Source organism: Sphingobium sp. TomTYG75 (genome assembly GCF_054771635.1).
The window spans coordinates 422,501-883,873 of record NZ_BSRE01000002.1; the positions used below are offsets into that span (position 1 = coordinate 422,501).

Annotated in this window: 409 protein-coding genes and 4 riboswitches (2 of these 413 only partly in view); of the genes, 218 read left to right on the plus strand and 191 right to left on the minus strand. The window is 62.4% G+C overall.

Features of this window, described 5'->3' with window-relative positions; all coding sequences use genetic code 11:
- From ACYU81_RS15635 to ACYU81_RS15645, 3 genes are all read left to right on the plus strand, one after another.
- On the plus strand, positions 1-609 hold the 3' portion of the coding sequence (locus ACYU81_RS15635) for an AAA family ATPase (protein WP_449469649.1). 588 nt of this gene lie to the left of the window's left edge; the window shows 609 of its 1,197 coding nt (coding positions 589-1,197); the start codon falls outside the window, past its left edge; its stop codon occupies positions 607-609.
- Between the two features lie 218 nt (positions 610-827).
- On the plus strand, positions 828-1,919 hold the full coding sequence (locus ACYU81_RS15640) for a ParB/RepB/Spo0J family partition protein (protein ID WP_460988529.1): 1,092 nt from the start codon (positions 828-830) through the stop codon (positions 1,917-1,919).
- Between the two features lie 211 nt (positions 1,920-2,130).
- Positions 2,131-3,336, plus strand: coding sequence for a replication initiator protein A (locus ACYU81_RS15645; protein WP_460988530.1), 1,206 nt, complete (start codon positions 2,131-2,133; stop codon positions 3,334-3,336).
- Between the two features lie 421 nt (positions 3,337-3,757).
- Here the strand turns inward: ACYU81_RS15645 and ACYU81_RS15650 are convergent, their stop codons facing one another.
- Positions 3,758-4,654, minus strand: coding sequence for a hypothetical protein (locus ACYU81_RS15650; protein ID WP_460988531.1), 897 nt, complete (start codon positions 4,652-4,654; stop codon positions 3,758-3,760).
- Between the two features lie 225 nt (positions 4,655-4,879).
- On the opposite strand from ACYU81_RS15650, the gene htpG reads away from it, so the two are divergent.
- A complete protein-coding gene (gene htpG, locus ACYU81_RS15655) occupies positions 4,880-6,760 on the plus strand; it encodes a molecular chaperone HtpG (protein WP_460988532.1) in 1,881 nt (626 codons plus the stop codon).
- A 43-nt stretch (positions 6,761-6,803) separates the two neighbouring features.
- Here the strand turns inward: htpG and ACYU81_RS15660 are convergent, their stop codons facing one another.
- A complete protein-coding gene (locus ACYU81_RS15660; RefSeq protein WP_460988533.1) occupies positions 6,804-7,193 on the minus strand; it encodes a nuclear transport factor 2 family protein in 390 nt (129 codons plus the stop codon).
- A 300-nt stretch (positions 7,194-7,493) separates the two neighbouring features.
- On the opposite strand from ACYU81_RS15660, the gene ACYU81_RS15665 reads away from it, so the two are divergent.
- On the plus strand, positions 7,494-8,996 hold the full coding sequence (locus ACYU81_RS15665; protein WP_460988534.1) for an ATPase domain-containing protein: 1,503 nt from the start codon (positions 7,494-7,496) through the stop codon (positions 8,994-8,996).
- The gene (locus ACYU81_RS15670; RefSeq protein ID WP_460988535.1) at positions 8,989-11,082 is read left to right on the plus strand and encodes a hybrid sensor histidine kinase/response regulator; all 2,094 of its coding nucleotides are present in this window, start codon (positions 8,989-8,991) and stop codon (positions 11,080-11,082) included. The genes ACYU81_RS15665 and ACYU81_RS15670 overlap by 8 nt, the downstream gene beginning before the upstream one ends.
- A gap of 179 nt (positions 11,083-11,261) precedes the next feature.
- On the opposite strand, the gene ACYU81_RS15675 is transcribed toward ACYU81_RS15670, so the two are convergent.
- On the minus strand, positions 11,262-11,468 hold the full coding sequence (locus ACYU81_RS15675) for a DUF3606 domain-containing protein (protein ID WP_449469633.1): 207 nt from the start codon (positions 11,466-11,468) through the stop codon (positions 11,262-11,264).
- 346 nt (positions 11,469-11,814) lie between these two features.
- On the opposite strand from ACYU81_RS15675, the gene ACYU81_RS15680 reads away from it, so the two are divergent.
- The gene (locus ACYU81_RS15680; protein WP_460988536.1) at positions 11,815-12,612 is read left to right on the plus strand and encodes a universal stress protein; all 798 of its coding nucleotides are present in this window, start codon (positions 11,815-11,817) and stop codon (positions 12,610-12,612) included.
- A 43-nt stretch (positions 12,613-12,655) separates the two neighbouring features.
- On the opposite strand, the gene ACYU81_RS15685 is transcribed toward ACYU81_RS15680, so the two are convergent.
- Positions 12,656-13,903 (minus strand): MgtC/SapB family protein, encoded by a 1,248-nt coding sequence (locus ACYU81_RS15685; protein ID WP_460988537.1) that lies wholly within the window; start codon positions 13,901-13,903, stop codon positions 12,656-12,658.
- 54 nt (positions 13,904-13,957) lie between these two features.
- Positions 13,958-14,830 (minus strand): MBL fold metallo-hydrolase, encoded by an 873-nt coding sequence (locus ACYU81_RS15690; RefSeq protein WP_460988538.1) that lies wholly within the window; start codon positions 14,828-14,830, stop codon positions 13,958-13,960.
- Positions 14,831-14,896: 66 nt separating this feature from the next.
- Between ACYU81_RS15690 and ACYU81_RS15695 the strand changes: the two genes are divergently transcribed.
- Genes ACYU81_RS15695 through ACYU81_RS15705 form a run of 3 tightly spaced genes read left to right on the plus strand, consistent with a single transcriptional unit; the run spans position 14,897 to position 16,527 of the window.
- The gene (locus tag ACYU81_RS15695) at positions 14,897-15,214 is read left to right on the plus strand and encodes an ArsR/SmtB family transcription factor (protein WP_460988539.1); all 318 of its coding nucleotides are present in this window, start codon (positions 14,897-14,899) and stop codon (positions 15,212-15,214) included.
- A 4-nt stretch (positions 15,215-15,218) separates the two neighbouring features.
- Positions 15,219-15,740, plus strand: a complete 522-nt coding sequence (locus tag ACYU81_RS15700) for a rhodanese-like domain-containing protein (protein WP_449469623.1) — start codon at positions 15,219-15,221, stop codon at positions 15,738-15,740.
- 7 nt (positions 15,741-15,747) lie between these two features.
- The gene (locus tag ACYU81_RS15705; protein WP_460988540.1) at positions 15,748-16,527 is read left to right on the plus strand and encodes a sulfite exporter TauE/SafE family protein; all 780 of its coding nucleotides are present in this window, start codon (positions 15,748-15,750) and stop codon (positions 16,525-16,527) included.
- 298 nt (positions 16,528-16,825) lie between these two features.
- On the opposite strand, the gene hemN is transcribed toward ACYU81_RS15705, so the two are convergent.
- A complete protein-coding gene (gene hemN / locus ACYU81_RS15710; RefSeq protein ID WP_460989116.1) occupies positions 16,826-18,133 on the minus strand; it encodes an oxygen-independent coproporphyrinogen III oxidase in 1,308 nt (435 codons plus the stop codon).
- A gap of 134 nt (positions 18,134-18,267) precedes the next feature.
- Here hemN and ACYU81_RS15715 point away from each other — a divergent pair, with 134 nt between their 5' ends.
- Positions 18,268-18,930 carry an OmpW/AlkL family protein gene (locus ACYU81_RS15715; RefSeq protein ID WP_460988541.1) on the plus strand — a complete coding sequence of 221 codons (663 nt, stop codon included), beginning with the start codon at positions 18,268-18,270 and terminating at the stop codon, positions 18,928-18,930.
- A gap of 3 nt (positions 18,931-18,933) precedes the next feature.
- Here ACYU81_RS15715 and ACYU81_RS15720 read toward each other — a convergent pair whose 3' ends face one another.
- A complete protein-coding gene (locus ACYU81_RS15720; RefSeq protein ID WP_460988542.1) occupies positions 18,934-19,296 on the minus strand; it encodes a hypothetical protein in 363 nt (120 codons plus the stop codon).
- A gap of 118 nt (positions 19,297-19,414) precedes the next feature.
- Between ACYU81_RS15720 and ACYU81_RS15725 the strand changes: the two genes are divergently transcribed.
- From ACYU81_RS15725 to ccoS, 12 genes are all read left to right on the plus strand, one after another.
- The gene (locus tag ACYU81_RS15725; protein ID WP_460988544.1) at positions 19,415-20,230 is read left to right on the plus strand and encodes a universal stress protein; all 816 of its coding nucleotides are present in this window, start codon (positions 19,415-19,417) and stop codon (positions 20,228-20,230) included.
- A 20-nt stretch (positions 20,231-20,250) separates the two neighbouring features.
- The gene (locus tag ACYU81_RS15730) at positions 20,251-21,399 is read left to right on the plus strand and encodes a sensor histidine kinase (RefSeq protein ID WP_460988545.1); all 1,149 of its coding nucleotides are present in this window, start codon (positions 20,251-20,253) and stop codon (positions 21,397-21,399) included.
- 4 nt (positions 21,400-21,403) lie between these two features.
- Positions 21,404-22,015, plus strand: a complete 612-nt coding sequence (fixJ, locus tag ACYU81_RS15735) for a response regulator FixJ (protein WP_460988546.1) — start codon at positions 21,404-21,406, stop codon at positions 22,013-22,015.
- Positions 22,016-22,085: 70 nt separating this feature from the next.
- Positions 22,086-22,853, plus strand: a complete 768-nt coding sequence (locus tag ACYU81_RS15740; RefSeq protein ID WP_460988547.1) for a Crp/Fnr family transcriptional regulator — start codon at positions 22,086-22,088, stop codon at positions 22,851-22,853.
- Between the two features lie 272 nt (positions 22,854-23,125).
- Positions 23,126-24,784, plus strand: a complete 1,659-nt coding sequence (ccoN, locus tag ACYU81_RS15745) for a cytochrome-c oxidase, cbb3-type subunit I (protein WP_460988548.1) — start codon at positions 23,126-23,128, stop codon at positions 24,782-24,784.
- Between the two features lie 13 nt (positions 24,785-24,797).
- On the plus strand, positions 24,798-25,544 hold the full coding sequence (gene ccoO / locus ACYU81_RS15750) for a cytochrome-c oxidase, cbb3-type subunit II (protein WP_460988549.1): 747 nt from the start codon (positions 24,798-24,800) through the stop codon (positions 25,542-25,544).
- Complete coding sequence (locus ACYU81_RS15755; RefSeq protein ID WP_460988550.1) at positions 25,541-25,711, plus strand: cbb3-type cytochrome c oxidase subunit 3; 171 nt, start codon at positions 25,541-25,543, stop codon at positions 25,709-25,711. Before ccoO ends, ACYU81_RS15755 begins: the two co-directional genes overlap by 4 nt.
- Complete coding sequence (ccoP, locus tag ACYU81_RS15760) at positions 25,704-26,624, plus strand: cytochrome-c oxidase, cbb3-type subunit III (RefSeq protein WP_460988552.1); 921 nt, start codon at positions 25,704-25,706, stop codon at positions 26,622-26,624. The genes ACYU81_RS15755 and ccoP overlap by 8 nt, the downstream gene beginning before the upstream one ends.
- A gap of 132 nt (positions 26,625-26,756) precedes the next feature.
- Entirely contained in the window at positions 26,757-28,187 is a 1,431-nt protein-coding gene (gene ccoG, locus ACYU81_RS15765) for a cytochrome c oxidase accessory protein CcoG (protein ID WP_460988554.1), read from the plus strand.
- Positions 28,188-28,189: 2 nt separating this feature from the next.
- Positions 28,190-28,636: a FixH family protein gene (locus ACYU81_RS15770; RefSeq protein WP_460988556.1), complete on the plus strand. Its 447-nt coding sequence runs from the start codon at positions 28,190-28,192 to the stop codon at positions 28,634-28,636.
- A complete protein-coding gene (locus tag ACYU81_RS15775) occupies positions 28,636-30,768 on the plus strand; it encodes a heavy metal translocating P-type ATPase (RefSeq protein WP_460988557.1) in 2,133 nt (710 codons plus the stop codon). Before ACYU81_RS15770 ends, ACYU81_RS15775 begins: the two co-directional genes overlap by 1 nt.
- The gene (gene ccoS, locus ACYU81_RS15780; RefSeq protein WP_196226890.1) at positions 30,765-30,905 is read left to right on the plus strand and encodes a cbb3-type cytochrome oxidase assembly protein CcoS; all 141 of its coding nucleotides are present in this window, start codon (positions 30,765-30,767) and stop codon (positions 30,903-30,905) included. The genes ACYU81_RS15775 and ccoS overlap by 4 nt, the downstream gene beginning before the upstream one ends.
- A 224-nt stretch (positions 30,906-31,129) precedes the next feature.
- Here ccoS and ACYU81_RS15785 read toward each other — a convergent pair whose 3' ends face one another.
- From ACYU81_RS15785 to ACYU81_RS15800, 4 genes are all read right to left on the minus strand, one after another.
- On the minus strand, positions 31,130-33,073 hold the full coding sequence (locus tag ACYU81_RS15785) for a flavin-containing monooxygenase (protein ID WP_460988558.1): 1,944 nt from the start codon (positions 33,071-33,073) through the stop codon (positions 31,130-31,132).
- Between the two features lie 170 nt (positions 33,074-33,243).
- Positions 33,244-34,323: a Rieske 2Fe-2S domain-containing protein gene (locus ACYU81_RS15790; protein ID WP_460988560.1), complete on the minus strand. Its 1,080-nt coding sequence runs from the start codon at positions 34,321-34,323 to the stop codon at positions 33,244-33,246.
- 17 nt (positions 34,324-34,340) lie between these two features.
- The gene (locus ACYU81_RS15795; protein WP_460988561.1) at positions 34,341-35,534 is read right to left on the minus strand and encodes a flavin-dependent monooxygenase; all 1,194 of its coding nucleotides are present in this window, start codon (positions 35,532-35,534) and stop codon (positions 34,341-34,343) included.
- 17 nt (positions 35,535-35,551) lie between these two features.
- Complete coding sequence (locus ACYU81_RS15800) at positions 35,552-36,469, minus strand: VOC family protein (RefSeq protein WP_460988562.1); 918 nt, start codon at positions 36,467-36,469, stop codon at positions 35,552-35,554.
- 205 nt (positions 36,470-36,674) lie between these two features.
- Between ACYU81_RS15800 and ACYU81_RS15805 the strand changes: the two genes are divergently transcribed.
- Positions 36,675-37,427, plus strand: coding sequence for a hypothetical protein (locus tag ACYU81_RS15805; protein WP_460988563.1), 753 nt, complete (start codon positions 36,675-36,677; stop codon positions 37,425-37,427).
- Between the two features lie 42 nt (positions 37,428-37,469).
- Here the strand turns inward: ACYU81_RS15805 and ACYU81_RS15810 are convergent, their stop codons facing one another.
- The 7 genes from ACYU81_RS15810 to mgtA form a co-directional block, all read right to left on the minus strand.
- Positions 37,470-37,853 (minus strand): group II truncated hemoglobin, encoded by a 384-nt coding sequence (locus ACYU81_RS15810; protein ID WP_460988564.1) that lies wholly within the window; start codon positions 37,851-37,853, stop codon positions 37,470-37,472.
- 215 nt (positions 37,854-38,068) lie between these two features.
- Complete coding sequence (locus ACYU81_RS15815; RefSeq protein WP_460988565.1) at positions 38,069-38,761, minus strand: ABC transporter ATP-binding protein; 693 nt, start codon at positions 38,759-38,761, stop codon at positions 38,069-38,071.
- The gene (locus tag ACYU81_RS15820) at positions 38,758-40,008 is read right to left on the minus strand and encodes an ABC transporter permease (RefSeq protein ID WP_460988566.1); all 1,251 of its coding nucleotides are present in this window, start codon (positions 40,006-40,008) and stop codon (positions 38,758-38,760) included. Before ACYU81_RS15820 ends, ACYU81_RS15815 begins: the two co-directional genes overlap by 4 nt.
- Positions 40,005-41,003: an efflux RND transporter periplasmic adaptor subunit gene (locus ACYU81_RS15825; RefSeq protein WP_460988567.1), complete on the minus strand. Its 999-nt coding sequence runs from the start codon at positions 41,001-41,003 to the stop codon at positions 40,005-40,007. The genes ACYU81_RS15820 and ACYU81_RS15825 overlap by 4 nt, the downstream gene beginning before the upstream one ends.
- Before the next feature lie 61 nt (positions 41,004-41,064).
- A complete protein-coding gene (locus tag ACYU81_RS15830; RefSeq protein WP_460988568.1) occupies positions 41,065-41,559 on the minus strand; it encodes an Hsp20/alpha crystallin family protein in 495 nt (164 codons plus the stop codon).
- Positions 41,560-41,999: 440 nt separating this feature from the next.
- The gene (locus ACYU81_RS15835) at positions 42,000-42,989 is read right to left on the minus strand and encodes a zinc-dependent alcohol dehydrogenase family protein (protein WP_460988569.1); all 990 of its coding nucleotides are present in this window, start codon (positions 42,987-42,989) and stop codon (positions 42,000-42,002) included.
- Positions 42,990-42,999: 10 nt separating this feature from the next.
- Positions 43,000-45,606, minus strand: a complete 2,607-nt coding sequence (gene mgtA, locus ACYU81_RS15840) for a magnesium-translocating P-type ATPase (RefSeq protein ID WP_460988570.1) — start codon at positions 45,604-45,606, stop codon at positions 43,000-43,002.
- 163 nt (positions 45,607-45,769) lie between these two features.
- Between mgtA and ACYU81_RS15845 the strand changes: the two genes are divergently transcribed.
- Positions 45,770-46,774, plus strand: a complete 1,005-nt coding sequence (locus ACYU81_RS15845; RefSeq protein WP_449469573.1) for a lysylphosphatidylglycerol synthase transmembrane domain-containing protein — start codon at positions 45,770-45,772, stop codon at positions 46,772-46,774.
- Positions 46,775-46,788: 14 nt separating this feature from the next.
- Here the strand turns inward: ACYU81_RS15845 and ACYU81_RS15850 are convergent, their stop codons facing one another.
- Positions 46,789-49,470 carry a bifunctional acetate--CoA ligase family protein/GNAT family N-acetyltransferase gene (locus ACYU81_RS15850; protein WP_460988571.1) on the minus strand — a complete coding sequence of 894 codons (2,682 nt, stop codon included), beginning with the start codon at positions 49,468-49,470 and terminating at the stop codon, positions 46,789-46,791.
- 201 nt (positions 49,471-49,671) lie between these two features.
- On the opposite strand from ACYU81_RS15850, the gene ACYU81_RS15855 reads away from it, so the two are divergent.
- The 10 genes from ACYU81_RS15855 (at position 49,672) to ACYU81_RS15900 (ending at position 58,098) form a co-directional block, all read left to right on the plus strand.
- A complete protein-coding gene (locus ACYU81_RS15855; RefSeq protein ID WP_460988572.1) occupies positions 49,672-50,424 on the plus strand; it encodes an ATP-binding protein in 753 nt (250 codons plus the stop codon).
- Positions 50,396-51,049 carry a BON domain-containing protein gene (locus ACYU81_RS15860; protein WP_196226904.1) on the plus strand — a complete coding sequence of 218 codons (654 nt, stop codon included), beginning with the start codon at positions 50,396-50,398 and terminating at the stop codon, positions 51,047-51,049. Before ACYU81_RS15855 ends, ACYU81_RS15860 begins: the two co-directional genes overlap by 29 nt.
- Positions 51,050-51,599: 550 nt before the next feature.
- Positions 51,600-53,486, plus strand: a complete 1,887-nt coding sequence (locus ACYU81_RS15865) for a PAS domain S-box protein (protein ID WP_460988573.1) — start codon at positions 51,600-51,602, stop codon at positions 53,484-53,486.
- Positions 53,455-54,093: a response regulator transcription factor gene (locus tag ACYU81_RS15870; protein WP_460988574.1), complete on the plus strand. Its 639-nt coding sequence runs from the start codon at positions 53,455-53,457 to the stop codon at positions 54,091-54,093. The genes ACYU81_RS15865 and ACYU81_RS15870 overlap by 32 nt, the downstream gene beginning before the upstream one ends.
- 70 nt (positions 54,094-54,163) lie before the next feature.
- Positions 54,164-54,553, plus strand: a complete 390-nt coding sequence (locus ACYU81_RS15875) for a response regulator (protein ID WP_460988575.1) — start codon at positions 54,164-54,166, stop codon at positions 54,551-54,553.
- A gap of 2 nt (positions 54,554-54,555) precedes the next feature.
- Complete coding sequence (locus tag ACYU81_RS15880) at positions 54,556-54,831, plus strand: response regulator transcription factor (RefSeq protein ID WP_449469565.1); 276 nt, start codon at positions 54,556-54,558, stop codon at positions 54,829-54,831.
- 135 nt (positions 54,832-54,966) lie between these two features.
- Entirely contained in the window at positions 54,967-55,389 is a 423-nt protein-coding gene (locus tag ACYU81_RS15885) for a CBS domain-containing protein (protein WP_449469564.1), read from the plus strand.
- Positions 55,390-55,421: 32 nt separating this feature from the next.
- Positions 55,422-56,765 carry an erythromycin esterase family protein gene (locus ACYU81_RS15890; protein ID WP_460988576.1) on the plus strand — a complete coding sequence of 448 codons (1,344 nt, stop codon included), beginning with the start codon at positions 55,422-55,424 and terminating at the stop codon, positions 56,763-56,765.
- Positions 56,762-57,424: a dienelactone hydrolase family protein gene (locus tag ACYU81_RS15895; protein WP_460988578.1), complete on the plus strand. Its 663-nt coding sequence runs from the start codon at positions 56,762-56,764 to the stop codon at positions 57,422-57,424. Before ACYU81_RS15890 ends, ACYU81_RS15895 begins: the two co-directional genes overlap by 4 nt.
- Positions 57,421-58,098: a phosphoribosyltransferase gene (locus tag ACYU81_RS15900; RefSeq protein WP_460988579.1), complete on the plus strand. Its 678-nt coding sequence runs from the start codon at positions 57,421-57,423 to the stop codon at positions 58,096-58,098. The genes ACYU81_RS15895 and ACYU81_RS15900 overlap by 4 nt, the downstream gene beginning before the upstream one ends.
- A gap of 11 nt (positions 58,099-58,109) precedes the next feature.
- Here ACYU81_RS15900 and ACYU81_RS15905 read toward each other — a convergent pair whose 3' ends face one another.
- Both ACYU81_RS15905 and ACYU81_RS15910 read right to left on the minus strand, forming a co-directional pair.
- On the minus strand, positions 58,110-58,262 hold the full coding sequence (locus ACYU81_RS15905) for a hypothetical protein (protein ID WP_460988580.1): 153 nt from the start codon (positions 58,260-58,262) through the stop codon (positions 58,110-58,112).
- A gap of 38 nt (positions 58,263-58,300) precedes the next feature.
- Complete coding sequence (locus ACYU81_RS15910) at positions 58,301-58,633, minus strand: hypothetical protein (RefSeq protein ID WP_460988581.1); 333 nt, start codon at positions 58,631-58,633, stop codon at positions 58,301-58,303.
- Positions 58,634-58,749: 116 nt separating this feature from the next.
- Here ACYU81_RS15910 and ACYU81_RS15915 point away from each other — a divergent pair, with 116 nt between their 5' ends.
- Together ACYU81_RS15915 and ACYU81_RS15920 are read left to right on the plus strand one after the other, a co-directional pair.
- Positions 58,750-59,718 (plus strand): 1-phosphofructokinase family hexose kinase, encoded by a 969-nt coding sequence (locus ACYU81_RS15915; RefSeq protein WP_460988582.1) that lies wholly within the window; start codon positions 58,750-58,752, stop codon positions 59,716-59,718.
- A 21-nt stretch (positions 59,719-59,739) separates the two neighbouring features.
- Positions 59,740-60,168, plus strand: a complete 429-nt coding sequence (locus ACYU81_RS15920; RefSeq protein ID WP_460988583.1) for a CBS domain-containing protein — start codon at positions 59,740-59,742, stop codon at positions 60,166-60,168.
- Between the two features lies 1 nt (position 60,169).
- On the opposite strand, the gene ACYU81_RS15925 is transcribed toward ACYU81_RS15920, so the two are convergent.
- The 4 genes from ACYU81_RS15925 to ACYU81_RS15940 are packed head-to-tail and all read right to left on the minus strand — an operon-like array spanning position 60,170 to position 64,858.
- On the minus strand, positions 60,170-61,054 hold the full coding sequence (locus ACYU81_RS15925) for a ribose-phosphate diphosphokinase (protein WP_460988584.1): 885 nt from the start codon (positions 61,052-61,054) through the stop codon (positions 60,170-60,172).
- A complete protein-coding gene (locus ACYU81_RS15930; protein WP_460988585.1) occupies positions 61,051-62,538 on the minus strand; it encodes a thymidine phosphorylase family protein in 1,488 nt (495 codons plus the stop codon). Before ACYU81_RS15930 ends, ACYU81_RS15925 begins: the two co-directional genes overlap by 4 nt.
- Before the next feature lie 44 nt (positions 62,539-62,582).
- On the minus strand, positions 62,583-63,254 hold the full coding sequence (locus ACYU81_RS15935; RefSeq protein WP_460988586.1) for an NAD(P)H-dependent oxidoreductase: 672 nt from the start codon (positions 63,252-63,254) through the stop codon (positions 62,583-62,585).
- Between the two features lie 14 nt (positions 63,255-63,268).
- Positions 63,269-64,858 carry an MBL fold metallo-hydrolase gene (locus tag ACYU81_RS15940; RefSeq protein ID WP_460988587.1) on the minus strand — a complete coding sequence of 530 codons (1,590 nt, stop codon included), beginning with the start codon at positions 64,856-64,858 and terminating at the stop codon, positions 63,269-63,271.
- A gap of 157 nt (positions 64,859-65,015) precedes the next feature.
- On the opposite strand from ACYU81_RS15940, the gene ppsA reads away from it, so the two are divergent.
- Positions 65,016-67,448: a phosphoenolpyruvate synthase gene (ppsA, locus tag ACYU81_RS15945; RefSeq protein ID WP_460989117.1), complete on the plus strand. Its 2,433-nt coding sequence runs from the start codon at positions 65,016-65,018 to the stop codon at positions 67,446-67,448.
- A 17-nt stretch (positions 67,449-67,465) separates the two neighbouring features.
- Positions 67,466-70,048, plus strand: coding sequence for a cation-translocating P-type ATPase (locus ACYU81_RS15950; protein ID WP_460988588.1), 2,583 nt, complete (start codon positions 67,466-67,468; stop codon positions 70,046-70,048).
- Positions 70,049-70,121: 73 nt separating this feature from the next.
- Here ACYU81_RS15950 and ACYU81_RS15955 read toward each other — a convergent pair whose 3' ends face one another.
- From ACYU81_RS15955 to ACYU81_RS15965, 3 genes are read right to left on the minus strand one after another with little or no spacing between them, the layout of a single operon-like run.
- The gene (locus tag ACYU81_RS15955; protein WP_449469547.1) at positions 70,122-70,430 is read right to left on the minus strand and encodes an alkylphosphonate utilization protein; all 309 of its coding nucleotides are present in this window, start codon (positions 70,428-70,430) and stop codon (positions 70,122-70,124) included.
- A 22-nt stretch (positions 70,431-70,452) separates the two neighbouring features.
- On the minus strand, positions 70,453-72,159 hold the full coding sequence (locus ACYU81_RS15960; RefSeq protein ID WP_460988589.1) for a SulP family inorganic anion transporter: 1,707 nt from the start codon (positions 72,157-72,159) through the stop codon (positions 70,453-70,455).
- Positions 72,149-72,466 (minus strand): helix-turn-helix domain-containing protein, encoded by a 318-nt coding sequence (locus tag ACYU81_RS15965; protein WP_460988590.1) that lies wholly within the window; start codon positions 72,464-72,466, stop codon positions 72,149-72,151. Before ACYU81_RS15965 ends, ACYU81_RS15960 begins: the two co-directional genes overlap by 11 nt.
- 397 nt (positions 72,467-72,863) lie before the next feature.
- On the opposite strand from ACYU81_RS15965, the gene ACYU81_RS15970 reads away from it, so the two are divergent.
- From ACYU81_RS15970 to ACYU81_RS16010, 9 genes are all read left to right on the plus strand, one after another.
- On the plus strand, positions 72,864-75,950 hold the full coding sequence (locus tag ACYU81_RS15970; protein ID WP_460988591.1) for a CHAT domain-containing protein: 3,087 nt from the start codon (positions 72,864-72,866) through the stop codon (positions 75,948-75,950).
- Positions 75,951-75,955: 5 nt separating this feature from the next.
- Entirely contained in the window at positions 75,956-77,998 is a 2,043-nt protein-coding gene (locus ACYU81_RS15975; protein ID WP_460988593.1) for a CHASE2 domain-containing protein, read from the plus strand.
- A complete protein-coding gene (locus ACYU81_RS15980) occupies positions 77,985-78,701 on the plus strand; it encodes a hypothetical protein (protein ID WP_460988594.1) in 717 nt (238 codons plus the stop codon). The genes ACYU81_RS15975 and ACYU81_RS15980 overlap by 14 nt, the downstream gene beginning before the upstream one ends.
- 143 nt (positions 78,702-78,844) lie before the next feature.
- Positions 78,845-80,602, plus strand: a complete 1,758-nt coding sequence (locus ACYU81_RS15985) for a ShlB/FhaC/HecB family hemolysin secretion/activation protein (protein WP_460988595.1) — start codon at positions 78,845-78,847, stop codon at positions 80,600-80,602.
- On the plus strand, positions 80,602-86,955 hold the full coding sequence (locus tag ACYU81_RS15990) for a histidine kinase (protein ID WP_460988596.1): 6,354 nt from the start codon (positions 80,602-80,604) through the stop codon (positions 86,953-86,955). The genes ACYU81_RS15985 and ACYU81_RS15990 overlap by 1 nt, the downstream gene beginning before the upstream one ends.
- Before the next feature lie 123 nt (positions 86,956-87,078).
- On the plus strand, positions 87,079-88,428 hold the full coding sequence (locus ACYU81_RS15995) for a multiheme c-type cytochrome (protein WP_460988597.1): 1,350 nt from the start codon (positions 87,079-87,081) through the stop codon (positions 88,426-88,428).
- Positions 88,429-88,475: 47 nt separating this feature from the next.
- Positions 88,476-90,398, plus strand: a complete 1,923-nt coding sequence (locus ACYU81_RS16000; protein WP_460989118.1) for a heme-binding protein — start codon at positions 88,476-88,478, stop codon at positions 90,396-90,398.
- Between the two features lie 2 nt (positions 90,399-90,400).
- Positions 90,401-92,239 carry a hypothetical protein gene (locus ACYU81_RS16005; RefSeq protein WP_460988598.1) on the plus strand — a complete coding sequence of 613 codons (1,839 nt, stop codon included), beginning with the start codon at positions 90,401-90,403 and terminating at the stop codon, positions 92,237-92,239.
- Positions 92,239-96,207 carry an LVIVD repeat-containing protein gene (locus ACYU81_RS16010; RefSeq protein ID WP_460988599.1) on the plus strand — a complete coding sequence of 1,323 codons (3,969 nt, stop codon included), beginning with the start codon at positions 92,239-92,241 and terminating at the stop codon, positions 96,205-96,207. The genes ACYU81_RS16005 and ACYU81_RS16010 overlap by 1 nt, the downstream gene beginning before the upstream one ends.
- A 782-nt stretch (positions 96,208-96,989) precedes the next feature.
- On the opposite strand, the gene ACYU81_RS16015 is transcribed toward ACYU81_RS16010, so the two are convergent.
- Positions 96,990-98,408, minus strand: a complete 1,419-nt coding sequence (locus ACYU81_RS16015; RefSeq protein ID WP_460985809.1) for an ISNCY family transposase — start codon at positions 98,406-98,408, stop codon at positions 96,990-96,992.
- Positions 98,409-98,474: 66 nt separating this feature from the next.
- Between ACYU81_RS16015 and ACYU81_RS16020 the strand changes: the two genes are divergently transcribed.
- Entirely contained in the window at positions 98,475-99,305 is an 831-nt protein-coding gene (locus ACYU81_RS16020; protein ID WP_460988600.1) for a hypothetical protein, read from the plus strand.
- 108 nt (positions 99,306-99,413) lie between these two features.
- Here the strand turns inward: ACYU81_RS16020 and ACYU81_RS16025 are convergent, their stop codons facing one another.
- The 5 genes from ACYU81_RS16025 to ACYU81_RS16045 are packed head-to-tail and all read right to left on the minus strand — an operon-like array spanning position 99,414 to position 105,672.
- Entirely contained in the window at positions 99,414-100,262 is an 849-nt protein-coding gene (locus tag ACYU81_RS16025) for a phosphodiesterase (protein ID WP_460988601.1), read from the minus strand.
- 16 nt (positions 100,263-100,278) lie between these two features.
- Positions 100,279-102,075, minus strand: coding sequence for a cytochrome c3 family protein (locus tag ACYU81_RS16030; protein ID WP_460988603.1), 1,797 nt, complete (start codon positions 102,073-102,075; stop codon positions 100,279-100,281).
- Positions 102,076-102,080: 5 nt separating this feature from the next.
- A complete protein-coding gene (locus ACYU81_RS16035) occupies positions 102,081-102,956 on the minus strand; it encodes a hypothetical protein (protein WP_460988605.1) in 876 nt (291 codons plus the stop codon).
- Entirely contained in the window at positions 102,956-103,198 is a 243-nt protein-coding gene (locus ACYU81_RS16040) for a hypothetical protein (RefSeq protein WP_460988607.1), read from the minus strand. The genes ACYU81_RS16035 and ACYU81_RS16040 overlap by 1 nt, the downstream gene beginning before the upstream one ends.
- Complete coding sequence (locus ACYU81_RS16045; protein ID WP_460989119.1) at positions 103,195-105,672, minus strand: cyclic nucleotide-binding domain-containing protein; 2,478 nt, start codon at positions 105,670-105,672, stop codon at positions 103,195-103,197. Before ACYU81_RS16045 ends, ACYU81_RS16040 begins: the two co-directional genes overlap by 4 nt.
- Positions 105,673-105,861: 189 nt before the next feature.
- Here ACYU81_RS16045 and ACYU81_RS16050 point away from each other — a divergent pair, with 189 nt between their 5' ends.
- The 9 genes from ACYU81_RS16050 to ACYU81_RS16090 all read left to right on the plus strand — a co-directional run bounded on the left by ACYU81_RS16050 (position 105,862) and on the right by ACYU81_RS16090 (position 116,626).
- Positions 105,862-106,800 carry a tetratricopeptide repeat protein gene (locus ACYU81_RS16050; protein WP_460988608.1) on the plus strand — a complete coding sequence of 313 codons (939 nt, stop codon included), beginning with the start codon at positions 105,862-105,864 and terminating at the stop codon, positions 106,798-106,800.
- 367 nt (positions 106,801-107,167) lie between these two features.
- Positions 107,168-108,865 carry a ShlB/FhaC/HecB family hemolysin secretion/activation protein gene (locus tag ACYU81_RS16055; RefSeq protein ID WP_460988610.1) on the plus strand — a complete coding sequence of 566 codons (1,698 nt, stop codon included), beginning with the start codon at positions 107,168-107,170 and terminating at the stop codon, positions 108,863-108,865.
- A 36-nt stretch (positions 108,866-108,901) separates the two neighbouring features.
- Positions 108,902-109,462 carry a 2OG-Fe(II) oxygenase gene (locus ACYU81_RS16060; protein ID WP_460988612.1) on the plus strand — a complete coding sequence of 187 codons (561 nt, stop codon included), beginning with the start codon at positions 108,902-108,904 and terminating at the stop codon, positions 109,460-109,462.
- Between the two features lie 510 nt (positions 109,463-109,972).
- Positions 109,973-111,397, plus strand: a complete 1,425-nt coding sequence (locus ACYU81_RS16065) for a hypothetical protein (protein ID WP_460988613.1) — start codon at positions 109,973-109,975, stop codon at positions 111,395-111,397.
- Positions 111,398-111,493: 96 nt separating this feature from the next.
- A complete protein-coding gene (locus ACYU81_RS16070) occupies positions 111,494-112,657 on the plus strand; it encodes an EAL domain-containing protein (protein WP_460988615.1) in 1,164 nt (387 codons plus the stop codon).
- Positions 112,658-112,686: 29 nt separating this feature from the next.
- Positions 112,687-113,676 carry a ParB/RepB/Spo0J family partition protein gene (locus ACYU81_RS16075; protein ID WP_460988616.1) on the plus strand — a complete coding sequence of 330 codons (990 nt, stop codon included), beginning with the start codon at positions 112,687-112,689 and terminating at the stop codon, positions 113,674-113,676.
- Positions 113,677-113,915: 239 nt separating this feature from the next.
- On the plus strand, positions 113,916-114,995 hold the full coding sequence (locus ACYU81_RS16080; protein WP_460988617.1) for a Rieske 2Fe-2S domain-containing protein: 1,080 nt from the start codon (positions 113,916-113,918) through the stop codon (positions 114,993-114,995).
- Positions 114,996-115,118: 123 nt separating this feature from the next.
- Positions 115,119-115,796, plus strand: a complete 678-nt coding sequence (locus ACYU81_RS16085; RefSeq protein WP_449469519.1) for a hypothetical protein — start codon at positions 115,119-115,121, stop codon at positions 115,794-115,796.
- Positions 115,797-116,215: 419 nt separating this feature from the next.
- A complete protein-coding gene (locus ACYU81_RS16090; RefSeq protein WP_449469518.1) occupies positions 116,216-116,626 on the plus strand; it encodes a low affinity iron permease family protein in 411 nt (136 codons plus the stop codon).
- Between the two features lie 250 nt (positions 116,627-116,876).
- Here the strand turns inward: ACYU81_RS16090 and ACYU81_RS16095 are convergent, their stop codons facing one another.
- Together ACYU81_RS16095 and ACYU81_RS16100 are read right to left on the minus strand one after the other, a co-directional pair.
- The gene (locus tag ACYU81_RS16095; protein ID WP_460988619.1) at positions 116,877-117,647 is read right to left on the minus strand and encodes an SDR family NAD(P)-dependent oxidoreductase; all 771 of its coding nucleotides are present in this window, start codon (positions 117,645-117,647) and stop codon (positions 116,877-116,879) included.
- A gap of 30 nt (positions 117,648-117,677) precedes the next feature.
- Entirely contained in the window at positions 117,678-118,748 is a 1,071-nt protein-coding gene (locus ACYU81_RS16100) for a Rieske 2Fe-2S domain-containing protein (protein WP_460988620.1), read from the minus strand.
- Positions 118,749-118,854: 106 nt separating this feature from the next.
- Between ACYU81_RS16100 and ACYU81_RS16105 the strand changes: the two genes are divergently transcribed.
- A complete protein-coding gene (locus tag ACYU81_RS16105; protein WP_460988621.1) occupies positions 118,855-119,610 on the plus strand; it encodes a helix-turn-helix domain-containing protein in 756 nt (251 codons plus the stop codon).
- Here the strand turns inward: ACYU81_RS16105 and ACYU81_RS16110 are convergent.
- The 5 genes from ACYU81_RS16110 to ACYU81_RS16130 all read right to left on the minus strand — a co-directional run bounded on the left by ACYU81_RS16110 (position 119,607) and on the right by ACYU81_RS16130 (position 124,741).
- Positions 119,607-120,545, minus strand: a complete 939-nt coding sequence (locus ACYU81_RS16110) for an AEC family transporter (protein WP_460988622.1) — start codon at positions 120,543-120,545, stop codon at positions 119,607-119,609. The two genes, ACYU81_RS16105 and ACYU81_RS16110, sit on opposite strands and share 4 nt — an antisense overlap.
- A 201-nt stretch (positions 120,546-120,746) precedes the next feature.
- Positions 120,747-121,601: a sugar phosphate isomerase/epimerase family protein gene (locus ACYU81_RS16115; protein ID WP_460988623.1), complete on the minus strand. Its 855-nt coding sequence runs from the start codon at positions 121,599-121,601 to the stop codon at positions 120,747-120,749.
- A gap of 12 nt (positions 121,602-121,613) precedes the next feature.
- Entirely contained in the window at positions 121,614-122,513 is a 900-nt protein-coding gene (locus tag ACYU81_RS16120) for an NAD(P)-dependent oxidoreductase (RefSeq protein WP_460988624.1), read from the minus strand.
- A gap of 186 nt (positions 122,514-122,699) precedes the next feature.
- Positions 122,700-123,944, minus strand: coding sequence for a CaiB/BaiF CoA transferase family protein (locus ACYU81_RS16125; RefSeq protein WP_460988626.1), 1,245 nt, complete (start codon positions 123,942-123,944; stop codon positions 122,700-122,702).
- Complete coding sequence (locus ACYU81_RS16130) at positions 123,941-124,741, minus strand: crotonase/enoyl-CoA hydratase family protein (protein WP_460988627.1); 801 nt, start codon at positions 124,739-124,741, stop codon at positions 123,941-123,943. Before ACYU81_RS16130 ends, ACYU81_RS16125 begins: the two co-directional genes overlap by 4 nt.
- A gap of 104 nt (positions 124,742-124,845) precedes the next feature.
- Between ACYU81_RS16130 and ACYU81_RS16135 the strand changes: the two genes are divergently transcribed.
- The 8 genes from ACYU81_RS16135 to ACYU81_RS16170 all read left to right on the plus strand — a co-directional run bounded on the left by ACYU81_RS16135 (position 124,846) and on the right by ACYU81_RS16170 (position 134,722).
- Positions 124,846-125,718, plus strand: coding sequence for a LysR family transcriptional regulator (locus ACYU81_RS16135; protein WP_460988628.1), 873 nt, complete (start codon positions 124,846-124,848; stop codon positions 125,716-125,718).
- An 88-nt stretch (positions 125,719-125,806) separates the two neighbouring features.
- On the plus strand, positions 125,807-126,961 hold the full coding sequence (locus ACYU81_RS16140) for an acyl-CoA dehydrogenase family protein (RefSeq protein ID WP_460988630.1): 1,155 nt from the start codon (positions 125,807-125,809) through the stop codon (positions 126,959-126,961).
- A 13-nt stretch (positions 126,962-126,974) separates the two neighbouring features.
- Positions 126,975-127,898, plus strand: a complete 924-nt coding sequence (locus tag ACYU81_RS16145) for an acyl-CoA dehydrogenase family protein (protein WP_460988631.1) — start codon at positions 126,975-126,977, stop codon at positions 127,896-127,898.
- 132 nt (positions 127,899-128,030) lie between these two features.
- Entirely contained in the window at positions 128,031-129,467 is a 1,437-nt protein-coding gene (locus tag ACYU81_RS16150; protein WP_460988633.1) for an NAD-dependent succinate-semialdehyde dehydrogenase, read from the plus strand.
- A gap of 191 nt (positions 129,468-129,658) precedes the next feature.
- Positions 129,659-130,738 carry a zinc-dependent alcohol dehydrogenase gene (locus ACYU81_RS16155; protein ID WP_460988635.1) on the plus strand — a complete coding sequence of 360 codons (1,080 nt, stop codon included), beginning with the start codon at positions 129,659-129,661 and terminating at the stop codon, positions 130,736-130,738.
- A gap of 33 nt (positions 130,739-130,771) precedes the next feature.
- Positions 130,772-132,043 (plus strand): sulfotransferase family protein, encoded by a 1,272-nt coding sequence (locus ACYU81_RS16160; RefSeq protein ID WP_460988636.1) that lies wholly within the window; start codon positions 130,772-130,774, stop codon positions 132,041-132,043.
- Positions 132,044-132,072: 29 nt separating this feature from the next.
- On the plus strand, positions 132,073-132,702 hold the full coding sequence (locus ACYU81_RS16165) for a TetR/AcrR family transcriptional regulator (RefSeq protein WP_460988638.1): 630 nt from the start codon (positions 132,073-132,075) through the stop codon (positions 132,700-132,702).
- A gap of 76 nt (positions 132,703-132,778) precedes the next feature.
- Positions 132,779-134,722, plus strand: a complete 1,944-nt coding sequence (locus ACYU81_RS16170) for a flavin-containing monooxygenase (RefSeq protein WP_460986528.1) — start codon at positions 132,779-132,781, stop codon at positions 134,720-134,722.
- Between the two features lie 267 nt (positions 134,723-134,989).
- On the opposite strand, the gene ACYU81_RS16175 is transcribed toward ACYU81_RS16170, so the two are convergent.
- The 5 genes from ACYU81_RS16175 to ACYU81_RS16195 are packed head-to-tail and all read right to left on the minus strand — an operon-like array spanning position 134,990 to position 139,400.
- A complete protein-coding gene (locus ACYU81_RS16175) occupies positions 134,990-135,742 on the minus strand; it encodes an SDR family NAD(P)-dependent oxidoreductase (RefSeq protein ID WP_460988640.1) in 753 nt (250 codons plus the stop codon).
- The gene (locus tag ACYU81_RS16180; protein WP_460988642.1) at positions 135,739-136,866 is read right to left on the minus strand and encodes a Gfo/Idh/MocA family protein; all 1,128 of its coding nucleotides are present in this window, start codon (positions 136,864-136,866) and stop codon (positions 135,739-135,741) included. Before ACYU81_RS16180 ends, ACYU81_RS16175 begins: the two co-directional genes overlap by 4 nt.
- Complete coding sequence (locus ACYU81_RS16185; RefSeq protein ID WP_460988644.1) at positions 136,863-137,720, minus strand: sugar phosphate isomerase/epimerase family protein; 858 nt, start codon at positions 137,718-137,720, stop codon at positions 136,863-136,865. The genes ACYU81_RS16180 and ACYU81_RS16185 overlap by 4 nt, the downstream gene beginning before the upstream one ends.
- Positions 137,717-138,130: a VOC family protein gene (locus tag ACYU81_RS16190; protein ID WP_460988646.1), complete on the minus strand. Its 414-nt coding sequence runs from the start codon at positions 138,128-138,130 to the stop codon at positions 137,717-137,719. Before ACYU81_RS16190 ends, ACYU81_RS16185 begins: the two co-directional genes overlap by 4 nt.
- Positions 138,131-138,134: 4 nt before the next feature.
- Positions 138,135-139,400 (minus strand): DUF1214 domain-containing protein, encoded by a 1,266-nt coding sequence (locus tag ACYU81_RS16195; RefSeq protein ID WP_460988648.1) that lies wholly within the window; start codon positions 139,398-139,400, stop codon positions 138,135-138,137.
- 242 nt (positions 139,401-139,642) lie between these two features.
- On the opposite strand from ACYU81_RS16195, the gene ACYU81_RS16200 reads away from it, so the two are divergent.
- Complete coding sequence (locus tag ACYU81_RS16200) at positions 139,643-140,713, plus strand: hypothetical protein (protein ID WP_460988649.1); 1,071 nt, start codon at positions 139,643-139,645, stop codon at positions 140,711-140,713.
- A 70-nt stretch (positions 140,714-140,783) separates the two neighbouring features.
- On the opposite strand, the gene ACYU81_RS16205 is transcribed toward ACYU81_RS16200, so the two are convergent.
- Positions 140,784-141,194, minus strand: a complete 411-nt coding sequence (locus ACYU81_RS16205) for a nuclear transport factor 2 family protein (protein ID WP_460988651.1) — start codon at positions 141,192-141,194, stop codon at positions 140,784-140,786.
- Between the two features lie 180 nt (positions 141,195-141,374).
- Between ACYU81_RS16205 and ACYU81_RS16210 the strand changes: the two genes are divergently transcribed.
- The 4 genes from ACYU81_RS16210 to ACYU81_RS16225 are packed head-to-tail and all read left to right on the plus strand — an operon-like array spanning position 141,375 to position 144,911.
- The gene (locus tag ACYU81_RS16210; RefSeq protein WP_460988653.1) at positions 141,375-142,454 is read left to right on the plus strand and encodes a Rieske 2Fe-2S domain-containing protein; all 1,080 of its coding nucleotides are present in this window, start codon (positions 141,375-141,377) and stop codon (positions 142,452-142,454) included.
- 13 nt (positions 142,455-142,467) lie between these two features.
- The gene (locus ACYU81_RS16215) at positions 142,468-143,331 is read left to right on the plus strand and encodes an SDR family NAD(P)-dependent oxidoreductase (RefSeq protein ID WP_449469483.1); all 864 of its coding nucleotides are present in this window, start codon (positions 142,468-142,470) and stop codon (positions 143,329-143,331) included.
- Between the two features lie 11 nt (positions 143,332-143,342).
- Positions 143,343-144,095: an SDR family NAD(P)-dependent oxidoreductase gene (locus ACYU81_RS16220; RefSeq protein WP_460988655.1), complete on the plus strand. Its 753-nt coding sequence runs from the start codon at positions 143,343-143,345 to the stop codon at positions 144,093-144,095.
- Between the two features lie 30 nt (positions 144,096-144,125).
- A complete protein-coding gene (locus tag ACYU81_RS16225; protein ID WP_460988656.1) occupies positions 144,126-144,911 on the plus strand; it encodes a sugar phosphate isomerase/epimerase family protein in 786 nt (261 codons plus the stop codon).
- A gap of 208 nt (positions 144,912-145,119) precedes the next feature.
- On the opposite strand, the gene ACYU81_RS16230 is transcribed toward ACYU81_RS16225, so the two are convergent.
- The 5 genes from ACYU81_RS16230 to ACYU81_RS16250 form a co-directional block, all read right to left on the minus strand.
- Entirely contained in the window at positions 145,120-146,262 is a 1,143-nt protein-coding gene (locus tag ACYU81_RS16230; protein WP_460988658.1) for an LLM class flavin-dependent oxidoreductase, read from the minus strand.
- A gap of 74 nt (positions 146,263-146,336) precedes the next feature.
- Positions 146,337-147,410, minus strand: coding sequence for a helix-turn-helix transcriptional regulator (locus ACYU81_RS16235; RefSeq protein ID WP_460988660.1), 1,074 nt, complete (start codon positions 147,408-147,410; stop codon positions 146,337-146,339).
- Between the two features lie 59 nt (positions 147,411-147,469).
- Positions 147,470-149,731: a TonB-dependent receptor gene (locus tag ACYU81_RS16240; protein WP_460988662.1), complete on the minus strand. Its 2,262-nt coding sequence runs from the start codon at positions 149,729-149,731 to the stop codon at positions 147,470-147,472.
- 114 nt (positions 149,732-149,845) lie between these two features.
- Positions 149,846-150,274 carry a nuclear transport factor 2 family protein gene (locus ACYU81_RS16245; protein ID WP_460988664.1) on the minus strand — a complete coding sequence of 143 codons (429 nt, stop codon included), beginning with the start codon at positions 150,272-150,274 and terminating at the stop codon, positions 149,846-149,848.
- A 14-nt stretch (positions 150,275-150,288) separates the two neighbouring features.
- Positions 150,289-150,819, minus strand: a complete 531-nt coding sequence (locus ACYU81_RS16250; RefSeq protein ID WP_460988666.1) for a nuclear transport factor 2 family protein — start codon at positions 150,817-150,819, stop codon at positions 150,289-150,291.
- Between the two features lie 178 nt (positions 150,820-150,997).
- Here ACYU81_RS16250 and ACYU81_RS16255 point away from each other — a divergent pair, with 178 nt between their 5' ends.
- On the plus strand, positions 150,998-151,771 hold the full coding sequence (locus ACYU81_RS16255) for an SDR family oxidoreductase (protein WP_460988668.1): 774 nt from the start codon (positions 150,998-151,000) through the stop codon (positions 151,769-151,771).
- Between the two features lie 42 nt (positions 151,772-151,813).
- Here the strand turns inward: ACYU81_RS16255 and ACYU81_RS16260 are convergent, their stop codons facing one another.
- Genes ACYU81_RS16260 through ACYU81_RS16275 form a run of 4 tightly spaced genes read right to left on the minus strand, consistent with a single transcriptional unit; the run spans position 151,814 to position 156,090 of the window.
- Positions 151,814-152,668, minus strand: coding sequence for an SDR family NAD(P)-dependent oxidoreductase (locus tag ACYU81_RS16260; protein ID WP_460988670.1), 855 nt, complete (start codon positions 152,666-152,668; stop codon positions 151,814-151,816).
- Between the two features lie 27 nt (positions 152,669-152,695).
- Positions 152,696-153,490, minus strand: coding sequence for a glucose 1-dehydrogenase (locus ACYU81_RS16265; protein WP_460988672.1), 795 nt, complete (start codon positions 153,488-153,490; stop codon positions 152,696-152,698).
- A 28-nt stretch (positions 153,491-153,518) separates the two neighbouring features.
- On the minus strand, positions 153,519-154,463 hold the full coding sequence (locus tag ACYU81_RS16270; RefSeq protein ID WP_460988674.1) for an SDR family NAD(P)-dependent oxidoreductase: 945 nt from the start codon (positions 154,461-154,463) through the stop codon (positions 153,519-153,521).
- A gap of 34 nt (positions 154,464-154,497) precedes the next feature.
- On the minus strand, positions 154,498-156,090 hold the full coding sequence (locus ACYU81_RS16275; RefSeq protein WP_460988676.1) for a GMC family oxidoreductase: 1,593 nt from the start codon (positions 156,088-156,090) through the stop codon (positions 154,498-154,500).
- Positions 156,091-156,381: 291 nt separating this feature from the next.
- Here ACYU81_RS16275 and ACYU81_RS16280 point away from each other — a divergent pair, with 291 nt between their 5' ends.
- The 10 genes from ACYU81_RS16280 (at position 156,382) to ACYU81_RS16325 (ending at position 166,667) form a co-directional block, all read left to right on the plus strand.
- On the plus strand, positions 156,382-156,900 hold the full coding sequence (locus tag ACYU81_RS16280) for an SRPBCC domain-containing protein (RefSeq protein ID WP_449469466.1): 519 nt from the start codon (positions 156,382-156,384) through the stop codon (positions 156,898-156,900).
- 16 nt (positions 156,901-156,916) lie between these two features.
- Positions 156,917-157,810 carry a LysR substrate-binding domain-containing protein gene (locus ACYU81_RS16285; RefSeq protein WP_460988678.1) on the plus strand — a complete coding sequence of 298 codons (894 nt, stop codon included), beginning with the start codon at positions 156,917-156,919 and terminating at the stop codon, positions 157,808-157,810.
- A 134-nt stretch (positions 157,811-157,944) separates the two neighbouring features.
- Positions 157,945-158,922 (plus strand): NADPH:quinone oxidoreductase family protein, encoded by a 978-nt coding sequence (locus tag ACYU81_RS16290; RefSeq protein ID WP_460989120.1) that lies wholly within the window; start codon positions 157,945-157,947, stop codon positions 158,920-158,922.
- Positions 158,923-158,936: 14 nt separating this feature from the next.
- Positions 158,937-161,021 carry a 3-hydroxyacyl-CoA dehydrogenase NAD-binding domain-containing protein gene (locus ACYU81_RS16295; protein ID WP_460988680.1) on the plus strand — a complete coding sequence of 695 codons (2,085 nt, stop codon included), beginning with the start codon at positions 158,937-158,939 and terminating at the stop codon, positions 161,019-161,021.
- Positions 161,018-162,220: an acyl-CoA dehydrogenase family protein gene (locus ACYU81_RS16300; protein WP_460988682.1), complete on the plus strand. Its 1,203-nt coding sequence runs from the start codon at positions 161,018-161,020 to the stop codon at positions 162,218-162,220. The genes ACYU81_RS16295 and ACYU81_RS16300 overlap by 4 nt, the downstream gene beginning before the upstream one ends.
- Entirely contained in the window at positions 162,213-163,256 is a 1,044-nt protein-coding gene (locus tag ACYU81_RS16305) for a phosphotransferase family protein (RefSeq protein ID WP_460988683.1), read from the plus strand. The genes ACYU81_RS16300 and ACYU81_RS16305 overlap by 8 nt, the downstream gene beginning before the upstream one ends.
- Positions 163,253-164,293: an alpha/beta fold hydrolase gene (locus ACYU81_RS16310; protein ID WP_460988685.1), complete on the plus strand. Its 1,041-nt coding sequence runs from the start codon at positions 163,253-163,255 to the stop codon at positions 164,291-164,293. The genes ACYU81_RS16305 and ACYU81_RS16310 overlap by 4 nt, the downstream gene beginning before the upstream one ends.
- Entirely contained in the window at positions 164,290-165,117 is an 828-nt protein-coding gene (locus ACYU81_RS16315; RefSeq protein ID WP_460988687.1) for a TIM barrel protein, read from the plus strand. Before ACYU81_RS16310 ends, ACYU81_RS16315 begins: the two co-directional genes overlap by 4 nt.
- Positions 165,118-165,246: 129 nt before the next feature.
- Positions 165,247-165,453 (plus strand): ferredoxin, encoded by a 207-nt coding sequence (locus tag ACYU81_RS16320; RefSeq protein ID WP_460988689.1) that lies wholly within the window; start codon positions 165,247-165,249, stop codon positions 165,451-165,453.
- Positions 165,450-166,667 (plus strand): cytochrome P450, encoded by a 1,218-nt coding sequence (locus ACYU81_RS16325; protein ID WP_460988691.1) that lies wholly within the window; start codon positions 165,450-165,452, stop codon positions 166,665-166,667. The genes ACYU81_RS16320 and ACYU81_RS16325 overlap by 4 nt, the downstream gene beginning before the upstream one ends.
- Before the next feature lie 40 nt (positions 166,668-166,707).
- Here ACYU81_RS16325 and ACYU81_RS16330 read toward each other — a convergent pair whose 3' ends face one another.
- Together ACYU81_RS16330 and ACYU81_RS16335 are read right to left on the minus strand one after the other, a co-directional pair.
- Positions 166,708-167,565 (minus strand): helix-turn-helix transcriptional regulator, encoded by an 858-nt coding sequence (locus ACYU81_RS16330; protein ID WP_460988693.1) that lies wholly within the window; start codon positions 167,563-167,565, stop codon positions 166,708-166,710.
- A 177-nt stretch (positions 167,566-167,742) separates the two neighbouring features.
- Complete coding sequence (locus tag ACYU81_RS16335) at positions 167,743-168,612, minus strand: helix-turn-helix domain-containing protein (protein ID WP_460989121.1); 870 nt, start codon at positions 168,610-168,612, stop codon at positions 167,743-167,745.
- A gap of 125 nt (positions 168,613-168,737) precedes the next feature.
- On the opposite strand from ACYU81_RS16335, the gene ACYU81_RS16340 reads away from it, so the two are divergent.
- From ACYU81_RS16340 to ACYU81_RS16360, 5 genes are all read left to right on the plus strand, one after another.
- Positions 168,738-170,459 (plus strand): methylmalonyl-CoA mutase family protein, encoded by a 1,722-nt coding sequence (locus tag ACYU81_RS16340; protein ID WP_460988695.1) that lies wholly within the window; start codon positions 168,738-168,740, stop codon positions 170,457-170,459.
- A gap of 5 nt (positions 170,460-170,464) precedes the next feature.
- Positions 170,465-170,890: a cobalamin B12-binding domain-containing protein gene (locus ACYU81_RS16345; RefSeq protein WP_460988696.1), complete on the plus strand. Its 426-nt coding sequence runs from the start codon at positions 170,465-170,467 to the stop codon at positions 170,888-170,890.
- A complete protein-coding gene (meaB, locus tag ACYU81_RS16350) occupies positions 170,890-171,852 on the plus strand; it encodes a methylmalonyl Co-A mutase-associated GTPase MeaB (RefSeq protein WP_460988698.1) in 963 nt (320 codons plus the stop codon). Before ACYU81_RS16345 ends, meaB begins: the two co-directional genes overlap by 1 nt.
- Entirely contained in the window at positions 171,849-172,466 is a 618-nt protein-coding gene (locus ACYU81_RS16355; protein WP_460988700.1) for an EthD domain-containing protein, read from the plus strand. Before meaB ends, ACYU81_RS16355 begins: the two co-directional genes overlap by 4 nt.
- 230 nt (positions 172,467-172,696) lie before the next feature.
- Positions 172,697-175,078, plus strand: coding sequence for a TonB-dependent receptor (locus ACYU81_RS16360; protein ID WP_460988702.1), 2,382 nt, complete (start codon positions 172,697-172,699; stop codon positions 175,076-175,078).
- Positions 175,079-175,476: 398 nt separating this feature from the next.
- Here ACYU81_RS16360 and ACYU81_RS16365 read toward each other — a convergent pair whose 3' ends face one another.
- The 4 genes from ACYU81_RS16365 to ACYU81_RS16380 are packed head-to-tail and all read right to left on the minus strand — an operon-like array spanning position 175,477 to position 180,450.
- On the minus strand, positions 175,477-176,268 hold the full coding sequence (locus tag ACYU81_RS16365; protein WP_460988704.1) for an SDR family NAD(P)-dependent oxidoreductase: 792 nt from the start codon (positions 176,266-176,268) through the stop codon (positions 175,477-175,479).
- A gap of 41 nt (positions 176,269-176,309) precedes the next feature.
- Positions 176,310-177,719 carry an efflux transporter outer membrane subunit gene (locus ACYU81_RS16370; RefSeq protein ID WP_460988706.1) on the minus strand — a complete coding sequence of 470 codons (1,410 nt, stop codon included), beginning with the start codon at positions 177,717-177,719 and terminating at the stop codon, positions 176,310-176,312.
- 8 nt (positions 177,720-177,727) lie between these two features.
- Positions 177,728-179,275: an MDR family MFS transporter gene (locus ACYU81_RS16375; protein ID WP_460988708.1), complete on the minus strand. Its 1,548-nt coding sequence runs from the start codon at positions 179,273-179,275 to the stop codon at positions 177,728-177,730.
- Positions 179,272-180,450, minus strand: coding sequence for an HlyD family secretion protein (locus tag ACYU81_RS16380; protein ID WP_460988710.1), 1,179 nt, complete (start codon positions 180,448-180,450; stop codon positions 179,272-179,274). Before ACYU81_RS16380 ends, ACYU81_RS16375 begins: the two co-directional genes overlap by 4 nt.
- Before the next feature lie 397 nt (positions 180,451-180,847).
- Between ACYU81_RS16380 and ACYU81_RS16385 the strand changes: the two genes are divergently transcribed.
- Both ACYU81_RS16385 and ACYU81_RS16390 read left to right on the plus strand, forming a co-directional pair.
- Positions 180,848-181,363, plus strand: a complete 516-nt coding sequence (locus ACYU81_RS16385; RefSeq protein ID WP_460988712.1) for a nuclear transport factor 2 family protein — start codon at positions 180,848-180,850, stop codon at positions 181,361-181,363.
- Entirely contained in the window at positions 181,360-182,433 is a 1,074-nt protein-coding gene (locus tag ACYU81_RS16390; protein WP_460988714.1) for an alcohol dehydrogenase catalytic domain-containing protein, read from the plus strand. The genes ACYU81_RS16385 and ACYU81_RS16390 overlap by 4 nt, the downstream gene beginning before the upstream one ends.
- A 272-nt stretch (positions 182,434-182,705) precedes the next feature.
- On the opposite strand, the gene ACYU81_RS16395 is transcribed toward ACYU81_RS16390, so the two are convergent.
- Positions 182,706-183,107, minus strand: coding sequence for a VOC family protein (locus ACYU81_RS16395; protein ID WP_460988716.1), 402 nt, complete (start codon positions 183,105-183,107; stop codon positions 182,706-182,708).
- A 103-nt stretch (positions 183,108-183,210) separates the two neighbouring features.
- Between ACYU81_RS16395 and ACYU81_RS16400 the strand changes: the two genes are divergently transcribed.
- Together ACYU81_RS16400 and ACYU81_RS16405 are read left to right on the plus strand one after the other, a co-directional pair.
- Positions 183,211-184,299, plus strand: coding sequence for a DUF1214 domain-containing protein (locus ACYU81_RS16400; protein WP_460988718.1), 1,089 nt, complete (start codon positions 183,211-183,213; stop codon positions 184,297-184,299).
- Positions 184,278-184,760: a nuclear transport factor 2 family protein gene (locus tag ACYU81_RS16405; RefSeq protein WP_460988720.1), complete on the plus strand. Its 483-nt coding sequence runs from the start codon at positions 184,278-184,280 to the stop codon at positions 184,758-184,760. Before ACYU81_RS16400 ends, ACYU81_RS16405 begins: the two co-directional genes overlap by 22 nt.
- Positions 184,761-185,183: 423 nt before the next feature.
- Here the strand turns inward: ACYU81_RS16405 and ACYU81_RS16410 are convergent, their stop codons facing one another.
- The 19 genes from ACYU81_RS16410 to ACYU81_RS16500 all read right to left on the minus strand — a co-directional run bounded on the left by ACYU81_RS16410 (position 185,184) and on the right by ACYU81_RS16500 (position 202,207).
- Positions 185,184-186,131, minus strand: coding sequence for an alpha/beta hydrolase (locus ACYU81_RS16410; protein ID WP_460988722.1), 948 nt, complete (start codon positions 186,129-186,131; stop codon positions 185,184-185,186).
- A 77-nt stretch (positions 186,132-186,208) separates the two neighbouring features.
- Positions 186,209-187,381: an acyl-CoA dehydrogenase family protein gene (locus ACYU81_RS16415; RefSeq protein ID WP_460988418.1), complete on the minus strand. Its 1,173-nt coding sequence runs from the start codon at positions 187,379-187,381 to the stop codon at positions 186,209-186,211.
- A 3-nt stretch (positions 187,382-187,384) separates the two neighbouring features.
- The gene (locus ACYU81_RS16420) at positions 187,385-188,587 is read right to left on the minus strand and encodes an acetyl-CoA C-acyltransferase (protein ID WP_460988417.1); all 1,203 of its coding nucleotides are present in this window, start codon (positions 188,585-188,587) and stop codon (positions 187,385-187,387) included.
- A gap of 57 nt (positions 188,588-188,644) precedes the next feature.
- Positions 188,645-189,085: a nuclear transport factor 2 family protein gene (locus ACYU81_RS16425; RefSeq protein ID WP_460988416.1), complete on the minus strand. Its 441-nt coding sequence runs from the start codon at positions 189,083-189,085 to the stop codon at positions 188,645-188,647.
- 5 nt (positions 189,086-189,090) lie between these two features.
- Positions 189,091-189,552: a MaoC family dehydratase gene (locus ACYU81_RS16430; RefSeq protein ID WP_460988415.1), complete on the minus strand. Its 462-nt coding sequence runs from the start codon at positions 189,550-189,552 to the stop codon at positions 189,091-189,093.
- A gap of 1 nt (position 189,553) precedes the next feature.
- Entirely contained in the window at positions 189,554-190,345 is a 792-nt protein-coding gene (locus ACYU81_RS16435; protein WP_460988414.1) for an SDR family oxidoreductase, read from the minus strand.
- Positions 190,342-191,418 carry an acyl-CoA dehydrogenase family protein gene (locus tag ACYU81_RS16440; protein ID WP_460988413.1) on the minus strand — a complete coding sequence of 359 codons (1,077 nt, stop codon included), beginning with the start codon at positions 191,416-191,418 and terminating at the stop codon, positions 190,342-190,344. The genes ACYU81_RS16435 and ACYU81_RS16440 overlap by 4 nt, the downstream gene beginning before the upstream one ends.
- On the minus strand, positions 191,418-192,323 hold the full coding sequence (locus tag ACYU81_RS16445) for an SDR family oxidoreductase (RefSeq protein WP_460988412.1): 906 nt from the start codon (positions 192,321-192,323) through the stop codon (positions 191,418-191,420). Before ACYU81_RS16445 ends, ACYU81_RS16440 begins: the two co-directional genes overlap by 1 nt.
- Before the next feature lie 13 nt (positions 192,324-192,336).
- Positions 192,337-192,783: a nuclear transport factor 2 family protein gene (locus ACYU81_RS16450; RefSeq protein ID WP_460988411.1), complete on the minus strand. Its 447-nt coding sequence runs from the start codon at positions 192,781-192,783 to the stop codon at positions 192,337-192,339.
- Positions 192,780-193,430, minus strand: a complete 651-nt coding sequence (locus ACYU81_RS16455) for a gamma carbonic anhydrase family protein (RefSeq protein ID WP_460988724.1) — start codon at positions 193,428-193,430, stop codon at positions 192,780-192,782. Before ACYU81_RS16455 ends, ACYU81_RS16450 begins: the two co-directional genes overlap by 4 nt.
- Positions 193,431-193,444: 14 nt before the next feature.
- Positions 193,445-194,596, minus strand: a complete 1,152-nt coding sequence (locus ACYU81_RS16460) for an acetyl-CoA C-acetyltransferase (protein WP_460988409.1) — start codon at positions 194,594-194,596, stop codon at positions 193,445-193,447.
- Positions 194,589-195,638: an acyl-CoA dehydrogenase family protein gene (locus ACYU81_RS16465; RefSeq protein WP_460988408.1), complete on the minus strand. Its 1,050-nt coding sequence runs from the start codon at positions 195,636-195,638 to the stop codon at positions 194,589-194,591. Before ACYU81_RS16465 ends, ACYU81_RS16460 begins: the two co-directional genes overlap by 8 nt.
- A gap of 11 nt (positions 195,639-195,649) precedes the next feature.
- Entirely contained in the window at positions 195,650-196,804 is a 1,155-nt protein-coding gene (locus tag ACYU81_RS16470; RefSeq protein WP_460988407.1) for an acyl-CoA dehydrogenase, read from the minus strand.
- Positions 196,804-197,553, minus strand: a complete 750-nt coding sequence (locus ACYU81_RS16475; RefSeq protein ID WP_460988406.1) for an enoyl-CoA hydratase family protein — start codon at positions 197,551-197,553, stop codon at positions 196,804-196,806. Before ACYU81_RS16475 ends, ACYU81_RS16470 begins: the two co-directional genes overlap by 1 nt.
- 16 nt (positions 197,554-197,569) lie before the next feature.
- Entirely contained in the window at positions 197,570-198,661 is a 1,092-nt protein-coding gene (locus ACYU81_RS16480; RefSeq protein WP_460988405.1) for an NAD(P)H-dependent flavin oxidoreductase, read from the minus strand.
- Positions 198,658-199,560, minus strand: a complete 903-nt coding sequence (locus ACYU81_RS16485; RefSeq protein ID WP_449468751.1) for an enoyl-CoA hydratase — start codon at positions 199,558-199,560, stop codon at positions 198,658-198,660. Before ACYU81_RS16485 ends, ACYU81_RS16480 begins: the two co-directional genes overlap by 4 nt.
- A gap of 2 nt (positions 199,561-199,562) precedes the next feature.
- Positions 199,563-200,360 carry a CoA-transferase subunit beta gene (locus ACYU81_RS16490; RefSeq protein WP_460988404.1) on the minus strand — a complete coding sequence of 266 codons (798 nt, stop codon included), beginning with the start codon at positions 200,358-200,360 and terminating at the stop codon, positions 199,563-199,565.
- An 11-nt stretch (positions 200,361-200,371) separates the two neighbouring features.
- Positions 200,372-201,271, minus strand: coding sequence for a CoA transferase subunit A (locus ACYU81_RS16495; protein WP_460988403.1), 900 nt, complete (start codon positions 201,269-201,271; stop codon positions 200,372-200,374).
- A gap of 9 nt (positions 201,272-201,280) precedes the next feature.
- Entirely contained in the window at positions 201,281-202,207 is a 927-nt protein-coding gene (locus ACYU81_RS16500) for a VOC family protein (protein ID WP_460988402.1), read from the minus strand.
- A gap of 288 nt (positions 202,208-202,495) precedes the next feature.
- On the opposite strand from ACYU81_RS16500, the gene ACYU81_RS16505 reads away from it, so the two are divergent.
- The 12 genes from ACYU81_RS16505 to ACYU81_RS16560 all read left to right on the plus strand — a co-directional run bounded on the left by ACYU81_RS16505 (position 202,496) and on the right by ACYU81_RS16560 (position 212,190).
- Positions 202,496-203,716: an acyl-CoA dehydrogenase family protein gene (locus ACYU81_RS16505; RefSeq protein ID WP_460988401.1), complete on the plus strand. Its 1,221-nt coding sequence runs from the start codon at positions 202,496-202,498 to the stop codon at positions 203,714-203,716.
- 60 nt (positions 203,717-203,776) lie between these two features.
- Positions 203,777-204,613 (plus strand): alpha/beta fold hydrolase, encoded by an 837-nt coding sequence (locus tag ACYU81_RS16510; protein WP_460988400.1) that lies wholly within the window; start codon positions 203,777-203,779, stop codon positions 204,611-204,613.
- Positions 204,606-205,121: a flavin reductase family protein gene (locus ACYU81_RS16515; protein WP_449468763.1), complete on the plus strand. Its 516-nt coding sequence runs from the start codon at positions 204,606-204,608 to the stop codon at positions 205,119-205,121. The genes ACYU81_RS16510 and ACYU81_RS16515 overlap by 8 nt, the downstream gene beginning before the upstream one ends.
- 74 nt (positions 205,122-205,195) lie before the next feature.
- Positions 205,196-205,900 carry a fumarylacetoacetate hydrolase family protein gene (locus tag ACYU81_RS16520; protein ID WP_460989113.1) on the plus strand — a complete coding sequence of 235 codons (705 nt, stop codon included), beginning with the start codon at positions 205,196-205,198 and terminating at the stop codon, positions 205,898-205,900.
- A 49-nt stretch (positions 205,901-205,949) separates the two neighbouring features.
- Positions 205,950-206,897 carry an acetaldehyde dehydrogenase (acetylating) gene (locus tag ACYU81_RS16525; RefSeq protein ID WP_449468766.1) on the plus strand — a complete coding sequence of 316 codons (948 nt, stop codon included), beginning with the start codon at positions 205,950-205,952 and terminating at the stop codon, positions 206,895-206,897.
- Positions 206,894-207,952 (plus strand): 4-hydroxy-2-oxovalerate aldolase, encoded by a 1,059-nt coding sequence (dmpG, locus tag ACYU81_RS16530; protein WP_460988398.1) that lies wholly within the window; start codon positions 206,894-206,896, stop codon positions 207,950-207,952. Before ACYU81_RS16525 ends, dmpG begins: the two co-directional genes overlap by 4 nt.
- A gap of 55 nt (positions 207,953-208,007) precedes the next feature.
- Complete coding sequence (locus ACYU81_RS16535; RefSeq protein WP_460988725.1) at positions 208,008-208,826, plus strand: sugar phosphate isomerase/epimerase family protein; 819 nt, start codon at positions 208,008-208,010, stop codon at positions 208,824-208,826.
- Positions 208,827-208,866: 40 nt separating this feature from the next.
- Positions 208,867-209,820 (plus strand): alpha/beta hydrolase, encoded by a 954-nt coding sequence (locus tag ACYU81_RS16540; protein ID WP_460988727.1) that lies wholly within the window; start codon positions 208,867-208,869, stop codon positions 209,818-209,820.
- Positions 209,821-209,928: 108 nt separating this feature from the next.
- Complete coding sequence (locus ACYU81_RS16545; protein ID WP_196227017.1) at positions 209,929-210,411, plus strand: Lrp/AsnC family transcriptional regulator; 483 nt, start codon at positions 209,929-209,931, stop codon at positions 210,409-210,411.
- Entirely contained in the window at positions 210,408-210,893 is a 486-nt protein-coding gene (locus tag ACYU81_RS16550; RefSeq protein WP_449468773.1) for an Lrp/AsnC family transcriptional regulator, read from the plus strand. Before ACYU81_RS16545 ends, ACYU81_RS16550 begins: the two co-directional genes overlap by 4 nt.
- Positions 210,894-210,964: 71 nt before the next feature.
- Positions 210,965-211,471 (plus strand): nuclear transport factor 2 family protein, encoded by a 507-nt coding sequence (locus ACYU81_RS16555; protein ID WP_449468775.1) that lies wholly within the window; start codon positions 210,965-210,967, stop codon positions 211,469-211,471.
- A gap of 206 nt (positions 211,472-211,677) precedes the next feature.
- A complete protein-coding gene (locus ACYU81_RS16560; RefSeq protein WP_460988730.1) occupies positions 211,678-212,190 on the plus strand; it encodes a DinB family protein in 513 nt (170 codons plus the stop codon).
- A gap of 43 nt (positions 212,191-212,233) precedes the next feature.
- On the opposite strand, the gene ACYU81_RS16565 is transcribed toward ACYU81_RS16560, so the two are convergent.
- Positions 212,234-213,022 (minus strand): SDR family oxidoreductase, encoded by a 789-nt coding sequence (locus ACYU81_RS16565; RefSeq protein WP_460988732.1) that lies wholly within the window; start codon positions 213,020-213,022, stop codon positions 212,234-212,236.
- A 167-nt stretch (positions 213,023-213,189) separates the two neighbouring features.
- Here ACYU81_RS16565 and ACYU81_RS16570 point away from each other — a divergent pair, with 167 nt between their 5' ends.
- A complete protein-coding gene (locus tag ACYU81_RS16570; protein ID WP_460988734.1) occupies positions 213,190-213,972 on the plus strand; it encodes a glucose 1-dehydrogenase in 783 nt (260 codons plus the stop codon).
- A gap of 46 nt (positions 213,973-214,018) precedes the next feature.
- Complete coding sequence (locus tag ACYU81_RS16575) at positions 214,019-214,576, plus strand: carboxymuconolactone decarboxylase family protein (RefSeq protein ID WP_449468780.1); 558 nt, start codon at positions 214,019-214,021, stop codon at positions 214,574-214,576.
- A 147-nt stretch (positions 214,577-214,723) separates the two neighbouring features.
- Here the strand turns inward: ACYU81_RS16575 and ACYU81_RS16580 are convergent, their stop codons facing one another.
- Positions 214,724-215,536, minus strand: a complete 813-nt coding sequence (locus ACYU81_RS16580) for an EthD family reductase (RefSeq protein ID WP_460988736.1) — start codon at positions 215,534-215,536, stop codon at positions 214,724-214,726.
- A 19-nt stretch (positions 215,537-215,555) separates the two neighbouring features.
- Positions 215,556-216,344, minus strand: coding sequence for an SDR family oxidoreductase (locus ACYU81_RS16585; RefSeq protein WP_460988738.1), 789 nt, complete (start codon positions 216,342-216,344; stop codon positions 215,556-215,558).
- Between the two features lie 274 nt (positions 216,345-216,618).
- On the opposite strand from ACYU81_RS16585, the gene ACYU81_RS16590 reads away from it, so the two are divergent.
- A complete protein-coding gene (locus ACYU81_RS16590; protein WP_460988740.1) occupies positions 216,619-217,488 on the plus strand; it encodes an LLM class flavin-dependent oxidoreductase in 870 nt (289 codons plus the stop codon).
- Here the strand turns inward: ACYU81_RS16590 and ACYU81_RS16595 are convergent.
- Positions 217,475-218,575 carry a helix-turn-helix transcriptional regulator gene (locus tag ACYU81_RS16595; RefSeq protein WP_460988742.1) on the minus strand — a complete coding sequence of 367 codons (1,101 nt, stop codon included), beginning with the start codon at positions 218,573-218,575 and terminating at the stop codon, positions 217,475-217,477. The genes ACYU81_RS16590 and ACYU81_RS16595 overlap by 14 nt on opposite strands.
- Positions 218,576-218,653: 78 nt before the next feature.
- Here ACYU81_RS16595 and ACYU81_RS16600 point away from each other — a divergent pair, with 78 nt between their 5' ends.
- The 7 genes from ACYU81_RS16600 (at position 218,654) to ACYU81_RS16630 (ending at position 225,883) form a co-directional block, all read left to right on the plus strand.
- Positions 218,654-219,283 (plus strand): nuclear transport factor 2 family protein, encoded by a 630-nt coding sequence (locus tag ACYU81_RS16600; RefSeq protein ID WP_460988744.1) that lies wholly within the window; start codon positions 218,654-218,656, stop codon positions 219,281-219,283.
- A 6-nt stretch (positions 219,284-219,289) separates the two neighbouring features.
- The gene (locus ACYU81_RS16605) at positions 219,290-220,363 is read left to right on the plus strand and encodes an alkene reductase (RefSeq protein ID WP_460988746.1); all 1,074 of its coding nucleotides are present in this window, start codon (positions 219,290-219,292) and stop codon (positions 220,361-220,363) included.
- Positions 220,364-220,401: 38 nt separating this feature from the next.
- Positions 220,402-221,193: an SDR family NAD(P)-dependent oxidoreductase gene (locus tag ACYU81_RS16610; protein ID WP_460988748.1), complete on the plus strand. Its 792-nt coding sequence runs from the start codon at positions 220,402-220,404 to the stop codon at positions 221,191-221,193.
- Between the two features lie 5 nt (positions 221,194-221,198).
- Positions 221,199-222,014, plus strand: coding sequence for an SDR family NAD(P)-dependent oxidoreductase (locus ACYU81_RS16615; protein ID WP_460988750.1), 816 nt, complete (start codon positions 221,199-221,201; stop codon positions 222,012-222,014).
- A gap of 22 nt (positions 222,015-222,036) precedes the next feature.
- Positions 222,037-222,792, plus strand: a complete 756-nt coding sequence (locus ACYU81_RS16620) for an SDR family NAD(P)-dependent oxidoreductase (protein WP_449468794.1) — start codon at positions 222,037-222,039, stop codon at positions 222,790-222,792.
- Positions 222,793-222,823: 31 nt separating this feature from the next.
- Positions 222,824-224,287 carry an FAD-dependent oxidoreductase gene (locus ACYU81_RS16625; protein ID WP_460988752.1) on the plus strand — a complete coding sequence of 488 codons (1,464 nt, stop codon included), beginning with the start codon at positions 222,824-222,826 and terminating at the stop codon, positions 224,285-224,287.
- 99 nt (positions 224,288-224,386) lie between these two features.
- Entirely contained in the window at positions 224,387-225,883 is a 1,497-nt protein-coding gene (locus tag ACYU81_RS16630) for a flavin-containing monooxygenase (RefSeq protein WP_460988754.1), read from the plus strand.
- 180 nt (positions 225,884-226,063) lie between these two features.
- Here the strand turns inward: ACYU81_RS16630 and ACYU81_RS16635 are convergent, their stop codons facing one another.
- The 15 genes from ACYU81_RS16635 to ACYU81_RS16705 all read right to left on the minus strand — a co-directional run bounded on the left by ACYU81_RS16635 (position 226,064) and on the right by ACYU81_RS16705 (position 240,803).
- Entirely contained in the window at positions 226,064-228,208 is a 2,145-nt protein-coding gene (locus ACYU81_RS16635) for an oxidoreductase (RefSeq protein ID WP_460988756.1), read from the minus strand.
- A 210-nt stretch (positions 228,209-228,418) separates the two neighbouring features.
- Entirely contained in the window at positions 228,419-229,381 is a 963-nt protein-coding gene (locus ACYU81_RS16640; protein ID WP_460988758.1) for an aldo/keto reductase, read from the minus strand.
- A gap of 230 nt (positions 229,382-229,611) precedes the next feature.
- Complete coding sequence (locus ACYU81_RS16645; protein ID WP_460988760.1) at positions 229,612-230,061, minus strand: TadE family protein; 450 nt, start codon at positions 230,059-230,061, stop codon at positions 229,612-229,614.
- Between the two features lie 7 nt (positions 230,062-230,068).
- Positions 230,069-230,248: a Flp family type IVb pilin gene (locus tag ACYU81_RS16650; protein ID WP_460988762.1), complete on the minus strand. Its 180-nt coding sequence runs from the start codon at positions 230,246-230,248 to the stop codon at positions 230,069-230,071.
- 69 nt (positions 230,249-230,317) lie between these two features.
- Entirely contained in the window at positions 230,318-232,078 is a 1,761-nt protein-coding gene (locus tag ACYU81_RS16655) for a TadG family pilus assembly protein (protein WP_460988764.1), read from the minus strand.
- Entirely contained in the window at positions 232,075-232,227 is a 153-nt protein-coding gene (locus tag ACYU81_RS16660) for a hypothetical protein (protein WP_460988765.1), read from the minus strand. The genes ACYU81_RS16655 and ACYU81_RS16660 overlap by 4 nt, the downstream gene beginning before the upstream one ends.
- Before the next feature lie 65 nt (positions 232,228-232,292).
- Positions 232,293-232,901 (minus strand): tetratricopeptide repeat protein, encoded by a 609-nt coding sequence (locus ACYU81_RS16665; RefSeq protein ID WP_460988767.1) that lies wholly within the window; start codon positions 232,899-232,901, stop codon positions 232,293-232,295.
- Entirely contained in the window at positions 232,898-233,785 is an 888-nt protein-coding gene (locus ACYU81_RS16670; protein ID WP_460988769.1) for a type II secretion system F family protein, read from the minus strand. The genes ACYU81_RS16665 and ACYU81_RS16670 overlap by 4 nt, the downstream gene beginning before the upstream one ends.
- The gene (locus ACYU81_RS16675; protein WP_460988771.1) at positions 233,785-234,684 is read right to left on the minus strand and encodes a type II secretion system F family protein; all 900 of its coding nucleotides are present in this window, start codon (positions 234,682-234,684) and stop codon (positions 233,785-233,787) included. Before ACYU81_RS16675 ends, ACYU81_RS16670 begins: the two co-directional genes overlap by 1 nt.
- Complete coding sequence (locus ACYU81_RS16680) at positions 234,681-236,015, minus strand: CpaF family protein (RefSeq protein ID WP_460988773.1); 1,335 nt, start codon at positions 236,013-236,015, stop codon at positions 234,681-234,683. Before ACYU81_RS16680 ends, ACYU81_RS16675 begins: the two co-directional genes overlap by 4 nt.
- On the minus strand, positions 236,012-237,172 hold the full coding sequence (locus ACYU81_RS16685) for an AAA family ATPase (RefSeq protein WP_460988775.1): 1,161 nt from the start codon (positions 237,170-237,172) through the stop codon (positions 236,012-236,014). The genes ACYU81_RS16680 and ACYU81_RS16685 overlap by 4 nt, the downstream gene beginning before the upstream one ends.
- A gap of 2 nt (positions 237,173-237,174) precedes the next feature.
- Positions 237,175-238,329 carry a type II and III secretion system protein family protein gene (locus ACYU81_RS16690; protein WP_460988777.1) on the minus strand — a complete coding sequence of 385 codons (1,155 nt, stop codon included), beginning with the start codon at positions 238,327-238,329 and terminating at the stop codon, positions 237,175-237,177.
- Positions 238,326-239,234, minus strand: coding sequence for a Flp pilus assembly protein CpaB (gene cpaB, locus ACYU81_RS16695; protein ID WP_460988779.1), 909 nt, complete (start codon positions 239,232-239,234; stop codon positions 238,326-238,328). The genes ACYU81_RS16690 and cpaB overlap by 4 nt, the downstream gene beginning before the upstream one ends.
- A 273-nt stretch (positions 239,235-239,507) precedes the next feature.
- A complete protein-coding gene (locus ACYU81_RS16700) occupies positions 239,508-240,323 on the minus strand; it encodes a universal stress protein (protein WP_460988781.1) in 816 nt (271 codons plus the stop codon).
- 288 nt (positions 240,324-240,611) lie between these two features.
- Positions 240,612-240,803, minus strand: a complete 192-nt coding sequence (locus ACYU81_RS16705) for a hypothetical protein (RefSeq protein ID WP_460988783.1) — start codon at positions 240,801-240,803, stop codon at positions 240,612-240,614.
- 306 nt (positions 240,804-241,109) lie between these two features.
- On the opposite strand from ACYU81_RS16705, the gene ACYU81_RS16710 reads away from it, so the two are divergent.
- From ACYU81_RS16710 to ACYU81_RS16725, 4 genes are read left to right on the plus strand one after another with little or no spacing between them, the layout of a single operon-like run.
- Positions 241,110-243,053, plus strand: coding sequence for a PrkA family serine protein kinase (locus ACYU81_RS16710; protein ID WP_460988785.1), 1,944 nt, complete (start codon positions 241,110-241,112; stop codon positions 243,051-243,053).
- 24 nt (positions 243,054-243,077) lie between these two features.
- On the plus strand, positions 243,078-244,388 hold the full coding sequence (locus ACYU81_RS16715) for a YeaH/YhbH family protein (RefSeq protein WP_460988787.1): 1,311 nt from the start codon (positions 243,078-243,080) through the stop codon (positions 244,386-244,388).
- Positions 244,385-245,926, plus strand: coding sequence for a SpoVR family protein (locus ACYU81_RS16720; protein ID WP_460988789.1), 1,542 nt, complete (start codon positions 244,385-244,387; stop codon positions 245,924-245,926). Before ACYU81_RS16715 ends, ACYU81_RS16720 begins: the two co-directional genes overlap by 4 nt.
- Before the next feature lie 11 nt (positions 245,927-245,937).
- Complete coding sequence (locus ACYU81_RS16725) at positions 245,938-246,291, plus strand: hypothetical protein (RefSeq protein ID WP_460988791.1); 354 nt, start codon at positions 245,938-245,940, stop codon at positions 246,289-246,291.
- Positions 246,292-246,303: 12 nt separating this feature from the next.
- On the opposite strand, the gene cobF is transcribed toward ACYU81_RS16725, so the two are convergent.
- The 5 genes from cobF to cbiE are packed head-to-tail and all read right to left on the minus strand — an operon-like array spanning position 246,304 to position 250,685.
- Positions 246,304-247,047: a precorrin-6A synthase (deacetylating) gene (gene cobF / locus ACYU81_RS16730; protein ID WP_460988793.1), complete on the minus strand. Its 744-nt coding sequence runs from the start codon at positions 247,045-247,047 to the stop codon at positions 246,304-246,306.
- On the minus strand, positions 247,044-248,351 hold the full coding sequence (locus tag ACYU81_RS16735) for a cobyrinate a,c-diamide synthase (RefSeq protein ID WP_460988795.1): 1,308 nt from the start codon (positions 248,349-248,351) through the stop codon (positions 247,044-247,046). The genes cobF and ACYU81_RS16735 overlap by 4 nt, the downstream gene beginning before the upstream one ends.
- Positions 248,348-249,133, minus strand: a complete 786-nt coding sequence (cobM, locus tag ACYU81_RS16740; protein WP_460988797.1) for a precorrin-4 C(11)-methyltransferase — start codon at positions 249,131-249,133, stop codon at positions 248,348-248,350. The genes ACYU81_RS16735 and cobM overlap by 4 nt, the downstream gene beginning before the upstream one ends.
- Positions 249,130-249,486, minus strand: a complete 357-nt coding sequence (locus tag ACYU81_RS16745; RefSeq protein WP_460988799.1) for a cobalamin biosynthesis protein — start codon at positions 249,484-249,486, stop codon at positions 249,130-249,132. The genes cobM and ACYU81_RS16745 overlap by 4 nt, the downstream gene beginning before the upstream one ends.
- A complete protein-coding gene (cbiE, locus tag ACYU81_RS16750; protein WP_460988801.1) occupies positions 249,483-250,685 on the minus strand; it encodes a precorrin-6y C5,15-methyltransferase (decarboxylating) subunit CbiE in 1,203 nt (400 codons plus the stop codon). Before cbiE ends, ACYU81_RS16745 begins: the two co-directional genes overlap by 4 nt.
- On the opposite strand from cbiE, the gene ACYU81_RS16755 reads away from it, so the two are divergent.
- Positions 250,684-251,433, plus strand: coding sequence for a cobalt-precorrin-6A reductase (locus ACYU81_RS16755; protein ID WP_460988803.1), 750 nt, complete (start codon positions 250,684-250,686; stop codon positions 251,431-251,433). The genes cbiE and ACYU81_RS16755 overlap by 2 nt on opposite strands.
- Here the strand turns inward: ACYU81_RS16755 and cobJ are convergent.
- From cobJ to ACYU81_RS16775, 4 genes are read right to left on the minus strand one after another with little or no spacing between them, the layout of a single operon-like run.
- A complete protein-coding gene (cobJ, locus tag ACYU81_RS16760; protein WP_460988805.1) occupies positions 251,409-252,158 on the minus strand; it encodes a precorrin-3B C(17)-methyltransferase in 750 nt (249 codons plus the stop codon). The genes ACYU81_RS16755 and cobJ overlap by 25 nt on opposite strands.
- Positions 252,155-252,877, minus strand: a complete 723-nt coding sequence (cobI, locus tag ACYU81_RS16765) for a precorrin-2 C(20)-methyltransferase (protein WP_460988807.1) — start codon at positions 252,875-252,877, stop codon at positions 252,155-252,157. The genes cobJ and cobI overlap by 4 nt, the downstream gene beginning before the upstream one ends.
- Complete coding sequence (locus tag ACYU81_RS16770) at positions 252,874-253,503, minus strand: precorrin-8X methylmutase (protein WP_460988809.1); 630 nt, start codon at positions 253,501-253,503, stop codon at positions 252,874-252,876. Before ACYU81_RS16770 ends, cobI begins: the two co-directional genes overlap by 4 nt.
- On the minus strand, positions 253,503-254,558 hold the full coding sequence (locus ACYU81_RS16775) for a cobalamin biosynthesis protein CobG (protein ID WP_460989122.1): 1,056 nt from the start codon (positions 254,556-254,558) through the stop codon (positions 253,503-253,505). Before ACYU81_RS16775 ends, ACYU81_RS16770 begins: the two co-directional genes overlap by 1 nt.
- A 231-nt stretch (positions 254,559-254,789) precedes the next feature.
- Positions 254,790-255,014, minus strand: a riboswitch (cobalamin riboswitch).
- Between the two features lie 131 nt (positions 255,015-255,145).
- Here ACYU81_RS16775 and ACYU81_RS16780 point away from each other — a divergent pair.
- On the plus strand, positions 255,146-256,000 hold the full coding sequence (locus ACYU81_RS16780; RefSeq protein WP_460988811.1) for an alpha/beta fold hydrolase: 855 nt from the start codon (positions 255,146-255,148) through the stop codon (positions 255,998-256,000).
- Positions 256,001-256,110: 110 nt separating this feature from the next.
- On the opposite strand, the gene bluB is transcribed toward ACYU81_RS16780, so the two are convergent.
- Genes bluB through ACYU81_RS16805 form a run of 5 tightly spaced genes read right to left on the minus strand, consistent with a single transcriptional unit; the run spans position 256,111 to position 263,129 of the window.
- Entirely contained in the window at positions 256,111-256,749 is a 639-nt protein-coding gene (gene bluB / locus ACYU81_RS16785; RefSeq protein WP_460988813.1) for a 5,6-dimethylbenzimidazole synthase, read from the minus strand.
- Positions 256,749-257,354: a cob(I)yrinic acid a,c-diamide adenosyltransferase gene (gene cobO, locus ACYU81_RS16790; protein WP_460988815.1), complete on the minus strand. Its 606-nt coding sequence runs from the start codon at positions 257,352-257,354 to the stop codon at positions 256,749-256,751. Before cobO ends, bluB begins: the two co-directional genes overlap by 1 nt.
- Entirely contained in the window at positions 257,351-261,043 is a 3,693-nt protein-coding gene (gene cobN, locus ACYU81_RS16795; protein ID WP_460988817.1) for a cobaltochelatase subunit CobN, read from the minus strand. The genes cobO and cobN overlap by 4 nt, the downstream gene beginning before the upstream one ends.
- Complete coding sequence (gene cobW / locus ACYU81_RS16800; RefSeq protein ID WP_460988819.1) at positions 261,043-262,083, minus strand: cobalamin biosynthesis protein CobW; 1,041 nt, start codon at positions 262,081-262,083, stop codon at positions 261,043-261,045. The genes cobN and cobW overlap by 1 nt, the downstream gene beginning before the upstream one ends.
- A complete protein-coding gene (locus tag ACYU81_RS16805) occupies positions 262,080-263,129 on the minus strand; it encodes a HoxN/HupN/NixA family nickel/cobalt transporter (protein ID WP_460988821.1) in 1,050 nt (349 codons plus the stop codon). Before ACYU81_RS16805 ends, cobW begins: the two co-directional genes overlap by 4 nt.
- A gap of 172 nt (positions 263,130-263,301) precedes the next feature.
- Positions 263,302-263,547, minus strand: a riboswitch (cobalamin riboswitch).
- A 91-nt stretch (positions 263,548-263,638) separates the two neighbouring features.
- Here ACYU81_RS16805 and fdhD point away from each other — a divergent pair.
- From fdhD to ACYU81_RS16865, 12 genes are all read left to right on the plus strand, one after another.
- The gene (fdhD, locus tag ACYU81_RS16810; protein ID WP_460988823.1) at positions 263,639-264,421 is read left to right on the plus strand and encodes a formate dehydrogenase accessory sulfurtransferase FdhD; all 783 of its coding nucleotides are present in this window, start codon (positions 263,639-263,641) and stop codon (positions 264,419-264,421) included.
- Between the two features lie 47 nt (positions 264,422-264,468).
- Positions 264,469-264,657: riboswitch (cobalamin riboswitch) on the plus strand.
- 160 nt (positions 264,658-264,817) lie between these two features.
- The gene (locus ACYU81_RS16815) at positions 264,818-265,225 is read left to right on the plus strand and encodes a DUF1636 domain-containing protein (RefSeq protein ID WP_460988825.1); all 408 of its coding nucleotides are present in this window, start codon (positions 264,818-264,820) and stop codon (positions 265,223-265,225) included.
- Entirely contained in the window at positions 265,222-266,238 is a 1,017-nt protein-coding gene (gene cobT, locus ACYU81_RS16820) for a nicotinate-nucleotide--dimethylbenzimidazole phosphoribosyltransferase (RefSeq protein WP_460988827.1), read from the plus strand. The genes ACYU81_RS16815 and cobT overlap by 4 nt, the downstream gene beginning before the upstream one ends.
- On the plus strand, positions 266,235-266,801 hold the full coding sequence (locus ACYU81_RS16825; RefSeq protein ID WP_460988829.1) for a histidine phosphatase family protein: 567 nt from the start codon (positions 266,235-266,237) through the stop codon (positions 266,799-266,801). The genes cobT and ACYU81_RS16825 overlap by 4 nt, the downstream gene beginning before the upstream one ends.
- Complete coding sequence (locus ACYU81_RS16830) at positions 266,798-267,508, plus strand: adenosylcobinamide-GDP ribazoletransferase (RefSeq protein ID WP_460988831.1); 711 nt, start codon at positions 266,798-266,800, stop codon at positions 267,506-267,508. Before ACYU81_RS16825 ends, ACYU81_RS16830 begins: the two co-directional genes overlap by 4 nt.
- Positions 267,505-268,482 (plus strand): threonine-phosphate decarboxylase, encoded by a 978-nt coding sequence (locus ACYU81_RS16835; protein WP_460988832.1) that lies wholly within the window; start codon positions 267,505-267,507, stop codon positions 268,480-268,482. The genes ACYU81_RS16830 and ACYU81_RS16835 overlap by 4 nt, the downstream gene beginning before the upstream one ends.
- Positions 268,442-269,407 carry an adenosylcobinamide-phosphate synthase CbiB gene (gene cbiB / locus ACYU81_RS16840; protein ID WP_460988835.1) on the plus strand — a complete coding sequence of 322 codons (966 nt, stop codon included), beginning with the start codon at positions 268,442-268,444 and terminating at the stop codon, positions 269,405-269,407. Before ACYU81_RS16835 ends, cbiB begins: the two co-directional genes overlap by 41 nt.
- Complete coding sequence (gene cobU / locus ACYU81_RS16845; protein WP_460988837.1) at positions 269,404-269,934, plus strand: bifunctional adenosylcobinamide kinase/adenosylcobinamide-phosphate guanylyltransferase; 531 nt, start codon at positions 269,404-269,406, stop codon at positions 269,932-269,934. The genes cbiB and cobU overlap by 4 nt, the downstream gene beginning before the upstream one ends.
- Before the next feature lie 282 nt (positions 269,935-270,216).
- The gene (locus ACYU81_RS16850; protein WP_196227069.1) at positions 270,217-270,507 is read left to right on the plus strand and encodes an NAD(P) transhydrogenase subunit alpha part 2; all 291 of its coding nucleotides are present in this window, start codon (positions 270,217-270,219) and stop codon (positions 270,505-270,507) included.
- 3 nt (positions 270,508-270,510) lie between these two features.
- Positions 270,511-271,905, plus strand: a complete 1,395-nt coding sequence (locus ACYU81_RS16855; protein WP_460988839.1) for an NAD(P)(+) transhydrogenase (Re/Si-specific) subunit beta — start codon at positions 270,511-270,513, stop codon at positions 271,903-271,905.
- 332 nt (positions 271,906-272,237) lie between these two features.
- The gene (locus ACYU81_RS16860; RefSeq protein WP_460988841.1) at positions 272,238-273,308 is read left to right on the plus strand and encodes an enoyl-CoA hydratase/isomerase family protein; all 1,071 of its coding nucleotides are present in this window, start codon (positions 272,238-272,240) and stop codon (positions 273,306-273,308) included.
- Positions 273,298-274,077, plus strand: a complete 780-nt coding sequence (locus ACYU81_RS16865) for an enoyl-CoA hydratase-related protein (protein ID WP_449468859.1) — start codon at positions 273,298-273,300, stop codon at positions 274,075-274,077. Before ACYU81_RS16860 ends, ACYU81_RS16865 begins: the two co-directional genes overlap by 11 nt.
- Before the next feature lie 97 nt (positions 274,078-274,174).
- On the opposite strand, the gene ACYU81_RS16870 is transcribed toward ACYU81_RS16865, so the two are convergent.
- Positions 274,175-276,493 carry a TonB-dependent receptor gene (locus ACYU81_RS16870; protein ID WP_460988843.1) on the minus strand — a complete coding sequence of 773 codons (2,319 nt, stop codon included), beginning with the start codon at positions 276,491-276,493 and terminating at the stop codon, positions 274,175-274,177.
- A gap of 273 nt (positions 276,494-276,766) precedes the next feature.
- Between ACYU81_RS16870 and ACYU81_RS16875 the strand changes: the two genes are divergently transcribed.
- Positions 276,767-278,611, plus strand: a complete 1,845-nt coding sequence (locus ACYU81_RS16875) for a CocE/NonD family hydrolase (RefSeq protein ID WP_460989123.1) — start codon at positions 276,767-276,769, stop codon at positions 278,609-278,611.
- A 71-nt stretch (positions 278,612-278,682) separates the two neighbouring features.
- Here ACYU81_RS16875 and ACYU81_RS16880 read toward each other — a convergent pair whose 3' ends face one another.
- Positions 278,683-281,928, minus strand: a complete 3,246-nt coding sequence (locus ACYU81_RS16880; RefSeq protein ID WP_460988845.1) for an ATP-binding protein — start codon at positions 281,926-281,928, stop codon at positions 278,683-278,685.
- A 350-nt stretch (positions 281,929-282,278) separates the two neighbouring features.
- Here ACYU81_RS16880 and ACYU81_RS16885 point away from each other — a divergent pair, with 350 nt between their 5' ends.
- Complete coding sequence (locus ACYU81_RS16885; protein ID WP_460988847.1) at positions 282,279-283,949, plus strand: AMP-binding protein; 1,671 nt, start codon at positions 282,279-282,281, stop codon at positions 283,947-283,949.
- A gap of 94 nt (positions 283,950-284,043) precedes the next feature.
- Here ACYU81_RS16885 and ACYU81_RS16890 read toward each other — a convergent pair whose 3' ends face one another.
- Entirely contained in the window at positions 284,044-284,973 is a 930-nt protein-coding gene (locus tag ACYU81_RS16890) for an electron transfer flavoprotein subunit alpha/FixB family protein (protein ID WP_460988849.1), read from the minus strand.
- Positions 284,974-285,083: 110 nt separating this feature from the next.
- Positions 285,084-285,833: an electron transfer flavoprotein subunit beta/FixA family protein gene (locus tag ACYU81_RS16895; protein ID WP_460988851.1), complete on the minus strand. Its 750-nt coding sequence runs from the start codon at positions 285,831-285,833 to the stop codon at positions 285,084-285,086.
- Positions 285,834-286,022: 189 nt separating this feature from the next.
- On the opposite strand from ACYU81_RS16895, the gene ACYU81_RS16900 reads away from it, so the two are divergent.
- The 7 genes from ACYU81_RS16900 to ACYU81_RS16930 all read left to right on the plus strand — a co-directional run bounded on the left by ACYU81_RS16900 (position 286,023) and on the right by ACYU81_RS16930 (position 292,199).
- Positions 286,023-287,462: a 3-oxoacyl-[acyl-carrier-protein] synthase III C-terminal domain-containing protein gene (locus ACYU81_RS16900; RefSeq protein ID WP_460988852.1), complete on the plus strand. Its 1,440-nt coding sequence runs from the start codon at positions 286,023-286,025 to the stop codon at positions 287,460-287,462.
- Positions 287,463-287,474: 12 nt separating this feature from the next.
- On the plus strand, positions 287,475-288,671 hold the full coding sequence (locus ACYU81_RS16905) for an acetyl-CoA acetyltransferase (protein WP_460988854.1): 1,197 nt from the start codon (positions 287,475-287,477) through the stop codon (positions 288,669-288,671).
- Positions 288,671-289,126 (plus strand): MaoC family dehydratase, encoded by a 456-nt coding sequence (locus tag ACYU81_RS16910; RefSeq protein WP_460988856.1) that lies wholly within the window; start codon positions 288,671-288,673, stop codon positions 289,124-289,126. The genes ACYU81_RS16905 and ACYU81_RS16910 overlap by 1 nt, the downstream gene beginning before the upstream one ends.
- Positions 289,123-290,016 (plus strand): HpcH/HpaI aldolase/citrate lyase family protein, encoded by an 894-nt coding sequence (locus ACYU81_RS16915; RefSeq protein ID WP_460988858.1) that lies wholly within the window; start codon positions 289,123-289,125, stop codon positions 290,014-290,016. Before ACYU81_RS16910 ends, ACYU81_RS16915 begins: the two co-directional genes overlap by 4 nt.
- Positions 289,997-291,178 (plus strand): acyl-CoA dehydrogenase family protein, encoded by a 1,182-nt coding sequence (locus tag ACYU81_RS16920; RefSeq protein WP_460988860.1) that lies wholly within the window; start codon positions 289,997-289,999, stop codon positions 291,176-291,178. The genes ACYU81_RS16915 and ACYU81_RS16920 overlap by 20 nt, the downstream gene beginning before the upstream one ends.
- A 162-nt stretch (positions 291,179-291,340) precedes the next feature.
- Positions 291,341-291,868 (plus strand): MarR family winged helix-turn-helix transcriptional regulator, encoded by a 528-nt coding sequence (locus ACYU81_RS16925; RefSeq protein WP_449468879.1) that lies wholly within the window; start codon positions 291,341-291,343, stop codon positions 291,866-291,868.
- Positions 291,869-291,896: 28 nt separating this feature from the next.
- Positions 291,897-292,199 (plus strand): YciI family protein, encoded by a 303-nt coding sequence (locus tag ACYU81_RS16930; RefSeq protein WP_449468880.1) that lies wholly within the window; start codon positions 291,897-291,899, stop codon positions 292,197-292,199.
- A gap of 24 nt (positions 292,200-292,223) precedes the next feature.
- Here ACYU81_RS16930 and ACYU81_RS16935 read toward each other — a convergent pair whose 3' ends face one another.
- The gene (locus tag ACYU81_RS16935; protein WP_460988863.1) at positions 292,224-293,252 is read right to left on the minus strand and encodes a zinc-binding dehydrogenase; all 1,029 of its coding nucleotides are present in this window, start codon (positions 293,250-293,252) and stop codon (positions 292,224-292,226) included.
- Positions 293,253-293,410: 158 nt separating this feature from the next.
- On the opposite strand from ACYU81_RS16935, the gene ACYU81_RS16940 reads away from it, so the two are divergent.
- A complete protein-coding gene (locus tag ACYU81_RS16940) occupies positions 293,411-294,271 on the plus strand; it encodes a MaoC/PaaZ C-terminal domain-containing protein (protein ID WP_460988864.1) in 861 nt (286 codons plus the stop codon).
- 42 nt (positions 294,272-294,313) lie between these two features.
- Here ACYU81_RS16940 and ACYU81_RS16945 read toward each other — a convergent pair whose 3' ends face one another.
- From ACYU81_RS16945 to ACYU81_RS16965, 5 genes are all read right to left on the minus strand, one after another.
- Entirely contained in the window at positions 294,314-295,924 is a 1,611-nt protein-coding gene (locus ACYU81_RS16945; RefSeq protein ID WP_460988866.1) for a class I adenylate-forming enzyme family protein, read from the minus strand.
- Complete coding sequence (locus ACYU81_RS16950) at positions 295,911-296,843, minus strand: beta-keto acid cleavage family enzyme (protein ID WP_460988868.1); 933 nt, start codon at positions 296,841-296,843, stop codon at positions 295,911-295,913. Before ACYU81_RS16950 ends, ACYU81_RS16945 begins: the two co-directional genes overlap by 14 nt.
- Positions 296,844-296,899: 56 nt before the next feature.
- Positions 296,900-297,130 carry a biotin/lipoyl-containing protein gene (locus ACYU81_RS16955; protein ID WP_196227089.1) on the minus strand — a complete coding sequence of 77 codons (231 nt, stop codon included), beginning with the start codon at positions 297,128-297,130 and terminating at the stop codon, positions 296,900-296,902.
- A 102-nt stretch (positions 297,131-297,232) separates the two neighbouring features.
- Entirely contained in the window at positions 297,233-298,357 is a 1,125-nt protein-coding gene (locus ACYU81_RS16960; protein WP_460988870.1) for an alkene reductase, read from the minus strand.
- A 73-nt stretch (positions 298,358-298,430) separates the two neighbouring features.
- Positions 298,431-299,333, minus strand: coding sequence for an SDR family NAD(P)-dependent oxidoreductase (locus ACYU81_RS16965; RefSeq protein WP_460988872.1), 903 nt, complete (start codon positions 299,331-299,333; stop codon positions 298,431-298,433).
- A gap of 245 nt (positions 299,334-299,578) precedes the next feature.
- On the opposite strand from ACYU81_RS16965, the gene ACYU81_RS16970 reads away from it, so the two are divergent.
- From ACYU81_RS16970 to ACYU81_RS16985, 4 genes are read left to right on the plus strand one after another with little or no spacing between them, the layout of a single operon-like run.
- Positions 299,579-300,361, plus strand: a complete 783-nt coding sequence (locus tag ACYU81_RS16970) for a glucose 1-dehydrogenase (RefSeq protein ID WP_460988874.1) — start codon at positions 299,579-299,581, stop codon at positions 300,359-300,361.
- Positions 300,362-300,380: 19 nt separating this feature from the next.
- A complete protein-coding gene (locus tag ACYU81_RS16975) occupies positions 300,381-301,142 on the plus strand; it encodes an SDR family NAD(P)-dependent oxidoreductase (RefSeq protein ID WP_460988876.1) in 762 nt (253 codons plus the stop codon).
- 21 nt (positions 301,143-301,163) lie between these two features.
- Complete coding sequence (locus ACYU81_RS16980; RefSeq protein WP_460988878.1) at positions 301,164-301,958, plus strand: ThuA domain-containing protein; 795 nt, start codon at positions 301,164-301,166, stop codon at positions 301,956-301,958.
- Positions 301,955-302,410, plus strand: coding sequence for a nuclear transport factor 2 family protein (locus ACYU81_RS16985; RefSeq protein WP_460988880.1), 456 nt, complete (start codon positions 301,955-301,957; stop codon positions 302,408-302,410). Before ACYU81_RS16980 ends, ACYU81_RS16985 begins: the two co-directional genes overlap by 4 nt.
- On the opposite strand, the gene ACYU81_RS16990 is transcribed toward ACYU81_RS16985, so the two are convergent.
- From ACYU81_RS16990 to ACYU81_RS17005, 4 genes are all read right to left on the minus strand, one after another.
- Positions 302,407-303,522 carry an acyl-CoA dehydrogenase family protein gene (locus tag ACYU81_RS16990; RefSeq protein ID WP_460988882.1) on the minus strand — a complete coding sequence of 372 codons (1,116 nt, stop codon included), beginning with the start codon at positions 303,520-303,522 and terminating at the stop codon, positions 302,407-302,409. The genes ACYU81_RS16985 and ACYU81_RS16990 overlap by 4 nt on opposite strands.
- Before the next feature lie 4 nt (positions 303,523-303,526).
- Positions 303,527-304,732: an acyl-CoA dehydrogenase family protein gene (locus ACYU81_RS16995; protein WP_460988884.1), complete on the minus strand. Its 1,206-nt coding sequence runs from the start codon at positions 304,730-304,732 to the stop codon at positions 303,527-303,529.
- A gap of 101 nt (positions 304,733-304,833) precedes the next feature.
- Positions 304,834-305,631 (minus strand): enoyl-CoA hydratase/isomerase family protein, encoded by a 798-nt coding sequence (locus ACYU81_RS17000; protein WP_460988886.1) that lies wholly within the window; start codon positions 305,629-305,631, stop codon positions 304,834-304,836.
- Between the two features lie 112 nt (positions 305,632-305,743).
- A complete protein-coding gene (locus tag ACYU81_RS17005; RefSeq protein ID WP_460988888.1) occupies positions 305,744-306,274 on the minus strand; it encodes a MarR family winged helix-turn-helix transcriptional regulator in 531 nt (176 codons plus the stop codon).
- 203 nt (positions 306,275-306,477) lie between these two features.
- On the opposite strand from ACYU81_RS17005, the gene ACYU81_RS17010 reads away from it, so the two are divergent.
- The 3 genes from ACYU81_RS17010 to ACYU81_RS17020 all read left to right on the plus strand — a co-directional run bounded on the left by ACYU81_RS17010 (position 306,478) and on the right by ACYU81_RS17020 (position 309,602).
- Positions 306,478-307,284 carry an enoyl-CoA hydratase/isomerase family protein gene (locus ACYU81_RS17010; RefSeq protein ID WP_460988890.1) on the plus strand — a complete coding sequence of 269 codons (807 nt, stop codon included), beginning with the start codon at positions 306,478-306,480 and terminating at the stop codon, positions 307,282-307,284.
- 102 nt (positions 307,285-307,386) lie between these two features.
- Positions 307,387-308,136 carry an SDR family NAD(P)-dependent oxidoreductase gene (locus tag ACYU81_RS17015; RefSeq protein WP_460988892.1) on the plus strand — a complete coding sequence of 250 codons (750 nt, stop codon included), beginning with the start codon at positions 307,387-307,389 and terminating at the stop codon, positions 308,134-308,136.
- A gap of 26 nt (positions 308,137-308,162) precedes the next feature.
- Positions 308,163-309,602 (plus strand): aromatic ring-hydroxylating oxygenase subunit alpha, encoded by a 1,440-nt coding sequence (locus tag ACYU81_RS17020; protein WP_449468902.1) that lies wholly within the window; start codon positions 308,163-308,165, stop codon positions 309,600-309,602.
- An 87-nt stretch (positions 309,603-309,689) separates the two neighbouring features.
- On the opposite strand, the gene ACYU81_RS17025 is transcribed toward ACYU81_RS17020, so the two are convergent.
- From ACYU81_RS17025 to ACYU81_RS17035, 3 genes are read right to left on the minus strand one after another with little or no spacing between them, the layout of a single operon-like run.
- Complete coding sequence (locus ACYU81_RS17025; RefSeq protein WP_460988893.1) at positions 309,690-310,385, minus strand: 2-oxo acid dehydrogenase subunit E2; 696 nt, start codon at positions 310,383-310,385, stop codon at positions 309,690-309,692.
- Between the two features lie 49 nt (positions 310,386-310,434).
- On the minus strand, positions 310,435-311,571 hold the full coding sequence (locus tag ACYU81_RS17030) for an epoxide hydrolase family protein (protein WP_460988894.1): 1,137 nt from the start codon (positions 311,569-311,571) through the stop codon (positions 310,435-310,437).
- Positions 311,571-312,968 carry a phosphotransferase family protein gene (locus tag ACYU81_RS17035; protein ID WP_460988895.1) on the minus strand — a complete coding sequence of 466 codons (1,398 nt, stop codon included), beginning with the start codon at positions 312,966-312,968 and terminating at the stop codon, positions 311,571-311,573. The genes ACYU81_RS17030 and ACYU81_RS17035 overlap by 1 nt, the downstream gene beginning before the upstream one ends.
- A gap of 196 nt (positions 312,969-313,164) precedes the next feature.
- Here ACYU81_RS17035 and ACYU81_RS17040 point away from each other — a divergent pair, with 196 nt between their 5' ends.
- The 5 genes from ACYU81_RS17040 to ACYU81_RS17060 are packed head-to-tail and all read left to right on the plus strand — an operon-like array spanning position 313,165 to position 318,258.
- On the plus strand, positions 313,165-314,331 hold the full coding sequence (locus ACYU81_RS17040) for an acyl-CoA dehydrogenase family protein (RefSeq protein WP_449468906.1): 1,167 nt from the start codon (positions 313,165-313,167) through the stop codon (positions 314,329-314,331).
- Positions 314,332-314,354: 23 nt separating this feature from the next.
- Positions 314,355-315,338: a thiamine pyrophosphate-dependent dehydrogenase E1 component subunit alpha gene (locus tag ACYU81_RS17045; RefSeq protein ID WP_460988896.1), complete on the plus strand. Its 984-nt coding sequence runs from the start codon at positions 314,355-314,357 to the stop codon at positions 315,336-315,338.
- Positions 315,339-315,348: 10 nt separating this feature from the next.
- The gene (locus tag ACYU81_RS17050; RefSeq protein ID WP_460988897.1) at positions 315,349-316,383 is read left to right on the plus strand and encodes an alpha-ketoacid dehydrogenase subunit beta; all 1,035 of its coding nucleotides are present in this window, start codon (positions 315,349-315,351) and stop codon (positions 316,381-316,383) included.
- 23 nt (positions 316,384-316,406) lie between these two features.
- Positions 316,407-317,222 carry an enoyl-CoA hydratase/isomerase family protein gene (locus tag ACYU81_RS17055; RefSeq protein ID WP_460988898.1) on the plus strand — a complete coding sequence of 272 codons (816 nt, stop codon included), beginning with the start codon at positions 316,407-316,409 and terminating at the stop codon, positions 317,220-317,222.
- Positions 317,223-317,256: 34 nt separating this feature from the next.
- Positions 317,257-318,258, plus strand: a complete 1,002-nt coding sequence (locus ACYU81_RS17060) for a hypothetical protein (RefSeq protein ID WP_460988899.1) — start codon at positions 317,257-317,259, stop codon at positions 318,256-318,258.
- A 50-nt stretch (positions 318,259-318,308) separates the two neighbouring features.
- Here the strand turns inward: ACYU81_RS17060 and ACYU81_RS17065 are convergent, their stop codons facing one another.
- The 6 genes from ACYU81_RS17065 to ACYU81_RS17090 all read right to left on the minus strand — a co-directional run bounded on the left by ACYU81_RS17065 (position 318,309) and on the right by ACYU81_RS17090 (position 327,846).
- Complete coding sequence (locus tag ACYU81_RS17065) at positions 318,309-319,106, minus strand: hypothetical protein (protein ID WP_460988900.1); 798 nt, start codon at positions 319,104-319,106, stop codon at positions 318,309-318,311.
- A 307-nt stretch (positions 319,107-319,413) separates the two neighbouring features.
- The gene (locus ACYU81_RS17070; RefSeq protein WP_460988901.1) at positions 319,414-321,660 is read right to left on the minus strand and encodes a TonB-dependent receptor; all 2,247 of its coding nucleotides are present in this window, start codon (positions 321,658-321,660) and stop codon (positions 319,414-319,416) included.
- Between the two features lie 236 nt (positions 321,661-321,896).
- The gene (locus ACYU81_RS17075) at positions 321,897-323,525 is read right to left on the minus strand and encodes an FAD-dependent oxidoreductase (protein WP_460988902.1); all 1,629 of its coding nucleotides are present in this window, start codon (positions 323,523-323,525) and stop codon (positions 321,897-321,899) included.
- A 67-nt stretch (positions 323,526-323,592) separates the two neighbouring features.
- Positions 323,593-324,456, minus strand: a complete 864-nt coding sequence (locus ACYU81_RS17080; RefSeq protein WP_460988903.1) for a sugar phosphate isomerase/epimerase family protein — start codon at positions 324,454-324,456, stop codon at positions 323,593-323,595.
- A gap of 60 nt (positions 324,457-324,516) precedes the next feature.
- Positions 324,517-326,142: an FAD-dependent oxidoreductase gene (locus ACYU81_RS17085; protein ID WP_460988904.1), complete on the minus strand. Its 1,626-nt coding sequence runs from the start codon at positions 326,140-326,142 to the stop codon at positions 324,517-324,519.
- A gap of 81 nt (positions 326,143-326,223) precedes the next feature.
- A complete protein-coding gene (locus ACYU81_RS17090) occupies positions 326,224-327,846 on the minus strand; it encodes a GMC family oxidoreductase (protein ID WP_460988905.1) in 1,623 nt (540 codons plus the stop codon).
- Between the two features lie 235 nt (positions 327,847-328,081).
- On the opposite strand from ACYU81_RS17090, the gene ACYU81_RS17095 reads away from it, so the two are divergent.
- The 4 genes from ACYU81_RS17095 (at position 328,082) to ACYU81_RS17110 (ending at position 331,897) form a co-directional block, all read left to right on the plus strand.
- Positions 328,082-328,831, plus strand: coding sequence for an SDR family NAD(P)-dependent oxidoreductase (locus tag ACYU81_RS17095; protein WP_460988906.1), 750 nt, complete (start codon positions 328,082-328,084; stop codon positions 328,829-328,831).
- A gap of 91 nt (positions 328,832-328,922) precedes the next feature.
- On the plus strand, positions 328,923-330,596 hold the full coding sequence (locus tag ACYU81_RS17100; protein WP_460988907.1) for an FAD-binding protein: 1,674 nt from the start codon (positions 328,923-328,925) through the stop codon (positions 330,594-330,596).
- Between the two features lie 132 nt (positions 330,597-330,728).
- Positions 330,729-331,112 carry a VOC family protein gene (locus ACYU81_RS17105; protein WP_460988908.1) on the plus strand — a complete coding sequence of 128 codons (384 nt, stop codon included), beginning with the start codon at positions 330,729-330,731 and terminating at the stop codon, positions 331,110-331,112.
- A 122-nt stretch (positions 331,113-331,234) separates the two neighbouring features.
- Positions 331,235-331,897: a TetR/AcrR family transcriptional regulator gene (locus ACYU81_RS17110; RefSeq protein ID WP_460988909.1), complete on the plus strand. Its 663-nt coding sequence runs from the start codon at positions 331,235-331,237 to the stop codon at positions 331,895-331,897.
- Between the two features lie 135 nt (positions 331,898-332,032).
- Here ACYU81_RS17110 and ACYU81_RS17115 read toward each other — a convergent pair whose 3' ends face one another.
- The 6 genes from ACYU81_RS17115 to ACYU81_RS17140 form a co-directional block, all read right to left on the minus strand.
- The gene (locus ACYU81_RS17115) at positions 332,033-333,487 is read right to left on the minus strand and encodes an acyl-CoA reductase (RefSeq protein ID WP_460988910.1); all 1,455 of its coding nucleotides are present in this window, start codon (positions 333,485-333,487) and stop codon (positions 332,033-332,035) included.
- A gap of 25 nt (positions 333,488-333,512) precedes the next feature.
- Entirely contained in the window at positions 333,513-334,943 is a 1,431-nt protein-coding gene (locus tag ACYU81_RS17120; protein ID WP_460988911.1) for a long-chain-fatty-acid--protein ligase, read from the minus strand.
- A gap of 54 nt (positions 334,944-334,997) precedes the next feature.
- Positions 334,998-336,515, minus strand: a complete 1,518-nt coding sequence (locus tag ACYU81_RS17125; protein ID WP_460988912.1) for an FAD-dependent oxidoreductase — start codon at positions 336,513-336,515, stop codon at positions 334,998-335,000.
- On the minus strand, positions 336,512-337,090 hold the full coding sequence (locus ACYU81_RS17130) for a VOC family protein (protein ID WP_449468932.1): 579 nt from the start codon (positions 337,088-337,090) through the stop codon (positions 336,512-336,514). The genes ACYU81_RS17125 and ACYU81_RS17130 overlap by 4 nt, the downstream gene beginning before the upstream one ends.
- Complete coding sequence (locus ACYU81_RS17135) at positions 337,090-339,438, minus strand: TonB-dependent receptor (protein WP_460988913.1); 2,349 nt, start codon at positions 339,436-339,438, stop codon at positions 337,090-337,092. The genes ACYU81_RS17130 and ACYU81_RS17135 overlap by 1 nt, the downstream gene beginning before the upstream one ends.
- A 433-nt stretch (positions 339,439-339,871) precedes the next feature.
- Positions 339,872-340,720 carry a TetR/AcrR family transcriptional regulator gene (locus tag ACYU81_RS17140; protein ID WP_460988914.1) on the minus strand — a complete coding sequence of 283 codons (849 nt, stop codon included), beginning with the start codon at positions 340,718-340,720 and terminating at the stop codon, positions 339,872-339,874.
- Positions 340,721-340,939: 219 nt separating this feature from the next.
- Between ACYU81_RS17140 and ACYU81_RS17145 the strand changes: the two genes are divergently transcribed.
- From ACYU81_RS17145 to ACYU81_RS17180, 8 genes are all read left to right on the plus strand, one after another.
- The gene (locus ACYU81_RS17145) at positions 340,940-341,773 is read left to right on the plus strand and encodes an SDR family NAD(P)-dependent oxidoreductase (protein WP_460988915.1); all 834 of its coding nucleotides are present in this window, start codon (positions 340,940-340,942) and stop codon (positions 341,771-341,773) included.
- Positions 341,770-342,096 (plus strand): Rieske (2Fe-2S) protein, encoded by a 327-nt coding sequence (locus tag ACYU81_RS17150; RefSeq protein WP_460988916.1) that lies wholly within the window; start codon positions 341,770-341,772, stop codon positions 342,094-342,096. The genes ACYU81_RS17145 and ACYU81_RS17150 overlap by 4 nt, the downstream gene beginning before the upstream one ends.
- A gap of 216 nt (positions 342,097-342,312) precedes the next feature.
- Complete coding sequence (locus ACYU81_RS17155) at positions 342,313-343,908, plus strand: GMC family oxidoreductase (protein WP_460988917.1); 1,596 nt, start codon at positions 342,313-342,315, stop codon at positions 343,906-343,908.
- 54 nt (positions 343,909-343,962) lie between these two features.
- A complete protein-coding gene (locus tag ACYU81_RS17160; protein ID WP_460988918.1) occupies positions 343,963-345,585 on the plus strand; it encodes an FAD-dependent oxidoreductase in 1,623 nt (540 codons plus the stop codon).
- Between the two features lie 13 nt (positions 345,586-345,598).
- On the plus strand, positions 345,599-346,207 hold the full coding sequence (locus tag ACYU81_RS17165; RefSeq protein WP_460988919.1) for a CoxG family protein: 609 nt from the start codon (positions 345,599-345,601) through the stop codon (positions 346,205-346,207).
- Positions 346,208-346,416: 209 nt separating this feature from the next.
- A complete protein-coding gene (locus ACYU81_RS17170; protein ID WP_460988920.1) occupies positions 346,417-347,745 on the plus strand; it encodes an aromatic ring-hydroxylating oxygenase subunit alpha in 1,329 nt (442 codons plus the stop codon).
- 138 nt (positions 347,746-347,883) lie between these two features.
- Complete coding sequence (locus ACYU81_RS17175) at positions 347,884-348,444, plus strand: VOC family protein (RefSeq protein ID WP_449468945.1); 561 nt, start codon at positions 347,884-347,886, stop codon at positions 348,442-348,444.
- On the plus strand, positions 348,431-349,396 hold the full coding sequence (locus ACYU81_RS17180) for an aldo/keto reductase (protein ID WP_460988921.1): 966 nt from the start codon (positions 348,431-348,433) through the stop codon (positions 349,394-349,396). Before ACYU81_RS17175 ends, ACYU81_RS17180 begins: the two co-directional genes overlap by 14 nt.
- Positions 349,397-349,488: 92 nt before the next feature.
- Here ACYU81_RS17180 and ACYU81_RS17185 read toward each other — a convergent pair whose 3' ends face one another.
- Complete coding sequence (locus ACYU81_RS17185; RefSeq protein ID WP_196227133.1) at positions 349,489-349,803, minus strand: NIPSNAP family protein; 315 nt, start codon at positions 349,801-349,803, stop codon at positions 349,489-349,491.
- A 328-nt stretch (positions 349,804-350,131) separates the two neighbouring features.
- Here ACYU81_RS17185 and ACYU81_RS17190 point away from each other — a divergent pair, with 328 nt between their 5' ends.
- A complete protein-coding gene (locus ACYU81_RS17190; RefSeq protein WP_460988922.1) occupies positions 350,132-352,516 on the plus strand; it encodes a TonB-dependent receptor in 2,385 nt (794 codons plus the stop codon).
- A gap of 100 nt (positions 352,517-352,616) precedes the next feature.
- Complete coding sequence (locus tag ACYU81_RS17195; protein WP_460988923.1) at positions 352,617-353,411, plus strand: SDR family oxidoreductase; 795 nt, start codon at positions 352,617-352,619, stop codon at positions 353,409-353,411.
- 206 nt (positions 353,412-353,617) lie between these two features.
- Here the strand turns inward: ACYU81_RS17195 and ACYU81_RS17200 are convergent, their stop codons facing one another.
- Entirely contained in the window at positions 353,618-354,169 is a 552-nt protein-coding gene (locus ACYU81_RS17200; protein WP_449468953.1) for a VOC family protein, read from the minus strand.
- A gap of 489 nt (positions 354,170-354,658) precedes the next feature.
- On the opposite strand from ACYU81_RS17200, the gene ACYU81_RS17205 reads away from it, so the two are divergent.
- From ACYU81_RS17205 to ACYU81_RS17225, 5 genes are all read left to right on the plus strand, one after another.
- Positions 354,659-355,477 (plus strand): SDR family NAD(P)-dependent oxidoreductase, encoded by an 819-nt coding sequence (locus ACYU81_RS17205; protein WP_460988924.1) that lies wholly within the window; start codon positions 354,659-354,661, stop codon positions 355,475-355,477.
- A gap of 211 nt (positions 355,478-355,688) precedes the next feature.
- The gene (locus ACYU81_RS17210) at positions 355,689-356,834 is read left to right on the plus strand and encodes an NAD(P) transhydrogenase subunit alpha (RefSeq protein ID WP_460988925.1); all 1,146 of its coding nucleotides are present in this window, start codon (positions 355,689-355,691) and stop codon (positions 356,832-356,834) included.
- A gap of 17 nt (positions 356,835-356,851) precedes the next feature.
- Positions 356,852-357,142 carry an NAD(P) transhydrogenase subunit alpha part 2 gene (locus ACYU81_RS17215; protein WP_460988926.1) on the plus strand — a complete coding sequence of 97 codons (291 nt, stop codon included), beginning with the start codon at positions 356,852-356,854 and terminating at the stop codon, positions 357,140-357,142.
- 3 nt (positions 357,143-357,145) lie between these two features.
- Positions 357,146-358,540 (plus strand): NAD(P)(+) transhydrogenase (Re/Si-specific) subunit beta, encoded by a 1,395-nt coding sequence (locus ACYU81_RS17220; RefSeq protein WP_460988927.1) that lies wholly within the window; start codon positions 357,146-357,148, stop codon positions 358,538-358,540.
- Positions 358,541-358,691: 151 nt separating this feature from the next.
- Positions 358,692-359,291, plus strand: a complete 600-nt coding sequence (locus ACYU81_RS17225; RefSeq protein ID WP_460988928.1) for a hypothetical protein — start codon at positions 358,692-358,694, stop codon at positions 359,289-359,291.
- Positions 359,292-359,678: 387 nt separating this feature from the next.
- Here the strand turns inward: ACYU81_RS17225 and ACYU81_RS17230 are convergent, their stop codons facing one another.
- Entirely contained in the window at positions 359,679-359,852 is a 174-nt protein-coding gene (locus ACYU81_RS17230) for a hypothetical protein (protein ID WP_460988929.1), read from the minus strand.
- A gap of 18 nt (positions 359,853-359,870) precedes the next feature.
- On the opposite strand from ACYU81_RS17230, the gene ACYU81_RS17235 reads away from it, so the two are divergent.
- Positions 359,871-360,590 carry a Crp/Fnr family transcriptional regulator gene (locus tag ACYU81_RS17235; RefSeq protein ID WP_460988930.1) on the plus strand — a complete coding sequence of 240 codons (720 nt, stop codon included), beginning with the start codon at positions 359,871-359,873 and terminating at the stop codon, positions 360,588-360,590.
- A 73-nt stretch (positions 360,591-360,663) separates the two neighbouring features.
- Here ACYU81_RS17235 and ACYU81_RS17240 read toward each other — a convergent pair whose 3' ends face one another.
- The 4 genes from ACYU81_RS17240 to ACYU81_RS17255 all read right to left on the minus strand — a co-directional run bounded on the left by ACYU81_RS17240 (position 360,664) and on the right by ACYU81_RS17255 (position 364,968).
- The gene (locus ACYU81_RS17240) at positions 360,664-361,338 is read right to left on the minus strand and encodes a Ros/MucR family transcriptional regulator (protein ID WP_460988931.1); all 675 of its coding nucleotides are present in this window, start codon (positions 361,336-361,338) and stop codon (positions 360,664-360,666) included.
- Between the two features lie 510 nt (positions 361,339-361,848).
- Positions 361,849-362,124, minus strand: coding sequence for an HU family DNA-binding protein (locus ACYU81_RS17245; protein ID WP_097093579.1), 276 nt, complete (start codon positions 362,122-362,124; stop codon positions 361,849-361,851).
- Between the two features lie 212 nt (positions 362,125-362,336).
- The gene (locus ACYU81_RS17250) at positions 362,337-363,953 is read right to left on the minus strand and encodes a phytoene desaturase family protein (protein ID WP_460988932.1); all 1,617 of its coding nucleotides are present in this window, start codon (positions 363,951-363,953) and stop codon (positions 362,337-362,339) included.
- 37 nt (positions 363,954-363,990) lie between these two features.
- Positions 363,991-364,968 (minus strand): bile acid:sodium symporter family protein, encoded by a 978-nt coding sequence (locus tag ACYU81_RS17255; protein ID WP_460988933.1) that lies wholly within the window; start codon positions 364,966-364,968, stop codon positions 363,991-363,993.
- A gap of 86 nt (positions 364,969-365,054) precedes the next feature.
- Here ACYU81_RS17255 and ACYU81_RS17260 point away from each other — a divergent pair, with 86 nt between their 5' ends.
- From ACYU81_RS17260 to ACYU81_RS17285, 6 genes are all read left to right on the plus strand, one after another.
- Positions 365,055-365,813 (plus strand): enoyl-CoA hydratase, encoded by a 759-nt coding sequence (locus ACYU81_RS17260; RefSeq protein ID WP_460988934.1) that lies wholly within the window; start codon positions 365,055-365,057, stop codon positions 365,811-365,813.
- A 142-nt stretch (positions 365,814-365,955) separates the two neighbouring features.
- Positions 365,956-367,644 carry an MFS transporter gene (locus tag ACYU81_RS17265; protein ID WP_460988935.1) on the plus strand — a complete coding sequence of 563 codons (1,689 nt, stop codon included), beginning with the start codon at positions 365,956-365,958 and terminating at the stop codon, positions 367,642-367,644.
- An 89-nt stretch (positions 367,645-367,733) separates the two neighbouring features.
- On the plus strand, positions 367,734-368,354 hold the full coding sequence (locus ACYU81_RS17270; protein WP_460988936.1) for a TetR family transcriptional regulator: 621 nt from the start codon (positions 367,734-367,736) through the stop codon (positions 368,352-368,354).
- Between the two features lie 133 nt (positions 368,355-368,487).
- Positions 368,488-369,399 (plus strand): sulfate adenylyltransferase subunit CysD, encoded by a 912-nt coding sequence (gene cysD, locus ACYU81_RS17275; protein WP_460988937.1) that lies wholly within the window; start codon positions 368,488-368,490, stop codon positions 369,397-369,399.
- A 105-nt stretch (positions 369,400-369,504) separates the two neighbouring features.
- Complete coding sequence (gene cysN / locus ACYU81_RS17280; protein WP_460988938.1) at positions 369,505-371,418, plus strand: sulfate adenylyltransferase subunit CysN; 1,914 nt, start codon at positions 369,505-369,507, stop codon at positions 371,416-371,418.
- Positions 371,415-372,188: a 3'(2'),5'-bisphosphate nucleotidase CysQ gene (locus ACYU81_RS17285; protein ID WP_460988939.1), complete on the plus strand. Its 774-nt coding sequence runs from the start codon at positions 371,415-371,417 to the stop codon at positions 372,186-372,188. Before cysN ends, ACYU81_RS17285 begins: the two co-directional genes overlap by 4 nt.
- A gap of 219 nt (positions 372,189-372,407) precedes the next feature.
- Here ACYU81_RS17285 and ACYU81_RS17290 read toward each other — a convergent pair whose 3' ends face one another.
- The 3 genes from ACYU81_RS17290 to ACYU81_RS17300 are packed head-to-tail and all read right to left on the minus strand — an operon-like array spanning position 372,408 to position 378,054.
- Positions 372,408-373,772 (minus strand): efflux transporter outer membrane subunit, encoded by a 1,365-nt coding sequence (locus ACYU81_RS17290; protein WP_460988940.1) that lies wholly within the window; start codon positions 373,770-373,772, stop codon positions 372,408-372,410.
- On the minus strand, positions 373,769-376,906 hold the full coding sequence (locus tag ACYU81_RS17295; protein ID WP_460988941.1) for an efflux RND transporter permease subunit: 3,138 nt from the start codon (positions 376,904-376,906) through the stop codon (positions 373,769-373,771). Before ACYU81_RS17295 ends, ACYU81_RS17290 begins: the two co-directional genes overlap by 4 nt.
- Before the next feature lie 8 nt (positions 376,907-376,914).
- Positions 376,915-378,054: an efflux RND transporter periplasmic adaptor subunit gene (locus ACYU81_RS17300; protein ID WP_460988942.1), complete on the minus strand. Its 1,140-nt coding sequence runs from the start codon at positions 378,052-378,054 to the stop codon at positions 376,915-376,917.
- A gap of 249 nt (positions 378,055-378,303) precedes the next feature.
- Here ACYU81_RS17300 and ACYU81_RS17305 point away from each other — a divergent pair, with 249 nt between their 5' ends.
- Both ACYU81_RS17305 and ACYU81_RS17310 read left to right on the plus strand, forming a co-directional pair.
- On the plus strand, positions 378,304-379,038 hold the full coding sequence (locus ACYU81_RS17305; protein WP_460988943.1) for a response regulator: 735 nt from the start codon (positions 378,304-378,306) through the stop codon (positions 379,036-379,038).
- Positions 379,035-380,405 (plus strand): ATP-binding protein, encoded by a 1,371-nt coding sequence (locus ACYU81_RS17310; protein ID WP_460988944.1) that lies wholly within the window; start codon positions 379,035-379,037, stop codon positions 380,403-380,405. Before ACYU81_RS17305 ends, ACYU81_RS17310 begins: the two co-directional genes overlap by 4 nt.
- On the opposite strand, the gene ACYU81_RS17315 is transcribed toward ACYU81_RS17310, so the two are convergent.
- From ACYU81_RS17315 to ACYU81_RS17340, 6 genes are all read right to left on the minus strand, one after another.
- On the minus strand, positions 380,386-381,021 hold the full coding sequence (locus tag ACYU81_RS17315) for an ATP-binding cassette domain-containing protein (protein ID WP_460988945.1): 636 nt from the start codon (positions 381,019-381,021) through the stop codon (positions 380,386-380,388). The two genes, ACYU81_RS17310 and ACYU81_RS17315, sit on opposite strands and share 20 nt — an antisense overlap.
- Positions 381,011-381,712, minus strand: a complete 702-nt coding sequence (gene modB, locus ACYU81_RS17320) for a molybdate ABC transporter permease subunit (protein ID WP_460988946.1) — start codon at positions 381,710-381,712, stop codon at positions 381,011-381,013. Before modB ends, ACYU81_RS17315 begins: the two co-directional genes overlap by 11 nt.
- 2 nt (positions 381,713-381,714) lie before the next feature.
- The gene (modA, locus tag ACYU81_RS17325; protein ID WP_460988947.1) at positions 381,715-382,479 is read right to left on the minus strand and encodes a molybdate ABC transporter substrate-binding protein; all 765 of its coding nucleotides are present in this window, start codon (positions 382,477-382,479) and stop codon (positions 381,715-381,717) included.
- Positions 382,480-382,545: 66 nt separating this feature from the next.
- A complete protein-coding gene (locus ACYU81_RS17330; RefSeq protein ID WP_460988948.1) occupies positions 382,546-383,088 on the minus strand; it encodes a septal ring lytic transglycosylase RlpA family protein in 543 nt (180 codons plus the stop codon).
- 344 nt (positions 383,089-383,432) lie between these two features.
- The gene (locus ACYU81_RS17335) at positions 383,433-383,606 is read right to left on the minus strand and encodes a hypothetical protein (protein WP_460988949.1); all 174 of its coding nucleotides are present in this window, start codon (positions 383,604-383,606) and stop codon (positions 383,433-383,435) included.
- 102 nt (positions 383,607-383,708) lie between these two features.
- Entirely contained in the window at positions 383,709-384,260 is a 552-nt protein-coding gene (locus tag ACYU81_RS17340) for a hypothetical protein (protein ID WP_460988950.1), read from the minus strand.
- Positions 384,261-384,388: 128 nt separating this feature from the next.
- On the opposite strand from ACYU81_RS17340, the gene ACYU81_RS17345 reads away from it, so the two are divergent.
- Entirely contained in the window at positions 384,389-384,586 is a 198-nt protein-coding gene (locus ACYU81_RS17345) for a hypothetical protein (RefSeq protein ID WP_460988951.1), read from the plus strand.
- A gap of 30 nt (positions 384,587-384,616) precedes the next feature.
- On the opposite strand, the gene ACYU81_RS17350 is transcribed toward ACYU81_RS17345, so the two are convergent.
- Positions 384,617-384,844: a hypothetical protein gene (locus tag ACYU81_RS17350; RefSeq protein ID WP_196227162.1), complete on the minus strand. Its 228-nt coding sequence runs from the start codon at positions 384,842-384,844 to the stop codon at positions 384,617-384,619.
- Entirely contained in the window at positions 384,834-385,037 is a 204-nt protein-coding gene (locus tag ACYU81_RS17355) for a hypothetical protein (RefSeq protein WP_460988952.1), read from the minus strand. The genes ACYU81_RS17350 and ACYU81_RS17355 overlap by 11 nt, the downstream gene beginning before the upstream one ends.
- Before the next feature lie 140 nt (positions 385,038-385,177).
- Between ACYU81_RS17355 and ACYU81_RS17360 the strand changes: the two genes are divergently transcribed.
- Complete coding sequence (locus ACYU81_RS17360) at positions 385,178-385,993, plus strand: NmrA family NAD(P)-binding protein (protein ID WP_460988953.1); 816 nt, start codon at positions 385,178-385,180, stop codon at positions 385,991-385,993.
- A gap of 40 nt (positions 385,994-386,033) precedes the next feature.
- On the opposite strand, the gene ACYU81_RS17365 is transcribed toward ACYU81_RS17360, so the two are convergent.
- The 5 genes from ACYU81_RS17365 to ACYU81_RS17385 form a co-directional block, all read right to left on the minus strand.
- The gene (locus ACYU81_RS17365) at positions 386,034-387,116 is read right to left on the minus strand and encodes an enoyl-CoA hydratase/isomerase family protein (RefSeq protein ID WP_460988954.1); all 1,083 of its coding nucleotides are present in this window, start codon (positions 387,114-387,116) and stop codon (positions 386,034-386,036) included.
- A gap of 220 nt (positions 387,117-387,336) precedes the next feature.
- A riboswitch (cyclic di-GMP riboswitch) is annotated at positions 387,337-387,414 on the plus strand.
- Positions 387,415-387,687: 273 nt separating this feature from the next.
- Positions 387,688-389,178, minus strand: coding sequence for a glycerol-3-phosphate dehydrogenase (locus ACYU81_RS17370; protein WP_460989124.1), 1,491 nt, complete (start codon positions 389,176-389,178; stop codon positions 387,688-387,690).
- Between the two features lie 63 nt (positions 389,179-389,241).
- Positions 389,242-390,777 (minus strand): right-handed parallel beta-helix repeat-containing protein, encoded by a 1,536-nt coding sequence (locus tag ACYU81_RS17375; RefSeq protein WP_460988955.1) that lies wholly within the window; start codon positions 390,775-390,777, stop codon positions 389,242-389,244.
- Positions 390,778-390,928: 151 nt separating this feature from the next.
- On the minus strand, positions 390,929-393,472 hold the full coding sequence (locus ACYU81_RS17380; protein WP_460988956.1) for a TonB-dependent receptor: 2,544 nt from the start codon (positions 393,470-393,472) through the stop codon (positions 390,929-390,931).
- Between the two features lie 112 nt (positions 393,473-393,584).
- Entirely contained in the window at positions 393,585-394,358 is a 774-nt protein-coding gene (locus tag ACYU81_RS17385) for an SDR family NAD(P)-dependent oxidoreductase (RefSeq protein WP_460988957.1), read from the minus strand.
- Positions 394,359-394,795: 437 nt separating this feature from the next.
- Here ACYU81_RS17385 and ACYU81_RS17390 point away from each other — a divergent pair, with 437 nt between their 5' ends.
- From ACYU81_RS17390 to ACYU81_RS17445, 12 genes are all read left to right on the plus strand, one after another.
- On the plus strand, positions 394,796-396,445 hold the full coding sequence (locus ACYU81_RS17390) for a class I adenylate-forming enzyme family protein (RefSeq protein WP_460988958.1): 1,650 nt from the start codon (positions 394,796-394,798) through the stop codon (positions 396,443-396,445).
- A 20-nt stretch (positions 396,446-396,465) separates the two neighbouring features.
- Positions 396,466-397,329 carry an amidohydrolase family protein gene (locus ACYU81_RS17395; RefSeq protein ID WP_460988959.1) on the plus strand — a complete coding sequence of 288 codons (864 nt, stop codon included), beginning with the start codon at positions 396,466-396,468 and terminating at the stop codon, positions 397,327-397,329.
- A 17-nt stretch (positions 397,330-397,346) separates the two neighbouring features.
- The gene (locus ACYU81_RS17400; RefSeq protein ID WP_460988960.1) at positions 397,347-398,441 is read left to right on the plus strand and encodes a Rieske 2Fe-2S domain-containing protein; all 1,095 of its coding nucleotides are present in this window, start codon (positions 397,347-397,349) and stop codon (positions 398,439-398,441) included.
- A 74-nt stretch (positions 398,442-398,515) separates the two neighbouring features.
- Positions 398,516-400,021 carry an amidase gene (locus ACYU81_RS17405; RefSeq protein WP_460988961.1) on the plus strand — a complete coding sequence of 502 codons (1,506 nt, stop codon included), beginning with the start codon at positions 398,516-398,518 and terminating at the stop codon, positions 400,019-400,021.
- Positions 400,022-400,037: 16 nt separating this feature from the next.
- Positions 400,038-400,796 carry an SDR family NAD(P)-dependent oxidoreductase gene (locus ACYU81_RS17410; RefSeq protein WP_460988962.1) on the plus strand — a complete coding sequence of 253 codons (759 nt, stop codon included), beginning with the start codon at positions 400,038-400,040 and terminating at the stop codon, positions 400,794-400,796.
- Positions 400,797-400,923: 127 nt separating this feature from the next.
- A complete protein-coding gene (locus ACYU81_RS17415; protein ID WP_196227172.1) occupies positions 400,924-401,403 on the plus strand; it encodes an Lrp/AsnC family transcriptional regulator in 480 nt (159 codons plus the stop codon).
- Positions 401,400-401,885, plus strand: coding sequence for an Lrp/AsnC family transcriptional regulator (locus ACYU81_RS17420; RefSeq protein WP_460988963.1), 486 nt, complete (start codon positions 401,400-401,402; stop codon positions 401,883-401,885). The genes ACYU81_RS17415 and ACYU81_RS17420 overlap by 4 nt, the downstream gene beginning before the upstream one ends.
- 227 nt (positions 401,886-402,112) lie before the next feature.
- The gene (locus ACYU81_RS17425; protein WP_460988964.1) at positions 402,113-403,171 is read left to right on the plus strand and encodes an acyl-CoA dehydrogenase family protein; all 1,059 of its coding nucleotides are present in this window, start codon (positions 402,113-402,115) and stop codon (positions 403,169-403,171) included.
- Positions 403,168-404,346: an acyl-CoA dehydrogenase family protein gene (locus tag ACYU81_RS17430; RefSeq protein WP_460988965.1), complete on the plus strand. Its 1,179-nt coding sequence runs from the start codon at positions 403,168-403,170 to the stop codon at positions 404,344-404,346. The genes ACYU81_RS17425 and ACYU81_RS17430 overlap by 4 nt, the downstream gene beginning before the upstream one ends.
- Before the next feature lie 3 nt (positions 404,347-404,349).
- A complete protein-coding gene (locus tag ACYU81_RS17435) occupies positions 404,350-404,775 on the plus strand; it encodes a PaaI family thioesterase (RefSeq protein ID WP_460988966.1) in 426 nt (141 codons plus the stop codon).
- Positions 404,772-405,143, plus strand: coding sequence for a PaaI family thioesterase (locus ACYU81_RS17440; RefSeq protein ID WP_460988967.1), 372 nt, complete (start codon positions 404,772-404,774; stop codon positions 405,141-405,143). Before ACYU81_RS17435 ends, ACYU81_RS17440 begins: the two co-directional genes overlap by 4 nt.
- Positions 405,144-405,317: 174 nt before the next feature.
- Positions 405,318-405,650, plus strand: coding sequence for an SWIB/MDM2 domain-containing protein (locus ACYU81_RS17445; RefSeq protein ID WP_449469031.1), 333 nt, complete (start codon positions 405,318-405,320; stop codon positions 405,648-405,650).
- Positions 405,651-405,747: 97 nt separating this feature from the next.
- Here ACYU81_RS17445 and ACYU81_RS17450 read toward each other — a convergent pair whose 3' ends face one another.
- Genes ACYU81_RS17450 through ACYU81_RS17470 form a run of 5 tightly spaced genes read right to left on the minus strand, consistent with a single transcriptional unit; the run spans position 405,748 to position 411,191 of the window.
- Complete coding sequence (locus ACYU81_RS17450) at positions 405,748-406,440, minus strand: cytochrome b/b6 domain-containing protein (RefSeq protein WP_460988968.1); 693 nt, start codon at positions 406,438-406,440, stop codon at positions 405,748-405,750.
- Entirely contained in the window at positions 406,440-406,901 is a 462-nt protein-coding gene (locus ACYU81_RS17455; RefSeq protein ID WP_460988969.1) for a c-type cytochrome, read from the minus strand. Before ACYU81_RS17455 ends, ACYU81_RS17450 begins: the two co-directional genes overlap by 1 nt.
- A gap of 26 nt (positions 406,902-406,927) precedes the next feature.
- Complete coding sequence (locus ACYU81_RS17460) at positions 406,928-408,283, minus strand: DUF1552 domain-containing protein (protein ID WP_460988970.1); 1,356 nt, start codon at positions 408,281-408,283, stop codon at positions 406,928-406,930.
- On the minus strand, positions 408,283-409,938 hold the full coding sequence (locus ACYU81_RS17465; protein ID WP_460988971.1) for a DUF1592 domain-containing protein: 1,656 nt from the start codon (positions 409,936-409,938) through the stop codon (positions 408,283-408,285). The genes ACYU81_RS17460 and ACYU81_RS17465 overlap by 1 nt, the downstream gene beginning before the upstream one ends.
- The gene (locus ACYU81_RS17470) at positions 409,935-411,191 is read right to left on the minus strand and encodes a hypothetical protein (RefSeq protein ID WP_460988972.1); all 1,257 of its coding nucleotides are present in this window, start codon (positions 411,189-411,191) and stop codon (positions 409,935-409,937) included. The genes ACYU81_RS17465 and ACYU81_RS17470 overlap by 4 nt, the downstream gene beginning before the upstream one ends.
- Positions 411,192-411,382: 191 nt before the next feature.
- Between ACYU81_RS17470 and ACYU81_RS17475 the strand changes: the two genes are divergently transcribed.
- On the plus strand, positions 411,383-412,459 hold the full coding sequence (locus ACYU81_RS17475) for a helix-turn-helix domain-containing protein (protein ID WP_460988973.1): 1,077 nt from the start codon (positions 411,383-411,385) through the stop codon (positions 412,457-412,459).
- A gap of 183 nt (positions 412,460-412,642) precedes the next feature.
- Here the strand turns inward: ACYU81_RS17475 and ACYU81_RS17480 are convergent, their stop codons facing one another.
- Positions 412,643-415,105 (minus strand): TonB-dependent receptor, encoded by a 2,463-nt coding sequence (locus ACYU81_RS17480; protein WP_460988974.1) that lies wholly within the window; start codon positions 415,103-415,105, stop codon positions 412,643-412,645.
- A 187-nt stretch (positions 415,106-415,292) separates the two neighbouring features.
- Complete coding sequence (locus tag ACYU81_RS17485) at positions 415,293-415,943, minus strand: TetR/AcrR family transcriptional regulator (protein WP_449469044.1); 651 nt, start codon at positions 415,941-415,943, stop codon at positions 415,293-415,295.
- 140 nt (positions 415,944-416,083) lie between these two features.
- On the opposite strand from ACYU81_RS17485, the gene ACYU81_RS17490 reads away from it, so the two are divergent.
- The 3 genes from ACYU81_RS17490 to ACYU81_RS17500 are packed head-to-tail and all read left to right on the plus strand — an operon-like array spanning position 416,084 to position 421,667.
- Positions 416,084-417,508, plus strand: a complete 1,425-nt coding sequence (locus ACYU81_RS17490; RefSeq protein ID WP_460988975.1) for an efflux transporter outer membrane subunit — start codon at positions 416,084-416,086, stop codon at positions 417,506-417,508.
- Positions 417,505-418,584, plus strand: a complete 1,080-nt coding sequence (locus tag ACYU81_RS17495; protein ID WP_449469048.1) for an efflux RND transporter periplasmic adaptor subunit — start codon at positions 417,505-417,507, stop codon at positions 418,582-418,584. Before ACYU81_RS17490 ends, ACYU81_RS17495 begins: the two co-directional genes overlap by 4 nt.
- Before the next feature lie 2 nt (positions 418,585-418,586).
- A complete protein-coding gene (locus tag ACYU81_RS17500; protein WP_460988976.1) occupies positions 418,587-421,667 on the plus strand; it encodes an efflux RND transporter permease subunit in 3,081 nt (1,026 codons plus the stop codon).
- A 200-nt stretch (positions 421,668-421,867) separates the two neighbouring features.
- On the opposite strand, the gene ACYU81_RS17505 is transcribed toward ACYU81_RS17500, so the two are convergent.
- Both ACYU81_RS17505 and ACYU81_RS17510 read right to left on the minus strand, forming a co-directional pair.
- Positions 421,868-422,155: a hypothetical protein gene (locus tag ACYU81_RS17505; RefSeq protein WP_460988977.1), complete on the minus strand. Its 288-nt coding sequence runs from the start codon at positions 422,153-422,155 to the stop codon at positions 421,868-421,870.
- Positions 422,156-422,215: 60 nt separating this feature from the next.
- Positions 422,216-422,866, minus strand: a complete 651-nt coding sequence (locus ACYU81_RS17510) for a TetR/AcrR family transcriptional regulator (protein ID WP_460988978.1) — start codon at positions 422,864-422,866, stop codon at positions 422,216-422,218.
- A 155-nt stretch (positions 422,867-423,021) separates the two neighbouring features.
- On the opposite strand from ACYU81_RS17510, the gene ACYU81_RS17515 reads away from it, so the two are divergent.
- The 4 genes from ACYU81_RS17515 to ACYU81_RS17530 are packed head-to-tail and all read left to right on the plus strand — an operon-like array spanning position 423,022 to position 431,560.
- On the plus strand, positions 423,022-425,241 hold the full coding sequence (locus ACYU81_RS17515) for a glycoside hydrolase family 3 C-terminal domain-containing protein (protein ID WP_460988979.1): 2,220 nt from the start codon (positions 423,022-423,024) through the stop codon (positions 425,239-425,241).
- A 3-nt stretch (positions 425,242-425,244) separates the two neighbouring features.
- Complete coding sequence (locus ACYU81_RS17520; RefSeq protein ID WP_460988980.1) at positions 425,245-428,115, plus strand: glycosyl hydrolase; 2,871 nt, start codon at positions 425,245-425,247, stop codon at positions 428,113-428,115.
- Positions 428,112-429,119, plus strand: coding sequence for an alpha/beta hydrolase (locus tag ACYU81_RS17525; protein ID WP_460988981.1), 1,008 nt, complete (start codon positions 428,112-428,114; stop codon positions 429,117-429,119). The genes ACYU81_RS17520 and ACYU81_RS17525 overlap by 4 nt, the downstream gene beginning before the upstream one ends.
- Positions 429,116-431,560, plus strand: coding sequence for an alpha-L-rhamnosidase-related protein (locus ACYU81_RS17530; RefSeq protein ID WP_460988982.1), 2,445 nt, complete (start codon positions 429,116-429,118; stop codon positions 431,558-431,560). The genes ACYU81_RS17525 and ACYU81_RS17530 overlap by 4 nt, the downstream gene beginning before the upstream one ends.
- A gap of 14 nt (positions 431,561-431,574) precedes the next feature.
- On the opposite strand, the gene ACYU81_RS17535 is transcribed toward ACYU81_RS17530, so the two are convergent.
- Positions 431,575-432,483 (minus strand): alpha/beta hydrolase, encoded by a 909-nt coding sequence (locus ACYU81_RS17535; RefSeq protein WP_460988983.1) that lies wholly within the window; start codon positions 432,481-432,483, stop codon positions 431,575-431,577.
- A gap of 27 nt (positions 432,484-432,510) precedes the next feature.
- The gene (locus ACYU81_RS17540) at positions 432,511-433,932 is read right to left on the minus strand and encodes an NAD-dependent epimerase/dehydratase family protein (protein WP_460988984.1); all 1,422 of its coding nucleotides are present in this window, start codon (positions 433,930-433,932) and stop codon (positions 432,511-432,513) included.
- A gap of 332 nt (positions 433,933-434,264) precedes the next feature.
- On the opposite strand from ACYU81_RS17540, the gene ACYU81_RS17545 reads away from it, so the two are divergent.
- The 4 genes from ACYU81_RS17545 (at position 434,265) to trxC (ending at position 439,856) form a co-directional block, all read left to right on the plus strand.
- Complete coding sequence (locus ACYU81_RS17545) at positions 434,265-436,640, plus strand: TonB-dependent receptor (protein WP_460988985.1); 2,376 nt, start codon at positions 434,265-434,267, stop codon at positions 436,638-436,640.
- Between the two features lie 89 nt (positions 436,641-436,729).
- A complete protein-coding gene (locus ACYU81_RS17550; RefSeq protein ID WP_460988986.1) occupies positions 436,730-437,122 on the plus strand; it encodes a VOC family protein in 393 nt (130 codons plus the stop codon).
- Between the two features lie 241 nt (positions 437,123-437,363).
- Positions 437,364-439,400, plus strand: a complete 2,037-nt coding sequence (locus tag ACYU81_RS17555; RefSeq protein WP_460988987.1) for a M3 family metallopeptidase — start codon at positions 437,364-437,366, stop codon at positions 439,398-439,400.
- Positions 439,401-439,418: 18 nt separating this feature from the next.
- Positions 439,419-439,856 carry a thioredoxin TrxC gene (trxC, locus tag ACYU81_RS17560; RefSeq protein WP_460988988.1) on the plus strand — a complete coding sequence of 146 codons (438 nt, stop codon included), beginning with the start codon at positions 439,419-439,421 and terminating at the stop codon, positions 439,854-439,856.
- Here trxC and ACYU81_RS17565 read toward each other — a convergent pair whose 3' ends face one another.
- The gene (locus ACYU81_RS17565; protein WP_460988989.1) at positions 439,857-441,881 is read right to left on the minus strand and encodes an elongation factor G; all 2,025 of its coding nucleotides are present in this window, start codon (positions 441,879-441,881) and stop codon (positions 439,857-439,859) included.
- Positions 441,882-442,113: 232 nt separating this feature from the next.
- Here ACYU81_RS17565 and ACYU81_RS17570 point away from each other — a divergent pair, with 232 nt between their 5' ends.
- From ACYU81_RS17570 to ACYU81_RS17580, 3 genes are all read left to right on the plus strand, one after another.
- Positions 442,114-442,326 (plus strand): hypothetical protein, encoded by a 213-nt coding sequence (locus ACYU81_RS17570; RefSeq protein ID WP_449469069.1) that lies wholly within the window; start codon positions 442,114-442,116, stop codon positions 442,324-442,326.
- Positions 442,327-442,387: 61 nt separating this feature from the next.
- On the plus strand, positions 442,388-442,588 hold the full coding sequence (locus tag ACYU81_RS17575) for a hypothetical protein (protein ID WP_460988990.1): 201 nt from the start codon (positions 442,388-442,390) through the stop codon (positions 442,586-442,588).
- Positions 442,589-442,593: 5 nt separating this feature from the next.
- Positions 442,594-443,430, plus strand: a complete 837-nt coding sequence (locus ACYU81_RS17580) for an SAM-dependent methyltransferase (RefSeq protein ID WP_460989125.1) — start codon at positions 442,594-442,596, stop codon at positions 443,428-443,430.
- On the opposite strand, the gene ACYU81_RS17585 is transcribed toward ACYU81_RS17580, so the two are convergent.
- The gene (locus ACYU81_RS17585) at positions 443,427-443,831 is read right to left on the minus strand and encodes a DUF2147 domain-containing protein (RefSeq protein ID WP_460988991.1); all 405 of its coding nucleotides are present in this window, start codon (positions 443,829-443,831) and stop codon (positions 443,427-443,429) included. The genes ACYU81_RS17580 and ACYU81_RS17585 overlap by 4 nt on opposite strands.
- Before the next feature lie 101 nt (positions 443,832-443,932).
- On the opposite strand from ACYU81_RS17585, the gene ACYU81_RS17590 reads away from it, so the two are divergent.
- Positions 443,933-444,649: a methyltransferase domain-containing protein gene (locus ACYU81_RS17590; RefSeq protein ID WP_460988992.1), complete on the plus strand. Its 717-nt coding sequence runs from the start codon at positions 443,933-443,935 to the stop codon at positions 444,647-444,649.
- Here the strand turns inward: ACYU81_RS17590 and ACYU81_RS17595 are convergent.
- The 6 genes from ACYU81_RS17595 to ACYU81_RS17620 all read right to left on the minus strand — a co-directional run bounded on the left by ACYU81_RS17595 (position 444,636) and on the right by ACYU81_RS17620 (position 449,884).
- On the minus strand, positions 444,636-445,733 hold the full coding sequence (locus ACYU81_RS17595) for an NAD(P)/FAD-dependent oxidoreductase (RefSeq protein WP_460988993.1): 1,098 nt from the start codon (positions 445,731-445,733) through the stop codon (positions 444,636-444,638). The genes ACYU81_RS17590 and ACYU81_RS17595 overlap by 14 nt on opposite strands.
- The gene (locus ACYU81_RS17600) at positions 445,730-446,800 is read right to left on the minus strand and encodes a type III polyketide synthase (RefSeq protein WP_460988994.1); all 1,071 of its coding nucleotides are present in this window, start codon (positions 446,798-446,800) and stop codon (positions 445,730-445,732) included. Before ACYU81_RS17600 ends, ACYU81_RS17595 begins: the two co-directional genes overlap by 4 nt.
- 119 nt (positions 446,801-446,919) lie before the next feature.
- Positions 446,920-447,342 (minus strand): nuclear transport factor 2 family protein, encoded by a 423-nt coding sequence (locus tag ACYU81_RS17605; RefSeq protein WP_460988995.1) that lies wholly within the window; start codon positions 447,340-447,342, stop codon positions 446,920-446,922.
- Positions 447,343-447,350: 8 nt separating this feature from the next.
- The gene (locus tag ACYU81_RS17610) at positions 447,351-448,163 is read right to left on the minus strand and encodes an SDR family NAD(P)-dependent oxidoreductase (protein ID WP_460988996.1); all 813 of its coding nucleotides are present in this window, start codon (positions 448,161-448,163) and stop codon (positions 447,351-447,353) included.
- Positions 448,164-448,193: 30 nt separating this feature from the next.
- Entirely contained in the window at positions 448,194-448,973 is a 780-nt protein-coding gene (locus tag ACYU81_RS17615) for an SDR family NAD(P)-dependent oxidoreductase (RefSeq protein ID WP_460988997.1), read from the minus strand.
- 2 nt (positions 448,974-448,975) lie between these two features.
- On the minus strand, positions 448,976-449,884 hold the full coding sequence (locus ACYU81_RS17620; protein WP_460988998.1) for an NAD-dependent epimerase/dehydratase family protein: 909 nt from the start codon (positions 449,882-449,884) through the stop codon (positions 448,976-448,978).
- 102 nt (positions 449,885-449,986) lie between these two features.
- On the opposite strand from ACYU81_RS17620, the gene ACYU81_RS17625 reads away from it, so the two are divergent.
- Complete coding sequence (locus ACYU81_RS17625) at positions 449,987-450,367, plus strand: winged helix-turn-helix transcriptional regulator (protein ID WP_460988999.1); 381 nt, start codon at positions 449,987-449,989, stop codon at positions 450,365-450,367.
- A gap of 27 nt (positions 450,368-450,394) precedes the next feature.
- Here the strand turns inward: ACYU81_RS17625 and ACYU81_RS17630 are convergent, their stop codons facing one another.
- From ACYU81_RS17630 to ACYU81_RS17640, 3 genes are all read right to left on the minus strand, one after another.
- Complete coding sequence (locus tag ACYU81_RS17630) at positions 450,395-450,907, minus strand: nuclear transport factor 2 family protein (protein ID WP_460989000.1); 513 nt, start codon at positions 450,905-450,907, stop codon at positions 450,395-450,397.
- A gap of 69 nt (positions 450,908-450,976) precedes the next feature.
- Positions 450,977-452,575 carry a GMC family oxidoreductase gene (locus ACYU81_RS17635; protein WP_460989001.1) on the minus strand — a complete coding sequence of 533 codons (1,599 nt, stop codon included), beginning with the start codon at positions 452,573-452,575 and terminating at the stop codon, positions 450,977-450,979.
- A gap of 20 nt (positions 452,576-452,595) precedes the next feature.
- Complete coding sequence (locus ACYU81_RS17640) at positions 452,596-452,973, minus strand: RidA family protein (protein ID WP_460989002.1); 378 nt, start codon at positions 452,971-452,973, stop codon at positions 452,596-452,598.
- Between the two features lie 154 nt (positions 452,974-453,127).
- Here ACYU81_RS17640 and ACYU81_RS17645 point away from each other — a divergent pair, with 154 nt between their 5' ends.
- The gene (locus ACYU81_RS17645; RefSeq protein ID WP_460989003.1) at positions 453,128-455,464 is read left to right on the plus strand and encodes a TonB-dependent receptor; all 2,337 of its coding nucleotides are present in this window, start codon (positions 453,128-453,130) and stop codon (positions 455,462-455,464) included.
- 50 nt (positions 455,465-455,514) lie between these two features.
- Here ACYU81_RS17645 and ACYU81_RS17650 read toward each other — a convergent pair whose 3' ends face one another.
- A complete protein-coding gene (locus ACYU81_RS17650; protein ID WP_449469094.1) occupies positions 455,515-456,099 on the minus strand; it encodes a TetR/AcrR family transcriptional regulator in 585 nt (194 codons plus the stop codon).
- Between ACYU81_RS17650 and ACYU81_RS17655 the strand changes: the two genes are divergently transcribed.
- Together ACYU81_RS17655 and ACYU81_RS17660 are read left to right on the plus strand one after the other, a co-directional pair.
- A complete protein-coding gene (locus ACYU81_RS17655; RefSeq protein ID WP_460989004.1) occupies positions 456,098-457,414 on the plus strand; it encodes an MFS transporter in 1,317 nt (438 codons plus the stop codon). The two genes, ACYU81_RS17650 and ACYU81_RS17655, sit on opposite strands and share 2 nt — an antisense overlap.
- Before the next feature lie 2 nt (positions 457,415-457,416).
- Entirely contained in the window at positions 457,417-458,733 is a 1,317-nt protein-coding gene (locus ACYU81_RS17660; RefSeq protein WP_460989005.1) for an NAD(P)/FAD-dependent oxidoreductase, read from the plus strand.
- A 2-nt stretch (positions 458,734-458,735) separates the two neighbouring features.
- Here ACYU81_RS17660 and ACYU81_RS17665 read toward each other — a convergent pair whose 3' ends face one another.
- Positions 458,736-459,422, minus strand: a complete 687-nt coding sequence (locus tag ACYU81_RS17665; RefSeq protein ID WP_460989006.1) for a Crp/Fnr family transcriptional regulator — start codon at positions 459,420-459,422, stop codon at positions 458,736-458,738.
- Positions 459,423-459,502: 80 nt separating this feature from the next.
- On the opposite strand from ACYU81_RS17665, the gene ACYU81_RS17670 reads away from it, so the two are divergent.
- Together ACYU81_RS17670 and ACYU81_RS17675 are read left to right on the plus strand one after the other, a co-directional pair.
- A complete protein-coding gene (locus tag ACYU81_RS17670) occupies positions 459,503-461,326 on the plus strand; it encodes an acyclic terpene utilization AtuA family protein (protein ID WP_460989007.1) in 1,824 nt (607 codons plus the stop codon).
- Between the two features lies 1 nt (position 461,327).
- Positions 461,328-461,373, plus strand: the 5' end (the start) of a protein-coding gene (locus tag ACYU81_RS17675) for a Coq4 family protein (protein ID WP_460989008.1). The gene runs 761 nt beyond the window's last position; 46 of the gene's 807 nt are visible here — the first part of the coding sequence; it begins with the start codon at positions 461,328-461,330; the stop codon falls past the right edge of the window.

Below are 461,373 nucleotides of genomic sequence, written 5' to 3' on the forward strand. Positions count from 1 at the left end.
CTATTCGACGTGGAATATGAGCTGGCGGCGGCGGGCAGCGACGGCGGCTCCGTCCTGGCGGCGCGGTTCCGCAAGCTGAAACAGGGCTTGATGGACCTCGCCCGCCATTATGATGTGGTGCTGCTCGATCCCCCGCCAGCGCTCGGTACGATCAGCCTTGCGGTGATGCAGGCGGCCAACGCCCTGCTGGTCCCGCTCGCCGCGACGACGCCGGACTTCTGTTCGACCGTCCAGTTCCTCTCGATGATGGATCAGGTCATCAAGCAGCTGCAAACCGCTGGCATAGAGGTCGACTATCAGTTTATCCGCCTGCTCTGCTCGAAATTCGACAGCAATGATCCCAGCCATTCGATGGTCCGCGCGATCATGGAGCAGAGCTTCGGCCCTGCCCTTCTCCCCGTGCCCATCCTCGACAGTGCGGAAATCAGCCATGCCGCGCTGCGCATGATGACCGTGTACGAACTGGAAAAGCCGATCGGCACGCCACGCACTCACAAGCGCTGCCGCGCCAATCTCGACGAAGCCATGGGCCAGATCGAAGCGCTCGTCCGCCAAAGCTGGGGCCGCGTCGCTCCCGCGCGTGAGGAGGACATCGTCAATGCGGCTTGATTTCACGCGGAGACGCGGAGATGCGGAGGGCACGCACAGCGCCGCAGGCAAATTTGCCGATGCGAGGCTTCAGCTTGACGCTGTCGCCTGCGTTGAAAAAGGGGCTGCGCCGCTCACACACCCTCTCCGCGCCTCTGCGCCTCTGCGCGAACAAAAATCAAAGCTGTCCTACACAGACATGTTCACCATATGTTCCCCGCGAATCGGAGGACAAGCCCATGGCGCGTAAGCAATCGGATTATCTGGCAGCCCTTTTGTCAGACGAGGCGGAAAGCCCCGCCCCCGTTCCAGCGGCCGACAGCCCGCCTGTTGCCCAGGCCGAAACGTCGTCCCCCTCCCCTGCCCCGGCTCGCCCCGAACGCGCACGCGGCGCGACACTGCTCGGCCGCGAAACCGCGCTTGCCCGGCTCGCCTCAGGCGAGGTGCGGCAGGTCACGCAATTGCTGCTCGATCCAGCAAAGGTTCGTATCTGGCGCGGCAACGCCCGGCTTTACTCCCATCTGACTGAGGACAATTGCCGCGAACTGATCGACTCCATCATCGCGGAGGGCGGGCAAAAAGTGCCCGCCGTCATCCGCCGTGTCGAAGGCGATCCGGACCATGATTATGAAGTGATCGCGGGCACGCGCCGCCACTTCTCGATCAGCTGGCTGCGGGCACACAGCTATCCCGACATGATGTTCGTGGCGCAGGTAGCCCAGTTGGACGATGAAGCGGCCTTCCGCCTCGCCGATCTGGAAAACCGCGCGCGCAAGGACGTCACCGACCTGGAACGCGCGCGCAACTATGCCGAAGCGCTGGGCGCCCATTATGGCAGCCACCTCACGCGCATGGCCGAACGGCTCAAGCTCTCCAAGGGCTGGCTGAGCAAGATGATCAAGGTCGCGGGCATTCCTGACTACATCATCGACGCCTTCCCTTCGCCCGGCGACGTCCAGCTAAAGCCCGCTTATCCGCTGGCACAGGCGCTGGATGATCCTGCTGCTGCCCCGGCCATCAACGCAGAGGCCGCGCGGCTCATCACGACACAACGGGAACGCCGTTACGCGGGCGCACCGCTCCTCCCCGCTGCCGAAGTCTTGAAGCGCCTGCTCGACGCGCCGCGCGTAGCCGTGTCGGAACCGAAGGAAGAGCCCTTCACCTGGACCACGCGCTACGGCCGCCCCGCCCTCACCGTGCAGTCGGTCAACCGCCAGGGCATCACCATCCGCTTCCACGCAGGCTCGGGGGCGGACATGGCAACGCTGGCGACCGCGCTCCGCGACACGCTCGAACATCTTGAGCGGCAGGGAATGGGTCTACAGCAGTGACAGGCTCGGGGGGGCACAACAGCATCGCGACACAGGGGACGGGCATCTTGCCCGCCCTGATGTCACGCGCTGTTTCCCCGGGGAAACAGGAAAGGTCCGGATTGGGCCACCCTCCCCTCTCCTCCCGCAGACTTCATTCTTTCGCACTAATTCCATCCCCGTTTCCCCGGGGAAACACCCTCGCCACCCTGCCCTTGCCAAGGAGCCGCCCATGACGCGCACCGGCAAGGCCGAGCTTACCGATCAGTTTGAGCTGTTCCTCCCCTATATCGCGGACATGCCGCTGCGCGACCAGCGCGAGATGATGGAGCGCCCCTTCTTCAGCCTCGCCAAGTCGAAGCGCGTCAAACCGATCGATTATACCTCCCCCGACGGCAAAGCCTGGGTCCATGTGTCCGCCAATCCCGATTACGGCATGGCGACCATCTGGGATGCCGACATCCTCATCTATTGCGCCTCGGTTCTGGCCGACATGGCCCGGCGCGGCATCAATGACGTGCCGCGCAAACTGCATCTCATGCCTTATGACCTGCTGCGCGCCATTCATCGCCCGACCACCGGCCGCGCCTATGAATTGCTCGGCCAGTCGCTCGACCGTCTGGTGTCCACCACGATCAAGACCAACATCCGCGCCGAAAACCGCCGCGAAGCGACCTTCAGCTGGCTCGATGGCTGGACCCAGCTTGTCGATGAACGCACCGAACGCTCGCGCGGCATGACCATTGAACTCAGCAACTGGTTCTACGAAGGCGTGTTGATGCAGGGCGGTGTCCTGTCCATCGATCGCGCCTATTTCGACCTGACGGGGGGACGCGAACGCTGGCTGTACAAGGTCGCGCGCAAACATGCTGGCGGGGCAGGGGAGGGGGGCTTCTCCATATCCATGCCAACCCTGTTCGAAAAGTCTGGCGCGGAAGGCGCATATCGCCGCTTCAAGTTCGAGATCGCCAAGATCGCCGAACGTGACCCATTGCCCGGCTACACATTATTGCTCGAACAGCCCCAGGGTAAGCGCGAGCCATCGCTACGCATGAGCCGCCGGTCGGCCGAAGCCCCACGCGCCTCAAACGACGCCCCATCCAAGAAAGTGGGCATCGCACCCAAGGTCGCGGCTCTGAACGGTACGCTCGCTTCCACCAGCAAAAGTCCAGCGGCCGATCCGCAACCCTTTCTCGACGCCGGGGATGTCATCCGCCGCACGGTCACCAGCCTTTCCTCCCGCGCGACCGCTGGCGAACTCACCGACGCAACCCTCGCCACGCTGCGCACCGAATGTCCAGGTTGGGACTATCAGTCCCTCCATCAGGATTTCCGCAACTGGCTCGACGCTGACCCGACGCGCACGCCGGTCAACTACCAGAAAGCCTTCATCGGCTTCGTGCGCCGTTTCCATGAAAAGAACCGCCACCGCCTTTGACGTTTCGGCCCAAAAGGCCCCCTCGTCAGTCCGGCCTTGCTCGTTAGCGCATAAGCGTTCCCGAAGTGTCGGTTGCTCCACAATGTGTTCGGCGCCTGATTTCCCGAACCTACAGCCGCGTTCATTTCATCCACAGCTTTTGAACGACATTAAGCGGCCGACCATTGCAACTGATTCAATCCCTGCTGAAATCCCCACCTTATCCGGACGCCATCGACACTCCGGGAACGGCCAACGCTCCTTCAGGAACGATCCCCCGACACATCAGGAACACCAGCCTCGACACTCCGGGAACGAAAGCCCGACCTTTCGGGAACAGCCCGGTTCGCCCGACTCGCCTATCCCCGCCACTTTTGCCGCATCCCACGCAGGCTTAACTCTCTAACTTTCTACTAAACCCTATAACCAGAAGGAGATTCTTCTAGTTTTTGGAAGGAAGAGAAGAAGCGAGCTGCGACACCAATTTGGTCGCTCCTTGATGGGAGATGCCGAGCAGGCGCGCGATCGCCACCTTGCTCAAACCTGGATAGGCCAGTTCCAACCGCATCAGCAGGGGCGCCTTGCTCCGCTTCGTCACTGGCAGCTCTTCGGGCAGCTTCTTGAGCCGCGCCTCCAGTCGGTTAAGTTCCGCCAACCCTTGCGCGGCCTGCCGTCCGATCATTTCGATCAGCTGCCCCGTCAGCGTCCTTATATCCGCGCCGGGAAATCGGGGCAGATCAACGAAGGACGGCAGTCGCCGTGCCGTCAACCCGCACGCCTCTAGTGCCGCCGGGATGTGCGCCGCCACCACCCATCCCAAATCTGTCCGACGGGGATCAATGTGCAACTGCCGTCCATCCGCCGTCGTCAGCAATTGCCCCTCGCTCATAGGCGCCGCTAGGCCCTCCCGCGCCGCGATGAGGCGCCCCGCCACCTCTTCCACGCCCGTTGAAGGGTAGGGGGCCTCCACAACCGCCTGAACCGCCCGCCAGGCCGGGCCGAAGCGCACCAGATCGTCTGATGCCCAGATCTCCGCCTCTTTCCTGTCGTCCAGCAGCTGGCGTGATATGTTCAGCGTCGCCCGCGCGATCGGATCCCGCTCACCCTCGCTCGCCGAAAGCACGAAATGAACCAGCGCCGCGATCGACAAGGGGTCGTTCAGCCCCTCGCTATGGCGGGGTGGGGGCGTCCGCCCGCAAATCCAGTCCTGCAAATCTCCGACGGAAATGGGCACCGACGCGACACTGGCCAGCGCGGCAGCCCCTTTAAGGCGCGACCGGGCAAGCCAGATGTCGGTGGCCGGACTGTTGGCAAGCCGCCCATCAAGCCTCCCCAGCAAAAGAAAGGCCTGCTCCGAAGACGATGAAAAATCCAGCATTTCCGGGCTATATCAGCATATTTGATGTAACCAAACACATATGTTGGTTACACATGCTTTTCCCCATTCCAAACGCGATTAATTCACCTTCTCATTCATGAATTGAACCCCATCCAGCTTGAAACCCGCCGCTCCCCGCGCCATCTGTCCGGCGGCCAATTCATTGGAGGGCATGAAAGAAACGCCATGACGAACCCGACCGACGCTGCTCCTGAAACCCGTTCCTTCGAAGCTGACGTAGCCAAATTGCTGCACCTGATGGTGCACTCGGTCTATTCGGACAAGGATGTGTTCCTGCGCGAACTCATCTCCAACGCCGCCGACGCCTGCGAAAAGCTGCGCTATGAAAGCCTGAGCAATCCCGCGCTCGCCGCTGGCGGCAGCCCGCAAGTGACGGTGACGCTCGATCCCGACGCCCGTCAGCTCATGATCGAGGATAATGGCATCGGCATGAGTGAGGGCGAACTTGTCGAAGCGCTCGGCACCATCGCCCGTTCGGGCACGAAGGCATTCATGGAACGCGTCGCCAGCGCCAAGGACGCGGAAGGCACGCAGTTGATCGGCCAATTCGGCGTCGGCTTCTATTCCGCCTTCATGGTCGCCGATCGCGTCGACGTCCTATCCCGCCGCGCAGGCTCGGACCAGGCGGCGCGCTGGTCGTCGGATGGCCTTGGCACCTATACCGTCCAGCCCGCCGAAACAGCCGAGGCGCCGGACCACGGCACCCGCGTCATCCTGCATCTGAAGGAAGACGCCGCGTCCTACACCGAACGCTATCGCGTCCAGCAGATCATCAAGGATCAGTCCGGCCATGTGCCCGTGCCGATCTTCCTCAAGGAGAAGCCCGATGCCGAACCCGAGCAGATCGCGGATGGCGCGGCGCTCTGGACCAAGCCCAAGAGCGAGATCAGCGCGGAGGAATATACCGATTTCTACCGCAGCGTCGCCGGTCAGTTCGACCAGCCCGCGCTGACGCTGCACTATCGGGCCGAGGGTCTGCATGAATATTCCGTGCTGGCCTTCATCCCCGAAATGAAGCCGTTCGACCTGTTCGATCCCGATCGCGCCGGCCGCATGAAGCTCTACGTCCGCCGCGTCTTCATCACCGACGAGGCCGAGATATTGCCGCGCTACCTGCGCTTCGTACGCGGCCTGGTGGACTCCAGCGACCTGCCGCTTAACGTGTCGCGCGAAATGATCCAGCAAAGCCCCGTTCTGGCGGCGATCCAGAAAGGCGTCAGCAACCGCATCCTCACCGAACTTGAAAAGCTCTCCGCCAATGATGGCGAAGCCTATATCAAATTCTGGGACAATTTCGGCGCGGTGCTGAAGGAAGGGCTGTACGAGGACTTCGCCCGCCGCGAGCAGTTGCTCGGCCTGGCCCGCTTCAAATCCACTGCTTCGACCGATAGCTGGCGCTCTCTGAAGGATTATGCCGAGGGCATGAAGAAGAACCAGACGGCGATCTACTACGCCACCGGCTCTGATCTCGACCGCCTTGCGTCCTCGCCGCAGCTCGAAGGCTTCCGCGCGCGCGGCATTGAGGTGCTGCTGCTTACTGATCAGGTGGACAGCTTCTGGGTCACCGCTGGCGTCGATTATGATGGCAAGCCCTTTAAATCGGTGACGCAGGGCCTTGCCGACCTCAGCCTCATGCCCCTGCCCGAAGGCGAGACGGCCGCGCCCGCTGCGTCGGAGGAAGTCAGCAGCTTCATCGACTTTGCGAAGGAGCTGCTGAAGGATCAGGTTTCCGACGTCCGCGTGTCCGAGCGGCTGACCGAAAGCCCGGTCTGCCTCGTCGCGGCGGAGCATGGCATGGATCGCCAGCTGGAAAAGCTGCTGGCGGCCGCCGGTCGCGGTGGCGGGGCTTCGGCGCCTGTGCTAGAACTCAACCCGCGCCACAGCCTGATCGTCCGGCTGAGCGGCCTTCAGGACGATAATAGCCTGCGCGAAGATGCCGCCTGGCTGCTGCTGGACGAGGCGCGGATTGCCGATGGCGAATTGCCCACCGATCCGCGCGCCTTTGCCGAACGGCTTGGCCGGATCATGGCGAAGGCTCTAGACTGACGACTTTCGGCTGGCCCGGCCTTGTCCGCCGGGCCAACCAACATCAGGCGAGCGTCACGAAGATTTCCGCCTCGATCAGCCACTCGTCCCGAAGCTTGCGCCATTTCGCACTGTAGATGCCGGACGCGGTCGGCTCCTGCGCGTCCGCTGCCACACCCTTCCATTCGCCCTGTTCCATCGCCATCGGTTCGATCGGCGAGACGGTGATGCTAGTGGGCATCCGGACATAGATGGTGCGCTCGGCCGACGCGAACTCGCGCTTCCATGCCATCAGCTGCGCCTTCCGGCTGCTGATCACTCCGCTATCACTACCGGTCACCAGTATCGCGGCGGGTGACAGCAGCGGGCCTATCGCGCTCAGGTCCATCTCCGCCAACGCCCGGTTGAATGCCGCGCGCCGTATTCGGATCGCAAGGTCGCAGGATTGGGTCACTCTTCTATTCCGATCAGCAGTGGCTGTGTCAGCCGCCTATGATCCAGCCCCGTAGCCGCTGCAAGGAAGCGGTGTGGAGTCAATCCGGCCGACACCCACCCCGATGGCACCGACACATCCCTGCGCCTCACGACGCGCCCGGTCGTTAAGCCATTGCAATGAAGATGCAACCGCCGGGATATTGCGGCGTTATAGCTGCATGATTTTGCGGTGCGGTGCGTCTGATCCTGCTTTGGCAGGCGATGGATTTTGTGACTTTGATCGATATGCTGACGGCCGTGCTGACGGAGGCATGGTTGAATGACAGGAATTTTTGATCGCGTTTCGACGGGCAATTCAGGGCTCGATCTGGTGCTGGGGGGAGGTCTGCCTGCCCAAAGACTGTATCTTCTCGAAGGCGCTCCCGGATCAGGAAAGACGACGCTCGCGCTGCAATTCCTGCTCGAAGGCGTGGCGGCGGGCGAGCCAGTCCTCTACGTGACGCTGTCGGAAACCAGCGAAGAATTATCGGTCGTCGCTGCCTCGCACGGCTGGGACCTGAACAACGTCAACCTCTTCGAACTTGCTTCTGCCGATTCAGTGCTGGGCATAGGACGGGACCAGTCGATCCTGCACAGCTGGGAAATGGAATTGGGCGGCACCATCGAACTGATCCGGGAAGAGGTGCAACGGTTGAAACCCCGTCGCATCGTGTTCGACAGCCTGTCCGAATTGCGGCTTCTGGCGCAGGACCCGCTCCGCTACCGGCGCCAGCTTCTGTTCCTCAAACAATTTTTCGCGCAGATCGACACCACGGTTCTGCTCGTGGACGACCTGACGGGCGGCGCGGGTATCCGCGACAATCACCTGCACAGCCTTTGCCATGGAGTGATAACGCTCGAGCGGCTGACGCTTGATTTCGGTGCGGCGCGGCGGCGCATGCAAATCCAGAAGATGCGCGGCGTCGATTTCGTCGCCGGTTATCACGACATGATCATCCGGAAGGGTGGCATCGACATATTCCCCCGTCTCATCGCGTCCGACCATCATGCGCCGTTCGTCGGCGAACCGATTGCCAGCAAGGTTCCGGAGCTCGACGCCATTCTGGACGGCGGCCCCCAACGCGGTACCAGCACGCTCATCACTGGTCCTGCGGGCGCGGGCAAAACGACGCTGGCCCTGCAATATGTCATCGCCGCCTGCGAACGCGGCGAAAATGCGGTGATATACGAATTTGATGAGCGCATCGGAACGCTCATTACCCGGGCGCGATTGTTCGGAACGGATCTACAGGCTTTGATGGACGACGGCCGCCTTGTCATCCGCCAGATCGATCCGGCAGAGGTCGCGCCCGGCGAATTCGCCGCCATGGTCAGGCAGGAAGTGGAGGAGCGAAATTCACGCATCATCCTGATCGACAGCCTCAACGGCTATCTGGCCGCCATGCCTCAGGAACAGCAGCTGATCCTGCAATTGCACGAACTTCTGTCTTACCTCAGCCACCGGGGCGTCGTGACCTTGCTTGTCAATCCACAGCAGGGTTTCTTCGGGTCGATGCGAACCGATGAGCTGAATGTGTCCTACATCGCGGACATCGTCATCCTACTGCGCTTTTTCGAGGCAGAGGGGCGCATCCGGAAGGCATTGTCGGTCATCAAGCACCGCAGCGGCGCGCATGAAGACTCCATCCGCGAATTCAGGATCGACGCCCATGGCGTTCGCGTCGGCGCGCCGCTCTCCGATTTCAGGGGCGTGTTGACCGGAACGCCGGAATATCTGGGAGCCTCTACACCACTGATGGAGGATCGCGACGGCCGTGCATAAGGCCGCGACATCCTTAACCCTCCGGGTCATCGTCAGCGCACCCTATGGCAGCGACGCCGACAGCGTGACGCGGCTGCTGCGGGGGGAGGGGCATCGGGTCCAAATCTGCCCCACCTTGACGGAGGTGGCCGACGCGATCGATGAGCAGACGGGCGTCGCGCTGGTCACGGAAGAAGCGTTGTTCACTGACCTTGGCCCCCTGCACCGCGCGCTGGATGCGCAGCCTGCATGGTCGGATGTTCCCTTCATACTGCTCGCCGGACGGCAGGCGGGCCGTTTTGCTTCCAGCGAGGCCATCAGACGCCGACTGCCCGATAACGCGCTCAGCGTCATCCTGCTGGAACGCCCGGTCAGCGGGGAATCACTGATCAGCGCTGTCGCGTCGGGCATAAGGGCCCGGCAGAAACAATTGCAGATCCGCGACCAGTTCGCGGCCATCGATGCGGAACGCGGCCGCCTCAATACATTGCTCGAAAATCTTCCGGTCGGCGTCGCGTTCATAAACACCGACGGCAGCACACTGCTTTCCAACCCCGCATTCCGCCGCTTCCTGCCCAGCGGAGACATCCCCGCCCGGCTGCCTGACGGGGAGGACCGGTGGGAAGGCTATGAAGAGGATGGAAGCCGTATCACGCGGGATCGCTTCGCGACGATGCGCGCTCTGAAGGGCGAGCAGGTGCGGGGAATCGAGTTTCTGCATCACCCGACAGAAGGTCCTTCGGTTTGGACCCGGGTAAGCGGCGTGCCGTTACTCGACCCCGGCAGCTCACGGGTCACCGGCTCGATTTCAGTGATTGTCGATATAGACGAGCAGAAGAGGAGCCAGCAGGCGCTCGCGGAGGCGGCCCAGCGGCTGGAGCAGGAGGTTGATGCCCGCACGCGCGAATTGCGGGAGGCGCTGCTGCGATTGGAAGCCGAGGCGGAAGAACGCGCCCGGGCCGAGGAAGCGTTGCGCCAGGCGCAGAAGATGGAGGCGGTCGGTCAATTGACCGGCGGGATCGCGCATGACTTCAACAATATGCTGACGGGCATCATTGGAGCCATCGACATCCTGAAGCGTCGGATTTCCAGTGGCCGACTGGACGACCTTGATCGCTTCATGGATGCCGCCAGCACGTCGGCGCAGCGCGCGGCGGCGCTGACGTCCCGATTACTCGCCTTTTCCCGGCGGCAATCGCTCGACAGCCGCCCCACCGACGTCTGCAAGCTCATTCATTCGCTGGAGGACCTGCTCCGCCGCACCATGAATGAATCGATCGAGGTGGAAATCCTTTCCTCCCCCCCGTTGCCGACGGCGCTGGTGGACGCCAATCAGCTGGAAAGCGCGATCATCAACCTTGCGATCAATGCCCGCGACGCGATGCCTGACGGCGGCCGACTGACGCTGTCATGTGAAGAGGTGGAGCTGGATGCGGAGTGTTGCGCGCGCAATCCAGGCATCACGCCGGGCCGCTATATCATGGTTGGGGTGTCTGACACCGGCGTCGGCATCGATGACGACACACTGGACAAGGTGTTCGATCCCTTCTTCACGACCAAACCGATCGGGCAGGGCACGGGTCTCGGCCTGTCGATGGTCTATGGTTTCGCCAAGCAGTCGAATGGCCTGGTGCGCATCAATTCGACGGTGGGCGAAGGGACGGTGGTCAGGATATTCCTGCCGGTCGCGGAACAACAAGTTGAAACCGAATCCGTCGAACATGCTGCCATTCATCATGGCGACGGCCAGTCGGTGCTACTGGTCGAAGATGATGACTCCGTCCGGCTCCTCGTGCGCGATGTGCTTGAGGAATTGGGCTACAAGGCGACCGAGGCCGCCGACGGACAGCAGGCGGTGCGCATATTGGAGTCCGGGCGGCGTTTCGACCTTCTGATCTCCGATGTTGGCTTGCCGGGAATGAACGGGCGGCAATTGGCGGAAATCGCGCGAGCGCATTTGCCCGACCTGCCCATCCTGTTTGTGACGGGCTATGCGGAAGGGGCCGCCGTGCGGGGCGGCTTCCTATCCAACAACATGCAGATGATCACCAAGCCATTTCAGATCGAAATGCTCTCCGCTCGCATCCGCGAAATGCTGGAAAGCTAGCCCGTCAACTCCGGGAACGCCCCGTCTGCGACTAGTGAGCGGCTGGGACGTCTACCTGATCGGGGCAGGGTTTTGTAGAAGCAGGCATGTCGGCTATCGGCGGGAAAAATCGCCAATTCAAGGCGATCCGCCCGTCTTGTGTTACGGGGCAGTGGCGGGTCGATGCGGTTCATGGCACGTCAGCGGTTTCGACCGATATAGTCGGCTACCGCATTAACGCTATGGCCGACCTTTTCCACCGCTTCCTCCAATTGGCGCCGAGATGTCTGAAAACGCTGAGACCAATATTGCACCTCCATATCCTCCTTCAGCGACACATGTTTCAGGTCGCGGGGAACGGGCGGGGATGTGCTCTCGACTTGAGGTTGCGGACCTATCGTGGACATGGCGATCTATCTTCCTAACGAGAGCTGCGGCTTTCGAACGCGCGGTGGTGTTCCGAAAGCCTAGCCTCGGTGCAGCTATTGGCGCTGGTGCTCTATCTCTCTGGTAAGAGCGAGCGCGGCAGGATGATGTTCCAGTACCACTGGTAAAGTCCATAACCTGCATTATGCGGCAGGGATTCATCGCGGCTGAGGACAAGTCGGCGGCGGGGCTCCCCTTGGGTCAACAAAAGGAGCAGGCGGCCGGTTTATGAGGCAAGAAAGGCGACGCTGCCGCTTCTAAGTATGTTTCCCCATACCTGCTATAGATGACGCGCCTTAACCTGATGCCTTTGTCGAGGAGGCTATGATGAAGAATATTCTTCTCCTGGTACATGATGATGAGGGTCAGGAAGCTCGACTGCAAGCGGCACTGGATTTGACCCGTGCCCTCGGCGGCCATCTTCAATGCATCGATGTCACGCCATTTCCGGTCATAGCCGGCGATCTTTATGCAGGTTTTGGCGAAACCGCTGTCATGCTTGATGAGCGCCAGAGCGAAGCCCGGAACAAGACAAAGATCAGCGCTCGCCTCGCCAAAGAGGATGTGAGTTGGGACTGGGTCGACATCACAGGGGAGATAGCAAGCTGCCTCCTGAAGGAGGCCGCGCTTGCGGACATTGTCGTCCTCAATCGGCAATTGGACAGTTATCCCCTTCCAGACATGCGGACGATCGTCGGCCAGGTGCTGATGCACGCCCGGGTCCCGGTGCTAGCCGTGCCACAAGAGGTCAATGGCTTCAGCATCAAACGGGCATTGCTCGCTTGGGATGGCCATCCTTCATGCATCGCAACGATGCGAGCCTGCACGCCTTTGCTTGCGCTGGCGGAGGAGGTCGAAGTGCTGACCATAAAGGACGGCTCGATTCAGGCTGAACCTAGTGACGCTGCCCGATATCTCTCGCGTCACAATGTGCACGCGAGCATTCGGGTTCTCAACGATCGCCTTCATCCTGCGGACGCGATAATCGAGGAAGAGGCCGAACAATGGAGGGCGGATTATATTATCATGGGCGCCTATGGCCGCGGAAGGATCATGGAAACATTCGGTGGCGTGACACGGCGTCTGCTTACCCGCAGTAAACGGCCTTTGATACTCGGCCACTGAGCTGGTGCCAGCGCTCCGTCCCATGTTGCGCGTGGCGGGAAAGTCAGCCGATCGCGATCCAGGCGGCAAGGCTCGCCGCCGCCGCTGCAAGAGCGGCGAACAGCGGTATTGCGGCTCTCATGCCGCCGTGGCCCCAACCGATGCCCACCGTCATGACCGCTTTGGCCAAAGTGTTGGCCAGAACCGCGCCGCCCAGTACGAAGCCAGCGGTTTGATCGTCGATCGTATGTGGGGGGAGGCCCGCCATCGTCATCACGGCTGCATCGACGTCCGATATCCCGGTGAGAGTCAGGACGACTGCCATGCCCTCTTGCCCAAAATGTTCCAACGCCCAACGCGCGGCGAGCGACAATCCCGCGACAAGGGCAGCCAGCAGAAGCGCAGGGGTAAAGCCCAGGGGATTGGCGACCGCGGCTCCGTTGCCGCCCTTGCCGTGGGCACGCCATGCGGTCAGGGCGAACGCGACGGCTACAAGTGCTGCCGGAGCCATGGTCAGTGCCAGAGACGGCAGCGCGCGGGGAACGAGGACAAGCGCCACCAACTGCACCCTGACGAACATCACGATTGATGCGACCGCAATGCCTGCCGTCAGCAATCCTCGGCCATCGGGTTCGTCGCGGAGCCGCCTGGCATAATCGGCGGTGACGGCGGTGGACGACACAATGGCCCCGGTAAGCGCGACCAGCAACACGCCGCGATCGCGGCCGAAGCGCCTGGAGATGGCATAACCGGCGAAGGACAGTCCCATCACGAAGACGACCACCATCCAGATCTTCCTGGGGTTCCAGGCGTCGTAAGGGCCATAGGAGGCATCTGGCAGTAGCGGCAGGATGACGAGAGACACCAGCAGGAAGCGGGACACACCCTCAATCTCGCTCTCATCCATTCCCCGGAGCAAAGCGTGCATCGATTGCCGTGAGCTCAGGATCGCAAAGATCGCCGCACCTGTTGCCAGGCCTAGAGCAGGGGAGAGGCGAGTGGCGCAGAAACCGGCGCCGAAGGTCAGCAGGCCCGCCAGCGTTGTGGTTGCGGACAGATGATCCTGATCGGCGCTTCGGCTGTAGCCGACCGTTAGCACGGCCGCGACGCCCAGGCCCAGGGCAGCGGCGACCATGTCGGGGGCAAGGCCACCGAGCCCCCCAAGCAACCCGATCAGCCCGAAGGTGCGAAAGCCCGCGACCCGTCGACCCTTGCCGAAGTTCCGCTGTGTCCAGCCGCGCTCCATCCCTACAAGCAGGCCCACTGCGATCGATGCGATCAGGGAAAGATAGGGGTGAGCGATATTGAACATGGGTTTAGCTAGCCTAAGCGCATCGGAGCAGATCGCGATAGGTATAAGTCGCAGTTAGACCGTCTTCATCTTCACCGGAATTTTGAGATAGCGAACGCCGTTGCTTTCCGCTTCGGGGAAACGACCTGCGCGGATATTGACCTGAATCGAAGGCAATAGCAGCCGAGGCACGGGCAGCGTCGCATCACGGGCTTCGCGCATGGCGACGAAACTGTCTTCATCCACTTCGTCATGGATATGGACGCTTGCGCGCCGTTCTTCACCAACTGTCGTTTCCCAACGATAGTCATCGCGGCCGGGCGCCTTATAGTCATGACACAGAAACAGGCGGGTCTCATCGGGCAGGCTCAGCAGCCGCCGGATGGAACGGTAAAGAATGCGAGCGTCGCCACCGGGGAAATCCGCCCGCGCCGTGCCATAGTCAGGCATGAACAATGTGTCGCCGACAAAGGCCGCATCGCCGACCAGATAAGCGATGTCCGCAGGTGTATGCCCCGGAACATGCATGACGGTGAAGCGCAGCATGCCCACTGAAAACTGCTCGCCATCCCGAAACAACCGGTCGAAATCCGAACCATCGATCCGCATGTCGTTGAGTCCGAAGACGGGACGGAAGATTTTCTGTACGTCGCAAATATGCTCGCCAATGCCGATCGGCGCACCGGTCCTGCCCTTGATAAAGGGTGCTGCGGACAGATGATCGGCATGGGCGTGCGTCTCCAGCACCATAGTGATCCGCCAACCCTGCTTTTCAGCGAAGGCCAGCAGCCGCTCGGTTGAGCGCGTATCGACCTCACCGCTGGCGACGTCGAAATCCATCACGGGGTCGATGACTGCCGCCTCCCGGGTTTCGGGGTCAGCGACCAGATAGCTCACCGTATAGGTCGCCTCGTCGAAAAAGGCTTCGATCAGGGGCTTTGTGTCCATGTCGTCCTCCATTGCTCCTTGACAATATATTACATATATCTAAATTAGCAATATCTAATGGAGTGCATGATGATCCCTCCGTTGATGAACCTCGCCACCTTCGAAAAGAAGGCGGGCGAAGTCTCGAACCTGCTGAAAGCGATGGGCAATGCCCGGCGCCTGATGGTGCTGTGCAAGCTGGTCGAACATGGCGAAATGACCGTGGGCGACCTCGCGCAAGAGGTGGGTTTGTCGCAATCCGCCTTGTCGCAGCATCTCGCCAGGATGCGGGAGGAGGGGCTGGTCGCTTTTCGACGGGAGAGCCAGACGCTCTGGTATCGCATCGCCGATGCGCGGACGGAACAGTTGCTCGCCAGTCTCTACACCATCTTCTGCAAGGAATGATCCGATGCCGATCACAACCATTACCCCGCACGACGCGGATAAAGCCGTGGCCAAGGGCGCCACGCTCGTCGATATCCGTGGACCTGACGAACATGCCCGCGAGCATATTCCGGGGGCGATCCATGTCCCGCTCGATCGTCTGGCGGAACTGCCACAGGTGGCCGGGCCAATCATCTTTCACTGCAAGTCAGGCATGCGAACGCAAGCCAATGAGGCAGCCTTGCAGGCGGCGGCGGGCTTCACGCCCTGCCATATACTTCAGGGCGGTCTGGACGGCTGGCGCGCGGCGGGATTGCCGACGCGCCTCGATCGGGCACAGCCGTTGGAGATCATGCGGCAGGTGCAACTGGTGGCCGGTGGCCTTGTGCTGCTGGGCGTCCTGCTCGGCTTCCTCGTCGCTCCCGCCTTTTTCGGCCTTTCGGCCTTTGTTGGCGCGGGGTTGATGATGGCGGGGGCGACCGGCTGGTGCGGCATGGCGAAGCTGTTGCAGGCGATGCCATGGAATCGCCGCTCTCTCGGCGCGTAGGCTGATCATGTCTCCGGCCATGATCGTTGCGGCTCTGGCTTCGGGCGGCCTGATCGGGACCGTGTTGGGTCTGGTCGGGGGCGGCGGCTCAATCCTTGCCGTGCCGCTGCTGGTCTATGTGGTGGGCGTGGGGTCTGCTCATGCCGCCATCGGGACGGCAGCGGTCGCCGTGGCCGCCAATGCGGCTTTCAGCCTGATCGGCCATGCCCGCGCCGGTACGGTGAAATGGCCATGCGCCCTCGTTTTCGCGGGAGCTGGCGTCACTGGCGCGGCGATCGGCGCGGAAATCGGCAAGGCTGTAGACGGCCAGCGATTGCTGATGCTGTTTGGCTTGCTGATGATCGGCGTGGGCCTTTCCATGCTACGGACGAAGCGCGCCACCGACGCGCCCGATGTACGGCTGTCGCGAGCAACCGCTGGTCGATTGTTGCCACGCCTCGTTCCGATCGGCCTTGGAGTGGGATTGGCCGCTGGTTTTTTCGGGATCGGCGGCGGCTTCCTGATCGTGCCGGGGCTGATGATGGCGACTGCCATGCCACTCAAAAATGCAGTGGGAACGTCGCTCGTCGTCGTCACGGCGCTGGGTCTCACCACTGCGTCTTCCTATGCGCTGTCGGGCTTTGTCGATTGGTCACTCGTGGGGGTATTGATCGCGGGCGGTGTCGGTGGGGCGGCTATAGGTATCGCCCTCGGCCGAAAGATGGCGGCGCGCAAAGGGCTGCTGGAGCGGTTGTTCGCCGTCACGGTGATCGCCGTGGGCGCATATGTCGCGCTGCGCGGCGTCTAAGCTTCCTTTCATCGCGGTCGAACGTCGGTTCTGCTGGTTCGGTCGTCCAGGATGACGACGGGGTGAACGGTTCAACTAAGTGGGGCAAGACCCATCTGCTCTGGCTTGATTGCGCTTGCGTCCGCACATGAGGAAGTGGCAGCCCATCTTCTCGTCCGAAGGCAGCGCGGGCTTGTGTTGGCCCGGAGGCTTCCAACCGAGAGGGGGGCGGCCGCAGAAATAGGGCGAACGCGCCGCAAAGTGGGGCACCTGTCCGGCCGAGAGGTTGACGAAGGCGAGGCTTGCCAGCGCCAGCGCACTAAACCGCATGGCTGAACCGCTTTTCCGCTGGTTGCAGATAGCTGTCGAATGCGGCGGCTATGCTGCGGGCGTAGGGGAGCGCGCCGGGTGTCAGTTGCACTCGGCCTTCGCTCAATCGCAATAGGCCAAGTCGCTCGAAGCGCGACAGGTCCGGCAGGGGCAGGGAAGTGCCCACATGCGCTTCGCCCCGGCAGAGGATCGCCTCGATGATCCGGCCACGACGCCGGTCATCGCCCGTGCGCAGCGTGCCGCGAGTGGCGGAAAGCTCGCCGCGCTCCACGCGTTCGCGCCAAGGTCCGGCCTGCTTCTCATTCTGGACGATGAGGTCCGGGAATTGGCTGATCGCACTGGCGCCCAGACCCAAAAGGATATCGGCAGGATCATCGGTAAAGCCCTGGAAGTTGCGGCGCAGCCGTCCGTCACGTGCTGCTATTGCCAGGCCGTCCTGCGGCAGGGCGAAATGGTCGAAGCCGATCGCCGCATAACCAGCGGCGGTTAACATGCGAAAGCCTTGTGCGGCCATGTCGAAGCGCGCGGCGAGATCGGGCAGATTGCTGCCGTCGATGCGGCGCTGGCGAGGCAAGAGTTGCGGCATATGGGCATAGCCGAACAGGGCGACACGGGCGGGTTGCATCGCGATGCTTGCTTCCAAAGTCGCCGCAAGATCGTCGAGGCTTTGGCCGGGTAGGCCGTACATGAGGTCGAAACCGATCGCGATCCCGGCTGCGCGGAGTTGATCGACGGCTCGCTCCACCATGTCGAGCGGCTGAATGCGGCCGATGGCGGCCTGAACATGCGGGGTGAAGGTCTGTACGCCAAGGTTGACGCGGCTGACGCCCATGGCCGCCATGGTGGAAATCCAGGTGGCGTCGAGGCGGCGCGGGTCGAGTTCGACCGAGATTTCGGCGTGACGCGCATCGAAACAGAGCAGCAATTGCTGAAGCAGGCGGACGAAATCGACGAGCGGCAGCGAATTGGGACTACCGCCGCCGAAGGCGATCCGCGCGACGCGTCCGCGTCTGCGCAAGCGCCCCGCGATGGAAGCCATCTCTCGTTCCAGCGCCTCCACATAAGCGGTCAGCCGCTGGGCGCGATTGGCCGCCCCTGTATTGCAGCCGCAATACCAGCATATGTCGTGGCAATAGGGGATATGGACATAGAGGGAGAGGGGCGCGTCCGTTTCCACCCCGTCCAGCCGGGCTGCAAGATCATCCGCGCCCACATCGGCGGTGAACTGCGCGGCGGTGGGATAGCTGGTGTAGCGCGGCACCGGCTGGGCCAGCAGGTCAGGATAGTAGGTCCACATGGCTGAACCGGATCGCATGGGATAGCGCGCACAGCATTGAGCCAGGTCAAATTGCCGCTTGCGCCGGATCAATGCCGGGCGTGCGGCGCCGGGGCAAAGCCATGTCACCGACAACAGGGACGGAGACTTTGGAAATGCACATCAAGACTATCTTATTTGGAGCAGCGGCTGGTTGCGCCGCCATGTCCGCACCCGCGCAGGCTGCGCAAGGCGACGTGCTGGTGCGGCTGCGCGCCATCATGGTTGCGCCCAATGAACGAAGCGGGAGCGTGCTGCCCGCCTTTCCGGGCGAAAAGGTGAAAGTCGATAACAGCGTGATGCCGGAGATCGACGTGACCTATATGGCGACCGACCATGTAGGCTTTGAGCTGATCGCCGCCACGACCAAGCACAGCGCCAGCGGACGCACTGGAACGACCGGGGCGATCGGCCGTCTGGCATCCACCTGGGTGCTGCCGCCGACGCTGACGGCGCAATATCATTTCCTGCCGGAAGCCAAGATCCGGCCCTATGTCGGGGCGGGGGTCAATTATACGCTGTTCTACAATGAAAAGGCGTCGAACGCGTTGGAGGGCGCGGTGGGCGCGACCAGGGTGCACATGTCGGACAGCTTCGGATGGGCGGCGCAGGCCGGAGTTGATGTCGATTTGACGGACAGCATCTTCCTGAACCTGGATGTCAAATATATCGATATCGATACGACGGCCCGGCTCTCGACCACGGCGGCGGGCGTGCAGAAGGTGCGCGTGCATCTCGATCCGCTGGTCTTTGGCGTGGGTGTGGGCGTAAAGTTCTGAACCCTATGCGGCGGCGAGTGCCTTCACCACGAAGGGCAGGCGCTCGCCATCCGGCTCGGTCAGCGTCAGATAGCTACCGGGCTGAATCGCATGCGCGTCCAGGCGGAAGAGTCGCTCGTCATCCTCCTCACCCGGCTCATAGGACAGCGCCCAGCCGTTGGTAGTCCGTAGCAGCCAGCCATGCCGGTCGGGTTCATTCGGCCAGAAGCGCCGGACGGTGGCGAGTTCGGGTTTATGCCGATATTCCTGCTCGTCGATCAGGCCGTCCTGGCCCAGCGGCAGGCGCATGACATAGCTGCGAGCTGCCGATCCGTTCGGAAAAGCAGGTGTGCGTGCGAGTTCGAGGCGTATCGTTGTCCATGTCATGCCACCCAGATCGGGTTTTCGGGGGACAAAGACTATAAGGACTATCCCGGATGGCGGCGGAGCCCATCAGATCCTAGCCAGCAAGGACAAGTTACGGTTCCTCGGCAGGAGATGTGAGATGAAATCGATACTGCTTCATATCCATGACGATCGAGGCGCGGAAAGCCGCCTGCAAGCGGCGTGCGACATCGCGCGCGCGACGGGGGCGCACATTCGTTGCGTTCAGGTGACGCAAATGCCCGATATGGTGGCCGCGGACATGTATGGCGGCGCGGCGCTGGCGCCTTCCATCATCAACGAGCTGCGTGAAATTGATGAGCGAATCAAAGCGCGTACCGAGGAAAGGCTTCGCGCAGAAGGTGTGAGTTGGGATTGGCGGCAACTCGATGGCGATATCCTTCATGGCCTACTGGCCGCCTCGGCGTTGACCGATGTCATCGTCGTGACCCTGCCTGAAGGGCCGCGCAGGGTGCTCACCGATCCACCGCCGATCGCCGCCGAACTGGCCCTGTCAGGGCCGGTGCCGGTGATGGCCGTCCCGCAATCGGCGAAATCGCTGATGGTAGCGGGACGGGCGCTGGTCGCCTGGGATGGATCGCAGGAAGCATCGGCGGCTCTGCGGGGCGCGGTGCCGCTGCTGAAGCTCGCGCAGGATGTGCATATCGTGACTGTGGAGGAAGCGAACAAAAATGCCTTCCCCGCGACTGATGCCCCCGAATATCTTGCCCGCCATGGGATCAAAGCGGAAGTCCATAGCTGGCCACGGGACGGGCGCGCTGTGGAGGATGCCCTGATGGCTGCCGTCGAAGCGCTGAAGCCCGACTGGATGGTGATGGGCGCCTATGGCCACAGCCGGTTGCGCCAGTTCGTGTTCGGCGGCGTGACCCGAACGATGCTGCGCGACGGACGCGTGCCTGTCTTGCTGGCGCACTGAAGACAGGGCATTGTAACCCGATGGCGGTGGCGGACGACGATGACACGGAAGGCTTGAGCGAGCGCGAGCATAGCCTGGAACAAGCGCTGCTGGGTTCGATCCTCGCGACGGTGCCCGACGCGCTGATCGTCATCGACATGGCTGGGCGCATCGTGTCCTTCAGCGCGGCGGCGCAGCGCATGTTCCAATATGCCGAAACGGACGTACTAGGCGAAAATATCTCCATGTTGATGCCGTCGCCGGATCGGGAACGGCATGACGGCTATATCGACCATTATCTCAGTACCGGCGAAAAACGGATCATCGGCATCGGCCGCCTGACCAGCGCGCGACGGCGGGATGGATCGACCTTTCCGATCGAATTGTCGGTGGGGGAGGTGCATGACCGGGGGCAGCGGCTGTTCACCGGCTTCATCCGCGACCTTACCGAACGGCAGCAGGCCGAGCGGCGCGTCGCCGACCTTCAGGCGGAACTGTCGCATGCAAGCCGGGTGACGGCTATGGGGACGCTGGCGTCCGCGCTGGCGCATGAGTTGAACCAACCGTTGACGGCGATAGCAAACTATCTGGAGGCCGGGCGCGACCTGCTGGACGCCGATGGGCCGGTGGATCGTGAGATGCTGCGCGAGGCGATGGACGAAAGCGCGCGGCAGGCGTTGCGCGCGGGCGAGATCATTCGATCGCTGCGCGAGTTCATCAAGCGCGGCGAAACGATGCGCCAGCCTGAATCGCTGCGCGAATTGCTGGCCGAAGGGGCAGCGCTCGCTTTTATCGGCATGGACAGTCGGGGCATCGACATGGACATCAGCGTCGATCGGCGTGTGAATAATGTGCTCGTCAACCGCGTGCAGTTGCAGCAGGTGATCATCAACCTCATCAAGAATGCGGTGGAGGCGATGGCGAGCAGCCCCGCACGCATCCTGCGCCTGTCCGCCGTCCCGGCCGAGGATGGGCGGGTGGAGGTGATCGTCGCGGACAGCGGAATGGGCCTGGATCCCGACATGTCACGTACGCTCTTCAACCCTTTCACCACCACCAAGCCGTCCGGCATGGGCGTTGGCCTGTCGATCAGCCAGACCATTGTTGAAGGACAGGGCGGGCGCATCTGGGCGCAGCCGTCACAATGGGGCGGCACGGCCTTTCACTTCACCCTGGACAGCGCGGACTGAAAGCATGAGCGATCCTTTCCCCATCTATGTCGTCGATGATGACGAGGCGATCCGCCGGTCGCTGTCCTTCCTGCTAAAGACCAGCGGCTATGCGGTGCGGCTGTTCGAGGGCGGCACGGCGTTTCTGAAGGAAGCGGCGGGACTGGAACCGGGATGCGTGCTGCTGGACGTGCGCATGCCCGACATTGACGGGCTGGAGGTGCAGCGGGAATTGCGCGCGCGCGGCATCATGCTGCCGGTGGTGATCATGACGGGTCATGGCGACATCGATATGGCCGTCGCGGCGATGAAGGCGGGCGCGAGCGACTTCATTGAAAAGCCGTTCGAGAAGGCAGCGCTGCTGGGATGCGTCGAGGCAGCGCGGCTGCTGTCGGCGGCCGATCGTGGGGCCGGAGCGCGGGCGGAGGATGCAAGGGCGCGGCTGAATGTTCTGACCGATCGGGAGCGCGATGTGCTTGACGGGTTGGTCGAAGGACTGCCCAACAAGACGATTGCCTTCGACCTGGGGATCAGTCCGCGAACGGTGGAGATTCATCGCGCCAACCTGATGCAAAAGCTGGAGGTGAAGAGCCTGGCCGAAGCGCTGCGGATCGCGTTCCATGCGGGGGTGGAGTGAAGCGAAGTTCAGGGATCGCTAGGGAGATTTACGGATAGGTCTGAAACCCGCATGGCGGCATGCAGCGGGCATGGATATGCAATTTGATCTGGCGCAAAAGGCGCCCGGCGGTGCCGAAATGGCGGCGGTGATGACCCCGGCTGCCGGAGGCTGCGGTGCAGGATATTGCGATCGGTGCGAGGTGCGCGATCAGGCGATCTGCGCCGATCTGGACCCGCAGGAGCGCGCGGCGCTCAACCGGATCGGGCGACGGGTGACGTTGCAGGCCGGGCAGACGGTGATGTGGGAGGGCGATGACAGCATGGTCGTTGCCAATGTGATCGAAGGCACGCTGAAGCTCGCCACATCGACGGGCGACGGGCGCGAACAGATTGTCGGCGTGGTCTATGCATCCGATTTCATCGGCCGACCCTTCGGCGCGCGCACGCCGCATAGCGTAACGGCGCTGACCGATGCGCGACTTTGCCTCTACCCACGCGGCGCTTTTGACGGCTTTGCGCGCCAGCATTCGGAGCTTGAGCATCGGCTGCTCCAAAGGACGCTGGACGACCTTGATCGGACGCGAGCCTGGATGCTCCTGCTGGGGCGAAAGAATGCGCGAGAGAAGGTCGCGTCCTTCCTTCTGGACATGAGCAGGCGGCTGCGCGCGGACCCCGGCGGCGTGATTGACCTACCTCTGTCGCGCCAGCAGATCGCGGACATATTGGGGCTAACCATAGAAACCGTCTCGCGTCAGATCAGCGACATGAAGCGGCTGGGCGTGATCGCGCTGGCGGGGCGGCGCCGGGTGCGGATTTCCGATGTCGACCGGCTGGAGAGCATGGCCGAGGGCGAGTGATAGCGGGTCTTCGGTTCCGACACTTCCCACGGGAGGGGTTAGGGGTGGGCGCGAGCGAAGCGAGCTTCTCGGCTGGCCTTTGAAAATCAGCATGGATGTTGCGCTGGCCCACCCCCCCAGCCCCCTCCCGCCTGCGGGAGGGGGAGTATCAGCGACAATCTGTCTAAGGACATTCCCCTACATACCCGCCGCGCCGCCTTTGCCAGAGGTCAGGGCATAGGGGCGGCGACCGGACGAGGGGCGTCGCAATAGACCTTTCGCGGGGAAATCCGATGGATCGATTGTTATTGAAATCGGGCGGCTGGTTCGCGCTGGCGGTGGTCGCCTTGCTGGCGGCGCTGATGGCGGTGGACAGCGGCTTTGCTGTCCATATGGCGATAGCCTGTGCGGCGGCGCTGCTGATGGTGGTGGTGACGATTGGTGGCGCAGATTATACCGGAATCGCGCGCGGACTGCTGAAGATGCCCGCTGATCAGGGGAAATATGATGACGACCCGATCCGCTGGGGTGTAATCGCGACCGTCTTCTGGGGACTGGCCGGGTTCCTGGCCGGGCTCTACATCGCCTTGCAGCTCGCCTTTCCGGCGCTGAACCTTGGCATTGAATATACGAGCTTCGGGCGCTTGCGGCCGCTGCACACGTCGGCGGTGATCTTTGCATTCGGCGGCAATGCGCTGATCGCGACGAGCTTTTATGTCGTGCAGCGGACTTGCAGGGCGCGGCTCGCCTTTCCCTCGCTCGCACGGTTCGTGTTCTGGGGATATCAGCTGTTCATCGTGCTGGCCGCGACCGGCTATGTCATGGGCATTACCGAGGCGCGCGAATATGCCGAGCCGGAATGGTATGTCGATATCTGGCTGACCATCGTCTGGGTCGCCTATCTGGTCGTCTTTGGCGGCACCATCCTGCGCCGCAGCGAGCCGCATATCTATGTGGCGAACTGGTTTTACCTGAGCTTCATCCTGACAATCGCGATGCTGCACATCGTCAATAACCTGTCGGTGCCGGTAAGCCTGCTCGGCTCCAAGAGCTACAGCGCTTTTGCAGGCGTGCAGGATGCGCTGACGCAATGGTGGTATGGGCATAATGCGGTCGGCTTCTTCCTGACCGCCGGTTTCCTCGCCATGATGTATTATTTCGTGCCCAAGCAGGCGGAGCGGCCGGTCTATAGCTATCGGCTTTCGATCATCCATTTCTGGTCGCTGATCTTCCTCTATATTTGGGCGGGTCCGCACCATCTTCACTATACCGCGCTGCCCGATTGGGCGCAGACTTTGGGCATGGTGTTTTCGGTCATGCTGTGGATGCCGAGCTGGGGCGGGATGATCAACGGCCTGATGACGCTGAATGGCGCATGGGACCGCATCCGCACCGATCCGATCATCCGCATGATGGTGATGGCGCTGGCCTTTTACGGCATGAGCACCTTTGAAGGGCCGATGATGTCGGTAAAGGCGGTCAACAGCCTGTCCCACTATACCGATTGGACGATCGGCCATGTGCACAGCGGCGCGTTGGGTTGGAACGGGCTCATCACCTTCGCCTGCCTCTATTATCTGACGCCAAGACTGTGGAAGCGCGAGCGGCTCTATTCGCTACGGCTGGTGAACTGGCACTTCTGGCTCGCGACGCTGGGTATCGTTCTCTACGCCGCGTCGATGTGGGTGGCGGGCATCATGCAGGGGCTGATGTGGCGCGAATATGGGAGTGACGGCTACCTCGTCTATGCCTTCTCCGAAGTCGTGAGCGCCATGTTCCCCATGTATGTGATCCGGGCTGCCGGGGGCCTCATGTACCTCGCCGGGGCGATCATCATGGCCTGGAATATCGGCAAGACCATCGCGGGAAGCCCGCTGCGTGCGGAAAAGTCGATGAGTGATGCGGCCTATGATCCGGCGGCGGATCGGCCGCTTGTCGCCCAGCCTGCTTAAGGGACTCCAAGACATGACAAGCAAGACCAAAGCCAAGTTCTGGGACCATGGCAAGCTGGAGCGGAACGTCTCCCTGTTGGGCATCGCGTCTCTGATCGTAGTTGCCATCGGCGGCATCGTGGAGATCGCACCGCTCTTCTGGATCGACAACACGATCGAGAAGGTGGAGGGCATGCGTCCCTATACGCCGCTGGAGCTGGCGGGGCGGAACATTTACATCCGCGAGGGCTGCTACAATTGCCACAGCCAGATGATCCGGCCGTTCCGCGACGAGACGGAACGATATGGCCATTACAGCCTGGCGGCCGAGAGCATGTATGACCATCCGTTCCAATGGGGATCGAAGCGCACAGGCCCTGACCTGGCGCGGGTGGGCGGCAGATATTCGGACGAATGGCATGTCCAGCATCTGAAGGACCCGCGCGCCGTGGTGCCGGAGTCCATCATGCCGGGCTATGCCTTCCTGGCGGAGCGGGAGTTGAAGTCCGGCGACATGGGCAAGGACCTGACGGCGCTGTCCAATGTCGGCGTGCCTTACAGCAAGGATGCCATCGCCAAGGCCAATGACGACCTGAAGGCGCAGGCCGACCCGGATGCGGACGCCACGGACCTTATCAAGCGCTATCCCAAGGCGCAGGCGCGGGACTTTGACGGCGATCCCGGCAAGGTGACGGAGATGGATGCGCTGGTCGCCTATCTCCAGATGCTGGGCACGCTGGTCGATGTGGAAAGCGCCAGGCCGCAGGAGGTCGGACGATGAGCTACGACGCGTTGCGGCATTTCGCAGACAGCTGGGGGCTGGTCTTCATGGGGGTAACCTACGCGGTCCTGATCGGCTGGCATTTCCTGCCAAAGGGGCGCGAGCGCAGTGCAGAGGCCGCGCTCGCCATTTTCGAGACAGATCATGCGGAGGCCGATCATGGCTGACGAAAAGCGCATCGACGCCGCCACTGGCACCGAGGTCAAGGATCATGAATGGGACGGCATTCAGGAACTGGATACGCCGCTGCCGCGATGGTGGCTGTGGACATTCTACGCGACCATCCTGTTCGCGATCGGTTACGTGATCGCCTATCCCGCCCTGCCGATGATCGACCGGGCGACAGGCGGCGTGCTCGGCTGGTCGAGCCGGGGTGCGCTGGATAAGGAACTGGCCGTCCGCGAACAGCAGATTGCGCCGGTTCGGCAGGCGATCGCCGACACCTCCATCGACGTGCTGCCGACGCGGCCGCAACTGATGCAGGCGGCGGTCGAGGGTGGACGCGCTGCGTTTCGCGTGCATTGCGTGCAGTGCCATGGATCGGGCGCGGCGGGGTCAAAAGGCTATCCCAACCTGAATGACGACGACTGGTTGTGGGGTGGAAATCTGCCTGCGATCGAAAAGACCCTCACCGATGGCGTGCGCAATCCCGATCATGCAGCAACCCGCCAGTCGCTGATGCCCGCTTTCGGCAAGGATCAGTTGCTCACCGCTGCGCAGGTCGATGACGTGGTCGCGCATGTGCGGGTGATTAGCGGGCAAGACCGCCCCAGCCCGGCGTCGCAGCGGGGGGGCAGGGTCTTTGCCGACAATTGCGCTGTCTGCCACGGACCGGCGGGGAAGGGGAACCGGCAGCTCGGTGCGCCGAACCTGACCGATGCGATCTGGCTTTATGGCGGCGACGCGGACACTATCCATGAGACTGTCTGGAATAGCCGCCATGGCGTGATGCCGCGCTGGGACGACAAGCTGGACAAGGCGACGATCCGCATGCTGGCCGCCTATGTGCACAGTCTCGGCGGGGGTGAGGCTGTGCCGGTGAAGTTTGCGGCTAAGGTGCCGGGCAATGCCGCGCAATAACAACCGCCCCTTCTTCGTCACCCCGGACTTGATCCGGGGTCCCGCTGCCCTTTGGAACGGGCGTGGGGAAGAAGCGGGATCCCGGGTCAAGTCCGGGATGACGGGGAGTGTAGTTGTTCCGGGGAGGCGGGCATGCTGATGTCGGACTCCCCCTCGCTCTACGAGAAGCGCAAGGGCGTCTATCCCAAGGCGGTGGACGGCTTCTATCGCCGCCTGAAATGGGCGATTATGGCGGTGACGCTGGGCATTTATTGGGCGACGCCCTGGCTGCGGTGGGACCGGGGGCCTTATGCGCCGGATCAGGCGGTCCTCGTCGATCTGGCGCATCGTCGCTTCTACATGTTCTCAATCGAAATCTGGCCGCACGAATTTTACTATGTCGCCGGGCTGCTCGTCATGGCGGGAGTTGGCCTGTTCCTCGTTACCTCCGCCGTGGGGCGAGCGTGGTGCGGCTATGCCTGTCCGCAGACGGTGTGGACGGACCTTTATCAGCATGTCGAGCGCTTCATTGATGGCGACCGCAATGCGCAGCTGAAGCTCGCCAAGGCTCCCTGGAGCGTCGGCAAGCTGGGGCGCCGACTGGTGAAGTGGGCTGTGTGGCTGGCGATCGCCTTCATAACTGGTGGCGCATGGATTTTCTACTTCGCCGACGCGCCCACACTTCAACAGCAGTTCTGGAGCGGCACCGCAGCGCCGGTCGCCTATGGAACGGTAGCGGTGCTGACCGCCACGACCTTCATCCTGGGCGGGTTCATGCGCGAACAGGTATGCATCTATATGTGCCCCTGGCCGCGTATCCAGACCGCGATGCTCGACGAGAAGTCGCTCGTCGTCACCTATAAGGATTGGCGCGGCGAAAAGCGTGGGAGCCTTAAAAAGGCGGAGGCGCATCCGGGAGAGTTTGGCGACTGCATCGATTGCAACCAGTGCGTCGCGGTCTGCCCCACCGGCATCGATATTCGGGAAGGGCCGCAGATCGGCTGCATCACCTGCGCGCTGTGCATCGACGCCTGCGACAAGGTGATGGAACAGATCGGACGGCCTCGCGGGCTGATCGATTATTGCACGCAGGACGATGCGGAAGCGGAGAAGAAGGGTGCGGCGCCAAAACCGGTGCTGAAGACATTGCTGCGCCCGCGGACCATCGCCTATTTCGGCGTGTGGGCGAGCATTGGCGCGGCGATGCTGTTCACGCTGGGTGCGCGGACGCGGCTCGACATCAGTGCGCAGCAGGATCGCAATCCGATCTTCGTGCGCCTCTCTGACGGCGCGATCCGCAACGCTTATACGGTGAAGCTGCGGAATATGGAGGCGCGCCCGCGCGACGTGGAGGTGCGCGTTACGGGTCTGCCCGGCGCAAAGATCTGGACCGACGCCGGATCGCGGGAAAAGGCGAGTGATGCGGTGCGCGCAACGGTCGCTGCTGACAGCGTGACCAAGCTGCGCCTGTTCCTGACGATGCCCTCCGCAGGTCCGGCGCGGCAGGATCTCCGTTTCACCGTGCGCGCCCTGGACCGCGAAGGCGGCGGCGAAAGCGAAGACGCTCGTTTCGAAAGGCCCTGAATATGAAACATGTCCGTCCATTCACCGGCTGGCACATGACCGCGATACTCGTCGCGGGTTTTGCCGTCGTCATCGCCGTGAACATGCTGATGGCGACGATCGCCGTGCGATCCTTCGGCGGGACGGTGGTGGAGAATAGCTATGTCGCCAGCCAGAAGTTCAACGGCTGGCTGGCGCAGGCGCGGGCGCAGGAAAAGCTCGGCTGGCGCGACCGGGTGACGCTGGACCCCGCGCGCCATGTGCGGATGGAGCTGAACGTGCGGGGTGCGCAGATGAGCGCGGTGGCGCAACATCCGCTTGGGCGCGCGCCGGATATCATGTTGCGCCTGCATGAGGCCGCGCCGGGACTTTATGTGAGCGATCGCGCCTTGCCCGGTGGCCGGTGGCAGCTGCGCTTCGACATTCGCCATGGCGGCGGAGAAGAACATTTGCTGCGGGAGATCGACTGATGGCCAGCCAGCCTGTTCTCAACGAGGAAGCTTCGGCTGAAGCGAAGGAAAGCCTGTTCGCGGTGCCGGGCATTCATTGCGCGGGGTGCATCTCGAAGATCGAGAATGGCCTGCCACTGACGCCCGGCATCCACTCCGCGCGGGTCAATATGAGCGCCAAGCGGGTCGCGATCAGCCATGATCCTGCACTGACCCCGCCGGAAATGAAGGCGGCGATCGTCGCGCTCGGGTTCGACGCGGAGCCGCTCGCTGATCCGGGTCAGGATGTCGCGGCGGCAGAGAGCAAGGCGCTGGTGCGCGCGCTTGCCGTGGCGGGCTTCGCGGCGATGAACATCATGCTGCTGTCGGTGTCGATCTGGTCAGGCGCGGAAGGGGCCACGCGGACGATGTTCCACTGGCTATCGGCGCTGATCGCTTTGCCGACCGTCGCTTATGCCGGCCAGCCTTTCTTCCGTTCCGCCTGGGCGGCGTTGCGACAACGGCGCACGAACATGGACGTGCCGATCAGCATCGGCGTGCTGCTGACCACCGCCATGAGCCTTTTCGAAACCATCAGTGGCGGCAAACATGCCTGGTTTGATGGCGCGGTGATGCTGCTGTTCTTCCTGCTCGCGGGGCGCTGCCTCGACAGCATGATGCGGGGGCGGGCTCGGGCTGGCGTGGCGGCTTTGCTGAAGCAGACGGCGCCTGGCGCGCTGGTGCTGGCCGAAGGCGGCCGCAGCCAGTGGACAGCGGCCAGTGCGCTGCGTCCCGGCATGCGCATGATCGTCGCGGCGGGCGAAAGGCTGGCCGCCGACGGTCGGGTCGTTGAAGGAGAAAGCGGCATCGACCTCGCTTTCCTGACCGGCGAAAGCGCGCCGGTACGTGTGAGGGCTGGCGATGCCGTCCAGGCCGGGGCGATGAATATCGAAGGGCCGATCACCGTCGAAGTGACGGCGGCCGGAGCCGACACGGTCATCGCCGACATCGCCCGGCTGATGGAGGAAGCGGGGCAGGGAAAGTCCCGCTATGTCCAGATCGCCGACCGTGCCGCGCGCTATTATGCGCCCTGTGTCCATCTGCTCGCCGCGCTGTCTTTCGCAGGGTGGATGATTGCGGGTGCCGGCGCGCATCAAGCGCTGTTGATCGCGGTGGCGGTGCTGCTGATCACCTGTCCCTGCGCGCTCGGCCTTGCGGTCCCGGCGGCGCAGATCGTTGCATGCGGCGCGTTGATGCGGCGCGGCGTGCTGGTGAAGGACGGGTCGGCGCTGGAGCGGCTGTCGGAAGTGAGCGAGGCGCTGTTCGACAAGACGGGCACGCTGACGCTGGGCCGTCCGGTGCCGCAGGCGCTCGACCGGCTGGAGTGTGAGGATCAGTCGATCCTGCTGGCGCTGGCAAGGGGCTCTCGTCATCCGTTGAGCGACGCGCTGCGGCAGGCGCTGGAGGCCCGCCAAGTCGCTCCGGCGTCCCTCGACCGTATCCGCGAAGTTCCGGGAGAGGGCATTTTCGCCGATCATGCTGGCGTGGCGGTGGCGCTGGCCCGGCCACGCAGCGTCGTCAGCCTGTTCGGCCTTGCGAGCGAATATCGGTCCGGCGAGCGTTCGGCGCTGCTGCATTTTTCCGACGCCCTGCGCCCGGATGCGGCGGAAACGCTGAGCGAGATGCGCTCGATGGACCTCAAGACGCTGATCGCCAGCGGGGATCGTCCCGAAGCTCTGGAAGAGATCGCGCGTGCGACCGGCACGACGGCGATCGGCCATCTGCGCCCGGCGGATAAGCTGGCGCTGGTCGGGCGGTTACAGGCGCGCGGCGAGAAGGTGTTGATGGTGGGCGACGGACTGAATGACGGCCCGGCGCTCGCGGCGGGTCATGCCAGCATCGCCCCCGCCTCTGCCAGCGACGCGAGCCAGTTGACGGCCGACGCCGTGTTCCTGGGCGACAGGCTGGCGCCCGTGGCAGTGACGGTTCGCGCGGCGCGCCGGACGATCGCCGTGGTGAAGCAGAATTTTGCGCTGGCCATCGGCTATAATGTGATGGCCGTGCCCCTGGCCGTTGCGGGCAAGGTGACGCCGCTTGTCGCGGCGATCGCCATGTCCACATCTTCGCTGATTGTGATCGCCAACGCCCTCCGCCTGAAGGGAGCCGCGAAATGACCGGCCTTGGATTGTTGATCCCGATCGCCCTGTTCCTCGGCCTGCTGGGCCTTGCCGCCTTTTTCTGGGCGCTGCGCAATGGGCAGTTCGATGACAGCGAAGGCGCAGCGGCGCGGATATTGATTGACGAAGATTGACCGCGGGGTGCTTTGGTGCCTTGTCGACCTTTGGCCAAACCGTAGCTTCAAAGTCTGCGTTCCGTCACCCCGGGCTTGACCCGGGGTCCCGCTACTTTTGAAAATATCACAAAGAGAGCGGGATCCCGGATCAAGTCCGGGATGACGACCCCTGAACATGGCGGGTGCGACAAAGGGACCTGGTCCGAATGGATCAGGCCCCTCTTGCTGCCTTCTGTTGAAGCTCAGGAAATGACCATCGCTTCCGGATCAGGATTGCGTGTCCAGTTCCAGTACTCGGCGAGTTTGAACGGGCAGGACACATAGTTGCGGCCCTTGCTGTTCAGATAATAGCTTTTGGCCTTGGGGTGGGTCCAGACCATCTGCTTCATTTGCTCATCGACCTTCTCGTTCCAGTCGAGATAGGCCTGCTCCGTCGGCTCGATCGCCTTGCCGCCAGCGGCCACGATCCTGTCGAGCGCTTCGACGATATAGTGGATCTGCGCTTCCAGAACCATGTTGACGCCCGCCGCATGGTTGGGCGCGCTGTTCGGCCCAAGCGTCATGAAGAAGTTGGGATAGGCGGGAGCCATCACGCCCAGATAGGCGCGCGCCTCGTCCTTGCCCCATGCCGCCGCCAGATCGCAGCCGCCCCGGCCATAAACCTTGAGCGGGCCGAGCGCGGGGGCCAGTTCAAAGCCGGTGGCGAGCGCAATCACATCGACTTCGTAGCGCTGGCCGCTCTTGGTGACGATCGCATTTTCCTCGACATGATCGATGGGGTCGGTTTCCAGCGTGACATTGGGCTTCAGCAAAGTGTCGAGCCAGCCGCCGTCGGCGTCCAGAACGATGCGCTTGCCAAAGATCGGATAGTCGGGAACGACCTTTTCAATGAGGTCGGGACGGCCCGCCAGCTTGCGATGGATATATTGCAGCGCATAGCTGCGCGCGCCGTCATTCTGGGCAGAGATCGAGACGTCCTGGTTGGGCCAGTTCGGGTCCCTCTTCACATTGCCATAGAGGCCGTCGCCGGTGAACCAGTAAACGCGAAAGCGGAACCATTCCTTGTAATGGGGAATGTTGCGCAGCGCGAAGCGAATATTGTCGTTCACCGGTGCGGTGATTTCCGGGTTATTGAGCACCCAATGTTTGGAGCGCTGAAAGATGACGAGGCTGGAGACCTTGTCAGCGATTGCGGGCGCGAGCTGGGCGGCGCTGGCGCCCGTGCCGATCACCGCCACGCGCTTTCCGGTAAGGTCCATGTCCGGGTCCCATCCGGCGGTGTGCATCTTGGTGCCCTTGAAGCTGTCCAGGCCGGGGATATTGGGGAAGGACCAGCGGTTAAGCACGCCATGGGCGAGTAGCACCGCATTCACCACTTCGACCCGTTCCGCGCCCGTCTTCACATCCTGCAAGGTGACGTGCCAGTTGCTGTCCGCATCGCTCCAGCGGGCGGCGAGCACCTTCGTCCCGAACTGGACATGATCGCGTATGCCATATTTGTCAGCGACGCCGGTCAGATAGCTGTGAATCTCCGGCCCCTTCGGATGGTAGCTGCTCCAATCGGGGTTCAGTTCGAAGGAATAGGAGTAGAAGTGGCTGGGCGTATCGACGCCGACGCCGGGATAGCGGTTTTCCAGCCATGTGCCGCCAAGGTCAGGGTTCTTCTCGATGATCGTATAGTCATAGCCCGCCTCGCCCAACTTGATGCCCGCGGCGATGCCGGTCATGCCGCCGCCGATCACCAGCACGCGGAAGCCGGCGGGCGGATGGATGCGGCCGGGCATGTCCTTGCGCGGCACCGGGCGTTCAAAGCCCATCTGGTCGTAAAGCACCGGCATGATCGTGGGATCGACATCTTCGCCGACGCTGACGCCCATCATCCGACGCAGCAGTTCAGGATCGATCGGGCGTTCCACCGGCGGCGTCGGGTTGGTCAGCAGCGCGAAGAGGCGATCCCGCAGATCCTGCGCCATTTCGTCCGGCACGTTCGACGGCGCTTCTGCCGTGTAGATGCCGGTCAGGTAGGGCGCGAAACTGTCCAGATATTCGCGGTCCTGCGCATAGGTCGTGTAAACCATCAGCAGGCTAGGCAGGTTGGCGTCCTGCAGCGCCCAGCGAAGTCCATCGCGGTCGGCGATGGGCAGGGGGCATGTGGTCGCCGGATGTGGCTGGCTATGCGCGTTCATCTTCGCTCCTCTCTTGGTGCGCGGCGGCAGAAATGCCGGTTCGCTCAAGATGTGAGTATATACTTACTTGGCGTGAACAAATTGACGTGCGTCAAAATCGGGCAGTGCATATGGCAGCGGCGGAGCGGCCCTAAGGGAAGCTCCGCCGACGATCACTCAGCTATGGGATTTCAGGCCGCAGCCTTGCTGCCGCGCAGGTCCACGGTGGTATGGACGCCGTTGACCCTCTTCTGGAACTCGGCCGCGCGGGCGCGCGGATTGTAGAATTGGCGATACCATAGCCGTCCCTTGTGAAACGGCCCGTCGTCCGGCACCTGAAGGATGTTGATCGCCGCTTCCTTATATTTCCACAGTTCGAAATCCTGTGAGAAAGCGGCGAGCCCTGCCTCATGATAGGCACGGGCAACGGCGCGTTCCTCTGCCGTCGCTTCGCCGTTCGCAGCGGTCTGCGCCATCACCGCGAACCAGACGCGAACCTCGCCATCCTCGACCGGCGTGTTGCAGATCATCATGAGCGAGGGATGCTTGCCCTCCATGCGGGACAGCAGGATGCCGGGGCCGGTGTACCAGGTGTCGGTTTCCAGCATTGCGCTGCCATCCACCAGTGTACGGTGACCCGACGCAAAGCGCTGCCGCATGATGTGCCCTTCAAATTCATTCTCGAAAAACACATTGCCCGACGATCCATGGACCGGCGCGAAATGCGCATAGTCGGTCATGTTGTCGAGGATTTCCTGCGGGTGGATCGGCAAGGTGCCGAGAGGGTCCACCTGCCAGCGGACCCATCCTTCGCCGGTGCGGTCCCATTCGGCGAAGTCGGGCAGGTCATGGTCGGGTTCGCCGCCCTCCATATCGTGCCACATCCAGATGCAGCCTGCCTTTTCCACGACCTTGTGCGACTTGATGCAGGCGGCCTTGGGGATTTTGTGCGTCGAATAGGGAATATCGTCGCACTGGCCCTCCGGCGTGAAGCGCCAGCCATGGGCGGGGCAGCGAATGGAATCGCCCTCCACCTGATTGCCGTCGCGCACGACATAGGATGTGCTGTTGCGCGCGATATTGACGCGCATGTGCGGGCAATAGGCGTTCATCAGAACCACGCGCCCGCTCTTGCCGCGATAAAGAGCCATGTCCTGCCCGAAGAAGCGAACGGGTTGCGGCTGTTGCGTCACCTCGTCGGCTATCGCGACCATGAACCAGCCACGGGGGAAGGTCAGTTCGCCCAGGCCATATTCGGCTGTCTTTGCCATGATCTGCGCCCTTCCTCTTAAATGAAGCTGTCGCTGTTCGGTGCGCCCAGCATGACGCCGCCGAAGTTGCGGCCGACCACGCCCGGATTGTTCGCCACATGAGCCCGTCCGGCATGAATGTCGCAAAAGGCGCGAGCGATCGGATTGCCGCGATAGATGGCTTCCGCGCCGCTCGCTGCGAAGATACGGGCGATCAGCGCGCAGCAGCGGCCGGAAATCTGCGCCGACTGGAAACGGTAGTGTAGCCGGGTTTCAAGGTCCGCCTGCTCCCCTGTGCGCGCCTTTTCGGTCAGATGCTCGAAGTTGCGGAACAGGATGGTCTTCATCTCGTCGATCGCCACGCGGGTTTCCGCGATCACCATCTGCACATCGGGGTCGGCCGACGCGCTCGCCCCGCTATTGGCGCTCCTGCGCTTGGCGCCCTTCTCGATGAAGCAGTCGAGCGCGCCTTGCAGCGCTCCGATGGACGAGGAGGATACGGCGCGGACAAAGACCTGCCCGAACGGCAGCTTGTAGAGCGGGCCGGGGTTGACCTTTGCGCCGGGGTTTGTGGACGCAAAGCCATCCTTCGACCGATGGGTGCGGTAGGCGGGGACATAGGCGTCCTCCACGGTCACGTCATGGCTGCCCGTGCCGCCAAGCCCGATCGTGTCCCAGATCGGCAGCACCTTGAAATCGCCGCGGGGGACGAGGAAGGTCCAGAAGTCCGGCTCTCCCGTCTCCGGATCGTTGACTAGGCCACCCAGAAATGCCCAATCGCAATGATCGACGCCGCTGGAAAAGCCCCAGCGCCCGCTGATGCGGTATCCGCCCTCGACCGGCGTCACCTGCGCGCGCGGCATGTAGGAGGAGGAGATGAGCGTGCTGTTATCCTTGCCCCACACATCCTCCTGCGCCTGCGCGTCGAACAGGGCGAGCTGCCAGTTATGCACGGCGACGACGCCCAGCACCCAGGCGGAGGACATGCAGCCTTCGGCGAGCTTCATCTGCACCGCGTAAAAGGTCTCGATGTCCATCTCATATCCGCCGGACCGGCGAGGCTGGAGTATCTTGAAAAAGCCAGCATCCTGGAAATCGCGGATGGTTTCGTCCGGCACCTTGTTGCCCGCTTCGCAGGCGTCGGCGCGTTCGCGCAGGACCGGCACGAGCGCCGCAGCCCGATCAACAAGATCGGCCATGGCGGGCGCGGTGGTCGCATTGGCAAGCGTCATATTCCCTCTCCTTCTGATCAGGCCGCGTCGGCCAGTTTCGCCTGTTCATCGGCGCCGAAGCCGACACTGAAATCATGGCCCCACAGGCTGGCCGATGTGCTTTCGAAAACGGTGTGATGGTCCCAGTCCATGACGCGCCCGCCGCAGCCATATTCCAGCGCGAAGCCGCCGGGCGTTTCGACATAGAAGCTGATCATGTGATCGTTGGTGTGCCGGCCCAGCGTCGCCATCAGCCGCGCGCCGGCGGCCAGCATCCGATCATAGGCGTGGCCGACCTCGTCGATCGTCGCGACTTCCACCATCAGGTGCACGCAGCCCGATGGCACCTCGCCTTCGAATAGGGCCAGACTATGATGACGGCCATTGGCGCAATGCAGGAAGTCGATCCGCATCTCGGGGCCACCGTCTCCTGCGGGGCGGTGCACCATGAAATCGGACAGGCCAAGGCCGAGTAGCTCTGCCAGGAAGCGACGCGTCTCGACGATGTTGGGGGCGGGCAGTACCGCATGGCCATAGCCAAGGTCGCCCGTGACGAAGCGAACGCCTTGCGGGGAGCAGAAGGGCGCGAAGCTGCTGACATAGCCATAGCTGATTTCGTGGCGATTGCCCGAAGGATCGCGGAACCAGACCATGTCGGTCACATGGCGCAGCGCGCGTTCCGTCTGCGTCGAATGGGTGTAGGCGACGCCGCGTGCGTCCAGGGTCGCCAAGGCCGCGACATATTGCTGTTCGTTGCGCACTTCCCAGCCGCTGGCGTAATAGCCGTCGCGATCGCCTTCGATGATGAACAGCCGACCCGCGCGCTCGTCAATACGCAGCGCCAGTCCGCCCGGAAGCGCATGGACGGAAAATCCCGCGACGTCTTCGGCGAAGCGGACCCATTGCTGAAGATCGCGGGACGTAATGATGCTGTAGGCAAGAGCCGCGACTTCCATGTCGTCCTCCAGTCGGTTGTGGCGCCATGATGAACCGGGACGATCAGGAGGGAATTGATCACCATCAAATTTCGGGAATTTTCGTTTTCGTGAAGCGGTGTCTCTCCGATTATTCGCGGTTAATGCGCTAATTCAGTGACAATGTTCGTTACAAATAGAGCAAAATTCTACGCTCGTATTTGAAATTTGACCTGCCTCAAGGCGCGTGAGGCGACTTCGCCTTCCTATCTGGGGGCCGGGCGTGTTCGAGGCTGCGGCAGAGAGGAACAGCATGAACGTCCAATCGACCATGCGCGCAAAGGCGGCGCAGACAATCAGCCACGTGAATCTGCACTATCCCCGGCCCGAAGATGGTCCGGCGGCTGCGTTGCTGCTGGAAACCGCCGGACTCATGAAGACCCAGCAAATGGAACTGCCGCAAGGCGGCATATTCTATCGCTTCACCACCAATGTCCTTGCCCCCAACGGTGGGGACAACATCGTCTATCTCAGCCCGCTACCGGCGGCGACAGCGGCGCTGCTGACCGCGGCGCGCGAAGCGCTGGGGTTCGGCACCGATAGCGAGCATCCCGCTGTTTCAGCCTATCGGGCAGCACAGGCAGCCGATCCCGAATATGATTTTCATGTTGGGTTCCTCCATGCATCGCTTGAGCAGCTGGAAGATCGCTATCTGGCGCTCCAGGCGCTGGAGGCCAATGACGCGCGCTTTGCCGGGCGATTGAAGTTTCTGGTCAATCGCGCTCAGCCGGGCGACGCGGAGATCGACGCCCGGCTTGATGCATCACCGGTCTATAGAGGCGTCACGCGCTACACCTATGGGCGCAATGGCGTGCAGGCCTTTTGCGAGACAGACCTGATCGTCGATGGCCCTTTGGGCGGCGGCGTGGTTCTGGAGTTCGATTACATCTTCCCCGGCCGTGCGGACCACATCCTTGCGGTTTCGGATGCCAGCCGGTGACGCAAGAACTGCCCCCGGCGACATGCACGGGGGCAGTCAGAATCAGGCGCGAACCATGGCCGACGCCATAGCGTCGAAGACGCCGCCAATGCGCGCCGCCAGATGCTCTTCGACGTCGCAATCCTCCATCGCCTGCCGCATCGCCGACGTCCATTGAACGGCAACGGCATCGGTGATGGGAAAGCGGGCGTGCAGCGTCATCATGCACTTACCGGGGTTGGCCGCGAACCAGTCGCTGTCGCCACCCAGCCAGCCGCACAGAAACCCGCTCAACGACCGCCGCATAGGCGTCAGGTCATCGGCATGCATCGCCCGCAGGTCGCGATAGGCGGGGACGGAGTCGATGAGGTCATAGAATCGATCCACGATCCTGCTGACCCCTTCGCGTCCGCCCACGGCGTGGAAGGGCGGTTGGCCTTCGCTCAATTCCGGTCGCCGCGAATGGCGTCCTGGATGCTGAGGCCGCCCAGAACGAGCATGAACACGATCATCAGGCCAGCGACGAAATGCGGGAAGTAAAGGCCAAACAACTGATCCATTTAATGTCTCCTTTCCAAAGACATTAAATCTTCAGTCCCGGCGACGAATTGACGTGCGTCAAAATCAGCGATTTCAGCGGGACTGAGGGTTTGAGTTCTCGTTCATCGCGATCGAATGTCGGTTCCGCTGATACGGCCGTCCAGCATCGATATCTGCACATCGGCTGCGGCAGCGACGTCGGGATCGTGGGTCACGCACACAACTGCGCGGCCCTGATCATGGGCGAGTGCGCGAAACATTTCGACCACGTGGGCGCTGTTCTGGCTGTCGAGATTGCCGGTGGGCTCGTCACAAAGCACCAGCGCGGGATTGTTCGCGATCGCTCGGGCGATCGCCACGCGCTGTCTTTCCCCGCCCGACAGGCGGTTGGGCGTCTTGTCCATCTTCTTGGCCAAGCCTACGGTGGCCATCAGGCTCTGCGCCTTCTCCCGCGCCTGTGCTGGCGACAGTCGGCCCAGTCTGCGCATCGGTAGCATCACATTTTCGAGTGCGGTGAACTCGGGCAGCAGGAAGTGAAACTGGAACACGAAGCCGAAATGCGTGAGTCGGATCTGCGCGCGCTCGTCGCCGTCCAGCGCGTTCATGTCGCGCCCTTCAAACAGTAGGGACCCTTCGGTCGGGCGGTCCAGCAGCCCCAGTAGGTAGAGGAGGGAGGATTTGCCACAGCCCGACGGCCCGACGATGGCGACGAAGCTGCCCGGATCAATCGTCAGCGAAACATCGGCAACCAGCGTTACTGGGGGTGTTCCGGCCAGTTCGCGGGAAAGGCCCTGCGCCTGCATGATCGCGCTCATACCGCGCCCCGCAATATGTCGACGGGATCGACCCGTGCCGCTTTCCGCGCGGGAAGCCAGGCCGCGATCACACCCGAAAACAGCGATGCCGCAGCGGCGATCACATATTGCCGGGCCGATCGATCGAGCGGCAGACGTTCATTGTCCCCGCCAATGGGAAAGTGGAGGGAACCCAGTATCGCCAGCAATCCATATCCGAGCAGCCATCCGACAAAGATTCCGACCAGCGCCAGCGCCAACCCTTCGAACACGAAAATCAGTTGGAGGTCGCCTTCGGAAAAGCCGATGGAGCGCATGATCGCAATGTCGCGTCTCTTGTCCGACACACTGTTCGACACGACGGTGTAGATGCCGAAGCTGGCGACCAGCAGGATCGCCGAGACGACACTGTACATGATGACATTGCGGGTCACGAGTAGCGAGAGAAAGTCTGCGGATCGCTCCTCCCAGCTTTCGGCCTTGTAGGCAAAGCGCTCTTCCAGGCGTCGGCTGATGAGCTGCGCGCCATAGGGATCGTCCAGATGCACGCCGATGCGGTTGATGATGAAGGGGCGGCCGAGCAGAGATTGCGCCTCGCGCAGAAGCACATAGCCGAGCGAAGAGGACAGCTGTGTCTGGCCGCGCTTGAACAGGCCGACGATGCGGAGCGAACGATTGTTGCCCGATGCCGAGGTTGCACCCACAACATCGCCCATGGCAAGGCCGAGCCGCCGCGCCATTTCCTCGCCGATGATGATGCCGCCTTGCGTGCTTTCCAGATCGCGGAGGCGTCCGGTGCGCAGTTTGTCCTCGATGGCGCTGACCTTCTCCTCGACCGCCGGATCGACGCCGACGATCGTCAACGCCTCCTCGCGCCCGCCGCTGCGCAAGGTGATCGCCCCCGTCAGACTGGGCGAGCCGACCGCGCCGGGCAGCGCATTGACGGCCCGCAGTATCTCCGGCCAGCCTTTCAGCCCGCGCACTTCGTTGCGGACCTTATAATGGCGTAGGTCTATCGCCGCACCTTTATATAATCTGACGCCCGGTTGCGGCGGCGGGCTTCGCAGCTCGTCGGAAATGATGATGTGCGGCGCGGCGTCGATCAGCGTCTTGATGAAATCATTCTGGCTGCCGATCATCATCGCGGAGACGGCCAGGAAGAAGCCAACGCCTACCGCAACGCCGCTCACAGCCACCAAAGTCTGTCGGCGCCGACCTACCAGATGCCGGGCGGCGATGCTCGCCAACAGCCGGAGCTGCCCGCTCATCGCGTTACCCGCACCCGCATATTGTCCGAGAGTTTGCCTTCGGGCGCTCTCACGATCATTTCGCCCTGCGATAGGCCTGAAAGGATCTGGACATCGCCGGACCCTGCGATGCCAGTCCGCACCGCTCGCGCATGAGCGCGTCCGTCGCGGATGACCCAGACCTTGCCGTCCTCTATTGCGCTCGTCGGCACCAGCAGCGCGCGATCCGCGCGCCGGGTGACGATGTTGACTTCCAACGTCAGCCCGAGCGGCAGCGCCAGACGCTGGTCGGTAACGATATAAACGCGGAAGGCGCGCTGTTCAGGATCGCCGCCGGGCGTCACTTCGCGGACCTGGCCATGCAGCACCCGACCGGGCCAGGCGTCGCTGGACATCAGCGCCGCCTGGCCCGCCCGAATCCTCGGCACGTCGCGTTCATCGACCGTTGTGGTAATTCGGACGCTGGCAGGATCGCCCAGCGTCATGAGCGCGCGGCCGGGGGTTGCGAGATCGCCCGGTTCCACATCGCGGCGTAGGACGATGCCGTTGATGCCTGACCGCACCACCATCTGATCGAGGCGGGCACGCGCGCCTTCCTCCGCCGCCTTTGCACTGTCGGCTGCGGCAACGGCGGAATCACGGGCGGCCCGCGTGACCCATCCTTTGGCGAACAGCGCGAGCGTGCGCCGCTCCTCCTGCAAGGCAACGCGGCGCTGCGCCGTCGCCTGTTGTACCGCATGGCGCTGTTCCTCGTCATCCAGCAGGACGAGCGGCTGGCCGCGCCCCACGTGCTGCGCTTCCTCCACCAGCACCTGACGGACAGGGGCGGTGAGGCGCGCGGATATGGTGACAGGATGTTCCGCCTCGACAAAGCCGGTGGCATAGACCAGTTCGACCGCATCGCCGACACGAACGGGCATGAGAGTGACGTCGTGCGCTCGCCCGGCGAGCAGCCAATAAACTGCCGCCGCCGCCAGCAGCGCCAGCGGCAACAGCCAGAGCGCAATGCGTTTCATGCCCCCTCTATAGCATCATGCTGAAATCATTGCGTGCCCGTATCGGTTCAGCAGTCGCGTTCTACTTCGATCCGATCGGGATCTGGTGTGGCTTGCTTGCCTCAGTCGCGAGACGCGGAACGATGACCTTTAGAAGCCCTTTTTCCAGATGCGCGCTGGCTTTGTCGGCATCCGCTTCGAAGGGCAGGGCGACCCGCCGCAAGAAGCTTCCCCGGCTGCGCTCGATCAGATGATAATGCTTCTTTTCGTCCTTCTCTTCGCGATCTTCCTTATGCTCGGCCTTGATGGTGAGTATGCCGTCATGAACATCCAGGGACACATCCTTCTCGTCAAAACCAGGCAGTTCGGCGGTCAATTCAAGTCCGCCGTCCGTCTCGGCAACGTCCACCTTGGGCAGGAGAAAGCCCTTGCGGTCGCCAGCATCGCTGGTGATCCAGCCGCGGCCGAAGTCATCGGTCAGGCGATCCATTTCCTTGCGCAGATCGGCGAGCGGATCAAATCCGGTGCGAAACATCCCGGTGCGTCCAAAGGGAATCAGCGAACGAAAGTCGGTCATTGTCTTTCTCCTGCTTTTTTGTGCGTGGCGGTTCGCCCCGTCATTGTCTGGGCTGTTGCGGCTGTTGGGAAGCCACCGGGCTGTGCATCTCGCTGCAATGTTGCATGCCGTCGGGCATCTGCTGAGCTGATCCCATGCACTCCGATGGCGGATGCATGCCATCGGAGGGCATCCTGTGGCCGCCTTCATCCTTCATCACGGGGCAATCATGCTGGGGCTCCGCTACCGCAGACGGGGCGCTCTCCGCTGCTTCGGCCGGGTGGTGCCCGGCGTGCGGTTGTGCAGTCTGTGCCGATACACCGGCAATGAACATCAGGTTCAAGAAACCGGCACCGGCGATGAAAGAGCGGCGCATGAACAGTCCTCCCTAACAAGACTCCGGGTGGGAGTGTCGCCCTGCGCGCGAAGTGGCGCCATAAGTAGAGTCACGAACTCATGGATCAGGGCACGAGGACTGCCGCACCCTTGATCTTGCCTGTTCGCAACCGTTGCAGCGCGTCATTAGCATCTACGAGCCGGAAGGTCTCCGTGACGGTGTGAAGGGGGATGTCACCTGCCAGTTCGAAAAAGGAGGTGCCGTCTTCTCGCGTCAGATTGGCGACCGAGCATATCTGCCTTTCCTCCCACAAGTCGGCATAGGGGAATGAAGGAATGTCGCTCATGTGGATACCGGCACAGATGACGCGGCCGCCTTTCCTGACCGCTTGCAGTGCACGCGGCACCAACTCTCCTGCGGGTGCGAAGATCAGCGCTGCATCAAGTGGCGCTGGCGGATCGTCGGAAGAACCGCCTGCCCATTCGCAGCCCAGCGAACGCGCGAACGCCTGTCCATCCTCATCGCCATCCTTGGTGAAGGCATAGACAGTGCGTCCCTGATGCCGGGCGACCTGTGCGAGAATATGCGCCGCGGCGCCAAATCCATACAGACCTATGACCGGCGCAGGGCCGGCCAGCCGCAGCGCTCTCCAGCCGATCAGGCCGGCGCAAAGGAGCGGCGCGGCTTCCACGTCGGAAAAACGATCGGGCAGGTCGAAGCAATAATGAACGTCGGCAATCACATGGCTGGCATAACCACCATCCCGCGTGGCGCCGGTGAAGAGCGGTGCGTCGCAGAGATTTTCCTTTCCTGCCTGGCAGTAGGGACATTGACCGCATGTATGTCCCAGCCACGGGACACCCACCCGCTGGCCTATTGCAAAGCCTTCCACGCCGACCCCGATCGCTGCGACGCGACCGACGATTTCGTGTCCTGGTATGATCGGATAACGCGCGGGGATCTCGCCATCGAGCACATGCAGATCGGTTCGGCAAACCCCGCAGGCAGCCACTTCGATCAGCAATTCGCCGGGACCCGGATGGGGCACGGGACCCTCGATCCGGATCAGGGGAGTCCGGACGGTTCTGATCTGCATGGCAATCATTGCGCTCATGCACGGCCTCCTAACGCATCGCCACGCGCTTGAGCGCTTCGGCGGACAGCAGGTAAGCGGCAACCAATATGGTCGTGATGGCGACGATGGGAAGGCCTGGCGCGACGAAGCCCAATGCTGGAGCGATCGGTAGAAAGGGTATCGCGATCGCTGTGCACAGGCAAAGTCCGGCGGTCGTCACCAGCAGCCGATGGGGCCGTTGCCGCCATAACGGCACTGCCGTGCGAATGACAAAAACCACCAATATCTGGGTTGCCATGGACTCGATGAACCATGCGGTGCGAAATGTTGGCACATCGACATGGAAAAGCGCGATCAGCGCGGCAAAGGTCGCGATGTCGAACAGCGACGACAAAGGTCCCATGATTAGTGTGAAGCGGACGATGGCCCGCATGTTCCAGCCATGGGGCGCCGCAAGATCGCTTTTCTCCGCACGGTCGAACGGGATGCCCGTTTGGGAGAGATCATAGAGCATGTTGTTGAGCAGGACTTGCACCGGCGTCAGTGGCAGGAAGGGCAGGAACAGGGACGCGAGCGCCATTGTCAGCATGTTGCCGAAATTGGAGCTGGTGCCCATGCGGATATATTTGAGGATATTGGCATAGGTGCGGCGTCCTTCCGCCACGCCGTCGGTGAGAACGGACAAATCGGGTGCCAGCAGGATCATGTCCGCAGCCTCGCGAGCCACGTCGGTGGCGCCATCCACCGAAAGGCCGACGTCCGCTGCCCTGATCGCGGGCGCGTCGTTGATGCCGTCGCCGAGGAATCCGACAATATGTCCGCGCGCTTGAAGCGCATGCACGATCCTCAATTTCTGGTCGGGGGTGATGCGGGCGAAAAGGTCCGTTTCCACGACACGCACCGCCAGCGCCTCGTCATCGAGCGCGGCGATCTGATCGCCGGTGAGGAGGCCCGAAACCGGCCGTCCAAGCGCGGCCATAAGGTGCTGCACGGCAGCGGCGGAGTCCCCTGAGATGACCTTGGTGGCGACGCCTGCCGCCTCCAGCCGTCCGATCGCGGCGGCAGCCGAGCCTTTGGGCGGATCAAGGAAAAGGCAGAAGCCGACAAATATCAGATGGTCGTCATCGTCCGTTTCGATGCGCTCACGGCCCGCCGCCGCTTTCCAGGCGATGCCCAGCAGACGAAGGCCCTGGCTGGCATTATCGTCATGCAGTGCCATGAGCCGCCCCTTCAACGCGGGGTCCAGCGGCACGATCCTGCCATCTGCCGCTTCGGCCTGATCGCAAAGGGCAAGGATCGTTTCCGGCGCGCCCTTGACGATCTCGACCCTCTCGCTCTCCCATTGCGCCAGCACCGAAACCCGCCGCCGTTCGAAATCGAACGGACGCTCGTCGAGCTTGCGCCATCCGGTGAGCGGATGATGTCCCGTGTGCGCGAGCAGTGCGTCGTCCAGCGGGCTCCGCAGGCCACTTTCGAACCGGGCATTGACCGCGGCCAGTTCGAACACGCGTTCACTGTCGGCGCCGTCTATCCCCGGATGGCCGGTCATCATGATCCGTGCCTCCGTGAGCGTACCCGTCTTGTCGGTACATAATATGTCCATCTCACCCAGGTCGTGGATTGCCGAAAGCCGTTTCACCACCACCTTCGCCGCAGCCATGCGCTGCGCTCCGCGCGCCAGACCGATTGTCATGATCATCGGCAGCAGTTCGGGCGTAAGACCGACCGCCAGCGCCATCGCGAACAGGAAGGATTCCACCGGTGGTCGGCCGAGCGCCAGATGAGCCAGGATGACGAACAGGACGAGGAATATCGTCATCCGTACGATCAGCAGCCCCAGCCTGTGGATTCCTCGCTCAAAGGCGGTCGGTGGCTGTTCATCGCCGAGCGACCGGGCGATCCCGCCGAAATGGGTGCGATCGCCCGTCTGGACGACCAGCATCTGCGCGCTGCCCCCGATCATCGAACTGCCGTGCAGCAGAAGGTTTCTTGCCACGGCCATGGACGCATCGGGTTCCACAGTCGGCGACTTTTCGACCGGGAAGGGCTCTCCGGTCAGCGCGGCCTGATTGACCTGAGCCGAGTTGGCTGACAGCACGAGTCCATCGGCGGGTATCAGATCCCCCGCCGCGAGCATGACAACGTCCCCCGGCACCAGATCGCGCACGGGCAGAGTGACAGCGGCCCCATCCCGCAGTGTTCGGGCGGTGAGAGCGATCGCTTCCCTGAGCGCTGCGGCGGTAGCTTCGGCGCGTCGTTCCTGCACCGTGTCGAGGATCGTGGACAGCAAGACCATGGCAAGGATCAGCAGGAAGCTCGCCATGTCGCCCATCACGCCCGCGACGGCAGCGGCGGCAAGCAGCATCAGCACCAACGGGTTGCCAAGCCTTCGCGCCAGATCTGCGGCAACGTGGCGCCGGGATCGTTCGAACAGGATGTTGGGGCCAGCGACCGCCAATCTGCGGTTGGCTTCCTCGGAGGAGAGGCCGCCTCCTTTTGCGACGAGCGCGACAAGGGTTTGGTCAACGGGCATCCGCCAATATTCGGCGGCGACCTGGTTCATTGCGCTGTCAGGATTGATGGCGGCGGAAGAAGGATCGCTGCCCGGCCTTTGATGAGCCGCTTGTCGGAACGGCAAGGGAATGGAAAAAGCCATCGCAGCTCCAAAAAACCAGCGGATCGAGCAGGATGACATGACCCATGCTGATCCCGGCTCTAATCCGTTAAGCTACGTAGCTGTCCGAGGTTCGCCCGGTCGAAGGCTCCCGTAAAGTCGACGGGTCTTTCGGACCACGCTGTTCGCAGTCAGGAGCGCGTGGGTGTCGTCGGGACTGGAGGAGGGTATGGCGTCTGCTCGATGGCGAAGCTGGTTTCTCGCGATCCTTATCGCCGCGGGTCTTATCGCCGCCGTCGCCCACTGGGGAGAGGTGAGGCGGTTCGCGGCCCTGCTGCGTGAAGCCGAGCCGGGCTGGATCGGCCTCGCGCTTGTGCTTCAACTGACAACCTATGCAAGCGTGGCAGGCGGATGGGCGGCAGTGTTGCGGCGTGCGCGGACGCCCCAGCCTTTGCGGCCCCTGATGCGAATCGCCCTGACCAAGCTGTTTGCCGATCAGGTTCTGCCCAGCGCTGGCATGGGTGGGAACATCCTGCTGGTAGATCAACTGAGGGCGCTTGGCGTGCCGAAGGGAACGGCGGTGGCCGCTCTCCTTTTGTCCATGATCGGCTTCTATGCGGCCTATGCCTTCTTCGCGCTCGTGACCCTGATCCTGCTCTGGCTTCACGACCGCGCCACACCGCTGATGGCGGGGGTCGTCACGATCTTTCTCCTCGTTGCCCTCGCGATCCCTTCGCTCGCCTTGTGGCTTCGCCGCCGGGGGAGCAGGCCATTGCCGGACCGGATCGAACATATCGACTTCGTGCGCCGGTTGCTCGAAACCGTCGCGCAGGCGCCAGCCGCGCTCTTGCGAGACACGCGGCTCACCCTGACCGTCACGGCGTGCAATGCGATGATCTTCCTGGCCGATGCCGGGACGTTGTTCGCGTGCTTGCACAGCCTCAATCAGCAGGCGGCGTTCGGGACGGCGTTCATTGCCCTGATCATGGCGTCGGTCATCGCAACGCTGGGGCCAATCCCGCTGGGCCTTGGCAGCTTCGAAGCGACATCGGTCGCGATGCTGCATCTCCTTGGTGTGGAGTTGGAGGCAGCCTTCGCCGCGACCATGCTGCTGCGGCTGTTCACGCTTTGGCTGCCGCTCATGCCCGGCATTGTGATGATCCGTGGCGTCGCGAAAAAGCGGTCTGCACGGAGCAGGCAATTTCGATAGCGATGCTGCGGCCTTCAGCCAGGATTGGCCGCCGCCATGCCTTTTCTGGCGATGCGAATGGTTGGGTCGTCCGGATCGACGATCGTGACGAAGCCCAGTTCCCGCTCCATGCGCAGCGCCGCGTCATGATCGGCACACTCGACCGATTCAACCATGCCGATACCTTCTGACTTTGCATAGCGCAGCACATGTTCGAACAATGTCCAGCTTATTCCCTTGCCTTTACTGTCCGTCCGCGTGGTGAGTGCGATTTCCGCCCGGCTGCGGTCGGGGTCCGTCGCCAGCATGGCGATCGCAATGACCTCTCCACCCTCTTCACCGAAGGCCAGGAAGCTGATCGTCCGGACATAGTCCACGCGTGTCATCATGGTGATCTGCTCATGCCGCACCTTGGGGAGGCCCGACATGAAGCGGAAGCGCAGGTCTTCGGCTGAAACATGATCGAAGAAGCTTGCGACAGCCGCCTCGTCGTCCGGCCGTACCGGTCGTACATGAAAACGGACGCCATGCTCCGTCACAAGGTCGGAAGCCCAGCCTTCCGGTGGCGCGCGCAGCACGAGGCGCGATTGAGTTGCTGGCTGGGCGGTGATACGTGCCCGCGCATCCAGCGCGATGACGCCGGCCGCGCTCACCAACAGGGGATTGATGTCGAGTTCGAGCAGGTCGGGCAGATCGACCGCCATCGCCGACACGGCGTCCAGCACATCGGCGAGGCTCTCCACATCGGCGGGCGGCACGTTACGGTATCCGGCAAGCATGGCCGAGATGCGTGTTCGCGCGATCAGGGCACGTGCGCCCGCATGGTCGAGTGGAAGAAGGTCGATAGCCTTGTCGCGCAGAAGCTCCGTAGCGGTGCCGCCCGCGCCCGTCATGATGATCGGGCCGAATGTCGGATCGGTCGCGATGCCGACTATCATCTCGGTGCCCCCCTCGGCCTTGATCATGTCTTCCACGGCAAAGCCCTGGATTCGCGCGTCCGGGAAATCGCGCTGGATTCGTCGTTCCATATCTTGTGCGGCCGCAACTGCCGCGTGAGCATCGGGCAGGTTGAGCGCCACGCCGCCCACATCCGATTTGTGCGGTAGATCGCGAGAGACGATCTTGACGGCATAGGGCGCGCTCAGCCAGCAGCAGGCTTCCTCCACTGCTTGCGCGGACGCGGCAAAGCGGGTTGGCGCGATGGGGACACCATAGGCTTCCAGCAGCTGCTTCACCTTGAGCTCGGACAGCAGCGTGCATTTGTCCGCCTGTGCGCTGGCGATAATGGCGCGGGCAGCGGCGCGGTCGGCCTTCACCTCGCGCGTTTGCGCGGGTGCATCGGTCAGGCTTCTGCGAATGCGGCGCGCCTGCGCCAGATAGCCAAAGGCGCGCACGGCGTCATCTGGCGTGGAAAAGACGGGGATGCCTGCCGCCGTAAATATGGACCTTACGGCATTGGCGTTTGCGTCGCCGAGCCAGCAGGCAAGGACGGGCTTGCATATGCGCTCTTGTGCCGCCGTGGCGACTTCCCGGCATATCGCCAGCGCCGTCTCGCCCGCTTCGCTGCGTGCCGTGGGGCAGTTCATGACCAGCACTGCGTCGCTTGCCTCGTCCCGCAAGATGGCTCGCAACGCGACGCTGTATCTGGTCGCGTCGGCATCGCCCAGCACATCAACGGGATTGCTGCGTGACCAATCGGCGGGCATGTCCTTCTCAAACATTGCCTGCGTTTCCGGGGTCAGCTCGGCGAGCTGAGCGCCGGTTCGTGCAAGCGCATCGACAGCCAATATACCCGCTCCCCCGCCATTGGTGAGGATCGCCAGCCTGTTGTCAGCGATGGGCTTGCAGGTGCAGAGGATTTCGGCGGCGTCGAAAAGCTCGGTGAGGCTGTCGACCAACAGGATGCCCGCCCTGGCGAAGGCCGCCTCATAGACATCATAGGCACCGATCATGGCGCCGGTGTGAGACAGCGTTGCCCGGGCTGCGAGCTCGCTCTTTCCGGCCTTGATCGCGATGATGGGCTTGGTGAGCGCCGCTGCCCGTGCCGCCACCATGAATTCAGCCGCCTGGGTTACGCCCTCGACGTAGAGAAGAATGGCATGGGTGTGCGGGTCGGTTGCAAGAAGATCGATGAGGTCGCCGAGGTCAGCGTCGGCCATGTCTCCGGCCGAGATGATGGCGGAAAACCCGACGCTGCGGGTCTGCGCCCAATCGAGCACGGCGGTAATCAGCGCGCCGCTTTGGGATATGAGGCCCAGATGGCCGGGCTTTGCCGGGGTGCGTGCGAAGGTGGCGTTGATCCTGGCATGGGGAGACATGATGCCAAGACAATTTGGGCCGACGATCCGTAGGTCATGTCGCTTCGCTGCGTCCATCACCTCGCCGCGAAGGCCGCCAGCATCGGTCAGCCCGGCTGAAAGGATCACGGCGCAGCGCGTGCCGAGCCTCCCCAACTGATCGATGATCGGAGCTACTGTCGATGCTGGTGTCATGACGATCGCTAGTTCAGGCGCCTCCGGGAGGCTGTCGATGGTCGCGAACCATGTCGCGCCTTGTCGGGCGACCGGATGCGGATTGACGACATAGACTGTGCCTTCAAATCCGTCGGCAAGCAGATTGTCGAGCACCAGGGTGCCGACGGCTCCCTTGCGCTCCGATGCTCCGACCAGAACTATGCTTTTGGCATGAAGAAGGGGCGACAGGTTGCGGATCGTCATGGCTCGTACAGCCTTTCACTCAGATGCGCCGCTGGCGCTTGCCTGAGTGATCCTAGGGGATGCGCTGCTCTGGCCGACATTCGTAAATGCCGCAGGCCAATCCCCCCGAACGAGATTTGAAGAAAGGCTACTTACGGGAAGTTGCGAATAGGGAGGCAGCACGCATTTCCTAAAATCGTCTCGAACAGTGTGGAGGCGATGATGCGGGACTCGAGCGACTTAAAGGCTGGCCTATCGAGCCAGGATCTTGCGCGAGAGATCGTTCACGATCTTCGCAACCTGTTCGCCGTGATCACCTCCATCCAGCATCTGCTAATCAAGAAGCTTTCCGGATCGGAACGAGACAAGCTGCTGCGCGCCCTGGGCGCCGCCGCCGTGCGGGGTGGTGAACTGACTTCCCGGTTGCTCTCGAAGAAGGTTCGGGAGGAGCCTCGCCTGTTGGATGTCGGTGCGCAAGTGGCCGATGCTGCTACCCTTCTCCAGGCCGTCGTTCGCCCTTCCGCCTGTTTGGAGATCGACACGCAGGTAGCCGTACCAGCCGCTCTTGTGAGCGCCGACCCCGCCGACCTTGAAGCGGTGGTGCTGGAGCTTGTCGCGAACGCACGATCTGCTGGCGCGCGCCGAATAGTGCTTCGATGCCGCAGGATCGGCGATTGGATTTGGCTTGTGGTCGCCGACGATGGCCCTGGACTCCTGATGAATGGCAGCATGCCAGAGGCCGGTGCCAGGCAACCGGGCCGCGGAATGGGACTAAACCGAATTCGGCGGGCAATCCGCGACATGGATGGCAGATTGTTGATCCGCGGCAGTGCCGAGGCAGGAGTCGGTACGGTAGTCGCCATGCTTTTGCCGGTGGCGTTCCGCGCCGTCAGCAAATCACGCGCCCGAGAATGGCGCGCATTCCCCCGGGACAAGGAGAGTTGTGATGAAAACCGACGGACAGTTGCAGCGTGACGTCATGGACGAACTTGAATGGGATCCCAGCGTCGATCACGCAGACATCGGCGTGGCGGTGAACGATGGGGTCGTGACCCTGTCGGGCTATGTGACCAACTATGTTGAAAAGATTGCTGCCGAAAAGGCGACGAGGCGCGTCAGCGGCGTCAAGGCCATCGCCGAGGAAATCCAGGTCCGCTTCAAGTCCGAGCCGCACACGGCCGACCATGAAATCGCCAAGCGTATCCTCGACATGTTTTCCTGGAACGTCGCCATCCCTCACGAGAAAATCAATGTGAAGGTGGAGAAAGGCTGGGTCACGCTTTCCGGCACGGTGGACTTCCATTATCAAAGCGACGAGGCGAGGAAGGCGACCGCTAGAATTTCGGGTGTAACAGGGGTTAGCAACCTGATCGAGGTAAAGAAGCTGCCCGTTACTTCGGACATCCGTGAACGGATCATTGCTGCATTCAAGCGCCAGGCGGATCTGGATGCCGCAGGTGTCACCATTTTTACAGACGGCAATACGGTTCGCCTGGGTGGCCGGGTGAAGGCCTGGCATGAACGTGGCGTCGCCGAGCGGGCGGCCTGGGCTGCTCCTGGCGTGACCAAGGTCGAGGATAATATCTTGGTCAGCTACTGATCGGATAGCCCCCGGTGAACCCAATGGCACTATCGATGACGTTCATCGGGGGCTTGTGCATTTTATCCTGCCTTTTGGCTGTCGGCCGAGTTGATGGAGAACATCATGTCTTTCGTGGATCGCTTGCGGCAATCGGTTGACGCCATCTTCCTCACGGCGCTTTTCTTCGGACTCATGATAGCAATCGTTGCCATGATCGTCGCCAAACTGCCGGGATGACAGGCGACTGCAGCGACGCGCGATCCACCCTCAGAAATATGCTTGGCGCGTGCGTGTCGATCCTCCACCGAACTCACATTATGGAGCGCGCGACCCGGCCTCCTTTGGAAACTTGCCTAAGTCGAGCAACGCTCATCTGCCGTGAACGGTAGTGAGTCGATGAGAAGTACAGCCGTCAGTACGAATCCTATTGGAGCAGAAACTTAGAACTGAAAAATAATCATGTTGATTTTCATAATTTTAAATCGGCATTTATCAGTTCGTATTTCTTGGCGAGCCTGGAAGAGATAGCGTCGTATAAGCGAAGTGAATTCCTTCGACAGGTGAGGCAGTGTTCAAACGGATAACCGCGCCCTTGGCTGGCTTTGCGGCGATTTTTGTCCTCGCTGTTGCAATCGCATCGGCGGTGCGGGCGTTATTAGACCCCTGGATGGGCGACAGGTCGGCCTATATGCCATTTATCGTCGCCGTCATGGCCGTCGCGCTGTGGGTGGGTGAAGGGCCGGCAATCCTTGCCACATTGCTCGGCATCGCCGCGAACTTCCTTTTCATGGGCAGGCCCGCAGTCCAAGTGCGCGACATATTCGAAGTGGTCATGTTTGGCGCCACTGCCGCCATCATCATTCTTGTGATCCGTTTCGTTCATAAGGCCAACCTGCGTTTGGAGCGGGCTGAATTGGCGGCGAAGGCCAGCGAACAGATGGCCATGGAACTGAACCTGTTGATCGACGGTGCTCAAGGCCTGGCCATCTACATGCTTGATCCGATCGGTCATGTCACGATCTGGAACCGCGGGGCCGAGCGGCTCAAGGGATGGACCGAGGAAGAAATCCTGGGCCAGCCAAGCGCCCTCTTCTATCCCAGCGAAGCCGTTGCTGTCGGCAAGCCGCAAGCCGACATCGAGCGTGCACGCAAAGAAGGGAGATTCGAGGAGGAGGATTGGCGTCTTCGCAAGGATGGGTCGGAATTCCTTGCTGCCGTCAGCTGGACGGCTCTTTACGGCGAAGGCGGGGAACTGCGGGGCTTTGCGAAGATCATTTCCGATATCACCGAAAAGCGTTCCGCCGAAGACCGGTTGCGTGCCCACGAAAGCCAATTAACCGCCATCTTGTCTACTGTCCCCGATGCCATGGTGGTCATTGACGAAAGCGGTAAGATGCTTTCGTTCAGCGCCGCAGCAGAGGCGCTTTTCGGTTTCAAGGAATCTGAGGTTTTGGGCAGAAATGTGAGGATGCTCATGCCGTCGCCGGATCGAGAGCGTCATGACAGCTATATCCACCGTTATCTGGAAACCGGTGAAAAGCGTATCATTGGCAAGGGACGGGTGGTCTTTGGCCAGCGGGCCGATGGATCGCTCTTTCCGATGGAATTGTACATCGGGGAAGCGCTGCGGGGAAATGAGCGGATATTCACCGGCTTCGTCCGCGATCTTACCGAGCGGCGTATGATTGAGCAGCAGATGGCGACCTTGCAGGCCGAAATCATCCACGTCACGCGGGTCAGTGCGATGGGCACCATGGCCTCAACGCTGGCGCATGAGCTTAATCAACCGATCGCGGCGGTCGCAAATTATGTCGAGGCGGTCCGCGATCAGATGGCCAGCCCCGACAAAAGCGAATGGCCCATGATGCGGGAAGCGCTGGGGGAAGCCGCCAGCGAAGCTTTGAGGGCAGGGCAGATCGTGCGTCGACTTCGGGAATTTGTTTCGCGAGGCGAAGTGGAAAAGACCATCGAAAGCTTGCCTGACCTTGTGAATGAAGCCTCCGTGCTAGGACTCGCGGGATCGAGGGAGATGGGGATTGAGGCGCATTTCGATCTCGATCCCGGTGCGTCACCCGTGCTGGTCGATAAGGTTCAGATCCAGCAAGTTCTGATCAATCTTATTCGGAATGCGTGCGAAGCGATGGCCGATAGCCCGATTAAAAGGCTCACCATTTCGAGCCGTGCCGAAAAGGAAGGTGACATCCAGGTCACCGTATCGGACACCGGTTGCGGCATGGCGCCAGGCGTCGCCAAGCAGTTGTTTACCGCATTTGTCAGCACCAAACCGGAAGGGATGGGCCTGGGTCTGTCCATATGCCGGACGATCGTGGAAGTGAATGGCGGCAAGATATGGATGGATACGCACAAGGGGAAGGGCACCGATTTCCATTTCACCCTCATTCGAGCGCAGGCCGAGGATGTCTATGACCGACAGGAAGCTCATTCACATCGTTGATGACGATGATTCCATCCGGCGATCGGTCGGCTACATGCTCAAGACCTCGGGCTATGCGGTCGAGACGTGGCGTTCCGGGGCCGCATTTTTGAAGGATTTGCGATCGGTGGAGGCGGGTTGTGTCCTGCTGGATGTCCGCATGCCCCAGATCGACGGTCTGGAGGTACAGCGGACCATGGCGGAGCGCGGGATCACGATGCCTGTCATCATCATGACCGGCCACGGCGAGGTATCGGTCGCTGTGCAGGCGATGAAGGCGGGTGCGGTCGATTTTCTGGAAAAGCCGTTTGAAAAGACCGTATTGATCGACGCGATCGGGCGCGCCTTCGGCCGCGTCCGCTTTGCCCAAGGTGCAGCAGCACAGGCCGCCAGTGCCGACGTAATCATCGGCGCCCTGACGGCACGCGAGCGGGAAGTGCTGGAAGGACTTGCTCAGGGCCTTCCCAACAAGACGATCGCCTATGATCTTGGCATATCTTCGCGAACGGTGGAGGTGCATCGGGCTAATCTCATGACAAAACTGCATGTCCACAGCCTGTCAGATGCGCTGCGGATCGCCTTTGCCGCGAGGATGGGACAGAAGGGCCTGACTGGGATCAATACTTAAAGACGTAGCGACGCCGCCGTGCCACCACTTGGGCATGTTGTTGAATCCTGCGGCGCAAGGCGCGAAGACAATGGCCGACCTACCAATCCCCATAGTCATATTGGACGACGACGCGGGATCGAGGAGGTCGATGCAACTCCTGTTGCAGGGACGAGGGTTTAACGTCCGCTCCTTCGCGATACCGGAATTGCTGATCGCCGAGGTGAAAGCGAATAATCCGGCTTGTCTGGTGACCGATTACCTGATGGCGGGGCATGACGGCCTTCAGGTATTGGCTGCGCTCCGCTCGGCGGGATGGAAGGGGCGGGCCATAATGGTGACCGCGTTCGGTTCGACCGAATTGATGCAGAAGGCAATCGCGCACGGCTTTGATGCAGTGCTCGACAAGCCTTGCAAGGAGTCTTCGCTCGTCAATGCGGTTATCGATGCGACGACGCGGGACGTGGGTTCGCAGGTGTGACCATGACGGGCATAACCAAGAAGCAGCCACAGCGACGCTCTTCCGCTGTCGCCCTGGACCTTTTGACGCGGCGCGAGCGTGAAGTGCTTGTGGCGGTCGCCAATGGCCTTACCAATCGGCAGACCGGCGAGTTGCTGGGCATCAGCCACAGGACCGTCGAAGTCCATCGCGCCAGGTTGATGCGCAAGCTGGAAGTGCGATCGGTTGCCCAGCTTGTTGCGCTTTATCTTCTCAAGGGCTTGCCACGCCCAAGCGTCGACAACGCCCTGACCCCATAGCTGTTCTCAAAGGCAGCCGTCTGCTACCATGCCCGGCCCGCCTGACACTTCGTATATTCCCCAATACCTATTGCCACCGATTTCGCGATCATGGTGCCTGAGTCCATTTGATGGCGTCATGGATTGGAGAAAATCATGACCTATGTGTCGGAAGTCATGCATCCCGGAGTCGATCGGGTGGCGCCGGACACCGGCCTCGCCGAACTGGCCCGGATCATGAGGGAAAAGGATATAGGCGCGATCCCGGTGAGCGATGGCGACACGCCGTTGGGGATCGTGACGGATCGGGACATCGCCTTGCGCGGCTTTGCCGGGAACGGACAGGCGAGAGCGATGACAGCCGCAGACATCATGTCGAAACCGGTCGTCTTCTGTCATGCCGAAGACAGCATCGAGGATGCGATCAGATTGATGGAAAGCCAACAGGTCCGCCGTCTGCCGGTTGTGGATGATCGATCCAACATGGTCGGCATCCTGTCGCTGGGTGACGTCTCGCACTGTGGTCACCGCGATCTTGCGATTGAAGTCATGGCGGCGGTGAGCAGCCATCACGCCTGAGGGAATGACATCCTGACGATGTGAGGAAGAAGATGACCCAGGCAACGATGTTTGACCGCTCGACCACTCAAGCGCCCGATGAGCTTGTCCAGGCTCTCAGGCACCATGCTGAGCCATTGCCCTCGCCTGACAAGGTGGAGGATTTCGGTGCCTGTTTCGATCGGTTCGGAAATGCCAGGGTCGTCCTTCTGGGCGAGGCGACACATGGAAGTTCTGAATTTTATCGTGCGCGCGCCGCGATTACCCGTCGGCTGATAGAAGGGCACGGCTTCACGGTCGTGGCGGTAGAAGCGGACTGGCCCGATGCCGCGCGCATTGACGATTATGTGCGGCACCAGGCGCCGCGTCCCAGGCGGGGGGATGTATTCATACGCTTCCCGACATGGATGTGGCGCAACCAGGAAGTGCTGGCCTTCGCCGATTGGCTGCGGGGACATAATCAGAGCTTGGCGGAAGCGCGCCAGGCATCATTCCATGGCCTGGATGTCTACAGCCTCAGCGAATCCATCCATGCCGTGCTTGCCTATCTCGACAAGGCCGATCCGGACGAGGCGGAGGACGCGCGCCGCCGCTATGGATGCCTGACGCCCTGGCAAGATGAACCCGCGCATTATGGACGGGCAGTCACTCTTTCCGGCGGCAAAGGATGTGAAGATGGCGTGGTGGCGCAGCTTCGCCAGCTTCTTGACCAGCGGCTGGACCTGCTCAAACAGGATGGCGAGGCGTGGTTCGATGCCTATCAGAACGCCCGCATAGTTCGCGCCGCGGAACGCTATTATCGCGCCATGTACCGCAGCTCGACCGAAAGCTGGAACCTGCGCGACCGGCACATGTTCGAAACGCTCCAGGCGTTGATGGCGCATCGCGGTAGTGGAACCAAAGCGGTCATCTGGGCGCATAACAGCCATGTCGGCAATGCAGCTGCAACGGCGATGGGTTGGCAGGGTGAATTCAACATCGGCCAGCTTTGCCGCCTCGCTTATGGCGACGATGCCGTGTCGATCGGCTTTGGGACTGACACCGGACTTGTCGCGGCGGCCAGCGACTGGGGCGGGGCGATGGAGATCAAGTCCGTCCGTCCCGCACGCCCGGACAGTTATGAACATGCGTTCCGGCGCACAGGCGTCGTCCGCAGCCTGACTGACTGGCGGGGACCGGGCAAGGAAGCGCTGCGGGATTTGCTCGGCCACACGCTTTTGGAGCGCGCGATCGGCGTCGTTTATCGGCCCGAAACGGAGCGGCTCAGCCATTATTTCGAGGCTGTGCTGGCGGAGCAATTCGATGCCTGGGTCTGGTTCGAACAGACCTCGGCGGTAACGCCATTGGGTCCGGAACGCCCTTCAGGCGCGCCGGAAACCTGGCCTTTCGGATTATGACCATGACGCAGATATTGGTGAACCGGCAGGATGTGACAATTGGCAGGCATGGGCTGCGGGCCTTCCTCGACATGCCGGATGGCGCGACGGGGTTGGTGATATTCGCTCATGGCAGCGGCAGCGGGCGGCATAGCCCGCGCAACCAATATGTCGCCGCTGGTTTGCATCGATCACAGCTCGCGACTTTGCTGGTCGACCTGTTGACGCCGCAGGAAGAGCTGGACCGACGCAATGTCTTCGATGTGCAGTTGCTTGCGCGCCGGTTGAGGGAGGCTGCTGACTGGGCCGACGGCATGGCGCCGCTCGCCACGCTGCCGCTTGGCTATTTCGGGGCAAGCACAGGCGCGGCAGCCGCGATCATTGCGGCTTCGATGCCGGATGACAGGGCGGCTGCCCTTGTGTCTCGCGGCGGCAGGCCGGACCTCGCGGGGGCTGAAGCTCTGGGCCGGGTTCGTGCCGCGACGCTCCTGATCGTCGGCAGTCTGGACCGTGATGTGCTGAGCCTGAATCATGACGCAAAGGCGCTCATGACGGCGCCCGCGGAACTGGTCATCGTGCCCGGAGCGAGCCATTTGTTCGAGGAACCCGGAACGCTCGATCAGGTCATCAGCCTGGCCAGACGTTGGTTCAACTCTCACCTGAAGGGGGAGACCCGATGAAACCCCAATCCATGCTGTTTCACGATCGTCGTGATGCAGGCGTCCATTTGGCCAAGGCGCTGGCACGTTTTGCGCCGAGCCATCCGTTGGTGCTTGCCTTGCCGCGAGGAGGCGTGCCAGTCGCCTTCGAGGTGGCAAGAGCGCTTGATGCGGATTTGGATCTTCTCTTCGTGCGCAAGCTCGGTGCGCCGGGCTACGAGGAATTGGGCATCGGCGCGGTGGTCGATGGGGCAGAACCGCAACTTGTCCTCAATGAGGAAATCGTGCGGCAGCTGGCACCCACGCCGGAGTATATCCGTACCGAGATGCGCAAGCAGTTGGCTGAAATCGATCGGCGTCGGCGCGTCTATCTGGGGAATAACGAACCCATTCCGGTAGTAGGCCGTACCGTGATCGTGGTGGATGACGGCATAGCGACCGGAGGCACGATCAAGGCGGCGCTGAAGGGCATGAGCAAGGCGCATCCCGCGCGGCTCATTCTGGCGGTGCCGGTAGCGCCTGCGGCGGTGATCGCAGGTCTGCGGGAGGAATGCGACGACATCATCTGCCTTTACGAACCCCATCCCTTCTATGCGGTCGGGGCGCACTATGTGGTATTCGATCAGACGAGCGATGCCGAAGTGGTCAAGCTGTTGGCTGATGCGCGTCGGCAACGAAATACCCAATCAGCGTGATTGGGCCAAATTCAGCCCAGTTCGTGCTGCAATAGCCCGTTCAGGATGATCCATAGCCATTCTCCGCTGATCAATTGGGCGGCCAGGAAGGTAAGGATCAACGCGGCTGCGACTATGGCCAATATCAGCCATAGACGTGTCGCGGGTCTGTCCCGTTGCGTCATGGTTACTCTCCGGTGGGCCTGGAGCGCATGATCCGGCCTCAAGGACTGGTCCGGCTGGCGACCACGGCCGATCCGTCGGGCTGGATCTGGATAAGATGATAAGCCTTATCCTCGCATTGCGCCCTCCAGGCGGCGGACGGCGCGGTGGTTCCGGGCATCGGGCCGCTGTCGATTACTTGCTGGCAAGGCAGGCCAGCATCCCGGATGGCACGGAAAAACGCCGCATCCCGGGCCTCTTTGGGCAATGCCGCGATCTCTTCGACATAGTTCATCGTCGAACCATTCGTCTGGGGCGCGGGCGCTTCCGTCTCGTTCGCCGGTTTGCACGCGCTGATGACCAGCACAGCGGCCAATAGCGGAAGTGTTCGCATTGCGATGCTCCTTCAACTGACAAGATGGAGAAGCCTATTTCCCACGTCCCGGATGCGTCGCCCATCGGGACATATACTTATTCCAGCCGTCGGGAGGGGCGCATAGCCTCACGGGCATGAAGAGGATCGTCACGCTCACGATGAATCCGGCCATCGATGTCGCCTATGAGGCGGATCGGGTCTTTCACACCCGCAAGATGCGGGCGCGCCAGGAACATTATGATCCGGGCGGGGGTGGCATCAACGTGGCTCGGGTGATTGCGCGGCTGGGCGGCACGGCGCGCGCTTATTATCTGTCCGGTGGAGCAACCGGACCTACGCTCGACGGGCTGCTGGATCAGCATGGGCTGGTCCGGTTCCGCATACCCATTGCAGGCGACACTCGCATCAGCACATCCATCTATGAGCGGGAGACGGGTAAGGAATATCGTGTCGTGCCACAGGGGCCAGAGCTGACGGCCGAGGAATGGCAAGCCGCCCTGCATCATCTCGATGGTCCGCAGGCTGACTTCCTTGTCGCCAGCGGATCGCTGCCTCCCGGCGTGCCGGACGATTTCTACAGTCGAGTGTGTCAGCTGGCGCAACGCCACGGCATGCGCCTCATCCTCGACACTTCAGGCAAGGCGCTGCAAGAGGCGGTCAGCGGCGGGGGCCTCTATCTTGTCAAACCGAGCATCGGTGAGTTGCGGCAACTGGTTGGCCGAGCGTTGATGGAGGAAAGCGAAATCTGCGCCGCCGCGCAGGAGATCGTGGATGGCGGCAAGGCGGAATATGTCGCCGTGACGATGGGTCGCGATGGCGCGATACTGGCTAGTCGCTCAGGGACCTGGCGATTGCCTGCCGTCCCTGTGGAAACCAGGAGCGCGGTGGGGGCTGGCGACAGTTTCCTGGCGGCAATGGTTTTCGCACTCGGCTGTGAGCGTGATCCCGTCGAGGCATTCCGTTACGGAATTGCCGCAGGTGGAGCGGCGGTCCTGACGCCCGGCACTGACCTCTGCCATCGCGAGGATGTCGAGCGCTTGTTCGCCCTCGTGCCGTCCATTGCGCCATCACAGGAAACATGCCGGGCCGACGCCCAAGCGTAGTCCCTGCCATAAGGAAGAAGGATGACTGCCATGAAGGCCAGCGACATCATGACTTTGGGAGCGGCCACGACCACGGCTACAAGTTCCTTGGCAGCTGCCATCAAGTGCATGTCCGATCACCGGATCAGCGCTCTCCCGGTCCTTGACGAGGAGGAACGTCTGGTGGGCATCGTCACGGAGGGAGATTTTTTCCGGCAAGACCTTGGGCCTTTCCGGCTCGATGCCCTGGTTAGCGCCGAGGCGGAGGAGCGGGCACGCTCGCTGGCCTCTATGACAGTTGCCGAGATCATGTCGACGCAGCCGATCACCGTTGATGGAGGTGAATCGCTGGAGGAAGCGATTGCCATCATGGAAGGGCGGGCAGTGAAGCGTCTGCCAGTCACATCGAACGGCAAGCTGGTCGGCCTGCTCAGCCGCGCTGACATTCTGCGCTTCCTCGTGGATAGATGATCTAGACCAGCCCGTTATCGCGCAACGCGGCGCCGATCAGGGGCGCGAGAGGGGCCTTGTTCGTAGGCCCATCGATACTGTCGCTGCTGAAGATAGGCGCGATGCCCTCTGCCTTCATGATCGCAAGATCGTCGGCGCTCGCCAGGCAATGTGTCACGATCGCTTCAACCGATGACGCGCCTGTGTCGAGCAGAAGCCGCGCCGCCTCGATCAACGTCCGCCCGCTGGCAATCATGTCGTCCACCAATAGGGCGCGGCGGCCACGAACCTTTTCGATGTCGGGGATGGCAAGCCTGACCTGCCTGTCGCCCAGCCTTTGCTTTGTCGCCACCAGCATGCTGAGGCCCAGCGGTGCTGCGATAGCTTCGGTCCACTGACGGGATTCACTGTCCGGCCCGATGATGACGGGATCATCCCGCGCGTCGATCAGGGTAGCGAGAAGCGGCGCGGCGGATAGGCAGATCGCAGGGATATCGGGAATGACCTCGCTCAGGGCGGCTATGCGATGGAGATGAGGGTCGACCGTCACCAGCCCGTCGAAATGGTCGGCTATCAGGCCGCCGATGACTTTCTGGCTGACGGCTTCTCCGGCGCGGAAGGCTTTGTCCTGCCGCATGTAGGCAAGGTAAGGCGCGACAAGGATGACGCGCTCCGCGCCCTGATCGCGCGCCGCCGAGGCCGCCAGCAGCAGTTCGATGATCTTGTGGTCGGGATCGTTAAGTGAGCGATAGAAAATGGCGGTTCGAGCGGGTGTCGGTACACGGATCAGGCATTCCCGGTCGGGAAATCGGTGAACCTCGACGGCGATCGTCGGCGTGTCCAACAGTGACCCCAGCCTGCGGGCCGGTGCCATGCCATCGTCGAAGGCGAAGAGGACCGCGCTCATCGAGCGACCTCATATCCTGAATCTTCCATCGCCAGATCGCGCGCGAAGCCGAGACCGGTTCGCGACTGGGCATGGATACGGTAAAGCGCTTGCCCCTTGCGGACATCGCTGCCCACCTTGTGCAGCAGGTCGATGCCCGCGCCCTTGTCCATCGGTGCACCGGCAAGCCGGGCGATGCGCGCTATGCGATGGCAATCAATCGCCTGCACCCGTCCGTCATGGGGGGCCTGAATCTCGTGAACATGCTCGCCCGGCGCATGTTTGGCCGTCTGTCGCCCCTGTGCCTCGATCAGCCGTTCCATCGCCGCAAGTGCTTCGCCCGAGGCGAGCAGTTCCATCGCCCGTGCATAGCCTCTGCCACCTCGCAGCGCGGGATCGAAATCGAGCACTCGTCCGGCCAGAAACAGGGCATGTTCGCGAAGGTCCGGCGGAGCATCGCCGTCGTTGCGCAGCACGGCCATGACATCGCGTGCCTCAAGCACCGGGCCGACTCCGCGCCCGACGGGCTGGGATCCGTCCGTGGTCACGATATCGATCACGAGACCGATCTTGTCGGCGACATGTTCGAACAGTTTGCGCAGCCTGACTGCATCATCCTGCGTGCGGACCTTCGCGGTTGGGCCGACGGGTATGTCGAGCACCAGATGCGTGGAACCCGCCGCCAGTTTCTTGGACAGGATGGACGCGACCATCTGGTCGAACGTGTCGATCCGCAAGGGCCGCTCGACCGAGATCAGCACATCGTCCGCTGGCGACAGGTTCACCCGGCCGCCCCATGCCAGCACCGCCTTTTCCCGGGCGACGATAGCCCGCATGTCCGCTTCGCACATGTCGACATTGGCGAGCACTTCCATCGTGTCGGCCGTGCCGGATGGAGAGGTGATCGCGCGTGACGAGGTTTTGGGCATGATGAGGCCGTGGGCCGCTACGATCGGCACCACGATCATCGATGTGCGGTTGCCCGGAATGCCGCCGATGCAATGCTTGTCCACCACGAGCGGGGCTTTCCAGTCGAAACGGTTGCCGACATCGGCCATCGCGCAGGTGACCGCCAGCGTTTCCTGCGTGCTCATGAAGCTGGCGCAGGCGACCAGGAACGCGCCGATTTCCATAGGGGAATAGCGATGCGCGGCGATGTCCCGGATGATGGCTGAAATCTCGTCATCCTGCAGGGTGTCGCCGTCGATCTTGCGACGGACAAATTCCAGGCTGGCGGGGGGCATTGCCTGTGCGATCGCCACGGGCGAACCTTCGGGCAGGTCGAGCCGCCTGAACGCCTGCTCGCCCAGGCCAATCTCTCCCGGCTTCAGCAGTGTCGGCTCATCCACGAGCGCCAGCGTCGCGAGGATTTCGGCACTGTCCCCGCTGACCCGTATCTTGCGCAGCGCCTGAAATTGTTCGGCGGAATAGCCGTTGCTTTGGCGCAGGAGAAAGGCGGTGTTTTCCGGATAAGTGTCGATCGCGAGACGCTTGATCGTCAGCATGGCCTGCCCACCTCATGTCGTTGCCGTTCGCCCATCGGGAATTTTCAGCTGCCGTCGCTCGTGCGTGGGGGCAGGGGTGTTCCAAAAAGTTCCTCGGCCACGCGCGCACAGATGCTGGCGGCGCGATCGCGGACCCGCTGGAGTTGGCCCTCGAAAAAAGCGGCATCCGCGCTCTCTACCACGTCCCCAATATGCAGCGCCTCGGATGATTGCATCGCAAAGGCGCGGAAGAGGTAGGTGCCCGAAAGCGCGCGAAGCGCCTCTGTCTGCCCCTGGGAGTCAAGCCAGTCCTCCGAAGCACCAGAGGTCGTGATGGCGCAGAGATGACCTCTGCCGAGCAGTCCTTCACCCGACTTGTCCTGAACCTGACGCACAGTCGTTCCCGCGCCCAGAACGCGATCGATATAACCGACAAGCATGGCTGGCGGCATGCCGAACCAGATAGGAAAGACGAAAACGACCACATTGGCGCCGCGCAATATGTCCAGTTCCGCCGTTACGTCGGGCGACAGGTGATAGCCCTTGCGATCAGGCCGTTCGCCATTCTTCAGCACCGGGTCGAAATTCATGGCGTACAGGTCGCGCAGGATAGACTGTTGCCCCGCAGCCTCCACAGCCTGGCAATAAGCATGGGCGATGGCGGCGTTGAAGCTATGGGGATCAGGGTGCGCGAGCACCACTGCATGCCGGATAGGAGAAGGAGCAACTCGGGGCATCGGAACCTCCATCTTCACGAATGGCGATGTCTCGCCTCCTCATATCCATCGAGTATGCGCCGCATTTGGGCGAGGGCCTCGCGGCGCGCTCGCTCGTTCCTGATGCGGCCAAGATGCTGTTTGAGATGGGTGATAAAGTCGGCATAGTCATTCTGCCAATCCGGCCCGCTAAGCTGTTCCATGTCCACGCGACCTGTCTGGATGCGCTTCGCCTGCGTTCCCGGCTCAAGCGCATAGACCTCGCCGATCTGCGGCGCGACGATATTTGTGGCGGGATCGTCTGCCTGAACGAGGGTCCGCAACGCTGCCACCGCTTCGGGTTCGCCATGATCGAGGAAAAGGCTGCCGGTTATCGGTCGGCGCCCACTGATCCAGCTGTGCAGTTCGTCGCGGTCGGCATGGGCGGAATAGCTGTCGATCCGCCGAATGCGCGCGCGCACATTAACATCCTCGCCGGAGATACGCACACGCTGCGCGCCGTCGAGAAGGACCCGGCCAAGCGTGCCCTTCGCCTGAAAGCCCACGAACAGGACAGTCGATTCCCGCCGGAAGAGATTATGCTTCAGATGATGGCGGATGCGGCCTGCCTCGCACATGCCCGATGCCGCCATGATGATCGCACCCGACATGGTGTTGAGCCGAACGGATTCCGCGACATCCTCGACATAATGGATCGAGGGATGACGGAAAATATCTTCGCCGCCCGTATCCTCCAACTCCGAGGCATGAGCCGCGAACACCTTGGTCGCCCGGCTGGCGAGCGGCGAGTCCACGAAGATCGGGACGTTAGGAATCCGGTTGGCATCGGCCAGCTTGGCAAGGTCGAGGAGCATTTCCTGCGTTCGCTCGAGCGCAAAGCTGGGGATCACGAGATTGCCGCCGCGGCTCAAGGCATCCTTGATCTCGGCCTCAAGTTGACTGCGGCGCTGCTCGATCGTGAATTTATCCCGCGCGCGATCGCCATAGGTCGCTTCGCAGACCACATGATCGACGCCGGTCGGCGCTTGCGGGTCGGGATGGAAGGCTTTGTTGACCGGCCCCAGGTCTCCCGACATCAGCAGGCGCACGCCCGCTGCCTCGATTTCCACGGACGCCGCGCCCAATATATGCCCGGCATTCCAGAAGCGCGCGCGAAATCCGGGCGCCGGATCGAACCAGTCGCCCAGCGGCACCGGATGGCTGAGCCGCCACGCATCCAGCGCATCCTCTTCGGTGTAGAGGGGCTCAAACAGGCTCTCGCCCGCGCGATCGCGGCGCCGATTGCGGCGATCCGCCTCGCTTTCCTGAATCCTGCCTGCATCCGCCAGCATATATTCCAGCAGGTCGGAGGTGGCGGGCGTGCACCAGATTGGCCTCTTATAACCCTGCGCCGCCATTTTGGGCAGAAGGCCGCAATGATCGATATGGGCATGGGTCAGCACGACCGCGTCGATCTTGGCGGGGTCGAAGCTGAAGGCGCCGTGGTTCAAGGTCTCAAGCGTGCGCGATCCCTGGAACAGCCCGCAGTCGACAAGGATGGCTCGGTCGCCCAGCCGTAATTCCATGCAAGAGCCCGTGACCGTGCCTGCCGCGCCGTGGAATGTCAGAGTCAACGCTGAACTCACGCGAACCTCTCCCGCTCATCTTTTTCCCGATCATACCTCAATAGGCCAAAGAAGGAGAGAGGCAGTCCGTAGTTATACGGATGAGGCGGCCTCCATGCCTGTCATCCGTATCATTCCCAATGTTCCTTATGGCATGGCCTCTGCAAACTCCCGCCCCATGACCACCGAAACGCTAGCTGCGCCCCCGCCCGTCAAGGATGACGTGATCGTCTGGTTCGATGCGCTCGGACGCGCCGATGTCGGGCGCGTGGGTGGCAAGAACGCCTCTCTTGGCGAGATGGTCGCCATACTCGGCAAGGCAGGCGTGCAGGTTCCGCCGGGCTTTGCAACAACGGCGTGGGCCTATTGGGCGTTCATCGACCATAACCGCATTGGGGATCGACTCGCTGCCATCGTGGCGCAGTATCGGAACGGGACGATGCCGCTTCATGAAGCGGGTGAGGCAGCCCGCCGCCTGTTTCTGGATGCGGAACTGCCGCCGCAAATCGCCGAACCCATTATCTCCGCTTATCGCGATTTATCGCGCAATGCCTGCAAGCACGAAGTCGCTGTCGCAGTGCGATCCAGCGCGACAGCCGAGGACCTGCCGGACGCCAGTTTTGCTGGGCAACAGGAGAGTTTTCTCAACGTCGTTGGCGAGCGCGCCTTGCTCGACGCATGTCGGCGTTGTTTCGCCTCGCTCTTCACCGACCGGGCGATTGCCTACCGCGAGGCCAAGGGTTTCGACCATCTGCGGATCGCGCTTTCCATCGGCATCCAGATCATGGTGCGATCCGATCTGGCCGGGTCGGGCGTCATGTTCTCGATCGACACGGAGACCGGATTTCCGCGCGTCGCCGTCATCAGCGCGGCCTGGGGCCTGGGCGAGACCGTGGTGCAGGGCCGCGTCGATCCCGACAGCTATCTGGTGTTCAAGCCTTTCCTCTCGGACGGGCGACTGAAACCGATCGTGGAGAAGCGGATCGGGGCCAAGGCGCAGAAGCTGGTCTACGCGACGGGCGGCAGCGCGCGTACCGAACTGGTCGACTGCAGCCGTCACGAGCGCGAGCATCATGTTCTGGAAGACGAGGAGATACTGGAATTGGCGCGTTGGGCCGTGCTGATCGAGCAGCATTATGGCTGCGCGATGGACATGGAATGGGCCAAGGATGGAGAGAGCGGCAAGCTCTTCATCGTGCAGGCGCGACCGGAAACCGTGCATGGCGCGCGATCCGCCACCGCGCTCAAAACCTGGCGGCTGACGGCCAAGGCGCCCGCGCCGCTCGCCACGGGCGCAGCTGTCGGCGACGCGATCGCTGCTGGTTCGGCCTGCATCATTCGCAGCACCGATGACATAGCGAGCTTTGTCGATGGAGCCATCCTCGTCACCGACAACACCGATCCTGATTGGGTGCCCGTCATGCGGCGCGCGGCGGGCATCGTCACGGATCACGGTGGCCCGACCAGCCATGCGGCCATTGTCAGCCGCGAACTGGGCGTCCCTGCGGTCGTGGGAACCGGCGACGCGACGAGCCGCATCGCGGCGGGCCAGGAAATAACGCTCTCCTGCGCCGAAGGCGACCGGGGTCAGGTCTATCCCGGCCGGTTGCCCTTCACAGGCGAAGAAGTGGATACGGCCAGCCTGCCTGCGACGCAGACGCAGTTGATGCTGAACGTCGCCAGTCCCGCCAAAGCCTTCCGCTGGTGGCGGCTCCCATCTCATGGCGTAGGCCTGGCCCGGATGGAATTCATCATCAGCAATCTCATCCGTGTGCATCCGATGGCGCTTGCCCACCCCGATCAGGTGACGGACATCGCCGAGCGCCGCGAGATTGAAAACCTGACCCGCAGCTACGCCAATCCCCGCGATTATTTCATCGAGACATTGGGGCGGGGCATTGGGAAAATCGCCGCCGCGCATCATCCGCATCCGGTGATCGTGCGCCTATCCGACTTCAAAACCAATGAATATGCCCATCTGCTGGGCGGCGGCGCGTTCGAGCCGCATGAAGAAAATCCTATGCTCGGTTTCCGGGGTGCGTCGCGCTATTATCATGAACGCTATCGCGACGGCTTCGCGCTGGAATGCCGCGCCATCCGCTTCGTGCGGGAAACGATCGGCTTTGAGAATGTCATTGTCATGATCCCCTTCTGCCGGACGCTGGCCGAAGCGGACAAGGTCATCACCGAAATGTCGCGGCATGGGCTGATGCGAGGCGAGCGGGGGTTGCAGCTCTACATGATGGCGGAAATCCCTGCGAATGTCGTCCTCGCTGAACAGTTTGCCGCCCGCTTCGACGGCTTTTCGATCGGCTCCAATGATCTGACGCAACTCGTCCTTGGCGTCGATCGTGATTCCGATCTGCTCGCCCCGCTGTTCGATGAGCGCGATCCGGCGGTAATGCAGATGATCGCAGACCTCATTGCTCGCGCGCGAAAGGCTGGCGTAAAGGTAGGAATATGCGGGCAGGCGCCGAGCAACTATCCCGAATTCGCCGAGTTCCTTGTGCGCGAGGGCATCGATAGCATCTCCCTCAACCCTGACAGCTTCGTTGCTACCCTGAAAATAGTTGCCGTAGCGGAGGCCAGGCAGAAATCCTCGGCTGCATGATGTGCGGACGCTGCTGAGTGTCGGCCCCGATTCCAGATAGCCTTAAATGGTCTTCGGGGGGACAGCTTGATCTTGTCGGCCTCTCCGCGTCACAGGCGCGCGAGCGGCTGGCGGAGGATGGCCCCAACGAATTGCCCCGGCCAAACCGACGGACGCCCCTGCGCATCGCGATGGAGGTGCTGCGGGAGCCGATGTTCGCCATGCTGCTCGCGGCGGGCGTTGTCTATCTGCTGCTCGGCGACCGCACTGAGGCGCTGATCCTGCTCGGCTTTGCTGGCTTGTCGATCATCATCACGATCGTGCAGGAGGCGCGCACGGAACGCACGCTTGAGGCACTGCGAGACCTCTCGGCACCGCGTGCCTTGGTGGTTCGCGACGGGGAAACCCTGCGCATCCCCGGTCGTGAGGTAGTAAATGGCGACATCCTGGTGTTGGAAGCGGGGGACCGGATCGCGGCGGATGCGCTGGTGGTGGAGGCCCGCGAGCTTGAAGCAGACGAGTCGCTGCTGACCGGCGAGGCTGTGCCGGTTCGCAAGCGGCCTGGGCTCGCCGGGGATGCTGAACAGGCGGAGCCGGGGGGCGACGATACCCCTCATCTCTTTTCTGGAGCGATCGTGACGCACGGCGGGGGCATCGCACGGGTGACGGCTACCGGCACGCACAGCCGCATTGGCCAGATCGGACGGTTCCTCGAAACATTGGAGACAGAAGCGCCGCATCTTCACAAGGAAACCACCCGAATGGTCAGCCTGTGCGCGGTCGGCGGGGTCGCCGTCGCGCTGCTGGTGGTCCTGCTGTACGGATGGCTGAGGGGCGACTGGATGGCCGCGCTGCTGGCCGGGATCGCGACGGCGATGTCGTTGCTGCCTGAAGAGTTTCCGGTGGTCCTCACCATATTCCTGGCCATGGGCGCATGGCGTATTGCACAGGTCGGCGTGCTCACCCGACGGGCCTCCGCGATAGAGGCTCTGGGTGCGGCCACGGTCCTGTGCACGGACAAGACCGGGACACTGACCCAGAACCGGATGACCGTCACTGAATTGTGGCTGCCGTCAGGTGAGGCGGCGGTTCTTGGCGAGGGATTACCGCAAGCGCAATTCCATGACCTGATCAGCGCGGCCGCCCTGGCGAGCGCTCCCGTGCCGGTCGATCCGATGGAGGTGGCATTCCACACCGCTGCTCGGGATGTCCGGGTTCCCGCCCGCGAAGACTGGCTCCTGGTCCACACCAATGGTCTTCAGCCGGACCTCCTGGCAATGTCCAATGTCTGGCGGCCCGCGAACGCCGGGGAGCCATTGCTTGTTGCCGCGAAGGGCGCACCGGAAGCGATCGCGCGTCTGTGTCGACTGGACGAAGGGGCTCGTTCGGCCCTTGAGCGGGCGGTTCAGGTCATGGCGGCTCGCGGGATGCGCGTTCTGGGCGTGGCTTCTGCCAATATAGCGGAGCCAAATGTCGGGATAGGGCATGAAGCGCACGCGTTCAGTCTTCTCGGGCTGATCGGCTTGTCCGATCCGCTGCGGGCGGGGGTTCCGGAAGCCGTGGCCCAATGCCGCACGGCCGGGATCCGGGTGGTCATGATAACCGGCGACTACCCCGCCACCGCGCAGGCTATTGCGCTACAGGCGGGGATCGGCGCAGGCGCGCTCATGACCGGCGGCGACGTCGCGGTTATGTCCGATGCGGAGCTTTGCGCACGCGTGAAGGACGTGGCCATTTTCGCGCGCACCATGCCGGAACAGAAGTTGCGAATTGTCTCGGCGCTCAAAGCGGCGGGGGAAGTGGTCGCTATGACCGGTGACGGCGTCAACGACGCACCGGCGCTAAAGGCCGCCCATATCGGCATCGCCATGGGCAAGCGCGGCACGGATGTAGCGCGGGAGGCTGCGGCCATCGTCCTGGTTGAGGATGATTTCGGTGCCATCGTCGTCGCCATTCGGCTCGGCCGCCGCATCTATGACAATATCCGCAAAGCCATCGGGTTCATCTTCGCCGTGCATGTGCCGATCGCGGGGCTTGCCGTTTCCCCACTTCTGCTGGACCTTCCGCTGGTGCTGGGGCCAATCCAGATCGCCCTTCTTGAAATGATCATCGATCCGGTTTGCGCGCTCGTCTTCGAAGCCGAACGGGAAGAAAACCGTATCATGCGCAGCCCACCGCGCAATCCGGAAGAACGCCTCTTTTCCGGACGTCTGGTCCTGCCAAGCATCGCTTATGGCGGGATAGCCTTTGCGCTGCTCCTTGCTCTCCATATCGGCGCGACCCTCTGGGGCTATGACCCTGGCCGCGTGCGAGCGCTCCTTTTCTTCGGGCTGGTGACGTCCATCATGGCGTTGGTGCTGGTCAATCGGTCCTTCAGTACGTCGCTGACGAGCGCCGTCTGGCGACACAATGTTTCGCTGCGCTATGTCGCGCTGCTCGTCCTTTTGGCTTGTGCGCTGATATTCATGCTGGAACCCCTGCGCCAGGTTCTGGACTTTGCTCCGTTGAAGCTGACGGATTTGGCTCTCCTGATCCTGATGCCAGCCTGCGTTCTCCTACTGTGCGAACTGCTCAAGGGCCGCATGGGATGGAGCGCAGGTCGCGCCGCGCGCGCGGGTTGACGCACTGCCCAGCTACAAGTTCGGAGCGATATTATCCGTCCATCTCCATGCCAGCGTTTTGGCCCCCCGCATATCAGTGCTTGCGCACAAACTCGGCTCGCAGAACCAGGCCTTTGATGCCCTCATAACGGCAATCGATTTCCTGTGGGTCGCCGGTCAGCCTGATCGACTTGATCACGGTGCCTTTGCGCAGCGTCTGCCCGGCGCCCTTCACCTTCAGATCCTTGATCGTGATGACGCTGTCGCCGTCCGCCAGAAGGTTACCGGCGGAATCATGCACTTCAACCCGGTCTGCGAGCTGGTCCTTGGCAGCAGCCTCCGCCGCGGAGATCCACTCGCCCGAAGCTTCGTCATATACATACTCGTCGTTCGTATCGGTCATTTCAAATCCCCGGATCTGGTGGTTAGTTGAGCCGCTGGGCTGCGGAAGTTGGTGCGAGAATGATTGCCCTTGCGAGGCGGAGGGCGTCGGGAAAATCATCGCTGAAGATGACGCGCCGATCCGCCGGTCCCAGCGATACCCGCTTGAGCATCGCCATGGGTTGTGCCTGAACGCCTGAAACGATGATCTGCGTCCCGGCGGAGGCCGCCTGCCGGACGATTTCCTCGATCGCCGTCACGCCGCTTGCATCAAGCAGGGGCACCTGCCGCAGCCGAAGAATGATGACCTTCGGCGTGGGGCCGACCCGCCGCAGCGTATCAAGCAATTCATTCGCGACGCCAAAGAAGACCGGTCCATCGACACGGAACACCTCGACACCCGGCGGAAGGGCATCACGCTGGTGGATGTCCTCCCTTTCTTCGGGTGGCGGCGTTCCATTGCCGCTGTCGTTCGCAATCTCCACCGTGCGACTCATGCGCATCATGAACAGCAGCGAAGCCAGTGTCACCCCTACGCCGATCGCCACGGTGAGATCGACCAGAACAGTGAGGCCGAAGGTCAGCAGCAACAGGCCCCGGTCGCCATTGGGCATTCGCAGTAGCTGGATGAAGCGATGATGTTCGCTCATGCCCCAGGCGACCATGAACAGGATGGCCGCGAGCGCTGCCAGCGGCACGAAGGCCATGAGATCCGAGGCGAACAGGATGAACAGCAGCAGGAACAGCGCATGCATCATGCCAGCGATGGGCGTGATGGCGCCCGCCTTGATGTTGGTCGCTGTGCGGGCGATGGCGCCCGTCGCTGGCAGGCCACCGAACAATGCGGATGCGATGTTGGCGACGCCCTGGCCGACAAGCTCCTGATTGGATCGATGCCTTGATCCGATCATGCCATCGGCCACGACCGCAGACAGAAGTGCCTCGATTCCCGCCAGAAACGCGATCGTGAATGCAGAGGGGACGACTGCCTGAAGCTTGGCAAGAGAGAAATCCGGTAAAGCGGGGCTGGGAAGGCCGGTAGGGAGGTTTGGAAATCGCGATCCGATCGTTTCCACCGGCAACTGGAGCAGCGCCGCCAACGCTGCTGCCAATATGACTGCGATCAGGAATCCCGGCGCCCTTGGTGCCCATTTGCGCAGGGCGATGATCAGCGTAAGCGACCCGGCGCCAATCGCCAAGCTCAGTATCTGAACGCTGCCAAGCGCAGAGAAATAGGCCTGCCATTTGGGAATGAAATCGGCAGGCACTCCGCCGTCTATCCTCAGGCCGAGAAAATCCTTCACCTGGCTCGACGCGATAATGACGGCGATGCCTGCGGTGAATCCGATGACGACGGGTTGGGGAATGAAGCGGACGAGACTGCCCAGACCCGAATATCCAGCAATGATCAGCATCAGCCCAGCCATCAACGTCGCCAGAAGCAGACCGTCGTAGCCGTGCTGTGCGATGACGCCGAAAACGACGACGACAAAGGCGCCTGTCGGCCCACCGACCTGAACCCGCGATCCGCCGAGCGCCGAAATCAGGAAACCGGCTATAACGGCTGTGATGAGCCCCTTCTCAGGAGACGCTCCACTCGCGATCGCCAGCGCCATGGCAAGGGGCAGGGCGACAATCGCGACCGTGAGCCCGGCAATGCAATCGCGTCGCAGGCGATCGGCCGAATAGCCCTCGCGCAGGACCGTGATCAGCTTGGGCGTGAAGGCGAGAAGCCGCGCGTTACGATCCATCGTCTTGGGCCGTCTGATCGAACAGCACAGAGGGCACGCGCCTGGGTTGCTGGCCGGACGCTGTTTCCCTGAGGCGGACACCACGTCCCGCGCCACTACTCGGGGCATTCTCGCCGATAATCTCGATCCCTGCCGCTTCGAGCGCGCTGATCACCTTCACCAATGTATCAACGACGCTTCGCACCTGCCCATCGGAGGCCTCCATGCGCTGAATGGTCGGCAGCGACACGCTCGCCAAAGCGGCGAGATGGCGCTGATCGATTCCGAGCAACGCTCTCGCGGCCCGCATTTGCTGAGAAGTGATCATTGGCCCTCGAATGATGTATAAAACATCAAATTACATTCTTTGAATGTATATATGCAATGCGATAGGTCAAATCTAGATTTATTTTATCGGATGGCGAGAGCAGACCCACGTCGCAATCAAGACAAACTTAACAGTCCGGACGACTGTCGTCCTTGCGCACCATTTTCGTCCGCATCAGTTTCTCACACGGGAGGATGAGCAACCCGAAGCCTCACCTCCCACGAAATGCTGGTTTAAACGCCGCATCGGATCGGCGCGACACCCCTCTTTTACCTTGCGGCAAGCTGGGGCGGCGCTATGAAGAGCGCGCTGGATCGCGCCACAGGGGGCTTGCACGGACAGATCCGGCGAGGCTGGGGGGATAGCCTTGAGCGCTATAGGGAATTTCTGTCGGATCTTGGCCGGGCTGGGCGCTTTGGGCCTGTCATCTGCGCTGGCCGCGCAGCCGCAGCTTGACCGGCCGCTGTTGCAGGACAGCTTTCGCATCGGCAGTGGCGGCGGAGCGCTCTGTCAGGCGCAGAGCGTCAACGGCGACCCGGCAAGCCGCACCATGTTCGATCGCGCCTGGGCCGTTGTATGTCGTGACGCCGCGCGTCCGGTAGGCCGCATCTATGCGCTCCGGCGGAGCGGGGCCGATAGCGAAGGGGCGCTGCTTGAAAGACTGTCGGCCTCGCGCCGATCTTCCGTGAACTGCGGCGCGCCGGGCGGCATGACCTTGCCCGATATTGGTGCGGTAACAGTCCGCAATTGCTCCAGCGAAGCGGGCGCTTACCGCATCCTGTCCGTCGAACGGGGCAAAACGCTTTATGTGACACAGGGCTTCGCGCCCTATGACACGGTCCTGGACCTTGGCCTCCGCACCGTCGCTTTGGGCCGCACCGTGCCGGGCAAGATCGACATCGTTACGACCGGTGTCAGCAATGCGGCGGCCTTTGCCCGGATGCAGGCGGCGACCCTCGATCCGCAGACCGTGATGGCGGAGGGCTATCGTCGTAACGCGTCGGGCAATTATGCCGAGGCTGCGGAATTTTTCGACAGCCTGACCGACCGCCTCGCCCGTGATCCGGATACGCAAGCCTTAAGCCCTGCCGAACGGGCCAACCGACAACATGAATATCTCGTGAACCACGGTTTGCAATTGTCCAACCTTGGCCTGTTCGATCAGGCCGATGCCGCTTTTGCCCAGGCTCGCGCCGTGCCGACGGCCGACGCTGTCCAGCTCCGCCTGCGCCGCAATTTCGAAGCGGTGCATCACCTCAATCAGCGCGATCTTCAAGGCGCGCTCGCCTTGCTCGACCAGCCGGTGGAAGGTGGGACGGCGCTGGCCGCTGGCACGGATGGCGCAGTGACCTTGCCAAGCGACGTGGCGGCGGAATTGAGCAGTGGCGCGCCTGAAACGCGGGCGCTGGGCGTGCGGCAGGATACGGCGCTTACGCCGCGTGAGCGGGCGGCCATACTCGATGCGCAAGCACAGCAATTGCGCGGCACCATCTTGCGCCTGTCGGGCAAGCCTGGGGAGGCGCGCACCGTGCTTACCCAGGCGCTCAAAGATGTGCAGCAGGTTCGCGATGGCCGTGTTACCTCGATCACCCGGCTGCGCGCGCAACTGCTGGGCGAGATCGCGCTGACGCACGAAGCGGAACAGGATTATGGCGGTGCCGAGGCGCGGCTCAATCAAGCGGTCAGCCTGATCGCCGCGCAATATCCCGAAACGATGGCCCTCAACGGTGCGCGTGCCCGGCTGGGCGCGTTCCTCGTGCGGCGCGGGCGGACTGATGAGGCGTTGAAGACCTATCGCGCGATCATGACGTCCACCGTGGCCAATCGTGGCACGCTGACGGCGATGGCGAACCAGTTGCAGCCCTATTTCACGCTGCTCACGTCCGAAATGCCCCGGCGCCCCGAACTTGCGGCGGACCTGTTCGAAGCGTCGCAATTGCTGGTGCGTCCCGGTGCGGCCGAGACGCTGGAATTGCTGAGCCGCGAATTGTCGGCGGGCGACGGAGAGGCCGCGCGCCTGTTCCGCCAGTCGACATCTCTCTCGCGCGATATAGAGCGCGGCCGCATCGCCCTCGCCCAATTGCGTGAAGCGGGCAAGGGCGACAGCGCGACCCAGGATGAGATTGCGCGGCGACAGGCAGAGATTGACGCGCTGGCGACCGATCAGGCCGCGACGCTGACAGCACTGGCCGCCTATCCCCAATATCGCGCCGTCAGCCCGCAAGCGCTGACCCTTGGCGAAATGCGCGAAACGTTGAAAGCAGGGGAGGGCTATTACAAGCTCGCGCAGCTTGGCGATTCCCTCTACGCCATGTGGATAGACGGGCAAGGGGCAACGGGCTTCCGCCTGCCAATCAGCGCTCACGAGTTGGCGCGCAAGGTCGCGGCGTTGCGCGATACGATTTCGACCGATGTCGCGGGTGTGCAATCCACCTATGCGCTCGACCTGCCGGTGGCGCGCAGCCTCTATCTCGACCTGTTCGGCCCGATCGATGAGCGGCTGAAGGCCGCGCGCCATCTGATTTTCGAGCCGGACGGCGCGATGCTGCAACTGCCGGTCAACCTGCTGGTTGCCAGCCAGCCGGGCGTCGATACCTATGCCGCGCGGCTGGAGAAGGGCGGGGACGAGTTCGACTTCCGTGGCGTCGACTGGCTCGGCCGCGATCATGCGGTCAGCACCGCCTTGTCGGCCCGCGCCTTCCGCGACGCCCGGCTGACCCCGCCATCGGGCGCACCGCAAAGCTATATCGGCTTTGGCGACAATGCGCCGATCGCCGGGCCAAGGCTTGCCGCGCTGACGCGTGGCGCGCTGCCGGGGCAGGGTGACGATTGCAGCTGGTCGCCTGCCCAATGGAGTCACCCCATTCCGGCGGACGAGTTGCGTCAGGCGGCGCAGGCGGTTGGAACATCGGGCAGCGAACTCGTAACCGGCGCGGCCTTCACCGATGAGGCGGTCAAGGCGCGCAATGACCTCAACCATTTCCGTATCCTGCATTTCGCCACCCACGGCCTTGTCACGCCGCCGCGCGCGGGATGCCCGGCCCGTCCAGCCTTGCTGACCAGCTTTGCGCCCAAGGCCGGGTCTGACGGCCTGCTGCAATTTGGCGAAATCTTCGATCTGCGGCTGGATGCGGACCTTGTCATATTGTCGGCCTGCGACACGGCAGGGGCAGCGGGGGCCGAAACGACCCGCGCGGCGGGCCTGTCGGGCAGCGGCGGAGCGCTCGACGGATTGGTGCGCGCCTTCATCGGTGCGGGTGGCCGTTCCATCATCGCGAGCCATTGGCCTGCGCCCGAAGAATATCGCGCGACCGAAAGGCTGATGGCCGGGCTGTTCGCGGCGGCCCCCGACCAACCAGTGGCTGAGGCGCTGCGTCTGGCCCAGATTCAGCTGATGGACGACGCGGACACTTCGCATCCCTTCTACTGGTCCGGCTTTGCCGTCATAGGCGATGGCGCCCGTCCGTTGATCGCCCGGCGCTGATTCCGATGGCGGCGCGGGGCCTGTTGCGCCGGGGCGCGCGCGTCATGCAGGACGCGGGGCGATGGCGGCTTGCCGGGACGGCGCTGTTATTGCTGCTGGCGTTGTTCGTCGCGGGGTGGAACTGGACCAAGCCATTGGGCGCCGCCGGTTCAGAGCGGGAGATGCCGACCGCCGACGCGGAGCGTGGCCTGTATGATTGGCGCGCGGCCACTTTCGCGCCCCGTGTCGAGCAGGACAAGCGCATCCTGATGGTCGTCTATGACGATCAGACATTGATCGCCACGCGCAAACGCTCACCACTGGACCGCGGTCTTTTGGCGCGGGCGCTGCGCAATCTGGACGCGATGGGCGCAACCTCCATCGGCATCGATATATTGTTCGATCAGCCGCAGGATGAAGACGCGCAGCTATTGTCGGCGCTGCATGCGATGCGCACGCCGGTCTGGCTCGGCTATGCCAATTTCGGCGATAACCGCGAACAGATCATCTTCGAACAGCAGCAATATCTGGACCGGTTCATCGCTGAGGCGCGGACCTCCAGGGTCAGGCCCGCGAGCATCCGGTTGGAAACGGATTCCGACAATGTCGCGCGCAGCTGGCCAAAGCCAGTGCCGGGCCAGCCACCGCTGCTGTCGCTGGCGATGCACCCGTCGGCACGCTTTGCGCATTATGGCGGCGCTATTCGTTTCCGCATGCCGCGCGCCCAGGCGGACGGATCGGAAGAACCGGTTATCCCGAGCCTTCAGATCGACCTGCTCGCCGATCCCTCCATGGCCGCTGCTCTGGCGCCGATGGTGCGCGGTCGGCATGTGCTGATCGGCGGCGACATCGTCGATATCGATCAGTTCGAAACACCGCTGTCCGGACGGCAGGCGAAGTCCACGATGATCGGGCTGGAAGTCCATGCGACCATGCTGGCGCAGTTGCTTGATCGCGCTCTGTTGCCTGCGGTGCCAGGCTGGGTAATGTGGATCGCGGCGGCGCTGATCATACTGGCCGCAGCGCTCACTAGCCTCGCGGATTTGCGTTGGTTCTGGCTGGTGCCCGCACTTGGACTTCAGGCCGTGGCCATAGCGGGCTTGCCGCTTTGGTTGCAGGCGAGCGGCTGGGATACCAAGGGGCTGCCCGCCGCCGGGTGGGCGCTGGGCTGGGTCGTCACCTTTGCGGCCGTCAGCGCGGCGGCGCGGGCGGTCAATTCGCAACAGCGCCGCTTCGCGCAGGCGGCGCTGGGCAAATATCTGCCCCGCGACATCGCCGCGCAGATTCTGGCGGAACCGGAGAAGTTGGCGCTGCACGGCGAAAAGCGGCCCATCTTCACCCTCTTCACCGATCTGGAGGGCTTCACCAAACTCAGCCACGCGATCGCGCCGGAAATGGTGGCGCAATTGCTGAACCGCTATCTGGACATGTTGAGCGACGTCGTCCTCGCCCATGGCGGGACCATCGACAAATTCGTCGGCGATGCGGTCGTCGCATTCTGGGGCGCGCCGATCGCGCGAGAGGATGACGGGCGCAACGCCGCACTCGCGGCCTATGCCATGTGGCAGGCGGGGGAGGCGTTCCGGCAAGATCTGCCGCCCGGCGTTCCGCCGATCGGTCGAACGCGGGTGGGGCTGCACCATGGTGATGCAATCGTCGGGAATTTCGGCGGCGAAGGGCGCATTCAATATACGGCTCTGGGCGACAGCATGAACACGGCGGCGCGGCTTGAAGCGGCGAACAAGGCGCTGGAAACGTCAGTGCTGGTTTCGCGAGAAGCAATGGAGCGGTCGGGCCTCGACTGGTGGCGGCCGATGGGCCGGGTCCGCCTTCGCGGTCGGTCGACGCCCGTCGACTTGTTTGAACCAGCGCCGAATTTCGCGACCGCCGATCGCGCTCGACTGAGCGCCGCGCTTGCCGCCTTCGACACCGAAGATGCGGAGAAGCGGGCGACAGGGCTGGCCGATCTCAAGGCAGTGGCGCAGGAGCATCCGGATGATGCGGCTCTCGCCAATCTGGTGTATCGCTATGAATATATTGGGGACGGAGGAACTTATGGTCTGGGCTAAGGGGGCGGTGGCGCTCGGGATGGCGGTGGCCCTGGGCGCTGGGACGCCTGCATGGGCCGACAGCCTGGTGGTGCGGTCTTCGGGACCCTCGGCGGGCAGCTATGCGCCGGGCAAGAAGCTCGCGGATGGCGGCGCACTGCTGCTCAAGGCGGGGGATGTTGTGACGTTGCTCGATGCGAAGGGCACGCGAACGCTGCGTGGACCGGGCCGTTTCAACGTGACGGCGGCGGCGACAGTGCCTGCTTCCAATGTGACCATGGCGGCGCTGCTCGATACGAAAAGGGTTCGCCGGGCGCGCACCGGGGCCGTGCGCGGCGCATTGGGGGACGCGTCAGCGGTGGCGAAGCGGCCCAATCTGTGGTTGGTCGATGTTGCGCAGCCGGGGCCGCTATGCGTGTCCGATCCCGCCGCCGTGCGCCTGTGGCGTGCCGATGCCAAAAAATCGGCAACCGTCCGCATCAGCGGCGGTGGCCCGCAGGCTACAGCCAGCTTCGCCGCTGGGGAGGCGATGGCGGCATGGCCCGCCGCTCTCCCCGTCAAGGATGGCGTAACCTATCGGGTGGATGCCGATGGGCGTTCCACCGACATTCGCTTCGCACTGCTGGGGGCGCCCGCTGGCGGGATCGACAGCACGGCATCGGGGCTGATCGCGCATGGATGCCAGGCGCAGCTTGATCTGTTGATCGATACGGCGGCACGCTAGGGACTTGATAAGCCGACGGGCGGCGGGCAGAGCGCCTTCCCCGGACGGTCGCAGCGACAGGGACGACAGGCCATATGGCCGCTCCCGTCGCACTTTGGGGGAATGAGACGACTATGGGGTTTCAGGGGGCAGCAACATCCCGCATGACGGGGCGTGCGCATTGGCGGATGGCGTTGGCACTGACCGCCTTGGCGCCAATGCCCGCAATGGCGCAGGTCGCGCCGCGCGCACCGACGCGGGAGGAACTGTCCCCGGGGCAACAGGCCGCCGACGTCGCGGGCGAAGGAAGCCGTTTGACCGTCGAAGGCGGCGTGGAGCGGGCGCCTTGCCCCTTGGCCGATCCGCGCTTTGCCAATGTCACCGTGAACTTTGCCGATGTGCAGTTTGACGGTCTTCGCGGCGTGGACGCGGCCGTCTTGAAGGACAGCTGGGGCGATCTGGCCGGGCGGGATGTGCCGATCGCCAGCCTGTGCGAAGTCCGCGACCGGGCCGCGACGGCGCTGCGGCAGCTCGGCTATCTGGCGGCGGTGCAGGTCCCGCCGCAGCGCATTGAGAAAGGCGGCACCGTCCGTTTCGACATATTGATGGCGCGGCTGGTCGCTATCGAGGTGCGGGGCGACGCGGGCCGGAGCGAACGGCTGATTGCCGCGCATATGGAAGCGCTCAAGGGGCAGCCGTTGTTCAACGTGCATGAGGCGGAACGGCACCTGCTGCTGGCGCGCGATCTGCCGGGCTATGACGTGCGGCTGGCGCTGCGGCCCGCCGGGACGGCGCCGGGCGAGGTCATCGGCGAAGTGCAGGTGGTGCGTCGCCGGGTGGAAATGGACGTCAATGTCCAGAACCTTGGCAGCAACGCGGTGGGCCGCTTCGGCGGCCTCGCGCGGGTGCGCTTCAACGATCTGACCGGGATGGGGGACAGCACGGTCCTCAGCATCTTCAACACTGTGCAACCGAGCGAGCAGACGGTATTGCAGGTCGGGCACAGCATGGCATTGGGGAGCGACGGGCTGCGGCTGTCGGGCGACTTCACCTATGCCTGGAGCAAGCCCGATATCGACGGGCTGGACCTGTCGTCCAGAACGATGATCGCTTCGGCCGCGCTGTCCTATCCCCTGGTGCGGCGGCAGGTGCACACGCTGTTGGCGAGTGGCGGGCTGGACGTGGTCGATCAGGACCTTCGCATCGGCTCTCTGCCCTTGTCGCGCGACCGGTTGCGGGTGCTGTTTCTTCGGCTGGAGGGAGAGGCGATTGATGCCGACAGCCTTGGGAGTACGACCGGCTATTCGGCGATCGAACCCAAATGGCGGATCGGCGGCAATCTGGAACTACGCCACGGGCTCGCTGGGCTGGGGGCGAGTGAGCCTTGCGGCAATCAGGCGGCCTGCATTCCGACGGGACAGTTGGACGGAGACGCCTCCGCTTTTCTGGTGAGGGCAGGGGTGCAGGCGGAATATCGCCCCACCCCGAAGCTGACCTTCGCGCTGTCGCCCCGCGCGCAATATAGCCCGGACCCGCTGCTGTCCTATGAACAGATGAGCGCGGGCAATTATACGGTCGGGCGCGGCTATGATCCGGGCACGCTGACGGGCGACAGTGGCGTCGGATTCGGGGCGGAGGTCCGTTATGGGCGGATCACGCCCAAGGGGCCGGGCGCGATCGCGGTGCAGCCTTTCCTTTTCTTCGACGCGGCGTGGATGTGGCACCAAAGCAGCGTCTTTGCCGGGCTTGATCCGCAGAAGCTCTATTCGGCCGGTGGCGGGGTGCGGGCGACCTGGTCCAATCATGCGCGGATCGACGTGGCGCTGGCAACGCCGCTGCGGCGCGCGGGGTTGCAGACGGAGCGGGGCGACACGCGGTTGCTGTTGTCGCTTAGCACTCGAATTCTGCCGTGGAGGCGTTAATGTCGAAAAAGCGTAGCAAATCCTGGCTTTTGACCCTGTTGGGCCGCTCCAGCGCCGTTGCGCTCGCGGTTGGCTGCGGCGCTGGCGTGGCGCAGGTCAACAAGGCTTTTCAGGGCAGCTATTCGGTACAATCAGGCGATGCCTTTGTTTCGCAAGGATCGTCCGCCGGGACCGACACCATCTCGTTGAATTCGTCTGAGGCGATCATCGACTGGACGCCTGACGATACGAGCGGCACTGGCCCGATCGACTTCCTGCCCCAGAATAACACTGTCGTCTTCAGTGGTTTCAGTGACTTCACCGTCTTGAACCGAATCCTGCCCGTCAATGGCAGCGGGGTGTCGGTTTCGCGAGTGATCGAACTGAACGGCACGGTGCAGAGTCAGATCAACGGCAGCACGGGCGGCAAAGTGTGGTTCTACGCGCCGGGCGGTATCGTCGCTGGCCCTAACGCCTTGTTCAATGTCGGGTCGCTGGTGTTGACCAGCAATGAAATTGACACCACCGGCGGGCTCTACGGGAGCGGGGGCGAGATCCGTTTTCGCGGTCCCAGCAACGTCCTGACATCGGTCGAAGTAAAACCGGGCGCGCAGATCAACGCGCTGGCGAGCGGCAGCTATGTCGCGCTGGTGGCGCCGCGCGTGGTGCAGGGCGGGACGGTGGCCGTCAATGGCGCGGCTGCCTATGTCGGTGCGGAGGCTGCGGACATCAGGATCAACGGCGGCCTGTTCGACATCAGCATCAGCGCGGGCACGACCGACGCCAATGGCGTGGTGCATACGGGCAGCACCGAACAGCCAGTGCCTACGATTACTGATCCGCAGCATATCTTCATGGTCGCTATGCCGAAGAATGATGCGCTCACCATGCTGCTGTCCGGTAATATCGGCTATGAGGCGGCAGCGAATGCCGTTCAGCTAGGTAACGCGGTCGTGCTGGCCGCCGGATATGATGTCGTAGATAATGCTATTGGTCCACGCAACACCACGGGCGTTGGAGCGGCCAACGTCAGCCTGACGGCGGCGCGAGAGATCACGGTGCATTCCGGTGCGGGCGGCGCAATTGCGACGACTGGAAGCATGGACCTGACTGCGGGCGAGGCTATTACACTGCGTGTCGATCAGGGCGGCAGCATCAGCGTTGGCGGCGACCTGACCCTAACCGCCAGGATTGGCGGCGCAGGCGGCAAGATCGACCTGCTGACCTTTGGGGGCAGCGGATCCCCGGGGCAGATCGATGTGACGGGCGCGTTGCGGCTGGACGCCAGCGCACAGGTGTTGGGGGACATCAGCTTGCCCCAGCTGATCGGCGGGGATGCGACGGGTGGCGCGATCAGTGTCGTCGCGGAGGGCGGATCAATCAGTGCCGACAGCCTACTGGCCTATGCCAATGCGACCGCCGGGGCCGGCAGCGACAGCGCAGGCAATGCGACGGGGGGAGCCATCACCGTATCGGCACGAACCGCCGCAGGACCGAGCGGGCCGCTGGCGGGGGCGATCGATTTTGGCACCATGACGTTGAGTGCGACCGCCGGGGTCGAATATAGCTATTCCTCCCCGCCCGTTACAGGCGGCAACGCGACAGGCGGGACCATCGACGTTTCGGCGGCGGGTGGCGGCATCACGACCGGCAGTTTTGACATATATGCCAACGCGATCGGCGGGAACTCCAGCGGCGCGGCGGGGACCGGCACGGGTGGCAGCATCATCCTGTCGGCCAATGCAGCGAACGGATTGCGCGGCAGTTTCGCCGCCGATTGCGTCGATTATTGCAACGCCACCGCCGATGGCCGGGGCGGCTATGGCGCGAACGGGGCAAACGGCACGGGCGGGTCGATCCTGATCCATGCGACCGACGCGAGCTTTGTGGCGGATGGCAGTCTGTATCTGCACGCGAAAGGCGTTGGCGGCGGCACGGAATATTCCGATGGCGTAGCGGGCCGGGGTGGCGACGGGCTGGGCGGCAGCATAGCGGTGGAGAGCCGGGCCGGGGCAGCAGGGGACGCGGTGATGCGTTTCGGCACCCTCTATGCTTCCGCTGATGGCGCTTCGACGGAAGGATCGTTCGGCTTGATGGCCGAGTCGAGTTTCGGCGGCTCTACGTTCAGTTCGGGAGGTTCGGCCTTTAACGAGGGCGATGGCGGGAACGGCACTGGTGGGTCAGTCAATTTCCTGGTCGCGGGCGGCAGTTTCGACGCGGCTAGCCTGTTTGCGAGCGCCAATGGACAGGGCGGGTCTTCCTCCGTCAACTGCCCGTCATGTGGCGACGGCGTCACGCCGATTCAGGCGGGCAGCGGGCAGGGCGGCTCGGTCCAGTTCCTGATGACCGGCGGCACCGCCAACATCGCCAATCTGGAATTGGGCGCGGGGGGCGTCGGTGGTGAGGCGGTAGCGGCGAACGCCATTGACGACGTATCGAGCCTGGCGGGATCGGGCACCGGCGGCACGGCCATATTGGAATCGCGCGGCGGCGTTCTGAACGCCGATGCCATCCATATCGCGGCAAATGGCGTGGGCGGCGGCGGCGATCCGTTTGCCGGTTATAATTATAACGGCCCCAACGGCGCGGATGGCGGCGCGGGTTTCGGCGGCACCGCTCGCTTGCTCATGGGCGCTGGCGGCACCGGCCAGATCATCGTCACCGAGGACCTTAGCATCGGGGCGCTGGGCTATGGCGGCGCAGGCGGCCTGGCCGGTTCCGATGGATCGGGCGGCTTTTACATAGCAGGCGCAGGCGGCAATGGCACTGGCGGCACGGCGGAATTGACGCTGGCGAGCGGGGCGCTGACAGCGCCGTCGCTGCTTGTGTCGGCGGCGGGCGTCGGGGGCGCTGGCGGCAATAACAGCAGCGATGCGGCGGGTGGCGCGGCGGGCAACGGCACGGGCGGGACGGCGCGTGTCGCTTATCTGAGCGAAGGCCATGCGATCGGCGCACTGACCGTGTCGGCCGAAGGGCAGGGCGGCTTGGCGGGCATCAACGGCTATATCAGCGGTTTCGATATCAACGACAAGCCCATCTATGCCTTTGGACCCGGTCAGGGCGGTGCGGGTGGCGCCGGCACGGGCGGCACGGCGGACATGCTGATCGATGTCGATCCCAGCTTTGCCAGCCTGATCGTCAGCGCCGACGGCTTTGGCAGCGTGGGCGCGGATAGCGCCAGCAGTGGCGCGGGCGGGACCGGAACGGGCGGCATCGCGGCGCTCAACATCGGTTTTGGCGCGACCAGCGTCAGCGGCGAGTTGCGCGTTTCGGCTTCCGGCTTTGGCGGTGCTGGCGGGATGGCGTTCAGCGGAGCGGCGGGCCGGGGCGGCGATGCCTTTGGCGGCGCGGCGACGCTGGGGCTGACCGGCGCATCGACCTCTCTCGACGCGGGCGACATCGGCGTTCTGGCAGAAGCACTGGGCGGCGCGGGCGGCACTGGCGCATTCCAGAGCGGGCTTGGGCTGGCAGGCGCGGATGGCGGTGACGCGCAGGGCGGGACGGCGCTGTTCGCGGTGAACGCCGGGGCGAGCGCGGTCACTGGCGCGGGACTGGTGTTGAGCGGTGATGCGACCGGCGGTGCGGGTTCGGCCGGGATCGATGGGCTTGCCGGTGGGGCAGGCGGTTCGGGCGGCAATGCGGCGGGCGGGTCGGCCACATTGCGGATCGACGGCGGAAAATTGCGTGTAAGCAACAGCTTTTCGACGCTGCCCGCCTACAGCATCACGGCGGTTGGTCAGGGCGGCGCGGGCGCCAATGGCGGCGTTGCGAGCGATCCGGCGCTGGCCGATGGCGCGGGCGGCAATGGTGGCGCGGGCGCGGGCGGCGTCGCCTCCTTCGCAGCGAGCGATGGCGATTTCCTGCTGGGGCCGCTTTCCATCGTCGCTGACGGCGCGGCGGGACTGGCTGGCACGGGCGGGATCGACGGCCTGACGAGTGGCGGGACGGCTTCCCTCACCAACGGCGGCGGCGTCGCGCCGGGCGCGGGTGTGCAGCGGCAGCTGGCTTCGCTGTCCATGACCGCCAATGGCGGCGCGGGCGGCCGGATCAGCTTTACCGACAGCAGCAGCGCGGCGGGCGGCGGCCTGCGCGTGGCCGGGCCGATGACATTGCATGCGGCGGGCAAGGCGGTGCCGGGCTTCACCGGCATCAGCTTTGCCGCGTCGGGCAATGTGGTGCAGGTCGATGGCGCGGCCGATTTCCTGACGGAAGGCCCACTGTCCTTTGCGTTCAACGGCGGCGGCGCGCTGGCGGTGACGGGCGCGCTGACCGGCTATTCGGGCACGAGCATCGCGTTCAGCCATACTGGACGGGCGGCAGGCACGGACAGCCTGTCGGCGGCCAGCATTGCCCTCGACACGCCGGGCGGCATCAGCGCGACGGGCGCATCGCTGCGTTCGGCGGGATTGCTGACGATGCTGGCGCGCGGTGGCGACATCGCCCTGTCAGGCGGCAGCGCGCTGACGGCTGGAGGCGACCTGCGGCTGTTTGCGCAGGGCAGCATCGATGGCGCGGGCGGCGACCTGCTGTCCGGCGGCCGGGTGGCGATCGGGCTGGGTGGCGCGGGCAGCATCACGCTGGGCAACCTGTCATCGGCCGGGCTGCTCGACATGGCGGACGCGAGCGGCAATGCGCTGGGCGGATCGGGCATCGCGATCGGTGGTGACTTTGTGATCGGCGGCGCGCTGACGATCGGCGCTGGCAGCGGGAGTCTGTCGGCGGCACGGATCAACATCGGCACCTTGAATGCGGACAGCCAGACGCTGACCGCGACGGGTGGTTTGCAGATCGGCAATGCGGTTACCAGTGGCGACCTGATCGTGAACGGCAGCCTGCAACTGGGCGGCAGTGACATTGGCGGCCTATTGCAGCAGCGCGGGGCGGTGGCGCAATTTGGCGGGCAGGTGCTTGCCGGGGCAATCGACATCGACGCGGGTAGCATCAGCGGCGCCGTGATGACGGCGCGGACGGGTGATCTGCTGCTGCGGTCGATTGGCGGACTGAACATTACCGATGCGCAGGCGGCGGGTGGCATCTCCATGACCTCCGGCGGTGCGCTGACCATCGGCAATGCGGTGGCGGGCGGCTCGTTGACCCTGAACGGCGCGGGGATCAATGCGCAGGCTCTGGCTTCGGGTGGAGCGGCGGCGTTGGATGCCGGAGCTGGTGATCTGGTGGTGAACGACCTGCTGGCGCAGGGTGCGATCAATGCGCTGGGGCGGAATATCAGCCTGGGGTCGAGCGGCGGGATGGCGATCGCCAATGCTGTGGCAAGTGGCGATGTGTTGTTGAATGCCGCCGGACTGGTGGCGGTGAACGGCCAGGTCAGCGGGCAGGCGGTGACGATCGGTTCCGGCGACATCGCGATTTTAGCCAATGGGCAAGTGAGTGCGACGGGACTGTTGCGCTTCGATGCGCTGGGTGCGCAGGCGTTCATCGGCGGCGGCGATGCGACGGCGGGCTACAGCCTGTCGGCGGCGGAGCTGGGCCGTGTATCGGCAGGCGGCATTGCGATCGCGGGCGCGGGGGATGTGGCCGTGCGCGACCTGACGATCGGGACCAATGTGCTTCCGGGCGGCGGCGTGATGGGTATTGGCGCGGCCGGGCTGTTGCGTGTGCAGGGCGCGGTGGCGATGACCGGGCGAACGGGCGATGGCGGACTGACGCTGACGGCGGGAGACGCGCTGGAGGTGATCGCGGGTCTTGGCTCCATCGCGATCAGTGACGGCAATGGCGGGCTGGGCGGCGTGCTGACGCTTGACGCGCCGTCCATCTATGTCGCGACGGCGGAGGCGATTGCTGATGTCCGGGCGGCGGATTCGGTGACGGCGCGGGATTTGCGGCTTGGGCAGAATGATGGGCTGGCGCTGGACGCGGGGATGTTGCAGGCGGGGACGATCCGTCTGGCCGCGACCGACGGCATCTTCATCCAGAATAGCGGGCTGTCGACCAGCTTTGCCGACCGGCGCGGCTTTACCGCCAACAGCCTGATCATCAGCAGTGGGAACGGAAGTCCCCAGATCGCGATAAACGGGCGGCTGGCGCTGGCTGGCGGGGGCTTTGCGACCGGGCTCGACACGATCCCGCTGGTGGCGATCGATGGAGGCTATGCTGCCGGATCGAAGATCAACGGCTGCTTCATCTTCGGGTCTTGCACGGCGTTGAGCTTCGACAGCCGGGACACGTTCGACGGCTTGCTCGATCCTACGGTGGCGGTGTCGCGCATCATCCCGACAGCGCTGATCGCGTTGCACGACGTGGTGACGGAGGGCTTTCCTCCGCTGATCGACGAGCCGGTGACGGGCGCGGGGAATGAGGATCTGTGGGATCGCCCATGCGGCGGGCCGGGCGAGCAGGCCTGCGGTGCGCAATAAGCGGAAAGATCAAGAGAAACGGGATTGAAAGGGTGGCGCGGACGCGGCTAGAGCGGTCGCGCGCAAGGGGGCGTGTGAATGGGGGGCTTCAGGAGCTACGGAGTAAGCAGGCGGGCGGCTGGCATGGTAGTGCTGGGCGCGGCGATGCTGCTCGTGCTGCTGCTGTGCGCCTTGCCGGGGGGCGGCCGGGGGGCGGCTGACGCGGCTCCGGTGGCGCGCGGGTTCACGGGTGTTGCCTCCTGCGCGGGCTCCACCTGTCACGGGCGGATGGAAGGCGACGGCAAGGTCGTGCGCCAGGATGAGCTGATGCGCTGGCAGGAGCCTTCCAGCCCCGGCGGCGCGCATAGTCGCGCCTTCGCGGTGCTGAGCGGTACGCGCGGGCGGCAGATCGCGGCGACGCTGGGCCTGGGCGATGCGGCGGCGGCCCCCGCTTGCCTTGGGTGCCATTCGACTCCGGCGGCGGCAACGGGCGCGCGGGTGCTGGCTAGCGATGGCGTCGGGTGCGAAGCGTGCCACGGCGCGGCGGGCGGATGGATCGCGTCGCACTATGCCGTCGGGGCGGGCCATGCGTCGAACGTCGCGGCGGGGATGATCCCGCTGGATCGGCCACAGGCGCGGGCTGCGGTGTGTCTCGATTGCCATTTTGGGAGCGACCGGCCGGGGCAGTTTGTCGATCATCGCATGATGGCGGCTGGCCATCCCCGCGTCTCGTTTGAACTCGACCTCTTCTCTTCCATGCAGGCGCATCACGACGAGGACGCGGATTATGCGCGGCGCAAGGGGCGGACCGACGGTCTGAAATTCTGGGCGGTGGGTCAGGCGATGGCGGTGCAGCGCGCACTGACCCTCTATGCGGGCGCGAAGGGGACGGAAGGGGCTTTCCCGGAATTCTATTTCTTCGACTGCCAGAGCTGCCACCGGCGCATTTATGATCAGGCCGAGCGCAGCAAGACATGGGAAGCGAACCCCGGACGGCCGATCCCGGCGGGCATGCCGCCTTTCAATGACGAGAATATGATCATGCTGTCGGCGGCGGCCAAGGTGATCGCGCCCGGCGCGGCGGCCCGGTTCGATGCGGACAGCAGGGCGTTCCATGCCGCCATCGCGCGGGACCGGGGTTCGGCGGTCGCGGTGGCAGGCAAGCTGGCGGCGAGCGCCGGGGCGCTGGCCAATGGCTTTGCGGGGGCGCGGACGAATGGCGACATGGCGTTCGCCATCGTCAGTGAGATCGCGGGCGGCGCGATCAGCCCGCGCTTCACCGATTATGAAGGGTCGGTACAGGCGGTGATGGCGGTCGATACGCTGCTGAACAGCATGGTGAAGTCGGGCCGCGTGACCGTGGGTGCGGCGGCAGGCATCCGGGCGGACGTCAACCGCGCCTATGCAGCGGTCAAGGAGCCCAACAGCTATCAACCCGCCGCCTTCCGCAGCGCCTTGGGCAGTGCGGCGCGCAGTATCGGAGCATTGCGGTGAGCGGATTGCGGCACAGATTGAGCGCGTTCGCGGCGCTGTCGGCATTGATGCTGGCATCCTGCGGCGGTGGCGGCGGCAGCAGTGGCGGAAGCGGCGGGTCGCCCACCCCGACCCCGACGCCCACGCCGACGCGCCTCTATGCCGATCCGGCGCAGGAGGCGCTAACCGTCGCCGATGTGGAGAATGTCGTAGCGCATGCGACCGCTGAGGCGCAGGCGCGTAGTCTGCCAGCGGTGATTGCGGTCACAGACCGGGTCGGCAATGTGCTGGCCGTATTCCGCATGAACGGCGCGCGGGCCACCGCGACAACCAGCGCGGCTCCCAACGGGCAGAATATAGACGCCCAGAATCTGACCGTCCCGGCCGAGGCTGGCGCGATCAGCAAGGCGATCACGGGTGCTTATCTGTCGAGCGGTGGCAATGCCTTTTCGACGCGCACGGCGAGCATGATCGTGCAGGAGCATTTCCCGCCCGCGCCGGGGACGGTGGGGCTGGAGAGCGGGCCGCTGTTCGGCGTGCAGTTCAGCCAGCTGCCCTGTTCGGACTTGTCGGCGCGTTATATGTCGTCGGGTTCACAAGCGATGATCGGGCCGAAGCGGTCGCCGCTGGGGCTGGCGGCTGACCCGGGCGGCTTTCCGCTTTACAAAAATGGCGTTGTCGTCGGCGGCGTCGGGGTAATGGCGGACGGGGTCTATGGGTCCGACGCGAATGTCACCGACACGGACAATGATCCGGAAGAATATATCGCTCTTGCTGGAACGCTGGGCTTTGAAGCGCCCGGCAGCATCCGCGCGAACCGCATCTTCGTGGACGGCACGTCGCTGCGCTATTCGGATGCGGCCTATGCGGGGTTGATGGCGAGCGGGACGGCCAGCTTTGCCGCGATCAATGGCAGCGCCGGGTCGCTGGTGGCGGTGCGTGGCTATTATGGCGATCCCGCGCCGATGGTGCTGGCGGGCGTCGCCTATGGCAGCGAGCTTTCGGGCGTGCGGGCTTCGCGGGTGGCGGAGTTTTCCAATCGTGACGCCTTTGTGCTGACGGACGGGTCGGGCAATAATCGCTTCCCGATCCGGGCGGCGACTGATGCAGGCGATGTCGCGCAGCCGCTGACCGCCGCAGAGGTGACGGCGGTGCTGGAGGAAGCCTTCACCATCATGAGCCGGGCGCGGGCGCAGATCAGGCAGCCGCTCGACAGCCGGGCGCAGGTGACGATCAGTGTCGTGGATACGCGGGGCGCAGCGCTGGGGATCGTGCGGTCGCCCGATGCGCCGATCTTTGGCACTGATGTGAGCTTGCAGAAGGCCCGGACGGCGGCTTTCTTCTCGGGCGCTCATGCCGCGCCGGACCTGCTGGCGAGCAGCAGTGCGGATGTGGCGGCGTTCGTGGGGAAGGCGCGGACGTTTCTGAATGATCCGGCGGCGCTGACGGGAACTCATGCCTTTACCGACCGCGCCAACGGCAATTTGTCACGCCCCTATTTCCCCGATGGCGAGGTGGGGCGGCCTAACGGGCCGTTCTCCCGCCCGATCGCGCAGTTCAATCCTTTCTCCACCGGCTTGCAGTCGGCATTGGTGGTGGGCGACCTCGCGGCGCACTTGGCCTACGTGACGGGCGCGAGTGCGACCGACACGCCGCAACGTTGTTCGGCGGTGACGGGCGTGGGTGCAGGAAACCGCATCCAGAACGGCGTCCAGATTTTCCCCGGCTCCGTGCCCATTTATCGCGGTAATGTGCTGGTCGGCGCGATCGGCGTGTCGGGCGACGGCATTGATCAGGATGACATGATCAGCTTCCTGGGCGTGCATAATGGCGGGCAGCGGGGCGGCGGCATCGGTAACGCGCCTGCGGCGATCCGGGCGGATCAGATCGTCGTGGACCTTGGCAATGCGTCGGTGCGGCTGCGTTATGTGAGCTGCCCCTTTGCGCCGTTCCTCGACAGTGGGTCGCAAAATGTGTGTCAGGGGCTGTAGGGGTGGGACTTGCCGCTTTCCTGCCGCTCTTTGCGCTGGCGCAGCCGGGCGAGCCCGTGCCGCCGCCTCCGCCCGATAATTGGGAAGAGATTTTGAACGCGCCCGAAGCGGGTGCCGATGATCAATCGATCGAGGGCCGCCGCAGGCCCGGCTATGAAACGCCGCTGCCCGAAGCAGTGACGCAGGATAATCCCGGTGCCGTGCGCGCGCCGCCGCCCGAGGCTTTTCCGGTCGATCAGGTGCCCATCCCGGATCGCTGGCGGCTGATTGAATCGCTGGGCGTGGTCAAGGAACGCTGGTTGGATCCCTATGGCCAGAACACGTTGAAGGGCGACCGGCCCATCGACCGAGAGAAGGTGAAGTGGCTGCCGATCAAGGGCGATGACTGGTTCTTCGTCGCCAATGCGGTGAGCGACACGGTGATCGAGCCGCGCACTTTCCCCATTCCGGTCGGCGTCCAGACGACCGAGCGGCCGGGCAGCATCAATGTCTTCGGCAAGGATGCGAGCTATGTGCTGAGCCAGACCTTCATCGGCGGCGTGGCGCTGATCAAGGGATCGACCGCGTTCAAGCCGCCGGAGATCGAATATCGGCTGACGCTGGCCTATAATATCAACCATGTGAATGTGCCCGAACGGCGGGTGCTGTTCGTCGAGCCATCGAAGCCGAGCCACCGGACCGACCATTTTCTGGGGGTGCAGGAAGCCTTCATCGATTACCATCTGGCGAACACGTCGGATCGTTATGACTTCCGCTCGATCCGCGTCGGCATTCAGCCGTTCCAGTCGGATTTTCGCGGTTTCCTGTTCAACGACCAGCAACTGGGTATTCGGCTGTTCGGCAATCGCGACAATAACCGTTTCCAGTTCAACCTCGCGGCCTTCTGGCGGCTGGAGAAGGACACGAACAGCGGCCTGAACTCTGTGGTGCAGTCGCCACGGCGCGACTGGGTGTTTCTGGCCAATCTCTATCGGCAGGATTTCCTGATCCCCGGCCTCACCAGCCAGATCACCGCCGTCTATAATATGAACCGCGAGGCCGGGCGGATCGAGATTGATGACAATGGCTTTCCGGTGCGGCCCGCCCTGCTCGGCGACCTGCGCGGGCGGGATTATGATGTCGTGTATCTTGGTTATAATGCCGATGGGCGGATCGGTCGGATCAACCTGACGGCATCGGTTTACGGCGCGCTGGGGGAGGATCGGAACAGCTTCTTCACCTCGGAACCTGCGCAGATCAGGGCGTTCTTCGCCGCTGCCGAAGCGAGCATCGACAAGGACTGGATGCGCTTCCGCCTGTCGGGACTTTATGCGAGCGGCGACAGCGACCCGCATGACAATCGCGAAAACGGCTTCGACGCGATTTTCGAGAACCCGATCTTTGCGGGCGCCGACACAAGTTACTGGATCAGGCAGACCATCCCCTTTGCGGGCGGCGGGCGCGTCATTGGGATCAACGGCCGCAACGGCATATTGAACTCGCTGCGATCGTCAAAGGAGCAGGGGCAGTCGAACTTCAACAATCCCGGCACGATGCTGCTGGGCGCAGGCGCGGATTTCGACCTGCTGCCGGAACTGCGGCTGTCGGCCAATGCGAACCATCTGTGGTTCCAGAACACCGCGACCTTGCAGGCTTTGCGCAACGAGGGGAGCATTCCCAAGTCGATCGGCTGGGACTTGTCCACCGCGGCGATCTGGCGGCCAAAGGCGACGCAGAATATCGTGTTTCGCCTGTCGGGCGCGACCTTGCTGCCGGGCGCGGGCTTCCGCGACCTTTTCACCAATAGCGAGCGCAACCGGAATTATTATTCGGTGCTCGGCAACCTGATCCTGAGTTATTGATGCGGCCTTTCTTCGCCTTTCTGTTGCTGATCCTGGCCGCGATGACGGTGCCGGTGGTGATCCTGCACGCGTCGGATGCGGAGAAGCCGGTGGCGCGCGTCTATGCGGTGACGCCGCCTGCGCCCATGAGCCAGACCGCCGATCAGGTCGCGGCCAAGTCGGATGGCTGCTATAGCTGCCACACCAAGACCGACGAACCGTCGATGCACGCAACCCCGGCGGTGATGCTGGGCTGCGTCGATTGTCATGGCGGCGACGCGACGGTGCGCGGCGATCCCGCCCATGGTTTCGAAGATCCCGCCTATGTCGCGGCGCGGGAAAAGGCGCATGTGCTGCCGCGCTATCCGGGAAGCTGGCATTATCCGTCCTCGGCAAATCCGAAGCGGACTTATGCCCTGCTCAACCGCGAAGCGCCGGAGTTCGTGCGCTTCGTGAACCCCAGCGACTATCGCGTGGCGCGGGAGGCTTGCGGGTCGTGCCATATGCAGACGATCGAGGCGGCGGAGCGGTCCCTGATGGCGTCGGGCGCGATGCTGTGGGGCGGCGCGGCTTATAATAACGGCATCGTGCCGTACAAGAATTACATCTTTGGCGAGGCTTATACCAAGGATGGCAATCCCGCGAAGATCGTCTCGCCCGGTTCGCCCCCCGGCACGCTGACGGCCGAGCAGAAGGCGCGCGGCGCGCTGGCCGAACTCTATCCGCTACCCAACTGGCAGGTGACGCCGCCCGGCGACGTGTTCCGCGTGTTCGAGCGCGGCGGCCGCAATATCTCCACGCAGTTTGCGGAGATTGGCTTGCCCAATCCCACCGGCGCCATCCAGCGGCTGGAGGAACCGGGGCGGCCGGACCTGAAGCAATCAAGCCGGGGGCCGGGAACGGGCCTGCGCGTCGCGATCCCAGTGCTTAACCTGCACAAGACGCGCCTCAATGACCCCTATATGTGGTTCATGGGGACTAATGATCAGCCGGGCGATTATCGCCATTCGGGCTGCTCGGGCTGCCATGTCGTCTACGCCAATGACCGCGAGCCGCGCCACAGCCTGACCTATGCGCAATATGGGCGGGATGGGCAGACGGCTACGGTCGATCCGACGATTGCGGGGAAGATGGAACATGGCGCGCTGAAGGGTGCCCATGACAAAACGCCCGATCATCCCATCGGCGCGGTCAAGGAAAGCGGGCATCCGATCCGCCACGCCTTCACCCGCGCGATCCCGACGGCGCAGTGCATGAATTGCCACATGCACCAGCCCAATATCTTCCTGAACAGCTATCTCGGCTACACCATGTGGGACTATGAGTCCGATGCAGCGCTGATGTGGCCGGAGAAGCAGAAATATCCCGACGCAGCCGAGGTGCACAAGACGCTGGAGCGGAACCCGGAAGGCGCTGGACCGAAGGGCAACTGGTCGGACCTCGATTTCCTGCGCAACGTATATGATCTGAACGACAAGGCGAAGGATACGCAATTCGCCGACTATCACGGCCATGGTTGGAACTTCCGCGGCGTCTTCAAGCGCGACCGCGAGGGCAATCTGCTCGACGCGGACGGGAAGGTCGTTTCGAACGACGATCCGGAGAAATGGCGGAAGAAGGGTGAGGGCAAGTTCGTCCAGCCCGGCGTCAATCCAGGTAAGTCCGTCCACCTCATGGACATCCACGCCGAAAAGGGCCTGCAATGCGCCGACTGCCATTTCGCGCAGGACAGCCATGGCAACGGCTTCATCTATGGCGAGGTCGCAAACGCGATCGAGATCGGGTGCAAGGACTGCCACGGCACGGCTGACGCCTATCCGACGCTGCTGACCTCGGGACCGGCCGCCCCGCCAAAGGGCACGAACCTGGCGCTGCTGCGCAACTCGGACGGCAAGCGACGGTTCGAATGGTTTTACGATGCGAGCGGGCGGCGCAAGCTGATCCAGCGGTCGATCGTCGATCCCAACCTCGAATGGGAAGTGTCGCTGGTGAAGGACAGCGTCGATCCCGCCAACCCGCACTTCAACGCCAAGGCGGCGCGCGCCAAGCTGATGAGCAAGTCGGGCGCGGAGGATGGCAGCTTCGCCTTCGGTCCCGGCGTGGCGAAGGCAGACCGCGCGCATGGTGATGACTCGATGGCCTGCTTCACCTGTCATTTGAGCTGGACGACGAGCTGCGGCGGCTGCCACCTGCCAATCGAGGCGAACTGGAAAACCTCGCTCCACCATTATGACGGGGAGGAGACGCGCAACTTCGCCACCTACAACCCGCAGGTCGCGCGCGACGAGATGTTCCAGCTTGGCAAGCATATGACGACCAAGGGGAATGAGACGGCCCCGGTACGGTCGACGTCCGCGCTGGTGCTGTCATCGACCAACATCAACCGCGAGCGCATCTATATCCAACAGCCGCCGATTTCGGGCATCGGCTTCTCGTCACAGGCGTTTGCGCCGCACTTCCCGCATACGGTGCGAAAGACCGAGACGAAGACCTGCTCCGACTGCCACCTGTCGGCGAAGGACGACAACAACGCGATCATGTCGCAGCTGATGCTGCTGGGCACGAACTTCGTCAATTTCGTGGGGCTGAATGCCTGGACTGGCCTCGAAGGCGGGTTCGAAGCGATCCGCGTCACCGAATGGGACGAACCGCAGGCGGTAATTGGCAGCTATCTGCAAAAATATGCCTATCCCGACTATTGGAAGCTGCATGTCGAGCAGAATGGCCGCGAGCTGAAAAACTGGGTCCGGGGCAAGTTCTTCGACAGCAAGGGTTCGGGCGAGACGCAGCCGATCGAGGAATTCCGCAATGTCGTGAAGGGCACGCGCGATCGCGTCGGCTGCCTGCAACTGCGCGGCGAATATATGTCTGTGGCCGAAGGGAAGGGCGGCTTCCGCGTCTATGACGTCGCGTCGATCGCGAACAAGGGCTTTTCCGAGCCGATCGTGAGCGGGCCGTTCTCGAAACTCGGCCACAATACGGGCGTGGCGTCGAAGAATGCGACCTGCATGGCGCTGCCGACCAATCAGCCGATCAACCCGCTGCGCAGCACCAAGGAACTGCGCGAGATCAACCAGGAACAGCCCTTCCTGCCGATCTACAGCTATGCGGCGGTGACGGACAGCGTCGAGGGGCTGATCATGGTCAATATCGAGACCATGGCCGATGGCGAGTTCCGCAATAATTTCCTGAAGCGGGCCGTCACCTGGAACCCCGATGGCGTGTTGAACGGGGCGCGGCATATCCAGCTGGCGGGGCAGATTGCCTATATCACGGCTGACGTTGGCCTGGTGGTGGTGGACCTTAGCGATCCGCTGCATCCGCGCCTCGCCGCCGTTCGGCCGATGAAGGATGCGCGGGCGAGCGCGATCCAATTCCGCTACCTCTGGGTCACCGACGCCGAAGGGCTGAAACTGTTCGACGTGACGAAGCTCACCCATCCGGTGGCCGTGCCATCCGCGACCGTGCCGCTGAAGGATGCGCGCCGCATCTATCTGGCGCGCACCTATGCCTATGTCGCGGCGAAGGCCGAGGGTCTGGCGATCGTCAACATCACCAATCCCTTGAAGCCCAGCCTCTATGCCAGGGAGACATTCGGCGGACAGATGACGGACGTGGAGGATGTCATCGTCGGCACCACCAACGCCTCCCTCTTCGCCTATGTCGCGGACGGCCGGAACGGCATGAAGGTGATCCAGCTGACCAGCCCGGCGAGCCAGCCCAATTTCTACGGCTTCTCCCCCGCGCCCAAGCCCGAACTGATCGCCTGGGCGCGTACGCCCACCCCTGCGGTGGCGCTATCCAAGGGGCTGGATCGCGATCGGGCGGTGGACGAAACGGGCGGGCAGATCGCCGTATTCGGACGACTGGGATCGCGGCCCTTCACCCGGACGGAGATGGAGCGGCTATTCCTGACGTCGAAGGGCGTGCCGTACAAGGTCAGCGATGAAGTGGACATGAAGAGCTGGCGACCGCCTTTGCTGCGGTGAGGGGGATGTGGGTCGCGTTTGCCATCGGCTGCATGATCTGTGCGTTAGCCTGGCGATGACCGCTACATCGCTTACGGCCCCTATGAGCTAAAGAGCGATCCCCACAGTTTCCAGCCCACGCCCAGGGTGAGGCCTATAAGCGCGGTGACAATGAGCACATCGAGCGCTGACAGATCGTCGTTGTTCCGGGCCATTGGCTGGTCTCCTGCTGCCGCCGATCGTGGCGCCGACGACGGCCGCGCGCGAGCCTAACATGTTTCGGGAGCGAAATGCGATGGGGACGATGGAGTAGGGCGAGAGGGTTTCAATGTTTGGCCTTCGGAGGAGATGACAGGCTGAGCGTCTGCCAACGACCAAAGGCGGTCGCTCAGGGTCGGTTCCAGTTTACTTGGAAGCTGCCATAAGTCTTTGAGATCGAGCAGTGCGAATCAGCGCCATGTCGGTAAAGGTTGAGAGGTTTAGCGTGAAAAGTACCGGCCGGTTTAATGCGGACCTGCGAGCACTCAGGTCGCGCAGCTATGACCGCTGCCAATCTTGCGGAGAGAAGTTGCCACACGAAGTTGCTGCATATGCGGGTTACGCTATCGATGGACAGCCCCGATATGTCGGCGCTTGCTGTTCCTGCCATGTAGAGAAGTCCCTATTTCCGCCATATAGAGATGTCACAGGTTGGGTAACAGCAGGGGCTGCGTGGAGCCATCGACACAGCGCAGCGCAGACCCTGCTGATGCGCTGACCTGGGGTTAGTAAACCATGGACCCGCTGCCCTGCAGTGGGCCCGGTCATGTCCTTTGCACGAAAGCGAGCGTGCCGCGTTCACGCAACGCCTCGTCACTGAGCCTGGGACCGCGCTTGAGCTTCGAGCCACCCAGTTTGCGGCGGTCGATCTTGGGCGGCGGTGCCGGTTCGGGGAAGAGATGCATTGGCTGGTCACGGCGGGCAGGGGCATCGTTGTTGCGTTTACGATGATGCGGCATGATCGCCTGCATCTGTCTGGCCAGCAGCAGCGCTGCGTCCAGATGCTTGTTCTCTACAATCGCAGGCTGGTTCACCTGCCGCATCTTGTCGAACTGGCGATAAGGCAGGACATGGCCCTCATGCTCGATCTCCAGTCGGCCGTCGGGATATTCGCAAATCGTCACCCGCTTGCGCGCCAGCTTCCTGGCGAGATCGTTCGGCTCCAGAATGAACATCGCCTTGTTGTAATGCAGCGTCAGCGCCGCCGTCACCGTCCGCTGCTCACGCCAGACCATGATCGAGCGCAGATCATCATGCGGGGCGAGGGGGCGGTGCAGATCGCGGGCATCGAAGGCAGGGCGGGCGAACCGTTCATTGTGCCTGGTCCTATAGCTGTCCAGGAAAGCGTTGGCACCGTCGATCGACGAGATGCCTTCCAGGCGCATCGCTTTGACCAGGCGATCCTGCAAGGTGGCGTTGGCACGCTCCACCCGGCCCTTGGCCTGCGGCGAATTGGCGCAGATGATCTCGATATTCAACGCATCCAGCGCCCGCCCGAAATGCGTCATGCCATCGCCGCGCGCCGCGCTGGCCTTGGCGTTTCGAAAAACACTGTGCTTGTCGGAATAGAAGGCCACCGGCTTGCCGTGCCGTTCGATATACGCGCGCGTCGCCTCCATATAGGCGAACGTGCTCTCGCTCTCGACCATCCTGAGGTGCATCAGTTCGCTCGTCGCGTCGTCGATATAGACGAGCAGGGTGCATTGCGGCCCGCGATCCTCGAACCACCAATGCTTCGAACCATCGATCTGGATCAGTTCACCCCGGCAATCCCGGCGGTAACGTGGCTGATATGGGCGAGGGCGCCGAGCCTGGCGATCCTTCCAGATGCCAGCCTCAATCATGATCTGCCGCAGCTTCTCCCGCGAAATGCGGACATCATGGCGTTCAGCCAGGTACTCAGCGGCCAGCGTGGGACCAAAATCATTATAACACGACCGAACCAACGCGACAATCTGATCGCGAATAGCATCGTCCAAACGCCGGTTACTCGGTCGACCGCGCCGGCGCGAAACGACCCCGGATGAGCCGTCCTCGAGATAACGTGTCAGAAGTCGATGCGCGTGGCGGCGACTGATACCCATAAGCCGCGCTGCTTCAGTGACCGTCATGCGGCCCGAAACCACATGCATCAGCGTCTCAACTCGCGAAAGCTCCTCGGTACTCATCTGCAACACCGCCATGTTCAATACCTCCGAACAGCCGGAGGGCACGGTAGCCCAAGTGAGACATCTCTACTTTGCGCGACTGTGACATTTGAACGTTGCTGCTACACTTGCTGTCTGAACGAGATAGATGAACTGGCGACCCATGTTTATTGGTGGTGGGAATCTGATGAGCGTGTCGAGCCGGATACCGTGCTTTGGCGATATATGGATTTAGCCAAATTCTTGCAGTTATTAGAAGAGAAGACGCTCTTCTTCTCGCGTGCCGACAAGTTCGATGATCCTTTTGAAGGCGCATCTGGCCTAGCATCGCGTGAAAAGGAATGGGATGACTATTATCTTACTTATTTCCGTAAGGTCATCCGAACTCCTCCCGCTGGCGGCTCCCAGTTGCCAGATGATGCTGTTGAGCAAAATGCTCAGCGCCTCCTTGCCTCAATCCGCCAGAGCGCTGCCCGTGATCGCCGCACGACATTTGTAAGCTGTTGGCATGCAAATTCGGGGGAATCCGAAGCTTTATGGCGCCTATATTGTCCGCTCGGATCAAGCGGGGTGCTGGTTAAAACGACGGCAGATCGGCTGTTGCAAGCACTCGACCCATCCGCTCAGATCAAGCTTGGTCGTGTCCAGTACGTTGACTTCCGCAAGTCCTTCGCCGGCCTTCACGATCGAATCTTTTGGAAGCGCAAATCCCTTGCTCATGAATCCGAGGTCCGCGCTGTGTGCACAGGAAACCTAAGCGACGACTGGCCAGGGCTACCAGTCTCGGTCGATCTTTCGGTCCTACTTGAAATAGTGGTGCCATCTCCCTTTGCACCTCCTTGGTTTCCGACTTTACTTGCGTCGCTAGTTGGCCGTTTCGGGCTGGGAGTGCCAGTCGAAGACTCAGAGTTGCTAGCCCAGCCTTTTTTCTAAATTTTGAATAGATCAAGGTCCCATACCACTTGTGGAAAGCCGCCTGTCCGCAATCCACCCATCCGGTTGGGCGCAGCGGCCTTGCTCAGATTCTGGCGGACGCCGCCGTCACCCCGGCCGTTCATCCATCAGCATGCGGACCAGCGGCTGCATGCTTGTGTCGAACTTGGCCAGCGTCGCCTGATCGCCCGCCGTTTCGAAATGCGTGATCAGACCATGCTCCGTCCAGCGGTGGAGCGCATAGGCGGGCGCGTCGGCGATGATCATCGGCCGGTTGTCCGGGGCGTCCGGGTCCATTGGCCGCAGGTCGAGCGCGAGTTGCGGGGCGGTTGAGGAGCAGATCGCAACGGTGGTGCCCTGCCACGGCGCAGTGATGGTGCGGTGAAGGTGGCCGCAGAGGAGTGCGGCGATGTTGGGGCGGTTTGCGATTGCGGCGGCGAAACGCTGGACCCAGGGTTCGTCCGGGTGGGTGTTCATCCATTCGATCCCGGCCTCGACCGGGGGATGATGCAGGACGATGAGGGTGGGCGTTTCGGCATCCTCGTCGAGACGAGCCGTTAGCCACTCCGCGCGGGCTTCGCAGAAGGCGCCCCCGTGGCGGCCGGGCTCCAGCGTGTCGAGGATCAGGATGCGGCGGTTTTCCAGCGCGATGACATAGTGTACGAATCCGTCCTGCCGCGGGATGTGCGGGAAATGCTGCGCGAAATTGGCGCGGTCGTCATGATTGCCCATGGCGGGCCAGACCGGGAAGGGGCATTGGGCAAAGGCTTCCGCGAGGGCGCGGTAGCTTTCGGTGTCGCCCCGCTCGGTCAGATCGCCGGTCGCGAGCAGCAGGTCCGGGCGGTTGGGGCCGTCGATCAAAGCGCGCAGCACCTGATCGAGCCGCTGGCGGTTAAGCTCCGCCGGATTGCCGGGGTCGAAGCCGAGATGAATGTCGGTGATCTGGGCGATCAGCATGGTCTTTAGCTCCCCCTTACCCGTCGCGGCCGGTGCGCCGTGGCCTGTCCGCCTGATCCCGTCTGACCGCGCGATCGGCGGGCGTCCATGGCGCGCCGTCGCCGACATGATAGCTGTGGCACATGGCGCAGCCGGACGGCACATCGGCCTTCGCCTTTTCACCGCCATGACAGGTGCGGCAGCTGTCGATGCCAGGCAGCAGCAATTGGCGCGCGTCATGGCTTTTGGGCGCCGCGTGGCAGCTTTCGCAACTCTCGGTCGCGTGCGCCTTATGATCGAACCAGCCCTTCATCATGTAGCGCATGGGCTGGTTGACGGGTGCGACTTGCCAGCTCGTCCCGCCCCCGGTGACGATGTGGCAGTCATAACAGGCCCCGCCCTTGGAAAAGACTGCGCGGATGGCATCGTCGGCGCGGGACGGGCGATCGGCCGCCGCGCCGAAATAAGCGTGATAGACGCGGCCCTGCGCATAGTCGCCAGGGCGGCGGCGCGCCATGCCGCCGAGTGACAAGGGCTGGGCGGGCGCGGTGGAGCGGTAGTAGGCGCGAAGGTCCGCTATCACCTGATCGGGCTGGCCGTGGCGCAGGGTGCGGACGGTGCCGCCGATCGTCTCGAAGGCGAGGCTGTGGCAGGATTGGCAATCACGCTCCATATCGACGGGCAGGAAGCGCACGCCGTCGGCGGTCGGCCGGTGGCAATCCTTGCAGGCGAGCGCGTCGCCATAGCCCGATTGCGCGCCCAGCGTGCGGGCCATGCGGGCGACGCCGCCGGTCTTTGACAGGTGGACGTCGTGCGGGAATTTGAGACCGCTGTCGTCCATCGGTTTGGCGTCGAGGGAGGCGCGGGTGAAGCTGGGGTGCTTGCCGGGATTATATTGGACGAGCGCGGTGAATTGGGGGTGATCCGTGCCGAAATCGCTGGCGTTGGCGAGCTTGCTGTCCTTTAGCCGATCCTTGAGGCTGCCGTGGCAGTCGGTGCAGAAGGCTTGGGGCGTGGGCTGCATCGGCCCTGCCCCTTCATGTTCGCGGTGGCAATCGACGCAGGCACCTTCGGGCGGCTTGCCAAAGGTGGAGGCGACGAGGTTCAGGAACTTGCCGCCGATGCCGGGTTCCGCGCGCGCCATGGCGATGCGGGCGGCGGGGGCGTGGTCGTGGACGGACTTGTGACAGGTCTGGCAGGCGGTATCGCGGACGGACACGAATGCCTTTTGGTGACAGGTCTCGCATTTGCCTTCGAGCGCGTGGTGGGCTTGGCTCAGGGGGCCGGAGGACCATGCGCCGTCGCCCTTCACGCTGTAGATGTTGCGCGTGTCGTCGGCCGGACGGGTGGCGTAGCTGTAGATCGGGATCGCCAGGAAGCCGATGAGGATGGCCAGCACGAGGCCCCAGGCGGTCAGGCGCTTGGGCGGGGCGAGGCGGGCGAGGGAGAAGACGCGGGCCTCCTCCTTTTCCTCCGACGCATCGGACACGGCATCGACGCGGCGGATGGAGAGGATGGTTGCGCCGTCTTCGGCGCTGACGGTGATGCGGTGGCCGCCGAAGCGCAGTTCCGCGCCCTTGGCGGTGTCGATGTCGGCCGAACGGGTGGTGCGGCCTTCGATGTCGAAGCCCAGCGTGCCGGTGGCGCGAACACGGATGGTGCGCGCGTCGATCTGCTCGATCCGCGCGTGATCGGGTTCGAGCGCGAGGTCGGGGAGGTGAATGTCGTTGGTGGACGCGCGGCCCAGCGTGAGCTGCGGTTTCGCGACCGTCGCACTGCGGACGATCTCGCGACCGTCGGCGGTCAGGCTGATCTGGCGGACTGTGAAGCTCATGGCGCTCACCAGTAGAAAAAGACGCTGACGATATGCGCGGTCAGCGCGGCCAGCAGGGCGAAGGTGGCGGGCACATGGACGTAGAGCCAGATTTCCAGGAGCGCCTTTAGCCGCAGGTGGCGGCGGAGGCGGGCGAGCATCGCCTGCTTGCGTTCGAGCAGGGCATCGACCTTTTCCAGAGGCTCCTTACCCGTATCGGGATGGTCGCCGGTCCAATGGCGGAGCGACGCCTGCGCGGCGGCGGTGGCGCAGCGCGGGTAGCGGCCCGAAAGACGCGCGATCAGGCTGCCGCCGAAGGGATCGTCATTAAGGGACTGGCGAACGAGGCTGGCCTGTTCGTGGGGGAGCGGCTGGGCGGCGTCGTGCAACTGCCGGTCGATGGCGCGGATCGCTTCGAGCATCTGCACCTGCGTCATTTCCGCCCGGTTGTTGCTGAGCGCCGTGGGCAGGGTCGCATAGACGATGATGCCGAACAGACCGGAAAGGATCACCAGCATCATCAGCACATAGGCGAGCGTATGAACGTTCCACCCAAGCTGAAAGCCCGTGTGCAGCGTGCCGATGACGATGAGGCTGAGGCCCAGATAGACATGCGCGCTCGTCCAAGCCTTCAATGACCAGCGACCGCGCGTCATGGCGCGCTTGCGCAGGCCCAGCAGGGTGAGCCAGAGAATGAGGCCGACGCCCATGGTGCCCAGCGTGTAGCCGTACCAGCTGCCGCCATTATGATGGGGCGTGACGTCGATCATCAGATAGCTGGCGATGACGAGCAGGCAGAGAAGGCAAGCGATCTTCAGCCAGCGGAAATTGGCGTGGCGCAGGAACCCGTCATGGAGGGTTTCGCCCTTGGCGCGGCGGGTGGAGGTAGCGCGTGTGGCCATCAGAGGATGATCACTTTGGTTTGCAGCGTCATCGTATCGAGATTAGCTCTCCTCCGTTCGCCCTGTTTGAGCGAGCCACCCGTCTCGCTCAAATGTCGAGGCCCCTTACTCTCTTGAAGAAAAGTGAAGCCCTTCGACAAGCTCAGGGCGAACGGAGGTAGGGGATTCCCATTAGCTGGGAGATCGATCCCCGACTGCGGCGGGATGACGGAAATGATGTAGGCAGAGATAGCCATACTCAATTCGCTTGCCCATCAAGACGGGCGACGGTCAGGAAATCCTCCGGCGACACGCGGATCGCAGCGCCGGTCGGACAAGCACGCACGCAAGCAGGGCCGCCATCAATCCCCGAGCACATGTCGCACTTGATCGCCTTCTTGGGTTTCTCGACCCCCGGTTCGGCATGCTTGTAGCGCCATTTCTTGGACGGCTCGCCCGGCCCCGGCCCCGCGCCGAAGAACATCCAGCTTAGCAAGCCCGGCTTCTTCGGCGGCACGCTGTCCATGCGGATCACGCCATAGGGGCAGTTGCGCTGGCAATTGCCGCAGCCGATGCAGGTTTCGTCGATGAAGACTTCGCCGTCCGGCCCGCGATGGATCGCGTTGGGCGGGCAGTCGGCCATGCAGTGCGGATGCTCGCAATGGCGGCAGCTCGTCGGCACATGCAGATGCGCGTAGGTGCGCCCCGCCTCCCGGTCGAGGCGCGACAAGCCCTCATGGCTGTCAGCGCACGCCTTTTCGCAATTGTCGCAGCCGACACAGAGATGTTCGTCGATCAGCAGCACGTCGGTCGCCTCGCCGATACCGTTGTCGACCAGGAACTTTGCCGTCTCTGAATACATATCCACGACGGTGGAAAAGCTATCCTTGCGGCTTTCGATAAAGGCGTTGACGTCCTGCCGCGCGGCCATGTCGCGGCGGGCGCGCTCCAGCAAGGCGGGCTTGGCCGCCATCAGCCGGGCGAAGGCGTCGCCGTTCAGCTTGATGACCTCGGACTTCACCGTCGCCTTGACCGTGGCGGTGCGCGGCCCTCCCGCGATCAGCGCCATTTCGCCGACATAGGAGCCGGCAGGAAGGTAGGAGAGGAAGACGTTCTTCCCCCCGATCTTCTTCTCCACGATCATCGATCCGACCCGGATCACATAGATGTCGTTGCCAAGGTCGCCTTCGGTCAGGATCGCCTCGCCCGCTTTGACGGTCTTGATCTCGGCGCTGTCGAGCACTTCGGTAAGGTCGGCAGGGGTCAGCCCCGCGCCGAACATCTGGAGCAATTGCCGCTCGGTCGATATACGGGTGATCGCGCGCTTGGCGGGCGGGTTGGAGGACATGAGCTTCAGCGCCGCCGTCCGCGACACCTCCACCATGATCGAGTCCGTCCCCGCGCGCACGGTCGAACCACGGCGGCGGCCGGAAATCAGACCGACTTCCCCGAAGATGCTCCCCGCTTCGATCGCAACCTCGGTCCCCGGCGCAACCTCGACCAGCGCTTGCCCAGCCGCGATGCCGAAAAGGGATGAGCCGGGATCATGCTTCTCGAAAATCACTGCGCCGGAGCGATAGGCGCGAACCTCGCTGTCGAGCATGAACTCGCGCATCTGAAGGGGGGATAACCCTTCGAGGATCGATACGTTGGTCCGCAGATATTCCAGCCATTCCGCGACGCTCTTCTGCCCCGGTAGGGCAGCGAATTTGGCGGCCAATATCGGCTCGTCCGCAGGCTTCAGATCGCGATTGCCGTTGATATATTCGACAACATCATAGCCCTGATTCATGCAGTGCTTGATCAGCGGATAGCCCGCCAGCGCGCCGATGACGAAGATGCCCGGCGCGGTGCTTTCGAACACCGGCGACAGCTTCGGGAAGGCCAGCCGGTCGCTGCTCGCAAATTCGACGCCGCAGCTTTCGACAAAAGCGCGCGGCGGGGCCGACCCCATGCGGGCGATGATGCGATCGCATTGCACCTTCACCTCGCCATCGCGGCTGTCGAGCGTGATGAAGCCCGGCTCGATCTTCGCCGTGGTCGATTCCGTCATGATCGACAGGCGACCGGCTTCGGCGGCGGCCATCAGCGCCTTGACGTTGGCGGGCTTCGCGCTGGCGAACTCGGTGCCCCGATTGAGGATGGTGACGACATTGCCCTGCGCCTCGTCAGCGGCAAGGCCCATGGCATTCTCAATGCCCGCGTCCCCGGTGCCGACGACGAAGATATGTTCGTCATTATAGTCGGCCGGGTCGTCCAGCTGATATTGCACATGGGGCAGATCCGCGCCCGGAACGCGCATCAGGTTGGGATTGCCCTGCGTCCCGATCGCCATGATCACCGCATCGGCAATAATTTCCCGCCCGTCGGTCAGCGTCAGGCGATAGGGTGGGGCGAGCCGCTGGATTTCCTTGGTATCGGTGGTCCCGTCCCGCTTGCGCTCAACGATCTTCTGGACCGATCCGGGGATGGGATCGCCCGTGCCGCTGATCGCCTTCACCTCTGCATTATAAGCGACGTTCAGGCCCTGCGCGGCGGCCTGCTCGTTCCAGCGGCCCAGGATCGCCTCGCGCTTGCCCGCATCGAAATCGCAATCGGACCGCAGCACGAGCTGGCTGGGCGTCGCCATCACATGCTTGCCCTTCTGATATTTGAAGATCGTGTCGGACAGATGGTCCGTCTTTTCGATCAGAAGGTGGGATATGCCCAGCTGCGCCGCGCGCGCGGCCGCGCTCATCCCCGCCGGTCCCGACCCGACGATCGCGATACGCACGCGGTCAGTCACTTATTGCCCCCCTCTTGCGAGATCGCCCGCAGCCCCGGCGATGCCCCTGCCGGTTTATCGTGCGCGGATCAAGTCTTTGGGCACTCTATCAATTCCGCTGCGTCACGCTAGAGAGCAGTTGAGATTATCGGGGGTGTGGAAGTGACGAAGCTGAGCGTGGGGCGCATGGCTCTCATCGGAGCAGCCGGGCTGGCGATCGTGTCGGTCGGCTATAATGTCTGGCGCGACCGGCCGGAAAAGGCGGAGACGGCATCGGCCTCCGCCCCCTTCGCCGCGCCCGGCCAGCAGCCTTCCGATCCGGAAAGCGTCATCCGTGGCTTGCAGGAGCGTGTGGGCGCCAATCCCAACGATGCGGAAGGCTGGCAGATGCTTGGCTGGGCCTATTTCGAAAACGGCCGCCACGCCGACGCGGCGCGCGCCTATCGCCGTGCGGTGAAGCTCGCCCCGAACAACGCGACCTTCTGGTCCTCGCTCGGCGAAGCGGTGGTGATGGCAAGCGAGCATGACCCGATGCCAAAGGAAGCCGCCGACGCCTTCGACAAGGCGGTAAAGCTCGACCCCAAGGAGCCACGCGCGCGCTATTTCCAGGCAGTGCGCAAGGATCTCGCCAAGGATCATGAGGGCGCAATCCGCGACTGGCTGGCCCTGCTAGCCGATACGCCGCCCGGCGCGCCATGGGAAGCGGACCTGCGCCGTACGATCGAGCAGGTGGGCAAGATCAACGGCATCGAAGTCAAGGAACGGCTGGCAGCGGTAAAGCCTACCGCGCCGCATCCGCCGATCGGCTCGGTCGCGACAGCGGCAATCCCCGGTCCTAGCCGGGAGCAGATGCAGGCGGCGTCGCAGCTTCCCAAGGGCCAGCAGGACGCGATGATAGAGGGCATGGTGTCGGGGCTGGAGGCCAAGCTCAAGGCCAATCCCGGCAATGTCGATGGCTGGATCATGCTGATCCGCAGCCGCATGACGCTCGGCGAAACGGCCAAGGCGCAGGCGGCGTATGAGGCAGCGCGCAAGGCCAATCCGGGGGAGGCCGCAAGGCTGAAGGACGAGGCGCGGCTGCTGGGAGTGCCCGGAATCTGATCCCTACATATCTCGTCAACCCAGCTTCCGCCGGGATGACGGAAGTTTGGGATGCCGGGCGTTAAATAAATCCTCCCCATCGTCAGATGGGGAGGTGGCAGGCCAACGGCCTGACGGAGGGGAAGGGGCGCGACCTGGGTAATTCCCCTCCCCTCGCCTCCAGAGCGGCGAGGACTGACGGGTGCAGCGGTTGGACCGGCCCTAAGCCCTTATCCTGCTCCACCTCCGGGACGATCCCGCCAATCTGGTGACAATCGCCGCTTGTCTCGATGGAGAATCGGACTGAAATGCACCAAATCGGTTCCACTTCGGGGCCAAATCGCAAAGACATTGCTCTAGGCCCTGATGCTGGCAGGCGCCATTTTCCATGGCGTGGGGCGGCATGGGGCAAATGGGTTTCAACAGGGTTCTGGATGGGCTGAAGGCGATTGTGGCGGCGGTGGCGCTCGTCACAATGGCCGCTCCCGCAGCGGCGCAGATCGCCGGGCCGGGAGAGGGTGCCTCTGCGCCAGTGATCGACCGGGACAGGGCCGATCGGGTCGCACCGGGCCTTGCCCCTTCCCCTTCCGTGCCTGTCGTCACGCCCGCCCCTGCGGTCGGAACGGTGGGTAACGCGGCCGAAAGCGTCCCGCTGGCGCGGGTGCATTATATGGGCACCTCCATGCCCATGCCGCTGCTGGACAAGGCGGTGACTCCGTTGATCGGACGGCCATTGACGCGCGAGACATTGCAGGCGGTGGCGAAGGCGGTAAGCGATGCCTACGCCCGCAGCGACATCGCCTTCTATTCCGTATCCATCCCGGCGCAGGTGCCCGCAGGCGGTCAGTTGATCGTGCGCTTGGTCGAAGGACGGGTGAAGGAATATCGGCTGGCGGGCGTTTCCCCCAGCATGCCGACCCGCCTGATCGAAGCGCAGATGCGGCGGCTGAAGCGCGATACTCCGCTGCGCAAGGCGACGCTGGAACGCGCGCTGGGCCTGCTGCGCGACATACCGGGTCAAAGCGTCGAGGCGCGAGTGCGCCAAGGCGGGGGCGAAGGCGATTTGATCCTGGACCTGATCGTCAAGCGCGAGCAGGTGCAGATCGGCATCCTGATCGACAATAGCGCCGTCAACAACGTGATCGACGGCGTGCAGGCGCAATTGTCGGTCACGGCCAATGGGCTACTGCGCGAAGGCGACAGCACTCGGATCGCGGGCTATCTGCCCTTCTACCCCGAGCGCTATCAACTCTTTTCCCTAAGCCACTCCACCCCGATCGGCAGCAACGGCACGACCCTGTCCGCCAACATCGCCCATATGAAAAGCCGCGTGCGCGACCGGCCGATCGAAGGAGAAGCGACGCTGGCGGGAGTGACGATCAGCCACGCGCTGGTCCGCTCCAACAAGACCAACCTGACCGTCAACGCCTCGATCGACGGGATCGACAGCAGCAATTATTTCCTCGATGTCCGATTTGGCGACTATAAATCGCGGGCGGTGCGGCTGGGTGCATCCTGGTCGCACTCCGACCAGCGGCAGGGACAAGCCCTGTCAGCGGTCGTCAGCCGGGGCGTGGGCATATTGGGCGCGCGGGCCTTCACCGGCTTTTCGGAAAAAATCTTCACCAAGGTCAATGTGCAGGCGGTTGCCGTGCGCAGCTTGTCCAAACGCATCGCCCTGAAACTGAATGCGAAGGCGCAATATTCCCGCGACAGGCTGCCGGTGACAGAGCGCTTTTCGCTGGGCGGCAGCGGCGCTGGCATGGCGTTCCCGGTGGGGATCAGGACCGCCGAACAGGCCATTGCGGGCGGCGCTGAATTAAGCTGGACCCCCGCGCGATCCGGGGTTTTGCAAAAGGCGACGCTCTTCACCTATGCCGATGGCGCGCTCGCGCATGCGGTGGCCCGTCCCCATTACCGCCTGCCCGCCGAGAATGTCTCGCTCGCATCGGCTGGCGGCGGCGTGCGTGTCGGCATCGGCAGCAAATGGCGAGTGAGCGCGGAAGTGGCCGTGCCGATCAAGCGCATCGCCAGCGCGGATTCGCGCCGGGCGCGCTTTTTCTTCGGCATCGGGCGCGCCTTCTGACCCCATTTTGCGTGTACGCAAAGGAAGGCTTAGATCATGAACAATGTGTGGGAAGTGTGGCCATCAGCGCTGACGGCCGCCGAATGCGACGCTATCGTCAAGCGGGCGGACTTCTATGCCGACCAGTCCGCGACGGTCGGCTTTGCGGACAGCAGCCGCGACGATCAGGCCTATCGGTCCTCCATCATCCGCTGGTTTGATCCGTTGCGGGAGAAGGACATTATCGACCGGCTGATGCAATTTGTCGGCGCCTCCAACCGGACCAATTTCGGCGTGGACATCGTCGCGCCCTATGAAGTGCAGTTCACCGAATATCACGCAACCCAGCAGGGCAAATATGACTGGCATCAGGATGTGTGGCTGGAATCAGGCCGCCCGTTCGACCGCAAGCTGTCGGTCGTGGTCCAGCTGTCCGAGCCGGACGAGTATGAAGGCGGCGCGTTCGAATTTTTCTGCGTGGCTCAACCCGGCGCGACCTTCGCGGCGCGGGGAAGTCTGCTGATCTTTCCGTCCTTCCTCCAACATCGGGTGCTGCCGGTGACGGCCGGAGTACGGCGGAGCCTGGTGACCTGGGTCGAAGGGCCACGCTGGCGGTGAGGCGAGCTGTCATCGAAGCGCTACAGGCCCCTCTCCCCTTCAGGGGTCGGCCAGAGGCACGTGACTCTGGCCGAGGTGCCGAGCGTAGCGAAGGCGGGAGAGGGGACTGAAAGGCGACGTTGCTCCCCTCTCCCCAACCCTCTCCCCTGAAGGGGAGAGGGAGTAAGGCCGCTCGCCTAATCAGTTCCTCTTTCCACGCCCGCAGACTATATCGGACAGATCGAACCATAATGGACAAAGGTGGACAACATCCCCAAGCCGCCCTTTTGCGCCGTTCAAAGCCGCCCAACCCCAATTTCCCCAATCTCGCCACCTAATTTCCACCCAAAAACCACACCCACACGCCCTTTGCGTACCTAACCCCACGCTTCCCACATCCCCTCCCACACCTCTTCGCCTCCAAAACCCCAATCTCACCAAATCGGTGATTTTAGAAGAAGCCGTAAGGGAAAGCCGTGCTTAGCCTTGGGGCCTTGCGATGATGTTCGCATTGAACAGGGAGATTGTAGCATGTCTTTGGTTGGGCCAGCGCGGTCAGGGCGGCGTCTGCTGCTTTGCGCCACGGCGATTCCGCTTTTCCTACTCGGCGCCTGCTCCGATGGCGTGGGTTTCAGTGTCCGCACGGCAGGCGGCAAGACGCCGTCAGGGCCATCAGGGCCAACCGGTCCCAGCGGCCCTGGTGGCCCCGGTGGCCCAACGGGTCCAGGCGGTCCCACGGGTCCGGGCGGCCCCAGCGGCCCCGGTGGCCCAACGGGTCCAGGCGGTCCCACGGGTCCAGGTGGACCCACCGGCCCGAACGGCCCTACGGGTCCAGGTGGTCCGACAGGCCCCGGCGGCCCAACAGGACCGAACGGCCCGACAGGTCCCGGAGGTCCTACTGGACCCGGTGGCCCCACAGGTCCGACCGGCCCGTCTGGACCCAGTGGCCCGACCGGCCCAACCAGCGGCTCGCTGATCGGCGTCAATCTGGGTAATCAGGCGATCACGGGTCCGACAGGTCCCGGATCATTGGTCGGCCTCAATGCCCTGTCCGACGCCGGGAGCGCGACCGGAACCGTTGCCACGGTCAATCTGCTGAACGGAGATGGCACCGTTGTGCAGGCCACCCTGCCGACCACCGTCGCGGGCGTGCAGCAGGGACTGGCGCCGGTGGGTTCGCTCGCCGGAACCTTGCTGGGCGATCAGGCGGGCGGCACCGTCACCCAGTTGACCGATGGCCTCGCGCCCGTAGTGGCAACGGTGACCTCCGCCGCCACTCAGGTGACGGCGCCCGTGCTCGACACGCTGAACGGCGCGCTCGCGCCCATCACGGCTCCGCTTGTCGGCAGCGATGGCGCGCTTGCCCCCGTTACGGGGCTGGTTGAAACCGTCGCGGGCGGCCTGACAGGTGCGCTCGGCGGTGGCGGCGAAGCGCCGGGCGCGCTGCTTGGCGCTCCGCTGATCGGCGCCAATGTCGGTGGTGAGGCGGTAACGGGTCCCTCCACCAGCGGCACGCTGGCCGGGGTCAACCTGTTGCCGTCCACCACGGCCCCGGCGCAGGGGCAGCTGCTGACCGCCGATGTGCTGACGCAGGGGACGATCGTCGATGTGACGGTCCCGACAACCACGACGGGCGTGGAGGCCGGACTTGCGCCGGTCGGCAACCTCGTCGGCGGCGTGCTGGGGGCGCAAGCGGGCGCTGCGGTCAATCAGGTCGTGACCGGCGCCGCGCCCGTCGTCGCCACGGTGACATCCACCGTCGACAGCGTCGCTTCCCCCGTACTCGACGCCGTCAACGGGCTGGCTCCGGCACTGCCCGCAGGCGGTAGCGGCGGCGGGGAATCGCTGCTGGCGCCCGTTACCGGATTGCTCGGTGGCGCTTCGGCTCCATCGACGGGCGAGCAAAGCCCGATCGCGCCGGTTACCGGCCTGTTGGGAGGCTTGTTGGGTCGTTGAGCCTTCCCACGGAGGGGAGAGGAGGCGGTGGGCGCCGCCTCCTCAAACCTTCCCGTCCCTTTCCTTGTGCGCCGGGTTCACTGAAAGGATCTGCCTTTGACGAAACCCCATCAGGCCGAGCATCTGCTCGTCATAAGTCTCAATAACTTTCCTGCGATCGAAGCGGCCTATGGTGCCGATGCCGCCGGTGGCGCGGTCGATCATCTCACCCATGCGGCCCGTCGGCATCTCGGTCGCATCAACCTTCGCGACGTGGAGGGAGGCCAGATCACGCTGACAGCGCGCTATCCGCTCATGCGATCCCTGCCTGTGGGAAGGCTAGGCGAAAGGCTCTGCGAGGCACTCGACAGCGAACCGTTCCGGTACGAAGGCCGCGACATATTGCTGTCCGTTTCCGCAGGCCATGCCGCCACTGGGGAAGGGGAGGCGCGCGCCCGGCTGACGGCCTCCAGCCTTCATCAGGGGGCCATTGCCATCCGACCCGGCGAGGCCACAGCCTTCTACCGCAAAGACATGGCGCAGGCCGCCGCTCTCTTGCATCAGGTGCAGGACGGCACAGCCTTCATCCGCTGGCGTCCGGTGTCGCGGGCAGAGGATAACCGCGGAACCCTATATCATGAAGCGACGCTGACCGGCGACCAAGCCGACTGCGCCACAAGCTACGCCGCGCTGGAGCGGCTCGGCCTGGCCCACTTGATCGACCGATTGCTGGTGCGCGACGTGCTGTGCGAACTGGAAGGCGATCCGACCGCCTGCCTGTCCGTCGCGCTTTCGCCCCAAAGCCTATCGCTCAACCTGCACGGTGAAGCGGCGGGCTGGGGCGAACTGCTCGACCGGCTAAGGCAAGCGCCACAGGTCGCACGGCGGCTGGTGATCGAGATCAGCGACCATAGCGACATCATCCTGTTTCGCGACGCGCTGGCTTTCGTCAGGACCTTGCGCGCGTTGGGCGTCCGGATATCGGTATCGCGCTTCGGCTCGGGCCGCGCCTCGGTCGGGCAGCTGATGGCGCTATCCCCCGATATGGGGAAGCTGGACAGCCCGTTCCTGCACACGGCCTGTGCATCGGAAAGCAACCGGTCGCGCGTCGCCTATCTTCTGGGTCTTGCCCGGACCATGACATCGACCGTGATCGTCGATGGCGCGGAGTCATCCTATGCCGACCCCGCTTTTGCGTACACGCAAAGAAGGCTCCCGCCGCCCCTCACTCGCACCATTACGGACGCAGTCCAGCGGGCGGGGCAAGGCACATGGCGCTAGTGCAGTCCCGGCAATAGAGGATGGATGGAATGGTGGCCTTGATACGGGAGATGATGGCGACGCTGTCCCGCGATGGCAAAATCGGCCGCGCGGCCATGGTCGAGCAGGAGGCGCTGGGTCGCCTGGACGACCGGCTCACCAGCTTTGCCGAGGCCAGGATCGACAGCCGGGCGCCGATGCTGATCCGGCCGGACGAATGCGTGGTCTGGGACGGCAATCCGCGCGATCAGCCGGGCCTCAATCCCGACAGCTGCCGGTCGCTGATCGAATCCATCGCGGCCGAGGGCGGCAACCGCATTCCCGTGCTGGTGCGGTTGAACACCGGCGCGTCGGAGCAGCCCTATCAATTGCTCGTCGGCAGCCGCCGCCGCTTTGCGATCGACTGGCTCAATCATAATGGCCGCCCTGAATTGCGCCTCAACGCGCTGCTGGTCGAGCTATCCGATGAGGAAGCCTTCCGTCTCGCGGATATAGAGAATCGGGAACGGGCCGACATTTGCGAACTCGACCGCGCGCGCAGTTATCAGCAGGCGGTGGATCGCTTCTATGGCGGCGTCCAGTCGCGCATGGCGCAAGCGCTGGGCCTGTCTAACAGCCAGCTCAGCCGCCTGCTCGCGCTTGCCCAACTGCCCGAAGAGGTGATCCAGGCCTTCGCCACGAAGGAAGATCTGAAGGTCCGCTATTCCGAATTGCTCACCCCGCTGCTGCGCAGGAACGAGCAGCGGGCGGACGTGATCGCCGAAGCGCGGATCATCGCGACAGAGCAGCAGGCGCGCGCAGCCGGTGACGGGCCGATGCTGCCATCCGCAACGGTCCTGTCCCGCCTGCGTCAGGCCGCCGCGCGGCGGCCCAGGGATATGGGTGAGATCGTGATCCTCGCAGACGGCGATCGCATCGGCCGGGCACGCGTTGCCAAGGGCGCCGTCATGCTGGACATCAGCGTCGCCAATGATGCCGATCTCGACGCCTTGTTCGCGACGTTGCGAGAGACCATATCGGCCGCGCGGGCGGTGGCCTAAGCGGCCACGGCGCATGATTTCGGGCCTACGCAACGTCGGGATGACGCTGGGCGGCCGTTTCTCCAATGCGCAGTATTAAGGGCCGGTTCAAGCTTATTGGCGATAAGTAACTTGCGCGGGCGGATGGCTTTGCGTAAATTATATGGCAGCAGTTATCGTGGTCGGGCTGATCGCCATATGGTTCATATGGGCGAACGGCCCGTCCTGCTACGTCAGGTAGCGAGTGAGAGGATCAAGAAATGGCGACATCGTCGGACTATCGTCTGGGAGACTTCACCTTTCCGCGTGGCTGGTTCATGGTGGGCGAGAGCGCCGAGGCGACGAGCACGCCCAAGGCGATGCGCTATCTCGGTCAGGACATGGTGATGTACCGTGGCGAGAGCGGCAAGGTCTATGTGACCGAAGCCTATTGTCCGCATATGGGCGCGCATCTGGCGAAGAACACGACGAGCTATATCGTGCGCGATGGCGAGCAGGTGGAGGGCGAATCGATCCGCTGTCCCTTCCATGGCTGGCAATATGGCCCCGACGGTCAGTGCAAGAACATCCCCTATTCCGACTTCGTGCCCAAGGCAGCCAAGCTCAAGACCTTCCCGGCGATGGAACGGGCTGGCACGATCTGGATCTGGCATGATCCTGAAGGGCTCGAACCCAATTTCGACCTGCCCGATTTCGGCGGCCATTATGATGCGCCGGGCTGGGTTAACTGGAAGATCGACTATATGGGCGATCTGGATATCCACCCGATCGAGGTGGTCGACAATATGGCCGACTTTGGCCACTTCATCCCGATCCATGGCGCGAAGGACTTTGTCTACTTCGCCAATGAGTTCAAGGATCATATCGTCCACCAATATTATGCCGCCGGACATCGCACGCTGACGCTGAACCCCGAGGACGTGCTGACGCTCGACACCTGGTACACCGGCCCCTCGATCCTCCAGTCGGAGATGGCGGGGACGTTCGACAGCTTCATCATGATCACCCACACGCCGATCGAGGATGGCAAGATCCGCGTCTGGCACGGCCTGATGGTGCAGGTGAATGACGGCACCGCGCCCATCACCGATGATCTGCGCGCCGCCGCGCTGGAATATCAGGAAGGCAGCCGCCTGGCCTTCGCCCAGGATGTCGAGATCTGGCAGAATAAGAGGGCGTGCCTCAACCCGCTCGTCATCCCCAATGACGGCCCCTATGGCAAGGTGCGCAGCTGGTACAAGCAGTTCTATAACCCGCGCGACAAGACGCCGGACATGCACAAGCGCACCAATGGCCTGCATGTCACACTCGACAAGCGTAGTTCCACGCAGGCGGCATAATGGCGGATCAGGTTGCGCCAACGGTTGCTTGGCGCAACTAACGGCGTTCAGGATGGATGGCCCGATCGGGCGGATTTTCCACGTAATACGGACCGTGTGAGCGGCCGGATCAGGAGACATGAAATGGCGACGTTGGCGGTAGAGGCACAGGATTGCATGCGTTCGATGGGGCATGTTGCCCTATATTATCCGAATGCGGAGGACGGCCCTGTCGCGGCCAAGCTGCTGACGCTTCTGGGCTTCGTGGAAACGCAGATGCTGCCCTTTCCCCAGGGAAACTTCTATCGTTTCGTGGTGCATAACGACAACCGCAGCCGCGGCGATGGCATCTTTTACCTGGCCGCGCTGCCCGCAGCGCAGGCCGCGCTGAACAAGGCCGCGCGCGAAGCGCTGGGCTATGGCACGGACAAGGAACATGCCGCGGTTGCCGCGCTGCGCGAAGCTGTCGACTCCGATCCCGAATATACGTTCCACATCGGAACGCTGGTCGATTCTTTCGAAGTGATCGAAAAGATGACGCTTGCCCTCATCGACGCGAACGAAAATGATCCGGACCTGAAGGGCCGCCTGAAGGTAAAGGTCAATCGCCCCCGTCAGGGCAATGCGGAAATCGACGCGCAACTGGACGCGTCACCCGCCTTCGGCAACGTCACGCGCTATGCCTATGGCCGCAACGGCCTTCAGCTGTTCGTCGAGACGGATTTGCTGACGAGCGGCCAGATCGGCGACACGCTGATCCTGGAGTTCGACTATGTGTGGCCGGGCTTTGACAGCCACATCCTGTCGGTGGTCGAACTCTGATCTACGGGTAGCAAGGGGAGCCTGCTCGCAGTCGCAGATGGCGGCGCGGGCTGCTCCCTCACCCACCATGATCAGCAGATTTATGCGGCAAGCTGCGCCGTCGCAGCCCCATGCCGACGATGCATGTCACCACTCCGGCGACTAGGGCATGATCATGCTTGCGTACTCGTCACCCCGGACTTGATCCGGGGTCCCGCTTCTGTTCTGACGCTGTCGAGGCAGCGGGACCCCGGGTCGAGCCCGGGGCGACGGAAAAGCAGCCTTAATGCCGATGCTCCCGTCTAAGACGATCACGCTCAGGGTAGATATTGCGTATCCCGTGGCTTTTATCGCAGCGGCGTTGATCATTTCGCTTGGTTGAATGTTTCTAAATGTTGCTGGTTCCGAATGACCAGCGGCAGCAGCATTAGGGACATGATATGGACCGCATCTTCACCGCCATGGCCACCCGGATCGCCTCGGCCGCTGGCCAGCCGCTCAGCTTTGTGTTCGCGCTGGGGCTCATTCTGATATGGGGCGTGACCGGCCCGTTGTTCGGCTATTCGGACACCTGGCAGCTCATCATCAACACCGGCACGACCATCGTCACCTTCCTGATGGTCTTTCTGATCCAGAACAGCCAGAACCGCGACGCCGCCGCCATGCAGGCAAAGCTGGACGAGGTCATCCGCGCTCTGGACGCCGCGCGCGAACAGTTCATCGGCATAGAGCATCGCAGCGCGAACGAGGTCGAAGAAATCCGCGCCGCGCTGGAAAAGGAAGTCGGCTGCGACGAAGGGAAAGCCGGTACAGCCGACGATAGCGTCGAACATGTCCTGCGCCGGACCTAGAGCCTCGCACTCCAGATCAGGATCGGTTTCCCGCTCGTATGAGTTTACGCCCTAGGCTCCTTTTCCGTCACCCCGGGCTCGACCCGGGGTCCCGCTGCCTCGGCAGCGTCAGAACAGAAGCGGGACCCCGGAGCAAGTCCGGGGTGACGATCACGCAAACATGACCATGCTCTAGCGGACAGGAAGCGGACAGGGAGAGGGTGGTAAGCCCTCCCCCTAAAAACCTCTCACAAACCGCCCTACGACAGTATCAGACCCCGAAGCCGCCCGAGACCGATATCACCTGCCCGGTCACATAGCGGGCGCGTTCGGATGAGAAGAACACCGCCGCCTGTCCAATATCCTCCGACTGGCCCCAGCGCTTCAGGCAGAGCAGCTTCTTGGTCTCCGCGATCCAATAATCGTCGAACACGCCTTGCGCGGTCAGTTCATGGAACATGCCTGCGTCGATGACGCCGACCAGCACCGAATTGGCCCGGATCTCATATTTGCCCTCTTCCTTGGCGATGCCCTTGATCAGCGCTTCATTGGCCGCCTTAGGGGCCACCGACAGGCCATCGAGCTTGGGCCACCAGTCATGCCCCGCCGATCCCAGATGGACGAACGACCCACCGCCCTTTTCGCGCATGTGCGGGATGAAGGCGCGGGCGGCATTGTAAAAGCCGAACACCTCGACCTCCATCGCCTGGCGGAACTGCTCGTCGCTCCATTCGGCGATCGCGACCTGCGGCACCAGCGGCCCCGCGCCCCACACGATGCTATGCACGCGGCCATGGGCAGCGGTGGCGGACGCGACGACCGCGTCCACCGAAGCGCGATCGCGCACATCGACCTGATGCAGGCTGGCCTTCACGCCCAGCGCTTCGATCGCCTGCGCTGTCGCTTCGGCCACGTCCTTCTTGCTGCGATAGCAGATGGCGACGTCCGTGCCCGACTTGGCGAACTCGACCGCGACGCCCTTGCCGATCCCGCCGCTCCCGCCAAAGATCAGCGCCGCGCCTTCCGGGAAATCCCTGTTCATTTCTATACTATCCTCTGTTCGTTATGAATGTCATTCGGCCGCTGCGGCTGTCGGCGCCTGATCCAGCCCCTTGGTGGCATGGTCGCCATTGGCGCGGCCCTGATGGCCCGCCGCCTGCGCGCGCGGATTATAGAATTGCCGATACCAGGCGCGGTTGCGGTGGAACGGCCCATCGGTCGGCAGGCGCAATATCTGCAACGCGGGCGCCTTCGTCCGCCAAATCTCGAAATCCTGCGAGAAGGCGGACAGGCCAAGCTGCTGATATTGGCCATGCAAGGTCACATCCTCTGCGGAGGGCGGCACCTGCCGTCCCCGCGTGATGATGCCATGCCACACATGGGTCACGCCATCCTCGACCGGCGTATGCAGCACGATCTGCACCGCATCCGTCTCACCCGAAAAGCGCGCGATCAGGATGCCCGGCCCAGTATAATAAGCATCGACGTCCAGCACGCCGCCCTCGCTGGTCATCGTCTCATGACCTCCGCCGGACAGCTGCCGTCCGGTGACGCCGTCGAAGCGCGAGTTGAAATAGGCGAGCCGTTGCCCGTGGACCGGCCCGAAATGCCGCGCATCGACCAGATTGTCGATAATCTCCTGCGGATGGACGGGTATCTGCCCCAGATCATCATAGATGCAGCGCACCCACCCCGCATCTTCCCATTCCGGCAGGTCGGGCAGGGGATAGTCTGGCTCCATCTGTTCAGGATCATGCCAGGCGAACAGGCATCCGAAGCGCTCCTCCACCGGATAGGCGCGCACCCGCGCCGCCGGGGGCAGCGGCCCGTCGAAATAGGGCACATTATTGCAAATGCCGTCTGGCCCGAAGCGCCACGCATGATAGGGACAACGGATCGAGTCCCCCTCAATCCGCCGCGCGCCCGCGCCGGAACTTTGCTCGGCCGCCAGATGCGCGCCCATATGCGGGCAATAGGCATCGAGCAGCGCCGCCCGCCCGCTTTCCCCGCGATACAGCACCAGATCGCGCCCGAACATGCGCAGCGCGGTGGGCGCGGCCACGGCATCCTCGGCCCGCGCGATCATGAACCAGCCACGGGGAAAAGTGAATTCGCCCAAGCCATAGTCGGCCGTGGTCGCCATCCGTCCATCCTCTCTCTTATCTCGCGCGCATAGTGGGATAAGGGCGCAGCCGGATCAATTCGCGCTTGCCCCCGGCAATCATTATATGATCTTCCAAGATCACCTAATGATCGGACCTTTAAACATGCCGCAAAAGGAAAGCCCCGGCGTCGCCGCTATCTTGGCCCAGCTCCGCCACGAACTGCGCGTGCAGGGCGTCCGGGTCGCCGACCTCTCCGCCCGCATGGACGTCGCGGAGCCAACCCTGTGGCGCTGGCTGCGGGGCAGGGGGCTCACGCTCGACAATCTCGACCGCCTTTGCCTCGCCATCGGCATCGACGTGCGTGACCTGCTAGCCCGATCGGCCGACAGCGGCGCGGATCGCTTCACCCTCGCGCAGGAGCGCGTCCTTGCCGCCGACCGCAGCCTCGCGCTGCTCTTCTTCCTCGTCCTCAACGGCGCGCAGCGGGTGGAGTGCCAGTCGACGCTTGGCATCGACACCGCGACCCTGGACGAAGCGATCGAGCGGCTGCGGCGCCTCGGCCTCGTCGACAGCCTGCCCGGCGGACGCCTGCGCCCCCTCACCAGCCGCGCCGTCCGCTGGCGCCCCGGCGGCCCGCTCGACCAGGCCTTCAACCGCGTGGTGAAGCATTTCTTCCTCGGCCCCTCGCTGCTGGAGGGGGACGCCCGCTATGTCTCGGACATGCTCTGGCTAGGCCCCAACGGCCGCGACCGGGTGCAGGCCCTGTTCGAGCGGCTACGCGACGACGCCTATCTGATCGCCCGGCAGGAACGCGAGGCCGCAGCCGACACCGGCGATTGGTCCGCCCTCTTCCTGCTCGTCCGCCCCTTGGCAATGGCCCGCGTCACCGAAGACCTTTAAGCCCCCAGCCACCACAGCATCCCGGTCAGCGTGATCGACGCCATCGTCGTCGTCAGCATGACCGCCCATGCGCTCAGTTCCATCGCCCAGCGCCCCGCCTTCCCCGCCAGCACAAAGCTCGACGCGCCGCACGGCATCGCCGCCATCAATATCGCGACCTTCGCCCAAAGCGGCGGGATCGGCGGCAGCATCCACAACAGCCCCGCCGTGATCAGCGGCTGCACAAGCAGCTTCAAAGCAACGACCCGCCCGATCGGTCCGGGCGTCGCGCTGCGCCGGGGCAGCGCGATGAAAATCCCGATCGCCGTCAGCGCGCACGGCGCCGTCGCCTGCGCCAGCGTCTGCATCAATATGTCGGCCGGCCCCGTCAGCGGCAGGCGCAGCACGGACCAGACGCACCCCAGCACCGCCATCAGGATCAGCGGATTGCGCACCGTCGACCGCGCCGCCAGCTTCAATCCGGTGCCCACCCCATGGCCCTGGCTCGCCGTCACCTCGCTCATCACCAGACCGACCGTGAACACGATCGCCGAGTAGATCAGCATCGTCACGGACACCGGCGCGACCGCCTCCGGCCCCCAGGCCAGCGTCGCCACCGGCAGGCCGATAAAGCCCGTATTGCTGAAACAGGCGCACAAAGCCGCGATATTCGCGTTCGATCCCGACCGCCCGAACCGCCGCGCAATCGCAAAGGCCAGCGCATAGGTGATCAGCGCGCCCAGCGTCACCGCTATGAACATGCCCGGCACGGCCAGATTGCTCGGGTCGATATGCGCGATCGAACGAAAGGTCAGGATGGGCAGGGTGATGGCGATGACGAAGCGGTTCAACACCTCGAACGCGCGATCGCCCAATATGTCATAGCGCCCGCACACATAGCCGATCAGGATCAGCCCAAATACCGGGACCAGCGCGCCCAGGATCGTCACGGCCATGAAAAGCGCCCCTCATGCTCGACGGCTTCGCTCCCGCCGCGATGCGCCTCCTATGACAGGACCGTTGCGGCGGAAACGCCTTTCTGCGCAATCGTCAATGCATGCAGGACAATCGATCGCATCTGTATCAAGGCTCCTTTTCCGTCACCCCGGATCAATTCCGGGGTGACGATCACTCAAACATGATCATGCTCTAAAGGATCAGCGGCCAAATTGCGCCACGCTGCTCTCAAAGCTGCGCCGCGCGGCTTCGGAAAGCGGAAGCTGGCGAAACGCATCGGACAGGATTTCCACGCCATAAGGGCCTTCATAACCGGCCCGACCCATCGCGCGGATAAAGCCCGGCACATCAAACTCACCCTCGCCGCACAGCTTGCGATGGCGCATCGTATCTTCCGTGATCTCACCCTGCATCGCCATCGTCGCGTCGCATAGTTCAGCGGCGATGATGAAGCGCGCGGGCAGTTGCGCAACCTCCTCCATCGTGCCGCCAGAGCGCATCACATGCCAGATATCGACCAACAGCCCGCCATTGGCCGCGTCCGCCGCAGCCACCATCTCCAAAGCGGCACCCAGGTTCGGCAGCGTCGAGAAGGGCAGCATTTCCAGCCCGATCATCAGCCCATGATCCGCCGCCTGCGCACAAAGCGCCGCAAATTCGCCAGCCAGATCGTCACCCGCCGGATCGTCGGGCAGGAACGGCGGCATCACCTTGATATGCCGCGCGTCCAACGCGTCGGCGGCGCGGAACAGTTCCACCCTTGCCGCATCCGACCGAGCGCGACGCTCCCCCGATGCAAACCAATCCGCCAGATATTCCAGCTCGACGACCTTCTGCCCGGCATCATCCAGCAGCCGCTTGAGCGAGCCATAATCCCGCCCGCTCGCCTCCCAGGCAAGAAGGTCGCCCAGCCAGAACCCGGTCCCCGCATAGCCCGCGCGCGCCGCCGCCTCGATCCGCTGCTCCAGAGGAAAGCGTCCCAGATTGTCCGGCCGGTCGGGCCGGACATTGCCTGCCGTGGTCCAGCAGGTGGCGATCAGTTGCGGCGCGCCCACGGCCTTTCCGGATCAATCCATGCGCGGCGTTTCGACACCGGCGTTGCGGCAGGCATAGTCGAGCAGCGCTGAATAATCCTTGTTCGCATAGTCGGTCGCCCGCGCGCCACCGAACGCGGCATGCGCCGCCGCGCCCATGGGCAGGCCGACGCGGTTTTCCGCCGCCGCGTTCATCGCCAGGCTCAAATCCTTGAACGCCAGGTCAATGGTGAAGCCCGGCTCCATATCGCCCTTCAGCACCTTGTTCACCATCAGCACATGGAACTGGCCGTTGCGCGCCGTGGTGTTGCCGGTCACGTCATGCATGGTCTGGATGTCGAGACCCAGCTTCGTACCCAGCGCCAGCGATTCCGCAACGATCTGCGCCGTCGACAGCAGCATGAAATTGTTGATCACCTTCATGCGGCTGCCCATGCCCGGCTTGCCACAGCGGAAGATGTCGGTGCCCATCGCCTTCAGCGCCGGTTCGACCCGCGCGAATTCGGCGTCCTCCGCGCCGACCATGAACAACGATTCCCCGCGTTCGGCGTGCAGCGCCAGACGGCCGATCGGCGCATCGACAAAGCCGATGCCCTTGGCCGCGCAGGCCGCCGCCACCCGGTCCGTGCCCTTTGCATCGATGGTGGACAGGTCCATCAGCACGGCACCTGCGTCGATATTCGCCAGCACGCCGTCCTCGCCCAGCACCACCGCTTCGACATGCTGCGTCGCGGGCAGGACGGTGATGACGATGTCCTGACCCCGGCTTGCCTCGGCGACCGTGGCGGCCTTGGCCGCGCCCAGCGCTGCCACCTTGTCCATCTTCTCCGCGTCGATGTCGTACACCGTGACCGCAAAGCCCTTGCGCTGAAGGTTCGATGACATGGGCAGACCCATGGCGCCCAGCCCGATGAAACCGATCTTGGTGGTCATGCTGTAATCCTCTCAATCTTGAGCCGGGCGTCCCCGGCATGATGAACTGCTATTTCCCGCTCTTTCAAGAGCGAAGCGGAGCGGTACTCCTGCCGTCTTCGTCACCCCGGACTTGACCCCGGCTTTCGCCGGGGTGACGGAGGGGGGAGGGCCATAATCACCGTCCTCCGCCTCTGCGCGCAAAAATCAATGCAGCTTTTCCGCGATAACCCCCGCTTCCACAAGCGCCGCAATCTGCCCTTCGGACAATCCCAGCACGTCGCTCAACACGTCACGCGTATCCTCGCCCGAACGCGGCGGCGCGCGGCGGTAATCGGCGGGCGTCTTGGAAAATTTCCCCGGATAGCCCAGCACCTTGACCGGCGTACCGTCCGACCGAACCATGTCCTTGACGACGCCACGCGCGGCAATATGCTCGTCTGCAAGAATGTCGGGTATCTCATTGACCCGCCCGCCCGGCAGCTTGGCGGCCTCCATCGCGGCGATCAGATCGTCCGACTTCCACTTGGCAATCGCCGGTCCCATCTCGTCCTGCAACGCCTTGCGGTTGGGCGATCGGTTGCCATTGTCGATAAAGCGCGGATCGTCCGGCAGGTCCGGCCGCCCGATCAGATCGCAGAAGCTGCGGAACTGCCGGTCATTGCCCAACGCCACCAATATGTCGCCGTCGGAGCAGGAGAAATCCTGATAGGGCACGGTATTGGGATGCTCATTGCCCAGCCGCCGGGGGATCATGCCGCCATTCATATAGTTGGACGCCTGATTGGCGAGCAGCGCCACCTGCGTGTCGAGCAGCGACATGTCGATATGCTGGCCTTCGCCCGTGCGGTCGCGATGGGCGAGCGCGGCAAGGATGGAGATCGCCGAATACAGGCCCGTCACCAGATCGCTGATCGGGATGCCCACCTTCATCGGCCCGCCGCCCGGCTCACCGTCGGGGCGGCCGGTGATGGACATAAGGCCGCTCATCCCCTGGATCAGGAAGTCGTATCCGCCGCGATCCTTATACGGCCCATCCTGACCAAAGCCGGTGATCGAACAATAGATGAGCTTCGGATTGATCGCCGACAGCGACGCATAATCCAGCCCATATTTGTTGAGGCCACCGACGCGGAAATTCTCGACCACGATGTCCGCGCCCAGCGCGATCTCGCGGATCAGGTCCGCGCCACGCGGGTCGGCCAGATTGATCGCGACCGACTGCTTGTTGCGGTTGGCGCACAGATAATAGGCCGCGTCCTTCGACCCGTCATCCAGGAAGGGAGGCCCCCAGCGCCGGGTGTCGTCGCCTTGACCCGGCTGCTCGACCTTGATCACGTCCGCGCCCAGATCGCCCAATATCTGCGTGGTCCACGGCCCCGCCAATACGCGCGACAGGTCGAGCACCTTGATCCCCGCCAGAGGACCGGTTGAGGTTTGCTGCTCGCTCACTTGTTCTTGAACTCCGGCGCGCGCTTGCCAAGGAAGGCGGCGATCGCTTCATGATGATCTTCGGTATAGTGGGCGAGCGACTGGTAACCTGCCGCCATTTCCAGCAGCGTGGTCAGCTTCATGTCGGCCCCTTCGCGCATCAGGCGCTTCGCCATGCGCGTCGCGTGACCCGGATTGGCGGCGATCTTGCCCGCCAGTTCCAGCGCCCGGTCCATCAGCTTGTCGGCGGGCAGCACTTCGGCGACGAGGCCATATTCCAGCGCCGTCTGCGCATTGATCGCATCGCCGGTCAGCGTCATGATGTTGGCGCGCTGCGGCCCGATCAGGCGCGGCAACAGCCAGCCGCCACCGCCGCCGGGGATGATGCCCAGCTTCACATAGCTTTCGGCCACCACGGCAGTATCGGCCATCAGGCGGATGTCGCACATGCAGCTGATGTCCAGGCCAAGGCCGATCGCCGGGCCATTGATCGCCGCAATGATGGGCACTTCCAATTCATGGATAGCCGGGCCAATCATCTGCACGCTGGTGCGATAGGCGTTGCGGATCTCATAGGGCGTGCCGCCGAACATGCCCGAACGTTCGGCCATATATTTGACATTGCCGCCCGCGCTGAACGCCTTGCCATTGCCGGTCAGGACGATCGCGCGCACCGAATTGTCCCGCACCATCTGGCGGCAGAAATCGACGATCTCCTCGCTATGCGCGACCTCGGTGATGGTGTTGCGTTCTTCGGGGCGGTTGAAACGGGCGATGACGACGGGGCCGTCGCGCTCGACGAGAAGAAACGGGTCCAAGCGGGGCTCTCCCAATCCAAACATGAAAAGATCGCAGGACGCTAGGCGCTCGCTTTCTATCAAGCTAATATTGATTTTCGATTGTTCGATATATGGAAGCTATCATGGAACTACGCCAGCTCCGCTATTTCGTCATGCTCGCCGAAACCGGCAATTTCCACCGTGCGGCGGAGCGGCTCAACATGTCGCAGCCGCCACTGACCGTCGCCATCCGCAAGCTGGAGGATGAACTGGGTGCCGCCCTGTTCGTGCGAAGCGCGCGCGGCGTCACGCTGACGGCGGCGGGCCGCGCATCGCTCGACATGGCGCGGGCGACCCTGGCGCAGGCGGATCGCTTCCGGGAAGCCGCGCGGGAGGGCGCGGCGGGGGAACGCGGTCAGTTGCGGGTGGGCTTTGTCGGATCGGCCACCTTCGAACTGCTCCCCCGCCTCATCGCCGAATATCGCCGCCGCTATCCCGCCGTCGAACTGGTGCTGGAGGAAGCGACCAGTTCCGAAATCGCGCGAAAGCTCGCCGCCGCCGAGCTGGACGTCGGGCTGGTGCGTATGCCGTTGCTCCAGATCGCGGCCGTCGACACGCAGGTCATCGACCCCGACGAACTGCATGCGGCCTTGCCCGAAGGCAGCCCCTTCGCCGATGCCGAAAGCGTGGCCCTTGGCGATCTGGCGCAGCAGCCCTTCATCCTGCAAAGCCGCATCAGCGTCCTCCATTCCATCACGCTCACCGCCTGCCAAAAGGCCGGTTTCATGCCCATCGTCGCCCAGGAAGCCGCGCAATTGAGCGCCGTCCTCGCCCTTGTCCGCTCCGGCCTCGGCGTGGCGCTCGTCCCCTCCCGTGCCGCAGGCTCCGTGCCCCAAGGCGTCCGCCTCGTCCGCCTCGCCAACAAGGTGCCCGTCCTCACCGGCGTAGCCCTCCCCCGTGACGCCGCCAGCCCCCTCGCCAAAAACTTCGCCGCCATCGCCTCCGATAGCCATTGAATATCGAATAACCAAAATTCGATATTGGACTATAAAGTCACAAAACGCGATCTATTCACCACTTCCTTAACGGTTTCACGAGGCCGGCTTGTTCGAAACACTGACCCTTTCCACCCTCCCGCCCGAGGATGAGGCGATCCGCCCAGCCCTCCGCGCGCTGATCCAGGAAGCCATCGCCGAACTGCCGGTACACCGCCGCGCCCGATCCTGGCAGGGTTTCGACGCCGCCTTCAGCCGCAAGCTGGGTCAGGCCGGTTATCTCGGCCTGTCGCTGCCCAAGGAATATGGCGGCGTCGGACGCGGTCCCTTCACCCGCTTCGTCGTGGTCGAGGAACTGCTCTCCGCAGGCGCCCCGGTCGCCGGACACTGGATCGCCGACCGCCAGAGCGGCCCGCTGATCCTGCACTATGGCACCGAAGAACAGCGCCGCTTCTACCTCCCCCGCATTTCGAAGGGCGAAGCGCTTTTCTGCATCGGCATGAGCGAGCCGGGCTCCGGTTCCGACCTAGCCAGCGTCCGTAGCCGTGCCGAACAGCAGGCAGACGGCAGCTGGTTACTGAACGGCCAGAAGATCTGGACCACCAACGCGATGCACAGCGATTACATGATCGCTCTCGTCCGCACATCGGGCACCAGCGCCGACCGGCAGCAGGGCCTGTCTCAGCTAATCGTCGACCTGAAGGCGCCCGGCGTCAGCATCCGCCCGATCGTCGACCTTACCGGCGACGCGCATTTCGCCGAAGTCTTCTTCGAAGACGTCCGCCTCGCCCCCGACGCGCTGATCGGCGCCGAAGGGCAGGGGTGGAAGCAGGTCACGGCCGAGCTGGCCTTCGAACGCAGCGGGCCAGAGCGCATCTATTCCTCCGTCGTGCTGATCGACGCCTGGGTCCGCCATCTCGAAGCGGTTGGCCGCAAGGACAGCGCCACGCTGCGCCTCGTCGGATCGCTGATGGCGCAGCAGGCCGTCCTGCGCGAAATGTCGCTGGCCGTTACCGCCCGACTGGTGGCGGGTGAAAGCCCGGTTGTCGAAGCCTCGCTGATGAAGGACCTCGGCACCAGCTTCGAACAGGCCGTGCCGCAGCTGATCGGTGACGATCTGGCCGCCAATCCGGACGAGCCGGTCGATCCTGAACTATACCGCACTTTGCTTTACGTCACCCATATCGCGCCCAGCTTCTCGCTGCGTGGCGGCACGCGTGAAATCCTGCGCGGCATCATCGCCCGCGGCCTTGGCCTGCGCTGAAGGGAGCCACTTCATGGACATGTCCGAACTGATTGATCCCTTCGCCCGCCTGATCGAAGACGTCTGCACCCCCGCCGCGATCCGCGAGATCGAGCAGGGCGGCGATAGCAGCGTGATGTGGAATGCCTTTGTCGAATCCGGTTTCCTTGACGCCCTCGTCGCCGAAGAGGCGGGCGGGGCAGGGCTCTCGTTGGAGGACGCCGCGCCACTGATCGCTTTGCTCGGCCGCCATGCCGTCCCTCTGCCGGTGGGCGATACGATGATCGCGCGTGCGCTGCTCGCCGCAGCTGGCATCGAAGCGCCCGAAGGCCCGATCGCGATCGCCACCGGCGCAGGCGCAGTGCCCTTCGCCGTAGTCGCCTTCCACATCCTGTCGGGCACCCCGGACGCGCCGGTGCTGACTACCGCAAAGGTCGAGGCTACGGGTGTCCCCCATGACGCGGACGCCTATGCTTCAGGGCTGAACGGGGCTGCATTGCGCCCCATCGCTGCTGTGCTTCGGGCGCAGCTCATTTCCGGCGCGGCTGGCCGGGTCATGGAAATGACCGTCGCCTACGCCAATGAGCGTGTCCAGTTCGGCAAGCCCATCGGCAAGCAGCAGGCAGTGCAGCAGCAATTGTCCGTCCTCGCCGAACAGGCCGTAGCCGCCCGCATCGCCGCCGCGATCGGCGCGCGCTCGGGGCTTGAACCCAAGCTCACCGACGCCGCGATCGCCAAGCACGGCACCAGCCTCGCGGCAGGGCAGGTCGCCGCCATCGCCCATGCGGTTCATGGCGCGATCGGCATAAGTGAGGAATATGACCTCCAATTGCTGACCCGCCGCCTGCACGGATGGCGGCTGGCCGATGGCTCGGAAAGCTATTGGGCCGGTGTTCTGGGCGAATTGAGGCTGGCGTCCGCCGCATCGCCGACCGCCGACTTCATTCGCGGGGCCTGAACGGGCCATTCACTGGCGGCTGGGTCTTGTCCCCTCCATGGCGAGAGGGGTAAGAGGCCGCCAACTAATGCGCGCGCAGCTGTCCAGCGGATGAGCTGTGCGGCGCATGTCAGACCCTGAAGGACCATGCGCATGACCAATTCGACGCCCCGCCCCATCATCGACGGTCAGGAACGCAGCCAGGGTTCGCTCGGCACGATGCAACTCGTCAACCCGGCCACCGAGGAACTGATCGCCACGCTGCCGTCGTGCGGCGCGGCCGAAGCTGCCGAGGCCGCACGGCTTTCGGTTGATGGCTTCGCGCAATGGTCCGCCATCTCGCCCTTCGAACGCAGCAAGGTCCTGCGCCGCGCCGCTGACCTGATGCGCGCGGAGGCTGACGAAGCCGCCGCCGAAATGACGCGCGAAGGCGGCAAGCCGCTGGCGCAGGCGCGGGGCGAATGGCTGGGATCGGCCGACCTGCTCGACTGGTATGCGGAAGAAGGCCGCCGCGCTTACGGACGTCTGATCCCCACGCGGGCCAGCGACATGCGCTGGGCGGTGCAGCGTCGGCCCGTCGGTCCCGTGGCTGCGTTCACGCCGTGGAACTTCCCGGCCTGGACCGTCATGCAGAAGGTCGCACCGGCATTGGCGGCAGGTTGTTCGGTCGTTCTGAAGTGCGCGGAAGAAACACCGAGCGCCGGGTGGCGGATTGGCCGCGCGCTGCTGGCCGCTGGCCTGCCACCCCGCGCGATCAGCGTGATCTGGGGCGATCCGGCGGCGATTTCGGCCACCCTTTGCGCTGCGCCGGAAATCCACAAGGTGACGCTGACCGGATCGACCCGTGTCGGCCGCTTGCTGGCGAGTGCCGCCGGGCAGCACCTGAAGAAGGTGACTATGGAACTGGGCGGCCACAATCCTGTGATCGTCGCGCGTGATGCTGATCTTGCCACCGTCGTTCCGCTCGCGACCGAATTCAAGTTTCGCAATACGGGGCAGGTCTGCGTATCACCCACGCGCTTCCTGGTTGAAAAGCCGCTCTATGCCGATTTCGTTGCGGGCGTGGCCGAGGTGGCCAGTAAGCTGCGCGTCGGTGATGGCATGGCTGCGGACACGCAGATGGGGCCGCTAACGACAGCAGGCCAGCTTTCCAAGATCGAGGCGCTGGCGGCTGACGCGGTGCAACGCGGTGCGAAGATCGAAACCGGCGGGTCGCGCATCGGCAATCGCGGCTACTTCTTCCAGCCGACCGTCCTGTCAGGCATGACGCCCGAAATGGACGCGATGAATGACGAGCCGTTCGGTCCCCTCATGCTCGTGATGCCGGTCGATGACCTCGACGCCGCGCTGACAGAGGCGAACCGCTTGCCCTATGGCCTTGCATCCTATGCCTTCACCAACAGCATGAGCACCGAACGCAAGATTTCCGAAGGCATCCATGCGGGCATGCTGGGCATCAATCATTTCGCGATGGCGATGCCGGAAACGCCCTTTGGTGGCGTCGGCGACAGCGGCATGGGGTCCGAAGGCGGTAGCGAAGGCATGGAGGCCTATCTGCGGCCCTTCCTCATCTCCGCCAAAATCGGATGAAATAGCCGTCGTGCCCCGGCGTGAAGGGGCCGCCTAATGCTGATCGAATGATGCTGCCCCGTGCCTGTCAAAAGGTGCGGGGTAGTTTTCGTTCGCCCGGCATTCGGCCCGCCGTCAGCCGCTTCTCTTCTTGACTCGGAAACTGATTGGTTTACCAGTTTCGCCGAACGAAAAAGTGAGGAGAGGACGTCATGAGCGATTCCAAAGGCGCGGGCGCGAATCCGGATCAGCAAAATTCCGCAACCATGCCGCTGGCGCGCGTTCATGGCGTTGGCGACATGCGCGTCGATCAGGTCGCGATACCGGTCGTCGGTCCCCATGATGTGCTGGTGCGCATCGGCGCCATCGGCGTGTGTGGCAGCGATCTGGGATATGTTGCCGCAGGTGGCCTGGGCGGTGGCGCGCCTCTCGCTGAACCCCTGCCCATCGGCCATGAATTTGCAGGCGTCGTTGAGAAGGTGGGCGCGCAGGTGAACGGCATTCAGCCGGGACAGCGCTGTGCCGTCAATCCCGATGCTGGGCTGATCGGCGGGGGCGGGCCGACGGGCGCCTTCGCTCCGTTCATCCTTGTTCCGGACGCCCGCGCTGGCGCCGACATCTGCCCCATCCCCGACAGCCTCCCGCTCGAAAAGGCGGCGTTGGCCGAGCCTTTGTCCGTGGGCCTGCATGGCGTGAATATCGGCCGGGTACAGCCGGGCGACAAGGTGGTGATCCTCGGCGCGGGTCCGATCGGCCTGTGCACCATCATCTGCCTTCGCCATCGTGGCGTGAAGGACATATTGATCGCCGACTTGTCCGACGCGCGGCTCGAACGCGCGCGCCAGCTTGGCGCTGCGGTCACCATCAATCCCTCGCGCGAACCGCTGGTCGAGGCGATCGGGAAGGCGCACGGAACCGGCGAGCGGTTCAGCATGCCCTTTGTCGGCACGGATGTCATCATCGACGCCGCCGGAGCGCAGCCGCCACTGGCCGAGTTGCTCGATGTCGCTAAATTCCGCGCGCGCATCGTGATCGTCGCGCTCCACAAAAAGCCGATGCCGGTCAATCTGTGGAAGATGATGGCCAATGAGTTCAGCATTTCCGGGTCGATCGCAACCGACCGCGAGGATGAGTTCAACGAATGCCTCCAGATGCTGGCGAGCGGCGAGATCAATGTCGATCCGCTGATCAGCCATCGTATCGCGTTCGACAAATTGGATGAGGCCTTCCGCATCGCCGCGGATACCGAAGCGTCGGCCAAGGTCATCGTCACTTTCCCACAGGCTGCGTGAAGCTGGTTTCAGCCACGCCAAAGGATTCATAAAATGAGCGACATCATGCTGCCGGAAGCGCAGGAAATTCATATCGACGACATGGCGGACCCGATCGTCACGCCGATGATCGCCGCAGCCCGTCAGGGACCCGCCGACCGGCCTGACCGCATGACGGTGGACGATGTTCTGGCCCAGGCCATCGCCAATTCCGGCGGCCTCGATGATTTCGGTGAGGATCAGAGCTTTCGCGAACGCATGGCGGTGACGCTTCAGGCGTGGGATGAGGATGAAGGCCTGACCCGTGGCGGCCGGATCACCCTGCTCGACCATCTGGTGCGCGTCATGGTGAACCGCCTGCGGATCGAGGATATCGTCAAGCGGCACCCGGAAATCCTCGACATCCAGATCGATCGCCCGCTGTTCATCGCGGGGCTGCCGCGTTCGGGCACGACGCACCTCGTCAACTGGCTCGCCCGCGATGAGCGATTGCGATCGCTGACACTCTGGGAAGCCGAGGAGCCCGTCCAGGTGCGCGAACTTGCGCCCGGCGAAGTTGACCCGCGCATCACCCGCAGTGCCGAACTATGGAGCGCGTTCGAGGCGATGCTGCCCCACATGGCGGCGATGCACGGCATGGATGCAGCATCGATCCATGAGGATAATGAGCTGCTTTATATGGATCTCAACTGCTACAGCTGGGAGTTCCAGTCCCGCATTCCGCGTTGGATCGACCATTATTTCGCCCATGACCGCACGCCCAGCTATGCCTATGAAAAGAAGGTGTTGCAGGTGCTGACCTGGCATCGCGGTCCCAATCGCTGGTTGTTGAAATCGCCGCAACACATGGAAAATCTGGCCGCGATCAAGGCCGTTTTCCCCGATGCCACGATGGTCATCACGCATCGCGATCCCATCGCTGTTCTGCGGTCGCTGACCACCATGCTTGGCTATAGCGACCGTATCCGCCGCGATCCGGTCGATCCGCCTGCGCTCGCCCGCCTCTGGCTGGACCGGATCGAGCGGCTGCTGCGCGCCTGTGTGGATCAGCGGGACGCATGGGGGCCGGAACAGTCGGTCGACCTGTTGTTCCACGAATATATGGCCGATCAGGAACGGGTGATGCGGGAGGTTTACGCGCTGGCGGGGCTGGAATTGACCCCAGAGGTCGAAAATCAGCTGCTTGGCTATCTCAACGAAAATCCGCGGAACAAGCATGGCAAGGTGATCTACGACCTCGAAGGGGTGTTCGGCCTGAACGAAGCCGCCGCTCGGGAACGTTTCGCCTTTTACTATGACCGCTTTCCAGTGCGGCATGAGGCCTGATGGGGACGTCCGCAACCGCATCTGCTGAAATGGAATCAGTGTCCGTCCCGGCGCGGGTAGGCCGGGCAGACCAGACGCTCGCGAAGAAGCGCCGTCTGCTCCAGATCGCGCGCGAGGAGTTCATCCGCCAAGGCTATCGTGCGGTCACGATGGATGCGATCGCACAGGCGGCAGGCGTGTCCAAGCGTTCCCTCTACCTCTGGCATGAAGACAAGGCGGCCCTTTTCCGGGCCTGCCTTGCCGCCGGGGTAGAGCGTTTTCCCTTGCCCCAATTTAACGATCCAGCCGAGCCTGAAGCTGATCTACGGGCTTTTGGCGTTGCGTTGCTGACGGAATTCACCAGGCCATCGACCGTAGGCATGGCGCGGCTGTTGATGCGCGAAGCACATGAGTTCACCGAATTCGGAGCCATGATCCGGCAGAGCCAGGATGATTATCTTATCCTTCCCTTGGCCAGCCATCTTGAGCGGGCCGGGGTCGCGAAAGGTGACAGGATGGCAGCGGCGAAGTTGCTGCTCTCCATGCTCCTGATGCCGGTTCATAATTATCTGCTGATCGATGCTGCGCTCCCGGATGAAACGGAATGTGCGGCTCATGTCGGGATGGCTGTGCGCACCTTTCTTCAAGGGTGCTTGGGCTGCGAAGGCGGGCTCGCTTGACTCAAAAAGCAGCCCCTATTATCCACAAGTGAGCATTCACTTACAAATGTGGCGAGTCGGAGAGGACCCTAGGACGATGGCTGAACATGTCGATGGCGCGGTGATGGCACGGGACTGGCACGATCGCAGCCTGCCGCTGGCCGATAGCGAAGAACTGCGCGTCGCGCTGGAGGAAGCAAATATCCAGACGCTGCTGATGGTCTATGTCCATCTGACCCATGACGCGGCGATGCTGGACATTTTCGGCAACTATATCAAACCGCCTTTCTCCGTTCCCAACACCGAAATCCCCGCCGAATATAGCCAGGAACTGCGTACCAAGCTGCTCCATGTGTTGACGACCCCCGGCGCCGCGCGCGAGGACGATCCGTCCGACGCGTTGATGAAGCGGATGATGAGCGTCGGCGTGGGCGAGGAAGTAGCGGACGAATTCCTGCCGCTGCTGTTCGACCAGATCGGTTTCAAACTGCCCAAGCCGCGCAAGGAAATCGAAGGGCGCACGCCGCCGCCGACAGATTTCAAGGTGCTGGTGATCGGCGCCGGCATGACCGGCCTTGCCGCCTCGCTGAAGCTGGAAGAAGGCGGTTACGAGCATATCGTGATCGAAAAGAATCCCGAAGTCGGTGGCACCTGGTACGAAAACCGCTATCCCGGCGTGGGCGTCGATACGCCCAGCCACTTCTATTCCTATTCCTTCGAAATCACGCCCGAATGGTCGCATTACCATCCGAAGGGCGTGGATATGCAGAAATATCTGCTGCACGTCGCCGACAAGTACGACCTGCGCCGCAATATCCGCTTCAATACCGAAGTCGTCGCCCTGCGCTATGACGATGCAGAAGCGGTGTGGAACGTCACCGTCCGCGGCAAGGACGGCACGGAAGAAATCATCCGCGCCAATGCCGTCATCAACGCTCACGGCCCAGTGAACCGCTGGAAATGGCCTGATATCCCGGGCCGCGAAGAGTTCCAGGGCAAGATGATGCACACCGCGACCTGGGATCCGTCCACGCGGATCGAAGGCAAGCGGGTCGGCATCATCGGCACGGGCGCCAGCGCCGCGCAGTTGATCGGCGCGATCGCGGATCAGGTCAGCGATCTCACCGTGTTCATGCGCACGCGCTACTGGTCGATCTACAATCCGGAGATCAATCATGAAGTGTCGCCGGGCATGAAGTTCGCCCTGCGCTACATCCCGCATTTCCGCGAATGGTTCCGCTTCCGCGTCTACTGGTTCGCGGCCGACGGCCTCTACGGCAATGTGGTCAAGGACCCGGAATGGCCGGTCGACAGCCCATCCGTCTCGGCGGCCAATGAGGGCGCGCGGCAATGGGCGCTGGCCCATCTGGAAGCGAAGTTCCACGACCGTCCCGACCTCAAAGAAAAGCTGACGCCGGACTTCCCGATCTTTTCCAAGCGCATCATCCTGGACGCTGGCTGGTTCGACGCGCTCAAGCAGCCCAACGTCACGCTGGAAGATGGCGGGATCGAATGCTTCACGCCCAAGGGCATCCGCACCAAGGACGGCAAGGAGTATGAATTCGACATCATCGTCTGCGCCACGGGCTTCGACGTCGCCAACATGATGGGCAAGCTGGAAATCCACGGCAAGGGCGGCCGGTCACTGCGCGACGAATGGGGCAAGGACGATCCGCGCTCCTATCTGGGCGTCACGGTGCCCGGCTATCCCAATTACTTCATGACGGTTGGCCCCAACAGCGCGCCCAACCATGCGGCGGGCCAGAACCTGATTTCCGAAGCGCAGGTGAACTACATCATCGAATGCCTGGACTGGATCAACGAAAGCGGCGCTCGTGCTGTCGAACCGACCCAACAGGCGTTCGAACAGTGGAACCGGGAGGTCGAGGAACAGATGAAGAATATGATCTGGACCCACCCGAGGGCGAACAGCTATTATAACAACTCGACAGGCCGAGTATTCCTGTCATGGCCGTGGCGACTGGTGGACCTTTGGAACCAGACACGTCGTCCCGCCAAGGATAATTTCGAGCTACACTGAGCGCGGGTCGAAAGGAATGACATAGGATAAGAGCCGGTCTGTAAGGACCGGCTCTTATCGCTTCTGCACTTTTCGTATCGATTAGAGCTTCGTGCTTTAATCGGCTCCACCTCTATTAATGCCGTTCGCCCTGAGCCTGTCGAAGGGTTCTACTTCTTTTTAGGAAGAGGAGGGCTTCGACATTTGAACGAGGCAAGTGACTCATTCAAACAAGCCCGAACGGGGTTAGGTGATTCAGATTAAAGGCACGATGCTCCCGGCGGGGGATCAGCCGGAAACTGTGTACCCGCCGTCAACGGCCAGCGTCTGACCCGTGATCCACGCTGCGCCGGGGCTCGACAGGAAAAGGATCGCGTTGGCGATATCTTCGGGCGCGCCCGGTCGACCCAGGGGCGTCCTTGCGAGCGTGGGCGCCATCCAGTCTTCTTGCGCGAAGGTCCCTTCGGTCATGCGGCTGCGCGTCAGCCCTGCCGCGACCGCGTTGACGCGGATGCCGCGCTCCCCCCATTTGACCGCGAGTGACCGGGTCAGGCCGAGCAGGCCGGTCTTGGCGGCGCCATAGCCCGGCACGATCGGAATACCGAAATAGCTGCTCATCGACGCGATGCTGACGACGCTCCCCCCGCCTGCGATCTTGCTTTGCGCCAGCAGGTCCGCGCTCTGCCGCGCCATGCGGAAAGCGCCCACCAGCAGCATGTTGACGGCGCGGGCGAATATCTCGGGCTCATATTCGTCAAGGCCGAGACTGGGCAGCGCCACCCCGGCATTGTTCACCAGAATGTCGAGCTTATCCAGGCTGGCCGCCACCGCGTCGATGCTTTGGCCGTCCTCAATATCCATCTGTAAATAGCGGTAGCCTGACAGATCGCCGTCATAGTCGGCGGCACTGCCACGCGTGCCGGTGATCGTCACATTCGCCCCGGCTTCAAGATAGGCGGCGGCGGCGGCGGCGCCTATGCCGCTGGTGCCGCCGGTGACGAGGACATGCGCCCCGGAAAAATCATAGGATGGGTTCGTCATACTGTCTCCACTTCGATCCAACGGCCTTCCGCCGCCGAAAGGCGCGCGGCATCGAGCACGGCTTGTCCTGCCGCCGCATCAAGAAAATCGCCCGCCGGATCAGGCAGCGGCGGCGTGCGGCCCTCGATCCTTGCCTTCAACTGACGGAACAGTTTGGCATAGGGCGCGACATCGAACCCCTGCGTGTGCCAGCGATCCATTTCCGTCTGGATCAACTCCGCGACGGCAAAGGGTTCGGGCGCTGGATTGACCAGTTCGGCAGGCATCGGAACCTGCCGCGCGCCGTCCGCATCCTTTATCCACACCTCTTCAGGATCGCCAAAGGCGCTGCCCGACTGGATCCACGCGGCGCCCTTAGTCCCCGCCACCTTGGTCGCCATGACGAAGGGTCCGGGAAAGTTCATCGCCGCCTCGATCACGCCCATGCACCCGTTCGCGGTCCTGAACTGCACGTTATAATAATCGTCGGACGTCATAGCGGGGCGGGTTGTGGAGAGCTTGCGCAACATCGCGTTGACGGCCACGATCTCGCCCAAGGTCGAACGAACCTGATCGATCATGTGCGTGCCGAACGCGCCCAGAAAGCCCCCACCCTGCGCCGCGTCCGTCCACCAATCGGCCAGAGGTTCTTCCTCGCCCGTGCCCGGCTGCTGGTAGATGCGGCTGAACATCAGTGGATCGCCGATCAGGCCATCCTGCACCACGCGCCGCAACAGCGCCTGCGCGCTGTCGAAACGGAATTCCGCGCCCAGTGCATGGACGACGCCAGCCTTGTTCGCTGCGTCCAGCATCTCGCGCGCTTGCGCCAGATCGCGCGCAAAGGGCTTTTCGCACATCACATTACGCCCAGCGGCAATGGCCTGCATGACGGGCGTGTAGTGCGCATGGGGCGGCGTTGCGACCGTCACCAGCCGGATGGCCGGATCGTCGGCAAGCACCTGTTCCAGATTATCCGACGCCAGCGGAATATTGAGCGGGGCCGCACGCTCGGCCGTACGTTCCCGGTTGCGCCCGACAATGGCGCGAACCTCGAAGCCCGCTTCCCGCAGCGCCCTGACATGCGTGAACAGGCCAAAGCCCGTGCCCACAACCACCGCGCCTATCGGCGTTTCTTCTCCACTCATCGTATTTCTCTGGCCTTTCTGATGATGTCGCGGGCTGCTGGCGCCCATGAGGCGATGGCTTCGCCCATCGGCGCTGCACTGGTTGCAGCGGAAAATATCTCGACGGAAATCGGCGCTGTCGCCTCGATCCGATCGAGCGTGCGGATGAAACGGGTGAGGTCGAAGCTGCCCTGTCCCGGCACAAGACGGGCCGTCATGGTCTCGTGCATCAGGTCCGATTGGGGCTCTGCGGGCGCGTCGTTTATCTGGATGGTGTGGATGCGCGACCCCGGAATGCTCTCCAGCAAGTCGAAGTTCGCTCCGCTCCGGAAGAAATGCCAGCTGTCGAGGGTCAGGCCGCCATTGGGCCTGCCCGCCGCCTGAACGATCGCCCAAGCACTCGCCAGGTCGGGGATGCCGCCAAAGGGAAGGAACTCGATATGCGCCTTCATGCCATGGCGGGCGGCCAGGTCGCACAAATCGGCAAAGGCTTCCGCAGCCTCATCGAGTGACGGCGTGACGCCCATCATCTCCACCGCCGTGACGGAGGGTGACCCGATGCGCGCGGCGGTTTCCACCACGCGGTCGGGCGTCATCGAGCGGAGCAGGGCGGCCATAGGGACATCATCCCCAGCGCTGCGATGGCTGGGCAGCCAGCAGGCCGTGCAATCCATCTCCATGATTGCCAAGCCGTGGTCCGCTATCCGCATGCCGATGTCGGCGGCATTCATCCCCGCCTCTTCCAAAGCCCAGATGTCGCCGGGCATCAGCGATATGGCGGAAAACCCGGCTTCACGCGCGGGCGCTAGCCGTTCCAGCAGCGGCACATGGACGAAGGGCGGGGCCGACAGGACCAGCATCGGATCGTTCGTCATGCCTGATCCAGACGGAAATTCAGTTCCAGGATGATCCCGTTCCGCTCTTCCACGAATAGTTGGCAGAGATTGGCCGGCGGATAATCCTTGCGCACGACGCCAAGACCGGCGGCTTCCAGTCGCGGGAACATCGTGGGCAGGTCGTCGCATTCCAACGCCACATGATGCACAGCGCCGCTGCCCCGCGCAGGGGTGAAGGGAAACGCATCATCACTGGGATAGCGGCCCTCGACAGGGCCGATATGAATGATCGGACGATCGCCGGGATCATATATCCAGCAGCCCTTGTCGATGGACTCCGCCCCCGGCGCGACACCGGCGCGAAGACCCAGCACGTCGCGGAAAAAGGCGGCGGTGCCGGGCACGTCCGCTGTACGGATGTTCACATGGTCAAGCGTTCGTACGGCCATTGCATCAATCCACGAACTGGCCGGTCAGGATCGCCGCGCCTGCATCCAGCGCGCCCGTGCCCTCTGCTTCCAGCCGGGCGAGCGGCAGACGCCAGAGATTGACGTCGGCGGTGCTTTCGGTCCGCACCAGCCGAAGCCCCCAAATCCCCCGTTCATGCCCATAGCTATTCACCCAGTTGCCGCCGAGGCCCGGATCGCGTTCGGCTATGACGATGCGGACCCGGCCATCAGGCTCCGCAACGAAACGGTAATTGTTCACCCATCCGTTGCCATCCTCGAACGTGTCGAGGTTTTCCTGCCACATATTGCAGATCTGGAAGTTCCAATATTCGCACTCAGGCGGCACGAATTCGAGCACCAGCGCTTCGTCCAGCCCCTTTTCCCATCCGCCGAACGCGACGTGGCGATCGGGGACGCCACCGTTCGACAGATATTGCGCGCGGCTATAGTCGAGCCGGTTCAGCTTTGCCGCAAAATTGCCCTGCGTGCCGTTCCACCAGTTGCGCACCAGTTCGGCATAGCCCAGCACGCCCTGCGCGGCCCAGGCGAGGTTGTTCGCCATCAACGCTGGCGTCACCGGCTCGGGTGCCGCGCCATCCATCCGCTCGATCCGCAGACCCGGAGCGATCTCCTTTTCCCGGTCGCTCCAGACGAGCCGGATGAGGATGCAGTTGGTATCCGGTTGCAGCTTCAGCCAATTCTTGCCTTCGCCGGGATCATTTTGCGACATGATGATCTCGAACGTCCCGTCATCTTCGATATGAAGCTGCTGACTGCCCAGGAAGCCGGTGGTTTTGAGGTTGGAGGGGTCGAACTGTTTCAATCCCTCGACGCCGAGCTGTGCCCAATCACGCGCGCCCAAATCGTCGGGCGCTGGCGCGGTCAATATGGCGAAGATGAAATAGGGTATGGTCCCGCGCGTGCCGATGATCCGGTAATCGCGGGCTTCATCGAACTGGCACATCAGATGGTCCTGATCGACCGTCTGGACGTTGATCGACTGGCGCCATACCATGTCGCGCAGGCGCGGCCGGGTGGGTTCGGCGTTCTCGATCAGCCGCTCGAAGCTCGACCGGGCGACCCGCGTCAGAAAACGATACCATTCGGCCCGGTCGAGATCGGACGGATCATCGCCGAACCGGTCTATCATCCGGCCAGCGACTTTCAGGACGTCGCAGAAATCTTCCCACGACTGGCCCGATAGCAGCCGCTGCGCGGCCTGCGTTTCAATCGCGCGCTTGTCGATCGGTTCTTTCAAGGCGTCAGTCATCGCGCCGCATCCTCTCCTGATTTGAGGCAGGAAGGTGCCACCATCCCTGTCACGCGGCCAGTCAATCTTCTGTCGATACCGTGCCATTATCCTTCCTATGTGACGCAAAACATCCGCAGCGGGGGCCACGGACATTTCCATGCCAACCAGGATTGACAAAAAAGTTATAATACGATAACTTTACAGCGTTTGAAGGCGGATGGAATGATTCGCCCGAGGTTTGGAGAGGAGTTGCAAAAATCATGTTGAGCAATGAGCAGAAGCGGCGGTTGTCCGACATGCTGCAGCCTGTTTCGCCGCCGCGCGAGTTGCATGACGTCTACACCGAGGATCAACGTCGGCGGCTGCTGGATGTCGTCCATAGCGGCGCCTGGAAGCTCATCATCGCGCAGCATTTTCCGACGCCGGAATCCCTGATCGCCACCTTCGCGGGCGGTTTTCCGGAAGGGTTCGAGCCGACGCTCGACATGTTCCTGACGCCGACATTCCGCGGCTTCTATGCCAATTATTCGACCTGCATGTACCCGGAGATTCAGGATACCTTCTACAATCCGACATTCCTGGAATATGCCAAATCCTATTGGAATGCGGACTACGCCAAGCCGCAGATGATGCTGTTCAACGTGAACGGCCCCTGCGGCAATACTGATCCGGGCCATCTGGATTCGCCCAGCTTCCGTGGCGTTCGCTATGAAAACTCGCCCACATGGCTATGTTCGATCATGGGCCGGTCGGGACTGTTCCAGGACTATCTGATCAAGATGGCCCAGGTGATCACCTGGTTCAGCCATGATCCCAATAGCGGCTTCACCTATTGGCCCAAGGGTCCGCTGGAAAAGCCCGCGCGGTTGCAGCCGCCCGTCTATAATCGTGGTGTGGTTGTGCAGAATGAAATGCTCGTCCATCGCGGCGAAGCCAATGGCCCGATCGAGCGCCGCAAGCCGCAGGGCCTGGGCTTTGACTCCCTGTTTAGCGGCGAACCGGGCAACCCCGATGGCTGGCTGGTAAAGACCGGCGACGAAGTCATCGAGCGTTATCATACCGACGATTTGCGCTTCCTCGTCCACTGGTCGGCCGAAGTGTTCGAAGATTATGCCGAGCTTAAGAAGAACATGGATGGGTCTGACAACCTCACCTATGATCAGGTGTTCGACACGCTGATCAAGGATGTGCGCTCGCGCGGTTTCCAGATCGAGACGCCGACCGATCCGATCAACGATCCGGTTTTCATCAAGGCGCTGAACGCCGCTTATGACTATGGTGGCCCGGCCGAATATCCGGCCGAAGCGCCGCGTGAGCTGGTCGCCGCCTGAGCGCGAGCGGACAGCAAGAGCAGGAAGAAGGGGCGTCCCGTCAGGGCGCCCCTTTTTTCATGGCCTCCGTTCAGGGGGCTGGTTCCATGTCCTCGGGCCCCCAATAGGCCTTCAGGCTGGTGATCTTTCCCTCTCCATCGAACGTGCAGACATCCAGCGACCGGATCAGCAGGCGCGGGCCTTCCGGCGGCTGAAACGTCACATCAAACACGAGCGCGGCCGCATTGGCATGCGATCCCCGGATCGGTGCCACCGGCCGGATATGTGTGTCAAAAGCGATCGTGTCGCTAAACCATGCACGGATTTCCTCGCCGGTCTTGGGCGGAGAACCAACCGGGTCCTCGATCACCGCATCACGCGCGAACAGCGCCAGCACGCCGTCCCGATCGCCCGCGTTGATGCGATCCACATAGGCCTGAAGCGCGGCCCGCATGTGCGTTTGGTCAGGTCCCGGTACGCGGGGTGGAGAGGATTCGGACATATCCTGTTTACCTCGTTATCCATAGAGTCATAACGGCTATGAATCGCGCATTTAACATATGAACTTGCCTTTATAATGATGTTTTGCGTAGAAAGCGGAAGATTTCAAAAAGGCTATAAGCGAGGCTGTGACTCGCCGCATTAGCTGCTAATTTGCCATGGGCAGTGAGAGGATCAAGAAATGGCGACATCGTCGGACTATCGTCTGGGAGACTTCACCTTCCCTCGTGGCTGGTTCATGGTGGGTGAGAGCGCTGAGGCGACGAGCACGCCCAAGGCGATGCGCTACCTCGGCCAGGACATGGTGATGTACCGTGGCGAGAGCGGCAAGGTCTATGTGACCGAAGCCTATTGCCCGCACATGGGCGCGCATCTGGCGAAGAACACGACGAGCTACATCGTGCGCGATGGCGAGCAGGTGCAGGGCGAATCGATCCGCTGCCCCTTCCATGGCTGGCAATATGGCCCCGACGGCCAGTGCAAGAACATCCCCTATTCCGACTTCGTGCCCAAGGCAGCCAAGCTCAAAACCTTCCCGGCGATGGAGCGCGCGGGCACGATCTGGATCTGGCATGATCCCGAAGGCCTCGAACCCAATTTCGACCTGCCCGATTTTGGCGGCCATTATGACGCGCCCGGCTGGGTCAACTGGAAGATCGACTATATGGGCGATCTTGATATCCACCCGATCGAGGTGGTCGATAACATGGCCGACTTCGGCCATTTCATCCCGATCCATGGCGCGAAGGATTTCGTCTACTTCGCCAATGAGTTCAAGGATCACATCGTCCACCAATATTATGCCGCAGGGCACCGCACGCTGACGCTCAATCCAGAGGACGTGCTGACGCTCGACACCTGGTACACCGGCCCCTCGATCCTCCAGTCGGAGATGGCGGGAACGTTCGACAGCTTCATCATGATCACCCATACGCCGATTGAGGATGGCAAGATCCGCGTCTGGCATGGGTTGATGGTGCAGGTGAATGACGGCACCGCGCCGGTGACGGACGAGCTACGCGCCGCAGCCCTCGAATATCAGGAAGGCAGCCGCCTCGCCTTCGCGCAGGATGTGGAGATCTGGCAGAACAAGAGGGCGTGCCTCAACCCGCTCGTCATCCCCAATGACGGCCCCTATGGCAAGGTGCGCAGCTGGTACAAGCAGTTCTACAACCCCCGCGACAAGACGCCCGACATGCACAAGCGCACCAACGGCCTGCATGTCACACTCGACAAGCGTAGTTCCACGCAGGCGGCCTGAAGGAGAAAATAAAATGGAGAGAAGTGAACGTCCGGTCGCCATCGTCACTGGCGCCAGCCGTGGCGCGGGTCGTGGCATTGCGGTGGCGCTGGGAGAGAAAGGCTATCGCGTCTATGTGACGGGCCGCTCCGTTCGCGAAGGCGATGCGGAACTGCCCGGCACCATCGGCGCGACGGCGGCGCAGGTCGATGCAGCCGGCGGCGAAGGCCGCGCGGTGCAGGTCGACCATGCCGATGACGCAGCCATCGCCGCGCTGTTCGAGCGTGTGCGTGACGAAAGCGGCCGCCTCGACATATTGGTCAACAATGTCGCCGCCCTGAACGACGATCTCGTCAAGCCCGGCCCCTTCTGGGAAAAATCGACCGGGCTTGTGGATATATTGAACGTCGGCCTGCGCTCCCATTATCTCGCCAGCTGGCATGCCGCGCGCATGATGGTTCCGGCGGGCAGCGGCCTTATCGCCTTCACCTCATCCTTCGGGTCGGTCTGCTACATGCACGGCGCAGCCTATGGCGCGCAGAAAGCGGGCGTGGACAAGTTCGCCGCCGACATGGGCGTGGACTTCCGGGGTACGGGCGTTACCGCAATTGCGCTCTGGATGGGGCCGCTCCTAACGGAACGCAGCGCGCGGACGCTAGGCGAGCATCCTGAGCAATATGAAAAGTTCATGGCCGATGCCGAGACGCCTGAATTCAATGGCCGGGTGATCGCCGCCATCCATGACGATCCAAACCGAGACGAATTGAACGGCCAGACGCTGATCACGGCTGAAATCGCGCAGCGATACGGCATAACCGAAGCGGGCGGACGCACGCCGCCATCCTACCGCGCGATGCTGGGCGATCCGCGCATCCCGCACCCCGCCATCGTGGCGTAAAGGAGCTGACGATGGATTTAGGGCGCCGATTTGCAGGCAAGTCGATCATTGTAACCGGAGCCGCATCCGGCATAGGACGCGCCACCGCCATCCGGCTGGCTGTCGAAGGCGGCCGGGTGCTCGCGGTGGACCTGGATGAAAAGGGGCTGGAAACGCTAAGGCAGGAACAGCCCGGCATTGCCATCCGCGCGGGATCGGTGGCTGACGAACCGACCGCCCGCTCGATCGTGGCGCAGTGGGTCGAAGAAGCCGGGCAACTCGACGTTCTCGTCAACATGGCGGGCATCATCCGATCAAGCCACGCCGCAACGACCGACTATGAAGCCTTCATGTCCCTCATTGCGGTCAATATGGGCAGCACCTTCCTGATGTGCCGCGAAGCCTTGCCGCATCTGGAAAAGACAAAGGGCAACATCGTCAACGCCGCGTCCACCTCCAGCCATTTCGGCCATCCCTTCCTCACCGGCTACGCCGCCAGCAAGGGCGCGGTCGCCGCCTACACCCAGAGCCTCGCCTGGGAATATTTGAAGCGCGGCGTGCGGGTGAATGCGGTCGCGCCGGGCGGCATCGAAACGCCGCTCGCCAACAGCGTCCAAACCGGCATGGTGGAAGGCGCCGATTGGGAGTTGTATAATCATCTCGGCCCGATCAATGGATTTGCGACCCCGGACAAAATTGCGGGCGTCATCGCCATGCTGGCGAGTGAGGATGGAGGGCACATGAATGGCGCAATCGTGCGTATCGACGGGGGCGTTCACGCCTGAACCATCAGGCGTGGCAGGGGGCGTGTTTTCATGACGCCCCCTGAAAATGGCTTTTGCCTGGACCATCTTTCGCTGGTGAACCTCGACGCCCTTACGGTGATCGAGGCGGCCGCCAGCGCAGGCTTCACCGCCGTCAGCCTGTTCGTGACGCCGATCCCGATCAGCCCGACGCCTGACCTCATTCTGGACAAGAGCGCCCGCAAGGCGGTGATTTCCGCATTGCGCGACACCGGCCTTCGAGCCGGTGTCATCGAGCCTTTCATGCTGGATGCCGATCCTGATTGGGGGCTGCTGGAAAGCAGCGCGGAACTGACCGCCGCGTTGGGCGGGACTGTCAATATATTGGGTCTCGACCCGGATCACGCACGGCTGCGGGAGTCGCTGGCCCGCATGGTGGAGATTTGCCAGCGGGCGGGTGTTCCCGCCATTATCGAACCCTATCCGCTATCCTCGATCCGTTCGCCTTCACAAGCGCTTGAGATCGCCCATTCCCTGGGCGCCGAGGTGGGCCTGTGCATCGACACGCTCCACGTCATCCGCAGCGGCGGAGGCTGGGACGATGTGGCCTGCCTGCCGCCTGAGCGTATCCGCCATGTCCAACTGAACGACGGCCCGATCGAGCCGCCGCATGATCGCGTCAATGAAGCCGTGTTCGACCGCTTGCTGCCCGGCGAAGGTGAATTCGGCCTTGGGGTGCTGCTCCCGCTGCTTCCGGCCCATGCCACCATAGCCGTGGAAGCGCCGTCGCGTGCCTTGGCGACCGGGGATCCGCACGAACGCGCGGCGCGGCTGATGCAAGCGATGGTGGATTTGTAAGCTTCGGGCTAGCCTATCGTCCTATATCAGCACTACAACTACCCCCGTTCGGGCTGAGCTTGTCGAAGCCCTTCTTCTTTAAGAAGTGAAGCCCTTCGACAGGCTCAGGGCGAACGGGGTTGGGTGATGCTCTACAACTGCAACGCAGCGCCACTCAGCCGCTCGCAGCATTCCCGGGCGGAGCGCACTGCCCCGCCCGGACAATCCATCATTCCGCCGCCAGCGTCGCCTGCTCACGGAAATAGGGGATGACCTTCTCGCCGATATTGCGGATGGTCTCCATGATCACTTCATGCGGGATGCCGCCCATCTGGAACATGAAGAGGATTTCGTCGGCGCCCGCATCCTGCAAACGCTTGACCTGCCGGATGCAATCTTCCGGCGTGCCATAGGCGTCCTCGACAACCTCGAAGGATTCGGTGTGGTGGCCACCGATGGTGATCTTCTCTTCCGACAGCCAGGCCACCGTTTCTTCCTTGTGGCGCTGAAGCGCGGCAAGGCTTTCGCTGGCGTCCAGGTCCTCCACATCGGGAGCGGGGCCGCCAGAATACCAGTGGCCCAGCGATTCCACGAAGAAGCGCTGTCCACGAAGCCCGATGCGGCGTGCCTTCTCCCGGTCTTCCAGAACCACGGCGGGGCAAAGCGCCGCGAGATGTTCGGTCGGGCGGTAGCCGACCTGATCCTCGGCCTTCCGGTTCTTGAAAGCCTCACGATAAATGGCGTTCTTCTGCGCAATGTCGCTCGGTCCGGCAAAACCGAGCACCAGTGCGCCGATGCCGCGCGATCCGGCGGTGGTCAGCGTGTCGGCGCGGGTGCAGGCCATGTAGATCGGCGGATGCGGGTCCTGCATCGGGCTGGGGTGGATCGGGCGGAAGGGGATCTTCACGAACTGGCCATCATGTTCGATCTCGCCATGCTTCAGGATCTTGGGGATCAGATACATGCTCTCGTCGATCATCGGCGGCAGGTCTTCGAGATTATAGCCGAAGGTGCCCGCTTCCTGCTGCGTTCCGCCCTTGCCCATGCCGAAATGGACGCGGCCATTCGATAGAATGTCCAGCGTTGCGATGCGTTCAGCGACCTTCACCGGATGGTTCATCGCGGGCGGCAGGCAGACGACGCCATGGCCAATGCCGATGCGCGACGTGCGCCCGGCGAGATAGGCCAGGAAAGTTTCCGGTGCGGACATGTGCGCATATTGCGTCAGTGCGGTATGTTCGACGGCCCAGATCGTGTCGAAGCCCATTTCCTCGGCATGGATGGCTTGCTCGATAATGTCGCGGAACACCTGCTGTTCGTTCTGGCGCGACGTGTCCGCCATCTGCGCTTCGTAAATGATCGAGAATTTCATCATCTTCTCCACAAAACTTTCTTTCGTGGAGACAGGCTATGCCGAGTGCCGTGCCGCTACATCATCCAAATGGATCAGATTTCAGACTCGCTGCCGATGGAACGCAGCAGCGTGACCAGTTCGACCTGCCGATGCGTGTTGGTCTTGGCAAATATCGCGCGCAGATGGGATCGCGTCGTGTTGTAGGCGATGCCCAAAGCATCCGCGGCGTCCGCCAACGTGGCGCCCTGCGCCAGATGAACGGCAAGTCCCGCTTCCGCCCGCGTGAGGTGAAAGCGCTCGCGCAACAGCTCTTCCGATGGACCGGCGGGTCGGCTGGGGTCGGCGATGAACAGGGCGATCCATGCCCCGTCGCCATAGGCGGAGGAAGGGATGGCCCGCGCCCGCGCATGCAGCGGCTGTCCGACGGCAGAGGCGATTTCGAACAGGATTTCCTCGCCCAGTGGCGGCGGGGAGGAAAGGATGCGGTTGATCGCCGCAGCGCTGGAGCCGGTCCTGGCCTCCAGCTTGCCATGCTGCTCGGAAACGATGGTGCCCTCTTCCAGCATATGCGTGGCGAGCGTGTTGCGGCGCAGGATGCGGCCTTCCCGATCAAGGATCAGGGTCGCTACCGCCAAACCAGCCATGGCGCTGCTGAACAGCTGGCTTTCCGCCTGGGTACTTGTGAGCCGCGCGTGAAGATCAAGCGCGATGCGCAGGTGCGGGATCAGCCGTTCGAGCAGTTCCCGTTCGGTATCGCCAAATTGCGCATGGCCTTCGTCCCGCGTCAGGCGCAGCCGGACGGCGATATCAGGCAGACGATGCAGGTCTACGCCCAGAATTTCGCTGCTGCGCGCCACGTCCAGCCAGTCGCGGAAGCGCGCCGGGACATGGCTGACGAAATCACGGAAGGAAACGACTCGTCCCTCGGGCAGGCCGACGAAGGGATCGGCCTGCGAGATGCGCTGATATTCCTGTGTTCGCTCCGGGTCCGCGCCGGGGGTGACATGGGCATCGATTCCGGCACTCCCCCGACCGATCAGCAGCGTGGCGAAGGTCGTGTCGGTGATGGCCGCCAGCGCCCGCAGGAAATCCTCCCACGGCGGGGACCGCGTCAGCCCGCCGTAGAGCGTCTGCAACAGGTCGGCAAAGGCGGTATCATCGCTCATGATTCAGATTTCCGCCTTCAGCCTCGACGATGGCAGCCACCGTCGAGGCCGTACCCGGTTCAGCGTCGCAGGGCCAGCGTCACGCTGTAGCGACGGGGCGGCGAATAATAAGCCTCCGTAAAGCCAAAGCTGGTCGATGCATCATAGCCCGCCGTGATGATACGGCGATCGGTGATGTTATCGACGCCCACGCGCACCGACAGCCCGCTGTCCGCAAAGCGCAGTTCGGCGCTGGCGTTGAGGATCGCATGATCGGGCTGCCGCAGCAGCGGCGTGTTTTCCGCATCGACAAAGACCTGGCTCTTATAGGCTGCGTCCAGCCGCAGCACGCCCTCTACATTGTCGCTGAGCGGCGCTTGATAGACCGCGCTGGCATTGGCGGTGATATCCGGCGCCTGCTTCAGCTTGCGGTTGCTGACGTCGGTCGGCACGCCCCCAATGACTGACACATATTCCAGATATTTGGCATCCAGCAAGCCAAGCGCGCCGGTAACGGTGAAGCGCGGCGACACCTTGAACGCGCCTTCCAGCTCGATGCCCTGAATGCGGGATCGGCCCGCATTTTCGTTGCGGACGACGATCAGGCCGGTCGTCGGGCTGACGGTCGATACCAATATCTGCTGGTCGCGATATTCGTTGCGGAACACGGCAAGGTTGATGGTGGCGATACGGCCGAAGCCTGCCTTCAGCCCCGCTTCGTAGGAGGTCAGATGTTCCGGATCATAGGAACCGATTTCCTCGAGCGAGGTAGGCCGCCCGTTGAACCCGCCCGACCGGAAGCCCCGCGAATAGGACACATAGGTCATCAGGTTCGGTCGGAACTTGTAGGAAAGCGAGGCGCGGGGCGTAAAGGCATCCCAGCTTTTTTCCAGCGTATAGCTGGGCGTCCCCGCCAGCAGCGGCTCGCCCGAATAAATGCGCATGGCCGACTGGAAGAACTTCTTCTTCTCCCAGGTATAACGGGCGCCCAATTCCAGCGAGAGGCCGTCGGTCAGCTCATAATTGCCGTTGGCGAACAGGGCGAGATTGTCGGTGCGCTGCCGGTTGCGGAAATCGATGTTGAAGTCGAACGCGGAAGCGGGGACGGGGCCGTCAGGCGTGGGGAAGGGATCAAGCCCCGCCGCCACCAACGCGTCAAACAGTCCATCCGCGACGATCAGCCGCGTATTGTCCCGCGTCTTTTCACGATAGGCGAATGCGCCCAGCAACAATGTGCCGCGGCCGCCTAGATCGAGCGACAGCTGCAATTCCTGGCTGATCTGCCTCGCCCGCTCGTCATGAATGTCCCCGGCATAATTGACCGTCGAGGACGCATCGCCATCGCGGCCGAACAGCGCATCGACATAGCGATAGGCGGTGATCGACTTCAACGTCGCCCCGCCCAGATCCTTGGTCAGGGTCAGCGATGCGTTCACCGCGTCGGTCTGATCCTTGTTCAGTTCTGAGTTGCTGTCGGTACGGTCGATGTCGCCCGGCACGGTGCAGCAGGGCGCAAGGAAGGTTGATTGCAGGATGGAAAAGAAGGTCGGCGTGAAGGCGATCATGCTATGCGGCGCGCTGTGCTGCCGCCGGTGCAGACCATCGACCTGCAACACTGCGTCCAGCCCTTCGCCGTCATAATGCAGCGCCAGCTTCCCCGCCACCACATTGCGGTTGCCCAGATTGTCGCCGGAGGGGATTTTCTGCCACCCCTCGCCAAACTCGCCCAGCGCCGCGACGCCCAGCGACCAACTGTCCGACAGCGGCGTTTCGGCATAGACGCGCCCGCGCACCGTGTTGAACGACCCGTATCGCAGGTCGGCTTCGATCTTCTGTTCCCGGCCCGGCACCGCCGACACGATGTTGATCGCGCCGCCCACCGTATTCTTGCCGAACAGCGTACCCTGCGGCCCGCGCAGCACTTCGATGCGGTCGATGCCCAGCAATTCGGTCGTCGCGCCAAATGTGCGGGCGACATAGACGCCATCGATATAGACGCCGACCGCAGGATCGGACGTGATGATGAAGTCATTTTCGCCGACGCCCCGGATGAAGGGCGCGATGCCACCGCTATTGCCGCCCTGGCCGGGCGTGAACTGGATATTGGGCGCGATCTGGCTGATCTGCGTCACATTGTCGAGGCCCCGGCTGTTCAGAGCCGAAGCATCGACCGCGCTCACCGCGATCGGCACATCCTGCAACCGTTCTTCGCGGCGGCGGGCCGTGACGACAATGTCACTGTCGCTGGCGGCGTCTGCTCCCGCCGCTGCCGTTTGCGACAGCGCAGCCCCCGGTGCGGCCAAAGCGATCAACGATACGATCGGATATAGCGTCTTGCGCATGCTTTCCTCCCCAAAAAAAGCGTCATTCTGTTATTGCGGCCGACTATAACGCCGCCCGCCTTATTCTCTAGCAGGCCGCCGCAAAAATGCCGCATCTGTTGCATCCGTGCATCATTAAGATGCTACGGCACCTACCCAGGCTCGTTTCTGTGTTCGGCGGGCGAAGCACCATCCCGTGTCGGTTCGCGCGAGTTCGTCCTCATACCAAAGGCCGACATGATTGTGCTGCTCGCCTCCGTTGGGTCCTTTGGATGACATGACAACATGAGCGGCGGAGCGCACGGTCGCCCTGTCTCCATCAAGATCGCACATGACGCTGGTCGTCGAATGATAAGTGCCCGCCAACCCCTCCACCACGGGCTGGAGAAACGCGATCAGCATATCGGCATCGCCACGCGGGCCGCCGAAAGCGGTGAAATCGACCCGCGCATCGTCGGCGAACAATGCGCGCAGGTCGGTCCACCGATGTTGGTCGATGGCGTGGCAATATCTGGCCAGCAGGTCATGAATGGCCAGCCGGTCAGAAACCTCCTGCCCGTCCATATGCGTGCTCCCCCTCAGGCCGCCCACTCGATCAAATGGCTGATGTCGCTGCGTTCTTCCGGCTTGCGGCCAGCGGTGGCAAGGTGGTGCGAGGTGATTTGCGCGTCGGCGGCCAGCGGGCGGATCATCTCGAACACGCGATCATATTCGGTGCGTGCGATCTTCCATACGCCATCTTCGCGCCGATAGACGTCGCGGTAAATGGCGCTGCCGATGGTGTGGCTGCTGCGCTCCACGTCGATGAAGATATCCTCCAGATACCAGATCCCTTCGGCATCATTTTCGCCCGTCAGGGTAATTTCGGGCATATGGCCGTGATGCATGGCAACCGCGCCGGAATGGAAGCTGTTCGCCAGAAACTCCAGCATATTGTCGCGGCCCGCCAGCCGGACGCGATAGGTGCCGCCACGATAATCGACGGTCAGGTCTTCCGTGAACAGGGTGCCGAGCAGCGTCAGATCGGCCGTGTCGATTGCCCGGAAATAACGATGCTTGAGGGTCCGGATATCTTCCAGATCGCTGAGCTGCTGCACAGTGTAAGCCATCAAACCTCTCCATATGTGACGCGATACGCGATTATTATGCGTCCCCTATACCTGATATGCGTAACAATCTGCAATGACCACTGCATTATGTCTGGCGAAGGATGGTGCAGATTGAGTATGGGGTCTATCCATGCGATGCGCCCGCTGCGCATTTCTCGAAAAAGGAAAGGATAAGGCCGTGGGCGAAACGGGAGTTGGCAAGGTTGCGATCGTCACAGGCGGCACGCGCGGTATCGGCGCGGCGATTGTCCGGCGTTTACTGGCTGAAGGCTATGCAGTAGCGACCTGCGGCCGCACCGCACCGGATGAGCCGATCGGGGCCGATGGGAAAACGGCGGAATTCGCATCCTGCGACATTCGCGATCCTGCGGCGGTGTCGGACTGGATTGCCCAGCTTGTCGCGCGCCATGGCCGCATCGACCTTGTCGTCAACAATGCGGGCGGATCACCGCAGGCCGACGCCGCGACGGCCAGCCCGCGCTTTTCCGAACGCATCCTGCAACTCAATCTGCTCGCGCCGCTGCATGTCGCGCAAGCCGCCTATCCGCATCTGAAGGCCGTGGGCGGATCGATCGTCAACATCGCCAGCGTCTCCGGCGCACGTCCCTCGCCCGACACGGCGATCTATGGCGCCGCCAAGGCTGGCCTGCTCAGCCTCACCACCAGCCTGGCGCAGGAATGGGGGCCGGATGTGCGGGTCAACGCGATCATCGTCGGCTTGATCGAGACCGAGACGGCTGAAATGACCTATGGCACGCAGGCGGCGCAGGATCGGATCGCGTCATCGATTCCGCTGAAGCGCATGGGCCGGGGCAGCGACATCGCCGAAGCGGTGGTGTTCCTGGGTTCGCCAGCCGCCGCCTATGTCAGCGGCGCGCGCCTTGAAGTCCATGGCGGCGGTGAACGGCCGCTGTTCCTGGAAATCGTCAAGGAAGAGGCCGCGAAGGCCTGACAGGGAAGGGCCGGGCGAGCCTGAACCCGCCCGGCCTTTGCTTCAGATACCCAGCAGCGCGCGCTGCTGCTCGCCCAGTTCCGGATTGCTCTGTTCCTGGAAGAAGGCAATGCGGCCAGCGACCGCCTGCTCGGTCATTTCCGGCTGGCTCGAAATCCAGAATTTGCGCGCGGCAAGACCCTCTACAAAGACGCGGCAGCCTTCGTCCAGATCCATGCCGTAATTGGCCATCATATGGGCCATCGTCGCACGGTGCCCCGCAGCGCTCTCCGGCTCGCCAACGCCTGCATCGGCGTCAAAGATGCTGGTCTTCAGCATGCCCGGAATGATCGAGCAGACGTTGATCGGCGCCTTGGCGACCTGCATCTCCAGATAGAGGCATTCGCTGAACGACTGGATGGCGTGCTTGCTCATGATATAGGCCGCCTGCGTCGGCATCTGGCCGAAGGAACCGATGGAGGCGAGGTTCGCGATCCATGCTTCCTGACCCACGCGCAGCATGTGCGGAACGAATGCGCGGACGCCATGCACGACGCCATGGATGTTGACGTTCAGCGTCGTTTCCCAACGCGCCGTGGGGATTTCCCAGACATTGCCGATGGTTTCGATGCCCGCATTATTGATCAGCAGGCGAACCGCGCCATGCCGGTCGAACACATCCTGCGCCAGCGCATCGAGCGCTTCGGGCTTTGACACGTCAAGCTGGATCGCCTCCGCCTTGCCGCCCGCCGCGATGATCTCGGCGGCGACCTTGTCGGCGCGGCCCTTGTCGATGTCGGTGACGACGACGGTCATGCCGATCTGGCCGCAGCGGCGGGCAAAGCCCATGCCGATGCCAGCGCCCGCGCCGGTGATGACGGCGACGCCGCCCGAAAAGACCTTTTCTTCTTCAGTCATGTTCAAGTTTCTCCGAGAGGGAAGGAATTACATCGAGGTCAGCGAAGCCGGCGCCGCGGGCAGATAATGGTGGTAATAGCCAGCCGCCCAGCCGCCATCGACCGCAAGTTCAGCGCCACAGATGTAACTGGCCTCGTCCGAACAGAGGAACAGGCTGGCAGCGGCGATTTCCTCGGGCTCGCCAATCCGCTGCAATGGTACGCGCTCATAGCCTGCATTCTTCGCTTCACCTTCCAGCGCCTGCGGGTTGCCCATGGCCGTGTTGACGCCGCCGGGGTGAACCGAATTGACGCGCACGCCCTGATGGCCAAATTCCAGCGCCGCGCTCTTGGTAAAGCCGCGGACCGCCCATTTGGAGCTGCTGTAAAGCGAAACAGAATTGACGCCGCGAAGGCCGTCCACCGACGATATGTTGACGATGGACCCGCGCTTCGCCGCACACATCTTGGCCCCGACATGCTTCAGCCCCAGCATCGTGCCCTTGACGTTGATGCCCAGAACGCGGTCGATATCTGCGACGCTCAGCTCGGTGATCGGGCCGAAAGCCACGACGGCCGCATTGTTGACCAGCGCATCGATCCGGCCATGACGGGCGATCACGGCATCGACCAGCGCGGTCCAGCTGGCTTCGTCCGACACGTCCAGCCGCTGGAACATCGCGGCATCGCCAATGTCAGCCGCCAGCGCCTGACCTTCAGCCTCCAGCACGTCGGCGATGACCACCTTCGCGCCTTCGCGCGCGAACAGGCGGATCGTCGCTTCGCCCATGCCACGCGCACCGCCGGTGACGATGGCGACCTTGTCTTGCAACCTGCCAGTCATGATTCCTGCTCTTCCTTGCTGATCAAACTTATTGAATAAAGGCCTTGAACGCGTCCCAGGGCACGTCCGAGGTGTAGAGGGCGGCTTCGTCCATCGACCCAGCCGGAATATGGAAACCGCTCGTGTCCATCACTGTATCGAATTGTGCAAGCGCCGTTTCGGGGGTCCAGTCCTTGTCGGTCGCCCGATAGCCGCGAGTGACGCCCGCGAACACCCTTGTATAGCCGCCACCGCCAGCCGTGAACATCTCGCCATTGCACGGTGCGCTGTCATGGGCCAGCATCGCTACGACCGGCGCAACCGCCCGCGCGGGGAAGTCTCGCTCCATCAGGCCGTGGATTTCCGGTCCCATCAGCTGCGTCATCCGGCTGCCCGCGATCGGCATGACGGCATTGATCTTGACGTCCTTGCCCTGCGCCTGCGTCGCGGCGGCGAGGCCACGCGTCATGGCCCATACCGCGCCTTTGGCGGCGGGATAGGGCACCGCGCTGCCCATGCCGAACCATGATCCGGACGAGATGTTGACGATGCGGCCGAAATTACGCTCCAGCATGCCGTTCCATACCGCGCGGCACAGGTAAAAGGTGCCGCTGGCCGACACGGCCATGTCCTTGTCCCACTGCTCATCGGTCACCGTCGACAATGTACCCGACGCACTGACGATGCCCGCATTGTTGACCAATATGTCGACGCGGCCCCATCGCGTCAGCGCGTCCTGCACGATCGCTTCTGCACCCGCCGATGTCGCGACACTGTCGCCATTGGCCTCTGCAATGCCGCCAGCGTCGCGGATTTCGCGGGCAGCAGCGTCGGCATAGCCCTGATCCTTGCCCTCGCCTTGAAAAGTGCCGCCAAGATCGTTGACCAGCACCTTGGCCCCGCGCGCGGCGAGCAGGGCGGCATAGGCCTTGCCCAAGCCACCTCCCGCACCCGTGACGATCGCCACCTTATCGTCGAAACGCAGTTCAGACATCGGCCTCTCCTTTATCTTCCCGATCGCAAGGGCGTCAGGCTTTCAAGATCATGTCGGCGGCCTTTTCGGCCACCATCATGGTCGGGACATTGGTGTTGCCGCCGGGCACGCGCGGCATGACCGATGCATCGACGACGCGCAGCCCCGCCACTCCGTGGACACGCAGTTGGGGATCGACGACCGCCATCGGATCATGTCCCATGCGGCAGGTGCCCACGGCGTGAATGTCGGAAATGGCGGTCTCGCGCAGATAGGCGTCCAGTTCATCATCCGACTGGATATTTGCGCCCGGCGCCAGTTCCTCGCCCCGGAAAGGATCGAAGGGAGCCTGCGCGAAAATGTTGCGCACCGCACGGATCGCTGCGCGGCCCATCGCCATGTCGTTGGCGGTCGACAGGATGTTGGGATCGATCGACAGCGGCGCGGACGCATCTGCTCCCGTCAGCTTTATCTCGCCCACGCTTTCCGGGTTCAGCAGGTCGATATGCGCGAAATAGCCATGATCCATGATCAGCTTGCGCCCCATCGCTTCGTAAAGGGCCATGGCGAAATGCACCTTCACATCGGGATATTCCGCGCCCGGCATGGTCTTCAGATAAGCACCGATCTCCGCCGGAGGGCTCGCCAGCGGCCCCTTGCGGAACAGCAGGAAGTTCGCGACCGCCTTGGCCGCGACAACCGGGTGGAAGACGTTGAACAGCGATACGGGCTGCGTGCAATATTGCTTCACGCTGACCGCCACATGATCGCGGTAGTTCTGGCCGACGCCCGGCAGGTCATGCACCACCTGCACCCCCGTCTGGCGCAGATGATCCGCTGGCCCGATCCCCGACAGCATCAGGATCCAGGGCGAATGGATGGCGCCTGCCGACAGGATGACCTCACGCGTCGCGTTCGCCTGTTCAAGCTGTCCCGCTCGCCGCCAGCTGACGCCGGTCGCGCGCCCGTCCTCCACGATCACCCGCTCGACATTGGCGCCGGTAATGACGCGCAGGTTCGGCCGCTTGCGCGCAGGCGTCAGATAAGCGCGCGCCGCGCTCCATCGCCGCCCGGCCGACGCGGTGACATCGGCGGGCACCACGCCCTCGCGCTGCGATCCGCTGGGATCGTCATTATAGGGGACGCCCGCCGCGATCGAGGCATCGCGGAACGCTTTGGCGAGTGGATTGTGGATGCCCGGTCGCGAAACCAGCACCGGCCCGCCCCGGCCATGATAGCCTTCCTCGCCGCCGGGCTGGAAATCCTCCAGCTTCTTGAAATAGGGGAGCACATCGTCATAGCTCCACCCTTCGTTTCCCAGCTGGCGCCAGCCATCATAGTCCGCCGCCGCGCCCCGGTCATAGACCATGCCGTTGATGGAGGATGACCCGCCCAGCACCTTGCCGCGCGGCGTGTACATCTGCCGCCCGCTAGCGTTCACCTGCGGCACGCTGACATGCATCCACTGGAACATGCCGCGATACATGATCGGCAGCAGCCCGCCCGGCGCATGGATGAAGACGCTGTTATCCTTGCCCCCGGCCTCCAGCAGCAGCACGCGGTTGCGCGGATTTTCCGACAGGCGCCCGGCTAGTGCGCATCCCGCCGACCCGCCGCCCGCGATGATGAAGTCGTAACTATCGGCCATTATCTCTCCCGCGCGTCATGCTGACGTCTGTTGTGCCGTGCGATGCCGACGCCGCAGGGACTCGGCCGAATATGCCGGTGCAAGCGGGGTCGCATATGATGTCTTGCGTGCTGAATTGGTCAATATGATACGCAGGTCAAGCCGGATTTGCCCGGCTGCCCGCCATTGACCCGCGAACTACCGCTGCTATTGTCTACGCAAACAAACGCGCCATTCAGCGGAATCGGCGGCATTCGCGTCGCCAAAATGCGGTACCACGCTTGCCGGTTTGCACATATCAAGGAGAATAGGATGTCCACCGAAACCCTGACCGCTGATCGCTTCGATCCCTTCAAACTCTATGATCCCGAGACGCTGGTCGCATCCGACCCCATCGAAATCGACGCGCCCGCAATGGTGGTGTGGAAAATCCTGACCGATATGTCGCGTTATGGCGAATGGAATCCCTTCTGCGTCTGGGCGGAATCCACGCTGGAGATGGGCGCGCCGGTTCACATGCGACTCGTCAACTATGCCAATCCCGGCTCGCTGGCGCCCAATTGCGAATATGTCTGCGCGTTCGAACCGGGCCGCCTCCTATCCTGGGAACTGAAGGATAGTGAAGCCTGGCCCTATCCCGCCCGCCGCGACCAGATCATCGAAGAACTTGGGGCCGAAAAGTGCCGCTATCAATCGACCGACGCCTTCACCGGCCCGAACGGCATCCATGTCATGCGTTTCTGCGGCCCATGGGTAACGCGCGCCTTCAACGACTCGGCCAAGGCGCTCAAGGCCCGCGCCGAGGCGATGCACCGCGGCGAAATAAGCTGATCACCGCTGCCAAGGGGTGAGGATAACCCTCCGCCAGATCGCGGTATTCGAAGCCGTCGCCCGCACCGGCAGCGTGGCGGGCGCGGCTGACGAGATAGGCCTCAGCCCCTCGGCGGCGAGCATGTCGCTCAAGGATTTGGAAACCCATCTGGGCGTGCAGCTGTTCGCCCGCTCCGGCCGCCGGATGCTGCTGACCGACCGGGGCCGGCCGATGCTGGAAATGGCGCGCGCCATATTGGTGCAGGTCGCGGACCTTGAATCCCTGTCCCTACCCGAAGAAGTGCGGGGGCGGCTGCGCATCGGCGCGGCGGTCCCGGTGGGCGACTATGTGCTGCCCGGCCTGTGCGCCGCCTTCATGAGCCTGCACCCCGGCGTCCGCGTGGAAATGCGCATCATGCCGTCTCATGAAGTGATGGAAGGCGTGCGCAACATGGCGCTGGATGTCGGCTTCGTCGGCGCGCCGGTCAACAGCAGCTATCTGGAGGCGGAGCCATGGCTGCGCGACCGGCTGGTCGTATGCGCCGCCCCCGACCACCCCCTCGCCGGGCGTCCCACGGTGCCGCTCGCGGACCTTGGCGACCAGCCATGGGCGCTGGAAAAGACGCTCTCGAGCGAACGCATCTCCTTCACGGTTGAGACGCTCAAATCCATGAACTCGCTCAACATCGTGTTCGAAGGCGAAAGCGTCGAAGCGATCAAGCGTATCGTTCGCGACGGCGCGGTACTCGCCTGCCTGTCCAGCCTGACGGTTGCAGACGAATTGGCGCGCGGCGAACTGGTCGAACTGGCCGTCCCTGAACTGCACTTCACCCGCATCATAAGCCTCGTGAATCGCCGCGACACCCAGCAACCTCAAGCCTGCCGCGCCTTTCACGAATTTGCCCGCCAGTGGGGCGAATCAGGAAAATAGCTTCTCCAGCCGCCGATCCATCAGTTTTTCTGATGCCATGCGTCGGAATTACGAATTGGTAGCATCGCCTCCAAAGGCCTAAATCAGGTCTCACACGCCCGGTAGGTGTGTTCAAGGAGAGTGATGTGAAAGCCATGATCTGCACCGCGTTCGCGCCGGTCGAAGAGTTGCGACATGGCGATTTCCCCGAGCCTCAAGCAGGGGCGGGGGAAGTGGTGATCGACGTGGCGGCCGCCGGGGTAAACTATCCCGACGTGCTGATCGTGCAGGGCAAATATCAAACCAAACCAGCCCTGCCGTTCGTCCCCGGCAGTGAAGCAGCGGGGCGCATCGCCGCCGTTGGGCCTGACGTTACAGGCTTCACTCCCGGAGACCGCGTCATCGCCTTCACCGGCAGCGGAGCCTTCGCCGAGCAGGTGCGCGTCCCCGCGACGCAGGTCTGGCCGGTGCCCGATGGCGTCGATCTGGAAGTCGCGGCGGGCATCTCCATCACCTATGGCACCTCCTATCATGCGCTGAAGGACCGTGCCCAGTTGAAGCCCGGCGAAACGCTGCTGGTGCTGGGCGCAGGCGGTGGCGTCGGCCTCACCGCCGTGGAACTCGGCAAGCATATGGGCGCGCGCGTCATCGCCGCCGCCTCCAGCCCCGAAAAGCTGGCGCTGGCGAAGGCGCAGGGCGCTGACGAACTCATCGACTATGCGCAAGAGGATTTGCGCGAACGCATCAAGCAGCTGACCGACGGAAAAGGTGTCGATGTCGTCTATGACCCGGTCGGCGGCCCCATGAATCTGACTGCGGTGAAAAGCCTCGCCTGGGGTGGCCGCCTGCTCGTCATCGGCTTTGCCGGGGGCGAGATCCCCTCCATCCCCGCCAATCTGCTGCTGCTGAAAAGCGCGTCGGCCGTCGGCGTCCTCTGGGGCAACAGCGTGCGCGCCGACCCCATCGCGCAAGGCGCCAACATGCGCCAGTTGCTCGACTGGTTGGCGGACGGTTCGCTAAAGCCCGTCATCGACACGCGCTTTGCCCTGCCCGACGCAGTGGCCGCGCTCCAGCATCTCGAAAAGCGCAAGGTGAAGGGCAAGGTGCTCCTGACCCTCCAGCCCGCATCCTGAACAGGAAATCCCTCATGTCGCAAACAGTCAGCTTCCACACCCACGGCGCGATCGCCGAAGCGGTGATCGACAATCCCCCGGTCAACGCCACCTCCGCCAGCGTGCGGCAGGGTCTTGCCGAAGCCATCCGCAAGCTGGAGTCCGATCCCGCCCTCCACGCGCTCGTCATCCGTTGCGAAGGCAAGACCTTCATCGCGGGCGCGGATATCAAGGAATTTGGCAAGCCCATGGCCGATCCGGGCCTGCCATTGGTCATGGAAATGATGGACCATTCGACCAAGCCTATCATCGCCGCCGTCCACGGCACGGTCCTCGGCGGTGGTCTGGAAGTCGCGCTCGCCTGCCATTACCGCATCGCCGCGCCGGGCACGAAATTCGGTTTCCCCGAAGTGAAGCTCGGCCTGATGCCCGGCGGTGGCGGCACGCAGCGCACGCCCCGCCTTGCTGGCCTCGCCACCGCAATCAAGCTGGTGACCGAAGGCAACCAGATCGGCACGGATGATGCGCTGAAGTCCAACCTCATCGACGCCGTAGCGACAGGCGGCGATCTCGCCGCCGAAGCACGCAGCTTTGCCGAAAAGCTGGTCGCGGAAGGGAAGGGGCCGCGCAGCTCCTCCACCCTGCCCATGCCCGCCGACGACCCGGCTCTGTTCGAAGAAGCCCGCAAAACCGTCGCCAAGAAGATGCGCGGCCAGACCGCTCCGCTTCGTGCGCTGGAAGCCATGCGCCTCGGTTATGAACTGCCCTTCGATGAGGCGGTACGCCAGGAACTCGCAATCTTCCGCGAATGCATGAACGGCTCGCAGTCCAAAGCGCTGCGCCACCTCTTCGCCGCCGAACGCGAAGTCGCGCGCATCCCCGGCCTCGCGCCCGACACCCTGACTCGCAACATCGAGCGGGTGGGCGTCATCGGCCTCGGCGTCATGGGACGCGGCATCGTCATGGCGGTCGTCAGCGTCGGCATCCCCGTCATCGCCGTCGGCCTCGACCAACCGAACATCGACGCCGCGATGAGAGCCATCACCAAAATGTGGTCCTCCTCCGTCGCCAAGGGCAGCATGTCGCAAGAGACGATGGACAAGCGCCTCGCGCTCATCACCACCAGTGGCGATCCCCGCGACCTGTCGCCCACGCAATTGGTGATTGAGGCTGTGACCGAGGATCTGGAGACCAAAAAGGCCGTCTTCGCGAAATTGGGTGAGGTGACGCCCGCCGGAACCATCCTCGCCTCCAACACCAGCTTCCTCAATATCGACACGCTGGCCGAGGCGTCAGGCCGCCCCGAAGATGTCTGCGGCATGCACTTCTTCAACCCCGCCAATGTCATGCGCCTGCTGGAAAATGTCCGCGCGGCAAAGACCGACCCCGAAGTGGTCGCGACCATCATGGCGCTCGGCAAGCGCATCGGCAAATTGCCGGTCCTGTCGGGCGTATGCGACGGATTCATCGTCAACCGCATGCTCTCCAAGCGGTCGCGCGAGGGCTTCTTCCTTGTCGAGGAGGGCGCGAAGCCCGCCGCCATCGACAAGGTGCTGCTATCCTACGGCTTCCCCATGGGGCCTTTCGCGCTGGGCGATCTCGCCGGGCTGGACGTGCAGGCCGCCGCCCGCAAGGCCCGCGCCGCCACCGCAACCGAGCGCGAACTGCGCGCCGACTTCCCCGAACAGATGGTCGCCGCCGGAAGGCTCGGCCAAAAGACCGGCTCCGGCTGGTACAGCTATGACGAAAGCCGCAAGGCCAGCGCCAACCCGCTGACCGAAGAGATGATCGCAGCCCACGCTGAACGCCACGGCCTCAAACTCCGCGAAATCGGAGAGGACGAAATCCGCGAACGCCTGCTCTATGCGATGGTCAATGAAGGCGCCAAACTGCTGAGCGAAGGCATCGTGCCGCGCCCCCATGAAATCGACGTCGCCTTGGTGAACGGCCTCGGCTGGCCCAGCTATACCGGCGGTCCCATGCATTGGGCGGACCAAATCGGCCTCGACAAGCTGCTGGCGACGATCGAGAAATTCCGCGCAGAACAGGGCGACGCCTATTGGACCCCCGCGCCGTTGCTCGTCCAATATGCGCGCGAGGGCAGGGGCTTTTACGCATGAGCTACGATCCCAACGCCAAAACCACCGATCTGCTGGCCCGGCTGCGCGCCTTCATGGACGCGCACATCTATCCCAATGAAAAAGCCTATTATGAGGAGGTCGCGACCGGCGACCGCTGGGCGCATGTCACCCTGATCGACAGGCTGAAGCCTTTGGCGAAAGAGGCGGGCCTTTGGAACCTCTTCCTCCCCGAAAGCACCCATGGCGCTGGCCTGACGAACCTCGAATACGCCCCGTTGTGCGAGGAAATGGGCCGCGTCCACTGGTGCCCCGCCGTGTTCAACTGCGCCGCGCCCGACACCGGCAATATGGAAACGATCGAACGCTTCGGCACGGCCGAGCATAAGGCTCGCTGGCTGGAACCCATGCTGGCGGGGGAGATGCGATCCGCCTTCGCCATGACCGAGCCACAGGTGGCCTCCTCCGATGCGACCAACATCGAAAGCTCAATTGTCCGCGACGGCGACGATTATGTCATCAACGGCCGCAAATGGTGGATTTCCGGCATGGGCGAAGCGGACTGCGCCCTCATGATCTTCATGGGCAAGACCGATCCCACCGCGCCCAAGCACAAGCAGCAGTCGATGATCCTCGTGCCCCGCGACACGCCCGGCATCACCGTCCTGCGTCCCATGACCGTGCTCGGCTATGACGACGCGCCGCATGGCCACATGGAAATCTTGTTCGAAAATGTCCGCGTGCCCGCCTCCAACATGCTGCTGGGCGAAGGGCGCGGCTTCGAGATCGCGCAGGCGCGCCTCGGCCCCGGCCGCATCCATCATTGCATGCGCATGATCGGCATGGCCGAACGCGCGCTCGAAGCCATGTGCCGCCGCGTGAAGTCGCGCGTCGCCTTCGGCAAGCCGCTCGCCGAACAGGGCGTCATCATCGAACGCATCGCCAATTCGCGCATCATGATCGATCAGGCGCGCCTCCTCACCCTCCACGCCGCCCACCGCATGGATACGGTCGGCAACAAGGTGGCAAAGGCCGACATTGCGATGATCAAGGTCGCCGCCCCCAACATGGCCTGCCAGGTCATCGACTGGGCGATACAGGCCCATGGCGCGGCGGGCATCAGCCAGGATTTCTTCCTCGCCAACTACTATGCCCACGCCCGTAAGATCCGCTTCGCCGACGGCCCGGACGAGGTGCACCGCCACCAGCTCGGCCGCCTCGAACTCGCCAAATATGACTGACATCCGCACGCTCGACACCAGCCGCCTCGGCCCATGGCTCCACGCCCATGTGTCGGGCGCGGACGGCGAGATCGGCGCGGAAAAATTCGCAGGCGGCCAGTCAAACCCCACCTATCTCCTGTCGGTAAACGGCCAACCCCGCTTCGTCCTGCGCCGCAAGCCCGACGGCGTCCTGCTCCCCTCCGCCCACGCGATCGAGCGCGAATATCGCGTCACCGACGCGCTGAAGGACAGCGCCGTCCCCGTCGCCCGCCCGCTCGCTCTGTGTGAAGACGCTAGCATAGTCGGCACGCCCTTCTTCATCATGGACTATGCGAAGGGCCGCAACTTCTGGGACGCCCGCCTTCCAGACCTCACACCCGCCGACCGCGCCGCCATCTATGACGAGATGAACCGCGTCCTCGCCGCCCTCCACGCCATCGACCCGGCGCAGGTCGGCCTCACCGACTATGGCAAACCCGGCAATTATTTCGCCCGCCAAGTCGCCCGCTGGACCAAACAATATCGCGCCACGCAAACACAGCAGCTCGACGCGATGGAGCAGCTAATCGACTGGCTCCCCGCCAACGACCCCGGCGTCGAAGCCAGCCGCATCGTCCACGGCGACTATCGCAACGACAATATGATCTTCGCCGCTGACGAGCCGCGCATCATCGCCGTCCTCGACTGGGAGCTATCCACGCTAGGCCATCCCCTCGCCGACCTCGCCCAGCATCTGATGGCATGGCGCGTGCCCAAGGAAGGCTATCGCGGCCTGTCCGACGCAGACCTCCCCGCGCTCGGCATCCCATCCGAAGCCGACTATCTCCAACGCTATGCAGAGCGCAGCGGCGCGCAGGCCGTCGACCCGGCCCATTGGCGCTATGCCCTCGCCTTCGCCATGTTCCGCAACGCCGCCATCCGTCAGGGCGTCTATCACCGCGCGATCAGCGGCAATGCATCCAGCGAAGCGGCCGCCATCCACGGCGCCCGTGCCGGAGAAATAGCAAGCCTCGCATGGCGGATCGCCCGCGGGGAAGAGGATGCCCATCTATGACAGAGAAACTAATCGACGTAGGCGGCTACCACCTCCGCGCCGTGGAGCAGGGGGAGGGGCCTCTCGTCCTCATGATCCACGGCTTCCCCGGCCTCGCATGGTCATGGCGACACCAGATGGAGCCGCTTGCCCAAGCGGGCTTCCGCGCCGTCGCCATCGACAGCCTCGGCTATGGCGGCAGCGACCGCCCCACCGATCCCGCCGCCTATGATGCCGACCATATGCAGGCCTATCTCATCGCCCTGCTCGATCATTATGAGGCGGACAAGGCAGTGATCGTCGGCCAGGATTTCGGCGCACAATATGCCTGGAACCTCGCCGTCCGCGCGCCCGAAAGAGTGGCGGGCCTCATCGCCACCATCCCCTATGACTATGACATGGCCGGACGCGCCATGTTGGGCAGCGCCCCACGCCTCCCAGCGGATGCGCCCGCCCAGCCAGAAGCATCCTCGCCCGATCGCCTCCCCAGCGAACGCTTCGCCGCCATGGCCGCCGAGCATTTCGTCCACTTCCACTATTTCATGGAAGCAGGCCCCGCCGAACGCGAACTCGCCGACCGAGCCCCCGACTTCCTCGCCCGCCTCTTCTACGCCCTCTCATCAAAGGGCGATCTCTGGAGCTGGAAAACGGTCTCATCGGTAGGCAGCGGTTATCTAGACGTCCTGCCACCCGCGCCGCCGCTCCCCTGGCCCTGGCTCTCCCAGGCAGAGTTCGACCGCTTCGTCAGCGAATATGTCGATGCCGCCCCGATGCTGCGCTTCATCGGCGGCCTCAACAGCTACCGCACCGCCGACGCAAACTGGCGCATCGGCGAAAAATGGGCCGACCATGATGTCGAAACGCCCACCCTGTTCCTCTATGGCGAAAAAGACCCGTCCTTCGGCTTCTTCACCGATTGGGAAGAGCGGATGCGCCAGCGAGTCCCCGGCCTCCGCGACATCATAGCCATCCCGGAAGCAGGCCATTTCGTGCAGCAGGAACAGCCCGCCGCCTTCAACAAGGCGCTAATCGACTTCGCCCGCTCGGTGACCCAATGACCGGCCGCTGGCCCATCGGCGGCCATCTCGGCCTCAGCTCCCCCGACCGCCCGATGCTCGCGCATCTCGCCCGCTCTACAAACTCGCTCGACCAGATCGACGCGCTCGCCGACCATGGCTTTCGCGGCGTGCAAGACCTGTTCATGATGCTGCGGCCCGAGGCTGAACAAGTCGCGATGGCCGACCGGATGGCGAGCCGCGAACTTGTCCTGTCCAGCTTCAGCGACCTCAAATATTGGAACCAGCCGGTCTGGAGCGCCGAAGATGAAGCAGGCCTCGAACATCTGCGCAGCAGCGTGGACCTCAGCATCGAAATCGCCACCCGCTTCAACGGCGGCAGCGTCGTCTGCGTGGCTGGCCTCGACAACCATCGCCCCCGCAAGGCGCAACTCGATGCCATGACGGAAAATCTAAAGCGCCGTGCCCACGCTGCAGCCCGCAGCGGACTCACCTTGCTCGTTGAACCCATCGCCCCCAGCCGCATCCCCGGCCTCCTGCTCGACCAGCTGGAGGATGCGGCGGAGATGGTCCGCGCCGTCGCAATGCCCTCGGTCCGCCTGCTGTTCGACACCGGCCATGTCGCGATGATGGGCCATGACGTGCCTTCCTCCTTCGCCTCCTGCGCCAAGGAGATCGGCCTTATCCAGTTCGCCGACGTGCCCAATCGCGTCGACCCAGGCCTCGGAGAACTGGACTGGCCCGCGATCCTCCAAGCCATTGGCGGCTATGAAGGTATGATCGAACTTGAGTTCGAACCCGCCGACCCGACCGCGACCGGCGAAACCCAGATGCTCGACCGCCTGAAAGCGCTCGGCATCTTCTGACCGGCAGCCCAAAGCCAGTACCAATGTCCTGATCTGCTCCTGATGACGCATTTTGCTCCTTCCCGGCAATAGGCCACCGATCACCGATTTGGTAAAAGGCGGCAACGAAGATCAGGAGAGTCTGCCTCGATGAGAGTGGTTGCCAATCTTGCCCAATGTCAGGGGCACGCCCGATGCGAAGACCTGTGCCCGGAGGTGTTTTCCACCGACGCGGTGGAGGGTAAAGTCGTCATAGAACAACCCGAATTTCCCCCGGAGCTTGAGGAAAAAGTCCGGCTAGCCGTGCGTAATTGCCCTGAAGGCGCGCTCCGCATCGCAAAGGGACCGGCGGCATGACCGTCACTTATTTCCCCGCCGCGCCAACCCATGTCCCCGAAGACCTGATCCGCGACTTCGACTTTTTCGACATGCCCGCCGACGTGTCCGATCCGGTGCAGATCTGGCATGGCCTTATCCAAAAGGGTGCGCCGCCCATCTTCTACACGCCGCGCAATGGTGGGCACTGGGTATTCCTGCGCTACGCCGACATTGCCGAAGCCTATCGCAATCACGAGATTTTCTCGACGCACAAGGCGCAGATCCCGCCGCTCGAACCCTATCCAATTCTTCAGCCCAACGGCGTCGATCCGCCACAACATGACGTATTCCGCAAATTGCTGGCCCCCATGTTCACGCCGCTTGCCGTCCGCCGTATGACTGACGGACTGCAAAGCCGCGCCGAAAGGCTCATCTCAGGCTTCGCTGGGAACGGTGGCTGCGACTTCGTCAAGGATTATGCAGCCAAATTCCCGACCGGCACTTTCCTTGAGCTGTTCGGCCTGCCCGAAGAGCGCCTGCCCGAGTTCCTGCGCATCTCCGACACCTTCTTCCGCAGCACCGACCCGGATATTCGCGCCGCAAACCTGCTGGAAATCTATGACGTGCTGGAAGAACTCTTCCGAGAGAAGGAGCGCAATCCGGGCACGGATATCGCCTCTACCGTCGTGCAGTCGCGCGACGCGGACGGCAATCCCTTCCCTTGGCAAGACATCATCAATTGCGGCTTCCTGCTCTTCGTCGCGGGGCTCGACACGGTCACCAACACCATGACCTATGTCTGGCGCTATCTCGCGACATCACCGGACGCGCGGCAGAAATTCCGCGACCGGCTGGATGATCCATCAGCCTTCCTCCTCGCGATCGAGGAACTGATGCGGATCAACGCGGTCTCCAACATTTACCGCCGCGTCACCCACGATTGCGAGTATAAGGGCGTGCAGTTCCGCCGTAACGATCGGGTTGTCCTGCCCAACACAGTGGCCAATCGCGACCCGCGCACGTTCAGCGACCCGCAGACCATCGACCTCGATCGCAAGGTCAATAACCATGTCACCTTCGGCCTCGGGCCGCACCGCTGCATCGGGTCGCACCTCGCCAAGCGGGAAATCATGATCTCGCTACAGGAATGGCTGCGGCAAATTCCCGAATTCGAACTGGACCCGGATCAGGACGCCGAATCCGTCTTCGGCGGCCCGGTCATGGGCTTTACCTCGCTCAAACTGCGCTGGTGAGGAAGGGCGCGGAGGGCTGCGCATCAGCCCTCCGCGCCCCTCAATCCATCAAAGCCGCCGACCGCTGCCGATATTCGCGCGGCGACAATCCCGTCGCCCGCCGAAACGCCCGCGCAAAGCTATTCCCGTGCGAAAATCCGGCTTGCTCCGCGACCTGCTTCATCGGCACATCACCACGCGCCAGCAGCAGCTTCGACTGCTCGATACGATAGGTTTCAATATAGTCCGAAATGGTCTTGCCGGTCAGCGCCAGGAATTGCCGATGCAAATGCCGGGTACTGATCCCGCACAGCGCCGCAAGTTCGGCAACGCCGGGCATGGGCGCACCCGCCTCGATCCGCTCGCGAATACGGCGGAACTGCCATGGGGCAAGGCGGCTCGCCGTCGCAGCACTCGCGGCCTGTTGGAACACCCGGCCCAGTTCCACCCGCACCAGCTGGAAAAACGCCTCCATCGCCTCGGCTGATCGATCCAGCGGATTGATCAACTCCCGATGCGCCAGCCGCATCAGGCTACGCAGCGCGTCGTTACGGATGTTCAGCAGCCCTTGCAGGAATGGCAGCGAAGGTTCGCCCGAGCCGATAATCGCCGCGCCATGCGGCTCATCGAAAACGCACCGGATCACGCGGATTTGCCTCCCTTCCGATCGTCCGCCGATCGCGATGCCCGGATGACGGACGAACAGCGCCCCCATGAAGCAGCGACGCTCGGGATCAATGTCCGGGAAATAGGCTGAAGCATCCGCCGCCATCGGGGGGAGCGACATTTCCAGCATCAACTGCTGCTCGGTCCGCTCGAAACTGACGATATCGGGCCAATGCCATTCCACCAGTTCGAACCGCCCGCCCGAAACAGGGCAGGATTCGATGATCGTGGCGGTGAAGTCGATCTCGCTCATTGATCTTGGTCCTTAGAACGTCTCTTTCCCGGTTTGAACCATCCGTTCAAGACCACTTTTCCTCCGTTCGCCCTGAGCTTGTCGAAGGGCTCTACTTCTTCATAGGCTTCACGTCAGAGGGGAAGTGAAGGGCTTCGAATAGCTCAGCCCGAACGGAGGTAGGTTATATCCCTCCCCTCACCGCATCAACACCCGCCAGGCCCCAGGCGGCCGCCCAGTCTCGCGCCTGAAGGCAGCGCAAAAAGACGGCGCCCCCGCATAGCCCAACGCCCGCGCAACCTCCTCAATCGACCCCTTATCCTCCGTCAGCATCGCCTTCGCCCGATCGATCCTCCGCCGCCGGATCGCCGCACCCGGACTGATGCCCGTCGTCTGATGAAAGCAGCGGATGAAATGATCCCGGCTGATCCCGCACCGCTCCGCCATCGCATCGATCGACGGTGCATCACCAGGCGCATCGATCATCGCCAGCGCCACCCGCAACGCCCGCGCGGAAAGCCCGCCGCGCCGCCGCCCCGCGCGCTCCGCCGCTTGAGCGAGAAACCGCCGCAAATCGAGCAGGATCAGCGACACCAGAGCCTCTCCAATATCCGCGCTGTCACTTCCGGGATGCTCGACCTCTGCCGCCAGCCGCAGCATCGCCTCCTCAATGGGCGGCGCATGCATGTCGAAACAGGCGCTCAGCGTCGCATCGTCAAAACCGATCCCCGCCAGCGCTGGCGCTATCCGCCGATCCTCAAAGCGAATGCGGAGGGTATCGAACGCGCCCTGCGCGACATGAAACTCCATCGGCACCCCAGCCGGCCGCAGCGCCAGCGCCCCCATGCGCGCGAACGGACGGCGCGGATCACCCGCCTTCCGCCCCTCCGACCCAGTCAGCAGCCGCGAAAGGCCCAGCATCAAAACCGACTGCGGCTCGACCATCTGCACCGTCTCTTCCCGGACTTCCGGGAAGGCGCAAATCTCGACCACCGCGCCATCGAGCCCAAGCGACCGCCGCACAATGTCGGCGCTCCGCCGCGCCTGCCGGATCGATATGGCATCCATCACAGCCACTTATCACAAAGCGCCAAAAATTACGAGATAATGCGACAATCATGCGGCATTCTCCCGTCGCTCCTTGAGCCCGCTCTCCCGCACCGGATAGCAATAAAGCCAAGGAGAGTGCCGTCATGAATCGCCCAACCGGACCCATCGTCCCCGCCACCAACACAATCGCGCAGGAAGAAGCGCGCTGGCAGCAGGAAACGCGCGGCCCCGCCCTCGATCAGCGCCCAGAACGCCGCGACCCCTTCGTCACGCAGGCGCTAAAATGGCCGATCAAGCCGCTCTACACGCCCGCCGACCTCGCCGCCGTAGGCTTCGACTATAGCGCCGACCTCGGCTTCCCCGGCGAATATCCCTACACCCGCTCGACCCGCCCCAACGGCCACCGCTCCGATTTCTGGACGATGACCCAGGTCACCGGCTTCGGCAAAGGCGAGGACTGGGCAAAGCGCGCGCGCTACATGCTCGATCAGGGCCTTTCCGGTCTCATCCTCGAATATGACCTCGCCACCACCAACGGTTATGACAGCGACGATCCAGTCGTAGAGGGCGAAGTCGGCCGCGCAGGCATGGCGCTCGACAGCCTCGAAGACCTCGAAAAAGCCTTCGACCTCCCTTTCGACAAGCTCAAATATCTGATGAGCGTCTGCAACGCGCCGCAGCCGGTCAACCTCGCCATGATCATCGCCGCGCTGGAGAAGAAGGGCGTCGATCCGCAGGATTTCGTCCTGCACATCGTGAACGGCATATTGATCGAATATACCTGCGTCGGCCGCTACATATACCCGCCTGAACATGGATTGCGGATCGCCACCGATTGCATCGAATATATCATCCGCAACCATCCCAATTGGGCGCCGATCTCGATCATCTCCGCCCAGCTTCAGCCCGCCAAGGCGAACCCGGTGCAGGAGATCGCCTATTCGCTCGCCATCGCCTGCGCCCATATCGACGCGGTGCTGGAACGCGGGCTCGATATCGACACGGTGGCCCCCTACATCAATCACTTCGTCGTCAATGTGGATATGGATTTCTTCGAAGGCGTCTGCAAGCTGCGCGCCTTTCGCAAATGCTGGGCGCGGCTGATGAAGGAACGCTATGGCGCGACGAAGCCGGAGGCGCTGAAAATCCGCATGATGACCTCGCCCACCACCATCGCGCTCACCCTCCAGCAGCCGCTCAACAATATCGCCCGCCTCGGCATCATGGCGACCGCCTGCGCGCTGGGCGGGGCAGGGGAGGCGATGACCACCCCTCTCTATGACGAAGCCCACGCGCTCCCGGCCGAAAACGCCATCCGCGTCGGCGCCGCGATCCAGCATATCGTCGCCCACGAAACCGGCGTCGCCGAAACCATCGACCCCCTCGCAGGCTCCTACTATGTCGAGACCCTGACCAAGCAGATGGAGGACGCCGCCTTCGCCGAGATGGACAAGATCTTCGCCATGGGCGGCGCGCTGAAAGCCATCGAGACCGGTTATATCCAGCGCGCGCTCGGCCGCGAACAATATGAGCGCAACAAGGACGTAGAGGAGGGCCGCCGCAAATGGGTCGGCGTCAACCACCTCACTCGCGAGGATGAGGAGCGCGAAATCGAAATCTTCCGCCTCGACGATGCGATGGAGGAAGAGCAGATCCGCAAGGTCCGCGACCTGCGCGCCCGCCGCGACCAGCCCGCCGTCGACGCAGCCCTCAAGAAAGTCCGCGAAGCCGCCCGCACCGGCGCCAACATGGTCCCCCCCTGCCTCGAGGCGGTAAAGCTCTACGCCACGCACGGCGAAATCTGCAACGCGATGCGCGACGTCTTCGGCGTCCACAGCGCCGACAGCCAGTTGATGGGGATTTGACGCGTATGACCACATTCAAGCGCCCCCTGCGCGTCCTGCTCGCCAAGCTCGGCATGGACACGCACACCGTCGGCGTCACCGTCATCGGCCACGCCCTGCGCGAAGCGGGCATGGAGGTCATCTTCACCGGCCTCAAGCAAACCCCCGAAATGGTCTGCGCCGCCGCCGTGCAGGAGGATGTCGACGTCGTCGGCATCTCCACCCTGTCCGCCGGTCACACCCGTAGCCTGCCCAAGCTCGCCCGCCTGCTCCGCGAAGCAGGCGCGGGCGACAAGCTGCTGGTCGCGGGCGGCGTCATCCCCGAAGAGGACAAGCCGATCCTCGAAGACGCAGGCGTCGATCGCATCTTCACCATGGGTTCCGACACGCGCGACATTGTCGCCTATCTCGAAAGCTGGTGGGCGCAGCGACTGGCGGAGGACGCCGCCTGATGCCGCAGGGCGCGGCTGACATAGCCGACCGCCTTCTCGCCGGAGAAGTCGCGGCAGGCGCACGCGCCATCCGCTGGCTGGATGATCGCGACCCGCGCGGCGCGCAAGTGCTGGCCGCCATCTACCCGCACACCGGCCGCGCCCAGCTGGTCGGCGTCACCGGCCCGCCCGGCGCTGGCAAGTCCACCCTTACCGACGCTCTCGTCGCCGAATGGCGCAAGCGCGAACAGCGCGTCGCCGTCATCGCCGTCGATCCGTCCAGCCCCTTCACCGGCGGCGCGATCCTCGGCGACCGCGTCCGCATGAGCCGCCACGCGCTCGACCCCGGCGTCTTCATCCGCTCCCTCGGTACGCGGGGGCAGGCAGGCGGCCTGTCCCGCTCCACCCATGATGCGTGCCTCGTCTTCGACGCCATGGGCTATGACATCGTCCTGGTCGAAACCGTGGGAGTAGGGCAGGACGAAATCGACGTCGTGAACCTCGCCCACACCACCGTCATCGTCGCGGTTCCGGGCCTCGGCGACGAAATCCAGGCGGTGAAGGCGGGCCTTATGGAGGCAGGCGACATCTTCGTCGTCAATAAAGCCGACCGCGACGGCTATGACGCCACCCACCGCCAGATGGAACTGATGCTCCACCTGCGCGCCCAAACCGTCACGGACCAGCGCTGGGACGTGCCACTACTACGCGCCGTCGCCGCAAGAGGGGAGGGGGCGGACGCCATCGCCGACGCCATCGCCACCCATCGCGACTTCCTGCAAGAACATGGGGATTTCACCGCGCGCAGCCGCCTGCGCGCGAGGGAACAGGTCTTCTCGCTAGTCCGCGACGCCCTCGCATCCCGTGCAATGGCGCTATGCGGCGAGACCATACTCGATCAGGTCGAAACGCGGCAGCTTGATCCCTACGCCGCCGCAGAGCAAATTGTCACAGCCCTTTCTGCAAAGAGTGCCGCCGCATGACCAAGTCCATCTGTGCCCTCGCACATAAGCCGGGCACCACTCGCGAAGATTTCCAGCTTTATTATGAGGAAAATCACGCTCCGCTGGCGATCAGCTATTTCCCCTTCTCTGCCTACGCCCGCAACCACGTCACCGCAGACCAGTCATTCGGCTGGGACACGATCAGCGAATTCTGGGCCGACGATATAGAGGCAGCGGCGGCACTCATGGCCGGACCAGTGGGAAAGATCATGGCCGCTGATGAGGAACGCTTCATGAACCGGCCCCTCATCGCCTCGGCTGGGGTCGAAGAAGTCATCCTTTCCCCCGGAGACCCCGCCGGAACCGACGGCCGCCGAACCGCCTTGCTCGTTCAAAATTCCTCCGAAGGCGTCGATCTGCGCTTAACGGTGATGAAGTGGGCGGAGGGATTCGCCAAGGACATGCCCGGCGTTTCGATCGATTTTACGACCAACTGGACCGACCTCGCCTTTCCGGCAAAAGCCGTCCTGTGGCTGCCGGGATGCCAAGCCCAGGCCGCCATTCCGTACGGTCTTTCCACTCAAGCGCTGCTGCTCCGCCATGTCGCAACTCCGGCCGCGCAGTTGCCGGGCGGCCATTCCGCCCCTCGTTAGGCGCTAAGATTGCCGGTGTGCAAATGTGCAACAGCGTAGATATAAACGTCAGATAATACGCAGATTGACGCAATCATCCTTGATGTAAGCGATAATTGCGACTAACGGAGCTGCATCGGACATGTTTATCCATGTTCGGGGTCAACAGGCGCTTTTTCCCGTGTGGCGCATGCAGATAACGATAAAGACCGGGACTGTTGACTAAGAGCAGCATGTGTTTGGGAGGATGTATGAAGTCCATATTGCTTGCGGGGGTTACCGCAATTTTGGTGCCGTTTTCGGTTTCGGCGAACGCTCAGGAACAAAGCGCCGCGCAGGAACCATCGACCACTCTCGGTGACATCGTCGTAACTGCGCGCCGTTCCGCGGAAACGCTGCAGAACGTCCCTGTCGCCGTTACCGCGCTCAGCGGCGACTTCATCGAACGGCAGAACATCTCTGACCCGACCGATGTCCCCAATTTCGCGCCGAACATCACGATCGAACAGCAGCCGTCCAGCCTTTCGGCCGCGACCATCTACATTCGCGGCATCGGCAACAACGAACCTTCGGCCGTGTCTGAACAGGGCGTGGGCGTCTATCTCGACGGCGTTTACCTCGCCCGTGCCGCCGGTGCCGTGTTCGACCTTATCGATCTGGAACGGATCGAAGTGTTGCGCGGCCCCCAGGGCACGCTGTTCGGCCGCAACACCATCGGCGGCGCGCTCCAGCTGATCACCAAGAAGCCTGCCAACGACATGCATGTCACCGCGAAGGCGGGCTACGGCCGCTTCAATGAATGGTATGCCCGCGCGCGTCTGGACACCGGCTATATTCTGGGCGACGTGCTCAAGGCGTCGATCGCCTATCAGCATCGCCAGGGCGACGGCTATGTGAACAACACGCTCACCCCGGCCTCGCAGGACCCCGGCTCACTGAATGCTGACTCGGTTGCCATCGGTTTGCAGGCGGATCTGGGCGACCTGACGGTCAATTACAGCTTCGACTACGACAATCGCAAGGGCACGCCTGCCTTCTTCCAGATCGTGGCGGCCACGCCGACCGCGCAGGACTATTATTCGCAGTCGCCCAGCTTCGGCGGCGCGCCCTTCCTCGTCAGCCCCGATCGTCAGGGCACGGTTCAGCAGGCGGGCTTCACCGACCGCAACGGCAACTTCCGCTACGGCAGCAAGACGCGCGTTCAGGGCCACGGGTTGACCCTCAGCTATGAAGCTATTCCTGAGCTGACGGTCAAGTCGATCACCGGCTACCGGAAGTTCTTCCAGGACACGATCCTGAACTTGTCGGGCAATGGCGTGCTGCGCGGGCCAGTAATCGACTTCAACTCACCCACGCTTGTATCTGTTCAGGATGTTGTCCCCTATACCGGCAACAATGCCCCGCAGAAGCAGTGGCAGTTCAGCCAGGAATTCCAGGCGCTCGGCAAGGTCGGCGACCTCAGCTACCTGCTCGGCATGTATTATTTCTACGAAAAGTCGTCGGAATATAACCAGCAGGCTCTGACGATTTTGGCGCCGGTGGCTGCGCTTGATTTCTACGGCCTCCCGGCCGGCACTGCGGCAGCCGTGGCGGCGGCCAATCCGGGCCTCGCGACCGTCGGCATCAACGCCACCCCCGTTCAGGCATTCGGCGGCACGTCACAGTCGATGGCCCTGTTCGGCCAGGTTAGCTGGAAGCCGTCCTCGCTCGACGACAAGCTGGAAGTCACGCTGGGCGGCCGTCACACCGCCGACGACAAGACCATCTATCTGGCCGGTGACGTCTTCCCCGTGCAGCGTGGCCGCCGCAGCTTCGACAACTTCTCCTGGCTGGCGTCGGTCAGCTATGAGGTGATGGACGATGTCATGCTCTATGGCCGCGTATCGACCGGCTATCGCTCGGGCGGCATCAACCCGCGCGGTGGCAGCATCAACGGCTTCGATCCTGAAAAGGCGACGTCTTATGAAGCAGGCTTCAAGTCGCAATGGTTCAATAACCGCCTGCGCCTGAACGTCGCTGGCTACATCACCGACTATAACGATCTGCAGGTCCAGCAGTTCGCCGCGGGCAGCGGCGGCGCCACCTCGCTGATCGTCAACGCGGGTAAGGTTCGCCTGTCGGGCTTCGAAGCGGAACTGACGGCGGCTCCCTTCCGGGGCTTCCAGATCGACGGCTCGGTCGGTTATGTGAAACATGACTATAAGACCTTCCTGTTCCGCGATCCGGGCACCAACACGGTGGTGGACGTTGCTGACGAAGCACGGCCGCTCTACACGCCAAAGTGGAACGTCCATGTCGGCGCTGAATATTCGCACCCGATCGGCGGGGGTGACACGCTCGTGCGTCTGCGTGGCGACTATTCCTATCGCACGAAGATCTACTTCAACGCGCTCGACAACACGGCGCCGTTCAACGAACAGATCGTTTCGCCCAGCCAGACCAACGTAAAGGCGCGTCTGTCTGTCGAAGGCTTCGATCTTGGCGGCGGCAAGCTCGACGTGGGCATCTGGGGCGACAATCTGTTGAACCAGAAGCGGCTGGTCTACGGCATCGACTTCGGCGCCCTGGGCTTCGCCGGTGCGACGTTCAACAAGCCCACCTCCTACGGCGTGGATGCCAAGATCGCCTTCTGATCAGACCTAAAAATCCTCCCCGCGCGAAGCGCGGGGAGGGGGACCAGCCGCAGGCTGGTGGAGGGGAAAATGGCACGACCTGTGAGATTTCCCCTCCACCATTCGCTTCGCGAACGGTCCCCCTCCCCATCTCACGATGGGGAGGATCAATGTGCGCAAGCCACCTTTACTAAAGAACTGCCTTGCACTGCTCAGCCCGAACCGGGTCAAATGGACAACTAGAGCGGCGTGCCTTTTATCTGAATCCCTCAACCCCGTTCGGGCTGAGCTTGTCGAAGCCCTCTACTTTCTAAGAAGTGAAGCCGTTGGCTTCGCTGACCTTCGGTTCAACAGGCTCAGGGCGAGCGGTAAAGGGAGGTGGTGCCGATTTAACGCAGCGCGCTCTAAAAGACGCCCCCCTAACTAATCGTCGATCCACCATCCACCGCGATGCACTGACCGCAGATCCACTCACCGTCCCGGCTCGCCAACAACGCGACCATTGCCGCAATATCCTCCACCAGCCCAAGGCGCGGAGACCGCCCTTCCTCCAGCACCTGCTGCTGGAAATCCGTCGGCATCGTGGCGCGAAGCTCGGGCGTGATCACCAACCCCGGCATGATGGCATTGGCGCGAATACCCTGCTTGCCCCAGCCGCTGGCGACATGACGCACCAGCGCGTTGATCCCGGCCTTCGCCATCGCATAACAGGGGCGCACCGGCTCCCCCGCGATCGCCGCGCCCGATGAGGTATAGATCATGGCCCCGCCGCCGCGCTCCAGCAGCTTGGGCAGGGCATGGCGCGTGATCCGCATCATGCCCTTCAAATTGACATCCAATGTGCGCTCCATCACCTCGTCGGTCACGGTCAGCGCGTCGCTGTCGGAAAACAGGATTTGCAGGTCAGCGAAATTGGCATGCACCCCGTCGATCCCGCCATAGGTCCTCGCGGCCATATCGATCAGCGCCGCGATCGACGAGTCATCGGTCGCATCGAACGCGCATCCGGTTGCGCGGCTGCCCATCGCGCCGATCTCATCGACCAGGCTGTCGATTTTGTCCTTTTGACTGCCCGGCGCTGCGACGATCAGGGTCGCGCCCTCCGCCGCCAGCCGCAAAGCGGTCCCCCGCCCGATGCCGGTGGACGCGCCCGCAACGACGACGACCTTGTCCACCAGACGGCGGCAACCCATGGCCAAATCCGCGCTCATCCTGCCTCTCCTATTTTATTTCTATCCGTGATGAACTCGCCTCAGCGGTTACTCATCCCCTGCCACCCAAGCCCCAGCGCCTTCTGCACATTGATAAAGCTGACCGTCAGCCCCGCCGCCGCCTGAACCCTCGCCTGCGAAGCCGCCAAGACCAGACGCCGTTGCTTCAAATAGTCTATTCCCGAAATCGTCCCCGCCTGACTCCGCTGCCGCGCCAGCTCCGCTCCCATTGCCGCCTGCCGTTCGGCCCGCGCCAGATCGGCCAGGCTCTCCCGCTGCCGCTGAAAAAGCGCCAGCGAACCCTCGGCATCCTGCAACGCGTTCAGCACCGCCGCGCGATAATCCGCCGCTGCCTCATCCCGCTGCGCCTCCGCGGCATCGATCCGCGCGCGGGCTTTTCCGAAATCCAGGAAAGACCAGCTGATGCGCGGCACCGCCGCCACCGTGAACTTGTCCAGATCGACCAGATCCTCCGGCGACGATCCGCCCAGCCCGATAAGCCCCAGGAAGCTGATGTGCGGAAAGCGCGCCGCATCCGCCACGCCGATCCGTGCGGTCTGGGCGGCCAGCTTGCGTTCCGCCGCCCTTATGTCGGGACGGCGCTGCAACAGGGCGGCCGGATCACTCACCGCGACCTCAGCGGGGGGCAGCGGCAAAGCAGCCGACGGATCGAGCAAGCCGTCCAATGTCCCTGGCACCGCGCCGGTCAGCACCGCCAGCTTGTCCTTCAGCGCGTCGATCTCGGCCCGCATCGGCGCCAACTGCGCGCGCGCTCGATCCCGGTCGGACTCCTGTTGCAGCAACTCGCCTCGCGCAATCGTGCCCCGTTCAAAACGTTGCCGGGTGAGGGCGACCTCCTCATCCTGCAAAGCCAACGCCTCGACACCCAGAGACAGGCGCTGCTGCCGATCGCGTAGCTCGACATAGCTTTGCGCGACTTCCGCCGACAGGCTGACGCGGGCGTCGTCCAGCCCGGCCTCGCTCACCGCGACATCGGCCCGCGTCGCCTCGACGGCGCGGCGGCTGCCGCCGAAAAGATCCAGTTCCCAACTTGCGTCGAAACCGACATTGTACAGGTCGAGCGTGGTGGCGCTCCCATCCTCCGACTGTCCGGGCAAGCGCGCCTTGGCATAGATGACTGAGCCGTTGACCGTTGGCAGCTCTTCCGCCCTCTTTTGGCGCAGGGCCGCGCGCGCCTGCCGGATGCGCGCCGCTGCCGCGTCCAGGCGCGGGTTCCCGGCCAGCGCCCGGTCCATCAACTGGTTCAGCACCGGATCGCCAAGGCTAGTCCACCATGGCGCGGCCGCTTCCACTGGCCCGGACCCGGCGTCTCCCCGGACGAAGTGCGACGGTGGGGCAGGGGCCACGTCCGCAGGGCCGCGATAATCGGGGCCAGCGGTGCAGGCCGTGGTCAGGAGCAAGGCAAAGGCAAAGGCGGATCGGTTACGCATCGACAATCTCAATGAGCGGCCACTGGTGCGGCATGCTGTGGCAGCGGGCGGAGGAAGAAGACGAGCGGGGCGGTGCACAGGATGGCGATGATCAGCATCCAGAACAGGTCGATAAAGGTCATGGTGAGCGCCTGCGTCTGAATGCCCTGTTCGATCACGCGCAATGCCGCATCCCGGCCGCCCAGCGCGAGTGCCTGCGCATCGACATAATGTTGAAGGTCAAGGCCATTGGCCGCCAGATTCTCCTCCATCCGGCGCGCATGAAGCCACAGCCGCTGGTCCTGCACCACCGCGATGCCCGCCAGCGCGAAGGAGCCGCCCAGATTGCGCGCGGCGTTGTAAAGGCCCGACGCATCGGCTGCCAAAGACATCGGCACGGAACGGATTGCCGCCTGGTTCAGGAACATCATGACGCAGATGGTGCCGACGCCGCGCATCAACTGGGAATCGACGAAATCGGCACCCGTGGACACCGACGTCAGTGATGTTTCCATATAGGTGCTGAGGATCAGCAGGACCAATCCGATCAGGACCGAAAGATGGATCGGCACGGTGCGGATCGCCCATGGCATGAACGGCATCATCAGCACCATCGGTACGCCCGACAGCAGCACGATCTGCCCCGACTGCAGCGCATTATAGCCTGCGATCAGCGTGAGGAACTGCGGGATCACATAGGATGTGCCGTAGATCACCATGCCGATCATCATCGCCATGATGAACACCGCGCCAAACTGCCGGTCCAGCAACAGGCGCAACCGGATCACCGGCCGTTTCGCCAGCAACTGCCCGGCCAGCAGCATGGCGAACCCGGCCACGGCCGTGATGGTCAGCCATATGATCGTCGATGACTCGAACCACTGCTCCCGCTCGCCCTCCTCCAGCACGACGGTAAGCCCGCCCAGCCCCAGGATAAGGCCGAACACGCCCAGCCAGTCCGCCTCGCCGATAAGGTCAAGGCGCGGCCGCTCATAGGGAAGCGCGACCAGCAGCAGCAGCAGCAGAGCAAGCCCCACCGGCAGGTTGAGGAAGAAGGCATAGTGCCAACTGATATTCTCGGTCAGCCATCCCCCCAGCACCGGCCCCATGATAGGCCCCAGGATCGCGGTCGCGCCAAAGAGGGAATTGCCCACAGCTTGCTGATGACGCGGCAATCGCGTCGCGATGATGGTCATCGCCGTGGGGATCAGCGCCCCGCCCGTAATGCCCTGACCGATCCGCCCCCCGATCATGACCGGCAATGTCTGCGCCATGCCGCAGATCATGGAAAAGCCCACAAAGCCCACGGTGGCGATGAGGAGGAAGTTACGCAGCCCCAGAAGCCGCTGCAACCAGCCCGCCAAGGGAATGATGATGATTTCCGCGACGATGAACGACGTCGCGATCCAGGTTCCTTCCGTCCCGCTGGCGCCGATTTCGCCCTGGATGATCGGCAGGGCGGAATTGACGATGGAAATGTCGAGCATCGCCATCATCGCACCCAGCGTGCCAGCCGCCACCGCGAGCCAGTCCGCGACGCTTGCGCGCTCGGCTGTCTCAGGCTGGCTTGCGGTCACTTCGCGGCTTCCGACCGGACCTGCTTGTTATTCTTCAGCCGTTCCACTTCTTCGCGGGCCGACCGGGTGTCCACCGAAACCTCCACCGACATGCCGGGCAGCAGCAGCTTCTTGATCGACGGGTCGGCATCTATGGCGATGCGCACGGGCACCCGCTGCACGATCTTGGTGAAGTTGCCGGTCGCATTTTGCGGCGGCAGCAGCGAAAATTGCGCTCCAGTGCCAGGCGCAAGGCTGGCGACATGGCCATGCAGCGTCACCCCCGGCAAGGCGTCCACATCGATCTCCGCCGGTTGCCCCTGACGCATCAGGCCCAGCTGCGTTTCCTTGAAATTCGCTTCCAGATAAAGCTGCTCCACCGGCACGACCGACATCAGGCGCAGGCCGGGCTGCACGAACTGGCCGATGCGCGCCGAAAGATCGCCCACCCGCCCCGCGATGCTGGCGCGTATCACCATGTCCCGGACGTTGCGCTGCGCCGCGTCCAGCTGGGCGCGTGCGCTCTGGCCTTGCGCTTTCGCCTGGGCGATCTGGGCGCGCAGGCTGGCGATCCGCCGCTCCGCGCCCTGCGTCGATGCTTTCTGCGCCGCCACATCCTGCGCCGCCTGCGCCGCCTGGGTGCGAAGCGTCGCCAGCTTTTCAGCGGGTTCCGCGCCACTCGCCGCGAGCGGACTGTATCGCACAACTTCGGACGCTGCGTACCGCGCCTTCGTCTGCGCCGCCGCCAGCATCGCCCGCGCCTGCTCGATCGCCGCTTCCTGTTCCCCGATCATCGCTTCCGCATTGGCGGCGTTCGCCTGCGCCAGATTGATCTGCGCCTGCCCCTGCGCCGCCTGCGCCGGATAATCGGGCGCCTCGATCCGCAACAATGGCTGGCCGGGCTTCACATCCTGATTTTCATTGACCAGCACTTCACTGACGTAACCGGACACCCGCGCCGAAACGGTGACGCTGTCGGCCTGCAAATAGGCGTCCTGCGTGCTTTGCTGATATTTGCCGTACAGCTCGTATCGGGCAAACCAGAACACACCGGCTATAAGAACAACCACGCCCGCAATGCCCAAAACCAGGCCCAGCCTCCGCCGCTTCGGGCGGCTTGCCCCTTCGCCAATCGCGTCGTCGGGAAAGGGCTCTGCATCGACCGCATCGGCCAACGACCCCTTTGGCTCTGTCATGGAAATCCTACCGTCTGGGCTTCGAAGCGATGACTTAAAGTTTGCCGCAGGCGGAAGGCAAGTTTTTTCCGACGCGGAATCGGAAATGAAATTATGTCAGCAGAAGGATGACGCTGAATCCCACTAGCGCGGACAGGCCGCTGGCCAGGCACAGCAATCGAAATGGACAGAGCAGAAATACCGAGCTGTCAGGTTCCATCCTCTTCCCCATTTTCTTCGGCGGGGTTGGATGGTTTATAGGCGATTTACGACCCATCGCCAAATCATTTGGACGGCCAGTCGCCCTGTCGCGAAAACAGCAGACAGGCTCTTTTGCGCCTTCCTTATAGGATGGAGGGCGGCTATTCCGCTCACTTGACGATAATATGCCGGCAACCGCCCGGTAATGGAGAGATAGATGTCGCAGCCATTGCTCGACCGGATTGCACTACATGATCTGGTCATGCGCTACTGCCGTGGATGTGATCGCCGCGACTTCGCCTTGGTGCGAACGCTGTATCATGATGACGCGATCGACGATCACGGGGCAATGTTTCAGGGAGGTCCCGACGACTTCGTTGCCTGGCTACCCGAAATCACCGCGCATTGGGACCTCACTCGCCACAATATTACGAACAGCCTGTTCGTGATCGATGGCGACCATGCCGAAGGTGAACATTATGTGGAGGCATGGCACCGGACCCACGGGCCGGGCGCAAAGCTGTTCATCGCCCTTGGCCGCTATCTCGATCGATATGAACGGCGGGATGGCGAATGGAAATTCATATATCGCAGCCTGGTGTTCGATCATGGATCGATCGTGCCGGTTGATGAAGAGGCTTTTGAACGCATGAGCAAGGACGCACCCAATGGCCGCGCGGATCGGGATGATCCCTCCTTCCGATATCCCCTGCTGGCGGGGTTGAGCGCATGAGGGCCGCGGTCTGGGATGGACAGTCGCTATTCGTCAGCGACCAGTTGACGCTTCGCCCTGTCGGTCCGGGCGAGGTGCGCGTCCGCGTGCTGCGGTCGGGCATCTGTCATAGCGACATCGCGATGCTGACCCCGCATCTGCCTAACTTGCCGGTCGTCCTGGGCCATGAAGCGGCCGGAGAGATTGCGGAGCTGGGTGCTGGCGTCGAAGGCTGGGCCGTGGGCGATCATGTCTGCGTGGGTACGCAAACGCCTTGCGGAAAGTGCCGTGAGTGCCAGCGTGGCGAACCGCATAATTGCGACATTAATTGGGGCTTTGCGCCGGGCTTCCCCTTCACGCTGGATGGAAAGCCCGTTGCGTCCTTTGCCAACGTCTCCTCCTTCGCTAGCGAAATCGTGGTGAAGGCATCGCAGCTGTTCGCCATCGATGACCTGCCGTTGGACCAAGGCGCGCTGATCGGGTGCGCGGTATCGACCGGTGTCTGCGCCGCCCGCGTTCTGGGCCGCGTGCGCGCCGGGGACACCGTGGCCATTTTTGGTGTCGGCGGCATCGGCGTCAACGCCATTCAGGGCGCCGCCCGGAACGGCGCCCATGTAATCGCTGTCGACGCCAATCCCGCGAAGGAAGCGACGGCGCGGCAATTCGGCGCGACCGACTTTGTCCTCGCAGACCCCACACAGGACAGCGAAACGGCCGCCGCCGCTTTGGCTGGCAAATATGGCCCTATCGATGTGGTGGTGGAATGCAGCGGCGCGGTCGGCGCGATCAATACCGCCTTGCGCTGCACGAAGCGCGGGGGACGCGTGGTGCTGATCGGCATGTCACGCCCCGGCGCGGAAGCGGCGCTCCCGCTCGGCAGCTTCGTCATGGGCGGCGAGGTGATCGCGACAATGAACGGCGGCGCGGTGCCCGACCGCGATTATCCCGAACTCATCGCACAGGCGCGGGACGGCCGGTTGAACATCGCCGACCAGATCAGCGGCATCTGGCCGCTCGATCAGATCAACGATGCCATCGCCGCGCTGAAGGCGGGGGAAGTGACCCGCGCCGTCATCGACCACGAAATGTGATTGAGGGGCATCCTACTCCCTTCCGTCACCCCGGGCTCGACCCGGGGTCCCGCTTCTTTTCCGACGCTGCTGAGGTAGCGGGACCCCGGATCAAGTCCGGGGTGACGATCATTCAAACCCGACCATGCTTTAGGATGTGTGGGGATTCAGTTCAGGGCGAGGCGAAAATGGTGAATTTCGAGAACCGGCGCGCAGCGTACTTCAGTACGTGAGCACCGGAAGCGCAGAAAGTCGCCATTTGCAGGCCGTCATGGGCTGAATCCCCACACATCCTAGGCGTTCAGCATCTGTAGCAACTCAACCCTGTGGCCTTGGGGGTCGAGGATATAGGCCATCTGCAAACCATGTTCGGGTACGTCGGTCGCACCGAGTTCGATCGTCGCACCGGCGGCGGTCGCAACCGCCAGGGTCGCGTGAAGATCATCCACCACGAACCCCGTTGTCGCCTCTCCGGTGGCGGGGCAATTCCGGTTGGGATAGCTGACCAGAATGAAGTTGGGCGCGGGCGGCTGAGCGCCAGCAGTCTTGAGGATCACCTCGTTCATCAACGCTTCGCCTTCGCCAAGATTGATATACCCCACCACCTCAAGGCCGAACAGCTGAGTGTAGAAGCGTTCGGCAGCGGCAAGATCCTTAACGATGATCTTGGTGAAACTGAAGGCTAATGCCGTCATTCCTCAACCCCTTTCATGTTACGCATTTATGTGAGACAATCTCCATATCAGCGCCTGAAAATGGCGTAAACCAATCCATCTAATACGCATATAGGAGAGTATGGTGACCGGACAGGAAGGTGGAGAATTGCGGTTGTCGGCAGTCTGGCGGACTTTCTGCGACCAACTGGCACAAGCGGGCGACGTTCTGGACCGCCCCAGCGCGCCCGGCACCGCGATCGATCAGGCGGAGGGATTGCGTTATCTTTCCCGGCTCACGCGGTCGGCTCTCAATATGCTGGTCGATTCCAGCGATCCGGATTTTCCGCGCATTTTCCTGCTGACCGATGACGCGATCAAGATTGGGGCCGATAATCCGGACAATCTCTATCAGCAAATCGTCGTCCGGGGTGATCGCGACTATCGCATCACCGGCAAGCGGAACAGCGTGCCCTATTTTTCCATCGGGTCGAAGGCAAACCGTTACGCGATCGACGGCACGATGGCCTCCACGGGGGAGATCGAACTTGCCGACATGCAGGTCGGGCCGGATGGCAGCTTCGAGATTATCGTCAGCAAGACGCAAAAGCCCGGCAACTGGCTGCCGATGGCGGACGACACGACGCTGCTGATCATCCGTCAGACCTTCAATGACAAGCGTGCTGAAGTCGCGGCGGATGTGCATATCGAACGGATCAGCGAGGGGCCTGCCGTCCCCGTCATATTAGCGCCCGAAACGATCGAGGCGCAGTTGAACGGCGCTGCCGCATGGGTGCGCGGAACAGCGAACACCTTCGCGGACTGGTCGCAATGGTTCATGGAACAGCCCAACCGCATCTATGATGGCAAGGAACAGCCTTTTTACCAGCGCGCCGGGGGCGACCCGAAAATCTGGTATGGTCACATCTATTACGACCTTGCGCCTGATGAAGCGCTGGTCATCACAGCCAAGCCGCCCCGCTGCCGCTTCTGGAACTTCCAGATCGACAATTGGTGGATGGAATCCATGGACCATGTGAACCGCAAGGTGTGGGTCAACGGCGCGCAGGCCAAATATGAGGATGATGGCAGCGTCATCCTTGTCTGCGCCGACAAGGACCCGGGCTACGGCAACTGGATCGACCTGTCGGGTCACCGCAAGGGCACCGGCCTTTGGCGCTGGATTGAGGCTGACGAGCATCCGGTGCCGCAATGCAAGGTCGTAAAGCTCTGACCGCCTCGGCCGATCTCGCCGCGCGTATCGCCATCCTTGAAGACCGGGAGGCGATACGCGACCTGATCGCAAGCTATGGCCCGCTGGCAGACGCAGGTGATTGCGCGGGTGCCGCCGCTTTGTGGGCCGAGGATGGCGTCTACGAAGTCGGCGGGTTCGGCAGCTACACGGGCCGTGCCGCGATCCAGGCTTTGCTCGAGGGTGAAAGCCACCAGAGCTTGATCCATGGCGGCGCCGCCCATGTCCTTAGCCCGCCGGTCATCGATCTGGACGGCGACAGGGCAACCGCCCGGACCTATTCCGTCGTCTTCCGCAAGACGGGCGATAGTTGGGAAGCCCATCGCGCCTCCGCCAATAGCTGGCACCTCGTGAGGGTCGGCACGGAATGGAAGGTGGCGCGGCGCGTCAACCGTTTGCTTGAGGGATCGGCCGAAGCGCGTGCGTTGATTGGCGGACGATAGCGGCGGGTAAAGGCCTGCCGTGGATGTTGAGAGCATCGTGCGCAAAAGTGGGAACCGGTTTTGCGCTTAAAACGATGCGATAACAAAAAACTAGAGCGCGCGATCTGCGTCCGATTAAACGCAGCGCGCTCTACAGTCTGATCATGCTCAAGGGATCGTCACCCCGGACTTGATCCGGGGTCCCGCTTTATCTGACGCTGTCCAAGCAGCGGGACCCCGGGTCAAGCCCGGGGTGACGGAAAAGGGGCTTTAATACGATGCTTCCGGCTCGAGCATGATCCGATCAGATTGGATCGGATCATGCTCTATTTGTCTTTTGTTTTCCGCATTTTCCGAGCCAGCAGATGATGCCATCTGCTTCGAAAATGCTCTAGCCGAAGGGCGGCTCCAGCTTTTCTAGGGCCGCCCTTGGGCTTATGCGGTTCAAGCGGTCTGGCGGGCGGCCGCAAACTGCTTTTTCGCAAAGGCGCAGGCATCCGCCATCGCCTCCTGCGCGCCCGGCAGGAAACCGATCCATGACACGAACCCATGCACCATGCCGGGATAGCGCTTCACTTGAACTTCCACCCCGGCCTTTTTCAGCACCGGAGCATAGGCTTCCACCGCGTCGCGGATAGGGTCGCATTCGGCGCTGGCGATAAAGGCGGGCGCCAGGCCCTGATGGCTCGTCGCCTTCATCGGACTGGCGCGGAAATCGTCGTAATCGCGTTCGTCCTTGATGTGCAGTTCCCAGAAATAATGCGCATCTTCCAGGCGCAGCACCGGGCCGTTCGCAAATTCAAGCGCGGATCCCTCTTCCGGGATCGGATGGATGCCGGGGCCATACCAGTTGATCTGCGCCGCGATACGGGGCGCGCCCGCGTCTCGTGCGAGGAGGGCGCAGGCACTGGCCAGCACGCCGCCCGCGCTATCGCCAGCAACGGCGATCAGGGCGGGATCGCCCCCCAGTTCGGCCGCATGCGCCGCCGCCCACTGCGTCGCAGCCCAGCAATCCTCGAAGGCCGCCGGGAACTTATGCTCGGGCGCGAGGCGATAGTCGACGGACACCACGATGGTCTCCGCACCCGCCGCCAGCCCGCGCGCGATCATGTCCTGCGTGTCGAGATCGCCCACCACGAACCCGCCGCCATGGAAATAGGCAGTGACTGGGAAAGGTCCCGCGCCCTCGGGCGTATAGATGCGCACCGGTATCTCACCGTTCGGCCCCGCAATGGTCCGATCGGCGATCGAGGCAAGGGATACAGCAGGTGGCGGAAGCTGGATCGAACTCGACCGCACCGCCTCCCGCAACGCAGCAACCGGAATAGTCCGGATCGGCGGCCATTCCGGCTGATTGGCGAACATGGCCTCAAGTTGTGGGTCGAGCGGCATCCCTATTCTCCTCGTTTCAATTGTGCATCTTCTTCTTTAATTCGGGAGCGCCGCCAGAGCGACGCACTGAATATTCCTCATCCTCTGGGTTCTCTTGGCATAGCTAATCCGCGTTCAGCGATGATGTTGCGCTGGATCTGGTCGGTTCCGGCGTAGATGGTATCGGACCGAGACATGAGGTGCATGGTTGTGAGCGAGCCCATGCGTTCGTCGTTGATGCCTATTTCGCCCTCTTGTCCCATGACCGCCATGGCGAGGTCGCCCAGGGCGACGTGCCAGCGGGACCAGTAGAGCTTGTAGGTATAGGCGGCGCCTGTGAGTTCGGGATTGGCTTCGCCGCCCGATAGCATGCGCAGGGCGTTGTAGCGCATGATCTTGAGCCCGGCATGGGCGGTGGCGATCTTCTGGCGGGTGAGGGGGTCGGTTGCCTTGCCGTTGGCCTTGGCGATGGCGATGATGTCGTCGAGTTCGTTTTTGAACTGCATCTGCTGGGCGAGGGTGGATACGCCGCGTTCAAAGCCAAGGAGCGCCATGGCGACCTTCCAGCCTTCGCCTTCTTCGCCAATGCGGTCGATCGCGAGGGCTTCCGCGCCATCGAAGAACACTTCTGCAAACTCGGCCTCGCCGGTCATCTGGCGGATCGGGCGGGTATCGACCCCAGGCTGGTCCATCGGGACCATGAGGAACGAGAGGCCCTTGTTGCCCACGCTCCCGGGCTCCGTACGCGCGACCACGAAGCACCAGTCGGCGATGGTGCCCATCGAGGTCCAGATCTTCTGCCCGTCGATGATGTACTTGTCACCTTCGAGGCGGGCTTTGGTCTTGACGTTGGCAAGGTCCGATCCCGCGCCGGGTTCAGAATAGCCCTGGCACCAGATCGCCTTGCCCGATGCGATATCGGGGAGGAACCGGGCCTTTTGCTCCTCAGTGCCCATCGCGATCAGCGTTGGCCCGAGCAGCTCGACCCCGAGGTGCCCGGCGCGCGGCGGACCTTTTGCGCGGGCATATTCCTCGGCGAAGATGATCTGCTGGGCGATCGAGGCACCCCGCCCGCCCCATTGCTCAGGCCAGCCAATGACGCTCCAGCGCGCTTCGCCCAGGGCGGCTTCCCAGGCGCGGCGTTCCTCGACATTGTCGACCTGGTTGGTCTGGCCACAAATGGCCTTGAAGGGACCGGCGAGCTGTTCATTGAGCCAGCTCGCGGCCTCCTCGCGGAAGGCCTTGAGTTCAGGGGCGAAGGCGAGCTGCATGGATCAGGCGACCTCGAACAGACCGGCCGCGCCCATGCCGCCCGCGACGCACATGGAGACGACCACATATTTGACGCCGCGGCGCTTGCCTTCGATGAGGGCATGGCCCGCGAGGCGCGATCCGGTCATGGCGAAGGGGTGGCCGATGGCGATGCCGCCGCCATTGACGTTGAGCTTGTCCGGATCGATGCCCAAGGTGCGCTGGCAGTAGATCGCCTGGTTGGCGAACGCTTCGTTGAGTTCCCACAGGCCAATGTCGTCGATCGTGAGACCGGCGCGCTGGAGCAGCTTGGGGATGGCGAACACAGGACCAATGCCCATTTCATCCGCGCCGCAGCCTGCGACCTGAAAACCCCGATAGATGCCGAGGATGGGCAGGCCCTCCTTCTGCGCGGTGGCCAGGTCCATGACGACCTGGGCCGAGGCGCCGTCGGACAGCTGGCTGGCATTGCCCGCGGTCACATGCTTGCCTTCCTTGATGACCGAGCCGTTCTTGAACACGGGCTTCAATTCAGAAAGCTTTTCGTAGGTGGTGCCCGCGCGGATGCCCTCGTCCTTGGTCAGGGTCAGCTCTTCCTTGCCGGTCTCATTGCCTTCCTTGTCGAACAGGGCCTTGGTGACCGTGATCGGCACGATCTCGTCATCGAACTTGCCCGCTGCCTGGGCGGCGGCGGCGCGCTGCTGCGACTGGGCGGCAAAGCGGTCCTGATCCTCGCGGGAGATGCCGTAACGCTCGGCGACGATCTCGGCGGTCTCGATCATCACCATATAGGCGTTGGGATCGCGCGCCTTGATGAACTCGGAGCGGTTGCGGAAGGCGGGATAATGCTTGTCGATGGTGAGCGAGACATTTTCCACGCCGCCCGAGACGGCGCAGTCAATCTCGTTGGCGATGATGCCGCGCGCGGCGAACGCCAGGGCGTTGAGGCCGGACGAGCATTTGCGGTCCATCGAGAAGCCCGCCGTCGTGTCGGGGAGGACCGAGCCATGGACGGTCAGACGCCCGACATTGTAGCTTTGCGTGTTCCACTGGTTGGCGACGCCCAGATACACGTCATCGACGCGGGCGGGATCGATGCCAGCGCGGGCGATGGCGGCGTCGACCACATGGGAGGACATGAACGGCGCTTCGGTGTCGTTGAACGCGCCGCGATAGGCTTTGCCAACGCCAGTGCGGGCGGTCGAGATGATGGCTGCTTCACGCATGGGTAAATGTCCTTGTCTATTTCTATGTTTCGCGCCCGCCGGGAGAAGGTGGGCGGCTTAGAAGCCGTGCATGTTGGTGGGGCCCCAGAAGGCGCGCATTTCAATCACTTCATTGGCGTCGTTGAAGCGGAAGGTGTCGATGACGTCGATGCGCTTGTGGCCGCCATCATAGTTGAGGTTCACCGAGAAGGGGAAGACGGCATAATCGCCTGCCACGCGCACCGGGCCTTCGAGCTTCAATTTCGCGCCGGTCTTCATCGATTCAGCGTAAAAGGCGCGAATCGCCTCGCGGCCCTTGTGGATGGGCGAGCCGATCGGGTCTTCAACGGTTGCATCCTGCGCATACAGCGCAGCGACCTGGTCGGCGCTGCCCGCTTCGAACGCGGCGACATAGGCGTGGACGGCGGCTTCCATCTTGACGGGATCGGGCATGGTTTTGGCTCCAGCTGGGGTAGCGGCGAGAAGGCTCAATGTGAGGGCGAGGATGGCGCGGGCCAAGGCCGTTATTCCGGAAAATAGCGGTTGATGGTATCGACCACGCAGGCGGGCTTGTCTTGTCCTTCGATCTCGACGGTGACGCGGATCACGGCCTGGATGGCGCCGCCCTTGACCTCTTCGACCGAGACGATCTCGCCTGTGCCCCGGATGCGCGATCCGACGATGACGGGGCTGAGGAAGCGGGTCTTGTCCATGCCGACATTGACGCCAGCGGAGAAGCGCCGGACCTCGACGATCTGCGGCATGAACAGGTTGACGAGGGAGAGGGTCAAGTAACCATGCGCGATGGTCGCGCCGAACGGACCGTCCTTGGCGCGCACCGGATCGACATGGATCCACTGATGGTCGCCGGTGCAGTCGGCAAAGGCGTCGATCCGCGCCTGGTCGATGGTGAGCCAGTCGGCGGTGTCGAGCTTGGTGCCTTCCTTGCCCAGGAGGTCGCGGGGATTCTCGAAGATGGTCGCCATCTTACGCCCGCTGGCTGGAGACCGCGACGATCTCGCCGGTCATGTAGGAGGAGAGGTCAGAGGCGAGGAACATCATCACATTGGCGATTTCCCAGACCTCGGCGGGGCGCTTGAACGCTTCCTTCTCGACCAGCTTGTCCAAAGCTTCCTGGGTGGTCACCTTGGCGAGGAAGGGGTGCATGGCAAGGGATGGCGAGACCGCATTGATGCGCACGCCATGTTCGGCCGCCTCGATCGCGGCGCAGCGGGTGAAGGCCATGACCCCGGCTTTCGCGGCGGCGTAATGGGCCTGGCCCTTTTGCGCGCGCCAGCCCAGCACCGAGGCGTTGTTGACCATGACGCCCGACTTGTTGGCATACATTGACGGCAGGAAGGCGCGGGTCATGCGGAACAGCGAGGTCAAGGTGACGTCGAACACGCGCGCCCACTGCTCGTCGGTCATATCGACGATGTCGGCCTCGCCGCCCAGCCCTGCATTGTTGATGAGGACATCGACCTTGCCCAATGCTGCGAGCGATGCGTCGCGCAGGGCCTGCACGGCCTCCTCGCTGGTGACGTCGCACACGAAGGTGGCGGGACGCTCGACCTTGGCTTCGTCAGCGATGCGGTCGGCCGCTTCATTGAGGCGGCGTTCGTGGAAGTCGCTGATGAGGAGCTTTGCCCCTTCTTCGGCGGCGCGCTTGGCGGCGGCAAAGCCGATGCCGGTGCCGGCCGCGGCGGTGACGACCACGGTCTTGCCCTTGAGCATGCCGAGCGGGGTCGGATAGGGGGGCACAGGAGAAGTCGGGGTCATGCGGCGTCCTTCATGATGATCTGGGCGAGGGCTTCGCGATGCTGGTCGGGGGTTCCGAGCCAGCTGGCGCAGGCGCGGGCGCGCTTGAAATAGAGATGGGCGTGATGTTCCCAGGTGAAGCCGATGCCGCCATGAAGCTGGATGGCATCGCCTGCGACCGAGCAATAGGCGTCGGAGACATAGGCGCGCGCGGCATGGGCCGCCTCGGCCAGTTCCTCGCCATTTTCATCGATCGCGGCGGCGGCATAATAGGCGGCCGAGCGCGAGGCTTCGACCAGCAGCATCATGTCGGCGAGCATATGTTTATAGGCTTGGAAGGAGCCGATGAGGCGGCCGAACTGGACGCGCTGCTTGGCATAGTCGACCGTGGCGTCGAGGCTGTACTGCATGCCGCCGGTCTGTTCGGCGGTGAGCAGGCCAGCGCCGATGGTGAGGGTGCGCGCGATCGCGGCCTTGGCGCTGCCGGGGGCGCCCAGGATCATCTCCGGCGTCACGGCGCAATCGAAGGTCAGCGTCGCAAAGCGGCGGGTGCGGTCGAGCGCGGGCAGCGCCTCGATGACGAGGCCGGGGGTGTCGGCTTCGAGGACGATGAGGCTCTCGTCAGCGGTGGCCACCACGATCAGCTCTGCCACATGGCCGAAGGTCACGAACTGCGCGGTGCCCGTCAGCTTGCCGTTGGTGAGGGTCGGGCGGCTTGCGGTCCCGGCGAAACTGGCGCGCGTGCCCGACGCGAGGCGGGGGAGCAGCGCTGCCTTCTGTTCCTCGCTGCCTGCCGCCAGGATGGCTTGCACGGCGAGCACGGCGGTCTCGAAGAAGGGCACGGGCGCGAGGACCCGGCCGGTTTCTTCGAGGACCAGCGCCATTTCGACCGCGCCCAGGCCCAGGCCACCCAGGCTTTCCGGGATCATCAGCCCGGTAAAGCCCATCTCGCCAAGGCTCGACCACAGGCTCTCGTCAAAGCCGCTCGTCCCTTCGACGGCGGCGCGGATGACATCCGGGTTGGCGGCGTCGGTCAGGAAGTCACGCGCCGCTTCCTGGATCGCGCGCTGGTCGTCGCTGAGCGCGAAGTCCATCAGGCGGCTCCGTAAACGGGCTTTGCAGGCTCGCGGGTTTGGAGAAGCCCCCGCACGATCGCGTCCATCTCGCTGGCGTCAATCCGCGCACCCTTGTCGAAGGCGGGGCTGTCGGTCCAGCCTTGCGAGAGGAAGACCTGTCCGCCCTTCAATTCAAACACCTGGCCCGTCACGCCCTTCGACTGTTCCGACACCAGATAGGCGACCAGCGGCGCCATGTTTTCCGGGGCGAACAGGTCGAACTCGCCTTCTTTCGCCTCCATGTCGAACGCGCCGGTATTGGTCATGCGGGTGCGGGCATTGGGCGCGAGCGCATTGGCGGTGATGCCCAGGCGGCCAAGCTCGGCGGCCTGCACGAGGGTGAGCGTGGCGATGCCGCCCTTGGCGGTCGAATAGGCCGACTGGCCGACCGAGCCCTGCAAGCCCGCGCCAGAGGTCGTGTTGATGATGCGCGCATCGACCGGGTTGCCGGCCTTGCTTTGCGCGCGCCAATATTCAGCGGCGTGGCGCGAGGTGCAGAAATGGCCGCGCAGATGGACGCGGATCACCGCATCCCATTCTTCCGGGCTGCAAGTGAAGAACATGCGGTCGCGCACGAACCCGGCATTATTGACCACGGCATGAAGCGCGCCGAAGCTGTCGAGGGCTTGCTCGACCATGCGCTTGCCCGCATCCCATTCAGCGACATCGTCGGTGTTGGCGACGGCCTGCCCGCCCATCGCCTTGATCTCATCGACCACCTGCTCGGCCGCGCCCTTGGTCTCGCCCGCCTCGCCATGGGTGCCAACGCCAAGGTCGTTGACCACGACCTTGCAGCCTTGCGCCGCGAGACCCAGCGCATAGGCCTTGCCCAGCCCATTGCCCGCCCCGGTCACGATCGCAACACGTCCTTCGCAGATACCCACTTGCCTTACTCCTTCATTGCGCTGCGACGGGGATCAGCAGATGCTGGCTCAAGTCCCCAACGAGATCGAGCAGGGAATAATCCCGCCCGGAAAAATGCCATGCCCCGTCCGTGCGGACGAAGGCGTCATGATAGCGGCCCGCGCAGATCGCCTGGAGCGGCAGGTCCGGGGTCGCCTGGAATACGGTATAGTAAGAGCGGCAGCTTGCCGTGCCTGCCGCCTCGTCGATCTCGACGATGGGATTGGTGATGACATGCTTGGTGCGCGGCGTGCCATCGTCATGGATGCGTATATGGGCTTGCCACAGCGCCAGCATCGGCGCTGCGCCTTCGACCATTTCGCCGCCGCCGGCCTTGATCCGGGCGCGCTCGAACAGGGCGGCGACGCCTTCGAGGTCGCCCGCGTCCATCAGTTCGGCATAAAGGTAGAGGAGGTTGGTGATGGCGGTGGCGCTGCTCATGATGTGCCTTTCCGCTGCGCCGCCCGCTGCTCGCGATGCTGCGCGGTGCTGCCCGAAAGGCGCACGGCGATGGCGTCGGAGGCAATGCGCTGCGCCTGCCGCTCGGCGCTGGCTTGGCTGAGCGGCTCTGCCTCGATGAGGTCAGTGAGCGCGGCGCGGGCGAGCTTCTGATACTCCCCCTCGCCATTGTTGCGCCAGGTGACCTGATGCGGCTCGAAGGTCTTGACCACCTTGGCCGGATTGCCGACGACCAGGCTGCGTGGCGGGGTCACCGTGTCGGACTTCACAAGGGCAAGGGCGGCGACGAGATTTTCGTCACCTATGACGGCGTTGTCGAGGATCACCGCGTTCATGCCGATCAGCGCATTCTCGCCAATCTCGCAGCCATGGATGATCGACCCATGGGCGATGGTCGCTCCCCGGCGGATGACCGTGTCGCGCAACTGGTTGGCATGCACCGACACATTGTCCTGGATCGAGCTGTCGCCCTCCACCACGATCCGCCCGAAATCGCCCCTCAGGCTCGCGCCGGGCGCGATGAAGCAGCCCGGCCCGACGATCACGTCGCCAATCAGCGACGCCAGCGGATGGACGTAGCTGGTCGGATCGACAACGGGAACAATCCCCTGATAGGCGTAGGCGGGCATCGGGGCTGGGTCCCTTAGAGCCGCTCGATGATGGTGACGTTGGCCTGGCCGCCGCCTTCGCACATGGTCTGGAGGCCATAGCGGCCGCCGGTGCGTTCAAGGGCGCCCAGCAGCGTGGTCATCAGCCGCGCGCCGGTAGCCCCGATCGGATGGCCGAGCGCGATCGCGCCGCCCTGCACATTGACCTTGTCGTGCGGGATAGCGAGTTCCTTCATCCAGGCCATGGTGACGCTGGCAAAGGCCTCGTTGCATTCGAACAGATCGATGTCGCTGATCGACATGCCCGCCTTCTTGAGCGCATATTGGGTGGCGGGGATCGGGCCGGTCAGCATCCACACCGGGTTGGCGGCGCGGACCGAGAGATGATGGATGCGCGCGCGGGGCTTGAGGCCATGGTCCTTGACCGCCTGCTCGCTGGCGATGAGGAGGGCGGCGGCCGCGTCGCAATTCTGGCTGGCGACCCCTGCGGTGACGATGCCGCCTTCATTGACGGGCTTCAAGGACGCGAGGCCCTCAAGCGAGGTGGTGGGGCGGATGGTTTCGTCGCGGGTGAGGCCCTCGAGCGGTGCGACTTCATGATCGAACCAGCCATTGTCCCAGGCGGCCTGCGCGCGCTGATGGCTGGCGAGGGCGAAGGCTTCCATCGCTTCGCGGCTGATGCCCCATTTGTCGGCGATCATCTCGGCCGACTTGATCTGGTTGACCTCTTCCATGCCATAGCGTTCGACCCAGCCCTTCGACCCGTGGAAGGGGCTGTCGAAGCCATATTGCGCGCCTGCGATCATCGCCGCCATGATCGGGATCTGGTTCATCGCCTGGCTGCCGCCCGCGACCACCAGGTCCTGGGTGCCGCTCATGACGCCTTGCGCGGCGAAGTGGACGGCCTGCTGGGAGGAGCCGCATTGGCGGTCGACGGTGACGCCGGGGATTTCCTCCGGCAGGCCTGCGACCAGCCATGCGGTGCGGCCGATATCGCCTGCTTGGCCGCCGATCGTCTCGGTGCAGCCCCACACCACGTCATCGACGCCTGACGGGTCGATGCCGGTGCGCTTGACCAGTTCGCGGATCGGGTGCGCGCCAAGGTCGGCGGGATGGACGGCGGCGAGGCTGCCCTTCTTGCGGCCGATGGGGGTGCGGACGGCATCGACGATATAGGCTTCAGGCATTCTCTTTTTCCTGCTTTTGTCCAGCGTCTCTGGCAAAGGTCTGGTCCGGCCCCATGGGCTGGGTGAAGATGCGCGTGGCGATGCGCGCGCGGTGATGAGCGGGGGTGCCCCAGCTTTGCGTCAGGGCAAGGGCGCGCTTCAAGAAGAGGTGGACGTCCACCTCCCAGCTATAGCCCATCGCGCCATGCACCTGGATCGAGGCGCGCGCGGCCTTGTCGGCGGCTTCCAGGGCCACGAGCTTGGCATGGCTGACGCGGGCGCGGGCTTGCGTGTCGCGCGCGCTGATTTCGGCGGCGGCGGCGGCCACCACGGGCTTGGCGAACTCGATCGCCACCTGGGCGGATGCCAGATGATGCTTGACCGCCTGATAGCTGCCGATCGGCTTTCCGAACTGCTGGCGTTCCTTGGCATAGTCGACGGCGAGGTCGACCGAGCGCTGGGCAAGGCCCAGGCCAAAGGCAGCGTTGAAGAGGGCGGCGCGGTCGAAGGCGAGGTCGAAGGCGGCTTTGCCGAGCGGCGTGGCGTTGGCCTTGTCCCACGCGACCGAGAACAGGCGGCGGAAGGGATCGATGCTCGGCTGCGCGGTGAGCGTCACCTGGTCGGGCGTGGCGAGATACGCCTCGCCATCGGCATGCAGCAGGATCGCCGCGGCGCTGTCGGCGTTCGCCACATAGGGGTTGGCCGGATGCGCGATCGCGATGGTGGCCATCGGGTCGCTCAGCAGCGCATGATCGGGCGCGAGCGCGGCGAGCATCGGCGCGGCGACGCCTGCGCTCTCGACCAGCGGCTCGGGCAGGGCGACATAACCCGCCTCTTGTGCGATCAGGGCAAAGTCGGTCTCGGCCAGATCGATGCCGCCCGCACTTTCGGGGAGCAGGATGAGGGTGAGGCCGGTCTCGACGATCGAGGCCCAGCGGGCGGGATTGATCGCCTCGCCCGCTTCCATCATCTTGCGCCAATGATCGGGCGTGCAGCTGTCGGCGAACAGGGTGCGCGCGGTCTCGGCGAACATCAGCTGTTCGTCGCTGAGGGTGAAATCCATCTTAAATCCCCTTAGCGCGGCAGGCCGAGCATGCGCTCGGCGATGATGTTGCGCTGGATCTCGTTCGACCCGGCATAGATCGGGCCTGCGAGCGCGAAGATATAGTCGTCGATCCAGTCGACGGGGTTCGCGTCCGGCGCTTCGTGCGTCAATTCCGCCTGCGGCCCCAGGATGTTGAGCGCGGTTTGCGTCAGGTGAATGTCGAGTTCGGACCAGAAGATCTTGTTGGTCGAGGCTTCCGGCCCGATCTTCGCGCCTGCCATCAGCCGCGAGGCGGTCTGGTAGATGTTGAGCGCATAGGCGTCGGCATTCATGTGCGCGCGTACGACATCGGCTTCGAGCGCGGGGTCGGCCGTTTCCTTGTTCGCGGTCCACAGTTCTGCGAGCTTCTTGGCCGCCACCTGGTAGCGGGCGGGCGAGCGCAGCATGAGGCCGCGCTCGAAACCGGCGGTCGCCATGCAGATATGCCAGCCTTGGCCCTCGTCGCCGAGGCGATTGAAGGCGGGGACGCGGACATTTTCCAGGAAAATCTCGGCAAAGCCGACATGGCCGTTGATCTTCTTGATGGCGTTCACTGTCACGCCGGGTGCATCGAGCGGGAAGAAGATGAGGCTCATCCCCTTATGCCGCTCGCTGCCCGGCTCGCGGAACAGGCCGAACGCCCAGTCGGCGAACACCGCGCGGCTCGACCAGATCTTGTGGCCATTGAGGATATAGTCGTCGCCCTCGCGGACGGCGGTGGCGCGCACGCCAGCAAGGTCCGAGCCTGCCATCGGTTCGGACCAGGCCTGCGCCCAGATTTCCTCGCCCGACGCCATTTTGGGGAGGAAGCGCTGCTTCTGCTCATGGGTGCCGAATTCGATGAGCGTGGGCCCAAGCAGGAAAATGCCATTCTGGTTGACGCGGCCGGGCGCGCCTGCGCGATAATATTCTTCCTCGAAAATCAGCCACTGGATGAGGTCGAGGCCGCGCCCGCCATATTCGCGTGGCCAGGTCACCATGCCCCAGTCGCCGGACTTCAAGGTCTTTTCCCATTCCCGGTGCGCCTCGAAACCCTCGCGCGTGGCGTCGAAATGTTCCAGCGGCTCGCCGGGCACATGGGCGTCGAGCCAGGCGCGGACTTCGGCGCGGAACGCCTGCTGCTCAGGGGTATAAGTCAGGTCCATCAGAATTTCGCCGCGCCCTTGTTGTCGACGAAGGCGTCGCGCGCCTTCTGGCTGTCTTCATGCATGTACATTTCGAGCGTGAAGCCCTGCTCGATCCGGTAATGGGCCGAGGGGTCGGTGGGCTCGATGAGATTGAGCGCCTGCTTGGCGATGACCAGGGCCGCGCGGCTCTTGGACGCGATGATTTCGCAGAAAGCGTAGGCCTCGTCCTTGAGCTTCTCCAAGGGCACGACCTTGTGTACCGAGCCGTGGCGATAGGCATCCTCAACCGGGATGCGCCCGCCGGTGAAGAAATTGGCGCGCACCATCTGGACCGGCAGCATGCGGCTCATGAAGGCGGCTCCCCCCATCGCGCCGCGATCGATCTCGGGCAGCGAGAAATAGGCCCCTTCCGCCGCGATCAGCGCGTCGCAGGCGCCCGCGATATTGACGCCGCCGCCGATGACGAAGCCATGCAGCGCGCCCACCACCGGGATCGCGCACTCACGGATCGCCTTGAAGGTGAGGTAATTATCCTTGTTCAATTTGGCGATGCGCTCAGGATGCGCCGCCATCTCCTTGATGTCGACGCCGCCGCAAAAGCCCCGGCCCTCCGCGCGGATCAGGATGCATTTCACATCCTCGTTTGCCGCTGCTTCGTAAACCATCGCCGGGATCGATTCCCAACCCTTGGTGTCGAAGGCGTTGACCGGCGGATGGTCGAACAGGATTTCGGCGATGGCGCCCTTGACGGTCAGCGTAATCGGCATGTCTTGTCCCTCTTCCTCAGGCGGCGCTGGCCGTCTCGCGGCCCATGGCGGCGAGCGCGGCGAGCCGCTCATGCGCCTCTTCGACGATACGGTCGACCAGCTGTTGGCAGGTCGGGATCTCGCCGATCCGCCCGCCCACGACGCCGGTCGCCATCACGCCATGTTCGATGTCGCCCTCGACCACCGCCTTCTGGATCAGCATCGGCATGGTCGCGGCCATCATCGCCTGTTTGAGCGGCATCGCGCCATGCGCCGTCATGCCGCGCGCTGATTTGATGAAGTCGATCCAACTCGCGCCGGTCTGCTTCTTCATCGCCATGCCGGCCTCGATCGCGCGCAGCCACATGCCCAAGGAACCGGACTTTTCGATCTTGTCCATGAGGCGGGTGCGGACCATCCGCTGCGGAATGCCGTCAAGCTTGGTGGTGACGATGATGCCGTCGGTCGTGGCTTTCAGATAAGCCGCCTTGGCGCTGTCGGGGACCGGGCTTTCCTTGGTGAGGAGGAAACGCGTGCCCATGGCGATGCCGACCGCGCCATAGGCGAGCGCCGCCGCCAGCCCGCGCCCGTCGGCAAAGCCGCCGCTCGCGATCACCGGCACCTTGACCGCGTCCAGCACCTGGGGGAGCAGCACGGTGGTCGGCACGGAGCCTGTATGCCCGCCGCCTTCGCCGCCCTGGACATTGACCATGTCGACGCCGAGCTCGACCATCTTCTGCGCATGCTTGACCGCGCCGACGGTGGGGACGCAGAGGATGCCTGCATCCTTGAAGCGGCCGATCATTTTGGCATTGGGACCGCGGCCGAAGGAGACGGCGCGCACCTGATCCTTGTTGGCGAGAATCAGCTCGACGATTGCGTCAGCGCCGGGCTGAAAGCTGTGGAAGTTGACGCCGAAGGGCCGGTCGGTGCCCTTGCGGACGGCGAGCAGCTTCTCGCGCGCTTCGTCCGGCGTCATGACGGCGGCGCCGAGGAAGCCGAAGGCGCCCGCATTGCTCGACCCGATGACGAGGCTGGGTTCCGCCACCCAGCCCATCGCGGTCTGGATGATCGGCCAGCGGCAGCCAAGCCGCTCCGTCAGGATCGTGTGCAGCGGATCGCCCATCATTCGCTCGCCTGTTTCTTATTGGCCTCGGCCATCTTCTTGGCATCGAGGCCCGCGATCGAACTGCCCTGGACGAGGTCGTTCTGGGCATGGGCGAAATGGTGCATATGATATTGCGCGTCCATCGCGTTGCGCTTGCCCATCAGCTCCTCGACATGGTTGATCGCCTGCTTGGTGAGCCAGTTGCCAAGGCGAGGCTGGGCGACGAGCTTGGCCGCCATGCCTGCCACCGTCTCGCGCAGCGCCTCGCGGGAGACGATCTTGTTGACCATGCCGAAGCTTTCGGCCCTCTGCGCGCTCATCCGCTCGCCCAAGAGCAGGAACTCCTTGGCGACGCGCGGGGGCAGCTCATAGGCATGGGCGAAATATTCGACGCCCGGGATGCCCATGCGGTTGACCGGGTCCTGGAAGAAGGCGTCGTCGGTCGCGACGATGAGGTCGCACACCCAGGCGAGCATGAGGCCGCCCGCGACGCAGGCCCCCTGCACCATGGCGATGGTGGGCTTGGGCGCATCGCGCCAGCGCCGGCACATGCCGACATATTGCTCCTTCTCGCGGGTGTAGAGCAGTTCGGCCGCGGGCTTGTTGACATGGCCGGGCACCAGCAGCCGGTTCTCGAAATGCTGGTGCACGTCGCGGCCCGGCGTGCCGATGTCATGGCCAGCGGAGAAATGCTTGCCGTTGCCGCCCAGCACGATCGCGCGCACATCGTCATCGTTCACGGCGCGTACGAACGCGTCATCAAGGGCATAGGTCATCTGGCCGTTCTGGGCGTTGTTGAAGCCCGGACGGTTCATCATGATCCACGCGACATGGTCGATCACCTCATAGGTGACCGGCTCATCCGTTTCGTAAACAATGTCGACCTGCTGCGGTTCGACCAGGCGGTCGGTCTCGTTCATCGTCAGGCTGCCCTTCTGTCTCCGGCCGGATTGTCCTTGAACACGGTCGCGCGGACATTATTGGGGTCGATCCTGGCGATCAGCTCCAGCTGCTCGGCCGTTGGCGCGGGCGTGGTGGGGATTTCGCCATCGATTTTTGCCAGCGGGAAGCCGGTATTGTCCTGCACTTCCTCGAACGTCACACCCGGATGCAGCGAGATCACGCGGATCTGGTGATCCGGCCCGCCGAAATCCATCACGCAAAGGTTGGTGATGATGCGGCGCAAGTCCAGGCCCTGGGGCGCAGCGCCATTGCGGTAGCGCGCGGGGTTGTAGCCCGCCATGCACACGAAATCGACCTCGCCTTCCACGAACGCACGCTTGTTGTGGTTGGCAAAGAAGAAGCTGTTGGGATGGCTGATCGAGTTGCCGGGGAAGCCGCGCGCGCCGAGCATCGCTGCCTTGGGCTTCTTATGGTCGCCGATCACCGAGATGTTCGCCTGGCCATAACGGTCGATCTGCACCGGGCCAACCAGCGCATGGCGGCGGCCGCTCCAGAGCGCCGAGAAGACGCGGTCATAATTGGCGATGCCTTCAAATTCCGGCTCGGCGGTGCGCTTGCCCGGGCCGACCGGCTCGCTGGTGTACCAGGCCTCGCCATCGGTGGTCTGGATCGCGGGCGCGAAGCTCAGTTTGGCAAGGCCAGCGCCGATGCGGGGGAGGGGGCCGATGCCGGTCGCCATCACTTCGCCATCCTCGCGCCAGACTTCGGCGCAGGCGGCGATGACGAGTTCAGCGAGCGAATAGCTGTTCTGGGTCATGGGTCTCTCGCTTAGTAAATGGGGACGGGGAGCTGCTTGACGGTGTCCGCGCCGCCGATCGCTGCCTGATAATCGGCTTCCGACACGTCGATATATTTCGCCTTATACTCGGCCCAGGCTTCGGGCGAGGCGGCGCTTTCGACATAGGTCTTGATGTGCTTGAGATCGAGCTGATAGTCGGGGTCAGCGCTCGAGGGATGCGCGCCCAAGGGTGCCTCGGCAACGCCGGTGATCATCGCGCGCTCGACGAGGTTGTAGCGGCTGTTCTTCTTCATATCGAGCTCAGCCGTCTGCACGATCTTCTCGACCGTCGCGTAGCTTTTCTTGGCTGCGCGCACGAGCAGTTCATCGAAGATCGGATCGACCGATAGGGTGAGGATATTGCCGCGCTCGTCGGAACGATGGGCATGGATCAGGGCGATGTCGGGCACCAGCGCTGGCATGGCGACGAATTCCTCGCCATCGGCATAGGGGCTCTTCACGAATTTGAAGTCGAAGCCGTCCTGCGTGATGATGTCGGTGCCGATGCCCACGCGCGTCGGCAGGAAGGGCAGCTTCATCGCGCCTGCGCGCAGACCCCAATGATACATGCCCTCGTCAAGCTCGAGCACCTCGAAGGCGCCCGCCTGGCGGGCGTTGCGGAAATGGGGTTCGAGCGGATAATGGTCGAGGCTGGCAAAGGCGAATACCAGCTTCCTGATCTTGCCGGTGGCGGCGAGCAGGCCGATGTCCATGCCGCCATAGCCCGCCATGACGGTCAGGTCTTTCAGGTTCGAGCGGGCGATGGCGCGGATCAGCGCCATGGGCTTGCGGCGCGTGGCCCACCCGCCGATGCCGATGGTCATCCCGTCGGAAATCTGGTCGACGATGTCGTCGACGCTCATGCGCTTGTCGAGCATAATGTCAGTCATCCTTTTGCGTCAGTCCTGCTCATGAGCCCATTTATGGCCCCAGTCGCTTACAGAAAGGCTGGTGGTGGGGACCCATGTTTGCGGGTCTATTACCAGGCCGTTCCAGCCATATTCGATGTCGAAGCCGCCGGGCGTCTGCATGTAGAAGCTGGTCATCTTGTCGTTGACATGACGACCCAGCGTTGCCGAGAGCGGCACCTTGCCCTTGCTCTTCAAAACCCGGTCATAGGCGCGGCCGACATCCTCGAGGGAGCCGACCTCGAGCATCATGTGGACAGCGCCATTGGGGCTTTCGGGCAGCTGGCCAAGCGCCAGGCTGTGGTGGCGCGGGTTGCAGTGCAGGAAGGCAAAGCCCACGCCCGGATCATCCTCGCCCCCACCCATCAGGTAGAAGCGGCCAAGGTCGGTGTCGCCAAAGCCCATGACCTCTTTGTAGAAGGTGTGGGTCTCGTCGAAATTGGGGGCAGTGAGCACGACATGGCCCATCCCCATGTCGCCGTCCGCGCCATGGGGGCTGTCGGTCACGAAGCGGCTGACGCCCGCGGGCGAGACGAAGGGGGCATAGTCGACGAAGCGGCCGTAGAAGAGCTCCATCGGGTTACCCGCCGGGTCGGACGAGCGGGCCAGTTCATAGACCTGACGGCCACGCGCTTCCATGACCCCCGCCCGTTCCACCGGACGGCCCGCCGCCTCGAGGCGGGCCAGCACCGATTCGAAAGCGTCACGATTCGCGCATTCCCAGCCCGGCGCCACGAAGCGGTCGGCCGCGCCTTTCTGCACCCGCAGGCGCCAGGGCCGGTCGTCCATGCGAAACAGCGCGACGTCTTCGTCCGGCGAAGGGGCCGCCATCAGCCCTGCGATATTGCAGGCAAAATCCTGCCACGGCCCGAGCTCCCGCGCCTCGATCACCACATAGCCTAGCGATATCACTGCCATTTCAAGCGCCTCGCCTTCTTTCCTGTCTGCCAGCCATGCTCTGCCGCAGAGCGTTGCAAAATGACCTTCCCCATACGCATATGGCAAGCGCTGCCGCCTGTTTCGCACTTGCAGGGGGAGGCGCAGTTAAGCGCGCTCACGAGCTTATGGCAATTCGTTCCCAATCCGCCTATAAGCAACGGCCCAAATGCGCAAGCCCTGTTTGCCTTGACAGTTTGCGTAATAGCAGTTTACATAATCTACGCATATAGCAAATCTGAAGTAGAGTCGCCTACAATGGAGAAGATCATGACCGGGGCAGTAGCAAGCCGACCCATTGACGAGGCGAATGCCGGGATACCTTCACCCGAAAGTCTGATCGCCAAAGCCAGGGCCATGATCCCGACGCTGCGCCAGCGCGCGCGCGCCTGCACCATCGCCCATGACGTGCCCCCCGAAACCGTCGCCGAGATGAAGGCGGCCGGCTTCTTCCGCGTGCTCCAGCCCAAGCGTTACGGCGGCTATGAGATGCACCCCAATGTCTTCTTCGAAATCCAGAAGGCGCTTGCCGAAGGCTGCATGTCGACAGGCTGGATCTACGGCGTGCTGGGCTGCCACCCCTATGAACTCGCCCTCTTCCATGACGAGGCGCAGAAGGAAGTGTGGGGCGATGATCCCGACATGCTCGTCTCCTCCACCTATCAGCCGGTCGGCAAGGTGGAAAAGGTCGAAGGGGGCTTCTACCTGTCGGGCCGCTGGGGCTTCTCCTCAGGCTCCTCCCATTGCGGTTGGGTGCTGCTTGGCGCGATCAATTTCGACACCGATGGCGGCCCGCCCGACATGCGCACCTTCCTGCTGCCGCGCTCCGACTATCAGGTGATCGAAGGCACCTGGGACACGTTCGGCCTTCAGGGTACCGGCAGCTTCGACATCGTCGTCGAGCGCGTGTTCGTGCCCGAACACCGCACCCACAAGGCCAGCGACGGCTTTGCCGGGACCAATCCGGGCCAGGAAACCAACACCGCCCCGCTCTACCGCATCCCCTGGGCGCAGCTCTTCATCCGCTCGGTCTCCAGCGCCGCCTTCGGCGGCATCCGCGCCGCCACTGGCGCTGCGATGGAGATCATGGGCAACCGCGTCTCGACCAACACCGGCAAGGCGTCCAAGGCTGACCCCAATCTCCACGCCGCCATCGCCCGCGCGATCGCCGAGACCAACGAGATGGAACTCACCCACCGCACGACCTTCAATGAGCTGATGGACTATGCGGGCCGCAATGAGCCCGTGCCGATGGAAAAGCGCGCGCTCTTTGCCTATCAGTCCGCCAGCGTCGTGCGCCGCATGGCCGAACTGGCCGACGGCATGGTCAAGCTGCTGGGCGGCCGGGCGGTCTATATGTCCAGCCCGATCCTCCAGCCCTGGCTCGACCTCCACGCCGCGCGCGCCCATGTCGCCAATGACCCGGCCAACCGCACCAGCGATGTCATCGGCACGATCAATGGCGAACCGCCCGCCTTCACCTTCATCTGAAGCGAGCATCTGACCATCTGACATCTGGACAGCATCGGGCCAGGACAAAAGAGGATATCCATGGGCAGTGAATTGATCCGCAAGACCTATAGCGTTGCGGGCGGATATGAGATTTCGATCGCGGAAATCGCAGGGGCGCAGGCAAACGCCCCCACCGTCATCTTCATCCATGGCAGCGGTCCCGGCGCATCGGGCGCGTCCAACTTCCGCAACAATGCGCAAGATTTTGCCGATGCCGGTTACCGCGTCATCCTGCCCGACCTCATCGGCTATGGCGCCTCCTCCAAGCCCGAGACCGACTATCCCCTCGAGCTGTTTACCCAGACCCTGCTCGATGCCCTCGCGCAGCATGGGGTCACCAGCGGCCACCTCATCGGCAATTCGCTGGGCGGCGGCATCGCCCTCCAGATCGCGCTCGACCACCCTGAATTCACCATCGGCAAGCTCGTCCTGATGGCGCCGGGCTGCGTGGCGGAACAGATGAGCTATTTCACCATGCCCGGCATCGCCAAGATGCGCTCGGGCTTTGGCAGCCCTGAATTCAACATCGAGGAACAGCGCCGCCTGATCGGCAACCTCATGCATCCTTCCTCGCTCCATCACGTCACCGACGCGCTGGTCGAGGAACGTTTTGCCGTCGCGCGCACCCAGCCCAAGGATGTGCTCGCCCGCGTCAAGACCCCCGACCTTGGGCCGCGCCTGGGCGAGGTCAAGCAGCCCATCTTCGTCCTCTGGGGCCTCAATGACGAATTCTGTCCCGAAAGCCACGCCCGTCTCTTCCTCGACGCCTGCCCCGACGTGCGCTGCCTCACCTTCTCGCAGACCGGCCATTGGGTGCAGGTCGAGCGGGCGGCAGAGTTCAACCGCTACTCGCTGGACTTCCTGAAGAATGGCTGACGCTGCTCCTGCGCAATCCGTGCCTGTTCCAGAGCCCGTCGATGTCACCGCTGGCCTTAAGGGCGCGATGCGCCGCCTGCCCTCGGGCGTGGCGATCGTCACCGCGCTGGGCGAGGGCAAGACGCCGGTCGGCATGGCCGCGACCTCGATCACCTCACTCACCATGGATCCGCCCGCCGTCCTCGTCTGCGTTAACCAGACAGCGGGCATCCACGCCCATCTCTCGCCCGGCTGCCCGGTCAGCATCAACCTCCTCTCGCGCCACCAGCGCGAAGTGTCGGCAGCATTCGGTGGCGCGGTGGCGCGCGAGGCGCGCTTTGGCGTTGGCAGCTGGACCCCCGATGCCCATGGCCTTCCCATCCTCGATGAAGCGCAGGCCAACCTCTCCTGCACGATCGAGAGCATGACCCCCTTTGGCACCCACAGCATCGTCATCGCCCGGGTCAAGGCGGTGCGCCTGTCCGACGCGGTCGATCCCCTCATCTTCCAGGACGGAGCCTATCTGTGAGCGAGACGCTGAACGAAACATTGGCGGACGAGCTCTACCAGGCGCTGCGCGAGGGGCGCACCGTGCCGCCGCTGATGGCGCGTTACCCGCAGCTTGGCATCGATGACGCCTATGCTATCTCCTTAGGTGCGCTCGAACGCCGCAAGGGTGATGGCGAGCGCGTCATCGGCAAGAAGATCGGCGTCACCTCCAAGGCCGTGCAGGACATGCTGGGCGTGCACCAGCCCGATTTCGGTTTCCTGACCGACCGCATGTATATCGAGGGCGATATCGATGTCGCGGCAAACGGCCTCATCGCGCCGCGCGCCGAGGCGGAGATCGGCTTCATCCTGAAAGACAGCCTCAAGGGGCCGGGCGTCACGGCGGAAGATGTGATCGCCGCGACGGAGAGCATCGTTCCCTGTTTCGAGATCGTCGACAGCCGCATCCAGGACTGGAAGATCGGCATCGTCGACACCGTCGCCGACAATGCCTCCTGCGGCGTCTATGTGCTGGGGGACGCGCGCGTCGATCCCCGCGCCCATGACCTCCCCAATCTCCACGTCACCGTCACCAAGAATGGGCAGCCCCTGTCGGAAGGCTATGGCCATGCGGTGCAGGGTTCGCCCGCACAGGCGGTCGCCTGGCTCGCCAACACGCTGGGCGCCTATGGGGTAACGCTCGACGCCGGGGATGTGATATTGTCGGGCAGCCTGGTGCCGCTCGAACCGGCCAAGGCAGGAGACGTGTTCGAGATGCAGCTCCACGGGGTTGGCAACTGCACCGCGCGCTTTATCTGAATATGAAAAGTGGCGCATCGCTTGCGGGCGATGCCGTGAGGAGTAAGTAATGACGGGCAAGGTCAAGGCGGCGATCATCGGGTCGGGCAATATCGGCACCGACCTCATGATCAAGATGATCAAATATCCGCAGAATATGGAACTGGTGGCCGTGGTCGGCATCGACGAGGCGTCCGAAGGCCTCGCCATGGCGCGCGAGCGCGGCGTCGCCACCACCCATGAGGGCCTCGAAGGCCTCATGAAGATGGATGTCTATCCCGAGATCGGCATCGTGTTCGACGCAACCAGTGCCTATGCCCACAAGGTCCATGACGAAGCGCTGCGCAAGGACGGCAAGCAGGTGGTCGACCTCACCCCCGCCGCGATCGGCCCCTACACCATCCCCACGGTCAACGGCGAAGCCAATCTCGATGCTGGCAACGTCAACATGGTGACCTGCGGCGGGCAGGCGACGATCCCGATGGTTGCCGCCGTCTCCCAGGTCGCGACCGTCCATTATGCCGAGATCGTCGCGTCGGTCTCCTCGCGCTCGGCAGGACCCGGCACCCGCGCCAATATCGACGAGTTCACCCGCACCACCGCAGGCGCCATCGAAAAGGTCGGCGGCGCGGCGCAGGGCAAGGCGATCATCATCCTCAATCCCGCCGAACCGCCGATGATCATGCGCGACACCGTGTTCACTTTGTCCGAAGGCGCGGATGAAGAGACGATCCGCGCCTCGGTCGAGGCGATGGTCAAGAAGGTGCAGGCCTATGTGCCGGGCTATCGCCTCAAGCAGGACGTGCAGTTCGAGCGCTTTGGCGACAACAACAAACTCACCATCCCCGGTCGCGGCGAGTTCACCGGGGTCAAGACCATGATCCTGCTCGAGGTCGAAGGCGCTGGCGATTATCTGCCGAGCTATTCGGGCAATCTCGACATCATGACCGCCGCCGCCAAGGCGACCGGCGAGCTGCTCGCGCAGCGCATCGCGCAAGGAAAGAAGGTGGCCGCATGAGCGCCCAGATCACATCTCCGTTCAACGTCGAGGCGGGCGACAAGCTCTATATCCAGGACGTGACGCTACGCGATGGCATGCACGCCATCCGCCACATGTACGGCATCGACCATGTGAAATCGATCGCCAAGGCGCTGGATGACGCAGGGGTCGACGCGATCGAGGTCGCCCATGGCGACGGCCTCAATGGCGCGAGCTTCAACTATGGTTTCGGCGCGCATACCGATTGGGAATGGCTCGAGGCGGTCGCCTCGGTGCTGACCAAATCCGTGCTCACCACGCTGATCCTGCCGGGCGTCGGCACGGTCGAGGAACTGCGCCGCGCCTATGACATCGGCGTGCGCTCGGTGCGGGTCGCGACCCATTGCACCGAGGCCGACGTCTCGAAACAGCATATCGGCATCGCCCGCGATCTTGGCATGGACGTCTCGGGGTTCCTGATGATGAGCCACATGATCGAGCCGGAGAAGCTGGCGAGCCAGGCGGCCCTCATGGAAAGCTATGGCGCGCAGTGCGTCTATGTGACCGACAGCGGCGGCGCGCTCGACATGGACGGGGTCAAGGCCCGGTTCGAAGCCTATGACCGGGTCTTGAAGCCCGAAACCCAGCGCGGCATCCATGCGCATCACAATCTCAGCCTCGGCGTCGCCAACTCGATCGTCGCGGCCCAGTGCGGCGCGGTGCGGATCGACGCCTCCTTGACCGGCATGGGCGCGGGCGCTGGCAATGCGCCATTGGAAGTGTTCATCGCCGCTGCCGAGCGCAAGGGCTGGAACCATGGCTGTAACGTCATGGCGCTGATGGACGCGGCTGAGGACCTCGTCCGCCCGCTGCAGGACCGGCCGGTTCGGGTCGACCGCGAAACCCTCGCGCTTGGCTATGCCGGGGTCTACTCCTCGTTCCTGCGTCATGCCGAAAAGGCCGCCGAAACCTACGGCCTCGACACCCGCACCATCCTCGTTGAACTCGGCCGTCGCAAGATGGTCGGCGGGCAGGAAGACATGATCGTCGACGTCGCCCTCGACATGGTCAAGGAACGCGAAGCCGCCGCCTGACACGCCGCCGGGCGCGGCCCCCGCGCCCGGTTCACACATAACAGGAGGAGAGGATATGGCCGACAAGCGCCTGTCGCTCGACCATATCACCGTCACCGACACTACCCCCTGGCAGCTTGCCGAAATCGCCGCAGAGGTGGGTTGCGAGGGCATTTGCCCGTTCCTCCACTCGATGGAGGTGCTGCCCGCCATGCCCGCCTATGACCTGGTGCGCGACCCCCAGGCGCTGCGCCAGACCCGCGCCGCGCTCGCCGCCACCGGGGTCACGGTCGACCTTGTCTACCCCTTCACCATGGCGGGGCGCACCAACCCTGCTGACTTTATCCCTGCGCTCGAAACCGGCGCAGCGCTTGGCGCGCCCCTCGCCAATGTCCTGTGCTACGACCGCGATCCCATCCGCCGTACCGAGAAACTCGTCGAACTGGCCGAGCTCGCCGCCCCGTTCGACATCGCCCTCGCAATCGAATTTTATCCCCCCTCCCAGGTCCAAACCTTAAGGGCCGCCCTCGACGAAATAGCCCGCTCCGGCCGATCCGACATCAAGGTCACAGCCGACCTTCTCCACATCATGCGCGGACCCGAACCAGACACCAGCTTCCCCCTCCTCAACCACCCCGCCATCGCCATCGCCCAGATAGCCGACGGTCCAACAACCATCGATCCCAGCGACATCGAACGCGAAGCCGGTATCCAGCGCCAACTCCCCGGACAAGGCACGTTCAATATCCCAGCGTTCCTCCACGCCCTCAATCCCACAACACCAATCAGCGTCGAAATACCCCAGCAATACGCCATCGACCAAGGCATCAACCCGCAAATGCGGGCGCAAATGGCGGTGGATTGCGTGAAGGAAGTGGTGAAAAGAACGCACTGAAAAGACAGAAATAGGAAAATAGGAAAAATAGGAGAGTAAGATGCGTGACTTGATCGACCCGACCCTGTTGCCGGGGTTGGAGTTCATGCCGGCGTTGGACATCACGGCCGAGAGCCTGCCTGCGATACGCGAGGGCATGGAGCAGATGACCGCGATGGCGCCTGAGCCGCAGGATAGTGGTGTTGAATGGCGGGAGGAGCGGATCATCGCGCCCGATGGGCATGAGCTGCTGGTCAGGGTTTATCGTCTGGCCGATGCGCAAGGGACTCTGCCCGCGATCCTGCATATTCATGGCGGCGGCTATGTGATGGGGTCGGTGCGTACCAATCACCTTTCCAACATCGAGCTTGCGCTTTCCGCTTCCGCCCTCGTCGTTTCGGTCGATTATCGGCTCGCGCCGGAAACGGTGGCGCCGGGCGCGGTCGAGGATTGTTACGCGGCGCTGCAATGGCTGCATGACGGCGCGGAGCAGTTGGGCGTCGATCCCAAGAGGATCGCCATTCGCGGCGAGAGTGCGGGCGGCGGGTTGGCCGCTGCTTTGGCGCTGCTGGCACGCGACCGGGGCGGCCCGGCGATCGCGCACCAGAACCTGATCTATCCGATGCTGGACGACCGCACCTGCATCACTCGCCAGCCCGAACATCTGGGCGCATTCGTGTGGACGCCGCAGGCCAACGCCTTTGGCTGGCGATCCCTGCTGGGTAAGGAGCCCGGATCGGCGGACGTATCGCCCTACGCGGCCCCCGCGCGGGCGGAGAGCCTGGCTGGCCTGCCGCCCGCTTTCATCTGCGTGGGCGCGCTCGATCTCTTCCTGGTGGAGGACATGGACTATGCCCGGCGGCTGATCGAAGCAGGCGTTGCGGCAGAATTGCACGTATATCCGGGGGCCTATCACGGTTTTGACGTGACGCCCGACGCCGCGCCAGTCCGCCAGATGAAGCGCGACGCGGTCGCGGCCCTTCGCAAGGCGCTGCATCCCGCCGAAACACGGTAGGATGAGCGGCAGATAGCCGCGCAAATTGCGGCGGCATCAGCTTTGACACTGGTGCTGCCCGCAAGTGCGCGCTATTAAACCGGCTACATTTTTGAAGGCGGGGCAAGAATGCAGATCAGAAGCGGGCGGAAAACGACGCCGCCATCGCTGGATACTCTCGATACGAATATCATAGAGATACTCCGGACCAACGGCCGCGCAACCAATCAGGAAATTGCAGAACGGCTGTCCGTTACCGCTGCCACCGTTTCAGCCCGGCTGCAAAAGATGGATGACGGGAAAGCGATGCGCGTTGTTGCCGTCACCGATTTTGCGGCCCATGGCTATAATGTGATCATCGCCTTGGGCGTGAAGGTCCAGGGCCGCAATGTTCAGGAGGTTGGCCGCGATCTGGCCGATCTTCCCGAAGTGCTGAGCGTCAATGTCATGAGCGGCGACCATGATGTGGAATTGCTCGTCGCGCTGAGGGATTTTGGCGAGGTGCAGGAGATGTTGTTCGAGCATATCGCCAGCGTGGACGGGGTCGTTCACATCACATCAGGGGTGGCGGTGGATATCGTGAAATATGAATTCAACGTGGTGCCGCTGTGACTGGGAAGGCCGATTGGGCACGCCTGGACAAGCTGGACCAGGGGATCGTCGAAAAGCTGGCCCGCGACGCGCGCATTTCCAACCGCGCCATCGCCGCCGAACTGGGCGTGACGGAGGGCACCATTCGCACACGCGTCAAGCGGTTGCAGAATGAAGGGCTGATCCAGTTCACCGTCGTCACCGATTTCCGCATGGCGGGATCGCCCAACCTTTGCATGATGGGGATCGATGCCGATCCATCCCATGTGTCGGAGTTGGCGCGCCGTCTATCCGAAATTCCGGAAATCACCTGCGTTATCGTTCTGCTGGGCCGTTACAGCCTGTTGGCGATGGGGCTGTTCACCAATATCGAGCAATTGAACGACCTGGTGACGGAGCGCATTCGGCCCATGCCGGGCGTCCAGCGGGTGGAAACGTCCGTGTCCGTTCATAATTTGAAATATGAGGCTGGCATCGCGAAAATCACGCGAGAGACGCCCTAAAACAGCCGGGGACGGTCGATCTGTCCAACCGCAGAAAAACGGGGGGAGGTTCAACCCCTGAGGAGAGTATCATGTCGATCAATCTGGAAGAGCTTGCCGCCCGCGTGACGGCATTGGAGGACGTCAACGCCATCCGTCAGTTGAAGGCGCGTTACCTGCGCGCCTGTGACCTGAAGCTGGTGGACGAGTTGCGTGAGACGTTTCTGCCGCAGGGCATAAGGCTGGATTACCAGAATTTCCCGCTATTCACGGATCGCGACGAGTTTATCGCCATATTCCAGAAAATGGCGATGGCGGGCGGCGTTTATGACATTCACCATGCGACCAATGCGGATATCGAATTGGTGAGCGCGGATGAAGCGCGTGGGCTGTGGTCGCTCAATTTCCGGACGATCATTCTCGCCACGCGGTCGGTGACCCGGCTCGCGGTGGAATATCAGGATGTCTACCGCAAGCAGGACGGGCGTTGGTGGATCGCGGAGTCTGTGAGCCGCGTCACGTCCATCCTGACCGAAGAGATTGGCGAAGATGGTACGCCGCGTTACCTGGCCTGGGGTGAGATGCCCGCTGCGGCTTGAGTTCGTGAGGGCAGGGGCGCGATCGTTGCTCCTGCCCTCCATTTGAGGACTAGAGCGTGATCCGATCAGATTGGATCGGATCACGCTCTATTTGTCTTTTGTTTTCCGCATTTTCCGAGCCAGCAGATGACGCCATCTGTTTCGAAAATGCTCTAGCTGGCACTTCCGAACTGGAGAATTGCAGCTTCTGGCAAATTGGGGATTGTATGGCCGCCTCTGTCAAAATGCAGATCATGCAGATGGCGCGCTATCATGGTTGGGCGACTGAACGCGTTTTGGAGGCCGTGGCGTCGATCCCGGACGAACCTTATCATAAGTCATGCGGCCTCTTTTTCGGATCGATCCACGGAACGCTCAATCATCTGCTGCTGACAGACAGCGAGATTTGGTATCCGAGATTTACGCAGGCGCAGACAACGGCTCTTTCCCTCGATGCAGAGTTGGAGAGCAATCGCGCGCTACTCGCGTCCCGCTTGATCGCGGCAACGGCCCGCTGGCGCGGCTATGTCGATAATCTGGACGAGGCCGCATTGGCTGACGATCTTCGCTATATAATGACGACGGGGCAGGCTCGCGCGCTTCCGATGTCAAGCGCGCTGCTCCATGTCTTCAATCACGCTACGCATCACAGAGGCCAAATTACCGCCGCGATTTCAATGCTGGGCTTCCAGTATGAACCGCTTGATCTGCCTTTCCTGATATTTTCCGAACAGGTGTAGACGGCGACGAGCTTCGCCTGACCCTGCCACTCGCATGATCGTGTCAGGGCGCCATCCAATGGCCGCCGTTTACGTCCAGCGCCGCGCCGGTGACGACTGCCGCATAATCGGAAAGCATCATCAGTACCGCGCGGGCGCAGTCATCCTGGGGCGGGATGATGCCGAGGGGAATGTCCTTGGTCACGGCCGCGATGACGTCTTCCGCGCTGGTTCCTTCCGTCACGAGGGAGTCGATATAGGCTTGCACGGGCGCGCCGTATATCCAGCCCATGCGGCAGCTGTTCACTCGTATTCCGAACCGGCCGAGATCGGCGGCCATATATTTGGTGAGGACGTTGAGGCCGCCTTTCGACACGGCATAACCCATTTCCATGCCATGTTCGCCGCCAGCGGGCCGAAGCGTGCCGATGGTCGAAACATTGACCACCGCGCCGCCGCCTTTCAGATGGGGCACGCAAGCGCGTGTCAGGCGCAGTGCGCCGAGGCAGTTGACGTCATAGATTTTGGCCCATTGGGCTTCGTCCGCATTGTCAACGAAAGTCCATTCGCCGTGATAATAAGCGCTGTTGATGAGGCCGTGGATGCGCCCGCCAAATGTCGTGGTCGCCTTTTCAGCGAGATCGCGGCATTGCCCTTCATCGCTGACGTCGCATTTAACGGCTATGGCTTGTCCGCCCTGATCCGCGATTTCGGTGCGCACCTGTTCGAGATAATCGATGTTGCGGGCGCCCATGACGACCTTTGCGCCTTCCTGCGCGGCGAGTTTTGCGAGCGCCTGACCCATGCCGGGGCCGACGCCGCTGATCACGATCACCTTGTCCTTCAACAGCATCGCTGCGCTCTCCTTTCCGGGATTTCTGGCGCCTTTTGAGACCAAGGCCCGATTCCGGTTGCCCTTGTTCTTGCGCCGGTTTATCCACGCGTATCAAGATGTCTGCGAAGAAATAACGCCAGAATGCGTATCGCGGTGCGGAAATTTTTTTGGAGAGGCAGGGCGCCATGGGCCGTTTGCAGGGTAAGGTTGCGATCATCACCGGGGGCGCTCGCGGCATGGGCGCCGCCACCAGCCGACTCTTTGCCGAGGAGGGCGCGAAGGTCGCCATCACCGATGTGCTGGACGAGGTCGGCACGCAACTGGCGACCGAACTGGGTGAGGCGGCGCGCTTCTATCATCATGACGTGACGAGCGAGCAGGGCTGGGCCGAACTGGTCGGCGCGGTCGAGGCGGATTTAGGGCCGGTCGACATATTGGTGAACAATGCGGGCATATTGCTGTTCCGCACACTGCTGGACACCAGCCTTGCCGAATATGAGCGCGTGTTGAAGGTCAATCTGACCGGCGAATTTCTGGGCATCAAGGCCGTCGCGCCGGGGATGATCGCCCGTGGCAAGGGTGCGATCGTCAACATCTCTTCGGTCGATGGGATGAAGGGGGCGAACGGGCTTGCCGCTTATTCATCCAGCAAATGGGGCGTGCGGGGGCTGACCCGTGTCGCCGCGCTGGAGCTTGGCCATCGGGGCATTCGCGTCAATTCGGTGCATCCGGGCGGCGTGGATACGGTGATGACCAATCATGACGGATCGACGCGGGAAAAGGTGAGCGAGCGGTTCGGCAATGTGCCGCTGCAACGGGTCGGCGCGCCGGAGGAAGTGGCGCGCGCGACCCTGTTCCTGGCGAGCGACGAGGCATCCTATCTGGCGGGCGCGGAGATCGCCGTGGATGGCGGCATGCTGACCGGGCAATATTATGCACAATTTCCCGGTGCGCCGGGCGTGGATTGAATAGCGGGCGTGTGAACAACAAAACAGCGACATAAGGAGAGATGCCATGATCCGTATCGACTTACCCGAGCAGGATGCCGCCGACCCCTATGGCTATGCATCGCGCAATTATGCGCGCGAGATCATGGGGGCAGCGGGCGGCTTTTCGAAAGCGGTCTATCAGCATAGCCTGTTGTCGCTGCGGGAATTTGAAGGCGCGCGGTCGCGGACGGCGCAGATAAACGGTTGTGTCATCTGCCAGCAATTTCGCGCGGCGCGGGACGTTCAATCGATGTTTGCCGCATCGGGGCAGCGGCCGGGGCATACGGTTGCCGACAATGGATCAGCGCCCGATGAGGACTTTTATGCGGCGGTCGAGAATTGGCGGACGTCGCCTGTCTTCAGTCCTCGCGAGCGGACGGCGATTGAATTTGCGGAGCGCTTTGCGCAGGAGCCGAAGTCGATCGCGCAGGATGAGGATTTCTGGGAGCGGGCGCATGCGCTGTTTTCGGACGAGGAGATTGTCGACCTGGCGCATAGCGTGGCGGCATGGGTTGGACTGGGCCGCGTTGCGCATGTGCTGGGGTTTGACAGCGTGTGTCTGCCCTTTGCCGAGGTGGCGTGAGGTGAGGGCGCTATCCATTATTTAAACGCTTAAATCCGTTCGTGCAGAGCCTGTCGAAGGGTTTCACATCTCTTTAGAAGAAGAAGGCTTCGACAAGCTCAGCCCGAACGGTGATAGGGAGTGGTGTTGGGCTCAAGCCCTGACTTATCAGCCGAGATTGCCGGGTTCAGCGTGCAGGATCATCGGGTCGCCCGTATGCGCGGCCCAGATCGCGTCGCGGCGGACGATGCGCCAGCCTTCGGCGCGCCTTTCCCACTGATCGACATATTCGCCGTTGGAATCGAATATGGGTCCGGCGGGGTCGTTCACCCGCTGATGCCGGGCCTGCACATAGGATCGGCTCGTCGCGCGGTCGCCATCGACATCGACCAGGATGCTGCCGATGAGATGCTGCGTGCCGCCGCAGCGGTCGAGGAAGCGGCGCATGTTGGCGGTGAGCGCCGCCATGCCGTGCTGGTCGCCGCCGGTGCCATAGTCGAAGCTGATGTCCTGCGCGAAGACGTCGCTCAAGCGGTCCCACTGTTTATTGTCGAGGATGCGGGCGAAGCGGGACAGGCCTCGTATGATTTCCCGTTCGTCCAGCAATGCCTGGAGGGTGATGGCGTTGGGCATGTCTGCGCCTTTTTCATCGACCACCAGCATACGCGTTGCCGTGCGGTCGAGGAAATTTTCCTCATCCTGCGCGATCTGGTTGGCGATGTCCTCTTGTGCGGCGGCGGCGGTGAAGCGGTCATAGGCTTCGCGGTCGGCGAGCCAGATTTCGGTGATCACGTCGAAGTCGATCGGCGCGGCGCCCGGAAACAGGAAGGCGCCCTCCAGCTCCACATAATTGCGCCGATAATCGACTATGCCCGGCAGCAGGCGCCGGATCAGGGGCGCGTGCTGGGTTTCATAATAAGCGATAAAGGCTTCGCGCGAGAGATCCGGCCTGCGTTTCAGTAGTGCGATGCATTTGAACATGGGCGCACCTCCTTGACGATTAGGGCGCCATCCACTGGCCGCCGTTGACGTCCAGCGATGCCCCGCTGACAACGCGCGAATAGTCGGAGATCATCATCAGCACGGCGCGGGCGCAGTCATCTTCGGGCGGGATGATGCCGATGGGGATATTCTTGGTAACGCCTGCGATCACGTCATCACGCTTGAAACCGGCGTCGACCTGCGATGCGATGAAGCCTTCGACCGGCTCGCCATGAATCCAGCCCATGCGGCAGGTGTTGACGCGGATGCCGTGGCGGCCAAGGTCGGACGCCATATATTTGCCCAGCGTGTTGAGCGCGCCCTTCGCCACCGCATAGGGCATTTCCATGCCGCCTTCGGTGCCATAGGGATTGACCGTCGCCATGGTGGACACGTTCACGACCGCGCCGCCGTCGCGCAGATAGGGGACGCAGGCGCGCGTGAGGCGGAGGGCGCCGAGGCAGTTGACGTCGAATGCCTTGGCGAAGTCGCCCAGGTCGGCATTATCGACAAAGCACCAGTCGCCGTGGAAATAGGCGCTGTTGACGAGGCCGTGGACGCGTCCGCCAAATTCGGCGGCGGCGCGTTCGGCCAGCGTCTTGCACTGCGCTTCATCGCTGACGTCGCAGGGGACGGCGATGGCTTTGCCGCCCTTTGCCTTGATGTCGCTGCACACTTCATCGAGGAAGGCCTGGTTACGGGCGGCGAGCACGACGCTCGCGCCTTCGGCGGCGGCTATCCGGGCCAGCGCCTGACCCATGCCGGGGCCAACGCCACTGACGATCACGACCTTGTCCTTGAGAAGCATCCTCTTTCCTTTCCTGATCCTTTTGCCGCCTGCCCCTCATGCGGGGTGCAGCTTTGGCGCATAGGATAGGTGAAAAAAACAATTGATCAATGCGCTTTTTGCAACGCTGTATGCCATTTACGCCGACATATGCGTAGCAGAGAGCGCGAATGCGCACGAACCGGATCATAGGCGGAGTTGACTGAATTTCCCGCTGAAGGGATAAGGTCGAAAGCATAGGGTCTGATCGGCGCAGCCCGCCGGGCCTGAGAATAATATGTGGAAGGAGAGGACGATGCGCTTTCATCTGGGCGAGTCGATGACCGCGATCCAATATTACGCGCCGCTGGCAAAGGCGGCCGAAGCGGCGGGCTATGCAGGGTTCACGGTGCCCGACAGCCTGATCTATCCGAAAAGTTCCGGCACCAAATATAGCTATACCGACGATGGCGGGCGCGAATTCCTGGAGAACAAGCCGTTCCTCGAGTCGTTCATCCATGTGACCGCGATGCTCGCCGCGACGCAGACGCTGGAGGTGACGACCAATGTCGTGAAGCTGCCAGTGCGCCCGCCGCTCTATGTCGCGAAGATCGTGGCGTCGATCGAGGCGCTGTTCGACAATCGCTTCAACTTTGGCGTGGGCCTGAGCGTATGGCCGGAAGATTATGCGGTCATGGGCGTGCCGTGGGAGGGGCGGGGCAAGCGGTTCGATGAGTGCATCGATATCGTGCGCGGCCTCACCAATGGCGGCTATTTCGAATATCATGGCGAGTTTTTCGACCTGCCGTCGGTGAAGCTCAATCCCGTTCCGACAAAGCCGGTGCCGATCCTGATCGGCGGCCATTCCGACCCTGCGCTGAAGCGCGCGGCGCGCAATGATGGCTGGATGTTTGCGGGGGGTGGCATGGATATGATGCTGCCGATGTTGGAGAAGCTGGCGGCGTATCGGGAGGAACTTGGGCGCAAGGATGCCCCGTTCCGCATCTTCGGTTCGGCCATGGGGGAGGTCGATCTGGATATGATCCGTCTGCAGGAGGATGCGGGCGTGACTGATGTCGTCGCCTCTTTCCGCAATCTCTATGCGGTGGAAGAAGATAGTCAGCCGTTGCAGGAGAAGATCGACGATCTCAACCGCTTTGCCGAGAAGATCATCAGCCGGTACTGATCGGCGTTTCGCCGCCGCCTTGGCGCAGTTCGCGCCAGCGGCTAGGCGATGATCCGGTCCATTGCTGGAAAGCGCGGCGGAACGCGCCGGTATCGCTGAACTGCGTGCGGCGGCCCACTTCGGTGATGGTGAGCCGGGGGTCGTCCAGCAGCCGGGTTGCGAGGGCGCGCCGCGCCTCTGTCTTGAGCTGCACGAGCGATGTGCCTTCATCGGCGAGGCGACGTTTCAGCGTGGCGACGCTGATGCTGAACTGGCGGGCAAGTTGGGACGCGGTGGCGGGCGCTTCGCCACTTCCGAGCATGGCGCTGAACATGTGCTGGATGCGCTCCGACAGCGGGGCGTCGAGCGATTGCGGCTGTTCGACGTCGAAGGGGAAGCGTTCGAGCAGATGCTCCAGTTCATGGTGGCTGCGCAGGACCGGGCGGTCGAGATAGCTGGCGGGGAAGCGCAGGCTGTTTTCGGGCGCGCCATGCTGCATGGGCACGGGCATGAGGTAGGAAATGGTCTGTTCGTCCAGCAGGGGCGGGTAGCGCATGGCCGCGCCCAGCAGCGGAATATCCTCGCCGATCAGCCAGCCGAATAGCCGGTAATAGGTGGAAAGGCCCGCGAGGTCGGACACATAGGCGCTGGCGTTCCTGATCTGGCGCGGGGTCGCCATGTCGAGCCGCGCGACGCCGTCATCGACCTTCAGCCGCAGCCGCCCTGCGCGTGGCCCGATAAGCTCGGAAAAGCGATCCGTGCGATCGATCACGTCCGCCAATGTGCGGCAGGTGATGATGCAGTGGCAGAGCATGTCCACCCCCGCCTTGGTCAGGGGCTCGCGTCCTTCCTGACGGGCTGCCTGCGCATCGAGAGCCCAGGTGCAATGGGCGTAGAGGCGGGTGAAATCATCCTGCGAAAGCCCGCGCTGCGCGGCGGTTCCGCCGATCGGCGGCCCTATGAGGTGGGACAGGCTCGCTTGGCGGAGAAGCTCTGCCGGATCGACACCGATTTCCGCCACCAGCCGTAGCAGATCGCGAGCGATGGCGACGGGGACACGCGTCGCCACCGGGCGGGACAGATGTTTGGCGTTGAGCTTTTTTGTCATGACCTTTGAGCTATTTTGGCATTTCCAGAGGCAGGGAGAAAGGGGAAACAAGCGGTCTAAATAGAAAGGATCGAGAGGGTGGCGGACGAGAGCCTGATTGCGCGCATAGACCGGTTGGAATCGCTGGATGCGATCCGTCAGCTGGCCGCGAAATATTCGCTGGCGCTGGACATGCGCGACTCCGACGCCTGGGTGAACCTGTTCCCCGAAGATGTGAAGGTGGGCGGCGGCAAGCAGGGGCGCAAGGAACTGCGCGACTGGTTCGACGAAACCCATTCGATGCAGTTTGATGGCACGTCCCACCATATTGGCGGCCACATTATCGATTTCGACGATCCCGACCATGCGCAGGGCGTCGTCTATTCAAAGAATGAGCATGAGACCGGCGCCGAATGGGTCATCATGCAGATGATGTATTTCGATAAATATGAGCGGATCGACGGCCGCTGGTATTTCCGCCGCCGCTTGCCGCTTTATTGGTACGCGACGGACCTCAACAAGCCGCCGATCGGTGACCGCAAGATGCGCTGGCCCGGCGTGCAGCCCTATCATGGCAGTTTCCACGACCTGTTCCCGAGCTGGAAAAGCTATTGGGACCGGCATGGGCAGCCGCATGACGGCCCGGTCGATGCGCCCGCACCGTTGGAAAAATTCATTGAAACGATGCGGCGCGGCGCGCCTCTGCCCAAGCCGCGCGTACGGAGCTGATTTGCTATGACGGATATTTTCTCGCCCGTGACATTGGGTGACATTGCGCTGTCCAACCGGATCGTCATGGCGCCGATGACCCGCGACCGGGCGGGGCCGGGCGACGTGCCGACCGACATCATGGTCGAATATTATCGTCAGCGCGCAAGCGCCGGGCTGATCGTGACGGAGGGGACGCAGCCTTCGCCGACGGGCAAGGGATATTGGCGCACGCCGGGCATCCATAGTGAGGCGCAGGTCGAAGGATGGCGCAAGGTCGCCGACGCCGTGCATGGCGGGGGCGGAAAGATCGTCATGCAGCTGATGCATGTCGGCCGCGCCGCCGTGCAGGCGAACAAGGATGCGGACGCAGAGACGATTTCGCCGTCAGCCATTCAGTGCCCCGACAAGATCCCCGGACCCGATGGCGTGCCGGTGGAAACGGTGGTGCCGCGCGCGCTGGAGACGGATGAGATTCCCGGCGTCATCGCGGAATATGTGACGGCGGCGCGCAACGCGATCGCCGCTGGTCTGGACGGGATCGAGCTGCATTGCGCCAGCGGTTACCTGCCGATGCAGTTCCTGTCATCGAACAGCAATCACCGGACCGACCGCTATGGCGGGTCGGTGGAGAACCGCATTCGTTTCGTGGTCGAGTTGCTGGAGGCGCTGGCCGACGCCGTGGGTGCGGGCCGGGTCGGCTTCCGTATCTGTCCGGGCGTCAAGTTCAACGGCATGGACGATGCGAACCCGCATGAAACCTATGCGGCGTTGTTGAACGCTATCGACGGCATGGGCCTGGCCTACTGCCATCTGATCCACATTCCGCTCGAAGGGCAGGACGCGCTGGAGCTGGTCCGCGCCAACTGGAGCGGCGCGGTGATCGAGAATGGCGGCCTGAACCTGGAGAAGGCTTCGGCGGTGGTCGCGGAGGGGAAGGCCGAGGCCGTTTCCTTCGGCTATCTCTACATCGCCAACCCCGATCTGGTGGAGCGTTTCCAGACGGGGGCAGCGCTCAACAAGGCCAACAAGGCCAGCTTCTACACGGGCAGTGGCGACGATCGGGTCGGTTATCTGGATTATGCGCTGCTGGACGCATGAGCGGCGGGTAGGGTCACAAGACTATAAGGAGAGGTAATATGGCAAAGCTGCTGGAAGGGCGCACGGCGCTCGTCACCGGGGGTGGGCAGGGTGTTGGTCAGGGCATCGTGCGGGCGCTGGCCGCTGCCGGGGCGAATGTCGCGATCGCGCAGCGCAAGGCTGATCAGGGCGAGGAAGAGGCGCAATATCTGCGCGATACGCATGGGGTTGACGCCTTTTTCATCCGTACGGACGTGACGCAGCGCGCCGAGGTGGAAGCCATGGTCGAGGCCGTGCATCAGCGGTTCGGGCGGCTCGACATATTGGTCAACAATGCGGGCGCCAGCTTCCCCAAGCGGATCGAGAAGCATAGCGACGAGGATATGGAGGGATCCTTCGCCCTCAACTATTATGCCGTGTTCTGGGCCATGAAGGCGGCCTTCCCGATCATGAAGGCGCAAGGCTATGGCCGCGTGATCAACCTGGGATCGCTGAATGGCGTCAACGCGCACATGTTCACCGTCGCTTATAATGCCAGCAAGGAAGCGATGCGGGCGCTGACCCGGACGGCGGCGGTGGAGTGGGGGCCGCACGGCATTACCTGCAACACCATCTGTCCTTCCGCGACGAGTCCGCAGGCTAAGGATTATTTCGCGGCCAATCCGGAGATGACGCAGGCGATCCTGGAACAGGTTCCGGCCGGGCGTTTCGGCGACGCGGAAGCGGATATTGGTCCGATCGCGGTGTTCCTGGCGAGCGAGGGCGGCGGCTATATGAGTGGCAACACCCTCTTTGCCGATGGCGGCGCGCATGTGAACGGCGTCGCCTGGCGTCCTGAAGTAGAGGATTGATCGCCATGGAACGGCTGAAAGGAAAACGCGCTGTCGTGACCGGCGGCGCGCAGGGGATTGGTGCGGCTATTGCGCGGCGGCTCGCTGCCGAAGGGGCGACGGTCGCGATACTTGATCTGGATGCGGCGGCGGCTGGCGCGGTGTTGCCTGCGCCGCATGTGGGGATTGCCTGCAACGTGGCGGACACAGCTTCGGTGGACAGGGCCTTTGCGCAGGTGAAGGAGGCGCTGGGCGGCGTCGACGTGCTGGTCAATAATGCCGGGCGGGGTAGCGCGGCAGGCGACGGCATGGACCGCTATTATGCGGCGCAGGGGGAGCGGGCTGAGCAAATCGCGCGGGGCGAGGCGCCGACGACCTTTGTCGATCAGACGATCCATTGCGGGGATGAGGGCTGGTCCGGCGTGCTGGCCGTGACGTTGGACGGTACGTTCAAATGCAGCCGGGCGGCGGTTCGGTTGATGGCGGAACAGGGGACTGGCGGGAGCATCGTCAACATCGGTTCGACGTCTGGCGTGAAGGGCGATGGGCCTATCCCTTATTGCGCGGCCAAGGCGGCAGTGCTGGGCATGACGCGGGCGATGGCGCGGGAGCTGGCGGATCGCGGCATCCGGGTCAATGCGGTTAATCCCGGTGCAACCGAGACGCCGATCTATGCGACGCTGCCCGCGGAAATGAAGGACATGATCGCGGCGGACAGCCTGATGAAGCGGCTGGCCCATCCGGACGAGATCGCGGGGGCCGTGGCGTTTCTGGCAGGCGATGACGGCAGCTTTGCCACGGGCAGCATCGTGACCGTGAATGGCGGGGCTTACTTCGCATAATTGCAGCGGATTGGAGCAGGACATGAAGGCACTGGAAGGCAAGGCAGCGATCGTAACCGGCGGCGCGCGCGGGGTGGCCAAAGGTGTGGCGACGGCCTTCGTCAAGGCGGGAGCCCGCGTGCTGATCGTCGATCGGGAGGAAGAGCTTGGCCGCGCGACCGAGGCGGAATTGCGGGCGCTGGGCGGGGATGTGCATTTCCTGGCGGTTGACCTGGCGCAGCGGGCGGAGTTGCCGAAGATCGTCGAGGCGGCGGTCGGGCATTTCGGCGGTTTGGATGTGCTGGTGAACGCGGCGCAGGCTTCGCGCCAGTTGCCGATGGCCGAAACGACCGACGAGGCCATGGAACTTGCTTTCGACACCGGCTTCTGGCCGACTTTCGTGTTGATGCGTGAAGCCTATCCGCATCTGGTTAAAGCCAAGGGATCGGTCATCAACTTCGCGACCGGCGCTGCGTTCGATGCGATCCCGACGCAGGGGTCCTACTGCGCGGCGAAGGAAGCGATCCGCGCCATTTCCAAGATCGCCGCCAGCGAATGGGGCGCGGAGGCGGTGCGGGTGAACATCATTTGCCCGTTCGCCAATTCACCGGGCGTGATGGCGTGGAAGGAATGGGCGCCCGCCGATTATGATACGCAGATCAGCAAGGTATCACTGAAGCGCATTGGCGATTGCGAAAAAGATATTGGCGCAGCCGCCGTATTCTTGGCAAGCGACGCGGCAGGTTATATCACCGGCCAAACGCTGATGGTGGATGGGGGGCAGACAAAGGCCTTCTGATCCCGATCGCATAAGGAGAGGACAGTTTTTCGTGACCGACATTTCGCTTCATCGCCCCTATCCTGCCAGCAAGGTTGAGCGGTGGGATTTTGAAACCGACGTCGCGGTGATCGGCTTTGGCGCGACGGGTGCGTGCGCGGCGATCGAAGCGGCGGCGGGAGGCGCGCGGGTTATGTTGTTCGAACGTGGTTCGGGCAGTGGCGGCGCGTCGGCCTTGTCGGGCGGCGAGATTTATATCGGCGGGGGCGGCGGGACGGACGCCCAGCGCGCGGCGGGGTTCGAGGACAGCACGGAGGATATGGCCGCCTATCTGAAGGCGGCGGGCGGGCCGTGCGCGGACGAGGCGAAGTGCGATCTTTATGCGCAGGAGTCGCTCAACCACTATGCGTGGCTGAAGGAGCAGGGCATCCCCTATCGCGGCAATTATCTGCCCGGCAAGCATATCGAGCCGACGGACGATTCCACCCTGATCTGGTCGGGCAGCGAAGCGGCATGGCCCTTTTGCGAGATAGCGAAGCCTGCCCCGCGTGGGCATGTGATCGCCCATATGGGTTGGGGCGGCGGGCGGCCGATGGTCGATCTGCTGGAGGCTCGCGCGAAGGCGCTTGGCGTTGAAGTGACGACCGATGCCCGCGCCGTGGCGCTGGTGCAGGATGAAGCGCGGCGGGTCGTCGGGGTCATCGTGCGCATCGACAATGTCAACCGCTTCGTTCGGGCGGCGAAGGGCGTTATCCTCTGCACGGGCGGCTTTGCCTTCAACGAAGATATGCGCCGCCGTTATTGCCCGGAAACGTTCAAGATCAGCAGCCCGATCGGCGATCAGGATGATGGCGTGGGGATCGAACTGGGCGTCAGCGCGGGCGGTGACGCCGTCCATATGGAGCAGTTCTTCACCACCTGTCCCTGGACCATGCCCGAACCGCAGGCCTATGGCGTGTTCGTCAACCAGATGGGCCAGCGCTTCATCAACGAAGATTGTTATCATGGCCGGGTGAGCCGCGTTGCGGTCGACCAGATGGGCGACAGGGTCTATCTGTTGCTCGACATCGCCCATTTTGACGAGCCGCTCCCGATGGCTGGCATGACGATCGCGGGCACTGGCGACAGCTGGGAAGAGGTGGAAGCCGAACTGGAAATGGCGCCGGGCACGCTGTCGGCCACCATGGCCTTCTATAATGAACATGCGCGGGAGGGGCGCGATCCGCTGTTCCATAAGCGCGCGCCGATCCTGACGCCTTTGGATCAGGGACCGTTCGTGGCCCTGGAGCTGAATTTCGCGACCAGCTATTTCAGCTTCTTCACGCTCGGGGGCTTAAGGACCTCGACGGATGGCGAGGTGCTGGATCGCACTGGCGCGCCGGTCGCGGGCCTGTTCGCGGCGGGGCGCTGCACTTCGGGTCTTCCGGCCTGGGGGCATGGTTATAGCTCCGGCCTCAGCCTTGCCGACTGCACCTTCTTCGGGCGTCAGGCCGGGCGGAAGGCGGCGCGGGGCTGATCTTCGCCTGTCGGTCAAGACCTGATCCATTTGCATGATGCGCGGCGCTGCCCGTCGCATCATCATGATGGTCAGAAACACAACCGACAGGAGAGTGACTTGTCCATCGATCAGGGCCGCAAAGGTCTGCGTTTCGCAATTATTGGAGCGGGCATGGCGGGCATCCTTGCCGCCATCCGCCTGCGCCAGGCGGGCGAGGATTTCACCGTTTATGAAAAGGCCGGGCGGCTGGGCGGCACCTGGCGGGAAAACCGCTATCCGGGCCTGACCTGCGACGTGCCAGCGCACGCCTATACCTATAGTTTCGAGCCCTATGCGGAATGGGACGCCTATTATGCCAAGGGCGGTGAAATACAGACCTATTTCGAAAAGACGGCCGAGAAATATGGCATTATGCCGCACGTCCGTTTCAACAGCGAAGTCGTATCAACGGCTTGGGACGAGGGCGCTGGCCTCTGGCGGCTGGGCTTGATCACCGGCGAAGAGGTTGAGGCCGAAGTCGTGATTGCCGCTTCGGGTGTGCTGCACCATCCCAAGCTGCCCGACATTGAAGGTCTGGACAGTTTCGAGGGGCAGGCTTTCCACAGTGCCCGCTGGCAGGATGATGCCGCGATCGATGGCGCGCGGGTGGGCGTGATCGGCAATGGGTCTACCGGCGTGCAGATCATCACGGCACTGAGCACGCGGGCGTCGAAACTGGTGCATTTCCAGCGGTCGCCGCAGTGGATCATGCCTGTTCCCTATTTCCAGTATAGCGAGGAAGAGAAGGAAGCGTTCCGTCGCGATCCCGCGTTGATCGACGACATTCGCAACAATAAGGAATATTGGGACAACATCTTCCGCTTCACCCATGCCATTACGGACACGCATGGTCCAGAGATCGCGGCGATCGAGCAATATTGCCTCGACAATCTGGAAAACAGCATTCGCGATCCTGAGCTGAAGGAAAAGTTGCGCCCCAATTATCGGGCGGCGTGCAAGCGGCTGATCTACAGCTGGTCCTATTATGACGCCGTGCAGCACCCCAATGTCGAGGTGGAGCGTGACCGCATCGCGCGCGTCGAAGCCAAGGGTGTGCGGATGGAGGATGGACGGCTCCATGAACTCGATACGCTGGTGCTGGCGACGGGTTTCCATGCTGATCGCTTCATCCGGCCGACAACGGTGCTGGGGCGGGATGGCGTTTCGCTGGACGATGTGTGGTCCGTTCGGCCGACCGCTTATTATGCCGTGACGATACCGGGCTTTCCGAACTTCTTCATGCTGAATGGGCCGACCGGGCCTGTCGGCAACTTCTCCCTGATCGACATTGCGGAGAAGCAATGGGCCTATGTCGATCAGCTGCTTGCCCTCCTCCGATCCGGAGAGGCGCGGACGGTTGAACCGAGCTCTGACGCTCATGCTGATTATGAGGAAAGGCGCATCGCGGCGGCGCGCACCACGATCTTCGGTTCGGGTTGCAGCAGCTGGTATCTGGATGCGACCGGCGTCCCGGCCAGCTGGCCGTGGAGCTATGAGGCGTTTGCCGATGCCATGGCGGCGCCGGTGATGGCGGATTATCGGGTTGAGGCTGGGGCGGAGTTGGTTGGGGGGTAGGGATTTTTGATCCCTCAATTCCGTTCGGGCTGAGCTTGTCGAAGCCTCTTACTTCTTAAGACAAGTAAGGCCCTTCGACAGGCTCAGGGCGAACGGGGTTAAGTGGTCTCGCTAGGGGGCAGCTTCATTTAAAGGGGGAGCATTGCGGCGCTCCCCTTTTGCTTACATCTGAAGACCTGATCAGCGGCCCATGGCGGCTACGGCTTCAGCCGCGCCCCGGATCGCGCCTTCGATATAGGTGACGCCGGTGCCGTCGCCGACCTCCACCACATCATGACCCTGCGCGCGGAGCGCGTTGGCGAGGGTGGAGTCGCCGTGGGCGCCCATGGCCACCACTACATGGTCGGCAGCGACGCTCTTCTGCTCGCCGTCCGCATTGGTGAAGCTGACGCTGTTCTTGCCGATCGCGATCCCGCTCGCGCCGGAGAACATCGCAACGCCATGTTCGCGCAGCTCGGCCAGCAGGCGCATGCGGCGCACCAGCAGCAGGCCACCGCCGAACCGGGCGGCTTCGCCGATGACCGTGACTTCACGGCCGCGCTCCATCAGGAATTCGGCTAGCTCCACGCCGACCAGTTCGCCGCCGATGATCACGACGCGCTTGCCGAGCGGCATCCAGGCGTGGGTCGCCTTGCGCACCAGATCGAGATTGGCGGTTGCGCCGGTGGCCGCGCCGAGCTTCGTCGCGACGCGGGTCGTCCAGCTGGTCTTGCGGCGGATTTCGGCGGAGTCCTCGCCCAGCATCATGCCGCGCAGATCGTCGCCCGACAGCACGAAATCCTGATCATTGCCGGGGATCGGCGGCATGTCGCGCACGGCGCCGGTCGCGACAATGACCTTGTCGGGCATCAGGCTGGCGATCAGTTCCGGGGTCGCCACCGTTTTCAGGCGCACATCGACCTTAGACTTGCCAAGCTGGTCACGCAGCCAGTTGAGCAGCCGCTCATTGGGTTCATAAGCGAGACCTGCGAAGCGCAGCGTGCCGCCCAGACGATCGGATTTTTCAATGAGTGTGACCTTGGCGCCCGCAAGGTCCAGCCTGCGCGCGGCCTCCATGCCGCCGGGTCCGCCGCCCACGATCACGACATGGCCGGGGACCTTGGCCGGGGACCAATCGAGGTCCTCATAGCCGGTTTCCGATCGCACGGCGCAGCGCACCTGTTCGCGCAGATAGGCCGTGCTGACGCAGGTGTAGCAGTAGATGCAGGGGCGGATGTCGGCGACCCGGCCCTCCGCCAGCTTGCGGGGCAGGTCCGGGTCCGCGAGCAGCTTGCGCCCCATGGCGAGGAAGTCGAATTCGCCCTGCGCCAATCCCTTTTCGCCGCGATCGATTTCCACCCGACCCGATGCGATCACGGGGATGGAAACGACCTTCCGGATGGCGGCGGCGGCTTCCAGATTGAAGGCGGGTTCGTGCGGGATGTTGGAGCCGGAGTGGAGCTTGCCCTGGCCAACGTCATGATAGGCGGTGATGGTGAGGGCGTCGGCGCCCGCTGCTTCGACCAATGGCGCCAGTTCGAGGGCATGGTCGATGGTGATGCCGTTCTTCTTGCCCAGTTCGCGCGAGTCCATCTTGACCCACATCGGGAAGTCGGGGCCGACCGCCGCGCGAACGGCGCGCACGACCTCTAGCAGCAGGCGCGCGCGGCCCGGCACGTCGCCGCCATATTCATCCTCGCGCGTGTTGGTGGACGGCGAGACGAAGGAGGAGAGCAGGTAGCCATGGCCGCCGTGGATTTCCAAGCCGTCCATTCCGGCGCGCTTGGCACGGAGTGCTGCGTCGGCGAACTGGCGGACGGCATGGTCGATGTCGGCCTTCTCCAGAACCTTGATTTCCGGCACCACGCCGCCCGCGAATGCCGCCATTTCTTCTGGCAGGAAATAGTCGGGGAAATCGCCCGCGAAGGGCGGCGGATAGGCCGGAGCCCAGAGGGGATGGCCGTCCTGCGCGCTATGCCCGGCGACGAGGCCGCCATGATGGAGTTGTGCCGCGATCCGTCCGCCAGCGGCGTGAACGGCCTCGGTCAGCTTTGTGAGACCCGGCAGGAAACGATCGTCGGAAATTGCGGTCTGGTTAGGCTGAACCGCGCCCACGGGCCAAGCGACGCCGGTGACGCCCATGATGATCAGGCCCGCGCCGCCCTTTGCCTGCGCCACATGATAATCGATCAGGCGCTGGCTGACCGTGCCGTCTGCCTGGGCCAGGCTGACGCCCATGGCGGTGACGATGATTCGGTTGGCGAGGGTCAGCGCGCCGATCTGGCCCGGACTGGAGAGAGATGCAGGCGCTGCGCCCGACCGTGATTGTGAAAGGGCAGCGGTCATCATGATCTCCTAGATTTGCCACATGCGTATAGTCGTCATCCTTTTATCGCGTTCTTTGTCGTTAGTCAGGCAAAAATAATAGTGATCGCGTAATAATTTGCACAATCTATTCCAGATTGATCGCTTCGCGCAAAATTGATCGGGATGAGCAATAAAAAAGGGGGCGATCGCCGGATCGCCCCCCTTTCATTCTTTTCGAGCTTAGGAAGATCAGCCGATCTTCAGCGCCGCGACTTCGTCAGCCGACAGGGTGAGCGAGGCGGCCTTGACGGCTTCCTCGATACGGGCCGGGCTGGACGCGCCGAAGATGGGGATCACCTGCTGCGGCTGGTTCAGGAGGTAGGCCAGCGCCACGTCCGAAACGCTGACGCCATGCTTGGCGGCGACGTCCTTGGCAGCGGCGAGACGGTCCTTGTTGACCGGGTTGTCATAGAAGCCCTGAAGATGCTCGGGAACTTCACCCTTTTCGGCGAAGGCAAAGTAGCCGCGGCTCTGCGAGCAATAGGGAACGATGGCGAGACCAGCATCCTTGAGCTTGCCGCCATGATCTTCGAAATACATCTGGTAGCCCTGGGCCGTGGCAGCCTCTTCATTGGGCTTGGCGAGGCCCCAGAAGGGTTCGACGGCGACGAAGCCAGCCTTGCCGTTCGCCTTGGCGTATTCGTTGGCTTCCAGCACGCGGGCGTCGGACCAGTTCGACGCGCCGAAATAGCGGATCTTGCCCGCATTTTTGGCTTCGTTCAGGAAGTCGATCAGTTCGGCAACCGGGGTTTCCGGATTGTCCATGTGGACCCAGTAGAGGTCGATGGTGTCGACGCCCAGATGCTCAAGGCTCTCATTGAGGTCGCTGCCGATGTCGGTGGCGTTGACGCGGTTGCGATAGTCGCCAGCGCGCATGTCGAAATGGCCGCCCTTGGTCGCGACGATGACGTCTTCGCGCTTCTTGCCCTTCAGCCAGGCGCCGATGGCGCGTTCGCTGGCGCCCTTGGGCGCGTCGGGCATCCAGTCGCCGTAGGAACGGGCGGTGTCGACGAAATTGCCGCCCAGTTCCAGAAACTTGTCGAGGATCGCGTTGCTGCGGTCCTGGTCGATCGACCAGCCGAGCATGTTGGTGCCGTAGCACAGACGGCTGACCGAGAGGTCGGTATTGGCGAGCGTGACCTTTGAAAGCATGGCTAACTCCTGCATGGCGGCGTCTCTTGCGGGTGCAAAAGCGTGCCCTAAACTACCTCGCGGACATCCGAACTAGCGCTCATCGCCGTTCCGGACATCCCGCGACGCGCGGACAATCAATGTTGCGCGCGCGTCATGGCGAGAGCGGACAGTTACGCAGCCGTCGGCGAAAAGGAAAGGGGGATTGTTGATATTCGTAGCTGTTACGGCAGGGCGGGCAGCCGGGCCGGTCAATAGCTGCCGTTGGTGACGATCACCGTTGCGTCGAGGGTGGTCGAGGGGAGCGGGATGAAGGTGGAGTAGCGCATGAGCGGCGACCCGCTTATGTCGTAGCGAACCTGAACCCTGAACTGGCCTATGCCGTCTGGCGCGGCCTGAATGTCGACTGTCCCTCCCGAAGAGAGCAGCGTGCCATAGCCGTTGATGACGGCCTGTGCGCGGGTGCGGGCCAGTGTGGCGCGTTCGCTGGAGGAAAGCCCCGCCATCGCGGCGCGCGCGCCCTCCGCAGCGGCATGGCGGACGCCGAGCAGGGCCGAGAACCAGAAGGAATAGATGATGATCGCGAAGATGAGCATCAGCAGCGCTGGAGTGACGAGCGCGAATTCCAGCGCCGCGATGCCTTTCTGACAGGGGAGGAGCCGGGACGCGGGGGCGCGGCTCCTCCTGCGATGGGCTTTCATCGGCGGTTTAGCTGACGCTGTTGAACAGGGCGGTGAAGGCGCCCTTCAGGCCATTGGTGAAGTCGGTCTGAAGTGCCGTGATCGCGGCTACGATCACGCCGCCCAGGACGGCATATTCCACGGCGGTGAGGCCGTTTTCGTCGCGCGCCAGGCGCTTCATGAACTTTCGTGCCACATCGATGATCATCGTCATTCTCCTTAAATCCCTCCGGTCATGATCGGCGGCGCGTGGAGGGGATCGCGCCGCCGGTCTCCTTTAAATCAGCACCGGCACGCCGCACCGGACGCCCGTGACCCATATGGTCGCGTGGCCAAGCTGGATGCCGAGCGCGGCGAGCAGATTGTCGAGCAGCGGATCGGCGGTATTGCCGATGAGCGCGGCCAGCGGGGTGGTGATTGCGCCGAGCAGCTGGGAGCGTGTGGCGCCTGTGTCGCATAGCGGCCAGATGCAGAGGTTGAGCGGCTTCACCTGAAGGCCGTTCGGGCCGCTGAGGCTGTTGGTGAGGGACGTTAGCAGTGGCCCCGTTTGCGACCCGTTGCCGATGGTGGCGGGTGTTCCGGGCGTGCCGGGGCGGCCAATCGTCCCCTGACCGCCCGGCCCGAAAAGCAGCGTTCCGCTATTGCCCATCACCGGCTGCGCGACCGCGCGGGCGTCGGCGGTGATGAGGTTGAGGACGCTCAGGATGCGGGCGGGGGCAATGTCGCTGGCGGAGAGCGGCGGCATCGGGCGGCTCATGGCGTTGGCGGGCGCCTGACCGATATAGGCGTTGACTAGGCCGGAGGTGGCCAGAATGCTCACCCGGCTGTCGCGCGCCTGCTCCGCCGTGTTGGCGCAGTCTATGGCGCTGACGTCCGCTCGGGCTGCGGCGACGTCGATAAGCAGCGGGACGGATTCGACGCCGATCCCCAATATGTTGAGGTTGAGGCCAAGGTTCAGCTGCAACCGCAGCGCCGATGTGCTGGCGCTGGTCTCACCCGCTGGTCCGAAGGAGAAGCGCGGCCTGTCGATCGGGCCGGTGGCGACGGCGGCGAGGCGTATCGTGCTGCCCGATGCGACACGGCTGATGGCGTCGGACAGGTCGATGCTGCCATTGCCCGCCTGAACGGCGAAGGCGAAAAGCTGATAGGCGTTGAGCCCGGCGCGCAGGCCGGGTTGCTCGTCCGCCTCGCCGACTGGCATGTTCTTCCATACGCCAAGGCCGAACAGGCCCTGCAATGGCACGGAGTAGCTGTTGCTCACCCTGCCTGCGACTAGGGTCAGGGTGGCGGCGGTGGCTGGTTGGTCGGCCGCGCTTGCCGCCGCCAGCATCAGGTCGCGCAATCCCACGCTGCGGTTGGTCAGGGCGCCATAGGTGCCCGTTTCGCCGACGCGCTGAGCCAGTGCGTCGAAGAAGCGGCCTGCATCGACATAGCCGCCCATCAGGGTCTGGACGTCGCTCATTCCCAACTGCAACTGGATACCAAGCAGCCCGCCGAGCAGGTCATTGACGCTGTTCAGCAGCGAATTGGTGACGGTGAGGATGCCGGAGCTGACGCCGACGCCCGCTTCGTCGATGCGCGCGGCGGTGGCGGTGGCGGCGAGTTCGGGGATGGGATTGGCGCCGCCCAGGACGCGTGTGAAGAACTGGCGGCTGGGCTTGCCGGTGCGGATGCGTACGGCAGTGGGCTGGCCATTGCCGGGGCAGCGGGTGAAGCTGGCGTCGAACCGCTGGGGCGCGGATAGGGCCGCGTCGGGGCAGTAGCGGCCAAGTTCCACCGAACGCAGGATCGCGGGATCATAGCCGTTGCGGCTCAGGCTGTCGCGGGCGCGCGCCTCTGCTTGCGCGGGATACATGGCGGCGGCGAGGGCGGCGCTTTCAGTCGCGGCGCGGAGGTCGCGGTTTCCCGCATAATAGAGGCCCGCGTCGAGGGCGAAGCCCATCGCCCCGACCAGCACGGCGCCGAATGCCGCGACCATCGGCACCACGGCTGCGCGCCGGTCGTGCCACAGGGGATGGAGGCGGCGGAGCAGCATCATGGGAAGGTGGGGGCGTCCTGATCGGCGGAGCGGGGCAGGCGTTGGCCGATGGATTGCAGGTAGCGGTTGCGGATGGCCTCAGCTTCTTCCGCGCTGAGGCCGGTGCTTTCCTGGGCGCGGGGTGGTGAGCGTAGCTGCCATTCGATCACGCGGCGTGCCTGATCGGCCTCAGGGAGCGTGGGGGCGGAAGCCAATAGAAAGCAAAGGCAGAGCATCAGCGGTCCTTTGGTGCGGGGAGACGAGCGGCTTGCGCGGCGATCTGGCGGCGGAGGGCGTCACGCTGAGGCTCATCGCGGATGGTGGAGAGGAGGGCTTCCGCCTCGGCATTCTGACCGGCTGCCTTCAATGCGAGCAGCAGGTTGTTGCGGATCACTGGGGTGCCCGGCGACAGGTCCAGCGCGCCGCGCAGGCTTTCCGCCGCTTCCGCTGCTAGCCCCGCGCGTAGCTGGGCGAAGCCGAGGGCGTTGCGGAGCATGGGGTCGGCGGGGCTTGCCTGAACCGCTTGGCTGTAGGGCGCGATGGCTTCGGACCAGCGTCCGCGCGCAGCGAGCAGGTGGCCGCGTACCGCGCTGCCGCCGCCGTCGGGGAGGGCTGCGGCGGCTGCTTCGGCTGCATTGAGATCGTTGAGGTCTAGCAGGCTGTTCACCCGCAGGATGCGGGCGTCGCGGTCGCCGGGATAGCGGCGGTCGAAATCGTCCAGATAGGCGATGGCGGCGCGGGGCCTGCCATCGACGCGGGCCTGATGAATGAGTTGCAGATAGAGGCTGCGGGTCGAACCGGATGTGTCGGCGGCTGCGAGGAGCAGGGGGAGGAGCCACATCATCGCGCGCTCGCCCGCAAGGTGTCGAGGATGGCGACGACCGGCGGCCCGCCCAGAACGATGAACAGGGCGGGCATGAAGAAGAGGATCATCAGCACCACCATGCGCACGGTGATGCCGCCCATCGCTTCCCGCGCGCGGGCGACGCGGCGCTGGGTGAATTCACGGGCAAATTCGCGCAGGGCGGGGGCAAGCTCTATCCCCTGGAACATGGCCTGGCGGAACAGGGACGCGAGTTCTTTCGCGCCGCTGACCGCCACGCGCGCGGCCCAGCGATCTAGCGCCAGTTCGTAGCGCATGCCCCGGTCTAGGTCGGTGACGAGCAAGGCGATTAGTTGGCCGTGGTGCGGCACCGCGACCTGTTCGTCGCGGGCGATCGAACGGAAGCATTGGTCGAGCGAGACGCCGCTTTCCAGCATCATCAGCATGAGGTCGAGCAGGAAGGGAAATTCGGCGGTGATCTTCCTTGCCCGGCTGGAGGCGAGCAGGTTCAGCGCTTGGCGCGCGCCCACGAAGGCTAGCCCTGCGGCAATGACGATCAGCATCGGGCGTGATAGCCAGCCGTGCCAGAGGATGCGGCACAGGAACGCGGCCAGCAGCGCGGCTAGCAGGGTTGCGGCTAGGCGCAGCCAGAGGAAGTGGTTGATGGCGCGTGGGTCTTGATAGCCTGCGAGCTGTAACTGGCGTTCGAGGCTCGACCGGTTGCGGCCTTCGGCTCCGAGTATGGTGGGTAGGCGCAGCGAGGGCTTGGCTTGTCCGATTGGCGCGAGCCGGGCGAGCCGCGCCTCAAGCCTTTGGTCGGCGATCAGCATCCGGCCGCCGAGCAAGGCTAGGCCGAGCCCGATGAGCGCCATGAGGAGGCAGGCGAGGAGAAAGGCCGAGGGCATCAGAAGGCGAGCCTCATCACCCGGCGCATGACCAGCATGCCTGCGATCTGAAGTCCGATTGCGATCACAGCCATGCGGTGGCCGCGCGCGTCGTCGAGGAAGAAGTCGATATAGGCGGGGTTGGACGCCATCAGCAGCGCCATCGCGACGATCGGCATGGCGATCAGCACGCGGGAGCTGACCTTGGCTTCGGACGTTGCGGCTTTCAGTTCGCGCGCGATGCGGATGCGTTCGCGCAGGATGGCGGAGAGGTTCGACAGGACCGCGCTGACGGGGCCGCCATAGCGCATGTTGGTGCGGATCGCCGCTGCCAGCATCGACATTTCAGGAACGCGGAGACGGTCGGCAAGCTGCTGCATCGCCTCGCTCACCGGGGTGCCGAGTTCGAAGCGGCGTGCGGCTGGCGCGAGATAGCTGCGGACGATGCCGGGTGCGTCGGTGAGCGATCGTTCCAGCGCTTGCGGCAATGAGCTGCCGACCGCCTGCATCTGGCGCACGGCATCGATGTAGAAGGGCAGGGCTTCGATAAGGGCGTTCACGCGGCGCTGAGCACGCGACCTGATCCACAGGAACAATAGGGCTGGCGGGAGCGGTAGCAGGATGACTGTCATCACCGGCCCGGTTGCCAGCAATGTGGCGAGGGTGAACAACGCCATGCAGCCGCCGAAGATGCCTATCGCGCGCGTGGTTATTTCCAGTTGCGCGCGGGCCAGCAGTGGCGCGGCGAGGCTGGGGACGGTCAGGCGGACGCTTGGGCGGGATGCTGGGGCATTGCCGGGCGCGATTGCTGCCAGCCGTCGCGACAGGCGCGCCTGTTCCCGCGCGCGCAGGGCGAGCAGCGGGGAGGCCGTCGCCGCCAGCGTCAACAGCGCGAGCAGGAGGAACGCTGCCGCCTTCACACTATGCCCTGCCGGACGGCGCCCGGCGCATAGTCGCGCAGGCGTGGGGCGAAATAGGGGCGGGGCGAGTGGCTGCGAAATTCGCCTATGCCAGACATGGCGGGCTGTTCGTGAAAGCTGAACAGCTCGTTGAAGGAATAGGCTTCGCCTTCGATGCCGGTGACTTCGGTCACGCCGGTCACGCGGCGGCTGCCGTTCGACAGGCGCTGGATATGCACCACGACATGGACGCTGCTGGCGATGAACCGCCGGATCGCGCGGATGTCATTCTGGACCCCGGCAAAGCCCATCAGCATTTCAAGACGCGCGAAGGCGTCGCGTGGGGAATTGCCGTGCAGCGTCGCCATCGATCCGTCGTGGCCTGTGGACATGGCTTGCAGCATCTCCACCACCTCGACCCCGCGCACCTCGCCCAGGATGATGCGGTCGGGCCGCATGCGCAGCGCGTTGCGGACGAGCTCGCGCGCGCTGATCTCTCGATTGCCATCGACATTGGGCGGGCGGGTTTCCAGCCGGACGACATGGTCCTGCCGCAACTGCAACTCGGCGGCATCCTCTATGGTGATCAGCCGCTCGCGGTCGCTGATGAAGTGGGACAGCATGTTGAGCAGGGTGGATTTGCCCGCACCCGTACCGCCGCAGATCAGGATGTTCAGCCGCGACCGGACGGCGGCGGCGAGATAGGCGGCCATTTCAGCGCTCATCACCTGACGGTTGATGAAATCCTCTATACCCAGCGCCTGCATGCGGAATTTGCGGATCGACAGCATCGGGCCGTCGAGCGCGACCGGCGGGATGACGATATTGACGCGGGAGCCGTCGGAAAGGCGCGCGTCGACATAGGGGCTGGCTTCATCCACGCGGCGGCCGATCGGGCCGACGATACGCTGGATGATGTTCATGAGATGGGCGTCGTCGCGGAAGCGCCGGTCGACCTTTTCCAGCAGGCCGCTGCGTTCTACATAGATGGTGCCGGAGCCGTTGACGATGATGTCATCGATGCTGCCATCGCGGAGCAGTGGGGCTAGCGGGCCGAGTCCGGCGACTTCGTCCTCCACATCCTCGATCAACAGCAGCCGTTCTGCCGTGTTGAGCGCGAGTTGCCCGCGCCTGCTGCGGCTGGTGATGACCTGTTCTATTTCGGCGCGCAGTGCCCGTGCGCCGAGCGTTTCGGCTGTGCTCCCGCGTGCTTCCAGCTGTTCGATGACCTGCGCGCAGGTCTGCGCCATCACCGCCTGATAGCTGTCGCTCATCCGCTGGGCGGCTGGCTGCGCGACGGGGGCGGGCCTAGCCGTGCCGCGTGGCAGGTTGGTGTCGAAGAGCAGGCTCATGCCGCTGGTTCCACGGGGCGCTGGAGGAGGCGGCGGAGGCGCTCCAGGTTCTTGGACGATCGCTGTGGTTCGATGCCGCAGGCGGTGCGGATGGCGCGCATGTAGCGGTCTGGTGCGGCCTCCATGGCGAGCGGGCGGCCTGCATTCAGGGCGTTGCGCATGCGTATCTGATCGATGGGGAGCGGCAGGGTGCTGCCGGTGCGCAAGATGTCGCTCATGCGGCGGCTGTCGAGCAATATGGCGGGCTGATGATCCCAGACGAGCAGGCGTGTGCGTGACAGGCTTGCCTCATCGTCTCCGATGCGATCGAGCAGGCGGCGGCAGGCGTCCATTTCGCGGATGGATTGCGCGCAGACCAGCTCGATGCGATCGGCGAGCAAAGCCAGTGTGCGCAGGAGGCCCGGATGGCGCAGGCTGCCCGCGCAGAGGATCAGGTCGCCGCAACAGGCGCGCAGCAGGCGGACGAGCGCGGCTATGCCGGTAGGGGCGATGCCCGCAGGCTCCGTGCCTGCCCCGCCGTCCAGCGTCAGCAGCATGAGGCCGCTTGGATCATGCCGGGCGAGCGCGCTGGACAGCAGGCTTGCGTCCAGACGCTCTATGTCGGCGATGGCCGAGGCGATGCCGTAGCTTACAGGCAGGTCGAGATAGGCCTCTGCCGCGCTGGTCGGCATTGTGAAGTCGATCAGGAGTGTGGACGACCCCGCGCGGGCGCGGTTGACCGCCATGTCGGTCGCGACCATCGCGGCGTTTTCCGCATCCGCGCCGAGGACCAGCGTCAGGCGTCCGCCCTTGCCATGATCGGCGGTTGAGCGGTTGAGGAGGTGTCCGAGGATCGCGGCGATTTCGTCACCCTCCGCCGCGCGGGGGATGACATCGTCCGCGCCGGAACGGATGGCGTGCAATATCTCGTCTGCGCCTGTTTCGCCGGTGACAAGCACGATCGGGCGTCCGGTCGCGCCTTCGGCCACTGTCGACAGGGCTGTTGCTATCGAGCGTTCTGGAGGGATCGCGTCCCGGTCCACCAGGATTACGCAAGGCCCCTCGACCATATCCGGCATCACGGATTGCGTCAGGTCGACTGTCGCGCGGCCTTGCATGGCTTCGCCGATCCGCGCCGCAAGGCTGTGATCGACCGACAGGAGGATGATGCGCGCCATTGTCATGGCCTCACCACGCCGAAGGGGACGATCGGGTCTTTGGTGTCGAGCAGCGATCCGGGCAGGGCGGGCACATCCTTGGCCTGCACCGGCCCCACCAGCCGCGGCGTTGCGACGATGACCAGTTCCTGCCGCTCCTTCTGGGTCTGCTGGCGGCGGAAGAAGGCGCCGATTACCGGAATGTCGCCTAGCAACGGTGTCTTTTCTCGCGTGGTCGATTGGCTGGAATAGCTTAGACCCGCGATCACGAAGCTCTGGCCGCTGCCCAGTTCGACCGTGGTTTCGGCCGATCGGCGGCGCAGGCCGGGCACGACATAGCCCTGCAACTGGACGCCGCTATTATAGTCGAGTTCGCTGACCTCCGGCGCGATTTTCAGCACGATCTGGTCGGGTGACAGGACGAAGGGGGTGACGGACAGGCGGACGCCGAATTCCTTATATTGAATGGAGATGGCGTTGCCGTTGCCCGATGCCTGCGGCACGGGCACGGGGATCTCGCCGCCCGCGAGGAAGCTCGCCTGCTCGCCCGATCGGACCAGCAGGGTGGGTTGGGCCAGCAATTCGGACAGGCCGTTGGAGGAAAGGGCGCTCAGCACCGCGTTGATGCCGCGATTGGGGGCGGACAGGAACAGGTTGAACGCATTCTGGATGGGCACGCTGGCGTCGAGCGAGGAGCCGCCGGGCGAGAAGCTGGCGCTCTTGAAGCTGCTGGGCGAGACGACCGCGCCCTGAATGTCGCCGCTGAGTTTGGAGAAGTTGAATCCCAAAGCCTTGAGCGTGGAGGAGGACACGGCGGCAAATTGCACATCGACGGCCACGACCTGCTCGCCTGCGACGATATGGGGGCTGAGGAGTGCGCCCGGCTCCCGCGCGGTTGCGGGGGAGGACGACACGGCAAAGCGCGTTTCCGCCATCAGCGACCCGTCGCGGCTGAATATGCTGATCGTGGTGGTGCCTGCGCCTATTCCGGTGACGCTCAAGGACCGGGCGGTCGGCGCGGCGACCGAAATAACGTCGTCGCGATCCACCTCTATCCGGCCGATGGGGCGGGGGTAGGTGAGCGTCCGCTTCTGCTGGATCGACAGCGACCTTTGATCCTGCGCCTGGGCGGGAGGTGCTGCGGCGAGCGCGACTGCGAGGGCGAAGGGGAGTTTCAACGCTGGGCGCTCCCCGAATAGATGGTTTCGCGGCGGTCGCCGATGACCAGCTCGATCGGCTGGCGGGGAGCAGGGGCGGGACGAGCCTGCGCGGGCATGGGCGCAGGGCGTGCGGGTAGGGCTTGGGTGAGCGGGGCGGGGTCGGGACCGTTGGAATTGGTTGGTGCGACCGCGACCTGCTCGCTGTCCACCGGATTGCGAAGGGAAAGAGTGAGCGCGCCCGTGCTCTTTGCCAGCGACAGTATGGAGACCTGACGGGGATCGAGTGCCAGTGTCACGGTTCGGGCGGGCGGTGGCGGGGAGGACAGCTGGTCTTTCGTCCCTGATGCTGGCGCGGTGCCGAGGACGGCGTCGCCCACGGCGAGCACCTGAACCATCTGAAGCAATGTCTGGGCTCGGCTGCGGCCTGCGCCACGCGCGCCGCTGATGGCGTCGGCGCCGGGATAGACGACCTGCACGTCCACGCGGTCGCCGGGGCGGACAAGGCCCGCAACGGCGATCTCCGCCGTGGTGTCGATGCTGATCGCTCGCATGCCGACCGGCACGCGGATCGCGAGCTTTTCTTCGCCGCCGACCGCGTCCCTGGGGATGAGCGCGCCTGCGGCAATGGCGCGAGTGGCGACCTTCCCGATCAGTTCGGCGGGCGTGGCGGCGGTCGGGTGGCGAGTAGGGTCAGCTATCGCATTGCGGATCATGGCGGCGGTGATCGTCTCGCCTGTCCGGATCGGGCGGGCGGCGGATGCAAGGACGACGGGTTGGGAGGATCGACTGTCCGCTGCCGAACGGATCGGCGGGACCGTCGCGGCTGACGATCGTTGCATTTCGCGAACGCCCAGCAGCAGGAACAGCATGGCGGCAACCATGCCTGCAACCATCATGATCCTGGCTTTCCACCCCAATTGCATCAATTCCCCCCTTGATCTTGCGTCCACGCAAATCGCCCCGCATCGAGGCAAGACCCTGTAGCTTCGGGGAATCTATGCTTTATCGGCGGCCGAGGGGACTGGAGATGCCGCCGATTTGATGGGACCAGAGGGGTAAAGATTGCCCGGCGTTAACTTCTTCGCCCGGCATTTGCGTGGCGCCGCGCGCGCAAGGGCTTTTTTTGCGCGTGATCGACCGCGCGAAAGGTTCAATTTGGCGCAATCTCTCCGGATCGGAGCTTCGCTGCGGCCTCGTCAGTGCGCCAGCAACAGCGGGACATGGGCCTCGCGCAGCATCGTGCGGGTCACGCCCCCGAAGACGAGTTCGCGCCAGCGGCTGTGCCCGAATGCGCCCATCACCATCCAATCGGGCTTCAGCACATTGATCGCGGCTTTCAGCGTCGCCTCTACGGTGCGGCCATCCTGCGGCCATGTATGGAATTGCGTCTTGACGCCATGACGGGAGAGATATTCGGGCGCATCGGTCGCGGGGAAGGGATATTTGCCTGCTTCCTCCACGGTCACCACATCCACTTCTGCGGCATGCTTCAGCAGCGGTACGGCCAACCGGAGCGCCGCCGATGCCTCGCGCGATCCTTCCCAGGCGACCAGCGCCCGGCCCGTGATCATCATGCCCCGTGCGTCCTCCGGCACGGCGAGGACCGGCGTGCGGCCGCCCATCGCCAGATCGGCGGCGAGATGCAAAGGATCGCTCATTTCCCGCCGAGGGCCAGCGGGCAGCGTCACGATCATGAAGTCGCAGAGGGCGGACGCTGAAAGCAGGCCGTGAACGATGTCGCCATCGACCTGTCGCCAATCCCAGTTTACGTCTTCGCGCTGTAGCCGTTGCTCTACCTTAACACGCATCCGCGCATCGATCTGGTGCAGTTCGGCCATGATCGCGGGGGCGATGGACGCCCCGCCATAAAGATCCCCGGCAACAAGGTTAGGCATGGAGGTGACCTGCACACAGTGGATATGCGCCTCGAGCGCCCGGGCAATGTCACTGGCGGCCTGGAGTCGGCTCTCCATGGCGCTATCGTCGTGAATGTGGAGCAGAATGGATGTCATCGCACCTCTCCATGCTCTTAAGACCGCGAAAATGGTCGCCTTCTTATACCCTTCTTTGCCCATCGCGGTTAATAGCATTTATGCTATATATCCAAAGGCGGGTGTGGACGCCGTGCGCCGGGAAGGCGCATCGGCGAATGGGGGAAGCATCATGCCTGGAATCTTTTCAGCTTCAAGACTGTGGCGCGATCGTGGAGGCGCTACGGCTGCCGAATATGCGCTTTTGCTGGCCATCATCGGCGGCGGGATGGTCGGGGCGACCTGGCTGTTGGGGCAGGCGGTAGGCAGTCAGATGAACCAGCAGGTAGCCCTGTTCGCATCATCCGCAGGGAGTAGCTCAACCAGTTCGTCAAGCTCATCCAGCGGCGGATCGAGTGCTGGTGGCGGTTCATCGACCGGCGGAAGTAGCAGCACCGGCGGAGGTGGCACCACGACGACGAGCACTGGCGGGACTACGACGGGCGGCACCAGCTCGGGCAATGGAAGCTCCGGAAATGGCAGCTCCGGCAACGGGAGTTCGGGGAACGGCAGTTCCGGGAATGGAAGTTCGGGCAACGGCAAAAAGTAAGGCGTCGGGAGCGGAGCGAGGAGGCTCGCTCCGCTCGCTTCGACAGAGTTCGCGGCGGGAGGCGCGCATCGCCAAGGTGCCCGCGTCCCGCAGGCAGTTTATCGTGAAATATCCGGATGGTCAGGAATAATTTTTACAGTCATTCAATTTTGTAGGACTATTTTTGCCGGCTCGCGCGTATTATATTCGTAACATGACTACTGCGGCGGGAGTCGTCAGTGACGAAAAGCGAACTGTTTTCGAGCTTCACCCGGAATTTTGACGAACGGCGTCAAGCCGAGATGTCGATTGAGGATTATTTGCTGGGGTGCCGCAATGATCCTCTGATGCATGCATCAGCACCGGAGCGCCTGCTGGCGGCGATCGGTGAGCCGGAGATCATAGACACATCCCGCGACCAGCGGCTCGGGCGGATCTTCATGAACCGCACCATCCGCCGATACAAAAGCTTCGCCAATTTCTACGGCATGGAGGCGACGATCGAACATATCGTCAGCTTCCTGCGCCATGCGAGCCAGGGGTTGGAGGAGCGCAAGCAGATCCTCTATCTGCTCGGCCCGGTCGGCGGCGGTAAGTCCTCGCTGGCCGAACGGCTCAAGGCGTTGATGGAAGCGCACCCAATCTATGCGCTGAAGGCCGGGGATGAGATCAGCCCGATCTTCGAAAGCCCGCTTGCCCTGTTCGACGCGGAAACGCACGGCGCTTTCATCGAGGAAAATTACAGCATTCCCCGCCGCCGCCTGACCGGCATGATCAGCCCATGGGCGCGCAAGCGGCTGGACGAGTTTTCCGGCGACATCTCGCAGTTCAAGGTCATTCGCCTGATGCCTTCGCGCATGCGGCAGATCGCCATCGCCAAGACCGAGCCGGGCGATGAGAATAACCAGGACATCAGCTCGCTGGTCGGCAAGGTCGATATTCGCAAGCTGGAGATGCTGTCGCAGAATGACCCCGATGCCTACAGCTATTCGGGCGGCCTTAATCGCGCGAACCAGGGGATGCTTGAGTTCGTCGAGATGTTCAAGGCGCCGATCAAGATGCTCCACCCGCTGCTGACCGCGACGCAGGAGGGCAATTATATCGGCACCGAGAATATCGGGGCCATCCCCTTCAACGGCATCATCATGGCCCATTCCAATGAATCGGAATGGTCGAATTTCAAGAATAACAAGAATAATGAAGCTTTCATCGACCGCATCTATGTCATCAAGGTGCCCTATAGCTTGCAGGCGACCGAAGAACGGCATGTCTATGAAAAGCTGTTGAGGGAATCGGACCTCAGCAAGGCACCTTGCGCTCCGGGGACACTGGACATGCTGGCGCGCTTTTCTGTCCTCACGCGGCTGCGGGAACATGAGAACAGCAATCTCTATTCCAAGATGCGCGTATATGACGGCGAAATGCTGCGGGAGATCGATCCGCGCGCCAAGAGCATGCAGGAATATCGGGATGCCGCCGGTGTGGATGAGGGTATGTCGGGCACATCGACCCGCTTCGCCTTCAAGGCGCTGTCGGCGACCTTCAACCATGACAGCAGCGAAATAGCCGCCGACCCCGTCCACCTCATGTATGTGCTGGAAGGGATGGTCCGGCAGGAACAATTCCCTGCCGATGTGGAAGCCAAATATCTGGAATTCATCAAGGGCGAGCTTGCGCCGCGCTATGCCGAGTTCATCGGCAACGAAATCCAGAAGGCTTATCTCGAAAGCTATAACGACTACGGCCAGAACCTGTTCGACCGCTATGTCGCTTATGCCGACGCGTGGATCGAGGACCTGGATTTCAAGGACCCGGACACGGGGCAGCTTCTGGACCGGGAAATCATCAACCAGGAATTGTCCAAGACCGAAAAGCCCGCCGGGATCGCCAATCCCAAGGACTTCCGGAACGAGGTGGTGAAGTTCGCGCTGCGCATGCGGGCCAGCAACGACGGACGCAATCCCAGCTGGACGAGCTATGAGAAAATCCGCGAAGTCATCGAAAAGCGGATGTTCAGCCAGGTCGAGGACCTTCTGCCGGTCATCAGCTTCGGGTCCAAGAAGGACGGCGACACGGCGGGCAAGCATGACGAGTTCGTCGCGCGGATGATCGAACGAGGCTACACCGAACGGCAGGTCCGTCGGCTGGTGGAATGGTATATAAGGGTCAAGCAGGCCGGGTAAACGGATGGAGGTGCTTAGGCCACCATGCACATAGTCGACAGAAGGCTGAACCCAGGGGGCAAGAGCCTTGTCAACCGGCAACGGTTCCTGAGGAGGGCGAAAGCCTATGTCAGCCAGGCGGTGCGCGACAGCCTGAAGGACCGCAGCATCAAGGACCTTGCCGGAGAAGGCGAAATCACCATCCGCCGCGACGTCATTCACGAACCCACGCTGCACCGCGCGGCAAAGGGTGGCGACCGGGAACGCGTGCTTCCAGGCAATAAGGAGTTTCTGGAAGGCGACCGGATCAAGCGCCCCGACGGCGGCGGTGGTGGTGGGGCGCAGGCGGGGGAAGGCGAGGATGAGGATGATTTCCGCTTCGCGCTTAGCCGGGAGGAGTTTCTCGACCTGTTCCTCGACGATCTTGAACTGCCCGACATGGCCAAGAAGAAGCTGGTCGCGGGCAAGATAGAGGGCATACGCCGCGCGGGTTATTCGACGATCGGTAACCCGTCCAACCTGTCCGTCCCCCGCACGATGCAAAAGGCCATGTCCCGCCGCATCGCGCTGCGCCGTCCAAGTGGCCGCGACCTCAGCCGGGTTGACGAGGCCATCGCCGAGATCGAGGGGCGATCGGTGCCTTTGCCCGACGATGCCGCGGCGCTGGAAAGGCTGAAGGAGGAACGGGCGCACATCATTCGCCGCCGCAACCTCATTGCCTATATCGACCCCGTCGATCTGCGCTTCCGCCGTTTCGAGCCTGTCCCCCGGCCCGTGGCCCAGGCTGTGATGTTCTGCCTGATGGACGTATCGGGCTCCATGACGGCGCATATGAAGGATCTCGCGAAACGCTTCTTTGCGCTGCTGCACCTGTTCCTGTCGCGCTGTTATGAGCATGTCGATGTGGTGTTCATCCACCATACCGACCGCGCGGCCGAAGTGGACGAGGAAACCTTCTTCTACAGCACGGTGACGGGCGGCACGCTGGTATCGAGCGCGCTCGACAAGCTCATCGAGGTGGTCAAGGATCGGTACAGCCCCACCGACTGGAACATCTATGTCGCGCAGGCTTCGGACGGCGATACGCTGGCGTCGGACAATGCGCGGGTGGCCAACCTGATGCAGAATGAAATCCTGCCCTTCTGCCAATATTTCGCCTATTTGGAAGTGGGTCGGGAAGAGTTCGCCTCTATCGAAGCGGCAACCTCCGCCACGGGGCTTTGGGACGCCTATGCGCCCGTCAGCCAGGCAAATCGGCAATTCACGATGCGCAAGGTGTCGCACCGGCGGGAAATATATCCGGTGTTCCGTGAACTGTTCCAGCGGCGCGGTGTCGGCGAAGGGACGCCCGCTTGACGGGGGAGCGCGCATCCGCCCCGCTGTTCACCGGCAGCGACTGGGACTTTTCGCTGATCAACCGCATTTATGAAGTGATCGAACCGATCGCGCTTCAGGAGATGAAGCTCAACATCTATCCCAACCAGATAGAGATTATCAGCGCCGAACAGATGCTGGATGCCTATTCGTCCATCGGCATGCCACTATTTTACAAACATTGGTCGTTCGGCAAGCAGTTCGTGACCAATGAGATGCTCTATCGCAAGGGACTTCGTGGCCTTGCCTATGAGCTGGTGATCAACAGCGATCCCTGCATCAACTATCTGATGCAGGAAAACAGCGCGACCATGCAGACGCTGGTCATCGCCCATGCCGCGTTCGGGCATAACCACTTCTTCAAGAATAATTATGTCTTTCGCCAATGGACCGATGCGGAAGGCATCCTCGACTATCTGGAGTTCGCCAAAGGCTACATCGCCAGTTGCGAGGAGCGTTTTGGCCAGCTCGCCGTCGAGCGGGTGCTGGACGCTGCCCATGCGCTGATGAATCAGGGCGTGCATCGCTATCCGCGCATTCGTCCCCGCGATTTGAAGGCGGAGGCCGAGCGGGAGGCGGAGCGTCAGGCCTATCGCGATCGCATTTATGACGACCTCTGGCGCACGGTGCCGGTGGGCGCGAAGGCGGCCGCCGTCCCCTCAGATGAGCGCCGCGCCGCGCTTGGCCTGCCGCAGGAAAATATCCTCTATTTCCTGGAGAAAACCGGGCCGCTTCTTCAAAGCTGGCAGCGCGAGATATTGCGCATCGTCCGCCTGATCGCCCAATATTTCTACCCCCAGCGCCAGACCAAGGCGATGAACGAGGGCTGCGCCACCTACACCCACTATCGCATCATGACGATCCTGCACGATCGCGGCTGGATCACCGATGGCGCGTTCATGGAATTTATCCAGTCGCACACAGGCGTCGTTTATCAGCCGACGTTCGATTCCGGCCATTTCGGGGGCTTCAATCCCTATGCGCTGGGCTTTGGCATCATGTCCGATATAGAGCGGATCTGCATGGACCCGACGCCGGAGGATCGCGAATGGTTCAGCGACATCGCCGGTTCGCGTGATCCGGTGGAGGTGCTGAAGGATATCTGGGCCAATTATCGCGACGAAAGCTTCATATCGCAGTTCCTCAGCCCGCACCTTATCCGCCAGTGGCGCCTGTTCAAGCTGATCGACAAGGAAAGCGAGTCGGAACTGCGCGTGGATGCCATTCATGACGAGCGCGGCTATCGCCGTATCCGCCGCGCCCTTGCGCGCGAGCATGACATTGCCCGGCAGGAGCCCGATATCCAGGTGGTGGATGTCGATCTGGCGGGCGACCGGACGCTGATGCTGGAACATGCGGTCATCGATGGCGTGGTGCTGGACGCGTCCGACGCGACGATGGTGTTACAAAGCCTCGCCAATCTATGGGGTTATGAAGTGGCGTTGAGCGAAGTTCATGCCGAAAGTCGTAAGGAGTTGAAAAGCCATCGTTGCCAGCCGCAGCAGGGCTGGATCGGCTGAAGCGGTGCGCCGTGGCGGCCAGCTCCCGGGGTTACGAAGATTCCATTTCCAAAGCAGGGCTGAAAAGCGTAAATTCTGCCGCGTTTCGCGAGTGGCTCCAGCGATCGGTCGCATCCTGCGATGCATGGAGCGCTCAAAAAGAAGCAGGAGAGCATTTCATGACTCATGCCCTCAATGCACAAGAATGTCTTGAACGAGCCCGGATGCATGAACAGCTTGCGGCGACAACCGCCGATGCGTCCGCGCGGACCATGCATCAGGCAATGGCCGCCGAATTTCGTCGTCGCGCCGCGATGGGGACGATCGACGGAGTTAGCCCGGTGATCAGCAAACCGGTAATCGAGCTGACCGTCAACGCCGCCTGAAGCGCGTTTTCCTCAGGCGTCCCGGCGCAGCAGATACACGTCCATGATCCATCCATGCCGCTGGCGCAGCTGTGCCCGGCGGTCGATGATTTCCGGTCCTGTCACGGTCAAAGGACCGTGGGCTAACGACTGATGCTCCATGCCCAGATAGGCGCCCCACCAGATCGTTATCCCCTCCGGCTCCAGCGTCTGGAATGCGCAATGCCCGTCCAGCATCACGATCACATCGCGCATGCCAGCGGGCCAGCCGCGTTCGCGCAATTGCCGTCCGGTGGTGATCAACACCGGGTCGGCCAGGCGGTTGAGGCAGATGCCATGCGCGGCCGTCAGCGCCTGAACGCTGGTGATGCCGGGCACGACGCTGATCTCGACCGAGGGTCCGAGCCGTTCTGCGATCCGCAGGCTGCTGTCGTAGAGTGAAGGGTCGCCCCAGACGAGTAGCGCAACCGTGCCGCCATCGGGCAGGTGCAACGCTATCTGCTCCATCCAGATGGCGGCGATTGCATCATGCCAGTCGATGACCGCCTCGACATAGGCGGCCTGATCCGCGCGCTTGGGCATGTCGAACTCGACGACCCGTGCGGGGCCGGTCAGTAGTTGTGCACAGATGGACCGGCGCAGGTCGATCAGGTCGGACTTGGCCTCTCCTTTGCGCGGCAGCAGGATCAGGTCAGCCTCGTTCATCGCCCGAATGGCGGCGAGCGTCAGATGGTCGGGATTGCCCGTGCCGATACCGATGAGCGACAGGCGGATCATGCGGCACCCGCGATCAGATGGAAGAAGCTGCCCGTCACCTGCCCACGGCGCGATCCGGACGCGGCGACCGCAGCGCCCATCGCATCCACGACATGGGCAAGCGGTTCGTCGGGCTGATCGACGATCGTCGAATAGTGAAACTCATGCCCGCGCAGCTCCGCTCCCGCCTCGTGGCCGCCCATTGGTGACAGCAGCCGCGCTTGCCGATAGCCCAGTTGTAACCGCCGATCCGCAAAGCTGGAAACAAGCCCGAGCAGCCCCGCCATCGCATGGGCCTGCCCCTGCGCATCGATGATCGCCTGCCCCATCACCATATAGCCGCCGCATTCACCATGGATCGGACGGTCGAGCGCATGGCGGTGCAGGCCCTCCAGAAACCGCGCGGCATTGGCGATCTGAGCCGCATGCAGTTCAGGATAGCCACCGGGCAGCCAGATGGCGTCGGCTTGTCGGTCGGGCGTTTCGTTGGCCAAGGGGGAAAAGGGCAGTATCTCCGCCCCAGCCGCGCGCCAGCCGTTCAGCATATGGGCGTAGGTGAAGGAAAAGGCGGCATCCTGCGCCAGTGCAATCCGCTGCCCCGGCGGCGGGCAGCGATGGGGGGGCGCTGATGTGCCCGGCAACGCGTCGGCCGCCTTTTGAAGAGCCGCAAGATCGACATGCGCTTCGATCAGGTCCGCGATCGCGTCGATCGTCTGCTCAACCTCTGCCTGCTCGCCCGACTGCACTAGGCCAAGGTGCCGTTCCGGGATGGACAGAGCGTCGGATCGCGGAATCGCGCCCAGCACGGGCATGGCGACATCCTCCATCGCTTGCCGGATCATGGCTTCATGGCGCGGGCTGGCGATGCGGTTGAGGATGACGCCTGCCACTCGCACGTCCGCCCGAAACATCCGAAATCCATGCGCGATGGCGGCGGCCGACTGGCTCTGTCCCGACACATCGATGATCAGCACAACCGGCCAGCCAAGCGCCGCCGCTATGTCCGCGCTGCTCCCATTGCCGCTCGCGCCCCGCGCCGGAGCGCCGTCGAACAGGCCCATCACGCCCTCCGCGATGATCAGGTCGGCGTCGGCTGCCTCCCCCGCCAGACTGTGGAGCAGCGCCGCATCCATCGCCCAGCTGTCGAGGTTGAAAGCCGGGCGTCCGCTCGCCAGCCGGTGATAGCCCGTGTCGATATAGTCCGGCCCGCATTTATAGGACTGAACGCACACGCCCTGCCGCTTCAACGCCCTGAGCAGGCCGAGCGTGATGACCGTCTTGCCCGATCCGGATCGCGGCGCGGCGATAAGGATGCCGGGCGTCATTCTTCCGATCCGGCGAAACGCGATTCCGCCGTGGCCGGACGAAATCGCCGGTCATAGCCGGGCGCATAAAGCTGGCTCTCGGCGAAATCTCCCTCCCCCAGCACTGGTCCTACGAGAATGAGGGCGGTGCGTTCCGGCCCGCCTGCCGCCTGCTCCTCTATCGTCGTTAGCGTCCCGCGCACGATGCGTTGGTCCGGCCAGCTTGCCCGCCACACGATCGCCGCCGGGCAGTCCTCGCCATAGAGTGGCACCAGATCCGCGACCACCTTCGCCAGATTGTGGACGGACAAGTGGATCGCCAGCGTCGCGCCGGTCGCGCCAAAGGCCGCCAGCGTCTCGCCAGGCGGCATGGCGCTCGCCCGCCCCGGCGTGCGCGTGAGGACAAGCGACTGGCCAAGTCCGGGCAACGTCAGTTCCGCTTCCAGCGCCGCCGCCGCCGCCGCGAAGGACGGAACGCCGGGCGTCACCGTATAGCCGACGCCCAGTGCCTTGAGGCGGCGGATTTGCTCGCCCATCGCCGACCAGATCGACAGGTCGCCCGAATGCAGCCGCGCGACATCCTGTCCTGCGGCGTCCGCCTCTGCGATGATGGCTATGATCTCGTCGAGCGTCAGCGGCGCGCTGTTCACGATCCGCGCTCCGGCCGGGCAATGATCGAGCAGCGCGCGAGGGACCAGCGATCCGGCATAGAGGCAGACGGGAGAGGCGGCGATCAGGTCGCGGCCACGCAGCGTCAGCAGGTCGGGCGCCCCCGGCCCGGCGCCGATGAAATGAACGGTCATGGCGATACTCCTTGGGCCAGCGCGCAGGTGGCTTGCCCATCCGGCGAGATGATGCGGGCGGCGATCAGTCGCGCGCCCGGTCCCGCCGCCGTCAGCGCGACCGCTTCGGCGACGCTGCCGGTGCCGTAGGCCGCCAGACTGGCGGCGGAGCGCGTGGGCGTTTCCACGCCCTCGACCGCGCAAGGATCGATCAGGATCAGCGGCAAGTCCAAGGTGCGGGCGAGGGGGGCAAGCAGCGCTTCCTTATGCGCCAAGGTCGCCAGTGCAGTGACGCCATTGCCATGCACGCCTAGCGCTGTTCGCAAGGCTTGCTCCGTCGCTCCACTGCGGCAGCCAAAGCCAGCGACGATCATAGCGTCACGCTCCACTGCACCAGCGGATAGGCGGCTTTCCACCCCCGCCGCCTGCCGATCGGCGCGGCGCTCGCCATCTCGATCCGCAGCAGTTCGCCGCCCAGCCGCTCATGCCAACGCGCCAGTAGTGCTTCGGATTCCAGCGTCACCGCATTGGCGACCAGCCTTGTGCGCTCGCCCGGCAGGGCGATGATCGCTTCCATCATCGCCTCGCTCAGCCCGCCGCCGATGAAGATGGCGTCAGGCCGGACGCGGCCGGCCAGCACCGCCGGAGCGCGCCCCTCGACCAGCGTCAGCCGATCGACGCCCAGCCGCTGCGCATTGCCCTTCGCCCGCGCGGCACGCACCGGGTCGGCCTCAAATGCCACGGCCTGCGTGGAAGCATGGCTCAACAGCCATTCGATCGCGATCGATCCCGATCCCGCGCCGATGTCCCACAAAGTCTCGCCGGGACGCGGGGCCAGCGCCGACAGTGTCAGCGCCCGCACCGGCCGCTTGCTGATCTGCCCGTCATGATCGAACCAGTCATCCACCAGTCCGCTGACGCAGGGCATCACCTCGCCGTCGCCCGCTACTTGTATCCCCACCGCCACAGGGTGCGCAATATCGTCAAGGCTAATCTGATCGGCGCGCGCCTGCCGCACCCGCTCGCGCGGCCCGCCCAGCGCTTCCATGACGTGCAGGCTGGACGCCCCAAAGCCCGCCTCCGCCAGGTAGGAACCAAGCGCATGCACCGCTGCCCCATCGCGCAGCAGCACAATGGCGCGGCACCCCCGCGCCAGCATGGGCCTCAACCGCGTCAACGGCGCGGCGTGCAGGCCATGACAGGCCACATCCTGCAAAGCCCAGCCGAGCCGCGAAGCCGCCAGCGCAAAGCTCGACGGCGCAGGATGCGACACCCATTCCTCGGGCCGCAAATGCCGCGTGACACTCGTCCCCGCGCCGAACCAGAAGGGATCGCCCGATGCCAGCATCACTATCGGCTCCCCCCGCCGGGCAAGCAGCGCCTCCACGCCATCCTCAAAGGGCACTGGCCAGCCCCGCCGTTCCGCCCTAAGGGGTGGCAGCAGCGCGAGCTGGCGCGGCGCTCCGGTCACGACCCGCGCTTGTTCCAGCGCCACGCGCGCGGCATCGGACAGGCCCGCCGCCCCGTCCTCGCCAATGCCGATGATCGTCAGCCAGGGAGATTCAGCCGCCATGCGCCATATCCTGATCCTTGGCGGCACGACCGAAGCGAGCGCGCTCGCAAACGCCCTTGCCCAGCGCGGCGGAAGCGCCATGCTGAGCTATGCTGGACGCACCGGAAACCCCCGTGCCCAGCCAGTGCCGATACGCGTCGGCGGCTTTGGCGGCGCGGCCGGACTGGCAGCGTTCCTGAAAGCGGAAAAGTTCACCCACCTCATCGACGCGACCCACCGCTTCGCCGCGACGATCAGCGCCAATGCCGCCGCCGCCGCGCGCGAAGCGGACGTCGCGCATCTGATGCTCACCCGCCCGGAATGGCAAGCGGGGGAGGGCGACCACTGGACCCATGTCCCGGACATTGCGGGCGCTGTCCGCGCGCTCGACGGGCCGCCCCGCCGCATCATGCTGGCGCTCGGCCGCATGCATGTCGAATCCTTCGCCGCGCAGCCGCAGCATCATTACCTGCTGCGCTTTGTCGATGCCCCCGAAGCGCCGCCCTCGCTGCCCAACCATCATCTGCTGGTCGATCGCGGCCCCTTCACGCTGGACGGCGATCTCGCCCTGATGCGCGCGCACGGCATCGACCTCATCATCGCCAAAAATGCCGGAGGGCAGGGCGCCCGCGCTAAGATCGACGCGGCGCGAACGCTCGGCCTGCCCGTCCTCATGATCGACCGGCCAGCCCTGCCACAGGCGCAGGCGGTTCATGACATCGCCGATGTGCTGGCGTGGATCGATCATTCGGCCCATCGCGGCGTGTAGAGGATCGGGCTGGCCCAGCGTTCTATAAGGCGTGTCCGGCTTGACCCCACGATCACCATCGTGCGCATGTCGGCCATATCGGCGCTAGCCTCACCCAGCGTGACGACCCGCAATTGCTCGTCCGGCGTGGATACAGCGCGCGCGAAGAGGATCAGCCGGTCATCCCCACATTCCTCGCACAATATGTCGAGCGCCCGCGCAAAGCCCTCCGGCCGCGCCTGCGACCGGGGATTGTAGAAGGCCATCGCGAAATCGGCCTGCGCGGCAAGGCGCAGCCGCCGTTCGATCAGCGCCCATGGCTTAAGATTGTCTGACAGGTTTATCGCGCAAAAATCATGGCCCAGCGGCGCACCCGCCCGCGCGGCGGCGGCCAGCATGGCGGTGATACCCGGCAGAACGCGAATGTCGATCGCGCGCCAGCCATCCGGCCCTGCCTCCAACGCCTCGAACAGCGCCGACGCCATCGCGAACACGCCCGGATCGCCGGAGGATGCCACCACCACGCGCCTCCCCGCCGCCGCCATTTCCAGCGCATGGGCGGCCCGCTCCAGCTCCACCCGATTGTCCGACGCATGGCGCACAAGGCCGGGCTGATCCGCCACGCGCGCGACATAGGGCGCATAGCCCACCAGATCGGTCGCCTCGCCAAGCGCCTGCGTGACCTCCGGCGTCACGAGCGCGTCAGCGCCGGGGCCTAGCCCTGCAACCGCCACCCATCCGCTCATGGCCGCCGTCCCTGACCGTGGATCAGCAGGATGGAAAAATAGCTGGTGATCGCCTCTGCCTTGTTTAGCGGAGTGATCTTCTGATCTGCCATCGTCGCATATTCGACCAGCCAGGCGCAGTCCTGCTTGCCCGCCGCTTCGACCGCGCGGCGCAGCTTGGCCAGATTGCGGCCGATCTTCATGACGACCAGCGCATTGCTGTCATGGATGCGCCGGGCCAGTTCCTCTTCGGGCAGGGTCGCCATCAACACGGTCAGCACATCGTCGCCCCAGCTGATCGGGGTGCCGCTCGCGGTCCACGCGCCCGACATGCCGGTGATGCCGGGCACGATCCGCACGGGCGCGAGTGGCGACAGGCGGCTGTGCAGATGCATGAAGCTGCCGTAGAAAAAGGGATCGCCTTCGCACAGCACGACCACATCCTCGCCCGCCGCTGCCAGTCCATGCAGATGCGCGGTGCATTCGGCGTAGAAGGCGGAAAGGTGCTGATTATAGCGCGGGTCGCTAACCGGGATTTCGGTCGTCACCGGATATTCCATCGCATATTCGATGGCATCGGGACGCAGCAGCCCATCGACGATCTTCCGCGCATGACCCGCGCGGCCGGCCTTACGGAAATAGGCGATGTGGCGGGCCTCGCGGATCAGCCGATCGGCGCGCACGCTCATCAGGTCTTGCGCGCCGGGGCCAAGCCCCACGCCATGGATGGTCCCGCTCATTCCGCCGCACTCGCCAGTGCGTTGACCGCCGCGACGGTGATCGCGCTGCCGCCCAGCCGCCCTTCGACGATGCAGCAGGGGACCGGCTGGCACTCCCACAGCGCCTGTTTCGATTCCGCCGCACCCACGAAACCGACCGGACAACCGATGATCGCCGCCGGGCGCGGGCAGGCAGGGTTCTCCAGCATATTGAGCAGGTGGAACAGCGCAGTCGGGGCATTGCCGATCGCAACCACCGCTCCCGCCAGATGCGGCCGCCACAGCTCCAGCGCCGCCGCCGACCGCGTGTTCGCCATCGACCGGGCCAGATCGGGCACTTGAGGATCATTCAAGGTACAGAGGATCGAATTGCCAGCAGGCAGTCGCGCGCGCGTAATCCCTTCCGACACCATCCGCGCATCGCACAGGATCGGCGCGCCTGCCTCCAGCGCCGCGATCGCGGTTGTAGCGAAGCCCGGCGAAAAGCGGATATGCGGCGCGAGTCCGACCATTCCAGCGGCATGGATCATGCGCACGGCAACCCGCTCTTCCTCTGCCGCAAAGCGGTCGAGCGCCGCCTCCGCCCGGATCATGCGGAAGGATTGGCGATAGATTTCCGCGCCGTCGGTTTCATAGAGATGCGGCATCATAGGGCTCCGAAAAGGGCAAGTATCTGATCGGGTGACAGGCCCGTTTGCAGCGGCGGCGCACCCGCGCGCGCATCGTGGGCAAGGTCGAAACGGCCGTGGCGCCCGGTGAGGACCACCGCTGCCTGCGAAGGGCGCGCGCAACCCTTTGCGCAACCTGAGACATGAAGTCCGCGAACATGCGGCGCGAGCCGGGCGGCCAGATCACGCGTGGCGACGCTCGCCTGCGGGCAGGCTGGCGCACCGGGGCAGCAATCGGTCGAAAGGCGCGGATCGGCTGGGTCATCGGACGGCGCGTCGCTGCCTTCCAGCACCAGTCCCCGCCAAGGGGTGAGCCGCACCGCCTCCACGCAGTCCGCCATCACGGCAAGCAGCGCAGGCGCCTCGATCCTGCCAAAGGGCGCCGCATGGAAGGGGCCGGGCGCAGCGGTCAGGGCGGCGGCGCAAGGCCGGGAGGGGGCAGGGGCCTCAGTCGCTACATCAGGCAGCGGTGCCGAGTGCCGCGCCATGCGCCCCGCCTGCGCGCCACCGCTGGCCACGAACCAATGGGCGAGGCGGATCGACCTCTCGGCGGCGTCCTGCGCTTTCACGCTCACGCCATGCGTTCGCCCGTCAGCGCGCAGGATCAGCCCGCCGTTCGTCCCTCTTTCGATCCGGAAATCAGCCGGAACATTGCTCAGCACCGGAGCAGGCCCCGCATCGATCGCGAAGCCGACCTTTGCGGGCAGATCGGGCAGCTCGGCCATGCGCTCGATCAAGGCGGCGGCTATGACCGAACTGTCATCATCTGGCCGCCAGTCGGGGTTAATCAGGACAGGAATCTGCCTGTCCCGATCCGCATCGGCATCCGCCAACTCAATCGCGACGAGCCTCTCCATCAGCGTGCCATGGCTCGCTTGCGGCACGCCCCTGATTTGCAAGGCGGCGCGATTGGTGATGTCAATATGGCCATTGCCCAGCGCGAGAGATGCCTCGCACAACCCCACAACCTGCGCGCGGGTCATCCGGCCTAGCGGCGGGCGCACCCGGACCAGCAGCCCGTCGCCGGCCATCATCGGCCGCCATGCCGTCGGGCACCAGCCGCGCACGCCATGGGCCGGGCGTGGGCCAGCGTCGGCACGTTGCGCCTGCTCCTGCATTGCTCCTGCACTCCCCGCACCAGCGCCACGACACACGGACGGCACGCACAGGCAGGCGGACAGGCCGCACGCCTGCACGGCCGTAGCCGCACGAAATTCGTCGCTCAAACGGAGAACCGAGCCGTGACCATCCCCTGGATCATGGCAAGAGCGACCTTTGCTCCGGCAGGTCTCCTGGCTTGCGGGTCATAGCTTGGCATGGGGCCTTCCCGGATGGCTCCAGTGGCTGGCCGCCCTATCATCAGGGTCAGCCGGTCCATGCCTCGCTCGCCGCTCACAGTTGCAGGGACAGCCACGGATTAGGGAGGAAACCCTCCCGCACCGCGTTCCCATTTAAGCCCCTTGCGGGGCACCGGCGCGATCGATGAACCGGGACGAACCCGGCTCGATCCGCTTCATAAGGGGGATGCAGGCGAAAGGGAAGTAGCCAAGGACCGCTTCCTTGCGTCAACCCAATGTCACCGCTACGCCTTCATCAACAAATGAAGAATGGAGAGGAAAAGATGAGCGATTTCAGCTTCGAAGCGACCAGCCGCTTTCTGGAAACGGACAAGGGGCGGCTCCATTATCATGAAGCCGGATCAGGTCCCGCGCTGCTGTTGCTTCACGGCTCAGGCCCCGGTGTTACTGGCTGGGCGAACTTTCAGGGCAATTTGCCCTTCTTCTCCCAGCATTTCCGCGCCATCATCCTGGACGCGCCCGGTTATGGGAAAAGCGATCCCGTTGATGGCGATCCGGTGGGCGTGGCGCGCGACGCTGTTGTCGCCCTGATGGACGGCCTTGGCATCGACCGCGCCCATGTGGTCGGCAACAGCTATGGCGGGATCGTGGGCGGGCATCTGGCGGCGTCCCATCCTGACCGCGTGCTGCGCTACATCACGATTGGCGGGATCGGTTTCAACATTACCTCCACCTTCCCTAATGAAGGGCTGACCCGCCTCGTCGATTTTATCGAAGACCCGACGCGAGAGAACATCATCGCATGGCTCGAATCGATGGTCTACGACAAATCGATCATCACCGACGAGCTGATCGACATGCGTTACAAGGCGGCGCTGGAGCCGGTGACGATGGAAAGCAGCCGCAAAATGTACACGCGCGCAGCACTAGGCTTCATCGCCCAGTCGATGAGCGGGCCGGGCGTGTCGCAGCGCATCGATTATCTCGGCAGGATTCAGGCGCCCACGCTGATCATGTGGGGCCGCGATGACAAGGTCAGCCCGCTCGACGGCGCGCTGCTGCCCATGCGCGTCATACCCAATGCGGAGTTGCACGTCTTTCCGCGCTGCGGCCATTGGACGATGATCGAGCATAAGGACCGGTTTGAAGCGTTGGCGCTGGATTTCTTGCGGGGGTGAGAGAGTTACCTTTTCCCCGTTCGCCCTGAGCTTGTCGAAGCCCTTCACTTTATCTCGAAGAAGTGGAGCCCTTCGACAAGCTCAGGGCGAACGGAGGAGGGCTGGGCTCGTTACCGCCGCACCACCACCGAATGCCAATCCGTGCGCTCTTCCCAGCCCCGACGCTCCAATTCCGGCACATCCTCCTCGCTCACCGGTCGGCCAAGGCACAGCAGCCCCAGACACTCCCAGCCCGCCGGAATGTCCAGCATCGCGTCCACGCCAGCAGGCTCCATGATCGACACCCACCCCATGCCGATCCGCCGCGTTTGCGCCGCCAGCCAGAGCGTATGGACCGCCATCACGCAACTATAGCGCCGCGCCTCAGGCATGGTGACAGCGCCCAGATGATGGCCGGTCTCCGTCCCATCGTCGCAATAGACGGCGAACAGCACCGGCGCCTCACGCAGCCCATGCAGTTTCAGGCTGCGATAGAGCCTGTCCTGATCCCCGTCATATTCCTTGCCCGCTTCCCTGACTTGGCGGTCGACATGGCAGGCCAGCCCGTCCCGCAACTCCGCCGTCTCGATCCGCACAAAGCGCCAAGGCTGAGACAGGCCGACGGACGGCGCGCGATGCGCCATGCTCAACAGCCATTCGACATCCGCTTCGTCGATCGGGTCGGTCCTGAAATGGCGAATGTCCCGCCGCGCCCGCACCAGCGCCTCGAACTGCGCGCTGTCGATCGGGGTAATAGCGGGTCCGCTCATCAAAATTCGATCCCTGCCTGCGCCTTCACGCCGCTGCGGAAGGGATGCTTGACCAGTGTCATTTCCGTCACGAGATCGGCCGCCTCGACCAAAGCCTCGGGCGCGTTGCGGCCGGTGATAAGGACATGCTTCATCTCGTCCCTGTTCGTCACGGCCTCCAGCACCTCATCAACGGGCAGATAGTCGTAACGCAGGACGATATTAAGCTCATCTGCCAGCACCATATCATAGGCGGGATCGGCGATCATCCGCTTTACCTCGTCCCACGCTTCACGGGCGAGGGCGATGTCGCGGGTCTTGTCCTGCGTGTTCCAGGTAAAGCCTTCGCCCATCGGCTTGAATATGACATTGTCCGGAAACGCGTCGAACACCACTTTTTCTCCGGTGGTCATCGCGCCCTTGACGAACTGGACGACGCCAACCTTCTTGCCATGGCCGATGGCGCGTACCACCATGCCGAGCGCCGCAGTGGTCTTGCCCTTGCCCTTGCCGGTATGGACGATCAGCAGGCCCTTCTCCTGCGTCTTGGTCGCCATGATCTTGTCATGGGCGGCCTGCTTCTTCTTCATCTTTTCGGCATGCTCTTCGGGGGTGCGTTCGATCATGATGGGTCCTTCAGTTGGGCGAGGAGCATGGCGGCGCTGTTGGACCGTGGCCGCCACAGCCCCCGGTCCAGCGCTTCGTGGAGGCGCGCAGCGGTCTCTCGCAGCGCGGTGGGATTCACGTCCGCCATGAAGGCGCGCACCGCCTCATCCTCGATGAAAGCGGCGTGGACGGCGTCGAAATGATGGTCCTTCACGCCATGGGTCGTGGCGGCGAAGGCGAACAGATAATCGACCGATGCAGCGATCTCGAACGCGCCCTTGTAGCCATGGCGCATCATACCCGCGATCCATTTGGGATTGGTGACGCGCGCCCGCACGACGCGGCCGATCTCATCCTCCAGCGTCCGGACGACGGGGCGTTCGGGCCGACTATGGTCATTATGATAGCTGAGCGGCTTGCGCCCTGACAGATGCTCGACCGCCGCCGCGATGCCGCCCTCAAACTGATAATAATCGTCGCTATCGAGCAGGTCATGCTCGCGATTGTCCTGATTCTGGATCAGCGCATCGGCCTCGGTCAGCCGCTGCGCGAACAATCCACGTTCCGCATCGCCCTCGACCCCGCCGCCATAGGCATAGCTGCCCCAATCCAGATAGATGTTCGCAAGGTCCGATCGATCATGCCACAGCCGCTCGTCGATCATCGCCTGCAATCCCGCGCCATAGGCGCCCGCCTTCGATCCAAAAACGCGCGCCCCCGCGCGGCGCAGCGCCGCCTTTTCGGGCGTTCCTTCCGCGATGAGCGCAGCGGCCTCCGCCCGATGACGCGCGGCGGCGGGATTATCTTCGTCCGGCTCATCCAGCGCCATCACGGCGCGGGCGGCGCTGTCGATCAGGTCGATCTGTTCCGGAAAAGCGTCGCGGAAGAAGCCCGACACGCGTAGCGTCACATCCACGCGCGGCCGGTTCAGCTCGGCGATTGTCATCACCTCAAAGCCCACGACCCTCCCCGAAGCCCACTCCCATCGCGGCCGCACGCCCATCAACGCCAGCGCCTGCGCGATGTCGTCGCCGCCCGTCCGCATGTTCGCCGTGCCCCAGGCTGACAGAGCGATGGCGCGCGGATAATCGCCCTCCCGCTGAAGATAATCCTGCACAATGAGGTCGGCGGATCGCTGGCCCAAATTCCATGCGGCCACAGTCGGCACCGCGCGCGTATCGACCGAATAGAAATTACGCCCGGTCGGCAGCACATCGGGCCGCCCCCGCGTCGGCGCGCCGGAGGGGCCGGGCAGCACGAACTTACCGTCGAGCGCCTGAAGCAGCGCAGCCTTCTCTGCCTCTCCGCAAGCATCCACGCGGGGACCAAGGTCGCTGCGTATCACCTCCAGAACGCGCCCGCTCGACGGCCCCGGCGCGGCCTCGCCCGTGTCGAGCAGCTGCATGGCATAGAGCTCCAGCCGCTCCACCGTATCGCCGGTGCTGCGCCATGCATCCTGCGCCACGCCTGCCAGCACGTCCGGGCGCGGCCCATCCCAAGGCTTACCCATGCCGCAGTCGAGCGGATCGAAACCCAAATCCAGATCGTCCGCCAGAGCCCGCAGCAGCGATTGCTGATCCTCCTCCAAACCTCTCGGGCACCGGGCAAGGGAGATCAGCAGGTCTCGCCGCAACGTCCCTTCTGGCGACCGGGTAAAGATATGCAGTCCGTCACGAATCTGCATTTCTTTCAGTTCACAGAGATAGTTGTCGATCGCGGCTAAGGCATCGTCCCCGCTGCCTTCCGCGCCCGCATCCTTGTCCAGTCCCTGGCTTGCCGCCAATGCCAATATGTCCCGGCGCAACGTTTCCAGCCTGCGCGGGTCCATCCCCGCCGCCAGATAATATTCATCGACCAGCGCCTCCAGTTCCTTGAGCGGCCCATAGGTCTCGGCTCGGGTGAGGGGGGGCGTCAGATGGTCGATGATGCATGCCCCGATCCGGCGTTTCGCCTGCGTGCCTTCGCCCGGATCGTTGACGATGAACGGATAGATTTGCGGGATCGGCCCGGCGCATATTTCGGGAAAGCAGCTCTCCGACAGCGCGATCGCCTTGCCCGGCAGCCACTCCAGATTGCCATGCTTGCCCACATGCACCACCGCATGCGCGGCGAATGCGCGCGCCAGCCAGATATGGAAGGCGAGATAGGCATGCGGCGGCGGCAGCGCCGGGTCATGGTAGCTGCTCTTCGGATCGACATCATAGCCGCGTGACGGCTGCACCGCGACCGCGATCTGACCGAAGCGATGGACCCGAAGGAAGAAGGTATCACCCTGACAGAAGGGATCGTCCTCCGGCTCGCCCCATCGCTCGATAACGGCTGTACGAACGCTTTCGGGAAAGTCATCAAATGCCGCTCGATAGTCGGCCAGCGCGAGCGAGCAGGGCGCGTCCCCTCCGGTCATATGCGCCATCAACGCCGCGCCATCGGTCGGCGCGTCGCCCGTCCGATAGCCAGCCTCCGCCAGCGCGCGCAGGATCGCCGCCGCGCTTTCCGGCGTGTCGAGGCCCACGCCATTGCCGATCCGTCCATCCCGGTTCGGATAATTGGCAAGGACCAGCGCCACATGGCGGCCTTCAACCGGCGTCAGTCCCAATCTGGCCCAGTTTGCAGCCAGTTGGGAAACAAAGTGCACACGATCAGCCAGAAGCTGCGGCACCACGATGCTGCATTCCGTTCGCGCATCGAAGCGGGCGGCGGCCTTGAAAGCGACCGCGCGGGTGAAGATGCGCCCATCCACTTCGGGCAAGGCAATATGCATCGCCAAGTCGCGCGGACCCAGCCCCCGCGCGCTATCCTGCCACGCCGCCTGTTCGGCGCTGGCGAACAAGGTCTGAAGAATCGGGCAATCGGCCTGCTCCAATATGGATGGCGTGCGCGGTTCGCCGGGCGCCGATGCGGCAAAGGCGGTGGCGTTCAGAATGACGTCCGGTCGAGCTACCCCGATCACTCCTTCCAGAAAGTCGCGCGCAAAGGGTTCCCGCAACGCCCGTACATGGACCGGCAGGACATTAAGCCCCGCAGCCCCCAATCCCGCGATCATCGCGTCCACCGCCTCCAGCGTTCCGGCGATCAACAAGGCGCGGTAGAAAAGGAACAGCGCTGTCGGCTGGCCGGATATCCAACCGGCCTTCACCTGTTCCAGCGTCGGGCGTTCGACACCGGGAAGATAAAAGCCCGCGTCGGCGAGCGGAACCGGCGCGTCGGGCGCGCCCGCGTCCAACCCTGCAATCCGCGCGGCGGTCCTTAGAAAAGCCGTGGCATTGGCGACGCCACCCTGCCGCAGATAATCGCGTAGCCGGTCGCATATTTTCGGGGGCAGGGTGGACGCCATCCGCAGTTCGGGATCATCCTCCCGCCCATCCGCGATGGCGGCGAAGGCAATGCCCCTGTCGCGCGCGACATTGGCAATTTCCTCAATGCCATAGGGCCAATAGCTCTTACCCCCCAACAGTACCACGCAGACGAATTTCGCGTGGGAAATCACATTCTCGACATAGAGATCGACCGAATAGGGATGCTTGAGCTGAAGGAGATTGGCCAGCCTGATCGACGGCCCGCCTTCCCCCAGAATGGCGGCGGCGCTCGCAAAGCAGGCAAGGTCGCTGTCCGCCACGGTCAGCAGCACGATGTCGCCCGGCGATTGGCCAAGGTCGATCGCTTCGTCCCCGTTGGAGACGGTGCCGGGCGTGGCGGTCAGCAAATGCATCAGGCGACCGCCATCTGCTGGATGAATGCCCGTTCGATCGCCGCCCGGTCCAGCCCCGCCTGCCCGATCACCACCAGTCGCGATCGGCGCTCCTCATGCACCTGCCAGTGCCGGTCATAATGATGCTGGATGCGTGGCCCGACCGCCTGAATGACCAGCCTTGCCGGACGGCCCGCAATGGCGACGAAGCCCTTCACCCGCAATATGTCGTGATCGGCTATGACCTGCTTCAGAGCATCCAGCAGCGGCGCAGGATTGCCCAATTCCCCCAACTCCATGACGAAGCTGTCGAAATCCTCATGATCATGATCCTCCTCCTCGTCATGGTGGGAGGGGCGGGCGTCAATCTGGTCCTCGACCCCGGCATCAAGGCCGAGCAGGACCGCCGGGTCGATCTCCCCCCGCGCGGTGCGGACGATACGCACGCCCGGCCGGATTTCCGCCGCCAGATCCCGCTCCAGTTCCGCAAGCCTTTCCGGCGCGACCAGGTCTGTCTTGTTCAGCAGCACAAGGTCGGCACAGGCCAGCTGATCCTCGAAAAGCTCCTCGATCGGGCTGTCATGGTCCAGCGTCGGATCAGCCGCCCGAGCGGCAGCCAGCGCTTCCTCGTCATGGGCGAAGCGGCCCGCCGCCAGTGCATCGGCATCGATGAGTGCAATCACCCCGTCCACCGTCGCCCGTGTCCGGATATCGGGCCACTGAAAGGCCTTCACCAGCGGCTTGGGCAGGGCGAGGCCCGATGTCTCGATGATGATATGATCGGGCGGCACATCCCGGTCGAGCAGCCGCTGCATCGTGGGCAGGAAATCGTCCGCCACGGTGCAGCAGATGCAGCCATTGGCCAGTTCGATAATATCCTCATCCGGGCAGGCCTCATCGCCGCAGCCCTTCACCAGCGATCCATCGACGCCGACATCGCCAAATTCGTTGATGATCAGCGCTAGCCGCCGCCCACCCGCATTCTCGATCAAATGGCGGATCAGCGTCGTCTTTCCAGCACCCAGAAATCCGGTGATGACGGTGGCAGGAACCTTGCTCATATTGTCTGTCCTTGATTGGGGAGGAGCACCTCGATCTCGTCGAAGCGCTTCCAGCGGTAGATGACCCAGCTCACCAGCCAGCAGGCGGCGAACAGGCCGATGATGAAGAAGCCCAGGCTGTTGAAATGCTCACCCAGATCGGCGGCCACCGACCAGACGCCGCCGGTCAGGCCCAGCTTGTCGCCCAGCAGCGCCGCCGCCTCGATCCCGCCGATGACGATCGCAACCAGCGCCGACACCAGCGTGATGGTGATGTTGTAGTAGAGTTTGCGGATCGGCTTCACGAACGCCCATTGATAGGCGCCCATCATCAGCGCGCCGTCCGCCGTGTCGATCAGCGCCATGCCCGCCGCGAACAGCAAGGGGAATATGAGTACGGTCGCGATCGAAAGCCCGCTCGCCGCTTGCCCTGCCGACAGGCCGAGGATCGCGACTTCGGTCGCTGTGTCAAATCCTAGCCCGAACAGAAAGCCCAGCGGCGCCATGTGCCAGCTGCGCGTCACCAGTCGGAACAGCGGTCGAAACAGCCGGGCCAACATGCCCCGATTGCCCAGCAATATGTCCATATCTTCATCGACATAGGCGCCACCACTGCGGACGTGGTTGAAGGTCTTTAGAACCGACCGCAGGATGATGAGGTTCATCGCGGCAATGGCAAAGAGGAAGGTGGCGGAGATGATCGTCGCGATCGTCCCGCCGATCTCGCCCGCCGCCTCGACACGGCTAAGCGCGCTGGCGGCGAAAGCGATTCCGACGGCGGCGATCAGCACGATCCCGCTATGGCCGATCGCGAACCACAGGCCGACGGTCAGCGGCCGCTGACCTTCCTGCATCAGCTTGCGGGTCACATTGTCGATGGCGGCGATATGGTCGGCATCGACTGCGTGGCGCAGGCCCAGGCTCCAGGCGAGCAGGGCGGTGCCCAGCATCATCGTGTCGCCCGCAAAGATCAGCAAGGCGCAAAGCCATAACGCGATGTTGGCGGCGATCAGCCCCGCGAACATGAAAGTGGCACGGCGACGAAGCGCCGGAAATTGCATGGCCATAAAAGCATGGCTCCCGTCAGCGTCAGCGAGACTGGACGGGACCTCCGCTAAGCGGCCGACATTCCGCGCCGGACGGACGCGATGAAGCGTCCGGCACATGAAGCCGGTGCGGTCCCGCCGCACGCGTCGCTCAGACGGAATACCGTGCCCCGGCCATCCCCTGGGCCAAAGCAAGAGCGACCAGACGCCGACAGGTCTCCTGGCTTGCGGGTCATCGCTCGACACATGGCCTTCCCAGGCCTCGCATGATTTAGCGTCCGGCCCAGTGGCTGACCCTCCGACAAGTGACGGAAGGTCGATATGCGTCTCGCTCACCGCTTACAGTTGCAGGGACAGCCGCGGATTTGGGCGCCTCGTTAGCACCCCGCACCGCATTCCCTTTAAAGCCCTTTCGGGCACCGGCGCGATCGTGGCCGTGCATAGATGGCTTAGCCACCAAAGGGAAGCGGCAGTTGCATGGCCGCGTCCATTTGCTTGCCGGAGGTACATTGCCCGCCTAGACCGGCCCTATGTCTTCGCCCTCCTCCTTCACCCGCATCACCCCCGATGGCGAAGCATCGCCCGTGACGCGCGAGTTGGCGGAGGAAGTGCCCGTCGCGATCGAGTTCAACGGCGTTGGCTATGCCGTGTTGATGGCGACGCCCGCCGACGTTGCGGAACTGGTGCAGGGGTTCGCGCTGGCCGAGCGGCTGGTCATCCCATCCGACGCGCCGATCGACGTCGATGTCCATGCTACGGAGCAGGGCCTTGTCGCGCGGGCCACGCTGCCGGAAGACCGCGTCGAGGGGCTGCTCGGCCGGGTCCGTCATCGCGTCTCCGATTCCTCTTGTGGTCTGTGCGGCGTGGAAAATCTGGAACAGGCGATGCGGCCCTTGCCTGCCGTGACAGCCCGATCAAACGCGAGCTGGGAAGCGATCTTCGGCGCCTTGCGCGATCTTGCCGCGCACCAGCCGCTCAATCGGCAAACTGGCGCGGTTCATGTCGCTGCGCTGGCCGGAGCGGATGGCGCGATCCGCCTCGCCTATGAAGATGTGGGCCGCCACAATGCCTTCGACAAGCTGATCGGGGCAATGCGGCATCGGCAGCTATCCTGGGATGGCGGCTTCGCGCTGCTGTCCTCCCGCTGTTCCTTTGAGCTGGTGGAAAAGGCGGCGCTCGCCAATTGCCCGCTGCTCGTCACCATCTCCGCCCCGACCCGTCTGGCAGCCGAGCGCGCGGCCAGCGCGGGATTGCCGATCGTCGTGCTTGCCCGGCCCGATGCCGTGCTCGCGGCGGGCGACCTGCCCGACTGACGAAGCGCCGCTCCATCTACCGCTTGCGGACGCGCCGCCGCCTCTTTATCAGCAGCCCCGCGACAGGTTCCCCTCGGGGATCAAAAGGGAAGTCGGGTGTAATGCCCGCGCTGCCCCTGCAACTGTAAGCGGTGAGTGGACCGGCCACGCAGCCATTGGAGGAACTTTCCTCCGAGAAGGCGGCCGGTGCGCAGCGACCCGTGAGCCAGGAGACCTGCCTGCCGCAGTCGTTCTTCGACCGGACAGGGTGTGCCGGACGAACGGGGTTCCCCTCGCGGACGACAGCCACCGCCTTGCTCGCCATCCGGCCGGGCAGGGCCGTTTGCGGTTCGATTTTGCGAGGAGGGCCATGATGACGGTCTTTCATGTTTACATGGTTATGGAAGCGCGCCGCTGATGCTGTGCGCTGTCGAAAACAAGGCATCGGTGGTGGTCTGTTCGACATGCCGCCTGTCCGCCGATCAGCGGGAGGATGGGGCAGGGCGGCGCGGCGGCGCACTGTTGGTTGAGGCCATGCGCGATCTTCAGGCGGCCGAGCCTGCTTATGATGCGGTTGCCGTGCAGGACATGCCCTGCCTCTTCGCCTGTCAGCGTCATTGCACCGTCCATGTGCGTGGCCCCGGCAAGGTCGGCTACGTGCTGGGCGACTTCAACCCGGATGCCGACGCCGCCCGCGCCATCCTCGACTATGCCCTGCGCCACGCGGCCAGCGAAGAAGGCGTCGTGCGCTACGCCGAATGGCCGCAGGGAGTGAAGGGCCATTTCATCGTCCGCACCCCGCCCGAAGGCTTTGTTTGCACATGATCGGCTTTCAGGATCGCGGTGGCTTCCAATCCGCGCTCGCCAACCTCCCTCAGCCTGATGCGGCGGCGATCGAAGCGGCAGCGGCGCGGCAGGCATCTTTGACGAAGCCCGCCGGATCGCTCGGCCGCCTGGAGGAGGTCGCCCTCTTCATGGCAGGCTGGCAAGGTCGCGAACGTCCACGCACCGACCGCATCCGCGCCGCCGTCTTCGCGGGCAATCATGGCGTCGCCGCGCGCGGTGTCAGCGCCTTCCCGCCCTCCGTCACCGCGCAGATGGTCGCGAACTTCCAAGCAGGTGGCGCGGCGATCAACGCGCTTGCGGGCGCCTGCGGAGCCGAGCTGGTCATTGTCCCGCTCGCCCTCGACAATCCCACCGCCGACATATGCGAAGCCTCCGCGATGACGGAAGCGGAGTGCCTCGACGCCCTGAACGCGGGCGCCGCCGCCGTCGTGCAAGATTGCGACCTGTTCTTCGCAGGTGAAATGGGCATCGCCAACACCACTTCTGCCGCCGCACTGTGCCTTGAATCCTTTGATGGCGAGGCGCAGGACTGGACGGGGAGGGGCACCGGCATCGACGCAGCCGCCCTCACTCGCAAGACGCAGGCCGTCCAGATCGCGCATACGCTGCACGGTCCCCATTGCACCGACGCCTTCGAAACCCTCCGCCGTCTCGGCGGGCGAGAGATCGCGGCGATGGCAGGCGCCATCCTCGCCGCGCGCATGATGCGCGTGCCGGTGCTGCTCGACGGCTTTATCTGCGGCGCGGCCATCGCCCCTCTGGCGCACGACAATCCCGCCATCACCGCCCACTGCCTCGCCGCCCACTGCTCCGCCGAAGCAGGCCATGCCCGGCTGCTCGAAAAGCTCGGCCTGAACCCCTTGCTTCACCTCGACATGCGCCTCGGCGAAGGCAGCGGCGCAGCCGTCGCGGCGCAACTCATCCGCTCGGCCCTCGCCGCGCACGACCAGATGGCAACCTTCGCCGAAGCCGCCGTGGCTAACGCGCTATGAGCCCGCTCACGCTCCACCTGATGCGCCACGCAGCGCCACAAACGCCCGGCCTCCTGCTCGGTCACATGGATATGCCCCCCGACCCGGCCGCCATGCAGCTATGCATCGAACGATCCCGCGCGCTCGTATTCGACCGCCTGATCAGCTCCGACCTGACACGCGCCCGCGCTCCCGCCGCCCTGATCGCGACCAACAGGCAAGTGCCGCACGACGTCGACGCGCGCTGGCGGGAACTGCACTTCGGCACGTGGGAGGGCGCCGATCCCGCAACTCTCCCTGCTGAGGAAATTGGTCGTTTCTGGTCATCCCCAGACGACCATCCTCCGCCGGGAGGGGAAAGCTGGTCCGGCCTTTGCCTGCGCGTAAAGGCGGCACTTGGCGAAATCGACCGGTCCTCGCTGGTCCTCACCCATGCCGGTGCGATACGGGGGGCGCTGACTACGCTGTATGGCTTCACGTACCAGCAGGCCTGGGCAATCGACCTTCCCTATGGCGCCTTGCTCAGCCTGCGCCTCTGGCCGGGAGACAATCCCAGCGCGCAGATCACCGGGCTTGTAACATGATCCGTCTCATCCTCGCCCTGCAACTCATGACCCGCCTGCCGCTCCCGCAAGTGCGCGCGGAGGAGGAGGACTTTGCCGCTGCGATCCGCTGGTTTCCCGCGACCGGCATCATCGTCGGCCTCGCCGTCGCCGCTGCCATGACAATCGGCGTCCTCGCCGATCCCTGGATGGCCGCCTTGCTCGGCCTGATCGCCTGGGTCGCCATCACCGGGGCGCTTCATCTCGACGGTCTTGGCGACATCGCTGACGGGGTAGGGGCAGCCCATGGCGACCCGGCAAAGCTGTCCGCCGTTCTTGCCGACCCGCATATCGGGAGCTTCGGCGTCGTCACCATCGTCCTGCAACTGCTGGCGAAGCTCGTCCTGCTGCGCCTCTGCGCGGAGCATGTCGCGCCGATCGCCCTCATCGCCGTGCCCTTCGTCGCGCGGATCGGCCCCCTGGCATGGACCCTCTGGCTCCCGCCGCTCCATGAGGGCCTGGCCAGCCGCTTCCGCGAAAGCATCAGTCAGTTGCATTTGCTCGGCTGGACGATGCTGGCCGTGGCTCTCTGCCTGATCATTCCCGCCCTCCTGTCCGCCGCTATTTTCGTTCCCCTCTGGGCATGGTGGCTGCGCAGCCGGATCGGCGGCATTTCGGGCGATGGCCATGGCGCGGGGATCGAACTCATCGAAAGCGGCCTGCTAGCCGCGCTGGTGCTGGCACGATGAGTGACATCTTCCATTGGCATGGCGGTCGTCTGGCGGCGGCGCGTCAGCATTATGCAGCCGAGGATCGGCCTTGGATCGATCTTTCCACCGGCATAAACCCGATCGGCTGGCCCGGCACCGCCACGATCACCCCGGACTGGCAATCCCTCCCCGATCCCGCAGCGCTTGCCGATCTCGAACAGGCCGCCGCCACATATTTCGGCGTGTCCCCCGATCACATCTGCGCACTGCCGGGCACCGAAACCGGCCTGCGCCTGCTTGGCCACCTGATCGATACGCCCGCCTGCCATATCCTGCCGTGCTACCGCACCCATGCGCAGGCTTTCCCAAACTCGCGCCCGTTGCAGCAACCCGAAGACGCGCCACCCGGCACCGCGCTCCTGCTCGCCAATCCCAACAATCCCGATGGCCGCCTCTATACGCAGGCGCAGATGCAACGGCTTCTGGCCCAACAGGAAAGGGAAGGCGGCTGGCTGATCGTCGATGAAGCCTTCGCCGACTGCCTGCCCGGTGCCAGCATGGCGGCCGAAGTTGGGGATCACCGCCGCCTGCTCATCTTCCGTTCCTTCGGCAAATTCTTCGGCCTTGCGGGTGTGCGATTGGGCTTCCTCCTCGGCCCATCCCCCATCATCGCCGCCTGCCGCAGGCTGCTGGGAGACTGGCCTTTATCCGCAGCCGCGATCGACTTTGGCCGCGCCGCCTATCGCGACCAGCGCTGGATTGACGAGACGATCGCGAACCTGACGACCCGCGCCGCCAGCCTAAACGCGCTACTTATCCGCCACGGCTTCATCCCGCGCGGCGATTGCCCGCTATTCCGCCTGATCGACACGCCGAACGCCGCCGCCCTGTTCGACCGCCTTGCGCGCCACGCCATTCTCACCCGTCCGTTCGAGGACCGGCCGAACTGGCTCCGCTTCGGTCTGCCCGCCGATGATGCCGCCATGTCCCGGCTGGACGAAGCGCTTGGTTGAGCTGGCCGCGCTGATCATCGATGCGGCACTAGGCTGGCCAGCCCGGTTGCACGCCCGTATCGGCCACCCGGTCGGAGCCTTCGCCGGGATCATCACCGCTTGCGCGCGCCGTTTGAACCAGCGCCACTTCGGCACAGCGCGCCGCCGTTTCGGCGGTATCGTCACGCTGCTACTCCTCCTCACGACCACCATCGCAGCGGGCTGGGCCGCAGAATTCATCATCCGCCACTTGCTCGGCTCCTGGGCCTGGGCAGGGCTTGCGCTTGCCGCTTGGCCAGCGCTTGCGCAGCGCAGTCTGTACGACCATGTCCTGCCCGTCGTTCAGGCTCTAGAAGCAGGCAATCTCTTCGCTGCCCGCCGCGCGGTCAGCCAGATCGTCGGACGCGATACCGCCACCCTTGATGAGGCAGGCGTCGCCCGCGCCGCCATAGAAAGCCTTGCTGAAAGCTTTTGCGATGGCGTCGTCGCGCCGCTCTTCTGGCTGCTCGTCGGCGGCCTGCCCGGAATCTGGGCCTATAAGGCGGTCAACACCGCCGACAGCCTGATCGGCCACCGGGAGGAGCCGTTCGCGGCTTTCGGCTGGGCCGCCGCTCGCTTCGATGACCTGCTGAACCTGATTCCCGCGCGGCTGTCCGGCTTCCTGATCTGCGTCGCGGGCATGGGCGGCTGGCGCATCCTCTGGCGCGACCATGGCCGTCATGCATCGCCCAATGCGGGCTGGCCCGAAGCGGCGATGGCGGGGGCGCTAGACATCCGGCTTGCCGGGCCGGTCGCCTATGAAGGCCAATATCATGCCAAGCCATGGATCGGCGGGGAAGGGGGCGAAGCCACGCCCGCCGACGCCCACGCCGCGTTGGCGCTCTACGTCCGGGCCTGTGCCCTGCTCTGGCTCGCGACGGCGCTGATCGGAGGGATCGGGCGATGACCGCTTTCCAGAAGCTGCTCGTGCTAGGCGGCGCCCGTTCGGGCAAGAGCCGCCATGCCGAAGCGCAGTGCGAAGCCCTGCCCGGCGTCATGACCTACATCGCCACGGCTGAGGCGTATGACGCTGAAATGCACGAACGGATTGCCACGCATCGCGCCCGCCGCAACGCGCGCTGGCGAACGATCGAAGCCCCAATCGAACTGCCCGCCGCGATCCGGAATGCCCACGCGCACACGCCATCCGGCCCGATCCTTGTCGATTGCCTTACCCTGTGGCTGTCCAACCTGCTGCTGGCTGGCGAAGACATCGCCCGGTGGAGCGAAGAACTGATCGTTGCCATTACCAGCTGCACCCTTCCCATCGTGCTGGTCGCCAATGAGGTCGGCCTCTCCATCGTCCCGGAAAATGCACTTGCCCGCCGTTTCAGAGACGAAGCGGGCCTGCTTAGTCAGCATGTGGCGGCCGCTTGCGACAGTGTGGTATTTGTCGCTGCTGGCCTGCCCCTGACACTCAAGCAAGGCGGATAAATAGGGACTCGGCCGCAATCCATTTTGAAAATCGCTGATGCCAGAAGCCCTGATTGCCGTAGAGGCCGAATAAATTCGTTGCGCGAATCGACCGCGTGATAAATGGCTCTGATCGGCTTGCCTGTGATCTGGTCGATCAATATGGCACGCTCAATAATGCCTAGAGGGATTTTATAGGAGCCAGCGATCATGGCAGGGGCAATATGCTCCGAACCCGTGCGAAATTGGAAGATCGCCAGGGTTTCTTGATAGGATCGCGGTTTCTGGACAGGGGATAAGTCAGTGAACGCTTTCAATGCAGATTATCTGTTCGTCTTCATATTGGCGGCTTTTCTTGGTTTTCAGCTGATCAAGAAGGTATCGCCGCTTTTGCACTCGCCGTTGATGTCGCTGACCAATGCGATTGCGGCGGTTGTGATTGTGGGGGCGATCACGATTACAGGTGAGGCAGGCGCGACGCCTCTGGCGAAGACGCTGGGCTTCATCGCGGTGTTCTGCGCGACCGTGAACCTGGTCAGCGGTTTCATGATCACCGATCGCATGCTCAAGATGTTCAAGCCGCGGGGGAAGTAACAGATGGACGCCTTCGTACCTTTCGCGGCGATTGTCGCGTCTGCCCTGTTCATCCTGTCGCTGATGTGGATGAGCCATCCCTCGACCGCCCGTCGCGGCGTGCGCGCGGGCGAGATCGGCATGGTCATCGCCATCATCGGCGCGCTCGTCCAGCATGAGGTGGTGGACTATAACCTGATCATCATCGCAATGATCGCGGGCGCGGCGGCGGGCATCCCGATGGCGCTGCTGATGCCGATGACGGCGATCCCGCAGCGAACCGCCATCTCCCACGCCTTCGGCGCGCTGGCGGTCGGCCTGATCGGTGCCGCTGAATATTACAAGCACGCCCATGCGGAATATGCGGGCGGCTTCATCCTGTGGGCGCTGATGTTCGAGATGCTGCTGGGTTTCCTGACCTGCACGGCCTCGATCATCGCCTTTGCCAAGCTGCAGGAACTGATGGGCAGCCGCCCGGTGTCCTTCCCCGGTCAGCGCATCGTCAATGGCGCGGTGGCGCTGGGGACGGTGGCGATCGGCGTGACGCTGGCGCTTGATCCGACGCAGACCTGGCTGTTCCCGCTGTTCGCAGGTCTGGCGCTGCTGTTCGGCATATTGCTGGTCATCCCGATCGGCGGCGCGGACATGCCGACCGTGATCGCGCTCTTGAACAGCTATGCGGGTCTTGCAGCATCCGCCATGGGCTTTGCGCTGGGCAACAAGCTGCTGATCGTGGCGGGCGCGCTCGATGGCGCATCGGGCTTCATCCTGGCGCTGGTGATGTGCAAGGCGATGAACCGCAGCTTTGCCAATGTCATGTTCGGCGGCTTTGGCAAGGTGGTCGCGGGCGTTGCGGGCGGCAAGGATGACCGGGTGGTGCGCTCCGCCTCGGCCGAGGAAGCCGCGATGCAGCTGGAAAACGCCAGCAGCGTGGTCATCATCCCCGGCTATGGCATGGCGGTCGCGCAGGCGCAGCACAAGGTCAGCGAACTGTACCAGGCGCTCACGAAGAAGGGCGTGGACGTCAAGTTCGCGATCCACCCGGTGGCGGGCCGCATGCCCGGTCACATGAACGTGCTGCTGGCCGAAGCCAACGTTCCCTATGAACAGCTGGTCGACCTGGACGACATCAACCCTGAACTGCCGCAGGCGGACGTTGCGGTGATCATCGGCGCGAACGACACGGTGAACCCGTCGGCGCGCGACGATCCCAATAGCGCGATCGCGGGCATGCCGATCATCGAGGCGGACAGGGCCAAGTCGGTGTTCGTGATCAAACGCTCGATGAACGCGGGCTTCGCCGGGATCGACAATCCGATCTACTATAACAGCAACACCCAGATGCTGTTCGGCGACGCCAAGGATATGGTCGGCTCCATCGCCAAGGAACTGAGCGGGGGCGGCTCGGGCCTCCACTGAACCCCGACTCAACCGCACAAGATAAAGCCCGCTGTCCCCAAGCAGCGGGCTTTTTTCATAGGGGTTCGCCCGCAGCTTGTAGGAGAAGCATTGCGCTAGCGGCTGCTCAGTCGAGCGATGCGTCGTCTATGAACATGTAAATTACTGCAAAAATGCAGACCCAATTTGCGAATATGAGATGTTGATTGCACAATCGCGCCCGCGCATGGACAGCACAGCTCCATGGCGATTGGCGCGACTGCTGTGCTTTTTGGAATATCGGTGCTCGGAAACACAGCCAGATCACGCGCGGGATCATCATCGGAGAAGCTCCGCGAGTGCAGGGAAAAGATATGACTGATCAGCTGATCCTCTCGGTCGAAAATGGCGTGGGCCGCATCCGGCTGAACCGTCCCAAGGCTATCCACGCGCTGACCCCGGAGATGTGCGAGGCAATCAATCAGGCGCTGCTGGATTGGCGCGACGATCCGACGGTGCTCATGGTCATGATCGACCATGCCGAAGGGCGCGGATTCTGTGCCGGAGGTGACATCGCGCTTATCGCCAATAGCGCAAAGACGGACTGCGCAGCGGCCGAGCATTTCTTCCGCGTCGAATATCGAATGAACCACCTGTTGTTCGTCTACGACAAACCTATTGTGGCCTTCATCGATGGGATTGTGATGGGCGGCGGCGTCGGTCTCTCACTGCCTTGCCGATATCGGGTCGCGACGGAGCGTACGACCTTTGCCATGCCTGAAACAGGAATTGGCCTTTTCCCCGATGTGGGTGGAGGCTGGTTTCTGCCTCGGCTGCCGGGGCGGATCGGTACATGGCTTGCCGCGACTGGAGCACGTCTGGATGGCGCGGATTGCGTCGCGATCGGGATTGCGACCCATTATGTCGGATCTGACAGGCTGGATGCGCTCAAGGTCGAAATCCTTACGTATCCCTCCGATGTTGCGACCATCCTCGATCAGGCAAATGAACTTGCTCCGGAGTCCCGGTTGATGGCGCAGCGGGACGGGATTGATCGCCTTTTCGTGAGCGATGCCTTGGAGGATATCCTTGCTGCCCTCCAGGCGGACGGGTCGGAATGGGCGGACAAGCAGCTCGCGGTGCTTGCTACCAAATCGCCGCAAGCGGTCAAGGTCGCCCTGCGCCAACTGGTGGAAGGCGCTGGCTTCACCGACTTTGCGGACAATATGCGGAACGAATATCGCCTGGCCTGCCACATCATTCGCCGTCCCGATTTCGTTGAGGGCGTGCGCGCGGTGATCTTTGACAAGGATAACGCTCCGAAATGGTCCCCGGCGACGCCCGAGGAGGTCGATGACAGGTTGATAGATAGTCTCTTCGCGCCTCTGCCGCAGGACAAGGAATGGACCCCTCTGCCTCAAACGGAAATCTCTCATGACCTTTGAAACCATTATCGTCGAACAGCATGACGCCGTCACACTAATCACGCTCAACCGGCCGCAAGCGCTCAATGCACTCAACAGCCAGGTGCTTAAGGATCTGACCTCTGCATTCGCCGCCTATGACGCCGATCCGGCACAACGGTGCGCGGTGCTGACCGGAAGCGGTGAGAAGGCTTTTGCCGCAGGCGCCGACATCAAGGAGATGGTCGAGAAGCAGGCGGCAGACTTCTTCCTGGAGGATTTCTTTTCTGGCTGGCAAACTGGCGTGGTGGCGACACGCAAGCCGTGGATCGCAGCGGTGCAGGGCTTTGCGCTAGGCGGCGGTTGCGAATTGGCGATGATGGCGGACTTCATCATCGCAGGCGACACGGCAAAATTCGGCCAGCCCGAAATCAAGTTGGGCGTCGCGCCTGGCATGGGCGGTTCCCAGCGCCTGACCCGCGCCGTGGGCAAGGCGAAGGCGATGGAGATGTGCTTGACCGGCCGCATGATGGATGCCGCCGAAGCGGAACGTTCCGGATTGGTAAGCCGCATCGTGCCTGCCGCGCAATTGTTGGAAGAGGCGCTCAAAACCGCCGCCGCAATCGCCTCAATGCCGCCAATGGCAGCAATGGTGAACAAGGAGATGGTGAACATCGCCTTTGAAACGGGGCTGGCTCAAGGCATCCTGACCGAGCGGCGTCTTTTCCAGATCCTCACCGCTACCGAGGACAGGGCAGAAGGCATGAGCGCATTTGTGGAGAAGCGCGCAGGGGCGTGGCGCGGGCGCTGATCAGGCGATCAGTCGCTGGCTTGCTTGTTGGAGAACTCCCTGGCTCGTGCCAGTCGCAACTTGGTGCGACAGGCACGAGCTTTCGGACAGAACCGCTTTAGAACCGCGCGGACAGGGAGACGCCCCACGTCCGGCCCGTGATCGGGTTCGCGAACTCTACCAAGGAACCGGGACTCTCGCCCGACGTAATGCCATCGTAAGTGGTATTGTCGGTGACGTTCTTCACGAAGCCCGAAACTTCCAACTTGGTGGCATCACTGACCGGCAGTTCGTAACGGATGCCTACATCCATTCGGGCAACAGGCGGGATCGATCCTCGCGGATCGTTCAACGCGTCCGTTTCATATCGTGAAGTATAGTATAGAGCAGCGTTCAGGCCGAATTTTCCGGTTCCGGCGTCGATTGTATAGTCGGAAACGAGGCCAGCGGTCCATTTGGGCGTGCGGCGTAGGCGGAGTACCGACAGGTCAGCGTCCCCCTGCCCTAGGTTGCCCCTGAACTCTGAATATTTGGCGTGCAGATAGCCGCCTGTCGCCAGGATCGTCCAGTTCCGAGTGGGCACGAGGGTCAACTCTGCCTCTACCCCCGTATATTTCGCCTTCGCGACATTTAAGGTGCTGGACAAGAGACGCGATCCATCAACCTGGAGAACATTCTCTTGCTTGTTGTCGAGAATATTATGGAATGCCGCGATGTTGAAGCGGACACGATGATCGAAGAGCTCACTTTTGAAACCGATTTCAAATGCGTCCATCACTTCGGGATCATAGGGCTGAACAGCTGTTACAATATTGCCAGTGCGGCCGCTGAAGCCTCCCGTATTATAGCCTCGGCTGTAGCTCGCATAGGCTAGGATGTCGGGATTGAACTTATACTGGACGTTGACCTTTGGCGTGAACTTCTGAAAGCTTACCCCAGCAGAGACGTCGCCCACCAGCGGTCCCAGAACGCTCATGTCCCGCACCGTTCCTGGCACGGCCGAATAGAGGATATAATGCGTTTTCTTGCGGTCCCAGGTCTGGCGCCCACCGACAGTCAGGCGAAGTTGGTCCGTCAGGTCATAATCGGCCTGAAAGAATAGCGCGGTCGACCGGTTATGTTGGTTCGTGACATAGGCATCCACCGAATTGAGGTAGGCAAAGCCTGGCGGCAGCCAATCGGGCAATCCCGTGGCGATGGGAGGCAAGGCGGCAAGGTCCACCGACAAGTTGGTTTTCTGGGTATATTCATAGTTCATGTAGAAGAAGCCGCCGACGAGATTGAAGGGGCCATTGAAAGACGTTTCGAACCTTAGTTCCTCGGAAAATTGATGTGCCTTCAAATTGCTCTCATTGCGCGCCAGGGCGAAGCGTGTGGAGTCATAGTCTCCGAGCGTATATTCCTTGAACTCGCGCAGGCCGGTAAGGCTGACGAGCCGCACATCATCCGTTGCCTGATATGAAATTTCGCCGGTCAAGGCATTAAGCCGCAGGGAACCGGGGAATGGCCTCGATTCGACAACATTCTTGTCTTTGGTGAGAGGCGTGCAGATCGAAGCCGTATAGGGATTGAGGCAAGGCGAGTTGGCGCCGCCGAAATAACCCGGCACCTTGTAGGTGATCAGATTTGGCGTCAGCAACTGGGAGTAGGGCGGCAAGTCGCTGTCATTTTCTACCCGGTCCAGCGCGAGATACAGGTTGAGCTTGTCCGTTGGCGTAGCGACGAAGGCCAATCCGAACGTGCGGACGTCGCGGTCTCCATTGCGCCCGCCTGTGACGATATTTCTGAACTGGCCGTTGTTTTTCCGTACCGTGATCGAGCCCTTGACCGCCAACAGGTCATTGACGATCGGCGCCATTATGACGCCTTCATAATCATTTTCGCCAAAGCTGCCGATGGTGAAGCGCACCTTGCCGGTTGCGTCGGCTGCCGGGTCGGGCCGAGAGCGGATGACGTTGATGGTGCCACCCGTCGTGTTCTTGCCATTCAAGACACCCTGCGGGCCGCGAAGCACTTCGATCCGCTCAATATCATAGGCGTCCATGAGCGATCCGCGCTGGAAGGCGATCGGGATGCCGTCAACGGTAAAGCCGATGCTGGATTCGAGGCTGGGCAGCACGTCCTGAATGGACATGCCGCGCAAGCTAAGCTGGGGAACGTCCACGGACGCGCCGGACCGGTTGATCGTCAACCCCGGCACCAGTCCGCGCAGTCCGGTCAGGTTATCCAGACGCGCATGCTCCAATGTTTCGCTATTGAAAGCGGAAACAGCAACAGGCACCGATTGCAGTGGCTCGGCACGTTTTTGCGCCGTGACGATAATATCTTGCAGCATTCCCGCGCCTGAAGGCTGGTCCTCCGACTGCGGGGTTTGCGCATGGGCCATGGCCGGAAACAGCGGCGCAGAGGCCAATAGCGCCCACTTCCTGACAGACATATTCAATTCCCCTCCAATGCATTTTCCGACATATTCTTCAGGCCTCATCCGAGCCTTTCGGAAATGCTCTCCCAACGCGCCATTTGATGATAGTAGCATACGGTTAGATAGCGAACTGATATGTTCCAACGGCGTCTGGGAAGAGTATATCGGAGGAAACACAGCGATCGGTTGGGATACGGCCCGCTGCGCCCTTCAATCAGTGGAGTGACCATTGTGCCATCGGATCTGACAACCGCGCAAACAGCTGTTTTCCGGAACCTTGTCGTGCCAATGCGCGATGGCGTTGATCTGGCCGCCGACCTCTACCTGCCGATGGCGTCGGGACAGGTGGAACCGGACGTCGGCTATCCCGTGATTGTTATCCGCACGCCTTATAACAAGCTGTTTGTGCAGGGTTCGTTCGGCACACCCGCTTATCTGACCCGGCGAGGCTACGCTGTTCTGGTTCAGGATGTGCGCGGTACGAACGGATCGGGCGGCGTGTTCGACCCGATGATGAATGAGGGGTGGGGCGAGCGGCAGGACGGCATCGATACTGTCCGCTGGATCAAGCAGCAAGGTTGGTGCAACGGGAAGGTCGGCACTACTGGCCAGTCCTATATGGGTGGAACGCAGCTGCTGCACCTTCAGGCCGAAGGTAATGAGATCGACGCCGCGTTCGTTCAGGTTCCGGCTGTCAATCAGTTCAACAATGGCTGGGTCTATAAAGCGGGCGTGATGGATAGCACGGCCTTGTGCTGGACCATGGGCATGGCGTTCACCGCCGCGGCATGGATGGGCGAAGAGGTGACCGCAGCGATCAAGGCCGACGCTCGGGCGGCCGGCTTGCCCAGCGGCTTTGCGGCTCCGCAAATGTTAATGGCATCCCCAGACCTGGCTTTCGAGATCGCGCGCGGGCACGCGCTGAAGGACGTCCCGATTAACCGGCATATGCCATTCTGGAATGCTTGGCTCGACAACAGGGATAATCTGGAATTCTTCGCGCCGAATGACGCAGCCTCGCGGTTTGACCGGGTGAAGGCGCCGGTTCTGCATTTCACCGGGTGGTATGATCTGTTCAACTGCAATTCGCTGGACGCGTTCGTCAATATCTCTCGCCATGGCGCTACTGAAGCAGCGCGTCAGGGTCAGCGGCTGATCATAGGGCCATGGGGTCACGTCGCGAACGGGATGCTGTGTCATTTCCCCAATGCGCTGGTCGATGATGTCGCCATGATGGGGGCGTGGATGGACCGCCACCTTCTGGGGGGCTCGGGGGAAGGGGACGACCATCGGGTTATGCTGTACGTGATGGGTGAAAATCGTTGGCGGGCCGAGCAGGATTGGCCGCTCCCCGATGCTCGGCCGACGCTGTTCTACTTGCACAGCGATGGTAACGCGAACGGCGCGGCGGGGGATGGGCTGCTGTCCCCGACTCTTCCGGGCGCCGATGAACCCGCTGACCATTATGTCAGCGATCCTGCTAATCCTGTGCCTTCGCTGGGCGGGCATTCGTTGCACGGTGGCCCTGCGGATCAACGGCCGAACGACCATCGGCCGGATATTCTTGTCTATACGACGGCGACGCTGGAAGAGGATATGGAGGTGACGGGCGCAATCCGGGTCATCCTCCATGGGCAATCGTCGGCAACGGACTGCGATTGGTTCGTGAAGCTGATCGACCTGTTCCCGGACGGCCGTTCCTACAATCTGGCGAGCGGCATGGTGCGGGCGCGCTATCGTAAATCGCGCACGGCTCCGGAAGGACTGATGCCGGATGCCGTCGAGAGATATGAGATCGAGCTGGCGCCAACCAGCAACCTGTTCAAAAAGGGGCACCGCGTTCGCATCGTCATTTCGAGCAGCGATTATCCGAACAGCGAGGTGAACCCCCAGGATTTCATCGACCTTTCCACCGCTGCTCCAAAAGATTATCGGATCGCGCGCCAGACGATCCATCACGATGCCGCACGGCCATCGGCGATCGAGTTGCCTGTGGTGCCTGCCGATCGGCCGAGGCAATGGATAGACACGCCTTTCCCCTCGGGCGAGACCGGCCGATTTTACACCCGGCCCATTCCGGTTGAGGAGGCGCCGCCTATAGAGATGCCATTGTCCCTGCTACCCTATGGCTGACCGGGGATCATCCCGCAGCTAGGCGGGCTTCCCAGATCATCGGGTATCATCTCGTGGTCAGCGTCGGCAGCTCAGGCAACGAGGCCGATATCCGCACCCGACAGAGCTTGCAGGCCGGCGATGGCCCGCTGTTCCAGCGTGACCGCGTTTTGCTGACGCGCGATGGTCAGCGCCTGTTCCAGGCAACGCCGCGCCTCGCTCTTGTCCGGCCCCCAGCGTGCGTGCAACTGTCCGGTCAAGCGCCAATATTCCGCTTCCCATATCCGCTCGTCATGCTGGGCCATGAACGTCGCGGACAAACCGGTATGGTGCAGGCCTTTTTCGTAATGGCCCATTTCGTCGCAGATATCAGCGGCGAGCAGGTGCAGGCAGGATGTGAGATAATGCTCAGAAAAGGCCTTCGTATGGGCCAGGAGCTGATCCAGATGTGACGGATCACGCGTCGAATGGAACGACGCCCAGGACAGGCAAGCTCGCCCGAAAGGCTGCCAGAACCGGCAAAGCTGCTGCGAGCATAGCTCTTGAAGCCGGTCATTATAGGTGTGGATACGGCCGTAATCCCTTTCGCAAACCGCGTGGAAGAGCAGCCACACCAGCACCAGCGACAAAGTTGCCGGGTGGCCAAGGGTTTCCGCCATGGCCAAGGCGCGCTCAGCCTCTCGCCTGCCCTGTTTAGGATTGCCGGTGTGCCAATGTACCCAGGAAAGATAGGCCGTGGAGGCCGCACCGGGATCATAGCCGAAGCTGCGGCCGTGTTGCGCGGGATCATAGACAGCGACCACGCGCTCGAAGTGCGTTCGGGCTGCAGCAAAGTCTCCCCGGAATGCCGCGCCAGCGCCCAGCAGGCGCCCTCCTTCCGCTTCCAGGCGGGCATTTGGTCGCAGTGAATGAATGAACTGGTCGAACTCAATCGCCAACAGGTCGGCATGCTTCCAGCGCCCACGGCCCGCCGCCACGGTCCAAAGCCCATGCAGGCTAGCGGCCAGCGCTTCAGGCCGTCCGACCTCCTTCGCCAGCAGGTGCGCTCGCTCGTAAATTTGCTTCAAGTCCGGGGCGTAATAGCCTTCCGCTTCCCGAACAGTAGCCCCCAACTCCAACAAGGCGTCGAGTTCGCGTTCGCTCCGTCCGATACTTGGCGAAATCGATGCAAGGGTTTCGATGGCCGCGCGATAGTTCGCGCCTGCTTCAGCGAGGGCATATCTTTGTGCCGCTTTGCGGCCAGCATCCAGCCAGAAGGATACAGCCTCGTCGAAACGCCCCGCATGGCGCATATGCCCCGCGATCACTTCTGGGTGATCGGCTGCGATTTCCGGGAAATAGTCAACCAGCATGTCGGCAATTCGAGAATGCAGGTCCTGACGGTCTGCGTCCATCATCGACGTATAGGCTGCGTCGCGGAGCAACGCGTGCCGAAAGGCATATCGACCTTTGCCATTGGAGCGACCGCGCGTCAGAATGCCTGCGGCCAGCAGCTGGTCGATCGCAGCGGCCACCCGCTGATCTTCATCGCCGGCCAGAGCTTTCAATATCTCGCCAGGGAAGTCCCGCCCTATTATGGAAGCCACCTGCGCAACCCGGCGTGCAAAGCCCATGCAGCCGAGCTGAGATGCCAGCAAGTCGTTCAGGCTATCGGGCACTGTCGACAGATCGCCCTTCCCAACATTCTGGGCGAGCAGGAGCTTAGTCAGTTCCTCCAGATAAAGCGGCACCCCGTCGGCTTTGTCGATAATCGTGTCCCGCGCCGGGATTGGCAACGCCGCATCCCCCGCAATCCCGTCAATCATCCGGCTGCAATCCTGGCGGGACAATCGGGTGAGACGAAGAACAGTAACTGGTTGTCCCGGTCCAAAGAGCGCCGCGCACCCTGATCTGCCCGTCATCAGCAGGTAGAGCCGTAAATCCTGGCATGCCGACGCGGCAAATCCAATCAGCTCCAGCGTCGTGGGGTCCGCCCAATGTATGTCTTCGACAAGAAGGATAACTGGTCTGCGGTTACATAAGGCAGAAAGGATGGCGATCAGAAGCTGAAGCGTCTTCTCTTTCTTTTCGCTCGCCGACGGAAGGATGCCCTCCATATTTTCTTCGACATCCGCCTGAGCGAGCAATGTTTGAAGCAGTGTCCTGTTGATCGGCCCGTCCAGACCGACTCTCTCAAGAAATCGACCCAGTACGGCGTTCGATGGATCGTTCCCTGCCATCAACCGGCGGAGGATTTGGATAACGGGATAAAGTGCGCTGTTGCTGTGGTGCGCAGAGCATTGCAGGCGAATGTGATAGCCCCTTGGCCGCAGCCGTTTGATCAATGCTTCGGACAAACAGGATTTGCCGATACCCGCTTCACCTTCCACGATGACGGATTGTCCCTCTCCGGCGGAAGCCAGGAGCCAACGGTTGCCTAGCAGGTCCAATTCAGCACCCCGGCCGATGATGTCGGCGGACGGAGCATCTTGCTTGGCTAGAAAGCATGTTGTCGATCTAGGACTCAGAAGACGCCAAAGAAGAATCTGGTGCCCATCCTCTGCTTCTATTGCACCAGCCGGAATGGCTTCAAATGCGGTGCGTGAATGTCGGCGGGTCTCTTCCGAAACGAGAATTGCGTTAGATGGCGTGTGATCGATTATCTGTAGGGCGATGGTGGGTACGTCACCCAATATCAGCGGCTGTTCCAGGCAGGGTCGTGAGAGAACATTGCCTGTATCAATGGCTACACGGACCTCACAATTATCTCGATGTTCGCGCCGTGCGTAGGCAATGATTTCCGTTGCCGCTGTCATCGCCCGTCCCGAAGCATCTTCCAGCGAGGTGGGCCAGCCGAAATAGACGGTGAGCCGGGCCGTTGCGCCGTTCTCCATGACACCGCCCAATTGCGTCATGGTCGAGGAAAAATATGCGTGGAAGCGGTCGAATTCTTCAAGGAACTCGGCCGTCAGTTGGGAAATGTCTCTTAACCGGAAAGAGCAGGATAATACCGTTACCCTGCGCAGTTCCATATGCGAAGGTAAATCCGGGGTCGCAGCCTTTGCAGGAGCGTCATCGTCTCGCTCAACAATTTCCGATTGTTCCGTCTTGCGCTGGAAGCTTGGGACATATCCTCCTTTAGGAATGACAATCTGAATGGTGTCGGATTGACCATGGTTGATCTGATAGCTTGTCAGCAGGCGGCGGAGGCGTCCTGCCTCCACCCGGACAGTCGCGCTGGTGCCGGGATCAAAATCCTGAGGCTTGTCGAAAACGCCAAGCGCAATACTATATTCCTTCAGGAGCGATCCTCGCCCCGCGAACATCTCCTCGCAGAGATAGCGTAAAAATCGCTGCATACGGGGACTGCGTTCAAAGACGGGGCTCATCAGCACTTTGTTTAAATGCGCCTGCATCTCCTGTGCGCCAAGAGGGGGAACGCTGCGCGCGTCAAGGGATGATCGCCTCATCGTCACCGTTGCCTCTCCGTCATTTGTCGGGTTATCGATCCTTGCCCGGCTCAGGAACATTGCCTGACTTTAGTCGCAAAGCAACGGAAAGGTGAGGCGGTTCACAGGCAAGTGCCTAACAGTAGCATACTTGCAGAGGCGACGCTGTCCGCGACAATCAGGTGCTTATGCAATTTGTCGCTGCGGAACCGCAGCCTATTCGAGAGGAGTATGCCAGTGGCCCTGAGGGGATGTGGAAAGTGAGCGCTCTCAGCTACGTCCGGGGTAGAACGGATCCCCCCCTTCTGGATTTGACGATAGGACAGGCTCTGGCGGACGCTGCCGCTCGGTGGGGTGATCGCGATGCTTTGGTTTCGGCGGAACAGAATATCCGCTGGACCTATGATGATCTACTTACCCTTGCCGATAAGCTGGCTGCCGGTCTCTTGGAACTCGGCTTGCAGCCTGGGGATCGTATCGGCATCTGGTCGCCTAACTGCGCGGAGTGGACCTTGACGCAGTTCGCAGCAGCCCGTGCCGGTCTGATCCTGGTAACGATAAATCCCGCCTATCGATTGTCGGAAGTCGAATATACAATCAACAATGTCGGCCTGCGTGCGCTGATTGCAGCCGAACGGTTCAAGACCAGTGCCTATGCCGATATGATCGAGACGCTGGCTCCGGAGCTGCCCGGCTGCGTACCGGGGCAATTGGAAGCAAAGCGGCTGCCGACGCTCAAAGCGGCCATCCTTATCAGTGAACAGCCGCGTCCGGGCTGGCTGCGGTTTGACGACCTGCTATCGTCGGCTCCGTCTCTGGATCATCTGCGTTCAATCGAGCCGCAAATTCGGGCGGAGGACGCGGTGAACATTCAGTTCACCAGCGGCACTACAGGTTTGCCGAAGGGCGCTACGCTCAGCCATCGTGGCATCCTTAACAATGGCTATTTTGTCGGCAGCGCCATGGGCCTGACCCCCGGCGACCGCATTTGCATACCTGTGCCGCTGTACCATTGTTTCGGGATGGTCATGGGCAACCTTGCCGCCATCACGCATGGATCGGCCATGATCTATCCGTCGAGCGCGTTCGATCCTGCGGCGGTGCTGCGTACGGTCGCGGAGGAACGCTGTACCGCCCTATATGGCGTTCCGACGATGTTCATTGCGGTCCTGGCGCGGCTCGATGCGGATGCCACCGATACATCGTCATTGCGTACGGGATGCATGGCTGGGGCGCTTTGTCCGGAGCCATTGATGCGGGACGTTGTGGATCGCCTCAACATGCGAAATGTGACGATCGCCTACGGGATGACGGAGACCAGCCCCGTCAGTTTCCAGACCGTGCCCGGAGATTCGATCGAACGTCGAACCGCCACCATCGGCCAGGTCCAACCACACCTCGAATGCAAGATCGTCGATGCCGACGGCGCGATCGTCCCGCGTGGAACGCCGGGAGAATTATGCACGAGAGGCTATTCCGTCATGATGGGATATTGGAACGATCCCGTGCAGACGGCGGCAGCCATCGATTCAGACGGATGGATGCACAGCGGCGATCTGGCCGTCCTGGACGACGCTGGCTATGGGAGCATCGTAGGCCGGATAAAGGACATGATCATTCGTGGGGGGGAGAATATATATCCCCGCGAGATCGAGGATTTTCTGCGGATGCACCCCGCCGTCGAGGATGTCTCCGTCGTGGGCGTGCCGGACGATCATATGGGGGAGGAAGTCTGTGCGTGGATAACATTGCGCGCCGACGAAAAACTGGCCGAAGATGAGGTCAGGGCATTTTGTGTGAACCAGATATCCCACTATAAAATACCCCGGTTCATACGGATCGTTGACGCGTTTCCGACCACGGTGACAGGAAAGGTGCAGAAGTATCTGATCCGTCAGGCGATGGTGGAGGAATTTGAGGGGCAAAGCTAAGGCAAGACAGTCGTTTCGATGCTTGCCCCCGATGGCAGGATGGGAGCCCTCGGCGTAGGACCGAGGGCTCACCGGCGAGGTGTAGAAAGGAGCTTCAAAGCTTCTGGTTCAGCTCCGGCACGACCTTGAACAGGTCGCCCACCAGACCGATGTCGGCGACCTGGAAGATCGGCGCATCCTCGTCCTTGTTGATGGCGATGATGGTCTTGCTGTCCTTCATGCCCGCCAGATGCTGGATCGCGCCGGAGATACCCACAGCGATATAGACTTCCGGCGCCACGATCTTGCCAGTCTGCCCGACCTGATAGTCGTTCGGCACGTAGCCCGCATCAACAGCCGCACGCGATGCGCCAACCGCCGCGCCCAGCTTGTCCGCCAGCGGGAAGATCACCTGCTCGAACGTCTCGCCATCCTTCAACGCGCGGCCACCCGACACGATGATCTTGGCCGAGGTCAGTTCCGGACGCTCCTGCTTGGCGATCTCGGCGCCGACAAAGCTCGATAGCCCCTTGTCGCCGGTCGAGGCCACAGCTTCCACCACGCCTGAACCACCCTCACGCGCAGCCTTCTCAAAAGCGGTGCCACGCACGGTGATGACCTTCTTCGCATCCTTCGACTTGACCGTCGCGATCGCGTTGCCCGCATAAATCGGACGCGTGAACGTGTCTTCGCTCTCAACCGACAGGATGTCGCTGATCTGCATCACGTCCAGCAGAGCCGCGACGCGCGGCGCGATATTCTTGCCGTTGCTGGTGGCAGGCGCGACGAACGCGTCATGGCTGCCCATCAGTTCAACGACCAGCGGCGCGACATTCTCGGCCAGCGCATGACCAAATGCCGCGTCGTCGGCGACATGGACCTTGCCCACGCCCGCGATCTTCGCGGCAGCTTCACCCACGCCGCCAACGCCAGCGCCAGCGACCAGCAGATGCACTTCACCCAGCTTCGCAGCAGCGGTGACGGCGGAAAGGGTCGCGTCCTTCACGGCGCCGCCCTCATGTTCAACCCATACCAGAGTCTTCATAATCTCGATCCTCTATCCCCGTTCGCCCTGAGCCTGTCGAAGGACCTTTCTTCTCTTCAAAGAAGGAAGCAGGCTTCGACAAGCTCAGCCCGAACGGCTTGGAATGATGGTCAGGCAGCGACGCCCAAAGCTTTCAGCTTCGCGACCAGTTCATCGACATCGGCAACCTTGACGCCAGCCGAACGCTTGGCGGGTTCGGTGACCTTCAGCGTCTCTAGACGGGCGCTGATGTCCACGCCATAATCAGCGGGCGTCTTGTTCGCGAGCGGCTTGCTCTTCGCCTTCATGATGTTGGGCAGCGAAGCATAGCGCGGCTCGTTCAAACGCAGGTCGGTGGTGACGATCGCAGGGACGTTGAGCTTCACCGTCTCCAGGCCGCCATCGACTTCGCGGGTGACGCTGACCTTGTCGCCCTCAACCTCGACCTTCGATGCGAAGGTGCCCTGCGGCAGATTGAGCAGCGCGGCCAGCATCTGGCCGGTCTGGTTGCTGTCATCATCGATCGCCTGCTTGCCCAGGATGATCAGGCCAGCGCCTTCCTCTTCCTGCACCTTGGCGAGCAGCTTGGCGACGCCCAGCGGTTCAACTTCGTCATCCGTCTGGATCAGGATCGCACGATCCGCGCCCATGGCAAGCGCTGTGCGCAGCGTCTCTTGCGCCTTCGCAACGCCGATCGACACCGCCACGACCTCGGTCGCCACGCCCTTTTCCTTCAGGCGGATGGCTTCCTCGACCGCGATCTCGTCGAACGGGTTCATGCTCATCTTGACGTTCGCAAGATCAACGCCCGTCCCATCCGCCTTCACGCGCGGCTTCACATTATAGTCAATGACCCGCTTCACGGGCACAAGGATCTTCATGCATCCCTCCATAAGTATGCAAGCATACGGTCATATATAACACGAATATCCGGCCGTAAAGCCGACTGCATCGAATAAGACCCTTGCGTAACGTAATCTAGCGAACTAAATGAGTCTTCGGCTGAATATGGCCGTCACGGTGAGCGACGGCAGGCGGCAGGGTGCCGCGTCCTTGAGCAGGTGAGGTGAATGACTCAACTCGGCATTTCGCGCTACGGCGCTTATGTTCCCCGGCTTCGGCTGGATCGTTCCTTGATAGCGGAAGCGCATGGTTGGATGGCGCCGGGCCTACGTGGGCAGGCGAAAGGCAGCAGGGCGTTCACCAGCTGGGATGAGGACGCCATCACCATGGGCGTAGAAGCTGCCCGCGATGCCCTGGCTGATACCAGCCTTGATAACGTAAAGGCCGTACGGCTGGCATCGACCAGTCTGCCTTATGCTGACCTTCAGAATGCGGCGATCATGGCGCGGGCGATCGGTGCCCCGGCGAGTGTCGCTACGTCGGATGCGGCTGGCTCACAGCGGGCAGGAACATCCGCCTTGCTACAGGCGCTCAAGGGCGCGGAAGCGACGCTTGTGGTCGCATCCGACAATCCCTTTGCAAAGCCTGCCAGTGCGCAGGAAATGAGCTTTGGCGCAGGGGCGGCTGCCTTTGTGATTTCAGACCGTGACGTGGTGGCGCGGTTAATCGGATCAGCGTCTCTCACCGAAGTTTTCGTCGACCATTTCCGGTCGGCGAACGCCCAGAGCGACTATGGCTGGGAAGAACGGTGGGTCCGCGACGAAGGCTATGCGAAGATCGTGCCCCAAGCTGTCAGGGCGGCGCTGGATCAGGCGCAACTCTCCATCGGCGACATTCAGCATTTCGTCATGCCCTCCTATCTGAAGGGTGCGGCGGACATGGTGGCCAAGGCGCTGAAGTTTGGAGGCACGGTAGCAGGAGCGTTGGACGACGGCGTAGGTTATGCCGGTGCGGCCCATGCGCTGCTGATGTTCTCGGCGACGCTGGAAAAGGCGCAGCCGGGCGACCGGATATTGCTGATCGGCTTCGGGCAGGGCGCCGATGTGCTGATATTCCAGGCGACGGAGGCAATCGCGTCAGTCCGCCCGGCGCGGGGCGTTGCGGGTTCCATCGCGGATGCCTTGCGGACGGACAGCTATCTGCGGATGCTGTCATTCTACGGCGGGATCGAAAACGAATGGGGCATGCGTTCGGAGAAGAGCGCCAAGACGGCTCTGACCGAGCAGTATCGCTCCGCCGCCCAACTCGAAGGTTTCAATGCCGGTAAGTGCGGCAATTGCGGCGCGGTTCAGTTCCCCCAGATGCAATATTGCGTGCAATGTCATGCGCCGGGGGAGCAGTTCACTGATGTTCCCTTGCGGAACAAGACTGCGGAAGTCCTGACATCGACCGCTGATTGGTTGTCCTATCATCCTTCACCACCGCTGTGGGTCGGCTTCGTCAAGTTCGACAATGGCGCGCGCGTCCTGATGGAGATGGTGGATATCGGCCCTGACGGGATCGACACGGGCGATCAGGTTCGCATGGTCTTCCGCATCAAGGAGAAGGACCGCCAGCGGGGATATAACCGCTACTTCTGGAAATCGACGCCGCTGAGCGCGGCCTGAGGAGTTCGCGACATGGCGACGGGTATCAAGGATAAAGTGGCCCTTCTCGGGATGGGCTGCTCGAAATTCGGCGAACGATGGGACATGGGGTCGGCTGACCTGATGAAGGAAGCGTTCGAGGAAGCGCTCGCCGATGCGGGGATCGAGCGCAACCAGATCGAGGCGGCATGGTTCGGATGCTGGGGCGATAGCGTCAATGTCGGCAACAGCTCCATTCCCGCCGCGATGGCGCTGCGGCTTGAAGGCATTCCCGTGAGCCGCGTCGAAAATATGTGCGCGACCGGAACCGAAGCGCTGCGCGGAGCCGCTTATGCTGTGGCGTCGGGCGCGGTGGATATCGCGCTGGCGATCGGGTCGGAAAAGCTGAAGGACACGGGCTTTGGCGGCCTGCCTCCTGCCTTCAAAGGGACCTTCAACGACCTGTGGATGCCGATGGGCTCCGCACCAGCCGGCTTTGCTCAGCTCGCGCCCTATTACCGGGCAAAATACGGCACGACCAAGGAGGACTTGAAGCGCGCCATCAGCCATGTGTCTTGGAAGAGCCACCAGAACGGCGTTCACAGTCCCAAGGCGCATTTCCAGAAGGCGGTGCCGATGGAAACCATCATGAACGCGCCGATGATCTCCGATCCGCTGGGCCTGTTTGACTGTTCGGGCGTGTCGGACGGGTCGGCCTGCGCGATTGTGACCACGCCGGAAATCGCGCGGGCTCTGGGCAAGACGGACCTGGTGACGATCAAGGCATTGCAATTGTCGACCAGTTCCGGCCGCGAGACCCAGACCAATGAGTGGGACGGCAGCTATGTCGCCACCACCCGCAACGCGGCGGCGCGGGCGTATAAGGAAGCAGGGATCACCGATCCCAAGCGCCAGGTGAACCTCAGCGAAGTGCATGACTGTTTCTCCATCACCGAACTGGTGACGATGGAAGACCTTGGCTTTTCCGACGATGGCCGGGCGGTTTTCGACATATTGGACGGGCGCTACGACCGGGATGGGGCGATGCCCTGCCAGATCGACGGGGGTCTCAAATGTTTCGGGCACCCGATCGGCGCTTCGGGTCTGCGCATGGCCTATGAGGTCTACAGCCAGTTGCTGGGCCGGGCAGGGGAGCGGCAATTGTCGAACCCGTCCATCGGACTGACGCACAATCTGGGCGGTGTTCCCTATCAGGGCATCGCCGCCATCTCTATCCTGGGACTTGCGTGATGCCTGGAGTCTGGTTTGACGAGCTTGAAATCGGCATGCTGTTCGAGCATCCCATCCGCCGCACCATCACCGAAACAGACAATGTTCTGTTTTCCTGCATGACCCATAATCCGGCGCTGCTGCACCTGGATGAGGAATATATGAAGGGCACGCCCTTCGGGCAGCGGCTGGTCAATTCGGCCTTCACGCTTGGCCTTATGGTGGGCATTTCTGTCGGGGACACGACGCTGGGTACTGCGGTCGCGAACCTTGGCTGGGACGAGGTGCGCTTCCCGAACCCGCTGTTCCATGGCGACACCATCCACGTCACGAGCGAGGTCATCGACCTGCGCGAGTCAAGGTCGCGACCCGAAGCTGGGATCGTCAAATTCTTTCACAAAGCCTATAATCAGAAAGATGAACTGGTGGCGTCGTGCAAGCGATCCGGCCTCCAGCTCAAGAGGCCTGCGTCATGACCCTGCCGATCCGATCTTTCCTCTTCATCCCCGGCGACAGCGAGAAGAAGCTGGGCAAGGTCGATGGCGTCGCTGCCGATGCCTTCATCCTCGACCTGGAAGACGCCGTCGCCGTCGCGCGCAAGCCAGTGGCGCGGGAGATGGTTCCAGCCTTTATCAAGGAACGTCCGCGCGCTGCACGAAAGTCGCAGTTATGGGTGCGCGTCAATCCGCTGGACACGCCCTGGACTCTGGATGACTTGGCCGCGATCGTGCCTGTCGCGCCCGATGGGATCATGCTGCCCAAGGTCAACGGGCCGGAGGATGTGGCTCAGGTCAGCCATTATCTGAGCGCGCTGGAAGCCGCATCCGGTGTCGAACAGGGTTCGATCCGCATCCTGCCGGTGGCGACCGAAACCGCAGTCTCCCCCTTCCGGCTGGGCGATTATGCGGCGGCGGGTCTGGACCGGTTATATGGGCTGACATGGGGCGCGGAGGATCTGAGTTCAGCGATCGGCGCGAGCGGCAACACCGACGCGAACGGCGAATGGACCCACACCTACAAGATGGTGCGTTCGCTCTGCCTGCTCGGCGCGCATGCTGCGGGCGGCGAAGCGGTGGACACGCTCTACGTCGATTTTCGTGATCCGGAAGGTCTGCGCGCCTCGTGCAAGGCCGCGCGGGCGGAAGGCTTTTCCGGCCGCGTGGCGATACATCCCGCGCAGGTGGACATCATCAACGAAAGCTTCTCGCCATCGTCTGATGAGGTGGATTTCGCCCGACGGGTGGTCGACTTGTTCGCCGCCAACCCTGACGCCGGAACCTTGGGACTCGACGGCAAGATGTTGGACATCCCTCACCTGAAACAGGCGGAAAGAACATTGGCAATGCATGAGGCGCGCCGTGGTTGACGTGCAGCACAGCAGCGAATGCGGACGCGGCATCTTTTCCGCCGAGCATGAACAGTTTCGCGAAACGGTCGCGCGGTTCGTGGATGAGGAACTGGTTCCCAACCATCATCAGTGGGAAAAGGATGAGGTCGTCCCCCGCGAGGTTTGGAAGCGGGCAGGCGAGGTAGGCATCCTTTGCCCCAACATTCCCGAGGAATATGGCGGCTTTGGCGCGGATTGGCTCTACAATGTCGTCGTTATCGAGGAACTGGCGAAGAAGGGGATCACCGGCCCCGGTTTCATGGTGCATTCGGAAATGGTCGCGCCCTATATCCTGACGGCAGGCACCGAGGAGCTGAAGCGCGAGGCCCTGCCCCGCATGGTCGCGGGCGAGTATATCGGCGCGCTTGGATTGACCGAGCCGGGCGCTGGTTCAGACGTCAAGGAAGTCCGCACCCGCGCCGTTCGTGAAGGCGATGATTATGTGCTGAACGGGCAAAAGGTCTATATTTCCAACGGGCAGCTGGCCGACATCATGGTCTGCGCGTGCAAGACCGATCCGGCGGCGGGCGCCAAGGGCGTCAGCCTGATCGCGATCGACACGCATCAAGCGGGCTTTAAACGCGGCCGCAATCTTGAGAAGATTGGCCTGAAAGCACAGGATACGTCGGAGATTTTCCTGGAGGACGCGCGCGCGGAATCCTGGAGGCTTCTGGGCCGCGAGGGCGGCGGCTTCGGGATCATGATGGGCAAGCTGGCGCAGGAAAGGCTGACGCAGGCGGTGCGTAGCATCTGCGTGGCGGAAGCCGCGCTGGAATGGACGGTCGCCTATACCGCCGAACGCAAGATGTTCGGTCAGACCCTGGCTGATTTCCAGAACACGCAGTTCGTGCTCGCAGAATTGTCGGCCGAAATCTTGTCAGCCCGGACCTTCACGGATTGGTGCATCAAGCGTTTCCTCGCAGGAGAGTTGACCGGCGTCGAAGCGGCGAAGGTGAAGCTGGTGGTCACCAACCTGCATGTGAAGGTCGTGGACCAATGTCTGCAATTTTTCGGCGGCTATGGCTATATGACCGAATATCCGATCGCGCGAGCCTATATCGACGCCCGCATCGTCCGCATCGCGGGCGGCGCGGCGGAGGTGATGAAGCAGATCATCGGCCGCGACCTGTTCGGCAAATGAAGGCGGTTGCCAGATCATGGTTGGTCAGCATAGAGAGGCTATGAGACATCATACGCCTGCTGATCATCGGGTTCGCTATCATACGCTATTGCAATAGTGGGGCGAATTATAGAGCATCAGGTGAAGCTGATGCACTGAATTGCCTTTAACTGGATGGTGAGAATGACGAACACGCTGAAAGCTGCCGCACCGAAAAAGAAGACGCCGAAACGGCCTTCAGCGAAACAGTTCACGTTCGGCTATCTGGTTCATGACGTATCGCGTATCCGGCGCACCGTGATGGACTTGCTGATGCGGCCTTACGGGATCACCCGGTCGCAATGGTCGGTGCTGAGCACCTTGTCGCGAGCAGGCAATGACGGGATGATGCAGGTCGATCTTGCCCGGCTGATGGAAGTGGGCAAGGTGACCGTCGGCGGCTTGATAGATCGGCTTGAAGCGTCGGGCCATGTCGAACGCAGGGCAGATGCCAACGACCGCCGGGCAAAGCGCGTGTTCATCACGGAAAAAGGGTTCGATGTGATCGGCCTCATGATCGAACTGGCCGCGACGATGAACCGCCGTATCCTGGAAGGCGTGTCGGACGCGGACAGGGGAGTGTGCGAGGAAGTGCTGTTGCAGGTGAAGCAGAATTTGAAGGATGTCCTGCGAGAGCAGGGTGGTTCGAGCCTGATCGAGGGCGAAGACTAAAAATCAGCGACGGGAAGGCGGGAAGATCATGTTTTTCATCGTTCTGGCCGCCGACAAGCCGGGCGCTCTACCCCTTCGGCTGGAGCATCGGCAGCGCCATCTGGATTATTGGCTGGAACAGGGTGCTGCGGTGAAAGTCGCTGGCGCGATGCTGGATGGAGACAAGCCGGACTCAAGCCCTCAAGGCAGTTCCTTCCTTTTGGAGGCTGAAGATGAGGCCGCAGTCCGCGCGCTGCTCGCGGGCGACCCCTTTACCAAGGAAGGCGTGTTCACGGGCGATTTCGTCGTTCAGCCGGTGCGGCCTGCCATAGGCGAGTGGCGGCCCGACTGAACGCGAGCGCAGTTCCAGAAGCCGCTAATCCTCGCCAATATAGACCAGTGTCTTGGGCGCGTTGCTATCAGCAAAAAGCGCTTCAAGGGCGCCGCTGACCCGGTCGATGCCGGGTTCGACATGGTCGTGAAATTTGAGCTCGCCGTTCAGCACCATGTCGCTCAGCTTTTCCACGGCTTCGGGAAAACGGGCGACATGATCGAAGATGACGAACCCACCGCAAAGAAGCGCGCGCATCAATATCTCGCGCTCGTTGCGAAGGCCGGTCGGCGTAGGGTTCCAGCTAGGCGTGGCGGCGGTGCCGCAATGCACGATCCGTCCGTGCCTGGCCATGGCGCGGATCGCCGTGTCCAGGATCGGGCCTCCGGTATTGTCGAAATAGATGTTGAAGCCGCCGGGGCGAGCCTCGGCAAGGGTGGCCGCCAGATCGACGGACTTGTAATTATAGGCGACGTCATAGCCATAGTCGCGAACGCAACTTTCCACCTTCTCATCGCTGCCGGTGAGCCCGACGACGAACGCGCCCGCGCGCTGACCGATCTGGCCCACGACACTGCCCACTGTGCCCGCCGCCGTCGAGACAAGCATGGCCGCGCCCTCATAGGGTGGAGCGATGTCTTGCAAGGCGAGCCATGCCGTCACGCCGGGCATGCCAAGCACCCCGGCATAGGCGGAAAGCGGTGCGCGCGGATGGGGGATGTGTGACAACAGGTCGCCGCGTGTCGCGACCTTGTAATCCTGCCAACCGAAAAAGCCGTAGACCGCATCGCCTGATCGGATGCCATCATCGCGGCTTTCCACGACCACGCCGACCGCAAGGGCGCGCATTGGCTGACCCAGTGGCGTGAGGGCCTCGTTGGCCGCCCAACCGCGCTGGACCGGGTCCGCCGCAAGATAGAGGTTGCGCACCAGAAATTGGCCCTCTTCGGGCGATGCAAAGCTGACGTCTTGGCGGGCGAAATCGACAGCGACGGGGCTGGCCGCCGGACGGCGTGCAAGGATGACCTGCCGGTTCGTCAGGCGGGTGCTGAACGGAGGAATAAAGTCCGGCACGCAAGCTCCATATCAGGCGTCAATAACTCGTATCCCTGCAATCTATATACCCGTACCAAAGGTTGTCAAACCAGATATAATGCGTATGGTACTATAACGCACCATATAACGCCACTGGGCTGTTGAGTGGTCTTGAAACGCCATTGGAGGGATGACGCTTGGACATTGAGAAAATCAGGAACCTGACGATTGAGCCCATCGTCCAATCCTATGACAAACGCGACACGATCCTCCATGCGCTGGGGCTGGGCTATGGTCTGGACCCGCTCGATGAGGCAGAGCTACCGTTCGTCTATGAAAAAGACCTGCGTTCCTTGCCCTGCTTTGCGAACATCCTCTGCCATCCCGGCTTCTGGGCGCAACGGCCGGAATTCGGCATCGACTGGGTGAAAATTCTGCACGCTGAGCAGCATCTGACGATGCACAAGCCACTGCCCCCGACGGGCACCATAAGGGGCGAATATCGCGTGGCGGGGATCGAGGATAAAGGCGAGGGGCGCGGGGCGCTGCTCCATCAGGAGAAGGCGCTGTATGATACCGCGACGGGGGATCATCTGGCGACCGTGCGATCGACGCTGTTCATGCGCGGCAATGGCGGGGAGGGCGGTTTCGGCAATGCCATCCCGGCCGCTGACCCAGTGCCGGAAGGAAAGCCCGATGCGGTGGTGGAAATTGCGACCCGTCCGGGACAGGCCCTGATCTATCGTTTGAGCGGGGACTGGAATCCGTTGCATGCAGAGCCGGCGATTGCACGAAAGGCGGGGTTCGACCGGCCGATCCTGCATGGCCTGTGCACCAAGGGCTTGGCCAATCGCGCGGTGCTGGCGCATTATTGCGACAATGACGTGGCGCGTTTCAAGGGCATGTTCGTCCGCTTCAGCAAGCCGGTCATGCCGGGCGAGACGATCCGCTTCGAATTTTATGAGCAGGGCGGCGGCCAGCTGCGTTTCCGCGCCGTCGCGGCGGAACGGGATGTGGTGGTGCTCGATCGCTGCTCAGCGCAGGTGAGCGAAGCATAGGGGCGGCATCGGCGCGCACCTCCGTGCGCGCCGATGCTCTGCTTATTCCCCGCCCAGGAATTGCTTGCGGATCAGCCCGCGCTGGACCTTCCCCGATGCTGTGCGGGGAAGTGCAACACCCAGTTCGATCCGGCGCGGAATCTTGTAGGCGGCCAGCGACTGCCGCGCGAAGGCGATGAGCTGATCGGCATCGAGCGCATGACCCGGACGAACTTCCACCGCCGCCGTCACTCCTTCGCCCCATTTGGGATGCGGCAATCCGAACACGGCGCAGTCCATCACCGCCGGATGATCGCGCAGCACAGCCTCGACCTCGGCCGGATACACATTCTCCCCGCCCGAAACGATCATGTCCTTGATCCGGTCGGTCAGGAACAGATAACCGTCCTTGTCCAGCCTTCCCCCGTCACCCGATCGATACCAGCCGTCGATCAGCGCTTCCGACGTGGCCTTCGGGTTGTTCCAATATTCGATCAGCAGGCTGGGCGACTTCACCCAGATTTCGCCTGGCTGGTCCACGGGCAGAAGTTGGCCCTGCGGATCGCGGATCGCAACGCTGAAACCGGGCAAAGGCCGCCCCACCGACCGGAGCAGATGAGGGCGACGGATGTCATGCTCTTGCGGCCCAAGGATCGACATCGTCCCGGTGTTTTCGGTCATGCCGTAATATTGCAGGAAGTGGCAGGAGAAGCGATCGACCGATCGTTCCAACAGACCGGGGTCCATCGACGCGGCGCCATAGTGGATGCCACGCAGTGTCGGTACGCGTACATTGCGCGCGTCCATCTCTGCTATCAGCCCGCGCACCAGCGTCGGCACGATGAAAGTGCGGGTAACGCCAAATTCCAGGCAGGCGTCCAGGATGGTCGCAGGCGCTGTGTCGGCGATGATGTGAACGGTCGCACCGCGCACCAGGGCTGTGCATACCCATGACATTCCGCCGATGTGAAAGGTGGGGAGGGGGGAAAGCAAAACCTCGTCATCGCCCCAGTCGGCGAAATAGCCGGACACATTCTCGACATGGCGGTGGATGCCGAACGCATATTGGGATGTGACGACACCCTTGGGGCGCCCGGTGGTGCCACTGGTGTAGAGTTGCAGGCAGGGTGCGTGCGGGTCCAGTGGCTTGCGAGGCGTTGGCTGTGCCGCTGCGATCCGGCTGCGAAGACCTTGCGGCCCTTCATCATCCACGACCAGCGTCGGAAGGCCTCGCTTGTCCGCTTCCCTGAGCAGCGGAAGGAACTCGCTATCCGCAATGACGAGGCTGACCTCGCTGTCCTCCAGCACATAGGCCGTTTCCGGAGCCGTATTGCGCCAGTTGATGGGGACGAGGACCGCGCCAGCGCGAATGGCCCCGATCAATATCAGGAAGAAGAGATCGTTATTCTTGCCGAGATAAGCGACGCGGCCACCCTGCCTGACGCCATGCTCGCCAAGCAACGTGACGACCGCATCGCAGCCCCGATCCAGCTGGGCATAAGTCCAGCTATGATCGCCGAATATGATGGCCAATTTGTCCGGCGAAACGGCAGCGGCGACATTGGGATAATCGGACGGCAGGATGAGGCCGCTATCGTCGAGCGGCGGCCCTTCCGCGAGCGCCAGACCCTCCTTCAGCAGCCCGCCAATCGCTTCACCGTCAGAATGCGACATCGTCTCCACCCTTTGTCTGCATCAGGGCGCGGGCTTCGTCCGCCGTGGCCACGGTCAGGCTGAGTTCTTCCAGCACGCGGCGGATTTTCGCCACCTGTTCGGCGTTGGACGTCGCCAGCTTGCCCCTGCCCGCATAAAGGCTGTCTTCCAGACCCACGCGCACCGATCCACCCAGCAGCGCGGACAAGGTGACGAGCCGCATCTGGTGCTTTCCTGCGGCAAGCGCGGAAAAGATGAAGTCCTCGCCGAACAGCCTGTCCGCCGTCGTCTTCATGTGCATGACATTTTCAGGATCGGGGCCAATGCCGCCCAATATGCCGAACACGCCCTGAATGAAGAAGGGCGGCTCCACCATCTTGCGGTCGACGAAATGGGCAAGATTGTAAAGATGCGCGACGTCATAGCATTCGAACTCGAACCGCGTGCCCTGGTCCGACAATTGCGTCATCGCCTGCTCGATCTGGGCAAAGGTATTCGACAGGATAAAGTCTTTGGTCATTTCCAGATAGGGCAGTTCCCAATCATACTGCCAATCCGAAATCTTGGCCCCGGCCCCGGAAATATTGAAGTTCACCGATCCCATGTTCATCGAACAGACTTCGGGCCGGAACATCTTTGCGGGCGCCAGCCGGTCAGCCAGGCTCATGCCCAGACCGCCGCCGGTGGTGATGTTGACGATGGCGTCTGTGGACTGCTTGATCCGCGGGAGGAACTGCCGGAAGAGTTCGGGATCTTGTGATGGCTGCCCGGTTTCGGGATTGCGGGCGTGCAGATGAACCATCGCGGCTCCTGCCTCTGCCGCCGCGATCGCCTCAGCGGCGATCTGGTCAGCAGTGATCGGCAGATGGGGGCTCATGCTCGGCGTATGGATCGACCCCGTGACGGCGCAGGTAATGATGACCTTGTCGGTGCGTTTCATATGATTTTCGGCTTTGCGCCGCCTCTCCAGAGATGACAGTTCTTATCAATAATTCGTCAGATAATCTCGCCCAGCACGGTGCCCACGGGATAGGTTTCCCCGATTTCCTTGAAAATCTTCAGCGTGCCCGATGCAGGTGCTTCCACTTCCTGCGTGGACTTGTCGCTTTCCAGAGCGAATAGCGGCTCTCCGGCCGTTACTGCCCCACCATCGGCCACGAGCCATTCGGACAGCAGCCCTTCATTCATCGAAAAGCCGAGCTTGGGCAGCAGGATTTCAGTCGACATGATATTTTCTCCTTGGGCGGCGCTACCGTGACGCCGAAGATGATCGATTTAGCGTGGTGGCGAATGAACGACGTCCGCGTCCATCGCCATGATATTTGTCTCTCAGACGGAACACCCCGATGCGCTGAAAGCAGGATAGTCCGTGTAACCTCGTTCCTCTCCGACATAGGCATAGTCGAAATTCGCCTCCGCAAGCGGAAGGCTGCTCCTTATCCGGGCGACGAGGTCAGGGTTGGCGATGTAGGGACGGCCAAAGGAAATGGCGTCCGCCTTGCCCTTGGCAATGGCGTCGCCCGCAGCGGGGCCGTCGAAGCTGCCATTCTGAATGATTGTTCCTGAAAAGACGGCGCGCAACCGTTCGATGACCGGGTAATCGGGCTTTTCCATGAAGCCCGAGGCGATGGGCTCGATCAGGTGAATATAGGCAAGCCCGCTCTGCTGCGCGAGGCGGCCGATCGCCTCGGTCAAAGCGCCCGGGTCCGCATCGCCCATGCCCTTGCGCTCGCTGGTAGGGCTGACGCGAAGGCCCACTCGGGCGGGATCGACCTCGGCCGTCACCGCATCGATGACCTCACGCAACAGCCTGACGCGGTTTTCCACACTGCCGCCATAGCCATCCTGCCGATGGTTGCTTTTTGATTGCAGGAACTGGTCGATGACATAGCCATTGGCGCCGTGGATTTCGACGCCATCGAAGCCCGCGCGCTTTGCGTTTCTTGCTCCCCGGCCATAGGCGGCGACAAGCTGGCCGATATCCGCCTGCGTCATTTCGCGCGGTACTACATAGGCCTTCATCGGCAGGAAACCGCCCTGATAGTCTTCAGGAGGCGGAGCCATCGTTTCACCTTCGCCGGCAATGGGCGATGGAGCGATCGGCTGCTGCCCACCGATATAATCCGGCAACACCAATCGGCCCATGTGCCAAAGCTGGCAATAGATGCGCCCGCCCGCCGCATGGACACGCTGCATGACGGCTTTCCAGGCCGTCGTCATCTCGTCCGACCAAATACCCGGAGCGCGATACCAGCCCATGCCTAGCGGATCGACCGCAGTCGCCTCCGAAATGATGAGGCCTGCATCCGCCCGCTGCGCATAATATTCGCCTTGAAGCGGGGTGGGCACGTGCCGGTCGTCCGCACGGGCACGGGTCAGGGGCGCCATGACCACCCGGTTGGGAATGTCCAGCGACCCGATCGTCAGTGGTTCAAATAAAGCGTCCAGAGACATTGCGATATTCCTGCGAGCTTACCCATCCAAAGAGGCGGCGGACGTTCGACGGCCCGCCGCCGTCACGCTGCTATTAGGGATCGAGCCATTCGCCCGGGTTGATCCCGGCGTTCGAACGAGCGAATTTCAAGATCTTGGAGACGCGTTCGCCGAGCACCGTCGGGTCCTTCGACGCTTCGCAGCTCGGACCATGCTGCCAGCTTTCCGCGACAGTGATGCCGTATCCCCAAACTTCGAACACGCGGCCACTCACCTGGCTTGCCTCGGCGCTGGCGAGCCAGGCGACGAATCCCGCAATCCATTCGGGGTCGCGGCGTTCCAGCTGCTCGGGCGTCCATTCGCGCAACCCCGCCGTCATGCGCGTTTCGGCACGCGGCGCGATAGCATTTACGGTGACGCCGATCCGCTGCAACTCGCGTGCGGCGACCTGGCTGAAGCTCGCAATGCCGCCCTTGGCTGCGGCATAGTTCGCCTGGCCGATATTGGCGAACAGGGCCGAGTGCGACGTCGTGTTGATGACACGAGCGTCCGGCTGGCGCCCCGCCTTGCTTTCCGTGCGCCAGTAATTGGCGGCGTGGTGCGTCGGTGCGAAGGTGCCCTTCAGATGCACCTTGACCACGATGTCCCATTCCTCTTCGGTCATGTTGACCAGCATGCGGTCGCGCAGGATGCCCGCATTGTTGATGAGGATGTCGAGGCGGCCGAAGGTTTCGACGGCCTGGCTGACCATCTCCCGGGCATTGTCCCAGTTGGAAACATCACCGCCATTGACGATGGCCTCGCCGCCCAGAGCCTTGATCTCGTTGACGACCTCTTGCGCGGGGGTCAGGTCTTCGCCGCCGCTGCCCGCTGCGTCGCCGCCCAGATCGTTGACCACGACCTTCGCCCCATGCTGTGCAAGCTTGAGCGCATAGGTGCGGCCGACACCACGCCCGCCGCCCGTAACGATCGCCACTCTGCCTTCTAGAAAACTCATGCCCTCTTCCTTGCTTACCTAGGAAATATGTTTGTGCGCGGTGGCCGAACGAGCGTCGCGTACGCCTAGCCCGTCCTTGCCTCTTTACGCATCTAATCCGTATGCGTACTATATGCTTTAGATCGTTTATGCAACATCTGTCAGCACCGAGGGCGGTGTCACAGGAATAAAAGTGACATATGTCGTGTATTGGTGGCTGCGGCAATGTTCAGCAGACAGGGGAAGGCCCGGTGGGAGAGGCGGCAATGGGAAGGTTGGAACGGAAGGTCATCATCATCACGGGCGCGGGTTCGGGCCTTGGCCGGGCGGCAGCAATCCGCTGTGCGCAGGATGGCGCGCAGTTGGCGTTGGTCGATGTGAACGCCAAGGGTCTGGAAGAAACGAACGGCGCCGTCCGGGAGCTTTGCCCGGAGGCAGAAATTCTCCTGGTGCAAGCTGATGTGTCGCAGGAAGATCAGGTGCGCACCTATGTGGAAAAGACCGTGACCCGCTTCGGCACGATCGACGGTTTCTTCAACAATGCGGGCATCGAAGACCGGCAGGTGGCTACCGAGGATGTCGATGTCGAATTTTTCGATCGCATCATGGCGGTCAATGCCAAAGGTGTCCTGCTGGGCCTGAAGCATGTGCTGAAAGTGATGGCGGGGCAGGGCCATGGCCGGATCGTCAATACTGCCTCCGCGCTAGGTATCCGCGGCTCGGGGCGGCAGGCCGGTTACACCGCCAGCAAGCATGCGATCGTGGGCCTGACCCGCAACGCAGCGCTGGAATATGGCGCGATGGGAATCGGCATCAACGCGGTCGCTCCGGGCGCTATCCTGACGCCACTGGTTGAAGCATCGCTGCGCCAAATAAATCCCGATGACTGGCAGGAAGCCGCCGCGCAGTTCGTCGCGCATAATCCAATGCGCCGGATGGGCGCCCCAGACGAGGTCGCGTCGGTCGTCGCCTTCCTGCTGTCCGCCGACTCATCCTTCGTGAACGGCGCCGTCATCCCGATCGATGGCGGTCAGTCTGCGCAATATTGATGGGGGAAGGGTCGGTCATATGAACATCATGGGCAAAATCGCGCTCGTCACGGGAGCAGGGCAGGGCGTGGGGCGCGGCATCGCGCTGGCTTTGGCGGCTGGCGGAGCGATTGTGATATTGGCAGGCCGCACAAAGGCCAAGCTGGACGCCGTGCATGCCGAAATAGCGGCTGGGGGTGGCCAGTCGGATGTGGCTCCACCCGCCGATGTGAGGAACGCGGCGGACATAGAGGCTCTCTTCGCCTATGCCGTCGATCGCCATGGCGGCGTCGATATCCTGGTCAACAATGCACAGCAGGCGGTGCTGGCGCCGCTGCTCGACATCGATGATGAGGGGCTCTTGCTGACCTTCGAGAGCGGACCGTTCGCGGCGTTCCGCATGATGAAGGCGGTTCATCCCCATATGAAGCGGCGCGGCGGCGGAGCGATCATCAACATCGTCTCTTCGACCGCCGTAAACTGGGACACGAGCGGGACCGCCGTTTATTCGGCCGCGAAACAGGCGATCGGCGCGATCACGCGGGCGGCGGCATCCGAATGGGGACCAGACGGCATCCGCGTGAACAATATTGCGCCACTTGCCGGGTCGCCCGCCATGCTCGCCTGGCTGGACGCCAAGCCGGAGGGACCGGACGCCTATCTGTCCACCATCCCCATGCGGCGGATCGGTGATCCCCAGTCCGATATCGGACGCGCTGTCCTTTTCCTCGCGAGCGATGATGCCGCCTACATCACCGGCGCGACTATCCCGGTGGATGGCGGGCAGGCGAATTGGAACTGAAGCGATGGCAAGGGAAAAGCAATGAAGGATGAACCGGCAAGCGGCATCGTGCGGGCGTTGCTCGTAATTGGTGGAAACTTTCATGATTTCGACATGGTGCGCCGCCGCTTGCTGGAGCGGTTGGGGGAGCATGAGCGCATCAGGGCGACATGCACCAACGATTTTCATGATCTGGACGCGCTGAGGACCGCTGATTTTCTGTTGACCTACACCACGAACATCTTCCCAGAAGGCGAGGCGCTGTCAGAATTGGAGCAATTCCTGGCGCGCGGCGGAAGGTGGCTCGCCGTCCATGGCAGCGCGGCGTACATCGAGTTTTCCGGCCCAGCGGTGGAGATTGGCGGCATAAAACTGCCCGGCCTTACGGACACGCCAGACCGGCATCCGGCCTATATGGATCTTTTGGGCTGCCGCTTTCTCTCCCACCTCGCGCCCCAGCCCTTTACCGTGCGCCCCGTATCCGACCACCCGATCGTAGCGGGCCTGCCGCCTTTCGAGGTGGTGGACGAACCCTATATTCTGGAACTGCGAGGGGAGAGCGAAATCTTGCTCGAGTCCCACTATACTGGCGATGCCCCCGGCTATGTGAAGGGGCCATGGCTAGAGGATGCGCCGCGTCCGCAAGCGGTGCTGCATCGTCACGGCGCGGGCGAGGCGCTGTTCCTGGCGCCGGGCCACAGCTGTGGACGATATGACATGCAACCCTTCATCGCGGAGATTGAGCCGCAGGTCGGACCGTGGGACAGTCCGGTCTATATGGAAGTCATCCGGCGGGCGATCCGCTGGGGCGGGCGCATGTCGGTTAGCGCGCCATGACCCATCCCAACCCTATCGAAGCGGTCTTGAAAGCCGCATATGCGCTCGACGAAGCCGTTGATGCGAAAGATTGGCGGCGCGTAAGACGCAGTTTCACGCCCATGGTCATTGTGAGGATAGGGGTTCTGGTAGGCGATGAGGCTGCGGTCGTGCCTGTGGACGAGTTGGTGGCAGGGATCGCGTCGCTCAATCCTCCCGCCAAGACGTCCTGCCACATGTTGCTCAACCCGATCGTCTCCGTGACGGCCGAGCGGGCGACCCTGCGCGCCAAACGCTATGGCTGGGCCAGTTGCGAAGAGTTGACGCCGCCGCTTCATGAGCTTTGGGGCCTGCTATCTTATGGCTTCAGGTTGGCAGACGGAGAGTGGCTGATCGAAGAAATGGGCCTTGTTACGCTCCGTGAAGCGGGGAATCAGGACGTCGCCCTGTTTCGCGATGTTGCCCAATCCTAACGACCTTCCACCTCATCCGTAGCGTGGGCAAAGCGAGCAAGATGCAGGTCTGCGTCGCCAAACTGCCGCGCGATGACGAAGAGGCGGCGATAATGGTGGCTGATGTTCAGTTCTTCGGTCACGCCGATTCCGCCGTGAAGCTGGATCGCCTGCTGGCCCACGAACAGCCCTCCCGTAGACGCCTGAACCTTGGCCGCTGACACGGCGGCGGTCCTGACGGCCTCATCTTCGTCCATCGCGCCCAGCGCATTGAACAGCGCGGAGCGGGTCATCTCCACCTCTATCAGCATGTCTGCCATGCGGTGCTGAAGAGCCTGAAAATTGCTGATGGTCGTGCCGAACTGCTTGCGGACCTTCAGATAATCGCGCGTTGCCCAGAGCGCAGCGTCCATGATGCCCAGCGCTTCGCCGCAAACGGCAAGGATGGCATGATCAACGGCCAGGGCAATCGCACGTTCGGCCTCAGCGCCCTCGATTAGCAATTCGGCTGACGCGCCCTCCAGATGGATGTCGCAGACCCGCCGATTGTCCAGGGTGCGATAGCGGCGCAAATCGACACCAGCTTGACCCTGTTTAACGAGATAAATGCCGACCTGATCATCATGCCGGGCGGTCACGAGGAACATATTTGCGTGGTTCGCGCCCTCGACCAGAGATTTGACCCCCGTGAGGAGCCGCGACGACCCCGAACCTTCCGCGCGTGTTTCGACAATCCGCCAGTCGCCGCGCCCCACAGGCTCCTGCAAAGCGACAGCGGCGCGCTGTTCGCCCATGATCAGGTCCGCGAGTAGGGCGCCTGCCCTGTCCGATCCAATGGCCGCCAGCAATTGGGTGGCGAGGACATGGCCGACAAAGGGTTCGGTCACCAGACCGCGCCCCAGTTCCTCGGCTATCAGCGCATTTTCTGTGACGCCGCCGCCAAAACCGCCCGCTTCTTCCGTCAGTCCCGCGCCAAGCCAGCCCAGTTCGGCAAAGGCTCCCCAATGATCCGGCGCGACCCCGTCCGCCGATCGGATGATGGCGAACCGCTTTTCCCAGTCATATTCCCGTTCGATGAAGCGCCTGACGCTGTCCCGCAGAGCGTCCTGCTCGGCTGTATAATTGAAATCCATGATGTCACAGCTCCAGGACGGTCTTGGCGATCAGTGTGCGCTGAATCTCGTTCGCCCCGCCATAGATGGTGGTGGCGCGGCGGAACATCGCCTTGGCCGCAACGCCGATGCCATGTTCCGGCGTCGGGCTGACGCCATGATCCTGATCGTACAGGCGATATTCGGCGTCGCCATCGGTGCTGACGGCTATGCCAAGGTCGCCCAATGCTTCGGCGGCGAGGTCGGCCACGCGCTGGCGCAGTTCCGACCCGCGAACCTTGACCAAAGATGCGACGGACGCGCTGCCATGATTGTCGGATGTCAGTGCGCGCAGCACCGCGATTTCCAGCGATTTCGTGTCGATCTCGATACGGGCCAGCTTTGCGCGAAAGAGCGGGTCTTCGATCAACGGACGCCCGTTCTTCCTCTCGATCCGAGCGATTTCGCGAAGCTGCGCGATGTCACGCCGGGTGTGCGGGACTTCGGCGCTGTTGGTGCGCTCATTCCCCAGCAGGAACTTGGCGTGGGTCCAGCCTTGCCCTTCCTCCCCGATGAGGTTTTCCACTGGCACGCGCACATCGTCGAAGAAGAATTCGTTGACCGTCAGTCCCTCGTCCAATGTCCAGATCGGGCGGCGGGTGATGCCGGGCATCTTCAAGTCCACGACCAGCGACGATATGCCAGCCTGCGGTTTGACGTCAGGGTTCGACCGCACAAGCATGAACATCATGTCGGCATGATGCCCTTCGGTCGTCCAGGTCTTTTGCCCGTTGACGATATAATGATCGCCATCCCTCACCGCGCGCGTGCGCAGCGATGACAGATCGGAACCCGCGCCCGGCTCCGAAAATCCCTGCGCCCAGAATGTCTCGCCCAGCCTTATGCCGGGAAGATAGGCCTGCCGCTGCTCTTCGGAACCAAAGGTGTAGATGACAGGCGCGACCAGTTCGGCACCGATCCGGTCTGCGGTTGGCGCATAGGCGCGGCGCGTCTCATCCTCGAAGATGAACCGCTGAACCGCGCTCCAGCCGGGACCGCCATGGGCGGCGGGCCAGTGCGGCATCGACCATCCCCGCTCGGCGAGAATGCGCGTCCATGCCGCCTGATCCTCGCGGTGGGGATGAAAGTCGTGGCGGCCGCGCCGGGCGAGCTCCGCTGGAAGGTTGGCTTCCACAAACGCACGGATTTCAGCTCTGAACGCCTTATCCTCTTCACTGTAGGCGGGATCCATCGGCTCAACCTAGCCCTATATAGTGTGTATCAATACCATATGCATACATACGTAATGCAGGGGAACGCAAGATGGAAAGCGCCCAATCCTTCGAGCCGCCATCAACGGCCAGTGAAGGACGGGTGCCGCTTTTCGCGAACCGCACGCAACGCTTCGCCGAAATCGGCGGTGTAGGTCGCCAGTCCTTCATAAGCGACGCCAGCTTCGAACACGGAACTGAACAACTGCCGCAGGGCGATGTTGGTGACCGATTTGGTGTAACGTATTGCCGATTGCGCGCCGCGAGCGAGGCGTTCCGCATATTTGGCGACATAGCCGTCCAGTTCGGCCGCCGGAACCACGAAGCTGATCAGATTGCATCTTTCCGCTTCCACCGCGCCGATTGCTTCGCCGGTCAGCAGATAATGCTTCGCCTTGCCGAAACCGATCAGTTGCGGCCAGATCAGAGCGCCCCCGTCACCGGCCACAAGGCCCAGCTTAACGTGGGGGTCGGCGAAGCGGGCATGATCGGCGGCGATGACGATGTCGCACAATAGGGCAATGGACGCGCCGAATCCGATCGCGTCGCCATTTACCTTTGCGATCACCGGCTTGGGGCAGTCGAGCAGCCCCATGACGATGCGCCGCATGCTCTTTGCATCATTGACGAAAGGCTCACGGCGGCCTGCGGCCTGGTTTTCCAGCCACTCCAGGTCGCCGCCTGCGGAAAAGGCGCTGCCTGATCCGGTCAGAACGATGATGTCGCTCTCGGGGTCATCCGCAGCGTCGAAGAAGACGCGGGCCATTTCCTCATGGAGGGCGGAACTGACGGCATTCAGCACGTCTGGGCGGTTCATCCTTATGGTCAGAACCCGCCCCTCACGCTCGAAAGCCAGGGTTTCATAATGCTCGAACTTCATGTCCTCTCCCAGTGATGCTTGGGTTCGCTCGACCTTGTAACAACAGATAGCAGAACTTAGAACGCTAGCATACTATCGACCGCAAAAATATGCGAACGGCGCGGAATTTGCCTCAGTCCAATACCTCCGTTCCGCCCGCGTCGATCGGCAAGCTGCCTGACAGGAGTCGGTTTGACTCCTCCAGAAGGTCCGTCAGCATAGCGATTCGTTCGGACCCCAGCTTTCGCGAAAGCAGCTCGTCCTGCTCCACCGCGCCGATCTTCAGCGGCTGGTGCAATGTCTGCCCTTTTGCGGTCAAGTGAACCATCACCAACCGCCGATCGGCCGCGACCCGCCGCCGCTCTATTATGCCTGCTTTCTCAAGCCTCTGAAGCGTCTGTCCGATTGTGGCTTTGCCAATCTCGAGTCTTCGCGACAATTCTACCTGAGAGAGAGGTTCTTCCAGCCATAATTCTCCAAGAACATAGGCTTGCGCGGGCGCTATTCCTGTCATCCTGATTCTCTCAAGATAATCCGCTTGCGTGATACGGGCCAGCAATTGCGCCTGATATGCCAATGTCTTCTTGAACATCGGGAATGAGCATTGTTGCGCGTCGTTATCCGACTTTTTCGCCCGCTTCATCTTGTCACTGCTTCTCGCCACCCTCATCCCCCTTTGTTCCGTGCCGGATGCCGCTGCGAATCATGTCGACGTTTGGCGGTGGCCTTGTCCCATCATCTTGCATCATGGCCCTGCCTGCATCAATAAATGACATTTGTATGTTTATGCGCCATATTGTAGTGACGATTGTCAAGGAGCGTTGAGCGATACTCAAACGCGATCTGCCAGAATCAGGAGAGAAGCACGTGAAGGGAAATGTGGACACGCAATGGCCTGCTGATGGCATCGCATTGATCACGGTGGGCGATGGCGGCGTATCGGGAAGCCTTACCACCTGCGCCACGGTGAGCCTGCTTGCGGATGCATTGGAGGCGGCGATCGAGCAAAAGGCCCGCGTCATCGTGCTCGCGTCATCCATGGAGGGGCATTGGCTCGAACATGCCTATCTGAGCGACATCGTGAACCTGGTCGAAGGTAAGGCCGCCACCGGTGATCCCGCCGGGTGGTTCCGCTCGCTCCAGCTTCTCAACCGTGGACCTGCGGTCACGATTGCCGCGATCAACGGTGACACATCGGGCGGCGGTTGTGAGCTGGGTTGGGGATGTGACTTGCGGGTCGCGGAGGAGCAGGCGCGCTTCAGCCAGCCGGAAGTAGCCATTGGCGCAGGCACCGGGATCGGTGGAACGTCCCGCCTGATGCGTCTGATAGGACGGACGGCCACCGCAGAAGTCGTCCTGACAGGGCGCCCCCTGACCGCGCAGCGGCTATATGAGCTTGGCGGCCTTAATCGCGTGGTTCCCAAAGGCAAAGCAGTCGAGGAGGCGCTTGCGCTCGCGCGGCATATCGCATCGCTCCCGCCGCAGTCGGTTGCCGGGATGAAGAAGATGCTGGGCGAAGCGGAAGATCTCAACCAGAGCCAAGGCATCGAGAACGACCAGCTGATCAGCCAGGGGCTGTTCGCGCACCCCGACAGCTTGGCCAGCATGAAGGCGATCCAGGCACGCTTCGACGCTGGCGAAGGCATGGATCAACTTTACTGGAAAAATGACTAATGTCGGCTATTGAAAATAGTATGCTAGCATAGTAATGATAATGGGGCGCGGAGGCCGGTCGTTCGGCTTTGCCAGTCATTATCCAAAAATGGGAGAGGGTTCATGGATCTGGGCTTGTCAGGATTGAAGGTCATCATGGGCGGCGCGACCCGCGGGATCAGCCGCGCCGCCGCCGAACTGTTCGCTGCGGAAGGCGCGCAGTTGGGCCTCTTCTCGCGCAACGGAGACGCGCTGGAGGAATTTAACAGCGAGTTGGGCGGCAAGGCCGTCACACGGGAATTCACGCTGGAGGACCGCGAAGGGTATAAGGCGATGCTGACGGGCCTTGCCGAAGAACTTGGCGGGTGCGACATATTCATCCATTCGATCAGCTCGTCGGGCGCGCAAGGCGCCATGGACTGGGACGAAAGCTATCGTATCGACATGCTGGGCGCGGTCGATGCATGCGAAGCACTCGAGCCGTATCTTGAAAAGTCGCAAGCTGGCTCGGTCATCTTCATGTCGAGCACGGCCGCAATCGAAACATTCCTGATGCCCCAGGCGTTCAACGCCATAAAGGCGGCGCTGATTACCTACGGCAAACAGCTGTCGCAGGTCTGGGCGGCGAAGGGCGTGCGTGTGAACATGGTGACGCCTGGCCCGATCAGCTATCCGGGCGGGAACTGGGAAGGGGCCAAGGCGCTCATGCCGGACCTCTATAACGGTATCGTTGCCCAGATTCCGATGGGACGTCTGGGATCACCCCAGGAGGTTGCGAAGTCGATCGTATTCCTCGCCAGCCCGGCGGCCGACTACGTTACGGGGGCCAATCTGGTCATCGACGGCGGCTTTACGAAGCGTGTCCAGTTCTGATCCGGGGGTACTCAGGAGTAAGATAAATGGCGGCCAATGCTCGCTACGCGGAAATCCGGTTCAACGACCGTCCGATTAAAGAACAACTGTCTGATCCGGAAAGCTTTATCCTGGAGCCGGGGGAAGTCACCGCCGACTTTGAAAAAAAGTCGCCTTGGCGTCTGGAAGACCTCCATCCTAATATCGCCGATTATCGTACCGTCAAAACCAGCAGGTCCATCGATCCGGCGGTGATGGCGGCCGAGGAGGAGCGGTTGTGGAGCAAGGTCTGGCTGCTGGCGGGGGTTTCCAGCGATATTCCCAATGTCGGCGACTGGTTTCGGTTCGACGTCGGCAAGCAGTCCATGATCATTGTCCGCAACAAGGAAGGCGTGGCGGCCTTCTACAATGTATGCAAACATCGCGGAAACGAACTGGTACAGGATGATTTCGGCCACGGCGCCACGTCCTTTACCTGCATCGTGCACAGTTGGCGGTTCAACCTGAACGGTAAGAATGTACGCGTGACCGACCGGGAGACATTCCGCGAGGAGGCGCTGTGCCAGAACCTGGACCTGACCCCGGTCCATGTCAGGGAGTGGGGCGGATTGGTGTTCGTCAGCATGAATCCCAATCCGATGCCGTTTGAGGAATATTACGCCGATCTTCTGCCGATGCTCGCTTCCTACAAGATTGAGGAGATGTTCGTCGTCAAGCATTTGACGGTCGATATCCCCGCAAACTGGAAGACGATGTACTCGGCGTTCAATGAGACGTACCACGCGCACGCGACGCATCCCCAGATCAAACCCTATGTCGATGACCATTATGTCCAGTACGACTTCTACCGGAACGGGCATAATCGCAATCTGTTCTCGGTAGGCTCTGTCAGCCCTCGCTGGCCGGACAATCGCTTCGTCAATGTCGGTCTCGCCTATTTTCTTCAGGAAGCGGGCGTGAAGATGTCTGCGCTTAAAGGCGATGCGCGGCATGTTCGTCGGACGTTGCAGCAGGCCAAGCGCAGCGAGAACAATCCCTTTGGCGTGGATTATTCCGGCTATACCGACAATCAGCTGACCGATGACTGGAACCCGTCGCTGTTCCCGAACGTGACGATGAACATGCATCCCGAAGGCATATTGCTCCAGCGGTTCCGGCCTCATCCGACCGACCCGGAACGCGGATATCAGGACGTCTTCGTCTTGTCTGCCAAGCTGGCGGAAGGTCGGCGGCCGCCAGCCTATATGGGCGTGGAGGACGATGTCGACGTTTCGGGCAAGGTTCGCCCGCCGATCCGTCGTTCCACCCACGAAAACCCCATGGCAGGTGAAGTGGTCGAGCAGGACATCGCCAACATGGTGACGATGCAGCGCGGCATGCGATCAAAGGGACTGAACGGCACCATCGTCTTTTCCGAGCAGGAGCGCCGGATCCAGCATTTCTATGCTGAGCTGGATCTCTATCTTGAAGGCAAAAAGGGGGGCTGAGCCACGCTATTTCGCCAGAAATGGCATGGTAAGGCCAAAAGGGCCGCGCATCGGATGATACGCGGCCCCTTTCTTGTCAGCTGCGGGTCAGATCGTGGGAGGAGAGAAGGCAGCGCCGCTTTCCAGTTCCTGCGCCAAACGGGTGAGGAAATCGCCCGCAGGAGCGCCATCAATGATCCGGTGATCGACGGTCAGCGACAAGCCCATAACCGGCCTCACCACTATGGTCTCGCCATCTTCCGCTACCCAAGGCTTCGCTGTCATGCGCCCCAGGCCGACGATCGCTTGCTGAGGATAGCTGAGGATCGGCGTGAAATGCTCGACGCGCGTCAGGCCCAGATTGGTGACCGTCACCGTGGCGCCTGTGAGTTCGGCGATGGTGAGCTTGTTCACCCTGGCCCGCGCCACCAAGTCCGCGCGTCGCTCCGCAATGTCGGGCAGGGAAAGGTTGCCTGCATCGAAAATGGCCGGTGCGACCAGCGCGCCGGGCAGCGCGATTGCGCAACCGACGTGAATCTGCTCCTGCGGCTCCACGCCACGATCCGTCTCCACCGCATTGAACAGGGGAAAATCGCGCAGGATGGATGTCAGGGCGGCGATGATCAGATCTTCATAGCCCAATTTCGTGTCGGCCGCTTTCCAGCTATTGCGGGCAGCGACAAGCGCGGATGCGTCAATGTCGCAGAAGAAGCTGAGCTGGGCGGTCTTTTGCAGACTTTCACTCATCTTCTGCGCGATGATTCCCCTGATGCCCGTCAGGGGGAGTATGTTCTCAGACGCCATTATATGCCCTCAATATCAGTGATTGGATCGCGCTTCGCCGGACATGCAGTCAGCCGCGGAGCGCCCGGAAGCAGTCGCGGAGTTCGCGCACGAAGATGTCGGGTTGTTCCCAGGCGGCGAAGTGGCCGCCCTTATCGACATTGTTCCAGTGAATGATGTTTTCAAAGTAACGGTCTGCCCATGCGCGGGCAGGCCAGATGATCTCACGCGGAAAGTGGCTGTACCCCAGCGGCACCCGGACATTTCTGGGCCGGAAACCGCTCATGCTTTCCCAATAGAGCCGCGCGGACGACGCGCCGCTGTTGGTCAGCCAATAAAGGGTGATGTTGTCCAGCATCTCGTCCAGAGAGAAGACGCTTTCCGGCACCCCGTCGCAATCGGACCAGCGTTGCAGCTTTTCATAAATCCACGCTGCCTGGCCGATCGGGGAGTCCGCCAGCGCAAAGCCGATCGTTTGCGGCTTGGTCGCCTGAAGCCGGGCATAGGCGGATTCCACGTCATTAAACTGCCGCATCGATTCCAGCGCTGTCTGCGCTTCAGGATCGAGAGAGCCCCCCAGATCGGGCGGCACGATGGAGAGCATGTTGAAGTGGACGGCCGCCAGCTCCGCAGGCTCATCGACGGCGAGGCACATCGTCACCAACGAACCCCAGTCGCCGCCCTGCGCCACATAACGCTCATACCCTAACCGCCGCATCAACTCGGCCCACGCTTTGGCGATCCGTTCCACTCCCCAACCACTGACGGGAGGCTTTTCGGAAAACCCATAACCGGGGAGAGAGGGTATGATGAGGTGGAATGCGTCTGAAGCCTTCCCGCCATGGGAAAGCGGATCGGTCAGCGGGCCGATGACGTTGCGGAACTCCAGCACTGAACCAGGCCAGCCATGTGTCAGCAGGAGCGGCATCGCGTCCGGCTCGGCCGAACGGATGTGGAGGAAATGGATGTCCAGCCCGTCGATGCGCGTGCGGAACTGGCCAAGGCCGTTAAGCAGCGCCTCGCATTTCCGCCAATCATAATTTGTCCGCCAATGATCGACCAGAACCCGCAGCCGGGCTGACGGGACGCCCTGTTCCCAGCCTGATACAGGCTCCTCATCCGGCCAGCGCGTCCGCTCCAGCCGCTGGCCCAGATCGTCAAGCTGCTCCTGCGGAACGTGAAGCGCGAACGGTTCTACGAGGGACATCACGAACGCTTCAGCACGGAATGCAACACCAGGGCGATGCGGTGCATCAGCCGCTGGGTGAAATGCGCCCCTGCGCTTGCAACCAATATGTCGTCGCTCAGACCCTTCTCAAAGGTATCGCGTCCGCCCTTGAGCACCAGATTCATGAGCCGTAATCCGGCACGTAGAGCGAAATAATCAATCTGCCTCTGCGGAATGTCCAGGCCGCCCGCAGCGCGATAGGCATCCATGAAACTTTCCCAGTCAGTCGCCGCGATTACGACCGGGTAACAATAGCCAAGGTCCTCACCCGGATGACCGATCGCCGCCTGCTCCCAGTCAAGAACCGCGGTGATGTTGCCGTTCTCGGCCAGAACATTATGAAAAATCATGTCATTGTGGACGATCGATCGCCGGTCATCCAGACAGTCGACATTGGCGCGCAGCCAGGAAATGGCGGCCGACATGGTAATCGAAGGCCAGCGGGCAAGGGCGTGCCATTCGCTCGCCATCTCAGCCAGTTCCGCCTGCCAGCTTTCAGTGTCGAATGAACTGCGCGAAGGGCGCAGGCCCTGTCCCACTTCTTCGACCGGCTGCTTGTGCAGGATCGCCATCTGCCTGGCCAGATCCAGCACTACATTGCGGTCAGCGACTGGCAGCCAATATTCCGGTTGCGCTGTCGTGCCCGGAGCATGCTCGACCAGCATGAAGGGGGCATCGAGCCACGCGGGGTCCGTTTCGACCATAACCGGGGCTGGCACGCGCATGCCCGCCTTATGCAGCAGGTCCAGCAAATTGAACTGTGTCAGCTCGTCCAGGAAGCTGTCATTGGTGGCAAGATTGGGGATGCCGCGCTGGATGACCAGCCGGGCAGGAAGATCGCCCATATCTGTGAGGCCAAGCAGCGCCGTCTGGCGCGATCTGCCGCCGACGACCAGCTTGAACGAATCGACGCGCAATCCTTCGCGCCCGGTTCGCTGCCGGAGATAGGCTTCCAATCTTTTGGGATCGATGGAGTCCTTATCTGCTCCCACCTGCCGGGGCGCGGCGCGCTCGACATCGTCCATGCGCGCGACGGCTGACTCCAGAAGTCCGCGCTCACCGGCTATCGCGTCCCTGAAAGCGGTAAGTTGATCGCCCCGGTCCAGACATCCGGCCACGTCTGTGATGACCGCGCCCGTCGTTCGATAGGCGGCGGCGTTTTCAGCGGGGCCTCCTAATCGGTCTGTGTCAACGAGCTGCACCGGACTGGGCGAGTCCATGAAGGCAGATGGCCCCATTTCCAATCCATTGGCCGTAGCGGTCAGGACTCGTATGCCATTGTCCAGCGTGGCGCGTGCATCGCTGTCGGTGACGAAGGGGCGCACCTCTCGCTGCAAGGCTTCGGCCACGGCCCAAATATGACGTGCGTTTGTCATCGGCTTCCTCTTTAGACCGCATGCATATGGTACGATGACATATTAATCAACAGACGCATTGCAGGAGGTCAAAATCCATCCTTTTCCGCGCTACCCCTCAGCGCGCTTGACATAGGGAGTGGAGCATATAGTAATATCGCGTACCAATGTTTGGGCGCGCTTGAATCGGCAAGCCCCGCGCAAAGAGAGCAGTGCAGTGGATATAAGCTTATCAGAAGAACAGGAAGCCATCCGTGACAGTGTGCGGAAGGTGTGCGACCAGTTCGGGGACGATTATTGGTCCCGCTGCGAAGATGAAAAGACCTTCCCATCCGAATTCCACAAGGCGATGGCTGATGCCGGATGGTTGGGCATCACCATGCCCGAGGAATTTGGCGGTGCCAATCTGGGCGTAACCGAAGCCGCCATCATGATGCATGAGGTGTCGGCAAGCGCAGGCGGCTATTCGGCGGCAAGCACGATCCACCTCAACATCTTCGGCCCCCATGCCGTGGTGGTTCACGGCACGGCCGAGCAGAAGAAGCGTATGCTCGAACCGCTGATCGCGGGCACGGATCGCGCCTGTTTCGGCGTGACGGAGCCGGACGCCGGGCTCGACACGACAAGCATCAAGACCTTCGCGACGAAGGTGCCTGGCGGATATCGCGTCACTGGCCGCAAAATCTGGACATCGTCCGGGCAGGTCGCGAACAAAATCCTGCTGCTGACCCGCACGACGCCCAAGGAACAATGCAAGAAGCCCACGGACGGCATGACGCTGTTCTACACCGACCTCGACAAAAGTCAGATTGAGGTGCGCCGTATCCCCAAGATGGGCCGGAACGCGGTGGATTCCAACGCCACCTTCATCGATGATTATTTCGTGCCGGATGAGGACAGGATCGGTGAAGAGGGCAAGGGGTTCCATTACATCCTGCACAGCCTCAATCCCGAACGCATACTCGTTGGCATCGAAGCGGTCGGGCTGGGCCGGGGAGCATTGGCGCGAGCGGCCAAATATGCCGGCGAGCGCAAGGTGTTCGGCCGCTATATCGGCCAGAATCAGGGCATCCAACATCCGCTGGCGGAAAACTGGACCTATCTGGAATCCGCCTATTGGATGATCATGCGGGCGGCGCACTTGTATGACACGGGTAAATCCTGCGGCGCGGAGGCGAATGCGGGCAAGTTCCTGGGTGGCCGCGCTGCCTTTGACGCTTGCACCCGCGCCGTCATGACGCATGGCGGCATGGGCTATTCGACCGAATATCAGGTGGAAAGGCTGTTCCGCGAGTCAATCCTGATGCGGATCGCGCCGATCACCGAGCAACTGATCCTGAGCTTCATCGCGGAAAAAGTCCTGGATCTGCCGAAGTCCTATTAAGAAAATCAGCTGGAGTGGATGACATGTCCAATTGGCCAAAACCAGACGCGGCAACGCTCCTGGAAATCTATCGCAAGGCAACGCTCATCAAGCAGAATGACGAACATGTCATCAAGCAGATGATGGCGGGAAAGCTGGTGATGCCCTATTACAGCCCGCGCGGGCAGGAAATCATCCCCTCGGCAATCTCCGTCAGCCTGGATGATGACGATTATATCTGCACCATCTATCGCGGCATCCACGACATGCTGGCCAAGGGTTTTCCTCTGGATGAGCTGTGGGCGGAACTTGCAGGCAAGGTGACCGGCACGTGCAAGGGCAAGGGCGGGCCGATGCACCTGACCTGCCCTGAAAAGGGCATGATGGTGACGACCGGTATCGTGGGATCGTCCATGCCGATCGCCACCGGCCTTGGCTGGGCAGCGAAACTCGACGGCCGCAACCGGGTGTCCGTCGCGAACTTTGGCGACGGGGCGACGAATATCGGCGCCTTCCATGAATCGATGAACATGGCGGCCGTGTGGAAGCTGCCCGTCATTTTCCTGTGCCAGAACAACCATTATGCCGAGCATACGGCTCCCGAATATTCGCGCGCGATCGACCGCATTTCGGATCGGGCTGCGGCTTATGGGATGCCCGGCGTGACCGTCGATGGGAACGACCCGGATGAGATGTTCGGCGCTGCCAAGGTGGCGATTGAACGCGCCCGGGCGGGGGAGGGGCCGACACTGATCGAGGCCATGACCTTCCGCTTCAATGGCCATATCCTCGGTGAGGCAGGTCATTACATGGACAAGGCGATCTATGCCGAGGCGCAGACCAAGGACCCGATGCCCGTCCTTCGTACCCGGCTGCTATCCGAAGGCATCGCCACGGAAGCGGACCTAGCCGAAATCGAACGGGACGCGGACAGCCGGATCGTGGCCGCGATCGAAGCCGCCATGGCGGCAGACTTCCCCGACGTCGCCGAACTGAAGCGTGACGTGTTCGCTGAAGAAATCGCTTGAGGTAATGGCAATGACCGACACAATCACTGCATCCGCCGCGCAGGCTTCACCCGCGTCGCAGGACACCGAACCCAAGAAGATGACGATGGTGGAGGCCATCAATCTGGCCCTTCACGATGCGATGGAGACCGATTCCAAGGTGATCGTCCTTGGCGAGGATGTCGCCGATCCGCAGGATGGCGGCGTCATGGGCGTGACCAAGGGGCTGTCCACCCGCTTCGGCGAAGAGCGCGTCAAATCCACGCCCATATCCGAACAGGCGATCATCGGCGCGGCGATCGGCGCTGCCGTCGGCGGCTACAAGCCGGTGGCCGAGATCATGCTGATGAACTTCATCGCGGTCCCGATGGACATGATCTTCAACCATGCCGCCAAGCTGCGCTTCATGTCGGGCGGCCAGACCGGCGTGCCGATGGTCATCCGCACCATGACGGGCTCGGGCTTCTCCACGGGTGGCCAGCATAGTGACTATCTTGAGGCGTGGTTCGCCCATACGGCAGGCATTAAGGTGGTCGCGCCTTCAACCCCCGATGATGCCTATGGCCTGATGCGGGCGGCGATCGACGACCCCGATCCGGTGCTGTTCATCGAGAATATGCCAAGCTACTGGACCCCCGCGCCGGTGACCAAGCAGCTGGTGCCGATCGGCAAGGCGCGCATCGCTCGCGAAGGCGCCAATGTGACGATCATCGCGCATTCGCTGATGGTAACGCTCAGCCTGGCCGTCGCGGACGCACTGGCAGCGGAGGGGATCTCGGTCGAGGTCATCGATCTTCGCACCATATCGCCTTGGGATCGCGAAACCGTGCTTGCCTCTGTGCGCAAGACCGGCCGGGCGGTTGTCGTGCATGAGGCGGTGAAGCAGTTCGGCATCGGCGCCGAAATCGCGTCGGTCATCTCCGAGGAACTGTGGGGCACGCTCAAAGGCCCGGTCCAGCGGGTGGGCGCAGCCTATTGCGCCGTGCCATTTTCCAAACCGCTGGAGCAGGCGTTCGCGCCCAGCGCCGATACGATCCAGGCGGCCGTTCGCAAAGCGCTCGTCTGATCAGCAGGGAAGGAATAGCGGTCATGCTTCAATCGGCGCCGGACGAAAGCTATCTGGTCGATTTGGAAGATGGCGTCCTGCGTCTGTCATTCAACCGGCCGCAACAGGGCAACGCCATTCCCAAGGCGATGGTGCCGCTGCTGACTGAACTTTTCCGCGCGGCGCAGGCGGATCGAACCGTGCGCTGCATCCTGGTCCGGGGCGAGGGCAAGGTTTTTTCGGCAGGCGGCGACGTCGCGAGCTTTGCGGACTCGATCAAGCAGGAGGCGGGGGTGCGGCAGGCGGATTTCGCTCGCCGCCTTCCGTTGGCACGACACTTGGTGGAGGCCGTCGTCGCGTTCGATCGGCCAATCCTTGCATCGGTACGGGGAGCGGTCGCGGGCGCGGGACTGTTCTACCCCCTGATCGCCGACTATGCGATTGGCGACGAAAGCGCGACTTTCGTCTTCGCCCACCAGCGTGTCGGACTCAGTCCCGATGGCGGCGTGACAGCGGTGCTTCCGCAGGTGGTGGGAACGCGCATGGCCCGCATGCTGCTGCTGACGGGGGCAAAGGTCGATGCCGCTGAAGCGCACCGCTTGGGCATGCTCCACAAGATCGTTGAAGCAGAAGCGCTGGAAGGGGAAGCGATGAAGATCGCCCGCCGCCTCGCGCAGGCGCCGCAGCGCGCCGTCGTGGCCGCGAAAAAGCTGGTCAATGAAGCGGCCGCGCGCAGCCTTGCGCAGGTCCTTGATGCAGAAACAGACGGCATCGTCGCCTGCGTCGGCGACGCTGATTTCGAAGAGGGCGTGACAGCCTTTCTCGAAAAGCGCGCGCCGGTGTTTCCCTCCGTCCGCTAAAGGCGTGGGCGCTCCCCCTGCGTTGGAGAAGATCATGCACATCCCGCTGAAGGAAACGCCCTGGGAGGGCGCCTTTCCCGATATCGACAATTGGAGCGAGAATTTCTGTCTCGCCGGGTTCGATCCGCAATCGGGCGTGGGCCTCTGGTTCCACATCGGCCGCTGGCATCATGACCTAACCCTCTTTCGTGAGGTCGTCATCATCCGCTTGCCCGACAACACGGTCATTGCCCATCGAGCCATCGGCAATGCCCATGCCGCTGAGGATGGGCCGGGCGGACCTCATCTGGCGGTGCGGATCGTGGAGCCTGGACGCAAGCTGACTTACCGCTTCAACGGTGGCGTGATGCGTGTTCCCGCCGCGCAGATGCTCGACGGGCTGGTGGGAGACGGACGGCGTACGCCTGCTTCGTTTGACCTGACCTTCACATCGACGGCCGACATCTGGGATCTCCATAAGGTGGGCGCGTTGCAGGAATTTCTCCCTGCTGGCCACATCGAACAGCCCGGTCTTCTTTCCGGATCAATCCGCGTCGGCAGTGAGCAATTCTCTTTCAACGCGATGGCCAACCGGGATCACAGCCTTGGCGGGCGCGACAACCGCAATCTGCACAGCCATCAGTGGTTTCAGGGCTATTTTGAAAACGGCTTGTCCTTCCTGCTCTTCGATGCGGAAATCGATCAGGGTGAACAGGTCGTGTTTTCAGAGGCCGTCATCTACGAGGATGGCAAGAGCTTCGAAGCCAGGATCGAACAGATCGAACGATGCAACCATGTGGATGACGACCAAAAGCTGATCCGGACGGTGCTGAGTTATGAGAACGGCACGCTGGTCATCGACACGGCTGGATTCCACGGCAGCTCCTACCTGTCGCTCGCTTCGCCCAACGACACATATGTCGGCGTCTATCCTACCGATCCGGGTCCGACGCGCGTGGTCGACGAGCAGTCCGTCAGCCTCCTCCTCAACGGGACGGTGAAAGGCTATGGCTGCTACGAACGGACGATCCCCGGCGCTCATATTCGGGAGGCTTAGAGGGACGCGCCATCCGGCATATATTTCCAGCCGGAGGGCGTGTCAGCGCTTCATACGTCCTTCAATGTGCCGATCTCGACATTGGCCAGGCCTTCCTCGCCGGTCTCTTCACACCTCACTCGGCACATATTCTCGACGTTGTAATAGACCTTCGCGCCGGGCTTCTGCGAATGCAGCGGCAGACGGGCGAAGGCGTTGCCGACATCAGCGGTCAGGGTGAATTTCTCGCCGCCAAGGGTCATGGTGTGGAATATGACCTTGTCCGGTATTCCTTCCGGCCCTTCGCCGACATTCTCGATTCTGAGTGTCTTGATGACCTCATTCCCTTCCGGCCGCGCAATATAGCCTTCGGCTGTCATATTCTCAGGACGAACGATGTTGCGCACCGTGAAAAGGTGAAAGCCCATGGAAGGGAAGTTGAAGAAGGACCAATTGTGATCCATCACAATCTGGTCATTGCGCATGCCCCAGCTGTGGTCGCGATAGCCCGATCCATCCACGTCAACCGACACACCCGCAAGCTCTCCTGTCTTGAACGTCACCTTGCCGGTGGCATTCATGCACTGACCCTGATGGCGAAAGCCGGATCTATCGAGCGCGGTATTCTCTGAAATAGAGAACTGGTCAGGATTGACGTCCGCGCAGGCGAGGAAGTCGAACAGATGCATGCGCCGGGTAAACCGCAGCGATGCCGCAACATTTTCGTCCTCATATTCAACAAGAAACTCTTCCTGCGGCTTCAGGAAATGCACCGTCTGATTGCCGTAGCGCAGCAGCTTCTGATGTTCGAACGGCTGGGGCAGGGGAACCTCGCCGCTGTGGCTGACCTTCACACCCTTATGCAGCACCGTGAAAGATGCAAAAGCCCGGTCAAAGGTCGGCTCTGCCGTACTATGCGCAAGGCAGCATAGGTCGCGATCGGGGTCCATGAAGACCCAGAAGTAATTTTCCTTCCAACGCAACCAGGCTCGGGCTGGAACTGTGTGGGGGTAATCTTCGTGTAGGAGCATAATCGCCTCCAAAAAGCGGGAAAAGGGCGCAAAGGCGCCCTGTCGACCATAAATATGGCGATACCGGCTATGTTCATGACCCGCGCCAGTTTAACCTGGCGCGGGTCATCCTTTTATTTTTCAGCAACCATGCAGGCGCCCGTGATCAGAGATCGAAGCGGACTTCGACCCCGTACGTCCGCGGATCACCAACGCCGCCCAGATCACCGGCGGGCGTATCGGTCTGCGGAATTTCGTTGTTGAAATATTTCTCGTTGGTGAGGTTCGCGCCCCACAAGCGGAAGGTCAGCTTGTCATTGAATTCCGGCTTGAACGAGATGCTGCCGTTGAACAGGGTCAGCTTCGGTTCGGTTAAAATGTTGTCGGGGTCCCACTTCAGGTTGGAACGGTATGACATCTGACCGGCAAAGCTGAACTGACCGACAGAGGTTGGCAGATCATAGTTGAAGCCAGCGTTGATTTTCCATTTCGGGGTCTGGGAAAGCCTGTTCCCACCCACATCGCCCACCGCCAGGGCGACGCCCCAAGGCGGGGCGAAGATGGGAACGTTGATCGGCGCACTGTCAAAGCTGAGGAATTTCGCCCAGAGATACTGCCCCGCCAGGTCGAGCCTCAACCGCTCGGTCACCAGGAATGTCGTGTCGAATTCGAAACCTTTTGTCCGCGCCTTGTCCGCATTGGCAAAGGCGACGAAGGGTGTCGGCCCAGCTGGCGTGTCCACAAGCTGGACGAGCTGGACCTGCGGGTCCTTGATGTCGTTGCGGAACGCGGCAAAGTTAGCGCGCACCCTGCGATCGAACAGGGTCATCTTCAAACCCGCCTCGTAGGACGTCACCGTTTCCGGATTGGTCGGCGGGGCGGCCAGCGGAATGGTATTGAACGTACCCGACTTGTAGCCGCGACTCCATGTCGCATACGCCATGATATCGTCGGTAAATTTGTGATCGACCGAAACTTTGTAGGTCCATTTGTCGAAGTTGGCGACCTGATGATAGCTTCCAGCTGGAATGTCGGCCCCAACTAGCGGTGTCAGCGAAACACGGCCGTTCCCTTCCACGCGATCTTTCGTGTAGCGCAGGCCAAGCGTGACATTCGTCTTGTCATCCACGACGGGGAAGGTCGCTTGTGCGAAGGGAGCCAGAGACTCGATCCTTTGCTGGCTACCAATATTCTGGCTGGCAAGACCGTTCAGAGTGAGGGCGTCACCATTGAGAGCGATATTCACGTCGGTGCGCGAATTCATGTAGAAAAGGCCCAATATCCAGCTGATCTTCGATGAAGGCAAAGACTTCAACTGAAGTTCCTGGGTAATCTGCCGGTCTCCGATCTTGATCGGAAATGCCAGCCAGTTCAATTCGGTATGATCGCCCTCATAATTCAGTAATTCCTTGGCTTTCCGGTAGGAAGTGATGCTGGTGAAATCCGCAAAGCCCAGTTCCTGGTCGATTTTGAGCGCACCACCCCAACCGCGCAGACGATGGAAAATCTCGGTATTCTCGTTGATATCGTAAAAGCCCGGCGGATCGAAATATTGGGTGCCCTCAAGTGGTGAGCCCAGAGGATAGCCACGGGTCGTTCCCGGATAGATACGGACCGAATTGCCCTGATTCTGCCGCTGATAGGTATAAAAGCCGCTCAGGCGGATCTTTGTCGTGTCGCTCGGTTCAAACACGATCTTCGATCGGATATTATAGAATTTGCGGCGGTACGTATCCTTGCCGGTGAACAGGTTTTTGCCCCATCCATCGCCCTGGTTCAAACCGCTGAAGGAGATTCCGGCGGCGACGCCTTCACCCAGCGGCGTCGCCGCATACAGCTTGCCGCTGATCGTATCGTAATTGGCATAGCCCAGCGTTGCCGAAAGATCGGTGGTGTCGCCGGGATCGCGCGTGAATACCTGCATCAGGCCGCCAGTTGAATTGCGGCCGAACAACGTGCCTTGCGGGCCTTTTAGAACTTCAACGCGCTCGATGTTCGCCAGTTCAAGATAGGCGCTCGCAAGACGTGAATAATAGACGTCGTCAATATATACAGGAACACTTGCCTCATTACCCGGTGTCGATGCACCGGGATTTCCGACGCCGCGCAGGAATGGCACAACAACGCCGGACATCTGTGAGACGAACAGTGAAGAGTCGGCCTGTTGGAGGTCCGACACGCGGAAAATGCCCTTTGTTTCCAGAGCTTCTCCCGTAAACGCCGTTACCGCGACGGGGACATCCTGCAAATTCTGACTACGGCGCTGAGCCGTGACGATGATCTCCTGAAGACCTATTGGCGAGGACGTCGACGCTGCGTCACCTTGTGGGGCTGCATCCGTCTGGGCAAGCAGGGGCACGGGGGCCACGCTCGCCAATAACAAACCAACGATCGAAAATGCCTTCTTCTTCATTGATCTTCCCCTCGACTAAATATTATAATTATAAGTTATTCGACCGAAATTGTGGCAAGGCGAATATTATGTTTTCTTTGTCTGGCCTTGTTATGAAGTAGTACCATTTCCGGCCGCTTCGCATTGGGTGCTAATTGCTGCACCTCTATCAGGCAGCGCATTCCAGCACCATCAACGACGGCTGTCAAGTAAGTAAACATGCGAACGATAAATATATGTATCTATTTTTGGGATGCCTATCTGCGGTTCGTCCTGACCGCAGCCTCTCGGCCAGCGATATGGCCGAAGACCAGTGCCGGGCCGATCGTTCCGCCCGCTCCGGGATAAGCCATGCCGGTAATGCTCGCGGCGGCATTGCCAGCCGCATAGAGGCCAGGGATGTTACCTCCCCGCAAATTCTGCACTTCCGCTCTGACGCTGATTTTCGGGCCGCCCTTCGTTCCCAGAACGCCGGGATACACCCGGCAGGCATAATAGGGCGCCTGATCCAGCGGCCCGACGGTTTGCAATGCGCCGTCCAGCGACCAATCCCCATGGTATCGATCATATTGGCTCTCGCCCCGGTGAAAGGCGGGGTCGCTCCCCTCACGAGCTGATCTGTTGAACTGCTCGACCGTATGTTCCAGCCCATCGGCGTCCACACAGATCTGCTCGGCAAGGGCGCGCAGCGACGCCGCCTGTATCATCCAATTCGGCAAGGGATCGCCCGGATAACGCGTGAGCACTGGGTATTTGTCCAGATAGGCCTGATGGAAAATGATCCACGCCTCCCGATTGGGATAGTCGAACGTCTGAGCGTCGAACTGGAAAAAGGAGCGGCCAAGATCATTATAATTGCATGCTTCATTCACGAACCGCTGCCCTTTGCGGTTCACCATGATCGACCCTGGCTTTGTAAGTTCGGTTACCGCGAAACGGATTGCGGGATTGCCATCATATTCCTCGCCCGGAATCTTCATGATCGGCATCCACCATGCCTCATCGGTGTTCGCCAGGGCAGCCCCGGCCTCCGCCGCCATCAACAGGCCATCGCCCTCATTGTCCGGCGGACTCGCCGCTCCCTCATGTGGACCGCGCAGCAGGTCCTTCACCAGACCGGCATTCCACTCAAAGCCACCGCTGGCGATTATGACGCCACGCCGCGCACGCATCTCGAAAGGTTCGCCGTCCTTGCTGCCGGCAACGCCCGTGACCGCGCCTTCATGCATGACCAAGCTTTGCGCCCGCATGCCGAACAGGATGCGCACGCCTTTCTCAACCACGGCGGCAGTTAGTCCCGCCACGAGCGCGTTGCCGACGCCCACCAGCCCCTTTTCCAGCCGGTCCCCGATTATGGCAGGGTCGAAAATATCGACGCCGTCCTCAAGGTCGTTGCTCGACACCGGAATGGGAAAGGTCAGGCTGCTCCGTAATCTCGGCCGCAATTCCCCCAACCTGTTACCGGGAAACAACCCCGCCGACAGGGACCGTCCGAATGTCCCGCCGGGCAGCTCGGGATGATAATCGGGCCATTTGAGCGCCCTAAATCGAATGTCCGTCTGCGCCTCGATGAACTTGATGACGTCTGCGCCCTGATCGACATAGGTTTCGATCATCGCGTCATCCATGCGGCCCAAGGACTGACGCCTCATGTAGGTGAGCGCCGCCTCGCGGCTGTCGGTGGTTCCGACTTCATGCATGTGGTGGTTGCATGGAATCCAGGGGACGCCCCCCGACATCGCCGTGGTCCCGCCGAGTTTTTCCGAGCGTTCCAGAATGACGACATCTGCTCCCGCATGGCGCGCGCTTAGGGCAGCTGCTAGCCCCGCAGCGCCCGAGCCGATCACGATGACGTCGGTCTCTTCAATCCCATCCTGCTCGGGCACCCTGTCCTCCTGAAACTGTCATATGGTCCTTGCAGCGGCGCCCGATTGAAGGCGCCGCCACGGCCGATCAGGCATTTTCCCGTGCCAGCGCGAACTGCCGCGCGACGGCGTCGAAGGATCGCTTCGCCGCTTCCTCCGGCTCAAGCGCGCGGAATTCGTGCGACAATATCTCGATCCCGTAGCAGCCGTCATAGCCGGTCGCCGCGATGGCTCGCAGAAATGCGGGCACATCGAAGCTGCCTTCGCCCGGCAGCAGGCGATTGTCCGTCGAATCGTCGAAAAGACCGCCAACGACTTCGGCCGCCGCGTCGTCCAGCTCGACATGCTTGATATAGCTGGCGGGAAGGGCGGCCACCTCTTCATAGGGTATGCCCGGACGCGTCATGTGCCAGATGTCGATCAACAGCCCGCCATTATCGGTCCCGGCCATTTCGATAAGTTGCCGCCCCGACTTGAGGTCCCGAATATTCGCCAGGGGAAAGACCTCGATCGATACATGGGCGCCCACCTCCGCAGCCTGATCGCAGAGCAGCCGGAAGTCGGTGGCCATGGTCTCCATCGACACGCCGCTATCGCTGATGTCTCCGACGATCTTGATATGCTTGGTCCCGATCTCGACGGCGGTATCCAGCCATAGGCGACGCATCTTGTCAGAAGCGGCCCGCGCTTCGCCCTGCGCGAACCAGTCCGTCAGGCACTCAATTTCCAGAAACTGGACACCGGCATCGTCCAGGATGCGGCGAATGCCCGCCGTGCCATGCAAGGCAACATTCGCGGCCAGATCATCGCCTGATAGGCCCATGCCGTAATAGCCCGCAGCAACGGCCGCCGCAGCGCGCCGTTCCAACGGAAAAGGGCTGGCGACCGGCGCACCGGGATAAGCATCGCCCGCGATCGTGTAATAGGTCGCGATAATTTTCGGATCATTCATGATGAAATTCCTTCGTCAACATCGCGGGAAGGGGGAGGCCGCTTCCGTGCGACAGGGTGTTCAGAAGCGGTTTGATCCGCGCGCGGCTTCCCGGCCAGCAATGTGGCCAAAGGTCAGCGCGGGGCCGAGCGTGGCACCGCCGCCCGGATATGCCATGCCCATGATGCTCGCCATGGCGTTTCCCGCTGCGTAAAGGCCGGGGACGATGCCGCCCGAAAGGCTCATCACCTCGGCCCGCTCGTTGGTGCGTGGGCCGCCTTTCGTCCCGATCGTTCCGATCTTGGTTTCGACCGCATAATAGGGACCGCGTTCGAGTGGCCCCAGCGTCTTCGCGGTGCCCTCTGCGCTCGCATCGCCCCAATACAGTTCATAGATGCTTTCACCGCGATGGAAGTCGGGATCGACGCCTTTGCGGGCATTATCATTGAAGCGCGCTACCTCTGCCTCCAGCCCGGCGGGATCAACCCCGATCTTGCCCGCCAGTTCGGCCAGTGTGTCGGCGCTCACCATCCAGGATGGGACCGGATCGCCCGGATAGCGCGTCAGGAAGGGGAAGCGATCCATATAATCCTGGCTGACGATGTGCCAGGCGGGCAGGTTGGGATAGTCGAAGTTCACAGGATCGAAGGCTTGGAACACGCGCCCGATATCATTGTAGTTGCAGGCTTCGTTGACGAAGCGGCGGCCTGTCCGGTTGACGATGATCGATCCGGGACCGCAGCGTTCGATGCCGGTCAGCCGGACGAGCGGCCGCCCGTCATATTCTTCGCCCGGTATCGTCACTGATGGCTGCCACCATGCCTCCGACATATTGCCAAGGGCGGCACCAGCCTGCATCGCCATCTTCAGCCCGTCGCCTTCGTTCCAGGGCGGGCTGTGCGGGCCGTGCATCGGGCCGCGCAGGAACTGCCGGGTCATGTCCTCGTTCCACTCATACCCGCCGCAGGCCAGGATCACGCCTTTGCGCGCACCGATACGCAGGGGTTTTCCGTCATTGTCTGCCTCGATGCCGACCACGACATCGCCTTCCTGCACAAGCCGCAGGACGCGGACATTGCGCCTGATCCGGACGCCATGGTCCATGGCGCCCTTGAGCAGGCCCGCCATCAACGCGCCGCCCATGCCGACCATATCTTCGTTGAGGCGCCCGCCGATAATCTCGGAATCCAGCACGTTGATGCCGTCCTCCACATCGGCGATGGAAATGGGGATAGGGAAATGCGCGCTCGCCCGCAGCGCGGGCCGCAATTCACCAAGCTGCCCAGCGGGGAAAATCCCCGCAGTCACCGAACGGCCGATATTGCCGCCGGGAAATTCCGGATGATAGTCCGGCATCTGGAGCGCGCGGAAGCGAAGATCGGTCTCTTTTTCGAGGAACAACAGCACCTGCGGCGCCGTATCCACGAAGGTTTCGATCATGACGTCGTCCATCTTGCCCAGCGAAATGCGGCGAAGATAGGTGAGGGCCTGCTCGCGGGAATCGCTGCGCCCGATCTCCTGCATATGATGGTTGTTGGGGATCCACGGCACGCCGCCTGAAACCGCGCTCGTGCCGCCCAGCTTGTCCGTGCGTTCGACCAGCAGCACTTCGGCACCAGCCGTCCGGGCCGCCAGCGCCGCAGAGCAACCGGCCGCGCCGGAGCCTACCACCAGAACGTCTGTTTCCTCATCCCATTGGGTCGTCACGATTATCTCTCCTGCATTCTATCCTTTGGCTGGCCGCGCACGCCCTTTGCGGGTCTTGCGCGCGGCTGCCCTACGTCGCCTTCAGCGTGCGTCTTCGAGGATCAGCGATGACGCATGCCAGGCCATCGCCATTACCGGTGCATTGGTGTTGCCCGATGTCAGGTTGGGCATGATCGAACAGTCGATCACCCGCAGGCCGTCCACTCCGCGAACGCGTGTGCGTGGATCGACCACGGATTCATCATCGCTGCCCATCCGGCACGTTGCCACGGCATGGGTGCCGCAGCTCAGATGGCGGCGCACCGCCGTCAGTATCTGGTCATCGCTGTCATTACCGTTCAGCCCCGGCGCGATCTCGCGAGTCACGAAGGGCGCGATGGCGGGCTGCGTCATCAACTTGCGCACGAAACGCACCATCGCAACCGCCGTCTCGCAATCCTCCTGCGTCGTCAGCCAGTTGGGATGGATGCGCAAAGGATCGTCGGCATTGGGCGACGTAATGGTAAGACAACCCTCGCTGGTGGCCCGCAGCATCGCCGTGGCGATCATCATGCCAGGCGTCTTGTTGACGCCGTTGGTCGGAACCGCAACATCCGCCTCGCCCTGCGCCAGGGTGACGCCACCAACGAAGCACTGAATGTCCGGACGGGCTACGCTCGGACGGCTGCGGGCAAAGATGCCGACTTCCTGCGGGACCGTCGCCATCGGACCGCCCTTGAACAGGAAATATTCGGCCAGGCTACGGGCCAGACCCAGGCCGCGATAGCGATGGTTCAGGCCCTTCTCGCCCTGCAAGTCGTAGTTGATGCCGTAGATGGGATGCTCCTGCATCCGTCGGCCTACGTCCGGGCTGTCCACGATGACATCGACGCCTGCGGCTTTCAAATCCTCGGCTGGTCCGATCCCCGAAAGCTGGAGCAGCTTGGGGGATGCGATCGCGCCTGCCGACACGATGACTTCGCCCCGGCACCGGAACTCCGTCTTGCGCCCGCCGAGCCTGCACATGACGCCTTTGGCCCGGCGCTGTTCGATGATGATGCGGTCAACCTGTACGCCCGTCCGGATCACCAGATTGGGCCGATGGCGTATCGGGTCCAGAAAAGCGACCGCCGCGCTCTGCCTGCGCCCGTTCTTGATATTATAATGATAATAGCCGACGCCTTCCCGGCTCCCGGCGTTGAAATCGTCGTTGCGTGGCAAGCCCATTTGCTTGCCCGCCTCGATCATCCGATCTGCAAGAGGATAATGGAACTTGGAGGTCGAGACATGCACAGGACCACCGACGCCATGCTCGTTGGATGCGCCAAGCTCATGATCTTCAATGGCGTTGAAGGACCGCAGCATGGTGTTCCAACCCCATCCCTTCGCGCCGCGCTCTTCCCACTGCTCGTAATCTTCAGGCTGGCCCCGGATATAGATCATGCCGTTAATGGCGGAAGATCCGCCCAGTCCTCTGCCCCGCAGCCAGATCTCGCTTGCGTCCAGCCCTTCTTCACGCGGCTGTTGGACCGGGAAATATTGCGCGAATGTCGGGTCGCCGACCAGCTTCGCCACGCCCTTTGGCATGCGAACGAACATGTGCTTGTTCTCGCCACCGGCCTCCAGAAGCAGCACCCGATTCGATGGATTTTCGGAAAGCTTGTTGGCAAGCACGCAACCGGCGCTGCCCGCGCCAACAATGATGAAGTCGAACTCCTCAGTCATGACCTCTCCAGAAATTAAATGACATTCGTCTTATATACGCTTCTATGACACGGCGGATTGGCGGACACAATGGCCTTTCCCTTCTCTGTCAGCCCGACCGCATATCAAGGACATATGCGGGCAGTATTGACAGTTTGTCAGACATTAGTCAGGTAATGATACCGTAAGACGCCGTCTTGCGAAGACGGCTGGCCCGGCCTCAAGTTTCGGGCAATTGACTGGGAGAGGTGCGAAAATGGCTGTATTGGACGGAAAGGTTGCGCTGGTGACCGGCGCCTCGGGAGGCATCGGGCGGCAGATCGCCGTTGCCCTGGCGCAAAGCGGTGCGCGGATCGTCGCGCACTATTCTTCTCGCCGTGAAGGCGCCGAGCGGACGGCAGCCGAAGTGCGCGAAGCAGGCGGCGACGCGGTGATTGTACAGGCGGACCTTAGCCATTCCGAAGGAGTGAGGCAGCTGTTCCAGCAGTTTGACGAACAGGCCGGAGGGCGACTTGATATTCTGGTCAATAATGCGGGCGCGGGACGAACCTCTCCGATCACGACGATCGATGAAGAAGAAATCGACAGCATGTATCGGGTCAACTTCAAGTCGCCGATACTGGTCACCCAACAGGCGTTGAAGCGTTTCAATGATGGCGGCGCGATCGTCAATATTTCGTCGATGAGCGGGCTGATGGCGCAGCCGCCCGGCTTTGCCTATGCCATGAGCAAGGCGGCGGTGAATTCGTTCACGGTTTCGATGGCGGTAGAGCTTGCGCCGCGCAATATTCGCGTCAATGCTGTCGCCCCTGGACCGGTCGATACCGACCTCATCAACGGCTATCGGGACAGTGAGGAGGCAATGCGCATGTTCAAAAGCATGGCCGCGCTGGGCCGTATCGGCACCGCCGACGACATAGCGCAGATCGTTCTGTTCCTCGCATCTCCGGCCTCGGGCTGGCTCACCGGACAGATCATTCAGGCAAGCGGCGGCATGAGGTTGTAATCGGACGCTTGCGGAAAAGCGGATTGTGCGGATCGATGATGAACTACGGCGCGGAAATATCTTCGAAGGAAATGATGGCGTGAGAGATGAAATGATTTCCCAAGATGGTCAGCCGGTGATTTCCATCGACAATGCCGACATGTTCCAATGGGACGACACGGCTGACGTTGTCGTCGTGGGTTACGGCGGCGCGGGAATTTGTGCAGCGCTCGAACTGGTGGAAAACGGCGCCAGCGTGATTGCCATAGACCGCTTCAATGGCGGTGGCGCAACGGCCTTCAGCGGCGGCGTCGTTTATGCCGCAGGGACCGACATTCAACGGCAAAACGGCGTTGAGGACGATCCCGACAACATGCTGAAATATCTTCGGCTGGAGGTCGGCGATGTCGTTCAGCCCGAGACGCTGAAACGCTTTTGCGATCAAAGTGCTGGCAATCTGCAATGGTTGCAGTCGCATGGCGTCGTGTTCGGGACGAAACTTTACACCGGAAAGACGACCTATCCGCCGGAGGGCTATTTCCTGCAATATTCCGGCAATGAGAAGGTGGAGGCCTATTGCCGCGACGCCCGGCCAGCACCGCGAGGGCACCGAACGCTGGGGCGCGGCTTTACGGGTAACAAGCTGTATCGCGCCTTGCGCGAGACCGCGGATCGGTCAGCCATTCGCAAGAAGCTGCATACGATCGTTCAGAGCCTCGTTGTCGATAGTGACGGGCGCGTCGTCGGCGTCGCTGCGCTGGAGCTTCCGGCCGCCAAACATGCCGAGCATCAGAAATATTACGACAAGTTCCCACCTACCGCTCCGTTCAAGGAGAGTAAGGCCGAGGCTGCGAGCAAGGCGGCACGCGTCATGGAGCGCGAACATGGCCAGTTGCGCTATATCAGAGCGAAGACTGGCGTTATCCTTTCGACGGGCGGTTTCGTCTTCAACCTCGACATGCTCGGCCAACATGCGCCCATGCTGAGCAAGCATTACAAGACCATGATGCGCCTCGGCACTCTGGGTGACGATGGCACGGCCGTGCAGCTGGGCACGGCGCTGGGCGCGGATACCGTGGGCATGGACGCGATGTTCGTCGGCCGGGTCCAATCTCCTCCGGCGGCGTTGCTGGATGGCATTCTCGTCAATCAGGCAGGGGAGCGGTTCGCCAACGAAGCCGTCTATGTCGGCACGCTGGGCCGCGCCATTGCCGACCAGCCGGAAGGCAAGGCGTGGCTGATCATGTCCACCAAGGACATTCGCAAGGCGATGCGCCAGGTGGCAACGGACGGTCTGGACGCATTCATGCGCTTTGGCGCGCCCGCCATGCTGAACCTCATGCTCGGCGGCACCAAGCGGGCAAGGGATCTGGACGTGCTTGCGGAGAAATGCGGCATCAATCCCAATCGTCTGCGCCAGACTGTACGGCGCTATGAAGACATGGTCCGCAACCGGCATGACGACGACTTTTCAAAGCTGAAGGATCATCTTAAGTCGCTCGGCAATGGTCCCTATGTCGCAATGAATGTGTCCCTCGCCAACCGTTACAGCTTCATCACCTTCCATACTTTGGGAGGGTTGGCGCTCGAAGAGGCGACAGGCGCTGTGCGGCGGGCCGATGGCAGCGCTATAGCGGGCCTCTATGCTGCGGGCCGGGCCACCGGAAGCATACCATCGCGCACCTACATTAGCGGCCTTTCCCTCGCGGATTGCGTGTTCACAGGCCGCAGGGCCGCTCAGTCCTGCTTGCAAGAGGCGAAACAGGACGCGCTCACGCCCGCCTGAACAGCGGATTGACTAACATCTGTCAATCTACAGTCCATGCTGTTATTGACAGATGTCGGTTATTTCGAAATAAACCCAGCTCCCATCTGCACATTCCCGCCCGCAAGGACGGCATTTTATGGAGAGAATTTCATGTTTTCGCACATCGTGCTTGGCAGCAATGACATAGAAAAATCAAAGCGCTTCTATGACGCGACGCTTGGGGCGCTGGGCGGCGCACAGGCCTTCGTCGATGATAACGGACGGCTGATCTACATGCACAACGGCCTGTCGCTGCTGATCACCAAGCCCATTGACGGCCAGCCCGCGACGCATGCCAATGGCGGCACGATCGGTTTCGCCGTTCAGGGGCCTGAGCAGGCGGACGCGTGGCATGCGGCTGGGGTAGCCAATGGCGGCGTGTCTATCGAGGATGCCCCGGGTGTCCGTGAAGGGCCGATGGGGGCTCTATATCTTGCCTATCTGCGCGATCCGGACGGTAACAAGCTCTGCGCGCTGCACCAGCTTCCGCAGTAAGATCAATCGACCCATGAGCGAGGCGCAGCGCTGCCACCTTCGGTAGCGGTTGCGCCTCTCTTCCTTTCATGGGACAATGTCGGCGGGAGTGACTGCATCGATAAAGTGATGGAGAGGTACCCATGACAAACGCAGGCGACGCCCGCCCTGACGCAGCTTCCGCGCGTGGTCGGCCTACGGTCTCCGACAACCGCGAAGTGTCGAACGAACTGCTCCATGCAATGGAGCATGGCTTGCGGAACAAGAGTCATCTGGATCTGACGACGCGGGAAATCGCATCAGCCGCCGGCACCAACGCCGGCATGATCCACTATTATTATCACGGCAAGAACGGGCTGATCGACGCCGCTCTGGACAATCTGAGCAGCGACATCGCACAGATACTCAATGATCTCAACAGCTTGTTCCTGACCGACTGCCAGGACGCCACGCGCAAGATTGTCAGTGCCTGGATGAAGGTGCTGGAAACTCACCGGGGCACGGCCAGCGTGGTCCTGATCGAAAGTTTCCGCCCCTACTCGACCGTATGGAATTCCTACCGGCAGAAGAAATCGCAGGGCAGCTTCATCCGGATGCAGGAATTGGTCCGGACATTGGTAAGTCAGGGATATTATCGGGCGGATACCGACCCGCAAGTTGCGGCCTTCTCCATCACCTCCATTGTCCTTTCACCGATGCTGGTGGGGCAGATCATGTCGGAGATCGGCCACCAGATCAGTCACATATTGGACAATTGGGAAGAAGAGGCCGTCAAGCTTATCGACGAGCGCTACCGCCAAATTTGACGGCGGTGCTTTAATCCTGCGTTAAAAAAGGAAGGGGAGCTTTGACCGGAGCCGCCCGATCGGGGAAGATCGTAATATTGAGCGGCCAATCGGAGAATCCATGATCCCGCTCCCCTTCAAAATGTGCCCGCCTCGTCAGGCGGCGCACATCATCCCGGCGCCTGCCTCCGCAACGGCTTCGTCAAATTGCTCGCGAACACCCCAGCGGGCGAGCCTGCGCATGATTTCCATGGCGTCATGGGGATAACCCAGCCCTTCATAAGCGATGCAGCCCAGTGGTGAGAGCCGCTGCGCCCCTCGCAACATGCATCGGTCGGCAATTTCCGCCTGCGCCGCATTGGGATAGATGCCGATCGTCTGGGTGTGGATGGTAACGGCTGCAACAGCTGCATCCAGGTCCGGCACGGGAATGATATTGATGACGCGCCCGCCGATCCGGTCGCTGAACTCAACCGCCTCCGCCTGCTGGGACACGATGACGCCGCCCTCATTCGCCTTGACGCCGAACACGCGATAATCGTCGGAATAGCGGATGCCCTCTATCTCGTCGCGCAGCACCGGGTCGAACGCGGGGTGGGGGGAGCTATAGGCGGCGGGCAGGGCCTGCAACGCCTCATGCACCAGCCGACCGAAGCGGTTCAGCCGGTCGAGCGACGCATCATCACTGCCGCACACGACATAGGCCAGGCGGCTGTTGCCGCAGCCTTCCTGATTGAAATAGCCGAAATCCTTAGCCAGCTGCTGGGCGACCCAGCCCATCTGCTCCTCTGATTCCAGCGCTTCCGCACCAATGATCGAGGCGCTGACCTTGGGATCGAGCGCGATCAGGTCGAGGCCGGAGGTCAGATGCTGGCGGATGTGGTTCATCGACGCAGGGCCGCCCCAGGCAACGATCTTGTCGATGTTGCGCGTGTCATACAGCTTCTTCTCAAAGCCCAGGTCCCCGCCCTTCCAATAGGCGACGGTCATGTGCCGGGTGATCGGATGGTCGGGGTCCATCGCGATCATCGTCTTCGCGATGGCGACGGCGGTGAAGGGGTCGTTCGACGGGCTTTTGACGATATTGTCACAACGCAGCACCGCCCCGTTGATCACAGCGTGCAGGGCCACATTGGGTGCGTTGCCTGCGTTCAGGTGAACGATGCGCGATCCAAAGGCGCGCACCATCGCGTCGCGGTCATGCAGTGGCCTCGGCTTCCAGCCTTCCAGATAGTCGCGGCCGATATTCTGATCGACGGCTTCCTCGACGATGGTCCGGCGCAGATTGGCGGCAAAGGAGACATAGGCGGTGCGCAATATGTCGGGCGACTGGCCCGACGACTGCATGTTCATTTCCAGCGCCAACCGAATGTCGGGATTCGTGTCCGGGTGCAGCCTGCGGCCCAATTCCTCCAGGAAGTCGAGAATATTGTCCAGGCTGACGGAATAATAATCCTGAAGGTCAGCGCCGTTGCGCAGGACGATCTGGTCCAGATATTTGTTCACGTCGGGGGTCAGGAACGCGATTTCTCCCCGACGTCCTTCAAAGCGGACCAGGTCATCTTCTATGATGCGGCCCCGGATGATGAGCGGGATAGTATATTCTTTCATCTTCGATACTCCGAGACAGATTGGGTCAGGACGCCTTGGCCAGGAAATCTTCCAGACTCTGGAAGGCCTGCGGCGTGCGTGCGCACACGATCTTGTCGTCGCCGCCATTCAGTTCCGAAATGCGGTTGATGTCATTGTCCATGAACGGACCCTTGCGCCCGCATGCGCATCCGCCGTCGAAATGGACCGTCACCTGATCGCCCGTGATGACCCCGGCCCAGAAGGTGGTTGGCATGGGATCGAACACGACCATGCGTCCGGTCTGCGTGCCGGTGCGCGGTAGCGATTGACCGGTTGCCGGGTCCATCAGGTGCGTGATGCCCCAAGGCAGGGGATGCAGCTTATCATGGGGGCAACAGACCGCCGTCGAGCTGGATTCGGTCATGCCATAGACTTCCTTGACGCGCCCCGGCACATGATGCGGGAAGCGTTCGGCAACGACATCGCGCCACCCTTCTGGGAAGTTGAACCCTTTGCTCCCGCCGCCGGTCATGATCATGGAGTCGGGATGCCATTCGACGAAGATGTCCATCTTCCGGCACGCCTCGGCCATGAGGTAGAGGTTCATGAGAGCCCCGTAGAACATGACCTTCTGACCTTTAAGGCCAACCACGGCATTCTCGATGAAGCGGGTCCACCGTTCGTCCGCATTGGACGCACGGGTTGCGAGCGCACTGGCGATTGCCTGCTCGGCCGGACTCAGCTCCAATTCCTCGCCTAGCGCCTGCGCCCGTTGCAGCCGTCCGTTCAACCACATCTCGTCAGCGGTCAGCGTGCCATCATCCAGCGTGATGAACATGTCCTCCCGGCCGTCGTAGCAATTTTCCTTCAGGACACGCATGATGAGCGGGATGTTGTGACGGCCGTAACGCGAAGGCCAGGGACAGACGAAAACATATTCGCCGCTCTTTGCGTAAATACCCGGTTCGTCGCGATATGGCTCGACGATATAGGTGTTCTTGTCAACGAACAGGGTTTCTTCGACGGTACTGAGGGGGAAGAGCGAAATCTTGCCACTCGTCCCCGATGAGGTGACCGGCCGCAGCGGCGTCGAACGCTCGACTTCCAGCAACCATTGTTCGATCGACTCGCAATGTTCGGCATGAACGCCGGACAGGTCGTGCGTGGTAAGCGCCTGAAGCCAGCGGGTCAGCTTGTCGAAGCGCGCTTTCTGCACGTCCAGCGCGGAATAGGATTTGAACATGGTGTGCGGCATCGCCAGACGCGTGAGGTCATCGAACCCGCTGATTTCCTCTAGCCCGACTTCCTCGGCCAGACGCTGGAGCGCGCGCAATTTGGGCTTCAAATCGCGGAACCGCCGCTGGAAGAGGGCGAGCTGGATCTTTTCGACTTCGGCATAATCCAGGTCGAACAGTTCCTCCTGACTAAGCTCCAGGAAGCGCCAGGGATCTTCTTCCAATCTTTCGTAGAGATTGGCCGTCGGGGTGGATGTCATGAAATGCTCCTGAAATGATAGGTATATGAGGGGCGGCCGATCGTTCGCGCGTGATCAGGCGACATCTGCCGGTAATTCGGGGCGCTTCGATCCGGGATCGAGAGCGTGGCGGAGGGGTTCGGCGGCGGCGGCCTTGCCCGCCCTGCGTCCGAAGAAGGTCGCGCCGCCGATCAGCAGACCGCTCGCATAGCCCCAGCCTTCCACCGAGAGATTGGGGGCCACCTGACCGACCGCGTAAAGGCCGGGAACAGGCGTGCCATCGGCTTTCAGCGCCCGCCCATCGACGTCAGTGTCAACGCCGCCCAGGCTGATGCAACAGAAATAGGCCGAACCCACCGAACAATCGATCGCGGCATAGGGTATCTCCGAAATCGGGGCGAGCCACTTGGGATTCTTGCGGAATTCCTCATCATATCCTGTCGCGGCATAGCGATTATAATTGCCGATCGTCTCCACCAGCGACCCTTCAGGCATGCCAAGGTCGGCTTCCATTTCCGGTATATTGTCCCAGGCATCGACGACCTCATGCTTGCGCTCGGATCGGATGTCGCCAAGCTCCGGCCTGCCGAAATTGACATTGTCGCAGATCAGGTAAGCCTTGCCCTCGGGCTGGTTCAAAATCGCGTCGGTGGACCAGGCGTGATAGACGTCCTCCGCCACGAAGCGGCGGCCCGCGCTGTTCACCAATATGCCTTTGACCAGGCTGGCGGGCGGATAGAAGGGCGATGTAATCATGCTCTGATCCAGCCCGACGGTCGCCGCGCCCATGCTCTGGCCCAGCGCTATGCCTGATCCGTCGGCAGTCGGCACGCCCAGCGGCGCGATGCCCTCCCGTCCAGCTTTCGATCCATGAGCAAGGCCGAGTTCCCGGTCCCACTCGCAACCGCCCGTCGCGAGCACTACGCCCTTGCGCGCCGCCACCGCCATGTTGCGGCCTTCCTGCCGATACTGGACGCCAACGACCGCGCCTGCGTCGTCCCGGACCAGCGCGTTGACCGCTGCATCGTAGATCACACGCACCTTGAGTTCATGCAGGCGCTGGAGCAACCGGTCGAACAACAAATGTCCGACAAATCCGCCCCCCGGCTTGTGACCACGCGGGAAAGGCTCCGCCGCTTCAGACAATGGCCAGCAGGCTTCGCTTCCGGTCCACACCAGCGTTTCATCGCTATGGGGGTGGAAATGCTTGCCGTCGAAATAGCGCTCGTTGAACGTGACGCCCAGCGACATCAGCCAGTCATAATGGCCGACGCTACCCTCGCAATAGGCCTCGATCTTGTCCACGGCCGCCTTCGGCTGCGTGGCCCTTAGAAACCGGGCCATATTCTCCGGCGTGTCGGCAAAGCCATTGGCCTTTTGAGGAGGCGTGCCGCCGCCCAGATAGATGAACCCACCGGACATGGCGGTGGAGCCTCCCCCGCCAGAGGTTCGTTCAATGACCAAAACCTCTGCGCCCGCTTCGGCCGCTGCAATCGCGGCGGAAGCGCCAGCCCCTCCCAGCCCCGCGATTACAACATCCGCCGTCGTCGCGAACGTAACTTCGTCCAGCGTCTTGGCTGCCTCTGTCTTCACTGTGATCCTCCCACTTGTGCGGCCGGGCCGTCTTTAAGTTCCAACATGCGGACGGGATCGGTCCCGTCCCAATCTTGCGCGGCTTGCGCCACGTCGCGGAACAGGTTGATCAACACCGGCTCTGCGGGCACCAGTTCCAGCATGCAGCCCAGTTCATTGCGGGTGTCGGCATAAGCGACCTGCGCCCCGCCGACCGACCGGAACTCGCTCGCCATCTCTATGCCTCGCGCTCTCAGGCGCCCGATTTCTTCGCCGACATTGTGAACTATCCGGCACATATGATGAAAACCGATCTGGCCTTCGGGAACCATGTCGCGATAGGCGGACGGCCCCTTGCTCGTCTGCTGGATCAGTTCGATCTGAACCGGCCCCGCCTGCGCCAGCGCCGCCTTGAAAGCGAGCGGCTCGGGCCGCCCGCGATACAATGCGTCAGGATAGTCGGAGTCGCGCCGGAAAAACGGCCCGACCCCCATGGACAGCCACCGCTCCATCGCATCGTCCAGGTCCGCCACGACCCAGCAATTCTGCAACAGCGCCATCCTCTCATTGCGCGGGATGAGTTCTTCCAATCCCATCAGAAGTCTGCCGCCAGAGACACGCCCCAGGTTCTGCCGACCGACGGGATCGCGAAGTCAATGAACGACCCGATCGTGTTGCTGGACGTGAATCCATCATAAATGGTGTTGTTCGTCACATTCTTGACGAAGCCAGTCAGCGTCATGTTCAGCTTGTCATGCACCGGGAACTGGTAACGCATGGCCAGGTCGACCTTGGTCACCGGGGGAATGGACCCGCGTGGATCATTGAGAACGCTCGTTTCGTAACGCGACGTGTAATAGAGCGCGGCATTAAGTCCCGCTCGGCCTGCCCCCAGATCGAAAGCATAGTCGGAGATCAGGCCCGCGGTCCATTTAGGCGTACGGCGCAGCTTCAGGTCCGAGAGGTCCGCAAGGCCCTGACCCGCGAGATTCCCGACGAAACTCAGATATTTCGCGTCCAGATAGCCCGCCGATCCGGTGATCGTCCATCCGGCGACAGGGACCACCGCCAGTTCGGCCTCCACGCCCTTGTACCGCGCTTTGGCAGCATTCACCGTCGCCGTAACAATGCCCCCTCCCGGTGCGACCGTCAGGACATCTTCCTGCTTGTCCTTCAGCGTGTTGTGGAATGCCGCGACGTTCAGGCGAACCCGATGGTTGAACCATTCGCTCTTGAAGCCGACTTCATAGGCATCCATGATTTCAGGACGATAGGGAATGACGGCGTTGACGATGCTTCCCGCGCGGCCGTTGAACCCGCCCGCATTATAGCCCCGGCTCCAGTTGGCGTAGACCAGCAGGTCGGGCTGGATCTTATATTGCAACCCGATGCGCGGCGTCAGCTCGTCGAACTTGACCGAGGCGCTCACCGGCCCCTGCTGCGGGCCAAGCACGAACTGATCGCGGATCGGCTGCTGTAGCCTTCCCCAAAGCGTGAAGTTCGTCTGCTTGCGATCCCATGTCTGCCGCGCGCCCGCCGTCAGGCGCAGCTTGTCGGTGATGTCCCAGTCGCCCTGGAAGAATAAGGCGAAGGAACGGCTCTTTTGCCGGATGCGATAGGCGTTGAGCGAGTTGAAGTAGGCCGTGCCCGGCGCGGTAGTCGCCGACAGCCCGGCAAAATCGACCGACGGGAACTGTCGCGCGGTGAACGCATATTCGATGAAGAAAGCGCCAGCCACGAAGTTGATCGGACCGTCGAACTGCGTTTCCGCACGCAACTCCTGCGAAAACTGCCAGGAACTTTCCCGCTTGTCGTTACGCTGTATCGCAAACCGGGTGGCGTCGAAGTCGCCAAGCTGATCTTCTTCGTCCTCGCGATAACCCGACAGGCTGACCAACTTGACGCCATCAAGTTCGTGCGCAACCTCCAGCGTCACTGCATTAAGATTGTAATATGCAGGAAACTGAGTCGTCTCGACATCATTACGCTTCTTGCTGAGCGGCCTGCAAACGATCGAGGTCGCAGGATTGAGACATTGTATATTCTGCCCGGTGACATAAGTCGGATATCCCAGCGTGCCCAGACCATTGGGCGTCAACAGCTTGGGGCCGGTCAGCGGAATAAGGTCGGGGGTCAGGACCGGCACATAGGGCGGCACTTCGCTATCATCCTCCATCCGCTCGAGCGAAAGGTAGATGCTGGTCCGATCTGAAGGGGTAGCGACCAGCGACAGCATATAATCCCGCATATCGCGTTTGCCTTCGCGATCGCCGGTGATGCTGTTGCGGAACTCGCCATTATGCTTCTTGATCGCGATCGCGCCCTTGACCGCCAACAGGCCGGGGATGATCGGCGCCATCACGACACCTTCAAAGTCCGTTCGTCCGAAACTGCCCACCGTCGCGCGCAGCCTGCCGCTTGTAGGAGCGTCGGGATCGGGACGGGAGCGGATGACGTTCACCGTTCCGCCCGTCGTGTTGCGACCAAACAGCAGGCCCTGCGGACCACGCAAAATCTCCAGTCGTTCGATGTCGAACGCGTCGAGCAGCGTACCGCGTTGAAATGCCAGCGGAATGCCGTCGATGGTGAAACCGATGCCGGATTCGACGGCGCGGTTCGGATCTTGAAGCGAGATGCCGCGCAGGCTGATCTGCGGCGTGTTGAGCGCAGCGCCGGAGCGCGAGATCGTCATGCCCGGCACCATGCCGCGCAGGCCGGTCAATGCATCCAGGTTGGACGCGCGCATTGCCTCGCCGGTGAAAGCCGTCACGGCGACGGGGACATCCTGCAACGGCACGGCGCGTTTCTGGGCGGTGACGATGATGTCCGCCAGTTCCGCCGACGATGACTGTGTCGATCCGCCTGAAGCTTGCGCCAAGGCATTGCCGGGTGCCATCACGCCCAAACTGAGCGCCAATAGCGAAGTTCCTGTAAAGGTCCGCATGTTATCCCCTCCATTTATGTCTGTTGCCGGTTTTCCGTTTGTCGCGTCATTTGCCGCGCGACTATAAATCTGATTACCGATGGCTCGTCCTGGGACAGCCACGGATCATATGAAAACCCATTCCGGACATAATGGAAAGTTGGATAATAGGCCGTAGGACCAAGCCGGTGATCGCCGACCAATATCTGACGCTTGTCGGACGTTGAAAAGCAAGGGCAAAGGGGGGCAAGGGAGCCGCGCCGCCGCTCACCGCGTCGGCGCGGAACAATACCGTAATCGACAGATGCCGGGTTACGGAGATGTGGCGGTGATGCGAAGGCGAACGACTCGTCCTTCACCGCCACCCGCCCAGCAGTCGTGTACGCTGGGCCGGGGAACTTCAGCGCCGGGGAACTTCAGCGAAAGTGCCGATACAGCATCGGCATTGCTCAATTCAGGCTTTCTTGCGACGCCTCGCCGCGGGCTTGGCCGCCAATTTGGTGACCGTGGACGCGAGCAATTCGATCTGCGCCGTGGCCATCTCAATGAGTGCCGGGTCGTCGTGCGCGGCCAGGGTTCGGGCGGCCGCCATTATTCTGTCTTCCGGCGTGGGCTCTGCGGTCGTGGTTTCTTCCGGCGCTGCGCCGTAACGCGCTTCGGCCCGAGCGAGAAAATCCAGCGCGACTTCTGTCGCCTGCTTTACCGCCAGATCCGTTATCTTGCCCTGCTGCTGGATGCTGGCTTCGAAAATGGCTGACTGGATGATGACAAGGGTGCGGAACGGGTCTTCTTCCGACAGTGGTTCGATCGCCCAGCCCGTATGCCACAAAGTATGGTAGGGCAGGGCGGCAACCTTGTCGAAATCCCGCACCAAATGGCGGGATTCGAACGGAATGTGACGGGCCAGCGCGCCTGGCTTTGCTGGACTTGGTTGGTTGAAATAATCCTGGATGCCCTTGATCATCAACGTGACCAGTTGCTCCAGGCTTTCCGGCTTGCGCCGCCGAACATAGCGTTCAACTTCGACGCCAGTCTGCTGGACGAAGCGGATGGCGATCTGGCCCAATATCTCCTCGACGCTGGCGAAGTGGGAATAGATGGATGTCCGGGTGATGCCGCCATGGTCGGCGATCATGGCGATGGAGATGTCAGCTGGCTTATGCGCCTTGAGCAGTTCAATCGTCGCTTCGATGATCCGGTCGACGCGGGCTCTGCCCGGCGCGCGCTGCCCCAGCTTCTCCCGTTCGGAAAGCAACTCGCTTTGAAGAAACTGAAGGGTATTGGGCTCGGAATCTGTTTTCAAACTGTGAGGTTTGATCTTCGCCGATATTTTCTCCGCTTTACCTTTGAGCGGCGCCAGTCCCTGTTTTTTCATCATTGAACCATATCATAGCGGGGTGAGGTTTCAAGTGAAGTCGGTTCGAAAACAGCTGTCAACTCCGATGTTGCAAAAATAGTATCCTAGCGCACGATATCGCTTTACAGCTTTCCGCTGGCGCGATAGATGGTCCTTATATGACATTTGTCTGTCTCTGAAAGGCTGTGGTGGTCGACCACGCCGGGTATGGAGCGGGCTGTAGGGAGAGGTGCGTTGGGCAGTCGACTGTCTGGCAAGACGGCAATTATCACAGGCGCTGGCTCGATGCACGGCATGGGCGCGGCAACTGCCCGCCTGTTCGCTCGGGAAGGTGCGTCGGTGATCCTGACGGACCTTGACGAAGCGGGTGCTGCGGCGGTCGCGGCATCCATCACGCAGGAAGGCGGCATTGCGTTGTCCCGATCGCAGGATGTCCGTCAGGAAGAGGGATGGCAGGAACTCGCCGCCGACGCCCTCAAACGGTTCGGGCACATCGACATTCTCGTGAACAATGCGGGCATCTATCATGCGGCATATGTTTCTGACACACCCGTCGCCATGCTTGACCGCCTTTTCGAAATCAATTTGCGAGGCACGTTCCTGGGTTGCCAGGCGGTGATCCCGCACATGCGCGCCAATGGCGGCGGTTCCATCGTCAATATCTCGTCCATTGCCGCATTGACGGGCGTTCACAGAAGCGCTGCTTATGCCGCTACCAAGGGGGCCGTTCGTGCGCTGACCAAAAGTGTCGCGCTCGATGAAGCGCCCTATGGCATCCGGTGCAATTCGGTGCATCCCGGTACGATCGAAACGCCGATGGTCGATCAATTGCTTCAGGGCGATCCGGCCGCTATCGACGCCGCCACTGCGCCGATCCCGCTTGGTCGCTTGGGCCGACCGGACGATGTCGCGAACATGTCCCTGTTCCTGGCATCGCAAGAGGCGTCCTATGTGACGGGTGCCGAATTTGTCGTTGATGGAGGCTTGACCATAGCATGAGCGCCGACTTCCTTCCCGTCGCTGCGGCCGCCGATCTGCCGAACAACAGCAGCAAGCCGATAACAGTGAACGGCTTGAACCTTCTGCTGTGTCATGCGGACGGAGAGTTTTTCTGTGTGCAGAATGAATGCACGCATCGCGCATTTTCCCTGGCAGCCGGACGCATCAGGCGCTGCATGGTGTTGTGCCCCGAACATGGCATGCCCTTCGACCTGCGAACCGGAAATCCCAAGGGTCAGCTGACGGACAAGCCGCTCCGCACGTTTGAAACACGTGTCGTGGATGGCCAGGTAGAGGTCGCGGTGCCTGCGGAGGTAAGTTGAGACAGCTGCGGTCGGCCGCCATTGCGTAATGTGACAAGGGTCGCATAAAGTGGATCGGGGCGCATCACGGCGTCCGGGGAAAAATTGGGGCGAAATGCGTCCTGGAGGAGTAGGATCGTTGCAAGGTCATTTGCATTTCCGCCACTGTGCGATGGTCGGCTGTTGCGGCGCGGCTCCCCTTAACGATGGACGGACCTCGTTGCCGGAGTACGCGCATTGAACGCGGACTATATCGTCGTGGGCGCGGGAGCGGCGGGCTGCGCCGTCGCCAACCGTCTGTCGGAAGACAGCCGCCACAAGGTAATCCTGCTTGAGGCGGGGGGCACTGACCGTGATCCCCTCATCCATGCGCCCGGCGGGCTGATGCCGCTTTTGACGTCGGGCAAGCATAGCTGGAACTACAGGAGCGCGCCGCAGGAAGAGCTGAACGACCGCGTCCTTTTCCTCCCCCGTGGCAAGGTTCTGGGAGGCGGCAGCTCGATCAACGGCATGATCTATGATCGAGGCACGCCGAGCGATTACGATCGGTGGGCGGCGCTGGGCAGTTCCGGCTGGTCCTATGAGGACGTGCTACCCTATTTCAAGCGGGCCGAAAGTTACGAGCCGGGCGGCGATGCGCGGTGGCACGGTCACTCCGGGCCGGTCAGGATCAGCCGCCCCGGCGTCCACAATCCACTCGCCAAGGCGTTCCTGCAAGCCTGCGAAGAAGCTGGCTATCCTTATAATGACGACACCAACGGCGCGGTTCGCGATGGCGCCGGTCCCGTCGACATGTTCGTCAGCCGGGGCCGCCGGTGGAGCGCGGCGACCGCCTACATAAAGCCGTTCCGCTCGCGCTCGAACCTGGAGGTGCGTCTGGGCGCGCAAGTGCTCAAGATATTGGTCGAAAATGGCCGCGCCGTCGGCGTTCGCATCCGTGAAAAAGGGCAGGAACTGGACCTTCGTGCGGGCGGCGAGGTGATCCTCTGCGGCGGCGGCATCAATTCGCCCCAGCTTCTGATGCTGTCCGGCATCGGTGACGCTTCGGCCCTGTCGCAGGTCGGCGTGGACCCGGTCCATAACCTGCCCGGCGTCGGTCAAAATCTTCAGGACCATCTGTCCACCTATGTGAAGCAGGCGGTGACGCAGCCAGTGTCCCATTATCAATATGTCAGCCCGCTGAAGGGGGCGCTGGCCTTTGCGCAATATCTGGCTTTCCGCACGGGGCCGCTCGCCAGCACCGGCATGGAAGTGGTCGCCTATGTGCGATCGCAACCGGACCTCGCTGAGCCGGACATAAAGCTCTCGCTGGTGCTGGCGCTGATGAATGACACGCTGACAGGCCTGATGCCGCGTCATGGCTTCATGGCGCATGTCTGCGTCGTCCGGCCCCACAGCCGTGGCCATGTGACGCTGGCCTCGCCCGACCCGCAGGCCGCGCCGGTCGTGGATCACCGCTATCTTAGCGACACCCGCGACATGGTCGATTTCCGCAACGGCATCCGAGTGTGCCGCCAGATTTTCGGCCAGGCCGCCTTCGATCCCTATCGCGGCGATGAATTGTCGCCGGGCGCGGCTGTACAGACTGACAGCCAGATCGACGCCTTCATCCGTGCCAACGCAAGTGCGGATTATCACACGGCCGGTACGTGCAAGATGGGATCGGACGATGATAGCGTCGTCGATGCCCGCCTGCGGGTCAGGGGCATTGGCGGGCTAAGGGTCGCCGACACGTCTGTGATGCCGACGCTCGTCGGCGGGAACACCAATATGCCCGCCATCATGATCGGCGAAAAGGCCGCGGACCTGATCAAGGGCCGCAGCCATGCGTGACAAGTGCAAACGACATAGGAAGCGGCGCGAACCGCGAGCGACTGGAGAGCTATAATGCCGGTATGGGATGAGGTTTTCGACGTGGTGGTCATGGGCTCCGGCGCGGCGGGTGTTTCCGCCGCGATCGCGGCGCAGCATCGCGGTTGCAAGACGCTGGTGCTGGAGCGCAGCGACAAGCTGGGCGGGACGAGCGCCGTGTCGGGCGGCGTGCCGTGGATCCCCAACAATCACCACATGCACGAGGTTGGAACGACCGACTCGCGCGAACAGGCGCTCACCTATCTTCGCAGCCTTTCGCTCGGCAAAATGGACATCGAACTGGCCGAAACCTATGTCGATGAAGCGCCAGGCGTGTTGCGTTACCTTGAGCAAGAGACCCAGCTGGCGTTCCGGGCGCTCAAGACGCCGGACTATCATCCGGAACATCCCGGCGGCACCTTCGGTCGCTCCGTAAGCCCCGGCCTGTTCCCAGCGGGCGAGTTGGGGGAACTGCGCGCGCATCTGCGTTGCGCGCCCTGCTTCCCGCTGCCTGTCGCGATGACCGACATTGATGACGGAACCAATATGCTGGACCCCGAAATCATCGGCGACCGCCTCGCTAAGGGCATGGTGGGCACCGGCATGGCGCTGATGGCTGGCCTCATCAAGGGTGCGGTGGACAAGGGCGTGGAGTTTCGCCGCAACGCCCGTGGCCGCCGTCTGGTGATCGACGATGGCGCCATTGTCGGCATTGAGGTCGAACAGGATGGCCGCATGGTTAGGATCGGCGCCCGTCGCGCCGTCATTCTGGCAAGCGGCGGCTTTGAATGGAACAAGGACATGGCGACCGACCTGATGGGCGCTCCCATCGAAGGTCCGCTCAGCCCGCCCTTCAATGAGGGCGACGGCCTGATCATGGCGGCCGAGGCGCAGGCGAGCATGGCGAACGCCCATGAAGCCTGGTGGATGCCGATGATCCGCATTCCGGGCGACGAATATGAAGGGCAGCAGCTCAACCGCATGGTGGTCGGCGAAAGAGCCTCGCCCGGTTCGATCATGGTCAACCGCGCGGGCAAGCGCTTCGTCAACGAAGCCCACAATTATAATGACGTTGGCCGCTCCTTCCGCAACTTCGACCCAGTGGCGTTCGACTATCCGAACCTGCCCGCCTGGATCATCCTCGATTCGACTTTCCTCGACAAATATCCGTTCGGCACGCGCTATCCGGGCGATCCGATTCCGGCATGGCTCGAATCCGCGCCGACGCTGCGCGAACTGGCGGAGAAAATCGGCGTAAACCCAGATGGCCTTGAAGACACGGTCACGCGTTTCAACGCGAATGTCGAACGGGGCGAGGACCCCGACTTCCACCGCGGCCGGAGCAAATATGACCGTCATTATGGCGACCCGTCACGCGAAGGGGCACTCCAGTCGCTAGGACCGATCCAGCAAGGCCCCTTCTATGCCTGCCGTGTCTATTCCGGCGTTCTCGGTACGAAGGGCGGTCCGAAGATCAACGCCAAGTCCGAAGTGGTGAATGTCAGGGGCGGCCGTATCCCCGGCCTTTACGCGGCGGGGAACGTCTCCGGCGGCTTCACCGGCATGGCCTATCCGGGCGCCGGGGCCACGATCGGGCCGGGCCTGGTCTTCGGCCACATCGCCGGACGCGAGGCGGCGTCCAGCGTCAACAGGTTCTGAAAAGGAGGCGACATTGCCCGAAGTCGAACATACCACAACGGTCACCGCCTCCCTGCCTCAGGTCTGGAATTTCGTCGAGGACATGGACAATTGGGCGCCGTTCCTCACAGGGTATCAGCGCCACGAGAAGATCAACCGCGATGAATCCATCTGGGTTGTGAAGGGCGAGCTGGGCGGCCTGACTCGCAGCGCGGAGTTCAAGGTCCAGGTCACGGAATGGAACGAGCCTAGCCGCGTCACCTTCGTGATGCAGGGTTTGCAGGAGCCTGTCACCGGCTCCGGCGAGTTTCTGGCGATCGATCTGGGCGGCGGCATGCCGAATGCCGCGCCAACCGCCGCCGTCCCCGCGCATTCTCCTTCCGGCGGCTGGCTGAGCAGATTGTGGGAACGCCTGTCCCGCTGGTTGCTGCGGCGCGTCACCAACAGTGTCGATGTGCAAGCGGCAGCGCCCGTGGCAGATGCGGGCGATCCGAACACGCAGATCACTTTCCGGCTGAACGTTCAGGCGGGCGGAGCCACCGGGCCGGTCCTCAACCTGCTGCTGGGACCGATGCTGAAGCCGGTTGCTGAAGATTTGGCGATGAAGATCGCTCAGGCGGTGGACAAGCCGTCACAAGGATAAATCTAGCGCGGGGTCGGCCGTAAAGGCGCGGACTCCGCGAAGGAAGGATACTCCGCTATTGACGGACAAATGTCCGTTATGCATGATCGTCCGGAACCTGGCCGCCTTTTGCCTAGTGCGCGTAAAGCGGGCCGTTGGATGTAGCTGGACGATTGGAAACAGGGTCAGCGCGCCGGGATGCGCCTGGATTGAATCGACAGGAGATGGAAATGACGGAAAATCTGGTCGCCGAGGCGGGAGCCGGACGGTCTTCGAAACTTCAGGGTTGGCGCTATTTCGACCGCGACTTCGCGGGGCGGGAATGGGACGCAGTCTGGACCAAGAGCTGGCTCGTGGTTTGCCGCGAAGACCAGATCCCTGAGCCGGGCGACTTCCTGGTGGAAGAGGTTGGCACGGAATCCATCCTTGTGGTGCGTCAGGAAGATGGCGGCATCAAGGCCTTCTATAATGTGTGTCAGCATCGCGGGAACAAGCTGGTGTCCGTGGCGGAAGGGTCCATGCCATCCTTCACCTGCGCCTATCATAGCTGGAAATGGTCGCTGGAAGGCGAATGCATCGGCGCGCAGGACCCGGAGGACTTCTCTGCGGGCTCCCCATGCGGACGCAAGCGGCTCGCCCAGATCAACAGCGAGACCTTCGCCAGCTTCGTCTGGGTGAACATGGACGCCAACCCGATGCCTCTCAAAGAGTATCTGGGCGAACTGTACGAGCCGTTGGCGCGCTATCCCTTCGAGCAGATGCACTGCACCCAGGCCATATCGGTGCGGATGCCCTGCAACTGGAAGATCATTTCGGACAATTTCCGCGAAACATATCACATCCCCACCGCGCATCCGGAGGGGCTGTATGTGAACGAGCCCTATTATGTGACGGCGGTCATCGAAACGCTGAAGAACGGCCATGCGCGCCTTGTGACGCCGGGCAGCCAGCCTTCGCGCTATCTGCCCGATGGCAAGCTGGCGATCGACGAGTATCTGATCCAGGATCTCAAGACCTGGGAATTGCAGCCGGAAGATTTCAAGGACAAGCCGCTGGCGATCCGGGAAGCGATCATCTCGCAAAAGCGGAAGCTGGGCGTCGAGCGCGGCCATAGCCATTATGACCGGATGGAAGACGCGCAACTGACCGACACCTTCCTTTATTCGATCTTCCCCAACCTGACGCTGACCTGTTTTTCGGATGGCATGCTGTTCCTGCGCGCCTGGCCGCACCCGACCGACCCGGAAAAATGCACCTTCGACACCTGGTTCTATGCGACGGGTTCAGAGGATTTCTTTACCAAGATGCTGACCTCGGCGGGCGGCGTTGCCGACACCGTGCGTGCGCCTGTAGAACGCGAATGGCGCAACTTCGGCGAAGGAAGCCTTGGCATCACGCTCGATGGCGACGCCGGTATCATGGAGGCGCAGCAGCGCGGCATGCATTCGCGCGGGTGGAATGGCGCGGAACTGGCCGGGCAGGAAAAGCGGATTTCCCATTATCACGACCGCATCGATCAACTGATCGTCGAAAATGGGATGTCCATCGCCGCTGAATGACGAACGGCGCTGCGGGCGTAAGCGCCCGCAGCGCCGATAGGCGTGGCAGCTTCGGTCAGCGGTTGCCGAAATGCAAAAAACCTGCGCCCGCACCCTCGGGCGGCGAACTGACGATTGCCGATTAAAAGGAGAGGCTCGATGTTCCTGGACCCTGTTTCAGGCCAACTCAAGAAGGTGCGGCAGATCGCATTCGTTGTACCGGACGCGATCGAATGGGCGCGCCGACACATGGCCCGCTTCGGCTCTGGCCCCTTCTTTGTGCTCGCGCACCTTCCCCATGACCTGCAAACCTATCGCGGCAAGGAAATCGACCTCGATACGACAGGTGTCGTCGGCCAGTGGGGCGATGTGATGGTCGAACTGGTGGAACAGCATTGTGACACGCCATCGGCCTACAGCGAACTTTATCCGACGGGTGGTCCCGGCCTGCACCATATGACGGTGTTCGTTGACGACATTCACGCGGCGATCAAGGATTATGAAAGCAAGGGCTTTGATAATATCCTTTATTCCGTCGTGTCACCGCTCGGCGACTCCAAACCCAGCCCCTATGCGATGATGGACACGCGCAAGGAGTTCGGCATGCTGACCGAATTCTATGAAGAGGCCGTTGTCAGCGACTTTTACAAGATGGTGCGCGATGCCGCCGAAGGCTGGGACGGGTCCGATCCCATCCGCTACATATATGGCCAACCCTGAAGGGGATATTCTCGACATGGAAAAGCGTAATCTCGGGAAATCCGACCTTAAAGTCTCTATTGCCGGTCTTGGCTGCAATAATTTCGGCTGGTTTCTGGACAAGGAAAAATCCCTTGAGGTGATCTCGGCTGCACTGGACGCCGGGATCAACTTCTTCGACACCGCCAACAACTATGGTTTTCCTCCCGGACAATCGGAACGCATTCTCGGCGAAGCTTTTCGCGGTCGCCGGGATTCCGTGATCATCGCCACGAAAGTCGGCGACAAGGTTGGCGACAGCGACGATAATCAGGGTGCGGCCCCTGCCTATGTGCGGCAGGCTCTGGAAGAGAGCCTTGCCAATTTGGGCACTGATTATGTCGATCTCTACCAACTGCATTATCCCGATCCGAAGGTGCCCATCAGCGAAACGCTGGCCGCATTCGACCAGCTGATTCAGGAGGGCAAGGTGCGCTATGTCGGCTGTGCGAACCACAGTGCCGCCCAGCTGGCCGAAGCACTGGACGCAGCCGGAGCCAGCAATCGTGCGGCTTTCATATCATGCCAATCCGAATACAGCCTGCTGGCACGCGATGTCGAAAGCGAACTTGCGCCCTTGATGGTCGCCAATGGTGTCGGGTTTCTCCCTTATTTCCCCCTCGCCAACGGGTTGCTGACGGGCAAATATCTGGGTGGCGACGACAGTTCGGGCCGTCTGGAAACCCTCAAGCAGATACCTTTCTTCGACAAGTTCCTGACGCCGGAAAGGTTTGAGAAAGTCAGCCGTCTCGGGGAGATTTCCCGCAAATCGAGCATTCCGATGGTGAAGCTGGCCCTCGGCTGGCTCGCCGCAAAGCCCTTCGTCTCATCCGTGATCGCCGGGGCGACAAAGCCCGAACAGGTTTACGCCAATGCGCAGGCCTGCATGACAGTCTTGCCGCAAGACATAATGGCCGAGCTGGATCAGCTTTAATTAACGACGGTCCCCGGTCACTGCGGCCGGGAGCGGCGCTATGAAACGGCGGGAAGCTCTAAGCCTCCCGCCGTTTCATTTTCAGCTCTGCGTCAATGCGCCGGTGAATAGGGCGCTGCATCAGCGAAGATTAGCGTTTCCTTCGCACCGCTCCGGCAGATTTCCTGATAGATTTTGCCACCTTCAGGCGCGCTCGCCATGGCCTGGATGCCGGCATCGAAAGCATTCATGTCGGGCAATTTCCAAAGATGGATGACGGTATTGGCCCGCCCGATCTTGGTGACGAGCCCGGCGATCATCTCCCAACCCGCGCCTTCGGCGATGCGCTTCATCTCAGGAACTATGTTCAAAAAGACGGGAAGCGTCTCATAATCGAGTTCCAACGTTGCCTGAAGATAAACGCTCATCTGATATCCACTCCTTGCGATCGCGGCCGGAGCCTGGCTCTCACCGCACATTCGTACGATAAATGACGAACGTCTGATATTCAAGCGACGACATGACGCATCAAAGACTGGTCGCTCGCGTGACAGGGATAGCCGCTTAACCCGCCACGAAATGAAAAAATAACCGTCATATGTCAGATAAAAATGCTCACAAGCGCTTGCTGCGCATGCTTCACTGTTGACCCTCCGGCGAAAAGCAGTTAGCTAGCACACTTGTGTAGCGACAAGTCGATTCAGAAAGAGTCGCGGCCACATCGGATTAAAAATCAGCGTTGAATGGGGAGGGCATATGCGAGGCCTGGCATTTTCGTCGGCGATAGCGATCGCAACTGCGTTGGGCGGCTTTCAGGCGGCATTGGCCGCGGAGCCGCAGCAAGCGCCGGACGCGACCGCAGCCAATCAGCCGCAGCAATCCGAAGGACTTTCGGACATCATCGTAACCGCGCAAAAGCGTGCTGAGCCACTTCAAAGTGTGCCTGTCTCCGTTTCCGCGTTCAGCAATGACACGCTTCAAAAGGCCCGCGTCGACGGCCTGACCGGCCTTCGCGGCCTCGTGCCGGGCATGACCGTCACGCGTTCAGGCGCAGCCGTCGACGTGCCCCAGATCAGCTTGCGCGGCATTTCCATTCAGGACGTCCTGCCCAGCGTCGAGGCCGGTATCGGCATCACGCTAGATGGCATTCCGATCGCGTTCCAGCGCGGCGCGCTCATCGATGCGTACGATGTCCAGCGCGTGGAGGTTCTGCGCGGCCCGCAGGGCGTTCTGAACGGCAAGAACACGACCGGCGGGGTGATCAACGTGATCCGCCTCCGGCCCGACCCGTCGGCGGACACGACGGGCAAGGCGCGCGTCACGGTGGGCAGCTTCGGCCAGAACGACTACGAAGGCTACATTATGGCCCCGGTGATCAAGGACGTGCTTGCGGTCAAGGCGACCGTTTCGGTGCGCAAGGATAATGGCCAGTTCCGCAACATCGTCACCGGCGGACGGGAGGGCGATCGTGATGTCCGGCAATACTCGCTCGCCGCTGTTGCAACCCCCACCGATCGCCTGAACATCTATTTGGCATTCGACCGGCTGGAAAACGACAGCCAGATTCCGCCCTATACGCCCCTTAACGTCCCCGATTTCATCCCTTATCCGTTGCCGGGCTATGTCGGTGGCGCAAACGCGACCTGTTACAATCCGGCGACGAGCATCGTCTGCGGCCCGCTTGCCAATCTCGACAAGGGCAAGAATGTCGTCGAAACGACCCAGCTTCCCGCATCTCTGCGCATGACTGCGGTGACCGGTGAAGTGTCGTACGATTTGACCGATCAGGTCAAATTCGTTTCGCTGACCGGCTATCGCGAGTTCCACGAACGGCAGACCAGCGATTTCGACGCAACCCGCTTTGCGCTGTTCCGCGACAAGGCCCGGGTCGATGCCAAGCAGTTCTCGCAGGAGGCCCGCTTCGCAACTTCGTTCGAGGGGCCGTTCAACGTCGTTGCCGGCGCATTTTACATGAACTACTCCTATACGGAGGTGCAAGATCCGTCGCTTGACGTGTCGATGCTGCCCGACGGGTTTCTCACCACGGGGAGTCCGATCCTCACGAACGGCTTGCCGACTTTCTCGACTCCGCCGGGCGTAGGCTTCCTCAATTCACTCAACCGCTACGATACGCATCAGACAAACAAGACCTTCGCCTTGTTCTTCCAGGCGGACTATGACATCACCGAAAAACTGCAGTTGTCGGTTGGTGCCCGTCAGACCTGGGACAGGAAGACGACTGCCTATAGTTTGTGGGGCCCCGTATTTTCCACCGTGCGGGATAATGATGTTATCGGGCCGCTGGTCGGAAGCGTGGCGGGGCGCGCCAAGTTCAAAAAGTTCACGCCGAAGGTGAACCTGCAATACAAGTTTACGCCCGACGTCATGGCCTATGCCCAATACAGCCGTGGTTACAACACCGGCGGCTTCAACGGTCGTCCTGGCAACCTGGTCACCGCAACACAGGCCTATTTGCCCGAAACGATGGATGCGTTCGAGGTCGGCCTCAAGACCGAATTCCTCAATAACCGGGTTCGCCTGAACCTTTCCGCGTTCCACAACACGCTGAGCGACAAGCAGGAAAATATCCTGCAGGTCGTCGGAACCACGAACGTCACCAACACCCTGAACGCCGCCAAGGCTCGCTATCAGGGCCTCGAAGCCGAATTGGCCGTTGCGCCGATGCGGGGGTGGACGATCTCCGGATCGCTCGGCTATCTTGAAGCGAAGTATCTGAACTTCATCGGTAATCTGGGGCAGGGAGAGACGGACCTTTCCGGATTGAAGCTGCGGCGCACCCCGAAATGGACCGGTGGTCTGATTTCGGACTACAGCTTCGACGCCGGTCCGGGGACCATCGGCCTGAACGCGGCTCTGTTCCATACGTCGCGGTACCAAACGGACGTGATCAACGACCCGCGTGCGTCGATCCCGCCGGTGACGAAGGTCGACCTCGGTGTACGCTACGAGTTCCCGGTGAGCGGCAACACCACGCTCGAGGTCTCGGGCTTCGTCAAGAACGTGACCGACAACACCACGTACGACGGTTACACGTCGGGCGAGGCGGTATTCACCTTCATCGACTGGGCCAACCCGTCGCCGGGCCGGACCTGGGGCGCGTCGCTGACCGCGCGCTTCTGACACGACATGGCGGGCCGCCTCGTCAGCCTGGCGAGGTGGCTCGGTCTTTTTCGCTTTTCATCAGGCTGCGGCGGGGCACCGAAAATCCCAGGAGTTGAATATGAGGCTTGAAGGAAAAGTAGCACTGGTCACCGGCGCCGCGGGCGAACAGAACATGGCCCAGAAGATCGCCGAGCGCCTCGCCCAGGAAGGCGCGAAGGTCGTCGTGACCGGTCGTCACGAAGAGCCGTTGCGCAAGCTCGCGGCAGAGATCGGCGGCAGCTACATATTGATGGACATCACCAGCAAGGCCGATGTCGATGCCGCCGCTGACTTTGCCGTCAAAACCTATGGCAAACTGGACGTCGCGGTGAACGCGACTGGCTGGGGGCTGATGAAGCCGACCCATGAAACGACGGAGGCTGATCTCGACAAGATCATGGACATCCAGTTCAAAGGCCCCTTCTTCTTCATCCAGGCGATGTTGCGGGTAATGGGGCAGGGCGGATCGATCATTCAGATTTCCTCCGCCACCGCGACTATCATGCTCGAAAATCACGCCGCCTACATGGGCACCAAGGCCGGAATCGACCATGTGATCCGTACCGTGGCCAACGAATATGGCGCGCGCGGCATTCGGGCGAACTCCATTTCGCCGGGCCTCACCGAAACGCCGATGGCTGGCGACAGCTTCAGCGTGAAGGAACTGATCGACGCCTTTGCAAAGGAATATCCGCTTGGCCGCCTTGGCACGCGCGAAGATATTGCGGCTGCCGTTGTGTGGCTGGCATCCGACGAATGTTTCATGACCGGCCAGAATCTTCAGGTAAATGGCGGGCTCACGCTCCGCCGCAACCCGATCCTGTCCGAACTGGGCGAGGTGGCCGCGCGTGCCACGGCGCATCTGAGCAGTTGATAACGACACAGCGGTGCGGGCGGGAGCATTGCTTCCGTCCGCAAACGCGCAGGGAATGCAGAAAGGGAGGGTAGCGCTGGCTACCCTCCCTACTTTGCTTCTGAATTCGGCGGGGGCAGTGCTGAGTGGGCACCGCCTGAACAACCTGTTTGCTACATGCGGTAGCCGCCCCGGCCTGTTAGCTGTCGGGGCGGCTCCACCTCGTCTTAAAGGTCGGTGAATTGCATCCGGCGGATCGGATCGGTTCCATCAAATCCTTCTGCGGACTTCTTCATATGGTCGTAGAAGGGACGGGTGCCTTCTTCTTCATAAAGTTCAGTCATCACGCCAAGTTGTTTCGACGTATCCATGATGGCGTAGCGGCCCATACCATTAGGGAAGGTTTCGCCATAAAGAGCAGCCTCGCAGCCTTCAGCTTCATATTGAGCCATCCGCTTGTCCAGATCGTCGACGAACATGGCAAAATGATGAATCCGCGACTCGCCCTTCTTCACAAGATCGCGATAGGCGGACGGTTCATCATCATGCTGCTGCACGAATTCGGCGGTGATATTGCCCCACTGACCATAGACGGAGGTGACGTCGATGACGCTGTCCTTGCCGCGATAGCGATGGACGTGAAGCGGATAATGTTCGACAGCCCAGAACGGCCCCGATCCATAACGGCGGGAATGGGCACGGGCCGCTTCGATGGCGTCTGGCACCACAAAAGCGATCTGCGTGATCGCGAGGGCGGGTGTGAAGATAAAATCACTCATGGCGTTGCTTCCTTCAAAGACAATTGTCAGATGATTGATTCGATGATGAGGGTAATCGCGCGAGGGATCCGATCTTCGCCGACGGCATTGGACCATGTCGGCCGCCGGTGGCCAAGGACATGCCGCAGGTCCGAAAACCAGCGTATTTCCTGGCCCTTGAGCGAGCTGGCCCTCCGCTATGCAGCGCTTTTGGTGACCTTTTGATGATCATTCATCCTCTACCCGGAGCGGCTCATGCCCTGCTCCTCCGTCGCTGATTTCTCGACAAACGACAAATGTCTGCTAACGAATATGCCTCCATTCGTCAAATTGATAAATGGCGGCGTCGACTGAATGGGGCGGGGGAGGCGGCCCTTTGGGTGGCGGGACAGCGCATTGGTCATTGACTAAATGAACGACAACCGTCAGGTAATATGCCAACACCTTTGGCGCTGACGGGCGTTCGCTGGCGGATTGGGTGCTTGCAACGCGGACTTATGGAGAGGAAAAATGACCTATAATTTGACGGTGCGGCGCGAAGGTGCCGTGTTCATCATCGGCGGAACCGGCGGCGCGGGGTCGGCGATCGTGCGCGCCTTTGCAAAGACTGGCGCCAATATCGCCTTCACCTACAACAGCAATGAAACCAAGGCGAATGCGTTGGTGAATGAACTGGAAAGCGAAGGCGTAACGGCATCGGCCAGCAAGCTGGACATAACCGACTTGCAGGCGGTCGAACAATGCATCAGCGGCGTGGTGAAGCGTTTCGGCCATATCCACACGGTCATCTATGCGTCCGGGCCGATGTGGGACAACACTCTGCAACTGGCCGACGTGAAGCCCAGCTTCATGGAGTTTCTCGTCAAGACTGAACTGTTCGGCTTCTTCAACGTGATCAGCGCCACCAAGGAACAGATGCGCGCCAACAAGGGCGTCATCACTGTTTGCACCAGCTTCGGCAACGCCCGTCGCTTCGATCGCGACGGTCAGTCGGCGGTGCCAAAGGCGGGTCTGGAAAGCATGGCGCTTTATCTGGCGGCGGAAGAGGCTGTCTACGGAGTGCGCGCGAATGTCGTCCGCCTGGGCTGGTTCAACTTCGGTATGGGCGCGATCGACAAGACGGAGGCTTCGCTCGATGATCCGGGTCGTGCCATGACCGGCGGCGACGCTGGGGCCGAAGCGCTGGAATGGATGACCAGCCGCATTCGCCTGGGCAATCGGCCGGGTCGGGGCGAGGAGCTTGCCAGCATGGTGCTCTACCTTTCGTCTGAACAGGCGTCCTATGTCACCGGCCAGATCACCTGCGTGGATGGCGGCATTTCGCTTTGAACCTTTGGCAGGCGCCAGTCTTCATGACGGCGCCTGCTCCATGACGGCCCGCTGCACACACACCTGCGTGGGCTGCATCGATAATTGACATATGTCAGATAACATGTATCACTGGCGCGGCCCGCGAAGGCTGAATCGGGCTACTCCCGCATAGCGAGGCATATCAGCTGCGGTGATCGTTGTCCGGCTGACTGAGGCAGAGAGAGGATCGATGGTAAATATTTCCGTCCTGGCCGGACAGGTGGCTGGTGAACATCGTGTAGCCATGACGCCTTCGATTGTCGCCCGATATGCAAAGCTCGGCCTGTCGACGCTGGTCGAAAGCGGTGCAGGTCTTGCGGCGGGTTTCTCCGATGACGCCTATGCCGCGCAGGGTGCCCTGATCGTGGATCGCAAGGAAGCGCTTGGGCAGGCGGATGTCGTGGTCACGGTGCGTCCTCCGGCTGCCGCCGAACTGCTCGGGGTTCGTCCGGGAACGAAGCTGGTCGGTGGCTTGGCGCCCTTTGCGGATCCGGGCAGGATGGCGGCCTATGCCGATCTGGGAGTGGAAGCGATGGCGCTCGAAGTGCTCCCGCGCACGACCCGCGCGCAGGCAATGGATATATTGTCCAGCCAGGCCAATCTCGCTGGCTATCATGCGGTTGCGCGGGCCACGACCGAACTCAATCGCTGCCTGCCGATGATGACCACGGCCGCGGGGTCGATCGCGGCGGCCAAGGCGTTCGTCATGGGTGTGGGCGTCGCGGGTCTTCAGGCGATCGCGACCGCGCGGCGACTGGGCGCGGTCGTATCCGCCACCGATGTGCGGCCCGAAACACGCGAGCAGATCATGTCTCTGGGCGCCAAGCCCATATTCGAAGAGATTCAGGACGGCGACCAGCTGACCGCAGCGGTGGGCGGCTATGCCGGGGAAATGAGCGAAGTCTATCGGCAGCGTCAGGCGGCCTTGGTCAGCGGGCATATCGCCGGGCAGGACATGGTCGTCACGACCGCCCTCATCCCCGGACGGCCCGCTCCGCGCCTGATCAGCGATGCGCAGATCGCAAGCATGAAACCGGGCAGCGTGATCGTCGATCTGGCCGCCGAAAACGGCGGCAATGTCGAAGGTGTCATCGCCGGGGAAATGGTGCTGCGTCACGGGGTCAAGCTTATCGGGCTTGTCGATGGGGCGGCAAAGGTCGCCGTCGACGCGTCGAACCTGTTCGCGCGCAACTGCTATAATTTCATCGAAGCCTATTGGGACAAGGCGGAAAAGAGGTTGGCGATGCCCGCTGATGACGCGCTGATCGAAGCGGTTACGCTGACCCGCCATGGCGAGATCGTCCACCCGCGCTTCGTGCAGGCAGCGGCGGCCTGAACACAGGGGATAAGTCAGTGAACGCTTTCAATGCAGAGTATCTGTTCGTCTTCATATTGGCGGCCTTTTTGGGTTTTCAGCTGATCAAGAAGGTGTCGCCGCTTTTGCACTCGCCTTTGATGTCGCTGACCAATGCGATTGCGGCGGTGGTGATTGTGGGGGCGATCACGATCACGGGTGAGGAAGGGGCGACGCCGCTTGCCAAGACCTTGGGCTTCATCGCGGTTTTTTGTGCGACGGTGAACCTGGTGAGCGGGTTCATGATCACCGATCGCATGCTCAAGATGTTCAAGCCGCGGGGGAAGTAACAAATGGACGCCTTCGTACCTTTCGCGGCGATTGCCGCATCGGCCCTGTTCATCCTGTCGCTGATGTGGATGAGCCATCCATCGACCGCCCGTCGCGGCGTGCGCGCGGGCGAGATCGGGATGGTCATCGCCATCATCGGCGCGCTCGTCCAGCATGAGGTGGTGGATTACAACCTGATCATCATCGCGATGATCGCGGGCGCGGCGGCGGGCATCCCGATGGCGCTGCTGATGCCGATGACGGCGATCCCGCAGCGTACCGCCATCTCCCACGCCTTTGGCGCGCTGGCGGTCGGTCTGATCGGTGCCGCTGAATATTATAAGCACGCCCATGCCGAATATGCGGGCGGCTTCATCCTGTGGGCGCTGATGTTCGAGATGCTGCTGGGTTTCCTGACCTGCACCGCGTCGGTCGTCGCCTTCGCCAAGCTGCAGGAACTGATGGGCAGCCGTCCGGTGTCCTTCCCCGGCCAGCGCATCGTCAATGGCGCGGTGGCGCTGGCGACGGTGGCGATCGGCGTGACGCTGGCGCTTGATCCGACGCAGACCTGGCTGTTCCCGCTGTTCGCAGGCCTGGCGCTGCTGTTCGGCATATTGCTGGTGATCCCGATCGGCGGCGCGGACATGCCGACCGTGATCGCGCTGCTCAACAGCTATGCGGGTCTTGCCGCATCCGCGATGGGCTTTGCGCTGGGCAACAAGCTGCTGATCGTGGCGGGCGCGCTCGATGGCGCATCGGGCTTCATCCTGGCGCTGGTGATGTGCAAGGCGATGAACCGCAGCTTTGCCAATGTCATGTTCGGCGGCTTTGGCAAGGTGGTCGCGGGCGTTGCGGGCGGCAAGGACGACCGGGTGGTGCGCTCCGCCTCTGCCGAGGAAGCCGCGATGCAGCTGGAAAATGCCAGCAGCGTGGTCATCATTCCCGGCTATGGCATGGCGGTCGCGCAGGCGCAGCACAAGGTCAGCGAACTGTACCAGGCGCTCACGAAGAAGGGCGTGGACGTCAAGTTCGCGATCCACCCGGTGGCGGGCCGCATGCCCGGTCACATGAACGTGCTGCTGGCCGAAGCCAACGTTCCCTATGAACAGCTGGTCGACCTGGACGACATCAACCCTGAACTGCCGCAGGCGGACGTTGCGGTGATCATCGGCGCGAACGACACGGTGAACCCGTCGGCGCGCGACGATCCCAATAGCGCGATCGCGGGCATGCCGATCATCGAGGCGGACAGGGCCAAGTCGGTGTTCGTGATCAAACGCTCGATGAACGCGGGCTTCGCCGGGATCGACAATCCGATCTACTATAACAGCAACACCCAGATGCTGTTCGGCGACGCCAAGGATATGGTCGGCTCCATCGCCAAGGAACTGAGCGGGGGCGGCTCAGGCCTCCACTGAACGCCATTCACTTTCCCTCAACTACCCCACCGACCAAAGTGCCAACAATGACACTTTACCCTCGGGCAAAGTGTCATTCGCGACAAAAGCGACCAATTCCCAACGCAAGGGATTCACATTGGCCTCCACCTGTGCTTGATTCATCCCCGTTATGTTTCACGGTTCGATCAAGCCTCCTTCTTCCGCCAGTGGCGATCTTTCCGCCCTGCTGGACCGGCTTGCCCATGTCAGCACGCGGCCACGCTACGCCTTCATGCTGCTGACCCTGATTGCCGAAGCGGCGCGCCCGGACGGCAGCGCAGGACCGTTAGTGGCGAAAGAGGGCGGCTTGCAGCCTCTGCGCGACTGGCTGTGCGACGCGCTGACCCCCATGGGCGGCCGCGATCCCCGCCGCATGGCGCTGACCACGCGCGTGCGAGCCGAACTGGCCGTACAGGGGCGCTTGCCCGCCGATCCGGACGCCGCCAGCCTGGCGGTCGAAGAGGAGGTGAAGCTGCGCGTCCGCGCCTCGGGCAAGACCAACCTTAGCCGCGCCGTATCGGAAATGGTCGCGGCGGGCTTGCTGCGCCGTCATTATCAGGGCTACCGCGTCGATCACCATAATCGCGGCGCACAGCGGCAGGCCGTCTATACGCTGACCGGCCTCGCCCGCATTCTGATAGCATCCGCCGTCATGCCGCCCATGCAGCCGCCGCTTTCCCCGCCAATATCCACGCCAGTGCGCCCGCGGCAGGGAGAGCTTGGTCTCTGACCGCCCCGACCGCATCACCGATGGAACAGGCCCACGGCGTCCGTCGATACTCTGCTTAGAGCATCGTGCCTTAAATCAGAATCTTCCTCTGTTACCGTTCGCCCTGAGCTTGTCGAAGGGCTTTCCTTCTTTTTAGAAAGGTAAGGGCTTCGACAAGCTCAGCCCGAACGGGGTTGAGTGATCCAGATAAAAGGCGCGACGCTCTAATTCCCCGCGTTCGACGCTTCTTTGTCAGGCCCCAATGACACGCATGTGCTGACGCGGGCAATGCTCCATCGCCACCGGGCGAAAGACAAAACTTGCTTGCCTGGCTTAAGACGAACCGGTTCAGGTTGGCCACCACATGTGGACCCTTTCGCCTCCAACATCGTTTCCCATCCGTTCATATTAACCTTTGCAGGCAAAATCGATGCTTCTGGAGGTCGGTGAAATGGGACAGGCATTCCCAATGAAGTACTTGCCGCTATCCATGACAATTAAAAGCGGCTTGCGGTCCATTGATGCGCCCCGGTTCAGAAAGCCGTTCGCGATGGCGCGGTTGATCGGCAAACGCGCTGTCATCAACCCGGTCGTCCAGCCATGACCGTCATCACCCGCCTGTCCGCTCCCGCGCATCCCGCTATCCGCAGGCTCTCCGCGCTTGCCGCTCTCGATCAGGACGCGGAGGCAGCGCTGGCCGATGCCGCCCTGCGCAACCGCGTATTGAAGCCCGCGCGCGAACTGATCGCGGAGGGCGCGCCTATTTCGAACCCGTTGCTGATCCTCAATGGCTGGGCCGCTCGAACGCGCTTCCTTCCCGATGGACGGCGGCAGATCATGAGCATAATCCTGCCCGGCGACCTCATCGGCAATTGCCATCATGACCGCCCCTTGTCGGTATCGACCGTCGTCGCCCTCAGCCAGCTGACGGTCTGCGCCGCGCCGTCCATCGGCTCCCCGGCGCTTCAGCAGGCCTATCGAATAAGCCACGCCCTGGACGAAGCCTATCTGCTTGCCCAGATCACGCGCCTCGGCCGCCTCAGCGCGGAGGAACGGATCGCGGATCTCATGCTGGAATTGCGCGACCGTCTGGCGCTGTGCGGTCTGGTGAGCGAGGGCAGCTTTGCATGGCCGCTGACGCAGAACGCCCTTGCCGATGCCCTCGGCCTGACGTCCGTTCACGTCAACCGCACCCTGCAACAGATGCGGCGGCGTGGCGATGTAATCCTGCGTTCGGCACGTCTGCAACTGACCGATGCAGCTGAACTCGCCAAGCGGGTGGGCCATGTACCGGTACGCGTAACCGCTGCGGACGACTGACCATCGACTGACGAGAACGGGCCATTGCGCCAACCGCAACGGCCCGTCCATTATCTCGGAAAAGAAAGGAGCGTCAGCTCTTGGCTTCGGCCCCGGCCGTTGCCGCCTTTGCGCGAGGCTTGCGTGCTGCCTTGGCCGCCTTCGGCTGCGCGCCGTCAGCCGCCTTTGCCGAAGCAGCGGCAGGCTTTGCGGCGGGCTTCGCCGCTGCCTTGGCGGGCTTTGCAGCCTTCGCCGCCTTGCCAGCGGGCGCCTTGGCGCTTGCTGCGGCACCGGGTGCTTTCGGCGCGGCCTTGTCGCCTGCATTCGCCTGCTGGGGTGCGGCTGCCTTCACGCCGTTCGCTGTCGCGGGTTTGCGTCCCAGGCCAAGGCGCGTGGCAACGGCGCGGCGCGCTTCGGAATAGCTGGGCGCAACCAGCGGATAGGATTTTGGCAGATTGTAGCGCTGGCGATATTCGTCCGGCGAAAGGCCATTCGTCGCCAAATGGCGCTTCAGCGTCTTGTACGGCTTGCCGTCGATCATGCTCAGGATGTGGTCGGGTGACGACAGGCTTTTGCGAACGGAAACGGCCGGTGTGTAAGTCGCTGCCTGCGCATCGGCAGACTCCGCCGCCGGATCTTCAGTCAAGGCGATCCGGGTTGTCCGGATAAGCTCGGCGAGCCCCTCGCTCGTAACCGAATTGTTGGAGACAAACGCACTCAAAAGCTGAACTGTGAGCGTCGTGATGTCGGGCTGCGAATTTTCAGACATTGGCACGCTTCTCCGCACTGAATAACTGTGGCGACCTTCTGCGCGCTTTCAACTCAAATGTAAATCACCTTCACTTCTTTAGTGTGGCGATATCTGTCCCTATGATGGACGCTTCTGATGTTCCGCTGCTGTGGCGCCCTTACTAGAGGGCTGATCTTGTCCCATCTCATTATCGACATGATGGGTGAAGATGTTGATTGAACGCGGCTCTACCCACAATTTGGGCCGTAACCATCTTATATATTGTCGCCAGGGGAGGACCGAGGAATACGCATCCAAAATACGCCGCCATCGCCGAAAGTAACCGGCCGTCGCGCTGCGGGCCAAAAAAAGGGCCGGTCCAAAAAGGACCGGCCTAATGAGTTTTAGGAGAGGATGCCTGAAAGGCAGGGCGGCATTTGCCGCCGCGACCCTCTCCTGACAATTGTTTAGATCGGCATGTCGATTGCACGTCATGCAATCGTAACATTCGCGGCGCCCCGTTCCTTGCCGGAAGGGGCGCCCGGCCTGTTAGCCGTTCAGCTGATCCTTGACCGCCTTTGCGGGCGTGAAGGTCAGCTTCTTCGATGCTGCGATCTGGATGGTTGCGCCGGTCGACGGATTGCGGCCTTCGCGTGCTGGCTGATCCTTGACCTTGAACTTCCCAAAGCCGCTCAGCGAAACTTCGTCACCCTTGGCAGCGGCGCCAGCGATAGCGGCAAACACGCCGTCCACATATTTGCGGGCATCGGCCTTGGTCAGGCCATGCTCGGCTGCAACTGCTTCGGCGAGTTCGGTATTGTTCATCGATCGTCTCCCTTTCGTGGACGACGGGTCTTAACCTGTCTCATCGCCCGCAACTAGGGGTGTTTTTGCCCATTAACCGATATTTTCGTGCCGGATTCGAGATATTTTGGGGGTTGGCGAGGTCCATTCGCCTGCTCGTGCCGCGCGAATCTCTCTCCGCGCGCCTTCATGCCTGACCATTGGGCGCAGACTCGAGTCCCCTATCGGCAGTCTCAATCGGCACGCTTCCGCCGCCGGAGCCGTCCGCCCAGCGCCATGTCCTTCATTACGACACGCGCGGCATTATGCCCCGGCGCGCCCGTCACTCCGCCGCCCGGATGGGCGCCCGCGCCGCACATATAGAGCCCCTCGGCAGGTCCGCGATAACCGGAATGGCCCAGCACCGGCCTTGCCGCCCACAATTGGTCCAGCGTCATCGCGCCATGCATGATGTCGCCACCCACCATCCCGAACTTCCGTTCAAGGTCCAGCGGCGACAATATGTCCCGCGCGATCACGGACGCCGCAAAGCCCGGCGCATAAGCGTCCACCGTCGCGATCACGTCGTCCGCCGCTTGCCCCCGCGCCTCGTCCCAGCTTCGGCCATCGGGTAGCTGCGGCGCGAACTGTTGGCAGAACAGGCTCGCCACATGGCATCCCGGCGGCGCCAGGCTGTCGTCGATGATCGACGGGATCAGCATTTCGACGATCGGCGCGGATGACCAGCCCCTGGCCTTCGCATCGGTAAAGGCGCGGTCCATATAGTCCATGTCCGGCGCGATGATGATCCCGGCCTGCAAATGCTCGCCCGGTCCCGGCAGGCAGGCAAAGTCCGGCAGCGCCGACAGCGCGACATTCATGCGGAAACTGCCCGACGCCGTCCTGAAACCCCGGATGCGCTTGCGGAAATCGGGCGGCAGGTCGGCCGGGTCCATCATCCGTTCGTACAGCAGCTTGGGACCGACATTGGCTATCACCGCCGCCGCCATGACCTCCTCCCCGCTTTCCAGCCTGACGCCGACGGCCCGTCCGCCGTCCACCAGCACCCGTTCGACCGGCGCTTCCAGGCTGATCTCCACGCCCATCGCGCGGACGACCTTCGCCATGATCTGCGTGATCGCGCCCATGCCGCCGACGCTGTGGCCCCATGCGCCCTTCTTGCCGTTCACCTGTCCCATGACATGGTGCAGCAGGACATAGGCGCTGCCCGGCGTATCGGGCGACGCGTAATTGCCGACCATCGCGTCAAAGGCGAAGGCCGCCTTCACCGCCTCGCTCTCGAACCATCCGTCCAGAAAGGCGCGCGCCGATTTCAGGAACAGGTCCAGCATGTCGCGCTGCTCGTCCAGCGACAATGCGCCGACGCGCCGTCCCTGCGACAATGCCGCTGTCAGCATCGACAGCCCGTCGCCGACATTGGGCGGTGCCTTCAGCATCATGTCGCGCAGCAGATCCGCTATCGCCTCCAGCCCGTCCTGATAATGGGGCAGGGCAGCCGCATCTTTCGCGCTGAACCTGGCGAACTCCGCCTGCGTCTTTTCGATGCCGCCGCCGACTTTCAGATAGCGTCCGTCCGGCTGCGGCAGGAAATTGGCGATCGGCCGATCGATCACGCGATAGCCATGGTCGGCTAGTGCCATGTCCGCGATGACCTTGGGATGCAGCAGGCTTACGGTGTAGCTGGCGACCGAATTGCGGAAACCGGGATGAAACTCCTCCGTCACCGCCGCGCCGCCTACGACGTACCGCCGCTCCAATATGCGGACCCGGTAACCCGCGCGCGCCAGATAAAATGCGCACACCAGCCCATTATGCCCGCCCCCGATAATGACCGCGTCATACTTATACATATGTACAACAACTCACGGGCCTTCGGAAAATCCCGTTCTATTCGCCATTTCCTTCACGACTTCCATAACGCCGCGCCAGTCCGGCACAAACCATCAACTGAATCTGGTGAAACAACATCAACGGCAACAATATCGGTCCCACCGCACTTGCTGGAAACAAAACCCCGGCAATCGGCACCCCCGTCGCCAAACTCTTCTTCGACCCACAAAATTGCAGAACGACCGCATCTTCCCGCGACAATCCCAGCAAGCGCCCCAGACCCCAGGTAAACAGCAGCACCACCACCAAAATCGCAATCGACAACAGCGCCAGCAACAACAATTCTTCCCGTGACACCTTATGCCACATTCCCTCGACCACCGCCGCGCTGAACGCGGAATAGACGATCAGCAGGATCGAACCCCGATCCACTCGCCCCAACATCGCCTTGTGCCGCGACACAAAGCCGCCAATCCACGGCCGCGCCATATGGCCCAGCAGGAAAGGCAGCAGCAACTGCAATACAATCCCCTCCACCGCCGACAGGGAAATCAGACCGCCGGTCCCCCCGACGCTCTTCTGCATCAGCAGCGCCACCAGCAACGGCGTCAGAACGATCCCCAGCAAGTTCGAGAAGGACGCACTCACGACCGCCGCCGCGACGTTGCCTCGCGCTATCGCCGTGAAGGCGATCGACGATTGCACCGTCGAGGGCAACAGCGTCAGGAACAGCAACCCCGCTCGCATCTGCCCGGGGATCGCTTCCACATGCTGCGTCGCCAGCCCGATCAGCGGAAACAGCGCGAATGTCGTTCCTAGCGTCGCCAGATGCAGCTTCCACGCCATTGCCCCGCCCCAGATCGCTTCGCGCGATAGCTTCGCCCCATGCAGGAAGAACAGCAGCACGATGCCAGCGTCCGCAAGGATGCCAACGATATGCGCACCCTCGCCCCGCGCGGGAAGGACGGAGGCCAGCGCTACCATGGCGATCAGCAGCAGCAGGAAGGGGTCGGCGATTTCCCGTAGACGGCTCATGCCAGGGCTGTAGGCAGTCTAACGGAAAAAGGATAGACGCCCGGCCGATCGACACATTAGTGGGGGCTTAGGAAACGGAGGCGGTCATGACCAACGGGATCGAAATCATCGAACAGGGCGGCGTCCTGGAAATCCACATCGATCGCCCCGATAAGAAGAACGCGCTTACCGCAGCCATGTACGACAGCATGACCGCAGCCCTTGCCGAGGCGTCGGCGCGGAGCGACATCGGCGCTGTCCTGATCGCAGGAAAGGGTGACGCCTTCTGCGCAGGCAATGACCTTAAGGACTTCACTCAAGGACCGCAGGGTGGCGCGGCTGCATTCGCATTCATCCGCGCCATTGCAGACTTCGACAAGCCGCTGATCGCTGCCGTCCAGGGCCTGGCCGTGGGCGTGGGCACGACGATGCTGTTCCATTGCGACCTTGTCTATGCGGCGCCCGACGCGCGATTCATCATGCCCTTCGTCAATCTGGGCATCGTGCCGGAAGCTGGCTCAAGCCTGCTCGCGCCCGCGACGCTGGGCCATGCAAAAGCAGCGGCGATGCTGTTGCTGGGCGAGCCAATGGACGCCCAAACCGCTGACCGGTCAGGTCTGGTGACCGCAATCCTGCCCACCGAAGAACTACTTGGTCACGCTCGGGCGAAGGCGGCCACCCTCATGAAGAAGCCGCCCAAGGCACTGGCGGCCACCCGGCGGCTGCTAAAGGGCGATCCCGCCGCGCTGCTCGACAGGATCGAAGAGGAGGCGCGGCTTTTTGAACAGATGCTGGAATCCGAAGAGGCTCAGGAAGCCTTCGCTGCCTTCTTCGAAAAGCGCGCCCCTATATTCCGTCGCGATTGAACTTGGCGTGAGCCCCCGGCTGCCTGATAGCCATAAGTCTATTTAAATCGAAACCCTTGCTGGAAAACTCCAGGACGTTCAGCAATATTCTGTCCCTGTGCCGCACAAGACAAGTGTTCAGCGTGAAACGAGACCAAGGCAGATGAGCGACAAGGCCGTAACCACAGCTGAAACCGCGACTTCAGGGGCGGGCCGCTTCGCCCTTTTGGAGCCATTGCGCCAGCGGACCTACCGCACAATCTGGATCGCCAGCCTTTTTTCGAACTTCGGGCAACTTATACAAGGCGTCGGTGCGGCTTGGCTTATGACGCGGCTGAGTTCGTCGCCGCAGATGGTGGCGCTGGTCCAAACGGCCCTCATGCTGCCGTTGATGCTCGTCGCGTTGCCCGCTGGGGCGATCGCGGACATGATCGACCGGCGCAAGGTGGCGCTGGCTGGCCTTGTCTTCGCATCACTGATGGCGATCTGCCTCACGCTGCTTGCCGGTGCGGAACTGCTCTCTCCTTGGACATTGCTGCTCTTCTGCTTCCTGATCGGCACGGGGGTCGCCTTATATGGGCCTGCCTGGCAAGCCTCGATCGGTGAGCAGGTAAGCGGCGAGCATCTGCCTGCCGCGATCGCCCTCGGCACGATCAGCTACAATGTGGCGCGCAGCTTCGGCCCCGCGATCGGCGGCATCATCGTTGCCTCGCTGGGCGCAATGGCGGCCTTTGCAGCCAACGCTTTCTTCTATCTGCCGCTGATCCTTGCCTTCCTGATGTGGCAGCGGGAACATAAGCCTTCGCGCTTGCCCCCGGAAAGGATCGATCGGGCGATCGTCTCGGGCGTGCGCTATGCGGTGCATTCGCCCCCAATCCGGGTCGTGCTTATCCGCACACATGTCGTGGGTCTGGCGGGGGCATCAGTGTCCGCACTCACACCTTTGATCGCAAAGGACCTGCTGCACGGGTCGGCAAGCACCTATGGCTTGTTATTGGGCGCCTATGGCGTGGGCGCGGTGCTGGGCGCCACCGGGCTTGATCTGGTGCGTCGGCGTCTGCGGCCGGAGCAGGCTGCGGGATTGTTGTCGATATTGCTGGGCGCAATGATCATCCTCGCCGGGATCAGCAGCTACACCGTTCTGACTTGCGGGGCACTGCTGGTCGCGGGCTTTGCCTGGATGATCCTGGTCGCACAGTTCAACGTCGCTGTGCAAATGTCAGCACCGCGTTGGGTCACGGCGCGCGCGCTTGCCTGCTATGGCTCGGCGTTGACGGGTGGGCTCGCTCTGGGTGCGTGGCTGTGGGGCTCGATCGCCACCGCTCTAGGAACAGGTGAAGCGATGATGATGTCGGGGGCAGCGATGGTGTTCAGCACCATTCTCGGTCTCGTCTTTCCGTTGGCGCGATCGCTCCCCGATGGATTGGAACAAAGCATTCTCAGTCATCAGCCGCAGGTTGGCCTTGCACTGACCTCGCGCAGTGGTCCCATAGTCGTGAAAATCGATTATCGGGTAGATACTGACAAGGCGCGCGACTTCTATGCCGCGATGCAGAAGGTGCGCAGCGCCCGCCTCCGAAGTGGTGCCTTTGGCTGGTCCGTGGCACGCGACATCGCAGATCCCGAACTCTGGACCGAACATTATCATTGTCCGACCTGGGGAGATTATCTGCACCAGCGCGATCGTATGACGATGAGCGACCGCCAGATCGAGGACGCCGCTAATGCCTTCCACATGGGGAGCGGCGAGGGGCGGGTACGGCGGCGCCTCGAACGGCCGACCGGATCGGTGCGGTGGCGGGCGGACACGCCTGACCGCCGAGACGAGGCGATCGATATAATCTACCCTTAGAACAATCGGTTCGTGCAGGAGCGCAAGCAATCGTTGTCAATATAAACAGGCGCGCTAGAATCGCGTTGAAATCGAATTTGGAGAGCGGAATGCCGAGGCAGGCGAAACGGACGGTAGGGCGTCCCCGAAGGCTGACGCTGGAAATGATTGTCGATGCCGCCTGCGAGGTCGGCATCGCCAAGCTGGAGATGAGTCTGGTTGCCGAAAGGCTGAATACCGGTGTTGCCACGCTATATGGCTATGTGCGGGGGCGGGAACATCTGCTGCAACTCGTGGCACAGCGTCTAGTAGGGCAAGCGCTGATCAAGGATGAAGGACAGAGTTGGCAGGATATATTGCGCGAACATGCGACAGTTACCTATCGTCTCTTCCGGTCCCTGCCTCACCTCATCACCAATCTGATTGGAAAAGAACCCGAACAGCATTCGTTCGACTATTCGCAGAGGGTGCTCACGATGCTGGAGGCGAGGGGGCTTCCTCCCGCTGTGGCCCTGAACGTTTATATCGAGATTAATCAGGTCGTGATCGGTGCTGCGATCAGCATGATGCGGAGGGAGGTGCTGATCCAACTCCCTGAGTACGAGACTGAAAATTGGGGACCGCTACCGGAAATCCTTGGCGATTATTGCACAACACTGGAGCGGATCATCTCTGGCTATGAGGTGGAACTGAGGTTGGGTGAAGACGAAGCGTCGCCTCAAAATGCCTGAAAAGTCGGCTCGCGCTCTTGCCGCTGATTAAATTTTCGTCGTGCGGTAATGGAAGAAATATCTCTCTCCCATCTGGGAGGTTTGATGATTCGCGCCTTCTGTCATCTGGGTCTGCGAAAGGCTGGACAAGACGATGACAGATACAAAAACGCTCACCCACCTGGCGCGCCTGGAAGCGGAGAGCATACATATTCTGAGAGAGGTTGTGGCCGAGGCTGAAAAGCCGGTCATGTTATACAGCGTGGGCAAGGACAGCGCGGTGATGCTGCACCTAGCCCGCAAGGCATTCTATCCCTCGCCGCCGCCATTTCCCCTGCTGCACGTCGATACGACGTGGAAGTTCCAGGAAATGTACAAGCTGCGCGATCGCATGGCCAAGGAAAGCGGCATGGAGCTGCTGGTCTATCACAATCCGGAAGCGCAGGAGCGCGGGATCAACCCGTTCGACCACGGCGCGCTGCACACCGACATGTGGAAGACCGAAGGTCTGAAGCAGGCGCTCGACCTTTATGGCTTCGACGCAGCCTTTGGCGGCGCACGCCGTGACGAGGAAAAGAGCCGCGCCAAGGAGCGCATCTTCTCCTTCCGTACCGCCTCGCATGGCTGGGACCCGAAGAACCAGCGGCCGGAGCTGTGGAACCTCTACAATGCGAAGAAGAACAAGGGTGAAAGCATCCGCGTCTTCCCGATCAGCAACTGGACCGAGCTGGATATCTGGCAGTATATCCACCTCAACAATGTGCCGATCGTGCCGCTCTATTTCGCCGAGGAACGCCCGACCGTCGAGCGTGACGGCATGCTGCTGATGGTCGATGACGAACGCTTCCCGCTGAAGGAAGGCGAGACGCCGGTGATGCGATCGATCCGCTTCCGCACGTTGGGCTGTTATCCGTTGACTGGCGCTGTCGAAAGCGAAGCGAAGACGCTGCCGGAAGTCATCCAGGAAACGCTGCTGACCACCACCTCCGAGCGTCAGGGCCGCGCCATCGACAAGGATGCGGGCGGCGCCGGCATGGAGAAGAAGAAGCAGGAAGGCTATTTCTGACCTCTGCCCTCATCCCGGCGTTAGCCGGGATTTGAGGCCCCGAGGCAGAACCTTCCTTCAGATCAACGAGATGCCACCCTGCGCTGGCATGACGGGACAGATGACATGACCGACACTCTCGACGAACCCATTTACAAGACCGACGCCCTCATTGCCGAGGATATCGACGAATATCTGAAGGTGCATGAGCACAAGACGATGCTGCGCTTCATCACCTGCGGGTCGGTGGATGATGGCAAGTCCACCCTGATTGGCCGCCTGCTTTATGACAGCAAGATGATCTTCGAGGATCAGCTGGCGGCACTGGAGGCGGACTCCAAGAAGGTCGGCACGCAGGGCCAGGAAATCGACTTCGCGCTGCTGGTCGATGGCCTCGCCGCCGAGCGCGAGCAGGGCATCACGATCGACGTGGCTTATCGCTTCTTCGGGACCGAAAAGCGCAAGTTCATTGTCGCCGATACCCCCGGCCACGAACAATATACGCGCAACATGGTGACCGGCGCATCGACCGCCGATCTCGCCGTCATCCTGATCGACGCGCGCAAGGGCGTGCTCACGCAGACGAAGCGCCACAGCTATCTGGCGCACCTGATCGGCATCAAGAATATCGTGCTGGCGGTGAACAAGATGGACTTGGTCGATTATGACCAGGCGGTCTATGACGGTATCGTCAAGGATTACACCGAATTCGCGCGCTCGATCGGCATTCAGCATTTCGTGCCGATGCCGATTTCCGGCTTCAAGGGCGACAATATCACTGGCCCTTCGGAGAACACGCCTTGGTACAAGGGCCCGGCCCTGATCGAGCATCTGGAAACCGTCGAAGTCAACAGCGCGACCGACGCGGAAAAGCCGTTCCGCATGCCGGTGCAGTGGGTCAACCGCCCGAACCTCGACTTCCGCGGCTTTTCCGGCCTGATTGCCACCGGCACCGTGAAGCCGGGCGATGCGATCCGCGTGCTGCCTTCGGGCAAGACCAGCACGGTGACGCGTATTGTGACGCTGGACGGCGATCTGGATCAGGCTGTCGCGGGGCAGTCGGTGACGATCTGCTTCGCTGACGAGATCGACTGCTCGCGCGGCGACGTCATCGCGCTGGCCGACAATCCTCCGCAGGCTGCCGACCAGTTCGAAGCCACCATCGTGTGGATGGCTGACGAGGAAATGCTGCCGGGCCGTCCTTATTGGCTGAAGATCGGGACGCAGACCGTCACCGCGACGGTGCAGCACCCGAAATATCAAGTGAACGTCAACACGATGGAGCATCTGGCGGCCAAGACGCTGGACCTCAACGCTATCGGTGTCGCTAATCTGTCCACCGATAAGCAGATCGTGTTCGAGTCCTATGAGCAGAACCGGACGCTGGGCGGCTTCATCCTGATCGACAAGATCACGAACGCCACCGTGGCGGCGGGCATGCTGCACTTCTCGCTGCGGCGGGCGCAGAATGTCCACTGGCAGGCGACCGATGTCACCCGTGAGTTCCATGCGGGCCTCAAGAACCAGAAGCCTGCCGTGCTGTGGTTCACCGGGCTTTCTGGCGCGGGCAAGTCGACCATCGCCAATCTGGTGGAAAAGAGACTGGCGCGGATGAACCGGCACACTTTCCTGCTGGATGGCGACAATGTACGCCACGGCCTGAACAAGGATCTGGGCTTCACCGATGCCGACCGCGTGGAGAATATCCGTCGCGTGGGCGAGGTTGCCAAGCTGATGACCGACGCGGGCCTGATCGTCATTACCGCCTTCATCTCGCCCTTCCGGTCGGAGCGCGAAATGGTGCGGCAGATGATGCAGCCGGGCGAGTTCATCGAGGTGCACATCGATACGCCGCTTGCTGAAGCAGAGGCACGGGACGTCAAGGGCCTCTACAAGAAGGCGCGTGCCGGGGATCTCAAGAACTTCACCGGCATTGACAGCCCCTATGAGCCGCCAGAGGACCCGGAAATCCGCATCGACACAACGGCCATGACCGCCGAGGAAGCGGCCGACGCCATCGTAGCCAGGCTGATCCCATGAGCGGCGGGATGAGCGATGCCGACCTTGCGGCGCATCTTGCCGAAACCGCCGGGCGTATCCTGCTTGAGGTGCGCGCCAGCGGCATGTTCAGCGCCAAGGCGCTGGGCAAGGCGGGCGATCAAACGGCCAACCAATTCCTTGTTCACGCCCTGCGTGAACAACGGGGCGAGGACGGGTTGCTGTCTGAGGAAGAGAAGGACAATGCCGAGCGGCTGAGCCAAAGCCGCGTCTGGATTGTGGATCCTGTCGATGGCACCCGCGAATATGGCGAGGAGCGATCCGATTGGGCGGTCCATGTCGGTCTGGCGATCGATGGGCAGCCGGAGATCGGCGCTGTAGCGCTGCCGGGCCTTGACCTGACCGGAAAAGGGAAGGGTACAATAGTTCGGTCGGATCAGCCGCAGCCGATCCCGCCTGCACCCGAAAAGCTACGCATGGTGGTCAGCCGCACCCGCCCGGCCGCCGAAGCTGTCGCGGTCGCGGAAAAGCTGGGTGCCGAGCTTGTTCCGATGGGCTCGGCCGGCGCGAAAGCGATGGCGGTGATATTGGGGCAGGCAGATATTTACCTGCATTCCGGCGGCCAATATGAATGGGACAGTATGGCACCTGTCGCCGTGGCGAAGGCGCATGGCCTGCACTGCTCGCGAATTGATGGCAGCCCGCTGATCTACAATCAGGCAAATGTGTATCTGCCTGACCTGCTCATTTGCAGAAAAGAACATGCTCAGCAGTTATTGGCCCTTATCAGCGAAGTTCAGGTCAGCGCCTGATAATCAAAACTGAGGACTGCCAATGCCTGTTGAGTGAGGATCGAGCCATGCCGCGCACAACGCGGCGTGGTTCGAAGCTCATTTCGTCAAAGCGAACTGCAAGGAAACTGTCGCACCTAAAGTCAGTTGGCCCGGCTTGACCGAACTCGGTGGAGAGGGAGGTGACGGCGTTGCAGCCATACGGCCCGTCACCATTAGGGGCTCAACCGAGTAAAACTCTTAAAAATCGGCACCGATTGCGCGATAGAGGGATATACGATTTAGCAACAGTTCAAGGTCCGTCGCGATCGCGCTCCGCCGGGCGGAATATAGCGAGCGTTGGTTCACGAGTGTTGTCAGGAACGGATCGATACCCGCCCGATAACGCTGTTCGGACAAGGCATAGGCATTCTCATTCGACGCGACCAGAGCTCGCTGAGCCCGCTGCTGTTCGCCTATGGTGCCTCCGCGTGCCAAGGCGTCGGCGACTTCACGAAAGGCGCTCTGGATGGCATTCTCGTAGCTGGCAATTGCGGCCTGCTGTTGCGCCTTACTATATTCGATATTGGCTTTCACACCGCCACCGAAGATGGGAAGGCTCGCCGATGGAGCAGCTGTCCAACTGAATGCGCCGCCAGTGAAAAGCGACGACAGTGCTGAACTGGCGACGCCGATCGCTGACGTCAGGCTGATCTTCGGGAACATCGCGGCCCGTACAGCGCCGATATTCGCATTCGCAGCCTGTAATTGATGTTCGGCCTGCAGCACATCTGGCCGCTGAAGCAGGATTTCGGACGAAGTCCCGGCAGGAACTTGCGCAGTCGAGCTGATTAGAGCGGATAGGGATAGCGGGAGCAGAGCTTCTTCTACCGGCGCCCCGGCGAGCAGATCCAGCGCGTTGCGATCCTGCGCTACCTGCGTAACCGCGGCCGCGACATCGGACCTCGCCTGCTCGACGATCGTTTCCGCCTGATGGACGTCGAGCTTGCCGGAAAGACCGACGCCGTTGAGCGATCGTGTAAGCGCGAGCGTCCGTTCGGCGCCGCTGAGCGTATCGCGAGCTACGGCAAGCAATTGCTGGTCCGCAGCAAGCGTTGCATAGGCGCTGGCCGTTTCCGCGACGAGCGCGATGCGCGCGGCGCGCGCGCCCTCCTGGCTTGCGAGATAGGATTGAAGGGCGGATTCACTCAAATTGCGCAGGCGGCCGAACAGATCGATTTCGAAAGCGCTAAAACCGATGTCCGCGCTGTAATTGTCCTGACGCTGGTCATTCCGGTGCGTGAGCGTCGCGTTGGCATCCGCCGTAACCGTAGGCATCTGCGCGGCCCGCTGAATGCGATATTGGGCGCGCGCCGCGAGAAGGTTGGCCAGAGTTACGCGAAGATCCCGATTGTTGATCAGCGCCCGATCAATGATCGTACGCAGCCGTTCGTCGCCGACCAAAGCCGTCCAGGGCAAACCTGCCACTTCTGTAGGAAGGGCGGTTGAATATGCGGATCCATTTGGCCAAGCGGGCGGAACGGGCGCGGTGGGCCGCTCATATGCGGGCGCCAGATTGCAGGCGGTCAGCGTCACGGACAGGCCGAGGGGGAGCAAGCGCCTCATGCGGGCACCTCCGATCCGGTGACAGATGAATGGTCCTTGCGTCTGAAAAGCCGCATGATCGTGAAGAAAAACAGCGGCACATAAAAGATGGCAAGCAAGGTTCCGGTCAGCATGCCGCCAGCAACCGCCGTGCCGATGGCGATGCGGCTTTGTGCGCCAGCGCCATGAGCGAGCGCCAGCGGCATAACGCCCGCAATGAAGGCGAGCGAGGTCATTATGATCGGTCGGAAACGGAGCCTGGCCGCTTCGATTGCCGCGCTCATCGCGTCCTTGCCATCGCGATAGGCAAATTCGGCGAATTCAACGATGAGGATCGCGTTCTTTGCGGCCAGCCCCATCGTGGTGAGGAGGCCTACCTGGAAGAATACATTATTCTCCAGCCCGCGCGCCCACACCGCGACGACTGCCCCGATCAGGCCCAGCGGGATTACGAACAATACTGCGAGCGGCACCGACCAGCTTTCATAAAGCGCAGCGAGGCAGAGAAAGACAACCAGCACGGAGAGAGAATAAAGCAAGGGCGCCTGTCCGCCAGACAATTGTTCCTGATAGGAAAGGCCGCTCCAGGCATAGCTGGTTCCTGTCGGCAATTGCTGCTGCAAACGCACCATTTCATCCATGGCTTCCCCCGAACTCGCACCGGGTGCCGCCTGTCCCTGTATTTCATAGGAGGATTGGCCGTTGAAGCGCGACACTGTTGTCGGACCCATTTCCCAATGGGTGGTGGCGAAAGCGGAGAATGGAACCATTTCGCCCGTGGCGGCAGAGCGCACTTGCCAGTTTTCAATGTCGGTCGGCAAAGCTCGATAAGGCGCGTCTGCCTGCATAAAGACGCGTTTTACGCGTCCGCGATCAATGAAGTCGTTGATATAGCTGCTTCCCCAGGCGGAACTTAGAACATCGTCCACATCATTTTGTGTAAGTCCAAGCACAGCAAGCTTTTCATTATCGATATCGACCTTCAACTGGGGCGTGTCCTCAAGCGTAGCGGCACGCACACCCGCGAGCAGAGGGCTTTGCGAAGCTGCAGCGAGCAGCTGGTTGCGCACGGCCAGGAACTTGTCTCGGCTGAGGCCGCCTGTGTTGAGCAGCTCGAAGGTAAAGCCGTTCGACTGGCCCAGGCCACGGATGGCGGGCGGCGTCATGGCCAGAATTTTCGCATCACGTACGGCTGCGAGCTGCTTTGTAGCGCGGTTCGCGATCTCGGTCGCGCTATTCGCCTTACCCTTCCGGTCTTCCCAAGGATTGAGATTGATGAAACCCTGCGCGGTATTTTCGCCCTGTCCTGCAAAACTGAAACCTTGGGCAATGAATATGTTGCCGACGTTATTTCCTTCTTCGCTTTGGAAGTAGCTGCGAACACTCTCGACCACTTGCGCGGTTCGCGTGGACTTGGCGCCAGCGGGAAGGGTCATCTGCACCATGACCTGGCCCTGATCCTCTACGGGGAGGAAGCTGGTCGGCAAGCGGACAAAGATCAGCGCAAGGACGCCCAATATCAGCAGATAGATCGTCCAGAAGAGGGCGCGCCGATGCATGATTGCCTCAAGCCGCCGCATATAGCCGCCGGTCACGCGCCCAAACCAGCGGTTGAACCGGCCCGCCCATCCCTGGTGACGGCGCTCCTCACTGGCCGATTTCAACAATGTGGCGCACAGGGCGGGCGACAGGATGAGCGCAACCACCACGGACAGAAGCATGGAGGACACAATGGTGATGGAGAACTGCCGGTAAATAACCCCCGTCGAACCGCCGAAGAAGGCCATGGGCAGGAGAACGGCCGAAAGGACAAGGGCTATGCCGACCAGCGCACTGCCTATCTCTTCCATCGATTTGATTGTGGCGGCGCGCGCGTCAAGCCCCTCATCGTGCATCAGCCGTTCGACATTCTCGACGACTACGATCGCGTCATCGACCAGAAGGCCGATGGACAACACCATGCCGAACAGTGTGAGCGTGTTGATGGAATAGCCGAAAAGGGCTAGCACGCCGAAGGTCCCGAGCAGGACGACCGGAACCGCCACCGCAGGGATCAGCGTCGCGCGCCAGCTTTGCAGAAAGACGAACATGACCACGACGACCAGCCCGACGGCTTCGATAAGTGTCTTGATGACCTCATCCACGGAAAGCCGGATGAAGGGTGTCGTATCGCGCGGGAATGCGATGCTGTACCCGTGGGGCAGGTTCGTGGACAGCTCTGCGACCTTTGCCTTGACGAGTTCGGCGGTCTTCAGAGCGTCGGCGCCGGGAGCGAGTTGGAGTGCGATGCCCGATCCAGGATGTCCGTTCAGCGCGGCTGAAAAGGTGTAACTTTCATTCCCAAGTTCGACCCGAGCAACATCGGAGAGGTGAACGACGGACCCATCGCTTTGAGTTTTCACTATGATGTTGCGAAATTCTTCGGGAGTCTGGAGGCGTGCACGCGCGCGAACGGTGGCATTCAGTTGCTGTCCGGCGGGCGCCGGATCAGCGCCGATCTGACCGGCGGAAACCTCGACATTCTGCGACCGGATCGCGTTTTCGACGTCCGACGGCATGAGCTTGACGGTGGCGAGTTTGTAGGGATCCAGCCATATGCGCATGGCATATTGGGATCCAAAAATCTGAACGTCGCCGATACCTTCCAAGCGGGAGATGGGGTCCTGAAAATTATTGACCAGGTAATCGGAGATATCAGTCTGGGTGGCTCGATCGGTACGATCGTACAGCGCAACCAGCATCAGGAAATCGGTCTGCGATTTAGTGACGGTCAGGCCCTGCTGCTGAACTGCATTGGGCAACCGGCTTAACGCCTGCTGCACCTTATTTTGAACCTGGACCTGCGCAGTATCGGGGTCGGTGCCTTTGTCAAAGGTGACAGTGATACGCGACTGGCCATTGGCGGTGGATGTCGAGGAGAAATACATCAGGCCATCGATGCCAGTCAGTTGCTGCTCGATGACCTGCGTGACGCTTGTCTCTACAGTATCGGCCGAAGCGCCTGGATAATTTGCTCTGATGTTGACCGCAGGCGGCGCGATATCTGGATACTGAGCAATAGGCAGCGACAGCATGGCGCCAAGTCCAGCCAGCATGATGCCGATCGCGATCACCCAGGCGAAGATTGGCCGATCGATGAAAAAGCGGCTGAGCATCGGAGGACCTAGCTCCCTTGGCCGACGGTTGCGGAGCGGACGGTATCGCCCGGTTTCACCTTGTCAGTTCCTTCGACGATCAGCCGATCACCGGACTTGAGGCCTGCGGTCACAAGCCATTTGTCCCCTATCGCCTGCGCCGTAGTGACGGTGCGCTGCTCCACCTTGTTTGCCCGATTGACGACAAGTGCGGTGGCATTGCCCTTGGGATCACGGCTGATCCCCTGCTGGGGCGCGAGTATGCCGTTGGGCACGACGGCCTGCGGGGCCACCACGCGCACGAACATCCCGGGAAGGAGGAGGCTGTCAGGATTGGGGAAGCGCGCGCGCAGGGTAATGGTGCCGCTATTGGGGTCCACGATAGGCTCGGCAAATTCTATACGGCCTTCAAGCGGATAGTCGCTGCCGTCGTCCAGTTTCAGCCGGATGGTGGCACTGGCAGGTAGTGCTTTACCCGCGGCCAGATTGCGGCGCAGCGCCAGGAGCTGCGCGCTGGACTGCGTAATGTCGACAAAGATGGGGTCAAGCTGCTGGATTGTGGCAAGCGGGGCAGCTTGACTAGCTGTGACCAATGCGCCCGGCGTAACCGAAGAACGGCCAATGCGCCCGCTGATCGGTGCCCGAACTTCGGTGAAGCGCAGGTTTATGCTGGCAGTCTGAAGCGACGCGCGCGCTTGTTGAATGGCGGCGCTTGCTTGCCGCGAAGATGCCACCACGTCGTCCCGCTCCTGCGCGCTCACGGCCTCTGTCTGCCCGAGCGCCTGATAGCGGCGCGCCTTGGCTTGCGCCGCGACCGCTGTCGCCTGCGCATTGGCTAGCGAAGCTTGCGCTTCATCGCGAGAGGCGCGGTAGAGGGACGGATCAATCTGATATAATGGCTGGCCCGCATGCACATAGGAGCCTTCGGTAAAGAGGCGCTTTTGAACGACGCCAGCAACCTGTGGTCGCACCTCAGACATCAGCGTCGACGCGGTGCGTCCGGGTAGCTCTGTCGATACGGTAACGTCCTGCGCCTGAAGCGTGACTACGCCCACTTCGACCTGCTTTTTCTCAGGCGGTTTGCTTTGGCTGCATGCGGTGGCGAGCAAACAAATGGCCGCGCCTAATTGAGCGTAGCGGGATGAGGAGAGTGCAGAGCGCAGCGGCATGGCGGCAGGTGATCCAGTGGCGGGGTTCAGCAGTACGGAAACTTCACCCGGCGCAGGGGGAGGGGAGCGCCGGGTGAAGGACGGGCCAGCTGTCTGACAGGCTCCGACGCTCCCTATTCGCGTCTTGGCAGGTGTTTGAAAAGGCCGAACATGTGCCATTGTGCATCGCAATATGTCGAAATGTATCAGCGCGTATCAGGGGCACTGAGGAAGGCAGACTTTTCATGCTGAACACCGTAAAAGGCGGCGATGCCTGACCAGATGAACAGCCGCCAAGCACGCCTGATCGTAGTCGATGACGACCCCGACATTCGGGACTTGATTGTGCAGCAGTTGCGGCAGGAACATTATGAGGTGGTAGCCGCAGGCTGCTTGGGAGAGCTTTATCAGGCCCTTTCGGTGCATGCGGCCGACCTCATCGTGCTTGATCTCAACCTCCCGGACGGCGACGGGCTCACCCTGTGCCGGGAGTTGCGGGCCGAAGGAAATGACGTCCCCATCATCATGGTATCCGCCAGAGGCAGTGCGATCGACCGGGTGCTCGGGCTGGAACTGGGAGCGGATGACTATCTCACAAAGCCGTTCGAGCCACGCGAATTGCTCGTTCGCATACGCAACCTGTTACGCCGGTCCCATGCTGACGAACCCGACCGGCAGCGCGACAAAGGCGTGCGCATCGCCAGCTTCGGTCCCTGGCGTCTCGACCTCTTCCAGCGCAGGCTGATCGCTGAAGACGGCCGACTGGTGATGCTTTCGTCTGCGGAGTTTCGCCTGCTGTCCCGGTTTATCGATGAGCCCAATGTGGTCCTCTCACGGGAAAGCCTTGTGCCTGAACGTCGAGCGACTGCTGCGTTCGACCGCTCGACCGATCTACAGGTAAGCCGATTGAGGCAGAAACTGGCGACCATGCCGGGGGGTGAGGAACTCATTCTAACGGTGCGGGGCGAAGGGTATGTACTCGCAAGTCCGGTATCCTACGAATGATTGAACGTCTTTGGAGCCGTGTTCGAGGCTTTTTGCGCTCGCTGACAGGACAAATATTCCTGTTGTTGACAATTGGCATGTCGTTGGCCGCGATGCTGGCTTTGCTGATCGCTGAACAAAGCAGGAGCCATGACTTTCAGCAATGGCGCATGCAGCGGGTGGTGGCGAGCGCCGAGGACATCGGTCATCGCCTTCAGCGTGATCCCAAGCGGGTCGAGGCCATGCTGGCGGCCCAGCAAATCATGGGCGCGGCGTTGGCACCGGAGGGCATCGCGGTGGCTGAACCGGATGCTGAGCTTGCAAAAGCGCTCAGGGCGCGGTTCGGCCCCGGGTCGAACCCGGAGGCTAGTCAGGTTCCTGCAGGATTTTGCTTTCCGCGCCTGCGTTATGATCCATCGGCGGGCGCCGCTGGGGTGGTCAACGCGCCGCGCCCGTCATGCTGGATCGTACGATTTACCGATAGCACTGGTGCTCGACGATCCATGGCGCTCAACCTGCCGCGCATGGAGCGTCCGCCCAGTATGATGGCCAACCCGCTCTATATGCTCCTGATCATCGCCGCATCTGCTGGTCTTGCTATCATCGTGTCCCGGATCGTAACCCAACCATTGCGGCGCCTTGAGCACGCGGCGGAGTCCTTCTCCCTGTCGCTCGACCCGGAGGAAATTCCTGAAAACGGGCCTGAAGAAGTGCGTGCGGCGCTATCGACCTTCAACCTCATGCAACGGCGCGCGCGTGCTGGTTTTGCCGAGCGTACGCAATTGCTGGCGGCCATCAGCCACGATTTGCAGACGCCGCTTACCCGGCTGAGGTTACGGCTTGAACTCGTCGAAAATGAGGAGTTGCGTGCGCGGCTATTGCAGGACCATCAGGCGATGCAAACCTTGGTAAAAGAGGGACTGGATCTCGCCGCCAGTACCGAGACGCAGGAAGAATGGTCAGTCATTGATATCGATTCCATGCTGGAAAGCATGGTCGAGGATGCGCAGGATCTGGGCGCTCCATTGCGGTTCGCGGGAGGGTGTGGCGGGACGATCCGGGCCAAGCCCAATGCACTGAGCCGATGCATCACTAATCTGGTCAGTAACGCCCTCAAATATGGTGGCGAGGCCGAAATCGGATGTTTCCGCCAGGGATGCCGACTTGTCATACACATCCGGGACAAAGGGCCGGGCATACCGGCGGAACAGCTAGATCAGATGTTTGAGCCCTTCACTCGCGGTGCTTCAGGGCAGCCGGGCGGGCGGCCCGGCACGGGCATCGGTCTGACTATAGCGCGGTCACTGGCGCTCACCTTCGACGCGTCCGTCCGGCTGATGAATGCGGACGATGGCGGGCTGGTCGCCCTTATCGAAATGAAGGCGTAAGTTCGATCTTTCGCGTTGCCAGACGGTCGGCTTCGTCTGGATTATGGGTGACATAGATTATCGGGAGCCGAAGCTCGTCCCGTATGCGCAGGACAACATCCATGATGTCTTCCCGGCGAGCGGGGTCTATGGAGGCGAGAGGCTCGTCCATGAGCAAGGCTCGGGCGCCAGACAGCAGAGCGCGGCCAATGGCAACGCGTTGTGCTTCGCCGCCCGACAATGTGCGTGGCCAGCGGCTGAGCAGATGTTCAATCCCGAGAAAATCGACGACCGCTTGTAGAGACATCCATCTGTCCTGCGGCGTCGCAAGCCGATAGCCATAGAGCAGGTTCGCCCGCACCCGAAGATGGGGGAAAAGGCGGCCATCCTGGAAAACATATCCGATGCGACGACGATAGGAGGGCAAATCGATGGCGGCATCGGCATCGAACAATATTTCTCCATCGACGCTGATATGACCCTGATCCGGGCGCAGCAGACCAGCGATCATGTTGAGGATCGATGTCTTCCCTACGCCGGAGGGTCCCCAGAGCAGGGTGATGCCATCTGATGCTGCAAAGCGCGCCGTAACGAGGGTGGGGCCGAGAACCTTGCGGACGTCGATGTTAAAGGACATGGCTGGACCTATCCGCCGATATCCGGCGGCTGAGCGCTTCTGAAAGCAACAGTGCGCCTAGCGACAAGCAGATCGAAATCACGGCGAGCCGCCATACGACGGCGTCGGCGCCGGGGATTTGGAGGGCGCTGTAGATCGCGAGCGACAGGGTGCGGGTTTCTCCCGGAATGTTTGATACAAAACTGATGGTCGCGCCGAATTCGCCGAGCGATCGCGCAAAACCAAGAATGAATGCCGCAGCTAATCCGGGTAGAGACAGGGGGAGGAGGATCGTCAGGAAGCACCAGGCGGGGCTGGCGCCGAGGGTTTGGGCGGCTTCTTCCAGACGATGATCTACAGCTTCGATCGACAGGCGGATCGCGCGCACCATCAGGGGGAGGGCCATGATGCCAGCAGCGATGGCGGCGCCGGTCCAGCGGAACATGACGGTCACACCGAACCAGCGTTCCATTATGCTTCCTACGGGGCCGGCAGGTCCGAGGGTCAGGAGAAGCAGCCAACCGATCACTACCGGCGGCAGGACAAGCGGGAGGTGAACCGCCGCGTCGAGCAGCAGCTTGCCGGGAAAGCGCCAGCGCGCGAGGACCCAGGCGAGGGCGAAGGCCAAGGGGAGAGCGAAGAGCATGGCCGCGAAGCTGACCTTCAAGGACAGCTGGACGATCTCCCATTCTTCCGGGCTCAAGACGGTCACCGTCAACGCGTTCCAAAACCGTAGCGGCGGAAGATCGCCTTGCCGCGTGGAGACAGGAGAAAGCGGTGAAATCCTGCCGCTTCCGGATGGGTGGAGCGGCTTAGCAGTGCCAGCGGATAGGTGATTTTCGGGTGATTGGCCGCAGGAAAGATGCCCACTATACGGACGGCGGTCGTGGCCCGCGCATCGGTTTCATAGACGATGCCATAGGGCGCCTGCCGCCGCTCCACCATTGCAAGAGCCGCCCGGACGTTTTCCGCCGCCGCCACTTTACCAGATAGCGCTGGCCAAACGCCGAGTGCCACAAGCGCCGCCTTGCCATATTTTCCGGCAGGAACGCTGTCCGGGTCAGCCATTGCGAGGCGGCCAGTGCCGATCGCACGGGCGAGAGGGAATCCACGGCGGATCGCCATTTTCGTGCCGCTGCCCGCTGGAGCGATCAGGACGAGGCGGTTGGTAAGCAGCGGAACACGGGTTCCACGGCGGACGAGTCCTTTCGCGGCGATGGCATCCATCCAGGGTTCATCCGCCGACAAGAACAGGTCGGCAGGCGCCCCGGCCTCTATTTGCCGGGCGAGAGCGGAAGACGCGGCGAAGGACAGGACTGGCCGGTCATGCCCCTGCGCCGTCCAGGCATCGGCTGCGGCGGTCAGCGATTCCTGGAGGCTGGCGGCGGCCAATATCAAAGGCCCGCGTTCGCGCGCTTCAGCGGGTTCAACCGCAAAGCCGGTAATGAGCAGAAGGAGCAGAACAAGGAACCGATGCATGCGACGCCTGACGCTTAAGGTATATATGCCGCTATACAGCGGTTGGCGGTCAAGGCGAGGCCAAATTCAGCGCGGTGCAAGAAGGCGGCGGCGTTGCGCGGCAAGGGCTTCGCCGGTGAGCGGCGGCCGTTCGCTCGCTCCCTTGCCTTTGCGCAGGCGCTGGCGATCCTTCTCGCGGGGCTCGGCAAGCCTGACGCGCACGGCGCTTTGCCCCTGATTGCGTATTCCGAGTGCTTCCGCCGCTCCTCGGGAAAGGTCGATGATCCGCCCGCGCGTGAAGGGACCCCGATCGTTGACCCGAACCAGTACGGTTCGGCCGCTGCCAAGCTCCGTCACCTCTACATAGGAAGGCAGCGGCAAGGTGGGATGGGCCGCGCTGATCCCGCCCGGCCGGAACTTCTCTCCGCGCGCTGTACGGTTGCCTGATTCAGTTCCATACCAGCTGGCATAGCCGACTTCATCATAGCCCGGTTGTTGGGCGGGAACATAGGTGACGCCGCGCACCGTATAGGGCGGCCCGACACGAACCGGCGTGTCCGATACGGGCTGGTACGAAGCGCACCCAGCGATGAACAGGGCAGGCAGGAGCGGCAAAAGGGAGGATCGCATGGTTGCGTCATAACGGCACAGCGGCGGCCTGCTCAAGCCCTGCTGATATCGGGATAGTCAGGCGCGATTCCATGGGGATAGCGTGGCTTTCCGTCAACTCTCCTAAAGGAGATTTGGCGTCGTCCCAAATCGCCGGACTGGCAGCATTAAGCGTCAGTGTTTGCAGAGGCGCACCATTGTAGAATGCTGCTCAGTCGCCGGTGCTCGGGGAGCCTGCGGCTTCCGCGAGATCCCCAAATTTCGTGGAACCGGGTCCGGTTGCCCCGACCATTATAAGGTCGAAGCTTTACAGCCGGACCCGACTTTCCTTTAGCCCTGTGTGGGCCGGGACAATGGGCGGCCAATCATGGTTTGGGACGGCGGTCCTTTTCGCGGTCGGCTTCATCGATCGCCTTTATCAGATCGTCGAAGGCGCCGTCGCGCGGGAGCGGGAAGAGCCGGGAAAAACTTTCGCCAAGCCGATGAATATCGTTCTGCGTCAGCAGCCCTATCGCAACAATCTCTTCACGGGTGTCCATTCAAGACCCCTCCTGAATGACGATAACGATGCAAAGTCGATCTGGTGCCAAGCTATTGGCGGAAAGCGGCAAAAATCCTTATCTTTTTGGCGGGTTGATCGATCATGACGCGCGCCAGCGTTCGAGCGCGGTGTCATATTTGCGGCGTTCGTTTTCCACGCGGCGGGCCAACAGCCGATAGGCGACCTGCTGCTGCTGGCGCAACTGTTCGATCTGGGCGCGAAGCTGTGCCTGTTTCTCTTCGAGTTTTTTCAACGCCGCCCTGTCTTCTTCCTCCTGCAGGGCGAGGGCTTCTTCCGCCCTGTCGAGTGGTTCACGACTGGGTCGTGGTGTTGCAGGGGATGCGCGCTTCGGCGGGGAGTTGGGAGGAGTCGCTTTTCCCGGACGGGATTTCGCCCCGCCGGGTTGCTGCGGTGATTTGGCAAGGGAGGCCAAATGTTCCGCCTCACTGCCGCGTGGTCGTTTGATGACCTTGCCGGGATTGGCGAGGGGTTCCCGCATTAATTCTGCTTCGGTGACTTGCTCGGCAGAACCGCGCGCGAAAAGATTGGCGTCGGCGCCCCACGCTTCCAGCGCCGCCTTTTGACTGGGCGTAGCGACATAGGCGTCGTGGAAGCCGATAGGGGTGCGATAGACCTTGAGCGCGCGTGCCATGGTGGCTGAACGCCTTCGATGGCATTGGGGTGCCGCTAACCGACATGCCCTTGTTAGCGCCAGCTTCGCTCATGGATATCTGCTGCCGTCGCGGCGTTGATCAAGGATAGCAGCAAAAGGAAGAGTCGATGCAGCAGAACAGGAAGAGCGGCCAATCATCTGACCAACCGGCAGAAGGAAGGGACGATACACCGCCGCCGGAACGGGGATCACCGCTGGCCGGTGGCGATCAGGAAAGCGGCGAAGCGGAGAAAAGGATCGAAAAAGGCGAAGTGAAGGAGCCCAACCCGCTGGCACCGCCAGTTAATACGCAAGCAGGCAGTTGATGAGATTGGCCTGAATGGCGGGCCGTCACTTCAGCCGCTGATCACCGGATAACGCATTCTAAGGTCATCCATCAGCCCTTCGATCACCGAAACTTCGTGGAAGGTGCCCGTTGGCGTGATCGTCCAGTTGCAATGCGGATGGGTAGCGCGGCTGTAGAGGCGAACGGCGCCGAGTACCTTGCGCCAGTGATGCTTGCTGCGGCCGTGGTCGCGAACAAGGCGGGCGACGAGAAGATCGGTGATTTTGTCAGACGTCATCTTCGGCTTTCTCTCCGCCGATCCAGCGGCCGGGCAATTCGATATAGGCTTCCAGTTCGCGCCAGTGGCGGTCCCAACCGGGGCCACGGCGATTCTCCGGCACATAAGCCTCAACCATGCGACGGGCGCGGGCCACGACATTGTCGGGCGGCGTGCGCAGGCGATCGAGAATGTGGCGGATATCCTCGCTCATGACGGGCTGATAGCCTGTCCTCGGCCAACGCGCCAGTCGCCGGGAGAGGGGCCATTATAGTAACTCTTCGTGGACAAAGCGCGCGCCAGGTTACATTCATCGTTGTAATTGAGATGCTGATTGCAGCCGAGGGGATAGAAATGAGCCAGAAATCGACCATTCTCATCGTCGGGGGCACCGGTAAGACGGGTCGTCGTCTGGCCGATCGTTTGACGGCTCTTGGTCACACTGTCCGCATTGGTTCACGGAGCGCGGAGCAGCCGTTTCTGTGGGAAGAGGAGGCCAGCTGGAAACCCCTGCTGGAGGGCGCGGATGGCCTTTATATCGCGCATCATGACAATACGCATCCCGATGCTGGTGCGCAGATTGGGCGGCTTGCACAGCTTGCGCTGGATTGCGGGGTAAAGCGGCAGGTGCTGCTTTCCGGGCGAGCCGATGAGGCATTTCTGGATGCGGTTGAAGGCGGATTCAGGGCGAGTGCGGCGGACTGGACAGTCGTTCGTCCGGCATGGTTCATGCAGAATTTCTCGGAAATGTTCTTCCTCGACACGGTGCTGGCGGGTGAGATCGTACTGCCGGTCGGTGACGCGACCGAACCGTTTATCGATATCGAAGATGTCGCTGCTGTCGCGGCAGAGGCGTTATTGGACGGTCGGCATAGTGGACAGGTTTATGAGCTGACCGGGCCGGAATCGATAGGCTTTGAAGCCGCCGCCGACGCGTTGACGAAGGCGACGGGACGGAAGATCAGCTTCACCCCCATTACCTTCGACACATTTCGGGAGTCGATCCTGTCGAACGGTTTGCCTGAAGAATATGCCTATACCTATTCTGGTATCGCCGACGGCAAGTTGGCCTATGTCACGGATGATGTTGAGCGGGTATTAGGCCGGAAACCGAGACGCTTTTCCGAATATGCGCAGGATGCGGCGGCTAGCGGCGTTTGGAATGTGTGATTGATCGGTGGGCTTGGAGCGGGACCCCGATAAAGCCCGTTCACTCTCCGAGTTCGGGAAGCAGCGTCCATTCCCTGTCCGGGGCGAGTGGTGCGAAGATGCTGTCGATAAGCGCATTCGGCACCTCTTCCGGGGTGGCCGGGTTCCATCTTGGCGCATTGTCCTTGTCGAAGATGACGGCGCGTACGCCTTCGATGAAGTCGGGGCGGCGGATGACGTGGCAGGCGATGCGATACTCATTGCGCATGTTGGCCGCGAAGTCGGTAAAAGCCGCTCCTTCTGCCATTTGCCGCAGGGCGACCTTGATCGTCTGGGGCGATTTGGTGGCGAGAACCGCCAGCTGCGCGCGCGCCCATTCCGATCCGTCGGTGCGCAGGGCGTCGAGGATGTCTTCGTAGCGGTCGGACGCGAACAGCCGGTCAATGTTGGCCCGCTGTGCTTCCCAGGGGGAGGGGGGCGGTGGGTCGCTCATCTCGTCTAGGATTTCGCCGATGCCGTCGGGGTCGGCGATAATCCGGGCCTTGACCGCGTCGAGCTTTTCCGAGGTCATATAGTGGGTGGCGATGCCGATCGCTGCGCAGTCTGCTCCATTGATGCGGGCTCCGGTGGTGGCGAGCCATGTGCCGGTGCGGCCAGGCATGCGCGGCAGGAACCAGCCACCGCCGACGTCAGGGAAAAGGCCGATGCCTGTTTCGGGCATGGCGTAGACGGTTCGCTCGGTCGCGATGCGGAAGCGCGCCGGATCGGATATGCCGACGCCTCCGCCCATGACTATGCCGTCGATGAAGGCGATGATGGGCTTTTCATATGTGAACAGCAGATGGTTCAGCCGATATTCGGTGTGGAAGAAGCGCTCCGCCTCCGAACAGTCGCCCTTGGCGCTGTTGGCGACCATGGCGATGTCGCCGCCTGCGCAGAAGCCGCGCGACAATTTGGGGTCGCCATCGGGGGAAACGGCATGGTCCAGCATGACGGCGGACACGGCATCGTCGTGACGCCAGGCGAGCAGGGCGTCGATCATGGCGGCGCACATTTCGGTCGTCAGCGCATGGATCGCCCTTGGCCGGTTCAGGCGGATGCGGCCGACGCCATTTTGCACGAAGATGATCAACTGATCCGTCATTCCTTATCCCACCTATTTCGCTGGCGCCGTATGATGCTGTTATCGGTTCAGATCGTTCCGGGGAAGGGCCTCGGGAGGTGGTGGGAAGAGATGAACAACTACAGATGGATCGTCGGCGAAGTTATCAGGCCACATCTTTTTTTGGCCACAAATGTTTGACCTGACGCGATAATTCGGTTAAATAATCCCCAAGGCAGAGAAGCGCGCTGCGGCGAGTGATCTGACGAAAGGGCAAACTGCTGGTGACGGCAGGACGCAAAGCTTCCGGTCTCTTGATTGAGACAGCGGGGTTACCGAAACAGGACATGACGCGATGAAACCGCTTATCCCTTTTTCTCCATTCCTGAAATTTGGGCCGCCTGGCCACGCGATTTGCCGTCGGGACTAAATTAGTCATCCGTTCGGGCTGGCGCAGGATATCGATCGAGCCTGCCGGTCCCGGTTACAGACATACCGCGATCATGTGCGGGATAGTCCCGCCATGTCGCACTGCCTCAACTCCCTCGGGTCGCACTGTGGGAGAGAAGCACAGCGTCCCAAAGACCCATCTCCCCACCTGGGGCGCTGTGCTTCACTCATTCCGGACGTCGGATCGGCACGAAATAGGACCGTCGAGATAGCGGGCAAGCGCCTCGCTGGCTTCCGGCGTCAAGTGTAGGCCGAGCTTGCTGCGGCGGTAGAGAATGTCCTCTGGGGTCTGTGCCCATTCTTCCCTGACAAGATAGTCGACTTCGGCACGGCTGAGGTCGCCGCCGAACATCTCCCCCAGATCGTCCAGCGTTTCAGCTGCGCCCAGCAATTTCAGGGCGCATGTGCCGTAGGCGCGGGCGAGGCGGTGGAGGAGCGAATGGGGTAGGGCGGGATATTGGCGCTCCAATTCTTGCACGAAGGTGCTGAAGTCCCCGTCGGGCATGTCCCCGCCTGGGAGCGGTGCGTTCGCGGTCCAGGCGCCTCGCATCTCGACCCCTTGGGACGCGAGGAGGTCGAGCGCCTGCTCGGCCAGTTTCCGGTAGGTGGTGATCTTGCCGCCGAAGATGCTGAGAAGAGGAGCGCCTTCGCTGTCGAGGTCGAGGACATAGTCGCGGGTGACGGCGGACGCATTGCCCGCCTGATCGTCATAAAGCGGGCGGATGCCTGAATAGGACCAGATTATGTCTTCGCGCGCGATTTTCCGGGCGAAGTAGCTGTTTGCCACGTCGAGCAGATAGTCGATCTCGGTCTCACTGATTTGTGGCTTGCCCGGTGGATCGTGCCACTCTTGCTCGGTGGTGCCGATCAGCGTGAAGCGATGCTCATAGGGAATGGCGAAGATGATGCGGCCGTCAATATGCTGGAGCGTGAGGGCATGGTCCCCTTCGTGGAGGCGCGGCACGACGATATGACTGCCCTTTACGAGGCGGACTTTCCGCTGACTCTCTAGGCCGGAGCGGGCGATGATGTCGGCGACCCATGGACCTGCGGCATTGACCAATATGCGTGCGCGCACTTCCTTCACGCCATGCGCATCTTCGATGGCGGCCGACCAGACTGACCCGTCCCGGCGAGCATGGAGCAAGCGGGTGCGGGTTTCGATATGCGCGCCGCGTTTGGCGGCGTCCATCGCGTTCAGCACCACCAACCGGCTGTCTTCGACCCAGCAGTCCGAATAGAGGAAGCCGCGTCCCTTGCGGTTCGCAAGGCTGTTTCCCAAAGGCGATCGATCGAGCGCGATCGTGCGCGTGCCGGGTAGGTTCCGTCGGCCGCCGAGATGATCGTAGATAAAGAGGCCGAGGCGCACCAACCATGCCGGGCGCGTCGAGAGGTTTTGCGGCATCAGGAAGGCAAGCGGCCAGATGATGTGAGGCGCCATGCGCCAAAGCCGTTCCCGCTCGATCAGGGATTCACGGACCAGCCGAAACTCACCATATTCGAGATAGCGCAGGCCACCGTGGATCAACTTGGTCGAGGCGGAGGAGGTTTGGCTGGCCAGATCGTCCTGCTCCACCAGAAGGAGCCGGTAGCCGCGCCCAGCCGCATCGCGCGCGATGCCGACGCCGTTTATTCCTCCGCCGACGATCAACATGTCATAAAGAGGAGGCGTGTCAGCCGGAACGGATTGCGTGGTCGAGCGGTCGGCCAAGATGCTCTACCTCCGCGCTTCTGAAACATGAAGGCGGCGGGGCTGCTTCAGTTTCACGAAAGTTCCAAGTTCGCGGCGCAGCATTCCCAGCATCCAGAGCCGATGGCTTGCGATATATTCGGGAAAACCGTCCGGTTTTGCGGGGTCGAAAACGGGCACCTGCCAGTCCGCAGGCTGTTCTTCATAGGTGGTTTCGATCTGGGCGGCGCCGTCGTCGGGGGCATCGATGTGGCTGCCCAGATAGCTGTTGCCCTTGAACCGGAAGGACTCCGTTGGGTCAAAGCCCGCCTTGATCAGATAGTCAGGGCCGTTGCGCCCAATCTCGCTGCCGTAGCGGGCGGTCCCCGCAACCTTGAACACATTGCTGCGGAAGCGGACGCCGCGCGCCCATCCGTCCCATTGGGTCGCAACGACCATCTGCACGTCCATCGCCTTTCCGACATGGACGACATTTTTCTCGATCAGCGCGTCTGACACATTGCCCGCGATCTGGAATATGCGCGTGCCGTCATTGCGGCTGACATTGAAGCGGGCGACTGTCCCGTGGTTGCCGATATTGGCGATGTCATCCTGGCCAGGCGAACAGATGAGCAGAAAGCCGCCTGCATTGTCATGGCTGTAATTGTAGAGGAACGTGGTGCGGCGGGAGTTGAAATCGGAATCAAAGCCCTGACCATCATAGCGGGTTCGGGTATAGGCGGCCTCATTCAGCTGGATCAGGCTGTTGTCCGTGCTCCATTGCCAGATGCCTGCATTATAGCCGGGCGCGCGGTTGCCCGCATAACGCACGATATTATGTTCGATAAGCGCGCCATTGGTGCCCCGTGGCACGATGCCGTCGCCGCCCACATCCTCGACATAATTGTCGCGAATGACGACCTTTTGGCTTGGAAACCAGTTGGAGGATGTCACCTGATCGCTGATCCCGGCTATGCCGGATCGATCGACGCGCCAGACTATGTTGCGTTCGATGATGAGGTCGTCGAAACGGGTGGGTAGCTTTTGCCCGGTGGCGCGGAAGACTATGCCGCCATTATCCTTGCGTTCGTTGGTCCCGCGTACATCGTGGATATACATGTCTCGAATACGGATGCCGCGCGTGATGCCGCGATCCTCCGCCGATATGAGAAGGCCGGTGCGGTGGGCGGGAAGCGGGCTGTCGTTCGTGACTTCGAGGCCGCTGACCGTCACATAATCCGCATTGATGATGCCGACGGCATGGGGGGAAACGCCGCCTGCATCAATGCGCGCGCGAGGGCCTGTTCCGTCAGAGGTGACAGTGATGGGCGCCTTTTCACTTCCGGAACGGGTGAGCGTAAGAGGCTCTCGCCATACCGATCCCGCCATCAGCTTGACCTGATCGCCCGGTTGTAGTGGGAAAGTCGATAGGCGGGAGAGAGAGCGCCAAGGTTGCGTTGGTGAGGTGCCGTTGAAGCTGTCGTCGCCCTGCGTGGAATTCACATAATAGGTTTCGGCATTGGCTGTCGCAACGAAGCCTGAAGACAGGACAAGAAAGGATGCGGCGGCCAATGATTTCAGCAAGTTCGGCGTATCCCTTCGCAATAGGTCAGTTTCTTGTTTTAGCGCAATGAGGCTGAATGCGAAGTGAAATGATCGCCGAGGTCAGGCAGAAAAAAGGCCCCGCCTCCGGGAGGAGGCGGGGCATGGGAGGGCGGGATGGCGCCGGAAAGCGTTAGAATTTCGCGCCGACGGTGATGCCGTAGGTCCGCGGTTCGGCATAATATCCCCCCGCATAGCCGAGCTGGCCGAAGTCGATGCCGCGAGCGAAATCCTTCGCGTTGGTGAGGTTCTTCACCCACAGGCGGACTTCGCCTTCGCCCGTCCCCAGCGGAATGCCGTCAACGCTGATCTGTGCGTCGATCAGGTCGATATTATCGCCCTTGATCTGTTCGTTGAACGGCGAACCGAGGCTGCTGCTGAAATTATATTTGCCGTCTTCATGTGTATAGCCGATCCGGCCGCGCAGGGTGGCATTGCCCCAGTTCAGCGGGAACTGCGCGTTCAGTGCCACATTGGCGGTCAGGGGTGACGTATAGCCGGGCGTTGCGATCGACGCGATGTTGACCGGCGGCTCCCCGGTCACAGGCGACTGTCCGGCGAGAAACTCCTTATATTTTATGTCGATATAGCCGATGCTGCCATCGATCGAGAAGTTGTCGGAAAGGACTGCCTGCGCTTCCGCTTCCACGCCGTTATAAACGACCTTGCCCGCGTTGATGATGCGGGTGGCGAACGTGCCCGCTGGAGCGTCGGTGACGGGGCCGATGACAGCCAGATTGTCGTAGATGTTGTGATAGGCCGCGACGTTCAGGCGCAGGCGGCGGTTGAACAATTCCGTCTTTGCCCCGATTTCGTAGGAGGTCACCTTCTCCGGTTCGAAGCTGCCCAGCTGGTTGGTGCCGGTGAGCGCGGGGTCCTGAGAATTGAAGCCACCCGAGCGATAGCCTGTGGCGGCGCGGGCATAGAGGTTGATGCCATCGGCGACATCGTAGCCGGCCATCAGGTTCCAGGTGAACTTGCTGAACTTCGCAGCACCATATTCGGGGACGGGAGGCGGCGCCGCACCGTTCTGGAGACGGATCATCTTCTTTTCGTCCCAGGTGTATCGGCCGCCAGCCGTCAGGCGGATGCCGCTGTCACGACCACCCGGATAGAAGGTGAACTGGCCGTAGAGTGCGGTGCTCTCGCTCGATGTGGTGTAGTTAAGCCGGGCAAGCGTCTGGACGAGCCGGTAACGGGCTGGGTTGGCAGCGGCGAAGCCCGGTCCAAGAGGACCGAAATTGGCGAGGAAGACCGAATTGGTGTCCAGGATGAAGCCGCTATTTTGACGACCATTCTCGGAGCCCTTCTCCCAGAAGTAGAAGCCGCCGACGACCCAGTCCAGCGAACTGCTGTCGCCGGAAATTTCGACTTCCTGGCTGAACTGCTTGTGGCGCCGCTTATTGTCGACGGAGAACAGATCCTGGCTGATCGTCGGCACCGGCGCTGCGGAGATGAACGGAATGGCTGCTGCCGGTATGGTAGGGATGAACTGCAACAGCGATGCGGGCATGCCGTTGAACAGTGTCGCGTTGGAGAAAGCCGGGCCGCTGAAGGCGCCGATCCCGTCCAGATCGGTGATGCTGTCGCTGTTCCAGAAGCGATAGCCGGTCGTCGTCTTGACCTTGAAGTCGCCAAAATCATTCTGGACTTGCAGATTATGACCCCAGGTCTTGTCAGTAGCGCTGCTGAGGATGTTGTTGCAGACCTTATGACGATAGGTGCGCGAGGGGACCGCCAGTGCCGCGCATTCCGGGTCCGCGAAGGTTGCCCCCGCCAGATATTGGGCTACCGGCGCCTGCTGCGTCACCACCGCCAGCCGACCATCGACAGTGATCGGGGCGTTGGGCGTACCATCCGCCACGTGGGTCAGGATGAAGGGGAGCGGCGTGCCCTTGATACGGTTCCAGTCGAAAACATATTGGATGCTGCCAGTCCCGCCCAGGTCGATTTTGGCGCCAGCGCGAAAAGCGTCGGACTTTCGCGCACCCGGATCGCGGGAATCGCGGGGTTGCAGGATGTTGTCGATAACCCCGTCACGTTCGCTATGGCTGTAGGAGAAGGTGGTCGAGATGCCTGCAATCTCACCCGGATCGACGGAGATCTTGCCGTTCCACGCGTTGAAATTGCCGTAGCCAGCCTCCGCCTTCAGCCGGAAGGTGGATGAAGGCGCGCGGGAAATGAAGTGGATCGCGCCGCCCGTTGTGTTGCGGCCGAACAGGGTGCCCTGCGGCCCGCGCAGAACCTCTACCCGTTCAATGTCCATGACGCTGAGACCCATTGCCCCGCCGCGCGCGATGTACACGCCATCCACGTAGAGGCCGTTGGCTGCATCGATGCCGAAGCTCTCGCTGCCGCCGTTCGAGATGCCGCGCATGGAAAAGACGGCCGCGCTGTTGCTGGTGGTGCCCTGCGTCACGACGACGTTGGGCGCAAGGCCGCTCAGGTCCCGGCTATCGCGAATGCCGAGCTGTTCCACCTTTTCGGAACTGATCGCGCTGATGGCGATGGGGACATCCTGAAGATTCTGGGCGCGCTTCTGGGCAGTGACGACGATTTCATCGAGGCCCGGCTCCGAAGGTGTCGCGGTGGTCTGCGCCATTGATTGGCTGGCAAGAGCCAGGCCGCTGACCCCGATGATCAGTTGTAGCGCTGCACATGTATATGTCTTGGCCATCAATATCTCTCCCATAGATATCATAAGGTTCGTAGTTGTGACGAATGAGGCCGCGCCGAAGTCTATTTGCGCGTTCCGGACTATTCAGTTCTGGTTGCCGCTGATTTGGGCCTCATCTGGGCATGTAAAGTTGAGCCGCCTTCCCGCCATCGACGGGTAGAGATGTTCCCGTGATGTAACTTGCGGCGTCCGACAGCATGAAAACGATGGCATGAGCCAGTTCTTCGGGTTGTCCCCCACGCTGCATGGGTATGGCGGCTGTTGTACGGGCGGCTGTGTCTGCTGCGCGTGCCGAGAACAGTTCAGTCGGCGCGGTTTGCACCTGGCCGGGAATGATCGCGTTTATCCTGATGCCCAGTGGCGCCGCCTCCATCGCGGCGGCGGCGGTGAAGTGGACGAGCGCAGCCTTGGAAGCGGAATAGCTTGCCATATTCACGGTCGCGCGGATGCCGCAGGTCGAGGCGATGTTGACGATCGATCCCTTGCCTGCCGCAGTCATCACTTTCAGAGCCGCCTTGGTGCTGACGAAGGCGGCGTCGCTGTTGACGGCGAAATCCTTGCGCCAATGTTCCAGCGTCAGTTTGCTGATCGGCGCATAATGGGTGGACATGGCGTTGTTCACCAGCATGTCGAGGCGCCCATATTTTTGCGCGGTGCCTTCGACCATCGCCGCAAGGGCATCGGTGTCAGTGACGTCGAGCTGGATTGCTTCGATCCGGCCGCCTTGTGCAGAGATGCTGTCGCGCGCGCTGTCGAGTAGCGCCTGCCTGCGGCCGCAAATGACGACCTGAGCGCCGCGCTGTGCCAACAGTGTGGCGGTCGCGAGGCCGATGCCATCGCTGCCGCCCGTGATGATGGCGACGCGGCCTTGAAAATCCTCGCTCATTCGACGTCCAGAACCTCACCTAAACAGAATCACACTCTTGCCGAGACCGGTGCGATGCGACTCAGGATCATTCAGAATTCGTAATTTGTAAATCTATAAATTCCGAATATGGATGTTTCAGGGGCTCGTAACGGATATATGAGAGCATCGGAATGATATCGCGATCCGCTAGTGTCCAAGCCGAGATTGCGCAAAAATCATTTTGGTTTCAGGGTATTTCAGCGACTTCCTCGCTTGCGGAAGCAGCATGAACGGCTGTCTGAAATGTGCGGAAAAATAATATTGTTGAATTACGCGAATGACGGAATAAAGTTGGCCTCAACAAAAGCAGGCGACGAGTCGAGGATAGAGGATGTCGGGAATGAGCGGGGCTGCGGCTCCGGCGAAAACTCCCGTCGAGAAAATTCCACGGCGGTAGAGTGATCCCCAAGGATAGCATGAGCAAGATCGACCCAATTTTCGCGACAGTCACCGCGCCAGGCACGCCCTTTGAAATTGGCGAGCAGGATGGGCTGCGCTTTTTCGTGAACGCGCCGTCGGACCTCAATCAATTGATAGAAGGCGCGCGCCGCTTTGGAGAGCAGATCTGTATCGTTGATTTCGACGGGCCGGAGGGTGAGCGGCGGCTGAGCTTTGCGGACATGTTCGCTTGGCGGGATCAACTGGCCGCCCGATTGGGTATAGAGCGGGGGCAGCGGGTCGCGATCTGCATGCGCAATCGCGCGGAGTGGGTGGTCGCGTTTCTGGCGGTTGTGAAGCAGGGCGGCGTTGCGGCGTTGCTCAACAGCCGCGGGTCGCCCGCCGAACTTCATGCGATGGTCGAGGAGGTTACGCCGGATCTTGTTCTGGCGGACACTGAAAGAGCGGCGTTGCTGCGCGACGGAGGCTATGCGGGGCGTCTGATCGACGTGACGCAGCCGTTGGGTGATGAGACGTCACCGATCGCGAACAATGCGGCTGCGGAACCGGGCGATCCGTGTGCCATATTGTTCACGTCGGGAACGACCGGGCGGGTAAAGGGCGCGGTGCTTTCCCACCGCAGCCTGATTACCGGATTGCTGGGCACGCAGCTGACCGGAATGATGGTGCTGCACAATATGGCGCGCGAATATGGGGTTCCGGTGGAAGCCATCGCCGCGCAGGTGCCGCCTCAGGCGATTTTGCTGGTTTATCCACTCTTCCACATTTCGGGGTTGGGCGCTGGCTTCCTTGCGCCGTTCCTGTCGGGCGGCAAGATCGTCGTGATGCGCCGCTGGGATGCGGATGAGGCTGTGCGCCTGATCGAGCGGGAGCGGGTGACGCAGCTTTCCACCGTCCCCACCATGTTGTGGGACATGGTGCATCGCGCGCGCAGCAAAGATGCCGACCTTAGTTCCGTGCGGAACATCGGATCGGGCGGGCAGGCGCTGCCGCTCAACCTGCTTGAGGAAGTGCGCAAGCTCTGCCCGCATGCGATGATAGGGACCGGCTATGGCATGACGGAAACGTCGGGCGCGATCGCCCAAGCCGTGGGGGCGGACTTTCTGGCGGCTCGTGCTTCGGCGGGACGAGTGTTGCCGCTGGTAGATTTGCGGATCGAGCGGGAGGACGGCGCGGTCTGTGGTCCGAATGAAACCGGCGAGATCATCGTGCGCAGTGCCATGATCATGAATGGCTACTGGAACAGGCCGGAGGATACGGCAAAGAGCCTGACGGCCGATGGCTGGCTGCGCACTGGCGACATTGGCTACCAGGATGAGGACGGTTATATCTTCATCGTCGATCGCGCCAAGGACATGGTGATTTCAGGCGGCGAGAATATCTATTGCGCCGAAGTCGAGCGCGTCCTGAGCGAAATGCCTCAGATCACCGAATGCGCGACCTTTGGCATCGCGGACGAGCGACTGGGCGAGGCTCTGGTCGCCGTGGTTCAGGCAGATGGCCTGGACGAACGCAGCATCATCGATTGGGTGGCGGGCAGGCTTGCGCCCTACAAGGCACCGGTGCGCGTCGCTTTTTCGGCTAAGCCCCTGCCGCGCAACCAGTCGCAGAAAATCAACAAGATCGCGCTTCGTGCGCTCTGGCCCGAGCTGGCTGAAAACAACTGAACAGGAGAGTTCCCATGGGCATGCCCAAGGACATAAAGATAATCGATTGCATGCTGGGTATTCCGGACGCGGAAGATCGTTCCGCCTGGTTCGATCCCTTCCGGCCGCTGATCAAGGATCAGCAGACGCTGCAGCAATTCGCGATGCCAGCGCAATATATGTTCAAGGACATTCCACAGACCGGCAAGGTGGATGACTTCGTGTCCTGGACTGTCGAGCAGATGGACCAATATGGCATCGACAAGGCGCTGGTTGGATGGAATGACAATGCGACGTCCTACCGTGCGAAGGAAATGTACGGCGACCGCTTCTTCTTCGACCTGCCCTGCGATCCGAACAATGGCATGGAGGAAGTAAAGCGGATCAAGCGCATCCATGCCGAAGTCGGGCTGTCGGCGATCAGCGTGTTCCCGGCGGGCACGCTGCCGCAGGTGGCGATCAATCACAAATATATGTTCCCGCTCTACACGGTTGCCGCCGAACTGGGTCTGCCTGTGCTGCTCAATGCCGGTATTCCGGGTCCGCGTATTCCGATGGAGACGCAAAAGGTCGAGCATCTGGATGAGGTCTGCTGGTTCTTCCCGGATCTGAAGGTCGTCATGCGTCATGGCGCGGAGCCGTGGGAAGCTTTGGCGGTCAAGCTGATGCTCAAATGGCCGAACCTCTATTATTCGACCAGCGCCTTTGCGCCCAAACATTATCCCAAGGCGATCATCGACTACGCCAACACGCGTGGCGCGGACAAGATCATCTATGCCGGATATTTCCCCATGGGTCTAAGCCTGGAGAGGATATTCAGCGACATGCAGAACGTCCCCTTCAAGGACGAAGTGTGGCCGAAATTCCTGCGCGAAAACGCCCTCAAGGTCTTTGACCTCAAATAATCTGACGGAGCCTTTCCATGTCGAACCCCGAAACCGCAGCCGCATCCGATGCGCGCACGCCGCCGGTTGCCGTATGGCAGATACTTGAGAAGCTGAAAGGGCAGGATCTGCTTGATTGGCGGCTGGCCGAGGTGAAGGACCGCGCGTCGATCGAAGAGCGTAACCTGAATATCGGCATTCCTTTTGGCTGGTATCCGATCCTGCTCTCTTCGGAATTGCAGGTCGGCGAAGTGAAGCCGCTGCGCTATTTCTCCAAGGATCTGGCGATCTGGCGCGGCGAGGATGGCAAGGTCCGCATGCTGGACGCCTATTGCAAGCATCTGGGCGCGCATATGGGCCATGGCGGCAAGGTGCATGGCAATCTGCTGGAGTGCCCTTTCCATGCCTGGCGCTATGACGGCGACGAGGCGGTGGTGAAGGACGTGCCCTACGCTCGCAATATCCCGCCGCAGGTGAAGCGGAAGTGCACACGCAACTGGCACATCACCGAAGCAAACCGCTTTATCTGGGCCTGGTATCATCCGCAGGATGAAGCGCCGCTGTTCGACGTGGCGGTACTGCCGGAGGCGAGCGACCCTGAATGGACCGATTATGAGGTCCATGAGTGGAATGTCTGGGGTTCCCTTCAGAATATGGCGGAAAATGGCGTGGACGTTGCGCATTTCCGCTTCATCCATGGCACGGCCAACGTGCCGCTAGGCGAACTGCGCTGGGGCGACTGGGGCCGGGGTGCGGACGTGAAGGCCAAGATGGGCACGCCGTGGGGCGAGGTCGATGGCTGCATCAGCTATGATACGATGGGGCCGGGGCAAAGCTGGACGCGCTTTACGGGTATTTCGGAGACGCTGCTGGTTGCCTGCTTGGCCCCGGTCGAACTGGACCATGTGCATGTCCGCTTCTGCTTCACTCAGCCCAAGGCGCAGGCGGAAGGCGAGCGGGCGGGCGTTGCCAAGGCGATCATCCGCGACATCTGCAAGCAGTTCGATCAGGACAAGGTGGTGTGGGACCGGCAGAAGTTCGAGCCGAACCCGATCATCTGCGATGGTGATGGCCCGATCCCGCAGTTCCGCAAATATTATGCGCGCTATTATGCGGATCAGAGCGCAGCGTAGCTGAACGAAGTGACGTGTTCCTGCCTTCGCAGGAACACTGGGTTAAAGACGGCGTGGGAGTGAGAGGAATGGACATGACACGCCGCGAGGGCATGGCGAGCGTCGGCGCAGCGGCTCTATTGGGCATCGCGGGGACGACAAAGGCCCGCACACCGTCCGCGAACCCGCTCGACACGCACGACGCCATGGGTCTGGCTGAACTTGTCGCCAAGAAGCAGGTGTCGCCCGGCGAGTTGCTGGAGGCGGCGATCGGGAAGGCGGAGGCGCTGAATCCGCGGTTCAATTTCATGGCGCAGAAACATTATGACTATGGCCGCGCTGCGATCGCCAAGGGTTTGCCGCAAGGGCCGTTTAGCGGCGTTCCCTGGCTGCTAAAGGACCTGAACACCTATATTGCGGGCCTGCCGACCGAGAATGGGAGCCGCTTCTACAAGGGATACAAGCCTGAGGTAACCTCTGAGCTGGTGCGGCGCATCGAGAAGGCCGGCTTTGTCATCTTCGGCAAGACGACGGTGCCGGAACTGGGCCTGACCGGCACGACCGAGAATAAGCTGACCGGGGACACGCGCAACCCGTGGGACGCGAGCCGGATTACGGGCGGATCGTCGGGCGGTGCTGCGGCGGCAGTGGCTGCGGGGGTCCTGCCCGCCGCGCACGCGACTGACGGCGGGGGCTCGATCCGTATCCCGGCGTCCTGTTGCGGGCTCTTTGGCCTGAAGCCCAGCCGGGGCCGCGTGCCGATGGGGCCGCCGCGCACCGAAGGCTGGGGCGGACTGTCGGTGCATCATGCCGTCACCCGCAGCGTTCGGGATTCCGCCGCTATTTTGGATGCGACGCAGGGTCCAGAGCCGGGCGGCCGCTATGCAGCGCCGACGCCGGGCGAGACTTTCCTGTCGCAAGTCGGGAAAGCGCCGGGGCGTTTGCGGATAGCGTTGATGCTGAATGCGCCTGCTGGATCGCCGGTCGACCCGGAATGCGTGAAGGCGGCGCGCAAGGCAGCGCGGCTGTGCGAGAGCTTGGGCCATCATGTCGAGGAAGCGGCGCCCAAGCTGGACATCGCGGCGATGGGGGCGGCGAGTTTCGTGTTGATCGGCTCATCCGTGGCTGCGGACATGATGGATCGCGCGAAGGCGACCGGCATCGCGATCGGGCCGGATGTGCTGGAGCCGATTACGCTGGGCTTTGTCGGCTACGGGCAGAAGACGACTGGCATGGACTTCGCTCGCGCGAACAATACGTTGCAGGCGGCGGCGATCACCATGGCGCAGTTCATGGCGAATTATGATGTGATCCTTTCGCCGACATTGGCCGCTCCCCCGCTGAAGCTGGGGCAGATCAACCTGACGCCTGATGTGGATTTTGCCGCATGGGGACAACGCGCGGCGGTCTTCTCGCCCTTTACCCAGGTTGCGAACATGACCGGCCAGCCTGCCATGTCGGTGCCACTTGCCATGTCATCGGCGGGTCTGCCGATCGGGGTGATGTTTATGGGACGCTATGGCGACGAGGCGCTGCTGTTCAGGCTTGCGGGGCAGCTGGAAAGTGCTGCGCCCTGGAAGAACAGGCGTCCGGCGATTTAATATATTGGAGAATATGATGCGCGGATTGGAAGGCAAGGCGGGGATCGTCGCAGGCGGCGGGCGCGGTATCGGCGCGGCCACGGCGCGGCGGTTAGTGGCTGAGGGCGCATCAGTCGTGATCGGCGACATTGTCGGCGAGTGGGCGCAAGAGACCGCGCGCTCCATTCGCGAGCAGGGCGGACGGGCGATCGGCGTGGTGCTTGACGGCACGAAGGCGGCGTCTCAGGCGGCGATCGTTGAGGCCGCCTTGTCCGAGTTCGGGCGGCTCGACTTCTACCACAGCAATCTGGCGGGCGGCACCGAAGGCGACATCGATGTGCTGAACTGTTCGGAAGAGGTGCTGGATCGGTCCTTCGCGATCAATGCCAAGAGCCATTTCCTGGCGACGCAGGCTGCGCTTCCAGTGCTGTTGGAGCGTGAGGGTGGCGCGATGATCTACACCTCCTCCGGCGCAGCGATTTCGGGAAACCCGATGCAGGTCGCCTATCCGATGACGAAGAATGCTTTACATGCGCTCGTCCGGCACGTCGCCCGAAAGTTCGGGAAGCAGGGCATCCGCGCCAATGGCATTTGCCCTGGGGTCGTCCTGACCGAAGCGGTGGCCCAGCATCTGACGCAGGATTATGTGGACAATATGCTGGAGAATTTGCCTCACCGTCGCCTAGGCAAGCCCGATGATATTGCGGGCGCGGTTGCGTTCCTCGCGTCCGACGATGGGGAATGGGTTAACGGGCAGCTCTGGCATGTGAATGGCGGATCGCTTTTGCGAGACTGAAGGCATGCGCCCTGCTTCCAACCCTAAGGTGGCGCTCGCGATGTTGCTGGCCGGAGGATGCGCTTTCGATTCGACCTTCTGGCCCTTTGCTGGCAAGAGCAGCGGTTGAAAGAGGTTGAGTGGGTATATGAGCGAGACGTTTGCGTTCGACGAGACGGACCGGAAGATTGTCGAACAGCTGCGGCAAAATGGCCGGGCCACCAATCAGCAGATCGCGGAATCCCTCAACCTGATTGCTTCCACCGTTTCGACGCGCATCCGGCGGATGGAGGATGCGGGCATGCTGCGCGTTGTAGCCGTGTCCGACTTTGCGGTGCATGGCTATCATGTCCTGATCCACCTGGCGGTGCAGGTGAGTGGGCGGTCGGCATTGGACGTTGCGGAAGAACTGGCTGTATTTCCTGAAGTCTTCGCTGCGCATCTGGTGACGGGTAATTATGAGATTAGCCTGCTCCTGACGCTCCGTGACATTGATGAGCTTCCCTCACTGATCACGGATCGTTTGTCGAAGGTGCGGGGAATAAGATCGATGACACCCGCGATTGGGCTCGACATTGTCCGCTATGGCCTGGATACCGCTCCGATCGATCGCAGGAGGCTTGCATGAGGAGGCCGGACCTCGACGAGCTGGATCACCAGCTGATCGACATATTGGCGCAGGACGCGCGCGTGTCCAACCGCAAGATCGCGGCCGATCTGGGCGTGAATGAGGGCACGGTCAGGGGCCGCATCAAGCGGTTGCAGCAGGAAAAGCTGATCGCTTTCACCGCCCTGACGGGGTTGAAGCTGGAGAAGGCGACCAATGTGGCTTTCGTCGCGGTGCAGGCGGATGTCAGCCATGTCCGCCAGATCGCGCGTGACATCGCGCATATACCGCTGGTCAAGGCCGTGATGATCACATTGGGGCCGTGCAACATCATGGCTACGTGCCTGTATGATGACCTTGACAACCTTCACAAGATGGCGTCGGGGCAGATTCTGTCGATGGAGGGGGTAAATCACGTCGAAACCTCCCTGGCGGTCAGGACTGTGAAGTTCAGCAACCGCGTAGTTCGGATCACGGACGCGCAGACGGTCAGCAGCTTGTAAGGTTCAAGTGAACAGTTAAATTCGGAATTTAAATATTTTCAAATTCCGCATATGAGCGCTTGAAAAGGAAAATGACCTCATATAGCAGGATGTGAGCGGCGTTTGGCAGTATATGGCTGCCGATCGTCAATGGCAGGAGAGAGCCGCCGCGTCATTGGATGGCTGATGTCTCGCACCGTTGGGTGTCGGGGCAAGGATCTCCGCCAGCATATTTAAAGGCGGCCGAGATGGAATTCGCATTTACCGACGAACAACAAATGATCGCGGAGACGGCGCGCAGCTTCTTCGCGGAGAATGCCACCAGCGAGCGTACGCGCAAGGCGATGGCGGGCGACGGCATCGATCGGGCGCTTTGGCAGGCTTTCTGTCAGGAACTGGGGCTCTCCGGCATCGGACTTCCGGAAAGCGCGGGCGGTGCGGGCCTAGGCATGGTGGAGCTGGCGATCATCGCTGAGGCGGCAGGCGCTCAGGTGGCGGCATTGCCTATGCTGAGCAGCTTGGCGCAGGCTGCGCAGGCCATCGCAGCTGGCGGTGACTCGGAGCAGCAGGACCAGTGGCTACCGCGCCTGATCTCTGGAGAGGCGATCGGTGGTTATTTCTATGGCGCGGACATTCAGTCGGATGGCGACCGGCTGACGGGCGGATCGCGTTTCGTCGCCCACGGCGCCTGTGCGGACATGTTTGTGGTGACGAACATACGGCAGGTCTGGATTGTCCGCGCGGATGCGCCCGGCGTGAGGGTGACGAGCCAAACGAGCATGGACCAGACCCGGCCCTTGGCTCATGTGCGGCTGGACAATGTGGCGGGCGAGCGGCTTGCCGATCCGGAAGCTGCGCTGGCCGCTGTCCATCGCGCTGGGTTCATCGCGGCGGCTGCGGAGGCGCTGGGCGGCGCGCAGGCGTGCCTCGACCGGACTGTTGACTATTCCAAGGAGCGTATCCAGTTCGGTCGGCCGATCGGGTCTTTCCAAGCCTATAAGCACAGGCTGGCGGACATGATGGTGGAGATCGAGCAGGCCCGGTCGGCGGTATATTGGGCCGCCTGCGCCGTGGATGAGGGCGCTGAGGAGGCGGAGATGGCCATTCATGCCGCCAAATCCTTTGCCACCGACACCTATTTCCGCTGCGCCGGTGATATGATCCAGCTGCACGGCGGTATCGGTTTCACCTGGGAGCATGACGCGCATCTGTTTTTCAAGCGCGCCCGTGCGCTTCAGACGATGCTTGGCAACAACGTCTGGCATCGTGAGAAGATCGCCATGATGATTCTGGGAGAAGCGGCATGAAACTCGGATTTTCCCCAGAAGAAGAACTGTTCCGGAAGGAGTGCGCCGACTGGCTGAATGGCCAGATGGCGGGCGAATTTCGCGACATCAAGGGCATCACCAAGCTGACCGGCAGACCGGAACGGCGGAAGGAGTGGGAGCAACAGCTTGCCGCGCATCGCTGGTCCTGCATCGGTTGGCCCTCGCAATGGGGCGGGCGCAACGCGACATTGGCGCAGCAGGTGATCTTTGCCGAGGAATATGCCCGGGCGGGTGTTCCGGGGCGCGTCAACCATATCGGCATCGAGCTTGCTGGTCCCACAATCCTGACATTCGGCACCGAGGAGCAGAAGCAGCGCTTTCTGCCCGGCATTGCGGGCGGCAAGACCATTTTCTGCCAGGGCTTTTCCGAGCCCAATGCCGGTTCGGACCTTGCCAGCGTGCGGACGAAGGCGCGGCTTGAAGACGGCGAATGGGTGGTGAACGGCCAGAAGATCTGGACGAGCCTTGCCCATATTTCCGATTGGATCTTCGTCGTGACGCGCACGGAGGAAGGATCGCAGGGGCCGAAGGGCCTCACCTTCCTGATGATGCCCATCGATCAGCCGGGTATCGAGATACGCGGTATCCGCCAGATCAATGGTGATGCGGAGTTCAACGAAACCTTCTTCACTGACGCGCGGTGTCCGGCCGACAGCCTGATCGGCGCGGTGGGCGATGGGTGGCGGATCGCGATGGGCCTGCTGGCCTTTGAGCGGGGCGTGTCGACGCTGGGTCAGCAAATGGGGTTCCGCAATGAACTTGACGAGATCATCGCGGCGGCCAAGGCCAATGGAGCAGCGAATGATCCCTTGATCCGTCAGCGCGTCGCCAAAGCGGAAGTGGGCCTGCGCCTGATGCGGTATGGCGCGTTGCGCATGTTGTCGCAAACTGATCATTCCAAGATCGATGGCGCGGCGCTGACCTACAAGATTCAGTGGGCCAGCTGGCGCCGCGACCTTGGGGAACTCGCCATGGACGTGCTGGGCCAAGTCGGCGAAATCAGCGATCATGCCGAATATGAATGGGATACGCTGCCTAACCTGTTCCTCTTCTCTCGGGCCGACACCATTTACGGTGGCACCAACCAGATTCAGCGCAACCTGATCGCGGAGCGGGGGCTGGGCCTGCCGCGTGAACCGCGCGGGAACGCCTGAACGGTGGAGGAGGAAGATGCCTTCGAGCGATTGAAGAACCTGCCGCCGCGGGGACATCATGCATTGCTGGGCATCTATAATGTCGATCATGGACCGGACTGGGCGGAACTGGCTTGCCCTTTCGCTCCCGGGTTTCTCATGGATGCGGACGCTGGCCTGGTATCGTCCGGCCCCATCATTTCGCTAGTCGATGCGGCAGCAGGTTCCGCCATCATCGCGCGCACGCGCCAGTGGCGGGGGATGGCTACGCTTGACCTGCATATCGATTATCTGCGGCCAGCAAGGGCAGGGCACAGCCTTTATGCGCGCGCCCATTGCCATCATTTAACGCGCAAGGTCGCTTTCACCCGTTGTGACGTTCATGATGGTGACCCAAAGGCGCCGATCGCCACGGCAACCGCCAGCTTCTTCTTCACGGACGAGTCATGATCGTTCGCACCCCCTATGCGCAGATGCTGGGCATCCGGAGCGTTGCGCTGGATGGCGAAACGGCCGTCCTCATGATGCCCGCTGCTCCGTCGCTCGAAGGGCGGTCGGGGTTTCTATATGGCGGCGTCATTGCCAGCCTGCTGGAACTCGCATGTCTTGAGGCCGTCGCGCAGGATCGGAGGGAGCCTTGGCCCAAACCGATCAACATGTCTTTCGACTTCCTGCGCGGTGGGCTGATGGTGGACAGCTATGCGCAGGCCCGGCTCATCCGTGTGGGGCGAAGGGTGGTGAACGCCGATGCCGTTTGCTGGCAGGCGGATCGGGACAAGCCCATCGCGACGGGTCGCATGCACCTGCTGCTGGACTGAAGCAAAGGGCGCAGGGCGGCACGGGCGGTCGACCAAAACCGCCTGGCGAGTGGGATGCTTATGTGGCCGATGCCGCGAGAAAGGAGCCTTGATTGTCATATGACAGGCAACTTTTTCGTCCCTCATGACTTGGCATGATCATCAACCCGCGAGCGATCAGCAAGGGAGAAGTTCATGGCGCAGACTCGTGAGCAGCGTGGCGAAAAGGAAACCAAAGCGGCTGTCGCCAAGGTGAAAAAGACAGGCAAGGTCACCGATGGCGCGCGAGGAGGGATCACCGCGCCGGTTACGCCCTCTCCTGAGCTGGCCGACATTATTGGCGATAGCAAGATTCCGCGAAGCGAAGTGGTCAAGAAGATCTGGGCCTACATAAAGGCGAATGACCTCCAAAATCCAAAGGACAAGCGAGAGATACTGGCCGATGACAAGCTGGAAAAAATATTCGGAGGCAAGAAGGCCAGCATGTTCGAAATGAACAAGCATTTGGCGAAGCATCTCAAGGCTTGAGATGGATATTCAGACGAACTGTGTGAAATGGGAGGAAGGCCCTCTGCGCTGACTGCGAAGAGGGCCTTTCTTATAGCGCATTAGCGTAGGTTGCGTGTCACGCCCGGCCGAACTGGGCGATCAGCAACCACGTTCCGCCCGCAATCAGCAAGAAGAGAATAAGCGCGGACCAGGCCGATGCGAACCGCAGCGTTGGCCGATCTCCTGACCATTTCCGCGTTCCGCTGATCATTGGTCCGACAAGATTGTCGCGCCGATGGACAAGGTAGAAAAGAACGGCGACGACATGAAGAGCCGTGAGGGCAAGAATGGCGTTGAAGATGAAGGCGTGCCATTCCGCCGCGACCCGGCCGGTTTCGAAATCGACCAGATAGGAAAAGGGACCGGACTCCATTCCGTCGATATCCACGGAAAAGAAGCCGAGCCCCACCTGCACCGCGAGGATGGTGATCATGGCGATCACACTCCAGCCGCCAACCGGATTATGGCCAGCTGCTGGGGTGGCGGCCCGGTTGAACATATGGCCGCGGACATAGCGAAGCAGGGTCGATGGGCCGCCAACGAAGTTGGAGAAACGGGCCGTGCTGCTCCCCGCGAAACCCCAGATCAGGCGGAAGAGCAGCAGTGCGAAAATGCTGTAACCGGCTAGCCGATGCCAATCGAGCATGCGTTCTTCAGCCGTCCACCAGGCGAAACCCAGCAGCGGCACCAGCGTCCAGTGAAACAGACGGATCGGCAGATCCCAGATACGCAGGCGCACCGGCGCGCCGCTCATTTCCGCATCCACCATCAAAGCTCCGCGCGGAAGCGATCGTGGCAGCTTTTGCAGGTGCCGCCCAAAGTGGTTCGCGCCGCGCCAAGGCCAGCGACATTGCCGCTGGCGGCTGCCGCATCGAGGGCCTTCGAAGCGGTGATCATGTCGCCCTGAAGCTTCACGAAGGCCGCGTTATCCTTCCAGATTTCAGGCTTCGCGCGCGTCTTGATGCCCGATTCCGAACCGCTGCCCTTCGGGAAATATTTGGGTAACAAGGCGGCGCGAGTGGCGATATCACGCGCCAGCGGGCGGACGCTGTTCATATCGGGCGATCCGGACTTCAGTTCATCATTGATGCTTTTGAAAGCTCCGCCAATCTCCTTGTAGCTGGCCTGGCGTGCCTTGATCGCGTTGGTGACCGCCGGTGTGGCGGCATAGGCGGCGTAGCTCGCGGCCAAGCCGAGGGTTGCCAAAGCCAGGGAGTAGGGAAGCTTCATATTCTGCCTCATTCTTTCTGTGATCGTCACGCCAATATTTCGCCGATGGGCCGCTTCGTATTCATGGCATCCATGCCCCATGAGTCGACCGAAATTCCCATAACCTGCTGAAGTGTCAAGCCGACACGGCTGATCGACTCTCCATTGCCATGGACGTGGATGCCGGATTTGACCTTTCCGCCTGCGCGCCCGGCCAGCATCGCCGGAATGCCCAGAACATCATGGTTCTTGGCATAGGATACGTCCGAATGCGCAAATACCAATGTGTTGTCGAGCAGGGTGCCGTCGCCTTCCTTGATCGCTGCGAGCGCCGACACGAAATCCGCCCAGGCTTCCATGCTGCGGGTGGCGAAGAAATCCACGGTCGGTTGATACCCGATGGCCCGGTCGATCATTTCTTCGTGCGTGTTCTGGTGATACCCCGTCGTCTGACCCGCCTGACGCAGATCGGATGCCGCTGTCGAGAAATTCATGTTGAACACGCGGGTCTGGTTGCAGGCCAGTGCCATGGCCAGCATCTGCGCCATCAGCTTGTGATTGATCTTCCGCTGCTGGACATCGGTGATGTCGCCTGACATGGCCGGTGCTTCGGCGGGTACGACGCAGGCTTCGGCCGGCGGGGGTTTCTGCAACTGTAGCGCGAGCTTTCCTTCCATCTCGCGAACAGAGGTGAAATATTGGTCCAGACGGGCCTTGTCGGTTGCACCCAGGCTGGTTTCCAGCGCGCGGCGTTGTTCGGTAACCCCGGACAATACGCTCCGGCGCACCATGATGCGCGGATCGGGCTTGAAATCGGCCTTGTTGGGATCGTTGAAATCCGGGCCGAAAATCTTGCGGTAGAATTCGACCGGGCTGGGCGTGGCGGCATTCATGCTGCGTCCGTCGCGGAATGAATAGCTGGTGCGGGCATTGCCGTCCGCCGAGAGATCGAGCGAACGGAAGAAGGAGCCGCCGCCGATCGCGTCGCCGATCAGGACGTCAAGCGTAGGTGCCCGAATGGCGAGCCAATCGTCTGCGGGCGCGCCCGTGCGGACGGCGGTGTTGCCCGACAGATGAGGCAGATTGCCTTTGCCATCCAGCATCACGTCGAACCCGGTCAGGACGCTTACATGCTGCTTCACGGCGGCAATGGGCGCAAGTTGCGGGGGCAGGTCGTAATCGGCCCCCATGGACTTTGGCTGCCAGCGATCAGGGATCATCCCGCATCCCCAGAACCATGTGCCGAAGCGCACAGGCAGGCGCCCGCCCCCCAGCGTCGCGGCAAAGGCGGTGCCGTTATTGTCCAGAAACGCGTCCAGCAGGGGCAGCCCCAACGTAACTGCACCGCCGCCCAATATCCCGCGCAGCAGGAAACCGCGCCGTGTCGTTCCATTCATCAACATCAGCCAGTCTCCTTCGATCTGCGAACCGTTGCCACGCGACTTTCAGGAGCCAGGCGCGGCATGGCGTAAAATGCGGGGTCCAGCGCGATGGCGCGCATCAGGGATGGGAAGCGATAGCCGCTCGCCGAGAAGCCCTGACTGAGCCGCGCTATCCCGGCTCCGTCTGCTTCCGCCGGATTGCGTCCATTGGCGTAACGCCATGCCGACTGGACGAGGCAACTGCTGACGCGCGGGCTGTCGTGGAACAGTTGCCCAAGAGCAGCGGCGCCGTTGTAGGCCTGCTTTTCGAAATCGCCGGTGACGTCGATCACCTCGTCATGTTCGACCTTTCGGAACTGGCCGACGCCGTCGAACTGTTCCAGCCCCAAGCCTATAGGATCGGTGCGGCGGTGGCAGCTGGCGCATTCCTCGTCATCAAGGTGCGCCTGAAGCCGGGCGCGGGTCGTCTTGAGCGTCGGGTTGTCGACATTCTGCACCACCGCGAAATTCACGTTGGCGGGCGGGGCGGGGATTTTCTCGCAAAGGAATATCTCGCGCAGCGCTACCCCGCGAAGTGTCGGTGAGGTGCGACCCGGATGCGAATGCTGTGACAACAGGCTGGCATGCGTGAGCAATCCGGTTCGCGGATCACCTTGCGGAAATTCATAAATATACCAGTCAGGCTTTGTCACCGGCACGTCGTAGATCGGGCCGAGCGTGCGGTTCATTGCGATGGACCGCGTCGTGAAAAGGTCACGATAGTCGCCCTTTCGATCCACCAGCAACCAGTTGATGGTGCGCAGCGTCTGATCTCGCAGCGAAGTGCCGACGGCCTGCGAATAGGCGGGATAGATAAGGGTGTCCTTCGCCAGATCGTCCATTCCGTCCAAGCGCAGATAATCGGTGAAGAAGGCGCGAACACCCTCCTGGAACCGTGGCGAGGCGATCAGCCGATCGACGGCCTTGGCGAGTCCTGCTTGGGTATCGAGCGCGCCGCTGCGTGCTTCGTCGAGCAATGTCTGATCGGGCGCGCTGTTCCACAACAGGAAGGAAAGGCGGCTTGCCTTCGACCATGCATCGACGCTCCGGCGGGAGGGAGCGGGGCGATCTATGCGGAACAGAAATTCGGGGCTGGTCAGCATTCCGCCGAGCGTTGCCGCCAGACCTGCGTGGAAATTCCCGAGCGTAGCGGTCGCCTCTGTCGCTGACCTTGTAAGAGCCGCAACTTCGCCTTCGCTCAAGGGCCGTCGATAGAGCTGCGAGCCGACACGTTGAATAAACTGGCGGGCACACGCGGAGCCATCCTTGTCCGCTGGAGTAGGCGCGCAACCGATCAGTTTTTCGCGGTGCTGCTCGTCCGTCACCTGCGTCGCGATGCTGCGGGCTAACGTCTCATATTGTTCAAGGCCCGCTGCCGTGACGGAGACTGCGCTCGTGCCGACCGCCTGAAGTCCGTCGATGCGCAGATCTGGCTCAAACCGGCCGACAATCTTGATGTCGGGGCCGAAAATATCGGCGATGACGCTGCGATACTGGCTTTCCGTCAATCGCCGGATCTGGCTGGGAGGTGTGTCCGCGTGCGTTTCGTCGGCGCGCGCTCCATTGAGGGCGATGCTGAGCCCAAGGGTGAGGCAGGCGCCAGCTAGGGCGAGCGAGGGAAGGGCGCGGACCTTCATGGACGCACCTCGCTTTGTGCGACTTGGCTGGGCGGAGCAAGGAAGGCTTTGACGCCCACGAAATCATAGGCGGAGGATATGGCAGTGAAGCGACCAGTGCGCGGATCACGATAGCCGTCGGCCAGGCGATCGATCGCCTTGCGAACACCGGGGCAGGATACTCGCGTCAGATTGGCACCATTCTGTGTCATCTGTTCAATCGAGTCATAGAAGCTGTCCAGCGTGTAATAGCCAAAGATGCTGCCTTCTATCGAGCCATCAGGGCTAAACTTGGCACGCAACCGAGCGCCCCGGATATGGCGGGGTGCATCCACTATCTGTTCTTTGTAGTTCATAGTCAGATCGACCGGGTCCGTCGTCAAGATGCCGCCTGTAATGCGACCTGATACCGTGGCGCGAAGCCGGGGATCAGGGTCGGGCGTAAAGGTGGCGCGTGCGAGCGGGCCGCCACGGCCGTCGCGGGTCAGCGGTTCACTGACAGCAAGAATGGTGACGCTCACTTCAGGGTCATCCTGAAGGCTGTCGACCCCGCGAAGCTCGATTACAGTGGGCGCGCGGGCCGAGATCATGGTTTTGCCCGCAACTACTTCCTTGCCGTTTTCGCGGAAGGTGGAAACGCAGCCGACGGCGCGCCAAAGCCGGTTATCGACGCCGTTCGTGCCATCTGGACCTTCGAAATCCAACTTTCCTGCCTTGCCGTCCAGGTTGATACCGGCGGCAACCTTGCCCTCATAGGTTTTGAAGTTTTTCGCCAAGGCCGGGAAATCGGCGGGGTTGGAGCAGGCGCTGTAAACCACTTCCCGCTTCTGGAAGGCGAGCCGCCCGGCGCCTTTGGGTAAACCGTTCAGGGCGCCGATCGCCGCCGCCAGCTCCTGCGTTGGCTCTGCCTTTGGATCGTAGCCCGGCGGGAAATGCACGGAAGATGAGCGGTCGCCGCGAAGAAATATTCTGCGGAATTTGAAATATTCGTTCATCCGCTGCTCAAGTTCCTGCCGTTTCTCCTTGCCGGCATATTTGGCCTGCTCGGCAGGTGGCAGCATGGCATAGAATCGATCGAGGTCCCCGCTATCGGGCACGGGACAGCTGTCTTTCTCCCCACCCTGGGCAAGATAGACATTGCTGAGTACGAAGGTGTGGACGCCGGTTTCACCGCCGGTGGGCGCGTCGGCGCCGATGAGGGACGCCGCGATCAGGGGCAGGGCCACATATGTTCTGGTCGGCCGACCGCCGGTCGATCCCAATCTGCCCTTCATATATTCCTCTCTGATGCCGCTTTAGGCGGGTGCTTCAGATTTCATGACTCTTCCTGCGTTTTGCCACCACCCCAAAATCGATCATGTGGCGCGGCAATTTCGCGCATCCATTCTGCGCCAACACTGGAAACAGAAAGATTTATCCTGGGTGCCGGATCGACTAGGTTGATCGAAAATCAAGGGAAGTATCAATGCGGCCATTACAGACGGAATCCGGCGAATGGCATCTTGCCGAGAGCGTGGCTGAGCGCGTGCTCGCCATTTATGCCGAAGCGTTCGGGTCCACTGAACCACTTTTTGCCCATGTAGGCCGGTCGGTCGATGGGGGAAGTTCGTTGAGAACCTTGCCGGTTGCCGATCTTGCGCGGATGACCAGCCAGGCGATTAACGAACTGGCGCGCCGGGACGCGGTGATGATAGGACGCCGGGGGCTAGGCCCATGTGATTGGCGCGTCATAATGTACAGCCTGACGAGCGCACGAACCTTGCGTGAAGCGATAATGCGTTGCTGCGATTGTTTTGAAGCCATCGACTGGCGATGTGGCAAGATGGCGCTGCGGACCTATGGGGACAGGGCTGAACTTCAATTGGAAGCGATGCGAACCGGCGGATCGACGTCAGCGGGCTGCTTGATCGACCTTTTCGGTGTGATGGAAATACATGGCCTATTTGGTTGGCTGATCGATCATGCGATCCCAGCACGCAATGCCTGGTTGAACCATGCTCCGGAAATATTCGAGGTGCTGAATTTGCCATCATTGCCCTTCCCGGTGCGGCTGAACGGAGGCTGGAGCGGCTTTGATTTCAGTGCGTCGCTGCTGGATTATCCCGTAATGCGCAACTGGGAAGACCAGCATCGTCGACCGCTCAGTAACCTCCTGTTCGTTTCCAACCCTCAGGAAGCCGAGCGGACGCCAACAGGAATACGTGTTCGCGGCATTGCAATGGCAGCGCTGAGCAATGACCGGCGGCTGCCTTCCTTCGGAGAGATCGTGAGCGCACTTGGCGGAAGTGAGGCTACACTTCGCCGCCAGCTGGCGCGTGAAGGAACAAGCTATCGCCAGGTGCGCGAAAGCTGCCGCCGCGAACTGGCGCTGCATTTACTGCGCCGAACAGAGATATCGATCGAGGATATAGCGGCCAGGCTCGACTATTGCGATTCAGATGCTTTCCGTCAGGCGTTCCGCGCATGGACGGGTCATTCGCCGACTGCTTATCGACATGACGGCGGGACCGCCATGTTTCGGCCAGAAGCTATGGCAAGATAAGGCTTGCCATCAAAATAGCGGCTAGGGTTGGGGTCGTTGAAGCTAGCGCTACCTTGAAGCGCCATGAGACGGCGTGAAGGGCATGTGTTAGAAAATGCTGACTGGTTCCGGATCGAGGACCCCACACATTTTTTAAGATGGAGGCCTCCACGCTCCGCGAGGAGCATGGAGGCCAGCCTGTATTTACCACTTGAAGTTGAGGGTGGCACCAAATTCACGTGGGTTCATGACATTGACTACGCTGTAGCCCGACTGGAATGCGCCTGCGACGACAGCATTGGTCTGTACTTCACCCAGCCCGATATTGGTAATCCGGTTCTGGTTGAGCACATTCTTCGCGAAAATGTCGAGTTCCCACTTGTCGTCATTTGAACGTACGCCGACAAACAAGTTGACGAGTTCACGATGCTTGAAGCGGTATTGCGACTGCCACCAGTTGTAGCTGGGCGTATAGGTGAGCAGGCCCCGCACGAATGGCGTGACGCTATCCATAGGGAAACGCATTTCCGTGTTGGCGTTCAAGCTGAAGTCAGGCGTATTCGCTAACCTATCGCTTATATTGCAGTAACTAACATTGCCGGATCCAGTGACGGCTGGCAGACCCGTAGTGTTGGGTGTTCCAGTACCCGCATAGTCATTGCAGGGCAATCTGGCGTTATCCCATCTCGCCTTCGTATAGGCTGCGGCAACGTTCAGATCCCAGTTCGGTGTTGGGCGCGCATCGATTGACGCCTCAATGCCCTTGATCGTAGCATCGCCATTATAGTTGAAGTCAAAACCGCCGGTAGTTTGACCTGGATTGGTGGGCGAGGACCAGAAAATGCTGTTGAAACGGCTGAGAAAACCATCGAGTTTCTGATAGAATGCCGCAACGGTGTAATTCAGCTTCCGATCAAATAGCGCTCCCTTCAAGCCCACTTCGACCGAGTCTGTCTTTTCCGGCCGCGTCTGAATGAGATCGGCGGATACAACAGCCGGACCCGCGACCTTTGTACTACCTTGACGGAAGGAATGGCCATATGCGGCATAGACATTCAGTTCTGGTGTCACTTCATAGTTGATAGTCGCACCTCCAGTGATCGGAGTGTTCCGGGTGCGTTGAAGTGATGTCGGGATGATTTCTACCGGCGGTGAATTGATGAAGCCGGAGAGCCCTTGCTGCGTCGTCTGCACATTCTTAATGATCGAATAGCGTAGACCGCCTTGGATAGTTAGCGGACCAGCCTTGTATCTTAGATTGCCGCTGAATGACCATGTCTGCGCGTACACAGGCACAGTTACCAAAGCCGTGAGCGGCAACTGATTGGGAATTGTATAGGGCGCGAAGTCTCCCGGACAACCGGCGGCTGCCCCGCCGACCAATGCACAAGGCGGGTTGACTTGCGCGGTAGGTGCTACGGTGTAGAGAAGCAGGCTGCTGTCTTGGGCAACTGTTGTGGTGCCAGTTTGCTTCGAATAGAACGCGCCAACACCCCAGCCAAGACCTTCATCATTGTTCGAGCTTAAACGCAGTTCCGCGGTATCGACCTTGTAAGGCGTCACTACATCCGAAGGCTGAACGTAGCCGGGAATGGCGTTGGCAACATCCAGGTCACGGGAAATCTTCAATTTGCTATACTGATGCGCTCCGACGAAGGAGAGTGTCGCAGGCCCAAGGTCATAGTCGAACTGGAGATTGACTAGGTGCGTTTCGTTCTGATTGCGGAAGATGCCTTCCTGCACCGAACCGCGATCGGAAACGCTTAGCGGTGGACCGGACATTACGCTTGTGTCTGTAGCGAAGGGACCGCCCCCAAATGCTGGAGGCACGAAGATTGACGGTATACCAAATACTGTGCCGTAAATGCCCAGTGGGGTATTGCCGTTACCGACCACCTGCTGAAATATTCGATTGTCCGCATGCAGATATTGATAGGTCAGGTAAGCGGTGAAGTCGGTGCTGGGTTGCCAACCAAGGGTAACGCGTGCGCTTTCCGTACGGCTGCGCGAATATTCATCACTATTGACGTTTCGCACCTGATTGAGGCGGTTGCCATCGACCACACCCGCTACGCGGATAGCTAGTGTATCGGAGAAAGGCAGAGAAACGCCGCCTTGAACGTTGTAAGCGTGTCGGTCGGTGCCGGTGGCCTGTAAATTTCCTTCGATGCGGTCGAATACGGGCTTGCGAGTAGCGATCGTTATCGAACCCGCTGGCGCTGACAGGCCGCGGAGCAGTCCCTGAGGACCGCGCAGCACTTCGATCTGCTGTATGTCGTAGATTGCAGTGAAGACTGTCTGCGCATCCGCCGGAATTTCGTTATAATAGACTTGGACTGCGGGTCCGGTGCCCTGATCAGGGTCGAAAGTGACACCGCGCAGGGTCGTGGTGTTGTTACGGCCGGTCGTGTTGGTCAGTTCCAAGCCTGGTGCGAGTTGGGAGACGTCCTTGATGTCGAAGATCTTGAATTTTTCAAGCTGTTCGCCAGTTGCGACGTTCACCGACATCGGCACGTCCTGAAGTTTTTCCGCCCGGCGCGTGGCGGTGACAATGATTTCATTGTTGGAATTTTCTGCCCCGGCCTGTGCATAAGCCAGCGCGGGTACAGCAAAAGCAGAAACGCCAGCGCACAGAAGCGCTGCGCGTGAGGCACGCTTAATTCGCATCGATAATCCTCCCCTGAGGGTGTTGCTGTTAAACGGCTCTCGTTAATTTGGGCCGTTTCGTGCACTATATTCGAGTGGACAACGCTGGCAACGCTTTTCTGAACGGCGACGTGCGAAATGAACCGGATGAGCAAAATTGCTTGGCCGGTTGGATGGGCCGAACGGGAAGTGTAACCCTAACCTTCTGTCAGCAGCTTTGCGTTGGCGCCAAGATGCCGCCGCAAAACAGGCCGGTCAAACGGCGTGCATGAGCATTGAGATGGGCCGGGTCGATGCGGTTTTCGGCCTCGCCCTGGAAAAAGCGGCGATGGGATTCAGAGAGGATGAGGCTGGTGAGAGACTCAGCCGCGAAGGCCACATCCTGATCGGGAATGGTTCCCCGGTCGACCAGCGACTGTAGAAATGCGATCATCGGATCGAGATAGCGGCGCACGACGACCTGTTCGATATGAGGGCGGGCTTCTTCCATGAAGGAGGGGTTTAGCATCAATAGACGGCGCATGCCGGTGGCATAGGGTTCGCACACTTCGACAAGGCACCCCTGCACGAATGCGAGCAGGCTTTCCTGCCAGTCTGAACAGGGAGGGACGATCATGGGCTCCAGACCATAATTCAGCATTTGCCGGACGACTGCGGCAAATAGCGCGGATTTGTTGGGATAATGGGCGTAGACGGTTTTCCGCGACAGGCCGGATGCGGCGATGATCGAGTTCATCGTGAGGTTCGGCCCATGTTCGACGAGCAGCTGCATGGCGGTATCGACCAGGCGCTGCTCGACGTCGCCGCTTTCTTCGCGGCGGGGGCGGCCGGGGCGGCGGATGGGGGGAGTGGAAACCATGAAGGAAAGCATTGGCAAAAAAAGCTCCGGTTGAAAATAAACAATCTTGTTTCTTTTTGTCGCCGCGCTATCCGTGTCGCTGTCGATCAAGGTTGGAGTCATTCCGCTTGCCGCTTTCTGGCCCGCGCCGTTCCTCGTTTATGCTCTGTGCGCTGCTGTCGGCCTGCGCGCCGTCGATCGAACTCGCGCGACCCAGGATCGCGTTGCCCGAGCGGTTCGAAACGGCACCTGCCCCGGCCGCCGAGGAAAGGCTGGACCGTTGGTGGAGCCGTTTCAACGACGCGCAACTTTCCGCATTTGTGGAACAGGCGCTGGCGCAGAATACCGACGCCCGGTCAGCCTATTTCCGGCTGCGCGAGGCGCGCGCGATTCGCGATCAATCGCTGTCGCAGCGCCTGCCGACAGGCGCCATCAGCGGATCGGCCAAGATACAGGATGGCAGCCAGCTGTCGGGAACCGATCTGTTCGGGTCCACCGCGCGCAGTGACAGCCAGTCGCTGGCCTTCAGCCCCAGCTGGGAACTCGACCTGTTCGGCAGGCTGGGCGCGATCGGACAAGGGGCGCGGGCGACTTATGTGGCGGCGGCCTATGATTATCATGCGGCCCGCTTGAGCCTGGCCGCCGATGTTGCGAGCGCGCTGTTCGAGGCGCGAGGGCTGGCTGTGCAACGCGACGACGCGCAGGAGGGGCTGCGCATCGCAAGAGAATTGGAACGGGCGTCGCAGCTCGGCCGGGATCGCGGGCTGGTGGCGGCTTCGGAAACGGCTCGGCTGGAAGGCGACGCGGCAACGGCGCAGGCAGAGCTGACGCGGATCGAGACGGCGCTGCGAAATGCCAAGCGGTCATTGCTGGTCCTGATCGGAACGCCGGACGCCCCGACCGATAGCCTGCCGATAGAGGCGCGGCTCGACATGGCGCCGCCGGTCCCGCCGCTGCTGCCCGCGACGCTGCTGACGCGGCGGCCCGATATATTGGCCGCCGAGGCGCGGGTCGCGGCAGCGACGAGCGCCGTCAAGGTCGACAGGTTGGCGCTGTTCCCCCGCTTCACGCTTCAGGGCAATGGCAGCATCAACCGGACGTCCGGGGTGGCGGGCGGCGTTTCGAGCCTCTGGTCCATCGCCGCAGGATTGAGCCTGCCGATTCTGGACCGTACGCGCCTGATGGCGCAATTGCGCGCGACGGAGGCGCAGGGCGAACGCGCCGTGGTGAGCTATGAGGCGGCGGTGCAGGCGGCCTTCCGGGATGCCGACATCGCGCTGGCACTTGTCGCCGCCGACCGGGTGCGGCTTGCCGACCTTGGCCTTGCCGAGGAACGGGCGCGCTTTGCGTTTGATGCCGGGCGCAAGGGCTATCGCGCGGGCCTGATCGACCTTACCACGCTGATCCAGTCGGAACAGACATGGCGCGCGGCACGCCGGGCGCTCACCAACGCGCGGACACAGGCGCTGGGCAATGCCGTTGGCGCGTTCCGTGCGCTGGGCGGCGGGTGGAGCCCGGACGATCCCGCGACGGCGCCTGAACAGCAGCCGGTCGCCCTGCCTATTCAATCCAAGGAAATGCCGTGACCTTCAAGCCGCGTCCCTTTGCCATGGCGCTTCCCCTCGCCCTGCTGCTTGCCGCCTGCGGTGGGGGCAAGGAAGCGGCGAAGGAGCCGCCGCCGCCGACCGTGACGGTGGCCATGGTCGATCATCGAGCGCTGGAAGGGGGCCTCAGCGCCTCAGGCCGCCTGATCCCGCGCGAGGAGGTGGCGGTCGCGCCGGAGCTTTCGGGCTACCGCATCGCGCGCGTGCTGGTGGAAGAAGACGCCAGGGTGGGCGCGGGACAGGTATTGGCGGTGCTGGACGATACGCTGCTGCGTTCGCAGATCGATCAGGCGCGCGCGCAGTTGAGCCAGCAGCAGGTTGCGTATGAGAGAGCTCGCATGGACGCGGGCCGCGTGGCGGGCCTCGACAATCAGGGCGTGCTGTCGCAGGAGGCGATCGACCAGCGGCGCATTGCCGCGCGATCGGCGCAGGCCGCCGTGGGCGTTGCGAAGGCGCAGCTTGACGACCTGCTGACCCGCCAAAGCCGGTTGATCATCCGATCGCCCGTGGCAGGCCGTGTTCTCCAGCGATCGGCACGTCCGGGCGAGCCGTCCGCATCGGGCACGGTGCTGTTCACCATTGCGCGCGACGATCTGGTTGAATTGGATGCCGAGGTTGCTGAAGCGGCCATGGGAACGCTTTCCATCGGTGATCCCGCTACGGTCACATTGGCGTCGGGCACCAGGCTATCGGGCAAGATCAGGCTGCTGGGCGCGCGCGTCGATAATCAGACGGGGCTTTCGAGCGCGCGCATCGCCTTGCCGGTGAACCCGCAATTGCGCCCCGGCGGCTTTGCCAAGGCGGAGTTCGTCAAAGCCAGCGGCACGGTGTTGGCCGCGCCTGAAGCCGCGGTGCATTATGATGCCGACGGCGCCTATATGCTGTTGCTCGACAAGGCCGACCGGGTTCATCGCGCTTCGGTGCGGACAGGGCGGCGCGCGGGTGGCATGGTTGAGATATTGAGCGGCGCGAAGCCCGGCGTGCGAGCCGTGCTGGGCGGCGGCGCTTTCCTGCTGGAGGGTGACCGGGTGCGGATCGCCGCTGGCAGGGGCAAGTAACCATGCGCATTTCCGCCTGGGCCATCCGCAATCCGATCCCGGTCGTTTCGCTGTTCATCCTGCTGACGATCGCGGGAATCGTGGCGTATATCGGCCTGCCCATAAAGCAGTTCCCCAACGTCAATTTCCCGGTCGTCAGCGTGACGGTGACGCAAAATGGTGCGGCGCCCAGCGAAGTCGAGAACCAGATCACCCGGCCGATCGAAAATGCGTTGAGCAGCGTGGCGGGGGTCAAGCATATAAGCTCCACGGCCGTGCTGGGATCGTCCACGACGACGGTCGAGTTCGAACTGCACAGCGACATGCAGAAGGCGACGGACGATGTCCGTACCGCAGTGGAGCGCGCGCGCATCGATTTGCCGCCGGGGATCGACCCGCCGCTGGTGCAGCGCCTGGACATCGATGCCGCGCCGATCCTGACATATGCGGTCAGTGCGCCCGCGATGGGCAACACGGAATTGTCGCGCTTCGTCGACAAGGTGGTCACGCGCGCATTGCAGGCCCAACAAGGCGTGGCGCAGGTTCACCGCATCGGCGGCGCGAACCGTGAAATCAACATCGTGCTGGATGCGCAGCGCATGGCGGCACGGGGCGTGACCGCGCCGCAGGTGAACAACGCGCTTGCCGCGTTCCACAGTGACGATCCGGGTGGCCGTGCCGATGTGGGGGCGGTCGAACAGACGATCCGTGTTCTCGGCTCATCAACGACCATCGACAGGTTGCGCGACCTGGCGATCCCGGTTCAGGGGCGTTATGTCCGCTTGGGCGACATTGCCGAAATTGGCGATGGCGCGGCCGAACAGCGCGGGTTTGCGCGGTTGGACGGCAGGCCCGTGACCGCGATCCAGATCAGCAAGACGCGCGAAGCGAGCGACATCAGTGTCGAGGACCGGGCGGTGAAGGCCATAGCGCAGATTCAGGCCGAACATCCGGGCGTCACCTTCACCAAGCTGGTGTCCACGGTGGATTCGACACGGCGGACCTTTGCATCGACCCAGCATGTGCTGATCGAGGGCATTTTTCTGGCGGTGATCGTCGTCTACCTCTTCCTGCGCAACTGGCGCGCGACGATCATCGCGGCGGTGGCCATGCCGTTATCCCTGATCCCCACTTTCGTCCTGATGTCGGCCATGGGGTTCAGCCTCAACAGCATCACGCTGCTGGCGCTGACATTGGTGATCGGCATCCTGGTCGATGACGCGATCGTGGAGGTCGAGAATATCGAGAAGCGGATCGAGACCGGCGAGACGCCCTATCGCGCCGCGTTGATCGGCGCGGATGCCATCGGTCTGGCCGTGATCGCGACGACTGCGACGATCATCGCTGTGTTCGCGCCGGTATCGCTGATTCCGGGGCAGGCGGGGCAGTTTTTCCGCGAGTTCGGTTTGACCGTGGCTGTTGCGGTGCTCTTCTCGCTGGTCGTCGCGCGTTTGCTGACGCCGCTGATGGCGGCCTATTTCCTCGTGCCGCTCAAGGATCGGGTGCATCGGGAAAAGCGGCCCGTAAACCCGATTTACGGCCGCATATTGGATTGGGCCTTGGCACACCGATGGATGACCATGGCGATCGGTGGCGGGATTTTCCTTCTGTCGCTCCTGCTGGCGAGCCTTACGCCGGTGGGATTTCAGCCGGTCGGCAATCCGGGCTATCTCTACATCGCGGTGCAGGGGCCGCCCGGCGCGACGCGTGAGGACATGGCGCGGGCGGTCAACGACGCGACCCGCATGCTGTCGGCGGAGCCCGCTGTGGAACGGGTCTTTGCCCAGGTGGGATCAACGTCCGGCGGCTTCAGCGCGGGCGACGATATGCGCACGGGAACGCTGACCGTGGTGCTGAAACATGATCGCGACGTCACGACGGACGAGTTCCGCCAGATTATAAGGCCGAAATTGCGCGATATTCCGGACGTGCGCCTGTCCAATCAGGGCACGTTCGGTTCGGCTGGCGTCAACATCGTGCTGGCCGGGGAGGATGGACAGGCGTTGGAGCGCACGCAAATCGAACTGTTGCGACAGATGCGCAACGTGCGGTCGATTTCCGACCCCCGCCCGGCGCCGCCGCCCGCAGGCCCGGAGTTGATCGTGACGCCCCGGCCGGAGGAGGCGTCGCGCCTCAACGTCGATAGCCGAACGCTGGCCCAGGTGCTGCGCATCGCGACTATCGGCGACATCGACGCGAGCGTGGCGAAATATTCGGATGGCGACGAGCGCGTGCCGATCCGCGTCCGCCTGCCCGAAGGATCGCGTCAGGATCTGGAGACGATCGCGAACCTTCGCGTGCCGACCATCGATGGGCAGACGACGCCCTTGTCGGTCGTTGCGGATATTCGGTTCAAGGCGGGACCCGGCAAGATTGTGCGCTATGACCGGGAGCGGCGCGTGTCGGTGGAGGCGGATCTGGTCGCCGGGCGGACATTGGGTCAGGCTTTGCAGGAAGTGAACGCGTTGCCGGTCATGCGTAACCTGCCCAACGGGGTCCAGGAAGCGAAGACGGGCGATTCGGAAGCGATGTCCGAGCTGTTTGGCGGCTTCATGCTGGCGATCGTGGGGGGCATCGGGCTGACCTTTTCGGTGCTGGTGCTGCTGTTCAAGGGCTTCTTCAAGCCGGTGGTCATCCTGGCCGCGCTTCCACTGTCGCTGCTGGGCGCCTTTGCCGCGTTGACGCTGTTCGGCAAGACGCTGGATTTGCCCGCGATGATCGGCCTGCTGATGCTGCTTGGCCTGTGCGCGAAAAATTCGATCCTGCTGGTGGAATTTGCGATCGAGGAGGAGCGGGCGGGGACGCCGATGACCGAGGCGCTGCGCAATGCATGCCGCGAACGTGCGCGGCCGATCGTCATGACGACGGTGGCGATGGCGGCGGGCATGCTGCCGACCGCGTTGGGCATTGGCGAAGGCGCGGAATTTCGGCAGCCGATGGCGCTGGCGGTGATCGGCGGCCTCATCACCTCAACGGCGTTGTCGCTGATCTTCGTGCCGGTGATCTATGAGATCGTCGAAAGCATCGAAAGGTGGATCGCGCCAAGGGCCGCGCGTCTGGTGACGCCTCGTCAGCCGGGGGATGACGATCCTTTTCCCATATGATGGAAATGTTGACAGGTGCTCGCCGGTCGCTTGACTTATCGAACATGCATGTTCAATTAGATGCGCCTTTTAGGCACTCTCCTACACCTACCTGGGCCGGCCACAAACCGGCCCTTTCTTTTATGTGGCGGTAGGGGCGCCCAACAGAAAAAGGGCGCTTGCGCGCCCCTTTCCCTCAATAATGCCTGAGCTTTTTGCCGTTAGGGCAGCTTGGACAGATCGGCGTCGATCGCCGCCAGACGGGCGTCGGTGACATCGTCAGGCGCATATTGCTGAATCGCCTTCAGCGTCATGGCGCGGGCCATGTCGACCTGATCATTGCTGGTCATGCCGGGAATATACTTCTCGACAATCGCCTTGGCAGCGGGGTTGTCGAGCAGGACACCCAGTTCGGTGTCGGCAGAGGTGTACTTGGCGGTAGCAGCAGTTTCCGCCAGCGCCGGAGTGGCGAGCGACAGAGCAGCGGCAGCAAGAATCAAAAATCGCATGGAACAGGATCCTCCGTTTGTGATATTTCCTATATCGCACGATGTCGTGCTAAATTCAAGTCACCAGCTTTTGCGGGCCGCCATCAAAAGATCGACGGTTTTCCGGGCGGCGCCTAACAGTTCGGCTTCGACGATCGGACCGGCGCTGCTTTCCTGCAATTCCCACCCGGTGATGGCGGCTACAAGCTGTCGAGCGATCGCGGACGGGTCGCGGGCAGGAATGCCGTCGCGCACGGCGGCTTGGCTGATGTCGTCGCTGATGAGGCGCACGATGTAGAGATAGCCTGCTTCATACATGGCGCGGGCGAGTTCGGGGAAGCGTTCACGATTGGCGAGCGTCAAGAGCTGGAACGCGTGCACTTCCCGCTGAAGCAGCGACCGCGCGATGACTTGCGCGTGATGGTGGAGGCGTTCGGCAATGTCATCGGTCAGCAGATGATCCTGGCTTGCCGATATAAGCGACCATTGCTTGACGCGATCATGGATGACGGTCGTGAACAACGCTTCCTTCGAGGGATAGCGGGCGTAAAGCGTGCCCTTGGAAACGCCGGTGGCCGCAGCGATATTTTCCATCGCCACGCCGTCATAACCCTGGTCCAGGAACATGCGGGTGGCGGTGGCCAAGATGGCGCGATCGATCGCGGCGACCTGTTTCGCGTCGGGTCGGCCCCGTTTTGGGGTGAATGCTTTCTCGGTCTTTGTAGCTGGCATGACCGCATCTCTGACTCAAGCCATGGGCGGAAGCAATGGCCTTCTGAAATAAATCGAACGACACCGATCGAATATTGACGTGTGCGCTCCTGGAACGTAAGAATGTAAACTGCCGACAATCGGAAAATGTCCCCCCAGCGGAGAGGCTGCACATCATGAAGAATTCCTCATCCATCCTGTTGCTTGCTGCCGCGGGGACGATGCTGACGCCGGTCGGGGGACATGCCCGCGATGCCCGGAATTCACCTGAGCGCAGAGCGGCTGAGACCCTGTCGAAAATGACGGGCGAGGAGAAGGTCCGGCTCATCCACGGCCCCATTACAGGCATGGTGAGTCCGTCAAAGCGGCCGCAGGGAATACCGGTAGGTGCGGGATATATTGAAGGAGTGGAGCGCCTTGGCGTTCCTATGCTGGTGGAAAGCGACGCAAGCCTTGGCGTGTCCAACCTGATGGAAATGCGCAAGGGCGATGTGGCGACGGCATTGCCCTCAGGGCTTTCGCTTGCGTCCACATGGGATCCGGAAATCGCCCGCGCGGGCGGTGCGATGATCGGCGCGGAGGCGCGGGCCAAGGGTTTCAACGTGATGCTGGTGGGCGGCGTCAATCTGGTGCGCGATCCGCGCGGCGGCCGCAATTTCGAATATCTGGGCGAAGACCCGATGCTGGCTGGGGAACTGGTCGGAAGTCAGATCAGTGGCGTGCAGTCCAACGACATCATCGGCACGATCAAGCATTTCGCGCTCAACAATCAGGAAACCGGTCGCAACATCGCATCGGTGAACATGGATGAGCAGGCGATGCGCGAGAGCGATCTGCTGGCTTTCCAGATCGGCATGGAACGCGGCAAGCCTGGGTCCGTGATGTGCGGCTATAACCGCATTGGCGGTACTTTCGCTTGTGAGCACCCTTTCCTGCTAAACGACGTGCTGCGGCGTGATTGGGGCTTCAAGGGTTATGTGATGTCGGACTGGGGCGCGGTGCATTCCACCGAGGCCATCATCGCCGGCCTCGACCAGCAATCAGGCGAACAGATCGACGGCAAGCGCTATTTTTCCGACCTGATGGTGGAAGCGGTCAAGGCGGGGAAGGTGCCGCAGTCGGCGGTCGACAAGGCGGCCGGACGCGTGCTCTACGCCATCTATGCCCATGGCGTGGCCGACAAGCCGCTACAGCCGGGCCAGTCGATCGATTATGACGCCAACGCCGAGGTAGCGCAGCGTGCGGCGGAACAGGGGATCGTCCTGCTGCGCAATGAGGGTGGCATCTTGCCGCTGGCCGCTTCGGCGAAGACGATCCTGGTGGTCGGAGGCAATGCCGATGTTGGCGTGCCGAGCGGCGGCGGTTCGAGCCAGGTTAATCCCGTGGGTGGACTGAAGCGCGTTTCCAAGGGCGCGGAAAGCGGCCCTGCCGCTGGCTTTGCCCGTCGCGGCTATGGGGGCACGGCTCCGCTCGATGCGCTGCGCGCCGAGTTTCCGAATGCGGTCGTCAGCTATCTGGACGGCAAGGATGTGCCAGCCGCTGTCCAGGCAGCGAAGTCGGCCGACATCGTTGTCGTTTTCGCGGAGAAGTACGCGACCGAGGCCATCGACCATAAGGACCTGTCGCTGGGCGAGGGTCAGGACGACCTGATCGACGCGGTGGCAAGCGCGAACGGAAAGACCGTCGTCGTACTGGAAACCGGCAACCCTGTCCTGATGCCCTGGCAGGCCAAGGTCCCGGCCATCCTGTCGGCATGGTATGGTGGCCAGCGTGGCGGCGCTGCCATTGCGCGGGTTCTGACCGGAAAGGTGAACCCGTCCGGTCATCTGCCCGTGACCTTCCCCGCCTCCGTCGATCAGTTGCCCAATCCAGTGCTTCCTGGCTCCGACGCGGCGCCAGCGGATAAGGAAACGCGGGCCGTCTATGGTCTTCAGGCGGGTTTGAAGCCGTTCGACATCGTCTATCCGGAAGGATCGGACGCCGGTTATCGCTGGTTCGACAAGAAGGGACTGAAGCCGCTTTATCCTTTCGGATACGGTCTCAGTTACACGCAGTTCCGCTATGAAGGGCTGAAGGTCACGGGCGGAAAGGCGCTGTCTGTCCGCTTCACCGTGGTGAATGAGGGTCAGCGGGACGGTGCGGACGTGCCGCAGGTCTACGTCACCCGGCCGGGCAAGGCCAAGCGGTTGATCGGGTGGGCGAAGCCCAATCTCAAGCCTGGCGAAAGCAGGGAAGTCACGGTTACGGCAGAAATGCGCGTGATCGCAGACTTCGATGCAAAGGCGCAGCGTTGGGTGGTGCCAGCGGGTGACGTCAAGGTAGAGGTGGGCACATCCGCCGCTGATCCGGTGCTGACCGGCACGGTGCGGCTGAACCGTATGATCCGGAGGCCCTGAGCCATGACAGCGAAGCGTTTGATGAAGAACTGCCTGCTGGCGGCAACAGCTATGCTTGCACTTGTCCAGGCTCCGGCTTTTGCAGGTCCGCTGGACGATCATTTCCAGAGCCCGCCCGTCGATGCTCGGCCCCGGCTGCGTTGGTGGTGGCCGGGCGATGCGGTGACGGATCAGGAATTGCAGCGTGAGCTGAAGCTGATGGCGGACACCGGATTTGCCGGTGCGGAGATTCAGTCGTTCACGCCCAATTTCGTGACGCTTACGCCGGACGAGAAGGCACGCGTCGATCAATATGCCGAGCCGTCCTTCTTTGCCCATGTCCGTGCCGCGGGGGAGGCGGCGAAGGCGTTGGGCCTGACGCTGGACTATACGCTGGGTTCGTCCTGGCCGTCCGGCGGCGGCTTTGCCATCCCGCCGGAACTAGCGTTCACCGAACTCGCCATGGCCAGCACCCAGGTCAGGGGCGGCGAGGCCGGTCCGATCAAGCTCAATATACCCAAGCGCACAAAGCGGCTGGGCGCGCTGAGTATGTTCGATGCGCGCGTCAAGGACCCGAAGGTAGCAGACTGGGGCAAGAGGATGGAGGGCCGCGCGCGCACCGTCGCGGTCGTTGCGGTCAAGGGCAATGCGCCCGTGCTTCACCCTGCCGTGCCGGGCGCGATGGGCATGACATTGACGCCGTGGCGGGATGTGGTGACGGCAGGCACGCTGGACCCGGCAAGCAGCGTGCTCCTGACCAGCAAGTTGCGTGATGATGGCACGCTCGACTGGACGCCGCCGCCGGGTGATTGGCAGATTTTCGTGTTCCGCCAATATGCGTCCGACGTCGGTGTATTGGGTGCGGCCGGGCAGGGGCCGCAGCTGATACTGGATCATATGAACCCGCAAGCCTTTGCGGCGCATGCGGCGCGCGTCGGTGATCCGTTGGGGAATGACCCGGTCGGAATCCGATCGACATTCGTGGACAGCCTGGAATTGATGCAGGATATTCAGTGGGGACCTGAATTGCTGCAACAGTTCAGGAAGCGGCGCGGCTATGACCTGACACCCTATCTGCCCTTCGTTGTCCAGCCCGGTTGGATGCAGGCGTGGAGCGAGCATTGGTCGCCGCCCTATTTCGACACGGCGAACAGCGATGTGGCGGAACGGGTTCGCGCCGACTATCGCCGCACGGTTTCAGACATGATGATCGAGGGGTTCATCCAGCCTTTCGTGGCATGGAATCATGCGCATGGGCTGAAGGCCAAGTTCCAGGCGCATGGCGGCGCTTTCGATACGATCCGGGGATATGGTCTGGCCGACATACCGGAGACCGAGGATTTGCCCGGTTCAGGCGATCCTTTTTTCATGCGGATGGCCCGGTCGGGTGCGCATCTCTATGGGCGTCCAATCGTATCGGCGGAAAGTCTGGCATGGGGGAATCGCCCCTATGATGTGACGCCCGACGAAATGCGGCGGCGGGTCGATGCCTTCATGGCGGGCGGCGTCAACTCCATGATCCTGCACGGTTATAATTATCGCTTCCATGCCGACGATTGGCCCGGCTGGCACGCTTTCCAGCCAAGCCCGTTCGCTGGCGGCTTTTCCAACATGTTGAACGAGACCAATCCGGTGTGGCCCGCAATGAAGCCTTTGGCGGGCTATATCGGCCGCTTGCAGGCCGTCATGCAAGCAGGTGAGGCGGTGGTTCCGGTCGCCTATTTCTATGGCCGCTACGGCTATTATGTCGGCATCGAGGATGACGGCGCGGGCAAGCAGGCAGCGGAAAAGGCATTCCTGGCGGGAGGCTATGATTTCGACCGGATCAACCCGGATTCGATCGCTCATGCGCGGATCGAAGGGAAGCAGCTCGTTTCGCAGGGCGGCCAACGCTATCCGGTGCTGGTGTTGCCGCCGATCGACGGCATTCAGGCAGAGACAGCCGAGGCGATCGCGCGTTTTGCCAAGGCGGGACTGCCGGTTTTCTTCACCGATCGAGCGCCGAGCCGGGATGAAGGGCTCGCCCAGGCTCGCCAGCGTGATGCGAGGGTGAAGAAGGCAGTCGCCGCCGCGCTGAAATCCGGAGCTAAGATCGTTCCCGCCGCGGACATGACCGATGCGCTGCGGGCAGCGGCGATTCCGGCCAATCTGCGCTTTTCCGGTGACGCTGCCGATCTTTACTTCGTCCAGCGGAAGATCGAGGGCCGCACGGCGACCTTTGTGTACAACAGGGGAGAAGCCGCACGGCAGGTGACGCTGACGCTGCCCGAGGTTGGGGGCGTGACGCGGTGGAATGCGATGAACGGCACGGTTGCGCCTGTGTCGGCGCGCGTCGCTGGGCAGGCGACCGACGTGCCTCTTAGCCTGGCGGCGGGGGAAAGCGCGCTCCTGATGCTCGATCCAACGACGCAGGCTGTCACCGTTCCGGCATCCGCTACCGTGGCCAGCATGACGCTGCCCATGGATGGATGGCGGCTTCAGGCGGCCGGTCATGTCCAGCGCAAGCCCTATAGCCAGGATTTCGCCTCTATCAGTCTGAAAGACTGGCAGCAGATGCCTGAACTGGCGCGCTTTGCAGGGACGGGAACCTACAGGCGCACGATCAATGTCGATGCGGGCTGGCTGACCAAGGGAACAAGCGTGATGCTGGATCTGGGGGAAGTGCATGACGTCGCTACGGTGACGGTCAACGGGCAAAGCTTGCCCACGCTGTTCAGCGCACCGTTCCGCGTCGATGTGACGAAGCTGGTTCGCGCGGGCAAGAATGACATCAGCGTTGCTGTCGCCAACGTACCCCAGAATGCGATGATCGATCCCAAGGATACGATTTACAAGAAGCTGAAGCCGGTTCCGGCCGGATGGGTGGGGCCAGCGAAACTGGAGGCGCAACGGTGAGAGGGCGGCGTTTCGCAGCCGCGATCGCATCCTGCCTGCTGATCGCAGCGGCGCCGGTCGTAACTTCTCCAGAAGCGGGATTGAAGTCGGTCAATCCGGAGTTGCGGCCGGTCGCGCGCGGCATCATGCAGGCGCAGCGGAGCGGGGCGATGTACAAGCCCGCCAAGCCCGGCCCACTGCCCGCAGGGGTCGAGGAGCGGCAGGCACCCGGATCGCGCGGGCAACCGCCGGTGCCGGTCTATGTCGTGAACGCTAACGCCGAGAAGGCATCGCCGCGCGGCGCCATCTTCTTTGTTCATGGCGGCGGTTTCATCGGCGGCGATGCGCGGGACAATCTGCCCGCGCTCAAGAGCCTGGCCGAACGGCTGAACTGCGTCATCGTGTCGGTGCAATATCGGTTGGCGCCGGAGACGCATTTCCCCGGACCTCTGGAAGATGCCTATGCGGGTTTGAAATGGCTGCATGGCAATGCCGCCGCACTGGGCGTCGATCCGGGACGGATTGTCGTCTTGGGTGAAAGCGCGGGCGGCGGCTTGGCTGCTATGTTGACTATCGCGGCGCGTGACAGGGGCGAGGTGCCGGTCGCGTTTCAGGCGCTTATCTACCCCATGCTGGACGATCGGACGGGTTCTTCGCGTCCGGTGCCGCCGCATATCGGCCAGCTGATCTGGACGGCGGAGTGGAACCGGAAGGGCTGGCAGGCGCTGCTTGGGCGGCGGCCTGGCGCTGCCACTCAGCCTGAAGGCGCGGTGCCTGCGCGGGTGAAGAACCTCAAAGGGCTTCCGCCGACGTTCATCGGGGTAGGGTCAATCGACCTGTTCGTGGACGAGGATGTAGAGTTTGCCCGCCGCCTGATCGATGCAGATGTCCCTACCGAATTGCTGGTGATACCAGGCGCTTTCCATGGGTTCCAGCTGATCGTGCCGCGCGCGGCCATATCCCAGCAATTCAATGCCGCGCTCGATGCAGCGTTGGCCCGCGCCCTTTCGTCGGAGAAGAAATGATGAGGATGGGCGCATTGCTGGCTGCTTCGCTGATGTTGGGCGCTGCGCCCGCCGCTATCGCTCAGACGGGTGGCGCTGAGGGCTGGATCAGCCATGCGGAGGCGGGGCCAACGGTGCGCCCGATCGTCCTGCATTTCCGCCGCACGCTCGACCTGCCGGGCAAACCGCGCTCTTATAAGGTGCGAGTGACAGCAGATAACCGTTTCATATTATTTGTGAATAGTGCGCGTGTTGCGGCAGGGCCTTCGACGGGCGACATCGCCCATTGGCGCGAGGAGAGCATCGACCTTGCGCCCTATATGAAACCGGGCGTCAACGTCATCGCGGCGACGGTGTGGAACGGTGTCCAGCCACTGAAGCTGCCCGCCAATGCCACGCCCGCGCAGGTTTCGGCGGCTCAGGGCAGTTCGCTATTCACCAATACCGCGCCGCTGTTCCAACAGAGCGTCGCGACCGGGTTTCGCCTGATCGGCGAAGGCGAGGCGGCAGAGCTTTCGACTGACCGGCAGGGTTGGCGAGTGAAGCGCGACCAAGGCCGTGGCTTCGCCAATGGCTGGGGGCAGGTGAAGCGATGGTATTATGTCGCGGGCAACCCCGAGAAGATCGATGCGGCGAAGGCTGATTTCGATGCCGCCGGGCCGCAGGAGAAGGGCGAGGGCTGGCAGAACGCTATTCCCGCTCCCGATGCGGCGAAGCGTACGCTGGTGGCCGAACGGCTGCCGCAGCAATCCTATACGCCTGTGGCAGCGGGCAAGGTGGTACGGACTGACCTGCCTGCCGCCATGGCCTTTCCCGCGCGGGCAGTGACGATCCCGGCCAACAGCAAGGCGACCTTGCTTATTCAGCGCGATGCGATGGTTTCGGCCTATCCTCAGTTGGACGTGTCCGGCGGCAAGGGTGCGGCGATCAAGCTGCTGTGGACCGAGGCGCTGTACGATGCGCAGGGCCGCAAGGGCGACCGCAACCTGATCGAGGATCGCAAGCCGATCGGCATTTGGGACAGCTTCATCGCCGACGGAGAAAAGCGCAGTTTTGCCCCGCTATGGTGGCGGACATGGCGTTATGCCGAAATCACGGTCGAGACCAAGGATCAGCCGTTGGTGCTGGAGGGGCTGCGCGCGTACGAGACGGGCTATCCGTTCCAACAAGTCGGTAAGTTCCAAAGCGATGATCCTGAACTTGCACGGATTTTCGATATAGGATGGCGCACGGCGCGGGTCGATGCGCATGAAACCTATATGGACACAGCCTATTGGGAACAGCTGCAATATGCGGGCGACACGCGCCTTCAGATGCTGATTTCCTATGCCGTGTCGGGTGACCCTCGTCTGGCGGAGCAGGCGATCGATGCCTTTGCTGCGTCCGATGTCGATGGCGGGCTGATGGAGGGCGCCTGGCCGACGCGTGGCAATAATGTGATCGCGCCCTTCGCGCTGATGTGGGTCGGCATGCTGGATGACTGGCGATTGCGCCAGCCCGATCCCGCGCCCATCGTCCGTAACATCCCGCGCATGCGCCGTGTTCTGGACTGGTTCGAAACCTACCGCCGTCCGAGTGGCCTATTGGGCAAGAACCCGCAATGGAACTTCATCGATTGGGTCGGCCAGTCCGCCACCGACCGGACCATCTTTCCTTCCTATGGCAAGACGGATGAAAGCTGTTTGATGAGCGTCAACTGGCTCGGCGCTCTCCAGCAGGGAGCAGCGATCGAGGCAGCCTTTGGCGACGCCAGCCAGGCGCAGCGCTATGCCGCGCGTGCCGAGACGGTGAAGGCAGCGATCCGCAACCGGTGCTGGGTTCCGGCGCGCGGTCTTTATGCCGATAATCCTGACGGCGACCGAATCAGCCAGCATATGAACGCGCTGGCTGTCCTTTATAATGTTGCGAGCCGCGACGAGGCCGGGGCCATCATTGACCGGATAATGGTGCCGGGCAAAGGGATAGACGCGCCGGAAGGGATCACCAGCGTCAGCTATTATTTCTCCTGGTATCTGGCGCAGGCGCTGGTCCATGCGGGCAAGAGCGACCGTTATCTCGACATGCTCAAGACGTGGCGTGATCTGCTGGCGATGCACTATACGACCTGGCCGGAAGAGCGCGACGACGCGGGACAGGGGGGCAAGGGCCAATCGACGCGATCGGACAGCCATGCATGGAGTGCGCATCCCAGCGCGGATTTATTGGGTATCGTGGCCGGGATTGGACCTGATGCGCCGGGCTATGCGCGGCTGAAGGTTGAGCCCGCACTGGGATCGCTCAAGAGCCTGTCCGCAACCGCTGCCACGCCTCAGGGGCCGGTCAGCGTCCGCTACCGGATTTCGGGAAGCACCTTGAATGCCGAGATCACCCGGCCGACGGGGTTGCCGGGCGATTTCCGGTGGAATGGCAAGCGCTATCCGCTTACCCGCGCCACCACCAAGCTGAAGGTGCCGGTGCGCTGAGCGGGTTGACGAACTCAGCGCTTAGGGGCTTCCTTTGCCCCGAAACCATTGAGTTCGATCCAACGGAGCAACGCTTCGGTCCACCCTTGCGTGGCCGTGCCCTTGTCACCCAGGCCGAAACCATGACCGCCACGTTGATAGGCGTGGAACTCGATTGGGCGGCGAGCAGCAATCCAACTTTCGATGAGTGCATAGCCCGCGCGTCCTGACAGCGGATCGTCGGTCGCCATAGCCACGAAGGCGGGGGGCGCGTCGGCCGGTACGTCCACCTTTTCCATCGGCGGATATAGCATGACGGAGAAGGCGGGACGGTCGGCGAGCGGCGCGTCGATGGTCACCCGGATCGTCGTTCGCGCTCCGGCAGAAAAGCCGATCATGCCGACCTTGGCCGGATCGACATGCCATTGGGCTGCGCGCGCGCGGACGAGCTTCAGCGCCGCGATCCCATCGGCGATCGCATAAGGGGGCGTGACGATGCGCAGACCTTCACCGGGCTTGCCGACCCATTCGGTCATTCTGCCCTGCATCATCTTGCCGAAAGCTGGCCAGTCACGCGGGGTCGGGTCCAGCCGGTATTTGAGCACGAAGGCGGCGATGCCCTGATCGGCCAACAGGCGAGCGACCTCCATCCCCTCATGATCCCAGGAAAGCGTCATGAAGCCGCCGCCCGGCGCAATGACCATGGCAGTGCCGGTCGCTTTTGCCGGGTCGGGGAGGACGGGCAGCAAGGCGGCTTCGCTGGTATTGCGGACGCTCATGTTGCCGGATTTGCCGAACCAGATTTCAGGGCCGTTGCCACCGGGCATGAGACCGGTGCCAAGCGGTATCGCCTGCTGCAATTCCGACGGGGCCGACAACTGCGCATTGGCCGCCGTGGCGCCCAAGATCCATGCGATAGCCAAGCACTTCAGGTGATTTTTCATCCCACCTCTCCTTCTATCTTGTCCCGCTCAACCGGCGGCGTCGCCCCATACCTGCGCGAAGAAGGGATTGCGCGCCGCCTCCGCTTCATAGGTGGCGGTATCGAGCATGGTGACGGGGCACCAATGACCGCCTTGGAGGTATAGGCGCGGCGTCATCGTGAAGCGATGACCTACAGCGGACTGCCATTCCACGGGTACGTCCGGGCCATCGAACGAGTTGCCAAGATATTTGCCGCCGCGATATTCCGCCGCTGCCTTCAAATCATCGATCCGCCAATCTTCCGGCGAACGGCTTTCGTCATAGCCATGATCGAGCAAAGCCGGTTCCCGCGAAGGCTGGGCGAAGTGGAAGTCGTCCCAATTGCGGGGAATGGCTTCCCATGCCGCGCGCGATCCGAAATAAGCGCGGATCTTGGCTTCATTATTGGTGGCGAACCAGTTGAGGCTGCCGTCCGGCCCGTTGGCCAGCTTTTCGATCTGTTTTGAAACGACGCCCGGCATCAGCTTGGGCACAATGCGGGCGATCCACGGCATATGCCGTGGGGCTTCGCGGAAATACTCATCGAGCGATTGTTCACGGAAGGGCACCAAGGCTTCGAGCCGGTCGGAGTCAGCATACCATTGGCCGTGGAAATTGCGGGTGGCAAACCAGTGCGGTTTCAGCACCTTGCGGTAATTGGGCATGGATTTCTCCATGAACTCATGATTCACCACGCGCGATGACGCGCCACCGCCAAGATTGTAGAAATTGCGCCAAAATGCATGCGGCACATTGTCGCCGCATAGTGCCGCCATCAAGCGGCCGCTGTCATTGGCGGTAGACCATTCGAACACGCCATTGAGCGGATTGTGGAACATGATCGGATCGAAAATCTTCCACATTTCGAAATGCGCCATCCCGCTTTGGCGCACCGATGCCCAGTGGGTGATACCGCTCTGCGCGACGATCGCTTCGGCCTGTGTCTTTGTAACGGCATAATGATCATAGGCGCTGATCTTGATTGGATCGCCCGTCCGCCCCCAATGCACAGGTGCATTGCGGCTGCCGGTTTCGGCGATGGTGCCGATATAGATGAGCCGTGTCTGCTTGGGATCGCCCACTGCGTGGATCGCATCGACGATATTCTGCGCGCCGCCGACGTTGACACGGGTCACAAGCTCGGCCGGAAGGCGATCCGCAAGCGGTGACACCAGAGCGCCGACATGGAGCACAACATCGGCGCCCTCGACCCCCTTACGGATCGACATAGGGTCGGTGAGGTCGCCCCATATCACCTCGGCCAAGCCACGGCGCTGAACGTCCTTGACAACGGGGTGGGACTTTTCCTCTGGCCTTACCAATATTCGCAGGCGCAGCGTGTCCGCCTTTTCTGCAATGCGCTTCACCGTTTCGCGGCCCATATTGCCGGTGGCCCCGGTCAGGAAAATTGTCTTGCGGCTGTCAGTCATACGGCTCCCTCGAACAAGACCGATGCAATCGCACTTTGCCGTACCAATAACAAGGATGTAGTTGATATGCTCTTCCTGACGGGGACAGGTGATAGCCATCGTGTCAACGAAGAAAGCTATCAGATGAAAATCGGTTCATCTGTATGCGTATGTATAGGTCAGATTTTAGACGTAAATTAGGGAAATGGCCTAACCTCACTGTTGCCCATAAAGCACGGGTTCGTGCGAAAATTTACAAAACATGACTCGCCGGATTGCGGGGTGGCCACACGATCGTTAGCGGCCCTCAACATCGTTGGGACCAAGTCCCTGCTAATCAAGGAAAGGACGTCATGAAGAAGGTGAATGGAATCTCTGCGTTGTTGTGCGGCGCAGCGCTGATCGTCCCCGTCGCTGCCTGGGCGCAGGATGTCGCCAGCGGCGAAGCGGATGGAACGGCTGAAATCGTCGTCACTGCGACGCGCGAATCAAGATCGCTCCAGTCGGTGCCGATGGCCGTCAACGTCGCGACCGGCGAACAGCTCCAGAAGTTCAACATTTTCGACGCGAAGGACGTGCAGCAGCTTGCACCTGGTCTTGAACTGACCAACACCTCGGGCCGCAACAACACAACCACCCTGCGTGGCGTGACCTTCGATCCCGATCAGGGCACCAGCCCGGCGGTTCAGGTCTATTACAACGAAATCCCGACCGACGCGCAGACCGTCTATACCGCTCTTTATGACATTCAGCAGATCGAAGTGCTGCGTGGTCCGCAGGGCTTGCTGCGCGGTCTGTCTTCGCCGGCTGGCTCCATCACCATCGCGACCCGCCGCCCGAACTTCGACGAAATCGAGGGCTATGCGCAGGCGACCGCTACCTCGCGCGATGGCTACAACGTGCAGGCTGGCGTTTCCCTGCCTTTCAACGACACGCTTGCGATCCGCGTCGCTGGCCTGGTCGATGGCAACCGCCTGAACAACGTCCGCAACATCACGACGGGCGAGCGCTCACGCAGCCGCACTGAAAGCGCGCGCGTAACGCTGGGCTGGCGTCCGAGCAGCGACTTCACTGCCTACCTGAGCTACCAGTATCTGTTTGCGGACAACAGCCAGTTTCAGCAAGTTGTCGGTGCTGGCAATGTGCCGGACGGCTTTAACCCGTCGGGGCCGGCTCTTTCTGAGGCGGATTACGCTGCGGTGTCGGACGGCCGGTTCCGCAACCAGAATGAGAGCCACATCGTCAATCTGGCCTTCGATTATGATCTTGGTCCGGCCACCTTGTCCTTCGCAGGCGCTCACCAGTACAGCAGGCTGAAGGCGGAACGCGATCTCGACACGGGCAACGCGATCCCCGATTATGTGCAAACGTCTACCATTGACACGCCCTATAAGGTGGACTCGGCGGAACTGCGCCTGGCGTCCAACAACAAGGAAGGTTTCGGCTGGGGTGTAGGTGCGTTTTACACGAAGCAGACTGGCACCGTTGTGACCAATCAGCGAGCAGACCAGTTCTTTACTCCGCTTCCTGTCGCGTTTGGCGTGTATCTGCCGATCGATACAGAGGTGTTCACTCCGGTGAATGCGCAGACATGGTCGTTCAACGGCAATTTGCGTTACCGTTCCAACGGCTTCTCGATCGAAGGCGGTTTGCGCTATTCCATTATCAAGAATGTGCAAACGACGGACATCTTCCTGACTTCTCCGGGTTATGCCGGTTTCGGCATACCTGCTTTTGAACGATTTGAGGAAGGCGTTCCTGCTGATCTGCAGCGGTTTACGAACAAGCCTCTGACAGGCGGCCTGACGGTTTCCTATGAGTTCAATCCGCGCCTCAACGTGTATCTGGCCTATGGCCACTCCTATCGGGCCGGTAGCACGGGGGTCGCTGTTCCCGCGGGGGTGAGCCGGGACCTGATCCGTACACAACCCGAAAAGACCGATTCTTTCGAAGCCGGTCTGAAGGGCAAGCTGTTCGACAATCGGGTGAATTTCACAGTATCGGCGTTTTACCAGACGCTTGAAAATTATCTGAGCCGGTTCACGGGCATCCAGTATAACTGCCCTGAATTGAACGGGGCCTGCAGTGTCAATGGAACGGCGATCGCCCCTGGAGAACCGACCAACGGCGGCTTCGACTTCAATTATAATGGCGATGCCAAGATCAAGGGGGTGGAAGCTTCCATCGATGGTCGCATCAACGATAATTGGAACTTGGGCATTAGCGCATCCTATGTTCGTGCGCGTTTCGAAGATGCTCGCGTACCTTGCAATGACTACGCAGGTACGGGCGTTCCCAACCAAGACGCTCCTTCACCCGTCATCACTGGCCCGGGCAATGTCAGCTATTGCGTGACCAACGGTCGCCTGTCCCAAACGCCGGACTTCACCCTCACCGCGAATACGGAAATCCGTTTCCCGATGGGTGAGTTTACGCCGTTTGTACGGGCGCTCGTCAACTATCGTCCGGGCTTCTATGCCGACCAGGTCGATTATGACTACCGTTCGCGCACCCTGCTGAACGTTTTTGCGGGCTTCCGCACGGAAGACGATCGGTTCGAGCTGACCGCTTTCGCGAAGAATTTGCTGAACCAGAAGCGGATCACCAACATCAGCCTGGGCACCGCCCAGATCAACACGGCTGCTGGTATCCCCTATGAGTCCGGTTATCGCATCGTGAACGTGACCAATCCGCGCGAATTCGGCCTGACCGGAATGTTCCGGTTCTAATCTTGATCCTGTCGTTCGTTTAGGATCACAGAGGGCCAGTGGAGACCATCCACTGGCCCTTTTCTTGTATCTTTCGTGGAGTAGGATGAATGACCTCGCATTTTGGTTTTACAAAGCTTGTGGTGCAAGACCTGGAGGGCACCGCCACCTTCTACAAGGATGTCGCGGGCCTAGTTGAAATGGCGCGGATTCAGGATACGGTCGGCGATCGGCAGATCGATGAAATCCTGTTCAATGCTACGGGCGAAGGCGGCGCTACCTTCGTTTTGTTCAAGTTTCTGGATCGGGATGCCCCTGCACAGGATGAGGTGATCCTGGGATTCCAGACGAGCGATCTTGAGGCGTTTGTCGAGCGGGTCCAAAAGGCTGGCGGCAACGTTGTGCAGCCGATTGAAGTCAGGGAAGCTCATGGTGTGAAGGTTGCCTTCGTGACCGATACCGAGGGGCATCTGATCGAGGTTGTGGAATTGCTGGCCAGGTGAAAAAGGCGGCGCGAGGTGTTCACGCCGCCGACCAACCATTCTCCGCTCTATGCGCCAGTGGCGGATCGGCTATCCGCAGCGGGACGACGGCTCTTGTCATGTCGGTCCTGGCGATCAACGGGGTGGACGCTCGCTAAGATTGTGTCGGCGAGGTAGCGACAGAGAGCTTGAAGAGCAGGGTGCCATGGCCCAATTAAGGGGCTTCCCTAGCCCGTTTGGGCTGCCCCAGCCAAGAGTAGCCATGACTTCGCTCAACCCCCTCCTTGCCGATACCGACCTGCCCGATTTCGCCGCCATCGAGGCAGCACATGTGGTTCCCGCCATAGAGGAAAGGATTGACCAGCACCGCGCGGCGATCGAGCAGATTACGTCTGGGCAAGCTGATGACTTCGGCAGCGTCATACTGGCGGCGGAGCGGGCGGACTTTCTCCTGTCGCGCACATGGTCGCCCATCGGTCATCTTGCAGGGGTAGCCGACACCCCGGAATTGCGGGAAGCACACGCTTCGGCACAGGCCTTGATGACGGCTTATCTGATGGAGGCGGGGCAGAACCGGGCGCATCATGATGCGGTCGCGCGCATGGCCGATCGGTCCGATTTTGCCGATTTGGGTCCTGCGCAGAAGCGGGCCGTCGAATTGGCGCTGCGTGCCTTCCGTCTGGCAGGCGTAGCTTTGGAGGGGGATGCCCGCCAGCGCTTCCTCGATATTGGCGTGGCGCTGAGCGACCTTAGCACTCGCTTCGGCAACGCCGTGCTGGACGCGACGGAAGCGTGGAGCGAGCATGTGACCGACGAGGCGGCGCTGGCCGGGGTGCCGGAAAGCGACAAGGCCATTCTTGCCGCCTATGCGCAGGAAAAGGGCCTGCCGGGTTGGTTGATCACTCTGCGCCAGCCCAGCGTGCTGGCGATCCTGCTTCACGCCGACGATCGGGCATTGCGGGAGCGCGTTTATCGCGCCCACAATACACGCGCGTCTGATCAGTCAAATGATCGCAGCCATGATAATAGCGAGCGGATCGACCAGATCATGGCGCTGAGGCATGAAGCGGCGCAGATATTGGGCTTCAACGATTCCGCCGCGCACTCGCTTGAAACCAAGATGGCGGCGGATGCGGACGAGGCGCTGGCCTTCCTGGCTGACCTTGCCCAGCGTGCCCGCCCGGTCGGCGAGAAGGAACTGGGGGAGGCGCGAGCCTTTGCCGCTGAGCATTTTGCTTTGACCGAACTTTATCCGTGGCACCTGTCCTACGTCGCCGAAGCGATGCGGCGGACGTTGCATGGGGTCGATCAGGAAGCGCTGAAAGCCTATTTCCCCTTGCCGCGTGTGCTGGCGGGTACGCAGAAGCTGATCGAGCGGCTTTTCGATGTGCGCCTGATAGAGCGGGAAGCTGTTTCCACCTGGCATCCCGATGTCCTGTTCTATGACGTGCTGGATGCGAGCGGCGAGATTGTGGCGGGGGTCTATCTCGACCTGTTCGCGCGGGCGGGTAAGCGTGGTGGGGCATGGATGGATGTGTGCCGGGCGCGGTTCCGGGATGCCGATGCGTTTCATCGGCCGATTGCCTATCTGACCACCAACTTCGCGCCGCCTGCGGGTGATCGTCCCTCATTGGTGACGCATAATGATGTGGTGACGCTGTTCCATGAATTCGGTCATGTGCTGCACCATCTGCTGACGGAGGTCGATCTGCCTTCGGTCGGTGGCATTTCGGGCGTCGAATGGGATGCGGTCGAGCTGCCCAGCCAGTTCATGGAGAATTTCGCTTGGGAAAAGGACACGCTGATCGGCCTGTCCGGGCATGTGGATACGGGCGAACCATTGCCTGAACCTCTGTTTGACCGGCTGCTTGCCGCGCGGCAGTTTCAGGCGGGGTTGGCATTGTTGCGCCAGATCGAATTTGCGACCTTCGACCTGCTGCTGCATCGCGACTATGATCCGGCGCAGGGGGCGCGGGTGTTGCAGACGCTGGAACAGGTGCGAGCGGCGGTGGCTGTCGTCCATCCGCCTGAATGGAACCGCTTTGCCCATGCGTTCAGCCATATTTTCGCGGGCGGATATGCGGCGGGCTATTATTCCTACCTCTGGGCTGAACTTCTGTCGGCCGACGCTTTCGAGATATTCTCTCATGCCGATCTGCCGGGGGGAGGCGCCACCGCCTTCCGCCGCGAGATATTGGCGGCGGGCGCCAGCCGTTCCGCAGCCGAGAATTTTCGGGCTTTCGCCGGACGCGCGCCACAAGTCGATGCCTTGCTTCGATCACGCGGGCTGGCGGCCTAAACAGAAGGCCATTACAGCATGGACGGACCCCTTGTGATCAGTTGCCCGGCCTGCGCTACGCTGAACCGTGTGCCGAAGGAACGGTTGGGCGAGGGGCGTTGCGGGCGGTGCAAGCAGGCATTGTTCCAGGGTCGGCCGGTGACGCTGACCAGCGCCAATTTTTCGCAGCATGCGGTGAGCAGCGACGTCCCGCTCATCATCGATTTCTGGGCGAGCTGGTGCGGTCCCTGCCGCCAGATGGCGCCAGCCTTCGAAGCCGCCGCCGCGCAGCTGGAACCACATGCCCGGCTGGGGAAGATTGATACGGAAGCGGACGCCGATCTTGCCGCCCGCTATGCGATACGCAGCATTCCTTCGCTGGTCATCGTCTACAAGGGACGGGAAATCGCGCGCAATCCGGGCGCTATGCCGATGGCCGCGATCGTCAGTTGGGCGCGGCATCATCTGCCTGCGTGATCAGGCGGGCTCCTTGACCCGCTGGACGATGCTGCTGGCGAGTTTCGGCGCGACTTCCGCAAGATGATCGAAATGCGCTTCGAAATGAGCCATGCCCTGGCTCATCGAACGGATTTCCGCCTCCAGCCCTTGCAGTCCCGCTTCCGGTAGCAGGACTTCAATCACATCCCAGGCCGACCAACCTTCGCGGCTCGTCATCCGCAGCATTTGACCGCGACGGCTCGCCACGGCGGAGGTGATGCGGGATGATGCGGTGCCTGGCGTCATGATCGTCACATGCGCGACCGGCTCCAGCAGATAGGGGGAGGCGGCGGTCAGCGCGTCGCTCATCGCTATCCGTCCGGCGGTGCGGAAAGCGAGTTCGGAGCTGTCGACGCTGTGAAAGGAGCCATCGACCAAAGTCGCCGCGACATCGACCACGGGAAAGCCGAGAGGGCCTTTTGCCTGGGCGTCATGCACGCCTTTTTCGACGGCGGGAATCCACTGCTTGGGTATCGCGCCCCCCGTGATCCGTTCCTCGAAACGAAGGCCCTCTCCCCGTTCCAGAGGGCGCACTTCCAGCACGACATCGCCGAACTGACCATGGCCGCCGGACTGTTTTTTGTGCCGCCCGCGTTGCGTGACCGCTTTTCGGATCGATTCCCTGTAGGCGATCGTCGGCGGCTGTACCGATACCGCCACGCCATAGCGGCGCTTCAGACGGGCCAGCGCGACGTTCAGATGCTCGTCACTCACGCCGTGAAGCAAGGTCTCTCGTGATGCTTCGTCCTGGCTCCAGTGGAGGGCGTGATCTTCCTCCGCCAGCCGATTGAGGGCGGTGGACAGGCGCACCTCGTCCTTATGATCCTTCGCGGCGATCGCTACCGCGCAATTGGTTGCCGGTCGATCAGCGAGCAGCCCGTCGCCGCCGGGTTTGGCCGCGATGCCGATCAGGTCACCTGCCTTTATCGTGTCGATCTTGGCAATGCCGACGATCGCGCCCGGTTCGGCGGCGGCGATCTTGGTTGTGGCAAGACCCTGGAGTGCAAATATCCCGCCCGCGCGCAGGGATTGACCGCCATTGTCCTGGAGGTCGGCGCCGTCGTGCAAATTGCCGGCGAACAGCCGCGCGATCGCCAGGCGGCCTACCGTTGCCGCATGGGAAATCTTCAGCACCTGTGCCGCTGCTCCGGTGATGCCCAGTCGCTCCGCCGTTTTCGCGGGGGCAGGTGTGTCATGCCGTAGCATCTTGAGCAGGCGGCGGATACCAAAGCCATTGGCGGCGGAACCGAACAGCACCGGCACGATGAGACCGCTGGCGGTTTCCTGTGCGAGATCGGCGAAGATGGTTTGAAGGCTTGGCTGTTCGTCCGACAAGAGCTGTTCAAGCAGGATGTCGTCATGATCGGCCAGTTGTTCCAGCATATGGAAGCGCGCCTGGCTTTCATCAGCCTTCAACTCTTCGGCGAGTGCGATCTGCTGCGATTGCTTGCCTGCCTCATAATGATAGGCCCGTTCCAGCGCGAGATCGACGAAGCCGTCGACCCGATCGCCCGACCGGATCGGGATTTGCCGGGCGACGAGCGCGGCGGCGCTCATCGGGGCGACGGCCGTAAGCAGATCCTGGATGCTGCCACGCGCCTGCTCAATCTTATTGACGAACAGGGCGTGCGGAACGCCTGCGCGTTCGAGCTTGCGTAGCGTGGGTTCTGCCAGAGGGGCGCGGGCCGGGTCGGGATCGATCACGACGATGGCGAGGTCGACCGCATTGAGAGCGATGGCTGCATCATCGGCAAAGCTGGGCGAGCCCGGAATATCGACGAGGGAGAAATGATCTCCCATCCATTCGAACTGCATGAGGTTGAGTTCGGTGGAGCTTCCCCGCTCTCGCGCTTCCGGACTTGCATCGCCGACGCTGGTGCCAGCTTCGACCGATCCCTGTCGCGAAACAGCCCCGCTGATGTGCATGATAGCTTCCGCGAGGCTGGTTTTACCCGCTCCGGCGGGGCCGATCAGCGCAATGGAGCGCGATTGCGTGCCGCTCATCCTTGCTCTCCTCATCCCGTCTTTCGTGGCGAAGACGGTTCTTCTGACGGAGCGATGTTCTGCCTATCGCGGGGGGAACGCAAGGGGGCTTCGACCGGATCGCGCCACCGCCCGGCTAAGCGCACATGCAGTTGCGAGATGTGCATTGCGATCATTCATAATAGTCGTCCTTATCTGCCGGAACTGGTTCAACCGCCGTTCGATTAATTAAAGCGCGGAGAAAGGTGAGCTGATGCCCAAGGATGAAGAGCGGCGGCAGCGGCGAAATGCCAAGCGATGGCTGTGGGCGATCGTTGCTGCGGGTCTGGCTCTGGCCGCGCTGATAGCTTATACCAGCCTGCGTGCACCCGATCCGGCATCGCGAAGGTCAGATGTGGCGGTCCCGGCCTCTGCAACCGCAGCACCAGTTGGGGACGACACCCGGAACGAATCGCCGCATCGGTAATTGCAATCTTTGCGATCCCTGCACGAGGGACCGATCTTCCTCATTTTCAGGAGTTTGATCGATGTCGCTAACCGGACTTACTGCCATCATCATCCTGATCGCTGCGGCCCTGCTCGGCCTGGTGCTTTATGCGCGTAATCGGGGGAGGTTGAGTAGCGGAGCCGCGTTAATCGCGGCCCTCGTCATCATCGCTGCGGCTTCCGTCACGATGATGTATCCGTCTTTCCTGACCGCGACGCACGCGGATCGGCCGGTGCCTTGAGCCGCATGATTGTTCCCGATCAAGCGCCGGATTCACGAAGCGTTGCACTTCACTATGATGAGCTTGACCTCGCCTATCGTCGCATCTGGGGCGATCATGTTCACCACGGATATTGGCGCACCGGGACCGAAACGCCTGAGCGGGCCGCTGCCGAGTTGGTGGCTGCGGTGGAGCAAAGGCTTGGCATAGAGGCTGGGCACCGTATTTGCGACATTGGTTGCGGATATGGGGCGGCAGCGGCCGATATCCTGACACGCCATGATGTGTCGATCGTCGGCCTGACGCTATCGGCGGCCCAGCACGCAATTGCGCAAGAGCGTTCGCCACGCTTTACCTGTCTGGTGCGGGATTGGTTGGACAACGGCCTGGAAACGGCGTCGTTCGACCGCGCTTATGCGATCGAAAGTTCCGAGCATATGACGGATAAGCCGCGCTTCTTCACCGAGGCAAGACGCATATTGCGGCCGGGCGGCCGTCTGGTCGTGTGCGCCTGGCTGGAGGGGGAGGGGGCGTCCGCTTGGGAGGTGCGGCATTTGCTCCTGCCGATATGCAAGGAGGGCAGGTTGCCCAGCATGGGAAGCCGGGAAGATTATCTGACATTGGCCTCTGACGCTGGATTTCGCCTGGTGGATTATCGGGACATCAGCCGGGAGGTGCGCCGGACTTGGTCGATATGCCTTGGTCGTTTGGCGAAGAGCGTGTTGAGCGACCGGGACATCCGTCGGCTTGCGATTGGCCGCGCCACGATGAGCCGCGATTTCGTATTGAGCCTTCCGCGCCTCATCCTTGCGCTACGCACAGGGGCGATGCGGTATGGGATATTCCAGTGGGAAGCGGTCTAGCCGCCGTGGGTCCAGCGTCGCGATTCACAGATGAATAGCACGCAGCCGGTGAGCTTCAGCGATCCGTCAGGGTTGCGCGCCAGTGACGAGCGATAGCTCTTGCCGCTTTTCGGATCATAGGCCCGCCCGCCCGTCCATGTGGAACCGGATCGGTTGAAATCCCAGAGGGTAAGAAGGCCCGCCAGAGGCCGCGCGCGAAGGCGAGGGTTCGGGTTGTGCACGTCTGTCTTGGGGACATCGGCACCCGTATCGAGCACTCGCACGATACGACCGCACAGTTTCGCGCCGCACGGCTCGATCCTGACAAGGCCCTTGCCATCGTCCGTCACCCATAGACCGGCTACGTCGGTTGCAGGAACCGCAGCCGAAGAGGCGAGCAAGAGGAGGGAAGCCGCCAGCATTGTCATACTCCTATCCGCCCCCGCCCTTGCACGGTGAGACAAAAACTGTGGCGCATCAACTGCTTTCTCCGTGGTAGAATGATCGCGGGAGAAGACGAGACATGGTAAAGCTCATCACAAGATCGCGTCAGGAAGAGCAGATGGACGCGCCCGATCTCGATCCGGCGGTATATGAGCGGGTTCTGCATGATCTGGCGCGGGTCAATCGATGGACGTTCACAGCCTGGCCCACCATCGCCTTTCTCCAACGCGCGGTAGGACAGGCAAGACATTTCCGCCTGCTCGATGTCGGATTTGGCGACGGCGATGTTCTGCGCGCGATTGCCCGATGGGCGCGGCGCCGGGGTATCGATGCTGAGCTGATCGGCGTGGACCTGAATGAAAAGAGTTTGCAGGCGGCCCGGCATGCGACCCCGTCCGACCTGTCGATCGATTATCGGGCTGGCGACTATCTCGATCAGCCGGAACCGTTCGACTTCATCATTTCAAGCCAGGTCACGCATCATATGACCGACTCGCAACTGATGACCTTCCTGCGTCATATGGAAGCGAAAGCGAGGATGGGCTGGTTGATCTGCGACCTGCACCGACATGGCTTTGCGCATTGGGGCTTCCCCATTCTGGCGCGACTGCTGCGCGTCCACAGGATCGTGCGGGAAGACGGTCAATTATCGATCGCCCGATCGTTCCGGCGTCGGGAGTGGATCGATCTGCTGGCGCAGGCTGGCATGTCCGAGGATCAGGTGCGGATAGTGCGCCGTTTCGCCTTTCGCCTGTGCGTGGAGCGTGTGCGGGAGACGCCGCTTATCCTTTCCTGATCCGGGTGAGGGATGCGGCGCCGGTTCCCAGTCCGGGTGCGAACCGTAGCAGCGACATGAGGACGCTGCGGGTCAGGGGTGCTGCGGCGCCATGGCGTAGGGCTTCGGCAATGCCGACAGGCCGCGCGCATTGCCGCCGCCACTTGTCCTGCCATGCCGGTGAAGCTTCAGGTCCTGCGGCCAGCATTGCTCCGGCGGCGCTCGCTCCGCTGGCCAGGGCGATGGCGATACCGTCGCCTGCGAGGGAGGCTATGACGGCGCTCTGATCGCCGATGCGAAAGACGCCTTTGTGGCTTTGCGGCGCGCGCCAGCCGTAGGGTACGCCCGCTACGGCATCGAAATGGGTTGGGATGCCTTGAAGCCGTTCGGTGAGCAGCGGCGCCTCCTGTTGCAACTCGTCTAGCAGCGTGGGAACGCTCCCCGCTGTAGTGAGCCGATCTCTGCTTACCGACAGGCAGAGATTGACCGACCCATCCTCCTGCAACAGCAGTCCTGCATAGCCCTGGTTAAACAGGTGCAGTTCAACGAAGCCAGACAGCGCGCAATGCAATGCGGAGGACGCAGGGAGAGAAGTGCGTAGCCCGATCGATGAGCTTGAGAAATCCCGGGCCACACCGCGCAGCTCATGCTTGCCGACGCCTATGAACAGGGCGTCTGCGGTAAGGGTCTTCCCATTGTCAAAGCGCACGGCGCGGCTATCTGGATCGGCTGTGCGGGCTGTTCGGCCTCGGCTGACGATAGCACCGGCGTCGGCCGCTGCCTCGATAAGAGCATTGTCCAGGACGTGGCGGGAAATGCCGCCGGCTGTGGCGGGCAGGGCGGCTTCGACGCAGCGTGTTCCCGTGGCCAGCCTGAAGCGTCTTATGGGCCGAGCCCCAAGCTTCCAGGGGTCCACCCCCAATTCCATAAGGCCAGCGATCGCGTCCCAGCCAAGGAAGCCGCCGCATACGCCAGCGCGGGCAGCGGCATGGCGTTCCACCAGATGCGGCCTCATTCCGGCACGGGCAAGCGTGATGGCAGCGGCCGAGCCAGCCGGGCCGCCGCCTATGATGAGCGCCTCTAGCTTGGCCGCTCCTGGCATCATCCGGCTCGCGAAAAGCGGAATCCTTCCGCAGCGACGCCCGGTCCGAAGGCGAGCGCGACGCCGGGGCCGTGGCTCCCTTCATCGAGCAGGTCGCTGAGGATAAACATCAGCGTTGCGGACGACATGTTGCCATGGCGCGCGAGGATGCCGCGAGACACGGCCAGAGCATCGGGTTGTAGGTCCATGCCGTTTTCGACTGCGTCCAATATGGACCGGCCCCCGGCATGAACCGCCCAATTCGCGACCGATGCGGGATCAATAGAACCGCAAACCCGGTCCCTGACGCCCTTGTCTCGCAGAGCGGTCTGAATGCGGCTCGGGACTTCGCCGGACAGGTGCATGACGAAACCGGCGTCGCCGATCTCCCAACGGATGAGATCGGCAGAACCTTCCAGATTGATCGCGAAGGGCGCATCCATCGCGAAACCGCGATCCTGCGCGCTGACCAGTGCCGCCGCCGCGCCATCGCCGAATTGCAGCATCATCAGCAATCTTTCGACCTGCTGTTCCCGCTGAAGGTGAAGCGAGGACAGTTCGACGGTGACCACCAGCACGCGCGCGTCGGGCTCCGACCGCACGATATGTCGCGCAGTCCGAAGCGCCGCGACCGCTGCGTAACAGCCCATGAAACCTACAAGTGTCCGCTCCACACCGACCAGACCCAGCGCGTCGGCGATGATCTGATCGACGCCGGGAGCGACGAAGCCGGTGCAACTGGCAACGACCAGATGGGTAATGCCATCGAGAACTATCTTTGCGCGCAAGGCGTCGATGGCTCGCAGGGCCAATTCAGGGGCGTAGCGATGATAGAGTTGCATGCGTTGCGATGTCGAAGGCATGGCGTCCGCATAAAAGCCGCCGGGATCGACAGGTGAGGCTTCCGCGTCCACTTGGGGAAGGACCGACCAGCGATGATTGATGCCGCTGCGCTCTGCCATGCGGACGAACAGGCTGCGCGCCCGTTCATCCACTAATTGCTGACTGGCCCATCGAATGAAAGGGGAATGCACATCCTGGTCAGGAACGGCGCAACCTATCGCGTTTATGCAGGCACGTCTTTCGTTCATTGCATTCCACTTTGTTGCCCGGATCTACAACGCCGACGATGCGGTATATGATCCGGGCTGGACAGGGTCCAACATGTGTAGCGCGATTTTGATTGCTTCCCAATGAATTGGGATTTGCGTTAGCCGTGACGAACCGTCACGGGCACCTTTTCCTCCCACAACAGTTCGAGCTTACGCCGGGTAAAGCGCCACGCGTCTCCATCACGACGCCATTCATCGAGATAACGGATCGTCCAGCGCAAAATCTGGTCCGCGTCGTTGAGCAAATGGTCGGCGGTGCAATAGGTCTCACCGCTGGCCCTATCACCGTCGATCATAACTGTCTGGTTATGGACGCGGTGGAAGGTCGAGCGGAACATCTGCGCGAGTCCGTCGATCGACATCAATGTGGCCTCCAGTCCTTCTGTGACGAAGCCGGGTCCTTCAATCCGGCAGTCATCCGCCAGCACGGATCGCCACAGCTGCTTGTCCTTCCGATCCGCACCCTGAGCGTAGATTTCCGCCGAGCGCCGGAGCGCTGCTTCGTCGATCAGCTTGTTCATCGCGCCGCTCACAAGTTCATTCCGTTGCCAGTAACGATCGGCATGTTGGTCCAGGTCCCGTTGATATCGCGAATCCATCCCGCCGCCGCCAGCGAACCGCCGTCAACGTTGATGGCCGTTCCCGTGACCCAGGACGCAAGCGGGCTGGCGAGGTAGAGCGCCGCGCCTGCACAGTCGTCCGGATGGCCGAAGCGGCCGAGCGGCACCCATCTTTGCACATGCTCGCGGTTTTCCGGCGGCACCATGTAGTCGATCGGGGTCTGGGGTGTGTCCGTGGTTTCCGGAGCGATGTCATTCACCCTGATGCCGAGCGGCGCGAGTTCCAGAGCAAGGCTTTTGGTAAAGCCCGTTATCCCCCATTTGGCGGCGGCATAGACGGAGCAGTTGGGAATGCCGCGATAGGCTTCGATGGAGGTGATGTTGATGATGGAACTGCCCGGCGCTGATGCCTTCAAAAGCGGGAGCAGGCGGTTCGTCACGTGCATGAGACTGATCAGGTTGAGGCCGACAATTTCCTGCATCTCATCGCGTGAGAGATCGGAAAATGCTTTGGCATGAAGGAAATGGCCGACATTGTTCACAAGGATATCGAGCTTGCCGCCCGTTTCCTGTTTCAGCCGGTCGGCCAGTGCATCAACCTGTTGTGGATCGTTGACGTCGCATTGGATTGCCCTACCGACGGTGAAATTGGCGCAGCGTTCCGGATCGATCTCCGCAATGAAGACCTGTGCGCCTTGCCGTGCAAAAGCGTCGGCGCAGGCGCGTCCGATCCCCGCGCCGCCGCCAGTCACCAAAACCGTCTTGCCCGTGAAATCCAGCATCATCCTGTCCTTGATTATTCTGTCCGTTGATCAGGCGCCGCCCAGTAGGTCCGGATTGCGCCGCAGTTCCTGTCCGCCATCGACTGCGAAGGATTGCCCGGTGACCCAGGACGCAGCGGGGCTGGCGAGATAGGCCACCGCCGCCGCGATATCTTCCGGCTCTCCCGTCCGTTTGAGCGGCGTTTGCTCCAGAAAGCGATCGATGACCGCCGGGCTGGCGAACATGTCCGCCGTCGCGTCGCTGCGGGTGAGGCCGGGGCGAACCGCGTTGACACGAATGCCGAGCGCGCCCAGTTCGTCCGCCACCGTCCGGATCAATGCTTCCAGCCCAGCTTTGCTGGCGCAATAGGTGGCGAGCGCGGGGAAGGGGAGGATCGCGGCCGTGGACGATATGCACACGATCGACCCGCCTTCGCGCATTAACCTGGCCCCGGCCTGCATCGCGATGAAAGCGCTGGTGATGTTGAGGTCAAGATCCCGGCGCAAATCCTCTACACTGGTCGAGAGGAAGGGGCCGAAGCCGCCCCCTCCGACCGCAGGCACCAGAATATCGAGGCGATCTGCCATGGCATAGGCTTGCGCAAGCGCGTCGCCGACATCCTTTTCGGACGTAGCATCACCAGCGAAGGTCGCGACCTGCGCGTCCGGAAAATCGCCGATTATGCGGGCGCGCGCTGCGTTCAGCGCCTCCTGCCTGCGACCCGTGATGAGCACGCGCGCGCCATCGGCAACCAGCGCCCGTGCGCAAGCCGTGCCGATACCGCCGCTGCCCCCTGTAACGACCGCCGTTTGGCCCGCCAGAGGAGCCATACTCATTTTGCCGACCGGAACTGATCGACGACTTCCTTCACCGCACGCGCGACGTCGTTGCGGCGGTAGCGAAGGTCAGACATCGTCTGGGCCTCAGGCTCGTACCGCACCATGTTCCCGCGCCCGGTGAAGATGGCGGCGTCCGGCAACATGGGATGTTCCTGATCCAGCGAAGGCACATCCACGCCATTCCCGGCAGCCTGGAAGAACAGCTTGAAATAGTCCGCGAAGCTCAGATTTTCGTCGCCGACCAGATAGGCTTTGCCATTTTCGCCCCGTTCCAGAGCGGCCTGGATCGCTTCGGACAAGGATTGGGTGGAAATGAAGTTGGTGCCGCCAGCAGGGCCGAAAGGCGGGATGCCCAGTTGTCCTTCGGCATAGCGGGTGTAGGCTTCGAACATCGGCAAGCTCATGCCCGGAACGGTGCCGACGACGAACGGCGCGTCCAGGCTGACGACGTGGAAGCTGTCGTCCGCCAGCGCGGCAATACCGTCGGTGGCTAGCTTACGGGCGCGGATATAGACATTTGTCTCCAGCAGTTCCGGTGCAATATGCGGATAGAAGCTGCCGATATGGATGAAGTGGCGCACGCCTGCCTGCTTGGCAAGCGCGGCGAACTGCGGCACCGCTTCGGCATTCGCGCGCAGGACATGAGCGTCATAATCGGCCCCTTGCGGAACATGGCGGATGTCGTTGCCCGCCGCGAAGACGATGGCATCAAAGCCGGTCAAGTCCTGCGTCGTGAAGCTACCCTCAACATAATCGCCCTGCAAAAAAGGCAGGCGCGACAATTCAGTGCTTTGTTGCGGGGGCTTGCGGCCCGAGACGGTGACGTCATGCCCCTGCGATGCAAGATGAAGGGCCGCATGGCCGCCGATCATGCCGGTGCCGCCGATAACAAGAATTTTCATGATAGCTTCCTCTCCACGGGCGCCTCGCGCCTCCTGATGAAAGAGGGCTACCGATTCTAGTTTCGATTTGCAACAAGGCACCGATTAGGTATTAGGTATCTTATGGATACCAAAGTGGACCCGCAAACCGCCCTGCAGATTCTCGAACTGGTCGGGAACAAGTGGACAATGCTCGTCACCTACAGACTGGGTGATGGCGAGATGCGCTTTTCCGACCTCAAGCGCTGCGCAGCGCCCATCAGCTCCAAAATGCTGACGCAGACGCTGCGCGAACTTGAGCGTTTCGGGATGGTGTCAAGGGAGGTCCGACCGACCATGCCGCCGAGCGTGGAGTATCGGCTGACGGATCTGGGCAGGGGGTTCCTGGGGACCGTCAGCCAGATTTGTGACTGGATCGGTGACAATCATGAAGCGCTGGAACAGGCGCGCGAGCGTGAGGCTGCAAGGTCGCAGGACAGTCGTGTGGCGTTCATCGGCGTTTGACCTGCTGTCTGGATCAACGAGTCATATTCAAGATTTCCTGAAAGCGTCGCGACTCATAGCAGCGATCACCGGGTCGAAGGCTTCGACGATGTTTCCGCTGATTTGTGTTTCGACGCGCCGTTCAATACGCCAGCCGATTTCGATCCGACGGTAGGTCACCTGATAGTAGCCAGCGGCGTGGCGTTGGCCGCTATGCGTTGCGCGGGGCCGGAAGATGCCGATCCACTGGAAGTGGACCTGGCCCCAAGCCATGTCTCCATCAACGCGAAGGCGGGGTGCGGTGTTAAAATGGAGCCCCTGATAATATTCACTGACTTCCGCGCAAAACCCCGCAAGTTCCTCCGTTCCTGTCACTAGGCGGGTTGGCTGGTCGCCGGATTTGGTAATCTCGAACACTCCGTCCGGGGTGAAGACGTCCGCCCAACCATCTGTGTCTCCGCTATCCCAGGCGCGGGAATATTCTGCTTCCAGATCGATAATCTCTAACCGGTCTTCTGCGGCCGCGAGACGTCGTTCGAATGTGGCAAATGCGTTTTCCATGATTTGATCCCGAAAAGAGGTGAGCGCGATTGCGCCCTCAATTTGATGTCTTCATGCGAGCTGCAACTTTCACCCATTCAGCATCATCTCCGCGGCCTTTTCCGCGATCATGATGATCGAGGCATTAGGATCGCCTGTAGTGATCCGCGGCATGACGGAACCATCGACCACGCGTAGCCCGTCAATGCCATGCACACGCAGTTGATCATCGACTACCGCCATATCGTCATGACCCATGCGGCAGGTGCCCACCGCTTCGTAATTGACGTGGCAGTCCCGTCGAAAAAAGGCATCAAGCTCCGCGTCGGTAGAACAATGAGCGCCCGGGTGATATTCCTCGCCGCGATATTTGGCGTAGGCAGGTTGCTTGAAGATTTCCCGCGCTATCCGAACGCCGCGCCGCAGGGCGTCGCGGTCGCGCTCCTCAGCGAGATAGTTAGCGTCGATGATCGGCTGCGCGAACGGATCGGACGATCGCAACTTCAACTCCCCGCGGCTTTCCGGGCGAGTCAGGATGACGAGATTGGTAAAGCCATGTTGGCGAACGATCTGCGCGCCCTCACCCGACAGGATCGGCAGGAAATAATATTTGAGGTCAAGTTCGTCATGCCCTGGCGCACCTGATCGCAGATAGGCGATGACGTCCGTGCTGAAGCCCGCAAGCGGCCCGGTGTGCGTCGTCATGTAGCGCAAACCTGCCGCCGCGATCCGCAAGGGGTTCGAGATGAACTTATAATCCGACACCGGTTCGGGACTGATTATCTGAACCTGAGAGCCGATATGGTCGTGCAGATTCTGACCGACGCCCTTGAGGTCTGCAACCGCTCTGATCCCGATCGACCGGAGATGGTCGCCATCGCCGATGCCCGACAGCATGAGCAATTGGGCTGACTGGAAAGTACCGCCGCTACTGATGACCTCGCGAACGGCGCGAGCCTGTGCGATACGGCCTTTCTGGCGATATTCGACTCCTACCGCACGATGGCCGTCCATAATGATGCGGGTGACGTGGGCTTTCGTACGGACCGTCAGGTTCGGCCGCTTGTTTGCGGGCCGAAGATAGGTGACCGCCGTGCTCATTCGGCGGCCTTTGCGGATCGTATATTCGCATGGACCGAAACCCTCCGGCGCGGCGCCATTATGGTCGTCGCTATAGGGGAAGCCTGCCTGCTGCGCGGCTTCAAGCCATGCCTTGTGGCCCGGGTTGGTCACCTTTGCGTGCGTCACCGGCAGAGGACCGCTGCCGCCGTGAAATTCATTCTCCCCACGCCAACTGCATTCCGCCCGTTTGAAATAGGGCAGGACATCCGAATAGGACCAGCCGCTGTTGCCAAGATCAGCCCACAGGTCGAAGATTTCGGGGCTGCCCCGGCTGTAGCACATGCCGTTGATCGAACTGCTGCCGCCCAGAACCTTGCCGCGCGCATCATTGAGGACGCGGTCGTCCAGATGCTTTTGAGGCGCGGTTTGATATTTCCAACTGACCATTCCGGCCTGAAGCATCGGGAAGAAACCCGCAGGCATGTGGATCAACGGATTGATGTCCCGTCCACCTGCCTCAAGCAAAAGGACCTTGATCGCCGGGTCGGCGGAAAGCCGGTTGGCAAGGACACATCCGGCCGAACCAGCGCCGACCACGATATAATCAAACTCTTCAGCGGTCTTCACGAATTTCCTCCCTCGTCATTTCAGCGTGCAGGATTGGGCAGGCTTGCGATGGCCTTGATCTCGGCGAGCGAGCCCGGATAGCCCAGCGCCGCGACGCCCACCGCCGTCCAGCAGCAAATGGCGCCATTCAGGAAGTTGGCCTTGGCGGCCATGAAGACGTCCATATGGTCGGGGAAGCCGACATGGAAGGTCGTGAGGTCAACGATATCGCTCGCCTTGCTTCCATGACGCGCGAGGACATCGGCTAGCGCGTCGAAGGCGAGGGTAAACTGGCGTGACGGGTCAGCGGGCACGGTTCCGTCGGCCTCCACACCGATCTGGCCGGAGCAGAACAGAAGTTCGCCCACCACCTTCGCTTCACACAATCCATAGCTTTCAGCGCCTTCAATATCAGACATGTCTTCTCCTCCTCCGCGCGGCGATCCGCTGCGACCAATGCGCTTTGTCATAAACGATACAAAATGTCTTGTTAAATAAAAAACGCTGTGCCAATTGCCGTCGCCAAGAACAGGAACGGGCTCAGACGAGTCCATAAAATAGGGGAGTATTGGCATGAGAGTTGGACTCTGTTCGCGCTACGCGTTGCTGGCGGGGGTGGCATGGAGCGCGACCCCGGCGTGGGCGGCCGCACCACAGGAGCAGGCCGCGACACCGGTCGCGCAGGGCGAGGGCTCCCGTCTGGAAACCATTGTAGTGACGGCGCGGCGGACACGCGAAAACCTTCAGAACACGCCAGTCGCTGTGACCGCGATGTCTGGTGAATTGCTGGACAGGCTGAACATCCGCGACGTCGTGGCCACGGCTCAGTTCACCCCTAATCTGGGCATCAGCCAGCAGCCTGCGTCGATCACCGCTGCATCGGTGTTCATCCGCGGCATCGGCAACGCGTCGCCCAGCGCGGTGTCGGAACAGGGGGTCGGCATCTATCTGGACGGCGTCTATATCGCCCGATCGGCCGGTGCGATCTTCGATCTGGTTGATCTGGAACGGATCGAGGTGCTGCGCGGACCGCAGGGGACATTGTTCGGGCGTAACAGTGTGGGCGGTGCCGTCCAACTGATCAGCCGCAAGCCTGCCGATCATGCAGGCTTCGAAGGCAAGGCAGGCTATGGCAGCTTCGACGACTGGTATGCTCGGGCGCGCTTCGATACGGGATATATCGCTGGAACGCCGATCAAGGCGTCCGCCTCCTATATGCACCGGCAGCGCGACGGTTATTTCGACAATGTTCTGGCACCGTCCAATCAGGATCCCGGCGCGCTTAACAGTGAAGCCGTCACGGCTGCGGTGCAGGGAGACTTTGGTGACCTGACCGTCAATTATGGTTTCGACTACAACACGCGTACCGGCATTCCAGCCTTCTTCCAGGTCGTGAATGCCACCGACGATGTGCGCAACTATTTTGGCGCCTCACCGCTGTTCGGTGGCTCATCTTTCCAGATTGGCGCGGACGGACTGCGCAAGGGCGAACAGCAGCCCGCGCTCGACCTGGATGGCAATCCCACCTTTGGGGTGAAGGCGAGAGTTTATGGTCATGCGCTGACACTGAACTATCAGTTGATCCCGGAACTCGCGATCAAGTCGATCACAGCCTATCGCTCCTACCGCCAGGATGGCGCGAACGGCCTGTCGGGCAATGGCACGCTGCGCGGCTTTACGCTTAGCCCGATCCTGTTCGTCGATGGCACCGTCGTGCCGACGGGAGTGCAGCCGGTTACGCCCTATGATGGTTACACGACGCAACGCCAGCATCAGTTTTCGCAGGAAGTGCAATTGCTGGGTGAAGCCGGTGAATTCAAATATGTCGGCGGCGCATTCTATTTCAGCGAGAAGTCTTCCGAAGCCAATTATCAGCAGCTGACCTTTATGCTGCCGGGCGGTGATGCGGGCGTCAACCTCTCCCCCTTGCAGGCATTTTCTGGCAAGGCGCGTTCCTATGCGCTGTTCGGCCAGATCAGCTACACGCCGGAAGGAAGCGGCCTCGAACTCACAGGTGGCGTTCGCTATACGCGTGACAAGAAATGGCTGACGTTGGCGGGCGATGTACAGCCCAATCTGGATGGGCAGGTTTCCTATCGCAATCTTTCATGGCTGGCGTCGGCGAATTACGAACTGCGGCAGGATTTGATGGGCTATGTCCGTGTGTCCAGTGGTTTCCGGTCGGGCGGCATCAATCCTTCCGCTTCGGAGATCAATGTTTTCGCGCCGGAAAAGGTGGTCGCCTATGAGGCGGGGCTGAAGGGCGAGTGGTTTGACCATATGCTGCGGACCAATTTGTCCGCTTTTTATGTCGATTACCGCGACCTTCAGATCTCGCAATTCCTGGCGGGCACGGCCGGCGCGACTTCGGCGATCGTCAATGCGGGGCGCGTGGCATATCGGGGTGTTGAGGCCGAAATCACCGCCATTCCGGTGCAGGGACTGACGATAGATGCTTCGTTGGGCTACACATCGCCCAAATATAAAAGCTATCTCTATCGTGATCCTGCGACCAATGAGCTGGTCAATGTCGCGTCCGAAGCACGACTGTCGCAGGCGGCGAAGCTCAACACGCATATCGGCGTTCAATATGATTATAGTCTGCCCATTGGAAAGCTGTCGCTGCGCGCCGACTATGCCTATCGCAGTACGGTTTACTGGTTCACGATCGATCGATTGAACCTGTTCAATCGCGATATCCGGTCTCGCCCGGATCATAATCTGCGTGCCCGCATTTCGCTGGCGGATATTGCCGCAGGCGGAGGCAAGCTGGACGTCGGCGTGTGGGGCGACAACCTCACCAATCAGCGCAATATCGATTTCGGCATCGACTTCGGCAGCCTTGGCTATGGCAGCGCCTCGTTCAAGAAAAAGCGTACATTCGGGGTGGATGCGAAGTTCACTTATTGAGCGATCGGCAGCCGGGGGAAGGGCGAGCCTTCTCCCCGGCTGTCGGCAAGTCAGCCTTTCACCCCGGGGATCTCGCATCCCCTGATCAGCAGGTTCGTCAATTGCTCCAGATGATCGTCATCCGGCCGGTCCTTCGCGATCACGATCAGGCCCGCTATCGATGTGAACAATGTCGCGATCACCATCGTGATGTCCACATCGGGGCGGATCAATCCCGCGCGCTGCGCCTCACGGAGCGGTTCCCCCATGTCATGCGAGATGGACAGCCACTGACGCCTCGTTTCCTCGTTGAGGAAGCCGGGTCCAAGGCTGGCGATCAGGCCATTGATGGCGATTTCATCCGGTTCCGAGGAGAAGTCGCGAAATGCCGTGGCAATCGCGCGCAGATGATCGCGCCAGTCGGACCCGGGTTCGACCTGGAACGTCGAATTATGTGTCGTCAACGCCTCTGCGATCAGCGCCTCTTTGCTGGGCCAACGTGCATAGATGGTCGATCGCGCAATGCCGGACTGTTCCGCCACATCCAGCATCGAAAACTCGGTCGCCCCGCTCTTGATGAGGTGAAGAACGGTCGCGGCAACGCTCTGCCTGACCCTTTCGGTGCGCCCTCCGGGGCGGATGTTGCCGCGCGTCATGCGCGACCCATATCGGGCCGCCAGTGCCCGGTTCAAGTGCCATTTCATGGAACATGAGAGATTATATATGCAGGCGACCGGGCAGAATGCGGTGTCGGAAGGAGAGGCGATGTCCCCAGATGAGCCGTGGGGACTGCTGCTCATCCTCTCGACGATCGGTTTTCTGCTGATCGGGGGCATGCTGACGTCGCTCAGCATCTATGTGTCTGTGATGCAGGCACATTTTGGCTGGAGCGAAGCGTCAATGGGTGGCGGGCCGGTCATGCTGCTGCTTGGCATGAGCATCGGCAATCTGAGCGTCGGCGCGCTCATGCGGCGTTTGGGGGTGAGGGGGCTGTTTCTCGTCGGTGTGAGCATTGCCCTGTGCGGCTGGGTGGCGGCCGGGTTCGTAGGGTCTCTGGCCGAATTCATGGCGGCAATGGCACTGTCGGGCATCGGCACGGGCGTCGCGACGATCGTGCCGGGCATCGCCGTGATTTCGCAATGCTTTCACCGGCGAAGGGGATTGGCGGTGGCGCTGTTCATTGGGGCCAGTGCTCTTGCCAGTTCCACCATGCCAATCGCCAGCCGTTGGCTGATCGACGCTGCGGGATGGCGGCAGTCTTTCTGGATTTTCGGATCAGTCGTCGCCCTGATCGGCCTGCCTCTCTTGTGTCGCCTTCCCCGCAGGATCAACGGCGGCCAACGTCATGAGCATCAGGCGTCGGGCCTCACGGTAGAACAGGGCCTGAGACTGCCCGCCTTCTGGATATTGACCCTGGTCCTGACAATCAGCCAGTTCGGAATGAACGCCATATTGTTCAACCTCATTGCCTACCTGCGCAAGATCGGATTTTCGGGCAGCGATGCCGTCACCCTTTTCGGCGTCGCCAATTTCATGAGCCTTCCTGGCCTGATGATAGGCGGTTACCTGTCCGATCGGGTGAGCGGGCGCATTCTCCTGCCGCTGATCCTGCTAATTCAAAGCGTGGGCACATTGGCGCTGCTCGGCGTCGGGCACGGCTATGGTGCTATTCTGCTGTTCATCCTGTGCTGGGGCGGCGTTGCAGGATTACCCGCGCAGGCCGGTTCGATGTTGCTGAGCGAGATCATCGGGCAGCGGGCCTATGCCGCGATGCTGGGCATCGTTTTCACGGCGAATGGCTTTCTCGCCGCGCTTGCACCGGCGGTCGTGGGCTGGGCCTATGAAGCGACCGGCGGATATTCCCGGCCGATACTCGTCATCGCGGCGCTCTGTCTGCTCGCTGCCTGCGCCTCGACCTTCTGCCGTGCAAGACCTGCGCGCGATGAATCCCTCCTCTGTCTGGAAATATGATCATGTCGAACAACGAAGCCTATGAACGGGGGGAAGTGCCTGTAGCGAGCAGCGGCTGGACAAGACCACAGGGGCTGGCGAGAGCATGGCCGAGCCTGTTGGATGATGTTTCGACTGATGTCGTGGTGATCGGCGCCGGGCTGGCGGGCGCTTCTCTAGCGCTTCACTTGGCGGAGGCGGGGATCGGCGTGGCCGTGCTGGAGGCACGACAGCCCGGCTGGGGCGCCTCCGGGCGTAATGCCGGTCATGTGCTGCCGATCCTGCGCGACGTGAAGGTGGTCGAGCGCTTTCCAGAAGGGGGTAAGCGGTTCCTGGAACTATTCCGCGAGCATCACACCATCCCCTTCGATCTTTCCGCCCGACATGGGATCGACTGCGACGCGGTTCGGTCGGGCTATATCCATGGCATGAAGACACGTAGAGCCTTTGACGCCTTCGTCCGGACCTTCGCCTATCTGGAGACGAGCGGGCTTCAGCGGCTGACGGTTGCGTCCGGCTCGGAGATGAAGGCGCGAACCGGGTCAGATGCCTATCCCTTTGGCGTGATCTTTGAAGATGGCGGCCGGGTGAACCCCTATCTGTTCACCAAGGGCATGATCGCTGTGGCGGCCCGGCTCGGCGCACAAATTCATGGAGACAGCGAAGCTCTGTCACTTGAACCGGTGCAGGGCCGGTGGCGGGTGCGGACCCGGAGCGGCAGCGTGCTGGCCGATCGTGTGATTTTCTGCACCGCAGCCTATCCAGCGGCCATTGAACCGGCGTTTCGCAAAGCCTTCTATCCCCTGACGGCCTATGCCTTGACGACAAAGCCTCTGCCGTCCGAAGCGCTGGATATCATCCTGCCCGGCGGGGGCACGTTCGCGCAGGCGCCGGTCGATCTTAATCCGATGGTCCGCGATTGCCACAACCGATTGATCCTCTCCTCCATTCCTCGTGTTGGGGGTGCCCATGATGCGGCATGGCATTTCCGATCCCAATTGCGATGGTTGCACCGGGTCTGGCCAGAAGCTCGCGGCATGGGAATTGAGATGGAGGATTATTGGACCGGCCGTGTCGCGATGCGAAAGGCGCAATTTCCGGGCGTTTTCGAATTGGCGAACAATGTCTTTGGCCTCATGTATTTCAATGCCTGGGGCAATGTCATGGCGCCGCTGATGGGCAAGATCATGGCGGACGCGCTGGCGCGCGATGCCATGCACGCCATGCCTTTCCCATTGGAAAAGCCGGAGCCTGTCTCGTTCAACCGGAAATATGAGGTGCTGATCCGCCATCTTCTGCTGCCAGCTGCCCGGATGGGACAGCGCTGGGGTGTTCTGTAGCGTCAATCCGCTGCCGCCACGCCGCGTAACCCATCAGCGTCGGTCAGTTCGATACGGCCATAGCCCAGCCGGATCAGCCCCGCCCGTTCGAACGCGGCGAGATGCAGGTTAATTGTCTTGCGCGTGACGCCGATCATCTCCCCCAATGCCTGCTGGCTGAGCCGGACGACGAGTCCGTCATCTGACGCGACTGCCGAAGCCAGCAGGCGAGAGGCTATGCGTTGTCTGGGCGGGAGCGCCATCAGCTCCGCAAGCATATGCAGGGTCCGGCGCATATTGGTGTAGGCAAAGTCAGCGATAGCCCGCCAGATTTCGGGGCGCTTCTCGGCAATTCGCTCCAACGCACTCTCACTGATTTCCAGCAACATGCTCGGTTCCACCGATATAGCGGTCACTAACCGAGGGCCGCCGCTGAACCGTGTCGCATGGCCGAGTACCGATCCGGGGCCGGATGGACCGATCATCACCTGCCTGTCACCCGGCGCGGTGCAGAAGGAATGGAACAGCCCATCGATCACAACGAAAAGGCCGCTTCGGTCATCCCCTTGCGCCTGCGCCCATTGGCCGGTGTCGAGATGAATGATCCGACCATGCGCCAGAAGCTCCTCGGCCAACGCCGCAGGATACTCCCGCAGCCAGTCCGTGCCGCGTAACAGGCGGAGTGCCGATGCATGCTCGCTCTTTTTCATGGTCCAAGTGTAACCTTTGTGACATTCATTCGCTACCCGGTCCTATATTCTTCCAGACAGAAAATGATGGAGAGGATGCCATGACCGCCGCGTCAGATAAGATCGTCAGGATAGGCGGGGCGACCGCATCCTTTTCCGATACCGCATTGTCCGTACCGCAGTTGCTGGATGGCGGGCGGCTTGACTATCTGGTCTTCGATTATCTGGCCGAAGGTTCGATGGGCATTTTCGGCCGGATGCAGGCCGCCGATCCGACTGCGGGATTTGGCACGGATTTCCTGACGGTCCATGTCGGACCGCATCTGCGCCAGATCGCGGCTCAGGGCGTGAAGGTGGTCGCCAACGCAGGTGGCGTCAATCCGGCGGGGCTGGCCGCCGCGCTGGAGCGCATGATCGATGAGGAGGGTCTTTCCCTTACCGTTGCCTATGTCGAGGGCGACGATCTGCGCGCAAGGGTCGAGCAGTTGAGGGCCGCCGGGCATCGCGACATGTTTACTGGTGCTGCTTTCCCGGAAAACATCATCAGCGCCAATGCTTATCTCGGTGCCTTTCCCATCGCGGCGGCGCTGGACAAGGGAGCGGACATCGTCGTCACCGGACGCGTCGTGGACAGTGCCATAGTGCTGGGACCACTGATCCACGAATTCGGTTGGGGGGCAGGGGATTACGACCTGTTGGCGGCTGGGACGCTGGCGGGTCATTTGCTGGAGTGCGGCGCGCAGGTCACCGGAGGCACCTTCACCGACTGGCGGGAGGTGCCGGATTGGGCGAACATCGGCTTCCCGGTTGGCGAATGTCATGCGGACGGGACGATAATCATTACAAAGCCGGAGGCCACGGGCGGTCTGGTGTCCATCGGCACCGTCGCCGAACAACTGCTTTACGAGGTAAGCGATCCAGCGGACTATATCGTGGCCGATGTCCGTTGCGATTTCAGTGGTGTGAAGCTGGAGCAGCAAGGCAAGGATCGGGTGAAGGTGATCGGCGCAAAAGGGCGCCCGCCCACCGACAGCTACAAGGTGTGCATCACGTCGGACGGCGGATGGCGGGCCGTTGCGTACCAGCCAATCCTTGGCGAGGACGCCGCAGAAAAGGCCATGCGCCAGGCGGAGGCATTATATGCGCGCGGCCGGGCGCTGCTGCGTGCTCATAATCTGGCCGATTTCACGGATACCGACACGGTCATCATCGGTGAAGGAGCCAGCTTCGGACCTCATGGTGGTGGCCGTGAAGCGCGGGAAGTCATCTGCAAGATGGTCGTGGATCACCCCGATCGCCGTGGGACAGATATATTTGCCCGCGAACAATGGGCAGGTATCAGCGGCATGGCGGTCGGCACCACCATCAACCTTGCGACCAGCGTACTGCCCAAGACCGAGATATTCCTGTTCCTCGTCGACAAGAAGGGGATCGTGCCCCAGGTGACCGTTCGTGGTGAGACATGGCCTGTGTCCGTACCTGAGGGCGAGCCTGCCTCAATCCTGCCTCAAGCGTCGCAGCCCATTCCTGAAGCGCCGCCGGGCGTGGTTGCGGTGGACCTGATCCGCCTCGCCTGGGCGCGCAGTGGCGACAAGGGGCATTTGTTCAACGTAGCTGTCATCGCGCGCGAGCCGGAATATTTGCCATGGTTACGCCTGGCGCTGACGCCAGAGGCGGTCGCGGATTGGTATCGTCATCTTGCGCCGGGAAATAAGCTTCCACACGTCGATCGCTATGACGCGCCGGGGCTGCATGCACTCAATTTCGTGGTTCATGATGCTCTGGCAGGGGGCATCAACGCCAGCACCCGGCTCGATCCGGCCGCCAAGGGAATGGCGCAAATGCTTATGCGCTTTCCCATTCCCGTTCCTCCCGATCTGGCCGCCACGTTTGCCGGGTCTGATCCGTTCAGTGGAGTTCGTTGAAATGGCCGACTATTCCTATTTGATGAAAGGCATCAGATCGGTGGAAA

Bases quoted from the DNA above. Each gene is read 5' to 3' on its own strand.
- ACYU81_RS15640 (WP_460988529.1), top strand. From the start codon at position 828: ATGGCGCGTAAGCAATCGGATTATCTGGCAGCCCTTTTGTCAGACGAG.
- ACYU81_RS15645 (WP_460988530.1), top strand. From the start codon at position 2,131: ATGACGCGCACCGGCAAGGCCGAGCTTACCGATCAGTTTGAGCTGTTC.
- htpG (WP_460988532.1), top strand. From the start codon at position 4,880: ATGACGAACCCGACCGACGCTGCTCCTGAAACCCGTTCCTTCGAAGCT.
- ACYU81_RS15665 (WP_460988534.1), top strand. From the start codon at position 7,494: ATGACAGGAATTTTTGATCGCGTTTCGACGGGCAATTCAGGGCTCGAT.
- ACYU81_RS15675 (WP_449469633.1), bottom strand. From the start codon at position 11,468: ATGTCCACGATAGGTCCGCAACCTCAAGTCGAGAGCACATCCCCGCCC.
- ACYU81_RS15680 (WP_460988536.1), top strand. From the start codon at position 11,815: ATGAAGAATATTCTTCTCCTGGTACATGATGATGAGGGTCAGGAAGCT.
- ACYU81_RS15685 (WP_460988537.1), bottom strand. From the start codon at position 13,903: ATGTTCAATATCGCTCACCCCTATCTTTCCCTGATCGCATCGATCGCA.
- ACYU81_RS15690 (WP_460988538.1), bottom strand. From the start codon at position 14,830: ATGGACACAAAGCCCCTGATCGAAGCCTTTTTCGACGAGGCGACCTAT.
- ACYU81_RS15695 (WP_460988539.1), top strand. From the start codon at position 14,897: ATGATGATCCCTCCGTTGATGAACCTCGCCACCTTCGAAAAGAAGGCG.
- ACYU81_RS15700 (WP_449469623.1), top strand. From the start codon at position 15,219: ATGCCGATCACAACCATTACCCCGCACGACGCGGATAAAGCCGTGGCC.
- ACYU81_RS15705 (WP_460988540.1), top strand. From the start codon at position 15,748: ATGTCTCCGGCCATGATCGTTGCGGCTCTGGCTTCGGGCGGCCTGATC.
- hemN (WP_460989116.1), bottom strand. From the start codon at position 18,133: ATGTGGACCTACTATCCTGACCTGCTGGCCCAGCCGGTGCCGCGCTAC.
- ACYU81_RS15715 (WP_460988541.1), top strand. From the start codon at position 18,268: ATGCACATCAAGACTATCTTATTTGGAGCAGCGGCTGGTTGCGCCGCC.
- ACYU81_RS15720 (WP_460988542.1), bottom strand. From the start codon at position 19,296: ATGACATGGACAACGATACGCCTCGAACTCGCACGCACACCTGCTTTT.
- ACYU81_RS15725 (WP_460988544.1), top strand. From the start codon at position 19,415: ATGAAATCGATACTGCTTCATATCCATGACGATCGAGGCGCGGAAAGC.
- ACYU81_RS15730 (WP_460988545.1), top strand. From the start codon at position 20,251: ATGGCGGTGGCGGACGACGATGACACGGAAGGCTTGAGCGAGCGCGAG.
- fixJ (WP_460988546.1), top strand. From the start codon at position 21,404: ATGAGCGATCCTTTCCCCATCTATGTCGTCGATGATGACGAGGCGATC.
- ACYU81_RS15740 (WP_460988547.1), top strand. From the start codon at position 22,086: ATGGATATGCAATTTGATCTGGCGCAAAAGGCGCCCGGCGGTGCCGAA.
- ccoN (WP_460988548.1), top strand. From the start codon at position 23,126: ATGGATCGATTGTTATTGAAATCGGGCGGCTGGTTCGCGCTGGCGGTG.
- ccoO (WP_460988549.1), top strand. From the start codon at position 24,798: ATGACAAGCAAGACCAAAGCCAAGTTCTGGGACCATGGCAAGCTGGAG.
- ACYU81_RS15755 (WP_460988550.1), top strand. From the start codon at position 25,541: ATGAGCTACGACGCGTTGCGGCATTTCGCAGACAGCTGGGGGCTGGTC.
- ccoP (WP_460988552.1), top strand. From the start codon at position 25,704: ATGGCTGACGAAAAGCGCATCGACGCCGCCACTGGCACCGAGGTCAAG.
- ccoG (WP_460988554.1), top strand. From the start codon at position 26,757: ATGCTGATGTCGGACTCCCCCTCGCTCTACGAGAAGCGCAAGGGCGTC.
- ACYU81_RS15770 (WP_460988556.1), top strand. From the start codon at position 28,190: ATGAAACATGTCCGTCCATTCACCGGCTGGCACATGACCGCGATACTC.
- ACYU81_RS15775 (WP_460988557.1), top strand. From the start codon at position 28,636: ATGGCCAGCCAGCCTGTTCTCAACGAGGAAGCTTCGGCTGAAGCGAAG.
- ccoS (WP_196226890.1), top strand. From the start codon at position 30,765: ATGACCGGCCTTGGATTGTTGATCCCGATCGCCCTGTTCCTCGGCCTG.
- ACYU81_RS15785 (WP_460988558.1), bottom strand. From the start codon at position 33,073: ATGAACGCGCATAGCCAGCCACATCCGGCGACCACATGCCCCCTGCCC.
- ACYU81_RS15790 (WP_460988560.1), bottom strand. From the start codon at position 34,323: ATGGCAAAGACAGCCGAATATGGCCTGGGCGAACTGACCTTCCCCCGT.
- ACYU81_RS15795 (WP_460988561.1), bottom strand. From the start codon at position 35,534: ATGACGCTTGCCAATGCGACCACCGCGCCCGCCATGGCCGATCTTGTT.
- ACYU81_RS15800 (WP_460988562.1), bottom strand. From the start codon at position 36,469: ATGGAAGTCGCGGCTCTTGCCTACAGCATCATTACGTCCCGCGATCTT.
- ACYU81_RS15815 (WP_460988565.1), bottom strand. From the start codon at position 38,761: ATGAGCGCGATCATGCAGGCGCAGGGCCTTTCCCGCGAACTGGCCGGA.
- ACYU81_RS15820 (WP_460988566.1), bottom strand. From the start codon at position 40,008: ATGAGCGGGCAGCTCCGGCTGTTGGCGAGCATCGCCGCCCGGCATCTG.
- ACYU81_RS15825 (WP_460988567.1), bottom strand. From the start codon at position 41,003: ATGAAACGCATTGCGCTCTGGCTGTTGCCGCTGGCGCTGCTGGCGGCG.
- ACYU81_RS15830 (WP_460988568.1), bottom strand. From the start codon at position 41,559: ATGACCGACTTTCGTTCGCTGATTCCCTTTGGACGCACCGGGATGTTT.
- ACYU81_RS15835 (WP_460988569.1), bottom strand. From the start codon at position 42,989: ATGAGCGCAATGATTGCCATGCAGATCAGAACCGTCCGGACTCCCCTG.
- mgtA (WP_460988570.1), bottom strand. From the start codon at position 45,606: ATGGCTTTTTCCATTCCCTTGCCGTTCCGACAAGCGGCTCATCAAAGG.
- ACYU81_RS15850 (WP_460988571.1), bottom strand. From the start codon at position 49,470: ATGACGATCCGCAACCTGTCGCCCCTTCTTCATGCCAAAAGCATAGTT.
- ACYU81_RS15855 (WP_460988572.1), top strand. From the start codon at position 49,672: ATGCGGGACTCGAGCGACTTAAAGGCTGGCCTATCGAGCCAGGATCTT.
- ACYU81_RS15860 (WP_196226904.1), top strand. From the start codon at position 50,396: ATGAAAACCGACGGACAGTTGCAGCGTGACGTCATGGACGAACTTGAA.
- ACYU81_RS15870 (WP_460988574.1), top strand. From the start codon at position 53,455: ATGACCGACAGGAAGCTCATTCACATCGTTGATGACGATGATTCCATC.
- ACYU81_RS15875 (WP_460988575.1), top strand. From the start codon at position 54,164: ATGGCCGACCTACCAATCCCCATAGTCATATTGGACGACGACGCGGGA.
- ACYU81_RS15880 (WP_449469565.1), top strand. From the start codon at position 54,556: ATGACGGGCATAACCAAGAAGCAGCCACAGCGACGCTCTTCCGCTGTC.
- ACYU81_RS15885 (WP_449469564.1), top strand. From the start codon at position 54,967: ATGACCTATGTGTCGGAAGTCATGCATCCCGGAGTCGATCGGGTGGCG.
- ACYU81_RS15890 (WP_460988576.1), top strand. From the start codon at position 55,422: ATGACCCAGGCAACGATGTTTGACCGCTCGACCACTCAAGCGCCCGAT.
- ACYU81_RS15895 (WP_460988578.1), top strand. From the start codon at position 56,762: ATGACCATGACGCAGATATTGGTGAACCGGCAGGATGTGACAATTGGC.
- ACYU81_RS15900 (WP_460988579.1), top strand. From the start codon at position 57,421: ATGAAACCCCAATCCATGCTGTTTCACGATCGTCGTGATGCAGGCGTC.
- ACYU81_RS15905 (WP_460988580.1), bottom strand. From the start codon at position 58,262: ATGACGCAACGGGACAGACCCGCGACACGTCTATGGCTGATATTGGCC.
- ACYU81_RS15910 (WP_460988581.1), bottom strand. From the start codon at position 58,633: ATGCGAACACTTCCGCTATTGGCCGCTGTGCTGGTCATCAGCGCGTGC.
- ACYU81_RS15915 (WP_460988582.1), top strand. From the start codon at position 58,750: ATGAAGAGGATCGTCACGCTCACGATGAATCCGGCCATCGATGTCGCC.
- ACYU81_RS15920 (WP_460988583.1), top strand. From the start codon at position 59,740: ATGACTGCCATGAAGGCCAGCGACATCATGACTTTGGGAGCGGCCACG.
- ACYU81_RS15925 (WP_460988584.1), bottom strand. From the start codon at position 61,054: ATGAGCGCGGTCCTCTTCGCCTTCGACGATGGCATGGCACCGGCCCGC.
- ACYU81_RS15930 (WP_460988585.1), bottom strand. From the start codon at position 62,538: ATGCTGACGATCAAGCGTCTCGCGATCGACACTTATCCGGAAAACACC.
- ACYU81_RS15935 (WP_460988586.1), bottom strand. From the start codon at position 63,254: ATGCCCCGAGTTGCTCCTTCTCCTATCCGGCATGCAGTGGTGCTCGCG.
- ppsA (WP_460989117.1), top strand. From the start codon at position 65,016: ATGACCACCGAAACGCTAGCTGCGCCCCCGCCCGTCAAGGATGACGTG.
- ACYU81_RS15955 (WP_449469547.1), bottom strand. From the start codon at position 70,430: ATGACCGATACGAACGACGAGTATGTATATGACGAAGCTTCGGGCGAG.
- ACYU81_RS15960 (WP_460988589.1), bottom strand. From the start codon at position 72,159: ATGGATCGTAACGCGCGGCTTCTCGCCTTCACGCCCAAGCTGATCACG.
- ACYU81_RS15965 (WP_460988590.1), bottom strand. From the start codon at position 72,466: ATGATCACTTCTCAGCAAATGCGGGCCGCGAGAGCGTTGCTCGGAATC.
- ACYU81_RS15975 (WP_460988593.1), top strand. From the start codon at position 75,956: ATGGCGGCGCGGGGCCTGTTGCGCCGGGGCGCGCGCGTCATGCAGGAC.
- ACYU81_RS15980 (WP_460988594.1), top strand. From the start codon at position 77,985: ATGGTCTGGGCTAAGGGGGCGGTGGCGCTCGGGATGGCGGTGGCCCTG.
- ACYU81_RS15985 (WP_460988595.1), top strand. From the start codon at position 78,845: ATGACGGGGCGTGCGCATTGGCGGATGGCGTTGGCACTGACCGCCTTG.
- ACYU81_RS15990 (WP_460988596.1), top strand. From the start codon at position 80,602: ATGTCGAAAAAGCGTAGCAAATCCTGGCTTTTGACCCTGTTGGGCCGC.
- ACYU81_RS15995 (WP_460988597.1), top strand. From the start codon at position 87,079: ATGGTAGTGCTGGGCGCGGCGATGCTGCTCGTGCTGCTGCTGTGCGCC.
- ACYU81_RS16000 (WP_460989118.1), top strand. From the start codon at position 88,476: ATGCTGGCATCCTGCGGCGGTGGCGGCGGCAGCAGTGGCGGAAGCGGC.
- ACYU81_RS16010 (WP_460988599.1), top strand. From the start codon at position 92,239: ATGCGGCCTTTCTTCGCCTTTCTGTTGCTGATCCTGGCCGCGATGACG.
- ACYU81_RS16015 (WP_460985809.1), bottom strand. From the start codon at position 98,408: ATGGCGGTGTTGCAGATGAGTACCGAGGAGCTTTCGCGAGTTGAGACG.
- ACYU81_RS16025 (WP_460988601.1), bottom strand. From the start codon at position 100,262: ATGCTGATCGCCCAGATCACCGACATTCATCTCGGCTTCGACCCCGGC.
- ACYU81_RS16030 (WP_460988603.1), bottom strand. From the start codon at position 102,075: ATGAGCTTCACAGTCCGCCAGATCAGCCTGACCGCCGACGGTCGCGAG.
- ACYU81_RS16035 (WP_460988605.1), bottom strand. From the start codon at position 102,956: ATGGCCACACGCGCTACCTCCACCCGCCGCGCCAAGGGCGAAACCCTC.
- ACYU81_RS16045 (WP_460989119.1), bottom strand. From the start codon at position 105,672: ATGAGCGCGGCCGCGCGCGCGGCGCAGCTGGGCATATCCCACCTTCTG.
- ACYU81_RS16055 (WP_460988610.1), top strand. From the start codon at position 107,168: ATGGCGTGGGGCGGCATGGGGCAAATGGGTTTCAACAGGGTTCTGGAT.
- ACYU81_RS16060 (WP_460988612.1), top strand. From the start codon at position 108,902: ATGAACAATGTGTGGGAAGTGTGGCCATCAGCGCTGACGGCCGCCGAA.
- ACYU81_RS16065 (WP_460988613.1), top strand. From the start codon at position 109,973: ATGTCTTTGGTTGGGCCAGCGCGGTCAGGGCGGCGTCTGCTGCTTTGC.
- ACYU81_RS16075 (WP_460988616.1), top strand. From the start codon at position 112,687: ATGGTGGCCTTGATACGGGAGATGATGGCGACGCTGTCCCGCGATGGC.
- ACYU81_RS16080 (WP_460988617.1), top strand. From the start codon at position 113,916: ATGGCGACATCGTCGGACTATCGTCTGGGAGACTTCACCTTTCCGCGT.
- ACYU81_RS16085 (WP_449469519.1), top strand. From the start codon at position 115,119: ATGGCGACGTTGGCGGTAGAGGCACAGGATTGCATGCGTTCGATGGGG.
- ACYU81_RS16090 (WP_449469518.1), top strand. From the start codon at position 116,216: ATGGACCGCATCTTCACCGCCATGGCCACCCGGATCGCCTCGGCCGCT.
- ACYU81_RS16095 (WP_460988619.1), bottom strand. From the start codon at position 117,647: ATGAACAGGGATTTCCCGGAAGGCGCGGCGCTGATCTTTGGCGGGAGC.
- ACYU81_RS16100 (WP_460988620.1), bottom strand. From the start codon at position 118,748: ATGGCGACCACGGCCGACTATGGCTTGGGCGAATTCACTTTTCCCCGT.
- ACYU81_RS16105 (WP_460988621.1), top strand. From the start codon at position 118,855: ATGATCGGACCTTTAAACATGCCGCAAAAGGAAAGCCCCGGCGTCGCC.
- ACYU81_RS16110 (WP_460988622.1), bottom strand. From the start codon at position 120,545: ATGGCCGTGACGATCCTGGGCGCGCTGGTCCCGGTATTTGGGCTGATC.
- ACYU81_RS16120 (WP_460988624.1), bottom strand. From the start codon at position 122,513: ATGACCACCAAGATCGGTTTCATCGGGCTGGGCGCCATGGGTCTGCCC.
- ACYU81_RS16135 (WP_460988628.1), top strand. From the start codon at position 124,846: ATGGAACTACGCCAGCTCCGCTATTTCGTCATGCTCGCCGAAACCGGC.
- ACYU81_RS16145 (WP_460988631.1), top strand. From the start codon at position 126,975: ATGGACATGTCCGAACTGATTGATCCCTTCGCCCGCCTGATCGAAGAC.
- ACYU81_RS16150 (WP_460988633.1), top strand. From the start codon at position 128,031: ATGACCAATTCGACGCCCCGCCCCATCATCGACGGTCAGGAACGCAGC.
- ACYU81_RS16155 (WP_460988635.1), top strand. From the start codon at position 129,659: ATGAGCGATTCCAAAGGCGCGGGCGCGAATCCGGATCAGCAAAATTCC.
- ACYU81_RS16160 (WP_460988636.1), top strand. From the start codon at position 130,772: ATGAGCGACATCATGCTGCCGGAAGCGCAGGAAATTCATATCGACGAC.
- ACYU81_RS16165 (WP_460988638.1), top strand. From the start codon at position 132,073: ATGGAATCAGTGTCCGTCCCGGCGCGGGTAGGCCGGGCAGACCAGACG.
- ACYU81_RS16170 (WP_460986528.1), top strand. From the start codon at position 132,779: ATGGCTGAACATGTCGATGGCGCGGTGATGGCACGGGACTGGCACGAT.
- ACYU81_RS16175 (WP_460988640.1), bottom strand. From the start codon at position 135,742: ATGACGAACCCATCCTATGATTTTTCCGGGGCGCATGTCCTCGTCACC.
- ACYU81_RS16180 (WP_460988642.1), bottom strand. From the start codon at position 136,866: ATGAGTGGAGAAGAAACGCCGATAGGCGCGGTGGTTGTGGGCACGGGC.
- ACYU81_RS16185 (WP_460988644.1), bottom strand. From the start codon at position 137,720: ATGACGAACGATCCGATGCTGGTCCTGTCGGCCCCGCCCTTCGTCCAT.
- ACYU81_RS16190 (WP_460988646.1), bottom strand. From the start codon at position 138,130: ATGGCCGTACGAACGCTTGACCATGTGAACATCCGTACAGCGGACGTG.
- ACYU81_RS16195 (WP_460988648.1), bottom strand. From the start codon at position 139,400: ATGACTGACGCCTTGAAAGAACCGATCGACAAGCGCGCGATTGAAACG.
- ACYU81_RS16200 (WP_460988649.1), top strand. From the start codon at position 139,643: ATGTTGAGCAATGAGCAGAAGCGGCGGTTGTCCGACATGCTGCAGCCT.
- ACYU81_RS16205 (WP_460988651.1), bottom strand. From the start codon at position 141,194: ATGTCCGAATCCTCTCCACCCCGCGTACCGGGACCTGACCAAACGCAC.
- ACYU81_RS16210 (WP_460988653.1), top strand. From the start codon at position 141,375: ATGGCGACATCGTCGGACTATCGTCTGGGAGACTTCACCTTCCCTCGT.
- ACYU81_RS16215 (WP_449469483.1), top strand. From the start codon at position 142,468: ATGGAGAGAAGTGAACGTCCGGTCGCCATCGTCACTGGCGCCAGCCGT.
- ACYU81_RS16220 (WP_460988655.1), top strand. From the start codon at position 143,343: ATGGATTTAGGGCGCCGATTTGCAGGCAAGTCGATCATTGTAACCGGA.
- ACYU81_RS16225 (WP_460988656.1), top strand. From the start codon at position 144,126: ATGACGCCCCCTGAAAATGGCTTTTGCCTGGACCATCTTTCGCTGGTG.
- ACYU81_RS16230 (WP_460988658.1), bottom strand. From the start codon at position 146,262: ATGAAATTCTCGATCATTTACGAAGCGCAGATGGCGGACACGTCGCGC.
- ACYU81_RS16235 (WP_460988660.1), bottom strand. From the start codon at position 147,410: ATGAGCGATGATACCGCCTTTGCCGACCTGTTGCAGACGCTCTACGGC.
- ACYU81_RS16240 (WP_460988662.1), bottom strand. From the start codon at position 149,731: ATGCGCAAGACGCTATATCCGATCGTATCGTTGATCGCTTTGGCCGCA.
- ACYU81_RS16245 (WP_460988664.1), bottom strand. From the start codon at position 150,274: ATGGACGGGCAGGAGGTTTCTGACCGGCTGGCCATTCATGACCTGCTG.
- ACYU81_RS16250 (WP_460988666.1), bottom strand. From the start codon at position 150,819: ATGGCTTACACTGTGCAGCAGCTCAGCGATCTGGAAGATATCCGGACC.
- ACYU81_RS16260 (WP_460988670.1), bottom strand. From the start codon at position 152,668: ATGACTGAAGAAGAAAAGGTCTTTTCGGGCGGCGTCGCCGTCATCACC.
- ACYU81_RS16265 (WP_460988672.1), bottom strand. From the start codon at position 153,490: ATGACTGGCAGGTTGCAAGACAAGGTCGCCATCGTCACCGGCGGTGCG.
- ACYU81_RS16270 (WP_460988674.1), bottom strand. From the start codon at position 154,463: ATGTCTGAACTGCGTTTCGACGATAAGGTGGCGATCGTCACGGGTGCG.
- ACYU81_RS16275 (WP_460988676.1), bottom strand. From the start codon at position 156,090: ATGGCCGATAGTTACGACTTCATCATCGCGGGCGGCGGGTCGGCGGGA.
- ACYU81_RS16280 (WP_449469466.1), top strand. From the start codon at position 156,382: ATGTCCACCGAAACCCTGACCGCTGATCGCTTCGATCCCTTCAAACTC.
- ACYU81_RS16290 (WP_460989120.1), top strand. From the start codon at position 157,945: ATGATCTGCACCGCGTTCGCGCCGGTCGAAGAGTTGCGACATGGCGAT.
- ACYU81_RS16295 (WP_460988680.1), top strand. From the start codon at position 158,937: ATGTCGCAAACAGTCAGCTTCCACACCCACGGCGCGATCGCCGAAGCG.
- ACYU81_RS16300 (WP_460988682.1), top strand. From the start codon at position 161,018: ATGAGCTACGATCCCAACGCCAAAACCACCGATCTGCTGGCCCGGCTG.
- ACYU81_RS16305 (WP_460988683.1), top strand. From the start codon at position 162,213: ATGACTGACATCCGCACGCTCGACACCAGCCGCCTCGGCCCATGGCTC.
- ACYU81_RS16310 (WP_460988685.1), top strand. From the start codon at position 163,253: ATGACAGAGAAACTAATCGACGTAGGCGGCTACCACCTCCGCGCCGTG.
- ACYU81_RS16315 (WP_460988687.1), top strand. From the start codon at position 164,290: ATGACCGGCCGCTGGCCCATCGGCGGCCATCTCGGCCTCAGCTCCCCC.
- ACYU81_RS16320 (WP_460988689.1), top strand. From the start codon at position 165,247: ATGAGAGTGGTTGCCAATCTTGCCCAATGTCAGGGGCACGCCCGATGC.
- ACYU81_RS16325 (WP_460988691.1), top strand. From the start codon at position 165,450: ATGACCGTCACTTATTTCCCCGCCGCGCCAACCCATGTCCCCGAAGAC.
- ACYU81_RS16330 (WP_460988693.1), bottom strand. From the start codon at position 167,565: ATGAGCGAGATCGACTTCACCGCCACGATCATCGAATCCTGCCCTGTT.
- ACYU81_RS16335 (WP_460989121.1), bottom strand. From the start codon at position 168,612: ATGGATGCCATATCGATCCGGCAGGCGCGGCGGAGCGCCGACATTGTG.
- ACYU81_RS16340 (WP_460988695.1), top strand. From the start codon at position 168,738: ATGAATCGCCCAACCGGACCCATCGTCCCCGCCACCAACACAATCGCG.
- ACYU81_RS16345 (WP_460988696.1), top strand. From the start codon at position 170,465: ATGACCACATTCAAGCGCCCCCTGCGCGTCCTGCTCGCCAAGCTCGGC.
- meaB (WP_460988698.1), top strand. From the start codon at position 170,890: ATGCCGCAGGGCGCGGCTGACATAGCCGACCGCCTTCTCGCCGGAGAA.
- ACYU81_RS16355 (WP_460988700.1), top strand. From the start codon at position 171,849: ATGACCAAGTCCATCTGTGCCCTCGCACATAAGCCGGGCACCACTCGC.
- ACYU81_RS16360 (WP_460988702.1), top strand. From the start codon at position 172,697: ATGAAGTCCATATTGCTTGCGGGGGTTACCGCAATTTTGGTGCCGTTT.
- ACYU81_RS16365 (WP_460988704.1), bottom strand. From the start codon at position 176,268: ATGAGCGCGGATTTGGCCATGGGTTGCCGCCGTCTGGTGGACAAGGTC.
- ACYU81_RS16370 (WP_460988706.1), bottom strand. From the start codon at position 177,719: ATGCGTAACCGATCCGCCTTTGCCTTTGCCTTGCTCCTGACCACGGCC.
- ACYU81_RS16380 (WP_460988710.1), bottom strand. From the start codon at position 180,450: ATGACAGAGCCAAAGGGGTCGTTGGCCGATGCGGTCGATGCAGAGCCC.
- ACYU81_RS16385 (WP_460988712.1), top strand. From the start codon at position 180,848: ATGTCGCAGCCATTGCTCGACCGGATTGCACTACATGATCTGGTCATG.
- ACYU81_RS16390 (WP_460988714.1), top strand. From the start codon at position 181,360: ATGAGGGCCGCGGTCTGGGATGGACAGTCGCTATTCGTCAGCGACCAG.
- ACYU81_RS16395 (WP_460988716.1), bottom strand. From the start codon at position 183,107: ATGACGGCATTAGCCTTCAGTTTCACCAAGATCATCGTTAAGGATCTT.
- ACYU81_RS16405 (WP_460988720.1), top strand. From the start codon at position 184,278: ATGCAAGGTCGTAAAGCTCTGACCGCCTCGGCCGATCTCGCCGCGCGT.
- ACYU81_RS16410 (WP_460988722.1), bottom strand. From the start codon at position 186,131: ATGCCGCTCGACCCACAACTTGAGGCCATGTTCGCCAATCAGCCGGAA.
- ACYU81_RS16415 (WP_460988418.1), bottom strand. From the start codon at position 187,381: ATGCAGCTCGCCTTCGCCCCTGAACTCAAGGCCTTCCGCGAGGAGGCC.
- ACYU81_RS16420 (WP_460988417.1), bottom strand. From the start codon at position 188,587: ATGCGTGAAGCAGCCATCATCTCGACCGCCCGCACTGGCGTTGGCAAA.
- ACYU81_RS16430 (WP_460988415.1), bottom strand. From the start codon at position 189,552: ATGGCGACCATCTTCGAGAATCCCCGCGACCTCCTGGGCAAGGAAGGC.
- ACYU81_RS16435 (WP_460988414.1), bottom strand. From the start codon at position 190,345: ATGACCCCGACTTCTCCTGTGCCCCCCTATCCGACCCCGCTCGGCATG.
- ACYU81_RS16440 (WP_460988413.1), bottom strand. From the start codon at position 191,418: ATGGACTTCGCGCTCAGCGACGACCAGCGCGCGATCCAGGAAGCGGCG.
- ACYU81_RS16450 (WP_460988411.1), bottom strand. From the start codon at position 192,783: ATGAGCAGCGCCACCGCCATCACCAACCTCCTCTACCTTTATGCCGAA.
- ACYU81_RS16455 (WP_460988724.1), bottom strand. From the start codon at position 193,430: ATGCCCGCCTACGCCTATCAGGGGATTGTTCCCGTTGTCGATCCGACC.
- ACYU81_RS16460 (WP_460988409.1), bottom strand. From the start codon at position 194,596: ATGCCTGAAGCCTATATCGTCGATGCCGTCCGCACCCCCATCGGCCGC.
- ACYU81_RS16465 (WP_460988408.1), bottom strand. From the start codon at position 195,638: ATGGATTTCACCCTCAGCGACGAACAGCTGATGTTCGCCGAGACCGCG.
- ACYU81_RS16470 (WP_460988407.1), bottom strand. From the start codon at position 196,804: ATGGACCTGACTTATACCCCTGAGCAGCAGGCGTTCCGCGCCGAAGTC.
- ACYU81_RS16475 (WP_460988406.1), bottom strand. From the start codon at position 197,553: ATGCCGATTACGCTGACCGTCAAGGGCGCCATCGCCGAAATCCTGTTC.
- ACYU81_RS16480 (WP_460988405.1), bottom strand. From the start codon at position 198,661: ATGATGGGCGATCCGCTGCACACGATCCTGACGGAGCGGCTTGGCTGC.
- ACYU81_RS16485 (WP_449468751.1), bottom strand. From the start codon at position 199,560: ATGAACGAGACCGACCGCCTGGTCGAACCGCAGCAGGTCGACATTGTT.
- ACYU81_RS16490 (WP_460988404.1), bottom strand. From the start codon at position 200,360: ATGACCCAGAACAGCTATTCGCTCGCTGAACTCGTCATCGCCGCCTGC.
- ACYU81_RS16495 (WP_460988403.1), bottom strand. From the start codon at position 201,271: ATGACTGACATTATGCTCGACAAGCGCATGAGCGTCGACGACATCGTC.
- ACYU81_RS16500 (WP_460988402.1), bottom strand. From the start codon at position 202,207: ATGGCAGTGATATCGCTAGGCTATGTGGTGATCGAGGCGCGGGAGCTC.
- ACYU81_RS16505 (WP_460988401.1), top strand. From the start codon at position 202,496: ATGACCGGGGCAGTAGCAAGCCGACCCATTGACGAGGCGAATGCCGGG.
- ACYU81_RS16510 (WP_460988400.1), top strand. From the start codon at position 203,777: ATGGGCAGTGAATTGATCCGCAAGACCTATAGCGTTGCGGGCGGATAT.
- ACYU81_RS16515 (WP_449468763.1), top strand. From the start codon at position 204,606: ATGGCTGACGCTGCTCCTGCGCAATCCGTGCCTGTTCCAGAGCCCGTC.
- ACYU81_RS16520 (WP_460989113.1), top strand. From the start codon at position 205,196: ATGGCGCGTTACCCGCAGCTTGGCATCGATGACGCCTATGCTATCTCC.
- ACYU81_RS16525 (WP_449468766.1), top strand. From the start codon at position 205,950: ATGACGGGCAAGGTCAAGGCGGCGATCATCGGGTCGGGCAATATCGGC.
- dmpG (WP_460988398.1), top strand. From the start codon at position 206,894: ATGAGCGCCCAGATCACATCTCCGTTCAACGTCGAGGCGGGCGACAAG.
- ACYU81_RS16535 (WP_460988725.1), top strand. From the start codon at position 208,008: ATGGCCGACAAGCGCCTGTCGCTCGACCATATCACCGTCACCGACACT.
- ACYU81_RS16540 (WP_460988727.1), top strand. From the start codon at position 208,867: ATGCGTGACTTGATCGACCCGACCCTGTTGCCGGGGTTGGAGTTCATG.
- ACYU81_RS16545 (WP_196227017.1), top strand. From the start codon at position 209,929: ATGCAGATCAGAAGCGGGCGGAAAACGACGCCGCCATCGCTGGATACT.
- ACYU81_RS16555 (WP_449468775.1), top strand. From the start codon at position 210,965: ATGTCGATCAATCTGGAAGAGCTTGCCGCCCGCGTGACGGCATTGGAG.
- ACYU81_RS16560 (WP_460988730.1), top strand. From the start codon at position 211,678: ATGGCCGCCTCTGTCAAAATGCAGATCATGCAGATGGCGCGCTATCAT.
- ACYU81_RS16565 (WP_460988732.1), bottom strand. From the start codon at position 213,022: ATGCTGTTGAAGGACAAGGTGATCGTGATCAGCGGCGTCGGCCCCGGC.
- ACYU81_RS16570 (WP_460988734.1), top strand. From the start codon at position 213,190: ATGGGCCGTTTGCAGGGTAAGGTTGCGATCATCACCGGGGGCGCTCGC.
- ACYU81_RS16575 (WP_449468780.1), top strand. From the start codon at position 214,019: ATGATCCGTATCGACTTACCCGAGCAGGATGCCGCCGACCCCTATGGC.
- ACYU81_RS16580 (WP_460988736.1), bottom strand. From the start codon at position 215,536: ATGTTCAAATGCATCGCACTACTGAAACGCAGGCCGGATCTCTCGCGC.
- ACYU81_RS16585 (WP_460988738.1), bottom strand. From the start codon at position 216,344: ATGCTTCTCAAGGACAAGGTCGTGATCGTCAGTGGCGTTGGCCCCGGC.
- ACYU81_RS16590 (WP_460988740.1), top strand. From the start codon at position 216,619: ATGCGCTTTCATCTGGGCGAGTCGATGACCGCGATCCAATATTACGCG.
- ACYU81_RS16595 (WP_460988742.1), bottom strand. From the start codon at position 218,575: ATGACAAAAAAGCTCAACGCCAAACATCTGTCCCGCCCGGTGGCGACG.
- ACYU81_RS16605 (WP_460988746.1), top strand. From the start codon at position 219,290: ATGACGGATATTTTCTCGCCCGTGACATTGGGTGACATTGCGCTGTCC.
- ACYU81_RS16610 (WP_460988748.1), top strand. From the start codon at position 220,402: ATGGCAAAGCTGCTGGAAGGGCGCACGGCGCTCGTCACCGGGGGTGGG.
- ACYU81_RS16615 (WP_460988750.1), top strand. From the start codon at position 221,199: ATGGAACGGCTGAAAGGAAAACGCGCTGTCGTGACCGGCGGCGCGCAG.
- ACYU81_RS16620 (WP_449468794.1), top strand. From the start codon at position 222,037: ATGAAGGCACTGGAAGGCAAGGCAGCGATCGTAACCGGCGGCGCGCGC.
- ACYU81_RS16635 (WP_460988756.1), bottom strand. From the start codon at position 228,208: ATGACCGCTGCCCTTTCACAATCACGGTCGGGCGCAGCGCCTGCATCT.
- ACYU81_RS16640 (WP_460988758.1), bottom strand. From the start codon at position 229,381: ATGCTTTCAAAGGTCACGCTCGCCAATACCGACCTCTCGGTCAGCCGT.
- ACYU81_RS16645 (WP_460988760.1), bottom strand. From the start codon at position 230,061: ATGAAAGCCCATCGCAGGAGGAGCCGCGCCCCCGCGTCCCGGCTCCTC.
- ACYU81_RS16650 (WP_460988762.1), bottom strand. From the start codon at position 230,248: ATGATCATCGATGTGGCACGAAAGTTCATGAAGCGCCTGGCGCGCGAC.
- ACYU81_RS16655 (WP_460988764.1), bottom strand. From the start codon at position 232,078: ATGATGCTGCTCCGCCGCCTCCATCCCCTGTGGCACGACCGGCGCGCA.
- ACYU81_RS16665 (WP_460988767.1), bottom strand. From the start codon at position 232,901: ATGATGTGGCTCCTCCCCCTGCTCCTCGCAGCCGCCGACACATCCGGT.
- ACYU81_RS16670 (WP_460988769.1), bottom strand. From the start codon at position 233,785: ATGCCCTCGGCCTTTCTCCTCGCCTGCCTCCTCATGGCGCTCATCGGG.
- ACYU81_RS16680 (WP_460988773.1), bottom strand. From the start codon at position 236,015: ATGAGCCTGCTCTTCGACACCAACCTGCCACGCGGCACGGCTAGGCCC.
- ACYU81_RS16685 (WP_460988775.1), bottom strand. From the start codon at position 237,172: ATGGCGCGCATCATCCTCCTGTCGGTCGATCACAGCCTTGCGGCGCGG.
- cpaB (WP_460988779.1), bottom strand. From the start codon at position 239,234: ATGCAATTGGGGTGGAAAGCCAGGATCATGATGGTTGCAGGCATGGTT.
- ACYU81_RS16700 (WP_460988781.1), bottom strand. From the start codon at position 240,323: ATGACATCCATTCTGCTCCACATTCACGACGATAGCGCCATGGAGAGC.
- ACYU81_RS16715 (WP_460988787.1), top strand. From the start codon at position 243,078: ATGCACATAGTCGACAGAAGGCTGAACCCAGGGGGCAAGAGCCTTGTC.
- cobF (WP_460988793.1), bottom strand. From the start codon at position 247,047: ATGATCCGCCTGTCGCTCATCGGTATCGGCACGGGCAATCCCGACCAT.
- ACYU81_RS16735 (WP_460988795.1), bottom strand. From the start codon at position 248,351: ATGACGCCCGGCATCCTTATCGCCGCGCCGCGATCCGGATCGGGCAAG.
- cobM (WP_460988797.1), bottom strand. From the start codon at position 249,133: ATGACCGTTCATTTCATCGGCGCCGGGCCGGGGGCGCCCGACCTGCTG.
- ACYU81_RS16745 (WP_460988799.1), bottom strand. From the start codon at position 249,486: ATGATCGTCGCTGGCTTTGGCTGCCGCAGTGGAGCGACGGAGCAAGCC.
- ACYU81_RS16755 (WP_460988803.1), top strand. From the start codon at position 250,684: ATGCGCCATATCCTGATCCTTGGCGGCACGACCGAAGCGAGCGCGCTC.
- cbiE (WP_460988801.1), bottom strand. From the start codon at position 250,685: ATGGCGGCTGAATCTCCCTGGCTGACGATCATCGGCATTGGCGAGGAC.
- cobJ (WP_460988805.1), bottom strand. From the start codon at position 252,158: ATGAGCGGATGGGTGGCGGTTGCAGGGCTAGGCCCCGGCGCTGACGCG.
- cobI (WP_460988807.1), bottom strand. From the start codon at position 252,877: ATGAGCGGGACCATCCATGGCGTGGGGCTTGGCCCCGGCGCGCAAGAC.
- ACYU81_RS16770 (WP_460988809.1), bottom strand. From the start codon at position 253,503: ATGCCGCATCTCTATGAAACCGACGGCGCGGAAATCTATCGCCAATCC.
- ACYU81_RS16775 (WP_460989122.1), bottom strand. From the start codon at position 254,558: ATGATGGCCGGCGACGGGCTGCTGGTCCGGGTGCGCCCGCCGCTAGGC.
- ACYU81_RS16780 (WP_460988811.1), top strand. From the start codon at position 255,146: ATGAGCGATTTCAGCTTCGAAGCGACCAGCCGCTTTCTGGAAACGGAC.
- bluB (WP_460988813.1), bottom strand. From the start codon at position 256,749: ATGAGCGGACCCGCTATTACCCCGATCGACAGCGCGCAGTTCGAGGCG.
- cobO (WP_460988815.1), bottom strand. From the start codon at position 257,354: ATGATCGAACGCACCCCCGAAGAGCATGCCGAAAAGATGAAGAAGAAG.
- cobN (WP_460988817.1), bottom strand. From the start codon at position 261,043: ATGCATTTGCTGACCGCCACGCCCGGCACCGTCTCCAACGGGGACGAA.
- cobW (WP_460988819.1), bottom strand. From the start codon at position 262,083: ATGAGCAAGGTTCCTGCCACCGTCATCACCGGATTTCTGGGTGCTGGA.
- ACYU81_RS16805 (WP_460988821.1), bottom strand. From the start codon at position 263,129: ATGGCCATGCAATTTCCGGCGCTTCGTCGCCGTGCCACTTTCATGTTC.
- fdhD (WP_460988823.1), top strand. From the start codon at position 263,639: ATGTCTTCGCCCTCCTCCTTCACCCGCATCACCCCCGATGGCGAAGCA.
- ACYU81_RS16815 (WP_460988825.1), top strand. From the start codon at position 264,818: ATGCTGTGCGCTGTCGAAAACAAGGCATCGGTGGTGGTCTGTTCGACA.
- cobT (WP_460988827.1), top strand. From the start codon at position 265,222: ATGATCGGCTTTCAGGATCGCGGTGGCTTCCAATCCGCGCTCGCCAAC.
- ACYU81_RS16825 (WP_460988829.1), top strand. From the start codon at position 266,235: ATGAGCCCGCTCACGCTCCACCTGATGCGCCACGCAGCGCCACAAACG.
- ACYU81_RS16830 (WP_460988831.1), top strand. From the start codon at position 266,798: ATGATCCGTCTCATCCTCGCCCTGCAACTCATGACCCGCCTGCCGCTC.
- ACYU81_RS16835 (WP_460988832.1), top strand. From the start codon at position 267,505: ATGAGTGACATCTTCCATTGGCATGGCGGTCGTCTGGCGGCGGCGCGT.
- cbiB (WP_460988835.1), top strand. From the start codon at position 268,442: ATGATGCCGCCATGTCCCGGCTGGACGAAGCGCTTGGTTGAGCTGGCC.
- cobU (WP_460988837.1), top strand. From the start codon at position 269,404: ATGACCGCTTTCCAGAAGCTGCTCGTGCTAGGCGGCGCCCGTTCGGGC.
- ACYU81_RS16855 (WP_460988839.1), top strand. From the start codon at position 270,511: ATGGACGCCTTCGTACCTTTCGCGGCGATTGTCGCGTCTGCCCTGTTC.
- ACYU81_RS16860 (WP_460988841.1), top strand. From the start codon at position 272,238: ATGACTGATCAGCTGATCCTCTCGGTCGAAAATGGCGTGGGCCGCATC.
- ACYU81_RS16865 (WP_449468859.1), top strand. From the start codon at position 273,298: ATGACCTTTGAAACCATTATCGTCGAACAGCATGACGCCGTCACACTA.
- ACYU81_RS16870 (WP_460988843.1), bottom strand. From the start codon at position 276,493: ATGTCTGTCAGGAAGTGGGCGCTATTGGCCTCTGCGCCGCTGTTTCCG.
- ACYU81_RS16875 (WP_460989123.1), top strand. From the start codon at position 276,767: ATGCGCGATGGCGTTGATCTGGCCGCCGACCTCTACCTGCCGATGGCG.
- ACYU81_RS16880 (WP_460988845.1), bottom strand. From the start codon at position 281,928: ATGCAGCGATTTTTACGCTATCTCTGCGAGGAGATGTTCGCGGGGCGA.
- ACYU81_RS16890 (WP_460988849.1), bottom strand. From the start codon at position 284,973: ATGAAGACTCTGGTATGGGTTGAACATGAGGGCGGCGCCGTGAAGGAC.
- ACYU81_RS16895 (WP_460988851.1), bottom strand. From the start codon at position 285,833: ATGAAGATCCTTGTGCCCGTGAAGCGGGTCATTGACTATAATGTGAAG.
- ACYU81_RS16900 (WP_460988852.1), top strand. From the start codon at position 286,023: ATGACTCAACTCGGCATTTCGCGCTACGGCGCTTATGTTCCCCGGCTT.
- ACYU81_RS16905 (WP_460988854.1), top strand. From the start codon at position 287,475: ATGGCGACGGGTATCAAGGATAAAGTGGCCCTTCTCGGGATGGGCTGC.
- ACYU81_RS16910 (WP_460988856.1), top strand. From the start codon at position 288,671: ATGCCTGGAGTCTGGTTTGACGAGCTTGAAATCGGCATGCTGTTCGAG.
- ACYU81_RS16915 (WP_460988858.1), top strand. From the start codon at position 289,123: ATGACCCTGCCGATCCGATCTTTCCTCTTCATCCCCGGCGACAGCGAG.
- ACYU81_RS16920 (WP_460988860.1), top strand. From the start codon at position 289,997: ATGAGGCGCGCCGTGGTTGACGTGCAGCACAGCAGCGAATGCGGACGC.
- ACYU81_RS16925 (WP_449468879.1), top strand. From the start codon at position 291,341: ATGACGAACACGCTGAAAGCTGCCGCACCGAAAAAGAAGACGCCGAAA.
- ACYU81_RS16930 (WP_449468880.1), top strand. From the start codon at position 291,897: ATGTTTTTCATCGTTCTGGCCGCCGACAAGCCGGGCGCTCTACCCCTT.
- ACYU81_RS16945 (WP_460988866.1), bottom strand. From the start codon at position 295,924: ATGTCGCATTCTGACGGTGAAGCGATTGGCGGGCTGCTGAAGGAGGGT.
- ACYU81_RS16950 (WP_460988868.1), bottom strand. From the start codon at position 296,843: ATGAAACGCACCGACAAGGTCATCATTACCTGCGCCGTCACGGGGTCG.
- ACYU81_RS16955 (WP_196227089.1), bottom strand. From the start codon at position 297,130: ATGTCGACTGAAATCCTGCTGCCCAAGCTCGGCTTTTCGATGAATGAA.
- ACYU81_RS16960 (WP_460988870.1), bottom strand. From the start codon at position 298,357: ATGTCTCTGGACGCTTTATTTGAACCACTGACGATCGGGTCGCTGGAC.
- ACYU81_RS16965 (WP_460988872.1), bottom strand. From the start codon at position 299,333: ATGAGTTTTCTAGAAGGCAGAGTGGCGATCGTTACGGGCGGCGGGCGT.
- ACYU81_RS16970 (WP_460988874.1), top strand. From the start codon at position 299,579: ATGGGAAGGTTGGAACGGAAGGTCATCATCATCACGGGCGCGGGTTCG.
- ACYU81_RS16975 (WP_460988876.1), top strand. From the start codon at position 300,381: ATGAACATCATGGGCAAAATCGCGCTCGTCACGGGAGCAGGGCAGGGC.
- ACYU81_RS16980 (WP_460988878.1), top strand. From the start codon at position 301,164: ATGAAGGATGAACCGGCAAGCGGCATCGTGCGGGCGTTGCTCGTAATT.
- ACYU81_RS16985 (WP_460988880.1), top strand. From the start codon at position 301,955: ATGACCCATCCCAACCCTATCGAAGCGGTCTTGAAAGCCGCATATGCG.
- ACYU81_RS16990 (WP_460988882.1), bottom strand. From the start codon at position 303,522: ATGGATTTCAATTATACAGCCGAGCAGGACGCTCTGCGGGACAGCGTC.
- ACYU81_RS16995 (WP_460988884.1), bottom strand. From the start codon at position 304,732: ATGGATCCCGCCTACAGTGAAGAGGATAAGGCGTTCAGAGCTGAAATC.
- ACYU81_RS17000 (WP_460988886.1), bottom strand. From the start codon at position 305,631: ATGAAGTTCGAGCATTATGAAACCCTGGCTTTCGAGCGTGAGGGGCGG.
- ACYU81_RS17015 (WP_460988892.1), top strand. From the start codon at position 307,387: ATGGATCTGGGCTTGTCAGGATTGAAGGTCATCATGGGCGGCGCGACC.
- ACYU81_RS17020 (WP_449468902.1), top strand. From the start codon at position 308,163: ATGGCGGCCAATGCTCGCTACGCGGAAATCCGGTTCAACGACCGTCCG.
- ACYU81_RS17025 (WP_460988893.1), bottom strand. From the start codon at position 310,385: ATGGCGTCTGAGAACATACTCCCCCTGACGGGCATCAGGGGAATCATC.
- ACYU81_RS17030 (WP_460988894.1), bottom strand. From the start codon at position 311,571: ATGTCCCTCGTAGAACCGTTCGCGCTTCACGTTCCGCAGGAGCAGCTT.
- ACYU81_RS17035 (WP_460988895.1), bottom strand. From the start codon at position 312,968: ATGACAAACGCACGTCATATTTGGGCCGTGGCCGAAGCCTTGCAGCGA.
- ACYU81_RS17045 (WP_460988896.1), top strand. From the start codon at position 314,355: ATGTCCAATTGGCCAAAACCAGACGCGGCAACGCTCCTGGAAATCTAT.
- ACYU81_RS17050 (WP_460988897.1), top strand. From the start codon at position 315,349: ATGACCGACACAATCACTGCATCCGCCGCGCAGGCTTCACCCGCGTCG.
- ACYU81_RS17055 (WP_460988898.1), top strand. From the start codon at position 316,407: ATGCTTCAATCGGCGCCGGACGAAAGCTATCTGGTCGATTTGGAAGAT.
- ACYU81_RS17060 (WP_460988899.1), top strand. From the start codon at position 317,257: ATGCACATCCCGCTGAAGGAAACGCCCTGGGAGGGCGCCTTTCCCGAT.
- ACYU81_RS17070 (WP_460988901.1), bottom strand. From the start codon at position 321,660: ATGAAGAAGAAGGCATTTTCGATCGTTGGTTTGTTATTGGCGAGCGTG.
- ACYU81_RS17080 (WP_460988903.1), bottom strand. From the start codon at position 324,456: ATGAATGATCCGAAAATTATCGCGACCTATTACACGATCGCGGGCGAT.
- ACYU81_RS17090 (WP_460988905.1), bottom strand. From the start codon at position 327,846: ATGACTGAGGAGTTCGACTTCATCATTGTTGGCGCGGGCAGCGCCGGT.
- ACYU81_RS17095 (WP_460988906.1), top strand. From the start codon at position 328,082: ATGGCTGTATTGGACGGAAAGGTTGCGCTGGTGACCGGCGCCTCGGGA.
- ACYU81_RS17100 (WP_460988907.1), top strand. From the start codon at position 328,923: ATGATTTCCCAAGATGGTCAGCCGGTGATTTCCATCGACAATGCCGAC.
- ACYU81_RS17105 (WP_460988908.1), top strand. From the start codon at position 330,729: ATGTTTTCGCACATCGTGCTTGGCAGCAATGACATAGAAAAATCAAAG.
- ACYU81_RS17110 (WP_460988909.1), top strand. From the start codon at position 331,235: ATGACAAACGCAGGCGACGCCCGCCCTGACGCAGCTTCCGCGCGTGGT.
- ACYU81_RS17115 (WP_460988910.1), bottom strand. From the start codon at position 333,487: ATGAAAGAATATACTATCCCGCTCATCATCCGGGGCCGCATCATAGAA.
- ACYU81_RS17120 (WP_460988911.1), bottom strand. From the start codon at position 334,943: ATGACATCCACCCCGACGGCCAATCTCTACGAAAGATTGGAAGAAGAT.
- ACYU81_RS17130 (WP_449468932.1), bottom strand. From the start codon at position 337,090: ATGGGATTGGAAGAACTCATCCCGCGCAATGAGAGGATGGCGCTGTTG.
- ACYU81_RS17135 (WP_460988913.1), bottom strand. From the start codon at position 339,438: ATGCGGACCTTTACAGGAACTTCGCTATTGGCGCTCAGTTTGGGCGTG.
- ACYU81_RS17150 (WP_460988916.1), top strand. From the start codon at position 341,770: ATGAGCGCCGACTTCCTTCCCGTCGCTGCGGCCGCCGATCTGCCGAAC.
- ACYU81_RS17160 (WP_460988918.1), top strand. From the start codon at position 343,963: ATGCCGGTATGGGATGAGGTTTTCGACGTGGTGGTCATGGGCTCCGGC.
- ACYU81_RS17170 (WP_460988920.1), top strand. From the start codon at position 346,417: ATGACGGAAAATCTGGTCGCCGAGGCGGGAGCCGGACGGTCTTCGAAA.
- ACYU81_RS17175 (WP_449468945.1), top strand. From the start codon at position 347,884: ATGTTCCTGGACCCTGTTTCAGGCCAACTCAAGAAGGTGCGGCAGATC.
- ACYU81_RS17180 (WP_460988921.1), top strand. From the start codon at position 348,431: ATGGCCAACCCTGAAGGGGATATTCTCGACATGGAAAAGCGTAATCTC.
- ACYU81_RS17185 (WP_196227133.1), bottom strand. From the start codon at position 349,803: ATGAGCGTTTATCTTCAGGCAACGTTGGAACTCGATTATGAGACGCTT.
- ACYU81_RS17190 (WP_460988922.1), top strand. From the start codon at position 350,132: ATGCGAGGCCTGGCATTTTCGTCGGCGATAGCGATCGCAACTGCGTTG.
- ACYU81_RS17195 (WP_460988923.1), top strand. From the start codon at position 352,617: ATGAGGCTTGAAGGAAAAGTAGCACTGGTCACCGGCGCCGCGGGCGAA.
- ACYU81_RS17200 (WP_449468953.1), bottom strand. From the start codon at position 354,169: ATGAGTGATTTTATCTTCACACCCGCCCTCGCGATCACGCAGATCGCT.
- ACYU81_RS17205 (WP_460988924.1), top strand. From the start codon at position 354,659: ATGACCTATAATTTGACGGTGCGGCGCGAAGGTGCCGTGTTCATCATC.
- ACYU81_RS17210 (WP_460988925.1), top strand. From the start codon at position 355,689: ATGGTAAATATTTCCGTCCTGGCCGGACAGGTGGCTGGTGAACATCGT.
- ACYU81_RS17220 (WP_460988927.1), top strand. From the start codon at position 357,146: ATGGACGCCTTCGTACCTTTCGCGGCGATTGCCGCATCGGCCCTGTTC.
- ACYU81_RS17225 (WP_460988928.1), top strand. From the start codon at position 358,692: ATGTTTCACGGTTCGATCAAGCCTCCTTCTTCCGCCAGTGGCGATCTT.
- ACYU81_RS17230 (WP_460988929.1), bottom strand. From the start codon at position 359,852: ATGACAGCGCGTTTGCCGATCAACCGCGCCATCGCGAACGGCTTTCTG.
- ACYU81_RS17235 (WP_460988930.1), top strand. From the start codon at position 359,871: ATGACCGTCATCACCCGCCTGTCCGCTCCCGCGCATCCCGCTATCCGC.
- ACYU81_RS17240 (WP_460988931.1), bottom strand. From the start codon at position 361,338: ATGTCTGAAAATTCGCAGCCCGACATCACGACGCTCACAGTTCAGCTT.
- ACYU81_RS17245 (WP_097093579.1), bottom strand. From the start codon at position 362,124: ATGAACAATACCGAACTCGCCGAAGCAGTTGCAGCCGAGCATGGCCTG.
- ACYU81_RS17250 (WP_460988932.1), bottom strand. From the start codon at position 363,953: ATGTATAAGTATGACGCGGTCATTATCGGGGGCGGGCATAATGGGCTG.
- ACYU81_RS17255 (WP_460988933.1), bottom strand. From the start codon at position 364,968: ATGAGCCGTCTACGGGAAATCGCCGACCCCTTCCTGCTGCTGCTGATC.
- ACYU81_RS17260 (WP_460988934.1), top strand. From the start codon at position 365,055: ATGACCAACGGGATCGAAATCATCGAACAGGGCGGCGTCCTGGAAATC.
- ACYU81_RS17265 (WP_460988935.1), top strand. From the start codon at position 365,956: ATGAGCGACAAGGCCGTAACCACAGCTGAAACCGCGACTTCAGGGGCG.
- ACYU81_RS17270 (WP_460988936.1), top strand. From the start codon at position 367,734: ATGCCGAGGCAGGCGAAACGGACGGTAGGGCGTCCCCGAAGGCTGACG.
- cysD (WP_460988937.1), top strand. From the start codon at position 368,488: ATGACAGATACAAAAACGCTCACCCACCTGGCGCGCCTGGAAGCGGAG.
- cysN (WP_460988938.1), top strand. From the start codon at position 369,505: ATGACCGACACTCTCGACGAACCCATTTACAAGACCGACGCCCTCATT.
- ACYU81_RS17285 (WP_460988939.1), top strand. From the start codon at position 371,415: ATGAGCGGCGGGATGAGCGATGCCGACCTTGCGGCGCATCTTGCCGAA.
- ACYU81_RS17290 (WP_460988940.1), bottom strand. From the start codon at position 373,772: ATGAGGCGCTTGCTCCCCCTCGGCCTGTCCGTGACGCTGACCGCCTGC.
- ACYU81_RS17295 (WP_460988941.1), bottom strand. From the start codon at position 376,906: ATGCTCAGCCGCTTTTTCATCGATCGGCCAATCTTCGCCTGGGTGATC.
- ACYU81_RS17300 (WP_460988942.1), bottom strand. From the start codon at position 378,054: ATGCCGCTGCGCTCTGCACTCTCCTCATCCCGCTACGCTCAATTAGGC.
- ACYU81_RS17305 (WP_460988943.1), top strand. From the start codon at position 378,304: ATGCCTGACCAGATGAACAGCCGCCAAGCACGCCTGATCGTAGTCGAT.
- ACYU81_RS17310 (WP_460988944.1), top strand. From the start codon at position 379,035: ATGATTGAACGTCTTTGGAGCCGTGTTCGAGGCTTTTTGCGCTCGCTG.
- ACYU81_RS17315 (WP_460988945.1), bottom strand. From the start codon at position 381,021: ATGTCCTTTAACATCGACGTCCGCAAGGTTCTCGGCCCCACCCTCGTT.
- modA (WP_460988947.1), bottom strand. From the start codon at position 382,479: ATGCATCGGTTCCTTGTTCTGCTCCTTCTGCTCATTACCGGCTTTGCG.
- ACYU81_RS17330 (WP_460988948.1), bottom strand. From the start codon at position 383,088: ATGCGATCCTCCCTTTTGCCGCTCCTGCCTGCCCTGTTCATCGCTGGG.
- ACYU81_RS17335 (WP_460988949.1), bottom strand. From the start codon at position 383,606: ATGGACACCCGTGAAGAGATTGTTGCGATAGGGCTGCTGACGCAGAAC.
- ACYU81_RS17340 (WP_460988950.1), bottom strand. From the start codon at position 384,260: ATGGCACGCGCGCTCAAGGTCTATCGCACCCCTATCGGCTTCCACGAC.
- ACYU81_RS17345 (WP_460988951.1), top strand. From the start codon at position 384,389: ATGCAGCAGAACAGGAAGAGCGGCCAATCATCTGACCAACCGGCAGAA.
- ACYU81_RS17350 (WP_196227162.1), bottom strand. From the start codon at position 384,844: ATGACGTCTGACAAAATCACCGATCTTCTCGTCGCCCGCCTTGTTCGC.
- ACYU81_RS17355 (WP_460988952.1), bottom strand. From the start codon at position 385,037: ATGAGCGAGGATATCCGCCACATTCTCGATCGCCTGCGCACGCCGCCC.
- ACYU81_RS17360 (WP_460988953.1), top strand. From the start codon at position 385,178: ATGAGCCAGAAATCGACCATTCTCATCGTCGGGGGCACCGGTAAGACG.
- ACYU81_RS17365 (WP_460988954.1), bottom strand. From the start codon at position 387,116: ATGACGGATCAGTTGATCATCTTCGTGCAAAATGGCGTCGGCCGCATC.
- ACYU81_RS17370 (WP_460989124.1), bottom strand. From the start codon at position 389,178: ATGTTGATCGTCGGCGGAGGAATAAACGGCGTCGGCATCGCGCGCGAT.
- ACYU81_RS17380 (WP_460988956.1), bottom strand. From the start codon at position 393,472: ATGGCCAAGACATATACATGTGCAGCGCTACAACTGATCATCGGGGTC.
- ACYU81_RS17385 (WP_460988957.1), bottom strand. From the start codon at position 394,358: ATGAGCGAGGATTTTCAAGGCCGCGTCGCCATCATCACGGGCGGCAGC.
- ACYU81_RS17390 (WP_460988958.1), top strand. From the start codon at position 394,796: ATGAGCAAGATCGACCCAATTTTCGCGACAGTCACCGCGCCAGGCACG.
- ACYU81_RS17395 (WP_460988959.1), top strand. From the start codon at position 396,466: ATGCCCAAGGACATAAAGATAATCGATTGCATGCTGGGTATTCCGGAC.
- ACYU81_RS17400 (WP_460988960.1), top strand. From the start codon at position 397,347: ATGTCGAACCCCGAAACCGCAGCCGCATCCGATGCGCGCACGCCGCCG.
- ACYU81_RS17405 (WP_460988961.1), top strand. From the start codon at position 398,516: ATGACACGCCGCGAGGGCATGGCGAGCGTCGGCGCAGCGGCTCTATTG.
- ACYU81_RS17410 (WP_460988962.1), top strand. From the start codon at position 400,038: ATGCGCGGATTGGAAGGCAAGGCGGGGATCGTCGCAGGCGGCGGGCGC.
- ACYU81_RS17415 (WP_196227172.1), top strand. From the start codon at position 400,924: ATGAGCGAGACGTTTGCGTTCGACGAGACGGACCGGAAGATTGTCGAA.
- ACYU81_RS17420 (WP_460988963.1), top strand. From the start codon at position 401,400: ATGAGGAGGCCGGACCTCGACGAGCTGGATCACCAGCTGATCGACATA.
- ACYU81_RS17425 (WP_460988964.1), top strand. From the start codon at position 402,113: ATGGAATTCGCATTTACCGACGAACAACAAATGATCGCGGAGACGGCG.
- ACYU81_RS17430 (WP_460988965.1), top strand. From the start codon at position 403,168: ATGAAACTCGGATTTTCCCCAGAAGAAGAACTGTTCCGGAAGGAGTGC.
- ACYU81_RS17440 (WP_460988967.1), top strand. From the start codon at position 404,772: ATGATCGTTCGCACCCCCTATGCGCAGATGCTGGGCATCCGGAGCGTT.
- ACYU81_RS17445 (WP_449469031.1), top strand. From the start codon at position 405,318: ATGGCGCAGACTCGTGAGCAGCGTGGCGAAAAGGAAACCAAAGCGGCT.
- ACYU81_RS17450 (WP_460988968.1), bottom strand. From the start codon at position 406,440: ATGGTGGATGCGGAAATGAGCGGCGCGCCGGTGCGCCTGCGTATCTGG.
- ACYU81_RS17455 (WP_460988969.1), bottom strand. From the start codon at position 406,901: ATGAAGCTTCCCTACTCCCTGGCTTTGGCAACCCTCGGCTTGGCCGCG.
- ACYU81_RS17460 (WP_460988970.1), bottom strand. From the start codon at position 408,283: ATGTTGATGAATGGAACGACACGGCGCGGTTTCCTGCTGCGCGGGATA.
- ACYU81_RS17465 (WP_460988971.1), bottom strand. From the start codon at position 409,938: ATGAAGGTCCGCGCCCTTCCCTCGCTCGCCCTAGCTGGCGCCTGCCTC.
- ACYU81_RS17470 (WP_460988972.1), bottom strand. From the start codon at position 411,191: ATGAAGGGCAGATTGGGATCGACCGGCGGTCGGCCGACCAGAACATAT.
- ACYU81_RS17475 (WP_460988973.1), top strand. From the start codon at position 411,383: ATGCGGCCATTACAGACGGAATCCGGCGAATGGCATCTTGCCGAGAGC.
- ACYU81_RS17480 (WP_460988974.1), bottom strand. From the start codon at position 415,105: ATGCGAATTAAGCGTGCCTCACGCGCAGCGCTTCTGTGCGCTGGCGTT.
- ACYU81_RS17485 (WP_449469044.1), bottom strand. From the start codon at position 415,943: ATGGTTTCCACTCCCCCCATCCGCCGCCCCGGCCGCCCCCGCCGCGAA.
- ACYU81_RS17490 (WP_460988975.1), top strand. From the start codon at position 416,084: ATGCTCTGTGCGCTGCTGTCGGCCTGCGCGCCGTCGATCGAACTCGCG.
- ACYU81_RS17500 (WP_460988976.1), top strand. From the start codon at position 418,587: ATGCGCATTTCCGCCTGGGCCATCCGCAATCCGATCCCGGTCGTTTCG.
- ACYU81_RS17505 (WP_460988977.1), bottom strand. From the start codon at position 422,155: ATGCGATTTTTGATTCTTGCTGCCGCTGCTCTGTCGCTCGCCACTCCG.
- ACYU81_RS17510 (WP_460988978.1), bottom strand. From the start codon at position 422,866: ATGCCAGCTACAAAGACCGAGAAAGCATTCACCCCAAAACGGGGCCGA.
- ACYU81_RS17515 (WP_460988979.1), top strand. From the start codon at position 423,022: ATGAAGAATTCCTCATCCATCCTGTTGCTTGCTGCCGCGGGGACGATG.
- ACYU81_RS17520 (WP_460988980.1), top strand. From the start codon at position 425,245: ATGACAGCGAAGCGTTTGATGAAGAACTGCCTGCTGGCGGCAACAGCT.
- ACYU81_RS17530 (WP_460988982.1), top strand. From the start codon at position 429,116: ATGATGAGGATGGGCGCATTGCTGGCTGCTTCGCTGATGTTGGGCGCT.
- ACYU81_RS17535 (WP_460988983.1), bottom strand. From the start codon at position 432,483: ATGAAAAATCACCTGAAGTGCTTGGCTATCGCATGGATCTTGGGCGCC.
- ACYU81_RS17540 (WP_460988984.1), bottom strand. From the start codon at position 433,932: ATGACTGACAGCCGCAAGACAATTTTCCTGACCGGGGCCACCGGCAAT.
- ACYU81_RS17545 (WP_460988985.1), top strand. From the start codon at position 434,265: ATGAAGAAGGTGAATGGAATCTCTGCGTTGTTGTGCGGCGCAGCGCTG.
- ACYU81_RS17550 (WP_460988986.1), top strand. From the start codon at position 436,730: ATGACCTCGCATTTTGGTTTTACAAAGCTTGTGGTGCAAGACCTGGAG.
- ACYU81_RS17555 (WP_460988987.1), top strand. From the start codon at position 437,364: ATGACTTCGCTCAACCCCCTCCTTGCCGATACCGACCTGCCCGATTTC.
- trxC (WP_460988988.1), top strand. From the start codon at position 439,419: ATGGACGGACCCCTTGTGATCAGTTGCCCGGCCTGCGCTACGCTGAAC.
- ACYU81_RS17565 (WP_460988989.1), bottom strand. From the start codon at position 441,881: ATGAGCGGCACGCAATCGCGCTCCATTGCGCTGATCGGCCCCGCCGGA.
- ACYU81_RS17570 (WP_449469069.1), top strand. From the start codon at position 442,114: ATGCCCAAGGATGAAGAGCGGCGGCAGCGGCGAAATGCCAAGCGATGG.
- ACYU81_RS17575 (WP_460988990.1), top strand. From the start codon at position 442,388: ATGTCGCTAACCGGACTTACTGCCATCATCATCCTGATCGCTGCGGCC.
- ACYU81_RS17580 (WP_460989125.1), top strand. From the start codon at position 442,594: ATGATTGTTCCCGATCAAGCGCCGGATTCACGAAGCGTTGCACTTCAC.
- ACYU81_RS17585 (WP_460988991.1), bottom strand. From the start codon at position 443,831: ATGCTGGCGGCTTCCCTCCTCTTGCTCGCCTCTTCGGCTGCGGTTCCT.
- ACYU81_RS17590 (WP_460988992.1), top strand. From the start codon at position 443,933: ATGGTAAAGCTCATCACAAGATCGCGTCAGGAAGAGCAGATGGACGCG.
- ACYU81_RS17595 (WP_460988993.1), bottom strand. From the start codon at position 445,733: ATGATGCCAGGAGCGGCCAAGCTAGAGGCGCTCATCATAGGCGGCGGC.
- ACYU81_RS17600 (WP_460988994.1), bottom strand. From the start codon at position 446,800: ATGAACGAAAGACGTGCCTGCATAAACGCGATAGGTTGCGCCGTTCCT.
- ACYU81_RS17605 (WP_460988995.1), bottom strand. From the start codon at position 447,342: ATGAACAAGCTGATCGACGAAGCAGCGCTCCGGCGCTCGGCGGAAATC.
- ACYU81_RS17610 (WP_460988996.1), bottom strand. From the start codon at position 448,163: ATGCTGGATTTCACGGGCAAGACGGTTTTGGTGACTGGCGGCGGCGCG.
- ACYU81_RS17615 (WP_460988997.1), bottom strand. From the start codon at position 448,973: ATGGCTCCTCTGGCGGGCCAAACGGCGGTCGTTACAGGGGGCAGCGGC.
- ACYU81_RS17620 (WP_460988998.1), bottom strand. From the start codon at position 449,884: ATGAAAATTCTTGTTATCGGCGGCACCGGCATGATCGGCGGCCATGCG.
- ACYU81_RS17625 (WP_460988999.1), top strand. From the start codon at position 449,987: ATGGATACCAAAGTGGACCCGCAAACCGCCCTGCAGATTCTCGAACTG.
- ACYU81_RS17630 (WP_460989000.1), bottom strand. From the start codon at position 450,907: ATGGAAAACGCATTTGCCACATTCGAACGACGTCTCGCGGCCGCAGAA.
- ACYU81_RS17640 (WP_460989002.1), bottom strand. From the start codon at position 452,973: ATGTCTGATATTGAAGGCGCTGAAAGCTATGGATTGTGTGAAGCGAAG.
- ACYU81_RS17645 (WP_460989003.1), top strand. From the start codon at position 453,128: ATGAGAGTTGGACTCTGTTCGCGCTACGCGTTGCTGGCGGGGGTGGCA.
- ACYU81_RS17655 (WP_460989004.1), top strand. From the start codon at position 456,098: ATGCGCGACCCATATCGGGCCGCCAGTGCCCGGTTCAAGTGCCATTTC.
- ACYU81_RS17650 (WP_449469094.1), bottom strand. From the start codon at position 456,099: ATGACGCGCGGCAACATCCGCCCCGGAGGGCGCACCGAAAGGGTCAGG.
- ACYU81_RS17660 (WP_460989005.1), top strand. From the start codon at position 457,417: ATGTCGAACAACGAAGCCTATGAACGGGGGGAAGTGCCTGTAGCGAGC.
- ACYU81_RS17665 (WP_460989006.1), bottom strand. From the start codon at position 459,422: ATGAAAAAGAGCGAGCATGCATCGGCACTCCGCCTGTTACGCGGCACG.
- ACYU81_RS17670 (WP_460989007.1), top strand. From the start codon at position 459,503: ATGACCGCCGCGTCAGATAAGATCGTCAGGATAGGCGGGGCGACCGCA.